The following is a 461,373-nucleotide window of genomic DNA, read 5'->3' on the forward strand; positions in this document are numbered from 1 at the left end:
TAATGAATAGGCTGCAGAGGCTGCATTGGAATAACTCATCGTAATTGTCTGCGTATCAGAGGAAAAGGCTGTGCTGTCCGGACTTACAGTAATTACAGGATTAGAAGAACCTGTGTTATACAGTACGGCGATGGTACCGCTCTTAATGGTACCGCTTAATTTACCGCTTTGGACGGTAAATGTTCCATTGATACCGGTTTTGTCCGTATAAGTGCCGTCTGCCAGACTTGTGGCCTGAGAAGTAAAGGTTGTATTTCCATCCAGGGAAAGTATGACAGAACCTTTTGTTCCTCTGTCGATTATCAGCACATTACTGTTGATTTGTCTTAAGGTTTCACTTTGTCCTGCCATGGCATTGTGGAATTTATTAAGGGCGACCACTTCATTGTCTTTCCATTCATTATCACCGGCTTTGCCTATGGTGCCGGATGCCCCCTTACCGTCTGTGGGGCGGTCAAAGAAGAGAGGAGTGCCTTTTGCACGTGCGCTGACAAGTGCCCAGCCCATTTCAATCTGCCAGTTACTCATGCTGCTGGAGTCACCGCCGGAATTTAAGTAGGTATCATGGGATTCTACCCAGGTTACGAGCTTACCCGGATCAACGCCCCTGCCGCCGTAATCTGTGGACAGGGCTTCCCCTACATTATGGTTCTTAACGGCATTGCGTATGCTGTAACCAAAGGAAGACGCAGTGAGATTTATGTATTTAGCATAGTCCTCGAAAGCATCGGTGTATTTGCCGTCATAGATATCCTTATCCCCGGATTGTAATACTTCCCCGTAAACATAACTGTTACTGTCGGTTGATTTTATTGCTGCCAGTACGTTAGGCCAGAAATAGTCAACAGGGCTGTCGTTGTCTTCCGGAAGGGCGATATGCTTTGCCGCATCAAATCGGAAACCGTCTGCTCCGTCGGATACCAGTTTCTTTAAGAAAGGAATAATGTAATTGTTCTGTAAATCTGTGTTTTCGGTAGCAAGATCCGGCAGGCCGATACAGCCATGGGTTACCTGCCATCTGTCGGAATAGTTGATACTTCCCTTGTAGGTATGCCAGAAGTTAGCATTGTTCTTAATTGCCGCGTTTACCCTGTCAGAGGGATACATCTCCTGACTGGAACCGTTATTTGCGGTGTGGTTGCATACAACATCTACAATAATCTTGATGCCGTATTTATCCGCTTCCTGGCAGAGGGACTGAAAATCTGCTTCCGTGCCAAGCTGATTGCCGACTGAAAAATCAATCGGCTGGTAGAGCATGTACCACATGCTTGCCGAATCTTCTTTGGAAGGCTGTACAACGGAAGTTTGAACCGTGTTGTAGCCTGCTTCTGCGATAGCCCCGAGATTGTTTTTGATTGTGTTAAAAGACCAGTCAAATGCATGAAGAATAACACCGTCTGCTGTAGTACCGGGCAAACCGTATTCGGAAGATACGGCTGCCGGGGAAGCAGCGGCGCCTGCAGCAATTATTGCCGTGTCAGCCGGTGCCAGGTTCAAAGGCGTAAAGCCCAGAAGCTGGGACAGAAGCGTCAGTAACAGCAGCATGCTGCAAAATAATTTTGACCTTTTTTTCATTTCGACCCCTTTCTTGGATATCAAATCCTTGATTTGATATTAGTTAATAAGTACCTTCTCCTTTTGGATTTAGTTGTTTACAGCCTTTCCCGGGAGAACCGCAAACTGAAAAATAATTTTCGAAAATTTTCGCAAATCCATTTTTAGAGTATCATGGCTGTTATAAGTTGTCAATTATATAAATTGGTATAAAATGTAACATTGTTTTTGGTACTATTGACTGATAAGAGGTTTTTTGACTATAAAAATAACACCGCTTGCATCAGGTCAAAGGGTGTTATTTTTATCCTATATTTAAGTTATGAGCAGGAAGCAATTAAATCTTAAAATTTCTGACACTCATTTGCAGCTCTTCTGCGAGCCTTGTAAGATCTTCCGCTGATATGGCAACCTGCTGAATAACGGAGGTCTGTTCTTCTGTGGAAGCAGATACTTCCTCCGTACTGGCAGCGGTCTGCTGGGCCACACTGGCTACGTTTTCGATTTCGGATTCAACTTCCGCGGCATTCTTGCTTAGAATATCAGCATTATAATATATCTGTTTAATAATATCGGCAATCTCTATTGTTGCTCCGGATATATCATTAAATACTTTTGCCGTGTCGCTCATTGCTTTGCTTTGTTTATCCATAAGAAGTTCTGTTTTATTTACTTCTGCCACTGTTGATTCGACACTTGTCTGTACTTCTTTAATAATAGTATCGATTCTTTTGACAGATGAACTTGACTGCTCGGCCAGTTTTCTGATTTCTTCTGATACTACTGCAAATCCCTTACCGTGTTCCCCTGCTCTTGCAGCCTCAATAGCGGCATTTAAAGCCAAAAGGTTTGTCTGTTCTGAAATGCCGCGGATAACATCAAGAATCTGACTTATTTCAGAGGAGTTTTCCGCTAATTCTTTGACCGCTTTTGAAATATTTAATACAGATTCTACATTTTCAGTTATTTTACTTTCCTGATATGCTACGGATTTTTCACCGTTGGCAACATCTTCTTTTGAAACCTGGGTTAATTTCTCGGATTTATGCAAATCACTAACAACAACTTTTAAATTATCAATAATCTGTTTTAGTTTTGTATTCCCTTTCTCTGTAGATACAGCCTGTTCACTTGCACCGATGGATAAATCGGTTACCGTTTGAGCTATTTGCTCCGATGCTTTACTGACTTCTTCGGTTGATGCAGATATTTCTTCGGCTGAAGAGACCATATTTAATGCGGCTTCGTTTACCTGACGTATTAAATTGCGCAGATTGCCGGCCATTCCGGCGAAGGAGCCTGCCAATTCCTCTATTTCATCCTTTATCTTTACTGTCGGTATTTGTACTGTTAAATCACCGTCTGCGATATCATTTGCGGCTTTTGTAAGTGCTTTAACAGGGCTTACAATTGTCAAGGTCAGGAAAAGAGCCACTGCTATACTTATTACGATTACAAGAATGATGATTATTATACTGCCGCTTAGAAGCTTGGCTTCGTGCTTCTCAACCGCTTTTAAATGGTCGTCATTGGTATTGTCTACCAATTTTATCCATTCCTCCGATATGGTTTTAAAGTTAGTAACAGGTGTAAGTGCGCTTTCTGCGGTTTTTAGTGCTTCCTCCTGACTTCCTGCCTTCTTATAGTTCATGGATGTCTGTGCAATATTAAAATAATCACTATGCAATTGTTTGAGTTTGTCCAGATATTCTTTTGATTCATTTGTCTGCAGTAATGGCTCGATGTTTTTGTAAATATCGTTAATTTTTGATTCCGCATCAAGAAACAAATCGGAATATTTTTCATCACTGTAAAGCAAATAACCACGTATATCTGCCGTTTGCTCCGACTGGGCGGCACTAAGTTCCCGGACATAAGTGGCAACCGGAGTGTTTTTGTTTATTACAGAATCAAATTCAGACTTAATGCTTTTGATTCCTGTAATTTCAAAATAGCTTAATAAAAGGATGAGTAGAATGATTACTGTAAATGAGCTGGCTAACCGGGTACTGATTTTTAAGCGCATATCATGTCTCCTTAGTATGTTTTAGATTGTTGCCAAGATTTGATTTTCTACTTTTTCAAATATGAAAAAATATGGAATACTTTATCATTGGCGTGATATACTCAAATATGAGATTGTCTAGAAATATTTGATGCTCTTATTTGAAATATCATATTATATCGTATTATGTATGATTATAACATATTCTGTTATACTAATACAAGAGCAACAACATATTTGAGTAGACTTGTTACCTCGATTTATACCTTAAGATATTTACGGAGGTGATAATAATGTCTATATATGAGGAATTTGTGCGTGAGAGAATTACACAGCTGCGGCTGCAAAAAGGAATATCAGAGTACCAGTTAAGCTACGACTTAGGTCACAGCCGGGGATATGTCTACAATATTACCAGCGGTAAATCCCTTCCACCTTTAACGGAGCTTTTTTCAATTTGTGAGTATTTTGGGATCACTCCGGTGGAATTTTTTGATGATAAGCTTGTCAATCCCGGACTGATAAATAAAGCGGTAGAAGGATTAAAAAACATGAATGACAGCGATGTGTTAATGATTTTGAATTTTATAAACCGGTTGCAGCAAGACTAGTCGTTATAACTTTTATTGTTGTGATATTACAGGCACAACAGCGTATATGCTTGGAATAGTCACCTTGTCTTATCATTTATGATATTTTAGGAGGTGATTACAATGTCGACACAAGAATATGAGAAATATGTGCGTGACCGCATTACGCAGTTGAGATCCAATAAAGGGATATCGGAATATAAGATGAGTTATGACCTGGGACACAGCCGAAGCTATATCAATAACATTTCAAGCGGAAAATCGCTTCCGCCGTTAACGGAACTTTTTGTAATCTGCAATTATTTTGATATCACTCCCGCAGAGTTCTTCGATGGCACTATTCCCAATCCAGGATTGATACAAAAAGCTGTAGAAGGGTTAAGAGAGCTGAATGACAAAGATTTACTATTAATATTAAGCTGTATCAACCGGCTGCAAAAGATATAAAAATTAATTCTATTGACAATAGTTTGATATCAAACTATAATAAAAATATGAATGCAAATGACATTATATCCTTAATTTCAAAGATAAGAGAAAAAGTAAATAAGCGGCTGATTACAGAGATGGAAAGGTACGGGATAGAAGGAATAGCAACTTCCCATGGGGACATTCTGCATGCCCTGAATCACAGGAGCAGGATGACCATGGCTGAGATAGCCTCTGTAATAGGGAAGGATAAGTCTACCGTCACTGCTCTTGTAGAGAAATTAGTGAGGCTTGAGTATGTGGCAAAGGAAAGAAACACAACAGATACCAGGATTATATATGTCACGTTAACTCCTAAGGGGGAAGAACTTAAGCCTGTATTTGATAAGATATCAAAAGAGATATTAGACGCTTTTTATGCCGGAATATCGGAGGAGGAAAAGAAAATCTTATTCCGGCTCTTAAATAAGATTTACAGCAACTTATAATTTCTATTTACCTATTTAGTTTGATATCAAACTAAAATAAAACATTTTATTGGAGGAGAAACAGAATGAAGGATTATACGAAGATATTACCGGAACATATTGAGAAATACATAGGCGAAAATGATTTATTCCTGGAAGTTTATAATGGCGCAGACGATATCCCAATTAGCGAAAAGAAACCTCCTCTGTTGTTCGTACACGGTGCTTACACAGGAAGCTGGATGTGGAGTAAGTATATTCCGCATTTTGCAGAAGAAGGCTGGAAGTGTTATGTTATGAACTTAAGAGGCCATTACAAAAGCAGGGCAATGGATTTAACAAGGGTTTCTTTTGAAGATTATCTTGAGGATATAAAGGAGATAATTGCCGAATGCGGTGAGCCGCCGGTTATGATTGGTTTTAGTATGGGAGGTATACTGTGCCAGAAGATTGCCGAAATGGAAGCGGCATCCGGTATGGTATCAATGGATTCCAGCATATGCAGGCAGGTATATGAAAAAGTTCCGTTTAAAAAGCCTGCCGGCAATATTCCTGAAAATATAGTGCCTGCTCCTGACCGTAACGAAAGCAGCAGTATAGATGAATCCGCCGGGGATATAGAATTTCAAAGAAAATATCTGGCTATGGAATCGGCAAAAGCCTTGAGTGCCTGCTCCATTTCTTTTGGGGGAACTGAGGGGATTTCCATAGACAATGGTGTTGTTACCTGTCCGTGTCTGGTTATCAGGACAAGTAATAACATGGAAGAGGAAAAGAGGGTAAGAGCAGAAGCGGAATATTTTCATGCAGAATATACGGGGATGAAAGAGGCAACGCATACCGGGCTGTTAATCGGACAAAGATATAAAGAAGGGGTAGATAGTATCCTTAAATGGCTTGAAAGATTCTAAGATTGTGAGTATAGATATATTTTATTTTGAAAAAATTGTCGTTTCCTTTCTTTTTATATTCCATAAATCCCTTTGATGTGATATAAATAGATGTGAAAAAGTTATTTCAGGAGACAAGTATGAAGAATTTAAAAAGATATACAATAGCCTTAAAGGTGTTAATCCTTCTTATGATTATCAATACTGTCATTGGAGGAAATTACGTATTTACGGTCTGTACTTATATATTTATTTGCTTATTAATGATTATGAGAACGCTGCTGGTGCCATCGGAGAGCAAGGTGAAAATATGCCTGATTCCGACATATATTGCAATTATGTCCTTGCAGATAATCTATATAACCCGGGTGGCTTTTCATCCCGGGCAAACGGAAATAAACAGGCTGATAGGCAGAATGTTCGGTGCTGCTGTTATTTGGTTTCCCTTTCTGGTGGAGCGGTTTGTAACTATCAATAAATATGCTGATTTTTATCTGCCGTCCGCCCAGGAGGTGGCAAGCATCAGCTTTTCGGATATCAAAGCCGGCAGGGATAAGATAATCGGTACGATGGAGACATTAAAAAAGGCAGGGAAAGCATTTTCTGTTGAGAATCTGATGACATTAAAGGACGATCTGTACCGTCACAATTCCTTTGAATATATCAATAAGGGCGTGCTGACGGAAGAATATTTTGAAGAAGCCGGGAAGTGGCTTGAGGACGGAAATATATACATCATCCTGTCCAATACCGGAAGCCCTGCCAGTGAAATTATCTCTACCTTTACCAGGAAGGAATACAATCATGCATCCTTGTCTTTTGACCCGGAACTAAAAACCATCATCAGCTATAACGGAGGAGAAAGGGTTTATCCGCCGGGGCTTAATTATGAGATGCTGGATTTTTTCAATAAGAAAGAGGATGCTTCTATTCTTGTGTACAAGCTTCCCTGTACCAGGAAGCAAAAGGAGATAATTCTTGAAAAGGTAAAAGAAATCAACCGGGACGGAAGTGCCTACAACCTTATGGGGCTTGTCTTAAAATATTCCAATAAGCCCAATATTATGTTCTGCTCCCAGTTTGTCCATAAGATGCTTACCATTGCCGGGATATCCTATTTTGATAAAAAAGACGGTGAGGTAAAACCTACGGACCTGATTGAGATGGATTATTACCGGAAGCTGCAATTTATGTATGAAATGAAACTTAACGAAGAATAGTAAATAAAGTTTGCAGATGCAAAAGGAGAAATTGCCCTATGCTGGAGGAAATACTTGAATTTAATAAAGAATTTGTGGAAAAGAAAGAATATGAAAAGTACTTAACAAGTAAATTTCCAAATAAGAAGATAGCAATTGTTTCCTGCATGGATACCAGATTGACAGAGCTTTTGCCTGCGGCGCTGGGGTTAAAAAATGGGGATGCCAAGATTATAAAAAATGCCGGCGGAATCATATCACATCCCTTTGGAAGTGCCATACGAAGTCTTCTGATCGGAATATATGAGCTGGAGATAGAAGAGATACTGGTAATCGGTCATACAGATTGCGGAGCCAGACATACCGACAGCAGCAAAATGATAGAAAAGATGAAGGAAAGAGGCATAACTTCAAAAAATATTGACATGTTAAAATATTGCGGAGTCGATTTTGATTCCTGGCTTGGAGGCTTTGCCAATCTGGAGGCTTCCGTCAGGAAATCTGTGGAGGTAATTAAAAAGCACCCTTTGATTCCGGAAAGTGTAAAGGTGTATGGTTTAATCATTGACTCGGTTACAGGGGAATTAAACAGAGTTGTTTAATCTCCCATTCAGGTATGGTTCTTATCTTGTATTATCCATCCATATAATTTATAATAAAAAGGCAGTAAGTATAAAAGCGGAATGAATGAATTGGAAACGAGTGGATTACAAGTGGTAGAATATATTAAAAAACAATTGATATTCCAGGGAGTTAATGAGGTATGGTCCGTATGCATAACCAACGGTATAATGGTCCTTCTCATTGCTTTAATAAGCCTGGCATTATATACGGCTGTCAAACGGATCGTCTTAAAAGTGATGGAAACCGTTGCGGCAAAAAGTAAAACAAAGTGGAGCGATATTCTCCTGGAGAACAGGGTGTTAGACCGGCTGATACGGATTGTGCCTGCACTGGTAGTGCATGCCTTTGCGCCTGCGTTTCCCGCTTACCGGATATGGATTCAGAGGATAGTCCTTTGTTATATTATTTTTGTTATCTTACTGGCACTTGATAAGCTTTTGGATACGGTAAATGATATTTACAGTAATTTTGAGGTATCAAAGGTCAGACCTATTAAGGGGTATCTGCAGGTAATAAAGATTATTGCATATATTATCGGCATTATTGCAATTATCGGGGTATTGTTAAACCGTTCACCCTGGATTCTTTTAGGGAGTATCGGCGCAGCTTCTGCCGTACTTTTGCTGGTCTTCCAGAACTCCATACTGGGCTTTGTGGCTGGCATCCAGCTGACCTCCAATAATATGGTGCAGCTGGGAGACTGGATTGAAATGCCAAAGTACAGTGCTGACGGTGAAGTAAAGGAGATTTCCCTCCATACGGTAAAGGTTCAGAATTGGGACAAAACCATAACAACCATACCTACCTATGCCTTAGTATCGGAATCCTTTAAGAACTGGAAGGGCATGGAGGAAGCAGGAGGAAGAAGAATTAAACGTTCCATCTGCATTGATATGACAAGTGTCAGATTCTGCACAGAAGAAATGCTTGAGAGATTTGGGCATATCCAATATATCAAAGAATATATAAAGGCGAAGGAAAATGAAGTCGAAAGCTATAACAAAGAGCATGGTATAGATTCCACGGACATGGTAAATGGCAGACACCTGACCAATATTGGTACTTTTCGGGCATATGTGCAGAGCTATCTAAAAAGTCACCCAAAGATACATCCGGGAATGACACAGATGGTAAGACAGTTAGAACCTACTGAAAAAGGTATTCCAATTGAAATATATGTATTTGTAAGCGGTACCGCATGGGCGAATTATGAGTCTGTGCAGGCTGATATATTTGATCATATTTTGGCGGTAATTCCGGAATTTGATCTTAGGATATTCCAGAATCCAACCGGCTATGATTTGAAAAATATAACTAACTGATATTCACGAAAGGCATGGCTATTAATATGAGTGACGATAAACCTGATTTATACGAACAATTTTCCCGTCTTGAATGGCTGGTAAGAAGATATCAGCTGCAAAGCTTAAGGGAATTCGGGCCGATGGCAAATCCGCATAAGGGACAGGGAAGAATTCTTGCGCTTTTAAAGATGAAGCCGGAAATCAGCCAGAAGGATTTATCTTCCATATTAGATATAAGATCCCAGTCCCTGGGAGAACTGCTGGCGAAATTGGAGCGAAGCGGTTTTATTACCCGTACTCCCTCACAGCAGGACCGCAGGGTCATGGATATAAGTTTGACGGAGGCCGGGAGAAAAGCGGCTAACCAAACCGGACAAGAGACAGAAGAGGATACTATTTTTGGCTGTCTGAAAGAGGATGAGCAAACCTTGTTGGGTAAGTTTTTTGAACGCATTATTGGAGATTTGGAAGAAAAATTCGGAGGTGAAGAATGGAATTTTCACCGAAGAGATTTTCATGGGGGATTTCCTTTTGACAGGAACGGTTTTGAACATCTTAGAAGAGGGCAATTTGGTCAGAGGGCTAATGATACCGGGGATAACAGATCGGGCTTTCATAACAGGCGCAGTAATACAGAACACCCGGAAAAAGAATAAGACTGTCAGATACGCTGGTTTGAAGAAAATTCGAAGCAGCGTAATTTTTTGAAAATTCCTATTGACAATATAGAAAGGTACCTTTATAATACAGAAATAAAGGTACCTTATTAAATCAAAAGCAGATAGGAGAATAGAGTATGGAATATAATAAAAAAAGCTTAAACGAATTAATATTTACAGTAGATATGATGCTTCACAGAGCTCAAGGCGGAAGGAATCACGGATCCTGCTTCATGGGAAATCAGATGGAACAGGTGTTGATCCTGCTTCAGGCAAAACAGAGTGCAACAAGCAAGGAACTTTTAGAAGAGCTTGAGCTTCATCCGAAGGACTTGAATAAGTGGCTGGAAAGGCTGGAGGACGGCGGATTGATCGAGTTAAACACAGCGGAGGAAGATAAGACTCTTCTGAAAGCAGAATTAACCCAGGCAGGAAAGAAAGCCGCAAGGAAAGCAGAACAAAGAAGGGCAGAAGCTGCGAAAGCTTTTGAGTGTCTTAGTGAGGAAGAAAAAGAAAACCTTCAAAAGATATTGCTTCATTTGGCAGAGGACCTGGAAATGAAACTAAAAGAGGAAGACGACCCGGACAGGGATGACTTTTGGGACAGATCCGATCTATGGGATAGAGAGGGACTTTGGAATAAAGCCGGTATTGGTAATGTGGGAGAATTTTGTAATAGAAACGGTCATTCACATAATGAGATGAGACACCGGTATTTTGGCGGGAGATAGATTGAAAAATGCGTTGCATTTTCAAATTTCTATTTGGGCGGTATCGCAAGTAAACTTGCGGTACTGCCTAGAGATTAGAAGAAAGTTCAATAAAGCGGATTTTTCCAACGTGAAGGTAGCGGCTTCTCCCAGACATTAGAAAAATCCATAGCAGTTTTAGAACTTTATGACCTTAGGCTCCTCGGTAAAAGAGCAGATTGTTGCAATGGCATCCTTTAAGTAAAGCACTTCCATGATACCGTCATCAGCAGAGTACATTCCGGTTAAGGAAGGGTTTTGGGCAAGCATTTCTTCACGGGCAGCCAGACGATTATCATGGACAGCTACGCCCTCTAAACGAATCCACTTGCCCTTATCCATACCGGATATTTCAAATTTGGGATTTGCTAATAACTGTTTAAACACGTTTTTTTTATTATTTGTTGTAATATAGAGCTTGCCTTTATATTCAGCTACGGCACCAAAGGGTCTGACGCGGGGCTGCCCTTCCTCACAGGTTGCAAGATAAAAGGTCTGACATTCTCTTAAAAATTCTAATATTTCCTTCATTAAAACAATTGCTCCTTTCGAAATGAGATGTTATAATTGGTTTACGGTTTAATTATATATACTGTAAATAAAAGTACAAGTACGATATTTTGTGATACCGGTATTATTTATGATACTGTACGAAAGAAGGAAAAGAATGAAGAAAGAGCTATTTGGTGTATGCCCATATGTAACTTCTCAAAAGATTTTAACAGGAAAGTGGTCCATGTACATCCTCTATCTGCTAAGTGAAGGGCCGGTAAGATTTAATGAACTGCAAAGAAGACTGCCGGAGGAGATGACACATGCGACACTATCCCGTCAGCTAAAGCAATTGGAGGAAGAAGGGCTGATTCTACGGCATGAATATGAGCAGATACCGCCAAAGGTAGAGTATTCTTTAAGTGAAATAGGTGAGAAGTTTAAGACTGTGCTTGAAGCTCTGGAAATCTGGGGAAATGAATATATTAAATGGATAACGGATAAAAATAGGAAAGGGACAGCCAAAAGCTAGCCCCTTTTGTCATTTAATAAAATTTAATGATAATGAGGCTGTGTGATGTAATCATCTGTGTGATGCAATCACAGATTAAAACCTGTGAATCGGTATAATTAGAATCCAATAACGGTTAAAGGTGATAATAATATAGGAGGTTATATGGTTGGAATCGTGTTGACAAGTCACATAAGCTTTGTTTTGGTTTTTCTGGAGGGATTACTATCCTTTTTCTCACCCTGCGTAATTCCTCTGCTTCCGGTTTATATGAGCTATCTGGCAGGAAGTGCAGGAACAAATAAGGAGGGTATTATCGTTTATGAGAGAAGGAAGGTATTCTTAAATACGGCCTTTTTTGTTTTAGGTATATCCTTTGCATTTCTTTTGCTTGGAACATCTTTTACCTTATTAGGAAAGCTCCTGGGAAGCTACCGCTTCATGCTTATAAGGATTAGCGGTGTTCTAATTATTCTTTTAGGACTGGTGCAGTTGGACTTTATCCAATTCTCCTTCCTGCAAAAAGAGAGAAAGATGCATTTTAATACGGCAGATAAAGAAGCGAATCCATTGGTCGCTTTTATTCTGGGCTTTACTTTCAGCTTTGCATGGACTCCCTGTATCGGCCCGGCCCTCTCTTCGGTTCTGATATTAGTATCAGGAGCTAAAAGTACGGTTATAGGTTATTTACTGATATTTGTTTATGCCGCAGGATTCCTGCTTCCTTTTTTGCTGCTTGGATTGTTCACCACCCAGGTACTAAATTTTTTAAGGGAGAAGAAAAAGCTGGTTAAGTATACCATTAAAGCCGGAGGAATACTCCTTATAGTAATGGGACTAATGACTTTTACCGGCTACATGAATGGAATATCCAGCTATCTTAACAGGGCACAGGCAGTTAAGGAGAATAATGTGGTAAAATCCGATCAAAGTGAAAGCGAAGAAGAGGATACGGAGACGGAAAATAAAACAGAAGAGAAAGCGGCAGCGAAAACCGATTCTAAGACAGACTTTACGCTGACGGACCAATACGGCGATACACATACACTTTCAGATTATAAGGGCAAGGTGGTATTTCTGAATTTCTATGCTACCTGGTGCCCGCCCTGCAAGAAAGAGCTTCCTGACATTGAGAAGCTCTATAAAGAATACGGTTCAAATGAGAAGGATGTGGTATTCTTAGGAGTAACGAATCCAAAAAGCAAGGATTATCCGAATAATTCAGATGAGGATAAGGACTACATAAAGTCCTTTTTGGAGGAAAAGGAATATACCTTCCCGACATTATTTGATGAAACGGGAGAAGTCTTGCAAAAGTATGGAATATCGGCTTTCCCGACTACCTTTGTATTTGACAGGGACGGTAACCTGTTGGGGTATGTTCCTGGAATGATGACAGAGGACATTATGCACAATGTCATCAACCAGGCACTGGAAGCGGGTAAATGAAGAAAGCCTGAAAGGACAGAAAGCAGCGCCTTATGCGGTGTTAAAGCAGTTCAAAATAGTTCTTGTGAAATGCTATGATGCCTTCCTCCCTTAGCCTGCTAAGCTCTGTGGACATGGCGCTGCGGTCAATGCACAGGTAATCAGCCAGTTCCTGACGGTTATAAGGTATGATAAAGGTGTTGCTCTTTGCCTTCATAGCCTGCAGGGACAGATAGGATAATAACTTATCCTTTGTGCTGCGGCAGGAGAGATGTTCAATCTTTTGCATGAGCATTACATTCTTATCGGCCAGTATACGCACCATATTGCTAATAAGGGCAGTATGAAAGCTGCAGGGAGAGGCAGAGGAATTTATAATATTCTTACAGTCGATAAAGAGGATTCGGGTATTTTCTGCCGCTACAACACTGACAGGAAGCTTGTGGGCAGCAGCAAAAGCAAAGGATTCCGCAAACATATCCGAAACAGTCATTTTGGAAATAATGGTGCGGTTTCCCCAGTAATCTTCTTTGATAATGATAACACTTCCGGACAGAACAACACCTATTTGGGGCATGGGATTTCCGGCCATATAAATATAGGCGTCTTTTTTATATTCCATTTCTTTTGCATCAAGGCAGGAGAGCATGGAATCAAATTCTTCATCTGCAATCCCGGAAAAAAGCGGGCATTTATTTAAAATTTCATTTCTTATTTTCATATGGCCTCTCCTTTCGTTGTAAAAACAACGGATATATTTTCTATATCATAGTATAATAATGGCTAAGAAGTCAATAAGAGTTATGGAAAAGGAGGAATTATTATGTCAGCACAATATTTAAAAAATATTAATTTTGAACAAACGCTGAAACTGATGGATTTGGTAGAGTATCAGCCGGGGCAGGTGGTTAGCCGTACTCTTGTTCAAAATGACCATGTTGGAATTACTTTATTCTCTTTTGATAAAGGAGAGCTAATCAGCACCCATGCTTCTACCGGAGATGCTCTGATTAATGTCTTAACGGGTAAAGCGCGTATCACCATCGGCGGGAAGGACTATACCCTTGCAGAAGGAGAGAGCATTGTTATGCCCAATAATGTTCCTCATGCCGTATATGCTGAGGAAAAATTCAAGATGCTGCTTACGGTTGTATTTCCCTACTAAGGCAGTGGGTAAAGGAAAAGTATAAAAAAGGCTGTTCTGGATGAAAACAGGACAGTCTTTTTCAGCGCAGTGTGCCGGCAAGGCTGGACCACGCAAACTTATTGCAGAATAGTACCAGGAATGTTAAAATAATAAACAAAAAGGATGAAGAGAATTTGAATGCCAGAATACCCTTGACTTATTAAAATGTAATGCTTTTGAGGTGGCAGGCTAAGTAACTTTACTATTCAGGAAAGGAATAACATGTTAAGTGAACAACAGAAGGAAAAATATAAAGAGTTAGAACAGGAACAACAAAAGATTTACGGGAAGATTTTAAAAAAGTCAAAGAGAATTACTATTATAAGCGGATTAATAGGCGGAGTAATGGGGGCCTTTTTAGGAAGCTGGCTGGTAAGATATGAAAGGCAGATAGAAAAAGAATTATGGGGAAGTTCTCTTAGTATTTTTTTATTGATCATAGTGGCGGCAATGATACTGTCATTTCTGCTTCACGTTATCTTACATGAAGGAGGGCATCTTGTATTTGGACTGCTTACAGGATATCAGTTTCTTTCCTTCCGTGTGGGCTCTTTGATTTGGTATAAGAAGGACGGGAAGTTGCATAAGGGCAGGTATTCTGTGAAAGGTACGCTGGGACAATGCCTTATGTACCCTCCCAAAAAGGAGGCTGACGGAGGTTTTCCTTTTATCCTTTATAATCTGGGAGGAGGTATCAGTAATCTGTTGTTTTCTTTGCTTGCCGTACTGCTATTAATGATACTGCATAACGGTTATTTGCAGGCGGCCCTTATGTCATTTAGTTTCATTGGCCTGATTACTGCTCTTAGTAATCTGATTCCTACAAGGAGGGTCATTCAAAATGACGGCATGAATGCAAAGAGTATGTTGAAAGATAAGTACAGCAGGGAGGCATTTTATCTTCAATTACAGCTCAATGCAGAAATGAGTGAAGGCAAAGGTTTCACCGAGTATTCAGAGGAAGTGTTTGAGATACCGGAGGGTGCGAAGGAAGACGATATGCTGGTGGCCGGTGTGCGTCTTTTATCCTATTACAGATATCTGGCACTTCATGATTTTAAGTCAGCAAAAGAAATTCTGGAGCGAATGGATGAGAAAAAAGAGAAATATTCACAGATGTTCCTTCATGCGATAGAGCAGGAAAAGTTCTTCCTTATGATTCTTGAGAAAAGGCCGACGGAGGAAATCGCAAGCCTTTATAAGTATTTAAGAAAAGTAATGCAGGCAAATAAGAACAACATAAGCACGAAGAGGATAATTTATGCTTATGAGGTTTTATTAGGCGATGAAGAAAAAAAGGATATTGACTCTTTAACCCTGAAAGAACCGGGGAAATGGGTTAAGAAGGATAAAGAAGAGCTGTACCGGGAATTTATAAAAGAGGCAGAAAAATATCCGGTAAAGGGAGAGGCAAAGTTTTATATTGATATGGTAGATTATATTAATGAGACGATGGCCTATGTGATATGAATACCTTGAAATGCAGGCGGCAGTATGTTGCAGGCTGAATTGAAATCTGCTATTATTGGTTTGAAAAAATAAGAGGAGCTTACGGAGCCATAGACCCCTATGAAATGTATCAGCCCTATATAGACGGATTGAAGGAAATAGCAGAGATAACCAGAGAATTCCAGGCTTCTTATTTAAGATAGCCTTAAGACCTCCGCTGATTTCTCAATACCAGAATAAAGGGATTGATTTTTTGTATCGGACTGTAGTAGTATAGTATGAAAAGTACATCGTACTTTTCATACCCTGATTCGAGGCAGTACTGCAAGCTGGCTTACGGTATGCATGGGAGCCTGTGTGAGGATAAAAATTGTCAGATAAAAAAGCCAGTTGGAGGAACGAATGAAAAACATAGTAGTTATCGGTGTTGCGGGAGGCTCTGCTTCCGGTAAGACAACCGTTGTTAACCGGTTGCAGAGTATCTGTGGTGACCGTGTAGTATTACTTAGCCATGATTATTATTATAAGCCATTTTCGGAGCTGTCACCGGAGGAGAGGACAAAAATCAATTATGACCACCCGGACGCCTTTGATACAGAACTTTTAATTGAGGATATCAAAAAGCTAAAACAGGGGATTGCTATTGACAGACCGGTATATTCCTACATTGAGAATACCCGTTTAGAAGAAACGGTCAGGGTTAATCCCTTCAAGGTTATCATTCTTGACGGGTTTATGATATTTGAAAATGAAAAGCTTAGGGATCTGATGGATATTAAAGTCTTTGTCGATACCGATGCAGATGAAAGGTTAATCAGAAGGATTAAAAGGGATGTAAATGAAAGAGGAAGAACTCTTGACTCTGTCATTGCCCAGTACACAGAGACCGTAAAGCCAATGCATGAGCTATTTGTCGAACCATATAAAAAGTACGCCGACATTATCATTCCAAGGGGCGGCCTTAACGATATTGCTATTGATATGCTGGTTCACAGGATTGAAGCAATAGCCAAAGAGGATATCTGAAGAATATAGGGAGGATGTATATGAAACTGATAATAATACGTCACGGAGACCCTGATTATTCCATCGATTCACTTACTGAAAAAGGCTGGAGGGAAGCAAAACTTCTTTCCGACCGGATAGCAGCTATGAATGTGAAGGCGTTTTATATTTCACCTTTAGGAAGGGCAAAAGATACGGCATCCGTCACTTTGAATAAAATGAGCCGTGAAGGAAGAGTGCTTCCCTGGCTTAGAGAATTTGACGCACCTATTACTGATGAGCAGACAGGGGAAGAACGTGTCCCCTGGGATTGGCTTCCTGCCGAGTGGACGAAGATCCGGGAATATTATGATAAGGACCTCTGGTATAAGACGCCGGTTATGCAGGAGGGACATGTATTTGAAGAAGCGAGGAAAGTCCATGAAGGACTGGATGATTTATTAAAGGAACATGGCTATGAGCGTGAGGGCAGATTATACCGCGCTGTCAGCCCGAATAATGATACGGTAGTTTTATTCTGCCATTTTGGAGTTGAATGTGTGATGTTAGAGCATCTGCTTGGTATTTCGCCTATGATCTTGTGGCATGGCTTCTGTGCGGCCCCTACCTCTGTGACAACCCTTATTACTGAGGAGCGGAGAAAAGGAGTTGCTTATTTTCGAATGAGTTCCTTTGGAGATATTTCGCATCTGTATGCAGCAGGAGAGGAGCCAGCCTTTATGGCGAGGTTCTGTGAAACCTACGATAATATGAATGAGCGTCACGATTAAAATAAATACAGCTTCGGGTTAATCTGACCCGAAGCTGTATTTGGTTAAAAGGGTTTTATTCCAAATCAGGGGGAGTGAAAGTTAATCTTTCATTCTTACATCCTCCAAGCCATATTTCTTTTGGTATTTTTTAAGATTTTCATCCCTTAATGAGAGCAGATCAACGTAATTATCATAATGTGCTAATATCTCTTTGGCAAGTCCCGGTATTTTCTTACCGGATAAAGGCATGACGCAGTAAGCTTTGACAGAGGAATTAAAGTAACTGCCGTCTGTTGCCTGTTCATACTTTTCCAAGACATAACTGCCGTCTTCTTTTTTCTGAAAGGTCATGGCGGATGGTACTACTCCGCCTCCCAAGTCTACCAGCGTTTCATCATACAGCTTGTAATAGTTATAGAGGGTGGTGGCAAATATCTTTAAGGAGTCTCCTTCTTCATAATATCCGAACAGATGAGGAGAGACGATAGTGAATCCGAAATCCTTATTATGGTGCATTTTGGTTTCTGTTTCATAGACAAGCTTTAATATCTTATCATCTCCCTGGTAGGAAAAATCAGGGAGCACAGTCTCGGGCCTGATATACAGATTGCGGTACCATTCTGTCGGAGGCGTATTATCGCTCGCTTTATCAGAGCGGTTTCCCAAAATATCTTCACACAAATACATCATTAGATATCCCTTTAAGGTATCTCCTTCTCCTTTATAAAGACAGGAAAGCATATAATAAAGAGCTTTGTCTCCCTGTTTCTTTATATTTTCACATTCCTTGGTATGGTCTTTCAGGTAATCAGATGGATTGCTGCTTGCAAGAGGAGAGCTCATTATTGTTTTTAAATTTTCTTCTACGGCAGTCATTGCATCTGTATCCGGAGCTAACAGGCTAAATAAGGTGCCATAATCCTTTAAGGGAACGTTTATGCAGGAATTCCCCACGGCAGACTGGATATAAGGGATACCGTTCTTTTGGTACAGATAATATTCAGAAGGACCGCTATACTTGTCATAGACTATTTGCACCTCATAATATTCATCCAAAGTATTGATATCGGTGCCTGCCTGGAATGTAGAAGTCAAATTCTTACGTAAAACCATTTGGTCAATAAGTGTCATAAAGTCCTTGGAAGTGACAGTTATGGTAATATTTATGTTGTGTATAGGTCCTTTTATCGTATAAGACTCACCCATTGGTGACTGGCTGCCGGCGGTCCTGGCATAATCAGGGTCAGTTTGATACTGCCTTGTTTCAGCTTCTGTTGCTGTATTATTTTCTGCATTATTTTGTGCTGTGTCTGCCTGGCTTGGAGCAGCTTTACCGGCTTCATTCTGCGAGGTTTTATCTGACTTAGGATCGGTAAGTAAAGTTACGGCTGTAAGAAGAATAACCGTTAGCAGGAGTGAAGATAGCCAGACAACAGGCTTCTTATAAGTTAACACATTTTTTATACGGCTTTTTAATCCGGTTTCTCCAAAGGCTAATGGAGATATCTTCAGAAAAGATGCTTTTTCTCTCTTGAGGCTTAAATGAAGAAGAGAATAGGAGTAGTCGGCCTTAATGTTCTCACCAAGGATTTGAAGTACGGCTTCGTCGCAGCTCATTTCCATATCCTTTTCCATCAGACGGAAGGAGGTCCAGACAAATGGGTTAAACCAATGGAGGATAAGAGCAGCATGCCATAATAGTTTGAAAACATAATCGAACCTTTTTATGTGTGTTTTTTCGTGCAGGATAATATATTCTGTCTCTTTTTCTGTCAGGGTAACAGGAAGATATATTCTGGGAGATAACAGGCCGCATACGAAGGGGGAATGGATTTCATCCGACTGATAGACATTCTCCTTAACCAGCCAGGCGGTACGAAGACTTTTCTTTAACCGGAAATAGGAAAATAAAGTGCCGGCAAAAAGCAGTATGCTTACAGTTATCCATGCAAAGGAGGCAAGGAAAAGGATTCCCTGCATGGGATTGAGGCTTTGGTAAGGGGCAGCAGCAGGAAGCGACTGGTTCACAGAATCAGTTACAGGCGGGATATACAGATTGACTTCAGGAGCTGCCTGATAACCAATGTCATAAGGAACAGGTTCCATTACAGAAGTTCTGATATCTTCCTTTTCGAACAAACGGAATACGCTTAAGGTGCTTTCCAAGGTAACAGGACACAGGAGACGGAACAGTACGACAAACCAAAGCAGATAAGAATAAATCTTTGGGGCTTTTTTTAAGGGCAGACGCAGAAGCAGTACTGCCAATATGACCACGCAGGAGGTAAGGGACATATTTAAGATGACATGAAACAGGGATAATATCATATTTTCCATCAGCACCTCCTATCAGGTTAATTTTCTTTATAACGGTCGATGAGTTCTTTGATTTCCTCGGCGTCCTTTACAGAGAGACTGTTATTCCCGAGAAAAGCAGTGATAAATTGGGGAAGAGAGCCGCCAAAGTTTTTTTTCATAACCTCACGGCTTTCATATTGCTGTACTTCCCTTTGATTTACCAGGGAGGTGACAATGGAACTTTCATTCTGCAGAATTTTGCGGGTACATAGCTTCTTTAATACCGTATAGGTGGTGGTGCGCTTCCAGCCAAGAATTTGTTCGGTTATTTTGGCTAATTCTCCAGATTGTATAGGTTCATACTCCCAGACAATACAGGCGAAGCGGTATTCGGCATCATGGAGCTTTAAGTTCATTTCCATATGGTGTTAACCTCCTGTTGATCTGCATTTATGGTCTATGGAACATAGCTGTGTCGGTCTGTCTATTGCACTAGACTACAGCGGCTGATTAAAGTCTATCATGATAGACAGAAATAGTCAATAGTAACCCTGGCAGGTACAATCACACCAAACTCGCCTAATAGTTACAGATATGTAGAGCTGTGAGCTCAAACAATGGCATGATTGTACCTAGTTACAGTTTCTTCCATTTTAGTGTCATAAGGAAGCCTTCAATAGAAAACTCATAAATAGATGCAAAACTCATCTGTGTTCTTCCAATAAATTTCTTCAGGCGTTTGTCCCGGGATAGAGATGTTTAAATGGATAAAAATTTCGGGAAATGGAGTTTATTAATGATATCTATTATGGTATGATGGGATAAATTGGACATTATTAAGGAGCTATGGAAGCTGTTTCCCATTGTGCTAAAAAAATATTCAGAGAAATTGCCAAAGTGCAGTATGGCAGACAGTATATGCCGGAGATTTAGAACGGATTGGAGGATATCATGATACAATATAGAATGCTTAAAAAGGATGACATGCAAATAGAGGAATACCATAGAATGCGGCATACCCTATGGCCAAGGCATGAAGAAAGAGAATTATACGATGAAATGCTGAAAATATTAGAAAACATTCCTTTTTATAAAAATGAACTATCCTGGACGGTTTTTGCCGCTGTCAGAGAGGATGGAAGCCTTGGAGGGTTCATCGAAATAACGGTTTATCCCGAGTTGCATTTTTGCAGTACAAAACCGGTGGCATTTATCGAAGGCTGGTATGTGGATGAAGATTTAAGGAGAAGGGGAGTTGGAAAGGGTCTGGTAGAGACTGCAAAAAAGTGGGCATTGGAGAATAAGTGTACTGAAATAGCAAGTGATGTGGAACTGCATAATCAGGTAAGTCAGTTGGCCCATCAGGCATTAGGGTTTATAAAAAGCCATAAAGGTAGCACATGCATCTATTATAAGCGTGAGATATAATTTAATTCAATAGAATATAAAGGGGTGGGAGAACTCATGATTAAGGTATCGCTTGTGGTACCGCAAAAGGGTGAAGATATCAAGGAACTTGGCAGGTTCTTGCAGGAAAAAGCGGATATCTATGTCTTTCCGGAAGGATTTTTAGAGACTGAGCATTTACCGGAAGCACTTAAAGTAATAAAAGAAGCAGGCAAATATGTTATAGCAGGATTAAGAGATACCCGCATGGAAGAATCGTATCAAACTGCTTTAGTAATTGACAAAGGGGTTATAACCGGCGAGTATAAAAAGAATATACTGACAAAAAGTGAACGGGATAAAGGGCGGGTCTCCGGAGAGAGTATCTATTGTATTGAGACGAAATACGGCAAAATCGGGATACCCATCTGTTATGAGATACATTTCCCGGAGGTGGCGAGGATTATGGCTTTGGAATCTCCTTTTATGCTTATTAACTTAATCGGTACCGGGATGTATCATGAGCTGCAGTATGGCCAATGGACGACACTGGCAAAAGCAAGAGCCATTGAGAATGAAGTTTATGTGCTTGGATGCTCCCATTATGCCGGTGAAATTCCCTTAGCATTTGCCTTTTCGCCAAGAGGTGAAACGATTATACAGAAAAAGAATGAGTATGGCAGTGTAAGCCTTCATATTGATGTTGAGGAAAGTTACAAAAGGGAGCATTCGTATTTTTCAGACCGTCTGCCTGAGCGTTTTACAAAATTATGTGAATGAACCCGTTCCTATGTATTTGTTTATGGAACTGGAGAATAAATAAAGGGGTGTGCTGCAATTAAGTTTGCAGTACACCCCTTTTTCTTTTATAAAAAATAGTTAGCAGCGCCTGATTACATGTTTTCTTAATGTTCTTCCCAGTATTTTCTACAGCTGTTACTGTTCATAACAAAGGTCAGGAAGCGCAGGGCGGATTTTTTTAAATCTTCCAGAGTTACATGTCCTTCTTCATACCCCTTTAGAACCTGGTCAATGACCGGCGGTCCGCCAGGCATGATAACATCATTTCCGGCAGCAATGGCATCGGCGCCGTCTACTACGATATCCATGTCTCCCCAGTCCGTTACGACAATGCCTTTATAGTTCCATTCCTCTCTTAGGATGCCTTCGCAGAGGTCACGGTTGCCGGCAGCAAATATACCGTTGATTTTATTAAAGGAGGTCATAAGGGTAGAGACCTTGCTGTTTCTGATGACCATTTCAAAGGGCTTTAAGTAAAGCTCTCTGGCGGCCCGTTCCTCTACAATGGAGTCCAGGGCGTCAAAGGAATTCTTGGTACTTCCTCTGCGGTAAGTCTCCTGTTCATTAAGGGCAAAGTGCTTCGGACAGGTGGTGATGCCTGCTTCTTCGGCACCAAGGGCTATGGACAGGCCGAGGAAACCGGTATGTCTTGGGTCTTCGGAATAATATTCAAAATTTCGGCCTCCGATAGGATTTCTCTGGAGGTTGATTCCAGGTGCCAGCCAGCTGTCTACGTTTAGACTGGCGGCTTCTGTGGCGCAGGCAATGCCAAATTCTTTTAAGAGTTCCCTGTTAAAGGTGCAGGCCATGGAAATTCCCGTAGGCCAGGCAGTCATCTGCACACCAGCGGGGCCGTCCTTATAAAAGACGGAAGGGATGCCGTACTTTGTAAAAGCCGGTGATATATAACCCACAAAACCCGTAGGATGAGTGGAAACACCAATGTCCATACCGTCTTCATACTGGATGGTGGAAGGGTATTTCCCTTCCATACCGCCAAAGGGAAGTCCCGGACCGTAGCCGTTTAATAATACTGCCAGTTCTTTGACGGTTAATCTGTCAACCAGTTCTTCCAGAGTAAGAAGGCCATCTCTTACATCTTTTAACGTTACCGGCTGCATAGAATCTGACACGGAAGCTCTTTCCTTTGAAGGGGAGGGCATGCCTGTATCCGTATCTGTACTTGGTATATTAGTGGTATCAAAATCCTTTTGCAGCAGGGTTAAGAGGCTGGGAGCCTTTTGCTTTTCAGCTTCTTCTCCCGGATAGAAATAGGAAAGGGAATGCTTATTACTTAAGAATTCAAGCTTGCCCTTATTGGCAGGGGATAATGCCAGCCTGTTTTTTAATCGGTCTGTAACAATAGTTTCGGCAATTTGTATCTTACCGATAATCTGTGTATTTCTGGAAGAGTTGCCAAGACGGAGATAGTAGGAACCCTCTTCTATGATATAAGAAGCAGAGACTTCGTCATAGCTTGCCAGTTCCTTTAAGGGGAAGGTAAGAGTGAGTTCTTCGGTCTCCCCCGGAGCCAGTTCCCTGGTCTTTGAATAAGTAAGGAGTTCCTGATAGGGCTTTTCCAGGCGAAGAGAAGGTGCGCTGACATAGAGCTCTGTCACTTCCTTACCGGAATAAAGGCGGCTTTCATTGGTGACCTTTACAGTCAGCTGAAAGTTTGCACCTTCTCTTAAGGCATGGGTAAATTCTATGCGAAAATTGGCATAGGACAGGCCATAACCAAAAGGATACATAACAGGAATGTTAAAGGTATCAAAATAACGGTAACCTACATAGATTCCTTCTTTGTAGAAAGCAACGGGACTTTTTGCAAAGCCGGTGCTGCGGTTATCGGCAGAGGATAATCCGAAATCTTCATAAGTCAGAATGGTTTCCGGCCTATCCTTATCGGTAAAAAAGAGATCGGAAGAAGGGTACTCTTCATAGGAATAAGCCATGGTGGAGGAAAGCTTGCCGCTTGGAGTTGTTTTACCAATGACCATGTCCGCAAGTGCGGCAGCGGCCTGTTCTCCTGCGGTACCGAGAAACAGGATAGAATGGATGGAAGAGTAGGACTGTATAAGACTTAAATCAACAAAGCCATTGGTGTTTAACACTACTACAACCTGGTTGAAATGTAAGGCAATCTTGTGAAGCAGTTCCTTTTCTGATTCAGTCAGATAGTAGTCATCCTTTATGCGGCGGTCACATTCCTCTCCGCCGGAACCGCGTCCCAGAATAAAAAAGGCGGTATGGGAGGAGGGGATGGCGGTAATCAGTTCATCAGGAACTGAAAATTCCGCGGCAGGAGCTTTGTATTTTCCAAAGATTTCATAAATCAGACCGCTGTTAAGCAGCTCTGTAAATTTCGCACGTTCTTCCTCGGGGTCAGGAGCAGCCTGTCGTTCGGCATTCAGGGCATTCCGGTAAAAGGTTTCAAGCTTTTCATCGGGCAGAAGACCGGTTTTTAAAAGTTCATCCGTTATCAGAGTGGTTTCATCAGACGAGGTGGCACCGGAGCCGCTTCCGCCTATAAGAGTATCAAGCTGTGCCCGCCCGAAGACTGCAATGGGGGCACCGGGGGTTAAGGGGAGGAGGGAATTCTTGTTTTTAAGCAATACGATTCCTTCGGCAGCCAGCTTTTTTGCCAGAAGCAGTCTGTTTTCCCTTGATTCATAGGTATACATAGTAACTCCTTTCTTGAATATCAAATCCGGTAAGGAACTCCCCTTTAGGGGAGCCTTACAAAGATATCAATTTGGTTGGAAACATTCTTTAGAAGTTCTTTGTCTATTTTTAAGCCGCCTTCACGGTAAGGATTTAAAAGGCTCTCACCTGAAACAGGAGTACCGTCAATGTTTACGGCAATTCTGCCAGTATGACTTTCATGTCCTTCTTCGCTGTTCTTATTTAAATGATAGCAGAAGAGCAATTCTTTATCAAAGCAATGAAAGGTAAGCTTTAATCCGTCAAGGCTGTCGGAAAGTACAGGGTCAATTATCAGGGAATCCGGCAGGAAGCGGATTCCTAATATATTGGAAATCAACTGGTTCAAATAGATTCCCGGGCCGCTGGAATAAAGTCTCCAACCTGCTTTTACGGGGAGCTCTCCGCTTTTTAATTTATCAAAATTCTCTGCAAAATCATAGCGGTCCGTGAAACTTCCGTCAGAGCTGCTAAAATACATGTTGCTCTGCCTTAGGCAGGCAGTAGGGACGGAACGTTGGATTAAGATAGGGTTAATGGTAAATAAGCTGTCCCAGGCGGTATTACCGTCACCGATCTTTGCACATGCCTCCAGATAACGGATGTGGGCATGGATATATAAAAGGCTGATTTCTCTTCCTACATTGGCTGCCTGCTCGGCTCTCTTAAAGAGCTTACTCACTCCGCCGTTGTAGCGGGCAGGGCGATTCATGAGATGAACCCCATCGGGGAATTTCAAGTTGTCTTTAATCGTCTGCATGTTGCATTTTGCCTGCTCTGGGGAGACAAGCTCCGCTATAATACTGCGGGTCATGGGAAGGAGGCGGTACTGTATTCCGGTCTCGGTATCCACGGGATGAAGCATGTATTTTATCTCTTTGTTATCATAAAGTGCAAAACCCGGTATGATGCTGTCCTTTATTAACAGGGATTTAAAATCCTCTGCAATCTTTTCAGACCTTTCCGTAAGCTTTTCGGAAAATTCTTTATCCGTATCCTTTAGAGCCATTCCAAGGCGCCTTAATGTCTGATAGGCAAGGGCTACTGTCCAGGAGCTTACAAGGTGTTCACGCATCTTAGGGTCCACAGGCTGCAAGGTATCATCCCAGTCTCCGCCGGCATAGGTGATTAAACCGGTATCTCCGATAAATCGTTCCATTATTGCTTCAAAGGCCCTTTTGATATGAAGGAGCAAGGTGTCTTTGAGGTTCTTTTCATCGGTATAAGGAATTTCCTTCTTTAAGAGTCCATAATCTCCGGAGGCTTCCAGATAATCCCCAATACACTTAAGGGGCCAAAATACTACATCACCGTGACACTCACCGGCATCCATTGCATAGCGGTCGAACATAAACCACTGGGACCATTCGCCGGTGGAATGGTACTGGTGGGAGAAGATATTTAAGAGTACCTTGCCTGCCAGTTCATAATTCTGGGTCATAAGAAAGTATTCCATCGGTCCCTGGCATACATCCCTGGTTCCCCAGGCTGCTCCTCCGGGCTGTTCCAGTCCGTGGGGGGAGGCAAAATGAATCATGGCATTATGGGTATACCACCAGGCAGTCTGGTTTAATATGTCTATGCGGGTACTTTGCTCCTGGTTGTCCGTGTGAAGCTCGAAACCTTTATTTAACTGGCGGTAATATTTAAGCGCAGCAGCCTTTTCTTCCTCAAAATCAAAGATAAGGGAGTTTTTTGTTTCTTCACCGGTAAGAGAACCTGCGATAATACACTTGAAATCACCAGTTTCTTTTAGGGTAATGGTCAAGAAGCTGTTATCCCTTGAAAGCCCGTCTTCAAAGAATATCCTGTCATCACTTGCCTGCCAGTCAGCGTCGGTAAAGAGCATGTCATAGTAAAGGTCCGGGTATTCTTTTGAAATATGTGTAAAACGCAAACCGCCGGGAAGTTCTGTGTAAGTTATATCCTTTGTGTGTTCATTTTCTCCAAGTACCAGTTGGTTTGTCAGGATAAAGTCGTATTTCTTATCCTTAAGGCTGGTAACTTCCAAGATATTGAAAGGTTTATGGGCGGCGGTATAAGAACTAACCCTTAAGAGGTCATCTTCCAGAACGTAATACCATCTTGCATAGTTCATTCCCATTTCAAAGAGCGCGGGAAGTGTCAGCAGGCGATAAGAGTCTTTGAGCTTTACATACAAGTGCTGTCCGCAGTTCTTCTGAATGTTTAAGAGGCCTCTCGAGGTGGACAAAAGCTTGTGAAAAGATGTATTTCCAAGGACTGTCTGACCGTTGAATAAGCCGTACATGTAAGCGGTACTTGCAATAACACCCTGGGTATCCGTAAAGGTTCCGCTTGCGGTATCTTCCGTAAGGGCACCCGGGCAGCTGATAAAGATGGTGCCGTGGGGACGTTCTGTACGCAGTTCCTTTTCCTTGGTTACAATATGGCTGTGGTCCTTCGTAAAAAAGGAGAGCAGTGTATCATTATCGTATTCCTCCAGAATCCTCTCTGGAAACAGGGTAAAGATATCCTCTTTCCGGAGAGCAGGAGAGGAATAGGCAGTTCCGAAGTCTGCTTTCAGAATTACGGCAGGACAGGTGATATATTCTTCCTCTTTAAGAGCTTCATAGGCAATATTTATTTCATCTTCAAATTCCAGGAAGTTAATTGCCTTAGGATGATTGTCTCTTGCAAGACCATAAAAAGCAGTCCTTTTAACAGTATCCAGCCTGAATTTCTCTGTTTGAAGAGCGGTATAGGAGAATTCAAACTGATAGTTGATATCCGGCAAATTCTCTGTGAGAGCAGCGGGAGTATCCGTATCCTTGTAGGAGGTCTTAAAAAACTGCATGCCATCCGTAGAATAATGGATAACTTTAACGCCCAGGCTTCCCTGTCTAAGGTAAGGAAATACGCCGCCCTGGTCCTGGTTTTGTCTGGAGCATATGGTATAACCGTTTTCAGTTTCGAATACACTGTGTCCTAAATACTGGGCTGCATATAATTCATTGGTAAGTACGCCGCCACGGGAAGCTACGCCGATATCCTGACCGTAGAGCAAATCCACAGTCTCTCCCTTTCCGTTCAGGGTAATATCCCAGAACCATAATCCCTCTACGGCGTAAAAAACTATCTCATAGGAGACATCTCCGGCTTTACCGGTATAAAGAAGGGAATTGTTACCTTTTTTTAAAATGGAATGAGAACGGATTCCTAAAAGGGGATGTACAATGACGGAATTCTCTTTGTATATTCTAAGATATATGTTATTAGGAGAGCCATCCTTTGGATTTCCATGAAATCCGTTCAGCATGATACCGTTATGATTGAACTCAAAAATATCACCGGTGAGCAGGAAGCAATAGCTTGTTTTGCCCTGCTTTAATTCAATTAAGTTATCTGATAGGTTCATAGCACGAAGTCCTTTCTGTAAAATGGTAAGTGAATCAGTTGTGAAAATGGTTTGTATTACTACTGAAAACGATACCACTTTTTGAGATTATTGAGAACATTATATCCTCGCATATTGCAAATGTCAATGAAAAGTATCGTTTTTTACAAGTGATTTGTCTATTTTTTACGACATATTAAGGAAAGTATGCAACAAATGTCAAAAGATTAATCAAAAAAATATCTAAAAAAGATAAAAAATCATTTGACAAATCCGTCGGGGGATAATATAATCTACACATAAATCACAATTTGATTGAAAAATGGAAACGATTCCATGAAAGAAAATAACAAATGGTGATGGTTTTTCAATTGAAACATTGGATATAATAGTTAGTATATCTAAAAAATGAAGTGAAGGGTGGATTTTATATGGGAAAATTAACAATCCATTTTAAGAACTTTTTTCGCGAAGTAAAGCGTAAGCGTATTTTGTTCTTAATGATTATGCCAATTTTGGTTTACTTTTTTGTTTTTGCTTATATACCGATGCCGGGGGCGTATATCGCTTTTGTAGATTACAGCATTGGCAAGGGTATATTCGGAAGTCCTTTTGTAGGACTTAAAAATTTTGAATTCCTGGCAAAAACAGGTGACTTGTGGAGGATAACAAAGAATACGCTTCTTTACAACCTTGCCTTCCTGGTTTTATGTAACTTGTTTCAGGTGGCGTTTGCCATTATGCTTTCTGAATTGGGCAGTAAATGGTTTAAAAAGATATCTCAATCCGTTATTTTATTGCCGTATTTCATTTCAATGGTTATTGTAGGTTTTTTTGCATATAACATCTTTAATTATGACCATGGTTTTATTAATACATTATTCACCACTTTGGGGTTTCCCAAACATGATTTTTATTCCGACCAGGGAATTTGGAAATACATTATTGTATTTTTCAAGATTTGGAACCAGACAGGTTACGGTATGATAGTCTATCTTGCAACGATAACCGGAATTGACGCGGAAATTTATGAAGCGGCGGCCCTTGACGGAGCTTCTCCCATGCAAAAGATAAAATATCTGACTATGCCTTTGTTAAAGAGTACCATCATATTGCTTTTCCTTTTTGGACTCGGCGGTATATTAAAAGGTTCCTTTGATCTGTTTTTTAACCTGATAGGCAGCAATTCTATTCTCTATCCTCAGACAGATATTATTGACACGTTTGTATTCCGGAGCCTTGTCAGTCAGTTTAACTTTTCACAGGGTGCGGCAGTTGGCTTCTACCAGTCGATATTTGGGTTGATTCTTGTTCTGACGGTGAATGCAATTGTAAAGAAGATAGAGCCCGAGAGCGCATTATTTTAGGAGAAAAGGGGTTAATTTATTATGAAAGAAGACAATATAAAAGGCAGGAAAGTAATGGGCAGGGATGAAAAAATCATGAAGAGTGTTTTTTATACCCTGGTTACCATATTTACGTTAATATGCTTATTTCCCTTCCTGCTCCTGGTATCTTCCTCGTTTATGAGTGAGAAGGAAATATTGCAGGAGGGTTATAAGCTGATACCGAAGCATATCAGTTTCAGCGCATACGAATTCCTTGGCAGTCATATAACCAATCTTTTGAATGCCTATAAAATAACCATAACCCTTGCGGTAGCAGGGACCCTTCTTGGACTGCTGCTCATGTCAATGGGCGGTTATGTGCTTTGCAGAAAGGATTTTAAATACAGAAACCAGATTTCCTTTTTCATCTATTTTACAACCCTGTTCAGCGGGGGCTTGATTCCGACCTATATTCTGATGGTTAATGGCCTGGGGTTAAAGGATAATATCTGGGCCTTGATATTTCCGGGACTAATGAGTCCCTGGTCCATCTTTCTGATGAGGAACTTTATGAAATCCATACCGGATTCCCTATATGAATCCGCAGCTATTGACGGTGCCGGTGATTTCAAAATTTACTGGAAAATATATATGCCTTTATCAAAACCTTCTCTGGCAACCATTGGTTTGTTCCTGACTCTTGGCTACTGGAATGAATGGTATAATGCCATGCTATATATCCAGTCCCAGAATAAGATTCCGTTGCAGTATTTTCTGCAAAAAATCGTGAGTCAGGCAAATATATCCTTGTTAATCCAGCAGGGACTTACTATTAACACAGGGGACTTACCCAGTGAATCGATTAAAATGGCGACTGCAGTGGTAGCAATCGGGCCGATTATATTAGTATATCCTTTTGTGCAAAAGTATTTTGTCAGTGGTATGACTATAGGCGCAGTAAAGGGCTGATAAGCAATTATTAACGGTAATACGCTGTATAACAGCTTATTATAAAATTTTTATAATTTAAGGAGGAATAACATGAAGAGAGTTATTGCATTGTTATTAGTGGTAATTTTGTCAGTCGGAATGCTTGCCGGATGCAGCAAGAACAGTAACAATTCCGGCACAAAGGATGATGGGGCAGGAACGGCAACAAATGGTGGGACAGATAATTCCAAGGAAGTAAATTTGGTTCTTTACTTATACGGCAGCGAAGGAGTTGCCAATAAGGATATACTTGCCAAGCTCAATGAAAAGTTAAAGGCAAGCATTAATACTACCATCGAAGTAAAATATATTGACTGGGGTGATATTGCAACAAAATATCCTCTGATGTGGTCATCGGGCGAAAAGTTTGATATGGCATATATAGCAGCCACTGCAAATGTTCCCTATGCTACCTTAGTAAAACAGGGCGCTTTGGCTGATATCACAGATTTACTTGATAAAAATGCACCCACACTTAAGACAGCATTAGCCAATCAGTGGGACAGTGTGAAGGTAGACGGAAAAATCTATGGAGTGCCTACCGACTATTCCGAGTATACTTCCTATGGCTTTGTATCCCGTAAGGATTTGATGGATAAATATGGAGTGTCAAGTATAAGTTCCATCGCAGATATGGAAAAATACATGGACGCAGCAGTTGCTGACGGACAGGTACCCTTAAACGGCAAATCCAATTTATCAAATGACCTTTACAGAACATTTATTGGAACAACAGGAGGGTGGATTAATGCACCCGGAATTTCTGAAAGTGAATTATATCTGGCGGCTGATAAAGACGATATCAGTAAGATTTTTGCACCAGCTTTTACAGATGAGTTCGAAGCATTTGCAGTGAAGATGCATGAATGGGAGGAAAAGGGTTACTGGTCAACGGATATCCTTTCCTCATCACAGGATGACAAGGATAACTTCTACAATGGCTTATCTGCAGGTTACATTTCCCACCAGCCGGACTGGACAGGAAGCTTTGGTACTCAGGAGCAGAAATTGCCCGGAGTAGAATCTGAATTCTACTGCTTCCCTGAAGCAAACGGCAAGATTGTAAGAGCCAGCGGAGTTAACAATGCTACCGGTATCAGCGCAAATTCCAAATATCCGGACAGATGCCTGCAGGTAATTGAGAAGCTTATGACAGACAAAGAGTGTTATGATTTATTCCAGTATGGTATTGAAGGCAGACAATATGAACTGAAGGATGGCAAGGTTACCAGGCCGGCTACCTATGATGAGAAGAAAGATGCCGGCGGATTTGCATCATGGGCATTCCGTACCGATGCTCTGAATATTCCGCAGCTTACAGAGGATCCCCGTCGTTATACTTTGAATGATGCATGGTCCAAGGTTGCTATTGATAATCCTTTTGTAGGTTTCAGCTTTGACAGCAGCAAAGTAAATACGGAGCTTTCCGCTATTTCCAATGTAAATTCACAGCTTGGTATCCAGATCCTTTTAGGCAAGACCACACAGGATCCGAAGGCAGCAGTAGCAGAATACAGGAAACAGTTAAAGACTGCCGGAATTGACAATGTTGTAAAGGAAGTTAATGACCAATGGACAGCATTTAACGCTTCCAAATAATAACAAAATATAAATAATGGAAAATGGCAGGGAGGCTTAGCCTTATCAGCAGAAGTTGTGATAAGGAAATAATTCCTGCCAATTTCCTGTTATTATATAATAGGAATGGATTTTGCCTGTTTTGTTAATGCAAAGATAGAAATGTTGTAGTATAATTAGTAATTATGTATAAAGCAGGGGAATCTATATCAAGTTTAAGACAAATAATGAGTATAGGATGAGGCATATGGAAGTAACGATTAAAGAGATTGCAAAGCTTTCAGGAGTTGGCATAACAACAGTATCCAGGGTTATAAATAATTCAGGACCGGTAAGCCCCAAAACAAGAGAAAAGGTCATGTCTGTGGTGAGGGAATATAACTATGTTCCCAATAACAGTGCCAGAAATTTAAAATCCAGCCAATCCAAAAGTGTGGCACTGCTGGTAAAATCAATAACTAACCCCTTCTTTCAGAAAATGATAAAGGTAATAGAGCAAAAGGTTGCTTTAAGAGGGTATCAGCTGATTATACAAAATGTCACGAATCTTCAGAATGAATTAGATATTGCGATTTCGGAGGCAAAGGACAGGAACCTTCAGGGAGTTATCATTATGGGAGGGTCCTATAACTATACTGCCTCAAAGTTTAGCTGCTTAAAGATTCCCTGTGTATTTCTTACCATATCAGCAGGAGAGGAAGTATCATCAGAAAGCTACTCCAGTGTCCGTATCAATGATGAACTTGAAGCATTTAAGGCAGTGGAATACTTGATTTCTCTGGGACACAGGCGGATTGGCTTCATCATGAATGCACCGATAGACGAAATGACTCCGAACTCTTTAAGATATAAAGGATATCTAAGGGCATTAGAGCAATATAGTATTCCCTTTGATTCCGCCCTGGTAGCATCAGAATTCTCCTCCTTATCCGGATATGATTTCGGCTTTAAAATGATGAAGCAGCTTTTAGCACAGAATAAGGATATGACAGCAGTCTTTGCCTTTGCGGATATCGTTGCTATCGGAGCTGCCAAAGCAATTCTTACCAGCGGACTTAAGATTCCGGAGAATATATCCCTTATAGGCTTTGACGGCATTGAAGAAGCTGAATTCTATCACCCTTCCATTGATACAATCTCCCAGCCTGCAGAGCAAATGGCATTATCCAGTGTAGAACTGCTCTTTGATATGCTTCAGGGCGGAGAAACCAGGCACATGGTATTTGAATCTTCTTTATTAAAAAGAGGCTCATGCACAGCGGTTCATAAATAAGTGCCTGCTGCTTACTGTATTGGCTTGTCTATTGGGAAGAAAGGGTTTAAAATATAGCGTGTGGCGAATAGCAGAACTGGTATTATATGCAAAAAATATTCGCAGAAATGGAGACAGAGAAAGATGCAAATAGTAACCTTTAATATTCGATGTGATTACGGGCAGGATGGTGCCAATAATTTTAAATTCAGAAAAGATCTGATATTAAAGAAAATCAATTCAGAGCAGCCGGATATTTTATGCTTTCAAGAGGTTTTGCCCCATGTTGCCCTGTGGTTAAAGGGAAATTTAACGGATTATTATCTTGTCGGCTGCGGCAGGGAGAGCAATCTTGAAGGCGAAGAGACAAGTGTTGCCTACCGTAAGGACAAATATAATATAGTAAAAATGGAAGTCTTCTGGCTGTCTGACACACCGGAGATACCGGGAAGCCGGTACACAAACCAAAGTGAGTGTCCGAGAACCTGCACTTGTATTTATTTTCAGGAGTTAGAGACCGGCAAGGTATTCCGTGTTTATAATACTCATCTGGACCATATCGGAAGTGATGCCAGAAAGCAAGGCTTATCATTAATACTTAAGAAAATATCACAGGCAGACTTTTTAGGAAAGATACCTGTTATTATAACCGGGGATTTCAATGCTTTTCCGGAATCAGAAGAGCTTGCTGTTTTGGAGGATTATCAGGAGCTGTATGACTGTACAAAGGAACTTGACGGAACATTTCACGACTTTGGAACATTAAAAGAATTTGAAAAGATTGATTATATTATAGCGGATAAGAATTTTTCCTGCAAAAAAGTGAGTAAATGGACTGATTGTGAAGACAATATCTATTTGTCAGACCATTATCCTGTAAGCGCCGTCTTAGAGTTTTAAAGATAGTATAAAGGGATAACAGGAGGCTTAAATGAAAAAGCGGGGGCAGATGTCAGAATCTATCATTGTAATAGGACTTTTATGCGTATCAGGAGGTTTTCAGGATGCTTACACCTATATTTGCAGAAACGGTGTTTTTGCAAATGCCCAGACCGGTAACATTGTACTGATGGGACAGCATTTTGCAGAAGGCAATTTAAAGCTTGGGCTTCGGTACTTGTTCCCGGTATTTTCTTTTCTGCTTGGTATAATCCTTGCCGAAGTCATAAAGAAATGTTATAAAGAATTTGATAAAATACACTGGCGGCAGATTATTTTGGCAATAGAGATACTGATATTATTTTTCGTGGGCTGGATGCCGGAAAAGATGAGTATGGTTTCTAATATGCTGGTGTCCCTGGTATGTGCCATGCAGGTGCAAAGCTTCCGCAAATTAAACGGGAATGCGTATGCTACGACTATGTGCATTGGCAACCTAAGAACTGCCACAGAGCTATGGTTTTCATACCATACTACAGGAAATACAGAATTAAGGAAGAAATCCCTGCTTTACTTTGGATTTATTGGAATCTTTGCAGTAGGAGCGGCTGTGGGCAGTATTATGGCGGGACTTCTTTATGAAAAGGCAATCTGGTTTAGCTGCCTGGTGCTGATTGTTGCCTTTTGCCTGATGTTTATAAAGGAAAATCAGGAGAATATAGATAAATACGGAGGAAATAAAGGATGAACCAGAAAAAGATAGGAATTCCTTTAGAAGGATTTGCAGAATTCAGCAGAAGAGCGGCAGCAGAAGGGGCCGTGCTGTTGAAGAACGACGATATGGTGCTTCCCATAAAATCCGGTGAAAATGTGTCCTTATTCGGAAGGATACAAAAGAATTATTATAGGAGCGGAACCGGTTCAGGCGGTTGTGTGAATGTTTCCTATACCACAAATCTTTTAGATGGTTTAAGAAGTAAAAAAGACATTCATGTAAACGAAGAGCTGGCAGCAGTTTACGAAAACTGGCTTCAGGATAATCCCTTTGATGACGGAGGCGGAGTATGGGCAGGAGAACCCTGGAACCAGAAGGAGATGCCTTTAAGTACAGAGCTTGTAAAGAGTGCCAGAGAGCAGTCTGAAAAGGCTATCGTTGTAATTGGCCGTACTGCCGGAGAGGATAAGGATAATGCGGATGCTCCCGGAAGCTATCGCCTGACAAAAGAGGAAGAAGAGATGTTAAAAGCAGTTACCGGTTATTTTGAACAGGTAGCTGTTGTGTTAAATGTATCCAATATTATCGACATGAGCTGGATGGATTCCGCTGGTTTTAAATATCCCGTCAAATGTGTAATCTATGCATGGCAGGGAGGAATGGAAGGCGGTAATGCCATTGCAGATGTTCTGGCCGGCGAAGTTACCCCAAGCGGAAAGCTTACGGATACGATTGCATATTCCATAGAGGACTATCCCTCTACGAAGAACTATGGGGGAGAAATAAAGAATATCTATCAGGAGGATATCTACGTAGGATACCGCTATTTTGAGACCTTCTGCCCGGAAAAGGTGCATTTTGAATTTGGCTGCGGTTTATCCTATACCGACTTTTCTGTCACAACCCTTAAGGCTGAAAAGGTCAGGGAGAATAATAAAGATTGCATTGTTCTGCAGGTCAAAGTAAGGAACGAAGGAGAAATTTATTCCGGAAAAGAGGTTGTGGAGGTTTATTACGAAGCACCTCAGGGCAGGCTTGGAAGACCGGTAAGAGCTCTTGGTGCTTTTGGAAAGACAGGATTGTTAAAGCCGAAGGAAGAAGAAATCCTCACTATAAAGATGCCGGCAGCTGTTATGGCAGCCTATGATGACGGCGGTGTTACCGGTAATCCCTTCTGCTATGTACTGGAAGCAGGAGAATACCGCATCTATGCCGGCAACAGCTTAAGAAATGCTGCTTTGGTTCAGATAGACGGTAAAGATGGTTATGTATTAGAAAAGCTTGCAGTAACGGAAAGGTTAAAGCAGGCATCAGCGCCTGTTGAGGACTTTACCCGAATGAAACCGGGAAAGAAAAAAGAAGACGGTTCCTATGAAATAGCCTATGAAAAAGTGCCAAAGCTTACTATTTCTATGGAAGAGAGAATAAAAAGCAACCTTCCAAAAGAAATTAAATATGCCGGAGATAAGGGATACCATCTAAAAGATGTAGCAGAGAATAAGGTAACTATGGAAGAGTTCCTTTCCCAGTTATCCAACGAAGATCTTGCCGCCCTGGTAAGGGGAGAAGGCATGTGCCATCCTTTAGTAACACCGGGAACGGCTTCTGCCTTTGGCGGAGTTACGGACAGGCTTTTACACTTTGGAATACCTCTTGCCTGCACCTCTGACGGACCTTCCGGTATCCGTATGGACGGCGGATATAAAGCAACCCAGGTTCCAATCGGAACACTTCTTGCTGCCACCTGGAATACGAAGCTGGTAGAAGAGTTATATGTGATGGAGGGAAGAGAGCTCCTTAGTAATTCCATAGATATGCTTTTAGGACCTGGACTTAATATCAGGAGAAGTCCTTTAAACGGACGTAATTTTGAATATTTCTCCGAAGACCCGCTTATTACCGGTAAATTCGCCGGTGCCGTTGTGAGAGGCATTATGAAGGGCGGCTCCAATGCCACCTTAAAGCATTTTGCCTGCAATAACCAGGAGAAATTCCGCTCCAAGGTAGATGCAGTCGTTTCAGAACGTGCCCTTAGGGAAATCTATCTGAAAGGCTTTGAAATTGCCGTTAAAGAAGGCGGTGCCAATGGTATCATGACTTCCTATAATCCAATAAACGGCCACTGGTCAGCCTCCAATTATGACTTAAACACCACTATCCTAAGAGAAGAATGGGGCTTTCAGGGTATTGTTATGACGGACTGGTGGGCTATTATGAATGATGTGGTTTCCGGTAGTGCGTCCGGCAAACCGGCGGACAGAAAGAATACCCACTTCATGGTAAAAGCGCAGAATGACCTTTATATGGTGGTATCAAACTTTGGTGCAGAGGTAAATGCTTATAGGGATTTGACAGAAGAAGCACTTAAGGAAGGAATTCTAACCAGAGGGGAATTACAGCGCTGTGCCGGAAATATCTGTGAATTTATTATAAAAGCGCCGGTATTTAAAAGAGAAGAGAGTTTTACGGAAGAAGCAGTGTTTGTTGCTGCCACTTCCTTTGATAAAGATGCTGATAATATCATAAATAGTGATGATACTTTCGTATCCGTACAGGAAAGCACACAGAGCCTGGTAAAGGTAAAGGAAGCAGGAATTTACCGGCTGATGGTAAATGTCAGGTCCTTTGGCAGCGATTTGGCACAGACTTCCTGTAGCCTTTTATTAAATGACACGCAAATTGCCACGATTCAAACCGGTGGAACAGATGGACAGTGGGTAAGACAAAAGCTTGTAAAGGCAGAGCTTAAGCAAGGCTTTTACTGTCTGGAGCTTAAAGGTTTGAAGCAGGGAATGGAAATTGAGTGGGTGGAATTTAAGAGGATTTCATAATACACGGTAAGATTATCAATAAAAACAAAGCAGTCTGGCTTTCACAGAGCCGGACTGCTTTTTCTTTATCTGTCATATTGTGTTCTTAGTTAGTACTATGATTTATAATCCACTTCATGATATAGGATGAGTCATACCTACCGTCAGCCACTCCCAAACCAAGATTAATAATATCCCCATCCTCACAATTAATTGAAATTTGATTGATATCTAAAAATACCAGCATGACTAAAATACCTATTCTTTTATTACCGTCAATAAACGGATGATTGCTAATTAAGCCATATCAAGCAAGCCTTCATCACGGACGCCATCTATTCCACCAGACTGCTTTATCATCATAGAGTGCAATGTTATGACTTGTTCTTTGTTTAGTTTTTTCATTTAGCCAGTTCCTCAAAAGCTTTTGCATACTTTGTAAGGTACTTTGTTGCAGCTTCTTCAACCGTAAGATTATCAGCAATTGTCTCCTCCTGCAGTCTGGTATAATCTATTATTACATATCTTGGTGCATTATTTTTCAATATAACGGCTGCTCCGTTTTCGTCCACCATTCGGGCTACCTTTGAAAAGTTTTGGTTTGCTTCTGTAATTGATATAAGATTATTGAGATCTACTTTCATAATAACTCCTTTCGTGAATATCAAATCTTTGATTTGATATTCCTGAACAAGTAGTTGAAAAATTTATTTTCAACTTTACGTTTTTCTTTCCACAATAATATTATACACTATTTATAGGATATATTCAACCTATTTGGTTTGGTTATGAATATTGGACTGCTTTGTTTTTATTTTTTACATATTGACGTTGACCTTAGGTAAAGATGTATAATGACTGTGATGAATTCATCCGGCAATATTGCTTTTACAAACAACACATATGCGAAAGTTTCAGCAAACTTAATGCACAGAGAATATAAGGGAAAGGAAAATACCATGGAAGAGTTGACAGGTATTTCAAAGGTGTGCAAAAAATTTCATATAACTTCCAGAACCCTGCGGTTTTATGAGAAAGAGGGATTAATAAAGAGCTATCGTGAGAAAGAGACTCTTCCACGCAGCTACGCACCGGAAGAATTGGAGAAGCTTAGAAAAATTCTGGTTCTGCGCTCCTTGAATCTTTCTATCAAGGACATTAAAGAACTTTTTAACAGCGGGCAGGATATATCGGTAGCCATTCGTTCCAAAATGGTTAAATTAATCACGGAATTGCATGAAAGGGAAAAACAGTTAAGGAACCTGGGACGTGCCGTTACACTTCTGACTGAGAATAAAGACATCTTTGCAGAAGAGGAAGAAGAAGCAGTAAGAACGAGACAAACGGAGATTGCCTACAATGCCACCGATAAGCTTTTGCAGGAAGATTTTACGGGTTTTATGGAATACTTTTCCAAGGATGCAAGGAGATATTTGACCAGCGGATTTATTCAGGCTTTTACCGAAGACATAAAAAGACTTGACGGAAGGCTGTATCAGATTACAGAGTGTCTGCCGGTAGGAGAGGAAATCTATGTCTATCTGTCCGGTGCAGAGCGTACCCTTTTGGTTAAATACCTGTTCCATGATGAGTTTATTGTAGCTTTTACTTTTGATACTTTGTTTTTTGACAGTCTAAGATAGCATTTTGTGTTGCAGATAGGATAATAATTCAAAGAATAAATAAAAGAAAGGATTATCCGGCAGCAAATGGATGATTATAAAAATAATGAATATATATAAGAAGCAGTTTTATGTGAAAAATAAGCTGAATTTTTGCTTTACTATTATCAGCTGTGTTTTGATGACGGCCATCAATGTGGCGTCGGCGTTTATTTTAAAGCTTATAATGGATGTTGCAACCTCTGGTTCCCTGAAGGATATGAAAAGATTGTTTTTGTACAGTATGGTCTACCTCATAGTATTGATTGCAGTGATGTTTATTAAGCGTAGGTATTACAACAATTTTATTAAAAAAGCAATGGTGCAGTTTAAAGAATTTGCTTTTTCAAAGCTGTTGGATAAAAGCATTAACTCTTTTGATAAAGAGGTAACCGGCAGATACATATCCATCTTTACCAATGATATGGCTTCCATTGAAACCGGTTATGTAGAAGCCAATCTAAAGATTACTGTGCAGATTATGAGCTTCCTTTGCGGACTTGCAGCCATGGCTTACTTCAATTTGATTCTGACTCTTGCGGTTCTTGCAGCCAGCTTTCTTCCAATTCTGGTTTCCGTCATATTTGGAAAATCCCTGGAAGAAAAGGTACGTCTGGTTTCCGCCAAAAATGAGGGTTTTGTTTCTATGGTTAAGGATTTACTGACCGGCTTTTCAGTTGTGAAAAGCTTTCGGGCAGAGAAGGAGATATTTAATCTGTACCAAAAAGAAAACGCTCAGATTGAGAATGCCAAGAACGGCAAACGGAAGACAGGGGACTTTATCACACTTCTTTCAGCTTCTTCCTCTTTTTTGGTAGAACTTACAACTTTTTTATTAGGAGCATACCTTGCAATTCAGAATATCATAACGGCAGGAACAGTGATTGCTTTTATTCAACTGCTGAATCTTGTACTGGGACCGGTGGAAGCCTTAGGTCCGATGCTTACGGAGAGAAAGGCCGCTGTTTCCTTAATTAACAAGATTGAGACGGCAACCACGGCAGCGGAGAAGAAAGAGGTGTCGGAAGAAAAAACAGATTTCAGCCACGCAATAACCCTTCATGACGTATCCTTTGGCTATGAAAAAGAGCAAAGCATACTAAAGTCTGTCAACCTGACCTTTGAAAAGGGAAAGAGCTATGTCATTGTTGGTGCCAGCGGCAGTGGAAAATCCACTCTTGTTAACCTGCTGTTAGGGTATCATAACAATTTTGACGGAGAAATTAAAATCGACGGTATTGATTTAATGACATTACCCACCAGCTCTTTGTATAATATGTTTTCTGTAATCCAGCAGAATGTTTTTCTCTTTGACAGTACCATTCAGGACAATATCACTATGTTTAAGACCTTTGAGAAAGCTGACGTCACCCAGGCCATGGAAAAGTCCGGTCTGACCAAACTGGCAGCAGAGAAAGGTGTGAATTATAAATGCGGAGAAAACGGCAGTTTTCTGTCAGGAGGAGAAAAACAGAGGATATCCATTGCCAGAAGCCTTCTTCGTAAGACTCCGGTACTTATTATGGATGAAGCAACCTCTGCCCTTGATTTAAAAACTGCCAGGCTGGTTGAGGAGGAAATCAATAAATTAAAAGACATCACCCGCATTGTAATCTCCCACAGAATGGACGAAGGAAATTTACGCCTTTATGACCGTATTATCGTATTAAATAACGGTATCGTTGCCGAAGAAGGCGAGTTTGACAGGCTGATAGAGAATAAAGGGTACTTTTATTCACTGTTCCAGGTAACAAAATCAGCTTAAATAATTATTCTTGATAATGGTAAAGGAGAGAGGGACTATGCAGATTTTTACACAGGAAAGCCTGGATTTTCTAAAGGAAGTAAGAGAGCAGAACAGCAAACTCTGGTAACTGCATTAAGGGATACGATGTATGGAATAGATTCGGAATTTGAGCTTCTTCCCATGGTAGATAAGGCAATATCCCGCATCTATAGGGATACCAGATTTTCAAAGGATAAGAGTCTCTATAAAGACAGAATGTGGATCACCTTTAAAAAGTCCGGTAAAGATAAATGTGATTATCCGGCTTATTTTCTTGAAATAACGCCTTATGTTTATCGGTATGGCATGGTTTTTTTCAGTGCAACACCAAAATCCATGGATGCGGTCAGAGAAAGAATGGACAAAAAAAGCAAAGAGGTAACAGGCATTATTGAAGAAATGGAGAAAAAGGGGATATTCCATCTGGAATAAGGGTTCGTGAACGAGAAGATAAATAAATAGATGCGAAAATCAGCGTGCATTTCCAAAAACATCCTTCATGGGTTTGTCCTGGGCAATAGCCAATGGGCCTTGTATACTTTCTCCTTTTGGTATATTATGCTACATAGGAAAGTATTATAAAAAATGCGAGGATAGTCATGGGAGAAACAGTATTAATTGTAGATGATGAAAAGGAAATTGCTGACTTACTGGAATTATATCTTAAAAATGAGGGCTTTACAGTATATAAATATTACACCGGAAAAGAGGCACTTGCGTGTATCAATTCCAACAAATTAAGCCTGGCGGTGCTGGATGTGATGCTTCCGGATATTGACGGCTTTCGTATCTGCCAAAAGATTCGGGAAAAGTATTTCTTCCCGGTTATTATGCTGACGGCAAAGGTTGAGGATATGGACAAGATTATGGGGCTTACCCTTGGGGCGGATGATTATATTACCAAACCCTTCAACCCCTTAGAGGTGGTAGCCAGGGTAAAGACCCAGCTTCGCCGTTACATGCGCTATAATACGGCAGAAGAGGCAGAAGCTTTTGAATATGATATCAGAGGGCTTACCATTAATAAGGAGACCCACCAGTGCCTGCTTTATGAAAAGGAATTGTCCTTAACTCCCATTGAATTCTCTATTCTTTGGTATCTGTGCGACCACAGGGGAAAGGTAGTGTCCTCGGAGGAGCTTTTTGAAGCAGTGTGGCAGGAAAAGTTTCTGGATAATAACAATACCGTGATGGCACACATCGGAAGACTTAGAGAAAAGATGCAGGATAATTCCAAGAATCCGAAATTTGTCAAAACGGTTTGGGGAGTGGGGTATAAAATTGAGTAAAAAAACAAGTATCAAGAGAAGGCTTACCGGATATATCTTTACCCGGTTCCTTTTATGGGGAGTTATCTATACGGCGCTTTTGCTTGGTTCCTTTCTTTTTGCCAGGGCATTTTTAGGAAGCTTTATCTGGTATTCCGATAATAGTCTTTACCATCTGTTCAGGCTGATTAACGACTATAATGTGTTTTTTCTTGGAGGCTTATGGCTAATGGGGGTAGGTATAATCTTTCTGCATTACTGGTTCAAGACCCTGGGCTATCTGGAACAGGTGGTGAAAGCAGCGGGAGAAATTTATAACCCTACCGAAGAGCTTATCACCCTGCCGGCAGAACTAAATGAGGTGGAAAACCAGATGAACCAGACCAAGCTGCAGGTAACGCGTAATGAGAGAGCTGCCAGGGAGGCCGAACAGCGTAAGAATGATCTGGTGGTATATCTTGCCCACGATTTAAAAACACCCCTGACTTCCGTTATCGGCTATCTGACGCTGCTTCGTGATGAAAGAGAGATATCCAAAGAGCTTCAGGAGAAATATCTTTCAATTTCTTTAAATAAAGCAGAGCGTTTGGAAGAGTTAATCAATGAATTCTTTGATATTACCAGATTCAACCTTACGAATCTGACCCTTGAACTAAGCCGTGTCAACATCACCAGAATGCTGGAACAGATAATATTTGAGGCCGGTCCTTCCTTTAAGGAGAAAGAACTGTCCTGTGAACTAAAGGCAGAGGGGGATATCTATATCCGGTGTGATGCAGGAAAGATGCAGCGGGTTTTTGATAATCTCTTGCGAAATGCGATTAATTACAGCTTTGAGGGGGATACCATAGTGGCAGCCATAAAGCCGGAGGGTGATAATATCCACTTTATATTTATCAATCACGGAAATACTATACAGGAGGAGAAGCTAAGCCGGATATTCGAGCAGTTTTACCGCCTGGATACGGCAAGGCAGTCAAGGACGGGAGGCGCAGGACTGGGTCTTGCCATAGCAAAGGAAATCGTAGAACTTCATAACGGAAAGATAACCGCGGCCAGTAAGGATGAGATTATAACCTTTGAGATTGTTATGCCGGCGGGTTTATAAGAAAGTATATATCCCTTATACGGTCTAATATCAGAAAATCTTAAGAAATTCCGTATAAAAAACAAGGAATTTCATAATGGAAAACGAAAAAAGGCTGTCTGTTGTTTTGATATGATGATATCAAAGCAGCGGGCAGCCTTTTTGCTTTACAAAATTTTAACCGGACAGGTTCTGATAGGTCCCCTAAGGCTGTCCTTCAAATAGAAACCACAGGAGGAATGAAAATGAGTAAGAAAAATATCGCAGTAATATTCGGAGGATGCTCTACAGAATATGAGGTATCCCTGCAATCGGCTTTTTCAATTTTAAAGGTTTTAGAAGGAATGGAGAATTACAACATTATCTGTCTTGGTATTACCAGGGAAGGAGCCTGGTACCGGTATTTGGGTCCTTTGTCGGAGATTGAAAAGGGTACCTGGCAGGAAAATAAGGAATTACTGCATCCTGCTCTTATTTCGCCGGACAGAAGTCTTAGGGGAATGATTGAGTTCACAAAGAAAGGCATGAAAACCATACGCCTTCATGGAGCTTTCCCCGTACTTCACGGTAAAAATGGGGAGGATGGCACGGTGCAGGGACTTATTGAGCTGGCAGGTATTCCATTGATTGGCTGTGACACGGAAAGCTCGGCCCTTTGCATGGATAAGGACAGGGCTCACAGGCTGGTAAAGGAAGCCGGAATTAAAGTGCCAAAAGCAGTTCTATTCACCAGAAGGGAAGAAGACGAGGCTGTACTTAAAAAGGTAAGCGGTTTGTCCTTTCCCCTGTTTGTAAAACCGGTAAAAGCAGGCTCCTCCTTTGGTATTACAAAGGTATATCAAGAGGAAGAACTGCTTCCTGCCATTGAAGAAGCCTTCCGGCATGACGGTGAGGTACTGGTTGAAGAGAATATTACAGGTTTTGAGGTAGGCTGTGCTGTAATGGGCAGGGACAACCTGATTATTGGTGAAGTGGATGAAATTGAGCTGACAGAAGGATTCTTTGATTATACAGAAAAATACACCTTAAAAAGTGCGGTTATCCATATGCCTGCCAGAATCGATCATGAAACGGGAAAAAGAATCAAGGCAAGTGCAGCGCTTATCTATAAAACCCTTGGCTGCAAGGGCTTTGCAAGGGTGGACATGTTCTTGACGGAAAAGAAAGAGATTGTATTTAATGAGGTGAATACCATTCCGGGTTTTACTTCTCACAGCAGATATCCCGGTATGATGAAGGGTATCGGTCTTTCCTATGCAGATATCATAAGCAGGCTTATTGCAGAGGAGGTAGGGTGATGGAGAAGGTAATGGAGAAGGTATTGGTGAACAGTGCGGATGTTTATAAAGGATATTTGATATTGGTCAACAAAGATTATCCTCTGAAGAAAGAAAGTGTAAGCAGGGAGAGGCTTTCGGGAATAGGTGAAGGTATCTGTCTGGAGAACCGGACAGCTTCCATGCTGATGCAGCTTCTTAACGAACTTAAGGCAAAGAAAAAAATCACTGCTGTAAGCGGGTACCGCAGTTTTAAAGAGCAGGAAAAGATTTATACCAATTCCCTGGATGAAAATGGCAGGGAGTTTACAGAGAAGTATGTAGCCCTGCCCGGTGCAAGCGAGCATCAGACCGGCTTGGCCATTGACCTTGGAGAGACAAAAAAGGAAATTAATTTTTTGTGTCCGGAATTTCCTTATAAGGGAATTTGTCAGGAGTTCAGAGAAAAAGCAGCCTCCTATGGATTTATACAAAGATACGAAAAGGAAAAAGAAGGTATAACCGGGATAGGACATGAGCCCTGGCACTTCCGTTATGTGGGATATCCCCATTCCAAAATAATGAGAGAAGGTAATCTGACGCTGGAAGAATATACAGAAGAAATAGAGAACCATCCATACGGAGAAAATCCTCTGGTATTTGGCGAAGGAAAGCAAAAGGTTGAAATCAGTTATCTTGAGATGGGGGAAGGGGAAGAGAGGGCATTAAGCTTTTTGGCAGACGCCATTTATCAGGTATCGGGAAATAACAAAAAGGGTGTCATTATAACGAAATGGCAGGGACGGTAAAAAGTTGAAAGAAAATACAAATATGAAAGAGACAAATAAATATCCTGACATTGATATCTTTAGACTTCTGGCGGCGTTTTTGGTGATTGCCATACATACTTCACCCCTGGCCTCCTATAGCCTTTACGGGGATTTTTTACTGACAAGGATAGCAGGAAGGATTGCGGTGCCGTTTTTCTTTATGGTTTCAGGCTTCTTCCTATATAGCGGACAGGAAAAAAATCCGGATAGACTTATCTCCTTTGTGAAAAAAACGGCTGTTTTATATGGAATCTCAATTCTTTTGTATCTTCCGGTTAACTGGTATACGGGATACTTTACGGATAAGCATCTTATCTTTAAGGTACTGAAAGATATTTTCATTGACGGCACCATGTATCATTTGTGGTATCTGCCGGCGGCAATCACCGGAAGCATCATAAGCTTTGCATGCCTTAAATTCTTTGGTATGAGAAAGGCCTTTATACTAACATCATTACTTTACCTGATCGGATTGATGGGAGACAGCTATTATGGCATAATATCAGGCTTGCCTGTTATAGGCAGCTTTTATAAAGGGCTATTTCAGATAATGGATTATACAAGAAACGGATTTTTCTTTGCCCCGTTATTCTTCCTCCTTGGCACGGCTTTTAAGAAGTATAAGAACTTGGCAGTTAAGGGTGGTAAATGGATGTTCCTGGGTTCCCTTTTGATGATGGCCGTGGAGGGAACTTTGCTTAGAAGGGCTGGCGTTATGCGTCATGACAGTATGTATCTAATCCTGCCGGCAGTCATGTTTTTCTTGTTTTTGGCACTGCTTAAAAGAAGGGGAAAGGAATACAGGAGCTTTCGGGAAATTTCCATGGCAGTTTATATCATTCATCCCTTGGTGATTATCGGGATCAGAGGTGTTTCTAAAGTTCTTGGAATACAGAAATTCACTGTAAATAACAGCATTATTCATTTTCTATTGGTAGCGGCAGGTTCCTTTTTGTTTGGAGGAATCTATTATCTTAGTGTGAAATATAAGACATTTCACACCCTGATTTGAAGCAGTAAATCATCTGTAAGCAGACGATTTATGCCATGGGAGCTATTGTCAATAAATATAAGAAGGAAAGGAAGCAGGCATATGTTGCAGGCGATTGAAAAAGAAAAAGTATTAGAAAAAGAAACCATTGAAAATAAAAATTTCATTAAAAATAAAAGCAGGGCATGGATAAGCATTAACAAAGATAACCTGCTTCATAACGTGGAAGAGATTCATACTATTATGCCGGATACCTGTAAGCTGATGGCGGTTGTCAAGGCAAATGCCTATGGACATGGCAGTATTATGATAGCTTCGTTGTTAAACAAGACAGGCATCAGGAATTTTGCAGTAGCAACGATGCAGGAAGGAATTGAATTACGCCTGAATGGTATCAAGGGAGATATTCTGGTATTAGGTTACACAGAGCCTTCTCTTGCAGAGGAGCTTTCACAGTACGGGCTTACCCAGACAATAGTTGATTATCATTATGGCAGGGAGCTTAACAGTAAGGGGATTCCTTTAAAAGTCCAGATAAAGATTGATACCGGAATGCACAGGCTGGGCTTTCTGGCAGAGGAAACAGAGGAAATTATAAGCATATTTAAAGCTAAGAATCTAAAGGTAACAGGGATATTTACGCACTTAAGCACAGCAGACAGCTTAAGGGAAGCAGATATTACATTCACAAAAGGACAGATTGACAGATTTTACACCCTGTTAGCGCAGCTTAAGTTAAGGAAAATACAGGTGCCGGTTCATATTCAAAGCACCTATGGGCTTCTTAATTATAACGGACTAAATTGTGATTATGCAAGAATAGGCATTGGTATGTATGGTTCCTTAAGCTCCGCACAGGATAAAACCATTATACAGCCGGATATAAGACCGGTGCTGTCCCTGCATTCCCGCGTAGCCCTTATAAGGAATATAACGGACGGAGAAAGCGTAGGTTATGGAAGAGCTTATTGTTGTGATGGAAATAGAACCATAGCAGTTATTGCAATTGGATATGGGGACGGATATCCAAGGAGCCTGTCGGACGGAAAGGCTGAGGTTATTATAAAAGGGGTGAAAGTACCGATTGTCGGACGTATCTGCATGGATCAGCTTATCGTTGACATCACAGGAGCAGAAGGCATTCACAGCGGAGACATTGCAACGCTTATCGGAAAAGAAGAGAAGGAATCAATTACTGCAGGGGAGGTGTCAGATAAAGCCGGAACCATAGCCAATGAACTTCTTTGCAGGCTTGGGAACCGGCTTCCAAGAATTTATGTGTAGTGCTTACTTTGTTTCCTCCGCAGTGCTTGTTTCCTTTTCGGAGAAAATATAATATCTTGCAAGGAGCGTATAGGCAAAGGCCAGGGCAATTGTCTGTATAATATCCTGGGGCTTTCTCCTGGTAGGCTGCTCCTTTTCATCAAAAGCCATGGCCAGTGCAGCTTCCAGTTCATCGCAGAATAAATCGTAGGATTCCTCATTGGTCTGGTTATTCTGCATGAAGGATATGCCGTTGCCGATATCCGTAAGGCTTAGCACCGGTTTTAATAAAAATAGGACATAAAGATAGGCAAGATGTTCTCTATGGTATTTTTTATTCTTTGAGGGTACTATGATTTTTTGTTTCACATAATTATTAATCATAGTAGAGGTTACAGACTTTGCAGGCAGGTCTTCATAAAACAGGGAAACACTTTCCTCTATGAGGCTGATAACCTGGTCCATATATAGCTCAATACCCGGCCATTCCTTCCATCTTGGACAATGGTAGTTTCTTATATCTTCCCGTGTAAACATAATTTGCGCTCCTATATATTGTAAAAGAATAAACAATGTAGTAATATATGAGATATTATATAGTATTAAAAACTATAAGTCAATGCAAAGGATTGACTTGCAGCTTTAAAAGGTTATAATTTATCTTACATATGGTAATAGTGGTGATAGATAAGGAGGGCATGATGGAAGAAATGAAAGCACTGTTAAAAGCCCAGAGATATTTTTATGAAAAGGGCAAAACGAGGGATATAGATTTTCGTATAAGGCAATTATTACGCCTTAAGAGCAGTATTATAAAAAATGAAGAAGAGATTCTTAAGGCGTTAAAGAAGGATTTGAATAAGGCGCCCTTTGAATCCTATGCGACTGAAATCGGTATGGTTGCGGAAGAAATAAGGTATCTGATAAAGAATGTCGAAAGATTGGCACAGCCTGAAAAGGTTAAAATGCCAATTACTCAATTCCCTGCTTCCGGCAGTATTTATAAAGAGCCTTATGGGATTGTGCTGGTAATGGCCCCCTGGAATTATCCGGTCCAGCTTTCACTTGCACCCCTTGCCGGAGCCGTAGCTGCCGGTAATTGTGTCATTCTAAAGCCTTCAGAGTATGCCCCGAACTCCTCGGCCGTTATGAGAAAGATAATAAAGGAAACTTTTCCTGAAAAATATATTGCTGTAGTGGAAGGCGGAATGGAAGTGAATAAAGAGCTGCTTCAAAATAAATTCGACTACATTTTCTTTACGGGAAGTGTTTCCGTGGGGAAGATAATTATGGAAGAAGCCGCGAAGCATCTGACACCGGTAACCCTGGAGTTAGGAGGAAAAAGTCCCTGCATAGTGGATGAAACAGCAGATATTTCTCTGTCTGCCAAAAGGATTGCCTGGGGAAAGTACCTGAATGCCGGACAGACTTGTGTGGCTCCTGACTATGTTCTGGTGCAAAAGGATGTGAAGGAAGCTTTCATAAAGGAATTAAGCAGATATGTCAGAAAGTTCTACGGAAAAGACCCGCTTAATAATGAAGAATATCCCAGAATCGTTAACGAAAGACATTTTGACCGCTTGCTGTCCCTTATGAAGGAAGAAAATATAAGCTTAGGCGGAAAGTACAGCAGGCAGCTGCTAAAAATTGAACCTACTGTTCTTGAGCTTAACAGTTCGGATACCCCGGTTATGAAAGAGGAAATCTTTGGCCCCCTTCTTCCGGTTCTTACCTATGAGAACTTAGAGGAGGCGGCCAGGTTTATTAATAACAGGCCTAAACCTCTTGCCCTTTATCTCTTTACCACCTCGAAAGATAATGAAGGCTTTATTATGAAGAATATCTCTTTTGGCGGGGGCTGTGTGAATGATACCATTGTGCATCTGGCAACGACCTCCATGGGATTTGGAGGTGTTGGTGAGAGCGGCATGGGAAGTTATCACGGAAAGGAAAGCTTTACAACCTTCAGCCATAGTAAAAGTGTTTTAAGGAAGAGCAATTTATTGGATATTCCTTTAAGATATCCGCCTTATAAAAAGAAAATAAACCTGTTAAGAAAGATTTTATAAAGTCAAGTGATTAAAAAAGTTGTAAAATGGCTTGCCAGATGATAAAATAAAAAAATGAAAACAAAAGCAAAAATAAAAAACTGGTGGTAAAAGAAATGGTGACTGACCCTTATAAAGCACTTGGAGTGTCTCCCAGTGCATCTAATGATGAAATAAAAAGAGCATACCGTGAACTTAGCAGAAAATATCATCCGGACTCCAATGTGGATAATCCATTGGCTGACCTTGCTGCCGAGAAGTTCAAGGAAGTGCAGGAAGCCTATGATCAGATTATGAAGGAAAGAGAAGGCGGCTATTCAGGCGGTGGTAATGCTTCTTACGGAAAACCTGATAGTGCTTATGGTGATTCCCCGCAGTTAAATAAGGTATACGATTACCTGACAGCAGGACGTTACAGGGAAGCTTTAAATGAGCTGGACAGAATTTATCCAAGAACAGCCGGATGGTTTTATTACAGTGCTGTTGCAAACAACAGGACAGGGAATAACTATGTAGCCTTAAATCATGCAAGAGAAGCTGTTAATATGGAACCCAATAATGTAGAATACAGGAATCTGCTAAACCAGATGGAGTGGCAGGGAAGGCGCTATAATACTACCAGAAATCAGACCTATGGCGGTTACGGAGGCGGCTGCGGAAGCGGTAACTTCTGCTGTGATTTATGTGTGGCTGATAGCCTGTGCGAATGTATGGGAGGAGATTTGTGTCAATGCTTCTAGGAACGAGAAAGCTGGCATTTTTAAGTCTGTTGATGGCTTTAGCGGTAGTGCTTATTATATTAAGCGGTGTACTTGAATTTAATACACTGTTTTTACTGGCACTTGCCTCCTTCGGTGTTGGAATTGCTTACCGGGAGGGCGGTTTTGCCATAGGATTCGGATTTTTTGCAGGAAGCATCATTCTTTCGGTATTGCTTGCACCAAATAAGCTTTATTGTATTACCTACGGGGCTATGGCTTTTTATCTTCTGGTCTCGGAGCTGATATATGATAAGCTTTTTCAGATGAAGAGTATGGCTGTTAAAAGTAAACTTCTTTGGATTCTTAAATATATAGCTTTCAATCTGATATATGTACCGCTGCTTATTTTTGCCCCAAAGCTTATCTATGCGGGAAAGCTGGATACGAGACTGTTCCTGGTGATGCTTGCCGCAGGGCAGGTTATATTGTTTCTCTATGACAAAGGGTACCGGTACTTCCAGGGAAATATGTGGGAGAAGGTACGGAGAAAGCTAAAACTGAATGAATAAATATAAGATGTTGCATGATTAACAGAGATAGAAAGCAGGTCATGCAGCATCTTTTTGTTTTTTTGGATTAGAAAGTTCTTGACAGAGGTGCCGGGAATGATTAATATAAATAAATAGAAAGGTACCTTGTTATATTTGGTAATTAATCATAAAACGGGCAGCTTATAAGAAAGCCTGAAAAAGACAATAATAGAGAATAAGAAAGGATGATTATATGGCTCTATTTTACGGTGTTTTGCTGATGTTAGGAGCAATACTGCTATCGAATCTTATTAACCGCTTTGTTCCTTCCTTTTCTATTCCGATTATTCAGATTTTATTGGGAATAGTTCTATCACTTTTGCCTTCTATGTATCATTTTAAGTTTGACACAGAGTTGTTTTTGATACTTTTTCTTGCCCCTCTGCTGTTCCATGACGGAATGCAGGCAGATAAGAAGTCGCTCTGGGATTTAAAAAAGCCCATTATTATGCTGGCCTTGGGACTTGTATTTTTTACGGTAGCCGTTGTGGGTATCATAATACATAATATGATTCCATCCATTCCTCTGGCGGCAGCCTTTGCATTAGCAGCAGCACTGGCCCCCACGGATGCGGTAGCTGTCAGTTCTTTGGGAAAGCGAATCAAAATACCGGAAGGAATTAAGAATCTGCTGGAAGGGGAAGCTTTAATCAATGATGCTTCCGGTATCGTAAGCTTCCAATTTGCCGTTGCAGCTATGGTTACCGGCACTTTTTCTCTGTTACATGCAGGAATCCAGTTTCTTTATGTTGCTTTAGGCGGAGTAATTATCGGAGTTCTTATGACGGGACTTAAGTACCTCCTTGTAAAGTGGGTCCGGTCACTTGGTATGGAAAATATTACTTTTCATTTATTAATAGGTCTCCTTACACCCTTTCTGATATATATGGCAGCAGAGGAGTGCAGAGTCAGCGGAATATTAGCCGTTGTAATATCCGGTGTTATCCATTCCTTTGAGGGGAGAAAAATAAACCCTGAAACAGCCACCCTTAATATTGCCTCAAAAAGTGTATGGTCCACGCTGGCTTTTGCTCTAAACGGACTGGTTTTCCTGATTCTTGGCATGCAGCTGCCGCAGATTATAAGTGTAATTTGGAGTGATGTAAGCATCAGCAATCTGGAGACTATTGGGTTCATTTTAGCAATTACTGCAGCAATGATGTTAATCCGCTTTCTTTGGTCCTTCTTTACCATAGGAGATATTACGGAAAATAATTTGGTAGAAAAGGGATTTGGGAGAAATAGTAAGAAGAATAGATTGCAGGAAAAAAACTCATCTGCAATTGAAATAACAGAAAGAGGGAAGTTAAGTAGAATCAGGACAAATCTGGTTATAAGTATGTCAGGAGTCAGAGGAAGTGTTACCTTAGCCTCAATTCTGTCATTGCCTTTTATACTAAGTAACGGAAAAGCATTCCCCGAAAGAGACCTTATCATATTTATTGCTGCCGGTGTGATTTTATGCTCGCTGCTTATCGCGAATTTCCTCCTGCCCCTTTTATTAAAGAAGGATGGCATAGAAGAAGCAAGTATGGAGGAAAGAGAGGCCTGCCTTGAAATTATTGAAAATGTAATCAGGCAGATGAGTGAATTGATAACGGATGAAAACAAATTCCAGATAGGAAAGGTCATAAGGAATCTGATGTTAAGATCAGAGGAACTTCGGGACAAGAATTATAAGAAATCCAGCCAGAAAGAAGAGAGAAACTTAAGAAATGAAGTTCTGGCCTGGGAAGAGGATTATACCAATTTGCTGTTGAAAAATAATGAAATCGAAGAAGCTGCTGCTCGCCATTATCTGGATTTTCTTAGTAAAGTCATCAGAAAAAATGACAGGAAGGAATATTACTCCTATTCCCATATAGGTAGAGTAATAAGAAATATGAAACATATAAAAAAGCGCGGGTTTATACCAGGTAATCCTGCCGTCCACAGAGTACAGATGGAAACACTAAAACACTTAAATAATGAATATGTATTAAAGCGGCTGCAGGAACGAAAGAACAGTGAGGATACTTTGGCTGTTAACAAGCTGATATCAGAATATGAACGGCTGGAAGCTTTATTAACAAGCAGGACATATCTTGCCGGTAACAGACAAGGGCAGGGAAATCAGGGTATTCCCCCCGCGGAGAGAATAGATGACAAGGAGGACTTAGTGTCTTTAAGCTTTCAGATGGAGAGAGATGGAATACAGGCCATGTATGAGCAAGGCAGAATATCCTGGGAAACTGCCCGGAAAATGCGCAGTGACATAGCCTTAATGGAACTGCAGTTACGGCAGACCAGTGTTTCATAAAGTAGAAGGTTCAATTCTAAGGATTGACAAAGGGAAAGGACAGGGATTAAAGTATATCTGGGAGGTAAAGGCATGAAATTTAAAAATGTATTAAATACCAAGGGGCATCATCCGTCTTTTGGATTAAGGGAAATGTTAGGGTATATCGGTCCGGGGCTTTTGGTTACCGTAGGCTTTATTGATCCCGGTAATTGGGCGTCCAATATCGCAGCAGGATCTGAATACGGATATAAACTGCTCTGGATGGTTACTCTTTCTACCATAATGCTGATTCTGCTCCAGCATAATGTTGCGCATCTTGGGATTGTAACTGGAGATTGCCTTTCAGAAGCAGCTAACAAACACTTAAAACCCTGGCTGTCAAAGACTGTTCTTTCCACCGGGCTGGTAGCTGCTGTCTCTACTGCAATGGCAGAGATATTAGGAGGAGCTATTGCACTCAATCTGCTCTTTAAGATGCCGATAAAAGCAGGCTCCGTTATAATATTTGCGGTTATTGTCTTTTTGCTGTTTACGAATACCTATAAGAGGCTGGAAAAAGTAATCATAGGGTTCGTTTCCATCATTGGCATATCCTTTCTTTATGAGCTTAGCGTAGTACATATCAGCTGGCACGAGGCTGTAAGAGGCTGGACCACTGTTCAATTTCCGGCCGGGTCCCTGCCGATTGTCATGGCAGTTTTGGGAGCTGTTGTTATGCCGCATAACTTATTCCTTCATTCAGAAGTTATACAGAGCAGGCAATGGAATCTGGAGGACGATTCTGTTATTAAAAAACAATTGAAATATGAGTTTTTAGATACCCTGCTTTCTATGATTATAGGCTGGGCTATTAATAGTGCAATGATTATACTTGCCGCAACCACATTTTTTACTCAGCATATTAAGGTAGTAGAATTAGGGCAGGCACAGCAAATGCTTGTTCCGATAGTAGGCAGTCTTGCGGCGGTTATCTTTGGAATTGCATTACTGTTTTCCGGTATTTCTTCTACTATGACAGCAGGAATGGCGGCAGGAACAATCTTTGCGGGAATGTTTGGAGAGCCTTATGATATCAAGGACAGGCATACGAAGGTTGGAGTTGTCGGAATCCTTACGATAGCTACCCTGATAATATTCTTCATACAGGATCCTTTTCAGGGATTGGTCTACAGTCAGATGCTGCTTAGTATTCAGCTTCCCATAACGGTATTCTTACAGATTTACCTGACATCCTCTAAAAAGGTCATGGGGAAATATAAGAACAGCTTATTTCATAACATCATCCTGTGGGCTATTGCAATAATACTGACGGTATTAAACCTGATGCTTTTTACAAGTTATCTTATCTAAGAAAGCATGTATTGTGCGGAGACTAAAAAGAACAGCTCCATGTCTTACAATTACCAAAGGACATGGGGCTGTTTTTAGGTTTACGATTGCTGTTCAGAGGATAATTTTATGCCGTTTTTGGATAATTCTCTGATCTTTTCTGATAATTTTTGAATCAATCCAATCAGTTCGGAAGAAAGGTTCTGTGCATCCCTTAAGATATGTAAAGCCTTATCCCTGTCCTTCTTTTTGATAGCTTCTATCATCTGGTCACCCTTTAAATGGAATTCCTTATGCAGCTTACCAATCGTTTCCCAGTCATTAATAACGGAAGAATGATTAAGGCTTAAGGTATTATAATAATGTCCGAAGGTACATTTACCGGGATTGGTCTGAATCGGCAGCAAGGTCATGGTATCTACCATTGACTGAAGCTTAATCGTCCAGTCCTTATGGGCTGTTATTGCCTTTTCCAGGATGGTACATATGTCGTCGTTTGTTATGGAATGGCTTGTGCCCTTTAACCCTTTGTATAAATTGCCGGCAAGGCCAGACAGTTTATCATCGATGGCTGAAATACTCTTAGCGTAACTAACGCTTTCAGCAGCATCTTTTTGGATGCTTAGAGTCATGGAATTCAGTTTTTGTGCATCTTCACTGGAGGCTTCCATGGCACGGTTTATTTCAACAGCGGCAACTTTAACTCCCTGCATGGAACCATTGATGGATTCTACCGTATTTATAACACCTTCCAGCATATTGATATTTTCACCCATTGTATCTGATACCAGATCAATTTTTTCACTCATTTGTCCGGTAGAGGTTAAAGCACGGTTAAGGCTGCCCTTACTTTCATTGGCAGCGGATTGGATGTTTTCTACAAATACTCTCATGTCATCAAGATTGTGCTTGGTGTCATCCGCCAATTTCCTTACTTCTTCGGCCACTACGGAAAATCCTTTACCATGTTCACCTGCTCTGGCTGCTTCGATAGCTGCATTTAAAGCAAGTAAATTTGTCTGATTTGCTATTGTCTGGACACTATCCACGATTTTCCCGACTTCACTTGCAAGCTGCAGCAACTGGTCGATTTTTCCGGCCATATTCTGCGTATCGGTTACAACATTTTCTTTTAAACCGCTTACCTGAACAAGCAGATCCTTGCTTTCTTTGTTGCGGGAAGCCAATGACTTGGAATCTTCTGATAATTGCTGTAGGGTATCAGCTGTATTATCAATGGTTTCGGAAACGGAATTCATAGTTGCTGTGGTTTCTTCTACAATTGCAAGATTTGATTCGCTTAAACTTGCCAGTTCTAAGGAAAATTCGCTTAATTGATTGGATATGTAGGTCATGCCGACATCAAAAGTACTTATAGAAGAAGCCAGATCCATTATATCCTTTACTGCGTCTGACATTTTATGTTCATTGTCAAATAGCTTATTAAAATGATTGAGAGCTTTCTGGTGAATTGGATGGTTACTTTGAGGGGATTCAAGGTTTGCACCGGACATCATACTTTCTACATAATGAAGAATGTCCCCCATCTCTGAACAGGATTTTTTTAGCGTTGGCATAGTATCTTTCCTTTCTTTTTGTATGGAGCTTAAGATTATTATAGTCTGCTGGATTGACTTGTGCAACGGATATTTTAGTACAAGCCGGTTATTGAAATAATACATTGTAATAGACTTTCAAAAGGATATAATAGAAGTATATACACTTTAAGAGAAGAGAGGACAATAGGCATGCTGAATAATCCGGAAACTTCAAACATCAAAAAAGCAATCCGTACTGCCATTGAAAAGAATGAAATTCCAGGTGCTAATCTGCTGATTTTTAAGAATGGAAAGGAAGTATTCTATCATGAGGATGGGTTGGCTTCCAGAGAGGAACAGCTCCCGATTAGGAGGGATACTATTTTTAGACTGTTTTCCATGACGAAACCAATCACGGCAGCTGCTGCAATGATTTTAACGGAGAGAGGGAAAATAGATCTGTACGAGCCGGTAGGAAGATACCTGGAGGGATTTCGGAACCAGCTGGTAGAGGAGAATGGAACCCTTGTTCCGGCAAACAGGGAAATGCGTATAAAGGACTTATTAAATATGACTTCCGGACTTCTTTACGGCGGAGAGGGTAAAGCAGGTAAGGCAGCGGAAGCAGTATATCGTGAGATAGATGAAAAACTGTTAACAGAAAATGCACTAAATACCATTGAAATCGCAAACAGGCTTGGAAAGTGTCCGCTGGCTTTCCATCCGGGAGATTTTTGGGCCTATGGCACCAGTGCGGATGTACTTGCGGCGGTGATTGAAGCGGTAAGCGGGATGAAGTACGGTGAATTCCTGAAAAAAGAAATCTTTGAACCTTTGGGAATGAAAGATACCGGCTTTTACGTACCGGCAGAAAAGAAAGGGCGCCTGGCAAATACTTATGGGGCAGACGATGAGAAGGGATTAACCTTGTATACAGGCAATAACCTTGGAGTTATTCAAAACATGGACAGGGAGCCTGCTTATGAGGCCGGAGGTGCAGGACTGGTATCCACTATTGATGATTATGCCAGATTTTCCTTAATGCTTATGAATGGCGGGAGTTTAGAGGGAGTTTCCATATTGCACCCAAGAACAGTTGCCTATATGACATCGAAGTCGTTAACTGCAGAGCAGTACAAAGGAATGGAGCCCTGGCTTGAATTGGAAGGCCACAGCTATGGCAGTCTGATGCGGGTTATGACAGACACCACAAAAGCCGGAACGATAGGAAGTCCTTTGGAATATGGCTGGGATGGCTGGCTTGGCTGTTACTTTGCTAATTGCCCCGTGGATAATCTGAATTTCCTCTTTATGACCCAGAAGACAGATGCCGGAACCATGGAAATTACCAGGAAGTTACGGAATATTATTATCAGCAGTTGCAGTGAATAACGGAATGAGGTATTCTGAATACAGAGATTAGAAAAAGGAGTTATACATGAAATCATTAGTAATTGCAGAAAAACCCTCTGTGGGTAGAGATATAGCAAGAGTGTTAAGATGTTCGAGGAATTTAAACGGTGCCTTGGAGGGAGATAATTATGTTGTTACCTGGGGTTTGGGACATTTGGTAACCCTGGCTGATCCGGAGGAGTACGACGCCAAATACAAAGAATGGAAAATGGAGCATCTGCCCATGCTGCCCCAGAAATTTGAACTGGTGGTTATTAAGCAGACCGGCAAGCAATATCAAGTGGTGAAGACACAGCTGCACCGTGGGGATGTGTCGGAAGTTATTATTGCTACGGATGCCGGCAGGGAAGGGGAGCTGGTGGCAAGATGGATCCTTGAGAAGGCAGGCAATAAAAAGCCGGTTAAGAGATTATGGATATCCTCTGTGACAGATAAAGCAATCAGGGAAGGCTTTACCCATCTAAAAGCCGGAAAAGAATATGAAAACCTCTATCAGGCAGCTGCCACCAGAGCGGAATCAGACTGGATCGTAGGCATGAATGCCACCAGAGCCCTGACCTGTAAATATAATGCAAGCCTTTCCTGCGGGCGTGTTCAGACGCCTACTTTGGCAATGATAGCAAAAAGAGAAGAGGATATTAAAAAATTCATCCCGGTTCCCTATTATGGATTAATCGGTAAAGTAAATGGCATGACCCTTACCTGGCGGGATGCTAAAACCCAGAGCAGCACCTCCTATGATAAGAACCGGACAGAAGAATTGCTGAAGAAGCTCCAGGGGAAGGAAGGGGTAGTAAAAGAGGTAGGTACCGTTTTGAAAAAATCCTACTCGCCGGGGTTATATGATTTAACAGAGCTCCAAAGAGAAGCTAACACCCGTTATGATTTTTCTGCAAAAGAAACCTTAAATATCATGCAGCGTTTATATGAAAATCACAAGGTATTAACCTATCCCCGTACAGATTCCAGATATCTTACGACGGATATTGTGGGGACTATAAAGGAACGGCTGGAAGCAATCAGTACCGGACCTTATAAGAAGCTTGCTGCCATGTTAACGAGAAAACCCATTGTAACAAACTCTTCCTTTATAGATAACCAGAAAGTCAGCGATCATCATGCCATTATACCCACAGAGCAATATGTCAACCTGGAGAATATGAGCTCCGATGAGAGAAAGATTTATGATATGGTAGTCAGGCGTTTTCTGGCAGTTTTGTACCCTCCCTATGAATATGAGGAAGCCACTGTGAAAGTACTGGTGGAAGGCGAAGAATTTACGGCAAAGGGAAAGATTACGAAAGTTCTTGGGTATAAAGAGGTTTATGAAAATTCTTCGGAAGAGAATGAAAGCCTGCCAAAGCTTTCTAAAAACGAAATTTTAAAGCCGGTCATATTTGAAAAAACAGAGGGAAAAACAAAGCCCCCGGCTCCCTTTACCGAAGCTACACTCCTTTCGGCCATGGAAAATCCCGTTAACTTTCTGGAGCAGAAGGACAAAGAGTTTATTAAGACATTGGGTGAAACCGGGGGACTTGGGACGGTTGCAACCCGTGCTGATATTATAGAGAAACTGTTTAATTCTTTTCTTATGGAGAAAAGGGGAAAAGATATCTTTATCACTTCCAAAGGAAAACAGCTTCTTAAGTTAGTGCCGGAAGATTTGAAGAAACCGGAACTTACAGCTTCTTTGGAAATGAAGCTTGCGAGAGTAGCCAAGGGAAGTCTAAAGAAACAGGAACTGATGAATGAAATGACCGCCTATACCAGAGAGATAGTAGAAGAGATAAAGAAAAATGAAGGCAATTTCAAGCATGATAACCTGACGAATAAGAAATGCCCGGTCTGCGGTAAGAATATGCTTTCAGTTAACGGTAAGAACAGTAAAATGCTGGTATGCCAGGACCGTGAATGCGGACACCGGGAAACCATAGCCAGAACCAGCAATGCCCGATGCCCGGTCTGCCATAAGAAAATGGAACTGGCAGGGCAGGGAGAAAACCAGACATTTACCTGTTCCTGCGGCCACAAAGAAAAACTGGCGGCTTTTCAGGAAAGGCGCAAAAAAGAAGGAGCAGGCGTCAGCAAAAAGGATGTAGCAAAATACATGAACCAGATAGAGAAAGAAGAACAGGCACCTCTCAATACAGCATTTGCAGACGCTTTTGCTAAAATCAAGTTGGATAAGTAAAAGTTTCGGACTGATGTAACGGGAGCAGATGCTGTTATAAATTTTTTATTTTAGTTGACATTTGTATTCAAATATTGTATTTTATAATGGTAAATAAAGTTAAGGAGGCTGAAATATGCGCAAGCTTAATAGTACAGAGAACAGAATAGTGAAGATGCAATCAGCCGACCTTGGCATTCCTGTATAATCTATTATTTTTATCCTAAGGATGAATCAATAGATCTATAATAGTAAACTATGACCACAGTCGATGACTGTGGTTTTTTGCGTACAAATTTAAACAGGATTCCCCACGTCAGGCGACCCGCCCGTTCTCATAAGGGAAGCTGCTGATTACCTAAATCAATGATAGGAAAGAATAGGTGATCATAATGAAAAAATTAAATATTGGTATAATGGCACATGTGGATGCAGGTAAGACAACTGTAACGGAAGGATTTCTCTATCATAGTGGAATCAAAAATTCCATGGGAAATGTAGATAACGGAACTACTACAACGGATTCCATGGAGTTGGAGAGGCAACGGGGAATGACAATCCGTTCGGCAACGGTATCCTTTTTGATCGGGGAAAATAAAATTAACCTGATTGATACGCCGGGGCATATGGACTTTATTGCAGAAGTGGAGAGATCTTTGTCAGTGCTTGACGGAGTGATTCTGGTGATATCTGCAAAGGAAGGCGTTCAACCGCAGACACGTGCTATCTTTCATAAAATACAGCAAATGAAAATTCCAACTATTTTATTTATTAATAAAATAGACCGCATGGGGGTAAATCTGGCAGAAGTATATGAGCAGATACACCAGCAGCTGACTGACAGCTATCTGTTGATGCAAAAGGTAGCATACCAATACAGCTTAGTAGGGCAGACTTATGAAATTTCAAAAAGAAGCTTTAATGAGACAGACTTTTCGGAACAGATTGTCGTGCAATCAGAGAAGCTTCTTGAAAAGTATATGAATGAGGAAACGATTACCATAGAAGATTATGAGAATGTCATCCGCTCCCGTAACAGGTACGGAAAGCTTTACCCTGTATATCATGGGGCAGCCCTTCAAAATGTGGGCATTAAAGAACTTATGGAAGCTGTCGGTAAGTGGTTTATGCCAAGGGCAGATAAAAGCAGTCAGTTATCTGCTTATGTTTATAAGATATTGTTTGACGAGCATCATCATAAACTGTGTTTTACCCGTGTCTTTTCGGGAGAGATGGTTTTGAGGAACCATATTTCTATCGAAAGGGAGGGCCAGGAGATGGTGATACGCAATCTGTTCGGCCTGGAAAAGGGTGGTCTGGTACCGAAAGCAGCAGTGGAAGCAGGGGATGTGGCTGTGCTTCTGGATGTAAAGGAGCTGGTATGCGGAGACTGGATGGGTGAGAGAACCAAACTTCCAACGATTTCCCAGACAGAGCCTTTATTAAAGGTTGGTGTCAGACCCATACCGGCTGCCAACAGAAGAGAACTGCTGGAAGCCCTGCAGATATTGGCTATGGAGGATCCTTATCTGGATTTGAATATTGATGAAGAGACGGAAGAAATCAAACTGAAACTCTTTGGAAATCTGCAAAGAGAGATATTACAGTCTCTGCTGAAGGAACGGTTTCATCTGGAAGCGGAATTTGACAGTGTTTCTACTGTTAAGAAGGATAAACCCATGGATCAGGTAACCTGCATTGTTCCCATGAACAGCCCGGGCAATTTATTACGGGCGGGTGTGGGATTAATACTGGAACCTCTTGAGGAGGGCAGTGGTTTTCAATATGAGACAAAAGTATCTTTTGGGGATCTCACCAAGTCCTTTCAAAACGGTGTGAAAGAAGGAGTGGAGAAAGGAATTCGCAAAGGAGTGTTTGGAGAAGTGGTAGATACCAGGGTTACTTTTATGTATTTTGACTATGACAGTGTTACCAGTACTCCGGCGGATTTTCGAAGGCTGGCGGAAAGGGTTGTTTATGAAGCATTAAAAAGCATCGGCACCAGAACAATGGAGCCTGTAATGAGCTATACTCTTACTGCGCCGCAGGGGTATGAGAAGAAAATAATAACTGAGCTGGTTCGGATGAATGCTGTTATGGAAGAAACAAAGTATACCCAGACGGAAATGATAATGAAAGGTAAAGTAACGTTAGAAGCCTGCAAAGATTTTTCCGTGATATTATTTACTTTAACAGAAGGCAGAGGAATTTTTGAAACGGTCTTTTGGCAGTACAGGGAGCAGTAGCAGATACTTCAAGAAGGTCGAATTAACTGCTCGTATATTCTTGGAACCTCGTACATATCTTTTATACATAAGGTAATCGTACAGAGGGCAGCAGGATGAATATTATCTCCATGCTTTTGGCTATTTTAGCAGGAGTATTAACAACTATTGAAGCAACTATAAATTCCCAGCTTGGAAAATACCTGACACCAAGTATAGCGACACTTCACAGCTTAATGACAGGGCTGTCATTTATATTGCTGATAAATCTTGTTCTGGGTAATTTACCAAGGTATTCAAAGATTACTACCGTTCGTCCCATCTGGCTGATAGGAGGATTTTTTGGAGCATCGATTATCTATCTGTCTGCAAGGTCAATTCCATCCCTTGGAATATCCAATGCTTTAATCCTGATTCTGGCAGGTCAGCTTACCAGCAGCCTTGTAATGGATGTATTTCTTAATGATGCACAGATAAGCCTGAAAAAGATGGGCGGAATGATCCTATTTCTCGTTGGTACCATCATGTTTCTGAAAGATTAGGTAAGGAATGTCTAAATTAAGCAAAATATGAAAAGTAAAAGCAAATGTGTACTTGCAATTCTTTTCATTCTATGTATAATTACATTAAAAGATTAGTAAAGGGTGATTCCTTTGGGATATTTTAAATACAAACTTCATGTTGAACATTTTACAAAAGACGGGCTTTGCAGCCCGTCTTTCTTTTTGGCTTTAACTTGGTGAAGTGCAAGGGTTCATTTTCAACTACTAATTAAAGGAGTATCAAATCAAAGATTTGATATCCAGGAAAGAGGGTGTGTTGAAAAGGAATTTTCAACTACTAATTGAAGGAGTATCAAATCAAAGATTTGATATCCAGAAAAGAGGATGCTATGAGGATTGCGGTCTACGAATTAAGACAGGATGAGAAAAAGAAGTTAGAGGAATTAAAGGAAAAGCACGGAATTGAACTGGTGACTACGGGAAAGACGCTGAATAAGCAGACCTTAAAGCTTTGCGCTGGCTGTGAAGGAGTTAGTATTCTGGGAAGAAGCAGCCTTGATGAGGAGCTTCTGGCAGGACTTAAAAAGCAGGGTACCGGTTATATCTCAACAAGGACCATAGGATATAACCATATAGACGCAAGATTTGCAAAAGAAATCGGATTAAAGATATGTAATGCAGGCTATCCGCCAAAAGGAGTTGCGGAATTTGCAGTTATGCTGATGCTGCTTACCCTGCGCCACTACAAACCTGCCATGTGGCGGCAGAATGTCAACGACTATTCTCTTTTTGGACTGACCGGTCAGGAATTGGGCAATCAGACCGTAGGAGTTATCGGAACAGGGAACATTGGCATGGAAGTGCTAAAGATACTTTCAGGTTTTGGATGTAAGCTGGTCGCCTCTGACAAGTGGGAGAAGGAGGAAGGAAAAAAGTACGCACAGTATGTATCCCTGGATGAATTATATCGTGTCTCTGATATCATAACCCTTCATGTGCCGTTGCTGGAAGAAAACAGGCATTTCATAAACAAGGAAGCCATTGATAAGATGAAAACAGGGGTAATACTCATCAATACCGCCAGAGGGGAATTAATGGACATAGAAGCATTAACTGAAGGGATTGAGTCGCAAAAAATAGGGGCCTTGGGACTGGATGTATTTGAAAAGGAAGAAGGAATATATCATGCAGACAGGAAAACAGATATTCTAAAGAACAGGGATATGGTTTATTTAAGGCAGTTTCCCAATGTTGTTATGACCCAGCATATGGCGTTTTACACAAAGGCTAATATAGACAGTATGGTTACATGGGGCATTGAGGGGATTTTGGATATGTATGGCGGCAGAGTATGCAGACAGGAAATTTAAGTCGTAAGAAAAAACTGGTTGTTATTGACAATCAGTTTTTTTTATACTATACTAACTGTATTAATAGTAATAGTACACTTCATATACAGGTGTGGATTACACAGAGAAAGGAGTGCCTTATGATAATCATTGACTATAAAGACCGCAGACCAATCTATGAACAGGTGGAGGAACGGTTTGAAGAGTTAATTCTAAAGGGTGGATTATTGCCGAAAGAGCAGCTTCCTTCCGTGCGTAATCTGGCTATGGAATTGTCAATAAATCCGAATACCATTCAAAGAGCTTACATGGAATTGGAACGAAAGGGTTTTATTTATACCGTTAAGGGCAGAGGAAGCTTTATTGCTGATACGGAACATCTGGTAGATATCAGGAAGAATGATTTGCTGTGTTCGGTTGCCGAGATTTTGAGAGAAGCGAAAGAAATTGGCATAGAGAAAGACCAGGTTATAAAGAAAGTCGAAGAAGTGTATGAAAAGTAAGTTTAAATTGGAGACTGGTATTTAGGAATATCAAATCAAAGATTGGATATTTAGAAAAGAGGTTAATATGATAGAAGCGCAATGCCTGACGAAGCGGTTTGATTCCATTAAGGCTGTGGATAATATTAATGCTGTCATCAAAGAGGGAGAGGTCTTTGGGCTTGTTGGAACCAACGGGGCTGGTAAAAGTACTTTTTTACGGATGGTGGCAGGGGTTCTAAGGCCCGATGAAGGGACCATCAAAGTGGATGGCTATCCGGCATATGAAAATATGGATGCCAAGAAGCTGTTATTTTATATTTCGGATGATAGTTATTTTTTCAGTAACAGTACGCCGGGAGATTTGAAAAATTATTATAAAGTTATTTACACTGGTTTTGATGAGCAGCGTTTTGAAGAGCTGATGAAGAAGTTTGGATTGGATAGCAGGCGCAAAATAAATACTTTTTCAAAGGGTATGAAAAAACAGCTTACTGTACTTTTGGGAATTTGCGCCAACACCAAATATCTTCTTTGTGATGAAACCTTTGACGGACTTGATCCGGTTATGCGCCAGGCTGTAAAGAGCCTGTTTGCAAAGGAGATTGCAGAAAGAGGCTTAACTCCTGTAATCGCTTCCCATAATTTAAGGGAGCTTGAGGATATCTGCGATCATGTGGGATTATTGCATAGAGGCGGAATTTTATTGTCAAAGGATCTTTTTGACATGAAGCTTAGTATTCATAAGATACAGTGTGTATTTAAAGAAGAAGTAGAGTTAAAAGAGCTTTTTGGTGATACGGATATCCTTAAAACAGAAAGAAGAGGCTCTCTTTATACTATAACGGCAAGAGGCAGCAGAGAAGAGATTATTGCTAAAATAGAAAAGCACAATCCCGTATTTTCAGAAGTTCTTCCTCTTTCTTTGGAGGAGATTTTTATCAGCGAAACGGAGGTGGCAGGTTATGACATCAAGAAACTTATTTTTTAAACTTCAAAAAGAAGACATAAAGAGAAGAATGTGGGTTGCTGCCTTGTCAATGCTGGTATTTTTCCTGTTTGGCCCCATATGGCTGGCACTGACTATGGAAAGCATGACAGATATTATGGGAGTTAAATATTTGGTAAAAGAAATGTCGGCGGTCATAGGCCCTGGATTTATCCTCCAGTATCTGATTGCAATTGCAGGGGCTCTCATATGTGCCTGCAGTGGATATTTCTACCTGCATTCTAAAAAGAAAGTAGATTTTTTTCACAGTGTGCCGGTTAAAAGAGAAACTCTGTTTTTGGTAAACTTTTTCGACGGCATACTGCTATATTTCCTGCCTTATTTTATAAGTATGATATTGAACTTTGTGGTACTCTTTACCGGAGGATATCTGCGTTCCGGTATCGTAATTGCAGGTTTCCAGGCTCTTTTAGTGAACCTGTTGTATTTTCTTTTACTTTATACTTTAACTGTTCTGGCAATAATGCTTACCGGAAACGGAATTGTAAGCCTTCTTGGCATTGGAGTATTTTTTGCTTACGGACCCTTTATTATGGCGATAAAGGATATGTATTGCCATGAATTCTTTAAGACCTATTTGTTAAACAGCAATGAAAGCAGGATATTTGAATTCCTGTCTCCCATAGGAAAATATATTTACAAATCACAGCAGATTAAAAACGGTAATTATGACGGAATTGCTCTAAGTATCCTTATGACAGCGGCAGTTATTCTTTTGCTGCTTGTGTTCTCTCTCATACTTTATAAAAAGCGCCCTTCGGAAGCGGCAGGTAAGGCAATGGCCTTTGGGATAGCTAAACCGATTATCAAATTCTTGCTTATCATACCAATAACCCTTGGAGGCGGCATGATATTCAGAAACGCCGCCAATGTCCATTCGGACGGATGGATGATATTTGGTCTATTGCTGATCTTTTTAATATTTGGAGCAATCATTGAAATTATCTATCAGTTTGATTTAAAGAAAGCTTTCACTCACAGAAAAGGGTTGGCGGTATATGCATTTGCAACTGCTGTAATTGTATGCATTTTCCGCTTTGACCTCATCTCTTATGATACCTACCTGCCGGATAAGGATAGGGTGGCTTCTATGAGCATAGGTATGCCTGATATTGATAGCGGCAGAAACTTTCTGGAAATAAACCAGACAGGTACAGGATATACGTATAATTCTGCCTTTCAATACGAAATAAAATATATGAGGCTGAAGGATTTTGATGCTGCTTATGAAATAGCAAAGCTTGGCATGAAGGAGAGCAAAAAGACGGAGGAGGGTTCAGATAAGAGCTATAGTGCTATGGTAGCTTTCCATCTTAAAAATGGAAGGACTGTAATACGCAACTACGCCGCGGTTTACGACAAGGATTTGTCTTTAGTAAAGCAGGTTTATGAAAACAGTGACTTTAAGGAGGGACATTATCCGATTTATCGTTGGAAGAATGAATATATTACTTCCGTTTCTGCTTATAATTCTATAGAAGAGAAATATTTTACCCTTACGGAAGCGGAAACGGCGGAATTACTTGCTATATACAAAGAAGAACTAAAAACACTTACAATTGATGAAATTATTAAAGGCAAGCCGCTGGCAACTCTTCGGTTTACATTAATTGATGGATACTCTTTTGAATATCACATATTCCCTGAATTTACAAAAACGAAAGAATTTTTGTCGGCTCATGGCTTTCAAAATTATAATCAGACAAATGCAAAAGATATTAAAAAGATAATTGTAATGAAGCAGACCGAAAATCAGGATACGATTTACTTGGGGGACAAAAATATAAATGATAAGGGAACAGAGATTCAACAAGCTGACTATACTGGAAAAGACCAGATAGGAGAAATTTTTCAGGCGGCTATACCGGCAGCTTATTGTGACGAATTCCGCGGAGTACTGTCTCCGGATTATGATTTTACGGTCAAGATAATATTTAATACGGATAGTTATGGCAATGAAACAGTAGAATTGTATTATTTTTCAAAGAATAATATACCGGACTTTGTATTAAAGGACTTGCATTAATATTCTTTTGAGTATTTTTCCTGATTGTGTTTAAAAATAAAGAATATGGTATAATATTAGAGTGGGGGACATTATACCCCGCTCTATTATTATAAAGAAAAATAAAATTTATTTTTCAACTACAAATTAACGAATAGTAAATCAAAGGTTGGATATTCAGGAAAGAGGTTAGTGTGAATTATTGAAAAGCATGATTCACACGCAAATTTGTGTCTGCGGCCCAAAGCTTGCAGGGACAGGAAAGGCATAAATATTAATATGAAAAAGATTATGATAGTCGCTCTGTTGCTCTTTCAGATGGCAATTCTGATGTCATGCAGGGAGAAGGCAGAGGAGAAGGATAATACCCTGCCGCAGGATAATATATCGGAAACACCTGCAGTTACAACGGACAAGATAGTAGATACCTCTGACAGTCAGGAAGAGGAGGGAAATAAGGCAAATGTTCTGGATTATTTTCCGTACAGGGAAAATAAACAGTATTTTTATGAGGGAGAAGGAAATGAATATGCGTCCTTCTGGAGTTATACAGATTATCAGGATAAGGACAGCGGCAGGATACAGCTTCGTACAGACAATGGGGGGACAGAAACGGTTCAGGTAATAGAAGGGAACAGTTCAAGTATTGCCATTATCGTAAGCAAGGAAGAAAATTATTACCGGGACAATCTTTTGAAAATCAACAGCGTGGAAGAACCGGAAGTGCTATTAATGGGCCCCCTGGAGAAAGGCACAGAATGGACTCTGGCGGATGGAAGAAAGCGCTATATATCTGATATGGAGAAAGAAATCAGTGTTCCTCTTGGAAAGTTTACGGCAATAGAGGTGACAACAGAGGAAAATGGCGGTGAGATGAAGGAGTATTATGCCAAGGATATAGGACTGATCAAAAGGGAATATAATTCGGACGGTCTGGCAGTCACTTCTTCCTTAAAGGAAATAAAAGAAACTCCCTTAGAGCAAAACCTTACAGTCTACTATCCTAATGGAGATGAGAAGGTGCAAAAAGAAGAGAAAACACTGAAATTCTATACCAATGACATAACCCGTCTTAAGATGCAGGAGCTGCTAAGGGAAAAGCATGAAGCAAGTCAGGGTTTAATCAGCTTAAAAACAAATCTAAATTCCTTATATAAAGGCAGCGATGATATCGTGTATGCCGATTTCTCCAAGGAACTTATAACCGACATGAATGCGGGAGCAGGCTTTGAGCAGCTTATTTTGCAGGCGATTGCCGATACCCTTGGAGGCTATTATGATGCAAAGGAAATATGCCTTACTGTGGAGCAAAAGCCCTATGAGTCAGGGCACATTCTTTTGAAAAAGGGAGAGACCTTAAAGGTCAGCCAATAGAGGATTAAATAACAATAGAAAGAAAGGGATGGGCATATGAGAAAAACAGCATTGATAACAGGCGCATCAAAGGGAATTGGCCGGGAACTGGCTATTTTATTTGCGAAACAAGGATATGATCTCGTATTGATAGCAAGAAGCAAAGAATTATTGGTTGGTCTTTCTAAAAAACTGGATAAGCAGTATGGGGTTGCTGTTACAGTTATAGAGAAAGACTTAACCAATTTAGAGGCACCGGAAGAAATATGGGAAGAACTAAAGGGCAGAGAAGTTGATGTACTTGTCAATAATGCCGGTTTTGGTGATTATAAGGAATTTGCCCATTCGGAATGGGAGAAGCAGTATTTTATGATACAGCTTAATATAACGGCTCTAATGCATATGACGAGGCTTTTTTTACCGGCTATGGTAGAAAGAGGAGAGGGAAAGATATTAAATCTTGCTTCAACAGCTGCTTTTCTGCCAGGACCTAATATGTCTGTATATTATGCTACGAAAGCGGCAGTTCTGTCCTTTTCACAGGCAGTATCAAGGGAAGTCAGAAAAAGTAATGTTACAGTAACAGCCCTTTGTCCGGGACCCACCAGTACGAATTTTGAAAATGCAGCAGGGCTTGTTAACTCTAAGCTGTTTCATTCCCTTAAGGTGACAAGTGCCAGGAAAGTTGCGGTATATGGCTATAAGGCACTTATGAGAGGAAAAACAGTTGCGGTAGAGGGACTGTCAAATAAACTTTTGGTACTTGGAGCAAAATTAGCTCCCAGGGGATTGGTACTTACTATGATCGACCAGATTCAATCCAAGCTAAGAGAAGGAAAGCCTGCGGATAAATAAAGAAAAGAAATATTGTATAAATTGTTTAATATGACTGTTTTTGCCGAGGATATAATAGCGTATTAAATAATTGAAAAAGAAAATAAAAAACCATTGACATAATTAACCACAAATGATAGCATGTAGTTGAACGTTAAATCTATACGATATGTACAATGGAATGCGGATAGGTGTAAGATTAATAGGTTTAACGTAAAACCAATTATATTAGTGTGAAAAAAGTAAATTAGTATAAATAATAAATTTTTCACACGCAAATTTGTGCCTGTGGTCCAAAATTTGCAGGTACAGGAAAGGGCATGGGTATTTTTATGAAAAAGTTATTAAGAAAAGGGACGGCAGCTATGCTTGTAGCTATGGGGTTATTTATGGCAATGTCATTTAAGGTATCTGCCGCAACAACTGAACTTATGAAGGATGGTGAATTTCCTACAGGCGGATTTATCAATGCAGGAGAGGCTGTTGATGGAACAGTGCAGGGACCTGGTAACTGGACACAGTTAAATATGGGTGATGCTGAAGTAAGTGCACCTTATCTTCATGTTGTTGTGAAAGCTACAGGTGACACAGCAAAGGCTCAGATAGCAGTTTCCGATACATATACCTTTAATCTTGCTGATTTAGGCGTAACGCTGACAGAAGACTACCAGGATGTAGTTTTACCCGTGAAAGATCAGGGTATCACAACTATTGGCTGGGTGAATTTAACGGGACTTGACGGCGGTTCCAGCGTATATACGGTAAAAGAAATATTCTTATCCGATGATGCTGCTTCTACCCTTGGTGGTGCGGCTGTTACAGAGGATGCAAAGGCAGCTGATACAACTGCGGCAACGGATACAGCTGTGGCAGCAGAGACACCTAAGACCGGTGAATCTGCAACATTGATTTATATTTGCATGGCAGCACTTGTTGGTTGCACAGGCATTTTTGCAGCAACAAAGAAAGTTGCAAAAGCAAAATAAACTTTAAAAGCAAATTTATGATAATACTATATGAGGTATCCAAAGAATGTGAAGCGCTTTGGATACCTCATTTTTATAAATCAGGACATTTGCCATTGACATTTCAATAAAATTGCATACAATTAAATATAAAGTAATTGTTATGGATATTTGCAGAATGAAAATGTAATCACAAGACACAGTTTTAAAATTCAAAATATGTTTCAAACCCTGATTTGAGGCAGTAAATCATCTGCGTGCAGATAGTTTATGCCATGGGAGCTATGTTAACTATATTTAGTAAGATAAAAACCCCAGAGAGGAGGAGAAAATGAAAAGTGAGAATTTTATGAAGACCATAAAGGGATTTCAGGCAGACGAATTGCTGGAGTACTATGTTTATGTAAAAATTGCCAGGTTTGTAAAAGATAAGAATGACAGGGACACATTACTTAAAATCGCCGGTGAAGAACAAAAGCATTATGAAATATGGAAACAATATACCAAGTGTGATGTGAAGCCCAATATGTTTATTGTCTACTGGTATGTTATTCTTGCCAGAATATTAGGCTACACCTTTATTATAAAGAAAATGGAAAATTCCCTGACGGAATTTAAGGGAATGTTTGGTGAAAAGCTGGAAAGAGAGCTGGCTGTGCAGATTCCGGACATAAAAATCCTTTTGCAGGATGAAATGGAGCATGAGAGTGAGCTTATAGACATGATTGATGAGGAAAAGCTAAAGTATGCCGGTTCCATGGTATTGGGGTTAAATGACGCTCTGGTGGAATTCACGGGAAGCCTGGCCGGCTGGACCTTTGCTATGCAGAGCAACCGCCTGATATCCCTTGCGGGATTGATAACCGGAATTGCAGCTACCTTGTCTATGGCTTCTTCAGAATATCTTTCGGTGAAGCATGAAGAAGGGAAAAACCCCATAAAATCTTCTTTATATACAGGGGCTGCTTATTTATTAACAGTTGTTATCCTTATACTTCCTTACTTACTTTTGCCTGATAACAGATTTGTTACAGCACTTTTAATCATGCTGGCAGCAGTCATTATTATAATTGCCGCATTTAATTACTATATCTCTGTTGCAAAGTCCATTTCCTTTAAAAAGAAATTCCTTGAGATGAGTTTAATCAGCCTGTCTGTGGCAGCGGCCTCTTTTGTAATCGGCCTTCTGGTTAAAAAATTTCTGGGCATAGAGGTTTAGTGTGAAAAATAAAAAGACATTTTTCACTTTTAATTTAGGCAGTTTCGCAAGTAAACTTGCGAAATGCATGGGTGTTAGTGTGAAAAATAAAAGACATTTTTCACTTTCTATTTAAGCAGTATCGCAAGCAAGCCTGCGATATGCATGGGGTTTAGTTTTAACAATGAAATTTTATCTGAAATAATACGCCATTAAGAAAAAATAGCCAATAAATGGCCTATAATGGGTTATTTATTGGCTATTTTTATAGTCTGGACAATAAAAAACAAATATTCACACACTTGGCAATACCTATCGGAAGCTTAATGGAATATAATGATAAGTAATGAAATCAGGAGGTGTAACTACATATGAGGTATGGCTATTTCGATAATGCAAATAAGGAATATGTAATAGAAAGACTGGATCTGCCGACATCATGGACAAATTATTTAGGAGTAAAGGATTTATGTGCTGTAGTAAATCATACAGCCGGCGGATATATGTTTTATAAGACTCCGGAATACCACAGGATAACACGTTTTCGTGCTAACAGTATTCCTATGGACAGACCGGGACATTATGTTTATTTAAGAGATGACAAAACCGGTGATTATTTCAGTATTTCATGGCAGCCCGTTGGCAAACCGCTTACAGAGGCTTCCTATACTTGCCGTCATGGTTTATCCTATACGAAATATCAGTGTGAGTATCAGGGAATCAAGGCAGAACAAAAACTGTTTATTCCTCTGGAAGACAGCGTAGAGATATGGGATGTTACAGTTGAGAATACCAGCAATGAAGTGAAAGACTTAAGTGTATTTTCTTACCTTGAGTTCTCTTATCATCATATTGATATGGATAACCGTAATTTCCAGATGAGTAATTATGCGGCAGGTTCTTCTTATGAAGACGGCATTATTGAACATGATTTATTCTATGAGGAGTTTGGATATCAGTACTTTACTTCTAACTTTGCCCCGGATGGCTTTGACTGTTTAAGAGATAAGTTCATTGGTTTATACCGTACAGAGACCAATCCTGTGGCAGTGGAAAGAGGATATTGTGAAGGAAGCTTTGAGAAGGGCAGCAATCATTGCGGAACTCTTCATAAGAAGTTGAAATTAATGCCCGGTGAAAAGACAAGGCTTATTTTCCTGTTGGGAGAAGGGGACAGAGAAGCCGGACGTGTTATGCGGACGAAATATTCCGATACGAATACCGTTGATAAAGCTTTTGGAGATTTGGCTAAGTATTGGGAAGCAAAAACAGAGAAGCTTCAGATTAAGACTCCCAATGAAGGCATGAATACACTTATTAATATCTGGACACTATACCAGGCAGAAATTAATGTTATGTTCTCACGTTTCGCTTCTTTCATTGAGGTGGGCGGAAGAACAGGCCTTGGCTACCGCGATACCGCACAGGATGCCATGACAGTACCTCATTCCAATCCGGCAAAATGCCGTCAAAGACTGGTAGAGCTGTTAAGAGGTTTGGTTTCCAAGGGCTATGGCTTGCACTTATTCCAGCCGGAGTGGTTTGATCCGGATAATTCTGCGAAGCCTTTTAAATCACCGACAGTTGTTCCTGCACCGAATAAGAATGATATGATTCACGGTTTAGATGATGCCTGCTCCGATGACGCTCTGTGGCTTGTTAGTTCCATCGTTGAGTTTGTAAAGGAAACCGGAGAGTTTGATTTCTTAAATGAAGTAATTACCTATGCAGACGGCGGCAGTGGAAGTGTTTATGAGCATATGAAGAAGATACTTGACTTTTCCCATGAGCAGATTGGAGCTTCCGGTATCTGCAAGGGACTTAGAGCTGACTGGAATGACTGCTTGAACTTAGGCGGCGGCGAGAGTGCCATGGTATCTTTCCTGCACTACTGGGCACTGGGCAATTTCTTAGAGGCAGCGGCTTACCTTGGAAATGCAGAAGATATCAAAAAATATACTGATATGAAAGAACAGGTTAAGAAAGCCTGTGACGAAGTTCTTTGGGATGAAGAATGGTATATCAGAGGTATTACAAAGAATGGCAAGAAGATTGGTACCATGGAAGATAAGGAAGGAAAAATCCATCTGGAATCCAATACATGGGCAGTACTTTCCGGTGCGGCTGATGAGGAAAAGGGTAAGAAGGCAATGGATTCCATTGATAAGTACCTTTATACACCTTATGGCATTATGCTTAACGGTCCTTCCTATACGGTTCCCGATGAGGATATCGGCTTTGTAACAAGAGTATATCCGGGACTGAAAGAAAACGGTGCAATCTTTAGCCATCCCAATCCCTGGGCATGGGCTGCCGAGTGTAAGCTTGGACGCGGAGACAGAGCAATGAAGTTCTATGATGCACTTTCTCCTTATAATCAGAACGATATCATAGAAACCAGAGAAGCAGAGCCTTACTCTTACTGCCAGTTTATCGTGGGCAGGGACCATACCGCTTTTGGAAGGGCAAGACATCCTTTCATGACAGGAACCGGCGGCTGGGCATATTTCTCTGCTACCAGATATATGTTAGGAATCAGACCGGATTTTGACTCCTTGACAGTTGATCCTTGTATTCCGGCAGATTGGAAGGGATTCGAGGTTCAAAGAGAGTGGAGAGGAGCAGTTTATCATATAGCAGTTAAGAATCCTGACGGTGTAATGAAGGGCGTTAAGGAAATCTTACTAAATGGTGAGAAGGTAGATAAAATACCGGCACAGGAAAGAGGAAGTGAAACTCATGTTACTGTAATTATGGGTTAAGCTTACAGGGAGGAGAAAATTATGATAAAGTTTGGTACAGGTGGATGGAGAGCCATAATAGGAGAAGAGTTCACTAAAGCAAACATACAGGTACTGGCGAAAGCAATGGCGGACAAGATGAAAGCAGAGGGCGTATGCGACGATGGCATCGTTTTCGGCTATGACAGAAGATTTCTTTCCAAGGAAGCCATGAGATGGGCGGCGGAAGTTTTTGCAAAGGAAGGAATCAAAGCCTCTCTTATTAACAGATCCTCACCTACTCCTTTGATTATGTATTACTGTATGGTTCACGGTTTCCATTATGGTATGATGATTACGGCAAGCCATAATCCGGCCATTTACAACGGTATTAAAGTATTCACTTACGGCGGCAGGGATGCTGATGAATTACAGACCGCCGATATTGAGAAGTATATTGAAAAAGTAAACGCAGATGAAATATGCCCTATGGAATATGATGCGGCTCTTGCGGCTGGACTTATTGAGGAAATTAATCCTTTAAATGAATATCTGGATAATATCATCAATACAGTAGATATGCAGGCAATACGCAACAGAGGCTTAAGGGTGGTACTGGACCCTATGTATGGTGTTAGTGAGACTTCCTTAAAGACGATTCTCCTAACGGCCAGATGTGATGTAAGTACAATACATGAAAGACACGATACCCTCTTTGGAGGAAAGCTTCCTTCACCTTCTGCCCAGACCTTAAGAAGCCTTCAAAACAGTGTATTAGACAAAAAAGCTGACATCGGAATTGCAACAGACGGAGATGCAGACCGTATCGGTATTATTGATGATACCGGAAAATTCCTGCACCCCAATGATATTTTGGTATTGCTCTATTATTACCTGTTAAAGTATAAATGCTGGAAAGGTCCTGCTGTAAGAAATCTTGCCACTACCCATATGCTTGACCGTGTAGCTGAAAGCTTCGGTGAGACTTGCTATGAGGTACCTGTTGGATTTAAACATATTTCTGCTAAAATGAACGAAAAGGATGCAATAATTGGAGGAGAATCCTCCGGAGGTCTTACCGTTAAGGGACATATTAACGGTAAAGACGGCATTTATGCAGCAGCCCTGCTGGTAGAGATGATTTGCGTAACAGGTAAGAAATTATCAGAAATTGCCAAGGAAATAGAGGACGAATACGGAACTATTTATCTGGAAGAGAAGGATTATAAATTCAGCCAGGAAAGAAAAGAAGACATTTACCATACTCTTATGATAGAACGTCAATTACCGCATCTTCCTTTTGATGTTGAAAAAGTATCTTATCTTGACGGTTGTAAAGTGTATTTTGAAAATGGCGGTTGGATTATTATTCGTTTTTCCGGTACAGAACCTTTGCTTAGAATATTCTGTGAGATGCCAAAGGCCGGACAGGCAAGATTGGTATGTGAAGTAGTGGAAGATTTTCTTCAGCTGCAATAAGTAAATATAGGTGGAATAGCATAAAGCCATGCTGCAGGAGTGCCTGCTGCATGGCTTTTTGTGAATTATTTCAAACATTATAACAAATCTGTACAAATAATGTCAAAAAAGTAGGATGTTTTAACAAAAATATACCATTATAATGTAAATGTGACAAATAATCGAGGATTTTTCTAATGAAAGCTGGTAAAATTTATGCAAATTGCTGTCCGCCAAAGAGAAGTTGAAAGGAAGAAAATAATTAAGAAGGAAAAATCAATTAAAAAGAAAAATGCCAAAAGAATCAGAGGAAAACTAATTGGAGCATTTGCAGTACCGGTTATTCTCATAGTTCTTTTTGGAATCGCAGCCTATCAAAAGGTTTTGAATGAAAGCAGAGACAACTATGAAATGGTTGCGGGGAATACGATTAGGTCAACGGGCAATTATTTCGATTTGATGCTTACATCCGCAGAGGCCTCTATCGGACAATTGGCTGCAAGTGATAAACTGGCGGATAAATCAGAATATGGGAGTAATAAAGGGGTACATAAGGCAATTATAACAATGCTGACCGCTGATGAATTTATAAATCAGGTCCATATTTTTTCTGCACATGGGGTAGGGATAACTACGAAGGCAGGAACAGTAAGGCAGGGTCTGTTTACACAATTTGCAGAATCCAAGGAGGGAAAAACTCTAATAGAAAGCGGTAAAGATACCGAATGGGCAGGCACCCATGAGTTTATAGATGGCGAGCTGCGGACAAAGGATACCGAATATGGTATATCCTTCATTAAGCAGGTAAAGAGTCAGGAAAGTAAAGTAATAGCTTATATTGTTGCCGATATTGGATTGAGTAAAATGCAGAAAGTACTAAAGGGGATTGACTTAGGAGAAGACAGCATAAGTGCGTTTATCACCTCGGATGGGAGAGAAATATCCGGGCAGAAAGCGGATGAGACAGTATTTTTAAAGGAAAAATTTTATAAAAAGGCTTTGACCGGAACAGACACCAGCGGAAGCAGCTATGTAACCTACAAAGGAACAGAATATCTGTTCGTTTATGCAAAGGTAGAAGAATCCGGTTCAATGGTATGCGGACTTGTACCTGAAACGCTTATATTAAAGCAGGCAAATGATATTAAGAGAACTGCTGCAGCTTTTGTACTGGCAGCCTGCATTATTGCTGTATTCATTGGAAATGGTATGGCAAAAGGAATCGGAAAAACAATTCGGTTTATGGCAGGAGAGTTTAAGAAAGCTTCGGCAGGAGACTTAACCGGAAATATAGTAATAAAGAGAAAGGATGAATTTTCTCTGTTGGCAGATGCCTCAAACCAAATGTTAGAGAGCATGAGAATGCTGATTAGGAAGGCAGAGGCGACCAGCACGACTGCCGCAAATTCGGCAATAGAGATGACCTTGATGTTTGAGAAATTTTATGGCTCAACAAAGGATATTACAAAAGCAATCGGAGGTATTGAAAGAGGTGCAATACAGCAGGCCCGTGATACGGCAGGATGCCTGAATCAGATGTCTGTTTTGTCAGATAAGGTGGGGAGAGTTTATGAGAACACAGGGGAGATTGAGCGGGACGTTCAGGGGACAATCGCAATAACAGAGAATGGTTTGCGTATTGTGGATGATTTGGGATCAAGTGCCAGGGCAACCACTGATATAACAGGCAAGGTTATTTCCAACATCGAAGAATTAAGTAAAAAATCAGGGGACATTGAAAATATTGTTTCTGTTATTAATTCCATTGCAGGACAGACTACGCTTCTTTCACTGAATGCTTCCATCGAAGCATCAAGGGCAGGTTTCTATGGAAAAGGATTTGGTGTAGTTGCGGAAGAAATCAGGGAGCTGGCAGAGAGATCCTTAGCAGCTTCCAAAAGTATTACAGAGATTATCAAGGATATTCAGTCAAGGACAGTAGAAACTGCCCATACGGCAAAAGAGGCACAGAATACGGTAAAAGGGCAGACAGAGGCAATACACCGCACGATTGGTTCCTTCCATGATATCAGCAGCCATGTAGAGCATTTGAATCAATCTCTGTTAGAGCTGACGGCAGGAATTCAGGAAATCGAAGAAGCCAAGAAAGAAACATATACTGTCCTTGAGAATATATCCACCGTAGTGGGAGAGACAGCCACTGTAGCAGAACAGATATACAGTTCTGCAGGCGGTCAGTTAAGGTCAGCGAAAGAGCTAAGTAATGCTGCAAACAAATTAAAGGAAGACATAGCAGGCCTTGACGAATCCATAAACAGCTTTATTTTGTAGCTTTCTTATCCAGCAGAAGATTGTAAGTAAAACCGGCAACCACAAAGAGGCTTCCGATAAGCTTATAAAGGGAAAAGTCCTTTGAAATGAGCCAGTCTATCAGGATGCCGACAGCCAGCTGGCCTAAGAAAACCAAAAGTGTAAGATAAAAGGCAGGAACACGGGGCGTTGTATAATTGGAAATCATTATAATGGCAACGCCCAGAATACCTCCTAAATAAGCCCATAAGGGAATAGAGGACTGGGAAGAGGTAAAATGAAGACCTCTGTTCAGGATTAATAAAAAGATGGCTGAGAAAAAAATCCCAACTACATAATTGATTACAGTGGCCTGGATGGTTCCGATTTTTTCCGCAAGTTTGGCATTTAAGATTCTGCCAAGTACTACGGTAACACCTGCCAAGATGGATAGAATGATATAAATTACCAGCATAAAATGCTCCTTTCAATATTATTGGAATGACATAATAAAGATACCGATACCAATAATCCCAAGACCGATAAGCTTCTTGGGATTGATTTTTACCATTTTCATACCAAAGAGGCCAAAATGGTCCGTAAGCAGTGAAAATACTGTCTGCCCAAGAAGTCCAAGTGCCAGGGGTAAGGATACTCCCAGCTTAAGGTAGCTTAAATTTGTCAGCATAACAGTTCCAATTCCTACAAAGCCGGCACTGTAGAGGTAAAGAGGAAGGCCCTTTGGCAGTTTCATTTTTGAACGTGTTATTAACAGGGTTAACAGGATGGCAATTAATCCCACCAGATGAATGAGCACGGTAGATGTAAGGTTTCCATAGCCATCCGACAGGCTGCCGTTAAAGAATATCATGATAGAAGTCAATGCTCCTACTATCAATGAAATAATATAATTCATATATCCTCCTTATAAAACTTTTATAACTTCTTTCTTAATGTAACACAAAAAGATTGCGAAGGATTATGACATATGTCATAATGGGAAAAATGAATTATTAAAAACGAGGAGAATTTTTGGATATGCTTAGAGTGAAGGACCCTGAAAAGCTGATGGAATACGTCAGGCGGTATAAGATGAATAATATATTTACAGAAGATATGAGCCCTTATCTGGAACTCCTTTTTTACAGGAAGAATGAATTCATGGTAAAGGAAGGCGAGGAGATATCCTATCTGCTATTTTTGGTAGATGGAAAAGCCAAGGTATTTACCTCCTTAAGCAATGGGAAATCCCTTCTTTTGTGCTTTTATCAGGGGTTTAAGGTGTTGGGGGATCTGGAGGCCGTGGACCGTGTCAAGGCAGTGACAAATGTACAGGCGATAGCGGATACTTACTGTGTCGGTATATCCTACCGTAATGTCAGGCAGTTTCTGTTGGAAGATGCCAAGTTTCTTCGTTATGTATGCACTTCCTTAGGCGGAAAGCTAAGCCGCTGTTCCAAAAACAGCTCCATAAATCTTTTATATCCCCTGGAAAATCGTCTGGCCAGCTATATCTATACTACGGGAGAGAGGGTTACCAGACTTAATAAAACGGCCATCTGCTTTGATGAGAATCTGACAGAAATTGCAGAGCTGCTTGGAACAAGTTACAGGCATTTATTAAGAACCCTCTCTGATTTCTGTGATAGAAAGATATTGAAAAAAGAAGGCAGCTCCTATCTTGTCATAGAGGACGAGACATTAATGGAGCTGTCTGCAGATTTATATAAGTGATTCCATAACTTCACCAAGAGAGCCGGTTATGAGAAGATCCGCGTTGGAATCCATAGGAGTTGCGGATTTATTAATCAGCACCAGTTTGCTGCCGGAATAATAATGAATAAAACCGGCGGCAGGGTATACGCTTAAGGAGGTACCTCCGATTATCAGCATATCAGCCGAGGAAATTGCTGTAATTGCCTTGCTGATAATATCTTCGTTTAAAGCTTCTTCATAAAGTACCACATCAGGCTTTATGATTCCGCCACAGGAGCAGAGAGGAATAGGAGCCTTATCAATTACCTCCTGCAGACTATAGAAATGACCGCATTTTGTGCAGTAATTGCGGTGGACACTGCCGTGAAGCTCAATAACATTTTTGCTGCCTGCCATTTGGTGCAGACCGTCAATATTCTGGGTTATGACTGCGTTTAATCTGCCGGACTCTTCCAGCATGGCTAATTTCTTGTGGGTGATGTTTGGCAGAGCTTTTGGATAGAGCATTTTGTCATAATAGAATTGGAAAAAGGCCTCCGTGTTTCTTAAGAAGAAACTATGGCTTAATATTTGTTCCGGCGGATAGGCATATTTAAGATGGTAAAGCCCATCCACACTGCGAAAATCGGGAATACCGCTCTCCGTGGATACCCCTGCGCCGCCAAAGAAAACAATATGGCTGCATTCTTCTACGAATTCCTTTAGCTGATTTATTTCCTTCATTTTCTCATCTCCTTGTTGCTATTTGACCTTTTTATTTAATATAAGCAGAATACCGCCAAGGACAGTAAGCGGCATTGTGTAATAAAAGGCGGCATGATAATTAAACTGCTGTACCACAAAGCCAAAGAGAACCGGACCCAGGGTAAAGCCAAGGTTTTGGCCGGTTGTAAGTATTCCTAAGGCAGTGCCGGACTGGGAGGGATTTTTGATGATTTCACCATAAGCCGCATAGGCACAGACCGGCAGAATAGGAGGAATCATTCCCAGTATTACGATAAATACCGGATAAGCTCCCAGAGGCAATATTGTTATGATATAAAAAAGGGCCGCGGAAACAATCAGGGCCAGACCACCAAACAGCCTTCTGGAATTTAGCTTGTCTGATATTATACCGGCAAGCAGAGAGGAAACAGTACCGGCAAGACAGCAGATGCTGACCAGACTGGAGGCACTTGACAGCTCCATGCCGCGGATTTCATTCAGGTATGTAGGAAGAAACATCTGGATAACCGCATAGGTAATTGTGTACAGGAACAGAGAAGCCGTTAATAGCCAAAGGCTTTTGCTGCGTACATTCTCTAAGAGCTCCTTCATCATAAACTTCTCTTTGGAAACTGCTGGATTTACTGAATGAAAGGTTCTCATTCTGGTCATTAGTAGAATCCAAAGAACAGCAACAAACAGGATATATCCTATACAAGCCCACCAGACATTTTTCCAGCCGCTTATTTTCGCAATAAGAGGAGCAAGGTTGTAAGTGAGTACCTGCCCTATACCTACATAAGAAGAAAATATTCCCATAAAGAGGCCTTTTTTCATATTGGGTGCTATCTGATTGACAATGGCAGGTCCGGCTACGGCAATCAGGGCCAATCCGGTACCTTCCAGAATGCGGCTTATTAACAGCCATAGGAAAGAAGGGGCAAAGATACCAAGAAGGGAGCCCAAAAGGAGAGCAAAGAGTGCCGCTAAAATACAAAGGTATGGTCCAAAGCGTTGTATTAAAAGGCCGCTTGGCAGGGCAAGAAAAATACCGGTTATGGAGAAAACGGAAATCAGCAGTCCAAGCTTGGCAGCTCCAAGCTGGAAGCTGTCCATAAGATAAGGGGCAATGGGTGACACCTTATTAAGGCATAATGGGGCGGAGACTGCTGCAAATACAAGGATGAACAGGACTAAAGCAGCTCCCGGTGCGGTTTTTTTATTATCTGTATGAGTCATATCATTATTCCCTTGAGCGATTATAGTTATTATCTGTTGAAACAATATATGTTATGTATTCCTTATCTAAATGATAGCCCAGCTTTTCCGCCAGTGAAACAGACCGTAAATCAATGGCATCCCAGCTCGGATAGAGGTTTCTATCCAGGCATTCCAGTATAAGCTTTGCACCGCAGGCAAGGGCTAAGCCCTTTCTTCTAAAATCCGTCCGGGTATCAATTTCGATTTCAATTCCCTGGTCATATACGGTATAGGAGGAAGCACCTGATACGGGTAATCCGTTGAATAAGGCCATGACACCTATCCCATGAGCCTGATAATCCTTATAAGATGGAAACTGTGAACATAAATCACAGGACCAGTCTTCCGATTTTGCCAGCTCATATAAGGCTTCATCCATCATTTTTAAGGTATATTCAGAGGATAATCCCTGTATATAGGAATGCAGCTTTTCACGGTCAAAAGCGTCTGTTTCTTTTTTTATTGCATAGCGGAGGGTTTTCTTGCTGTTAAAAGGATATATTTCTTCAATCATCCTGGACCAGCCATCCGATTCCGGTATCATCAGGATAGAATCAGAAAGATGATCACAGGGGATATTTGCTGTCAATTCTGTATTTGGTACTCCTGCGAAAAAGCAGAAATCACCTATAATAATTTGTGCAGATACTGGATTTTCTGAATTGTCTGCATAAGCATGACCCATATAGCCTTGAAGGCAGGACCATATGAGAGTTTCGCTCCATCCATCAAAAAGATGTTCAATTTGGGGCATATCTTTTCTTTTAATTTGTTCTATAATGTAAATCACTCCTTTGATAGAATTACTGTCAGATTCATTATAGCATGTGGGCAGGAATCCTTCCAGCAAATACTCTTAAAAGTTATGGGCATGCAGCAATTAGATAAGGGAGATTGTGACAAATGTAACTTGTTTTATATTTTGTATTCAAGTAAGATTATGGAATAAGAGAAAATTATTCAGTAAAAGGAATAGGAGGAGCGTATTCATATGGAGATTGTATTAAAGACGGTTCAGGTAGAAAAAGTCTACGGCAAAGGTGAGCTTGAGACGCAAGCTTTAAAGCCCACGGACCTGGAGATAGAAAAAGGAGTATTTCATGCGATTATTGGTAAGAGCGGATCAGGAAAATCAACTCTTTTACATATTCTTGGCGGCCTTGACAAGCCTTCCGGCGGAAAGGTCTATCTGGAAGGAGAGAGCATGTTTGACTTAAAGGAGAAAGAGCTGGCACTTCTTCGCCGAAGAAGAATCGGCTTTGTATTCCAGTCATTTAATCTGTTATCAGAACACACAGTGTTTGAAAATATTCTGATGCCGGTACATCTGGATAAGAAGAAGGAGGATAGAGCATATCTGGAGAAAGTACTTAGAACTCTTGATATTACGAATAAGCTTCCCTATTATCCCGATGAACTCTCCGGCGGAGAGCGCCAAAGAGTAGCAATTGCCAGAGCATTGGCTGCAAAGCCGGCTATTCTTTTAGCGGATGAACCCACCGGAAATCTGGACGAGAATACAGGGAAAGAGGTTATCAGGCTATTAAAACAGTCAGCAAAAGAATTCGGACAGACGGTAGTGTTGGTGACCCACGATATGGAGATTGCAGGCAATGCGGAACGGGTAATTACAATAATCAATGGAGGAGTTTTGTGAAAAGGCTTGCAGTATGCATGGAGGGATTATGATGAATTTAAGAGAAATTGCAAGAAATGGAATGAAAGGGAGAAAAAAGGATTCCTTTCTGTTAAAGCTGGTGGTGTCCTTATCCTTTGCGTTTATAACAGCAGCCTTAATCTTTCAGGCAAGTATGGAGAAAACCAAAACGGCACAGAGGGAAGAGCTTTATGGCAGCTGGCAAGGGGCTTATCTGGGGGGAAATGAAGATACTTATAAAAAGCTTTTGAAAGAGAAAGAAATAAAGACTGTTACCAGTACCACCAATATAGGAAGTTCTGATAATCTTGGAATAATAGGAACACTGCCGAAGGATTTGCAAAAGATGGGGAATTTTACATTGTATAAGGGCAGGTTTCCCCAGGAAGATGATGAAATATTGGTGGAATTAAACCAGTTAAGTAATGCGGGTATGGACCTTTCCGTTGGACAGAAGGTAAACCTTTCGATAGTAATGGTAACTGAGGATAATAGTGTAAATCAGGAAGTTGATATTAGGATGAATGAAGCTTACAGCAAGGGAGAGAATCTTGTAAAGTATGGCTTTCATGAAAATCCCAGTACGGACATCAAAGATATTCATGTGGTGGTCTCCACGGATTATGTCTATTTGTTTAAGTCAGGAGAACCGTCGGATACGGAAACAATAAAGGAAAAAGGGTTTCTAAGCCATCAGGAGGTAATGCTGCAGAAGGAATTTACCATCTGCGGAATTTTAAATACCTATTCGGATAAGTGGGATTTAGGAGGACACACTGTACCAAATGCTTTTGTCACAGAAGAGGCGGGAAGTGCGCTGACGGATGCTTTCTATCACAATGGTTATACGGATGTAAAGGATTATAAGATGCCAATGGATATATTCTTTCGCCTTCGCTCGCTGGATAGTAATATCTTTAAAAGACTGGCAGCAAAATATCCTGATACGGCAGCAAAATCAGAAGACTTGTATGATTTTTATTCGAGGATATGGGTAAATATTAACAAGAATATTTCCCCGGCAGAAAGAGAAAAAATATCAAAGTATTATAATACTGGCGTATCGGAAGAACCCTCCGGTGAAGATACCGGAATGATGAAGGGCAGTGTTACGCAAGGCGGTGATTCCACCTCCAATTTTCGAAGGAATAGCTTTTCCTACCCTGATACGGATAATTCTGTGGAACATATGATAACTGCATCCATTCTTGGGATTATCTTTATCACTACGGTCTGTGCAGTATTTCAGATATTTTTGACACAGATTAAAAGAAGGGGCAGAAAGCTTGTGCTGTTAAAGTCCATCGGTGCCACAAAGGGTCAGTTGGCGGGGATTCTTTTCTGGGAAGCCGTTTATTTTTGGAGGACCGGATTGGTATTTGGTGCACTGGGAGGAAGTGGTGTATCAGTTCTTATACTATACCTTATGAAGTTTATGGGTAAGGAAGAATTAGTAATTGCAATTCCCTTAAAGCTTTTACTGGTTGGGATACTAATTGGAAGCATATCACTTTTTGCGGGGGTACTCCTGCCGGCGGTAAGTGCAGTTAATGTCCCCTTAACAGGTACGATGGAAAAGAAGCAAAAGCATAAAAAAGGTACTGCTTTGAAAAAGGAAAAGAACAGGTATGTAAAGCAGGACTTCTTTCATATCACACTGCGCTATCTAAAAATAAGCAGGGGAAAGAGCCTGTTATCCTTTGCTATTTCCCTGTTCATTATCAGTATTTTATCCGCGTCCCTTTACCTTTCCTACCATGCTTTCCAGAGATATCAGGATTCGGTTTTGGATACCGGAAGGCCGGATTATACATTAAAGGCGGTATATGGAGAGAATCAGAATAAGTTGCCGGAGATAGAAGCAGAGTTAAAGAAAATCAAAGGTGTAGAAAATATAACAAGCTATAAATATGGGAAGAATCTGCTGTTCTGGTATGACGGAATGGATAAGGATACTCTTATAAATACCTTTGAATCATTGCTGCCGGATAAGTTAAAGAGCGAGCATTTTGCAAAATATGTACCGGATACAAAGGATCAGCCGGAATACATAACGAATGCTTATTACTCCTATTATTACGGAATCGCTCCGGATGCAGAAGCTTCAAAAGCCATATTGTCGGCAGTCACAGAAGGCAGTGTGGACCTGGAAAGGTTTAAGAAGGGGGAAGAAGTTATCCTTTTGGTTCCTCTGTATAAGACGGAAAATACAGAAGATACCGCTAAGAACACTGCGAAAGAAGAAGGTAAGGGCAGTAAAAAAGCAGGCTACGAGAAGGTAAAAGCAGCAGTAGGTTTGGATAAGCGTTTTCATTGGCTGCTTGAGGAAGATGATGCTTATTATACATCCCTGGACGGCAGGTATAAAAATCTTTATGACAGCTATCCTACTATTAAACCGGGAGATACGCTTTATTTGTCGGCAGACAAAGAAAAACTTACGGAGGGCGGAAAAATCCCCGGGTTCAATACAGCACAGGTCAGGGTAGGAGGTATTATCCGGTACTTTCCGAAGGATGGTGTATGGCCTTTTTCCAATTTGGTGCCTGCCTATGCTGTAATTGGTTCAATGGATGGAATGGAGGCACTTTATCCAAATTCAAAGATGGGCCTGTTTCGTGTAAACATTGATCAGATGACAGAAATGGTAAAGGTTCTTTATCCGTCCAGTTATGGCAGGACTCTGTGGAATATTACGGCTAAGGACAAAGAAAATCCGGAGGTATTGGATGCAGCGCTGTTGTCTTTTGCCAATAAATATGGCTTTACCCTCTACAATTACAAGGAAAGCAGTGAGAGGGTATTGGGGGAGGCATTGAATAACATCTTGATTATTGGGTTATTGGGACTAATATCCTCTGTGATTGCTCTGGTAGCCTTCTATAATACCGCTGTCTCACGGATGGAGCAGGAAAGAAACCGTATCGGAATTCTTCAGTCCATGGGAGTAACGAAAGGACAATTTACCTGCCAATACCTGCTGCAGGGAGTAATACAGGGAACATTTGCGGTTATTCTGACAAATGCAGCGCTCTTTATTTTACTTCTGGCGGTAGCAGCAGTGACATCGGATATCCAAATTGGAAGCTTTGGCACACTGGTAAATGTAACGGTGGCAGAGCTGCTGTGGAAGTATCCATGGCCGGTTCACATATTGATAAGCATTATATTTATTGGGGTTATTACTATTTTACAGATAGTACCGGCTGTACGGATTGCAAGACAATATCCGGTGGAGAATATCAGAAGCCTTGGAAGATAAGACTTTGACAAGGGGAATTTAAAGTCTAAAAGAGCTTGATGGCAAAGAAAGATGGAGGAGACAACAGTGACACAGGCAATTATCCATATAGCTTTGGTCGTAGAAGATTATGATGAGGCCATAGAATTTTATACCAAAAAGCTTAATTTTACCTTAATTGAAGATACCTATCAGCCGGAGCAGAATAAGCGTTGGGTGGTAGTATCACCGCCTGGCTCAACCGGATGTACGCTGTTGCTTGCAAAGGCATCAAAACCGGAGCAAGTGTCTTTTATCGGAAATCAGGCAGGGGGGAGAATCTACTTATTTCTTGGTACGGATGATTTCTGGAGGGATTATCAGGAGATGATTTCAAAGGGAATTGAGTTTGTGAGAGAGCCGAAAGAACAGCCTTACGGAATAGTGGCAGTCTTTAAGGATTTGTACGGAAATCTGTGGGATTTGGTTCAATTTAAGGAAGGGCATCCAATGGAGAAAAGAGTAAAATAGTTTGTTTGATAAAGAGAATCTAATTATCATATTCTATTCAAAGTCAGGTAATACTAAAGGGAAAATAGTATCTCATGACAAGGAGTATCGGAATGGAAAATGCAATGTTTTGTTATCAATGTGAACAGACCTTCGGAGGAAAAGGATGTACCAAGAGCGGTGTTTGCGGGAAAACACCGGAAATAGCAAATCTTCAGGATTTATTAATCTATCAGTTAAAAGGTATTTCCTGCTATGCCAGGCCTTTAATCGAACAGGGAAAGAAGATTGATAAGGATGTTGTAAAATTTGTAGAAAACGGTCTGTTTACTACACTAACCAATGTAAACTTTGATGCAGAGGTTCATGTCAGGTTATTAAAGGAAGCGCAGCAGATAAAGGAAGCCATAAGAGAACAGGCACCGGAAGGGGAATATCCGGAGGCAGCTACTTATACTTTAAGTGAAACCAAGGAAGATATGCTAAAGGATTCTGTTAAGGCTGGAATTATGCATAATCAAGACTTGGATGAGGACATACGTTCCCTGCGTTCTACCGTTCTTTATGGACTAAAGGGAATCAGTGCTTACGGGCATCAGGCAAGATTTATTGGCTTTCAGGATGATCAGGTGGATCATATGTATTTCCTGGGGTTAGAAGCCACGACAAATGATAAACTAACACTGGAAGATATGATACGCATGACGATGAGGGTAGGAGAGGCGAGCGTACAGGTAATGAAGCTTTTGGATGAGGCGAATACAACAAGATTCCAGAATCCTACTGTCAATAAGGTTAATGTAAATATTAAAAAAGGCCCTTTTATCATTGTATCAGGTCATGATCTGCATGATCTGGAAATGCTGTTGGAACAGACAAAAGGAAAAGGCATCAATATCTATACCCATGGAGAGATGCTGCCCTCCCACGGTTATCCGGAACTAAAGAAACACAAGCATCTTGTCGGCAATTTTGGCTCTGCCTGGCAGAATCAGCAAAAAGAATTTGATGAAGTGCCCGGCTGTATCCTAATGACCACCAACTGCCTCATGAAGCCAAGGGATTCCTATAAAGACAGGATATTTACCACCAGTGTGGTAGGCTGGGACGGCGTAAAGTACATTGATGTAAAAGAGGATGGGAGCAAGGATTTTACAGAAATCATTGAAAAAGCGTTAGAGCTTGGAGGTTTCAGAGAAGATTTTGGGAAGAAGGAAATCTTAGTAGGCTTTGGACATCATGAGACACTGTCTCATGCAGAGGAGATTGTAAAAGCAGTAAAAGGGGGTGTTATCAGACATTTTTTCCTGATCGGAGGCTGCGATGGAGCCAGACCCGGAAGAAGCTATTACACAGACTTGGCTCAAATGGTACCAAAGGATTGTGTCATTCTTACTCTGGCCTGCGGCAAATACCGCTTTAACAAGCTGGATTTTGGAACGGTTGCAGGTTTGCCAAGACTTTTGGATGTGGGACAATGTAATGATGCCTATTCAGCCATCCGTATAGCCACGGCTTTGGCAGATGCTTTTGACACAGATGTGAATTCTCTGCCCCTTACCATCATATTGTCCTGGTATGAGCAAAAGGCAGTAGCAGATTTGCTGGCACTTTTATCACTTGGAATTAAAGGGATGTATCTGGGACCGAGCCTGCCGGCTTTTCTGTCACCAAATGTTTTTCAATATCTGGTGGATACCTTTAACATTAATCCCATCAGCACACCGGAGGATGATTTAAAGGCAGCATTAAAACAGGCAGCGCTTTAAATAAAAGACAGATAAAATAAGAGCGGGTAGTTTCTTAACATTTGAGTTAAGGAACTATCCGTTTTTTTATAAGTCTGCACTTGGCCGAATAAGTAGTAGTGTTTCATAGACGGATACTGTATAATAATACCAGGAAAGGAATAGCTATTAAAATGAAAAAATTGGGATTAGAAGCTTTCTGTGAAATAAAGAATTGGATGTATAGAAATGCCAGACCGGTTGACTTGGCACTATGGAAGTACTATTTTGAGAATGGAAATAAAGAAGCAGTGCTGTCATCATTAGCTTATTACCAAAATGAAGACGGAGGATTTGGACATGCACTGGAAGCCGACAGTTGGAATCCGAATTCATCACCGTATACGACCCTTTATGCAATCAATATATTACAAGCCATGGATTTTAAGGATATAAGTCATCCTATTATGCAAGGCATATTCAGATTCTTAAGCAGTGGTAAGCATTTTTCTAAAACGGGATGGCTGTTTAGTATACCGACAAATAACGAATATGCCCATGCACCGTGGTGGACATATAACAGTGATGCAAATGAATTAGAGAGCATCGGTGTTACTGCGGAATTATCCGGTTTTGTATTAAAGTATTTTGATAAAGATACCGATTTATATAAAAGAGTTATTCTAATTATGAATGATATTATTGCAAAATTAGAAATACAGGATAGTTATGGCGATATGGGCATTGGAGGCTATTGTGTTCTTCTGGATACGATTAAGCAGGCTGGTATAGAAAAACAATTCAATTATACAAAGCTGCGGGATGTTGTAAAGGGATTGGTATATAATTCCATTGAAAGGGACACCTCAAAATGGAGTTCTTACGGAGTGCGGCCTTCTAACTATATTACTACCCCAGACAGTATATATTATAAAGACAATGAAGATATCGTTCAAAAGGAGCTTGACTATCTGATTGAAACAAGAGAAAAGTGCAATGTTTGGAATATAACCTGGAGCTGGTTTGAGAATAATGAAAAATATCCAAAAGAATTTGCCATCAGTGAAAATTGGTGGAAGGCAGGTAAAGCAATCGAAAAGCTGGTCCTATTAAGGAATTTTGAGAGGATTGATTGTAATGGAGAATATATATTTTAAACAAATAGGCTGGTTGTCAGACAGTGGTCATTAGGATACGTTAGAATTACTTGACAAAGAAGACAGAAGAACAGATAATGTACACATACCCCTTATGGTATATAGGGGTGTAATGTGAAAAAAGTATTTTTCACGCGCAAATTTGTGCCTGCGGTCTAAAGTTTGCAGGTATAGGAAAGGGCATGGTTATTTATATGAAACAGTGTATGGATTCTGATAATTTACATCGCCGTCTGAAAAAGATTATAGGACAGGTACAGGCAATTGATCGTATGGTGGATGAAGATGTCCCTTGTGAAGATGTTCTTTCCCAAATCAATGCAGCGAAATCGGCACTTCATAAAGTAGGTCAGGTAGTATTGGAAGGGCATATTAACCATTGTGTTAAGGATGGTATAGAGCATGGGGATGCAGACAAAACGATCGAAAGCTTTACAAAGGCAGTAGAGCGTTTTTCAAATATGGTATGAATGGTAAAACCAGCCGGATTGTTTGGCTGGTTTTATTTATGCCTTCTTGACAACCTATACCCCTATAGGTATAATATACCTATAGGGGTATAGGCTATAACTATAGAGCGGTTTATATCCACTGGGTATAAAGGAGGTAGTGTGAAAAATAAATTTTTCACACGCAAATTTGTGCCTGCGGTCCAAAGTTTGCATGTACAGGAAAGGATATGAGTATTTTTATGAAGAAATTAGAGAAAATATTAGAATGGGGAGGCACAAAGAGGGATATCACATTTTTGGCTGCTTCAGCGATTGCTTTAGTAATAAGTATTTTTGATATTCTGCCGCTTCCCTTTGATGCAGCATGGGTTGCCATTATATTGTGCGGCATTCCTATTATTTTAGAAGCAATGGCAGGGTTGGTTACTTCTTTTGATATTAAAGCGGATGTGCTGGTTTCTATAGCGCTGATAGCATCAATTATTATAGGCGAGAATTTTGCTGCCGGTGAAGTTGCATTTATAATGCAGTTAGGAGCCTTGCTGGAAGATTTGACTGTGTCAAAAGCAAGGGAGGGGATTGAAAAGCTTGTTCACCTTACGCCACGTACTGCACGTAAGATTTTAGGAACAGAGGTTCAGACAGTGCCTGCCGAGCAGGTAAAAGTTGGAGACTTGCTTCGGGTACTTCCGGGAGAGATAATACCTGTGGACGGTATCATAAAAGAAGGTCAGACATCCATTAATCAAGCGGTAATGACAGGAGAATCAATGCCTGTTGATAAGGCGGCAGGTGATGAGGTATCAAGCGGTACAGTTAATCAGTTTGGCTCTTTTGATATGGAAGCGGTCAAAGTCGGAGAGGATAGTTCGATTCAGCGCATGATTCGGCTTGTGCAGTCTGCGGATGCAGGAAAGGCTAAAATAGTGGGTATTGCTGACAGATGGGCAACCTGGATTGTTATAATTGCCTTAAGTGCTGCCGCACTTACCTGGCTGATTAGCGGAGAGATTATCCGTGCTGTTACGATTTTGGTGGTATTTTGCCCGTGTGCGCTGGTACTGGCAACACCTACTGCCATTATGGCGGCAATTGGAAATGCTACGAAACATGGTTTTCTGGTCCGGGAAGGTGATGCGCTAGAACGCTTGGCTGCAGTGAAGATAATCACTTTTGATAAAACGGGAACCATTACATATGGTACACCCCAGGTAGTTGCTGTTCACAGCTTTCTTCCGGATATTTCACAAGAAGAAATATATAACTATGCCGCCTGTGCGGAAGCCCGTTCGGAACATCCCCTGGGAAAAGCAGTAGTTCGGTGTTATCGCAGTTCTTATAAGAAAGATTTTTATCCGGCAGAACAATTTCAGATGTTACCGGGGCGTGGGGTAAAGGCTGTTATTTTGGGAAAAGAAATCGTGGCAGGAAATTTGGACTTGCTTTCTGAATGCAACATATCTTTGGGGAAAGAAGAAATATCTATTGCAGATAAGTATTTGGAAGAGGGCTGTACAGTTATTTACTTGGCTATTAATCAGCAGTTTGCAGGAATTCTTGCTTTAGCCGATACCTTAAGGCAGGAAGCAGCGGCAGTGATTGAAATGGTAAAGGAAGCCGGGCTTACTCCTGTTCTTTTAACCGGGGATCATAAAAGTGCGGCATGGCATATTGCAGGACAGCTTCACATAAAGGAGGTACGTGCAAACTGTCTGCCGGAGGACAAATTGAAATTAATTGATATATACCAGCAGGAAGAAAGAGCAGTTTGTATGATTGGTGATGGAATTAACGACGCACCTGCTTTGAAAAAGGCATTTGTGGGAATAGCAATGGGCGGAATCGGAAGCGATGTTGCAGTGGATGCTGCAGACATTGTATTGGTAAATGATGACATTAAGGAAATCCCATATTTGCTCTGTCTTGCAAAGAAAATGATGGTAACTATAAAATGTAATCTGGCTTTTTCAATGACACTGAATTTTGTTGCAATCCTGCTTGCAATGACAGGAATTTTGAATCCTGTCATAGGAGCATTGGTGCACAATGCAGGCTCTGTTGTTGTAATTATAAACTCTGCCTTGCTGCTGAAATGGAGGAAAAAGAGGGTATTGTAAGCCATACGGTTGTACCTTTGTTTACTTTGCTTTCATATCTTAATCCGTACTCTGCTCCATAGTAGAGCTGTATACGCTGATGGACATTGTATGCACCATAGCCGTTCGTTTCAGAGGTCAGCAGACGGGAGAGTGTCTCTTCCTTCATGCCGCAGCCATTGTCGGATACGGTAAAGGTTAAGAGGGAATCGGTTCTTTTACAGGAGAGAATAAGCATTCCCCTTCCGGGAGTTTCTTTGTGGTCGATACCGTGGACAATTGCGTTTTCCGTCAGAGGCTGCAATAAAAGGTTTATCATAACCAGAGAAAGGGCAGCTTCGTCGATATCGTACACAACATCAAAGGAATTGGAATGCATCATGTTCTGGATGCTGATATAGGACTTGGTATTTTCCAGTTCATCATGTACCGATATCAGGTTTTTGCCTTTGTTTAAGGTGGTGCGGTAAAAGGTGGAGAGAAGCTGTGCCATACGGCTGATATCCTCCTGTTCTGCCATAATAGCCTTGCCGTTTATCAGGGAAAGGCTGTTATAGAGAAAATGAGGATTGATTTGTGCCTGTAAGGCTTTCATTTCATACTCCTGCTGGGTGATTTTACTTTTATAGACCTCATCGATGAGGTACTGGATACGGGATACCATGTGGCGGAAGCTTTTGACGAGATGTCCAAGCTCGTCGGAGGAATCATATACAACGTGCACAGACATTTCACCATCCTCCAGTGTATCCATGTCTCTGGATAATTCCTCCAGAGGACGGACCAGATTTTTGGATAACAGGGAACTTAAGGCAAAAAGCAGCAATAGGCACAGAAAGATTATTAGTATTACGATAACAGTAATCTGATTGGCTGCCTGTGATACGGTACGGACCGGGCGGTACACATATATTTTCCAGCCGAAGTTCTTTAGGGCGGCGGATTGCGTTACATAGGCGGCATTCAGTTCTCCGTCTTTTAAGGAAGAAAGGGGTGCCTCCTTTTCTTTAAAGTTATGACTGGAATAAAGAACCTCTCCCTGTCCATTTTCAAGGATTACACCGTAAGACTTGTTAAATAGGGTGGATAGGGTGCCAAAGGTTTTATCATAACTGATGTTCATATATAAAATACTTTTATAATTACTGCCAGACAGGTATAACTGGCATACTAAAAACAGGGATTTCTTATCTTTTGAGGCTACAAAAAAGGGAGTGGTCTTTGACAGAGCTTCCCGGTACCAGGGCATACGGTCGATATCGGTCAAAGGTCTTAGAGTGCTGCCATGGGGATAGATGGGATTATCTGTGTATATGGTTAAGGTTTTTATTTCTCCGTGAAGAGTCCGGACAGTAGTAAATAAAGGATCAAGCTCGTACATATAGGTCTTATACATATCAAAGTTATCGGTAAAGGTATGGGTAAGGCTGCTTCGGACATCCTCGTCCCAGAGTATGAGATTTATGGCATTGAGATAGGAGTCTATTTTATAGTTCAGGTTATATACCTCCTGCTTTAGGGATTCCTTTAATGCCGTTTTTTCTCTGTCAATCAAAAGCTTTCGAACCTGTCCGTAAGAGAAGCTGCCAAGAACGATAACAGGAATTAAACCTACAAAAAGGCAGATGATAGTAACTTTCTTGCGAAAGCTTAAATTCTTAAAGTTCTTAAGTATGCGTCTCATATATCTCTCCATTCCTGTCCCGTTTGATATAGAAAGTTTGGACCTGTATTTGTGCAGTAAACAGGTGGTTCTTATCGGTGACTTTGCCTGAATTTATCCGGTGTGGTGCCAAAGTCCTCCTGAAAGCTCTTGCAAAAATAAGAAACATTGGAATAGCCGACCTCCTGGCAGATGTCACTTATTTTCATATTAGTTTTAACAAGCAGTTCTTTTGCTTTCTCCATCCGGATATTTTTGATGTATTTATTAATACCAAAGCCTGTTTCCTGGATAAACAGACTGCTAAGATATCTGGGAGTCAAATAGACCTTATCTGCCAGAATATTTAAGCTAAGCTCTTCGCCGTAATGCCCCCTGATATACTTATCTACCAGATTGATAGCATGCCTTGGAGACTGTTGTTCCTGTTCTATCCGGGCTGCTACCTTATCCAGGGTTTCCATAATTAATAAGCGTATATCCGAAAAGTATCTGAAATGATAGATTTGCTCGGAAATCTGCCAGAAGGAAGCTTCTTCATAATGGGGGAGGTTTTGTAACAGTGTCTGCAGCAGGCTGGTAAAGAGATAGCGGACATATATATGGGAAAAGGTAGCCTGGTTTTCGTATTTTTGTATAAGCAGAGAGATATTTTGCTTTAAGCTATAGATATCTTTAAGCTGGATATCCTTTTCAATACTCTTTAATATGATATCATCTTCTGCCGGATCAACATTGCTGTAAGAATCCGAAATCTGTGTATATAGATATTTTCCGGGGAAGAAAAAGCGCTGTTCCAGATAGTTTTCCGTTTCCCGGAATACTTCTGCCATGTCAGCCGGTGAGGAAAAGGACTTGCTGACGGCAAGATAGCATAGCTGTTTGTATTGGTCCATAAGATATTTATGCAGTCTCTCTAAGGCATTCTTTATTTCTGTTTCTTTTAAGGCCTCTGTAAACAGTAGAAGGCTTTGCGAAGGATTCAGATTGATATAGCCTGCGGCCTGTGCAAGAACAGAGCGGATATTGATGGAAAAATCTTCTGGTGCATCTTCTGTCAGCCTTCCGCCAAAGAAATCTGCTTCATATTGTATCAGAAGCATCTGCCGGTAGGAGAAAAGGAATGAAAGGTCGATACTGGGGTAAGACTTTTTGATACTTTCCAGGGAAGTATTGTTAATGAGCTGGTACAGAATATGATTCCTCATAAAGTTCAGGCTGGCTTTTTGCATGAGCGTTTCCTGTTTTTTCTGCATGATAGACTCTACAACTGCAAGGATGGTCTTCTGAAATTCCTCCGGATTAACCGGCTTTAGAATATAATTTACTGCCCGAAGGGACAGGGCTTCCTTTACGTATTCAAAATCATCATAGCCGCTAAAGAATACTATCTGTATATCTGGATACAGTTCCCTTGCCTTACCTGCAAGCTCAATACCGCTTAGAAAGGGCATTTTTATATCAGTAAACAGGATGTCTGCTTCCTGTTTATTCAGGTGTTCCAGGGCTTCTTTTCCGTTGACTGCCAGGGTTACTGTAAGGGGAAAACGGTATTTTTGAAGCAGAAAGCATATGGCATCTCTTTCATCTTTCTCATCATCCGCAATTAAGATACGATACATGGCAACCTCCTGTTTATCTTTGTTCTGAAAAGATTATATCATTCAACTATAAGTTGTTCAACGGATGAAAGTCTCATTCACTAAGGTTCAGGAAAAAGTGTTGTAAAACATGAAAATCTTTCGTTTACCCTTAAAGCCTCTGCGGTTATACTTAAAGTAAGCTAATCAACGGCCGTTGAGGTGTGCTTTAAGTAAGATTATGGGGATATCCAGGAAAGAGAGCAGGGTAAAAAATGAGAAAAGATTATTTGTTTAAGCGAATTGCCATAACTTTATCAGCTGTTATGATACTGTCGCTGGCAGGTTGCTCGGGAAACAATGCAAAAAGTAATGCGGACAGCAGCACTGCAAAGAATGATGGTAAGACTGCCGGAGTAACACAGGAGGCGCAGACAGCGGACGGCCCTTTTGGTGCCTACCCGGAAGAAATCACATATACGCTGGGGCGTCAGACAATACAAAATCCAAAGCTTCCTGATGGGGATACTTATGAAAACAATGCTTATACCCGCTATGTAAAGGATAGGCTTAATGCAGTTGCAGTAGATGCTTTTGAAGCAAACGGGGAGGACTATGACAGACAGGTATCTCTGGCAATAGCCTCTGAGGACTTACCGGACATTATGAAGATTGGCAGTAAAGATATTCTGGATGAGCTGGTAGAAAATGATATGGTAGAAGACTTAACAGATGTTTATAATACCTATGCCAGTGATTATTTAAAGGAAATCTATGATTCCTATGACGGAAGAAGCTTATCAACAGCTACCTATGACGAAAAGATAATGGCTCTTCCCGGAACCAATGTAGACAGTGCACCCAATGAAGTATGGGTAAGGCAGGATTGGCTGGATAAGCTGGGGTTAAAGGTAGATGAAGACGGCAATGGCATGATTACCGTTGATGAATTAAAGAACATTGCAGAGACCTTTATGGAAAAGGACCCCGGCAGCAGTAAAAATCCTGTGGGCATTTCCTTAGCATATTGGTTAAGCTCCAATGATTACGGCGGTTCCACTTACTGTGCTACCGGTATTGCTAATGCGCTTGGTGCCTACCCGAAATTATGGCTTAAGAATACGGACGGAAGCGTATATTACGGTTCCAATACAGAGGAGAACAAGAAGACTCTTGGAGTATTGGCTGACTGGTTTAAGGAAGGAATCTTAGACCCTCAGTTTGGTACCAGAACCTGGGATGACATCACAGCACTTTTGACTAATGGGCAGACAGGTATTACTTTTGGCGTATGGCATATTCCTGACTGGCTGTTAAACAATGTAAGAGCGATGGATAAGAACGCAACCTTCTCTACCTATGTAATTGAAGGAGAAAACGGAAAAGCGAATGTATTCCATAACAATGCCTCAAGCGGCTATATTGTGGTTCGCAAGGGCTATAAGCATCCGGAACTTGCAGTTAAGATCTCCAATCTTTTCTATGATGAGTTAGCCAATACAAAGACTCTTGAGAAGGATTATCCGGAAGTAGCCAAGTACCAGGCTGATGGCGTGGACGGTTCCACAAGGCCATTTAATGTTGAAATCAATAAATATACATCCCTTTTAGATGATTACTCCGATATTAAGAAGGGGGTAGACGGTGAAATCGCGATAGAAGATGCACGTACCTTAGAATCCAGGAATGTGATACAAAATGTTAAGAGGTATCTGGAGAATACTGCAACTGACGATGTTACGGATTGGTCCAAGTACCATTCCAGAATGAAGGGTATTGAGCTGATTGACAAATTAACCAGGGAAAACAGCTTCAACTGGGTTGAACCGGTATTCTGGGGGACAACAGAGACCATGAAGAGTAACTGGGCTAACTTGCAAAAGCTTGAAGAAGAAACCTTTATAAAGATTGTTACCGGTTCCGTTCCGTTAAATGATTTTGATAAGTATGTGAAAGATTGGAATGACCAGGGCGGATCCCAGATTATTTCAGAAATTGAAGCAACCATAAAATAATATACAACCGGTTTGAGGGTGTCCCGAAAGTCAGTTTAGCTAATCGTAAGATTGGGAGGCTTTTGAGGCACCCTCTTATCAAAGGAGAGTATTTCATGAATAAAAGAAATCACACCCCACGCAGGAAATTCCGCTCCAAGTTAACCTATCATATAATGATGATGCCCGGAATGGTATTTCTTTTGATTTTTAGTTATATACCAATGGCAGGAATTATCATGGCTTTTCAAAACTACATTCCCGCTAAGGGCCTCTTACATTCGAAGTTTGTAGGTTTAAAGCATTTTAAATATATGCTCACGCTGCCGGACATTACCCAGGTGGTGGTAAATACGGTAACCATAGCGCTTGGAAAGATACTTCTTGGTACCATTATGGCTATCGCATTTGCCATTCTGTTAAATGAAATCAGGATAAAAGTACTAAAAAAATGGATTCAGACAATTGTTTACCTGCCTCATTTCCTATCCTGGGTAGTGCTTGCGGCGGTAATTGTAAATATGTTCAATTTAGACGGCAGTGTCAATCTGATAATTACAAGTTTAGGACTGGAAAAAATCAATTTTCTGGGCAGCAATAAATGGTTTCAGCCGTTGTTAGTTACAACGGATGTATGGAAGGAATTCGGCTACAATTCCATTGTGTACCTGGCTGCCATCACTTCCATTGATCCCGGGCTTCATGAAGCAGCCGCCATTGACGGAGCCGCCTGGCGCAAAAGAATATGGCACATAACCTTACCCGGTATGCTGCCGATTATATTGTTAATGGCAGCTATGAGCCTTACCAGTATCTTAAGTGCAGGCTTTGACCAGATATATAACTTGTATACTCCGATGGTATATCAGTCCGGGGATGTACTGGATACCTATGTATACCGTATCGGTCTGATTGGAAGACAGTACAGCTTTGCAACAGCAGTCGGATTGCTAAAGTCCTTTATCGGTATGGTGCTGATGCTAAGTGCCAATGGATTTTCCAAAAAGTTTACTGACAGAAAGATATTTTAGGAGGCAGGATCATGATAGAAAATAAATCTTTGGACTCAAGACTTCGAAATGTTATAATATATACCATAGTTATCCTGCTAGCTCTTATCTGTCTGCTTCCTCTTTGGAATATTGTTGCCATTTCTTTTAGCAGCAGTGCGGCAGTAACAGCGCAGCGGGTAGGACTGTTTCCGGTTCAGTTTACACTGGCAGCTTATGAAAAAATCATGGGAGACGCCCAGTTCCGGCGTTCCTTTGGTATTTCCGTTACGAGAGTGGTGCTGGCACTTGTCATCAATATTATACTGATTGTACTGATGGCTTATCCTCTGGCAAAATCAAGCAGGGAATTTAAGGGTAGGAATATCTATATGAATCTGCTGGTATTTGCCATGCTTTTTAACGGCGGGATGATACCAACCTACCTGGTAGTAAAGCAGTTAAACCTGTTAAATTCCATATGGTCTTTGATACTGCCGGGAGCAGTTCCGATATTCAGCGTAATTCTGGTTATGAATTTTTTTGTCGGAGTTCCAAAATCATTAGAAGAAGCGGCTATGATTGACGGTGCCACACCTTTTCAGATACTGTTTCGCGTATATGTACCGGTATCCAAGCCCTCTCTGGCAACGGTAGCACTGTTTAGTATTGTAGGAAGCTGGAATGACTTTTATAGCGGATTAATTTACATTACCAAAATCAAGAACTACCCGGTAATGACCTACATACAGTCTTTAAGTGTAAATATTGAGGAGCTTTTAAAGGCAGGCATGAATTCCAGTTCCCTTGAAAGTGTAACCGAGGTTTCTAACCAGAATCTGAATGCGGCTAAAATTGTAGTAGTTGTTATTCCTTTACTGTTAATTTATCCTTTATTGCAAAGATATCTCATTACCGGTATTGTAATGGGGTCTGTGAAGGAATAATAATGATATATGGATTGAATGAAAATAAGAAAGGAATAAAAAGCATGAAGGAAAGTAAATGGTGGAAAAATGCGGTGGTTTATCAGATTTATCCGAGAAGTTTTAAGGACAGCAATCACGACGGAATCGGAGATTTACAGGGAATTATAGAAAAGTTGGATTATCTGGAGGAACTGGGGATCAATGCGATATGGCTTTCGCCGGTATGCAAATCTCCCCAGGATGATAACGGCTATGATATTTCGGATTACAGGGATATTGACCCTATGTTTGGAACCCTAAAGGATATGGAAGGACTGATTAAGGAGGCCGGTGACAGAAATATCCGCATTATCATGGACTTGGTATTGAATCATTCCTCTGATGAGCATCCATGGTTTTTGGAAGCAAAAAAGGGTAAGGACAATCCTTATCATGACTATTATGTGTGGAGGGACGGAGCTAAAGATCTGCCGCCCAATGATATGAGGGCATGCTTTGGCGGTTCTGCCTGGGAGTGGGTACCAGAACTTTCGCAGTACTATTTTCATCAGTTTTCCGTAAAACAGCCGGATTTGAATTGGGAAAATCCAAAATTAAGACGGGAAATTTACGATATGATTCTTTGGTGGATGGAGAAAGGGGTTGGAGGCTTCCGCCTGGATGTTATTGACCAGATTGCCAAGGAGCCGGATTTAAAGATAACTAACAACGGACCAAGGCTTCATGAATATATCAGGGAACTTAGTAAAGAAACTTTTCAAAAGGGTGACTTGATTACCGTAGGGGAGGCCTGGGGTGCTAACACTGAGCTTGCCAAGCTCTACAGTAACCCCGATGGCAGTGAATTCTCTATGGTATTCCAGTTTGAGCATATTAATCTGGACCAGCAGCCCGGCAAAGAAAAATGGGATCTGGCACCGTTAGATTTTCTGAAACTAAAGCAGGTATTTGCAAAATGGCAGAAGGAATTATATCAGACAGGCTGGAACAGCCTTTTCTGGAACAATCATGACCTTCCCCGCATTGTATCCAGATGGGGAAATGATAAAGAGTACAGGGCAGAGTCCGCCAAAATGCTTGCAACCCTTCTGCACGGCCTGCAGGGTACACCCTATGTTTATCAGGGGGAAGAGCTTGGCATGACGAATGTGGAATATGACATAGAAGACTACAGGGATATTGAGACCCTTAATGTGTACCGTGAACGGCTGGAAAAAGGGTATGGGAAAGAAGAAATTATGACTTCCATTCATGCTAAGGGCAGGGACAATGCCAGAACTCCGATGCAATGGGAGAATGCTCCGAATGCAGGATTCTCTGATGCTACTCCCTGGATAAGGGCCAACGGCAATTACAAAGAAATCAATGCCGTAAGGGAACTTAAGGAGGAAGACTCGGTATTTTGCTACTATAAAAAGCTGATTCAGCTTCGAAAGGACTATGAGATATTTGCGGAAGGAAGCTTTGAGCTCTTACTGAAAGAGGATAAGGATATCTTTGCCTATACCAGGACATTAGGGGAAGAAAAGCTTTTCATAGTATGTAACTTCCATGAAAAAGAAGTATTTTTTACGATGCCAAAAGGATGGACGGGAGAGGAAGAAGTCCTGATAGCGAACTATGGAAAAGTATTAGAAAGTGAGAAGCTTAGACCTTACGAAGCCAGAATCTATAGAAAGAAATAGAGTGATGGAATTAACAGATATATCGTGAAGAGTCTAAGAAATAACAGGTGAAAATTCGGAGGAATAAGGTGACTGACAGGTATAAGCGTTATATTGCCATTGTGTCAATAGTTTTTGTCCTCCTTTTATCAGGTACGGTAATTTTCTTCTATGTATCAGGAGAAAGGAAGGCAGCAAAGGCTATGGAAATAGAGAATATCACCACGGACAAATCCAGGTATTATCCGGGCGATAAGGTAAAAATTACAGTTTATATTAAAAATACCAATAAAAGTGCTGTTAACAATACGGCAGTAAAGTTAAAGGCATTTCACTTAGGAGAAGAGACGGGAGAGGAGAAAAAGTTATCCATTTCCTCCCTTCCTTCGGGAGAGAAAACAATTGATCTTGTATGGCAGGCGCCTGAAAAGGACTATACCGGGTATCTTCTGGAGCTTTCTCTTTCAGGAAAATGGGGCGGTGCTGTAAGCTATGGCACGGTTGGGGTGGATGTATCCTCTACTGTTCTCAAGTTCCCAAGGTATGGATACCTCTCTGATTTCAGTCAGGGGGCAGATACAAAATCCATGATTCAGGCTATGACAGAGTATCATATTAATACCATTGAATATTATGATTGGCAGTACTTACACCACCAGCCTCTGGCAGACGGGATAACCGCTGAAAATCCCGGTGTATGGAAGGATTGGTCCGGAAGAGAAATCTACGGAACTGCTATAGCAGACTATATTAAATATGCACACGAAGCCAATATGATTAATATGGCTTACAATATGATTTATGCCGGAACAGATACTTTCTTTTGGGATAAAGAAGGGAAGCCCACAATAGCAGAACAGTGGAAGTTGTATTTTGCACCTGACAGTGACAGAGGAGAGGGAGAATTCAAGTTCCATATGGGAACCTCTCCTTCCGGTAACGGCAATCTGTACTTCTTAAATCCACTGAATCCCTCCTGGCAGAAATACATATTTGCACAGGAAAATAAGATATTTAAGGCCTTTGCCTTTGACGGCTGGCACGGTGACACGGTGGGAGACTGGGGGAAAATGGTTACCTATGACGGAAAACCGCTTGGGGTTAACGAAGCAGGAGAACCAATTTATCTTGTAAAGGATACCTATACCCGGTTCTTAAATGCTGCCAAGGAAGCCCTGGGAAATAAATATCTTTCATTTAATCCGGTGGGAGCACAGGGAATTGAAAATGCAAATAAAAGCAAGACCGATATCTTATATGCGGAATTCTGGCCATGGGATAAGGACAGAGAGGGGAATACATATGACACTTATTATTCTCTGGCAAAAGAGGTAGAACGCTCCTTTACTGACAGCAAACCAGAGTCCTTTGACGGTAAGGGTAAATCCCTCGTGGTAAAGGCATATATCAACTATGATAAAACCGTGGGAAATATGAATGACCCGGGTGTTATCCTGGCAGCAGCTTCCGTCTATGCAGCGGGCGGCTCCAGACTGGAGATTGGGAATGGAGACCATATGCTTCATAAGGAATATTATCCTGATGATAATATCCCAATGAGCGGGGCGTTAAAAAAGTATATGAAAGGACTTTTTGACTTCACCGTAGCTTATGAGAATATTTTAAGAGACGGACAGATGCCGGTCGAAAATGATGTGACTGTTGAAGGCTACAACACTAGCAGGGACGGGAAATCCGATACCCTATGGACCTATACCAAAACGGACGGAACTTATGATGTCCTGCATTTAATCAATCTGTTGGGAACGGATAATAAATGGAGGGATGAACGAGGCAAAAAAAGTGCGCCAAAGGAAATCAGTGATATCAAGGTAAGATATTATACTGAAAAAGAAGTATCTGATGCCTGCCTGGCATCACCGGACAGGGATGGGGGCAGGAGCAGTAAACTTAGGCTGACAAAGGGCAAGGATGACAAGGGAAGTTTTGTGGAATTTAATGTGCCGGAATTAACCTATTGGGATATGATATATATGAAGTAGTATAATAGCCGGAATATGATAAATTCCCGTGGATATTTAAGCTAATGAAAGACAGGCTGCAATATCCGCGGGAATTTTTTTAATACTTATTCACTTACCAGCATATAAGGTGTTATTTTTCGTATCCGCATGGAGATGAGAAGGGATATCAGGTAAGAAAAAACGATTATTCCGATAGCGAGTATAATAGTAAAGGCATAGGAAGCAGGTAAGGAAGCGGTCATGATGCCCATGCTTTGAACCAATGCGACAAACAAAGGGTTAAAACAGTAAATGCCTAAGATACATCCTGCTGTTACACCTGTTATAATGGCAGGAGAGAAGCTAAGTGCTATCTGGTTCATTAATTGAAAGGAAGTAAAGCCCACTGCTTTTTGGATTCCCAGCTCGCGTCTGCGGCGCAGGATGGAGGTCTTTAATACCAGGTACAGCACCAGAATTACAACAAAGAAGGTAATTAGAGTAATGGCGGTAGTAATAATAGCAAAAACAGAACCATAGACACCGAGTTGGACATCGATTAGTTTATTCATGTTTAAGGTATTGGAAAAGAGACTGCCGCTTTTAAGCTTTATCGTATCTATAAATTCCTCGGTATCATTTACATCTTTCATGTAAACGTAGATCTGTTCCGATACAAAATCCGGGTATAGCCGCTTCATGCCCTTTGTAGTGAGAGTCAATCCATTCCCATTGTCATTCATAGTTTGAATCAGCCCTGTAATCAGATATTCTTCGTTTTTACCATTGTAATTAACAGAAACGGTATCACCTATTGTCTTGGCAGCCTGTTTTGCAGTAACTCCGCTAAGGGCAATTTCGTTGTCATGCTTTGGATAACGTCCTTTATAAAGCATCTTTCCGCGTATTAATGAAAAATCATCCGTGACATAGCCCTGTGCTTCGGTGCCGTTGACCAGGACAGAACGGAAAGTGTAATAGATAGCTTTATCTACCTTTTCGGACTGTCTGATTTCTGCCATGACTCCCGCTGCGTCCACTGGATTTTTCAGTATGAATACAGAATCCGGTACTTCTCCTGCAACAAGTCCTGCAAAGGTATCGGGATGGAGTCCGACATTATAGTAGATGGACAGGACGGAAGCAGAGGCAAAGGTTATAGTGGTAATAACTGCAAAAATCATCAGTGTCTGTTTCCTATTTTGGTATATGTTTTTCATAGCAAGAAGAACTGTAAGACCTCCGTGGGAACTATCCAGTGCAAAGGAATTGCGGCGGAAATTATGAGTTGTGATTCCGCCCCTTAAAGCTGTAAGAGGATGCATCTTCCGGATGCGCAGGGAGGTAAGTACCGTATCTAACAGGATAACGGACAAAATTGCAAGGAGTGTAATACCACTGATTACAGGATCAAATCCCTGGTGCCAGATAAGCGCAGTCTGGCTTTCTAAGAGGGAGGATATCAGGGGCAGGACGACATAGGAGAGTACGGTTCCAAGCAATATTCCGGCAGCAGCTATCCCGGTAAACTGTATTACTAAGGAGGCTATTATCTGGCGGCTTAAGTATCCCATAGCTTTTAGTACCCCGATACCCACCATGCTCTCTTCCAGTGTGTTGTGAATCCGAAAGCGGATGACAACAAGGCTTACCAGCAGGATAACCGCAGCCAGTGCCACAAATATCATAGAGGTTATTCCGGAAAGAAAGGTATGGCTGGTTTTTACGTTGGAATAGACAGAATCATGATAGATGGATGTATTTTTCGCTGTTGTGCCATAATAAAATTCACCTGCAAAATCCTTGACTAAACGGTCACTTAATTCCGGCCTTTCCATGCGTACAGTCTGCAGAACACAGACAGAGGCGGGAAGGCTTTCTTTCAGTTTGTCATATTCCTTATCGGAGAGGTAAAAACGGTACCATTGTATGGTGTTGGAGCCAAAATAGACCTCTTCGGTAAAGCCGGCAATGGTGTAATGGTATTCTTTCCCCTGTACACTGACATAGAAATCATCACCCAGCTTTAATTTACCCCCGGTCTTCATTATATAGGGAAGGTAAATAGAATTATCCGAGAGGGGATTGGAAGGGCCGATCAGCTTTAAGGGGTTCATAGCCTGTTTTCTGCTTGCCTTTACCATCATGAATAAACCGGGCATTTTATCACCGTTGTACTGAATATCGGCATTGTCTGCCAGAACTTCCTGCTGTTCTAACTCTGTCACACCGGGATAGTATTTTAAGTAGTCATTTTGGGCATTGCCTGCAGAGGTCTGCGCCATCAGAAAAGCAGCGTGGGGAGAATTTGTTTTCCGGCACAGCTCATCATAAAACTTTCCGAAATTAAAGAAGAGCAGCAATCCAAGATTTAGAAGGAACCCGGCAATGAAAACGACTAAAAGAAGATTGACCATCTGGCCCTTATTCTTTCTTATATTAGAAAAGGAGAGGAGAAGAATTTTCTTCATGTTTACCACCCCATTTCACTTAAGAAGGAGTGGAGGACTTCATTTCTTTTTACATCCTCTTCTTTATAGCTGCCAAGGTTACACTCACCGCAGACGGTTCCGTCCTTTAAATATATAATACGGTTGCCTCTAAGGGCAGATTTGATATCATGGGTAACCATAATGATACTTTGCCCATTTTTATTTACTTCCGTCATTACATTAAGGACAGCTGCCCCGGAAGCAGAGTTTAGTGCCCCGGTAGGTTCATCGGCAAAAAGAATCCGCGGGTTGTTGATAAGAGCCCTGACAATTCCTGCACGTTGGGCCTCTCCGCCGGATAGCTGGGAAGGAAATTTGCGCCATATGGTTTCTGTCAGGCCGACTGCTGTAAACAGTTCTTTTGCCCTTGCAGCTATTTCTTTTTTGCTTTTAGAGATTAAAAGCCCGCTGGCAATTACATTGTCTAAAAGGCTCATAGTATCCAACAGGTAAATCTGCTGGAAGACAAAACCGCAGTTTTTACGGCGGAAAACGGCAAGCTTATCATTGCTTAATTTAGAGATTTCCTGTGCTTCAAAATGAATTTCCCCAAGGGTCGGCTTATCCATACCGGATAGTGCATAAAGAAGGGTGGATTTACCGGCACCGGAAGAACCCATAATTACGGTAAAGTCCCCTTCGTATATCTGTAAATCCAGGTTCTTTAACACATGCTGCTGCAGGCCTCCGTTGGAAAAGGTTTTACTTAGCTTACTGGTTGTTAAGACGGCTTTTTGCATAACATCCTCTTTTCTGTACATCAAATCTTTGATTTGAACGGTGTATCAGGTTACAGTCTTATGATAGCACATGTATTTTTAACCAGTCTTTATCCGATTCTTAACCAATCCTTAAATATCAGGCAAGAGGCAATGTAAGCTGTACCATAAAGCCGCTGTCCGTATTCTGGCACTGTAAGGAGCCTTGCATCTTTTCCATAAAATACTGTGAGATATAAAGCCCAATACCGGAGCCTTGCTGGTTTACGGCATTCTTTCCGCGGTAATATTTCTGCTTAAGCAGGGGCAGTTCCTCTGGGAGAACGCCCGGTCCGTAGTCGGCTATGCGAATGATAAAGCAGTCTGTAAGAGAAAAGCTGATATGTATTCTGGTATCGGCATATTTATAGGAATTGCTGATCAGATTGTCAAATACCTGTGCCAGGCGCAGAGAATCTGCGATAATGAGGCAATCAGGTATTGTACCGGTTTCTGTCAGGTGCCGGTAATCGGCGCTTTGTATCATCTCAATAATTGCATGGCTAAAAAGCTCTGCGGGAGTTACCTTTAATTCCTTAAGCTCCTCCAAAGTGGCATGAAACATATTGGTAATCAGCAGGTTAATCTGATCGGCTTTGGCATTAATCGTATCCAACTGTATTTTGGCCTTACTGTCAGAAGCATTCAGATACATCAGTTCAGAAATTGCTTTAATGGAGGCCACGGGAGTCTTAATATCATGGCTTAGGGAAGCAACCAGTTCCTTCTTACTGATATTTGCCTTTCTTTCATTTTCCTGTGCCGTGGCAAGCTGGGTTCTCATTAAATCAAAGCTTTCAGAAAAGGCTCCGAAGACATTATCCTTATCCATAGGGAGGGGAATGTCCAATTTGCCGCCGGCAACATCCCGGGCAAAATTCTTAAGAGTCTGAAAGGGCTTTAAAATCTTTCTATGCAGTAAAAAGAGCATAATAGATGAGGTGATGATTACCAGCATACTCATAAGCAGGAAAGTAGTTAAAAGACTGCATCTGAACTTTTCCCAATGCTTATTACTATTGTTGTAAAAGAGGACTTTACCAAGGATAGTCCCGTCTGTATCCATGAGGGTTATTATGGTATCCCGGTGCCTTATGGCAGAATTTTCATCTTCGGACAGACCCCGTTTGGTGGCAGCAAGAAGGGTACCTTTCCGGTCAAGAACGGCGTAATCGATTCCATAGGTCAGACCCGGCAGAGGATAGTCGGAGTTTCCTATTAACTTCCAGTCAGACTTGATATCCGAAACGATATCATTTACAGTTACGGTATCAAGTTCATTGTCCACAGGGATGGACGATATGTAAAAGGTACTGATAATTCCAAAGAGGAATATCAGCAGCAGAGTTATAATATATGCTTTAAGCTTCATAGGAAACTCCTCATCTGTTAATCTTCAAATACATATCCGGTTCCCCAGATTGTACGTATATAGCGCGGGTTGTTGGGGTCATCCTCAATCTTTTCACGGATCCGCCGTATATGTACATTTAATGTGCCGTCTCCCGTGATGGAATCACCCCATACCTTGTCAAACAATTCTTCCTTTGAAATGATTCTTCCCTTGTTTTTTACCAGATAGGAGAGAAGCTTATATTCCATTGTCTTTAATCCCAAATCCCTGCCGTCACAAAATACACGTTCCAGATGAAGGTTGACGGTAAAATTTCCGAAGGTCAGCTCATGGCCGGTTTTATTTTGATAGCGTTTTAAAATGGCCTTTACCTTTGCCAGCAGAATATTCAAAGAATAAGGCTTACTGATATAATCGTCACCGCCGATGCCAAGAGCAAGAAGGACATCATCATCGCTGGTCCTTGCACTGATAAAGAGGATGGGGACGCTTGTAATCTGGCGAAGCTTCTTACATAAGGCAAAGCCGGAATCATTGCCAAGATTGATATCAAGCAGAACTAAGTCCGTTTGATTATCTGTAAAAAAATCCAGGCAGGAGGCAGCATCTGCAGCCCAGGTGGTTTTCACATCAAACATATTAAAGTACTCACAGGTGCTTTGGGATAAGGGGATTTCATCGTCAACTATAAGGCAGTCGTATTTCATAGGACACCTCCGGAGAATTTATAGGGAAATATAATTGTAATCATTTTACCATGAAGGAATTAATCAATAAAGGGGGCATTTTTAGGCATAGTTTTAAAAGCTTTTTTAAAGGCTCTGGAAAAAGTAGAATAATTCTTAAAGCCGCTCTGGTAGCAGGCCTGTGTGGAGGTATAGCCTGCCTGTACATAATGCCTTGCTAAGAGAAGTCTTTTATCCGTGATATAATTTCCCACGGTATACCCGGTGTGCTCTTTGAAAAAGTGCATAAGATAATAACGGTTTAAGTAGAAAGTATTTGCCAGAGTATCAATGGTAATATCCTCTGTCAGGTGGGCATTGATATAATCTATGATAGCAAGAAGCTTGTCATTTGCCATGTCGCTGTTTAAGTAATTGATATGGTTTGCGATAACCGTGCGGTTTAATTGAATCATAAATTCTAGGAATAATATCTTCTGGTACAGTTCCCTGGCAAAATCATTGTCTTTAAAGGAAAGCTCCAGCTCACGGCACACATGATAGAGCTTGGATTTGTCCAAGGAAGGGATGCGAAGAACGTTGGAGTGCTCTTCTCCCACCTTTTCAAAACAGTAGTTAAGGTCATAATCTTCACCTTTGTAGGAGGCTAAGAAATCCGTAGACACATATACGATAATTCTCTCATAGGCAGAATTATCAAGGCATACGGGGCGGTGAACTTCTCCTGCGTTAACTAAGAGGATATCGTAAGGCTTTAGCCGGTAATTTCTGCCTTCAACGGAATAGTTTAAGTTTCCGGATAAGAATATCATAATCTTATTAAAATCGTGATAGTGGAAATTAAATTCTTTTTTTTCATTATCGACAAGGTGAAATATCCGAAAGTCATCGTTTAAGTAGCCAAGCTTTTCAAAGTTCCCCATCCTTTATCTCCTTTTATTTCATAACATAATAGTAGTATACAGCACTATATGCAATATTGGAAGCATTATAGTAATATTTTTGCGAAATAATGTTTTGTATAATAGAGAAAAAGGTGAAGATGAAAGGAACATATCCTTTCATTTGCGATAGAATAATAATGACAAGAAATTCGAATTCAGGAGGTAATATTATGTCACTTAACGGTGTATGGCTGCCTATCATTACGCCCTTTAAAGAAGGGAAGATTGATTATAAATCCTATGAAAAGCTGATAAATCATTATACAGGGACGGGAATATCAGGACTTATCCCCTTTGGAACAACCGGAGAGATTCCGACCTTAAGCGAATACGAGTTTGAGGAGATGATGGATAAGACCATAGAATATAATAAGGGCCGTCTGCCGATTTACGCAGGAGTAGGTGGAAACTGTACAGCAAATGTAGTTAAGAGGGCAAAAATGGCTGAAAAATATAAGATTGAAGGTATTCTTTCAGTCTGTCCTTATTATAATAAGCCGAATCAGAACGGTATTTACAGCCATTTTAAGAATCTGGCAGAGGAAACGTCCCTTAATATTATTATTTATAATATTCCCTACCGTACCGGTGTAAATGTCACCAATGACACTATACACAAGCTGGCAGAATTTAAAAACATTGTGGGGCTTAAGGATTCCTGCGGAGATATTAAGCAGACCATGAACCTGCTTCTTAATACTCCGGAGAACTTTTCCGTTCTTACTGGAGAAGACCTGTTATTCTACCTTACCCTTACCCTTGGAGGATCAGGCGGAATTATGGCTTCGGCTCATATTAATACAGAGAAGTTTGTTAAGATATATAAGGATATTAAGGAGAACAATGCAGAAGAAGCCCTTGCAACCTGGAAGGAGCTATATCCTTTGATACCGCTTTTATTCGAAGAACCGAATCCGGCACCGATAAAATACTGTTTAAACAGCCTGGGACTTGTTGACTCACCGGAGCTTAGGCTTCCCTTAACAGAAATTTCAGAAGAATTAAAGGTTAAAATTGATAAGGTGCTAACGGTCAGAGAATCAGTCAAAATAGCAGGATAATGTTATTGAATTAAATGTAAATATAACTGCCGCAGATAGCTTTGAAGTGAACCCCTTTTGTTAGACAAAATCTAACGAAAGGGGTTCACTTCAAAGCTATCTGCGGCGGTTTTTTATCTTATAGGAACTTATGTCCTATAAGAAAAAAATTTACAGTAAATTCCTTAAATGTAAGAAATAGTGTATAATAAGAGATGAAATGAAGGTCTGCTTTCGGCTAAGCAGGGAGTTTATGCTAGAACAATATTACAAATAAATACAAAAGACAAGTAAAAGCAATTAATTTTTCTGATAAAAAGCAATATATTAATATGAGAAAATCTTGTAGAATTATAACAGTCTATATCCTGTACAACTTCGTTTGGAGAAGTTTGAGGGTACATGGTTTCAATAGGCTGTTTGATTATTGCAGGAAGAATTTGGTTTAAGACATATGCTGATAAGCAAGAGGAACATTGCATGTGTCGTGAATATAAGGAAGAAAATAGGAAAAAGAATAGATATATAAGTTATGAATGCTGAAGAATGTATGTTTTTTTACGGGGGTGAGTCTTTGAGCGAATTACTGTTAGTAAAAGAGAAAGAAGAAAAACGAGAAGTTCTAATTCAAAATGTTAAAGTAAAAAATGGGAATTTTGTCTTATTTGCTGGTCCGTGTGCTGTAGAAAGCAAAGATCAGGTTGAAGAGATAGCACTTCGATTAAAAGAGTGTGGAGTGGACGTTTTAAGAGGCGGAACTTTTAAGCCAAGAACAAGTCCCTATTCCTTTCAGGGATTGGAAGTAGACGGAATGAAATATTTGCATGATGCGGGGAAAAAGGCTGGTATACCTGTAATTACTGAAGTCGTGGATGAATATTCACTCAATTGTGCATTGGATTATGTGGATGCGGTACAGATAGGTGCCAGAAATATGCAAAATTTTAGTTTGCTGAAGAAAGTAGGAAAATTAAAAATACCTGTTGTATTAAAACGGGGTTTTTATTGTACAATTAATGAGTGGCTTAATGCAGCAGAGTATATTTTATCAGAAGGAAATCAGAACTTGATTTTATGTGAAAGGGGAATACGTACTATTTCTGAAGAAACGAGAAATACAATGGATATTAGTGCTATTCCTGTTATAAAGAAAATAAGCTCATTACCGATTATTGTAGACCCAAGCCATGCATGTGGGATTCGGGAGTATGTATTGCCTTTGTCCTTGGCAGCGGTTGCAGTAGGTGCAGATGGTCTTATGATAGAAGTACAAATTAATCCCGAAAAGGCTATTTCTGATGCAAGACAAACAATCGATATTGACGAATTAGAAAGAATAGTTGATAAAACCGGTAAAATACGAAGTATACTTTGATTGAGCTGAAGCACAGAAGAATATGGAAGAGATTTGGCTGAAAAGTATGTATGGCTGATAGGCTCGTTGGAAAGGATAAGTTAAGATAGATTACTATAATACTGTTAATATTTAGAAAGGAAAAAGACAATTATCTTGAGAAAAGACAATTGCTGAAAATAAGAAATTATGACTGAAAGACCATTATTAACCAAGGAGTTAAACGCAAAGACATTTCGTGAGTACTATTATCTGAAAGAAGAACTAATTGAGTTTTGCCGCCAGGAGTATTTACAGACAACAGGCGGAAAGATTGAACTTACAGATCGGATAGCACATTATCTGGATACCGGAGAAAGACTTTATGTAAAAAAAGAATCCACAAGAAGCTATGATGTGGGGTTTTTAACGCTGGATACTTATATTGAACCGAACTTTGTATGTACGCAAACACACAGAGAGTTCTTTAAGTGTGTGATAGGAAACAAATTTTCATTTAATGTACTTTTCCAGAATTGGTTAAAAGAAAATTCCGGGAAGACGTATCGAGAGGCAGTAGCCGCTTATCATCGGATTCAGGAAGATAAAAAGTATAACCGGACTGAGATTAGTAAGCAATTCGAATATAACACTTATATCAGGGATTTTTTTGATGATAATCCGGGAAAATCATTAAGACATGCAATTGCCTGCTGGCAATATAAGAGGAATATACCAGGGCATAACAGATATGAAAGATCAGATTTAGATGCAATCAATAATTAGGGGAGATAACAATCAGTAGGAAGATACAATGGGGGGAAAATATATGAGAACATTTCTATTTCCCGGGCAAGGCGCTCAATTTGCGGGTATGGGAGTAGACCTATTTGAGGAGTATGCCGCATTTGTCAAAGAGGCAGATAAGATTTTAGGATATTCGTTAAAAGATTTATGTTTAAATGATAATAATAGTATCCTTAGCAATACAAAGTATACACAACCGGCGTTATATATGGTAAATGCGTTATCCTATCAGAAGGAAATGAGTAAGGGGCAACAGATTCCGGATTTTCTTATCGGAAATAGTATTGGTGAATATAATGCATTATTGGCGGCAGGGGTATTTTCTTTAGAAGATGGTCTCCTATTGGTCAAAAAAAGAAGCGAACTCATGAGTAGGGCGAACGGCGGAGGGATGGCTGCTGTAATTGGACTGAATGAGAAAGAAATAGTTACCGTCATTGAACAGGAACAATTGAATGATTTGGTTGAAATTTCCAATTATAACACCTCATTACAGGTGGTAATATCGGGAGATTCGGCTGCAATTGCAACAATTAAGCCAAGACTGGAAGAAGCCGGAGCGAGAAAAGTTGTAATATTGGATGTCAGCGGCGCATTTCATTCCGGATATATGAAAGAAGCTGCTTTAGAGTTTGAACAATACTTAAATGAGTTCGAATTTCATACCCCTCAACTAACGGTAATTTCAAATCGTTATGCCAGGCCCTATGATTTCAATAATATAAAGCAATTGTTAGTAGAGCAAATTTATCATCCGGTTCGTCTTTATGACTCGATTATGTATGTCCTTGGTCAGGGGAGCAATGAGTTTGTTGAAATTGGTCCCGGAAAGACCATGACTAGGATGGCAACAGAGATTAAGAAAGAGTATGAAAGTATTAAAGCAAGGCCCGAGAAAATAGTTAATTGTTTGGGAAGCGAAGAATTCAAGAAAGATTATGATGTGGATTTTGCATATGCTGTAGGTGGAATGTGTAAAGGAATTTCATCAGCAGCTATGATAAAGAAACTGGCAGATTCGAGAATTCTTGGCTTTTTGGGAACCTATAAATTACAACTGCATGAAGCAGAAGAACTGATCGATCAAGCATTGGCTTCTATGGAGCATCATCGCGTAGGAGTGAATGTAACTTATGATGCACTAAATTCAAAAGATCACATTGGGATTATGGAGTATATCATCAAGAGGGATATCAGAAATATTGAGGTGTCTGACTATAGGATGATTGACTTATCAATTGTGAAGTATAGATTAAAGGCTATCTATACAGACAAGGATTCGACGTTGGTGATTCCGCATAAAATCCTAGCCAAGGTATCAAGTAGAGAAATGGCAGAGAAGTTTTGTTCTCCTGCACCGGAAGAAATGGTTCAAATTCTATATCAAAATAATGAAATCACAGAATTCGAAGCCAAGTATGCAAAATATATACCAATGTGTGATGACCTTTGCATCGAATATCATATGCAGGGGCAATCTGCGCTTGGTTATATACAAACAATAAAAGAAATGAGCCGATTGCTCTATGAAAAATATGATTTGTATCAGTGTCCGCGTGTTGGATTTGCCGGCGGCATTGGTAATCCTCAGATGATAGCTGTTTCTTTCTTAATGGGTGCCGACTTTGTTGTTACCGGATCAATTAATCAATGCAGTGTTGAGGCGGCTACCAGTAACATTGTAAAGGATAACTTACAGAGTTTGGATGAGACGGATTTTACCTATGCTGCAGTCAGTGACTTATTTGAGTTTGGGGAAAAGAAAAGTATCGTAAAAAAAGGTAGTTTGTATCACATACGGGCGAACAGGCTATATGAAGTTTATAACAGATATAACAGCGTTGAGGAAATACCGGCGGATATAAAGAATCTAATTGAGGAAAAGTATTTTCAAAAAAGCTTTGAGACAATCTACTCTGATATCTATGAAAATCTGACAAAGGATAATAAGAAACTGTCAAAAGAGCAGCCTAAGTATAAAATGGCATTGATCATTCGATGTTTTCTTGATAAATGTTTCCAAGATGCATTGGATGGAAGAATGGAAGGTAAGATCAATTATCAGATCATATCAAGCAATGCCATCGTACAGTTCAATCATTGGGTAAAAGATACAGAACTAAGTGATTGGAAGAGGCGGTATGTTGATGTCATAGCGAAGAGGATTATGACGGAGGGTGAGCAGCATTTAAGCACTATCTGTAAAAAATATAAATTTGAGGCATAACAATTTAGAACAAGTTAATGTAATAATGAAACCATAGAAGCAAAGAAGGGGTACATAGTGAAGAAAAGATCTTTGAATTTAACGGATGAGCTTTACCAGTATATGCTGGATGTTTCGGTGAGAGAGCCTGAATTAGCACTGGAATTAAGAACGGAAACGGCTAAAATGCTGGCAGCAGCGTTACAAAGCCCTCCGGAGGAAAGCCAATTCATTGTCTTGATACTAAAATTAATGAATGCCAAAAGAATTATTGAGATTGGTACCTTTACAGGGTATACCACACTGCTGATGGCTATGAACATGCCCTCGGACGGTAAGATCATCGCTTGTGATGTAGATGATAAGTGGACAAATTTGGGGAGAAAGTATTGGAAGAGAGCAGAGGTAGAAGATCGAATTGATTTACGGATTGCGCCTGCAGAGGAGACACTGCGAGAACTTATTCAAACAGGGCACAATAATATGTTTGACTTTATTTTTATTGATGCGGATAAAGAAAGCTATGTGAAATATTATGAATTGGCGACGAAATTAATTCGCATTGGCGGGATTATCGCAGTTGATAACGTGTTTTGGAATGGCAGTGTAATTAATGAATTAAATCATGGGTCGGATGTGGAAGCTATTAGGGAAGTGAATGAAATGATTTACCGGGACCAGCGTTATTCCATTAGTATGGTTCCTATTGGGGATGGATTGACATTAGCATATAGAAACAAATAATAATCAAAAGAAAAGGGGTTAATATGAAGATTAATGATTATATTTATACCAATGAGGAAGCACCGTTGTCGGGTGTTCTTTTACATAATGATATCCCATGTATTACAAGATATTTTGAAGCTAGTTTTCCTGTATATACAGCTATTCACAAAGTGAGTAAAGCAGATCATCCAGAGACCTATACGCAGATGCATTCCCATGAAGAGGAGGAGATTAATATCCTTATTAGTGAGGATAAGGATTTTCAGTATGAAGTCCGTATTGAAGATGAAACGTTCATTGTATCAGCGAATTCTTCTATCTTTATACCTTCCAATGCTTTGCATTCAACAAATGTGATTAACGGAAGCGGATATTATATTGCAATCCGTCTTAACAAGGAGGGTAAATAATCTAATTCCGCACAACGGATACAATTTTATCAGGTTTCGTAATTTACTAATATATGATTAGTAAGGGAGAAGGTTGAAAGAAATATATTCTTTCAACCGGAGATTTGTGCTACGCACAAAGTCTCCAGACTTTGAAAGGAGCATGGTTATAAAAATGAATGTCGAGAATACCATGTATCGGGTAAATGGGGTAAATTTTTTTATTGAGGGAGATAAAAAAGGCCAAAGGACCTATACGAATGCCGATTTGGACTTTATTTTGGAGGATGCACTCCTTACGAAGATAAATGAGTTTATGGATAGAAGTCATTGTTCTTCAGATGAAATGTTTTTCAATTTATTCCTTGTAATGCTAACGAGATTTAATAAAAACAGCTATTTACAAGTAGCTCGTTCTGAACAAATGAATGGGGAGGCCATTCAGAGACAATTGTTTGATCTTACTTTTGATCAATTGGAGAACATAACATATCAAGGGTTTCTTGAATTTGTCCAAAGTGAGATGGAGAAGCCGCAGAAAGAAGAAGCAGGAAAGCAGCCGGGAAATTCTAAGGCGCTGAAAATCGGTTTTACCAGTCGGAAAATAAATTTACAGGAGAATAGCGGCTTTGATTTATTAATGATAAGGGATTCAGTTAATAGATTGAGGTTCTGTTTTCATGAGCAAATAATTGACGTGGATTATATTAATGCAATCAAGGAAGGTATGCTTCATATGATATCCGATTGCTGTGAGGATATGCAAAAGAGGATATTGGACACGGCATTAATGACGAAGGAATCAGTAAGTGATTTATATTCCAAAGTGAATAGAAAAGAAGCGTTTGACTTTACAAAATCTTTATATGAAATGTTTGAACAACAAGTAAAGCAAACGCCAGAGAAGATTGCCTGCATCTATCTGGATGAAGATAGGAAGGAACAGAGAATAACCTATCAACAATTGGATGCTAAATCAAGTTATTTAGCAAATAAACTTCAGGAATTGGGTGTAAAGAAGGAAGTAGCAGTCGGTGTCTATACAAAACGTTCTATTCAAACTTTTATATCAATCTTAGGAATTCTAAAAGCCGGAGGAATCTATCTTCCTTTGGATCTAAGTTATCCCAATAATTATATTAATAATATTCTCGACGAGATAAATCCCAAAGTTATTATTGCTAATCATGAATTAGCGAAAAACTTTGAGACGGATATTACGATATTTGATATTGATTGTCTTAGCGTCATATCAGATGAGGTAATCACGGAGTTTCATCGGGAGAATACACTGAATAGTACGGCAATTATTATGTATACATCCGGGTCAACCGGACGGCCAAAGGGAGTTAAGCATAAGCAGTTACAGGTGATTAACCGGATCAACTTCTTGTGGAGTAATTATCCGTTTCAGGAAGAGGATGTAATTGCACAGCGCACCACGATAAATTACATGCCATCGATGTGGGAATTGTTTGGTGGTCTTTTGAAAGGAATTACAACTGTAATTATATCGGATATCTTAACAAAAGACCCTAATATATTTTTAAGGATATTACAGGATTATCATATTACTTATCTGACAATCGTGCCTTCGCTATTTCGAATGATGAGCAGTTCAAAAGAAGTATTCGAAGAATTTGCAAAAAATGTCCGTGTTTGGATATGCTGCGGGGAACCGTTAACCATTGAAATATTTAATACATTCCAACAGGTACTGCCAAATTCTGTTCTTATTAATGACTATGGAGCAACTGAGGTGAATGGGTTTCTCTACTTTGACTCTGAAAGTGATAGAGTAGGAGAGAATATGCTGCCTCGTTTTCGGCCGGTATCGAATGTGAATTTTTATATATTAGATGAAGCATTAAGACCGACACCGATTGGTATACCGGGGTGTATCTATATCGGAGGTCCCGTAGTATCAACAGGGTATGTGAATAACGAAGAATTAAATAACGAGAAATTTATTGATAACCCGCTAAAATGTACGGAAGATCGTATTCTTTTTAAACTGGGGGATAGGGCATTATTCCATAAAGACGGCAGTGTTGAAGCTTTGGGAAGAAATGATAATCAGGTCAAAGTGCGGGGAATAAGAGTGGATATTGAAGGAATAGAACATATCCTGCAACAAAGCGATATGATATCCAATGCCGTAATAGCAGTAAAAGAGCAAAAAAGCGGTAATAAATATTTGGAGGCCTATATCGTATGTAATAGAGAGAATGTCACGGAAGAGCTGATCAGGAAGTATCTGGAGGAAAACATTCCGGCATATATGATTCCTGCGAGATTTTGTTTTGTCAACCGTTTACCGTTATTGCCAAACGGAAAGGTGGATAGAAAGGGAGTATTAAAGATGGGGGAATTAAATCAATTAACAGCCCAACAAATTGAGACAGTCTTAATGAAGGATTCCGCTGAAATATTGGGAATTAGTGAAAAGAGCATTAATTCTGCAAAGAAATTCTATGAAGTCGGATTTGATTCAGTGAGTATCGTAAGTTTACTGGCTAAAGTCAATGAAAAATTTAATAAGAAGATTACAATCTCAGATATGTATGACAATTCTACCATCAGTAGCTTAGCAAAGCATTTGGAAGGTGTTACGGAATTAAATCCTGATTATGGGACTGAGGATGATTCACTGTCAAATGTTTCGGAACAAATAATAACATTTATCAGTGATATTATAGATATTGACAGGCAGTATATTGACAGGCAGTGTAATTTTCAGGAGATGGGGTTAAAAACGCAGGAGCGAAATAAATTACTTGATAAATTAAAGGATTTCTTCGGACTGGAACTTTCATTGCTGGAAATCAACCTCGCAGACAATATAGAAGCATTAGCGAAAATGATACAAAATCATCCCGGTTATCACAAAGATTTTTTCGCTGCCAAGAGAGAAGCAGAGTATCAGGAGAAAGAAAAGCCAATAGAGAAAGAAGAGCCAATAGAAAGAGGAGAGTCAGAAGAAAGAAAAAATGAGGTTTGTTTTGAAGATCAAAGTGGGACTTCCATGGGTTCACAGGAAAAAGAAAATGGGTCTCATAAAGAATTTGAGAATAAAATTGCAGTTATTGGTATGTCATGCGTTCTTCCAGGTGCCCCGGATAAAGAGACCTTGTGGGAAAATCTGGCTGCCGGAATTAGCTCAATAACTGAAATACCTAAGGAACGATTTGATGTTACCGGATATTACAGCGAGAATGGAAATGAGAATACTACCAATTCCAAATGGGGAGGATTTATCAAAGAAATTGACCTGTTTGATGCCGGTTATTTTGGTATCTCAGAATATGAAGCTACATTAATGGATCCACAGCAAAAAGTTTGTCTTGAGGAAACTTGTAAGGCGTTAGAGGATTCGGGATATTCCCTAAAAAATGTAAATGGTAAGAGAATCGGTGTATTTATTGGAGCAAGGCAGGGGGATTATAAGGACATTATCAGAGAACAGGGAATAGAGGCAAGCGGATACTCCTTTATGGGAGCAGATTCAGCAATTATCTCTGCGAGAATATCCTATTTATTGGATTTAAAAGGTCCATGCCTTACGATTGATACGGCTTGTTCCTCCTCATTAACAGCAATTCATGAGGCATCCAACAGTATTAAGTTAGAGGAGTGTGATATGGCAATTGCCGGCGGAGTTTTTGTTATGAATACGCCATATCTCTATATTAATTCTGCACAGATGGGGATGCTGTCCAGGGACGGCAGATGCAAAACCTTTGATAATGAGGCTAATGGTTTTGTTCCCGGAGAAGGAGCAGGAATTGTTATATTAAAAAGCCTTAAGAAAGCAGTGGAAGATAATGACCGCATCTATGGTGTGATTGAGGGTTCTTTGATCAATCAGGATGGTAAAACCAATGGGATTACAGCCCCCAGCGCAGATGCACAACGTCAATTAGAAGAAGAAGTATACAAAAAGGGAAAAATTGATCCGAGTACGATTTCCTATGTAGAAGCACACGGAACCGGAACAAAACTCGGTGATCCCATTGAAATAAAGGCATTAACGGATGCATTCAGAAAGTGGACACAAAGAAAGAATTACTGTGCAATCGGCTCCATAAAAACGAATATCGGACATACGGTTGCTACAGCAGGAGTCGCAGGACTTATAAAGATTTTATTATGTATTCAGAAAAAGGAGCTGCCTGCATCATTAAACTATAGGGAATGCAATTCATTCATTAATTTTGAAGATAGTCCGTTTTATGTGAATCAATCACTGATTAAGTGGGAACCTCAAAATGAAGTGAGAAGAGCTGCTTTAAGTTCTTATGGTTTTGGAGGAAGCAATTGTCATATGGTCATAGGGGAGTATAGTGCAGAGCCCATGTTAAAGAAGCAGTTACCTTACGTTTTCATACCGGTTTCAGCGAAAACAGAGAATGCATTTGTAGGTAAATGCAATGATTTAGTTCACTTTTTGGAACAATCCTCTGTTCAGATTGGAGATTTGGCTCGTTCTCTTTGCGCAAGGGAGGAGTATGAGTACCGGGAAGCTTTTATTGTTTCTGACAAAGAAGATTTACTAAGACAATTAAGTCATTATATAAAACAGGGACACAGAGGCAGATATGTGCAGCTGGACTACAAAGTGCCATATGATTGTTTCGGGCAATTAGTACATGGGGGAAGGTTATCGTCGGAAGAATATAAGGAGATGCTTGTTGAAATCAGGACAAAGTATATTTATGGCTTAGAGCTGGATTTGAGCAAGTATTATCAATATAACGGATATGGGATTATATCACTGCCTGCTTATCCATATCAAAAAAGAAAATTATATCTTCAGGGAGGGAATGCCGGAAAGTCAAATGCAGTAAGGCAGGCAGATACAATATTAAGTACTTCAAAAGAACTTGATTGCGTACATAATAGGATAAGTGTAAAACAAATTTGCAGGGAGTATTACTATGAAGATCATATCTTAAATGGAACGAGGATATTTCCGGGTGCGGCATACATTGATTTTCTATATCAAAGCTATAGAGAGAAATATAAAAGAAACGGCAAATGTATCAAAAATCTCTGCTTTTTAAAGTCCATTAACAGTACACAGCAGGATGGTTATTTGGATTTGGTATTCAAAGAGGAAGATAACTATACCACAGTGCAGGTAGTAACGTTAACGAATGGGGAAAAAACGATTCACGCTATGGGTGAATTAAGCGAAGAGAAAGCAACAGGACATTCCCGGTTTTCTATCCCAGACCTAAAGAATAAATTGGGGAATTACATGTCAGGCAGTAAGTGCTATGAGACATTTTTGAGAATGGGATTGGAATATAAAGAAACCTATCACCTGATTGAGGAAATTTATTTTAATCAGTCGGAAGCAATATCAAAATTGCTTATTCCAAGTAAGTGCAGGAAAGAGTATGCGATAAATCCCCACATCCTGGATGCCGCATTCCAAACAGTGATGCCTTTACTTCATATGGAGGAGGAGACAAAGAATACATATATACCATTTTCCATCAAAGAAATGGAATTATCAGGTAATCTTGATAATGCGGAATATATCTATGCATTTGTAGCAGACCGGCAGGAAAATTATGACTTGCAAAAGTATCATATTGAAATTCTTGATAAGGAAGGCAATGTACTTGCCTCGATTAAAGAATTTACAAGAAAGCGTATTCATACCCAGGAAAATGAGATGCACTACTATCAGCCGGTTATGGTCCGCAGTGAACAGGAGGAGAGATGCGAGGTATTGCCAAAGGATACCTATCTTCTTGTATTTGATACGGATAATGACTTATCAAATCAGGCATTCATCCGAAGAATGTATGATAATAGAGTACTCTATGTATCTCATGGACGGAGCTTTTTAGAGCAAATCGGGGGCAATCAATATACGATAAATCAGATGGATGCCAATGACTACAAAACTTTATTTCTAAGACTTAAGGAGAAGAATATAATAATTGACAGGATACTCTATTTTGCCGCTTATTATCCCGGCAGTGAATGGTCCGTCGATATCGAGTCTGAATTGGAAAAAAGCATATATTCCGTTACTTACCTGGTACAAGGCTACCTTCATGCTAAACCGGAGGGAAGCGCTGTCTTATATGCCTTTTATGACAGTCTGAAAAGCAACGGTGATTTTTACCGTGCACTCAATGGGTTTGCAAAATGCTTACCATTGGAACAGTATGCCTTAATAATGAAAAATGTTGATTTACCGGAATGTATAAAAGGCAGTGCTGATTTTTATTCCTGTATTGAGAAGGAATTGCTATTGCAAAATGATGACACGGATATTTGTTATAAGAAAAGAATACGGTATGCAGCACAATATCAGCAAATGATGATACAACCTGCAAAAGGCATACCTATGTTGAAAACAGGCGGAGTATACTTAATCACCGGAGCTTTGGGGGGAATCGGCCGGAAACTTACGAAATATTTGGCGGATAGATATGACATAAAGCTTATTTTACTTGGTAAAAGAGAGATCACGAAGGAGCAGTTGATTCAAATATTTCAGGATACAAAGAATCTTAAGTATTATAGTGTTGATTTGGCTGACCGATATGAACTTGGCAGAATACTGGAACTGGTTCGCAGTCAGTACGGGAATTTACAGGGAATATTCCATTGTGCAGGAAGGACCGGAGATTCCTTCCTGGTGAATAAGACCAAGGAGGCAATGTCACAGGTATTTGCACCAAAAGTGCAGGGCCTTTATTACTTAGGGGAATTAACAAGAAGTGATAATTTAGAGTTTTTGGTATGCTTTTCTTCTATTGCGGCAGTCACCGGTAATCAAGGGCAAAGTGATTATGCTTATGCCAATGCATTTATGGATTCTTATGCGTTTCGTAATGGTAACGGCAGGATTATTTCGATTGACTGGTCCCTATGGATGGATGGCGGTATGGGTAGTAATCCTGATGTAAGGGAGTCAATCGAAGAAAACTTTGGTATTGTTCTGTTTTCAGAGGAAGAGGGAATTCAGGCATTGGCGAATGCCATGGAAGAAAGGATTCCCAATCTTGTTGTCGTAAAAGGGGACAGGGATAAAATACGTAATGTGATGCAAAAGGGAACTACTGCAAGGGAAAAGGCAGCGAATAAGGACCGGGACAGGAAAAGTATTGCGGGAAGGAAGGAAGAACATAACAAGGCAGATCAATCGTATGAATTGTTAAAAGAAATTATAGTATCGGAATTACTTGAATTGTCAAAGAAAGTATTTTCTGTGGACAAGCTTGATTGCGATGCTTCCTTTGATGACCAGAAAATAGATTCTGTCAGTTTGATGGAGTTTGCAAAATTAATTTATAAGAAGCTGGGTATTAAGATATCACCGGCAGCTTTATTTGAATATAATACCATCCATTTGCTCGCTGATAATCTAATTCAAAAATATGAAGAGGAGCTTAGAATATTATTCTCTGTTGGAAAAGAGGAAGAACAGCACATAGAGGATATGAAGGAACAAATGGAAGAATCCATACAAAAAATAGAGCAAGAATTTACGCAAGAAACAGAGCATATCAGGGCAGAAAGAGGAAAAGAAAGGAGTACGCCTTGTGTATCCTCCGATATTGCCATCATCGGAATGAGCCTTCGTATGCCGAAGGCAAATGACATAAATGAATTTTGGGATAACATTGCAGGCGGCAAAGAATGCATCAGTGAAACTCCGAAGAATCGTTGGGATTATGAAGCCTATGATGATAAACTGAAGGATTACCTGCGGTTTGGAGGATATCTTGAAGATATAGATACCTTTGATTCCTTATTCTTTCATATATCACCGGAAGAAGCGAAACTTATGGATCCTCAGCAAAGAATTTTGATGGAGGAAACCTATCGATGTATTGAAAATGCAGGGATCAGAACAACAGATTTGGATGGCAGAAAGATTGGTGTGTTTATTGGAGCATTTTCTAATGATTATCAACAATTACTAAGCGAAACAGAGTATGCGCAGGACGTGAATGTGATTGCAGGAAATGATCATGCAATGCTTGCGAATCGGATTTCATACCATTTCAATCTGCATGGAGCAAGCGAAGTAATTGATACGGCTTGTTCAAGCTCATTGGTTGCCGTTTATCGTGCAATGAATGCAATCAAAAGCGGCGAGATAGAAGCTGCAATTGTCGGTGGAGTCAATATCGTCTTAAATCCTGCCGGAACGATTAAGTTAGGTAAGCTTGGTTTTTTAAATAGTAGCGGTATCATCAAATCATTTGATGAAAATGCGGATGGTTACGTGAGAGGGGAAGGCGTTGGTGTTCTATTCCTGAAATCCTTGCCTCATGCAGTGGAACATGGTGATCGGATTCATGCTGTAATAAAAGGCGGTGCAATAAACCATGGAGGAAGAGGGCATTATATCATGGAACCGAATGCTTTAGCAGAAGCACAGGTTATAAAAGAAGCATATGCGAATGCTAAGATAGAGTTTGGTACGGTTAATTACATAGAAGCACATGGAACCGGAACTAAAGTAGGAGATATGAACGAAATCTATGCCTTTCAGAAAGCATTTCGTGAAATGAGCAGTCAATGCACTCATCAGCTTTCAGAGAAGTTTTGCGGAATCGGGACTGTTAAGCCCAATATCGGACATCTGGAGGCGGCATCTGGAATGGCATCCGTGATTAAGCTGATTCTTGCTCTTAAGAAGAAACAGATACCGGCGTCATTACATTATCAAACTGAGGATAAGGCATATGAGCTTGAGCATAGCTTCTTCTATATGAATGATCAGCTCACTTCCTGGAATCAGTTGGTTGATCAAGACGGAAGACTTATGAAAAGAAGGGGAGAAGTCCATGCGTACGGGTATGGCGGAACGAACGCCCATCTTATCCTGGAGGAATACGAAGAGGAGGCTAACACTCCCATCATGCCTTATCGGGAGCTGTTATTTATCTTCTCTGCAAATACCAAACAATCATTGGATGAATATTTAATTTGTTTTGTCGGATTTTTAGAAAATGTTGAGGAAGAACAATTAGGAAATGTGGCTTATACGCTTATGATGGGAAGAAATGAACTGAAAGAGCGTATCTCGTTTATTGCCAGGGACAAGTCATCCTTAACGATGCTGATCAATAATTATTTAGAGGGGATAGAAGCAGAGAATGTCATAACCCAGGGAACTGATGAGGATGCAGCGGGGCTTCAAAGTCTATTTGCAGGAAGAGAATCAGAAGAGATACTTATGCTCTTAATCAGAAGTGATAACTTAAGAGCAATTGCCAATCTGTATGTTCATCAGATTAAAGTTGACTGGAAGCAGCTATATCCTAATGGAGAAAGGAAACAAATCGAATTACCAACCTATCGGTTTGAAAAGATTCATCACTTTGTAAACCTTAGAAATAAAGATTATCCGATAGCTTTTGAGAAACTGCAGGAAGAAGAAACAACGATAGTACAAAGGGAACGAATGGATACCTTGGATGAATCATTGTCTCAATTGATTGGAGATTGCTTAGGTCTTAGTAATGATGTAATACGACAGTGCAAAAACTTAAACACAATCGGCTTGAACTCTATTATGCTTGCGAAAATCAAGTTTGAAATGGAAAAGAAATATCAGATTAAGATGATTTCGCATGAATTGGCAGATAAAAACAGCTTTCTGCAATTAAAAGAATATGTAAAAAGCAGGATGGATAAACCGGATGATCTTAAGGAAATGTCAGAGGAAGAATTGGATATGTTATTTGATTCTATGAAAGGATGATAACGATGAGGAAAAAAGATTTTTCGGCTTTGAGTCGAAATGAAAAAATTGCATATCTTCAAAATCTATTAGAGGAACGTAAATCTGAAAGTGAAAGTATGTATCCGCAAATAACATATAATAAAAAAGAGCGTTATTCCTATTTTCCACTATCAGAGACGCAGGAATCATTTTTCGTCGGTAAATTGATGGAAAGTGAGGAGAAGAAAGTCGGTTGTCATATTTATTGTGAAATAGAAGAAAGAAATCTCGATGTGGATAGATTGAATATGGCCTGGAATAAGCTGGTGTTACATCACGATATGCTCCGAGACAGAATTACGGAGAAAGGGCTGCAAAGAATTGAGCAGGGAGGTATCGATTATAAGTTTGAAGTTTATGACAAGAGTGAGGCGGCAGAAGAGAAACTGGCAGAGCATATAGAAATGCTTCGGGGAAGACTATCCCATAAAGTGTATCGGGCGATGGATTATCCTCTTTATGAAATTTGTGTCACGAGAAAAAAAGAGGAGGTATTCATTATTCATTTTAGTATTGATGAATGGATTGTGGATGCATCCAGTGTGGCTATATTATTGGAACAATGGTATGGATTGTATCATAGTAAAGAGTATAAGCTGGAACCATTATCTTTTACCTTCCGGGATTTTGTATTGGCGCAAAAGAAGTTTGAAGAGAGTAAAAAATATCAGGAGGATTTGAAATACTGGAAGAATAAGTTGTCCAATATCAATGGAGAAGAAATGGACATTGTAAAACCAGTCAAATCCGATACAGGGAAGATAAGAAAGCGTTATGAGTACGTGTTAAATCACAGGAGATGGAGCGGACTAAAAAAATATGCCGAGCAGTTTAACATTTCACCTACGGCGATACTGCTTACACTCTTTTTGAAGGTTTGCAGTGAGTATAATGCGGGAAAAAGTTATCCTTTGGTATTGACTCACTTTAACCGGCTTCCGATTGCAAAAGATATTGATAAGGCGGTTGGCCCGTTTATAACAACCATGATATATCAGGAGGATGCCCAAGCAGAGAAATATGGATTTGATAGAGAGAATCAATCGGAGGAATTTGTACGAAAAGCAAGGCAGGTACAAAAACAATTGTGGGATGATAATGACCATAATAGTATCAGTGGAATCCGTATCCTAAGAGAGCTTAAGAAGGAAAAAAGGGTTGTTAAGGGCTATGTAATTCCTATCGTATTTACCAGTATGATCAACAACGTGCGAAAAAGTCATGATGAGAATATCGGAACATGGTTTGATCAGATTACCTACAATATCACACAAACACCGCAGGTATATTTGGATCATCAGATAATGGAAGCAGACGGTACTCTTATTTTTAATTGGGATGTCCTTTCGGGATATTTTAAAGATGGTGTCATTGAAAAAATGTTTTCGAGATATTGTGATCTGCTTGAAAGTAACTGCGACGGAGCAGTTGCTTTGGTTCAAATTGAGAAGAACACCGAGGAAGAAAGAAAACAGGAATTTGATTTAACTGATTTACAAGCCTCCTACTTGTATAGTCATATGGTGAATGAAGCCTCGGATAAAGAAAGACTTCTTTATCAGGAGTTTTTGGTGGAAGAAGACAGTATTGAGAGAATAAAAGAGAAGTGGCAGCAGCTTGTTGATGAAATTGACATGCTACGGGTGGTGTTTACAAAAGATGGAAAGCAAAAGGTACTGGAAGATGTTCCCGTAAAAGAAATACCGGTGATTGACTTAAGCGGTGAGGAGGAAAGTCTTCAAGAGGCGAAGTTAGACAGGATTAGAGAGAAAATCATCAACCAGGGGTTTTCTATGTATCAATGGCCTATGTTCGATGTAAGAATTATCAGGCTGGGAGAAAGAAAGCTTAGGGTAAATATAGCATTTGATACGGCAATCATGGATGGACAAAGCTTGGAAATCCTATATAAAAGATTGTTTGATAAAGAGGATAAGGGCTTGAAAGAGCAGGTTACCTTTCATGAGTACATCAAGGCAAAGAAAAGTTATGAAGTAAGCCAGGAATGTGAAGAGAAGCGTATTTATTGGGATACTAAGTTCAGACAGAACCTGAATGCTCCTTTTGCAGAATATTTTCATGAAACCGGTCACGGGAGCAATACCAGACGGATCAGCGGTAAGATAGCAGATTATCACAAGCTTTCTGACCTGGCTAAAGAGCATCATGTCTGCGTAGAAAGTATCTTGATGACAGTATATCTGGAAGTAATCGCAACAAAATGTAAAGAGAAAGAATTTAGTGTAGTTCGTGTGGGCTGGGAGAGGATACTGACGCAGCCATCCATTCAAAATACGATAGGTGAATTCACTGCATTAGGATGGGTAACAAGAAGAAATGAGCAGAAAACATTTTGGGAAAGGGTACTTGATATTGAAAAGCAGATCAAAAAAGATTTGGCAAATAAGGAAGTCAGCGGGCTGTCAGGGTTAAGAAAAGCAAAATATTCAAAGAGTTTTCCTGTAGTATTTACCGGCTTGGCAGCGGGAGAGAGTTTCATACTGCCGGAGAACGTAACACGGAGTAATGGATTATCGAAGACACCGCAAGTGTATCTGGATAATATCAGTTTTGTTGAGAAGAATCATTTATTGGTAAATTGGGATTATTTGAAAGACATTTTTCCGACGGAATTGATTAATGAAATGTTTGAAGAGTATGTAAAAGAACTCAATTCATTATGCCGGGATAATAAAGAATTGGAACAAAGGAAAGTAAGTAGAAATTGCATCCATGAATTTGTAGAGGAGCAAGCAAAAGAATATCCTAAAAATATAGCATTAAGATACATGGATGAGAGTCTTACTTATGAAGAACTGGACAGAAAAGCAAATCAACTGGCAAATTACTTAAGAAAGCAGGGAGTCGGAAGGGATGAGCTCGTTGCGATTTGTTTAGAGAAGTCAATTGATATGATAGTGGCAATTCTGGCAATATTAAAGGCAGGCGGAGCCTATGTGCCAATTGATCCAAGTTACCCGGGAGACCGAATAAATTATATCCTGAAAGATTCGCAAACGAGAATCGTGATAACAAAAGAAGAGTCAGCCCATAAGATAGAGTCAACGGCTCTAAACAAGCTATATTTGGATACATTACATCCTATGTTAGAATCCTGCAGTACAGCCAAACCATCAGAAGAGGCGACCAAAGATTCCCTTGCTTATATTATTTATACCTCCGGTTCCACAGGAAAACCGAAAGGGGTATTGATTACGCATCATAATGTTGTTCGTTTGTTTGAGCAGACGCAGCATTGGTTTGGATTTCATAAAAACGATGTATTTACCATGTATCACTCCTATGCATTTGACTTTTCGGTATGGGAAATCTGGGGGGCCTTATTATATGGCGGGACATTGGTGGTTGTTCCCTATGAGGTCAGCAGGTCGTTTTCTAAAGTATATGAACTGTTAGAGAAAGAAAAAGTTACGGTTTTTAGCCAGACACCCACTGCTTTCAAGCAATTAATGAAGGTTGAAGAGGAAGAAGGGGTAAGAAACCTCAGTCTTAGATACATTATATTCGGTGGAGAAGCTTTGAATTTACAGAGCTTGAGTGGATGGTTTCAGCGACATGGTGATAGTAAACCACAGCTGATTAATATGTATGGGATTACTGAAACCACGGTGCATGTCACTTATCGTCCGATTAAAGAAACTGACATTCATAGTAGTGCCAGTCTGATTGGCATACCAATTCCTGACCTAAGTTTATATATTCTGGACGAAAATCTGAATAAGGTTGCGGCGGGAGAAACAGGAGAAATCTGCGTCGGGGGGCCGGGGGTAGCAAAAGGGGATTTAAACCGACCGGATATCACGAAAGAAAAGTTTATCGACAATCCGTTTTATCCGGGGGAAAGACTGTATCTAAGCGGAGATTTGGGAAGATATCAATCGGATTATGACATTGAGTATATGGGAAGAAAAGACAATCAAGTCAAAGTAAGAGGTTTTCGCATTGAGCTCGGGGAGATTGAAAATGTACTATTAAGCCACCCTCAGATTAAGGAAGCAGCAGTTGTTATAGAAAAAGGAGAAGAGGACAATAAAATTCGCGCTTTTTTAGTTATAGAGGGGCAGGAATTATCAGGAAAGGATATCAGACATTATGTGAGGAGCAAGCTTCCGGATTATATGGTGCCAAATATCATCGACCGGATTGATCATATTCCCATAACCATCAATGGTAAGTTGGATTATCAAAAACTCATGAATAACGATAGGGAATTAGTTATAGAAAGCCACCCGGCTAATAAAGAATTCACAAGGGAAGAACGGCTAAGTAGTCTATACCGTATTTTACAGGATGAGCTGAAAGAAACCATATTAAATGAAACAGATGATATTTTTGATCTCGGAGCAACCTCATTAACGATTGTAAACATTGCAAAACGTGTTCAGGAAGAATGTGATATTCAGATTCCCATTGATGTGTTTTTGGATAAACCTGCAATTAGTGAAATCGGTGACTTTGTGATTGGGTTATTGGAAGAGAAGGAGTATGAAAATATTGCAGCAGCAATGCCTGTGAGCAAAGTATTAATTACGGGAGAGGAACTGATTGCTATCTTTAAGGAGGAACTTGGGGAGCAGCAGATAACACCGGAAGAAGATATATTTGATCTTGGGGCGACTTCATTAACCATTGTTAATGTAGTAAAGAAAATCAAAGAAAAAAAGGGAATAGAGGTTTCTATTGATATATTCCTTGACCATCCTACGATTAATGAAATCGTTTCTTGTATTACAAATGAGATACCGCCGGAGGAAATGGAAGAAAAGCATACGGATGATATGGCGGCAGGTATTGAGTTGTCGGATGTATATTTAAAAAAAGAGGATTACAAAAAGCAGGAAGAAAAGTATCACTTTGAAAGCAAAGAAATTGCCGTCAAGGATTTTTCGGGTCTGTTAAGCTTGCTAAAAAACGAAATGGTAGGAATTAAGAATCGCTATTTATATGCGAGCGCGGGCGGAAAAAATGCAGTACAAACCTATCTTTATATTAAGGACAAGGCAGTTGAGGGTATACCGGCAGGGATTTATTATTATCATCCCGAGGAACATCAGCTTTATTTCCTGACACATGGAAACAGGATTATCAGGGATGTCTATTCCTCCTACTATAGAGAGGCATTTGACCAGTCAGCATTTGCTATTTTCTTTATCGCGCAATTAAAAGCCATCGAACCTGTATATCTGGATTTTAGTAAAGGTCTGGTTACGATTGACACAGGATATATGCAGGAATTACTGTTAAGCAATCAAGAGACTTACCGGGTAGGTTTATGCAGTGTTGAAGAGATTGATTTTTCACAGATCAGAGATGACTTTTTATTAGAAGAAGGCCATATTTTTGTTAATGGTATGTTATGCGGATATCGGACAGATAGCAGTGAAGACAAAGTGAGCTTGCAAAAATATCTTAGTGAACGTAATGAGAGTCTGACAAGTCATTGCAAATCCGTTGAACACATTATTGATGAAAGCAGTATGAGGCAGATTAACCGCCAGATGAAATATAATCAGTTATCCAAAAGAGAAGTTTTAGATCTGGCAAAGCAAAAATTACATTTAAGAAAATTTGATGATGAAAACATTAGAATCGCACTTATGGAAGTCAGCTTTGATAAGAACAGGTATCTGATGAGATCCTCTAAAAGAGAATATAAGAAAGAGGAGATTGCACTTACGAAATTCAGCACGTTCTTATCGGTGCTGCGAGGTAAGGAAATCATGGGTACAGTGAAATATTTGTATCCGTCCCTGCTAGATGCGTATCTGCTCAAGGTTTATGTATATGTCAAAGAGAATGCAGTGGAACAATTAGACGAAGGGCTTTATCGATACGATCCCTTAACACATAGATTGTTACTTATCAATAAAGGGTTAGAGACTATAATTGGGCATTGCCATACACCATTTAACCGGCCTCATTATAAAGCCTCTGGTTTTAGTATATTTCTGCTTGCGGATATTGTTGAAGCAAGAAGGATATATGGAGATGGGGCTCTTAAGTATATCATGACGGAATCAGGATATATGGGACAGCTCCTAATGGAGCATCAGGCCAAGAATAATATCGGTATCGTTCCGATCGGTGGAATGAACTTTGATAAGATCAGGGAAAGCTTTCATTTAGAAAACAAAGATATGCTTATACATAGTTTTATGGGAGGCTTATATGACTATAGCGCAATGAAAGTGCAGGAGGCAGCAGCACCCCAAATGCTAAAAGCAGCAAAGAATGATATTGCGATTATAGGATTAAGCGGAAGATTTCCGGATGCGGCTGATTTATCGGAGTACTGGGATAACTTAAAAAATCAAAAAAGAAGCATCACCAAACTACCGTTAAGAAGAAAAGAACTTTGGAATGGAGCCGACTTGCGGGAAGAGGAATACTATGGCGGCTATATCGAAGATATTGAATTATTTGATTACGAATTATTTCATATGTCTTTGTTAGAAGCGAAGAATTTGGACCCACAGGAAAGAATTATGCTCCAAATGGTATATGAATGCATCGAAGGTGCCGGATATACGATAGAAGCATTACACAAAAAGGCGAACAAAGTAGGCGTATTTATCGGAAGTATGTGGAATGATTATGAGCACTATGGTGTGGAGAAATACAGGAATACGAAGGTGGCGGACATTGCTTCCCTGCATTCTTCCATAGCCAATCGTATCTCATATTACTTTAATTTTTGCGGACCAAGTCTGGCAATCCAAACAGCCTGCTCCTCATCGATGACAGCACTTCATATTGCGTGTGAAAGTATCAAAAGCGGGGAATGTGATATGGCAGTGGTGGGCGGAATTAATTTGATAAGCCATCCATACCATTTGGAAGCATTAAAGTCGCAAAATATCATTGCTATGAACGGAGAAGTGAAACTATTCAGTGATTATTCTACCGGTTTGGTGTGTGGGGAAGGTGCAGGTGCCGTATTACTAACGAGGCTGACAAAGGCGATTGAAGAAGAAGATCTGATTTGGGCAACGATCAAAAATACCGCAATTGCCAACTATGGAAAGACAACAAGGTATGGAATGGTAAGCTTAGCCAAGCAGAAAGAACTGATTGCTGAATTGTTGAAAAGGGCAGATATTAACCCGGACTCAATTCAATATGTCGAGGCTTCCGCAGCCGGGTTAGCCATCGCTGATGTGACAGAAGTACAGGCATTATCTGAACTATTTGCAGAAAATGGACTTTCCGGGAAGAACTGTTTGATAGGATCGGTAAAAGCTAATATCGGACATCTTGAATCGGCTTCTTTCCTGTCACAGTTATGTAAAGTGATTCTGCAAATGCAGCAGGAGGAAATTGTACCTACGATTTTGGATACCGCCGTCAATCCGCTGATACATTTAGATAAAATACCGTTTCAATTTGCCGGTCAACTGCAAAAATGGCCTGTGATACAGAAAGATAGCGCAAGTTTGTACAGAGCTTTAATTAATTCCTTTGGAGCATCCGGATCGATCGGCAGTGCAATCGTGGAACAATTTAAACCTGTTGAATGTGAACGGGCAGAGAATAAAAGTGAGACAGCAATACTGCTTTCAGCTGCTTGTGAAGAGCAACTAAATGAATATATCAAAAGAATAGCCAATTATATTAAAAAATATCCGCACCTTGACATTAGAGATGTTGCCTATACCTTGAGTCAACGAACTCATGCTGACTTAGTCAGAGTAGTATTTTTATGTCGTGATACTAAGGATTTGACTCAATTAGCTGCGAACTACTTACAGGGAGAAACTTCTGACCGCAGAATGATACGAAAGGATACATGGATTTCACGGGCGGAGGAAAGAGATTTAACTAATCTGCAAAAAGATGCTTTCCACTGGACAAATCAGTCAGAAGAAGCGGGAATTTTTGTATCGGTAATAAAAGCAAACAAAATATACTTACCGGTGCGGCCATTTAACAAAATGGTTTGCTGGAACTCAAAAATTGCGGAATTTACTAATGAGAAGGCAGATGATTCAAGCAGCAGTGAACCGGTAGGAGTTACCGATAAGGCTGAGAGTGAAGCGGATGAATTGGTGGAATATCTGGTTAATGTTTATGCAATGATATCAGAAATTCCCGTAAGTAAAATTGACTGCAGAATGCCTTTGGAGAACTATGGACTTTCCTCCATTATCATAAGCAGATTCAATAAGGTCCTGGAGCAGGAGTTGTCAATCAAATCAAGTACGCTGCTTTTTGAAGTGCAGACACTCCTGGAATTATCAGAACTGCTTCTTGCGGATTATCGCGGGAATATTATGAATTCAAAAATGAGTGAACTTGTAAAGAAAGATTCTGTTAAGGCACCCATGACAGAGAATATTACCGGAACAAAATCTGCAACTGAAGAGCAAAGGGCAGAAGAACAAAAAACAGAAGAAGGATATTTCCGTGAGGACATCGCTATCATAGGACTAGGCGGAATTTATCCGGATGCTGATAACTTGGAGGAATTATGGAGCAACCTGGAAGAAGGCAGGGATTCCATTATTGAAATCCCACTGGAGCGATGGGATCATAAAGCATACTTTGAGAATGACCATAAGGGAAATGTATATGCGAATTGGGGAGGATTTCTTCATAATATGGAAGGATTTGACCCGCTATTCTTTCAGATATCACCTAAGGAAGCAATGCTTATGGACCCGCAGGAAAGAAAATTTTTAGAGGTGGTATATCATACATTGGAAGATGCAGGATATACGAAAAAATCCATTCATGAGAAATATCAGGGCAATGTTGGAGTATATGTCGGAGCAATGTTTCAGGATTATCAGATGCTTAGCGGAAAATCAGCAGAAGAAGAAAGCTATATTGCCACAGGAGCGGTTGGGGCATCTATCAGTAACCGCATATCCTATATTCTTGATCTGCATGGTCCCAGCATGACTGTGAATACGATGTGCTCTTCTGTACTTACCTGCCTGAACTTGGCGGTACAAAGCATTCATAGCGGTGAATGCAGAGCGGCAATCGTTGGCGGTGTTAATTTAATCGTACATCCCAATAAATATGTGCTGCATTGCCAAAACAGGATGCTGTCTACGGATGGAAAATGCAGGGCATTTGGGAAAGACGGTGACGGTTTTGTACCTTCAGAAGGGGTAGGTGCAATCTTAATTAAGCCGCTATCGGAAGCAATCAATGACAAAGATCATATTTATGGGACCATTAAGGGAATCAAGATCAATCATGATGGCAAGAAGAATGGATATATGGTTCCCAGTCCGGTACAACAAGGAAATTTAATTAAGTCGGTTTTAGAGGAAAACCACATTCCGCCGGAGACAATTACCTATGCGGAGGCACACGGGACCGGAACAAAACTAGGTGATCCAATTGAAATTGCCGGATTATCATATGCATATAAAGATATGACGGATAAAAAGAATTTTTGTTCCATCGGATCAATTAAGTCTAATATCGGTCATTGTGAGTCGGCTGCCGGAATTGCATCCATTACGAAAGTGCTTTTACAGATGAAACATAAAATGTTAGTTCCAACCATCCATTGTGATGAGCTAAATCCAAATATTGATTTTGATAATTCACCCTTTTATGTTCAAAAGAAATTAGCCCCATGGAAAGTGAGTCAGGACCAATCACTAAGAAGAGCATCGGTTAGTTCTTTTGGTGCAGGGGGTGTAAACGGATACCTGATATTAGAAGAATATAGGAGCTGTGCTCAGTCTTCTTTAGATGACAATAGCAAAAAGTTATTGGTAATGTCGGCCCATAATGCAAATGAATTAAAAGAATATGTTGATAGAACGCTTTATTACCTTACACAGATTTATAAAAATAAAAACACGGATATGACAGCAGTTAAAAAAATCATATCAGAGGTACTTCATATTGATAGCTGTAGCATTGATATTACAGAAAAATTAATGGATTTAGGTTTAAGTAAGGATCAATTAGACTTAATTATTGCACAGATTGAAAGTACTTATCAGATAAAAATGGAAAATGAAATCATTGTGCAAAATGAGACAATTGAAACATTGATTGAAAATATCAAAGTAAAGACAAAATCTTTGCATACGGCATCGATGAATGAATACGGTGAATATACCTTACGAAACATTGCACATACACTGTTGCATGGACGTGAGCATATGGAGGAGAGAATCGCAGTTATCGCTGCAACACTGGAAGAGCTGGTGGAAATTCTTAAAGATTATTCGGCAAATCCTGCAACAAATAAAGTTCTGACAGGCAATACGGAAAATGAATGTAATGTGAGTGAAGAGTATGAGGCTTTCTTTGGACAGGAAGCAAATCAAAAAATAACAGAGGATACGATTAAAGAGTATGCAAGGTTTTATGTCAATGGAGCTAAGATTGATTGGGAAAGTGTAACAGATGACAATGGTGCATATAAGGTATCATTACCGGCATATCCCTTTGCAAAGAAAAAATACTGGGTGCCTGTTAAAATTGAATATTCGGAAAGTGCTATGAATACAGACCCGAAAGCTACAGGATCAGTAGATAAGAAAACATTGGCGGAATCGGCTGCCGAAAAAGAAGGATTACAGGCGGATAAGGAGTATGTGCAAACAAAAATCGCGATAAACGATGGAGCACTTGAAAAATCTATATCTGCAATGATTAAAAAGATTTTAGGACAAATTTTAAGACTGGAAGAACAGGATATCAATCTTAATTATGAACTGCAAAAATATGGAGTGGATTCTATTATGCTTTCTGACCTGGCGGAACACATCAACAAAGCGTATGATATTCACACTACAGCCGCTATGCTGCTTAGCTTTCATACAATTAAAGATTTGGTAAAGGGATTACAGAAGAAATATAGCCCGGAAATAACACTCTATGAAATGAAAAGCAGGAAAACAACAGATATCATTGGGGAAGAAGTAAATGAAACAGTAAAGGAAACAGCAAATCAAGTAATAAAAGAAAAAGAAATTACAGAAAGAACTGCGGAACTGATTGCAGTGATCGGCATAGCAGGAATGGCACCGGGGGCAGAAAATGTAATTCATTATTGGGAAAAACTGCTTGCTAATCAATGCTCTATTACAGCATGTAAAGAAGATAGAAGAGAACTTCGCGAATACTTGCGGATGAATAGTGACCATGAAGATATCATGCACGGTGGTTACCTCAATGATATTGATAAATGGGAACCCCTGTTTTTCGGGATTTCTCCTAATGAAGCAAAACGAATGGATCCGCAGCAAAGACTGTTTTTGGAAGTATCCCAAAGGGCACTTGAGGATGCAGGATATCCCAAGAAGCGGATCTCTGGTACGAAGACAGGCGTTTTTGTTGGTTCGAGTAATGATGATTATTCTAAAATAGCAGCCGGTCACAGTGTCATGGACGCTCACTCTGCGATTGGAACAGCCCGTTCGTTAATTGCGAACAGAGTATCTTATTATTTTAACATAAATGGGCCGAGTGAAGTAATTGATACCGCATGTTCAAGTTCGGGGGTTGCAATCAATAGAGCAATAAAAGCCCTTCGCTATAAGGAATGTGATATGTCAATTGTAGGTGGTGTGAACCTGATTCTTACACCGGAGCAGTTTATCAGCTATGATAATGCAGGCATGCTTGCGAAGAATAGAAAAGTAAGTGTTTTTTCTAATTCTTCCGATGGCTATCTTCGTGGGGAAGGTGTGGGGTGTGTTATTCTAAAGCCGCTAAGTAAAGCAGTTAAAGATAATGACCGGATACATGCCGTTCTATTAGGAAGTGCGGTTAATCACGGCGGAAAAGCAATGAGCATTACGACACCAAATTATGAGGCTCAGATGGCGGTTGTGAAAGAGGCATGCAGAGACAGTAATGTCTCGGAGAAAACCATTACCTATATTGAAGCGCAAGGTTCGGGCAATAAAATCGGAGATACGATTGAATGGCAGGCCTTAGAAGAAGCATACGGAGAGACTTTGGACGGCCGGAAACGCGGTGTTGGTACAATAAAGGCCAATATCGGACATCTTGAATCAGCTTCCGGAATCTTTGCATTGATTAAAATCATCTTTGCAATGAAACATAAGATAATTCCTGCCATGATTCACTGTGACCAGATCAGTGATGATATTCATTGCAATCACAATACTTTGGTGAGAAAAAATATGGAATGGGATGCGCTGATGGATATGGATGGCAATTTGCTGCCAAGGAGAGCTGGAATTAATGCTTATGGAATCGGAGGCGTGAATGCACATTTTATTGTAGAAGAATATGTTAATGAAGATACAGAGATGTCCGGTGAGAAAGAAGAATCGTTATTTGCATTATCTGCCAATAGCAAGGAAGCATTAAAAGAATATATAAAAAGAGTAAAGGAATTTGCGTGTCAGCAAAAGGATACAAATTTAATGAGCTTTGCTTACACCTTACAGATTGGAAGGGAAGAAATGCCATACCGTACTGCATTTGTTGCCGGTAACTGGGAAACTGTTGTACAAAAATGTAATCATGCCTTAGAAGAGGATAAGGATATTCATAATTGTAGTATGGATATTACACATAGCATATTGGAACAGGTTCTGGAACAGTCAGGTATCGATATGATAGTAAAAGAATCAATAAAGGTAAAAAAACTATGGAAAATAGGTCTCATGTGGAGCAGCGGGGTAGAAATCAACTGGCAGTTACTCTATGAAGGGAAAAAACTGCAGATAACAGATACACCGGAATATCCCTTTGAAAAAGAAAGTTTCTGGATCAGTGATTTATCTGTTAAGAAGAATATGGATGTGGAGACAGCGGAAGAAAAGGATCAGATCATTGATATACTGGTAAAGAAAATTGCAGAAATTTCAGGAGCTGATTCTCTTAAAATTGCGGAGGATGTGCCACTCATCCAATATGGTTTTGATTCTATCATGTTTACGAAACTAAAATATTATATCGAAACACAGTTTATGATTAATGCAGGCAGTAATGAAATATATTATCGGGATACGGTAGGAAAGATTGCCGCCATGATTAGAAAAAAGATGGCTGGAGTAATCGAGGATACAACAAAACTCGAACATATTCATGGAGATGACTTAAATGATCTCTTTGAAAAATTAACAAGTTAGTCAGAAGCAGCATACCATTGTTAATTGCCTTATCTGGAGGATTCGTTATGAATAAAGCAGATTTTCTAAAGTTGTCAGACAGTGAAAAAAGAAGGTATTTGTCTGAATTAGTAAAAAATAAAGAAAATGATACATATCAGCAATTCGTTCATAAACATAAGTACCCTGAAATTTCAGAGGAGGGGAAAGACCGTTTTTCGCTCTTTCCCCTAACAGAGACGCAGGAATCATTTTTTGTTGGGAAAATGATAGGAAAAGGTGATAACAAAGTTGGATGCCATATCTATTTTGAGATAGAAGAAAAGTATCTTGACACAGATCGATTAGAAGATGCTTGGAATCTATTAATACACCATCATGAGATGCTTAGGGATCAGATGATGGAAAAAGGAAAGCAAAGAATACTGGAACATGTTAATAAGTATCAGATAAAAAGATATAATCTGGAAGACGGTAATGAAGCGACGATGAAGGAACACATCGAAACACTTCGTAACAGGATGTCACATAAGGTATATGGCACTGCGGATTATCCGTTATATGAAATATGTGTAACCTTAATGAAAGAGGACAGGGCAATCATTCATTTTAGTATTGATGAATGGATTGTAGATGCGACCAGTGTATCCATACTGTTTGAACAGTGGTATCAGTTGTATCATAACAAGGATTATGAATTATGTCCGTTGACTTTGACATTTCGTGACTTTGTCATGGCTCAAAAGAAGTTTGAGTATAGTACGAAATTCAAGGAGGATTTAGAGTATTGGAAGAATAAGTTGTTTCATTTGCAAAATTATGAAATCAGTTTTGCAAAGAAAACTGACAGAGAGAATGTGACGGATTCAGGAACCGGGTTAACACAGGAAAGAAAACGTCATGAATATATTCTTAACAAACAAAAATGGTCAAAATTAAAGCAAATGGCTCTACAGGCAGAGGTTTCACCAACAGCAGTATTATTACATTTATTTTCAGCAGTAATTAAGGAATTTAATGAGAATAAGGATTTGCCTGTTATTCTTACCTATTTTAACCGGCTGCCATTTCATAAGGATATTGATAAAGTTGTCGGACCTTTCGTTACGACGATGATTTATAACAATCTGGAGAAGACGGAAACTACTGGTTTTGAAGAGAGTCTTCAAGGTGTGCAGCGACAGCTTTGGGAGGACAATGATCATAACAGTGTTAGTGGTGTTCGAATACTTCGGGAATTAAAAAAGGACAAGCGAATCGATGCAAATTACACTATTCCGATTGTCTTTACCAGCATGATCAATAGCATCCAAAGTAGTGAAGGTGAGAAATCAGAAACTTGGTTTAATCAGGTAACTTATAGTATAACGCAAACTCCGCAAGTATTTTTAGATCATCAGATTATGGAGATAAATGGGGAACTAAGGTTTCATTGGGATGTGCAACCGGATTATTTTAAAGACACAATAATAGATAGGATGTTTGAGCAATATTGCACAAAGCTGGAGGAACTCGGTAAGGATTCCATTGCTCTGTACATCAATCAGGAAACAGATGAGAGAGAGTCATTGTCTTGTGATTTGACGGATTTACAGCGTTCTCATGTTTATAATCAATTAATGGATTCAAATTCAGATTTTGATAGAATGCTGTATCAGGAATTTATCGTTACGGGAGATTCCATTGAACGTATTCAGAAACGATGGAATCAATTAGTGAATGAAATGGATGCGTTTAACACTGTTTTTACAAAGCAGGGGAAGCAAAAAATAATCTGGCAGGCAGAACATGAAATCATTCCGGTGGTTGATCTGAGTTTGGAAATTGAGGAGCGAAAAGAGAGGACGATTGAGCAGATTAGAACGGAAATGACACAAAAGGTCTTCTCTCTCTATCAGCTGCCTCGCTATGATCTTAGGATAATCAAACTGGGAGAAGACTGTTTTCGATTAAATATGTCGTTTGATTCTTCCATAGTGGATGGAAGAAGTCTTGCAATATTGTATCAGAAATTGTTTGAGAAGAAGGAAGATAGTCTTTTGGAGAAGGTATCCTTCAGAGCATATATGAACGCGAAAGCAGAGTATCAAAAAAGTTCTGATGCAGAAAATAATTATCGGTATTGGGAGAAAAGGTTTGATGAGTTGTCTGGCGGACCGTTGATCGAATATAGGAAATCCGATAAATCAGACGCTGAAACGTTGCGAATTAGTGCGGTTGTTAAGCAGTATAAGAAGCTTAAGGATTTGACTTTGCAGCGCGGAGTTGAAATAGAAAGTATTCTGATTACTGTATATATGGATGTGTTGAGAAAGTATAGTAACCGGGAAAATTTCACAGTTGTGTGCGTTAATTGGGACAGACCTGATACGAAGCCATCTATTGCCAATACAGTCGGAGAATTGTCCGGTTTAAGCTGGCTGGAGAACTTAGACAGTGAACGGCCTTTTGCGGAACGGGTAATTGAAAATGATCGATTAAGGAAAATGGATATCGCCCATCAGTTAGTTAGTGGAATCACTAGTCTTAGAAAGGCAAAAGAAGCTCTTATGTTTCCGGTGGTATTCACTAGTCTTGTAAAAGATGAGATGTTAGAACTCCCGGATAATATAGAGTTCGGAGCCGGACTTTCCAAGACACCGCAGGTGTATTTAGATAATGTGAGCTTTATTCATAAAGGCAGACTTTTAGTAAACTGGGATTATAAAGACATATTCCCTAAAGAAATGGTGGAGAAAATGTTCAAGGATTATGTTGATCAGATAGAACAATTATGTGTTAACGGATTCTCTGAACGAATCAGCGGTGAGGATGATGTGAGTTTGCAAGGTAAATGCCGGTGTATCCATGAATTTGTAGAATTGCAGGCGGGGAGATATCCAAAGAACATAGCATTAAAATGCAAAGAAGATTCTGTCACCTATGAAGAACTTAACAGGAGAGCCAATCAATTGGCACATTACTTAAGAAAAGCGGGGGTAGCTAGGGATGTGTTAGTCGGTCTTTGTTTGGAAAAATCAAATGAAATGATAATTGCAATACTGGCAATTTTAAAGGCCGGCGGAGCTTATGTACCGATTGACCCTAATTATCCTTTGGATCGTATTGCATTTATCCTGGAGGATTGCAAGACGGATATTGTAATAACCAAAGAAAATGCCAGGGAGAAAATAATAAATGAAAATATAAATAGAATCTGTATTGATAGATTGGAGAGTGATATTGAGAAAGAAAGTCCGGAAAATGTTGGGGAAAAGGGAAGCAGTGCTCAGTTGGCTTATGTTATTTATACCTCCGGTTCTACAGGAAAGCCGAAAGGAGTATTAATCACACATCATAATGTGGTAAGACTCTTTGAGCAAACAAAAGAATGGTATGGATTTAATGAAAGAGACATCTGGACAATGTACCATTCCTATGCATTTGACTTCTCTGTATGGGAAATATGGGGAGCTTTAATCTATGGCGGAACATTGATTGTGGTACCTTATGAATTAAGCCGTTCATTTGCCAAAATGTATGAGCTGTTGGAAAAGGAGAAAGTTACGGTACTAAATCAGACACCTACTGCCTTTAAACAATTAATGAAAGTGGAAGAGGAAGAAGGGCAAAGAAATCTCAGTCTGCGATATATCATATTCGGAGGAGAAGCATTAAATCTAAAAAGCTTAAAAGGATGGTTTGACCGTCACGGAGATAGAAAGCCACAATTAGTGAATATGTATGGAATTACTGAGACCACAGTTCATGTTACCTATCGGCCGTTGCAAAGTGCGGATGTAGAAGCAGACGCAAGTTTAATCGGAGAAGCTATCCCTGACCTCAATTTCTATATTTTAGATGAGGATTTAAGGGAAGTTAAGATTGGCGAGATTGGTGAAATATGTGTGGGAGGTCCTGGATTGGCAAAGGGATACTTAAACCGTCCTGAGATTACAAAGGAAAAATTTATTGAGCATCCTTATAAGCCGGGAGAAAGACTGTACTTAAGCGGTGATCTTGGAAGATATACTAAAAATTTTGCAGACATCGAATATATGGGAAGAAAGGACAGTCAAGTAAAAATAAGAGGATTTCGGATCGAGCTTGGAGAGATAGAAACAGTATTAACGAGTCATCCAAACATTAAGGAAGCTGCTGTAACGGTTGAAGAAGGCGGGCAGGAGAGTAAAATTCTGGCCTTCGTTGTCGGAAGCGGAGCAGCTCTTGATACAACACAGATCAGAAAATATGTAAGAAGCAAACTGCCGGATTATATGGTTCCGAATATTATTAAACAGATTGAGAGTATTCCTATGACGATTAACGGAAAGTTGGATTACAGACAACTTATGAAAAATCAAACGGTAGAAGAACCCAATGTAGATGGGTCAGAGAATAGAAGAAATAAAGATTTCATTCTAAGCAGACTTCATGACATTTTCAAGGAAGAACTGGAAGAAGATCATGTCGAGGATACAGAAGACATCTTTAATTTGGGAGCCACCTCACTAACCATAGTAAATATCGCAAAACGCATCCAGGAAGAAATGGATGTGGATATTCCGATTGATATATTCTTAGATACTCCACGAATTGGAGAAATCGGTAATTATGTCATCGATCATTATGTATCGTTAACGGAAGTATCCGATGAGAAGGAGCAAAAGGCTGAAAGCGTTAAGCAAACAGCAAATCAGGATAAACAATTGGATGCTGGCCTCACAGAGGATGAATTGAGGGAAATCTTCGCATCCGAATTAGAAGAAGATGACATTGATGTCGAGGAAGATATTTTTAATTTGGGGGCCACCTCATTAACCATTGTCAATGTTGTAAAACAGATCAGGGAGAAAAAAGGAATAGAGGTAGAAATGGATGTATTCCTGGAGCATCCGACGGTTAGGGATATTATCAAATACATCAAAACCAATGCAGTAAGTACAGAGCCGGAAGAGAAGGCGCAAATAAATAATCTTAATAGTTTGCAATTGTACGATACCGGATTTAATAATTCTGTTTACAAAAGATATAAGGAAAGATGTATGTCACATAACAGACCAATCACAAAGACGGAGATTTCAAGACTGCTTGGTCTGTTAAAGAAAGAAACGATTGGTTTGAAAAGCCACTACTTATATGCATCAGCCGGTGGAAAGAATTCGGTACAGACCTATGTTTATCTGAAGAAAAATGCAGTCGAGCATATAGCGGAAGGCATCTATTATTATCATCCGGAGGAACATCAACTGTATTACATTAGCCAGGGAAATAAAGTAGTAAGTGAGATTTTCCCGGAGCATTATCAAAAGGAATATGAGCAGGCCGGATTTGTTATTTTCTTTATCGCACAGTTAAAAGCAATCGAGCCGGTTTATCTTGATTTTAGCACAGGTCTGGTAACCATAGATACAGGTTATATGCAGGAGCTGCTTTTAAATAATCAGGAAGCATGTAATATTGGGCTATGCTATGTGGAAGGAATTGATTTTGACCGTGTAAAGGAAGACTTTCATTTGGATGAAGGGCATATATTCATTAATGGCATGTTGGGGTGTTCCTTATGCCAGGATGATGAATCATATCAGCCAAAGTTATCCGGTGGTAATGAGCTGATTAAGCATTTTAAGACAAAGCCAACGTACATTACGAAGGAAGAACAAGAAGAAAAATTCAAAAATATGAAATATAACCAATTGTCCAAAAGAGAAGTACTGGAATTGGCAAAGAAAAAATTACATCTTAGAACATTTGAAAATAACAATTCAGGGATTGCATTATCACAGGTAAATTACGATCCTGTCAGATATTTAAAGCGGACTTCGAAAAGAGAATATAAGCAAGAGAAGGTCTCCCTGCAGCAATTGAGTGAGTTCTTATCCGTACTCCGTGGTGTTCAATTACATCAGGAAACGCAATATTTATATCCATCCGTATGTAATGCACATCTTGTCAGTGTATTTCTCTATGTCAAGGATAATGCGATTGAAAACCTGGAGGAAGGTATATATGAATATCATCAAAGAACACATAAGCTAAATCTGATTAATCCATATAAAAAATCGGAAATAGAATACTGTCATACACCTTTTAACCGCCCGCATTATAAAGCATCCGGATTTAGTATATACCTGGTAGCAAATTTGCAGGAAGCGAAAAAGATTTATGGGGAAGGGTATTTAAAATACGTTATGACAGAGGCCGGATTTATGGGACAGCTTCTTATGGATTGCCAGGCAGCATGTGAAATCGGACTTGTTCCAATCGGTGGGATGAATTTTGAACGGGTTCGTCAGGAATTTAGATTGGGTAATGAATGTATGCTGCTTCATAGCTTTATGGGTGGAAAGTATGATTATTCCAAAATTAACAATGCAAAAAATGATGATAAAAAGGAAGATAAACCAACAGAAGACGCCATTGCCATTGTCGGCATGAGCGGCAGATATCCGAAAGCAAATTCAATAATGGAGTTTTGGGAGAATATTAAAAATGCAAGAAACTGTATCAGCAATATTGAAGATAATACATATCGTTTAATCCGGGATGAAAATTGCTATGGTGGATTTATCGATGACATTGAGAAGTTCGACGCATCATTCTTCCGCTTATCAAGAGGAGAAGCAGAACTTCTGGACCCTCAGGTAAGATTGTTTTTGGAAGCTGCTTACCAGTCCATGGATGATGCCGGCTATCAGATAGGGGAAAGACAAGATGTGGGAGTATTTGTCGGCTCCATGTACCAACACTATCATCTGCTTAATCCTGATAGCGAAGATGCTGATCTTATGGCAATTCAATCCTATTCTTCCATAGCCAACAGGGTCTCTTATTGCTTTAATTTTACCGGACCCAGTGTTGCAGTCGATACTGCCTGTTCTTCATCAATCGTTGCATTGCAGATGGCAGTGGACAGCTTAAGAAAGGATGAATGCAGTTCTGCAATTGTCGGAGGGGTGAACTTATCACTGCATGACAGTAAATACAGCGCACTTAAGAAGATGGGATTAGTCAGCAGCCAAGACAGGACAAGCTGCTTTGGCAACGGTGACGGATTCATTCCGGGAGAAGGAATTGGGGCATTTGTCATAAAGAAGTTAAGTCAGGCGAAGAAAGACAAAAATCATATCTACGGAATTATTAAGGCAATTGGTATTAATCATACCGGCCGGACCAATGCATATTCCATGCCTAGTGCAGCGATGGAAGAAGATTTGATCCGTAAAACCATTCGCCGGGCGGGAATTCAAATCGGCGATATCAGCTATATAGAAAGTGCGGCAAATGGGACTACACTTGGTGATGCTACAGAATTCAGTGCGCTGAATAAGGTGTTTAGAGATACAAAATCCATCCCAATCGGCAGTGTAAAATCAAATGTCGGTCATTTGGAAGCCGCATCCGGAATGGTGCAGATTGCCAAGGTGCTATTGCAGTTTCAATTTAATCAGCTGGTTCCGACCATAAATGTTGATGAGATAAACCCGTTGATTGATATCAAAAGAAGTAATCTGGTGATTCAAAAGACACTGGAGCAATGGAATCGGATAAAGGCCTGGAGAGATAATACCGAACAGGAACTTCCGCGGATAGCACTCATTAATTCCTTTGCTGCCGGAGGCACCAATGCATGTACCATCATAGAGGAATATATCGGTAATTATCAAGAGGAAGCAGAGGATAAGAATCAGCAGGATTTTGTATTCTTATTTTCAGCGGACAATAAGGACAGCTTATTTATATACCTTGATTCGATGAAAGAATTTCTTATACATCAACAGGATATAACCATGCAAGATTTATCTTTCAGCCTTGCAAATAAAGTCTTTCTAAAAAATAAACTGGTTATTCTGGCGAAATATAGAGAGGAGCTCATAACGAAATTGAATCAAGTAATCGAAAAGACCGGGAATATACCGGGCGTATATAGGAACAGTGAAAGTAACGGAAGCGGTCTTTATCGAATTTTTAGAGAGAACAGGGAGCTAAAAGCATTAATTCAACAATGGACGAAGGAAAATTGTTTCAATGAGTTGGCAGAGATTTGGGTAAACGATATTCCTGTAGAGTGGAAGAAGGTGACAATGCTTCAAAAAGGCAGGAAAATAATGCTGCCGGTCTATACTTTCCATAGAGAAACACTCTGGATAACCAAATCATCTTCAAATGGAGAAGTTTTGAAAAAAGCGCAGACCAGCAATTTGGCGGTTCCGGAGAGCGCCTCAACAACAGAAACGGGCATGATAGAAGAAACAGAATCGAAAGAGCATATAATAACCGACTTACTATGTGAAATTATGAAGATACAGAAAAATGAGCTTAGTCCGGGGCAATCTGTCAGAGATATTGGATTTAATTCATTGTATGCGATACGACTGATTAATTCCATTAAGGATAAATATAAGTCAGAGATATCAATAAGACAGGTAATGAGCTGCCGTACGATAGAAGAACTGGAGAGTGAAATTGAAAAATGCATGATGCTTCAATAAAAGGAATGGGATGGTAAGGCAGAGCAGCATAATGCATTTGGAGGAAGAACAGTAGAAGAGGAAGGTGTTGATATTATTGAATTATAATGCATCGGAAATAGGAAAGAGATTTGAGCTTTCGCAGGGGCAGAAAGACTTATGGAATTATTCTAAATTAAATGCAGACAGTACCGCCTATAACGTTCCTATGTCTTATTATGTACAAGGTAACATAGAGCCGCTATTATTAAAAGAAGCCATTGAAGAAGTAGTTTCACGGCATGCTGTTTTTACTACCAGATTTATTGAAGATGAGAATGGACATGCTATGCAGGAATATCATAATGATTCTGTGATAGAAGTTGAGCTCTTAGAACGTGAGTTGAATAAAGAACAGATTATCGAAAATGAAATTAAAAAAGAAGCAAAAATAAAATTCATTTTAGAAGAGGGAAATCTGGCGAGATTTAAACTTTATCGGGCAAAAGACAATACGCTCATATTAATGATTAACATCCATCATATCATTTTTGACGGTTTGTCGATTAATATCCTGTTAAAAGACATCAAAGACACGTATACCAACCTTTATAACGGGAACGAAAAAAGAAATAATGTATCCTCCGATCACTATCCGTTTTTTGTTCAATGGCAGGAAGAAATGATAAAAAATGATATAAAAGGATATGAGTATTGGGCGGGGGAATTGAAACATGATATACCCAGTCTTCCTTTACCCAGAAAGAAGAAAGCTGGTACGAAATTATATCAAGGCGGATTGGTTCGTAAAGAAATAAATATAGGTATAAAGGAAAAGGCGGAGGTATTATGCAAAGAGTTAGGAATCAGCTCCTATGCATTTATCTTAAGTATCTATCACATTGCGTTAAAGAAATATAAAGAAGAGTTTGAAGCGGCAATCCTTTCGCCGTTTGTAAATCGTCTTCATAAAGAATATGAAAATGATATTGGTTTCTTTGTTAATATGATCATGATTACGAAAGAAGTTATGCCAAAAGATACATTTGCCTCTATTGCATCCGCATATCAGGATAAGATTTTTGAGTGCCTGCAATATGGTTATTACCCGCTTCAAAGCGTCAGGAAAAAGACCGGTGCAGACAAGATCGGGAATGCTGTTTTGTATTATCAAAATTGGGTAGATCAACTTTCCACAGAGAATGAGGAAGGGGAACTGATAAAACTAATCCATATCCCAACGATTTATCAGGAGGGAGAGTTCGAGGCGGTTTTTGAAATATTGGAATTATCGGATCGATTTATCATTAATTGTAGATATGATCAAAATGCATATACACAGGAAACGATGAATGAATTATGTAACCAATTTACCTATATCATGGAGCAGGTAACGCAAAATCCTAAAATTACTTATGAAAATATTAAAAACACAGATGATTTTGGTAAGAACTCACTCATCGATAAATGGAATGACACATTTGTTCCATTTGATAAAAACAGCAGAATTTACGACTTAATTGATGCAAATTCTTTGAAGTATCCGAATGATATTGCAATAACCTGCGGGCAGGACAAGATAAGTTATCAGGAATTGATGCAAAGAAGTGACAGGTTTTGCGCATATCTGAAAGGATGTAAGGTCAATTCGAAGGATGTGATTGGAATTTGTATGTCCCGTTCCATTAATATCATAATTGCTATGCTTGGTATTATGAAAGCGGACGCAATCTATTTGCCCGTTGATATGCTGTATCCGGAAGAACGGATTAGGTATATGCTTACGGATTCACAAGCAAAATTTGTGATAACGGATTGCAGTACACAAGAACAGATTGGCAAACTTTTGCCGGAAGACAGGATTATTGACCTGGGGCAGGCCGACAAGGCTGCTTTAGACCCGGTACAACAAATGATACCCAGAGTAAATGATGTGGTATATGTCCTTTATACCTCAGGATCGACGGGAAAACCTAAGGGAGTGCAGGTCTTACACCAGGGACTTTATAATTCATTGGTATCTTTTGCAAAGAAACCCGGATTTACAAAGGATGATTCTCTATTGGCAATTACAACGGTATGTTTTGATATTGCACAGCTTGAGATATTCTTGCCTTTAATTATGGGCGGAAGACTGGAATTTACAGAACAGCATGTCCTGGATGATATGGAACAGCTGATGGATAAGCTTCAGAATTCCGATACCAATGTATTTCAATCTACCCCGGCTACCTTAAAAGCACTTCTTTCTAACGGATGGCGAAACGAGAAAAAGCTTAAAGTACTGTGCGGCGGGGAAGAACTTAGCAGAACCCTGGCCAGAGAACTGCTTTTGAACAAAGTAGAGCTTTGGAATATGTACGGGCCGACAGAAACCACAATCTGGTCAACCATATCAAAAGTAGAAGACGCAGACAATATCACCATAGGAAGACCGATTGATAATACTCAGATTTATATTCTGGATGAAAATAAGAATATGCTTCCGATAGGAGAGGAAGGAGAACTCTATATATCCGGCAGTAGTGTGGCCAAAGGATATCTTGGAAAAGAAGAACTGACCAATGAGCGGTTTGTAGAAAATCCATTTCATCATTACGGTAATAAAATGTATCGGACAGGTGACTTAGCAAAATATCTTGATAATGGGGAAATCAAATACTGTGGCAGAATGGATGCCCAGGTAAAAATACGGGGATATCGCATTGAGCTGCAGGAAATTGAATTCCGTTTAAAAGAAATTAAAGGGGTTAATGATGCAGTTGCGGTGGTACGGGAGGATATACCGGGAAAGAAGATGATAGTAGCATTTATGATTTATCATGCTGCTAAGATAAAAGAGCCGGTATTAAGTAATGAGCTCTTAAAATGGCTCCCAAGATATATGATTCCAGTTAAGTACATTGCCCTAAATCATTATCCGACTACATTAAATGCTAAGATTGATCGTAAGAGCCTGTCGGAAAGAAACATACAGGAGTTACTTAAGCTATATGGAAGTGCTAAGATAGCCGAGAAAACGGTAAATTATTCAAAGGAAGAAGAAATCATAGATAAGCTAAAGGAAGAAATAGCAGCTTGTATGCAGGATATGAGTGATACTGTGCTTGAACTTAATGAAAAGGCTAACGTCGGTGAGTATGGCTTTGATTCGATTACCTTTCATGAATTGAGTAAAAGAATGAATGGGAAATTTGGTACGGATATAAATCCTACGATTTTTTATTCCTATGGTTCGATTGAGGAGATTGCACAATACTTGCATAACGAATATAGGGAAGAGATGATGAGGCATTACCATAGTAATGATACTGTAAGGAGTATAAAAGATCAGTTGCCGAAAGGGGATAAGGTTAATAAAGTTTCAGGGGGGGAGGAAAAAGCAGAGATTGCGATTGTCGGTATGTCAGGCCGTTTCCCGGATTCTGATAATCTGGATGAATTTTGGGATAATCTGATTAACAATAGAAATATGGTACAGGAAGTACCACTCGAACGCTGGGATTGGAGAGAATGCTATGGTGATTCCTCTACTGAAGAGAATAAAACCAACTCAAAATGGGGGGGATTTATTCATGATGTAGATAAGTTTGACAATACATTCTTCGGAATATCACCAAGAGAAGCAGAATTAATGGACCCTCAGCAAAGAATCATTCTCGAATGTGTCTGGAAAACTCTTGAAGATGCAGGACATAAAGCAAACGATTTACGCGGTTGTGATATGGGCGTATTCATTGGAAGTACCGGTTCTGATTATATGGGTATGATGAATAAAATTGACGGTTATACATTAACAGGAGTAGCAAAAAGTGTAATAGCAAACCGTGTATCCTACCTCTATGATTGGCATGGACCAAGTGAACCTGTGGATACCGCATGTTCAAGTTCCTTAGTAGCAGTTCATAGAGCTGTCATGGCAATCTCAAATGGGGAATGTACACAGGCGATTGCCGGTGGAGTGAACATTATGCTCAACCCATTTGCCTATATTGCTTCCAGTAAAGTGGGGATGTTGAGTGAAACTGGTGCGTGTAAAACCTTTGATAAAGACGCTGACGGTTATGTCAGGGGAGAGGGAGTCGGGACTATTTATCTAAAACGCCTGGATAAAGCCATAGAAGATCATGATCAAATCTATGCAGTGGTAAAGGCTACTGTAGAAAATCATGGTGGAAAGGCAAATTCGCTGACGGCACCGAATCCCAATGCGCAAGCCGGTTTGTTGGCAGCAGCTTATAAAAAAGCGCATGTGGATCCAAGACTGGTAAGTTATATTGAAACTCATGGGACGGGGACGTCACTTGGAGATCCCATTGAAGTCAATGGATTAAAGAGTGGATTTCAGACCTTGTATGAAAAGAATGGACTTGTTGTTTCGAAAGATTTTACCTGTGGACTGGGTTCCGTGAAAGTGAATATCGGACATCTTGAAGCAGCAGCGGGAATTGCATCATTAATTAAGGTTTTGTTGTCACTAAAATATAAATATATTCCTTCAAATATCCATCTGAAAGAACAAAATCCATATATTAATCTGGCAGACAGCCCATTTTATCTAATTAGGGAAGGGAAAGAGTGGGAGCCGGTCATTATCGATGGGAAAGCACTTCCCAGACTTGCGGGTATCAGTTCATTTGGGTTTGGCGGAGTCAATGCACATGTTATCTTGGAGGAATATGCAGGTCAAAGAAGCAGCAGAGGAGAGGAACAGGAAAGCTATATTATTCCACTGTCTGCAAAGAATAAGAATAGTTTATTGGAGACGGCAGAAAAGCTTCTTGAATTTTTAAGAAATGACAACCATGGCAGTCTGAAAGACATAGCGTTTACATTACAGGATGGCCGGGAAGAGATGAAGTATAGAGCTGTTTTTGTAGTTCATACAACCGGAGAATTAATGGACGGGCTAAAGGCGTATATACAAAATGAAAATTATGCGGAGAATGAAATAGAGCATCGGCTTCAAGGCCTGCCATTAGAAGAAAATCTGGAAGAAAAATTAAGGACCGCCAAGAAATGGTTAAGCGGAGAAACTATTCCTTGGAATCAATATTATGATATGGAACAAAATCCGCCCTGGAGAATTTCGCTGCCGGCATATTCCTTTTGCAAAGAAAGATTTTGGTTTGAGGATGTGAATCAGCAGCAAAGTACGGAAGGATTAAATGAGGAGCCAATTAAACCGTATATGCCTGGGAATGCAACATATACGGAAAGTCTAGATCCGGGTTATAGTTATCTAAGTCATCATAGGGTAGGAGAAGAAATTATCGTTCCTGGTGCGTTTCAAATAGAAACGGCAAGGAAGTATGGTGCACTATCAGGTAAAAGGAAAGTCAGTGCTATTACAGAGATAATGTTTTATCAACGGCTTCCTATTTTGGAAAGAAAAGAAATTAAAATTGATATTGTTAGTGAGCAGGATAAAGCGACATATTCCATTCAGGATAAAGAAAGCGGGGAAATCTATTCCCAGGGCAGGTACTTATTTGACGAAAAGAGTAATGAGGCGAAAATATTCAATATAAACGATATTATGAATGATTTGGATGTGCAAAAAGCAAAAGACGAGTGCTATTTGCTATTTGACAGCTATCAATTTCATTATGGCCCTGTTTACCAGGTAATTGAAACGATTTCCTATAATGAGAATAGTGCATTGTCTAAGTTATCAATCCCGATGCAGGGGAGGAATGATCTTGACGGGTTTACCCTTCATCCTTCTATTATGGATGGAGCTTTGCAAACAGTATTGGTACTCTTAGGCGCTGACAAATCAAATGGGACAGAGAAGGAGATATATTTCCCGTTCTCAATAGAGCGAATAGACATTTTATCGAAACCAATGAAAGAATGCCTGGTATATGCAAGAGAAATATTGCAGAATAATAAAAATATAAGAAAATTTGACCTTTATATCATGAATTCTGATGGGGAAGTATTGGTTGCGATTAAAAATTACTTGATTAAGAAGGTAGCTTTCAAACCGAAGAATGTCCCCGAAGTTCATCAGAAAGTATATCTCAAAGAAGCAGAAAGGGAGGATGATGTTATCTTTAATCATGATATCGAAGTATCAAATACAGTGATTATTCATAATGATGTCGATTTTCATGAAAAAGCGGTAAAAGATCAAAATCTGAAAAGTGTATTTCCGATGCATTCTGTGGGGGAGGAAGACTTTGCATTAATATTCAAAGAAGTATTGACTGAAAATAGTTTCATTCAAAATATTGTAGTAATACAGAATAATCCTATTTGGAGCGATGACGGGAACATAGAACGAAGGAGGATGGATGAGGCATGGTTACAAAATTTGTATCGGCCGATCCTTCGGGTGTTACGGGCATTGTTAAGAAATAAGCTGATACGTCCAATTAATTTTATAGTAATCCACCAGGCTGAGGATAATAGGGCAGTCACAGCATTTAGTGATGCAATTGGCGGAATGTTAAAATCAGTCAGCTTGGAAAATCCCCTGGTAAAGACAGCGCTCATTAAGTATGTAGGAATTAAGCAACCAACAAAAGAATTATTAAAAATTGCCATGACAGAGGCTTCCTATGGTATCCCGCATCAGGATGTGATTTATCGGAATGAAGTCAGAAGCCATAAGGTATTTGAGCAAATAGGAATGATACAAAAAGAGGATCAAACAATCAATATCGGAAAGGATGACATAGTTATCATTACCGGTGGAGCGGGGAAACTTGGTTTACTCTTTGGCAGCTACCTGACAAATACATGGGATGCAAAAGTGATTCTTTGCGGCAGAAGAAAAGAAGAAGAACTTTCCAGGGAAGAACAAGATTGTTTGAACCGTATGCAAAGTAAGGTTACATATATTTCCGCGGATGTCACAAAGTATGAGGAAGCAGAGAATTTAGTTACATGCGTAAAGGAAAGATATGGTAAGATTACCGGTATCATTCACGCGGCAGGTTTAATCAGGGATTCCTATCTGATGAAAAAAGGGGAAGAAGACTTCTTTCATGTGTTATCACCGAAAATATTGGGAGTGGTCAACCTTGATCTGGCCAGTAAAGATGAGTCTTTGAAATATTTTATTATGTTCTCTTCCGTGTCTGCATTGGCCGGTAATGCCGGGCAAAGTGACTATGCAATGGGCAATTGTTTTTTGGATCACTTTATCAAGCATAGAAATGAATTAGTATCCCAGGATAAGCGGTGTGGTAAGTCCAGTACAATCAACTGGACATTATGGAAAAACGGTGGCATGCAGGTTGTATCTTTTGTAAAGGATTCGATATTTAACCAATGGGGTATTCATGAACTGGATAATGAAAACGGATTGGAAATGTTCCATAAGATAATAGCATCAGGTGAGACTCAAGTTTTACCTTTGTTGGGAGATAGTGATAAGATTAATCATGTCTTCCTGGAGAAGAAGAGTCCTAAAATACGAAGCAGAAAAGGAGGGCGAAAAGTGGTAAAGAATGAAAATCTTAAGTATTCTCTGGAAGATTATCTAAAACATATCATTGCAGGTGCGACGAAGCTCTCTCTTAATAAATTATCGAGTCAGGGAGCGTTTGATGAGTATGGAATTGATTCGGTAATCATTATGGATTTGAATAAGGAGCTAAGTCAAATATTCGGGGAACTTCCTAAGACATTGTTTTTTGAATATAACAACATTGAGGATTTGGCCGAGTACTTAATGAAAAGTAATGAAGAAACAGTAATAAAGCAATTTGGTAAAAAAGAATCAGACAGTGAAATAGAAATGATAGAAAGTTCGGATGAATATGACTTTTCGGTTACAGGCAGAGAAGAAAACTCCGATACCGAGAAACAAACTGATGATTGGAAAGTGACCGAAAACGAGAATAGGTTACAGACGGATATTGCTGTAATTGGACTTAGCGGTATATTTCCGATGGCAGATAATATGGATGATTTTTGGAACAATCTTATGGAAGGCAGGGATTGCATTACGGAGGTTCCGAAAGAACGTTGGGACTATAAAAAGTATTATGATAAGGAAAAAGGTGTTCGGGGAAAATCCTATACCAAATGGGGAAGCTTTTTGGATGATATTGATAAATTTGACCCGTTATTTTTCGGGATATCTCCGATGGAAGCAGAAATGCTTGATCCCCAGGAAAGACTTTTTATGGAGACAGTATATCATGCTATGGAGGATTCGGGTTATACGAAAGATAGTCTAAAAGACAGCAATGTAGGTGTGTATGTAGGTGTTATGTGGGGGCAGTATCAGCTTTACGGAGCAAATCCGCTCAGTGACGGGACAGTTATTGTTCCGGCTTCTTCCTATGCTTCTATTGCAAACCGAATCTCATATTTCTTTAATTTCAGAGGACCGAGTATCGCTCTTGATACCATGTGTTCCTCCTCGCTTACTGCGATTCATCTTGCCTGTAACAGTATTATAAGCGGAGAGCTGGATTTGGCGGTTGCGGGCGGTGTGAATTTAACTGTACACCCCAACAAACATGTATTCCTAAGCCAGACGAAGTTTGCTTCCTCCGACGGCAGGTGCCGTAGCTTTGGAGAAGGCGGGGATGGCTATGTCCCCGGGGAAGCGATAGGAGCAATTATCCTTAAACCACTTGGTAAGGCAATCAAAGATGGGGATAACATTTATGGAGTAATCAAGGGGACAAGCATCAATCATGGCGGACGGTCGAATGGATATACTGTGCCTAATGTAAAACAACAGGCAAGTGTGATAAAGGAAGTTTATGAGAAATATAATATCAATCCCAGAACGGTCAATTATATAGAAGCACACGGAACCGGTACTGCACTTGGTGATCCCATTGAACTATCAAGTATGACGAATGCATTTCGCCAATATACAAAAGACCGGCACTTTTGCTCCATTGGTTCAGTGAAATCCAATATAGGTCATTGTGAATCGGCTGCAGGAATCGTTGGTATAATTAAAATCTTACTACAGATGAAATATAAGAAGCTGGTACCGTCGATTCATTCAAAAAAATTGAATAAGAATACAAATTTTGATGAGACTCCGTTCCATGTCCAGCAAATAGTAGAGGATTGGAAGCAAGTTGTTCTTAATGAAAACGGTGAAATGAAACAATATCCGAGAAGAGCTGCCATTAACTCCTTTGGTGCCGGCGGAGCAAATTCTCATATCTTATTAGAAGAGTATACGAAAAACGAGGTTCCCTCAACAGAGGAAGAAAATTTATTTGTTTTTTCTGCTAAGGATAAAAACAGACTATTAGAAAATGTAAAGGTAATGCTTGCATTTTTAGATAATCCGGATGACGGCAACAGGCAAACATTGATACTTCATAAAGTGCTTGAGATACTTTCGAAGCAGATTGATATTGACATGGAAAGCATCGATAAAAATGCATTAATCAGTGAATATTTGATAACACCGAACGAGCTCATGAAAATGATTGACTCAGTCAACACCGAATTTTCTCAGATGAGTGCCTTTGATATTAACACACTTATTGACCATCCTTCGATTACGGAAGTGGCTTTAGAAATTGAACAGAGATTGACAAGGGAAGGTAAAGTAGGATGGAATACATCCTCCGGAGATATTGGAAGCACTAATAAAGTAATGCCTGTCAGAGCAGAAGTTTCTATGAAAGATGTGGCCTACACTCTTCAAATCGGAAGAGAAGCGATGAATGAAAGACTCGCCGTATTAGCCGGTTCCATATCCGAATTAAGAATGAAATTGCAGGAATATGCCGCGGGGAATACTATTTCTGAAGGTATCTATGCAGGAAACACAAAAGATACCAATCATTTGGTGGATGAGATGATTTCTGATGAAGAAGGACAGGCGTTTCTTAGAAACATTATGAGAAATCGAAGATTTGGTAAATTAGCTGTATTATGGACTTCCGGAGTTGATATTGAATGGGAGGAATTATACCGGAGCAGGAAGTGCAAGAAGGTATCGCTGCCGGGATATGCGTTTAGAAAAGATGTATGCTGGCTGCCCGAAGAGTTATTGGAACCAAGAGTGATTGCATCCGGTAACGCAGGGATTGCAATGGAAACAGCAGAAGCAAAACGAAGCTATCCGGATACGTCAGGTATGATTTATCGCCCTCGTTATAAAAAAGCAGATACCAAGCCGGTTGAGGTTAAGACAGAGGATAAAAATATACTGGTGGTATACGAAGATAGTGATTTGTCAAGAACGATGGTAAGAGAACTTAGACACCGGGTGAATGATTCCTGTGTTTGGTCAATTGAACTTGGTAAATCAAATCAGGTTCGACAGGATAATCAATGGAGCATAGATGTCAATGATAGGAATGGCTTTTCATTGGCAGCCGATCATCTGACACAGATAGATGAGATTTATTTTCTTGCCCTGCATAAATTTGATTTTGACTCGATTGACCTATATCAAAGCTTTCATGAATTTGAATCAGTAACGATAGTAGCACTGCATAGATTAGTAAAAATGTTAGAAGAAAGAGACCTGCTGACAAAAGAACTTGAATTTATATTAATTACTAATAATTCCTGCATGGTAGGCTATGAGAGCTCCTATAATGCGTTTGGTGCGGCTTTACTTGGTTTTATGAAAGTATTTGCAAAAGAATATAATAAAGTACGTACGCTATTTATTGATTTGGAACAGGAAGAGGTTTCGGATAAGGCAACAAGGGATTTGTTCTTCTCATTAAGCGGTACCAGAGGAAGTCTGCAAAGTTATGCTCTTAGAATGAATGAGGTATATCAATTCGTGCTGGAAGAAGTTGAAATGCCCAATATTACCAGGAGCAGACTGGTGGAACATGGGGTATATGTTGTCCTCGGCGGAAGCGGAAATGTCGGTGAAAAGCTTTGCAGCTATTTAAGCGAAGAAGTAAAAGCAAACATTGTAGTTGTAGGGCGCAGCGAATACAGTGAAAAGATCAAACGGATTGAAGAGGCGGTTCATACCGGTGGAGGCGAATTCGTATACCTTAAGGGAGATATTGCTAAGTATGAGGACATGAAGGAAGTATTTGCAGCGGTTATGGAGCGGTTCGGTACGATTAATGGGGTTTTTGACCTGGCGATGCTTCTTAATTACAGTCCAATTAATACCCTTACGGAAGAAAATCTGTTAAGCGAACTTTCAACAAAGGTGAAAGGAAGCGTTGTTCTGGGGAAAGTAATCGAAGAATACTGTAAGTATTGCATTGATTTTGTTACATTCTTCTCCTCCGGGGAAGCCTTTACCGGAAATCCGGGGTGGAGTACCTATGCGCAGGGATGCTGTTTTGAAGACTTATACGCAAGATATCTTAGAGATATCAAGGATATTCCTGCAATAGTTATTAACTGGGGATTTTGGGACAAGGAAGGTGACCCGTACATTGAAAAGTATAAGGATAGAGGCATTCGGCCATTAACGAAAGAAATCGGGATGAACTTATTGGAACAGGTGTTATCTTGCGATATCGCTCAGGTTATGGCTTTGGATGTAGAACCAAAGATTCGCAGTTTGATGGGTGTGGATGAGAGTAAAAAGGTTGAGATTTATACAAAACTTTCTGCTCATAGATCAAAATTGGAGCAGGTAATGTTAAAATTGATGAATGAAGCCAACAGCTGGGAAGAACTATTGGGCCATGCGGGACAGCTTGCCGGCCAATTGCATTGCAAAATTGCATTTCTTAGCGATAGGAAGCAAAATTCCCCTTATCTTGAGGATAGTGCCGTTGATGTAATCAAAGAAGATGAACTTAATAGGATTGAGGAGCAATATTATGATATGATACTTGCTGATTTGGATAACATTACAATAGATTTCAGCGATATCAATCTTATAAAAATGCATTTGAAGCAAAATGGTATATTATTGATTGGAAGCACTGCAGACTATAACAAGACAGAAATTTGCTTAAAATACCTAAGGGTCAATGGATTTGGTCCGGTGATATGTCATAGTGACAGGCAAAAATACGGAATCATAATCAGTGACGGAAAGGCAGTCAATGATAAGAAACCAAAAGCGGAGAAGGGGAATGACTTACCAGGCAAGAGATCAGAGGAAAGGGAAAAAGTACCACAGGATGTCATAACTGAGGTAACTATGGATAGTATCAAGACGTATATCAAGCAAGTTTTTTCCAGAATATTAAAACTGGATGAGGATAGATTTGATGATCATACGGATTTTACTGAGTTCGGTGTGGATTCATTAATTATAACAGATATTCATAAAGAATTCGAAAAGGACTTAGGTAAACTGGTGGTAACATTACTTGCCGAGAACAATACCATTGAAAAATTAGCAAACTATTTTATGAAGAATTCCTTTGCCACAATAAAGGAAACGCTTAATCCGGGTATGCATAAGATTGAGGAGAAGGATATATCTGAAATAGAGATACCCGCATTCAAAATTATTAATTCGCTGGAAGAAAGCGATATCCCTGAGTATCTTAAGAACTATGGTAATTTGTATCGCAGCGGGGAACTTCGCACCATGGCTAAGCAAAGGGAGGCGCAAGCTGCGGTCAATACAGAGTCTGACAAAATGGTGCATATGCTTGTCATGACAAAATATCACGCGGAACTTGAGGTGTTTATAATCGGGAGAGGGATTCCCTTACTGTTCATTCCAGCCATTGGTCTGACCGCCCCGACTTGGATTAATCAGATAGAAAAGTTCAAGGACAAATATCAATTAATTATTATTCATCATCCGGGATACGGGTTAAGCGGTATTCAGGATGATATTGGCGGAGAAACTGTGGTCTTAGCATTTGCGGATGTTCTTGATCAGTTAGGAATTAATAAAGTCCATTTGGTTGCATCCTGCTTTGGCGGGATTGCCGGGCAGCAATTTGCATTCCGATACCCGGAAAGAACAGCTTCTGTTATTTTGTGCGGTGCATTCTATAAAAACTTTGGATTGCCGAATATTTCAATTGAGGATATCCCGATTGATAAAATGAGTGAAGCTACTCAGATGGTTGCCGGAGGTATAGTGAATGATTTTGATAAGATTATCAGCAAGAATCCTGCGATGGAACAAGTATTTAACGAGGCAAGGGAACTGCTCCTGAACAGCCAGTGCGTCAATGCTTTGGTTGTTATGAGATATATCGGACAAATATTGACCGTTAATACAAATAAACTGTTAATCAGTATCAAGGCCCCTACTTTGTGTGTGGCAGGCTCGGAAGATACCATAGTTGATATCAATGATTCCAAATACATAAGTCAGAGTGTGGTAAACGGAAGCTATCAGGAAATTGAAGGAGCAGGTCATTATCCTTACTTAACACACCAAGAGGAGTTCAATGAGATTATGCAGGAGTTCCTTACTATGCACACAAGGGAAGAGACTTAAAAATAATACGGATAGGATTATGGAGAAATTAGATGAAGGTTGCGGTTTTTGAAAGCAGTGAATATAAGAAAACATTTTCTGTCTGCATTGAAAGGATGAGCTCAATCATTCAAGACCATTCTCTCAATTATTATTTAAGCAATAAGGAAAAGGCAGAATTAGAAAGCATTGCCTTTGAAAAACGAAGAAAAGAGTTTGTATTAGGTAAACAGGTAAGCAAAAAAGCAATATCTATGCTGTCCGTTCAGAATGAATTTGCGGATATATCAATTGAACATGGAATTTTTCATCAGCCGATTGTAAAGTTAGGTACCAATGAAAATATTCAGATCAGCCTATCACATTGTAATAAATATATTGTTGCAATCGCATTCAATGAAAGTTTCCCATGTGCAATTGATATAGAAGCGGTCGTGCCTAAGAATGGAGAAATCATTCATAGCCAGTTAACTGAGGATGAAAAGAATTTTTTAGTGAAGTTTGAAAATGAGAAAGCCATGATGTACACTGTATTGTGGACGGCGAAGGAAGCAATCTCCAAAATACTGAAAACAGGTCTTACCTCAGAACTAAATCTATATGAAATTAATGAAATACAAAAAGAAGGTAAAATCTTTCGGGGTACCTTTAAGAACTTTTATCAATATGAATTCATTGCAAGAAGGTATGGTGATTGTATTTGTACCATTGCCTTGCCCAAAAATGCAGGCATCTTACGTAAAGATAAATTGATTCAACTTAATACATGGAAAGATCCATTAAAATTCCAGGAAAGGTGTCACATGGAAAAAAACCAGGATATTGAAGTTGTTGTATTGCGGATGCAAAGAAGAGAAATGATAAACTATACTTACATTTTGATGGATTCCTATCAAAGAGAAGCGATTATCATTGATCCTGCATGGGAAATGGATAAAATCATAAATACGGTTTCCACCTATGGTGTAAGGGTATCTTCCATTTTGCTGACGCATTATCATTACGATCATACAAATCTTGTGGAAGATCTGCTTGATTTATACAATTGCGAGGTATATATTGGCCTGGATGAAATTAATTATTATAATTTTAAATGTAGAAATCTACAACCGCTTTTTGACGGTGGATCAATACCCTTGGGAAATGATAATATCATAAGTATAGAAACACCAGGACATTCAAGAGGCAGTATGTGTTTTCTGATAAATAATAAATTATTTACGGGAGATACATTATTTATGGAGGGCTGCGGTGTATGTGATATGAAGGGCGGTAACGCTGCGGATATGTATGCCAGCATCCAAAAAATCAAGAGATATGTAGACAGCAATACCTTAGTTTATCCGGGGCACTGCTTTCTCTTACCGGTTGGTCAAAAGTATGATAAGGTGTTAGAAAATAACATCTATCTGCAATTAAATGATAAAGAACGGTTTGTAGAATTTAGGATGCGTAAAAATCAAACACAGATCCGGTTTAAATAAAGATGCTGTAATCAAATAAACTAACGTGAAATAAGGAGTGAGAATTAATTTACTATGACAAATAGAAAAATACTGCATATTGATATGGATGCTTTTTTCGCTTCTATTGAACAACGGGAAAGACCGGAACTAGTGGGAACTCCGGTTATCATAGCCGGGGATCCCAATAAAAGGGGAGTGGTATCTACCTGCTCCTATGAAGCAAGAACATATGGAATTTATTCCTCCATGCCTTCTAAAACGGCACATGTCCTATGTCCGAATGCAACCTTTATTAAACCGAGAATTGATTTTTATAAAACGATATCTAATACCATATTCGATATCTATAAAGAATATACAGAGTTAGTGGAACCTTTATCCTTAGATGAGGCATTTATTGATGTTACTTATAATAAATACGATATCAAATCAGCAGTGGAGATTGCCAAAGAAATCAAAAGGAAAATTAGAGAGAAGACGAATCTAACAGCATCTGCCGGTGTTTCTTTCAATAAATGTCTTGCGAAGATAGCCTCTGATTATAGAAAGCCCGATGGACTTACAGAAATTACAACAGAGAACTACCAACAGATGATTGACGTATTACCAATCGAAAAATTCTTTGGCATCGGTAAGGTTTCGCTAAACCAATTTCATCAACGGGGAATATTTACCGGGAAGGATTTACGGGAACTATCCGAAGCAAATTTAGTTGAGATCATGCATAAAAGAGGGTCAATCATATATCAAAATATAAGAGGAATTGATGACCGGGAAGTTGATCCGGACAGGCAGAGGAAGACTCTTGGGAAAGAAATAACCTTTGCAATGGATATTACTACAGGAGCTGATATACGCAGTCACTTTGAAGAAGTGGCAGTACGTTTGGAAAAAGAATTAATCAATAGAAAGATTAAAATAAAGACCGTAATCATAAAAATAAAGTATTTCGATTTTTCAATCATTACCAAAAGATATACCTGTGATAATTATATACAAAGCAAAAATGAGATTATGTATTGCATCGATATATTGCTGAAAAAATGTAAATTAGAAAAAGACATACGGCTGATTGGAATATATACATCCAATCTTTTGGAAGGAGAGGAAGAGAATAAGCAGCTATCTTTATGGGATTTATAATCCATAAATTTTTACTAAGTTTAACTCCCCTGATCCCTCATTCATGAGGGGTCAGGGGAGTTAAGAGTTTCGAAAGGATTTTCCTCTTTTACAGCTCTCCATTTACAATTTTGCTGCTCAGAGTTTGTATGTTGATACGAATTGCCTCAATTACTTTTAAGAATTCATCATCGGGTTTTCCTGTCGGATCATCCAGCCCCCAGTCTTCACGATGCTTACATGGCAGAAATGGGCATTGCACATTGCAGCCCATTGTTATTACGATATCCACAGGCGGTATATCATCCAACAATTTAGAGTATTGCGTCTGCTCCATATCAATGCCATAGAGCTGCTTCATAATGCGCACGGCATCTTGATTTATTTGAGGTTTGGTTTCCGTTCCGGCAGAGTAACTTTCAAAAACATCTGCCGCGAAGTGTTTGCCCAATGCCTCGGCAATTTGACTGCGGCAGGAATTGTGGACGCAGATAAATGCGGTTTTCGGTTTAGCGTTCATTTTGTACCCCTTTCTTTCGTGGTACGCCGTATTCGTCGAAGTACTTTCCTTTGAGATACAGAGACAGGCGGACCAGCAGGATCATTACCGGTACCTCAATAAGAGGCCCAATGACAGCAGCAAACGCCTGACCGGAGCCAATTCCAAAAACAGCGACGGATACTGCGATGGCAAGCTCGAAATTGTTACTGGCTGCGGTAAAGGATAATGTTGCGGCCTGATCATAGTGGAATCCACTTTTATAGGAAATAAAAAAGCTGATCGTAAACATCAATACAAAGTAAATCAGCAGAGGAACCGCAATCCGTATAACATCCAATGGCAATTGCACAATAAGATGTCCTTTGAGTATGAACATGATGATAATCGTGTAGAGTAGTGCAATCAGTGCAAGGGGCGAGATTTTCGGAAGAAAGGATTGGTTAAGCCATTCCTTGCCTTTGATGCGGATGATAGAAAAGCGTGTGACGATTCCGGCAGCAAAAGGAATTCCTAAATAGGTCAGAACACTTTTCGCTACCTCCCAAATAGAGACATGGACTGATTTTCCGCCCCAGGACAGGTGCAAAGTGTTGGGGATTATCGTAAGGAACAACCAGATGTAAATCGAGTAAAGTAAAATCTGAAAGAATGCATTCAGTGCGACCAATGCAGCACAATACTCATTGTCTCCCTTGGCAAGCGTGTTCCAGATAATCACCATAGCTATACAACGGGCAAGTCCGATGACGATAATGCCGGCGGCATATTCCGGTTTGTCCGGTAAAAAAATGACAGCAAGCAAAAACATCAAGACCGGTCCAATAATCCAGTTCTGCAAGAGTGAAAAACTAAAAACCCGTTTATTGTTGGTCACCTTGCCAATTTCCTCATATTTTACTTTGATGAGCGGCGGGTACATCATCAGAATTAATCCTACCGCAATGGGCCATGAGATGGTACCTGTACTAAGACTATTTATTGTGTTCGCTGCCGATGGAAAAAAGTTGCCCGCTGCAATGCCGACCGCCATAGCAAGAAAAATCCATAACGTAAGAAAACGGTCTAAAAAAGATAGTTTGCCATCTGCTTTTTCCAATTGTTTGCCCTCCTTTTATTAAAATCAATCTTTTGAACTGGAATTGCAATTGTTGACTTGGACTTTACCAAATAATTTCTCATATCGAAAAAAGTTGATATGTTGTGCCAAAGAAAAGCCATCGTAGGGATGACTTTCTTAATTACAGCATTGGTCAGGCTGTTGCTCTGCATAAGGCGTGGTAATTTTCACTAAAAGTTCTTTTGTGTAGTTACTTCCGGATTCGCTTAAACGGTAATGCGTCCATTTACCTTCCTGCCTGCTTTCTACAATACCGGATTCGCATAAAATTCTCATATGATAAGACAAAGAAGATTGGCCTATATCCATCTCATCTATTAAGATACAGGCACACTTTTCGCCGCTGCGCAAAAGCTCCAGGATTGCAAGGCGCTTTTCATCACAAAACGCTTTAAATACCCTGGCGTTTTTTTCGTATTCGTTTTCTATTTCTTTCACCTCACATCAAATATTTTTGATATGAACATTATATGTGTCAAATCAAATTTTGTCAATCTGAAAGAAGAAAAACAATTTGGTTTCTCTTTCTTATTTTTAAACGCAATCTTTAGAAATTCTTTCATTTTATATGATGCTGTCTTTTATTTTTATCCGTTACAATTATAAAAAACAAAAAAGATGTTTTTTAACTACGTATTTACGAAAGGGGTTAAAATGGAACATATCAATGTACATGTAAGATGCTATAAAAAGTCGATTTTAAAAAGAAATTCATCTACCGGTAATCTTGCCTTAAAGGCTTTCCCTTCTTTCTTAAAATGTTGTATAATAAGCCTGATTAAGAAAAAGAAAATGTCTGGGAGGAACTATGGAGGCTTATCGTATATTAGTGGTGGAAGATGACAGAGAAATCTTGGAGGGAATAGGGATATACCTTAAGAATCTTGGGTATGTGGTCTTTAAAGCGGAAAACGGAAGAGAAGGGCTTTCCATAGTGGAAAAGGAGACTATCCATCTTGCCATTGTAGATATTATGATGCCGGGAATGGATGGCATTACCATGACCATGAAAATCAGGGAAAAGTATGACTTTCCTATTATCATGCTGACAGCCAAATCCGAAGAGATTGATAAACTGACTGGCTTTCAATGCGGTGCAGATGACTATGTAACAAAACCTTTTGCTCCCCTGGAGCTTTTGGCCAGGGTGAATTCCCATCTGCGCAGATATAGAAAGTATCTGGATGTCTTAAGTGATAAAGAGAAGACAGAGGAGAATGTATATATGGTGGGAGGGCTGGAGCTGAATGAGAATACCGTTACGTTAAGTGTGGACGGCAACCTGGTAAAGGTTACACCTCTGGAATTTAAGATACTTGCCCTTTTGATGAAGAATCCTGGAAGAGTATTCTCAGCTGAGGAGATTTATGAAAAGGTCTGGAATGAGCGTGCGATAAATACGGATACCATTATGGTACATATCCGTAATCTTCGGGAGAAAATCGAATATAACCCGAAGGACCCAAAATATTTAAAGGTGGTGTGGGGTGTTGGATACAAAATTGAAAAACAACAGCGGTAGAAGAGGAGCCGGACTATTTATAAGTATAGTGATTCTCTCTCTTCTTGCATCAGCAGTCCTATTATTTTATAAACCGATTGTTGAGAATGCAAAAGGATTTATTGAGACTTCAAAATCGACCAGGGAAAAGGATTTGGAAAACTTAAAGGAATCCGAAGAGGATACTTTTCTGGAGAACTTATTTAAAAGCAATTACGTATTAAAATGGGAACTGGAACGTCAGATAGATAATAAAAAGTATAGTGCAAGTGATATTTTTTCAAATAATACCGGAGTTTTTGATATTACTGAAAATACGGAAAATGCCGATCCAAATGACAGCTACGAAGCATTTAAAGATGATTTTAATGAGATGATGGACAGCTGGAATTATGAGTTTTTTTACACTACGCTGCCTAGTTACCAGCTTGAATATTATGTAGTGGACAATAAAACTGGAAATTATCTGACTAATACCGGAGCGAAGTTTTCAGCCTTGCTTAATGATAAAGAGGACGCCAAAAATATAAAAGACGGATATTATTTTTGTACTATGATGCAGTTTGATAAGGATGGGAATCTTAGTATACCTTATTTTCAAGGATTATCAAATGAAAAGAAGAATGCCTACCTAAGCTTTAACCTGACACAGCAAATGGTCGACAGGAACTGGAATAATGCAGCCTGGTATGCCAGCAGAGTAAAGAGACTGGCAGGTATGACAGTTGTGTATGGTGTTAAATCGGCATCCCTTCTTCAAAGTGATTATTTAAGCCAGGAAGACTATATGAGCTACTGGGTAATAAATGAAGCTTACAATAGGGGGGGCGCTGTTTACCTCTATGCAGGCAGTTTCCTATTGGTTATGTTACTTGGATTTCTTCTTCCTGCCATTAAACCCTTAGGAATTGGAAAGGGAATAGAGGCTAAGGTTCCGGTAGAAATATGGGGTCTTGGAATGGCGTTTACCTTTGCAATATATGAAGAAGGAATTCTGACTCTTATAAAGGAAACCGTAACAGGTGATGTATTTTTATTGAGTGGAAACCATATTTTTAACGAAGGAATTGCAAGCGCGGTAGTGAATGTCTTTAATATCCTGGTTTGGCTGTTTATATTCTTTGTCTGGTTTGCGGCAGCTCTTTCTATCCGGGAACTATTTATTAAAAAGCCGGTAAGATACTTAAAGGAAAATACGCTGACCTTTCGTTTCTTAGGTTGGGTTGGAAGAGTGACTAAAAGGGGATACCATTATGTGACCTCCTTTGATATGAGTAAGAAGGATAACAAAAAGCTTATTCTTCTCCTTGGCGGCAATCTCTTTCTCATGATACTGTTTTGCTCCATGTGGGGAGTGGGTATATTCGGGGCGATTATCTATACGGGAGTACTTTTCTATTTTATTAACAAGTACAAGAAGAAGGTAACCGCTGATTATAAAGCCATAACGGAGGCAGCAGTCAGGATATCCGAGGGTAACTTAGAGGGGACAATAGATGAGGATTTAGGGATATTTAATCCTTTAAAAGAACAGCTCATGAAAGTACAGCAGGGATTTCGTAAGGCAGTGTTAGAGGAGACCAAGAGCCAGAAGATGAAAACAGAGCTGATTACCAATGTATCCCATGATTTAAAGACTCCTCTGACGGCCATTATAACCTACGTGGATTTGTTAAAGGATAAGAATCTGACCGAGGAGCAGATTGATTCCTATATTGAGACTTTAGACAGAAAGGCTCTCCGGCTTAAAATCCTTATTGAGGATCTGTTTGAAATGAGTAAGGCTGCCAGTAATACCATTGCCATGAACCCGGTAGAGGTGGATCTGACGGCATTGATAAAACAGCTCCATTTTGAGTTAAGTGACAGGATAGAAAAGGCGGATATTGACTTTAGGGCCCGAATTCCGGAAGAGAAGGTCGTTGCATGGCTTGACAGCGATAAGACTTACCGGATATTTGAAAATCTCCTTATAAATATGTGTAAATATACACTTCCAAATTCCAGAGCTTATCTGGATATGGAGCTAAAGGAAAAAGAGGTGTTTGTCACTGTACGTAATATATCCCAGGCAGAACTGGATTTCTCAGGAGAGGAAATTGTGGAGCGTTTTGTAAGAGGAGATAAGGCGAGAAACTCGGAAGGATCCGGCCTCGGCCTTGCCATTGCCAAGAGCTTTACAGAACTTCAGGGAGGAACATTTCAGGTAATAACGGATGGGGACTTATTCAAGGTAGTAGTTGGATTTAAGATACTCTAAGAGCGGCAGGTTTCAATTAATTTGATTTTATATGTGCCTTAAAGGCTTTTTAAGCTTTTAAGGCACATTTTTTACCCATTCAACAATAAATATTCTATCAAAATAGTCATTTAAAGAAAAAATAGTAAATAATTAAAGCATATAGCGAATGATATCAGAATTTACATGAAATTGTGTTGACAAATAAAAAAGCGATAGTTAAAATGAGATAAAATAAAAAAGGGTGAAAGGAGTTATTATGAGGAAGACAAAGATATCCAAAAGAAAAATGGGAATAAAAGGGAAACTGATAACGATCCTTATTCCGGTGGTTGCCCTGTCAATTACAGGCCTTTTGACTATTACTTTTATGACAGCCAGAAATATTATTCTCAATTACGGGAGCAATATAGTACGGTATCAGGCAGAGGCCAATGGAAGAGAGGTGGAAATCTGGTCAAGTAGTATTATAAGCAGTCTGGCAGAAATTAAAAATACATTGGAGTTCATGAATTTGGATGATGCGGAAACTATTCATTATTTGGCAACTACAATGGACAGGAATCCCAGCTTGCCTTTAGGGGTATACATAGGAACAGACAGTGGACAATTGCTGGATCCATCAGGATTTGTTCCCGGATCGGATTATGTTGTGACAGAAAGAGACTGGTACAAGGAGGGGCTGCAAAAAGACAATTTTGCTTTCGGAGTTCCTTACGCAGATGCCGACACTGGTGAATACTGCATAACTGCTTCCGCCAGGCTTCATATAGCAGGTGGGGCAACCAGAATAGCAGCTGCGGATGTTTATTTAAGTGAAGTAACCCGGAAAGTGGCAGAGATGCAAGTTCTTAAAACAGGAGCTTCTATGCTGATAGATAAGACGGATGGAGTAATAATGGGATATAAGGATAAGAACCTCATATCCAAGCAATTGGATGAGAAATCGGACAATGGCTTGATTGCAGCTATAGCCAGAGAGGTAAAGAAAGGAAACGGAAAAGTATTCACTTTAAAGGATAAAGGCGTTTCCTATCTTGGATATTTACAGAGCATAGAAGGTACTGAATGGGTACTGGCGTCTTATGTTTCTGAAAGAGAAGTGCTCTCCTCCATAAACAGTTTGATTGTAATGGTTATTTTTGGAAGCCTTGCTGCCATTGTATTGCTTGGAATTATTATTGAAAGAGTACTTCACTTTGCAGTTATCCCTATAAAAAGAGTAACAGGCAGCATCGAAGAGATTACACAGGGAAATTTTAATATAGAGGTTGAAGTTAAGGGAACCAGCGAAGTGACCGTTATGGCGGAAAGTCTTCAGAAATACATTAATATTATGAGGGGAATTATTCAGGAATTCCATAAACTTACACATAACCTTACTCTGCAGGCAGGAAGCAGTGATAAAGCAGCGGGAACTTTGATGGATTCGGCAAAGTTACAGGCTTCTTCCATGCAAGAATTGAATATTACGGTAGATGAATTGTCTAAAACAATAAGTGAAGTGGCAGAAAGTGCTTCTTCTCTTGCACAGGTAGTGTCGTCAGCAGATTCCATCAGCAGGGAGACAGGTGCTAAAATGAAGAGGACAGTTACACTTTCAGAAGAAGGAAGGCAAAGAATAGATAAAGTCAATCTCGTTATAAAAGATGTGGAAAAAGATATTTATGGCTTGGAAGAAGCGGTAGAAAATGTAGGAAATTCCAGCAGAGAGATAAATAAAATTGTTTCACTGATTGGTGAAATAGCGGATCAGACAAATCTACTTTCCTTAAATGCTGCAATAGAGGCCTCACGTGCCGGAGATGCGGGAAAAGGATTTGCAGTCGTAGCAGAAGAAATAAGGAAATTGGCGGAAACAAGTTCGGGAGCCGTCGGTAAAATAGCGGAAAATATAAAGCAAATCAATATATTGGCAGAGAATACTGCTGTTAAAACAAGGGCAAGCGTGGAAAGTATTGAACTTAGTTCAGCACTTATACAGGAGACCAGCGTTGCATTTGAAGATATTTATAATGCAGTAAATGAAGCGGATGTTCTTGTAAACGCCTTAAGTGACAGAGTAAGGGAAGTGGATCAGGTAGCCGTATCGGTTGCTGCTATTACCGAGGAACAGTCTGCAGGAACCGAGCAGATCCTCGCTACATCTGCCGAATTGCTGTCAGCAGCCAATGAAGTAACGAGGATCAGTGAATTAATGAAAGCAGATGCATCAAATCTGACGATAACCTCTGACAATTTAGATGATAAATTGAAATTCTTTCAATTATCAGAGCAGAACGGATACGGCTTTGAAAAACAATTTTAGTTCGAAAAACCGATATTGTCCAGCTTAATATTTCCGGTATCCAGTTTGTCGAAATAAAAGCTGATTTCCTTTATAGAAGAAGTGTCAAGCTTTTTATTATTCGCTAGAAAAGCTTCTACCGGAATACGGACAGTCTGGAAATAATGCTTATAAATTGGGGTATCTGTTAAAAACTGAAGCTTGGTAGTCATTACCGGAAGGGAAGGATAGACCTTGGCATAATCTGATAGCAGAGCATATGCTTTTTCTCCTTTGGTGTCCATTATCTTTACGGTTAAATCAAGAGGGGATATTTCCTTTTCTCCTTTGGGATATTCCCTGTCATCCATGATATCAAACTGAAAGAAATCCCTTACATTTTGGTAAGGCTCGGAAAACTGCATTTCATAATAAGAGTTTAGGGAGTCCTTCCAGGCATAGGAAAGAGCATAGTCATCCCTGTCCGGACCGTTTAATTCGTAAAAGAGCTTGGTCTCATACCAGTAAGAAGCTCCAAGGGAATAGAGTTTGATCTTATCCATGGTGGCGGTTGTAAGGTCCGTATCCTCTTCATAGGTGCAGATATTTTGTATGCTGCTGTCTTCATAGCCATTAAGATAGAGGTTTTCCGGCAGTTCCCGGCGCATTGCATTATAATCAGTGAAGAATTTTCTTGCCTCACTGTCTTTCTTAACAGTGGCATCCAGAAAATTTTTCAGCGTTATTTTTAAGGTGTTCTGCTGTACTTTTTCCGGGATGAGATTTTTGGTATTAAGCATCAGGTTATAAGGAGTACTAAGGTCAAATCTTCCCCACTTAGAGTTAAATTGGCCGTGGTTGGCATCTGCAATGTAAAGGAAAGCCTCAAAGTTATCGTCCTTCCCGGTAAAGGTAATGTTGTGATACTGTTTTTCCCCCATCATATAGGAAACATCCTGGTCATTGGAGCCATGAACCAGCAGATAGTTAATGTCCTTTAGTTCTACATCCCTGCCAGAGGGACGGTATTGGTCAGCACATGGTGCAATCGCTACTAAAGATTTGATATTGAATTTATAATTAAGGTGAATATTACCGTTTTCCGGGAGAACGCTTAAGGTATTATAAAGTGCAGCAATGGCAATAGCCTCCCCGCCTCTGGAATGACCTGCCAGGGTCAGATTATTAAAGTCCATCTTTTCATATAGAGGATTTCCCTTTAGCATATTGTCTTTTTCCATCTCCCGCATATTTTCCAGAAGAAGAATTGCTCTTGCGTCATTTTCACCGGAAAGTCCGTTATTAATGTAGCCGTTAAGGAAGCTTTCATCTACGGATACTACGATATAACCAAAACTTGCAAGATATTCGCCGAGATAAGAGTAACCCAGGTAAGAGTCGGTAGTCATAGAATGGTTTCCATGGACGATAAACATAACCGGATAGTTCTTTCCTTTTGCGGGGTACCATACCTTTCCCTTTATGGGGACTTTATCAATACTGTGCCCCCAGTAGAAATCTCTTAGTTTCTTGGTAAGTCCTTCATAAGTAACATAGCTGGAAAGATTGGCGGTTCTGGAGGTCAATGCCTCCTCTTTCGTACCATATTCGATAGAGGTTGTTTTTAGCGGACCAAAAGCAAGGTCCGTATTAATTACTGATGCCTGCCTTTCTTTTTGTATTGAAAGATATGCCTTTACATAAGGATAGGAGAATCCGTCACCTACTAAAAATAAGGTTCCTGCTCCGGTAATAAAAAGAGAAAGGATAAGCAGGATCAGGAGGGAGGGAGTTTTTCTATGTAAACGGAATATGGCATAAAAGCTTCGTATAAAAAGGAGAAGGGCTAATACAAGGATAATCGCTAAAAGCTGTGAAGGCGTGTAGGTGGAATTGCCGCCGCTGCTTAAGGAAATCTCCCATAGGTAGGTAAGCACCCAAAAAAGTTCTACGGTAAGATAGATGCTTCTCGGAGAAAGTTTCCATGCAAGCTTGGCTATCGGCAGCAAAATAATCCGCAGAAGGTTCAGTAAGAGGAACAGGATCCCAAAGGCAAGTAAAAAGCCAAGAAGCTTTGGCAGACCGGAATTCAGCAGCATAAGTGCTAAAAGTATACCTGTAATGATATCGGTAAAAAGGGCAAGCGGTTTTCCGGTTCCTTTATAATTTCGGTTTCCCCAGACTTTTATTTTCTCTATGATTTTTAAGAATGAATTCTTAACAGTTTGATTTATAAACTTTATAACAGACTTTATCTTAAAATTATGTGACATATGATAAATCCTTTCCAATAATTACTTCTTTCTAATTATAAAGCATCTTATCAAAAAGTACCATAGAAAATAAAAATTATTGACAAACGATAATTTTTAGGTATATAATTACTGTAAAACAATAATTATGGAAGAATAAGGGGGCAATAATGAATTCTATTCGTAAAGGTTTGGTTTTGGCAGCTATTCTCTCTTTTGTACTGGCATGTGTGATGCATTATGGATTTTCTGTTGAAAATGGAGCGTATCTGCTGGCTCTTCCTTTTGACTTAACTGGAAAGGGGCTTATTCTTTTGTCCTTGCATTCGGCCTTAGGAAATGTGGTTGCTTTTATCCTGTATTTTGGCATATCGCTGATCCCGATGGTTTTCCTTATCGTTAGAAGAAGGAAGGGAAAGAAAAATAAGGCAGATATCATATTATTTTTGATAACAGCCTATAATTTCTTTTTGTTTTACTTTTTTATTAATCCTGTAACAATGACGGATAAGTTTTTTTCGTATCAGGCAGGCTTAGAGATGATTCCCACACTGAAAGCAATACTTGTCGTATTCTATATCAGCCTATGGCTTGGTTATCTCTTTATCTGCATCACAGAGAGGATAATGTCACCCTCCTCCTACCACAGTAGTCTATATATGAATAAACTGCTGAAAGCCTTCTTACTGGCTGGAGCCGTATTTTATACAGTGCTGTTTTTTTATTATTATACCATAGAAATGTTCATAGCAATTGATAAGGCAGCAATAGAGAAGTTTTCCGAAACTGCCCGGATTTATCCCATTTTAGACTATATATTAGCCGGTATCCCGGTGGTGTTTACAGTGCTGATTTTTCTAGAGGGAGCAAACCTCTTGGATGCCATGAAGAAGGAGCACTTACAGGAAGAAGAGAACAAAGCTGCCATTAACCTGGGTGAAGCAGGCAAAAGATGTATCTATGCCACGGTTAGCTGCAATATCCTCTCCAATGTCATACAGCTTCTTTTGGCAAAGCAGCTGAACAATATTAATTTCTCTGCCAATATTTCGTTCTTTCCATTGGTCACAGCGCTTCTTTCTATGATTTTAGCTGCTTATTTTAAAGAAGCGTGGGAATTAAAGGAAAATGATGAATTATTTATATAAAGATCAGGAAGCAGGAAAAGAATAGTATGGCTATAAAAGTCCATTTAGAAGAAATATTAAGAGAGCGCCGTATGACATCCAAAGAATTATCCGGTCATATAGGGATAACAGAAGCCAATCTATCTGTACTACGAAGCGGAAAAGCCAAGGGTGTCCGGTTTGAGACCTTAAATAAAATATGCCATTATCTACAGTGCAATGTTGGTGATATTCTGGATTGTGACGGAGAGCTTGAGGAGGAAGATAATGAAGAGGAGATATAAATTTTACCGTTATATAATTTGTATCATGATTTTAGTACTATTGTCAGGGCTGGCCGGCTGCCGGCTTGCCATAGACAGGGATAACAAAAAAGTAAATGCAGGTGATGTACTTTGCGGAGCGTTTCTGACTTTTGAAAGAGGAGAGGACATGAGAAAAAACGCCATAACGGACACGGATTCTCCTGGCTTTGGAGGTGGTGTTATGCTAAGAAGTAAAGATTTATTTGAGGGGAGAAGTATAGTAAAAGGCGTGCGAAAAGAAAATACCGTTAAATTCGAGGATATCAATGGTTACTTTATAGGCTTTGTACCGGAAGTGAAAGGAAATGCCAGTAATATTGTAACAATGGCAGATAACGGTTTTATTGATTTAAGTCAGAATATCAATGTAAATGATTATAATGAAGAGATGGTTTCAAAAGCGACCTTCCTTGTCCCGACCGACAGCCTGAATTGCTTTTATATATATCCTGTTTATAAAAAGCAGGATGAAACCTTTTATACTGTTTTAGAGAAAGTACAGGGAGTGTCTTTCACTGGGGATATAGTGAATTCTTCCTACAGCAGCAAAATAGAAGATTCTGTAAAAGACAGCCTGAATGGAAATATAACAAAAAGTACAAAGAATTCCATTGAGATTACAGTGAAAACAGTCGATCCGGTAAAAAAAATTGTTCTAAAGGAAATGAACAGCAGGGATGAAGTCATTACGACTGCCGATATCAAAAATGACGGCAGCAGTAAGATTGACTATAAGGTAACCCCTGCAACGGATTACGTAATAGTAGAGGAGACGCTGCACAATAATAAAACCGGGGATTATGTAAAAAGAAGCATATACAGCTTTGGCAAGGAGAAAGAGTTTTACCACCAATGTAATTTTCCCTCCGGTAAGGACTATGTTGGTGCCATCCAGTTGGATATTTCAAAATAAATTTCTAAGTGTAAAGAAATTGGTATATACCTGTGACACAACTGTAACAATAGGCTCCGATTAATAGGGTGTAATAAACATTACTGAAAGGAGCAAAGCTATGATTGGGTCAATCAGTTCCAATTCAAACTATTGGTACCAGAAAACAGAGAACCTTGCAAAATTACAAAAGAGCAGTGAGAGTACAATAACTGCTGATACCCTTATTACAGGAGAAGAGAAGGCTGCAAGAAACAAAAATCTTTCCCTTATGGATATCATGGGCTTAATGCAGAACAGCAAGGCTGCCAAACAAGAGGAGATTACGGAAGATTCAGAAGAAAGCTTTTCCTCTGCCACCGATACGGATGGTGATGGAGTAATCTCTGCAGAGGAGTATGAGGCATTTGTTACAAACAACAATATTACAGATGCTTTGAGCGCTGATGATTTCTTTAACCTTTATGATGCCGATAAGGACGGAAAAATCAGTACGGACGAAGTAAAGCAAGGGGCAGCCAATGCCGGGATAGAGGATAAACCGAAAGCAGCACCGCCGAAGGAAGAAGGACTTCCTTCCGGTATTGATATCGATGGAGACGGCAGCCTTTCAAAGGATGAATATGAAAACCTTGTATCAAGTCTCGGACTTACAGATGCACCGGATACAGACGAATTCTTTTCCAAGTATGATACCAATGGTGACGGAGAAATCAGTGCGGACGAGGCAAATGCAGTGCTGTCAGAAGCAGCGGGTGCAAGATTTCAGGCAGTGAATGCTTATGAAAGCAATTACCGCTATCTGGAAGATGAAGACAGCAGTGAATGGAGTAGCATAGTTTGAAAAATGCATTGCATTTTTCAAACCCTGATCTGAGGCAGTAAATCATCTGCAAGCAGACGATTTATGCATGGGAGCTAGTGTGAAAATAAAAAGGGATGCTGTACTGGCAAAAGGGATAAAAGTACAGCATCCTTTTCATAATTTATCCACACATTCCTGTTATACTGCAATTGAAAATATAAGAACAGGTTACAGACAAATGGAAAAGGCGGTACAGGTATGCTACAGGATAAAACCATATTGCTTGTGGATGATGAGCCTAAAATCAGAATTCTTCTTCGGGATTTCCTTGAGAAAGAAGGTTTTCAGATTATGGAAGCAAGTGACGGCAGGCAGGCCCTTGAACTCTTTCACAGTAGAATGAAAGAGATTGATTTGCTTCTATTAGATGTAATGATACCGGAATACGACGGCTGGACAGTCTGCCGTGAAATTCGTAAAATATCCCAGGTGCCGGTTATAATGCTTACCGCAAGGGCAGAAGACTTTGATGAGGTGCACGGTTTCGAAATCGGAGCGGATGATTATATCAAAAAGCCTGTAAAGCCCACGGTATTGGTTGCAAGGCTGAAAGCCTTTTTCCGCAGACAGGATAATGGAAGTTTAAAAGAGAAGCCTTTGGAATTCGGAGAATTAGTAATTGATACAGGCTGCCATCAGGTAAAGGTAGGAAAAGAAGAGGTAAGCCTAAGTCCTACAGAATACAGTATTTTAATAACATTGGTGCAAAACAGCAGGCAGATCGTATCCAGAGAACAGCTGATTAGACAGGTATGGGGCTATGATTATTATGGAGGTTTAAGAACGGTGGATACCCATATTAACAGACTGCGGATAAAGCTAAAATCCAGGGGAGATGCCATAGCAACCATTCGTGGCTTTGGCTATAAATTCGAAGGATGAGTAAAATTAAAAACAGTATCGCAAGCAAGCGGGGATTAATATGCGAAGATCAATACGTTTTAAGCTGTTTACTTATATGCTTTCTACCATTCTTATTTTTGCAGCTCTTTTATTTGTATTCAACACCTTTTTTGCAGAAAAGTATTATATCCATCATAAGAAAAACACTTTAATTGCAATCAGTAAAGAGCTGGAGGCTTACATAGAAGAATATCGGCAGAAATCCGGAAAAGAAGCAGATAAAGAATTCTTTAAAGAGGATACACTGGTCAATAAAATAAATTCCCTGGAAAAGAAACTGGGAGGAACCATAGTGATCGGCAATGATAAAGGAGAGGTGTACTATCCGGCAGAGAATATCCATGGCGGCATGACCTCTGGTCCAGTCCATTATGACATGAGAATTCCACCCACTGGAAAGTTTGAAGAATGGAAGCGGCAGGATAAAGATTCCTTCTTTATGATAACAAAGGACCCGGGGTATGATATCAATACCCTTCGCTACCAGATTCAAAGGGAGGGAGGGCTGATATTACTGATTTGGGTTCCTATGGCAGAGATATCGGAAAATGCCTCCCTGTCGAACCGCTTTACCTTTCTTATCGGCTTATTCACAGTACTTCTTACCGCTTTGCTTACTCTTCTCATTTCAGGTAAATTCACAAAGCCCATAAAAGAAATGAATGATATTACAGGAAGAATGTCAAAGCTTGATTTTTCAAAGACTTTGCAGATTCATAGGAAGGATGAACTGGGAGAACTTTCACAAAGCATCAATGAGCTGTCTTCTGCTTTAGGAGAAGCTATTGGAAAGCTTAGCCAGGATATTGACAGGGAAAGGGATATGGAAAGGCTTCGAAGGGAGTTCGTTGCAAATGTCTCCCATGAACTAAAGACGCCGGTGTTTTTGATTCAGGGTTATGCAGAAGGGCTTAAAGCCAATATTGCAGACAGCGCAGAACGCAGAGACTTTTACTGTGATGTAATTATGGATGAAACAGAGAAAATGGATGCTTTGATAAAGGAACTCCTGGATCTGTCAAGGTTGGAACAGGGAAGCTTTACCATAGAAAAAGAGCAGTTTGATTTAGCCAGGGAGCTAAAAGAACAGCTTGACAAATACAAAAAGATATTGGATGAAAAGTGTCTTTGTCTGGAGACTGATATTGAAGATAATGCAGTTGTCTATGCCGACAGGCAAAGAAGCGGGCAGGTATTGACTAATTTTATCATGAATGCAATTAATTATACCGATGAGAAGAAGCGGATTAAGGTATCACTGAAAATAAATGCTGCCAGGGACAAGGCAGTGTTTTCTGTCTATAACAGCAGTTCTCCTATAGCGGAGGAGGAATTTCCAAAGCTATGGCAGAGCTTTTACAAGCTGAACCAGGCCAGGACAAGAGAAGCCACAGGCACTGGGCTTGGATTATCCATCATCCGGGCTATACAGGAAGCCCAGGGATTCTCCTATGGTGCCTATAACGTAGAAGAAGGTGTGGTATTTTGGTGCGATTTTCATATTGATATATAAAAAGAGATGTTGTGAGAATATTCCGGCAGCCTCTTTTTTTTATGCAATAGGAAATTGCATCCAAAAAATGCCCCTTAAAATCCAAAGGGATACCCCTGTTTTTGGATATGTGGAAATGATATACTCTCCTTAGTAACAAGAAAGAAAAGTTTGCAGGAAAGACAGGGGTCAGGTTAGTTTGAAAAATGCGATGCATTTTTCAATTTCTATTTAAGCAGTATCGCAGGAGGACCTGCGATATGCATGGAGGTTAGGGTGAAAAGTGAACAAAGATTTGATATTCACGAAAGGGGTTAAAATGCAGGAAAAACTGGTGGAAATACGAAATATAAATAAAAGTTTTCCAGGAGTTAAGGCTCTTGTTGATGTATCACTGGATCTGTACAAGGGTGAAGTACTGGCGTTGCTTGGTGAAAACGGAGCCGGTAAGTCTACTCTGATGAAAATACTAAGCGGTGTATATCAAAAAGATAGCGGAAGTATAAAGGTCTATGGCAAAGAAGTAGAAGAGATGACAGCCAAACGGGCCAGAGAGCTTGGAATAGCCATTATTCATCAGGAATTAAATATGTGCAGCCATCTTTCGGTGGCAGAGAATATATTCCTTGGGAGAGAAAAGCTAAAATCAGGACTCCTTTCCGATAACGAAATGAAGAGGGAAACGGAAAAGATATTAAAGCGGTTTCAAATGGATATCGACCCGGATACCATTGTGGGAGATTTGTCTGTTTCCAAACAGCAGATGGTAGAAATCGCAAAAGCTCTTTCAACCCAGGCAAAGATTCTGATTATGGATGAGCCGACTTCGGCACTTACCTCCAAGGAAATCAATGAATTATTTAGTGTCATAAAGCAGCTTAAAGCGGAGGGATGCGGAATTGTTTATATATCCCACCGTCTGGAGGAGCTTAGCCATATCGTTGACAGAGTAACTATATTGCGCGATGGTCAGTATATCAAAAGTATGGACTTTGCAAGTACCACACTGCCGGAGATTATCACTTACATGGTGGGAAGAGAGCTAAAGGAAAAGTTTCCGAGAGTTGAAAGTAAACGGGGTAAAACCATTCTTGAGGTGAATCATCTGAATGCAGGGAAGATGGTGAAGGATGTAAGCTTTCAGCTGCGGGAAGGTGAAATTGTCGGTGTTGCCGGTCTTATGGGAGCCGGAAGAACAGAAATGACAAGAGCTGTTTTCGGAGTTGATTCAAAAGACTCCGGAGAGATTATACTGGACGGAGAGCAGGTCTTAATACATAAGCCAAAAGATGCTATAAAGGCAGGAATCGTTCTGGCACCGGAAGACAGAAAAAGGGATGGGTTGTGCACCAAACTAAGTGTCAAAGAGAATATCTCCTTACCGAATCTGGACTTACTCTGTAACTTGCTTGGAGTAGTCAGCAGGTCAAGAGAGAATGGAATGGTAAGCAAAACAATTAAGAGCTTGAAGATAAAGCTTCCTGAGGATACGGTAAAGGCAGAAAGCCTTTCAGGAGGCAACCAGCAAAAGGTCGTAGTAGGTAAGTGGCTTGCCAGAAATTCAAGGGTAGTCATCTTTGATGAGCCTACCAGGGGAATTGACGTAGCTGCCAAGGTTGAGATATATAATATCATGAATGAGTTAAAGCAGCAGGGGGTTGGTGTTTTATTCATATCGTCTGAAATGCCGGAAGTTATGGGGATCAGTGACCGGATACTGGTAATGTGTGACGGCAGGATTACCGGAGAGCTTGATACAAAGGATGCAACTGGCGATATCATCCTCTCCTATGCGACGAAGTTTGATAAAAAACTGGAGGACGGTAATAGAGAGAGTCAGGAATGGAGGCAGGTATGAACTTAGCAAAAAAAATGAAAGCATCCCGCGGCATGGGGCAGGTAATAACGGTAACAATAGGTCTTATCATACTTTGTATTGTATTCGGCATATTAAATCCAAACTTCTTTTCAGGGAGAAATGCCGGAAATCTGTTCCGGCAGATAGCTCCCATACTGTTAATCGGAGTAGGTCAGTCCTACGTACTGATAACCGGAAACATTGACTTGTCCATAGGCTCTCTCGTGGGCATGAGCTGTATGGTATCGGCAACCCTTATGACAAAGGGAATGAATCCATGGATGGCGGTGCTGTTAACCCTTTTCTCCTGCTTATTGGTCGGTCTTGCGAATGGCCTTTTAGTAGCCAAGTTAAAACTTCCACCCTTTATTGCAACCCTTGGTACCATGACTATTGCCAGAGGTATCGCACAGATAGTAAATAATAATTACAATACGGATTCTATTGGTGAGAAAGCGGAAGGTTTCCGGAATTTCTTTTACTATGGGAAGTCCTTTGGGCTTTACAACACCATATGGATTGCACTTGTTCTATGGGTAATATTTAACTTCATCCTAAGCAAGACCCGGACCGGAAGGCATATATACGCCATAGGCAGCAATCTGGAGGCGGCAAAGCTGTCAGGCGTGGATATTGTAGGAACAACAGTTAAAGCCTTTCTTGTCAGCAGCATCTGTGCCTGTACGGTGGGATTAATTATCTGTGCCACCAGCGGAATGGGTACAATGGATGCCGGAAACGGTTATGAGCTTTATGCGGTAGCAGCGTCCGTAATCGGCGGGGTATCCACCTTGGGAGGACAGGGAAATATCTTGGGCACCATTATCGGAGCGGCCATTTGGGGAGTGCTGCAGAATGGTCTGCAATTTGTCGGGGCTCCGGTAGCAATCAGAAATATCGTAATTGGTATTATTGTAATTGTTTCCGTTCTTTTGGATGTAATCGTCAGAAGCGGAAAGTTCCATAATAAAGCAATTAAGGTATAAGGCAGTGGTTTTTCCTGCTTATATTATAAAAAAACGGGAGGTTTACTATGAAAAGGAAGGTATTAAGTATTTTATTATGTACAGCATTGGTTGTGGCAATGTTTACGGGGTGCAGTTCCAAGGATAAGGGATCTGTCACAACGGACAGCGGTTCCAAGGGAGAAAGTTATAAGGTATATCTGATAACAATGGATCAGATGGACCAGTACTGGGCTAACATTGATAAGGGCTGTAAGAAAGCCGTAGATGAACTGAAAGAGAGTGGAATAACGGTAGATTATAAATGGTCCGCACCGGATAAGAAGGATGATGCCCAGCAGATTGAGAAGATCAACAATGCGGTAGCAGACGGAGCAAAGGCAATTCTTTTGGCAGCCAATGGTCCTACTGCCGTAAATGCATCCTTAAAAGAAGCAGAGGCCGCTGGTGTAAAGATTGTATACGTTGACTCACCGGCAGATTACCCCGCAGTCAGAACCTTAACCACAGATAACGAAGCAGCAGGAAAAACAGCCGGAGAAAAGCTTATAGAAGCATTAAAAGCAAAAAATATTACCTCCGGGGATATCGGAATTATCAGTGTAAATACATCAACAGATTCTACTATGAAGAGAGAAAACGGTTTCCGCAGTGCTTTTGAGGGTACACAGTTTAAGATTCTCGAAACACAGTATTGTGAAGGCGAAGCTGCCCAGTCCCAGAATGCCGCATCCAATTTCTTAGCACAGGGTTGTGTAGGATTATATGGCTGTAATGAAGGCTCAACCGTTGGCGTTGGAAATGCAATTAAGGAAGCCGGAGGAAGTGTGGTAGGTATAGGATTTGACACCTCCGATGCTATTCTGGAATTAATTGAACAGGGATATCTCTTAGGAGCTATGGCGCAGAATCCTTCTACAATGGGATATGAGGGCATCAAAACAGCTGTAAAGGCAATCAAAGGTGAAGAGGCAGGTGAAAATCTGGATACCGGTGTTACGGCTGTAACAAAAGATAATGTAGCTGACTTTAAAAAATAGGCAGCATCGTAAAATAATGTTAAAATACAGAGATAGCGTATTATAATACCTTTTAAAACGGGCGTATTATGATACGCTAACTCTTTTCTTTCGAAAGACTGAATTAACAGGAGACTGTATCAACAGGGTGAATACTTGCCTTTGATGTAAAAATATAGTATGATTACTGTAAAATATTTATAAAATATACACAGAAAACCTTATAAATATTATACAAAATAACATAAATTTTATGTCTGTAAAGGAATATAAAAATTAAGTAGCTGGAGAGGTATAGGAATGTTTCGGGTAATCATAGCAGACGATGAGAAAAAAGTATGTCAATTAATTCGTATGTTAGTTGATTGGGATAAATTCGGCATGGAAGTAGTTGCTACAGCAGGAGATGGGATGGAGGTCCTTGAAAAGGTAAAGGAGTATAAGCCTCATTTAATTATATCAGATATCCGCATGCCGGGGCTTAATGGACTTGAAATGATAGAAAAAGCCAGAGAACTGGATAAAGAACTGGAATTTATCATAATCAGCGGGCATAAGAACTTCGACTATGCACAGACGGCAATTAAATTTGGGGTGAATGATTATATTTTAAAACCTGTTAATAAAGAAGAACTGCAGGTAACCCTGCTTCGAATGAGGGATAAACTAAAGACGCGGGAAGAAGCACAGATTAGTAACAGGCAGATTGCAACAGATCTTGCAGTTAATAAAGGAAGGCTTCGGAACAGTTTTTCCAGTATGCTTTTTATGAATCTTATCGACAGGCAAAAGCTGCGGATAGAACTTGTGAATGCAGAGTTTAATTACAACTTTAAGGAAGGCATCTTTCAGGTTATATGCTTAAAATTTGACCATGTAAAGTCTGCGGAAGGAGCAGTCTATACAGCCTTGGAAGAAAAGGGAAGGGAATGGTTTTACCGCCTCTTTCATGAGTTTACATATGATTATGCCTGCTGTTTTCAGAATAATATCCTGTATTGCCTTATAAACTACGCAAAAGAAAGCCGGCTGACGGTAAAAAGAAATATCAAAGCCTTTGTAAATGATGTGATCTTGCAGGATGTGATTTTAAATCTGGTTGAAATTACCGTAGGGTTAGGCCATGGTGTGGACAATATGGAACAGATAGAGGAATCGTATAAAAAAGCCAGTTATGCCATCCAGCAAAGGATTGTCCCCGGAAGCCTGAAGGTAATAGAATATGAGCAAAAAGAAGGAACGCCTTTTACGGAATCCAAAGAGTTTGGTGAGTTCAATAAAAGAATAGCAAGCTGTATGGAGAAGTTTGACTTAGATCAGACGCTAAAGGAAATAGACGGATTAAGAAGAATACTTCTTGAATACCCGGGAATTACAGGACATGAAATCCTGCAGATGACAAAGGAGGTACTGAATGTCTATCTGCTTACACTAAAAGAAAATAACATTCAAATTTCCGGAGGAGAAAAATTACTGCCGGAATTCAATGAAAATGCAGACGACTGCTGTCGTATACAGGAGTTGTTCGGGCTTCTTAAGAATACCCTGGAGATCTCAATGAAACAGGTGTTAGAGGATAAGAAACAAGCCAGTATCCGGCCCATCCGTATTGCAAAACAGTATATTGAAACAAATTTCAAAAGCTCGGTCACATTAGAAGAGGTCAGTTCCCGGGCAGGATTTAACATCAGTTATTTCAGTACCATCTTTAAAAAAGAAACGGGATTTACTTTTTTAGAATATGTGACAATGCTGCGGATGAATGAAGGCAAGCGGTTATTAAGAGAGACTGATAAAACGATCGGGGTTATTTGTGAAGAAGTCGGCTACAGTGACATGAAACACTTTACCAAATGCTTTAAAAAATATACAGGGCTAAAGCCTAATGAATTCCGGAAGCTATATTCCTAACGAAGCTATTTTAGGCACCAGCATGCATTTAAACCACAGGCTGAATATTGTGCCTGCCAAAAATATGATTACTAACATTGGGAGCCATGGAGATTAGGTTGGAAAATAAATTTTTCAACTACCAATTAACGAATATCCAATCAAAGATTGAATATTTAAGAAAGAGGTTATCATGAAAAGGGAAGACAGAAAATATCTTATATACCGTCAGGCCACTTTATCTGTAATATTAGCAGTCTTTGCTTTAGGCCTGTTAATAGGTCTGCCGGCAGCCTCAAAGCTTACTATGTTCCCTACAATACTTCTGTTTCTGTTTATAGTCTATTTCATGATTTTGTACGGATATTACCGGCTGGTGTTAAGGCCTTACCGGGAAACGAAGAAGATGATGGATTTATTTTCAAAGGGTTATATTTTGCAGGGGATATTTGAGCTACGCTATCCCCTGTGCCCTGCAACAGAAAGAATGAACAGTAAATTTAAAGAAATGTTAAATACAAAGGAGCTTATCAGTGCATCAAAAAAGCAGGCAGAATACCTGGCTTTGCAGAATCAGATAAACCCGCACTTTTTATACAATACACTGGAAGGAATACGGAGCGAAGCACTGTACGCAGGGATAACTGAGGTAGCACTTATGACAGAGGCGCTTTCTTCCTTTTTCCGCTATACCATATCAAATGTGGAGCATATGGTTACTCTTGAAGAGGAGTTAAATAACGTAAAGAATTATTTTATTATACAGCAGTTCCGCTTTGAAGACAGATTGAGCATATCCATTGATACCGGCATCGAAAAAGAAGAACTTTTATCCGCCAAGATTCCAAAGCTGACTCTTCAGCCGGTGGTGGAGAATGCGATTTACCACGGTCTTGAAGAAAAGATAGGAAAAGGAATCGTGCGTATCAAAATAGAAAGTACAGGAAAACGGTTGATTATAACGATATCGGATAACGGTCTTGGCATGACCGAGGAAAAGGTGATTGCACTTAATAAGAAATTTCGTGCAATATCCCTTGACGGGATGAAGCAGGAGGACACCACAAAGAGCGGTATAGCACTTATGAATGTCAACAGCAGAATTAAGCTCTTGTTTGGGGATGAATATGGACTATACATATACAGCACGCAGAACGAAGGAACTGACGTGGAGATTACGATACCCTTTCATAAGGAATAGCAGCCAGGAGCAGGAAAGCAATGAGAGAAGAGATACTTAGAATCGAAAATGTGACCCGGAAAAAAGATGGCGTGGTTTGCCTTGATAATATCAACCTTCACATATTTAAAGGTGAGATTATGGGCATGATTTTTTTGACTTCCCATGGAAAGGACGAGCTGATCGAGCTTTTATGCAAGAATCTTCCCATTGAATACGGCAGGATTTATTACAAAGAGGAACTGGTTAATTATTATGAATACAGCAGCATGTCCATGAATCAGATATATGTCATAAGCCATAATGATGGGTTGATTGGAAATCTGTCCGTTGCAGAGAATATCTTTGTAATGCGTAAGGGGTTAAAAAAGCATCTTATAAATCAAAGTAAGCTCAATAAACAGTTCCACCGTTTGTTTCCGGAGGGGCTCTCAGGTATAAGCCCGGAAAAGCCCGCCTATGAGCTGACCCATTACGAAAGATGTCTGGTAGAATTATACCGTGCGGTAGTTGCCGACTGCAAACTCATTGTTTTGAGAGACTTAGCCAGTTTTTTAAGCCGGGTAGAGCTTACAAAATATTATGAATATATTCGCGAATACAGCAGACTTGGAGTTGCTTTTTTGTATATCGGAAATCATCATGAAGAGGTATTCTTAATCAGCGACAGAGTTGCCTTAATGAAGGAAGCAAGAATTATCAAGGTTTTATCGAAAGAAGAGATGACGGATGAACACATTACACCTTATACGATTTCCTTTGAGGTCGGAGAACCGATACCGGGTGAAACAGCCGGAATGCTGACCTTTAAGCAGGTGTATTCTAAGAACATGAAAGGGGTGTCCTTTTCCGTACAAAAAGGGGAGTGTGTGGTTCTATTGGATAAAAGCAGTGATATACATGAGGATTTTCTGGACTTGATATATGGAAGGAGTAAGGTATTAAGCGGAAGCATTATCTATAAAGGAAAACCATATACAAGAAAGGAAGCCAGGAAAGCTATATTGCAGGGAATCCTGACTATTAATAAAAATCCCATTAAGTCAATGCTGTTTTGGGATATGAATTACATGGAAAATCTAATCTTTCTTTCCGACAGGAAGCTCGGGTGCTCTGTTATGAAAACCAGAATACTGGAGAGTATCATAGAGGAGTACCAAAGCTATGTCGGAAAGGATATCTATACAGGAAATTTAAAGGAGCTGGAACCGGCGTCCCTTTATAATCTGATATATTACAGAGTGCACTTATACAACCCGGACCTGTTGATATGCATTCGTCCCTTTGCAGATGCAGACATGTATCTAAGACGGCATATCGTAGAACTGCTTTATCAATTAAAGGAAAAGGGTATCACTATTATTATTTTGTCTTTGAACGTTGCAGACAGCTTATCCATCGCCGACAGGATGATGCTGATGGAAGACGGCCGTGTCATTAAGAATTATGAGAAAAAAGACTTTGATGTATTTTTCTGAAAGCAGTAATAGCCAAAGGATACCGCTGCACCTATAAGGGATGTTAAAGCCAATATGGTATAGGCGGTAAGATGGGAATATCCTGCTATCAGATTTCCGGTAAACATAGGAAACAGGGTAATTCCAAGAGCATACACGGCCTGATAAAACCCCATGGCGGTGGATTTCATCTTTGCCGGTATCCCTTTCATAGCCTCTGAAGTCAGATTTGAAAATAATATACCCGTTGCCATGCCGGGAAGAAACTGCAGGGCAAGGAGGACAGGGATAAAAGGAGTGAGGGGTACCAGGATACAGTATATTCCAAGTGTAAGAAATACAAATGGTATTAAAACCTTCGGACCGGTCTTAACGGCCCTTTGAGAGGAGGAAAAACCGGAGGTCAGTACGGCAGAGGCCATATAGATGATAGAGGAAAGGCCTATTATGAATGCGGAAGCTCCTCTTTCCTTTAGGATCTGCGTGGTAAAAGACATGGCAGTTGACATCTGTACACCCTGCTGGATTAGTGCAAGAAGGCTAAACAGGATAAGCTTTTTATTTAAGCAGACTTTTAAGGAACGAAGAGAAGCGTAGGAAAATGTACCTTTTCCTTTCTCTTCCTTAAGAAAAAAGGCCAGAAGAGTACCCAGGGCCCCTGCCATCATACTTAATATGCATAACAGGTCCATTCCAAAATATTTATAGAGAAGAGAACTGAACAGAAATCCCAATAAGATACCAAGATTGCAGCTTAATATGATTCTGCCGGTTGCTTTCTGCTGTTCTTCTTCGGGGAAAAAACCGGTATACATAACCATAAAGGATATCCACATAGAAGAAGCCATCCCGGATAAAAGGTTAGCTATAAGGAACTCATATCCGTTTGGAAACAGGAGGCGGATAAGGGAAGCTATACCGGCAGCCAAGGTGCCGTACAGGATAAAGCCTTTATGCCTGCCGACAGAATCTGCCATTACACCTATGGGAAGGCGCAGCAGCAGCTGTGTGATGCCATAGGCTCCAAGGATACTTCCAATAAAAGTTTCTGAAACCTGTAACGACAACAGATAGGGTGTTTGATAGGGAATATAGACATATTGGGCAAACCAGAATAAGATTACAACAACAGGCAGCAATGCCTGTTTCTTTTGTGTATGAACAGTCATAAATTTTCAATCCTTTTTTGAGTTTTGAGGCAATTATATTCCTTTTCAATTTTAAATACAAGAACTATAATAGACAGCGGTTTAATGTATGCCAAAATGGAAAATATTAAAGGTAGAAATATTTGAAATGGCAGTCAGAAAAAAGTGAAAAAAAGAGATAAACCTTATGCAAGGTTGTGATTGTGTTTTTAAAAAAGAAGACATATAATGTAGCTGTCAGTACCAAAGGACTGTCAAAATGTAACTATTAGTGAAAAGAGGTATTTTTACATTGAGTGAAACAGTAAACTCACAGGAAAGTAAGCCGGACATATCAAAGCTGCAGGCAGAAGAAGTATATAAGCGTCTTGGCTCATCAGCATCCGGACTTACAAGTGAACAGGCGGTAGAGTATCAGAAAAAGCAAGGCAAGAATTTAATTGAAGAAAAGCGGAAGAAATCCGTTATTCTGATATTTCTTGGTAACTTTACCCATTTGATGGCCATATTGTTGTGGATAGGCGGTGCTGTAGCTTTTTTTGCAGGCATGCCCCAGTTAGCAATAGCAATCTGGCTTGTTAATGTTATTAATGGTGTTTTCAGTTTTATGCAGGAACATCGTGCGGGAAAGGCAACAGAAGCCCTAAAGAATATGCTGCCTTCTTATGCCAGAGTAATAAGAAATGGCGAAGAGCAGAAGATTTTTGCAGAGGATCTGGTTATCGGAGATATCATCCTTTTGGAAGAAGGAGATAAAATATCCGCGGATGCAAGGCTTCTCGTATGCAGTGATTTGCAGGTTAACCAGTCTACCTTAACAGGAGAATCAAATCCCGTTAGAAAAGTAAATGAAGCCATCTTTCGTGACGATCTGACAAAAGCAGAAACGCCAAACCTGATCTTTGCAGGAACAAACGTATCAGAAGGAAACGGTAAGGCAATCGTTACAGAGATTGGAATGAAGACAGAATTTGGTAAGATAGCCAACCTGACACAGAGTATGGAAGCAGACGAGAGTCCTCTCCAGAAAGAACTTGACAGGCTGACAAAGCAAATATCGGTTATTGCTATCAGCTTTGGTATATTTTTCTTTGTTGCCGCAATATTTTTTGTAAAGGAAAAAGTTGCCGCATCCTTTATTTTTGCACTTGGTATGATTGTAGCATTTATTCCGGAGGGACTTCTTCCTACGGTAACACTTGCTCTTGCCATGGCAGTACAGCGCATGTCGAAACGAAATGCCCTGGTTAAGAAGCTTTCTTCTGTTGAAACCTTAGGAAGTACTTCTGTAATATGTACGGATAAAACCGGTACACTGACACAGAATGAGATGACGGTGAGCCATTTATGGCTGGCAGAGAAAGAATACCAGGTTACAGGAGTAGGATATGAACCTAAGGGTGAGGTACTGGAAGATAAAAAGAAGATAACAGCAGATAAGAATGAGGATATTAAGCTTCTCCTTTCAGCAGCGGCTCTTTGCAGTAATGCAAGACTGCTTCCTCCGGGCGAAGAAAATCCCCGTTATACAGTACTTGGAGACCCCACAGAGGCCTGCCTTGGAGTGGTTGCCAAAAAAGCCGGTCTTGATGCTGCAAAGTTAAGCACACAGATGCCAAGACTAAGAGAGCTTCCATTTGAATCCAGACGTAAGAGAATGACCACCATTCATCAGTTGGAAAAACCTCTGGAGGGAACTGCACGAATTGCCTATACCAAGGGTGCGCCAAAAGAAGTTATGAAATTAAGCCAGTGGATACGCATAAACGGAGAAGCAAAACCCATGACCGAAGAAATGCGCAGCCGTATTATGGAGGCAAATGACAGATATGCAAGAGAAGGATTAAGAGTTCTTGCAGTTGCTTACAGGCTTCTTCGTAAGGAAGACAACCTGCCCAAGGCTATGAGTGCCTATACACCGGATATTATTGAGCAGAATTTGGTATTTATCGGGCTTATTGTTATGGCAGATCCCCCAAGACCGGAAGTTGCCGCTGCAGTGGAAGAATGCAGAAGAGCCGGAATCCGTATTATTATGATAACAGGAGACTATGGATTAACGGCCGAAAGTATTGCAAAACGTATTGGCATTGTAAATGGACCCAACCCCAAAGTAATATCGGGCCTTGAATTGGAACAGCTTTCGGATGAGACCTTAAAGGAATACTTAAAGGAAGAAATAATCTTTGCAAGAGTTGCGCCGGAACAGAAGTTAAGAGTAGTAACCAATCTTCAGGAAATGGGTGAAATAGTAGCAGTAACCGGAGATGGTGTGAACGACTCGCCTGCTCTTAAGAAAGCAGATATCGGTGTAGCCATGGGTATTGCAGGAACGGATGTAGCAAAAGAAGCAGCGGATATGATATTAACCGATGATAATTTCGCTTCCATAGTTCATGCAATCGAAGAAGGAAGGGCAGTATACAGTAATATCAGAAAATTCCTTTTATACATCTTAAACTCCAATATGCCTGAGGCAGTACCGTCAGCACTGTTTTTATTCTCCAGAGGTGCTATACCGCTTCCTTTAACGGTAATGCAGATACTTACCATTGACCTTGGAACAGATATGCTTCCCGCTCTGGGACTTGGAACAGAAGAACCGGAACCAGGAATTATGGATAAACCACCAAGGAATTTAAAAGAACCCTTATTAAACAGAAAGCTTATAACAAAAGCTTTTCTCTGGTATGGTTTATTAGGATCTCTTGCTTCTATAATATCCTATCTGTTTGTAAATATTCAGAATGGGTGGCCTAATGTTCCCTTGGCGGGAGGAAATGATCCTATCTATATCAAAGCAACAACTATGACCCTTGCAGCAATCGTATTCTGCCAGATAGGTGCCGTATTTAACTGCAGGACAGAAAAACAATCAGTGCTTAAAAGAGGTCTTTTTTCCAATAAACGTGTTAACCTGGGTATTGTAGTAGAAGTTATTTTAATTGCTTTACTGGTATACATGCCTCCTTTACAAAAGGTATTCCATACGGCTGCGTTAAATATTTCTGATTGGCTGTTTTTGTGTATATGGCCGCCGGTTATTCTGCTGATAGAGGAGATAAGGAAATCTTTTCTTCGTAAAAAGTCATAATAGAGGCAAGGTTTGGGGCGTTTAGCAAACGCCTGATAATTATAAATTGAGAGGTGAAGGACATGAAAGTTATTGTAGTGGGACTTGGACGAATGGGTACGGGACTGACCTTGAACCTGGTGAAGAAAGGCCATACAGTTACCGTGATTGATTCGAATCCGGAAGCTTTTGAAGGCTTGGGAAAGAATTTTAATGGAACGAAGGTTGTGGGTATTGGGTTTGATAAGGATGTTCTAAGCAAAGCCAAAATCGACAAGGTAGATGCCGTGGTGTCCTGTACTGCCAGTGATGAAGCCAATGCGGTAATAGCCAGGATAGCCAGGAACATTTATCATGTTCCCAGAGTTGTAGCAAGACTTTATGATGCAAGAAAAGCGGAAATTTATCACAGAATCGGAATACAGACCATATCTACCACTACCTGGGGAATTGAACGGGCTACGGAGTTTATTGTCCATAATCATCTGGACAGTGTGTATGAGATGGGAAACGGCAGTGTAAATATGGTCCGTATTGAAGTACCTACCCTTTTAGTTGGGCATCAGGTGAAGGAAATAAGTGCAATCGGTGAGATTCAGGTAGTTTCCATAAGCCGCGGCAGTAAGACCTTTATGCCAACTCTTGGAACCGTACTGGAAGCGGAGGATGTTCTTTATCTTTCAGTGATGGGTAATGCAACTGGTAAACTCAAATCAATGCTCGGTCTGGGCTGATGGGAGTTAGATTGAAAAATGCATTGCATTTTTTAAAATTCTTATTTGGGCAGTATCGTGTAGATTGCAAGCAATCTACCGGCAAACTTGCGATATGCATGGAGGTTAGGTTGAAAAATAAATTTTTCAACTACCAATTAACGAATATCCAATCAAAGAGTGGATACTCAGGAAAGAGGTTAGTATGAAAATTGTAGTGATAGGCGGAGGGCAGGTAGGTTCTTATCTTGCCAATCTATTAATATCCAATGGTCATGAGGTAAAGATAATAGAGCATAGAGAACGTGTATTTGCAAAGCTGGAAAGAGAACTTCCAAGTGAGGTATTGGTATTTGGAAACGGTTCGGATCCTGTGGTTTTAGAAAAGGCCGGAATAGAAGATGCACAGGTTGTAGCAGCAGTCACAGGAGCTGATGAGGTTAACCTGGTGGTTTCTACTCTTGCAAAGATGGAATTTGGAGTAGCCCGCGTAGTAGCCCGTGTTAATAATCCTAAGAATGCATGGCTCTTTAACGGCAGTATGGGTGTGGATGTAGGGGTGAACCAGGCAGACCTGATGGGACACTTTGTAGTAGAAGAAATGGACTTAAAAAGCATGTTTACCCTCTTTAAATTAAATAGGGGCGATTATTCCATTGTTCAGATAAAGGTTTCCAGTAACGCAAAAGCGGTGAATAAGCTGATAAAAGATTTACCGATTCCAAAGAAGGCGGTTCTGATTGCTGTTAACAGGGAAGAAAAGACCATTATACCAAAAGGTGATACGGTAATCCAGGCAGAGGATGAGATACTCTTTTTGACGGATGAAACCAGCCGTAAAATTCTAAATGAAATATTTGATTAATTTTTAACATTGAAACGGCACAGTAGCTGAAAAGAATGCTGTGCCGTTTTACTATTTACATTGACAAAACCTTTTTATGGTAGTAAAATCAAGTACAGTTTAATTTATAGTAAACATATAGGAATTAGCGAATACAATAATCTATACTATTCAGGAGGATAACTTATGAAAAGAAGATTGATCCAAAGAGCAACGGCATTATTATTAGGTTTTGTACTTTTGATTACGCTGACTGCCTGCGGCAGTAACGGGAATAGCAGTAAAAGTGAAGAAGCAGATGGGAATAAGCAATCGGCGGGAAAAGAAAAGATTGTAAATATCGGTATGACAGATACTTTAACCAGTGTAAATCCTCTTCTTATGGATGCCACGGAAATCCTGAAATATTCTCTGGCCTTTGAATTCCTGCCACTGGTGGAACTTAACAGTAAGCTTGAATTTCAGAGCATGTTAGCATCTTCTATCACGACGAAGGATAACAGAAATTTCATTGTAAATATTGATAAGGATGCGGTATGGTCCGATGGAACCCCGGTTACAGCCGAAGATGTGGTGTTTACGGTATTAAGGCTTGCAAGTCCCAAGCTTGCCAATGCCAGCATGGCTCTCTATGCTTTTGAAGGTGTAGGGGATGATGGTTTTGTAGAAGAAGGCGCAACTGAAATCAAAGGCGTAAAAGCAGTTGATAATAAAACGGTTCAGTTTACCACCAAGTATGACATGGCACTTACAACCTTTGAAAATACCTATGGAAGATATATTCTTACCATTCCGAAGCATATTTTAAAGGATGTACCGGAAGATCAGCTGGCTTCCTACAGCTGGTTTAATGCACCTACGGTTGTAAGCGGTCCTTATAAAATCACAAGCGTAGATTTACAGCATTATGTATCCTATGAAGCAAATGACAAATATTTTAAAGGAGCTCCTAAGATTAATAAGCTGAATATTAAAATAGTAACTGCAGCACAGCTTTTAACAGGACTTCAGTCCGGAGAGATTGATTTTGTACAGCAGACAACAGGAGGAATTCTGCAGGAGGATTATAAGAGTGTAGAAGGTCTATCCAATGTAACAGTAAATTACGGTGCCCCGGTAACAAACCAGTCGATTTTCTTTAATACAACTTCTGTAACAGATGTACGTATCCGTCAGGCTATCCTGTACGGAATTGAACGCAAGAAACTCGTAAGCGGTTTTATGAACGATAAAGGTGAAGTGGTTGATGGCTTCCTTTCCAGCGCCAGTCCTTTTTACGATTCCTCTCTGGTGCCAACCGCCTATGATCCGGATAAAGCAAAGGAACTTGTAAAAGAAGCGGCAGCTGATGGCTGGGATTCCTCTAAGGTATTGCAGTTCTATGTAAACAGCGGCGATACTACCTTTACCCAGGCAGCGGATTATATTACAGCAAGCCTTGCAGATCTTGGTATTAAGCTTCAGGTAAATACGGTGGATTTGGCAACATTGATGTCAAAGGCGGGAAGCAAGGATTTTGACCTTATGGCAGTGCAGTATACCTATGCGCCGGTGGACCCTTATCCCGATGTTAACTGGCTGCTTTCAGCAGACGGCTGGACCGGCTATGCTAACAATACGATAACGGATGCTTTGGCAGCTACCCAAAAGACCAGTGATGTGAATGAGATTAAAAAGCAGTATCTGACCATAGACAGTACCATGCAGCAGGATGTCCCAATGATTTCAGCCTATGTAATCAGTGCCATGGGTGCTGTAAATAAGAGATTGGCAAATGCAACGCCCGATGTATACGGCTCCTTTATTAATGTTAATGAATGGGATGTGACAGAATGACATCTTTATTGGAGGTAAAAAATCTGGAGGTAAGCTTTCGGAATGGAAAGGACGTTTTTACTGGTGTTTCGGATGTTACCTTTCATGTAAATAAAGGAGAAATTCTTTGTATCGTTGGTGAATCCGGCTCCGGTAAGAGCATAACAACTCTTTCCGTTATGGGACTGCTCGGCAAAAACGGAGCCGTTGAAAACGGAAGTATCCTGTTTGATGGGGTGGAGCTCTTCGGTAAGTCAGAGAAAGAGCTCGATAATATCAGGGGCAGCAAAATTGCCATGATATTTCAGGATGCCCTTACCAGTCTGAATCCGGTCTTTACGATAGGAAACCAGATGTTAGAAGCAATACTTAGCCATTCAAAGCTGTCTAAAAAAGAAGCGGAGGAAAAAGCGAAATATCTCCTTGGGAAGGTTGGGTTATCGGATACAGAGGCACTGCTTAAAAAGTATCCCCACACCTTATCAGGCGGAATGAGGCAAAGGGTCATGATAGCTATGGCCCTTGCCGGTGAACCAAAGCTTTTGATAGCGGATGAACCAACCACTGCTCTGGATGTAACCATACAGGCACAGATAATGGAATTGCTAAAGGATCTGAATAAGGAGCTTGACATGTCTGTGATTCTGATAACCCATGATATGGGAGTGGTTGCGGAAATGGCAGACAGGGTCCTTGTAATGTATGCCGGTGAAGTGGTGGAGGAAGCACCTGTTAATGTGCTGTTTCACAGTCCCGGTCATCCCTATACCAAGGCACTGCTTCGCTCCATTCCGGGTGCCGGAAAAGAGGAAGAGATAAAGCTGGTTCCCATTGAGGGAACAGTTCCGGAGGATTATGACCGTATTGAGGGCTGTCGCTTTTTAAACCGTTGTACGTTTGCGGAAAAAGATTGTGCTCTTTTTCAGGATTTCAGGCAGAACGGGGAGGAAGAGCAGTTCATCCGGTGCTGGAAATATGATAAATTATAATTTTTAACTGGATTTTTTGAAAAACATGGATTATCTTATTATTAAACGTAAGTTTATAATAAGGTTTATTTGGTTTGTCAGGCAGACAGGAGGAACATACGAATGGGATCACAGGAACAACCCCTCATAAAGGTTACTGGCTTAAAGAAACACTACCCTGTCAGAGGAGGAATCATTCCGCATACAATAGGGGTAGTGAAAGCTGTGGATGGGGTTGACTTTTCAATATATGAGGGTGAGACTCTCGGATTGGTGGGAGAATCCGGCTGCGGAAAATCCACGGTAGGAAAGCAGCTGGCTGCGCTGGAGAAACCCACGGAAGGTGAAATCTACTATAAAGAAATAAATATCAGTCAGAAAAGATCTGCCTTGACCGGGAATCTTCGCAGAGAAATTCAAATGGTCTTTCAGGACCCCTATTCTTCATTAAATCCGAGAAAAAGCGTAAGAGATATCCTCGCGGCCCCCATGCTGTATCATGGGCTGATATCGAAAGCAGAGCTGGACGGTAAATTGCATAAGCTTTTAGACATGGTTGGGCTGTCAGCTAATGCCCTGTATAAATATCCTTTGGAATTTTCGGGGGGACAAAGGCAGAGGATTGGAATTGCAAGAGCGTTGTCCCTTAATCCAAGTCTTATTCTATGCGATGAACCGGTGAGTGCCCTGGATGTATCCATACAGGCACAGGTATTAAACCTGTTAAAAGAGCTGCAGCAGGAGCTTAAGCTTACCTATCTTTTTATCGGTCACGGTCTGGATGCGGTAAAGTATGTAAGCAACCGTATTGCCGTCATGTATCTTGGAAAGATTGTGGAGATAGCGGAGGCAAAGGAGCTTTTTCATAATCCTGTGCACCCTTATACGAAGGCGTTAGTAAGCGCAGCACCGGTACCGGACCCGGAAGCAAGGAACAGGGAAAGGCTTGTATTAAAAGGTGAAATCCCATCCTTAAACAATATTCCTTCCGGCTGCCGCTTCCATCCAAGGTGCCCTTTTGCCAAAGAGGAGTGCAGTAATATAGAGCCAAAACTTCTTGCCCTGAATGGGAATAGCAGCCACCTTGCAGCCTGTCCTGTTTTAATGGAGAGTGCGAAAGGAGAGGAGGCCAAGGATGTTTAAGTATATTATAAAGCGGATTCTTATTGCAATCCCCGTGTTACTTGGGATTACTGTAATTGATTTTTTCTTAATGAGCCTTGCGGGAAATCCCCTGCAGATGCTTCAGGGAGCCAGAATATCACAGGAAGCGGTGGAAGTTAAGCGGATTGCCCTAGGGCTTGACCAACCAGTCTATATCCAATATTTTATGTGGTTAAAGCAATTGATCCATGGAAATCTGGGAGTTTCCATGAAGAACTATCAGCCGGTGGCGGCTATGATAAAGACTTATATCGGCCCCACTCTTTTATTGATGGGAACCTCTTTGATTGTAAGCATGATTATTGCCATACCTGCCGGCATTTATAGTGCGGTGAAGCAGTATTCCCCGGGAGACTATACGGTAGTGACCCTTTCCTTTTTGGGTACCAGTGTACCGGGCTTCTTTCTGGCACTGATACTGATTTATCTCTTTACCATTAAGCTTGGAATACTGCCTTCCAGCGGTATGACCACTCTGGGAAGCAAAAGCGGTGTATGGGATGTGATAAAGCATATGATTATGCCGGTTATTGTTCTGGCGTCTTCTATGGCGGGGAATAATATCCGTTATATCCGAAGTTCCATGCTCGAGATTCTGGATAAAGAATATCTAAGGACAGCAAAGGCTAAGGGAATCGGAAGCTTTAAAGTAATTAATAAGCATGGGCTGCGCAATGCATTGCTGCCGGTGATCACCGTCTTTGGCATGGAAATTCCTATGCTTTTTGGAGGAGCGATTATTATTGAACAGGTTTTTAGCTGGCCTGGGCTTGGGCTTATGACCATGAGTGCAATTATAAACAGGGATTACCCGGTTATAATGGGAGTGTGCCTTATATCGGCCCTTGTGGTTCTGGCAGCTAATCTCCTTACGGATATTCTCTATGCGGTTGCAGATCCGACAATCCAGTATAAGTAGTGTGAAAAATAAAAAGCATTTTTCACTTTCTATATAAGCAGTTCCGTGTAGATTGCAAGCAATCTACTGGTAAACTTGCAAAATGCATGGGTGTTAGAAAATAAACTCTGTATGAAAGAGGAACAGGATGAAGAATAAAAAGACAGAAATCAGTGGCAAAAAGGCGGTTCGCGGAAGAGTTCTAAAACGGTTTTTCAGGCACAGACTTGCGGCAGTGGGATTGGTATTTATTACAATCGCTGTCTTTTGTGCTGTCTTTGCACCGCTTTTTGCCCCTTTTGATCCGAATAAGGTCGTGGGAGATTTCGGTGCGCCCCCGACAAAGTCTTTTCTTCTTGGAACGGACCAGGTGGGGAGAGATGTCCTTAGCAGGCTGTTATACGGTATGCGGATATCACTCTTTGTGGGAGTGGCGGCAACGGCTGTATCAACGGTAATAGGAGTAATACTTGGACTTTTATCCGGATATTTTGGCGGATTTCTGGATATGATTATTATGCGCTTTACCGATATGGTAATGTCCTTTCCCTACATATTGCTGGTGCTTGTGGCGGCTGCCATTTTTAAACCGGGCCTTAATACGATTATATTGATCCTTGGCTTTGTAGACTGGCCGGGAGTAGCAAGGCTAGTACGGGGAAATGTTCTCTCCATCCGGGAAAAACCCTATATCCAGGCAGATATAGTAGCAGGAATGCCAAAAAGGTATATACTGTTTTCAGAAATACTTCCCAACACCATAGCACCTATATTGGTGTATGCAACTTCTGTAATAGCTATCTCCATGTTGGATGAGGCTGCCCTAAGCTTTTTAGGAATGGGTATCCAGCCGCCGAGGGCAAGTCTTGGCAATATGCTAAACGGTGCCCAGTCCCTGTCAATTCTGACATCCAAACCATGGCTGTGGCTGCCCCCGGGTATTGTAATAATACTTTTGGTTATCAGCATTAACTTTGTGGGAGATGCGCTAAGAGATGCATTTGACCCGTCCGGTAAATAACGGTATGCAGGAAAGGAGATAACATGAAAAATATATTGAGTTATCAGACATCGGAGTATGACTGCGGGCCGACTACCCTTTTAAATGCCATGAGGTATCTTTTTGAAAGGGAAGAGATTGTGCCTGACATCTTAAAAGCAGTCTCCTTATACACTCTGGATGAATACAACAGCGAAGGGGAATCCGGAAAGAGCGGTACCTCCCGAATGGCAATGATGTATCTGTCCAAGTGGTTTAATCAATTTGGTGAAACGAAGCATTTTCCCCTCTATACGGAAATGCTTTTGGATGAACAGGTATGGATAAAGCAAAACAGCAGGATTATAGGCTGCCTTCAGCAGGAAGGAGCCGTAATTGTAAGATGCTGGCTGGAAGGTTACCAGCATTATGTCCTGTTAACCGGCATAGAAGAAGAATATGTCTGCCTTTTTGATCCTTATGATTACGAGAAAACGGTGGATGGCGTAAATATCATAAAGATTGATAATCAGCCGAAGAAGATGAACCGTAAGGTTAAGAAAGATATTTTTAATGAGAAGAGTACAAGGACCTATGCCTTTGGCAGTGTAAAAAACAGGGAAGCAATGCTGTTATTTAACAGCAAATCCAGAATGACACCGGAGAAATCAATCGAATACTTCATATAAATTTAAGTATAATAAGCAAATTCTGCCTACTTGAAAATACAGACTCTATTTACTATAATAGTTGTAGACTAAGACTATAGTGTGAATTATTGGAAGACATAATTCACACCCTGATTTGAGGCAGTAAATCATCTGCGGGCAGATGATTTATGCCATGGGAGCTAGGAGAAGAATATGGGGAAGATAAAGATAAGTTTGGCAGCCTTCTTGTGTTTGGTTTTTATTTGCCTGTTGGCAGGCTGTGACAGCGGGCAGTATAAGGAAACGAAAAAACCGGAAGCAAATTCTATTACGGAAATAGGGCCTCCGGCAACAAGTTCAACAGCAGAACCAACAGCGGTGAATTCTATTGATAAGGGTTATTTAGACACTGCGAAATCCGTAGAAGAGAGAGCCGAAATATTACTGAACCAGATGACATTGGAGGAAAAGGCAGGCCAGATGCTTCAGGCCGAAAGAAACACCGTAAAGGAAAGTGAAGTAACCAGGCTTGCCCTTGGTTCGGTTCTTAGCGGCGGAGGGTCCTATCCCGGGAAAAATACACTGTCTGACTGGAACAGCATGATACATAATCTACAGGAAGCAGCCATGAAGACAAGACTTGAAATACCGCTTTTATACGGCATAGATGCAGTACACGGGCAAAACCTCTTAAAGGGTGCGGTAGTGTATCCTCATAATATCGGGCTGGGTGCTGCGAATGATAAAGAGCTGATGTATAAGATGGGAGCCGCTGTTGCAGAAGAAATGAAGCTTACAGGGACTCTCTGGAATTTTGCACCCTGTGTGGCTGTCAGCCAGGATCCAAGATGGGGAAGAACCTATGAAAGCTTTTCTTCTGATCCAAAGCTTGTATCAACTCTGTCCTCTGCTTATCTTAGAGGCTTACAGGAGCATGGTGTGGTCGGAACAGCAAAGCATTATGTAGCTGATGGAGGTACCGCCTATGGAAGCGGAATTATAGGCGGCATCTTAGACCGGGGCGATACGGATATTTCAGAAAAAGCACTTCGGAAGACGCATCTGGCTCCCTATAAGGAATTAGTTAAAAGCGGAGTAAAAGTTGTTATGGCTTCCTTTAGCTCCTATAAGGGAACAAGAATGCATGAAAATAAATATCTGCTTACGGATGTTTTAAAGGGGGAACTGGGCTTTAAAGGCTTTGTTGTATCCGACTGGGAAGCAGTAAAGGATTTAGAGGGGGATTCCTTTGAGGCAAATGTAGCTTTTGCAATCAATGCAGGAGTGGATATGCTCATGGAGCCTTTTAATTATGAAAAAGCTGTTGATGACATTATAGCGAATGTGAATAAGGGAACTATATCAATAGCAAGAATTGATGATGCGGTTAAAAGAATATTAGAGGTCAAGATGGAAATGGGATTGTTTGAAGACCCTTATATGGAAAAGCTGAATCATGAAGTAACAGATCTTGGAAGCGATGAATACAGAGGCCTGGCAAAGCAATTGGTCGAGAAATCCCTTGTCCTTTTAAAGAATGATAATAATACACTTCCTCTGAAAAAGGGCTCTACAATTCTCGTTACAGGCCCGGCAGCAGATGATATGGGAGTACAGTGCGGCGGCTGGATGACCACCTGGCAGGGCTTTTCTGATAAAGACGGAAAACGGGCAGCAGAAGGAACCACAATATTAGAGGGATTAGAAGAATATGCCGGACAATATGGTCTAAATATTATTACGGATAAGAATAAGGCAAGCGAAGCAGATGCTGTAATTCTTGCAGTTGGAGAGATGCCCTATGCAGAATATGAAGGAGATACAAGGGATTTATCCATTACCGGAGAAAAGGGACTGGCAGAAAACAAAGAAGCGATAGAATTTGCTAAGAGCCTTCAAAAGCCTACGGTAGCACTTGTTGTTGCCGGAAGGAATGTACTGATATCTGACTATATGAAAGACTGGGACAGTATTGTTATGTGTTATCTTCCGGGAACAGAAGGAGATGGAATAGCTTCCGTTTTAACAGGGGAAACACCCTTTACCGGAAAGCTGCCGATGCCTTATTATAAGAGCACAAAAGGCATTAAAACTAAGAAGGCTGATTATCTTTATCCTTTAGGCTATGGATTAACTTATTAGAATCTTTCTGCTAACTTAAAAAACACTTGATATTTACAAAAATGTATGTTACTATTACGTTAGTAAATTAATCATCCCCAGAGCCGATTCTTAAACCTATGTGTTTAGGGTTAATCGGCTCTTTTTGTGTTGTTCGATTAAGCTGGAGTGGTAAATATAGCAGTGTGCATATGAAAAAGGATACTCGCAATCCGCTTCGCTGCTATTTCAGTGGAAAAAAACTCCCGCTGAAATAAGGAAGACTTCCCCCGCTTCGCTTAAAGACGGGGGGGAAGTCTTCCTTGGGAGGTTAAACTATAAAGTGGCTGATTTCTTCCTTAAGAGATAAACAGCTTGTATCTGCGGTAGATATCAGATTCACAACATCATTTGATTTCACATTTACATCGCTTACTTTTACGGCAATATCGCTGGTTCCGGAAGCACCTTCGGAGGCAGCTAAAGAGACCTGGTTTACAGCTAATAATACACTCTGGATAGAAGCTAAAAGTTCTTCGGAGGTAGCGCTGAAATCAGTTATCAGGTTGTCTACATAAACGGAATCCTGATTATAATCCTGGGCAATCAATAAAAAGCTGTCCATACTGCCGTTTATGTCATTGGTTACGAAATCTAAGAGATTGTTTGCACTGGAAGCCAGATCATTAACAGCTTCGGTTACTTTAGAAGTCACACCCTGTATTTGCTCAACCATTGATTTGGACTGCTCTGCCAGATTTCTGATTTCATCGGCTACAACGGAAAAGCCTTTTCCGGCTTCACCTGCTCTTGCGGCTTCTATGGCAGCATTTAATGCCAGCAGATTGGTCTGGGAGGTTATGTTCATTATGGAATGAGATAATACATCAATCTGCTCCACGATTTTGGCCTGTTCAACAGCAGTTTTTAAATGTGTGCTGATTTCATTTGAAATCTGCTGGATCCTTAACTGAGAGGACTGGGCAGTTTCTTTTGTTCCGGCGGCCCGTTTGCTGATTTCAATTACTTTCAGACTGCCGTCCTGTGATTTTTCTGCGATACTTCTGACAGCAGTTTCGATTTCCAGAGCAGTTGAATTAAGCTCTTCGGAAGATGCGGCAGTTTCTTCCATACCTGCTGCTAATTCCTCTGTTGTGGCAGAAACCTCAAGTAAGTTATTGTTTAATGCCTTCATATTCTCATTGGCTACCGCTACGGCAGAAATTATGGAGTCAGCTTCTGCTTTTGTATTACCTATAAGAGCTCCTACAGAATTTTTCATAAATTCCATATCTGCTGCCAGTAGTCCGAAGTCATCTTTGCTGTCACGTAACCTTTCAGGCAGAGAAATGCTAAAATCACCTTTGGAAAGCTGCCCCAGGTAATTGCTGACGGATTTAAAGCTTCGGTTAATTCGTTCGATAATGTATATACAACAAAGAACAGAGAAAAGAACTGTTATAATAATAATGATGCCATCATGGAACATTGTTGAAATTACCTTTTTTTCCTGTTCTGTGGAAGTGGTCTTAATTATTTCATCGATATAATCGGTGTAATTACCACTTCCGATTACCCAGGAAAAGGGTTCGAAGGCCTGACTGTAGCTGCGTTTTGGTTTTGCCTCGGTCTCACCGGCCTTAGGGAACCAATAGTCGGCATATCCTCCGCCTTTTTTGCCGGCTTCAATAATCGCTTTCATATATGCGAAGCCGTTTACATCCACCTTATCAATACGGTTGGTTCCTTCTGTTTCATTTCCAAGGAGAACAATATTAGTGCCGTCATAGGTATCAGCCCAGAAATAACCGTTATCCCCATAGGACATACTCCTTAATGTATCAGCACCTATTTTTTTAGCTTCATCCAAGGTATAATCACCGCTCTGGTATTTGGCATATACTCCATTTAACATGGAAATTGCGGTCTGTACCTGCTCTTTTATATTAGTATCATAATCAGAACGGATACTGGTCTCCAGAGCTTTAAGGTTAGTATTTAGAATGGAGTACTGGTTATTAAGTGATATAACCCCTAATAAAATTATGGCTGCAACCAAAATAGCAGAAAATAAAGTGATTTGTGTACGTACCTTTAGATTTTTGAACTTCATATATAACCCTCCCAATTAGTAAATTATAGAAAATCCTATAAAGATATTCTACATTATTTTTCATAATATTACAATATAGTAAAAAATATGACAAATGGATGTTTGGTCTGGACCTGTTAAAAAAATGAAAACTGGAGGTTGATTGCATGCCAGATATGATTTAAGATAATCATAATAAAAATTAATATGACGGAGGCAAATAAGAATGCAGAAAAGAGTTGCAGCAATACATGATATATCCTGTTTCGGAAGGTGTTCCCTTACCGTTGCACTTCCAATTCTTTCAGCGGCAGGAATTGAAACCAGCATTATTCCGACAGCTGTGTTATCCACTCATACCGGTGGATTTACAGGGTATACCTTCAGGGATTTAACAGAAGATATTCTGCCGATTGCGAAGCATTGGAATTCCCTTGGGTTAACATTTGAAGCACTTTATACCGGATATCTGGGGTCCTATTCCCAGCTTGACATGGTTTCACAGATATTTGATATGTTTAAAGAAAAGGACACTATTATTCTGGTCGATCCGGTGATGGGGGACAATGGAAGGCTTTATTCAGCTTTTGATGAGAATTTTCCCAAAGGTATGATTAAGCTTTGTGAAAAAGCAGATGTTATTGTGCCTAATATTACGGAAGCAACTCTCTTGCTGGGAGAAGATTATAAGGAAGGACCTTATACAACAGAATATATTGAAGGGCTTTTTGGCAGGCTGTCCGGCTGCGGTGCTAAAAAGATAGTTCTTACCGGAGTGTATTTGCAGGAAGGGCAGATGGGGGCAGCGGCATATGACTGTGGCAGGAAAGAAGTAAACTATTACTTTACTGAGAAGATTCCGGGAATGTATCATGGTACCGGCGATGTATTTTCCAGTGTGCTGCTTTCAGGGCTGCTAAATGACCAATCCATGGAGGAAGCCCTAAAGCTGGCTGCCGATTTTACCACAGAAGCCATTAGAAGAACTTATAATGACAAAACAGATAACAGATACGGTGTAAACTTTGAACAGGGACTTATTGAACTTGCACAACTTGGTTCCATTCATAAGAATTCCTGAAAATACGTATGGATGACTGCTTCCGTACATAAATTATAGAGATAGAACATAGGTAATAGGCGTGTATGAAGCAGGAAGGATATATTATTCTTATTAATGAAACAGATTACGACTGGATAATGGCCAATAGTTGCAGACTTCGGATGAAACAGTTCTGTTTCCCGGAATGCATAAGGACGCAGTCCGAAGCTGTTGCTTATATGGAATGGGAGGATACGGGGGATTCCTGTAAAGAAGGTCTTGCGGCAGCCATTTGTTACGAGCTGTCAGGGACAGAGAGTTCCTTTATGCTTCTGGCGTATGAGGAAGGTGATAAGAAGGATTTAAGGGTCTATTTTGAAAATATGTCTGCAAGGGGATTAAAGGATAAAGAGGCCGCTTCCCTTGGATGGATGAACGGAGGGACACTCCGGCTTATTCTTTCCAGACCGGAAGAAGGGGAGCTGCACAGGCTGGAAATATATCCGGACTATTTGGGAAATGTAAGTAGTGCAGCTAAGAAGGAAGGCTCTGAAAATATCAAAAGAAACTCTGTGTCCTGGTTTGGAACCATTGCGGGAACCGAAAGTATTGATAACCTGTATCTTACAAATGACTGTTATTGGGAGGATTGTGAGATAACCCTGAAAGGATATCCCGGAGAATTTATCAAGTGTACCCTTACTCTGATTATTGGAGGAGAACTGACAGAAGAAAGCTTTATAAAAGATATTTACCTAAATGAAGCAGAAGAGAAGCAGATAACAGTACATATAGGACAGCAGACAACCTTGGTTCTGGCAGGAACAGCAGCAAATTTAAAAGGAATGGAAGCTAAGTTAGATATTACACTGACGGGAATATGCAAAGAAGACGACCAGGCAAAAGGGTAGGAAGGGGTCATTATGCAGGAGAGCAGGAAAGCAATGGCTATGTTGGCCGCCTCCATGCTGGCATACCGCATTAAGGATGGGAAACTTCCAATCAGCTGCCGCTTTCGAATTGATGAGTGGATAGGAGGAGTACCGTACAACTGGTATCATACAGCAGGCTTTACGGAAGAAGTCTATACCTTTACTGCCGGTATTGATAACATACATGCAGGCTTAATAGGGATTTCAGAGGATAAACTTATTATTGCTTTTCGGGGAACAGATGGCGATGACACCCTGGAAGGAAGTATCCTGGACTGGATAAATAATTTCCTTGCCATACAGGTTCCTTTTCCTTATGGACCGGGAAATGTACATGAGGGATTTTTAAGTGCGGCAGACAGTCTTAAGGAAGATATGCTAAGAAAGACAGAAGAGCTATACGGCAAATTAGCAGGCAAATATGAAACGGCAGAGATTATAGTTACAGGGCACAGCAAAGGCGGAGCAGTTGCCAATATAATGGCAGCCATATTATCGGAAATCCATAACGGGAAATATAGGGATAAGATTGCAGTTTATACCTTTGGGGCACCCAGAACAGGAGATGAGTTATTTGCAGATAAATACGGCAGTCTTAATTATTTCCGTTATGAAGCTTTTTTAGATATCGTGTGCCACCTGCCCTTTACTTTGCAGGAAACAAAGCTATTAAAGCGTTTGGGTCCAATACAGGAATTATTTGCAGAATGCCTGAAACTAAAGCCATATAAGGCGGTGGGAAGGGAAATCTGTATCTATAACAGCAGAGATAACTTTGGAAAATATCCGCCTGATACCGGTAATTCTTCCGGTGAGACCTTAAATTCCTTTTGTGCCGTTGAGCAGGTTGTGAGGTATGGAGGCTTTCAGGTTTTTATGGGATGCCATGAAAAGGATTACTATCTGCTTGACAAATCCATTCAATTCCATTAAAGTATTCCTTATGAAAATGCAAATACAGAATTTTATCTTTCGGTGTATAGAATGCAGTCTGGCGGTAATATGCCAAGAGGCAGAGGATACATCGAAATTTTTATCGAGAAGTTTTTTAACTGTACAGAGGACACTTTGATTATAAAAACTTGGAAGAGAGGATTTACTGAAAATGAAGATTTCTACTGTGAAAGGGACCAATGATTATTTACCGAAGGAAGCAGCCTTAAGAGATTATCTGATGGATGAAATACTTAAGACTTACCAATCCTGCGGATTTCAAAGAATTATGACTCCGGTTATCGAAGATATTGAGAATCTGGATAAAAGTGAGGGCGGAGAGAATTTAAACCTGATATTTAAAGTATTAAAAAGGGGAGATAAGTTGGAAAAGGCCCTGGAAGCAAAGAATGAGAAAGAGCTTTGCGATATGGGACTTCGCTATGACTTAACACTTCCCCTTAGCAGATATTATGCTAATAACAGGGACAAGCTGTTATCGCCCTTTAAGTGCATACAGATTGACAGGGTTTACCGAGCAGAGCGTCCGCAGAAGGGGCGTTTAAGGGAATTCTACCAGTGTGATATTGATATTATCGGAACCTACTCCCTGACAGCGGAAGTGGAACTGATAGCAACCACAGCACAGGCTCTTAAGAATATCGGTATCGGTGATTTCAGGGTTAAGATAAATAACAGAAAGCTCTTAAAGGCTATTCTTTTAAAGGCTGGCTTTCAGGCGGAAGAGCTGGACAGTGTCTGCATATCCATTGACAAATTAGACAAGGTCGGCCTGGATGGTGTGAAGGAAGAACTAAACGCCAAGGGATTTGAAGCAGAAAGTATCAATAAGCTGTCAGAAGTGTTATCAACAAAGCCTTTTACGTTAGAGGAAGCAGAAAGGCTTTGCCCGGAGGAAGAGAGTGTAAAAGAGATACGCTTTATCCTGGATTCTGTAAAGGCTTTCAATGGCGAGTTTGATGTAGTGTATGATATTACCCTTATCAGAGGACAGGGTTACTACACCGGTACGGTATTTGAGGTTGAGAGCACAAAGTTCAGGGGAGCTATTGCCGGAGGCGGAAGATATGATAACCTGATTGGCAAATTCTTAAATGAAACTGTTCCGGCAGTGGGCTTTTCCATTGGTTTTGAGCGGATTTTCGGCATTCTTACCGATGTGGGCTTTCAGATACCGGACAGAAAGAAGCAGATTGCAGTGCTTTATGAGGAAAAGGATTTTATTCCTGCCATGGAATATGCAAGAGGACTTCGTGAGAATCATAATGTTGCCATGTATGTGAAGCCGAAAAAGACCGGTAAGTTTATTGATAAATTACAGGAACAGGGCTGTGACGGATTCTATATCTACGGACAGTCAGGGGAAATTCAATTTTTATAAGGAACATGAACTTTAAATATAGAAGTTTAAAGAGCTTGGTTTAAATCATAGATTTAAGCCAAACTCTTTTTCTTTTGCGGCATCAGGCCATTCAGCCGGATGGGACTGGCGCTCATCTTATTTTAAGCAGCTGTATGTACGTATTCCAGCTTATTGCAAGGTGTCCGATGGAAAAAAGTATCGCAGGTGCTATAAAAAGAGGAGATCTAACCCATATGCCAAGCAATATGAGGTACATTAACGGGAATATAGCCATAGGAATTGGTATAAAGCCCATAGGCTTAAATAAATCGAAATATTCCCTTCCACTGGTAAAATACAAAATCCAGCAGGTATAATAGACCAATAAACAGAGAGCCATCAGTATGACCAGGTACGAGCCTTTTTGTTCTGCAATTTTCTTTCCGAATACAACTGGCACAACCAGGCAAAGAATTCGCCCTGCCTGTTCCATTATTGTAAAAACAACAGGCACGGAACTTAAGTTTTTGGGAATATTTTGCGGAGGAAAAAAATAAAAGAATATATTCGGCAGTAAGAATGATAAAACTACTAATATGCCTTTAAAGTGTATTCCCATACTTAATCAGCCCCCTTGTCAGAATTCTCTGGATTTGCCGAAATATCTTCAAGAGATTTTATAGTTTCTTTGCACCAACTTGCATAAGACTCCCATACCTTTTGTCCAAAGGCCAAAACCATTAACACTTGTCTGTGATTGCCGTGTACATCAATGTCCTGTTTGAGCTGTTCTTCAAACTTTTCAAATAATTTTCTCTGTTTATTGTGATTCAGCTCAAATTCTTTAATATGCTCCAGCATGATGTCTGATGAAGCTGCATTGGAAAAATAGAGTTTTAATAAAACCTCATACCGTATGATTTCTTTTTCCACCGGGATCATAAGCCATTGCTGCAACTCTTCTTTGCCCTGATCAGTAATCGTATATTTTTTACTTGCTTTACTATTACTGTCTGGCTGATGGAAAGCCGCAATAAGTCCTTCGGTTTCCAATTCTTTTAATTGGGGGTAGATTTGACCGAAGCTTTCACTCCAAAAGAAAGATAATCTGGTATCTATGATTCGCTTTATCTCATAACCCGACAGATGTTCCTCATTTAAAAGCCCAAGTATAACATACCTGGTTTTATTTTTTTTGATTGGCATTTTTCACCTCATATTTATTAGTTATATCTAAAAGATATATGATGACAAAGGAAATGTCAACTATTTTATTAATATTTAATCATAAAACTTTAATATTTATTTAGAGTAATTTTTTTGACTTAAGAGAACCCCTTATGTATAATGACATGAATACAGCAGGATACTTTATACATAAGGAGGAGAAAAATTTGCTGGAATTAATAGATATAAAGAGAAGTTATAATGTCGGAGGGATTGAAACAAAAGCCCTTGACGGAATAAGTGTTGCCTTCAGGCAGAAGGAATTTGTAGCAATCCTTGGCTCCAGCGGTTCGGGAAAGACCACTTGCCTTAATATTGTAGGAGGCCTTGACCGTTATGATTCAGGAGAGCTGGTCATTAAGGGGAAAAAGACTGCGGATTTTACGGACAGGGACTGGGATGCCTATAGGAATAATTCAATTGGATTTGTATTTCAGAGCTATAACCTGATCATGCATCTTAGTATTGTTGCAAATGTGGAGCTTGGTATGACCTTAAGCGGTGTATCCGCAGAAGAAAAGCATAAAAAGGCACTGGAAGTATTAGAAAAGGTGGGACTTAAGGAACATCTTCACAAGAAACCAAATCAATTATCCGGCGGACAGATGCAGCGGGTTGCCATAGCCAGAGCCCTGGCAAATGACCCGGAGATTCTTTTGTGCGATGAGCCGACAGGAGCCCTGGACAGCAATACCAGTATTCAGATTATGGAACTGATTAAAGTGGTTGCCAAAGAACGTCTGGTTATTATGGTAACTCATAATCCAGAGATTGCCGAAAATTATGCAGACAGGATTATCCGTTTCCAGGACGGTAAAATTATATCTGACAGTCATCCTCATGTGGAAAGGCCCAAGGGGGATGAATTCAAGCTTAAGAAGACAAGTATGAGCTTTTTGACAGCTCTTCGTCTTTCCTTTAACAACATACGCACCAAGAAGGGAAGAACTATTCTAACAGCCTTTGCTTCCAGTATTGGAATCATCGGAATTGCAGTAATTTTAAGCTTATCATCCGGATTCCAGACACAGATTGATAATTTTCAAAAGGATGCCATGGCAGAATTTCCAATTATTATTTCCCAGTCCGCTACAAGCGTAGATGCCGAAAGCATGGAGCAAATGAGAAAGGAAATGAAGAACCAGAATGACAAAGCCTATATACCTGCGGATACAGTAACGCTGTATGATCCCTCTGATACGCAGATAACCCATAAGAATATTTTTACCAAAGATTATCTTGATTACCTGAATAAGATAGACCCTGAAATCTGCAGCAGTATCGGATACACCAGACTGGTATCCATGAATATGGTACGTAAAGTAGAAGATAAGGTAATTCCTGTGAGCCTAAGCAGTCAGAACAGCTCTTCAGGAGGCAGCCAGACGCAAAGCACCGGTCTGTCAGGCTCTATGGGCTTATCCTCTTATCCCAAACAGCTAAAAACAGAGGAAGAGTCCTACCTGACAAAGAATTATGACATCATGGCTGGAGAATATCCTGCTAAGGCAACTGATCTGGTACTTGTTATCGATGCCAGAAACAGGCTGGATTATAATATTCTTAATAATTTGGGATTTGATACAAAAGGGAAAGAAAGCCTCGATTTTAAAGATATTATCGGTACGGAATTTAAAATAATACCCAATGATGTTTACTATATGCCCACTCAGGCAGGAACATATCTGCCCGGCAATGATTACCTGGCAATGTATGATTCAAAGGAGGCCATTACGATAAAGATTACAGGAGTTGTACGTCAGAAAGAAGATGTAGCAATGGCACTCCTTCTTCCCGGTATTGCCTACAGTGACGAATTGTCAGAAATGGTAATTGATAATGCCAAGGACTCTGCTATTGTAAAGGCACAGGAAAAAAGTGATAAGAATATTATTACCAATGAAGAATTAACAGAGGATGCAAAGGATACTTTCCTGGCTTACCTCGGCGGAAATGCAACTCCATATGTTATCATGGTTTATCCGTACAATTTTGATGATAAGGATGCAGTGACAGACTATCTGGATCAGTATAATGCAGGAAAAGATTCGAAAGACCAGGTGGTGTATACAGATCTTGCCGCCACTATGTCAAGCCTGACCAGTGGTATTATGGACGGCATTACCATTGTTTTAATTGCTTTTGCCGGTATTTCTCTGGTAGTAAGCCTTATTATGATTTCTATTATAACTTATACTTCTGTTTTGGAGAGAACAAAGGAAATCGGTATTTTAAAGGCATTAGGCGCCAGAAAGAAGGATATTACCCGTGTATTTGACGCAGAAACCACCATACTTGGTGTGTTTTCAGGAATACTTGGTGTTGTTCTGGCATGGCTGCTTACTTTCCCCGTTAATTCCATACTCTATAAAATGACGGAGCTTACGGGTGTGGCACATCTTCAAATTGAACATGCGGTGTTTTTGGTGGTTATCAGCACACTGTTAACAGTGTTAGGAGGTCATATTCCGGCTAAAATGGCTTCCAGAAAGAATGCAATAGAAGCACTTAGAGCGGAATAAAACCCCCTATATTATTAATTCTGCCAGATGCTGTTATCAATCTTATTGTCAAAGAGTTTACTTCCGCTGCTATTGCTATCCAGATAGATAGAATACTTCATAGCATTTGTGATGGTATTGGTCTCTAAGAGGCTGTTGTTTGCATCTATATAGATTCCATAGCGGCGGGTTGAGCTAATGTAATTATCCTTAAGAGAGAAAGCATTGTCGAGGTCTGTTACACCCTGTATATGAATACCATCCTTGACATTACTGCCGGTATTGCCGTAAATTTTATTCTGACTGATATCGGCAGAATTGGTATCGTATGCATAAATACCGTTCACGGAATAGCCAGAGATGAAATTACTGTAAATAGTGGTATTGTCACTCTTATCGTAGGTGGCAATGGCATTCCCACCACTGGAGTAAATCATATTGCCTGTAATATTACAGGTATTACTTTGTTTGGAAAGGTATATACCATTCTTTGCCGGGGAAGTTATCGTATTGTCCGTTATCAGGGAGTTACTTGTACTGTACAATCCAATCCCGCCGGCATTTCCGCCGGTGTTCCCCAGTTTCTCAAGGGTATTATTCTTAATTGTTGAATTATCACATTCTCTAAACAGATAAATTCCACTGTCAGCTGTATTGGAAATTGTATTATCCGATATGATACTGCCTGGGGTTTTCTCCAAGAATATCCCATAACGTTTGGTGGCTTCAATTGTATTATTTGCTATAGTAACGCCATTGAGCGGACGGGTATAGGTACCTATGGTTCTAATTCCGTCTCCCCAGCTGGTAATAGCAGAGGATGTTGATTTATTGATATCCCGGATGGTGTTATTTGTTATTTTGATGTTATAATCATCCGGCAGAGGTTCGGGTACCGTGGTACTTAAAGCATTCAGATAATGATTTGATTCATTGCTGATATAAGTGTAAGCCAGGATGCCGACACCTACATTGTATATATAATTAGAGCTGATTTCCAGGTTCTCATAATTATATGCCTTAATACCGGCTTCCGTTAAGTCATGGAGAGTATTCTTGGTGATGGTTATATTCTTGTGGAAGACTCCTTTTATAGAGGTATGGGAACCCATTGCCCTGGGATAGTCATAAATTTCATTCCCGCGTATCAGAATCCCGTCGCAGGGAAGGTCATCGTATTTAATATCCTTTGATTGGTTGGAAGGCACAACAACATTGTCGTGGACAATGTCCAACTGAATGGCTTCCTTTGGGCTTTCACCATCATAACCATGGAGCTTGCAGTTTTCAATTAATCCGTTTTTAATACCTGCAAAGGTAATCAAATGGCTGTTTACCGGCACATTGGATATTTCAGCATCTTTAACGGTAATATTTGTAGCATGAATGAAGCGAAAACTTTCTGTACCTTTATTTTTGTCTGCAATAGGAGAGGAATCCCAGACACCGCCAATGATAGTTATATTCTCTGATGTGGTATAGCCGCCCCGATCCTGGCTCATATCGTTGGAAAGAATTGGGCCTTTTTGATGAGTTTTATATAATTTTGCATCCGTATCGGCTGATATGGTTGTATTGCTGTATATCCTTAATTCCTTAATAAGGGTATAGCTGCCGGCGGGAATATGTACGGTAAGCTTGTATTTTCCGTCTTTGTTGTAATCCAGAAGACTTTGAAGCTCCGTTGAGGTAGAACCGGGACTGGCAGTAACCTCTTTGGTTTCAAGTGTGTCAGAAGTATCACCTAAAGTAGAACTATACTCGGCAGCATTTGTATATGCCACGCCATGGAGTACAGAGGATGGAACAAATGTTAATAGTGCAATAGAGGATAAACCTAAAATCATTTTCTTTTTCATATCGCAAAACCCTTTCATTATGACTGTTCATTTTAGTGTCTCTTGTCTGCCGTAACAGCCACTTTTACTTTGTATACCAGATATTCTATAAGTGTATCCTATTATATATGTATTGTAAACAATACGCAGTGAAATTTAAAGAAAATGTAATCTTTTTAACAAATAAGAAAGCAGTAATAGTACAAAAGTACTATTACTGCTTTCTGTTATCGGGAACTTATAAAAAATAGAATTTTAATTTTATTATCTGCTTCCGGCCTTTTTTAATTTACGATTCTGCCACATAACCCAAAGAGGACCTGCAATACAGATGGTTGAATAGCATCCGCTTATTGAACCGATTGCCATAGGAAGTGCAAAGCTTTGAATAGAATCAAGACTGTTTAATGTTGCCATGATGTATACAAGGCTTACGCTTAAAAATACGGCAAAATTGGTATTTAAAGATCTTGTAATTGATTGTGAGATGGACAAATCAGTAAGGGTCTCATAATCTAACTTAGGATGAAGGTCGTGGTTCTCACGTATACGGTCATAAATAACGATGGTATCGTTTACGGAATAACCGATGATACTTAGTGCAACAGCTACAAAGGAGTCTCCAATGGGTATTCTGAATACAACGCAGGTAAAGAATACCACCAAAACATCGTGAATCAAGGCTACGATGGCCATAACTCCGGCTGAAAGGCCACCAATTTTCTTAAAACGGAACCATACATAAGCCATTACCAGGACGAAAGAAAGTACAATAGCAATAATACCGTTGGTCAGGAATTTATGACCGAAAAAGGGTTCAACCATGGAGGATTCAGCCAGGGTTAAATTGTTGTCCGTAAATTTTGCTTTTAATGAGTCATCGAACTTTACCTGTTCTTTTGCATCTACGCCGTAATTACCGGCAATATTAAGAACCAGTCGTTGTTCACCTGTTTTCATATCCTTGGTAATCTGTGTGGTTACCGGCCGTCCAAGCAAATCTGAAGCAATATCAGCTGCATTCTCCGCATTTACATCACCGGTAAATGAATATTTCAGCATAGCCCCGCCCTTGAACTGGATATCCAGCTGTACGCCAAATAACTTCAGGTTAATGAGGCCAACCAGCATAATTGTCAGTGAAATTGCAAAAAAGATATAGCGCTTATTAAAAAAGTGCATACTTTTACTGCTGGTGGGAGTAACGGATAAGGTGGTGTTCATATTATTTTCGTTAATCATAGTGTTCTCCTCCTTGAAAAGCAAGTATAAAGGGAAGGCTTGCGCAATGCATTGTATTCACTTAAGGAGCGTATCATTAGCCTTGATGCAGTAACACCTGCTACGAAGTTAAAGAAGATACCGGTAAGCAGGGTATAAGCAAAGGAAAGTAATGCACCGGAGCCAAATTTCAGAAGGATTATACCAACTATCAGCACGGTTATGTTACCATCAAAAACAGAAGAGAAGGCACCTTTAAAACCGGAAGCGATAGCTGAGCGAACCGTTTTACCGGATCGAATTTCTTCGTTGATACGTTCAGATACAATAACGTTTGCATCTACACCCATACCAATGGAAAGGATAACACCGGCGATACCGGGAAGTGTGAGTGTCATCTGCGGAATGGAAAGAGCAAGTATCTGGCCTGAGGTCTGGATTAACAGGGAAATACATGCCACACATCCGGGTACTCTGTAATATATCATAAGGAGTGCGCAGATAATGGCAAAGGCAATAATACCTGCATCAAGCATGACATTCAGGGAACCGGAACCAAGAGTAGGGCTTATGGTATTATGGTTCTTGGTAATCAAGGAGAAAGGCAGAGCACCGGAATTGATCTTATCGGAAAGTGCTTTTGCGGAATCATACGTAAAATTACCGGAAATTTCTGCTTTACCGCTTGGAATCGCTTCATTGACAACTGCTGTCTGAATGAGGGTTTTATCCATATAAATACTTATGTTTTTACCGACAAGCTTCTGGGTGGCATTTGCAAACAGCTGTGTACCCTTTTCATCGAAAGAAAGACTTACTACATACTTATTCGTCTGTTTGTTCAGTTCGGGAGAGCTGTTGCTGACATGGGAGCCTTCCACTAATACGTTGCCGTCATCATCACGGAAGGTCAAAAGAGCGGTTTCTCCTAATTCAGCAATTGCATTGTCGGGATCGAAGTTCTTTTCATCGGATTTCCAGGGAAAACGTACGATAATGTATCCGTTATCCTTGTCAATTGTTACATCACGGTCGAGAATGTTCTTGTTATCAAGTCTTGTTTCGATAACAGAACGGGCAGCCTCTAATTCTTTTCCTGTAGGTTTACGGTCCAGATTAGCCGCCTGGAAAGCTGCTTCCACACCGCCGCGGATATCAATACCGAAACGGATATCGGGAGCGCCTTTAATTTTAAAAGAGCCTATCTGTACACCAAAGATTGCAGTGTAAGTCATAATTAAGGCTACTAATAAAACAATAAAAAATACGGGTTTCTTGTTTTTCATTTCTGAATCCTTTCTTTCTGCATATTTTTCATTATTACTGAGCATTTTGCACAGAGTGAATGGCCTGAAGGTTCCCGGCTCCAGACAGTAGAATGGAAGATTTGCAGAATCTTCATTCTTTATTCACATTTTTATGATAGACTGAATATAAGTCTTTCTTTAGGTGGCCCGTGCCCCCTAAGGGGTAAGAGAGAATACAGTCTGGGCTTGTCCCCTGCAGAATGCTTCAAAAAGAGTACGGCCATAATAACCAATATGGAAAAGTTATTGGACAAAAGTACATGAAGCATACCGGTTGTGGTACCCGGACGGTATGTAATGAGGCGGTAGGGAACCTTTAGCAGCAAACTTGCATAGGTTTCTTCTAAAGGCATTGAGGGAAGATGATAATAAAAAACATAAGGGCTGTTGCTTGGTAACCCTTGCGTATTAATAAGCATGTCATCGTGGTGAGAGGAAGAAGTACCGGTATAAAAACAATCGGAAAAGGAAGAATAGGTTATTATGAGAATAATAATTAGTACAGCTTGACGAAAGCTTTTCTTTTTACTTTTCACAGACAGCTATCTCCTTTACCAGAATTTAACGCCTTGTTTGCCACAAGACGCCACTATTATAAAATACCACAAATCGGTGCATTTGTATATTGGTTTTTGTAGTATTTTATAAAAATGATATCCAAATGAGAGCATTTTTAACCGTAGGAGATAGTTTGAAAAATGCAATGCATTTTTCAATTTTTATTCAGGCAGTATCGCAGGTAATCCTGCGATATGCATGAGGGTTTAGTTTGAAAAATGCAATGCATTTTTCAATTTTTATTCAGGCAGTATCGTGTAGATTGCAAGCAATCTACTGGCAAGCCTGCGATATGCATAAGGGTTTAGTTTGAAAAATAAATTAAAGGATGTATTCAGGAAAGAGGGTAATAAAGAGGTTGCTATGGAAGAATGGACTTGGGATATAGAGGATTTGCTCCTCCATAAAATCTTGTGGCTTATACGTATAGGAGATTATAAAAAATTAGATGATTACATTCAGCATAATAAAACCAGCTGTTTCTGGCACAGCATAGCAGTTGCCTATTATAGTATGCGGATAGCCAGGTTGCTGCGGCTTAAATGTGATTATGAATGCCTGGCAGTTGGTGCATTGCTTCATGATTATGTATTTTATGATTGGCATGTAAAGGATAAGAGTCACAGACTGCATGGGTTAAAGCATCCAAAAGCCGCATGGCATAATGCGTTAAAGATTAAAAATCTTGACAAGGTAGAGGATGATATAATACGAAAGCATATGTTTCCGCTGACACCCTGTCCGCCCATTTATAGGGAGAGTATTATAGTGTGTCTGGTTGATAAGGTATGTTCTTTGTATGAAATAGCAAACAGTAATGCCTATCGAAGACTGGCGGGAAAATATGCCGATTACTTAAAAGTTGCATAAATGGCCAGGAGTCTTTTATAGATGGGTCAATCAGGTCATGGCATAAAATTGAATAACAGCAAAATAGGAAAGTCTCCGGAAGTTCATCTGAAATGAAAGGTTCCGGAGGCTTTATTTTTGCGTTTTCATTTTCTGAAACAGATTGAAAGGTAAGACGATTTTTCTGAATTAAAAGAAGGATTGGATTATACCACAGCCAGGCTTATAGCAAAGAATAAGGGAGCCATGCTGTATGGTAAAATTGATGTTTGCGCAAACTTCCGAAGGGCACAGGAGAAATTGACATTATGGAGCATGTAGGGTATAATCAGGATACAATTTACGCATCTATACATACACAGTCTTATAATCATGTTGCGGATACACAAAAGACAGCTGCGAAGCAGTTAAAAGGTGTCAGTGAGGGCTTTCATATTTGGCTCCCATCTGCGTGCTATAGCACGCATACAAAATCAGGGGGAGTGGAAGTTTATTTTTCACTCTTATTCCCTTATATGGCTTCCGGATAAGATAGAGATTCTTATGGATGGTGAAGCTTATTTCACTTTCAAACCCACTGATTATAAACAAAATCCTTCTTATAAAGAATGGCCATTTGATAGGAAAATGCATCTGCTCTTAAATATAGAGGCAGGTGGCAATTGGGGCGGAGTGAAGGGTGCTGACCCTTCCGTTTTCCTGCAGAGGATGGAAGTAGACTATGTAAGAGTTTATTAAAGTGATGAAATTAATAACTTTATTATCAAGTAAATTAGAAGAAGGAACATTGCAGAGAATAAAAATGGAAAGGTGAATGGAGAAACCATAATGGTAACAATAAAGGATGTGGCCAAGGAAGCAGGAGTAGCAATATCTACCGTTTCCAATGTACTCAACAATGTGGATGTGGTAAGCGAAGAAACCCGCCAAAGGGTATTGGATGCGGCTGAAAAGCTTCATTATGTTCCGAATATGAATGCAAAGTTTTTAAAATCCAATAAAAAGAATACAATAGGTTTGTTTTTAACCAGTATCCAGGGTGATTTTTATAAAGACCTGATACAGGCTGTACATTTGCAGTGTAAGTTAAAAGGATATCAGCTGAATATTTACATCAGCAATGAAAATACCAGCGAAGAAATCTATAGTATGATAATTTCTTCAGGTGTAGAGGGAGTAATTGTATTTAACGAACATTTATCCCAGGAGTATATTAACAGACTTGCCATGGCACATGTGCCCATTGTATTTCTTGACAGAGAATACTGTACGGAGCAGATGTCCAGTGTTATCATAGACAGTATGGAAGGTGCAACCTGTGCCATGGAATACTTGATAAAGCAGGGACATAGAAGAATCGGATATTTTCATGGTGTCTCTAACTTTGATGATGAAAGCCGCTATAAAGCTTATGAAAATGTGTTAAAAAAATATAATCTTCCTATTGAAGAGTCAATTATCCTAAGAGGCTATTTTGAAGAAGCACTGGCTTATAGTGAGATGAGAGTGTTCTTGTTAAAAGGGATCAAGCTTCCGGAGGCATTCTTTTGCAGTAATGATGAAATGGCATGGGGATGCGTCAGAGCTCTTGCGGAAGCAGGCATCAAAGTACCGGATGATATCAGTATCGTTGGTTTTGATGATAGTACGGTTGCCAAATATAATACCCCCGCCATCACTACCGTACACAGTCCGGTTGCAGAACTGGGATCTTACGCAACAACAGAAATAATAAGGTTAATACAAAGTGAAGAGAGCGTTCAGGGCGGAGTATTCAGGCTGTCACCTGCTTTGGTAATCAGAGATTCCTGTAAGCTGCGTATAGGATAGTATCATTAAAAAGAATGATATTTATAAAAAGTAACCGGAAACATAAACTTTGCTTTTCGGTTACTTTTATTCGTTAGTAATTTGTAAAAGATGAAAGCTATGGTAAAATATGAGAGCTGAATTTTCACTCGGGAGGTAATTATGGAAAGAAACAATATTAGAAAAAATACATATGGAATAAGACTTCTGGTTATTATTATGCTTTTGTCTCTGGCAAATAAAAGCTTTGTATTGGCAAAAGCCGAAGAGTATAGTAATGTGGTCTCTTCCAAGAAAATAAATAGTATTCAAATAAAATATAATGATTCCCAATACACAATTTATAACAGCCTCAAAAAATCAGTAATTGATGAAAAAGTGATCTATATATCAATAAATGGAAAATATATAATATATGCAAAAGACAATTATGCGGCCTATTTATTAGATTCACAAACATGCAAAAGTGTTAAAATGAGCAATGACTTTTGCGGATTTTATGGAGAAAGCAGTAAAAAACTTTATTTTTCAAGGTATTATAATGATAGTAAGAACTTATGCTATTATGATATAACGACTAAAAAAACCAAGAATATAGCAGAGGATGTTGATAGGGTATATATGACGGCTGATTATATTGCCTATGACAAGTATATTGGCAATAAAAGCAGTTATGATTTGTATTTGATAAAATTATCAAATAATACGACAGAGAAATTAACTTTACCTGCGTTTGGAAGCCTGAAAGGATTGAAAAATGAGTATATTTATTACTGTTCTCCTGACGGAGGCGCTAGAAGTGATTTTTATTCGTACAATTTAAAAGCAAAAACGGGAAAGTATATGATGTCGGGAGAAAGCAGTCTTGATGAGGTTATAATTGATTCTAACAAAGTTTTCATTAAAGAATATTTGAGTTCTTTAATGGATTCCAGTATATATATGTTTAACTTAGACGGAAGTAAAAAAGTGTCTGTCGGAGAAGCTTACAAAGTTATGCTGAAAGGGAAGCATATTTATTACTTAAACCGGCAATATGCGGGTGAAGGTGAATTCAGTGGTGAGCGTATAGGGAGATGTAATCTGGATGGTTCCGGCAGAGTCTACTTAACGAAATTTAAGGATATGAAAGAAAAATATGCAGATTATTCTCCTTCATGGACAGTAGTATATAAAAAGTATATAAAATGATTAGAAATCTAAAATTTAAACCAGCCTAAAGCTCTGTTGGGGATAGGCTGGTTTAATGCTTGTAAATAGAAAAGTTTACACTTTCTTATGCGTTGTTTTGAACGAAATTCTCTAATTCCAGCTTTGCCTGCTGCAGAGAGGTTTCTGTGACACTCTTTAGTTGCTTTAGTTTAGATAATACGCTGTCAACTTTGGAATGAAGCTCTGCGACAGAAGAGATGGATGAATTGATTTTTGACTGCACCATCCAATCGGCCAGTAATCCGTCAAAGAAATAATCTGCAAACTTTGTAAAGCCGTCAATCTGGATATTGATATTCTCATCCATTTTTATGTCCGAAAGTTCGGAATGAAATTGATGTAAAAGAGATTGGACTTCACTTATGTAACACCCTGCATCATCCAAATGGGAATATTTCATCATATCACTTATGAGCCCCCCGCCCAGCAAATCAAAGGTTCCCCAGCCGTGAGCATCATCAAGGCTTTCTTCCGTATCCTTTATTTTGTTAAGGACTAAATTACCGGCTTTTACAGCCTCATCAATTTCAGTAAGGTTTTGCGAAAGAGAATGAATCTGTTCTTCAGCAGTTTTTATCTTTTCAGAGTTTATGGGGACATTTTCTGCCATAAGCTTGTATTTCTGTTCATAAAGCTTTCTATATGTATTTTCGCAGCCTGCAAAGGATACCCGCTCTTCCTCCAGATTGCGTATGGCAAGAAGGATATTTGCAATCTGTTTTTCAGCCTCTTCAAGTTTCAGCTTAACGGCTACGGCCTCCTGATATTCTTTTGCTTCCTTTTTTTCTTTCTTATTTAGCAGCTCCAGAAGCAGATTATTTAAACTTTTTTTAGACAAGTTGTTATAGTCATTTTCCTCTTTTTCAAACTGCTGCTTTAATTCGGTCCTTTTAGTTTCTAAACCGTCCAGCTGCTTGCGGTAATCGTTAAGCTTATTGCCAAGCCGTTGATATTTGCCTATTCCAAGGCGGTTTTCTTCCAGCTTTTTATTTAGTTCTTCAAACATTTAATAAGTTCCTTTCTGCCATAATGTAATTTTTATATGTTTACATAATGTTCAAAACATGTATCCATTATAGCATAAAAAGATTAAAAAAACATTAGTTATTTCTAATATTTTCCTTAAACTGGAATAGAGAGAGTAAAATTAATCCTGACAAAAGAAGCCCATAGTTTTCTGCTGCGCACCGGAAGGGGAACATATTACCATAGGGCTTCTTCTGTCATTCACAACATTTTAGTGGAAATGATTCGGCTTTGAGATATCTCTAAGGGTATCCTCGGCTCTGTCAGAAAGAGAAGGTTCCAGGGAGATATCACTTAAAGCTACAATACCTACAAGAGAATTGTTCTCTACAATGGGAAGCCTTCTGATTTGCTCTCTGCTCATAATTTCAGCAGCATCTTTTACATTCATATCAGGGCTTCCGAAAGAAGGATTCTTTGTCATGACATCTGATACTTTTTGGTCTTTCCAATTCTGCCCTTCTGCAATGCTGCGTAAAGTTAAATCACGGTCAGTAACGATTCCGACAACCTTATCGTTATCACACACAGGAATGGAACCAACATCATGCTGTTTCATCAGCTGGGCACATTTTTCTACACTATCTTCACAGCAAACACTTGCTATATCGGTTGACATAATATCTTTTACTTTCATTTTTACACCCATTGCATACCACAGGCATGCCTGCGGTACTGCCGCAAATAAGAAGGTTGAAAGAATCGTATTGCGGCATCCTTTCTGTAATTTATATTTTCTTTCAACCTTACATCCTTTCTATCGCTAAATTCTCTTTTGACTTTATTACTTACATTCTTAGAATACCCATGCAAAGGCTGTTTTATTATTGGATAATGAAGCTAAGTTATGCTATAATTGCACCTATAGAAAATGAATAAAGCAGTTCAGGATAGAAAGGAGGCGGAAAATACTGCTAAAAGAGGTAATGTTTACTATTGAAAAAGAAGAATTTACGGTTCAGGTTATCTATTCCAAGCGAAAAAGCGCAGTCCTTGAGTTAAAAGCAGAGGGAAAAATAATAGCCCGTGTACCGTCTTTTTTACCGGATTTAGAAGTAAGAAGACTTATTGAAGATAATAAATTCAAATTATATAAAAAATACAAAGAATTTTGCCCGGTGGAGAAAAGACCGGAAAGTTACTATAACGGCGCAGTTCTTCCCTTTGTATTAGGGGATATAAAGCTGGTTATAAAGAAGCAGGGAAGCAGAGAAACGGCAGGGGTTTACTATAGAAAAAGCCCGGATGGAAGCCGTACCCTTACCATAGAAACTATGTCGGAAGACACAGAGTTTTTAAGAGAATGTATTACCGGCTGGTACCGCAAATATGCGAAGGAAACCTTACAAAGAAAGGCATCTTATTATAGCGTTAAGATGCAGACGGATTATAAAAGGATCACGGTAAGAGAACAAAGAACAAGATGGGGCAGCTGCAGCAGCAAAGGAAATCTGAATTTTAACTGGAAGCTTATTATGATGCCGGAAATGGTAATTGATTATGTAGTGGTCCATGAGCTGGCACATAGAAAGTATATGAATCATTCACCTTCCTTTTGGAAGGAGGTAGAGAAAGTTCTGCCGGATTATAAGGAAAGAAGAAGCTGGCTTAAGAAAAACGGAGGGTATTTTTCTTTCTATTAGCATCTGATAAAAATATAAGTAAAGAGAGGAATGTTTATGGTATTATTATGGTATCCCAAATGTACAACGTGCCAAAGGGCTAAAAAATGGCTGGATGATAATCATGTTAAGTATGAATTAAGAGATATTAAGACCGATAATCCAACCCATGAGGAAATCAGGGAGTGGCATAAAAAAAGCGGACTGCCTTTGAAACGCTTCTTTAATACCAGCGGCCTGGTATACAAGGAGTTGGGACTAAAAGACAGGCTGCCGGAGATGACAGAAGAGGAACAGTATAACATTCTTGGGACCGATGGAATGCTCGTAAAGCGGCCTTTGATTGTTGATGATGATAAGATACTTGTAGGCTTTAAGGAAGAAGAATGGGGAGGAGCCTATAACAAACAGAAGTAATAGCCAAAAGTACCATATCTTTTTTGCACAGCAGCTTAAAAGATATAGTACTTTTTGTTTTTAAAGTTATTATTTTCTATCAGGTGCCGGAACCGCTGTCCGTATTATTTGAAGTGCCTCCATCCGTACCGGAATCGCTGCCGTTTGGCATATCAGGAGGAGTATTTCCTCCAAACTTTCCATTTGGACTGCCGTTGCTGCCCTGACCGCGTCCGCCGCCATTGCCGCCTCCAAAGCCGCCGGGACCACCGGTAGTCTGAAGGGTTGTGTTGGCATTCACGGTATCAGAAATAGTGAAGGTGTATACTAAGCTGCCATTGGAGGATAGAGTGTATTTCTTGTTCTTCTCTAAAAGAGGAGAGGATATAAGGACATATTGATAATTCTTTTCAGGGGTATAAGATATCATTTCCTTTCCGTCTGTATCCGCTAAGCTTATCTTGGTACCTCCTGTTTGTGCACTGTCAAAGACATAAGCCACAGAAGGCTGTTTGGAACCATCTGAAGGAGCCTGTGCCATACCGGAGCTTCCGGCTGCTATCAGAGTTCCTCCATTCATTGTAAAGGCAGTGTCATAATCCAAAGGGCCGTTTCCATTATTGGTGGGACCGGACAGGTAGATGGTTCCGTCATTCATTGTTATGGAACCGTTGGCATCTAAGCCATCTCCATCCGCATTCATTGTAATAGTACCGCCATTAATGGTAAGTACTGCATTTCCGTTTGATTCAAAACCGCCCCTGTCATTACTGGCTGCAGAAGAGCTTTCGCTGCCGCCTGATGCATTGATGCCGTCATCACTGGATGTTAGGGTAATATCACCGGAGTTTATGGTTATGTTTGCACTTTCAATACCCTCATAGCTTTTTTTGATATCTAATTTATCGACGGAAAGAGTAAGTTCAGAGTCTGCATGCATCGCATCATCACCGGAGGAAATGGTAAAGGTACCGTCTGTAACGGTAAGGGTTCCGTTACTGTGGAAGCTGTCATCGGAGCTGTCAACAGTAAAGGTGCCGCCGTTAATGGTTAAAACAGAAGCTGATTTAAAGGCCTTAGCGCTGGAGCTTTCTTCCTCTGTGGAGGTAGCGGAAGAGTCAGTAGCAGCAGAGTCAGAGGAGTTTTGATCTGGTTTTTTGCCGAAACCGTCTCCAAAATCATCCTGGGCCTTGGGTGCAGCATTTGCACTGCCGCCGTTGGTAGTGACATTAAAACTGCCGTCATTTACAATAAGGCTCGTTTCTGCCTGAAAACCGTCAGTACCGCTGGTAATATTATAGGTACCGCCGTCAATGATAATAAAACCTTTGGAAGTATCCTCAGTATTTGTGGATTTGATAGCATCACCGGTAGAATTTACCGTGATAGTACCGCCTTTTATGGAGATGGAATCCTTTCCGATGATACCGTCATCAACAGAGGTTACAGTAAGAGTTCCGTTTATAATTTTTAAGTCATCCTTACTCTGAATGGCATTGTTGTAGTTTCCATTTACATTTAAGGCGCCGCTTCCGTTAATAGTAAGATCAGTTTTTGAGAAAATGGCAGCACTGGGTTCATCCGTTGTATCATCGGCATACACATATTTTGAAGCATCCGTAATGGTATTTACACTGGATTCTGCCAAGGTCAGGTAAACATTTTTGGCATTTTTGATGTAGAGGGGAGCGGTAGTACTGCTTGTCATATCTGTATTGTTCAGCACAAGTTTAACATTGTCATCATCACCGGCATCAACTATAACGCTGCCGTCTGTTAAAGTTCCGCTTAATACATAAGTGCCTGCTTTTTTGATAGCAGCAGTATTATCCTTAATTGTAACGCTGCCATCACTGCTGGTTATGTTTTGTTTATCAAAGGTCATTTTTATTGCAGAAGCTTCATCCCAGGAAGCATCCAAATCGTTGTCACTGTATTCACCGGTGGTTTGTTTAACAGTGCTTACCGTTGCTGTTTTTGTATTTGTGCTTGTGTCTGCGGTGGTTTTATCCTGTGTACCGGCAGCACTTTCACTTGAAGAATTGTCTTTCTTGTCGGTACAGCCGGTAAATAAAAACAAGCTTAGTATTAAGAAGAGGCATAAGCCTTTTTTTAGTTTGGGGCGTATTCCCATGTGTTTTACCTTTCCTTTCCGTAGGGGTTATAATTCCATGTTGACAGGCTGCTGTATTCTGCCGCAAACAATCGTAAGATTGCCGTTTCTGCAGCGGATATCATCAATCATTTCTTTTTCTTTTGCATTTTCCTGCAGTTCGATTTCATAGAATAAGTCATACATACTTCCAAGGTTTGTTGTTTTTACCCTTGTAAGAGTGGAAGATTTGGTATATTTCTTAAAAATATCATCAAATATGTCTGTATAATCCAGGTTCTCCGGTATTGTAACACGGAGTTCTTTTATGTTACCTTTCTTTTCGCCGAAACTAAAGCGGGATAAAAGGAAGAGTACGAGACCAATCACTACCGTTATGAGAGCAGCATAGGTCACATATCCCATACCGGCAGCAAGCCCGACTACCATAGCAAAGAAGATACTGCTTATTTCCTTTGAGCTTCCGGGAATGGAACGAAAACGTACAAGGCTGAAAGCACCCATGACCGCAACGCCGGCACCCAGGTTACCGTTTACTACCATAATCACAGCCTGTACCAAAGCAGGCAGAAGAATAAGAGTAATAATAAAGCTCTTGGTATAGGAACCCTGGACCATATAGATCAGTGCGATAATACCTCCTAACACCAGTGATGCGACGGTACATATTAATGCTGACTCTATTGTGAGGCTTCCGGTTACGGAATCTATAATGCTTGTAAACATAAGCTTTCATTCCTTTCTTCTAATAAGTTCTCTTTGTAGACATTTCCGTACTTGGAAAAAGATGCGGGATAAATCCTTAAATCTGATAAAATGTTTGCAAGCCATAAAGGATAAGCCGCAGGGACCTTTATTTCCATTAATACATTGCTCTGGTCAAGAAGGTATTTTCCATAATCTCCTTTAGAAAGGTCAAGGTCTGTTAAACGGCTTCTAATGTTCTGATCGAAGGTAATCCGGATATCAGGATCTGTAATGCCATAAAGTGCAATCCGGTCATATGCCAGGTAAACTTTTGGGATAGGCTTATAAAAATGAATAAAATAATCAATTTCTCTTAAAATTTGATTGTCTATGGCTGGTTTGATTCCATGTCCAAGATATCTGACGGCTTCCTCTAAAGTAATAGAAACTCTTCTTTTGTATACGATTCCTTTATATTTTTTTTTGATTTCTAAAAAGACTTTGGAATTGCCTGTGGGTACTCCATAGCTTCGAAGGCGAAGCTTCTCTTTGTAAACCGGTTTTTCAATGGAATTGCGTACCAGTTCATAATTTTCCGTATCAAAATAAATATTGCAGATAGTATGGAGACCGTATTGATCCATTTTCATATAAGGCAGAAGCCTGTTCTTTAGTAAATCATAATCTTTACTGGAAAGCAGGTATTTCTTTTCTATACGTTCAAAGGTATTGTTGGATTTTATTTCGTTCATAAGCATTGCTCCTTCCTTAAGAATAGGATAAGTTAAATATTTGTTTCGTCTGTGTAAAATATATGTAAATTCTATGAACTCAAAGAAGAACAGAAAAGAAGCCCTATGGCTTTCCTTTGCAAAAGTATACATTGCAGGAAAGCCATAGGGATTCTTATCTGTCTGTATTAAGCTTATAATGTTTCGTTCATGCTGCCGGTCCGGTAACCCTTTAAATCCAAGGCGGTATAGGGAAATCCCAAAGTTTTAAAGTATCCGCCAACCTCTTTCATAAGTTCAAGATTTAAAAACTTCTCCATTTCTGCCTGGCTGATTTCAATTCGTGCAATATCTCCATGATGTCTTACACGGACCTGGCGAAAGCCATGATCTAATAAGAACTGTTCTGCCTTATCAACCATCTCCAGCTTTTCTTTGGTTATCTTCTGACCATAAGGAAATCTTGAAGAGAGACAGGCAAAGGCAGGTTTATTCCAGGTAGGAAGGTCTAATTCCTTTGACAATGAACGAATCTCTTCTTTTGTCAGCTGGGCTTCTCTTAGAGGACTTAAGACCTTATGTTCAGATACTGCCGTCAGACCGGGGCGGTAATCACCTAAGTCGTCTATGTTAGAACCTTCTGCAATATAGGCGATACCTTTTTCTTTTGCAATTTTATCTATCTTTTCAAATAATTCATTTTTACACAGATAGCAGCGGTTGGCCGGGTTATCGGAAAAGCCTTCAACATCAAGCTCTTCGGATAGAATAACTTCATGTAAAATCCCATGTTTTTTTGTGAATTCTACCGCCTCCTTAAATTCTCTCTCCGGGTAGGAGAAAGAACGGGCAGTCACAGCAAGCACTTTATCTCCTAATACATCGTGAGCTGCTTTTAATAAAAAAGTAGAATCAACACCACCGGAAAAAGCAATACACAGGCTGTCAAGAGCAGAAAGATTCTTCTTTAATAATTCAAACTTTTCATGTAAATCCATATAATCTCCTTTCGTGCATAAACATAACTATTCATCTATGAATTGTCAGTAAACTAATAGTATATCACCAAAGGGGAACTTGTCAACACAGAGAAAAAAGAGTACAGGATATGACATGAAGATTATTTTATCGGAAAATTATCCTGCTGGTATTTGCATATTTTTTCAGGACCTCTTACAATTGTCCTTACAATATTAAGAGCCCCGGCTTCATCGGCTTTTATCCTCCATTCAACCATGCTGATGGTATCGTCAATAATCTCTATGCCGGTAAGCCCTTTGGAATGGATACAACAGCCGGTATTATAATAGGGAAGCTCTTTTGCCTTTGGAAAATGCGGTCTGTGGGTATGGCCGCAGATTAGCATCCGTTTATTTTCCTTTATCCATACTTTATAATTTTTCTCAATTTTATGACGCTTATAAAGATTCTTGGCGGGGCTGGCGGGATTGTGAAGTCCCACAACATGCAGAAAACGCCAGATATAGCGCAGCATAACCATTGAAATAAACCAAAGCTGGTCATTCATCAAGTCTCCCTGGTGACCATGGACAACAAGGATTTCCTGGCCGGTTTCCCTATGCTTTAGGACAATTCCTTCATAAGGAGTAATATTGGTAAATAACCTCTTTCTTTTTTGATTATATTCATCATAAAAGCTGTAATAATTTTTCCTTACGTATCTGCTCCTTTTCAGATATATATTATGGTTACCGAAGAGGAAGATAAGCCTGTTCTCATTTGCGAATTTTTTCATACCCAGGAATACATCACTATGGGCTAAGCGGATATGGTTAAAGTCGGTATATTCCCATAACTCATCTCCATCCCCTACTTCTATATAGGTGTATCCGTTGCTGTAATAGTGATCGAGGGCATGAAGAAAGACATGTTGGTTCTTGGCAAATTCGTCAGAGGCGCTGTCATCCCCTCTGTGGCAGTCACTAAAAAATATATATTTGGAGTTCTTATCAAAATATTCTCTTTTTGCTGCTTTATAAACCTGTGTAAGGCGTTGTTGTGTAAACATATATAGCCTCCTGGAAATAATATGGTGTTAAGGATAAGGCAATTTATCGAAATTAATTGTAAAATCTAAGGGAATCTGATACTCTTAATTCTGTGCAATCTTATAGGGTTTATTCTGGAAGCTGGCATGAAAGTTAAAAAGAAAGGATACCATTTCATTTATCCATGAAAAAGTTCAAGAAAATATATATAGAAATAACAAACATCTGCAATCTGGCCTGTGCTTTTTGTCCGTCCGCTACAAGGGAAAAAGCCTATATGTCAGAAGAGGATTTTACTGATATTATAAGAGAGATTAAGCCATTTACCGATTATGTATACTTTCATGTGAAAGGAGAACCGTTATTGCATCCAAAGCTTGGGGTTTTTCTTGATATCTGCCACAGTTACGGTATGAAAGTTAATATCACTACCAATGGTACTTTAATTTCCAGGGCCTTAAAAGAACTTGAGGGAAAAGAAGCCTTGCGGCAGGTTAACTTTTCACTTCACAGCTTCGGAGGGGAAAAAGAGGATAAGATTAAATATCTAAAAGACATTCTCATGGCTTCTAAAAAGCTTCGGATGACAACGGCGGCCAATATATCATACCGGTTCTGGAATATGCAGCCGGAGGATGAGCAGGGAACCATGACGGAAAGAAGAGAGATAAATCCGGATGTTATAAACGATACGGAAAAGTATCTGCGAATCCTGGAAAGGGAATATGGGGTAGAAGGTTCCCTGAAAGATATGGTGCCTGCCGGCAGAGGAATTAAGCTGGCAGAAAGGGTATATATCAGCAGAGACTACGAATTCACCTGGCCATCGCTGGCGGAAGAGGAGGATGAGGGAGATGGATTCTGCTATGGCTTAAGAACCCATGCCGGAATATTATCAGACGGGACGGTAATTCCCTGCTGCCTTGACGGGGAGGGAGTGATTAGTCTTGGTAATATAAAGGAAGGCAGTTTTGGGGATATCATAAACAGCCCCCGTGCCGAAGCAATCTATGAGGGCTTTTCAAATAGAAGGGCTGTGGAAGAACTGTGCAGAAAATGCGGTTACCGTAAGAAGTTCGGGCCTTCGTAAACCACAAAGCTGAACTGCTCCCTGTCTATCTGACAGAGAGCAGTTCAAGCGTTCTTGATTATTTTCCAATTGTGATATCGTAGCTGTTGGCGCTTATAACCTGATCTTTTTGAGTTACCTGGAATACCAGACGGTAAGCTCCTGGTTTATATACATTTACATGTTTGAAGTTAAATGGTTGAAGATTATATAGCATATCGGGTCCAATGCTAAAATGCTGTTTGTTTAAGAAAGCTTTCATGCTGCCGTTTTCAGCTTCTAGTGATGCTGCGAATTCACAGTCATTTATTTCTTTATGGAGATCGTTAATAACCCAGGGTGATATTGTAATCTCCGGATCGCCTCCGCCTTTCTGGAGCTTGTAAAACCAGCAATCTCTGCCAAGGTCAGTTCCGACCAGAACGGGTTGATTTACCTGCTGCAAAGTATAGTACCCCTTTTTTGGAATACGTTTATAACTTACAACAGACCATGTTATGGCAGGCCAACAGTCCATAAACATGAACTGAAAATAAGCTCCGAGCTTTTCAAAGCGTGAATGGCGGAAGGATTCAATCGCTAATTTTAGCAGCTTAGCCTGATAATGCTGAGAATTATTTACAAAGGTATTCCAATTATCTCCTGCATCAATTTTAGCTGAATAAAAAGTCTGGTCATATTGAAAATCGTGATAACCAAGTTTATCCCAATCCGGCGGCCACTTTGAGCCGTCGTTCATTTCAATGGTTTCCTCCACCGACGGAAGCGCCTGCGCTCCGAATTCGGTTATCATTTTGCTGCCTTGAAATGATCTGAATGCCTCCATGTGACCGCCATACCAGCCGGGGTAAGGGTGTTCATTGAAATGACTGACCGGATGGACATACCGGCTGTTATCTTCCTCTTTTACAGCGCGAACCAGCTGGGGACCAACCACTTCGTTATTAAAGAAAAGAGATTCATTCTGACAGCACCATACACTGATGGAAGTATATTTCTTCAACTGGCGGACCATATCTTTAATCTGTCGGCAGGCTGATTCCACAATGCTGTTTTCATTAGTGTATCCCCACTGAAGCAGAAAATCCTGCCATATTAAAATCCCTGCCTTATCACAAGCCGCATAAAATTCAGGCTTTGTGACATGCACACAAACACGTACGGCATTAATATAAGCGCCCTTTAGTAAATCAATATCTTTTTCCAGCATATCATCGGTATAATGGGCCAGCCAAAGGGAAGGAATAACATTTGTACCTCGGATAAAAAGCCTTTTACCGTTAACTTTCCAAGTGCCTGTTAAAGGGTCGACCTCTATTTCACGCAGCCCGGTATAATATTGATGGCGGTCCGTTATTTCATCTTCCAGTAATAATTCGGTACAAACCAAATACATATGCTGTTCACCTAAATCCCATGTCCACCATAATTTTGGTTCGGGAAGCACAAAAAGGATATCTGTTTGTGATGAGTGTATCGGAACATCTTTTTGAAATACCTGTCCTTCTTCGTCGGTCAGAGTAATTCTAATTTCCGCCCTTTTTCCAGTAGGAAACGGCCCATTGGTTTTAACATTAATCCAGATGTAAGCTTTTAGCGAATCATCTATATCTTCGCGTTTTTCCCAGGAACTTAAGCTGACGTTGTCTTTACTTGTTTTAGGAAGCAGCTGTGTATGAAGAGACACGCAGTCAATATGAACCGGATTTCTATATTCCAAGTATACATTACCCCATATGCCTCCCGTATTGCCATCCTGACCGGTTTCATTATCCCAGCTTCCCTGCTTGGCATCCCAATGGCTTAATATACCCTTAATCAATCTTTTCTTGTGGGGCCATACGCTTACAGGCTCTTCATTGGGAGACTCTACGGTTACCTCAAGCACATGGGAGGATGAATCCTTAAGGTATGGAGTCACTTCGAATTCAAAGGCTTGAAAGCATCCTTCATGCCTGCCTACATAGCGCCCGTTAAGCCAAATTTCACAAGCGTAATCTACACCTGTAAAACATAGATAAGCAGATTTCTGGCTATCCGGAACCATATTGAATTGACGTGTAAAACGAACCTTGCCAAAAAAGTCAGGTAATCCTGAATAATGCCAGTTTGCCGGTATCTGCATCTTTCCTTTAGCGGGAATTGCTTTATCTACTATTTTTTCCGAACCATCACTTTGCAGCATAATCCATTCCAATGGTTCATATTCCCATAAACCGTCCAAATCATATCTTGTTCTCATCATAATAACCATACCCCCAATTACAAATTATAAAAAGATATTGCTTATAAAATAAGCATGTGCTACAATATGTTCAAACATATTAACATACTACTGGACAAACTATGAAAAGTCAAGTGATTTTTCTAGCAGATAGTATTGCCAAAGAATGATATTTGTTGCAGCTAATTACGCAAATGCTTATAAATTTAACTTAAGGAGGAAAAATCTTTATGTTTCATAATATAGATACCAATATTGATATTCAGACAGGAAAATTATCAGGAAATATTATTGAAAGTGAAAAGCATATAAGCGGACTTAAGAATGTTTTTAAGGATGAAACAGCAAGATCGCAGATGATTCAGGATACTCTGGTTTATAGAGTTCAAATGCACAAGGCCGAAAAAGAAGGGAAAGAAGGAGGCTTATTTTTCGGTACCAGTTTTGTATATCCCGGACTTGTTGGAAATGAGTACTTTATGACCAGAGGGCATTTCCATTCAAAAATTGATACGGCAGAGTATTACTGGTGTATTGAAGGAGAAGGGGTATTACTGCTTATGAATGAAGAAAGAGAATGCTATGTAGAGAAAATGAGTCCTGGAAGCCTTCACTATATTAAGGGCAGAATTGCGCACCGCATAGTAAATACCGGAAATAAGGTTCTGGCTGTCGGGGCTTGCTGGCCATCCGATGCGGGCCATGATTATAATTCTATTGAAAAAGACGGGTTTCCAGTAAGGTTGGTTTGTATCAATGGGGAACCGGCACTAATGAAAGAAGAATCGCAGGAAGGAAAGAAAGAAAATGAAGAACAAAATAGATCATAATTCTCCAATCCCTATTCATATTCAGGTGGAAAGCTATTTGAGGGAGCTCATTGAACAAGACGAATACCAGGAAGGTAAATTCTTGCCAAATGAGGTGGAATTATCAAAAAAAATGGGTATTAGCCGTAATACTTTCCGGGCAGCAATGGACAGACTCGTACTTGAGGGTTTGATAATCAGAAAAAAAGGTGTTGGTTCCAAAGTAAATAAAACAAAAATTAAAACAACTTTAACGGAGTGGGATAGCTTTTCAAGAGAAATGACCACAAAAGGTAAGCTGTTAAAAACCATCTCAAAGGAAGTACAATGGGTGGAAGCTGACGAAGAGATTGCTGCCGCTTTGGATGTTAAACCTGGGACCGCCATATGCAGGCTTGAGAGGATAAGAGGTGTGGATGAAGACCCGGTCGTTATTTTTATAAGCTATTTTCATCCAAGAGTTGGAGTTAAGAGCGACGAGAAGTTTGATGGAAGACTGTATGAGATATTACAGGATAAATATTACTGTATTCCGGAGATATCAGATGAAGAAATAGGAGCACTTCCCTGCAGCGGCTATTTCAGTAAAAAGCTGAATATTTCCGCTGATATTCCTGTTCTTTTCAGAAAGCGTAAAGTATTGAATGCAGCCGATAAGATACTGGAATTATGTTATGCTTATTACAGATCCGACAAGTTTCTTTATACCATTCGGATTAAGAGGGAGGATATGCAATGACTTCCATAACAGTGGATCTTGGGGGAACGCGGATAAAACTTGCATTAATAAATAATGGAGAAATCTTAGAAAGCCATATACTGCCTGCGCAAGCGGAGGTAGGTATACAAAATCGGATACAGGATATTGAAAAAATTATTAGGCGGTGGCTGCGCTCATCAAGTGAAATTGTTGAAGGTATCGGTATTGCATTTCCGGGTATTGTTAATCCTATTGAAAAACGTGTTATTTCAATCAGCGGAAAATATTATGACGCGGTTGATTTCGATTTTACTAATTGGTGCAATAAAAATTTTAACCTTCCCCTGGTGCTTGAAAATGATGCCAATGCGGCTCTTTTAGGCGAAGTTTATTATGGCTGTGCGAAGGGCTATAAAGACGCGGTTATCATGATCCTTGGAACAGGGGTAGGAACTGCCGCGATGATGGAAGGTAAGGTACTGCATGGAAAGCATTTTCAGGCAGGTTGTCTTGGCGGACATTTTGCGGTTTCCTTAAGTGACAGACCATGTTCCTGCGGAGGAAAAGGCTGCCTTGAAGCAAATGCCAGCACATGGGCACTGCCTCTTATTGCACAGGAACAGCCGGATTTTGATCAAAGCGGACTTTCTACGGAAGAAAAAATTGATTTTGTTGCATTGAAAAAATGGGTTTTACGTGGTGATGAGACAGCCATACGTTTGCTTGCCCAATTCAATCATTACTGGAGCTTAGGGATTAAGAATCTTATTCATGCTTATGATCCGGAAGTGGTTATTTTAAGCGGCGGTGTAATAAAATGCGGGGATATTATCTTGAAGCCTCTGACCGAAAAAGTCAGTAAAAATGCATGGACACCCTGGGGTGAAGTAACAATTAAGGCTGCAAAAAATCCGGAACATTCTGTTTCATTGGGACTGCACCATTTAATTACAGCGGAAAGGAAAGATTATAATGAAGTATAGGGATATATGTAATTACAATAAGTATCCGTTTATTGAAATCAAGGACACCGGCTGCTGTGCGTGGCAAGGGTATGATGATATTATCAGCGAAGTTAAAGACAATATGATAAAAAAAGCACTAAGAAAAACGATCATTGTGGTGGACTGTTATCCGGGTGTATATGATGATGAAATTCTGCCTGTTTTTGTGAAGGGGTTAATGCCTGTTCTGATAATTGAAGCAAAGGAAGCCTTATTATCCCAAAATCATATTGATAAAATGCTGGAGAGAAATATCACGGATGATAGGGTATTTGGAGTTCTATCCTGTCATAAAATTCAGGAATTTTTTGATGATAGTAAAATAATTGCATTAAAAGAAAAAATTGATACCATATCTGAGGGCCCCATCCTTATTTATGGAACCGGAGCATGCCTTATTGGAGAACCTGACATATTGGTATATGCAGATCTTGCGCGCTGGGAAATTCAGCAGCGCTACAGAAATAACAAAATAGCAAATTGGTGCAGTGATAATTATGACGAAGATATTTTAAAAAAATACAAACGTGGTTTTTTTGTAGACTGGCGCGTAAACGACAGGCATAAAAAGGACCTGTTTGACAGGATGGATTACGTTCTGGATACCAATAAGAAGGAAAATCCTAAAATGGTAACAGGCAAAGCCATGCTTACCGGTCTTCAAACAGCGGTAGAGCAGCCTTTTAGAGTAGTACCTTTTTTTGATCCGGGTGTTTGGGGCGGTCAATGGATGAAGGATGTATGCGGACTTGACCGGGAAGTCAAGAATTTTGCATGGTGTTTTGACTGTGTGCCCGAAGAAAACAGTCTTTTACTTAAGGCAAATGATATTATTATCGAGATTCCTTCTATTAATTTAGTTTTTTATAAACCGAAAGAATTATTGGGTGATAAGGTTCATGCTAGGTTTGGAACAGAGTTTCCCATCCGTTTTGATTTTCTGGATACCATGGAAGGACAGAATTTGAGCTTGCAGGTCCACCCGTTAACCGAGTATATTCAGGAGAACTTTGGGATGCATTATACTCAGGATGAAAGTTATTATATACTTGATGCAATAGATGAAAAAAATCCCGTTGTCTATCTTGGAGTGAAAGAAAATGTCAATCCGGAAGAGATGATAAATGACTTGGAAAAAGCGCAGACTACAGGTGTTTTTGATGCTCTTAAATATGTCAATGAGATACCTGCAAAGAAGCATGATCACTTTTTGGTTCCGGCGGGAACCATACACTGTTCGGGAGCTAATACCATGGTGCTTGAGATCAGTGCCACGCCATTCATATTTACTTTCAAGCTTTGGGACTGGGACCGCCTGGGCCTTGACGGAAAACCCCGGCCCGTACATGTCAGTCACGGTAAGAAGAACATACAGTTTGACAGGGATACTTCCTGGATATATAAAAATTGTGTGAACCATATTGAACTGATTGAAAGCGGTGACGGTTTTACGGAAGAACGTACCGGCTTACACCAGCGGGAATTCATTGAGACAAGAAGGCATTGGTTTACCAAAAAGGTATATCATAATACCCATGGCGGTGTTAATGTATTGAATTTGATAGAAGGTGAAGAAGCTCTGGTAGAGAGTCCTAAGGGTAGATTTGAGCCTTTTGAAATTCATTATGCCGAAACTTTTATTATCCCTGCCAATGTGGGGGAATACACGATAAGACCCCATGGCAGGAGCGAAGGCAAAAAAATAGCAACCATTAAGGCATATGTTCGAACTTGAAAATTTGTATTTGTTTAAATTTATAATGGTACAAGGAGGTAAAAGTATGTTTAATCCAGGGATTGAAATCACACCGACAGTAAATCATTTAGGATTTGTATATGGTGGTGGCTGCTTTGGACCTGAAGTAGAGATCAGGACCCTTGACAGTATACGTAAAAGTCTGCGTGACCCTGATTGTGAAGGACCCCGGGAGGTTTATGCCATAGCAATGGATGTTGGAAAAGAGGAACACAAAGAGTTATTAAAAGACAGAATGCTGTTATTTGGGATTGTTACTTATGCAGATGGAAAACTGGGTGATGAACCTATAAGAAGTCAGGGGCATATTCACAAGGTGTCGGCTCACTGTGGATGGTCAACGCCTGAGGTCTATGAAATATGGAGAGGAGAAGCCATAATCTATATGCAGGAAACTGCACGGGATAATCCGGGAAGATGTTATGCAGTCAAAGCCAAAGCAGGAGATGTTGTAATTGTACCGCCGTATTGGGCACATTCCACCATCAGCGCCAGCATAAAAGAGCCATTAACCTTTGGTGCATGGTGCGACCGGGATTACGGTTTTGAATATGATGATGTGAGAGCTCATGGAGGACTGGCTTTCTTTCCGGTTTATGATGAAAACATGAAAATACAGTGGCAGAAGAATCAAAATTATCACGGTTGTGATTTGATTGAAAAAGCACCCAGTGATTATTCCTACCTGGGATTAAATAAAAATAAGCCCATTTATTCACAGTTTGAAGAAAATCACGATTTGTTTTTGTTCGTGTCAAATCCACAGCTAAAAGAGAACAAATGGATAAATTTCATACCATAAGCGGAAACGGTCAGGTTATCCCAAACTGCGTCAATAACATCCGGCATTTGTTCTGTCATAACAAATGCCGGATAAGGAACAGAGTTTGTAAGCCACCATTCCAAAGAACTGACAACAACTGTATTTCATGCGATTCTCTAACTGCCATTTATGGTATTCTCTTAGTATTCTAATGTGTCTCTATTGGCATGCTGCGGTCTTAGGACCGCTTAAATACCACTTCTTATCCTGATGTTTTACTAACCTCCTGTTAATGTTTATAGTGCCCTTATTGAGATCCTGTTCCATGTGATTCCGGTTCATTCAGCTATTCTGATTCCAGTATAATAACAGATTGTAAGCAGAATATAATATGGGGAGCCGATGGGGAAACGACTGATTATATTGTTGAATTCATGTATACTAATAATGTTATTGTATAATAGATTTACTATATAAAAAATAAATGTCTGGCAAAATGTTGAAAAGTATGGTATAATTTGAAAATGCATGGTTTTGTATCACAAAAAAGAAGGAAGTGGTAAAATGTTATTGGACATACAAGACATATTTATAAATTATCTGACAAATATGTCGGTGGGATTTAGAGTCTCACTGATAATAGCCGCATTGAGTTGTATGCTTGCGTTTATTTATTATCGATTTATTCATTTTAGGAAGAGAGTAAATTTACCGGTTAATCTCATAAGCATCAACGATATTCTTGGACAGAAAGAGCAAGAACAGCAGATGGTTGACATGGCTAAAAATCATAAGCAGATCAAGTTAATGAGATATAATTTTGTCTTAGGCGATTACAATAAAATTGCTTACAAAAAACTAAACCGAATTCGAAACAGTGTATCTGAAATACCGGCAGATATTATAACTTTGATACCTGCTGCACGTTGGTTGTTTGACAACTTCCAAATGATGTATCGGGAGATTAAGAAAGTTAAGATTTCGGGAACCAGTTATGAGATGCTGCCAATACTCCGGAAAAAAGAGTATCGAGGATATCCCAGGATTTATATGGTCACAAAGAAGATGGTAGCTCTTTCCGGAGGACATTTGGACGAGAAGAATATTTCCATCATGATTAATGCCTATCAAAAGGAGATTCCATTAACAGACAAAGAACTGTGGGTTCTTCCTGAAATGATAGGTTTTTGTCTGTTAGAGAGTATTATTGAAGTAGCAGAAGATATCGTCCGTATTATAAAGATTAAATCTAAGGCGGATAAGTTTGTAAAGGAAAAGCTGGCAGCACAACAGGGTATACTGGATATTACAGCGCTGCTTAGCGAAATAGATTCAGAATGTAAATATAATTACTCTTTCCATGCCCATGTCATATACCTTTTGAAAAGCATGTCTTTTGAGGATGAATCCATACAAAGATATCTAACATATCATTATAAATTAAAAGGTAAGCACATAATTCCATCAAAGGTGTTTTTAGAGGAAGGAAAGCTTGAGTCATATCTTGAGTCAAACATTCATGCCCTTATTGTCAGCCTAAGAGAAATTAATGAAGCAGATGAAGAAAAGTCTTTTGAGGAATTTTCTGCCATTGAACGTATCTTGTCAAAAGATCCGGATGGAGTTTATACGAAAATGGATTCCGAGAGTAGAGGAATATATAGAGGAGAAATAGTAAAACTTTCACTTAAATATAAAATTAATGAAAGTAAGATAGCAGAGGACTGCCTGGAACTTGCTATGGAGGGAAGAGAGGATTTCAATTGTTCCCATCATGTGGGAGCCTACCTTTTAGAAAAGGGACACAATAGACTGAAAGCAAAAATATTAAATAAACCGATATCTAAAAAAGTGGGGAAAAAGCAGAATATTAGAGGATTATTATATTTCCTGTGTATATTTTTAATGCTTTTTAGCATTTGTTTTTTTGTAATCCATATGATGAGAGGTGCGGGGGGAATTGATAATCTTTTTACATATATAATTATATTGATGGTTGCGCTTCCTCTATTGTTTGCCATTGCCTTGGAGATAACCAATCATATATTCACAAGACGATTACCTGTTAAAAAGATTCCTTCTTTAGATTATTTAAAGGAGATTCCCGATTGTGCAAGAACATTTGTGGTAATGCCTGTACTTGTTAATTCAGAGGAGCAATGCATCCAATATCTTGCCAGATTAGAAAAGCATTATTTAGCCAACAGACAATCCAATCTTTACTTTGCCATTCTGGCGGATTTTGAGGATTCGACCGATTTATGCATGCCAAAGGACGAAGTTCTAAAGAATGTTCTTATTAATCGTATTCATGAACTTAATAAACTTTATCCATTCAGCCATCAAAGGTTTTCTCTGTTTATCAGGAGCCGTAAGTGGAATGAGTCGGAAGAGTGCTATATGGGCTGGGAACGAAAAAGAGGGAAACTGGAGGAGTTTAACAATTTGCTCCATGGAACCAGGAAAGAAGATACGGGTTTTTCTACACTATTATACGATGAACAATTACTGGGTTCTTTTAAATACGTCATTACCTTGGACGCTGATTCAAATCTCATTCGTGACAATGCGGCTAAATTTGTAGGACTAATCGATCATCCGCTTAACCAGCCGGTGATTGATCCTGTAAGTAAAAAGGTAGTGGAAGGTTATGGTATCATTCAACCTACGATCAGAAACCATATTGTTGATAAGAAAAGCAGTCGATTCCCTGGAATTTTTGGAGGAGAATCAGGATTAACCCATTACTCGGCAGTGATATCCGATATCTATCAAGATATATTTAAAGAGGGGGTATATACCGGTAAAGGAATATACCACATCGAAGCCTTCTATCTTATCCTGAATAATACAATACATGAGAATAGCGTATTAAGTCATGACCTTTTGGAGAGCTGCTATGTCAGAACTGCTTTTTCGAGTTCTGTAAAAATAATGGATACCTTTCCCAGCAGCGTTCTTTCTTTTGTGAATAGAGAACATAGATGGATAAGAGGAGATTGGCAGCTGTTACCATGGCTGTTTAAGAAAAAAGCCTTAAATGCAATATCTAAATGGAAGATATTTGATAATTTAAGACGCAGCCTTGTACCCATAAGTAAGACACTCTTAATTGTTTTAAACTTAGCAATTATGCCAAATATTTATTATCTATGGCTGCCTCTGGTATTTTTCTCTGACATACTGAATTTGGTCATTTTATTAATCGGAACATTTACGCAGAAGATAAAAAGACCAATGCTTACCATTGTATATAAGGGGTTATTTAGAGAGAGCGGAGTAATGGTTGAAAGAGCTTTTATGGAACTTGTTCTTACTCCTTATAGGGCATATACTGCAATCGATGCAATTATCAGAACACTTTTTCGAGTACTCGTAAGTGAAAAAAAACTGCTAAGGTGGAATGCTTCAGAAACAGTGGATGCCTCTATTATAAACTCTAAAAAAGGTTACTTCCTTAATATGTGGAGCTCCCTTATTCCGGCTGCTGCTATTTTAGCATTACTGATTGGCAAGGAGATTCCCCTGCTGGGAATCGTTCTATATGGAGCTGTAATGTTTATATGGAGTATATCCTGTTTCATAGCTTATTACATAAGCCAGCCAAGGATACAAAAGCTCCAAAGGACGCAGACAGAGGATAAAGAATTGCTTTTAGAGACAGCGCGCAGGACCTGGCGCTTTTTTAAGGATCACTCAACGAAGGAAAACAACTGGTTATGTCCGGATAATTACCAGATAGCTTATATTGAAAAAATCAGCGATAAGACATCGCCTACGAATATTGGGCTTCAGCTGCTGGCAATCCTTTCAGCAAGGGATTTTGGGTATGAGACCTTAGGTGCAACGATTGGGCTGGCAGAAAACTTATTGGGCACCGTGGTTGAACTTCCTAAATGGAAAGGACATCTTTACAATTGGTATAATATCAACACTCTTACAGTGCTAAATCCTGAATATATTTCAACCGTAGACAGCGGAAACTTCCTGGGACACCTGATAGTTTTTAAAAACGGGCTTTTAGAACAAATCGAAACGCCTATATTCCCGGAGAGTCTAATTGCTGAGATAAGGTATTCCATAAAACTTTGTGACAGTGGTATGGCTTTAAAGGATGACTATACAACCATAGGAGAATTTGCAGAGGATCTTGCGAATATAAGAGAGCACTTAATTAACAGAGAACTTCTGCCAAGTGAAAATTCAGCCGGGGTCAGGGAGCTGTTAAGGAATATGGAATTAATGATAAACGAGGCAGAGAGTTTAGAGTTGAAAGAAATTCGTTTTTCCGCCAACCCCTCTTTAAAGCTGCTGGCGTTAAACGGTAATAATGGTGCCAAGGCTATGATAGAGAGAATAGAAAGGATTAGCAGTACAGCAAATAATATTCTTGAAAATGTAGATTTCAGATTTTTATATAATGAAAAAAGGATGCTTTTCCACATTGGTTATCATGTGTCGACTGGGACGATAGATAAGGGGTGTTATGATTTAATGGCATCAGAATCATCACTTACAAGTTTTGTGGCGATAGCCAGAGGTGACGTTCCCTTGAAACATTGGTACAAGCTGGGAAGACCTCTTACCATGGTAAAGGGAATACCATGCTTTGTTTCCTGGAGCGGGACAATGTTTGAATATCTCATGCCAAATCTGGTTATGAAAGAGTATGAAGGATCGGCATTTGCTGAGACCTCCAAGGCGGCTGTGTTACAGCAGATAAAGTATGCGAAGCATATGGGAATACCCTGGGGAATCTCGGAGTCCCAGTATTATCGTTTTGATCTGGATTCGAATTACCAGTACAGAGCTTTTGGTGTTCCAAAACTTCGATTACAGCCGGCACGTAAAAATTCCTTAGTGGTGGCTCCATATGCCACCATTCTGGCCCTGGAATATGCTGCGAAGGACTGCTTCTCAAATCTTAAAAAGATGACTTTACAAGGTGCATTTGGTAATTATGGATATTATGAAGCTATTGATTTTAATGGTCCCGATTCATTGACTATGGAGCCCTACTGCATTGTAAAGTCCTATATGGCACATCATCAGGGTATGAATCTTGTAGCTATTAATAATTTTCTAAACGATGGTATCATGAGAAGAAGGTTCCATGCAGAGGCAATTATAAAGGCTACAGAGGTATTGCTTGAGGAGAAACGCGAATCCCATTTCATATCCATTGCCAGAAAAGGATATACCATTAAGATGGGAAATATACACTTCAAGGAAGAGGTATTAAGCAACAGATATGTTAACAGTGTAGCCCCTGTAATACCGGTGGCAGGCTATTTATCCAACAATAAATATGCCCTTATGATCACTTCAGATGGAGACGGATTTAGCAATTACAATGACATGATGCTTTATCGGTGGAGAGCGGACCTCTATGCCAACACTGGCAATTATATTTATATTAAGGACATCAATGAGGGTAAGTTTTGGAGTGCAACCTATAATCCTACAAAAACAGAACCGGAAGAGTATCAAGCCGTATTTTTTCCCCATCAGGCTGAGTTTAGGAGAACAGATGGTGATATATCTTCTCATACAGTGGTCAGCCTTTCTCCAAATCACAACATAGAGATTCGTAAATTAACACTTACAAATAACGGAAATGCAGTAAAACAAATTGAAATTACCAGTTATATGGAGGTGGTGGGGGACAGCTATCGCGCTGAATTAAGCCATCCTGCATTTAATAAGCTTTTCATTGAAAGTGAGTTCTTAGAAGAACAATCCGTATTCTTATCTAAGAGGCGGGGTAACAAAGACGGTGGAAACCCTTATATTATGCATATGGTTAAACCTGGAGTAAAGCTGACAAAGAGCGTGGAGTATGGGAATGACAGGCTTAAATTCATAGGCAGGAACAACACGCTTCAAAATCCGAATGCAGTAGTAAACAGTATATCACTTTCCAATAACACAGGATTTTGCAATGATCCGATTATGAGCCTGAGAGTTAATATTTCCTTGGGAATAAACGAAACTGCTTCTATATCCTTTATAACCGGTGTGTGCAATAGCAAAGAGGAAGCGGTGAAAATAAGTGAAGAGCTAAGCGTTGCTTACCGAATTGATGATATATTTGAAAAGTTTAGACTGCAAAGCGAAATTGAGCTCAAATACCTTGATATTTCCAGACCTTTGCTAAATGCGTTCCAGGACTTAATCAGTCCCATATTTTATCCATCAAGTTATTACAGAGGTCCTGCCGAGAATATAAGGAGGAACTGGAAGAACCAAAGTTTCTTATGGAAGTTTGGTGTATCAGGAGATAATCCTGTCATGCTTCTAAGGGTAAAATCGATAGAAGATGCAGGAATTATAAAGAATGTGCTAAAGGCATATGAATATCTTAGAATTAACCGCGTCAAGGTTGATCTCATTATATTAAGTGAGGCAAAGCAGGGTTATTTGCAAGAACTTACCGATTTGCTGGATGATATGACAAGTTCCCTTAGGATATACGATGCCAGTAGAGAGAGACCAAGTCTTTTCATACTTCACTCTTATCAGATGATACCTGCAGAACTGGATTTGCTTTTTACAGTTGCAAGGGTAGTTTTCTCTGAAAAGACGGGTGTATTTTTTGGAAATATCAAAGAAAATTTGAAAGAAATAAAAGCTGAAAGTTATTAGTAAAGGAGGGGAATCATTTGAATTCTGTAAATATACCCAAAATGGATAACAAAGCTGCAAGCACTCATTCTCAGAACCCGGAGGCAAATTATGAATTTTTCAATGGCTTTGGCGGTTTTGTAGAAGAGGGAAGAGAATATGAAATCTTTCTTGAGGGAAACAATAAGCCACCGGCGCCTTGGATTAATGTAATAGCGAATGAGAAATTCGGATTCTTCGTATCTGAGTCAGGAGCCGGGTTTACATGGGCAGGTAATAGCAGGGAAAATAAGATAACTCCATGGTCAAATGATCCTGTTAGTGATAGAGCTTCAGAGGCAATATACATTAAAGATGAAATGACGGGGAAGGTAATGACACCCGTATCTCTTGGAAGATCGGACAGGGGAAATTACCGGGTAAAACATGGCTTCGGGTACTCGGTATTTCACCATGAAGAGGAAAATATTACACAAGAACTTACTGTATTCACGCCATTAGATGAGCCGGTAAAGCTTTGGGAGCTTAAACTAACGAACACTTCTGACAGAGAAAAGTATTTGAGCCTTACCTATTATGTGGAGTGGGTTCTTGGTACAGAAAGGGATCAGACGAATCCTTATATCTTATCTGATTATAACAATGAACACGAATACTTAAGTGCAAAAAGCATCTATAACTATAATTTTCACAAACACAGTGCTTTTATATTCTCCAGTGAGATGATAACCGGATATACAGGTGACAGACAAGAATTCTTTGGGTTAAAGGGCGGGATTTTAAATCCAGAAGGCCTGGATATCAAATTATCGAATAATACGGGAGTGTGTTACGATGCATGCGGCACCATACAGGTATCGGTAGCAATTAAGCCGAATGAATGCAAAACAGTAATATTTGGGCTGGGGCAGAGTGTCGATCTTGAAGAGATAAGCATACTTCGCCATAAGTATAATCAGATTTCAAAGGTTAGGGCAGAGTTGGAAAGAGTAAAGAATTATTGGGCCAAGACATTGGGAACGATCAAAGTCAAGACGAGCGACAGAGCGATAGACATTATGGTAAATGGCTGGCTTTTGTACCAGACAATATCTTGCAGGATCAATGCGAGAGCTGCCTTTTATCAATGCGGCGGAGCCTATGGATTCAGAGATCAGCTTCAAGATGCACTTTCACTTCTATATGCAGATCCAGGTGCTTTAAAAAAACAAATTCTCATCGCTTCCGGCAGGCAATTTGAGGAGGGCGACGTGCAACACTGGTGGCATCCTCCTATGGGAATAGGAGTTCGCACGAGAATATCAGACGATCTGCTATGGCTGCCATATGCCACGGCTGCCTATGCCCGCGGTACTGGAGACTATTCTATATTAAAAGAGAAAGTTGCTTACCTCAAAGGTCCTTTGCTTGAAGAAAATCAACAGGATGCAATGTTTACTCCTGAACAGTCTGATATGGTGGAGAGTGTATATGAGCATTGCAAGAAAACAATTCTTTATACACGGACCGGGGAACATGGACTTCCTCTCATGGGAGGCGGTGATTGGAATGATGGCATGAATGAAGTGGGAATAAAAGGAACAGGAGAGAGTGTATGGTTAGGGTGGTTTCTTTATGCTTTACTGGGAGACTTTATACCACTTTGCTATCAGGAAGACGACTTGGAATTCGCAAAAGAATTAGAACAAAGAAAAGAAACCCTTAGAAGCAATATTGAGGAAAATACCTGGGATGGTGAATGGTATTTGAGAGCTTTTTATGACGATTCGACGAAATTGGGTTCAAAAGAAAACGATGAGTGCAGAATTGATTCAATCAGTCAGTCTTGGAGTGTAATATCGAAAGGTGCCAGAAAGGATAGAGCCTTAGCAGCTATGCACTCTGCTAAGCGCTATTTGGTCAAAGAAGAGGAAGGAATTTCATTACTCCTTGCTCCTCCCTTTGATAAGACGAACAAAAATCCAGGTTATATTAAAAATTATTATCCAGGCATCAGGGAAAATGGTGGTCAATATACTCATGCAGCAGTATGGCTCGCTATAGCCAATGCAATGATTGGGGATTGTAGTATGGCTCATACTCTTTTTACCATGCTAAATCCGATTCACATCACTTCACATAGGAAAGATGCCCTTAAGTATGAAAAAGAACCTTATGTTATGATAGCAGACATATCACTGAGTGCCCCATATACAGGCAGGGGCGGGTGGAGCTGGTATACAGGCTCAGCTGGGTGGATGTATCAAGGGTTGGTAAACTGGTTTTTGGGTATAAGGAAAGAAGGGGATTATCTGATCATTGATCCTGCAACACCAGCCAGCTTTGGTAATTTTTCTGTTCAGTATAAGCACGGGACTGCTATTTATGAAATAGAAGTAGAGGGCAGAAGCAGAGGAATTTTAACTGCAGAGGAATTAATACTTGACGGAGAAAAGATGGAAGGCAATAGGATAAAACTATTAGATGACGGTAAAACCCATTTGATTGTCGTTTAGAGAGGATATCTTAAGTGAGGTTCAATGTTATGAAGATATTTGAACCGAAAATCTTCATCATTCAATTTAATAATTGATAAGTCAAAAGCGAACAGAGTCACGCAACGAAGGGTGTTCGCTAATAAGACTGCTTATTTTCTAATGTTCCCGAAGCATTGCTATTATGAAAATGAGCGGTCTTTTTGTGTTTGCAGAAATGGAAATAACCAATGTAAATGCCAATTAAAAATATTAAAATACAAAAATAATTGTTAAAAAATTAACTAAACAATTGACAAATGACCGGCGGTCACCTATAATTTTTATATGACCTTTAGGTCGAAAAAAAGGAGAAAAAGGAAAATCATGCCAACAGTATTGAGCGAAGAAGAAAAGCAAAAAAAAGAACAGATAATTCTTGAAAATGCAAAGGAAATGTTTGATACATCCGATTTTTCTACGATAACAATGAATGCGTTAGCAAAGAGATGCAATATGGCAAAAGGAACACTGTTTAATTATTTTCCAACGAAAGAAACACTATTTGCAATCATTTTATATAAGGAATATTCGGAGTGGAGAATTCGTGAATTGGAAGAGATTGAAAAGCATGATTCATTTACAAAAGAAAATTATAAGGAATTTGTCCTGGATCAGACAAAATATCTTTTGAAGTATCAAAAGAGACTGATTCGGTTGGCTTCTATGAAACGTGCCATTATTAATAAAAATATTGCGCCGGAGGTTTTGGCAGAACAAATTGAGGGACTGGATAAAACAATTCACCAATTATCGTTAATCACAGAACAAAAAATAGATTTTTTAAAAGAAGAAGAAATATATAATTTATACATGGCAAGACATGTAATTATGACAGGGGCATATAACTTGGCGACAAGTCCCCACAATATAGAAAATTTAGCAGAAATCAATAAAAATGATCTGGCTGTTATTGAAACAGATGCGACGGTGCTTAAGATGACGGGAGAGTATTTGAATTTCTATTGCTGCCAAACAGCAGAAAATGCGATGGGTTAAAACTTGGCTAAGATACTGCCGGGGTAATTATAAAACCATATAAAGACAGGAGGAAATCATGAGGGAAAAGATCACCAGGTTAGCACAACACCTTATGAAAAATAACAAGGTGTACACAGAAAAAGATCCGGAATATTATGTATTTGCGGATATTTTGACGGATGATCAGGCGGATGTATTGCTTGTGATGGAGCGGCGCAGGGAAGAAAAAGTAGAGGATATCGCATCCCGTATAGGAAAAAGCTATGCAGAAACGTTTGAAATGTTAATGCAGCTAACAGATATCGGTGTTATCGAACTGAAACCGCAGGGTGATGGTACAGATCGTTTTGAATTACTGATTTATCTGCCGGGTATTTTTGAATTAATGATGCTGAACAGAGAACAGGCAAAAGCACATCCTGAAATTGCACGCGCATTTGAAGAATACTCCAGAGTATCGGTAGAACCTGTTACACAGCTGATGCCTATGGGAAACGGTGCATTACGTGTTATTCCGGTAGAATCGGCAATTAAATCTGAAACACGTAAGGCATCCTATGAAGAAATTTCCCATTGGTTGACAAAATACCAGAACCATATCGCACTTGCACCATGTCAGTGCAGACTGGTCCGTCAGCAGATGGGCGAAGGTACAGGAAATATGCCGGAGGAATTGTGTATCATATTAGGAGCAACTGCTGAATCCTGCATCCGCACCGGCAAAGCAAGAAGGATTACAAAAGAAGAGGCCGAAGAAGTTGTTAAGAAAGCTGAAAGGCGGGGTTACATGCATCAGGTAACCAATATGGACGGAACAGATAAAATCTGGGCATTGTGTAACTGTGAAAGGAATATATGCTTTGCGCTTCGTACTTCACAGTATTTTGGAACACCAAATATGTCACGTTCTAATTATATAGCAGAAGTCGATCCTAAAAAATGTGCTGCCTGTGGACAGTGTGTTGAAACTTGTCCGGCGAATGCAGTAAAATTAGGTCAGAATCTTTGCACCAAAGAAGCTGTAACATATTTGCCAAAGGTATTGCCGGATGATCATAATTGGGGACCTGACCGCTATAATCCGGATTTTAGAACAAACTATGAAAATACATATGCATCAGGTTCAGCACCTTGTAAATCAGCCTGTCCGGCACATGTCTCCGTACAGGGATATATCAAACTTGCTTCACAGGGAAAGTACCTGGATGCATTGGAACTAATTAAAAAAGAAAATCCGTTTCCGGCTGTATGCGGCCGCATCTGCCCTCATAATTGTGAGAATGAATGTACGCGCGGCAGCTTAGATGAACCTGTTGCAATTGATGAAATTAAAAAATTTATTGCAGAGCAGGAACTAAAAGAAGAAACACGTTTTGTACCTGAAAAGCTATTTGATTACAGTGATAAGAAAATAGCCGTCATCGGAGCAGGCCCTGCAGGTCTTTCATGCGCATTTTACCTTGCACAGAAGGGATATACGATAACTGTTTTCGAAAAACAGGAAAAACTGGGTGGCATGTTAACATTGGGTATTCCCTCTTATCGTCTGGAAAAAGATGTTTTGGAAGCTGAAATTGAGGTATTAAGAAAATTAGGAGTTACATTTAAAACCGGTGTTGAAGTCGGAAAAGATATCACAATCGATGAATTACGAAAAGAAGGCTATCATGGATTTTATCTTGCAATCGGAGCACAGGGCGGAAGAAAATTAAACATCGAAGGTGACGATAATGAAAATGTTATAGCCGGTGTAGATTTCCTGCGTGATGTAAATCTTGGAAAAGCAGTTAAGACGGAAGGAAATGTAGTGGTTATCGGTGGCGGTAATGTTGCAGTCGATGTCGCAAGAACTGCTGTAAGAACAGGTGCATCCTCTGTTAGCATGTTCTGTCTGGAAGGTGAAAAGGAAATGCCTGCACAGGCTGAAGAAGTTGCAGAAGCAAAAGAAGAAAAAGTAGCTGTCAATAATGGCTGGGGACCAAAACGTATCATCATTGAAAATGGTAAAGTGACAGGTGTTGAATTCAAACGTTGCTTAAGCGTATTTAATGAAGAAAAAAGATTTGCACCTTTGTTTGATGAGAAGGACACTAAAATTGTTCCGGCAGATAAGGTACTGTTATCTATCGGCCAGTCAATTGAATGGGGAGATTTGCTAAAGGGCAGTAAAGTAGAAGTGAATCTTAATGGAACCGTAGTTGCAGATTCCTTTACCTATCAGACCGGTGAAGAAGATATTTTTGCCGGCGGAGATGTATTTACAGGTCCTAAATTTGCAATTGATGCAATTGCAGCTGGAAAAGAAGGAGCAGATTCTCTTCATAGAGGAGTACAGGAAGGGCAGACATTACACCTTGGCCGTAACCGTAGAATTTTTGATGTGTTGGATAAATATAATGTTGAATTTAGTGGTTATGATAAGGCCAAGAGAGCTTCTTTTTCAAAAGACAGTAAGAAAAAAAATACATTTTCAGATCCAAGAATCACATTAACAGAAGAACAGATAAAAACAGAAACAGGACGTTGCCTGGAATGTGGTATTGCTCATGTAGATATAAATCAGTGCCTTGGCTGTGGTGAATGTACGGTTCGCTGTAAGTTTGATGCAATTACATTGAAAAGGGAATATGATGCGTATAGTTTCGGATATGAAAATATCAAGAAGAATGCAATAAAAGTCGTAATTAAACGCAAAATTAAGATTGCCATGAATCCTAATCGGGACAGCAAAGAACGATAGAAGGCGGATTAAGGATATTCACAAAAGGAGTTAAAATGCATGAAATAACGATTTTAGTGCAATTAGTAAATATGGTAGAAAAAGAAGCCAAAGCCAATCATATCGCAGAAAAGATTGATACTATTGTGGTGCAGCTGGGACAGCTGACATCTATTGTTCCGAAGTATCTGACAGAATACTATCCCAATGTAACGGAAGGTACAAAGCTAAGCGGCAGTAAACTGGAGATAGAGAGGATACCAGGTAACGGATTATGCCATCACTGCAACAAGGTATTGCGTATTGTTGAACACAAAGGAAAATGCCCGATTTGTGGAGCGGATGATTGGGAAATGCTTAGTGGACAGGAATTTATATTAAAAGAAATTCGGGTACGGGAGGCAGTAGTGTGAAAGGTAAATGACATTTTTCAAACTGTAAGATTGGAGACATGTATGAGTGAATTTAAAATCATAGAAATTAAAAAAAATATTTTTGATAATAACAATAAAGAAGCGGATTTATTACGGGAAGAATTAAGAGTGTCAAAAACGTTCCTGCTGAATTTAATGTCTTCCCCGGGATCAGGAAAGACAACAACGTTAATGAGAACAATTGCAGCATTACAGGAGATGAAAATAGGCGTTATGGAAGCGGATATTGACTCTGCCGTGGATGCAGATACGATTGCTAAAACCAGCGCAAAGGTAATACAGATCCATACGGGCGGAATGTGCCATCTGGATGCAGATATGACCCGTCAGGGCATACAGGCATTAGGTATAGAGGATGTAGAGCTGGCAATTCTTGAAAATGTTGGGAATCTGGTCTGCCCGGCTGAATTTGACACAGGCTCCGTGAAAAATGCTATGATTTTAAGTGTGCCGGAGGGACATGATAAACCGCTTAAATATCCATTAATGTTTACTATATGTGATGTACTGCTGATTAACAAAATGGATGTATTACCATATTTTGATTTTGACATTAATGCATGTAAAGAGTATGTGAAAAAATTGAACCCTGATATAAAGATTATTCCAATAACCGCCAGGACAGGAGAGGGGATGAATGAATGGTATGATTGGCTTCGTGATGAAGTAAAGAAATGGAATGAATAAAAATAAAAGAACTGTTTAAGGCAGCTAGAATGGAGGATAATATGGGCATTTTGTATAATGTACCGGATTTAAAAACATGGGCAATTATGGGGTTTGTGCTATTGGCACTTATGGCATTTAATGAATTGGGAAGAGCAACCAAATGGGGAGGAATCATTTTATTTATAGTGGTTCCAATTGCATTAACAATCGGTGTATGGCCAACAACGGCTGCTCCGGGAAATGAGTATGGAACAGGTACATGGTTTAACTGGGTAAAAACCTACTCAGCATTAGCAGGATGTGTAGGATTTATGGCAATCCGCTATATTCCGGCATTGGCAAAGAAAAAATGGGTGTTATGTTTCCCGGCGTTTATTCTGGCACTAAATATTTTGGAAGCTGCAATTCGTGATTTCCAGTGCTTTTCTTATGGAGCCACAGAAGGTGCATATATTGATAATCTATGGGTAATGTCAGGACCATGGAATATCATGAATGGAATTGCAGGTATTCTAAATATTATTCTGATTTGCGGATGGACGGGAATTTTTGTTTCGAAAGACAAGACAAAAGATATGATCTGGCCGGATATGATCTGGATTTATGTACTGGCCTATGATTTGTGGAATTTTGCTTATACATATAACTGTATTTCTGATCATTCCGTCTATTGTGGTATGCTGTTATTACTGTCCTGCACAATCCCGACCTTCTTTATTAAGAAAGGGGCATGGTTACAGCACAGAGCACAAACACTGGCATTGTGGATTATGTTTGTTATGACAGTTCCGTCATTTGCAGATAGACTTGCGCCAGTACCGACTACACACAACAAAACTGCATTTTTTATAGTAAGTTTATTGTCACTGTTGGTTAATTTGATTGCAGTAATTTATCAGTTTAGTATTGTAAGAAGAAAGAAACTGAATGTGCTAAAAGATGAGATTTATGTAGATACAAATGCTTATCAGCTGGTAATCAAAGAAAATAAATAATATAAACCAGAACTTGGGAAAATCTTGACAAAGGGAGCAGTTTCGACTGCTCTTTTTGTTTGCCTGTATACAGAGTTAATTACCAGAACATTTTCCGAATATTGCTTGCTTGTAAATAAAATGCTTATGGAGTATAATCATACAAACTTATTTTGTTCGTAAAAGGAGGGAAAGAATGATAGAAAAATTAGCTTGCAAGCTTGAAAGGAACGATGAAATCCCTAATATAGAATTAGCAGAATTGCTCTGTGAGAACAATGATACTTTTGGTATTTCCGAGATCGCTGAAGGTATAAGAAGTAAAGAACAGGCCATTTCTAATGATTGTATAAAAGTTCTATATGAGATTGGCGCCAGAAAACCTGAACTGATTGCCGGTTATGCTTTGAATTTCGTTGACATGTTGCTGAGCAAAAATAATCGTATGGTATGGGGAAGTATGACGGCGCTTGCGGAGATTGCTGACATTTGTGCCGATGATATTATGAAACGGATTGAGACTGTATATCAGGCTTATTCTGTTGGCAGTGTTATTACAATAGATAACAGCATGACAGTGTTCGCAAAATTATGCCTTGCTGATTATAGGAATCAAACGAAGATTTTTCCGATTTTGATTACACACTTTCAGAAATGCCGGGTAAAAGAGGTACCGCAGCATTTTGAAAGGATCTCAATTTGTTTGAATGCTCATAACTCGGAAGAAATAATTGATGTGATTAAAAGCAGGACCAACGAATTAAGCGAGGCTCAGCTCAAACGTGTGAATAAAACAATTAGGCTGATCAGGTACCTATAAGGATGATGTAAAAAAGCGAATAGCAGAATTGGCAAAGGAATTATAATAATCATTGGCATAATTTTTATAAAAAATATCATGATGGATAGTAAAGCCCGAATAAAAATGATATAATATAAAGAAAATTCTGGGAAATAGCGAGGATTAAAACTTAGCTGATTTTAACCACGCGGATAAAAGGAGGAGGGTGTATGAAACCAAGAAATGAGTTGGTCGAATTTATAGTCGGGCTTGCTATGTTAGTAGTAGGATTGTACCTGTTTACACAGCGTGTTAGTGTTTCCAGTAACTTTTTCAGCAGTGGGGTCTATTATGGAAGCGTCAGCATTCCTACAGGTGCTGTTTTTATTCCGTTCATCGTTGGCATTATCATGGTTTTTGCCAAACCGGAATCATTTGTTTCTAAGTTAGTTGCCGGGCTTGGTGTATTAATCATACTGGTATCCATTATAATGTCTGTTCATATGCGCCTTGAAACTATTTCGTTATATGAGTGGATTCTTTATCTCGTTAGTATATTTGGCGGACTTGGCCTTTTGGGCAGAGTATTATTTGCTAAACCGAAGACAGAAGAAAAGAAATAAAAGTGTCAAAATCCTGGAAGAAAAAAACAATAGAAATACGGTAAAATTGAGGACATGAGAGTGAAAACTTTCATGTCCTTTGTTAAGTTAAAGTTTTACAATAAAACGTCTTAAATATATCAAATGTAAAACATCCTATTTTCCTTTAAAGTGGAATTATATGGAATATGTTTGATGGTATGCCAATGATTGCACTGCAATATTAAGTGCATTGGATAGACTTATGATGAACACCCGGTTTATTAGCTTGAATTGATTGAACCTAAAATTTAAAGGAGGGATGCTTATTGGGGTAATGTAAATGCAAGTTTTTTAGCAAACTATATAATGAAGGAGGGTGAATTATGTTACATAAGGTTATTTCAAGAGGAAATAAGGGGTTATCAATTGCACTGGTCTTTACTATGCTATTCAGCACTATCTTTTCAGTACCGGTGACATCCCATGCAGCTGATTTTGTATCAACTGATTTCCTGAAAACGAGCGGAACAGTAATAAAAAATAACAATGGAACAGGAGAGATAGTTGATCTTCATGGGACAAACCTTGGAGGATGGTTAATGCAGGAAGATTGGCTTTCCCCCTTGGGAGGAGGTGTCTTAAGCCAAAGCGGATGGACTGCGACAGCATCGGTTGGTGGTTCTCCGGGAAATGCCATCGATGGCAATCCAGGTACATCATGGACGACTGGTGTGCCCCAGGAAGATGGGCAGTGGTTTAAGGTGGATATGGGTTCCGTGCAATACTTTGACAGGATTACCTTTGATGCAGGTTCAAATATGGGGAATTATCCGGCCGGAAGTCTGGTTCAGATATCTTCCGATGGAATCAGCTGGTCCAATATGCCGGCCGGAACCTTAGAAGATCAGCGCGTTACAGTAATCTGTGGTGCACAGGCAGCACGCTACATCCTTATTTTCCAAAGCGGAAGCAAAAGCAATCCATGGTCTATCGCTGAACTCAACATATATATGGGCGATGACTACAATATGCGCAAAGCATTATATGACCGTTTCGGACAGGCACAGGGAGATGAATTGATTCTTGGATATCAGAATGCCTGGCTTAAGGTAAGTGACCTTGATAATATCAAGGATATGGGAATGAACTATGTGCGGGTCCCCATTAGCTGGCTTGAACTGATGGATATGAACGGCAATTGGAAAACATCTGCATGGACTCAGTTGGATTGGTTGGTGAATAATTGTAAACAAAGAGGCATTTATGTGGTGTTAGACCTCCATGCTTCTCCCGGCGGTGCCAGTCCCTGGGCAAGCAGCGGACAAGCCGGGCCGAATCCCAACCGGTTATGGACCAATCCGTGGAATCAGGACACTACCGTTGCAATATGGCAGGGCATTGCAGAGCATTATAAAGGCAATGCAACAATAGCGGGTTATGAGCTTGTGAATGAGCCGGTATTAGGATTCCCGGAGACAGAGGATCAGCAGGATCAAAAAAATGCATTTTTAAACAGGCTTTATACGGCTGTTCGGGCGATAGACCCTGATCATATCATATTTTTCGGAGCACTTGGCAGTTTTGATGCAATAACTCCGCCATCTACCTATGGATGGACCAATGTTGCATATACGGCACATCCTTATGCCATGGAGCAGCCCACAAACTGGGATGTCCAGAATGATCTGATTGATACAAAGATTGATGAAGCAGTCCAAATCCAAAACAGTTGGAATGTTCCTGTAAATTTCGGAGAATACAATTTTTACTTCTTTCATGACCTTTGGGAAAAGTGGATGTCTAAAATGAACGAAAATCACATTTCCTGGGCTAACTGGACCTATAAGGTAAGAGGAGGAATGAATGAAAGCGGCGGCGGTAATTTTGGCTTTTATAACACAGATTTGAATCCGGTTCCGGACGTCAACCGGGATGATGCCAATACCATTGCAGCTAAATGGAGTAAATTCAGCACAGATTATTTCGCGCCGAATACGGACTTTATAAATGTAGTAAGTAAATATACGGGCGGCAGTATTGCCCCAGCCAGAGGCATGTATGATAAAACCGGCTGGACGGCTTCTGCATCGGTAACAGAAGCAGGTCAGGTACCGGGCAATGCTTTGGACAATAACAATAGTACATGGTGGAGTACGGGTGTAAGTCAAGCTAATGGACAATGGTTCCAGGTAGATATGGGTGAGAGCAAAACCTTTGACCAGATTTCCTTTGAAACCACCTCTGCTTATTCCGGCGACTATCCTATAAGTTATGTGCTTCAGGTATCAGGCGACGGAAACAGCTGGGCAACATTAAAAAGCGGTACAGGATTTGGAAACAAAATGGTACTTCAGTTTCCGCAGCAGTCCGCCCGCTATATTAAAATTCTGCAAACCGGATCCAGCACAGAAAAGTGGTGGAGAATCGGAGAATTCAATGTATATAGCCAGAACATAGCATTAAATAAGAGCGCATCAGCATCTTCTGGCACAACAGGAAATTCAGAAGCTTATGCATTTGACGGCAACAGTACTACACGCTGGGAATCCGCGGCCAGTGATCCACAGTGGATAACGGTAGATTTATCTTCCGTCTATAAAGTAAAAGGTGTTCAACTAAATTGGGCCTTAGGAAGTGCAAAGGACTACAAAATCCAAGTATCTGCTGATAATGTGAACTGGACGGATGCCTATACAAAAACAGGGGGTACAGGAGGTATTGAAAACATCACCTTTAATACGCCCGTAACAGGACAATATGTGAGGATGCAGGGAACTGCAAGAACTTCGGCCGCCGGCTATTCGCTGCGGGAATTTGAGGTTTACGGTTTGGCGGTAGGAGCAACGCAAAAAGCCAAAACACCGGTTATCACGCCGGTATCAGGGACTTATGCCACGAAACAGACAGTAAGAATAACTAGTGAGACTCCTAATGCAACAATCCGCTACACCCTGGATGGTTCTGCACCAACTGCTACAGCCGGAAATATATACACGGGAGCTTTTACAGTATCGGATACAACTACGGTAAAGGCAATTGCTTATAAAGCCGGAATGATAATATCCGATACTGCAACCTCTGAAATAACCATTGCAATTCCTACAAAAGTTTCAACACCTGTGATAAGTCCTCCCCCAGGCGTTCACGCTGATGTTCAGACGGTAAGTATCAAGGTTGATACTCCATGTGATACGATAATGTATACAATAGACGGCTCTACGCCCACAGCAGCACATGGGATAATGTATGACGGCATATTTACAGTGTCTTCTACCGCCACTGTGAAAGCGATGGCTATAAGAACAGGATTGACGGATTCTGACGTAGCAACCTCAGTCATTACCATTCAGCCTGTAAGTATAAATCCGCCTTCCGGTCTTAGTGTAAATTCCGCGGCTGCAACTTCCGTCAGCCTGAAATGGGCATCGGTATCCGGTGCAGCAGGCTATAATTTATATAGATCCTTTACCGAAACGGGAATATATACAAAGGTTAACGATTCGCTGATAACCTCAACCGGTTATACAGATACCGGTTTGGACAGTGCCGCCTATTACTATAAGACAGCTTCAGTGAAGGAAAGCGGAGAATCGTTATTATCTGCGGCAGTATCCGCAGTAACAACACTGGACTTCGGAGACAATGTCAAGATATTTGATCCGTCAATGTCGAGCTCAGCCATTCAAACAATATGTGATACTATATTTAATCAAATGCAATACAATGAATTTGGCTATGAACGGTATGCACTTTTGTTCAAGCCCGGTTCATACAATGCAAACATCAATGTAGGTTTTTATACGCAGGTAGCCGGCTTGGGACAAAGACCGGATGATGTGACCATAACGGGATCGGTACGCAGTGAAGCGGACTGGAATGGAGGAAATGCGACCATGAACTTTTGGAGAACGGTTGAAAATTTTGCCGATATTCCAACCTATTCCGCAAATCCGTTAGCCCCCGCAGGGACTGAAACATGGGCTGTATCACAAGCGGCGCCTATGAGAAGGGTTCATGTAAAGGGTGATTTGATGCTATGGGATCCAAATCCTAACAACTATGACGGCAGTTGGTCCAGCGGAGGCTACATAGCTGATTCTATCGTAGATGGTACGATTTATTCCGGATCACAGCAGCAATTTTTTACGAGAAACAGTCAGATGAAATCCTGGAACGATTCCAACTGGAACATGATGTTTGTAGGGGATACCGGTACGCCGGCTGAAAACTATGAAACAAAAGGATTTACAGTAATCAATCAGACACCTGTAATCAGTGAGAAGCCTTTTCTTTACTTTGACGGCAATAACTATCGTGTATTTGTTCCTGGTTTAAGAAATAATGTACAGGGAGTTACCTGGCAAAATGATATGGGACCGGGAACGTCTCTATCCCTTGACCGGTTTGTAGTGGCACATCCTGACACATCAACAGCAGCAAGCTTAAATCAGGCATTGAAAAACGGAAAGAATATTCTCTTTACACCGGGTATCTATCATCTTAGTGAACCGCTTAGAGTGACGCAGGCTGGTACTGTTTTACTTGGTCTTGGACTGGCAACGCTGACTCCGGATAATGGAACTGCTGCTATGACAGTAGCGGATGTTGATGGGGTAAAAATAGCCGGTATCTTATTCGAAGCCGGTTTAAATAATTCGAAGGTACTACTTCAGGTGGGCCCTGCCGCAAGCACAGCAAACCATTCAGCAAATCCTTCGGTACTTAGCGACTTGTTCTTTCGAGTTGGAGGGACCGATGCAGGAAAGACAGATCTTTGCGTTGCAATAAACAGCAGTAACGTAATAGGGGATCATTTCTGGGTATGGCGCGCAGACCACGGAGCAGGAGTAGGCTGGACAGAGAATGCTGCAAAGAACGGCCTTATCGTAAATGGTGATAATGTAACCATATATGGCCTGTTCTGTGAACATTTTAATCAGCACTGCACAATATGGAACGGCAATGGAGGGCGTGTATATTTTTATCAGAGCGAAATTGCATACGATGTTCCTGATCAGGCAAGTTTTATGGATGGAACGGATAACGGATATGCATCCTATAAGGTTGCTGATACGGTAACCTCTCATGAAGCGTGGGGTATGGGAGTATATTCTTATTTCAAAGATGCAGTTATAAAGCTTAACAGTGCAATCAAATGCCCGGATAATGCGGGTATAAAAATTCATAATGCAACAAGCGTTTTTCTCAATGGGAATGGAGAGATAACGCACATTGTCAACAATACAGGCGATACTGCGAAAGCCGGTAATATGAGGACACTCATTACGGACTACTCAGACAACGTAGAGCAACCGGATATAACACCGATAACAGGCATGTATGCTTCTGCTCAAACGGTAACCATATCGGATGTAACCCCGGGAACTGCAATCAGGTATACGGTGGATGGGTCGAATCCAACAGCATCGGCAGGAACAATCTATACGGAACCATTCGAGGTATCAGCTGATACAACAGTAAAAGCAATCGCATATAAAGCAGGTATGAAGGATTCTTATGTGGCAGCGTCAACAATCAAAATTGACACTTCTCTGGAGAATAATATCGCATTAAATAAGTCGGGAATAGCTTCTACCGGATCAGGATGCCTTGCATTTGACGGCTATATGGATACACGATGGGCATCGGATTGGACAGATCCGCAATGGATAACCGTTGACCTGGGTTCAAGCTACAGTGTCACAGGAGTGAAGCTTTCCTGGGAGACAGCAGCGGGAAAAGATTACAAAATCCAGGTATCGGGAGATAATGTGCATTGGACGGATGCTTATAAAAAAACCGGAGGAACCGGCGGAACAGAGAGTATCATCTTTGAACAGCCTGTAATGGGACAATATGTACGAATGTTAGGAACTGCCAGGGCAACAGGCTTTGGTTATTCGTTGTGGGAATTTGAGGTAAACGGTACACCGGTTGAAAAGGTAGCAAGCCCGGTAATTACGTCGGCAACAGGAACCTATGGGACAGCCCAGACCGTAACAATCACAGATGCAACAGAAGGAGCAGCCATACGGTATACAATGGACGGAACAGCTCCGTCAGAGAAAAACGGGACAGTGTATACGGAACCCTTTACGGTGTCAGCTACGACAACAGTAAAAGCGGCAGCTTACAAGTCGGGAATGGCAGTTTCCGATACAGCAACATCTGTAATCACCATATCAGCAGTACCAGTGTCACTTAAAATCGAAGCGGAAAACTATATTAATATGAGCGGTGTGGCAGCGGAACCCTGCAATGATATTGGCGGCGGTCAGAATGTAGGATACATTGATATGGGTGATTGGATGGATTATACTGTCACGGTTGCCACGGCAGGAACCTACACAGTAGATTACAGAGTAAACGGATGGGATGCAGGAGCACAGATTCAATTAATGAAGGACAGTAATGTTCTGGCAACTACCGGTACCAATACCGGTAATGCATGGGCAACCGTAACTTCTGAACCCTTTCCTTTAACGGCAGGAACCTATACGGTCAGAGTTAATATCAGCGGCGGCGGCTTCAATCTCAACTGGATGGAATTCAAACCGTTGGCACAGGCTGAAAAAGCAGCCACTCCGGTAATTACCCCCGCATCGGGAACCTATGGGACGGCACAGGAGGTAACAATCACAGATGCAACGGGCGGAGCGGCAATACGGTATACAACGGATGGAACAACACCGTCAGAGACAAACGGAACCGTATATACGGGAACCTTCACAGTATCAGCTACGACAACAGTAAAAGCGGTAGCTTATAAGTCAGGTATGACAGTTTCTGATATAGCAGCTTCTGTAATTACCATATCGTCAGTGCCTGTGTCACTTAAAATCGAAGCAGAAAACTATATTAATATGAGTGGTGTGGCAGCGGAACCCTGCAATGATATTGGCGGCGGTCAGAACGTAGGGTACATTGATACGGGTGATTGGATGGATTATACTGTCACAGTTGCCACGACAGGAACCTACACAGTAGATTACAGAGTGAACGGATGGAATGCAGGAGCACAGATTCAATTAATGAAAGACAGTAATGTTCTGGCAACTACCGGTACCAATACCGGTAATGCATGGGCAACCGTAACTTCTGAACCCTTTCCTTTAACGGCAGGAACCTATACGGTCAGAGTTAATATCAGCGGCGGCGGCTTCAATCTCAACTGGATGGAATTCAAACCGTTGGCACAGGCTGGAAAAGCAGCCACTCCGGTAATTACCCCCGCATCGGGAACCTATGGGACGGCACAGGAGATAACAATCACAGATGCAACAGAAGGAACAGCAATACGGTATACAACGGATGGAACAGCACCGTCAGAGACAAACGGAACCGTATATACGGGAACCTTCACAGTATCAGCTACGACAACAGTAAAAGCGGTAGCGTATAAGTCAGGTATGACAGTTTCTGATACAGCAGCTTCTGTAATTACCATATCGTCAGTGCCTGTGTCACTTAAAATCGAAGCAGAAAACTATACTAATATGAGCGGTGTGGCAGCGGAACCCTGCAATGATACCAGCGGAGGAGAGAATGTAGGATACATCGACACCGGTGATTGGATGGACTATACTGTCACGGTTGCCACCACAGGAACCTACACTGTAGATTACCGAGTGAACGGATGGGATGCAGGAGCCCAGATTCAGTTAATGAAGGACGGTAATGTTCTGGCAGCTACCGGTACCAATACAGGAAACATATGGGCAACCGTGACCTCCGGGACCTTTCATTTAACAGCGGGCACTTATACGATAAGACTGAATATCAGTGGCGGAAAGTTTAATTTGAACTGGATGAATTTTAACTTACAATAAAGAGGCTTAAAATACCGGACAAAAAGGAGTGGGAAAAGGACTCACTCCTTTTCGAATGAAGTTAAGCTTATAGGATGAGGAGGTTAAAGGTATGAATAAAATGGTTCGTATTTTAAAGAAAAGATTGAACAGGTATATAGCTTTTTTCATAACATTCAGTATGATTTTTGAAATGGCCTGGATACAGGAAGCCAAAGCGGATTCAGGGTCTTATCTTTTATCATTGGACAGGCCGGCATATGCTTCAACCGCAAATGGCGGAGATGTGGCCACAAGAGCAACGGATGAAGATATCAATACAGCATGGGGGGCAGCATGGAATATAGACAATCAATGGATTGATGTAGATTTGGGTGCAGCGGCAAATATTGACCGTGTGGTATTATCATGGCAAAGCCCTAATACCTATGCAACCCGGTATAAAATACAGGTATCAAATGATGAAGTGAATTGGCAGACAATACATACACAGGATAATGGCACCGGGGGTGTCAGAGTGCCGGATGTGAATGGAAATGATTATTGTGTAGAGGATTTGACTGTCAGCGGTACCGGACGCTATGTGCGTATGTATGCGCCAAAATGTGTTACCGGGTACGGCGTTGCCCTTCGCGATTTCAAGATTTACGGTACAGGAGGCATTGCTCTTCCTCCAAAGGATACTGTCAATCTTGCACTGAACCGGACGGTAACGGTTTCCTCATTCCTGCAGCCCTGGTGGTCAAAGGATGCCAATGGCAATGTTACGGTTCCGTTAACAGGTGCACAGGCAGTTGATGGAAAACAGTCGACGTATTGGCTGTCGGATACAACGGGAGATCCCAATACCCAGTGGATGTATGTGGACCTTGGGCAGACCTGTACAATTGGGGAAGCGGATATTACCTGGGATGCCGAGTTTGGAAGAGTTTATGATATACAGGTATCAAATGACGCACAAAACTGGACCACCATTTACCGGCAAATGCATGGAACCGGTGAACCGGAATATATTCCGCTCTATGCCACGGCACGGTATGTGAAAATGCAGGGAATTGCAATGGGGAGAGGTTCGGGCTACTCTATCCATGAATTTAAGGTTTTGCAGTATGTATCCGGAGATCCCAAACCTGCCTATACAATTGAACCATTACCTGCCCCGCAGACAGTAGCCGATGGACAGGGCAGCTATTTAACGGATGATACCACTTTGGCACAACCAAGGGACCCCAAATATGTTACAAGTAATATTAATGGTCCCATTCCATCCAATGACTGGTGGACCTCCGTTATCTATAAACGTCTTAGCGATGGAATGGCAGCCTTGCCTTTAATGTATCAGTATTATGATACAGGTCTTGGGTTCTATTATGCAAGTAAGCTCTTTACAGCTCCCAATGACGGAGGAATGGATACAAAATGTAATAATATGGATTTGTATATTGGTACAAGCAGTATTGTAAATGCGCCTGCAGCAAAGCTTGACGGCTATGGAGATTACTCTGCGACTATTGTATTTAGTGATAATGATACACCGAAGATGAAGACAACTTTAATCAAAGGATCACCCTATATATACAATACTTTCACGGAGCCTGGTTCGGTAGAAGTATCAGGTACTGCAATAGTAGGCTTATTTGATGATAATAATAAGCCTGTTCTTACAAAAGACGGTGACTCTATAACAGGGGACCATATCGGTATTGAAGTAACCAATACCGATACAGCGCCTGTAACGGATGTATTAACGCATGATTATGGTATTTTTGCACCGGAAGGCACCGTATTTACAAGGGTAGGAAGCAAGATAAAGATAAGTCTTGGAAGCGGCGGGAACTATATGGTTGTCGGAGTTCTTCCGGAAAGAGCAGATTTGAATTATGTTTATCAGCATGCCTATGCCGTTGTTACAAATACGTCGGTTTCCTACCGTTATGACGAAACCTCGGCAAATGTTATTACAACCTATACAAATACAGTGGATTTAAAACGTGCGGGCTTTTCATCAAGCTCATTGATGGCGCTTTTTCCTACCCAATGGAAATACACCAATGCAGGACTGACAAACAAAAGCTATACATCGGCACGGGGTACTATGAAAGTTCTTGAGGGAAATTCATTTACTGCAACAAATAAATTCTATGGTATTACACCGTCCTTTGGTGAACCTACGGAATCGGGTTCCTACAGCCGTGAGCAGATGATGAATTACCTGAACACCTTCAAAGCAAGTGTTACCAAGGATTACTGGGTAGCAGACCCTTACTGGGAAGGTAAAAAAATGCATCCGCTGTCAATGGCTATCCTTATTTCCCAACAGCTTGGTGAATACGAAATGAGGGATGAGTTTATCAGTATCTTAAGAAAAATTTTGGTAAACTGGCTAACCTATGACGGATCCGATGATTATCCTTACTATATGTACTATTCGTCCGATTGGGGAACCTTGATAGGACAGGGCGGAGATCACGGAATGGGCATCAATCTTTCCGACCATCATTTTCTGTGGGGATATTTTACTTTTGCAGCAGGCGTGGTTGCTTCTTATGATAAAGACTTTGTCAGGAATTATGGGGGCATGGTAGAACAGCTGCTAAGGGATGCGCAAAACCCGTATAGAAATGACCCGATGTATCCCTGGATGAGAAACTTTGACCCCTATGAAGGACATTCCTGGGCAGGCGGATATGGAGATAACCAAAGCAGCAACAACCAGGAATCCTCCTCAGAAGCAACCTTTGCCTGGGCAGGGGAATATTTATGGGGGCTGGCTACCGGAAATAATACTTACAGGGATGCGGGAATCTGGGGTTTCACATTAGAAGTGAATGCGATAGAACAATATTGGTTTGATTATGACCAGGATAATTGGGCCAGTGACTATGATCCGGGCGTTACAGGAATGGTATGGGGAAATGCATATACATACGGAACATATTTCTCGGGGAATCCAAGCTGTATTTATGGAATCCACTGGCTGCCGGTTTCTCCGGTGTTAACTTATTTAGGATATGATCCTGTGGTCGCTTCCAGGATTTACAGTGACTATAGGAGAGATGAAGATTCCTATCAGGCAAAACTTGCCGCACAGGGAACGCCGGATGCTGATCCGGAAGGGTGGTTCCATATTATATGGCCTTTTGAAGCACTGTCCGATCCACAGGCAGTTATCAATAAATGGAATGACAGCAAGCTGCCGGACGATGAAAGATTTAATTCCTACTGGTTTGTTCAGAATATGGCTGCAAAGGGAAACCGTACAACCGATGTCTGGTCAAGCAACTGGACCAGCTATCAGGTATTTAAGAAAGGGACAGGGTACAGTGCGGTTATCTGGAATCCTACAGATTCTACCAAATTTGTGCAGTTCTGTAATAGCAATGGCAATATAGGATCAGCGTACGTACCTGCCAAAGCTACGCTGACGGTAAATCCTTTCATAAATAATGGAGTACCGGCAGTAACGGTACCGGAAGCGGCACCTGATCCGGCACCATTGGTTGTTCCGGGATTGATAGAGGCCGAAGATTATTTCACAAACTTTAGCTGTATGACAGAAAGCTGCTCCGAAGGAGGAATGAGCCTTGCCTATATTGATTCGGGAGATTCAGCACTTTATGATGTAAATGTGCAGGCAGAAGGTGATTATACCGTTTCCTTCAGAGTCAATAATATTGGCAGTGCGCCAGGGCAAATACAATTAAAATCCAGTCTTACCGGGAGTAAGGTCCTTTCCGCTGTAAATATTCCTGTTACGGGTAATTGGTCGACAATTACCGGGACAGTTCATTTGAAAGCCGGCATCCAAAGACTAAAGGTCTATTTTAGTGCAGGCGGTTTTAATTTTAACTGGTTTTCTATTAATACAGTGAATGGGGAAAAGGTCCAAACTCCTGAAATTACACCAAAGACAGGAATCTATGCGGCAGCACAAAATGTAACAATTACAGATGCAACGGGTGGAGCAAGCATACGGTATACAACGGATGGAACAGCTCCGTCGGAGACAAACGGGACAATATATACAGAGACTTTTACAGTATCTGCTACCACAACAGTAAAGGCAATTGCCTACAAGCCGGGAATGGTGGAATCCGATACGGCAACATCTGTAATCACCATATCATCAGTACCGCAGTCACTTAAAATTGAAGCAGAAAACTATACCGGTATGAGTGGTGTAGCAACGGAACCCTGCGGTGATGCCGGCGGCGGAGAAAATGTAGGATATATAGACACAGGCGATTGGATGGATTACATTGTCAATATACCAAGTGCAGGTACCTATACGGTTGACTATAGGGTGAAGGGCTGGGATACCGGAGCACAGATACAGTTAAAACAAGGCGATACTATTTTGACTGCTACCGGAGTAAATACGGACAATGTATGGAATACAATAACTTCGGCTTCCTTTACGCTGTCAGCAGGACCACAGGTAGTGAGGGTGTATGCAGGCGGCGGAGGGTTTAATCTCAACTGGATGGAATTCAAACCGTTGACACAGACTGAGCCCAAGTCACTTAAAATCGAAGCAGAAAACTATATCAGTATGAGCGGTGTGGCAACAGAACCCTGCAGTGATACCAGCGGCGGAGAAAATGTAGGATACATCGATACAGATGATTGGATGGATTATACCATCACGGTTGCCACGGCAGGGACCTACACAGTAGATTACAGAGTGAACGGATGGGATGCGGGAGCGCAGATTCAGTTAATGAAGGATGGTAATATTCTGGCGGCTACCGGTACCAATACGGGAAATGTTTGGGCAACCGTAACTTCCGAACCCTTTCATCTAACAGCAGGCACCTATACGATAAGATTGAATATCAGCGGCGGCAAGTTTAATTTGAACTGGATGAATTTTAATTTACAATAAAAAATTTCTATTGCACAAGAGACTAATCTTTAGGCAGAGTTAATTGGAGGGAAGCAAGCTTGAAAAATCAACAATAAGCGAAGCTTCCCTCCTTGCAATGGTAAAGCCATAAACGGACTAAATTGGCCAAGTTGTTAAAATTATGTATTTAAACTACTTGACACGGGGAAAAGCATCCTTTATACTAAGAATAGTTCTTGTTATTAATTTGAAAAACTTTATTTATTGCACGAAAAGGGAAAGCAACGGATTTAACGGTTGTTGAGGAGGTATTACTATGGGATTCGAAGGATTGGTAATTGGGATTGCAGCTTTTATAATTATTGGAATGTTTCATCCCATAGTCATAAAATGCCAATATTACTTTACAGACAGGATTTGGCCGGTATTTTTAATTGCCGGAATTATAACGGTGGCATTGTCCTGTATTATTCAGCCTGTCATTGTTTCGGCAGTGCTTGCGATTTTGGGATGTACCTGTTTTTGGTCTATTCTTGAACTAAAGGAACAAACAAGGCGGGTAAAAAAGGGATGGTTCCCCCAAAATCCCAAACGTACTGTTCGCGGGCAAAATACGGTAAAGGAAGAGGAAACTTAAAAATTTTGATGCATTGGAGTTTTGTATATGACGAAAGTACAAAAAGCAATACTTGATATTTTGAGAAATTCCCGGCAACATCTTTCTGCCAGTGAGGTTTATTGGAGAGTAAAACAGCAGGTACCAACAGTTGCTCTTGGCACTGTGTACCGAAATTTAAACCAGTTTGCGGACTCCGGACAGATACGGCGAGTAGGGCGTGCAGATGCAGCGGATTTCTTTGAAGGAAATACATCACCCCATGACCATGCCGTTTGTATTCACTGTGGGCAAATGACAGATATTGTAATCCCTGGGTTAAGGGGATTTCTAAAGGAGCAAATTAAGGGTCAAATTATTTCCGTTAATCTGACCCTTAACTATATCTGCCCTCAGTGCGCAGAGAAAAGCAAAGAATAAATACAGAAGAGGAGGGAATATGATAGATGCAAATATAAGGCGAAAACCAATGGTATTGGTTGAAACAATGTTTGATATTGTTTATCTGGTAACGGTGTTACTATCTGGTATGCTGCTTTGTATAAGAGCAGAGGCAGGACATGAGCAGTGGCTGTTTGGAATTATGGCATTAATTTTAGGTGCCGGCGATTCCTTTCACCTTATTCCAAGAATTTATGCATTGTGGGGCGGTGGAACAGAGAAGCATATACCAATTCTGGGTATTGGGAAGCTCATTGCGTCCATAACAATGACAATATTTTATGTTATCCTATGGCATATTGGGCTGATTCATTATCCGGAAATTTTCAGCAGCCATATGACGGGCATTATCTATGCACTTGCTGTGCTGCGTATTGTATTATGCGTATTTCCACAGAATCATTGGACATCTGCGAACCCTCCGTTAAAATGGTCGATTTGGCGTAATATTCCTTTCCTTGCGATGGGAATGTTCGTTATGGTATTTTTTGCAAAAGGTTCGTTTGCATTTGACAGCGGGCTCTCTTATCTTTGGGTTGCTGTTTTCGTAAGCTTTGTCTGCTATCTTCCGGTAGTGTTGTTTTCCGGGCGGAGCCGTAAGGTAGGTATGCTCATGCTTCCAAAAAGCTGTGCCTATGCGGCAATTGTACTGATGGGCTTTACTCTTGGAGGACTGTAAATAAACGGGTTTTACTCCCGCTTTTATAGGCGCGGGTTTTATTTTTATATTAGCTTTCAGTTTCAAAGATGGCACCTGTATAAGAAAGATTATTAGAAGGAGGTTTTAGCATGGATGAAAAGAGGAAACTAACAAATGAAGTTGGAGCTCCCATTCCAGACAACGAAAATTCAATCACGGCAGGTCCCAGAGGTCCGGTTGTGATGCAGGATGTATGGCTGCAGGAAAAAATGGCGCATTTTAACCGTGAGGTTATTCCTGAACGGCGTATGCATGCCAAAGGCTGGGGCGCTTATGGCAACTTTACGGTTACCGGAGATATTTCCAGGTACACAAAAGCGAAGGTTCTTCAACCGGGGAAAAAGACTGATTTGTTTGTCCGTTTTTCCACCGTAGCGGGAGAGCGCGGAGCAGCGGATGCCGAACGCGATATTCGAGGAGTGGCCTGTAAGTTCTACACGGAGGAAGGAAATTGGGATCTTGTCGGCAACAATACGCCAACGTTCTTTATCCGGGATGTACATAATTTTTCAGACCTGAACCGTGCGGTAAAACGTGATCCGAGGACAGGTATGCGTTCAGCCCAGAACAACTGGGATTTTTGGACGATGCTTCCGGAAACCTTTCATCAGACCACCATTGTCATGTCAGACAGAGGCATACCTGCGTCCTTCCGCCATATGCACTTTTTCGGGGAGCATACCTTCTCGTTTTATAATGAGAAAAATGAGCGTGTATGGTGTAAATTTCATTTCCATACCCAGCAGGGTATCAAAAATCTGACGGATGAAGAAGCAGAAATCCTGTGTGGGCAAGACCGTGAAAGCCATGGCAGGGATTTATTTGAATCGATTGAGCGCGGTGATTATCCCAAATGGACAATGTATGTTCAAATAATGACGGAAGAACAGGCAAAAAATCACTATGAGAACCCATTTGACATTACGAAGATCTGGCGGCACAAGGAATTTCCGCTGATTGAGGTTGGGGTTCTTGAACTGAACCGTAATCCTGAAAACTATTTTGCAGAGGTTGAACAGTCCGCTTTTACACCGGCCCATGTTGTTCCGGGAATCGGTTTTTCACCCGATAAATTTTTACAGGGAAGACTGTTTGCTTATGGTGATGCACAAAGGTACAGACTGGGCGTTAACTATAATCAAATACCGGTTAACAGTGCCAAGTGTGAAGTGAACGATTACCACCGTGACGGTGCTATGCGTGTTGACGGGAATTATGGTGCAACGCCGGCATATACACCAAATAGCGCAGATGTCTGGTCACCGCAGCCTGACGTGGCAGAACCGCCTCTTGACCTTGAAGGTGCAATGTATCGTTTTGATCCCAAAGATGATCCTACCGATGATAATTTCCGGGCAGGCGGTGAGCTGTACCGCTTGATGACAGAAGATAAACGCAGGCTGCTTATTGAAAATACCGCACGTAATATTGCTCCGGTGACCGATAATATAAAGTACCGCCATGCGGTTCATTGTTTCCTGGCGGATATAGAATATGGAGAGCGTATGACGCAGGCAATAGGGTTGGATTTGGAAAAAGTCAAAGAACTGGCAACGCTTAACAATGCCGGTCTCATTGAGGCGACGAGAAATCCATGATAACTAAAAGCCGGTTGCTTCTTGTATTAGGGTTTATTCTGCTGGGTTTGGGTACAATCGGCATATTTCTGCCGATTCTGCCTACGACACCTTTTGTTCTGGCGGCAGCCGGCTGCTTTTCGGGAAACAAAAGGATGTCAGCATGGCTGCATAAAAGCAGGTTTTTCAGTGATTATATAACTAGCTATAAGAAGCATAAGGGTTTACAAAAAAGTACGGTAATCAAAAGTCTGGTGTTTCTCTGGACAATGATGGGTATCTCGGTAATATGTATGAAGACCCTTTGGGCCAGCATCTGTCTGCCGGTAATCGGGATAGCTGTAACCGTGCATATTTTGTATATGGCAAGGCCTAAAAATGCTTCTCACAGGTCAGAGGATAGGTGTTTGGATGATAATAGTCCGGGCGAGATAAAATAGGAAATTGAGATGGCAGACAATATAGATATTGTCAAAGCAGACCGCAGAGAGAGGCATTCTCCCTGCGGTTCTCTTAGTTTGCCCGCTCAAAGATATTACTCTATAGAGATCAGATTACTGGTGTATTTTATCTTTCCGGCTAAAACATCATCATAGAAGTCTTGTTTGTAATCGATAAAAACAATACTTTCTTCAATACTTTCAATTTCCTTTAAAAGGTTCTCTTTTTTTACTGCCAGAATCGTTTTTCTTATTTTAATAGACGAAGGTCCTTCTAGACATAAATTTAAATATTCCTTTATTTCTTTGATACTTAGACCGCATTTTCTCAAACATTGTAAGCTGCCCAGCCAATTTAGATCCCTATCATCAAAGATGCGGTAGTTATTATGGTCTCTTTTTACATTTGGTACTAAGCCTTCATTGCAATAGTACCGTAGAGTTTCATAAGGAATATGAAGCTTATCACAGACGTTTTTCATTGTATACATAAATTCTTCTCCATTTTCATAAATGATATTGACCTGTAGCCACTACAGGGTGTTACAATACAATTGTAATCACGTATACCGGATAATACAAGGAGGAAAATAGAATGAAAGTATTATTAATTAATGGCAGTCCAAATGCGAAAGGATGCACCTATACGGCATTAACAGAAGTAGAAAAGACTTTAAATGAAGCAGGCGTTGATACAGAAATCATTCATGTTGGAAATAAAGATCTTCGTGGGTGTATTGGATGCCGTCAATGTAAAAAGAATGGTAAATGTGTATTCAATGATATGGTAAATGAAGTCGCTCCAAAATTTGAAGCCTGTGAGGGCATTGTTATTGGGACACCAGTATATTTTGCTTCCGCGAATGGAACCCTTGTGTCATTTATTGACCGGCTATTTTATAGCGTTCCATGCGATAAAACAATGAAGGTTGGTGCAGCGGTTGTTTCAGCAAGAAGAGGAGGAGGTTCCGCGACATTTGATGAAATCAATAAATATTTTACGATATCAAGTATGCCAGTAGCATCCAGTCAATATTGGAATAGTGTTCATGGTTATACACCGGAAGATGTATATGCTGATGAAGAAGGATGTCAAACAATGCGTACACTGGGCAGAAATATGGCTTTTCTTATTAAAAGTATCCAATTGGGAAAAGAAAAATTTGGTTTGCCGGAAAAAGAAGAAAGAAAAGCTACAAATTTTATCCGTTAAATAAAAGATTGGCGATAATCTTCCTGGTGCAAGGCATTAACGCATTAATAAGCAAAATAATCTTGCTTCCCAACCTATAATTTGTTATAATATAATAGTGTTTTAACAGCATTCCTGGAAGTCGGGAATGCTTTTCTTATATTTTGCAAAGGAAATTATTGTTAACAATAAAAGGAACAACCCCATGGAATGGATGAAAGAAGGATTAAAGCTTTTAATAAGCCGCTCCGACAAAGAACAAAAAGAATTTGAGAAGTATAACAGTTTGCTCGTTTTAAGCAGAATTCGGCTTATTTCCCTGGCTGCTATTTTTCTGTCAATTTTTTGGGCCTATATGGATTGGACAATTATCAAAAATGGTGCCGATGGGATTTATAGTGTGACTCTTGTCGTAATGCACATAATAAGTGTAGCCGCTTCGGCTGCATTCTTGATTTTCTACAGGCGGATAACCGGCAAGAGAAAGAATAAGAATTACCGCATCATATATAATACTTTAAAGATATATGTGTTTTTGTATATTCTTTTTGGAGCAATTTCTTCTATTAACAGTCAAAGATATACCGGTAATATTTATTCCTATATTATACTATCACTGATTGCGGCGATTGCCTTTACCCTAAAACCGTCTTATATGCTTTTTGCATTCGGAGTAAATCATATGATTTTCCTTACGGGTATCGGTATTCTTTGTAGGGAGGCGGATTTATTTCTCGCAAAAATGATAAATGCCACAGTCCTTGCAGGTGCCGCTTTTTTACTCGGATTTATTTTTTACCGCCAAAGGATGAAGGAGTTTTTTTATCGAAAGAAATTAGTGGAAAACGAAGAGAATTTTAAAAAGCTTTTTTATGTAAATCCTTATCCTGTATTTATTACAAGATTGGACGATGGAAAGATTATCGAAGCAAATAGAAGGGCATGCAGTTTGTTAGAGATCAATGCAGAGGTATTGGATAGTTTGGATGGAATTGACTGTTATATCAAGAATGACAGCAGGCTGGCCCTGCAGGAAGAATTAAAGGAACATAACAGTACCTTCGACCGGATTGTAGAGTATGAGTTTAAAGGCAAGCAGATGTGGGTTACGGCAAACTATGAGTTAATTGATTATCACGGCGAGAAATGTATTTTAACAGGCATTATGGATATAACGGAAATTAGAAGAGCAGAGGAAGAACTGTCCCATTATGCTTCTTTCGATTCCTTGACCGGAATTTTGAACAGAAGAATGGGATTAAAAAAAATGGAAGAGTTGTTAGAAGAAGCCCAAGAAGATTTTATGGAATTTGTGCTTTGCTTTCTGGATATTAATAATTTAAAGGATGTAAATGATACTTATGGTCACGGCGAAGGAGACCGTTATATTCTAACCTTCTGTAATATGATCAAAAATAAACTGAACGAGGAAGATATATTTTTCCGCATGGGCGGCGATGAATTTATAATTGTATTCAGGAATAAGAACAAATCACAGGCAGAAAACATCTGGGACGAGTTTGTGAAACAGTTTGATGAAAGAAATGTACAGGGAGAGTTTCCCTATAACATTACGGCAAGCCATGGGTTATTTTACTATTGTACCGGCATGGATATAGATTTAGAGCAGATGATTGAAAAAGCAGATAAACAGATGTATAAAGAAAAACAAAGTTTTAAGAGAGAATATCAAACCAAAGATGGGATGGATTAAAGAACCCATCAGCAATCACATTCTGGTTTTGAATTATCCTGATACATACCAGCTGAATATAGAATCCCTTCAGTAAATATAGCAGACCTTGAAAAGGCACGCTGAGAAAAGAAACTAAAACAGGTGCCTTTTTTAGTTATGTTTATTCCCCTGTGAGCGTGATATTCAACACTTTAATCTTCTCGTTGTCAAGGGTAAAGTGGAAATCCAGAGGAAGCGGACTTCCCTCGAACTCACCAGTCAGTGTTGCGGTGACAATGGCTTCGTTGTCTCTCTCCGAACAGTTTGTAATATCCATAGTCACCTTTGCATCTCTGTTCGCCTTCAAAATATGCTCGCTTATCACCTCAGGTTCGCGAAATTCCATTCCTTCGTCTTGCAGGACAGCGTCTTCTGAAAAGCAGCCTGCGAGCAGTGTACCATCGTAAACATCGGAAGCATGGTAAAAAGCAGCAACGGATGAGGGCAATGGCACAGCTCTGCTGTTGGAAGAAAGAACAATTCTTAGGAGTTTCACTTTATCATTTTCCACGACAAAGTGAAAGTCAAGATAGAGCGGGTCCGGCACACCGGTTTTATCATAATCTCCATCTGCAATGGCCGTAATGACAAATTCCACAGCGTCCTGTATGACATTTGTGATCTCCAGCTGCAGATGATCTCCGAAATAGGTCTTCTCACTCCATATTTTTATTGCAGTTTTTCCGCGATACTCTTTTCCGGCATCGATTACAACGGCATCCTCATGAAATGCTGAAAGAAACGCAATAGGATCACCTGTATTTGCTGCGCGAAAATGTGTCTCTACGGCTTCCGGTAACTGGTAATTCTTATTTGTCTTTTTCATATATTTATTCTCCTGTTTTGTGTGTTATAGTGATTTTTACATTTTAATTATAACAGGCATAACCTGACGACATTATGTCAAGTTAAATATAAAACTTAAGAAACATGTCTCTTGGATATAGTTTGAAATGTTTTGCGGCAGAAGAATAATTTTTATAGTTAAATATGACAGAATGCCTTACAGTTTGGCTTGGTATAATAACAAAGTATGATTCCAAAAACCGATAAACAGGAATATCAGGAAAAGGAGAGGAAGATATGAACTTTAGTGAGGTAGTTGAACGTTCTGTTCAAATCAGAAAACTTTATCATCAGCTCGAAAGACAAAATCATGGAACAGAATGGACAGTAGAAGAGGATGCGCTGGCTTTCTTAACTGATGCCGGTTTGGTGGGCCGTTTGACGATGTCCCAGCAAGAGCGTTGGCCTAAAGGCGGTAATACAGTATTGGAATTGGAGCATAAGCTTGGCGAGTGCATATGGTGGCTGATTGTTTTGGCGGAGCGTATGAATATTGATATCAATAAATCATTGGATGAATTTTTATCAAATCTTGAAGAACAATTATAGAGTTAATCAAGAGGAGCTTATTAAACAGTGTAATTTATATGCGAAATGAACAGTTGCATTTTCAAAGGTTCGTAATTATATTTATAGAAATGAATCATATATTTTAATAAAGCAATAAATTGAGGAAATTATGATTATACATGTTGTGCAGCCTGGTGAAACGATTTATACGATAGCAGCAGATTACAATGTAGAGGTAACGAGATTAGTAGAGGAAAATGGGTTGATAAATCCCGAACAACTGGTTGTTGGGCAGACCATTGTAATCGCATATCCTGCGCAGGTTTATATAACACAGGAAGGAGATACTTTGGATAGCATAGCCGGGGAATTTGGGGTTACAAGAATGCAGTTACTTAGGAATAATACGTTCCTTTCAAACAGAGAAGTTATCTATCAGGGAGAAACAATTATCATTCGTTACGAAACGCAGGGCAGCGTCTCCATAAATGCGTATGCTTATCCATTCATAGATAAAGATATACTTAGAAAAACATTGCCTTTTTTAACCTATTTAACGATATTTAATTACCAGACAATTGAGAATGGTGAAATTGTAGGAAGTGATGAAACAGAGATTATCATGATTGCAAAAGAATATGGTGTCGCTCCCCTTATGTCTTTATCTACATTAACATATCAGGGAACAAGCAATATTGAAGCTGCCTATAGTGTTCTGTATAATGAAGAAAATTTAGAGCGGCATATTGATGCTATTTTAAGTATCTTAAGGGAAAGAGGTTATTATGGATTAAATATATCATTAGCAAATTTAAATCAGCAGAACACTCCGGCCTATGAAAATTTCATGACCAGGCTATCCTCGCGTTTAAGAGCAGAAGGATACGTGTTATTCATTACCATTATACCAAGAATCATTGTAAGCTCAAGCGAAATATCTTTTGAACAAGTAGATTATACGACTTTTGGAAGGGTGGCAGATTACATACAAATTTTAACCTACGGATGGGGTTCTTTTGCAGGCCCTCCTTCTGCAACATCACCTGCCTTTTTAACAAGGCTGGTGCTTCAAAATGCCATTACTATGATACCTTCTGAAAAAATATATACAGGAATCTCTGTTATCGGATATGACTGGCAAAGTCCCTACATAATAGGAATTTCCAGGGCTAATTCCTTAACGACGGATGCTGCGATTGAATTGGCCCTGCAAACAGGATCAACGATAATGTTTGAAGAAAATTCCCAGGCTCCCTATTTTGAGTATTTTGTACTAATTGCAGGGATACAAGTCAGGCATGTTGTTTGGTTCACTGATGCAAGAAGTATTGATGCCTTGGTAAGGTTTGTACCGGAACTTAGAATTCAGGGTGTAGGAATATGGAATATTATGAATTACTTTGCCCAAATGTGGCTGGTAATAAATTCACAATATGATATAAATAAAATCCTGCCTGAAGCTTAGCCATCTCTTATTTATTATAAAATAGCTCATTTGCTCTTATTTCAGGATGGTGGCAGCGCTCTATGCCTATGGTGCCCTTTTTGCATTGAATGGCTGCTTTGGGGCACTATTGCAAACAGGCAAAGCGTGACTGGAAATTTTTACCAAAAAGTTGTTGTTCAAATGGACTAATTGTTGTTAAATAGTTTTAATAAATACTTTATATTTTTATGGCATGAAGTTTTCTGCTATGGATTTACGAATAATTCTAGAGAGGAATTCAATTGCTATTAAAACAGCCATTGTCCAAGGAGTTGAAAATGGATGTTCTGTAGTCCGTCAGGCCAATATGGGGCATACTTCGGAAAGAAAAACTATGGTTTCTGAAATTCCAACTAAGGGAAGGTTTACAATATACCCCTATATCGGAAATGTTTTGCCGTGGTATTGTGCTGCTTATATTGTATTGTTTCTGTTAAATAATATTAGAAGGTACAGAAAATCCGGCACTTCTATCAAAGGGCCATTTTTTCATTAAAAAGATTGGCCCTTGCAGTCACCGATTATTATACAAAACGAAAGAATCCGGCGTTTCAGAGATAAATGCACCAGGCTGTAAAAATCCTTAGTTGCCTTGCCTTAAAAATAAGCAATAAGAATAAAAAATTTTGAAGCTATGTTTAAAATCTTTTATTTGATAGATACTATAAAGAATGGCAGCATAAAACAAATCGGTCAGTTTATTTTAATATGAGAGGAAAAAGAGAATATGTTAAAAATTGGTCAAACAAAAAAGAAAGGTTTCTTCAGACGTTCTGCTATTTATGTATTGATGGGTACCATGATGGTATTTTTATTAGCCGGATGCAAGAAATCCGATTCAACAGACAATTCATCAAAGAATGATGACCCTGATGCTACATCTTCCGCATCAATTGTTGATAGCGCAAGTGCATTTGAAAAGTCTATTGGTGCAGATGGTAACTGGATTATATGCCTGACAAAAGATCTTAAGGCTGATAAGGACCTTGTTGTTGACGGTGAGTTTACCAACGGTAAGAAAGATGAAAGCAGCGGTAAAGATATTGTACAGCGTAAAATAGCCTTATATGCACAGGATGAACAAAGAAATATTACCGCCAGATATACCCTGACTGTACCTAAACTTACAATTAAGAGTCCTAATGCAAGTCTGCAGCACGGGAAATTTGTCGGTGATGTAATAGTAGATGCACCTAATTTCCAGCTTGTAGACAATGCAGTTGAAGGTAATATTTACTTTACCAGCCAGGAAGTAAAGGATAGTTTTACTATGGATGAGACAAGCTCCGTATCCGGTGTACAGGAAGTTCAGTAATTATTCTTTATGTTAACAAACACACTTTGCTAAACCTATAAATAATCCTTAAAAAAGGAACCGACAGTGATGCCGGTTCCTTTTCCTATATAGGTTGTAGAATTTGTTTTCATCCATTTATGGCTGCCAACAGTTTTCCAGATGTTAATAAATCTGCCAATATTTTTAATTTAGTAGTTGACTTTTTTATATGGCTGTGCTAGGATACCTATAAATCATATAATACATATATAAATAGTATGAAATGTCCTTAAATACTTCAATTATCATCTTCTGTCGAATAAATTAAATATATTTAGTCGGCTTCGCTACAAAATTCGAGGACATTAGTAAAAAGGGAGGAAAATTATGAAATCAATAATGAAAAAAGCTACTGCCGGTATAATTGCATTAGCTTGTGCTTTTACTCTGCTGTTTAATACGGCGGCGGCTGCAAAATCATCGACTCCGCAGCAATATCCGTGGAGTGTGGTTACAGGAGGAACAACGGGAGACTATATTGCCGACTCATATGATGGCATACCTTCAGGCCATGTTTTTGAGTCAGTAACACAAGAACGTTTGCTTGATATCTTAAGCAGCAAAGGAAATTATTATATTGTTTTTGGCAGTCCTAAACTTGCTACCAGCCAAACGGTATTAGCTGCGATTAATGCACAGGCGAAAAAAGACGGAATAACTAAAATCTATCATTTCAATCCTTTTATCGACGGTTATCAGATTGATATTACCAAGAGTGATACTGTTTTTAAAACGGCTAATGGAACCTCGGTAAATGAGTTGTGGACCAGAATAACTGATTTGCTGCCATTAGACGAACCGATAACCGGTTATACTTCAAGCGACACATTGCTGTTTTCCTATAATAGCGAGAGCACTCCCAAAATAAAAGCATATTACAGTCTTAAGAATATAGAAGGATTTAAGGCGGAATCAGCTGCTGCCGATATAGCCAAGGTTTTTAGAGGAGGCGAAAGTACAGGTTCTGTGGTGCCTTCCACCATAAGGACAGACTTTGAATTCTTTAAAAGGGTATATAATGCTTCTGCAACCTATTTTAATTACAATAAGGGCGTTCCGGATCCTCTGGGAAACAGAACAGGTGCTGAAACCACAGAAATATTTACTGATGCCGACAAAGATGGATTTGCCTTACATCAAGTGAATTTTACTGAACTGATTAACCTGTTAAATTCACCGGGCGATCACATCATATTCTTTGGTGCGTCCTGGTGCCATAATACACAGGCAATTATCGGAAGTGTTGCCAAAAAAGCAAAGCAATACGGTTATCAGAAAATTTACGTATATGATACGACCCTGGGTAATCAGTTAACCTTTGGCACCGGTGCTGATATAAATAAAGTAACAGCATCATCAAGTGCTTTCAATTCCCGAAACAATGTTGATACCAGCAACGGAAATGGAAATATAAGTTATCTTTATGGAGAACTTGCGAAATATTTAGGAAACTTTATCACGGAAAATAACTCTAAGCAGAACAACAGCATATCTTATTATCCAAATGGAAACCTGACTGGTACAGCTACATCAACAGCTCCCTGGTTGTCCGGAGAAGGTGTAAATGCAATTCGTCTGCAGCTGCCTTTCTTAATCAGCTATAACAAGGATAAAGCAGAACCTGTAACAAAGCAATGGCTCCATAAAAATGCAGCTAACGATGGAACATATACGGAGTATATGCTTGAGCTTGCATGGGTTTTAAAAACGCCTAATGCAGTGGTGGCAGAAGGCAGTGTTGATGGCCTTAGTAAGATTGACTTTGCCAGCGAAGCAGTGGCATCTCTTGATAATGTATTGAAACCTGATAAATATGAAATATCACTATCCAAAACCGGTAAATACACTTTTCCGGCTGCGGCTGCCCACTACCCGGATCAAAAGGCTTATAGCGTAAAAGTAAAAAACATAGGCGGACCTACAGGAAAACTTACTATAGCATTGTCCGGATCCGGAAGTAAATATTTCAAGCTTTCAAAAACATCAATTGGCAGTTTGACTCTAAATGGCAGTGATTCTTTTACCGTTAAGCCTAAAGCAGGACTTAAGGCAGGAACTTATAAGGCTATTGTTACTGTCACCGGCAACAATAAAATTAAGGCATCTTTTACTGTGAACTTTACTGTAAAGAAGTAACAAAAGAGGCAAAACCGGTCGAAAAAACATGAGGATTAACAAGAAATATCAGGAAATGCATCCTAGCATATCCTGATATTTCCTTGATATTAAACATGTAATTAGAATTTTTGGCGCAGACAGGGAAAGGAATACAGAATAATGAATATAGACTGGTTATCGGCAGCAGCGTTAGCGGTTGTACTTGTATTTTTTATTATTATTTTTATTTTACAAAAGAAGAAAGTGAATTTTACTGCAATTATTTTAGGTTCTTTAGTAGTTGGTGTAATAGTTGGAATTATCTTTTCGGGACACACATCCTGGGTTATGCCTATCGGCAAAATCTATGTCAGTACGCTTAATGCTATTGTCAGCCCGCTGATTGTTGTATCAATCCTTAGCAGTATAACATCTTTGGGTTCTACAGCACAGTTAAAAGGCATAGGGGTACGCTCGATTTTCTGGCTGCTAATGACCACTTTACTTGCCATACTTCTGGCACTTGGACTGGGATTGACCTTTGGCATTGGAAGGAATTCTTACCTTTCCCTGGATGGAATTGATGCACAGACTTTTAAAAGTAAGGTGGTTCCGTTTACACAAGTACTCGTTGGATTTTTCCCGCGTAATGTTATCAGCGATATAGCCGAAGAAAATACTATTCCAATGATTCTATTTGCTGTTCTGATTGCAGTTTCCTATGTATTAGTTGCAAATGAAAATCGTGAAAAAGTAATAATATTTAAGAAATTTATCGAGGCAGTAAAAGAGATTATTTTCAAAGCCGTAGATTTTATCATCAGCCTTACGCCATATGCAGTATTGGCGCTGATTGCAACGGCAACCGGAAATGGCATCAGCCGCTCAGGCATTATATGGTCATTATTGGCTCTGCTCATTGTCTCATTCATAGCCTTTGCTTTAGACACCTGGGTTATTAACGCCGTATTGATAAAGTCATTTGCAAAGCTTAGTCCTGTAAAGTTTTTCCGCAAGATTTTACCGGCTCAGGTGGTTGGGTTTTCGACACAATCCAGTGCAGGAACATTACCCATTTCAACCGGAATACTTTTGGGTAAAATCGGAGTGGACCCTAAGGTTGCAAATTTTACGGCCCCGCTGGGAACCACAATAGGGATGCCGGGATGCGCCGGGATATGGCCTGTTCTAATCGCCATTTATGGTATTAACGGACTGGGGATTAATTATGGGATAAGGGACTATATTTTATTAGCAGTGATCAGCTTATTTGTTTCACTTGGAACAGCGGGGGTACCTGGAACAGCAACGATTACCACAGCAAGTGTTCTGACTGCTATGGGGCTGCCTTTAGAGCTCATTGTTCTTAGTATCCCTATTTCTGCAATTGCTGATACGGGCCGGACCGCGACGAATATCACCGGTGCATTAGTGGCCTCTGCGATTGTGGGACGCCAGGAAGGCAGCCTTAATGACAACATATTCAATGATATTGAGGCCTATGAAGCAGAGATTGACGAGGGTAACGGACAAAGCGGGGAGATGAATGATACAGAACCTGATAATAGCGTACCGGTCGGAGCAGGATGCCGGTTATGATTCCCGGAACCATGAAAGGAGAATGAGATCATATGAAAACTAAAATGATTTTTTCATTTGTGTTGATTTTTGTATTGGTACTCACAGTACCTGGCAGATATCACAATGTTTACGCAGCTCCGCTGGAAGACTGTGATTTGGATGGATATGATGATGCAACCGGAGTGCCCGTTCCATGGCCTGGTTATGATGAAACAAAGGGAGATACACCGGATGGGCCCGGCGGAAGTAAAACGCCTGCCACAGCACCAGGCAGTACGGACAGTACGGCAGCCGGTAACTCTAGCAGTGAGACACCTGGCAAAGCAAGCAGTGAAGATACTGATAAAGCGGATAGCGGGAAATCACGAAACACAAACGATGCAAATTCCGGAAAAACAGATAGCACAAAGTCAGCAAAAACAAACAAAGAAAATTCCGGCAAAGCGAACAAGGCAGATTCTGAAAAAGCGAACAGTACGGTGCAAGATAAAACAGGTAAAGCGGAATCCGGCAAAACAGGCAGCACGACATCCGGCAAGACGAACAGTACAGCGGCAGACAACACGGGCAAAGTAGAATCCGATAAAACGAGCGATGCAGATTCTGTAAAGACGAATAGTACGGCGCAAGAGAACACGGAAAAAGCGGAGGACAGACAAACAAGCACGACATCAATCGAAACGGACAATACGGGAAGCACAGTATCCGGTGAAGGAAGCAATCAGGATGGGGCCTCTCAAAGCGAAAATAAACAGGCTGAGGTGAATTCAGATAATGATGACACAGTGAATACCGACACACCGGCAGATGAGATTGAAACAGTCATAAATGCGAAAGGTTCGCTGGAAATTACAGAAGCAGCGGGTAGTATTATACATGCAGGAAGTTCGGTAATAGTTTTAGGTTCCGGATTTGCCGGAGATATCGATAATCTGGAAATTGAAATTCAATCGGAACCCAGACAATTAGGAATTGTTGAGTCTTCTAAGAATGGGTCATTTGAGGCAAAGCTCAATATCCCGGAGGATCTGAAAGCAGGGATACACCATATTGTTGTTCTCTATCAGGGAAAAGAGATTACACGCCAGCAGATTGAGGTTGGACCCAAAGCGGCAGATAGTTTTTTACAAGCACTTTCCGTAGGATTTACAAAGGATAACAAAGGGCTGATTCCAGGTCTTTTGATTCTGTTAGTACTTTTCGTATCCGGAACAGGTGTTTTAGGGGTCAATGTACTTTTTCATTCCCGACAACTTAAGTAAAAAATAAAGGCTATGTTTTTCTGAAAACGAAAAGCAATAGCCTTTTTTTATTAAAATGGATTTTGAAAAGATTTTACTTCTGCCTGGAGGCGTAAATGGCGGTAAGATAGTATTCGCAGGAACGCCACTTGAAATGTTAAAGAACGGAGAAACAAGTACGGCAGATTTTTTAAGAAAATCATCTGCACATTAGCAGTACCACATTAATAGCAGCCGTAAACCTGATAGTAACCTTGCGGATATCCGCAAATCGGGCATATTGCGGGAGCACATATTCCACTTAATATATTACCGCATCCCAAACAGATCCATAAGTTTTCCCTGGGTTTGCAGAATAGCTGATTGCTTTCCATATCGTCTGCAAAGGTTTGTAAAGTACTGTAATGATTCAGCTTAATATTTGCAATACCATTAAATAAAGAGGCTAAGTCATTATAACCTTCTTCTGTTGCGACACGGGAAAATTCATTATATATATCGTTTGCGACAAAGGCTTCCTGATTAGCTGCATCTACTAAATTTTGAAAGGTACTTGTATCTCCATCGTTAAGTATCCGGCGTAGTCTTTCACCTATAAACTGAGCATTTCTGGAGATTGTTTCAAAAACACCGCTGATTTCCAAAAGGATCTCTTGATCTGACCGTTTCTTAAAGAGACCATATAATGCATTAGTTCTTAATTCATTTTCTAATGCAGTTTGCAGGTTAAGATAAGTTTTACTGTCTTGAAATTCCAAGTTATCTCCTTGCAATACTTCTAGATTATTTTGATATATAGTATGTGTTTCAGATGATTATTGTGCTGCAACTCGCTGTTTTATAAGTTGCAATTTCTTATTTAGTACCATGAAGGGATTTCCAGAAATCGCCCTCTTTGTTGATGATGTTACTTATGCTGTTAAATGAAATCTTAAATTCCGGGAATCCGGCAGCATAAGGAGCAATATCATAGGGTGAGAAATAAATATATAGGTTATCGGCATCTAAATGAAAATACTGGTCCGGTTGGATGGAGGTGAAGGCATCCTGAAAATAAATGGACTGCCCTTTTTTGGATTCCTCTTTGATTTTAGCAGCAATTATTTTACTTAGTATTTCGACATAGTTGCTGTTTTCAAGGAATAAATCCTGGAGCTTGTAAGTCTCCCCGGTTTTAAGGTCAATAGGATAGTAATCATCAATTGGCATTCCATGGGCTGCCCCAAAGGAATAATCATAACCCAGCCTGTTTACCAACAGAATGTTATTTATTACCTTCCCGTCAAAGGAGTCCTCTACAGACAGATTATCCTCCTTTTTTAAATCCTTACGTTTGTCTATAAAGATTTTGTACAGATTTTCATTAATCGCTTTTGCCGTACTGCTGTCAGAAAGACCTGAAAGTACAGGATAATAAATGACTGCATATTTATTCGGTTTGAATTTTTCTGCTTTTAAAGTAAGGGAATCAGTTAACTTCACATCATTGGTAGTTTGATAGATAACCTTGCCATCAGTTGTTTCATAGGTGAGGATTCCATCGATTTCTGCCTTGATGATATCACCTGTAAGGGTGAGAGTTCCTCTTCCGTCGAATTTGGGAAGTGTATCGGAAACCTTGCCTAATGTATTGATAAAGAAAGTAGTAGTATCATCTGTTGCTGAAGCAAAACCATCACTGAATTTACTTAAATCGTAGAAAATATAATCCGTAAGCTGTGTACCGTCTGCCTTAAAAAGAGCATAGGGAGTAGTAAAGGTAGAGGAATAGTCCTCGGTTTCACTTTTTTGCATTACTGCAAATATATCATTGCCTAAATACATCAGATTACCATATCCGGTATAGTCAGAGGATACATTATTGGGAAGAGGAAGCTTCTTACCCTTGTAATCCATCGCTTCCATAACACTGTTTCCCACACTGTTGTAAACAATGTAACCATCATAAAAATCGGTTATATAGATATCATTTACGTTGATGTCATGGCTGCTAAGTATCTTGCCGGTCTTATCTATCTGCTGAATCTGGTTGTCTGCATATACATATGCATTCCCTCCCTCAAAAACAGATGCTTTATCATAAATAGCAGGCAAAACAACACTACCGGTCGTGTCAATATATCCTTCTATGGTCTTACCATCCTTGTAATCATCAAAAACAGCCATGCCTTCATGAAAGTCTCCTATACTGTAAGAGCTTTTATAGATGCTTTTGCCGGTCTCATCAATGACATTGTATTCGTTATCTTCCGAACTGTAAACAACAGCATAACCCTCGCTGAAATCAGATGCCTGATCGTAAATGGGACTGATTACAAAAGCGCCGGTTTGATCTATAAATCCGTATTTTTTTTCATCCTGGTCATTGATATAGGCTAAAAGCAGGCGGGAGCTGTCTTTAGCCTTTGTACTTTCTGATTTATCATCTTGTGTATCTGCAGTTATAACATCGGTCCGACTTGCTGTATTATCAACATTTTTTATCACCTGTTCATTTTTATTCTGTCTGCTGCAGCCGCTTGCCGCCAGAACAGTAAGCAGCAGTATTAAGAGTTTTAATTTTTTCATACAGCTTCTCCTTGTAGTCTTTTTCATATTGGATAATTTTATATATTTTCAGATAAATTTTTGCCAAATTCCTTCCAGAAACATGATCTTTGGAAGAAATGCTTCAAAATAAGGTACTATAACATATAGTTTATATACATTATACCAATGATGCGGGTAAGTTTCAAATTAAGTTTGTGTGACAAAACCATTACAGAGTTTCAGCGCATTCAAACTTCACGGAATTCTCCAGGGGTACAGCCAAAAGCCCTGTAAAAAGCCCTGTAAAAGGTCCTGGTACTGTCAAAGCCGCAGGAAAGGGCAATATCGGTAACCGTATTATCGGTTTCCTGTAATAATTTTAAAGCGTGCCTGCTTCTTAGACCGTTAATATAATCGATGAGAGAGCAGTCAAAATAGCCGTTAAAAATATGTGAAAATCTGCTCTTGCTGTATCCGAAATGTGCTGCAATTTCCTCCAGGTTAATGGGTTTAAGATAATTATCCTGTAAGAAAAGAAGTATTTCCTGTGCAAGGGAAATCGTTTTATTATTTTCTGTTTCAATAAGTCCGCTCTCTTTGATCAAAAGACCCAAAAGAGCATAGGAATAGCCTTTTCGGATACCGGAAAATACCGGTTCCTTGTTATCCGAATTGTAAGAGCATAATTTTTTAAACAGATGGAGAAGCTCTTCGGCATTGGGAGAATTCTCTATCAAAGGCTTTACAAAAGTCTTTCTTGAAAGAAGTGTTTTGTAGGTAGGAATGGAGTCTAAGGGGATTATTGCAATGTAAGCCTTTGAATAATCCTCGGTATCATAGCTGTGGATATCATAGCTTGGCATTATAAAAATCTGGTCCTTATTAAGATAGTACAGCTGACTGTTTAAGGTAACCTTTAGCTCCCCCTCCGTAACATATATCAGTTCGATGCTGCTGTGGAAATGGGGCCAGAATTTGTTATTAACCACTTCCCAGCAATTAAAAGTCTGCCGGCTGTCACGCATATATTCGTAGGAGGTATCACCGCGGTAACGGTTGGTTTCATTCTTATGTTTTGTACCCATAGAAACACTCCTTTGCAGCATTTTTTGTCATAAGGATACCATCATGTGACATGACAATTTCTCTATATGCTATTATACTGTAAAAGTAAACAAAATACAAATAGCAAAATGCAGATAGAAATACACAGCAATAACTGACATATTTAAACTGTTAAGTAATCCATACAAAAATAAAGGAGGAAGTATTGAATGAAAAAAGGGTTGCAGCTATACACCATACGTGATACCTATAAAAATGGTGAGGAATTTAAACAGGTTATTAAGAAGGTAAAAGAACTGGGATACGAGGAAGTAGAATTTGCAGGTTTTTCTGACCTGAAAGCGGAGGAATTAAGAGATTATCTGGAAGAATTGGGGTTGACGCCTATTTCCAGCCACCAAAGTCTTGAGAATCTGAAATCGCATCTGGAGGAGACCATAAGTTATCATAAGACTCTTGGAGTACCCTATATCGCCTGCGCTTATGCACCTACCTCTACGGCAGAGGAAGTAGAAAATCTCTTAAGTATCCTTACAAAGGCAAGAGAGGCTATAAAAGAAAACGGAATGGAATTATTATACCATAACCATTCCAATGAATTTGTAAAACTGCCGGACGGAAGACTTCCTATAGAGCTTATCAGGGAAACAGTTAGACTTGAGCTGGATACCTTCTGGGTGTTTCATGCAGGAGTAGAGCCTTGTGCTTATATAAAAGAGCATCAGAAGGATATTGCCCTTCTTCATTTAAAGGACGGAGATTTTGAAGGACATCCTCTTGCTGTGGGAGAAGGCTTCAACAATGTAAAAGGAATTGTTGCGATGGCGGGAAATATCGGCTTAAAGCAAATAATTGTTGAAAATGATCATCCGGTTCCGGATGGAATCAGTGATGTCGGAAGAAGCATTGAATATCTGAAAAAATTACTATAATAATATAAAGCTCCATAGTTTTCCTTCACACACCGGACCAGGGACACATTACCAATTCGGACAGTGTATTACAGGATAGCTATGGAGCTTCTTTGATAAACAGGTAATTGAGAAAGAAAAGCCCTAATGACAGAAAAATCCGTTTAATATAGGAATAAAATTAAAAAATGTGTATCGAAAGATAAATATTTTGACGAAATGGATAGTTTGAGATATAATTATAGAAAATAACAGGACAGAGGAAATAATTGACAATAACTGTAAAATGAAATACAATGAGAACAGACTATCTTTTAAAGACATCATTGAAAGCTGCTAAGATATGTAGTTGGGAGGTGAGACAGATGGGAGATAAAAATCCAAAAAAAGCGCCTAAGAAAAAACAGGGCTCAGAGAAGTCAGCTCCTCAGGCTTCTTCATCAGCATCTGCATCCAAAAAGGCAAAATAAAGAAATAGAAAGCAGACATAAAAAATTCCCAATTAAGGGAATTTTTTATGTTATGCGGCTATAGAAGGCAGGAGCTTATGAGAAAAAGAATCCGTATTACGGCAGGTTTGATGGCGGGGGTTTTAATCCTTTTAATGCTGTTTAAGATACAGACCTTTGGTGAGAACTCAAAAGTGAAGGAAACAGAGGATAAAGTATTAAAGATAAGCGAGGAGGAAAAGGAGAACCTTGAAATCCTATTTACCATAAATCAGAAGTGGGAAGAATTACAAAAACAGGCGGACGGAACTACCGAAAAAATAAAACAGCTTACTATAGAGAAAGAGAAATTGGAAAGTGAGATCGATAGCATAAATAATTCCTACAATAAACAGAGGGATACACTGGGGAAAATACTGGTGGCGTATGAAAGAAAAGGTACAGCCTCCTATCTGGATGCACTGCTTAGTGCAGGAGATTTAAAAACCTTTATCCGGTCTGTGAACATATTAAGGGATTTAACAGGCGGTGTTAATAAGCTGCTTATGGATTTAAAGGAAAATGAAGAGAAACTTTCAGAGGACAAAAAGAAATTGTCCGATAAAATAACAGAACTAAAGGAGGAAGAGAAAGAACTTACTCTTCAGATAGAACAGCAGGCGAAATTAAAAGCAGAGCAGGAGGCATTCCTTTGGTCCCTTAAAGAAGAAAAAGGCCATTATGAAGATCAGCTGGAGCTCTTAAAAGCGACCTGGGAGGGAGCAAAGGAATATTTTAAAGGAGACTTTGCAAAGGAATTTGAAGAGAAAATTCAGAGTGGAGCCATTACCACAGAGGATTTGAAGTTACATATTGATTTTCTAAAGATAAGCGGAGAACTAAAGGAGGAGAAGCTAAATGAAGCTCTCTTACCGATTGCTTTTCACTTTGAAGAAGGCAAGGCACAGCTGGTAGTACCAGATAGGGCCTTGACACTAACGGGAACCTTTGAGATAAAGGATTCTGCCTCCCTGATTTTTCAGGTTACGGAAGGGACTTTTTATGGCCTGCCGCTTGAGGAAAACTCTATATCAGAATTATTCCCGGAAGGATTTCCGGTAATTGACCTTGCAGCACTTATGCAAAATATGCAGTTTAATATAAAGCTTAATCAGGTTAAGCTGAAAAAAGGAGTATTGGAATTTACCTTAAAGCCGGTTTTTTAAAAGGCAGTATAGAAGAAAGGACATACCATGATATCAGCAAAAGATGTTTCACTTGTCTATCAGGATGGAACACTTGCCCTTGATAAGGTAAGTGTAACCTTAAAGGAGGGGGAGCTTGTATTTCTTACCGGACCCAGCGGTTCGGGAAAGACCAGCTTCTTAAAACTTCTGATGGGAATGGAGCTTCCTACGGCAGGAAATCTTACGATAGGCGAATCGGCTATAACAGATATGGGAAGAAAAGAACTAAGAAGGTACAGACAGTCAATCGGACCTGTATTTCAGGAGTTCAGGCTGATTGAGAAGAGGACAGCCCTTGAAAATGTCATGCTGGGATTAAGATTTTTAGAAGACTACGAGGGTAGAATAAAGGATATGGCACTGGAGGCCCTTAATAAGGTCGGGCTTTTACATAAGGCATATGGCTGTGTGGAGCAGCTTTCCTTTGGAGAGGCACAAAGGGTTGCTATTGCAAGGGCTGTGGTGAGAAAGCCTGATTTAATATTAGCAGATGAGCCTACGGGAAACCTGGACCAGGAAAATGCCGTGAAGATTTTAACCCTGCTCGCTTCCTTTCAAAAAGAGAATACTACGGTCATTATTACAACCCATGCTGCCCATTTGCTTCCGGAGGACAGGGAATTTGTACATCTTAGGATGGAAAGCGGAAAAATGAGTGCAGAAAGAAGTGGAGATTCAGGAGAGAAGCTACTATGAAAAAGTATCTCAAAAACACAGGATATTTCCTTAAGGAAACTCTTTTGCTGTTTAAAGGACAGCTGGCAGGGAATCTGGTATCCTTAATCGGAACAGCGCTCTTATTGATGCTCCTTGGCCTTATGCTGACTGGCTCCGGTGCGGCAAAAGAATTAACGGAGGGGCTGAAAGAAGAGGCAGAAATTAATGTTTATCCTTCTGATGGGGCTTTTAAGGATATGGATTTTATATTAAAGAGCATACAGCATACGCAAGGTGTCAGAAAAGCAACATTAATTGATAAGGAAGAAGCTTATAAGAGAATGGGAGCCCTGTTAAAGGAGGATGCTGCCATACTGGATGTATTCGAAAAAAATCCTCTGGAACCATTTATTGAAGTAAACGTTTCTTTAAAGGATTCTAAGGGTGTAGTGGAACATATAAAAGCAATTCCGGGCGTGGACTATGTAAGGGATAACGAAGAAATATTAATGCGTATAAAAGGAATATCGGATTTTACCGGAAAAATCAGCCTTTTTGTTCTGATGGCTGTCAGTATTACAACCTTTATTATCCTGTCCCATATGATAAGGCAGGGTATCTATAAAAACAGGGAGCAGATTAAGACATTAAGACTTTTAGGAGCATCAGAGGTCTTTATCGGCATCCCGTATGTGCTTTATGGCGTGCTGTTTAATCTGGCAGGAGGAATACTTGCTTCCCTGGTTCTAAAAGAGGTTATAAGCTCAATATATGCCAGCATGAATCTGGATATCCCCTTTCTTCCTCTGCCGGATAAGGAAATGCTGATACCCTATATCAGAACAGTACTTTTAGGCTACAGCGCTGTGCTGGGACTGATAGTAAGCCTGACTGGCGTCCCGTCAGTAGCTGACAAAAGGAGAGGAAGAAGGAAAAAAGGAAGGTAAATAATTTATAACAAAAGCCAAATCAATGTAAAGGAAATCAATACCTGGACAATGGCAAATTTAAACACCACCTGGGTGTTGGACCAGCCAAGCCTCTTTCTCACGTGGTCATGGATGGGAGTAATGGTATTTTTTAAGATATGGAGCTTTAAAAAACGGATTAAGGATAACTTTATAAGCCCAAGACCGCCGTCTAAGATAAGCATAAAGGCTGCGGGGATATAAAGCAAAGGGCTGCCCGTCTTTAATATGGCTATTGCAATAAAGAAGCCCAAAGCCCTGGAACCGGCATCACCCATCATCATAAGGCTTGGAGTAGCATTAAACCACAGATAGCTCATAATACAGGAAACCATAATTAGGAGCATATAGGTATCATTGGGGTCCATTCCTTTAATTTTTCCTATTCCAAAGACGGTTAACAACGTAATCACGGAAAGAGTACCGGAAAGGCCGTCAACACCGTCCGAGCAGTTGGTTACATTGATAGATACCCAGATTAATACCGTAGCCAGGATGACAAACAAGACAGGAGGAAGGGTAACAGGGTTGCTGATAAAGGGCACCTCAAAGGTAGAAGAATTAAAATTTACATAGGTAATGGCAGTCATAAGGGCAATGGCAAAGTCCAGAAGCCCTTTCTTTAATTCTCCCCAGGGATTTTTAGAGCAGTCGTCCAAAAATCCTGTCAGCATGGCAGCTAAGAGCATAATAATATAGATCAGTTCCTCTGTAGTAATCGGAAGGAACAGCAGGGTGGAAATAGAAAAGGTAAGTATAAATAAGAAGCCTGCACCTCTTGGCTTTCCCTGTGAGAGCTTGCCGTCATGGGCAAATGCGCGTCCGCCGTCTCTTGGCAGTATACCTGTACCGAATTTTAACAGCAAAAAGGTGACGGCATAGGTAAACAGAATGCCGATTAATGCGGTTGTTCTATAATCTAAGTGTGTATTTAACAGAGTTATCATGATTTTCTCCTATCATTTATTTTTTGCAGGCGGTGGAGCTGAGGCTTTAAAGTGATTTCCGAAACTACCAGTCCTTCCCTGCTTGTTATCATCATTTGGACAGCCTTTGCTACCTCTTCCGGCAGCAGATAAGTGTCAGATGTTTCGCCTTCCCTAAAGTCTGCATTCCGGTAAAAGCTGCTTCTTGTCATGTCCGGATGTATGGTGCATACCTTAACGCCGCACTTTCTTACTTCATCAAACAGGCTGGCAGAAAAGCTTGATAAAGCAGCCTTTGTAGCACCGTAGGCACAGCCATGGGTATTGCTCTTTAACGCAGTAACTGAGGATATGTTAATAATAATGCCTTTATGTTTTTTTAAGTCCCTAAGCAGAAGCTGGCTTAGCAATAAGGGCACTTCTACATTTACAGAGACCATTTCATGTATTTTTGCCTGATTCAATTCTTCATGGGGACCAAAATACCCAACACCTGCATTGTTTACCAGAAGATGTATTTCTTCTTTCTTTTGTATCTCCTTTATATGATTTGTTAATTGGGCGGTATTGGTGATATCACAGGTAATAGGGTGAAAATTACTGCCGTCTATAACATCCGGTAAAAAATTTCTGCCAAAGCCATAAACACAGTAGTTAAGTCCAAGCAGCATTTTGGTAACTTCCAAACCGATACCAGAAGAGGCACCGGTTACAATTGCAGTTTTCATGTTAACCTCATTCCTTCCAGAGATAAATATTATCCCCCTTTATCCATTTCGTCAACTCTAAAGTACAAAAATCAAGTATTTCTTCTGCCAATGCCTTCTCATAACTTAGGACACCTAAGGAAGAGGAGTAGGGATATTGCAGTATATAAGAATCCTTTCGCTGCTTTCTCATGATTTTCATGAAGTCCTTTGGGATGCGAAAGCAGCCAAGGCTGGCATCCTGTATCTTATCAGGAGGAATTCTTTTAAATACCTCGCAAAAGAGAGCACTGTATTTCTCCTTCCAGTCCTTAACAGCCAGAAGCGGGTCAAAGCACAGACGAACCGGAAAGCCAAGGGAAAGAGCATTATCGATTGCATTAAGTCTTTGGGAAAGGGAAGGCGTGTGGTGCTCTAAGGTTTCCTGCAAGGAAGGAGGGGATAAGGTCCAGGCAAAAATAAAATTCTTTAACGGAGCAAGCTCTTTCAGGGAAGCGGCAGCAGCACTTTTTGTGCGGCATTCAATGGTAAGTCCCTTATGGGAGGCAGCAAAAGCATGAAAGGCTTTTACATATCCTAACAGGGGTTCTATGGCCAGCAAATCCGTATCATAAGAGATGCAAAGGTAAATATCTCCTTGTGCCAGCAGCCGTTCAAGCTCATGAAAGGTATCCTCAAGGTTTACAAATACAACGAGGTTTGCGCTTGGAAACATTCCTTGCAGGTAGCAGTATTCGCAGTCATAGATACAGTTCATTACACAGGAGGTATAGTAAAAGCGGTTGTTTCCAAAATTCTGGCAGGTGGGTGCACCTTCATAGATTAAGGAGGAATGGCTTTTTGCAAGGATTAAAGAAGGGCTCTTTTTCTGCTCTGTGTAATTCTGTCCGCTTCGGTTGAAGACATCCTTATAGTGACCGATGGGAATAAGTTCAGCCTTGGGATAATGCTTTATAATCTGCTGTGTGACCGGATAACTGTAAGCTTCCTTTTCTATATATATGTGAGAAAAAAACGAATTATAAAAGGTTTTTCTTAAAGTAGTCAAGGTATTTCTTTCCTTCCGTTTTACTCTTGACCGGCAGGGGCAATTCTTCTGCCAGGTGCATGGCAAAGGGAAAAAAATCTCCGTTTACCAGCTTGTAATAGCGCAGGTACTGTCTTAGCTCATGTTCCATGGTTACCGATAATTTTAAATTCCTGGACAACTCTTCGATGTATTCGGCTTCTTCCCTAGTAAAATCATTGGTTTTATGTGGAATTTTATTCATGAGTTCGGTTATCCATCCGGCAATTATTCTGACATTACTGCTAACCAGCCCAGAGACATCAATAGCTTTATCACCAGTTTCGGTAGCTGGCATAAGGTAATCGGATATTATCTTTATGAACAGCATCTGATGGGGCTGGAAAAAGTAAGAACCAGCCTGATAAATAGCCGCAGCTTCCATATCTGCAAAGGAAAGAGACGCTTCTTCAAAAAGAGAATTTTCTGCACTGCAAAAAGAAGTTATAATGCTGCCTTCTATAAAGGGATGGGTATAGAGAACATCGGGAAAGTAAGTATGCCCGGTTTCCTGTTCAATAAGCTTATTGCACAGGATAGGGGTTCCCATAGGGAGGTCCTTTCGCCTGCTTCCGCAGATTCCCACATTTAAAAGTAAGTCGCTGCCAGAGAGGGATTCCCGGGTCAAAAAGGAAGAGGTGACAATAGCCGCCTCCATAGGACCGGTACCTGTTATATATAAAACGGTATCTTCATTTCGAAAAACCTGAAAAGAAGAAAAGTATAAGTCTTTTTTTAGATTAAAAAATTCAATAAAGGGCTTTGCTTCACTATAAAGTGCGGCAGCAATAATTAACATAAGCGTAAAGGCAAAAAGTAAACAGCCTGCTCCTTCCAAAAAAACTTATCTTTAATTATGTGTAACTTTCTTGTACATGTCAATCTATTCGTTATAATTTATCGAAAAAATATTGATAGATAGAAAGGAAATAGATATAATAATGAAATAATAACGAAAAGGAATGAATAACATGAGTTTTTTAATGCCCGGAGAATGGAAAAAACATGAACGGACTTTCATAGAATGGCCGGTTAAGGCTTCCCTTGTACACCAGGAGAATTACGAAGAAGTACTTTATGGGTATAAAGAGGTAATAAAGGCAATCAGTGAGTTTGAACCGGTTACGGTTATAATAAATGAAGGAGAGGAGCATCCTTACCTTACAGAGATGAAAGAGTATGCGAATCTTCTCGAAATTCCGCATAATGATGCCTGGTGCAGGGACAACGGTCCAACCTTTGTCTATTCCGGGGAAGGAACGCTTACTGCGCTGAACTGGAAGTTCAATGCCTGGGGAGAAAAGTATAAGCCCTATGACCTGGATGATAAGGTGGCCGCAAGAATTGCAGAACATTACAAAGTACCGGTTGAGGATGTGGAACTGGTATTAGAAGGCGGTTCCATTCATTCTGACGGTGAGGGAACACTTCTTACCACGGAAGAATGTCTCTTGAATAAGAACAGGAATCCGCACCTTACCAGGGAAGAAATTGAAGAGATCATTAAACCCAGACTTGGGGTTAAGAAAATCATCTGGCTGAAAAAAGGGTTGTTTGGTGATGAAACAGACGGGCATGTGGACAATGCCGCTTGCTTTGCCATTCCAGGAAAGGTTATTATTCAGGTTTGCGAAGACAGAGAAGACCCAAACTATCTTATAAACCGCGAAAATCTTAAGATACTGAAAGAAGAAACGGACGCATTGGGAAGAAGTCCTGCCATTGTTAAGCTGCCTCAGCCGCAGGTGAGGTATTATAAGGGAGAGCGTTTAACTTTAAGCTATATTAATTTCTATTTTGTAAACGGCGGGATCATCCTGCCGGTATTTGGAGAAGATGCTGCTGACACCGACAAAGAGGCAGAAAGAATTCTAAAGGAAACCTTTCCGGACAGGAGGATACGGACGGTTGACGGGATGCCTTTAATAAAAGAAGGCGGAAATGTACATTGTATTACACAGCAGATGCCCTTAAAGTAGACCATCCGATGGGAAGTTATCTATAAAATGCTAGGAAGAATATTGCATACAGGAATGATTTATGCAGAAACGAGGTTGCCATGAGGAAAGTTACGGTTGCAGCTACTCAGATGAGCTGTTTTGACAACATAGAAAAGAACATAGAAAAGGCTGACAAGCTGGTACGGGAAGCGGCAGCAAAGGGTGCTGATATCATATTGCTTCAGGAGCTTTTTGAAACACCTTACTTTTGTCAGAAGGAAAAACCGGAATACTATGAATATGCCGCAGAGATTGCCGATAATAAGGCAGTTGCACATTTTAGCAAACTGGCGGCAGAATTAAACGTAGTACTCCCAATAAGCTTTTATGAAAAATGCAATTATGCCAGATACAATTCGCTGGCCATGATAGATGCGGACGGAAAGGTTCTGGGAGTGTACCGAAAGAGCCATATACCGGACGGACCAGGATATGAGGAAAAGTATTACTTTAATCCCGGAGATACAGGTTTTCAGGTATTCAAAACAAAGTTCGGTAAGATTGGAGCCGGAATCTGCTGGGATCAATGGTTTCCGGAAGCTGCCAGATGTATGGTATTAAAAGGAGCAGAAATTTTATTTTATCCCACTGCCATCGGTTCAGAGCCGGAGAGTGGGGACGTTGATTCAAAAGGCCACTGGCAGAGATGCATGATTGGACATTCTGCCTGCAACCTGGTTCCGGTAGTTGCTTCCAACCGTATTGGAACAGAAAAAGACAGCGATTCAGAAATTACTTTCTATGGCTCTTCTTTTATCACCAACGGTACCGGAGAGGTCGTTGCAGAGGCTGACAGAAAGAGTGAAGGGATTCTGACAGCGGAATTTGATTTAGAAGAGTTGGAAAGAGCGCGTATTGAATGGGGGATATTCAGGGACAGAAGACCTGACCTGTACGGCACTATCTTAACTTATGACGGGATAAGCCGTTGACACTTGCAAAGGAGGAATGCTTATGTTTGTTTCGGTAAAAAATCCGGAATTGCTTACTATTACAAGCAAGATTGAGAATACCGCCTATTTTGGCGGGAACCAGGAATGGTATGAAAAGAACTGGAATAAGCAAGCCGGCTGCGGAGCCACCTGTGCTTCGAATATATCCGCTTATCTGGCTGCCTCAGGCAAAGATTTAAAGAATCTGTATCCCTATGCCGCCATGGAAAAAGCAGATTTTACAAAGCAAATGGAAGATATGATATTGTATGTTACACCGGGGGCTATGGGAGTGAACCATGTAAAAAAGTTTACAGACGGATTTGACAGGTTTTTAAAGGAACGGAATGCTTCATTAACGGCTAAGGTTTTAGTAACAGATAAGGTACCAAAACCGGAAAGAAAGTTATCAGAGCTTATGGACTTTGTAAGAGAAGGACTTTTATCGGATTGTCCTCTTGCTTTTTTAAATCTTTCTAAGGGAGAAGAAAAGAGAATCCAGGGCTGGCATTGGATAACCATCACAGAAGCCGAAATAACAGATGATAGGGTAAAGGCTGTAGCCTCCGATGAGGGGAAGAAGATAGAATTTGATTTGGGACTTTGGTTTCTTACAACAAGGAAGCACGGAGGGCTGATTTATTACAGCTAAGTGTGAAGAGATTGAAAGAATTATATTCTTTCAATCGGAGATTTATGCTGTACACAAAGTCTCCAGACTTTGAAAGAAGCATGGTTATAAATATGAGGAAAGTTATAAAAGACTCTTTGCACTTTTACATAAGTGAATAAGAGTCTTTTTATTTTGTAAAACTGTTGACAAATAGATGGAAAAAGCGTATATAATATATTGAATACAATTTAATTATATAAAATAAAAACAAGAAAAGGATAAGGAGAGTTATTATGGGATTTTATAATTATTCAGCAGTCAAAATGGATGGCAAGGAACATTCTATGGAAGAATACAAAGGAAAGGTAGTAATCGTTGTGAATACTGCCAGTAAGTGCGGTTTTACACCGCAGTTTAAGGATTTGGAAGAGTTATATGAAACGTATAAGGAAGAAGGGTTAGAGATAGTAGGATTTCCCTGTAACCAGTTTGCCTCACAGGATCCTGGAAGCAACGATGAGATTCATTCCTTCTGCCAGTTAAATTACGGTGTTACTTTTGATATGTATGGAAAGATAGATGTTAACGGAAGCAACACTCATCCGCTGTATAAATATCTGAAAAACGAAGCAAAGGGTACCCTTGGAAGTAATATAAAGTGGAACTTTACGAAATTTTTGATCGACAGGGAAGGAAATGTGGCAGAAAGGTATGCGCCTACTGTAAATCCTGCTAAGATGGAAGAAAAAATTAAAGAGCTTCTTGGCAGAAAGTGATAGAAAAAGAGGCAGAAATAAAAAAGTACCATAAACCTGTGAAACTATTTCAAAGGTTTATGGTATTTTTTTAGCATCCAACCGCTTTGGCTGTAAGAGCGCGGCAATCTTTGGTATTTAAGTGGATTTACGCACAGATTCTGTCTATATCATCGCCGTTTAAAGACTCTTTCTCGAGAAGTTCTTTCGTTATTCTTTCAAGAAGGCTAAGATTATTCCTTAGCAGTATTTTGGTTTCTTCATAGAGCTGTTTCATCTGCTGACGGCATTTTATAAGAAGTTCCTTGTCCGTTGTATCTTCCAGTGCCGCCTGGCTGAACATACCCATGTCCTCATCCATACCGTACCGGTTCATATAATTATAAAGAAGAGTGGAAGCTTTCTCAATGTCGTTGCTTGCTCCGGTAGTGATATCATCTTTCCCGAATATCAGTTCTTCGGAAGCTCTTCCTCCCAGTAATACCATGATTTCAGAGAGAATTCCCTGTTTTGTCTTAAACATGGTATCCTTTGGAATGGAGAGATTAAAGCCCCCGGCTCCTCTTACGCTTGGAATGATAGTTACTTTCGAAATATACTGGTCAGGTGTCAAAAGTTTGGTGACCAGGGCATGTCCGGCTTCGTGGTAGGCAGTTATCTTTTTATCCCTTTCGGAAATATAGCTGCGGTCCATTACAGGAGCACCCGCAATTACAGTGTAAAATGCCTTATCCACGTGTTCCATGTCGATAACGGATTTCTTTTCGTTGGCTGCATTAATAGCAGCTTCATTCAGGAGGTTTTCAAGCATGGCACCACTGAAATAAACCGTAGATTTTGCCAGGTTATCCAGGTCCACATCATCAGAAAGAGGTTTCTTTTTTGCATACAGGCCCAGAATCTTTTTTCTGGCATTTACATCAGGAAGACCGATTTCAATCTGTCTGTCAAAACGTCCCGGTCTTAAGAGGGCATCGTCCAGGGTATCTAACCGGTTGGTTGCTCCGATTACTATAATACCATTATTATCATTAAAGCCCGACATTTCCGTAAGCAGCGCATTAAGGGTCTGATCGCGTTCATCATTGCTGGCATTGGCACTTCTGGCACGTTTCTTGCCGATAGCATCAATTTCATCAATAAAGATGACTGCACGCTCACTTTTCTTTGCTTTATTAAAAAGGGAACGGACGCGGCTCGCACCTACACCTACATACATCTGTACGAAATCAGAGCCGCTCATGGCATAGAAAGGTACTCCGGCTTCTCCTGCGATGGCCTTTGCCATCAAAGTTTTTCCGGTTCCGGGAGGCCCGTACAACAAAACACCCTTAGGCATCCTTGCACCGACACTGATATATTTTTCAGGGTCTTTGATAAAAGAAATGATATCCTCCACCATCAGCTTTGCTTCTGTATTACCCGCTATTTGGCTAAAGGTCACTTGGGGCGCGGAAGGTGTTTTCTTTGAGGCGTCCGATATAAGCGGCTTATTGTCATTGCCGTTTTTTCTGATAAAGAAGAAAATAGCACTTCCTGCTGCTACAAGGAAGAGAATCTGGAGTATTCTAATAAAAATGCTGTTTTCAGTATAATTGATTTTTATGTTATGGAGCAGAAGATATTCCGTAAAGTCTTCTGTTTTGGGGTTAGGCACAATATATTTCTTTACTCCGTCTTCCTTAATTAAAGCATGAAAGGTTGAACCATTCGGAGTAATTGTTACAGAATTTACCTGACCCTTTTCTGCTGCCTGAAGGAAGGAGGGGTAGGTCATGTCCGTACTGCGGTAGCTTAAATTTTCAACTCCCAGAGCACCCAGACAAAATATGATAAGTGCACCAAGGATGAGCCAATATATTTTCTTCATGAAATATCCTCCCGGTCATAAATGTGGTTTACATAATCCAATAGGACTATTATATAGCGATATATACCATAAATCTACAAAATATTACTGGAAATTATGAGCGATTATGGCAGTATAACTGGAAGAATAATTTGTTTATGTATATTCTAAGGAACAAGGGGAGTAGGGTTGCCGTTTGAATCTATCAGGTTTACTTCAACAAGCATCATTTTATTGACCCAGTCATCAAATCTTATATGCTGTCCGGTCAGAAGATTGTATGCGGTTTCAGCTCCTAATGCCCCCATTTCATGAGGATGTTGGGCAATAGTGCCTTGCATAAGGCCGCTTTTTATAGCATCTATTGCAGCAGGATCACCGTCAAAGCCAATAAGCATAATTTTTCCGGTTTTGTCAGCTTCATTTAAAGCTTTTGCTGCGCCCAATGCCATACGGTCATTTTCGGAAAAGACCACAGCCAAATCGTCCCCATAGGATGAGAGAATATCCTTCATTGCCTGATATCCCAAATCTTCTCTGGAATCAGCGGTTATTTCAGAAACTATATTATAACCCCTGTCATTCATAACTCTTTTAAATGCATCACCCCGTCTGCGGGCATAAACGGAGGTTTCTTCCACTTTAATAATAGCGGCATTTTTGCTGGTTATATTGTTGTCCTCCAGTAATTTCAAAGCATATTCCGCAGCAAGAACACCGCCTCCGAAGTTATCAGAGATAATAAAGGCATCATATAAGGAATCACCTGTTCCGACATCAACGATTACAAGAGGAATACCGGCGTTCTGGGTCATGGAGGATACAATGGGCATAACTTCAGGATTAAAGGGTGATATGACAAGGGCATCGATGCCTTGAGCAATCAGATCCGATACACCGGCGATTATTTCGGGGGTACTGCTTTTCTGATTGTGTGTAATGACCCTCATCCCAAGCTCATTCGCCCTGTCAAGTACGCCCTCTTGCATGGCGTAGAAAAATTCAAAATCACTGTTATATACAGACCAGCCGATCGTATAAGGTGATTCGTTTAGATTTCTGCCAGCCGTGGGAGAGGTAATCTGTTTATCATGAGAAAAATTCTCATATAGTATAAGAAAGAGGAGAGTAGCTGTAATTAAGATAAGACCACGCAATATTTTCTTTATAGGTTTCATTAAATCAGGGCCTTCTGTTTGTATATAAACTAATATATGCTTAGGAATCGGTCAACATACGATAACAAAACCTCTTTTTCCAGAGTATGGGAAAGTTTGCTCTGGTAAGGGATATTTTATGTGTTTTTCTTGGGAAAACGACTTTGTAGGATTGACAAGCTAAGACTTGTGATGTAAGATTAAGAACATAATTTGAATATAACCTCACTATGGCAGTGAGGTAGAGGAGCGGTATTTAACAGTCTTAATCCGAGCAGAGGAGCTATGAGGATTAGGAGAAGGAAATATCGCCGAAGTGGTTATGTATCCTCAATACATACTGCTGGGTCTGTAGTTAACAGCTGCAGGACTGTCTTATCAGACCACCCAGTCTGGTAAGTTGCGCTATCTCATTCGGGATTGTGAGGGCTTATCTTTGGAAAGTCCTTTTAGTTAATTAGAAGGTCTTTTTTTTATTGTACATTACCCTTTTTAAGGGACGAATTAAAGGAGAGGAAAATATGAAAAAGAAATGGATTGCTATACTTGCTATGACCTTATCCGTTGCCACGCTGCTTACGGCATGCGGCACTAAGAATACGGAAAGTACCGGCGATGCGGGAAACCAGAGCACAGCCGATGGCAGCGGTGAATTCCGCGTAGGGATGGAATGTGGGTATGCACCTTTTAACTGGACACAGTTAGGTGATTCCAACGGAGCAGTGGCTATTGATGGAGCTTCCGAATATGCAGGAGGCTATGATGTTGAGATAGCAAAAAAGATTGCGGACGGTCTTGGAAAGAAGTTAGTAGTAGTTAAAACAGAATGGGACGGGCTTTTACCTGCTTTGACCTCCGGAAAGATTGATGCTGTCATTGCCGGTATGTCACCTACAGAAAAAAGAAAAGAGACAATAGATTTTACAGACAATTATTATAGATCCGACTTGGTTATGGTGGTTAAGAAAGGCGGACCTTATGAGAACGCTGCTTCCATTCAGGATTTCAAAGGAGCAAAGATAACCGCCCAGTTAAATACATTCCATTACTCAGTAATTGAACAGATTGAGGGTGTTAAAAAGGAAGCGGCTATGGACAACTTCCCCTCTATGCGGGTTGCTTTAGAGTCCGGTATTATTGACGGATATGTATCCGAACGTCCGGAAGGAGTAAGTGCTTCTGCTGCCAATGATAAATTTGCAATGGTGGAGTTTAAAGATGGTTTTAAGACATCGGATGATGATACCGCAATTGCAGTCGGCCTGAAAAAGGGCAGTGATTTCACCGCTAAAATAAATGAAATTCTTGCGGGAATTTCGGAAGAAGAACGTACTAACATTATGGATACCGCTATAAAGGATCAGCCGGCAGCAAAATAATTTTTGCCGGAGAGTATATTTATCAGAGGAAAAACCGGGTGTGATGTCTGCAGCCGGTTTTTCTTAAGAGTCGGAGGAAAAAGATGAGTTTTACACGAATAGCGCAAACATTTGCTGACTACTGGCCCATGTTCTTAAGGGGTTCCTGGTCAACACTATATATATCAATAATCGGTACAATTATGGGCTCGATCATAGGCCTTTTAATTGGAGTTATCCGTACTATTCCGGTACCGGAAAGAGGGATAAAAAAGATAATAGTAATAATTGTAAATGCAATTCTTTCCGCCTATATTGCATTATTTCGCGGTACGCCTATGATCGTACAGGCTATGATTATATTCTATGGCTCTGCCGAGGCCCTGCACATAGATATGAACAGAACCTTTGCAGCTGTCTTTATTGTATCAATTAATACCGGCGCCTACATGTCTGAAATTGTAAGAGGTGGTATTATATCCGTTGATAAGGGGCAGTTTGAAGCAGCACAGGCAATTGGTATGAACCACATTAAGACTATGAGGTACATCGTTATGCCGCAGGTAATCCGGAATATCTTACCAGCCACAGGCAATGAGTTTGTTATTAATATCAAGGATACCTCTGTATTAAGTGTAATATCCGTATCGGAGCTGTTCTACCAGTCAAAATCAATAGTAGGAAACACTTACCATTATTATGATACCTTCTTTATTACCTGTATTATTTACTTTATTATGACCTTCACTGTTACCAAGGTTCTAAGATATGCCGAGAAGAAGCTGGACGGACCGGATAATTATATACTGCTTGGCAACCAGATGCAGGTTGAGAAGCCGGAAGATCATGTGAAAAAGGCAAAAGCAGCGAGATAAGCATAGAAAGGAAAGTAAAATAATCATGGATAGTTTAATTGAGGTTAAGCACCTAAGCAAGTCCTTTGGTGAGCACACCGTATTAAAAGATATCGATTTTAGTGTGAATAAAGGTGAAGTAATCTGCATCATAGGGTCCTCCGGCTCCGGTAAATCAACGCTTCTTCGTTGCGTCAATCTGTTAGAGAAGCCTTCCGGCGGAGAGATATTTTATAATGGAGAGAATATTCTGGATGACAGGCATGATATCTATAAATACCGCACAAAGTTAGGCATGGTTTTTCAGCAGTTCAATCTTTTTAATAATTATAATGTTTTGGATAACTGTGTGATAGGACAGCTAAAAGTGTTAAAAAGAACGAAGGAAGAAGCAAAGGAAGTTGCCCTGAAATACTTAAAGACCGTAGGAATGGATCAGTATATCAATGCCAAACCCAGACAGCTTTCCGGCGGACAGAAGCAAAGAGTGGCTATTGCCAGAGCCTTGTCCATGGAGCCGGATGTTATGCTCTTTGACGAACCTACTTCTGCCCTTGATCCGGAGATGGTAGGAGAAGTATTAAAGGTTATGAAAGATCTTGCAGGTATGGGGCTTACCATGTTAATCGTAACCCATGAGATGGGGTTTGCAAAAGATGTAGCTGACAGAGTTGTGTTTATGGATCAGGGAGTCATTGCAGAGGAAGGAAAGCCGGAAGATATCTTTAATAATCCGGCCCAGGAGAGAACCAGAGAATTCTTAAGCAGGGTTTTAGAAGAATAATAGAATATTATTATTTGCCCGGGAAGGCGCTGCTATTGCATTTAAGCCGCTTGCCCGGGCTGTTTGCTGTAAAAGGACTAAAGAACTTTAGAAACATCAAACAGGCTGTTTACTACAAGCCACATTCCCGGGAAGTAATTCATAATCTGCCATATACCGGCACCGCTTAAATTAAACTCCGGTATCAGCCTGTATTTTGCATTCATGCTTCTGGCATCGTCAAACCATACGACGTGCTCAACACCGTCCGAATTTGTATAATAATAGAAAGGTGCCTGGGATGCTTCATCAAACTGAATGGTAACACCATACTGTACCCCTCTGTTAATGGCTTCCACATTACTGATAGTCTCAGCCCTGGTTTCTCCTCTGACATAGGGGAGAGGCCAGTCATAAGCGTAGTTTGGCATGCCCATAAGGATCTTATCGGGGTCAATAACAGAGGAGCCATAGGCAAGAACCCTCCTTACGCTGTTTAAGGGGGCGGTGGCCATCGGGGAGCTGAAGGTGTAACCCCATTCGTACGTCATTAAAAGAACCTTATCTGCTATAGCCCCGATGCGCGGGTAGTCATGGGCTTGATAGAGAAGGCCGGGCTGGTCACCGGAGGTTTTGGGTGCCAAAGCAACAGTTATGATATACCCAAAGGGTTCAAGTCTGTTTTTCAGTGCGGTAATAAAGCTAATAAATCCTTCCTTGTCTTCGGGAAGAACAAATTCAAAATCAATATCAACACCGCTGTAATTTTTATTCTGGACATTAGAAAGAATATTATCTATAAGACGGCTTTGCCCTTCAGGATTTGTAAACATCTGATGGGCAATTTCATTGCTGAAAGCCCCGTTGTCATCCATTGGAGCAAGAACCATGAGCGGAGCAACATTATAATCTCTGGCTAACTGGATCAATTCCGTATCATCAATTGGAATTAGGTCACCCTGTGGGGTAAAGCCATAGGTAAATAAGGAGAGATAGGTTAGAAACGGAAGAGTTTTCCTTAAGACAGTCCGGTCGATGTAAGGATAAGCATAGGCATTTATAACAATGTTACCAAAGTTTTCATCACGGCGGAAGCTTATGATAACTATAGTTCCGGGAATCAGAGATTCCGTATCTGCTATCCAGGGATTATTTTGAAGAAGTCTTGTAGGGGTGGTGTCATATGTTTGTGCAATACCATATAAGGTGTCACCCTCCACTACAGTATGAGATATTTCAGGAAATTGTATTACAAGACTTTGGCCTACCAAAAGGTTATTGGCATTTGTTAATTCATTGTCTACAATGATTCGGTTGGTAGTAATACCATATTGATTTGCAATAGAAGTAATGGTATCACCCGGTTGGACAACATATATGGTCATAAATATCGGGAGCTCCTGGTATCGGACTTTATAATCAGTGTATGCAAAGACAGCCGGGGTGTGATAACTTTCGGCTATTCTTCTTTTGTAAGAAGCTCCATAATAGAATGAAGGTTTCCAATGGTCCCGGCAATAGTTTCCTTATCAAAACGGACAGAGCATACCAGGTCCTTTGGAACATTGATTGCCTGTGATTTTAATTCACGGCCTTTTTCCGTTAAGGTTATAACGACATTACGCTCATCGTTGGAGCTTCTGACCCTGTTAATAAAGTTCTGGGATTCAAGTTTTTTTAAAAGGGGCGTCAGAGTTCCGGAATCCAGATAAAGCTTATTACCCAGATCCTTTACGGTAAGGTTATCTTCTTCCCATAGGGCAAGCATAGTGATATAGCCGGTATAAGTAAGACCAAGCGGCTCCAGAATCGGCTTGTATTTTTTTATTATTTCCTTTGAACAGACATATAGCGCAAAGCAAAGCTGATTATCAAGTTTCAGGATTTCGTCACCGGATATGGTTTCATTTATTTTATTTTTCATGGTTACCTCTCATTCCGCCGCCTATGGCGGCAAAAGTAAATTTTCAAATTAATTTTATGCAATTTAATGGTAATAAAAAACAGGTAAAATGTCAATAGTAAGTATTGACAAAATAAATAATATTTTGTACAATCTAATTAAGGAAAATAAAATATTAAAATAGTTAATTTTGCATAGGAGGATTGCCATGACAGTATATGATTTTACAGTAAACAATATAAAAGAAGAAGAAATATCATTGGAGAATTATCGTGGAAAGGTGCTTTTAATCATTAACACAGCTACTAAATGCGGTTTTACACCCCAGTATGATGAGTTACAGGATCTATATGAGAAATATAGAGAGGAAGGTTTTGTGATTCTTGATTTTCCCTGCAATCAGTTCGGGGCCCAGGCACCGGGAAGCAATGAAGAAATCCACAGCTTCTGTGATGCTAAATTCGGAATCACCTTTCCCATGTTCTCCAAAATAGAAGTAAACGGAGAGAATGCGCATCCTTTGTTTAAGTTTCTTGTCAGCCAGAAAGGCTTTCAGGGCTTTGACGAAGCACATGAATTAACTCCGATTCTAAACCAGATGTTAAGTAAAGCAGATCCTGACTTTGATAAAAAGCCCAGTATTAAGTGGAACTTCACGAAATTTTTAATAGACAGGGAAGGAAAGGTAGCAGCCAGGTTTGAGCCTACCGATGATCTGGGTGTGGCAGAAGATAAAATACGTGAATTAATCTGATTATGTGCTGCCAGTACCTGAAACTTAATTTCCTATATAAATAAAGAGGGCAGAGAAGCTGATAAAAGCTCTCTGCCCTAAAACTCGTAAACATGAAACTGTCCAACCGAAATTTGTATTTACTGGAAGTCTTTCATATAATCGCCGTGTGCTGTGATTAACTCATCGCACATATTCCGGATATCTTCCATATTCAGTTCAGCGGCGGTATGGGGATCTAACATGGCAGCCTGGTAAATGTAGCTGCGGTCCCTGGTAACAGCAGCTTCAATGGTTAAGAGCTGTGTGTTTATGTTCGTCATATTCATGGCAGCGCACTGAATGGGAAGCTGTCCCACATGGCAGGGATTAATTCCCCGGTTGTCAATAAGACAGGGAACTTCCACGCAGGCTTCCCTGGGAAGATTATCTATGAGGCCTGTATTTAATACATTGCCTCCGATTTTATAAGGATTACCCGTAACTACCGCTTCCATGATATAGGAGGCGTATTCGTGAGAACGTTCATGGGTAATATTACCGTTATCCAATATCCTTGATTTCTCACTTTCCCAGTTGGCAATCTGGTTTATGCATCTTCTGGGATACTCGTCCAGAGGGATATTGTATTTCTCTATCATTTCGGGATAGCGGGCTTTGATAAAGAGAGGATTATATTCTGCATTGTGCTCGCTGGATTCGGTGCAATAATATCCGAAGTTTCTTATGTATTCAAAACGTACCATGTCATCATGTTTTTCATTTGCATTTTTCTCGGCAGCTCTCTTTCGGATTTCAGGATACAGGTCATTGCCGTTTTTATCCCTTAACTCCAAAAGCCATCCCATATGATTGATGCCCGCTATTAATTCCTTTCTTCCCTCAAGCTTATCCTCCATGCCAAGCTTTTTAAGAAGTCCCTCGGAGCATACCTGGACACTGTGGCATAGACCAACGGTCTGAATCTTGCTATAGCGCTGCATATAGCCTGTAAGCATTGCCATGGGATTGGTGTAATTTAGAAAGAGGGTATCCGGGCATACTTCTTCCATATCTCTTGCAAAATCAGCCATAACGGGGATTGTTCTTAAGGCTCTCATGATGCCTCCGATGCCCATGGTATCTGCAATGGTCTGCCTCAAGCCATATTTTTTCGGGATTTCAAAGTCTGTTATGGTACAAGGGTCATAGCCGCCGACCTGGATGGCATTGACCACGAAATCAGCGTTTCTTAGAGCTTCCTTCCGGTTATCTACACCAAGATATGTTTTGACGGTGGCACGCCCTTTATTTACATTTTTGTTGATAGCCTCCAAGATTATCTGTGATTCCTTAAGTCTTGTGGGATCGATATCATAGAGCGCAATCTCACTTTCGCAAAGCACGGGGGTACACATGCAGTCCCCAATGACATTTCTCACAAATACAGTACTTCCGGCTCCTAAAAAAGCAATTTTAATCATTTTTTCTTTCCTCCTGACTAAGTGATGATTATAAGTATATTCTATGGCCCAAAGGCAAAGTTGTCTTTTGCTTTTGTTTCTAATAGTTTGTCATTATGTTGCATTATATTAATTTTAGTGCTAGTCTAAAAGATGATATGAAAGAACGGAGAAACGAATAATGATAAAATGAGGAGGAAGGTGAAAGATATATGAACAGTAAGTCTGATATCAATATTTATTATTGCGGTGAAGAAGCCTGCGATCCGGGGCATTTTTTCGGTCCGGCCATACGTCCTCATTATCTGATGCATTTTATCCTGAATGGGAAAGGCTATTATGAGACCGGAGGAAAAAGATATGAGGTAAAGAAAGGAGAAGCTTTTCTTATACGGCCTCAGGAGATTACATATTATGAGGCGGATAAGGAGGAACCCTGGGAATATTCCTGGGTTGCCTTTGACGGTGAAAAGACTGAAGAAATGCTTAAAAAGGCGGGATTTGTTATCGATAATCCCATATGTAATATCCTTAAATTAGAGGACTGCAAGAAATATCTTCAACAGCTTATATCCATATTTGATAAGGCAGACAGCAATGAGTATGAATTAACAGGACTGTTTTATCTGATTTTTTCTACTGCCGAAAGAGTATATCAAAAGGAAGAAGAGGCAGCGGAGCAGGGATATTATGTGAAGGCTCTTACATTTATCAGGCATAATTACGGCTATGACATCAAGGTATCGGATATTGCAAGATACGTTGGAATAGACAGAACCTATCTTTTTAAGATATTTAAGCATTTCCTTGGTAAGTCCGTGAAGGAATATCTGACGGAATACCGACTTCTGACTGCAAAATATATGCTGCAGCGTACCTCCTATAACATGACGGAGGTAGCTTTATCATGCGGTTTTTATGACCTTTCTTCTTTTTCCAGGAATTTCAAGAAAGAGGAAGGAGTTACTCCCATGCAGTACAGGAGTATGATTCTAAAAGAAATGGACAGATAAATCATAGAATGAAAAGCATAATTCATATAATCTAAGGATTGTATTCTTAGACTAACCCTATTATAATAGTTCAGTCGGGTTTTATTTGGGCGGGAATTTACTGAAAAATAAAGTCCGTGCACGGGAGATAAGGGAAAAGAAAGAGGGCACTTGGAATATGACTTTGGATCAGTTAAGGATTGGCAAAAAAGCCCATATTGTTTCAGTAAACGGAAAAGGAGCCTTAAGAGACCGCTTGCTGGATATGGGATTGACACCGGGAACGGAAGTTATGGTAAGAAGAACGGCACCCTTTGGTGACCCTATAGAAATCCTGCTGCGGGGATACGAATTGACACTGCGCTTGGAGGATGCAAAAAGTATCGAGGTAGAAAGGGCGAAATTATGATTACATTTGCATTGGTCGGTAATCAAAATTGCGGTAAGACCACTCTTTTTAACCAATTGACGGGCTCTAACCAGCATGTGGGAAATTTCCCCGGAGTGACAGTTGAGAGAAAAGAAGGGATTGTACGCAAACAGAAGGACGTTACAGTAGTTGACCTGCCAGGTATCTACTCCTTATCACCTTATACAAAAGAAGAGATAGTTACAAGGGATTTTATTGCCAAGGGACATCCCAATGGCATTATAAATATAGTTGATGCTACCAATATTGAGAGAAATTTATACTTAAGCCTGCAATTAATTCAATTCGGTATACCCATGGTGATTGCGCTTAATATGATGGATGAGATAGAGGCAAACGGCGGAGTTATTCAGATAAAGGAACTGCAGGAAAGACTGGGGGTTCCTGTGGTTTTTATCTCTGCGGTTAAAAATATTGGGGTTGAGAAGCTGATAAAAACAGCCGTTGATACCGCAACCAAAAACCGTATACCAAAGAAACAGGATTTCTATAGCGGGTTATGTGCAGGGGCTTTGACAGATATTACAAACCTGCTTATGAAGTCTGCAGGTAAACACCATATCCCTGCGGTTTTTGCCGCAACAAAGCTGCTGGAGAATGACAGTAAGATTGAAGAAGACTTGCAATTATCAGAAGCGGAAGAGAAAACAATTGAAAGAAGAATACGCAAGATGGAAAATGAGCTGCTTACGGACAGAAAAGCAGCCGTTGCAGATATGCGGTACCGCTTTATTGATGATTTGTGCGCAAAAACGGTAATAAAGCCCAAAGAAAGCAAGCAGCATTTAAGAAGTATCCGCGTTGATAATGTTCTTGCCAACAGGTATTTTGCAATTCCTATTTTTCTTGGTATTATGTTTGTTATTTTCTGGCTGACCTTTGGTGTAATCGGGAGTTTCTTAAGCGACTTACTTGGAAATGCAATCCAGGCATTTTCCGATTATATGAGAAATGTGTTAATTGGAGCAGGAGCAAGCTCTGTTATGGTTTCCCTGGTGTCAGACGGTGTACTTGCCGGTGTCGGCAGTGTGTTATCCTTTGTACCTACTATTGTAGTATTGTTTTTATTTCTAGCCTTATTAGAAGACAGCGGCTACATGGCAAGGGTTGCCTTTATCATGGATAAGCTGCTTCGAAAGATCGGACTTTCCGGCCGCAGTTTTGTACCTATGATTATCGGTTTTGGCTGCAGTGTTCCGGCTGTTATGGCAACAAGGACACTTCCCAGTGAAAGGGACAGGAAGATGACGATTTTCTTTATTCCCTTCATGAGCTGCAGTGCCAAGCTTCCCATATATGGAATGTTCACAATGGCATTTTTTCCAAGATACCGTGCGGTTGTTATGATTTCTCTGTACATATTCGGAATGGTTATGGGAATTATCAGCACCTTATTCTTAAAAAAGTATGTTTATAAAGGCGAGCCGGACAGGTTCGTTATGGAATTGCCTAATTACCGCCTGCCGGGGACCAAAAGCGTATTGCTGCTATTGTGGGATAAGACCAAGGATTTCTTAACACGCGCTTTTACAGTTATCTTTTTGGCTACCATCGTAATATGGTTCCTGCAGAAATTTAACTGGCAGTTAAAACCGGTAGAGGATAGTTCAGCCAGCATCCTTGCCGGCATAGGACATGTAATTGCTCCTGTATTTACTCCTCTTGGTTTTGATGACTGGAGAGTCTCCACCGCTTTAATAACAGGATTTATAGCAAAGGAAGCGGTAGTCAGTACCTTTGGTGTGCTGACTGGCGCAGGTTCGGCAAAGCTTCCCCTGGCCTTAGGGCAGATAATGACGCCAATGGCTGCTTATTCCTTCTTAATCTTTACTTTGATATATTCTCCCTGTGTAGCGGCAATCAGTGTTGTCAAGAGAGAGTTAAATACCCGTACAGCTCTTAGCGTAGCTGCTTACCAGACGATTGTGGCATGGGGGTGTGCCATGGTAGTCTATCAGGTGGGAAGATTATTATTTTAGAATAGCATAGTGGTAAAAATATGTGAGTCTGTCAGGTAGGAATCTGACAGGCTTATTTTTTTGTGAGGTATCACCCTTGTAAGCAGAGGCAAATGGACCTGTGCCAATATAACAATAATTACCTGATTACAAACGGAACAAAAGAGAATAGATTCTCGTCTAATGGTTACAAAGAAAACTTTATAGAAAATAAAAAAGAAAGGTCCGGTAAGTATCTATATGAGAAAATATAATCCAATGTTACTTGTTATGATTGGCATAAGCCTGGCACTGTTATTAACTGCTGCCGCCATGATTATTTCTTACAATACTACAGCCAACTCTTTTTCGGGAAAACAGTCTGCATATTCGGCAATGGATAGGAAGACAGAATCTGTCATGCCTGCAAATGAAGATATTAATACCGAGGCAGGGCGCTCCCCTGTTGTGATTCTATCGGTTATTACAATTATACTAATCTTAAGCGGTACCCTGTATGTTGAACAAAAAGGGCAGGAGAGTAAATAAAAGAGAGAGGATGGGGCATTCTGATTCGCCCGGATGGTACAAAATTCGACAAAATTAATATACTAATATAGGTGATAGAAAATTAGTGAGGTTGTGCGGATAAAACCCTTACATTTTCTGTCACCGGGCCTTCTTGTGCGCGAAAACCGGGAAGAGCAAAAATAGAAAGGAAAATGCGTTTTGAAATTTATCAGTAAATTTCATACGGATTGGAAGAAAAAAAGGGTCGGATTAATACCATTTGAAGTACAGAAGGTTCATGAGAGTGCCAGCGAAATACCCCAGGGAATACAGATGATTAATGCACCGTATCTTTGGGAAGAAGCAAAGAAAGGAGAGGGTGTGGTAGTTGCTATTATTGATACGGGCTGCCAGACTGGCCACCCTGACCTTGCCGGAAGAATTGTCGGCGGAAGGAACTTTACCAGCGATTACAGCAAGGATCCCAATAAATATGAAGATAACAACGGGCATGGAACCCACGTAGCCGGAACCATCGCTGCAATTGAAAATAATGCCGGTGTAGTAGGGGCAGCTCCCCTTGTTAAACTTTTGATTGTTAAGGTACTGGATAAGAACGGAAGCGGCAGCTATCAGAATATTATTGACGGTATCAATTATGCCACAGCCTGGAGAGGAAGCAAGGGCGAGAAGGTAAGAGTAATATCCATGTCCCTTGGCGGGCCAAGTGATGTAGCAAAGCTTCATGACGCAGTAAAAAATGCAGTTGCTAATAATATTATGGTTGTCTGCGCTGCCGGAAATGAAGGAGATAATAACAGCAGGACCAATGAATACAGCTATCCGGCTGCTTATAATGAAGCAATTGCTGTTGGAGCGGTAGACTTTAATAAAAAGATGGCAAGTTTTAGTAACAGCAATGACAATGTGGATCTGGTAGCTCCCGGTGTCGGAATACTGTCCACTTATATCGGAGGAAAATACGCTACTTTAAGTGGTACCTCCATGGCAACTCCTCATGTTTCAGGAGCAGCCGCACTTATTATTAATGCAAGTGAAAGCAATTTCCAAAGGACACTTACCGAAGCAGAGCTATATGCCCAGCTTATAAAGAAAACAGTAAATTTGGGATTTGATAAGAAGAGTCAGGGAAATGGTTTATTAGACCTATCTAAAGAATAATAAACAGTATGACAAAATACGAGGCAGGAAATATGATTTCCTGCCTCGTATCACGTTGTCTCTTTCCAATATTCAGTTGTAATTGAAAAATACCCTTTTAAAGCGAATTTAATCGAACAGTATTCATTTTCATGACATTAGCCAGTCCAACTTAACCATCTCCTGAATTTGCTGTTATGGGGTTACACTGCAGTCCGAGACATACTGCAGGTTTTATCTCTTCGTCAATGGAATACAGGCGGCATCTGATAGAAAAAGCAATTTGCTTTATTTCTCATTTGCTTTTGTATCCATCCCTTATTATGTACCGGATGGATTTTCTTATTCAATGAATTCAATGAAAATAATGGGAAACGGGATAAGAATACAAAAGGAGCCTTCCGTAACGAGATTTCGTTAGAAGGCCCTTCTGTTAGTATCCCATTTTTAGTTTGTATACAGAAAGGGATGAAACTGTATTTTCAATTTTATATTGAAGGACAACTGCACAAATGCCTTTTGGTTCCCTTCAAGACATTACTCGTTAACAAAATATACTTGCATCAGGTTCATGTTCTTAAAAGGAAGGTATTTGATTTGCTATCCACTCTCTATTATGTATTATTTAAAAGATTATATACTTAAAACTTAATTTTTTTGAACATTGTAAATGAAGGTTGTAATCTAAGAGGCAATACAATATAATAAATTAATGTACAACTTGAATAGATTGGAAATTGGAGATACGTTATATGACAAATTGGATTATTAACTTTATGGATCAATTCGGATATCTGGGAATTACATTTTTAATTGCTCTTGAAAATGTCTTTCCGCCAATACCTTCTGAAGTCATATTGACCTTTGGAGGCTTTATGACTACTCGTACCACTTTGACAGTGCCGGGAGTTGTATTCTTTGCCACTATTGGGTCATTACTGGGAGCCGCCATTCTATATGGTGCCGGAAATATCTTATCTATGGAAAGAATGGAAAAGATTCTGGACGGCAAGATAGGAAAGGTACTGCACCTTAAGAAAGAGGATATCGGTAAGGCATACGATTGGTTTAATACCAAAGGAAAGGTAACAGTGTTAATATGCCGCTGTATCCCCATTGTCCGCAGCCTTATATCCATACCGGCAGGTATGTCGGGCATGAATTTTGGAATATTCTTTTTGTTTACAATTATAGGTTCATTGGTTTGGAATACGGTTTTGGTATTGTTAGGAAAGGCAGCAAGCGATTCATGGGAGAAGATAGTTGAAAAGACGGATACCTTTACTCATATCACAATTATAGTACTTGGAGTGTTGTTTGTTGCATTTGTATTCTGGTTTTATAAAAAGAAGAAAAAAGAAAAAGACAGCAATAAAAACTAATAAATAAAAACAGGAATGGAGTTGTATCCATTCCTGTTTTTATTTTAGTAAGTTTTGTTTTCTTTTACTTTAAAGGATTCACAATCCGTATCTTCAGATTGGGAAGTGTAGGACTCATTTTTACCGACCATAATCTTATCCAGTGTACAATGCTGTGACTTGCCGGCATGATATTGACATTCTGTTACACTGCAACCGATGCTTGAATTAACATCCATCTTTAAATCTCCTTTCAAATGGGCACAATGATTTTTGGCGAAAGATTTTAAAAATTCTTTGCAGTAGTTAGAATGTACTTTTTACCTTTTTTTATTCAGTTATATATTGTTAATGAGATACAAGTAATTTTCCGCCGGAATATACTTTTTCGATATTGTAATTTTTATCCATAATGATAAAATCAGCACGTTTTCCTACAGCAATGGAGCCAATTTCGTTCTCTGCATGAATTGCTCTTGCAGGATAGAGGGTAGCACTAAGAACAACATCTTCAACCGGAATACCAATCTCAATACATTTTTTGAAAGCTTTATATATGGTTGTAGTGGAGCCTGCTATAGTACCGTCATCCAAAGTCGCTTTTCCGTCTTTTACCGTTACTTTCTGACCGCCCAGTTCGTAAGGTCCGTCGGCTAATCCGGCAGCACTCATAGAATCGGAGATGAGAAGCAATTTTTCAGGGAAAGCTTTAAATACCAGGCGCATTACGGAAGGATGGATATGGATACCGTCACAGATGATTTCTGCATTTACAGGGTAATCCGATACGGCACCAACAATTCCGGGAGCTCTGTGATGAAGTCCGTTCATGGCATTAAACAGGTGGGTAACATGGGTAGCACCTGCCTCAATGGCTGTAACGGCAGTTTCGTAAGTACAGGAGGTATGAGCCAGTGAAATCACTTTCTTTTTGCTGTACTTTTCTATAAATGGAATAGCACCGGGCAAATCGGGATCAAGGTCGATAATACGTACTCTGTCTCCGGATAACTCGTTCAGCTCTTCATATTTCTGCTCATTTATGGAAAGGAGATATCTGGTATCATGAGCACCTTTTTTAGAGGCACCAAGGAAAGGACCTTCCATATTAATACCGATAATTCTGCTGCCCTTTGTATGGTTCTCACAAGCCTCTTTGATGTTTTGCATGGCCTTCTTATATGTATCATATCCGATGGTCATAGTGGTAGCAAGAATCGAGGTGATTCCGTTTTCACTGTAGAATTCGCACATCTTTTCAATCTCGTCGGGAGCAGAAGTAGTGAAGTCATAACCAACGCAGCCGTGGGAGTGAAGCTCAATAAAACCCGGAATAATAATCTTATCACTTAAATCATAGGAATCTGCTTCTTCTTGTTTCTCTAAGCCTGTAGTTCCTTCTTCTTTTGTTTGGATGTTTTGAAAAACACCATCGGAAACTGTGACATCAGAAGGAATGAATTTTCCGTCAACGAATACGGATGCATTTCTTAATATCATATGGAACCTCCTATTCAAATGAATAGACCACTGTTAAATCAGGATGGAACTGCAAAATAGAAGCAGGGATTTCCGGAGTTACCGGACCAAAGAGTGCTTTTTGTATGATATCCTGTTTATCAGGGCCGTTGGCAATTAAAAGAATCTTTTTGGATTGCATAATGGACTTGATACCCATAGTTACAGCCCTTTTAGGCACTTCATCAAGGGTTTCAAAGAAGCGGGCATTTGCTTTTCTGGTCGTTTCATTTAATTCAACTACATGGGTAGTTTTCTCAAAAGAACTGTCCGGTTCGTTAAAACCGATATGTCCGTTGTGACCGATTCCTAATAATTGCAGGTCTATACCGCCAAGATCGGCAATCAGCTGTTCGTATCTGACACATTCTGCTTCCATGTCATCAGCCAGTCCGTTGGGAACATTGGTATTTTCATATTTGATATTGACATGGTTAAAGAAATGCTGGTTCATAAAATAACGGTAGCTCTGCGGATTATCAGGGGAAATACCGCAGTATTCATCTAAATTGACAGATGTCACTTTGGAAAAATCAATATCGCCTTTTTGATACCATTCAATAAGTTGCTCATAAGTTCCTACCGGAGTGGAGCCTGTCGCAAGACCAAGAATACTGGTAGGTTTTATGATAACCTGTGCAGAAATTACATTTGCTGCTTTTCTGCTTAAATCCTTATAGCCGTTGGCTTTTATCAAGTTCATTATCGTGTACCTCACATAGTAAAATTAGAGTAAATAAAAGTTATAAGTTGTATTTCTGATATAATAGTAGCTTAAGTAATGGAAAAAATCAAGGCAAATAAAAATAATTTTCAAAAATTTATAGAAATAATTTTCATAAATTTTATGCCATTCATTTAGTTCGGATACAGCTCCTTATTGACATGGAGGAAAGGGAAAGATAAAATTAATATAGTTTATTATCTGAATTAGAACATATAATCAGCTTTGCAGCTTGTATTAAGCTTCCTGAGTCATTGTCGCTGCGATAACAAGGCCACAGGAAATCACAAAGAAACTTACGGAAATCATCAGCAGTTGTTGAGAGAGGCTGACTGCTTCAGGGAGGAATGAGTTGAAATGAGTGGGATACTCGATAGAATTGAAAAGAATTATTCGAAATTTACAAAATCAGAAAAAAAGGTAGCAGATTATATTTTTGCAAACCCCAGGAAGGTACTGTATACTTCTATAACGGATTTAGCGGTAAACTGCAACGTCGGAGATACTACAGTTTTTCGCTTCTGTAAAGAATTAAAGCTTAATGGATATCAGGAATTTAAAATGCTTCTTGCGCAGGATATCACAAAAAATGAGGGTGAAAAGGAAAGCATAGCAGGAATTATTGAAGGCGGTGATGACACAAGGACAATCTGTGAAAAAACACTGTCCGCCCATATAGAAGGGCTGAAAGAAACCTTTCAGATGCTGGATTTTAATCATGTAGGAAGGACAGTCGATTTAATGTCTGCTGCCAGGAGGATTTATTTTTTTGGTGTGGGTTCTTCCGGTGCTATCGCTCTGGAAGCAAAACAGAAATTCATGAGAATTATTCCGAATGTAGAATTTGTGGGAGATACCCATATGCAGCATATGGCTGCTTCTCTCATGGATTCCAGGGATTTAGCCGTCATTTTTTCCTATTCGGGTTCTACAAAGGATATGATAGAGATTCACAAGCTGGTAAAGCAGAACAGATGCCCTTCCGTTATTATAACCCATTTTGCCAAAACGGCCCTCACGGCGGGAGCGGATGCAGTCCTTTTGTGCGGTTCCAATGAAGGACCTTTGGATGGAGGAGCTTCCACCACTTCGGTCGTTCAGTTATATATTCTGGAGGTTTTGTACCTGCAGTATTTTATAAAGCATTTTAACCAATGCGTGGAGAATAAAGCAAGGACGACAGAAGCGATAGCCACCAAGCTGCTGTAGATAAAATTCTGGTCAGCAAAAAACTGCTGCAAAGTAATTTAAATAACGGAAGAAGCCCTCTGGCTGTAATAAAAACCAGAGGACTTCTTTTTTGATTTTTCTGCCGTTATCAGGCAGAAGTACTAATATATAGTTTAATCTTATCAATTCTTTTTTGTTTTACAGAGAGTATCTTAAACACCAGATTGTCAATCTCTATGGTACGGTCTTCGTCATCACTGGGAATTGCCCCCATGGTATCAATAAGAAAACCGGAAATGGTTTCGTAATTATCCGAAGATATGTCTAAATCCAGTTCTTCGTTAAGCTCGTCTATAGTAAGAAGTCCGTCCAGCAGATAGGTGGAGTTGTCCAGCTTTTTAATCTTTGGAATGTAGGTGTCGTATTCGTCTTCGATATCACCCATAACCTCCTCAACCAAATCCTCCATGGTGACGATACCTGAGAAGCCGCCATACTCATCAATTAGAACAGCGATATGGTTTTTGGAGACCTGAAGCTCTTTAAATAGCTCATATATATTCTTGCTGTCAGGAACCAGATAAGGTTTTGTCAAAATAGAACGGATATCCACTTTGTCACAACCTACCTTAATAGCTTCCTTCATATAATCCTTAAAATATAAAATACCGATTACATTGTCTATATCGTCCTCATATACCGGAATACGGGAGTATTTGGTATCGAGCAGCTTGTCGAGATAATTTTCGGCAGGATCCAGAATATTAATGGCAAAGATATTAACCTTTGGAGTCATAATTTCCTTCGCCAGCTTATCATCGAATTCGATAATAGAATTAATCATTTCCCTTTCATTTTCATTCAGAACACCGTGTACCTGTCCTTCATCAATCATTGATTTGATTTCTTCCCTGGATAAAACATCTTCCTGAATAACATCCTTTGATCCGAATACTCTCATAACAAGATTGGTTGAAAATGTAAGAAAACGGATGAATGGAGAGGTTATCTTAGACATCGTGTTAACAGGTTTTACGACGAACATGCTGATTTCTTCCGTTTTTGTAAGTGCAATCCTTTTTGGTACCAATTCACCAAATACCAGGTTAAAATAAGAAAGAATCAGTGTTACTGCAAAAAATGATAATTCATCACCGTGGGGGATATGAAGCTTTAAAAACCATTGTCCCAGAGGTCCGGATAAACCGGTAGCTGCAGATGCACTGGAGAAGAAACCTGCTAAGGTAATTGCAATCTGTATGGTTGAGAGGAACTTGGTGGGCTCCTCCATGATTTTCTGAACCAGACCAGCTCTTTTGTTGCCATTATCAGCCAGCCGCTTAATTTTGTTTTTGTTTGATGATACCATAGCCATTTCGGCACAGGAAAAAAATGCATTGATAATTGTAATAATAATTAGTATTAGTATCTGAATTAAGATACTATCCCCGTCAGGGTCAGGATCCATTATAACTATTCCTCCTAAAAAAATTTTGTACCCATTATAGCACAAAAACAGGAAAAGGTAAATAGCCAGTTGTACCATTATTGTTTTCGTATTACAATATATCCAAAAGTACGAAAGCGGGGATATCGTAAATGGATACTTTTATGTATATTGCGGTTTGTGATGATGTTAAGGCAGAATTAGAACTGCTTTCAGAGTACATAACCAGTTGGAGTAAAGATACGGGGACAACCTGCATTCTTAAAAAATATAACAGTGCGGAAGCTTTTTTATTTGATTATGAAGCGGACCAGAAGACAGATATTCTGATTCTGGATATACAGATGAAAGAAATGAATGGAATGGAGCTGGCGAAAAAGCTATACAGGGAAGGCAGTAAGATACAGTATATCTTTGTAACCGGAATGAAACAGTATGTATTTGAAGGATATTCGGTAGAAGCGGTGTCCTACCTGCTAAAACCGGTAAAAGAGGAGGAACTCTTTCGATGCCTTACTCTTGCTCTTGAAAGACTTCGTAAAAATCATTGCATTATTCTGGAGGATGGAAATACCCTTCAAAAAGTTTCACTATATGATATATCCTACATAGAAAGTGCAGGACATTATACTTACTTTTATGGAGACAAACGGGAATACCGGAGCAATAAGGGAATAAGCATTTATGAGGAAGAGTTAAAAGAGGTTGGTTTTTTCAGGCTTCACAGGTCTTATATCATAAATCTTGCAAAGGTAGAGTGTATCACGAAGAAAGAGGTTACAGTAGAGGGCATACAGATACCCATTGCCAGGGGACAGTGGGAAAGCTTAAACAGAGCTTATTTAGCCTACCACAGAAGCAGATGCCTGGAAAGGGATTACCTATGAGCGTATTACTTGAAATTATCTGGCTGCTTCTTTACATCTATTATCTCTATCAGAGCGGGAATGTTAAAAAGGGCAGAGCAAGGGCAGTGGTATTATTTCTTACCTGCACTTCTTTCTTAATGCTTTTTTCTCTGACCAGTCTTAAAGGTGTGTGGGCTGTCATAACGCTGGTTTTGATAATATATGATTATTGCTATGATGAAGAGCCTTTCTCTCTTAATTGGCATTACCTTATAGCCCCCGGTGCTTTTATGACAGCAGGATGTTTTTTTGCAGGCAAAGCAGAATTCTTTACAGAGGAGGTAATGACAATTATTCTTCTGTGGCTCTGCCTTTTCCTTTTGACGGTTAAACGAAGTAACAAGGCAAAGGGATACCTTATCATAACGGCCCTTGTATTTGGCGGAATAGCGGCTGTGCTTGGAAATATGGGAGTTATTACCGGAAGGGAATCCACAGAGGGAATAAGAGCTGGCAGCCTGTCTTTTTTGTATGAGGCAGTGACAGTTCTTGCTGTTCTGATTTTTATATTGCTTGAGAATTCCTTTACCGGATTTCAGAAAGGCTTTGAAAAAGACAGTAAAAAGTTCAGAGAAGAAGTGTTAAAGCATCAATATGAAGAAATTAAGAATATTTATCTGAATATGAGAGGGTGGCGCCATGATTACCATAATCACTTGCAGGTAATGAAGGCCTACCTTACATTTGATCAGAAAAAAGAGTTAGAGCAATACCTGAGTGAATTGGAGCAGGAACTTAACAGAGTGGATGCCTATGTAAAATCAGGAAACCTGATGTTAGATGCCATTTTAAACAGTAAGCTGTCCCTGATGGAGAAAAGCGGAATCTCTATTACCTGTAAGACAGAGCTGACCGGTGACATTCCTTTGCAGGAGGTGGATTTATGTGTAATCCTTGGCAACCTGTTGGACAATGCTATGGAAGCCTGCGGGCAGATACAGCAAAATGAACGTTTTGTAAGGGTTTATATTTCGGTTATAAAGAAGCAGTTTTATATATCCGTCCAGAATTCGGCAAAAGAAGAACCGGATTTTAATGAAAGAAATTATATATCAAATAAAAGGGGTAACCATGGATTTGGCATTAAGAGGGTGAAAGCACTAACAGATAAATACGAGGGTTTTTTAAACCTTCAGAATGAGCCGGGAATTTTTGCGGCAGAGGTTACGCTTCCCATAAAGGACTTGGTAAATCAGGGAGAGGCAGACTTTTAATTTGCATTTCGTGCAGTATAGAAGCATTTCGTGCAGATGGACATGCCGGTCACATGAATTATGCTATAGTTGTCTTAAACAACCGGTTATGAAACCACAAGGGAAAGGACTGCCAGGACTACATATGAATAAAAAGTATACTATCTTACAAAATATCTTGTATCTGCTGCGAAAATTAATATTTTATGAAGGGAAACGCTATTTACCACTGGCATTATTGCGTATTGCGGTATCAGTCTTTCTGCCATTGCTAACGGTTGCTCTTCCGGGGCTTGCGGTCAGGCTGTATCTATCTGACAGAGATATCAGGCAGTCGGTATTCCTTATGGCAGGTTTTACTCTTGCGGTGTTTCTGCTTAAGACCCTGCTGGCCTTTCTAAATGCAAAGATATATGGGATTACTTTTCTATTTCGTATTGATATGGGTGATGAGCTGTTGGAAGATATTCTGGAAATGGAGTATGCCGATTTTGAAAATCCTAAAAGAAGGGACAGGCTGCAGAAAGCAGAAAGAGCCTTTTATGAGGGGAATAACGTCGGAGCAGAAGCAGTACTAAACCAAAATATGATTCTTCTTACCAATCTATTGGGGTTTACGGTGTATTCTGTTATATCTGCCAGTTTAAACCCTTGGATTCTGGCACTGCTTATTATAATGGCAGTTCTAAACGGAATCATGAACCAGCGTAACCGTAAATGGCTGGACAACCATAAGGATGACTGGACGCCTGTGGATAAGAAAATCCGATATATGAACGAACAGATTATTGATATCGGAAACAGCAAGGACATACGGATTTATGGCATGGGGGAGTGGTTTAGGAAAGCTTACGGTGAATTAAAGGCAGAACGGCTTGGATGGTTTAAGAAGGAGTACATTAGATATTATATGCAGAACGTACTGGAGCGGCTGACTTATTTTATCAGAGAAGGTGCTTTATATCTGTATTTGATTTACCGGATGACAAAGGGAATGCCTCTGGATGCGTTTCTTTTATATCTGGGAGTCGCAGCGGGTTTCAGCACCTGGATAAGGGAGATATTTAGCAGTATACATGAACTCGGGATTAACAGTGACATAGTGAATGATTATCGTGCTTTTCATGAAGGTGTTAAGGGAGATGAAAGCAGTGTTCATATGCCTCTTTTAAAGAAGCATACCATTGAACTTAAGGATGTAAGCTTTTATTATCCGGAGAGTGATAAACCCGCCCTTAAGGACATAAGCCTGGTATTAAAACCCGGTGAGAAGACTGCTTTAGTTGGAATGAACGGAGCAGGCAAATCCACACTGGTCAAGCTTCTTTGCGGACTTTACGCTCCCACAAAAGGAGTAATTTACATGGATGGTGTGGACATAAGTACTATACCGAAGAAGGTTTATTTCAAAGAATTTGCAGTTATATTCCAGGAGGTTTTCAGTTTTGCCTTCTCCATACAGGATAATGTAACCTGCCAGACGGAGGAGGAAGTCAATGAAGAACGGTTTATCGACAGTCTTAAGGGGGCGGACCTTTTACAACGGATAGAGCGTCTGCCCGGGAAGTTTGAAACCTCTATGGGAAAAGAGCTGGATACGGAAGGCATCTTATTCTCCGGCGGAGAAATGCAAAAACTGATGTTAGCCAGGGCATTATATAAGGATGCACCGGTAGTTATCCTGGATGAGCCGACAGCAGCTCTTGATCCTCTTGCAGAAAGCAGTATGTATGAAAAATACAATAGCTTTGTAGAGGGAAAGACCAGTGTATTCATATCCCACCGGTTAAGCTCGACCAGATTCTGTGACCGGATCCTCCTTATAAAAGACGGTGAAATTATAGAAGAAGGAAGCCATGAAGAATTAATGGGGAAACAGGGTGAATATTGCACGATGTTTAAGGTGCAGGCCCACTATTACATGGATCAGGAAGACAGAAAGGAGGAGAAGATATGGGCAGTGGAGTAAAGAATAAACACAGCCATCACAAAACGGGTTTTCGGCTCATGAAGCTTTTACATCAAACAGATCCTGATATTATACCTCTTTCCATGCTGCTTTCCCTTCTACAGACTGCTATCCCTTATTCTGGATTTTTTCTTTTTGCATGGATAATAGACTGCCTTACACAGAGTAAATACAAAGAAGCTCTGCATACTGCCATTCTTTTGATAGGAATAAATCTTTTACTTGGACTGTTAGCGGATTTATTGAGTCAGACACTTGACTATAAGGGAAAGGCCTCTGCCGTTAGCATAAGATACCTGATAAGAGAAAAGGCTTTGGCACTTGATCTTGAAACCATGGAAAATGCAGGTGTGCAGGAAAAAATTAATACTACAGAATTTGCCATGAAGCTTTATGGCGGGATTGAGCAAGTCATGAAATGCTACCAGAATATTTTTACAGCCCTGCTATCGGTAATATTATCCATTGCTATGATATTTATCCTTTGTTTCCGAAAGCCTGAAAGCAGAGGATTACTGGGAGCGGCCGTATCACCCGGTATGTCCGTACTTTTCTTTGCCGGTGCGCTTGGTGTGGTTATTCTATGGCAAAGAGGGATAAGTAAGGGGCTTGCAAAAAAACAGGAGGCTAACAGAAACAGCCATGTAAAAGCCGAACACCAGCTTGGCTATATGCTAAGCCAGGTGTTTATGGATTATACCAAGGGCAAGGTTATCCGTATCTCTGACATGAAGGGAATGATTATGAAAAGATACGGTGTCTGGCGAAAGATTACCCGTAAGGTCTATGAAGAAATGGTTACTATGTACAAAAAATCCGATACCTTAAGTAATTGCGCCAGCGGCATCTTTACGGCATTTTCTTACCTTTTAGTGTTCCTTAAGGTTCTGACAGGAGCAGTAAGCATCGGTTCCTTTGCTAAATATGTGGGGGCAATGACACAATTTAATACGGCTTTATCAGATATTGCAGGAAACAATCAAGATATTGAAGAGATATGCGGTTACATGTCCAGCTTTCTTGAATTTTTAGAGCTTGAGAATAAAAGGGAAACCGGCAGCATACCCATTGAAAAGCGCCTGGACAATGTATATGAAATTGAATTTCGAGGGGTGAGCTTTGCCTATCCGGGCAGCCGGGAGAAGATTCTGAATAATATCTCCTGTAAAATCCGCCTGAAAGATAAAATGGCTCTGGTAGGGGAAAACGGAGCAGGAAAAAGCACCTTTATTAAGCTTTTATGCCGCCTTTATGATCCTACGGAAGGTTATATTACGTTAAATGGCGTGGATATCAGAAAATATGACTACCGGGAATATTTAAGCCTTTTTGGTATTGTTTTTCAGGACTTTAAGCTCTTTGCATTTCCTATAGGGGATAATATAGCAGCAAGTAAGGAATGGGACGAGGAGAAGCTTTTTAAGTGCCTTAAACAGGCGGGAATGAAGGAGTGGGTACAAAAGAAAAAGGCAGGATTAAATACAAACCTTTATACGATTCAAAACGGGGGTGAAGATATAAGCGGAGGAGAGGCACAGAAGCTTGCTCTGGCCAGAGCGCTTTATAAGGATGCACCCTTTGTTATACTGGATGAACCGACGGCGGCCCTGGATCCGTTAAGTGAGTATGAAATCTATACCCGGTTTGACGAACTTGTACAGGATAAGACAAGTATCTATATATCACACCGTATGAGCAGCTGCCGTTTCTGTGATGATATCATGGTTTTAAGAAAAGGGGAAATAGCAGAAAGAGGAAGTCACGATAAGCTTCTTAAGCAGGATGGAATCTATACAAATCTTTGGAAAGCTCAGGCAAAGTATTATGCATGAGTATTAATATGCAATATATATTATAAAAATACATGTATTTATAATAGATAAAAATAGAAAATGAATCCATTTTAGCGTTTCTGATTTCTTGATAAATACTCTAATAAATTAAAATTGTTTTATTGTATACAATTGTGCCAAGCGCTGAAATGCCTGGGTTTTCCGGCTTTTTATGCGATTGGCACTGCTTTTTGTCCGAAAAAGTCAGGTTGACAGTAAAGGAAAAATGGGGTATAATCACCAAGAAAGTAGGCATTTTTGGGAATATGGATTTTGTTTGTAAAATGCATACTTTTATGGAATGAAAACTGGTGAAAATGACGGCAGGCAGAGCAGACAGCAAAGGGCAGCTTTTAATGAAGAAAGGTTGTTGGTGAACCGATGTCCTTAACGAATGAAGGGTATCGGTTTTTGTCAGTATTAGTCACAACACATAGTCAGGCATGGCACATAGTTAGAAAGGATGATTAGGTGAACGAATTGTTACAAAAATTTAATTTTTCAGACGATGTAAAAGCAATCCTAAATAGTTGCAAGAGCGTAATAGTTCCTGCCACAAAAGAGGAATTGCTGGCGCTTTCCTTTGGCCCCGAAGGAGTAAATGAATATGAAGTCAGATATGATGTAGAAGGCAAAGGTCCCGTTTTGGAGGCTACTGTAACAAGATGCCGTAACGGTGTAATTGCTAACTACCCAGAGGATTATATGAGAAGAAGAGATCCTGACTGCCTTATCGTATCGGATGACAAAGGGACGGATAAGCCAAGGTACCAGGAGCTTTACCACAGAGACTTCAAGGAATTAAGAGATGCAACCCTGAATTGGCTTAAAGACCAGGAGTTACTTATTGTTCCTTTTATGTCAGGCGGTAAGGAATATGGTTATCCTTCTATTTTACTTGCACCTGTTAATGCGGCGTTTTTCGGCGCAGCTATGGCAGATTTGCAGGAGTTTGTGAGCGTAAATGATATGGAAGACGGTTTCACTCCCAGAGCTGTCGTTTATCTGGCACCCCCTTTCCGTCACACATATTTTGACGGCAAACAGGTAGTTGTTCACAACAGGCTTGATGATGTCCACGAGGTATTTTCCTATAATCTCTATCCGGGTCCCAGTGCAAAAAAGGGTATCTATGGAGTATTGTTAAATATAGGTGAAAATGAAGGATGGACAACATGCCATGCTTCCACAGTAAAGGTAATCACTCCTTATGACAACGAAATAGTCATAATGCACGAAGGTGCTTCCGGGGGCGGTAAGAGTGAAATGACTGAAAATATTCACAGGGAATTAGATGGTAAGGTTGTTCTTGGTGTGAACACGATTACCAATGAAAAGACATATATTGAATTGGTCGATGCCTGTGAGCTTCGTCCGGTTACCGATGATATGGCATTGTGCCATACCGACATGCAGAATGAAAGCCATAAGTTAGTTGTAAAGGATGCAGAAGACGGCTGGTTTTTACGTCTGGATAATATAAAGAAATATGGGGATTCTCCTCAGCTGGAAAGTACTTTGATTCAGCCGCCGAGACCTTTAGTATATATCAACATGCAGGCTATTGAAGGCGCAACCTGCCTTCCCTGGGAGCATATCATTGATTCCGACGGTAAACCTTGCCCGAATCCAAGAGTAATTCTTCCGAGGGAATTTGTACAAAATGTGGTGAGTGACCTTGTAGAGGTGGATATCCGAAGCTTTGGCGTAAGAACACCGCCTTGTACCAAGGAAAAGCCAAGCTATGGAGTTATTGGTCTGTTCCATATACTTCCTCCGGCTCTTGCATGGCTTTGGAGGCTTGTAGCACCCAGAGGCTATAATAATCCAAGCATTAATTCTACTAATAAGATGACAAGCGAAGGAGTAGGTTCTTATTGGCCCTTTGCAACCGGCAAGATGGTAACACAGGCTAACCTCCTTTTAAATCAGATAAAGAATTCGCCCCATACCAGATATGTACTGATACCAAATCAGCATATCGGTGTCTATGAGGTAGGCTTTATGCCTCAATGGGTTGCAAGAGAATATATTGCAAGGCGCGGCGGTGCGAAATTTAAACCGGAGCATTTATCAGAAGCCCGCTGCAATATTCTTGGATATTGCCAGGAATCCATCCGTATTGACGGACGCTATATCAGAAAAGATTTTCTTCGCCCTGAACTTCAGGCAGAGGTTGGTATTGAAGGATATGATAAGGGGGCAGGGATGTTGATTGATTTCTTCAAAGCTGAGCTCGAAAAATTCAATACGCCGGAGCTTGATCCGTTAGGAAAGAAGATTATTGAGTGCTTCTATAACAATGGTTCTCTGGATGATTACTGCGATATTCTTCCTATGAGATATTAATAGAGAAAATGAAAGGTCCCTGATATCAGGGACCTTATTTTATCTTATAGGAAATTACGCCCTATAAGATAAAAAGCCCTACGGGCAGGATGCACATGATGCGCCAAGGAAGTTGTCACTGTGTGACGGCGCATCAGCGCCAGAATCTGGCAAGCCAGACTCTTTCTTATAGAAAAATTCTAAAGTCTGGAATTTTTTAAGAAGTGTATTGACATTATGTATTGCTTTAAGATATGTTAATGAAGGCAGGTATAAAGTTATCACAGCAGTTTACCTGAATCATGTTTTATGAACAGGCAAATTACGGACTGAACTTCAACAAATGTATAGATATAGTTCAATACCATTTTTCAAACTTTCTATTTGAGCATTATCGCAAGCCTGCTTGCGATATGCATGGGGAGTATTTACACAATAATAAATTGGATTAAATTTATTAATGAGTTAAAGGGTATCCATGAAAGTATCATAAAAAGGAGGAAGAATTATGTCAGTAAAATCTAATGTAGTTGACTGGAAAACAATCACAAGCTTTGTAACAGAGGCATTCATGGGGTATGGTGTCCCGGAAGAGGATGCAAAGATCTGCGCTGATGTATTGCTGGAATCAGATAAACGGGGAATAGAATCACATGGTGTAAACCGCTTTAAACCAATCTATCTGGATCGTATCAAAGCAGGCATTCAAAACCCGGTTACAAACTTTGAGGTCATAAAGGAAACGCCGACAACAGCGGTTGTAGATGGGCATGACGGTATGGGGCAGGTTATCGGTGTAAAATCTATGAATATGGCAATTGAAAAAGCAAAAAAATATGGAATGGGTATGGTTACCGTACGTAATTCGACGCATTATGGCATTGCAGGCTATTATGCAACCATGGCAACCAAAGCCGGATGCCTTGGAATTACCGGGACAAACGCAAGACCTTCCATTGCACCGACCTTTGGAGTGGAGAATATGCTTGGCACCAACCCTCTTACTTTCGGTATGCCGACTGATGAAGAATTTCCCTTTGTGCTTGATTGTGCAACTTCAATAACTCAGCGGGGGCGTATTGAATATTATTCACGCATTGGTAAGCCGACACCTGCCGGCATGGTAATTGGGCGGGATGGTAAACCAAAAACCGATTCGGATCAGATACTATCTGATTTAAATACCGGACATGCGGCACTTGCTCCATTGGGAGGCATAGGAGAGGAGCTTGCCGGTTATAAGGGCTATGGGTATGCTACGGTGGTGGAGATTCTTTCGGCAGCTTTGCAGCAGGGCAATTTTCTTCTGGGGTTAACAGGTATCGATGAAAATGGTAAAAAAGGACCTTATCATCTGGGACATTTCTTTATTGCAATAGATACGGAAGCATTTTCAGGATTGGAAGCATTTAAAAAGACTTGCGGGGATATTCTGCGTGAACTCCGAGGTTCTGCCAAAGCGCCGGGATGCGAACGTATTTATACGGCAGGCGAAAAAGAGTATCTTATATGGCAGGAACGTAAGGAGAGCGGTGTTCCGATTAATGAAGCGGTACAGCGGGAAATAATTAAAATACGTGATGAACTTGGGCTGGTACAATATAAATTCCCATTTGAATAAGTTTGAAAAAGAAGAAATCCCTTAAACCGCAAAGATAATTAAAAAATAAGATAAATGAAAGATTGAATAACCTTAACCTCGGGGAAGCATACTTATCTTGCAGAACCAATAGAGAAGGAGGAAATTATGCCAAAAGACAGTCAGCCGGATAATAAAAAAGCCCGAATGGAAAAGGCAAATAATCAAACGCCAATAACCAGAGAAAATCAGAACCAGACAAGAAACGCAAAGAAGCAATCAGCAAAACACAATGATGTTTAATGACAGGAATGAGGTAACTATGGCAAAAGCAGGAATGAGGCGCCCGGATGAGGATGAACCCCACGGAACGATGGAGCATATAGGAATCCAGCGGAAAAAGAACGAAGAAAAACCGGTTCCGGAGATTCAGGGGAAGGCAAAAAGCGGGCACGAAAAAGCAAATCCAATTAAATATGACGGTAAATGGTAAAAAGAAGCCCTATGACTTTCAGATAGTACAATCAGGAAAGTCATGGGGCTTCTTCTGACATTTGGTATAGTTTTGAGACAATTTTCTTTCTATAATAGGAATATATACTGAAATTGGTAATAGAAGTATTTTAGGGCTTGCAATGGTTAATCCCGAGTATTATAATAGGGATTAAATTAGTAGGTATTAAAACAGTGGGAATTAATAGAAGAAAGGCAAAGGTGAATAATATGTCAGAACAATTACTTAAAATTAAGGGACTTAAGGTTAGTGCCGACGGAAAGAATATTTTGAATGGACTGGATTTGAATATAAATAACGGTGAAGTTCATGTGATTATGGGGCCCAACGGAGCAGGTAAATCAACTCTGGGATATTCTATTATGGGGCATCCAAAATATGTGATTGAGGAAGGAAGCATCAGCTTTGAAGGTGAGGATATTACATACGAAAAGCCGGATGTGAGAGCTAAAAAGGGTATTTTCCTGTCTTTCCAGAATCCGGAAGAGTTAGCAGGAGTAAATCTGGAAAGCTTTATCAGAACCTCAAAAGCAGCAATTGAGGGAAAGCCCTTAAGGATACTTGCTTATAGAAAGGAATTGGGCAAGACTATGGAAAACCTGGGTATGGACAGAGAATATGCGGACAGATATCTGAATGTAGGTTTTTCAGGAGGAGAAAAGAAAAAATCAGAAATTCTTCAGATGCTTATGTTAAATCCCAAGCTTGCTATATTAGACGAAACGGATTCAGGACTTGATGTAGATGCCGTTAAAATAGTATCCCAAGGAGTAAAAGCATTTAAAAATAAAAATAATTCACTGTTAATTATCACCCACAATACTAAAATACTGGAATATCTGGAGGTTGATTACGTCCACATTCTCGTAGAGGGAAAGCTGGTTAAGACAGGTAATGCCTCCCTTGTTGATGAGGTGAATAAAAACGGTTTTAAGGAATTAGCTCTAAGCTAAAGAAAGGAGGACATCATGGAAGCAGTAAAGAATAAGACCTATGTAGAGGATGTCAACCGTAGCATCTATGATATTAAGGATAAGGTAAATGCCTCTTATAAGGCTTCCAGAGGATTGACTTCAGGGATTGTGAATTCCATATCCTTAGAAAAGAATGATCCGGCCTGGATGCGTGAATTTAGGCAGCAATCTTTAAAAATATATAAGGAGCTTGAAGTTCCTGTATGGGGACCAAGTCTTGAAGGACTTAACATGGAGGATATTGTTACCTATGTAAGACCTAATACAAAAATGCAGCTGAAATGGGAGGAAGTACCGGAAGATATCAAGAATACCTTTGAACGGCTTGGAATCCCGCAGGCAGAAAGAACTTCTCTGGCAGGAGTGGGAGCCCAGTATGATTCAGAAGTTGTGTACCACAATGTAAGAGAAGAAGTAAAAAGTCTGGGTGTAATCTATACGGACATGGAAAGTGCGGTAAGGGAATACGAGGACATGGTAAAGGAACATTTTATGAAGCTGGTAACACCCAGAGACCATAAGTTCGCTGCATTGCATGGTGCTGTTTGGAGCGGAGGCTCCTTTGTATACGTTCCCCCGGGTGTTTCGGTGGAGATTCCGCTGCAATCCTATTTCCGTTTAAATGCACCGGGAGCAGGGCAATTTGAGCATACCCTGATAATTGTAGATAAGGGAGCAAGTCTTCATTTCATAGAGGGATGTTCTGCACCAAAGTACAATGTAGCCAATCTTCATGCCGGCTGTGTAGAGTTATTTGTACGGGAAGGAGCAAGACTTCGTTATTCCACCATAGAAAACTGGTCAAAGAATATGTTCAATCTGAATACCAAGCGCGCTTCAGTTGAGAAGAATGGGACAATGGAATGGGTGTCCGGCTCTTTTGGTTCCAGAGTATCTTACCTGTATCCGATGAGTATCTTAAAGGGAGAAAATGCTAAAATGGAATATACGGGAATTACCTTTGCCGGTAACGGGCAAACCCTGGATACCGGAGTAAAAGTTGTTCACGCTGCTAAGAATACTTCTTCCCATATGAGTTCCAAATCCATCTCCAAGGACGGCGGATGTTCAACCTTTCGAAGTGCCGTAGTCATGGGAACGGAAGCAGATGGTGCCAAATGTGCGGTATCCTGTGAATCCCTGATGTTAGATTCCGAGTCCCGTTCCGATACTATTCCGGTTATGGATATCCGCAATGATAATGTAGATATCGGTCATGAGGCAAAAATCGGGCGGATCAGTGACGATACGATATTCTACCTGATGAGCAGGGGATTAAGCGAGGCAGATGCAAGAGCGATGATAGTAAGCGGCTTTGCAGAACCTATTGCAAAGGAGCTGCCGTTGGAATATGCCCTTGAGATGAACCAGTTAATACGTCTTGAGATGGAAGGCAGCATAGGCTAGAATGCCGCCATAGGCGGCGGAATAAGAGGTGAATATGATACTTGAATTGAAAGAAGCAAACAAACTGCCCATGAAAACTTTCCGTTGGCTGGGCGTAAACGAATTAAAGGTCTTAAGGGAGATACCGGATATCAAACCCTTTGAAAAAATAGAAGCAGAAGGAATAGGAGTAAAAGAATTAGTTGTAACCAGAAACAATACCTTCCCTTATGAAAAAATGCCTCTTACCGGAATGGGAGAGGAAGCAGCAGAATTCATACACCAAAATAAGAATCAGGAAATGACGATTACAGTTCCAAAGGGCAGGAAGGTAAAGGAACCGGTGTTTATCCGGTACAGCCTGACAAAAGAAAACCCTGCCCTTGCAGAAGAAGTCTGTATTTTTGCAGAAGAGGACAGTGAAATAACCCTGGTGGTTATCTATGAAGGAGAAGAAGAGGCAAACGCTTTCCACGGAGGATTGTTTTATTTGAAAGCTGCAAAGGCTTCTGTGATAAATCTGGTTCAGGTACAGCTTCTTCCTGACACCGGCTTTCATTTTGGAAATATCGGAGCAGAGGCAGAGGAAAATGGATGTATTCGGATTACCCAGTGTGAATTGGGAGGCGGTTATGCGATAAGCGGAATCTGCGGAGAATTAAAGGGTGATGGCAGTGAGCTTAATGTAGACACCATTTATTTTGGTGACAGGGAAAGAATCCTTGATTTTAATTATGTGGCTAACCACTATGGCAAGAATTCCAAAAGCGATATGAGGGTAAACGGAGCCCTTTCCGGCACCAGTAAGAAGATATTCAGAGGAACCATTGATTTTAAAAGGGGCGCCTCCGGTTCAGAAGGTGCAGAAGGGGAGTATACACTGCTCTTTGATAAAAACATCAAGAATGTATCCGTACCGCTTATCCTTTGCGGGGAAGAGAACGTATCCGGAAAGCATGCCGCAAACAGCGGAAGGCTGGAAGAGGAGAAACTCTTTTACATGATGTCCAGGGGGCTTAGTGAAGAAGAAGCAAAGAAAATGATGTTGGAAGCATGGTTTCATCCTGCCGTACAAAACATACCTTCTGAAGAAATAAGAGAAAAAGTATCGGAATACGTGAATAGGAGGTTAAGCCATGTCAAATCCTTATAGAAAAGATTTCCCCCTGCTAAATCAGAAGGAGAGGAGCAAGCCCCTTATCTATCTTGATAATGCGGCCACTACCCAGAAGCCGGATGCGGTTTTAAATGCTATGGAGGAATATTACAAAGAATATAACGCCAATCCCTATAGAGGGCTTTATGATATCAGTGAAAAGGCTACAGAAAAATATGAAGAGGCAAGAAGGATTACAGCTGAATTTATTCATGCCAAAGACTCTGCTGAAATTATTTTTACCAGAAATGCTACGGAAAGCCTGAATCTGATTGCCTATAGTTTCGGCAGGAGCTTTTTAAAGGAAGGGGAAGAGATACTGATTCCCATATCGGAGCATCACAGCAATCTCCTTCCCTGGCAGCAGCTTGCAAGAGAGAAAAAGGCAGTACTTAACTATCTCTACCTTGATGAAAGCGGCAATTTAAGCGAAGAGGAGCTTGAAGCCAAGATAACAGAGAAAACCCGTATAGTAGCTTTTGCCTATGTATCCAATGTTCTGGGTACCATCTATCCGGTAAAGGAAATCGTAGAAAAAGCACATAGTGTGGGGGCCGTTACTGTGGTGGACTGTGCCCAGAGTATTCCTCATTATCCTCTTGATGTAGAAGCGTTGGGAGTGGATTTTGCAGTCTTTTCAGGGCATAAAATGCTAGGTCCCATGGGAATTGGAGTGCTGTACGGCAAAAAGGCTTTACTGGAGAGTATGCCGCCTTTCTTAACCGGCGGAGAGATGATTGATTTTGTTTCCGAACAGGAAGCTACCTTTGCTCCCCTTCCCCAGAAATTTGAAGCAGGTACTCCTAATGTGGGAGGAGCCATCGGACTTATGGAGGCAATCGCCTATATAAAGGATACAGGATATGATAAAATAAAGGCAGCAGAGGAAGAACTTACCGCTTATGCACTTGACAGATTGAGAGAATTATCCTATGTTACTATATATGGGGAAAAATATTTGAAAGAAAACAGAAGCGGCGTAATATCCTTTAATGTGGAAGGGGTACATCCCCATGATGTGTCTTCGCTCTTAGATGCAGACGGCGTCTGTATCCGTGCCGGACATCACTGTGCACAGCCGCTTATGCACTATATGGGTGTGGCTGCGACATGCCGTGCTTCCTTCTATTTTTACAATACAAAGGAGGATATCGACAGTTTTATAGAAAGTCTTAAAAAGGTAAGGAGATGGCTGGGAATTGGGAATTGAAAATATTTATTCGGACATTTTAAGGGAACATGCAAATTCCAACCATAATAAGCATCATCTTGGGCATCCTACACAGACCCAGAGGGGAATCAATCCCAGCTGCGGTGATGAAATCGAATTGGAATTAGAGTTAGAGGACGGAATTATCAAAGATGCTTCCTTTGTTGGCAGCGGATGCGCCATATCCCAGGCTTCTGCTTCGATTATGGTCGACTTAATCAAAGGAAAAAGCATAGAAGAGGCAAAAGAGCTGGCAAAAACCTTTACCGGTATGATTAAGAATGAAATGAAAGAAGAGGACCTTGAAGTTCTGGAAGATGCCATAGCCTTAAAGGACATCTCCCACATGCCTGCCAGAGTGAAATGTGCAGTGCTTGGCTGGCATACGTTAGAAGAAAGCATAAAAGAAAATCAGGAATAATGGGTTATAATAAATGCCATATAAAAGTGCATACAGCAGCTTTTTTATGGCATTTTGACTTATTTGCAGTAGCTTGGATAAAATAATAGGAAAGAAAAGAGAGGTGCCTATGACAAGATTTGATGAACTTTACCGTAGACTGACAAAGGACTATGTGGAAAACAAAGAAGGAGAAAACGATTACAATGGATATGATCCACATCATCTTGACTGTCTGCTGAACCCGGAAAAATATCCTCCGATCCTCCAAATAGGAGAATGTCAATGTCCTCCTGATGGGCCGGCGGCCTGTATAGACAGCTGTATTTTTGAAGCAATCAAAAAGGATGAAAATGGAAAGCTGATCATAGATAAGGAATTATGTGCGGGATGCTGTGCCTGTGTGGATGCCTGTAAGGCGGACAAACTTACGGCAAGCAAGGACGTACTGCCGGCACTGTCTGCCCTGCATCAGGCAAAAGGTCCTGTATATGCACTGATTGCACCGGCCTTTTTGGGGCAGTTTAATGAAGACGTAACACCGGGAAAGCTTCGGAATGCCTTCAAGTACCTGGGATTTGAGGGGATGATAGAAGTTGCACTGTTTGCGGATATCCTGACCTTAAAAGAAGCTTTGGAATTCGACAGGAATATTGTAACAGAAAGGGATTATCAGCTTACAAGCTGCTGCTGTCCTATGTGGATTGGTATGATTCGCAGGGTATACCGTGATTTGATGCCCCATGTGCCGGGAGCGGTATCCCCAATGGTTGCCTGCGGACGTACTATAAAAGTGCTTCATCCCAATGCTGTTACCGTTTTTATCGGTCCCTGCGTGGCTAAAAAAGCCGAAGCAAGAGAGGCAGATATTAAGGATGCCGTTGATTATGTGCTTACCTTTCAAGAAGTGCAGGATATTTTTGAATTTGCCGGAATAGACCCGGCCAAAATGGAAGAAAGCGAAAAAGATCACTCCTCCAGAGCCGGCCGTATCTATGCCAGAACAGGCGGAGTAAGCGAAGCAGTTAAAGATACGGTGGAGAGGCTAAACCCTGACAGAAGGATTCATGTCCGGACAAGGCAGGCGGACGGAGTTCCTGCCTGTAAGCAGATGATAAATGAATTAATTGACGGAAAAACAGATGCCAACTTCTTTGAAGGTATGGGCTGTGTTGGAGGCTGTGTCGGCGGCCCTAAGGTAATGATTGATAAAGAAGAAGGGAAAAGACATGTAAATGATTACGGTGAAAAAGCTGCTTATCCCACGCCTATTGATAATCCTTATGTGATTGAGCTTCTTCACCGGTTAGGATTTGATACGGTTGAAAGCCTTTTGGAACACAGCGATATCTTTACAAGAGATTTTTAGTAATATATCAAGAAATGGTTAAAATATTAACAATCTGCTTTGCAAAACAGGTATAAAAATCTGTATAAGATGCCACAAAAAGGTAAAAATTAAGCTAATTCTTTGTAAAGTTCTTGTATGGACAAAGGTAAATATGTAAAGTACCCTATAAATTAAAGCAATATAAAAATTTGCTGTAGATTTATTGTCGAAAATGGTGTATGATTAATCCCGTGGTTTTAAACCGGAGTGATCATATTAAGTATGAATTTTCCGGCTAAGTTTAGGGTGATTAGGTTTAGGATTAGAGTATTTTCGGAAGGCAAATTTAAATGATTTTGCGGAAATAGAAATCTGTATCCAAGGTGATTTGAAATAATCAAAAATTTCACAAGGAGGATTAGCACATGAGAAAGACCAAAATAATCTGTACATTGGGTCCGTCAACGGACAAGGATGATGTAATGAAACAATTGGCTTTGGCAGGAATGGACTGTGCAAGGTTCAATTTTTCCCATGCGGACCATGAGGAACATTACGGCCGTTTAGTTCGTTTAAGACAAATCAGGGAGGAACTTGATATCCCTATAGCAGCCCTGCTGGATACGAAGGGACCAGAGATTCGTATTGGGAAATTCGCAGATAAAAAGGTTGAATTGGTCAAGGGACAGACATTTACCCTGACCACCAGACATATTGAAGGAACACAGGAGTGTGTATATATAAATTATGAGCATCTGGTAAAGGATGTAAGTGTTGGTTCTACCATACTGATAGATGACGGCTTAGTTGAGCTTACCGTTGATAAGCTTACGGATACGGATATTATCTGTACAGTAAAAAACGACGGAGATATATCCGATAACAAGGGAGTAAATGTTCCGGGAACGAAGCTTACTATGCCCTTTATCAGTCCGAAAGACAGAGACGATATTATCTTTGCTATAGAAAACGGTTATGATTTTATTGCGGCTTCCTTTACAAGAAATGCAGCAGATATTATGGAAATCCGTAAGATTATGCAGGATTATAACTGTACAACCACCAATATCATTGCCAAGATTGAGAATATGGAAGGCGTTGAGAATATCGACGAGATAATTGAGGCTGCCGACGGTATTATGATTGCCAGAGGTGATATGGGTGTTGAGATACCTTTAGAAGATGTACCGGTTATTCAGAAAATGATTATCAAAAAGGTATACAATGCCGGAAAACAGGTTATTACGGCTACGCAGATGCTGGATTCCATGATGAAAAACCCAAGACCTACAAGAGCGGAAGCAACAGACGTTGCCAATGCTATTTATGACGGAACCAGTGCCATTATGTTATCAGGGGAAACGGCTGCAGGCCTTTATCCGGTAGATTCCTTAAAGACAATGGTTCGTATCGCTATCCGTACAGAACAGGATATTGATTACAAGAAACGCTTTAAATTATTGGAGACAGAAAAGAATCCCAGCATAACCGACGCTATCTCCCATGCAACCTGTACTACAGCACATGATTTGAATGCAGCTGTTATCATTACGGTAACCAAATCCGGACAGACAGCAAGAATGATATCCAAATACCGCCCGTCCTGCCCGATTATCGGATGCACAACAGAGAAGCATGTATGCAGACAGCTTAACTTATCCTGGGGTGTTAAGCCTATTTTGATCAGAGAAGAACAGGACACCTTTGTATTATTTGACCATGCTATTGAAGTGGTTGAGAAACAAGGATATCTGCATGATGGAGAGCTTACGGTTATCACAGCAGGAGTACCTCTTAGAACATCAGGAACTACCAATATGCTGAAGGTTCATATTGCAGGAAGTCAATATTAATATTAAGAAAAGCGGGGAGTTTATGGGAGTTCTCATTTTTCATACTTTAAATGAAAAGCAAAAAGAAGATATCCTTAAACTGATAGCTGCCTGCAATGAATATGACGGACTAAAACGGCAACCCGGTCTATCGGAAGAAGATAATTGTGAAAAAGAGCTTAAGAGCTATTTTTGCTATTATGAAGATAACAGCTTGTTAAGTACTCTGATTATCTATCAGCCTTTTCCCGGGGAAGCCCAGATTACAGCTTATACCCTGCCTTCTTATCGAAGACAGGGTTATTTTAAGGCTCTTTTTTCGAAAGCTAAAAAGGAGCTTAAAAAGTTCGGTATTTATCATGCGGCATTTGTAGCGGAATATCAAAGTACTGATGGCAGATACGCGGCCTTAAGCCTTGGGGCTGAATTGGAAAGGTCGGACTATCTTATGGCCTATCATTATGGGCAGGAGAAGGGGACGGAATTTAAAGCACCGGATGGATTTCTTGTTACAGATTTAACGAATGAGAAACTAAAAGATGGGATATATGTTTTCCAAAAAGTATTTGGCTGGGAAGAAGAACAGATAGAAGAATTGATGATAGAAACCTTAGATTCTTCCTGCTGCCGGACATATCTGGGCTATATAAAGGGTAAAATTGCCGGAACCTTAAGTGTTCAATATGATAATAACACGGCATCCATCTTTGGGTTCGGCATCCTTAAGAAATATAGAGGAAAAGGATATGGGAAGTATTTTCTTTCCTTTGTTCTGGCGGCACTGAAGGAGAAAGGTATAACAAAGGTTCTCCTGCAGGTGGAGAGTGAAAGCAGAGAAGCTTTTGAATTATATAAAAAGGCTGGCTTTGACATTCTGGAGGAATACGATTATTATTGTAAAAATATATAAAGATGCGGTTGGTAACAAGCGCGGGATTTTGGCATATGATAGTTTAAAAGAATAAACGAGGCTTATATGGCTTATACAATCATTCTGGATCCCGGACATGGAGGTTATGACAACGGTGCGGTATATTTCGGAAGAATGGAAAAGTACGATAACCTTGACCTTGCTCTTGCTGTAGGCGAAATTTTGGACAGTAACGGGATCAAGGTGTTATTTACGAGGACAGAGGATATCTATGTATCTCCTTTGGAAAGAGCATATATGGCAAACACAGTGCCGGCAGATTATCTTGTATCACTGCATAGAAATTCAAGTCCTACACCCAATACCTATAGTGGAGTTCAGACCTTAGTTTATAGTATGGATGACCCTTCCGCTGTACTGGCAGAAAACATTGACAGAGAACTGGCAGAAGTGGGATTTACAAATTTAGGAACAGAAGTGCGGACGGATTTGGCAATTCTTCGAAGAACCGATATGCCTGCGGTACTGGCAGAGGTGGGATTTATCAATACGGAGGGGGACAATACTCTGTTTGATGAAAGGTTTGATGATGTTGCTTATGCAATAGCCACAGCAATAATGGATACTCTTGGAGCTCCGGAGACAAACGATGGAGAGGAGACCAATACCGGTACCTATACACATGAAAGCTCGGAAATTGATACAGAATATCAGGAAAATGAAAATAACAGTGAACAGCCGGTTTATCATATACAGTTGGGATTGTTCAGAGACAGGAACAATGCCATGAGTTTAATGAATAATCTAAATCAGGCAGGCTATAATGTTGATGTCATGCGCCAGGGTGATCTGTATGCTGTTATTACCGGTGACTTTTACAGTCTGGATGAGGCTACGGAAGCAGAAAATATGCTAAGGCAGCAAGGCTATAGTACGCTTATCATAAGAAGTGGAAACAGATAAGAAGGAAATGAGGATTGATGCAAGTCTTTTATACAGCGCTGCATCAGTCCTTTTTGGTGTTGCAAATATTAACAGGAAATATAAGAATCAGGGGAACATATCAATAACTTTTTTCATAGACTAATAAAAGAATAGAGCAGGGCATATCAAAACATCGGGGAGATAGCTTGAAAAATGCATTGCATTTTTCAAAGTTCTTATTTAGGCAGTATCGCAAGTAAACTTACGATACGCATGGGGTTAGTGTGCTAAGGGAGCCGATAGATTATGGATGATAGGGAGAGGCATACAATAATAAATGAGGAATATGCAGATTTTGTGGTTGAATACAATAATAATCTAAACTTTTTTGAGCGGTATCCGAATAGTACGTATAACTTAATCAATGAGAAGTATGCAGTACTTCACGTACCAGTTCAATACTTTGGTGATAATGCAATTCAGGAATTCGGATACTTTATACTGCCAAAATGCTTTGGTCTGACGGCTTTTGTAACCAATGATATGGAAGGAATTAAGGCTCGCAGTGTTCATGCCGGTGAAAACACCGGGATGGGAATTCTTATCGGAATAATTGATTCCGGTATTGATTACAGAAGTACTTATTTTATAAAGGAAGACAATACAACTAAGATAGAATTGTTGTGGGACCAGTCAATAGACAGCAATAAATATCCCGATGGTTTTTATTATGGAACAGAATACACGGCGAGTGACATCAACAGAGCCTTGAGTACAGATAACCCTATGGAGGTTGTACCTTCTATGGATATAATTGGTGAGGGAACTGCCATGGCAGGCGTTGCAGTAGGGATGTCCAGTGATACATTAGAAGAGATTGGTTTGGTTCCCGGGGCCAGTCTTGCGGTGGTAAAATTAAAAACGGCCAAAAAGTATCTTATGGAATTCTATGGGATACCAGAGACCGCCGTGTGTTATCAGCAAAATGATATTATGATGGGAATTGAGTACCTGATGAGAAGTGCTAAAAGGCTGGGCAAGCCTATTGCGATTTGTTTGGGACTAAGCTCTTCTCAAGGCTCCCATAAGGGAGAGGATATCATGAGTAATTATCTGAATGAGAATGCGAACCAGCCTGGAATATGTATGGTTATAGGTTCAGGAAATGAAGGAGACCAGAATCATCATTATTATAATAAGCTGACGCCTCCTAATACGACGGATACGGTATTTCTTAATGTGGGAAAGACGGATAAGAATTTTACGGCTGAGGTGTGGGGATCTCTTCCGAGCTTATTGGAGGTCTTAATCATTTCTCCGGATGGGGAAAAGGTCTATAGAGTGCAGGCGGATTTTTCTTCCCAGCGTAATGTACATGTATCTTACCAGGAAACGGTTATATTTATAGATAGTTATAATAGTGAAGCATATTCGGAACAGCAGCTTATTATGTTCCGCTTTCGGAATATGACTGAAGGAATATGGCGGCTGGTTGTATCCGGCACTGAAAGCCTGGAATCAGAATTTCATATTTGGCTGCCTATCCGAAACTTTATTTCGGAAGATACCTATTTATTTAATGCCACTCCTTTCACGACGATATCATCACCTGGGAACGCAGACTTTGTCATAACAATTAATACCTATGAACCCGTTAGTATAACTTTGGCTCCTTTTACCGGCAGGGGCTTTACTTCTGTCAATTTTCCAAAACCTACGGTAACGGCTCCTGGTGTTAATCTTATTGCCCCTACGCTTTTTGGGGCTCTTATACCGATATCGGGAAGCAGTCTGTCAACAGCCTATGCGGCCGGTATCTGTGCAGGATTCTTGTCAGATAGTATTCAAAAAGAGGAGAAAAATAATCTTAATACGGCGTTTGTTAAAAATATGCTGATGCTTAAGGCTGTAAGACGGAAAAATGCTATATACCCAAATCCTGACTGGGGTTATGGTTATATTCAATAAAACATAGAATAAATTACAAATTTTTTTGGATATTTTTCTTGACTAATGGCCCGGAGAATATTACTATATGATTAGTTTTAAGTAAATAAATCGGTTGATAGAATTGGGAGAGACTGTATGTGGTATACGGCGCCGAAGGGGATTCGCAATAACTCTCAGGCAAAAGGACCAATTCCGGACGATACTCTGGAGAGCGTAAGCACCGACGAAGCAACCCTTATCATTTTAAGGGGAATCTTTCAGGTAAAAAAACAGAGGCGTGCTAAGTTTATTTGGTACGCCTTTTTTTCGTGTGTAAAACACTCAAAAGAGAATAGCAGGTTGAAAAATGAAATCAAAGTTTGATATTCACGAAAGGAGTTAAAAGATGGATAAGAAAACCCCTCTTTATGAAAGCCACTTAAGGCTTGGCGGTAAAATGGTACCCTTTGCAGGGTATCTGTTACCGGTGCAATATGAAACCGGTGTTATTACAGAACATATGGCAGTAAGAAATGCGGCCGGTCTTTTTGATGTTTCCCATATGGGAGAAATTCTTCTAAAGGGTAAGGATACCCTTTTAAATATCCAAAAGCTTGTTACCAATGACTGTGCCAATATGTACATAGGTCAGGTGAAGTACAGCCCCATGTGTTATGAAGACGGCGGAGTGGTAGATGATCTTCTTGTTTACAAAAGAGAAGAGGAATCCTATCTTCTTGTTGTAAATGCCTCTAACCGGGAAAAGGATGCAAGGTTCATAAAGGAGCATCTCTTCGGGGAGGTAACGATGGAGGATGTGTCCGATTCTATTGCACAGATTGCCCTGCAGGGTCCGGCAGCAGAAAAGATACTCCCAAAGCTGTGTAATATAGCAGATATCCCCGTAAAATACTATACCTTTAAGGAAAATGTCAAGGTAGGAGATATGAATGCTATCATTTCAAGGACAGGGTATACCGGTGAGATGGGATATGAGTTGTATGTAAAGAATGAAGACGGAGAAAAGCTGTGGGAGCTGTTATTGGAAAAGGGAAAAGCAGAAGGGCTGATACCCTGCGGTCTTGGGGCAAGGGACACTTTAAGGCTGGAAGCAGCCATGCCGCTGTATGGTCACGAAATGGATGAAACCATAACACCCCTTGAAACCGGCTTAACCTTTGCAGTAAAGTTCCATAAGGAGGATTTTATCGGTAAGGATGGACTGCTTAGCAGAGGAGAGCCTAAGAGAAAGCGCATTGGGCTTCGTATCACAGGAAGAGGAATTGCAAGAGAGAACTGTCCTGTTTATGCAGGAGATACCCTGATTGGATATACTACCTCCGGCACGCATCTTCCCTATCTTGGATTTCCGGGGGCTATGGCTGTTGTAACTAAGGATTATGATACGAAAAACAGGCTTTCGGTAGAAATCCGCGGGAAAAAGGTGGAGGCAGAAGAGACAGGGCTGCCTTTTTATAAGAATACGGGAAAGTAATATATTATAATAAAATTATAACAAAACGGAGGAAGCTTATGAGCAATTTATTATTTACGAAGACACATGAATGGGTGGAATTTTTAGACGAAACAACTGCAAAGATAGGTCTTACCGATTATGCACAGAAGGAACTGGGAGATCTGGTATTTGTTAATCTTCCCGAAGCAGGGGATGAGATTGGTGCAGGGGAGAGCATTGGTGATGTGGAATCTGTAAAAGCAGTCTCCGAGGTTTACAGTCCGGTAACAGGAACGGTAAGCAAAGTAAATGAAGAACTTCTTGATCACCCGGATCTGATTAATTCCGAACCTTACGAATCATGGTTTGTAATCTTTGAGGATATTACGGACAAAGAGGAACTGTTAGAAAAAGCGGAGTATGAACGCTTTCTAAAAGGGGAGGAATAAGGAACTAATATGGGAACCTATGTGCCTAATACAGAAAAAGAGCAAAAGGAGATGCTCGAACTTTTAGGGGTTACCGGTATGGAAGAGCTCTTTGGGGCAATACCCGGGGAGGTGCTGCTAGACAGACCCTTAAAGCTTAAGGACGGCATCAGTGAAATGCAGGTTAAGAATATGATGGCAGGGATGGCAGGGAAGAATAAGGTGTTTTCCTCCCTGTTCAGAGGATGCGGGGCATACAGGCATTATATCCCGGCCATTGTAAAGCAGGTAACTGCGAAGGAAGAATTTATGACTGCTTATACGCCTTATCAGGCTGAAATCAGCCAGGGTACTCTGCAAGCTATCTTCGAATTCCAGACAATGATTAGTGAGCTTACAGGCTTACGTGCAGCAAATGCTTCTGTTTACGATGGATGTACTGCTGCTGCGGAAGCAGTGATCATGTGCCGTGAGAAGAAAAGGAATAAGATGCTTCTAAGCGGAGCCATGAATCCGCAGATAATCGAAACTGTGAAAACCTATATGGCAGGCACCGGAACGGAAATTAGGGTAGTGCCCGTTGCGGATGGTGTTACAGATAAGACAGAGCTTAAGCGGCTCCTAGATGAAAAAACAGCCTGCTTTCTGGTACAGCAGCCGAATTACTATGGCCTGCTGGAGGATTATGAAGACCTTGGCAAACTTACGAAGGAAGCAGGGGCTAAGTATGTTATGAGCTGTAACCCTGTACTTCTGGGTATCTTAAAAACGCCCGGTGAGTATGGAGCGGATATTGCAGTAGGAGAAGGACAGCCGTTAGGTTTACCCTTAGCTTACGGCGGACCGTATCTTGGCTTTATGACAGCGGATGCTTCGTTAATGAGAAAACTGCCGGGAAGGATCGTAGGAGAGACTCTTGACGGGAGAGGTGAGAAAGCTTATGTCTTAACTCTTCAGGCAAGGGAGCAGCATATCAGAAGAGAAAAGGCTTCCAGCAGTATTTGCTCCAACGAGGCACTCTGTGCATTGACAGCCAGCGTATATTTAAGTGCCATGGGAAAAGAAGGACTTAGGCAGGCAGCCACCCTTAGTATGTCAAAGGCTCATTATCTGGCGGAAAGGCTTTGCGGCATAGAAGGCTTTTCTATGGCCTATGAGGGGGATTATGTCAACGAATTTACAGTTGTTTATAACGGAAATTCAGGAAAACTGATGCAGGGACTGGAAAGCTATGGCATACTGGGAGGTCTTCCTCTTAAAGGGAAAGATTACGGTAAGATTATATGGTGTGCTACCGAAATGAATTCCAGGGAAGAGATAGATGAACTGATTGACAGGATTAAGGAGGTGTTAAGCCGTGAAGTTGATATTTGAAAAGAGTAAGGACGGAAGAGGAAGTGTTCTTCTGCCGCCTTGTGATGTACCGGAGACAGAGCTGAAATCCTGCTATAAAAGAGAAAAAGAACTTCGCCTTGAAGCCTTGCCGGAAACGGATATCAGCAGGCATTATACAGAGCTTGCAGACCGGGTCTACGGAGTTAACAATGGCTTTTATCCTCTGGGTTCCTGTACTATGAAATACAACCCCAAAATAAATGATGAGATAGCGGGACTTCCGGGATTTGCGGATATCCATCCCCTTCAGCCGGATCAAACCGTCCAGGGAGCTTTGGAAGGTTTATATAAGGCAGAGGAATATCTTGATGAAATCACCGGTATGGACCATTTTACCTTTCAGCCGGCGGCAGGTGCCCATGGCGAGTTTACCGGGCTTAAGCTGATAAAAGCGTACCATGAAAAAAGGGGGGACAGTAAAAGAAATAAGATTATTGTGCCGGATTCCGCTCATGGAACCAATCCAGCCAGTGCAGCTATGGCAGGCTTTGAGGTTATTAATATACCTTCTGCTGAAAAAGGCCTGGTGGATATCGAAGCTCTTAAAGGTGCCGTGGGAGAAGATACGGCAGGCTTTATGCTGACAAATCCCAATACACTGGGGTTGTTTGATGAGAATATTTTAGCGATTACAAAAATCGTACATGAAGCGGGCGGCTTAAACTATTATGACGGAGCCAACCTGAATGCCATTATGGGAATAGCAAGACCCGGAGATATGGGGTTTGATGTGATGCATCTTAACCTTCATAAGACCTTCTCAACTCCTCACGGGGGAGGCGGTCCCGGAAGCGGACCTGTAGGCTGCAAGGAAGTCCTGGCGCCTTTTCTTCCGATTCCAAGAGTGGTAAAGGAAGGAAATTGCTACGCCCTTTTGGAAGAAGGGGCAGATTCCATAGGAAGGGTAAGGGGCTTTTACGGTAACTTCCTTGTGATTGTCAGAGCCTTAACCTATATTCTGACACTGGGCGGTGACGGGCTAAAGAGTACATCCGAAAATGCAGTACTAAATGCAAATTATCTGATGGAGGGGTTAAAAGATACCTATACGGTCCCCTTTGCCGGACACTGTATGCATGAATTTGTAATCAGTCTGGAGGAACTAAAGAAAGAAACGGGAGTATCTGCTCTGGATATGGCAAAGGCTCTTTTAGATTACGGTGTACATCCACCTACCATGTATTTCCCGTTGATTGTACATGAGGCATTTATGCTGGAACCTACGGAAACAGAAAGCAGAGAAAATCTTGACAGGGTAATTGCTATTTATAAAGAACTTTATGAAGCGGCAAAAAATAATCCCGAAGAGGTTAAGAATAGTCCGAAAAAAACTGTAATCGGACGCCCGGATGAAGTAATGGCGGCAAGAAATCCCGTTATCCGCTATGAATTTCCTGTCTAATGGCATAGAAGTAATTGGTACATGTGTTTGCCGGACACCTCGTCCGGTATTAGGATATCAGGCAGGAGGAAGTCAAGTGATAAGAAAACTTAGCTACTGTATCGCAAAAGGTACGAACGCTTATGAAAATCTGGCATTGGAGGAATATCTTTTAGAGCATGTAAATCCGGGAGAATGTCTTTTGTATCTCTGGCAGAATGAAAAAACGGTCGTTATCGGCAAGAATCAGAACCCCTGGAAGGAATGCCGCAATGAAGAATTACATGCTGACGGCGGAAGATTGGTAAGGAGGCTTTCCGGCGGCGGTGCGGTTTTTCATGATCTTGGCAATCTTAACTTTACCTTTCTTATACGCAAAGAGGATTATGATGTTAAGAAGCAGATGACGGTAATTGTAGAAGCAGTTCAGGCACTGGGGATACCGGCAGAGATAAACGGGAGAAATGACATAACAGCAGATGGGAAGAAATTCTCCGGCAACGCCTATTACACGGATGGAATCCATTCTTATCATCACGGAACCATTTTGATAAATGTAGATAAGGAAAAGCTTTCCAGGTATCTGAACGTATCCAGGGAGAAGCTTGTTTCAAAAGGCGTGGACTCTGTAAAAGCAAGAGTGGTAAACCTTAAGGAATTCAGAGAGGACCTTACTGTTTCCATGGTAAGGGAAGAGCTGGTAAAAGCCTTTTCCAAGATTTATGGACTGTCCTGTGAGAGCTTTGACATGGGTAATTTGGAAGAAGAAGTACTGGAAGAACTTACAGCGAAATTCTCCTCCTGGGAATGGAATCTGGGAGGAAAGCTTTCCTTTGATTACCGGATGGAAAGGCGCTTTGAATGGGGCAGTGCAGAATTGGAGTTACAAGTTGAAAAAGGAACAATATCTGATTTGAGGGTTTATTCCGATGCCATGGAAGTTGTTGTTTTTAATCAGATAAGGGACGCTTTGATGGGCTGCCGCTTTAGCAGTAAAGCCATGACAGAGCAGTTGTTTGGATTAAAGCAGAAGGAACCGGATATGGCGTATATCCTTTGTGACATGACAGCTATGATAGCAGATGAAAAAATATAGGGTTAAAAAGGAGAAACCGATGGATGTAAAATACCAGCTCATTGTAATAGGTGCCGGACCGGGAGGCTATGAGGCTGCAATACGGGCAGCACAGCTAGGGCTTAAAACTGCCATAGTAGAAGAGGGGGAGCTTGGCGGAACCTGCTTAAACAAAGGCTGTATTCCAACAAAGACGCTGCTTCACAGCTCCAATCTGTACTATGAAACGAAGAATTTTGAAGAATTAGGGCTGACAATACCCGAAGTATCCTATGACCTTGGTAAAATCTATGAGAGAAAAGACCGGATAGTAGAAAAAATACGCAGTGGAATCGGCAGTCTCTTAGAGGCAAATAAAATTGATGTTTTTCATGCCAGAGCTGTTGTGGAAGGCGCAGGACAGGTAAAGCTCTATTTTAAAGAAAACGGCGAAGAAAGATATCTGGGAGGGGAAAACCTGCTCCTTGCCACAGGCTCAAAGCCTTTCCTGCCGCAGGTGCAAGGAATAGAACTGCCCGGGGTTATGACAAGTGATGAAATCCTGGAAGGAAAATGTGAATTTAATAAGCTTGTGATTGTAGGCGGAGGTGTTATTGGCTGTGAGTTTGCCACAATCTTTGGCCAGTTCGGAACCAGCGTGGAAATTGTGGAAGCAGCGGATAGAATACTACCCTCCCTTGAGAAGGAACTTTCCAGGAGTGCTTCCATGAACCTTAAGAAAAAAGGAGTTATCATCCATACAAAGACAAGGCTTGAAAAGATTGAAGAAAGTGTCAGTGACGGTAAGAGAGAATTAAAGATAAGTGCTTCTGCCGGCGGAGACATAAAGGAACTTATGGCAGAGGCAGTCCTTGTATGTATTGGAAGGAAGTCAAATACAGACCATTTATTTGCAGAAGGTGTACGGCTTGAACTGGACAGAGGAAGGATAAAAACCAATGAGAGGTTTATGACGGAAGTCCCCGGCATTTATGCTATCGGAGATGTGACGGGAGGTATTTTACTGGCTCACAATGCATCTGCGCAGGGAATTGCCGCAGCAGAGTATATTGGGCAGGGAAGGAGTGTGGTGAACTTAGATACCATACCTTCCTGTGTTTATATGAATCCGGAGATAGCTTCTGTAGGACTGTCCGAAGAGGAAGCCAGGGAAAAGGGCTATGAAGTGGTTGCCGGTAAATATCCAATGGCCGGTAACTGCAAGACCGTTCTTTCCATGGATGAAAGAAGCTATATAAAGGTTGTAGCAGAGAAAGAAACCGGCAAGCTGCTTGGCGCCCAGATGATTTGTGCCAGAGCAACTGATATGATTGGGGAATTTTCTCTGGCTATAGCAAACGGTCTCACGGTAGAAGAGATGCACTGTGCTGTAAGGCCCCATCCAACCTATGAAGAGGGAATTACGGAGGCTTTGGCAGATATACTTACCGGAGCGATACATTTGATGCCTAAGAAGTAAAGGCAGGGAGTAAGCAAGAAAATTTACTTAATATTTATAACCCCATAGGGGCAGGAGCAAAATATCTTATAAAGAAAATTGTGAGCTAAATGTTTTATTAAAAACAATAAAGCCGGTTTTATTTTATCTGTTATTTTGTTACTGCCCTATCTTTTATTGGGTTTATGGATTATCAGGTTTTATCGGCGGTATAGAAAATAATTTGTCGAAATGTTGAATGGTAAGTAAAAGTCCTTTTCTTTTACCCGGATATATGGTATGATGTATATAACAGAAAAGAAAGAATATATCAGAAAATCTGATATAAAAGGAGAGAAACTTTGGATAAATCCATCAGTCTGGATTTGGATGATAAAAAAAGAATGGCTCAGGTAGCAAAAGCCTTGTCAGCCGAGATACGGATTGAAATATTAAGGCTTTTGTGTGGGAATAGCTATAACATTAATGAGATTGCAGAGCAATTAAAGCTGCCCCAGTCCTCTGCCGCAACTCATGTTAAGCTTCTGGAAGAAGCGGGATTAATAGAAACAGAGCTTATGCCTGCCATCAGAGGCTCTATGAAAATATGCAAAAGGGCAATTACCTCTGTTGAGTTTCTGGTAAAGACGGATTTGGAAGAAGATGCAAAATTCATCCATATGCCCATCGGAAATTTCGTGGATTACTATGTAGAACCCACCTGTGGAATTGTAAGCGAAAGAGGGTACATTGATGAAGAAGATGAGCCGCGCTGCTTCTACAATCCTGCCCGTACACAAGCGAAACTGTTATGGTTTGGCAAAGGCTATGTGGAGTACCGTTTTTCTAATCATTTGCTGACAAACAGGCAGTTAAAGAGCATGGAAATATCCATGGAGCTTTGTTCAGAGGATCATGAATATAACATGGATTATCCGTCGGATATTACTCTGTGGATTAATGGCATAGAAGCAGGGACCTGGACCTGCCCCGGCGACTTTGGGGGAAGAAGAGGGAAGCTAAATCCTTCCTGGTGGCCGGATAAGAATACACAATATGGTATCCTAAAGACCTGGAAGCTCACAAGGGAAGAAACCTTTATTGACGAACTGCCCGTAAGTCCTCTTACCCTTGAGGCATACCACCTGGAGGCCAATGCATTTATATCAGTTAAGCTTGGAATAAAAGAGGATGCAAAGCATGCGGGAGGAGTCAACCTGTTTGGGAGCGGCTTTGGTGATTACCAGCAGGATATCCGAATGAAGTTCGTGTTTTAACGGAAGGACAAAAGGCAATCAAGAATACAGTGAATAGAAGAAATAAGGAGGAAGGCTATGAGACAGGAATTATTGAAAAGTTTCAAGGAGATATTTGGTGAGAGAGAACCGGAACTTTTCTTTGCGCCGGGAAGAGTAAATCTGATTGGTGAGCATACGGATTATAACGGAGGACATGTATTTCCCTGTGCTCTGACTATCGGTACCTATGGTGCTGCAAGAAAAAACGGAGAGAAGGTATTACGTTTTTATTCCCTTAACTTTAAAGAACTGGGAGTGATTGAGGTAGCTCTGGAAAATCTCATATATGACAGTAAGGATGACTGGGCAAATTATCCAAAAGGTGTTATAAAAACAATAAAAGAGAAAGGATATGCTATTGAAGAAGGCTTGGATATGTTATATTATGGTAATATTCCCAATGCTTCCGGCTTATCCTCCTCCGCATCCGTGGAAGTGCTGACAGGCTTTATCCTAAAGGAGTTATTTGACTTTGATATCAGCCTTATTGATATTGCACTGATAAGCCAGTACGCAGAGAATCATTTTATTGGGGTGAATTGCGGCATTATGGATCAGTTCTCCATTGCTATGGGTAAAAAAGACCATGCCATATTCCTGGATACCAGTGATTTATCCTATGAATATGCGCCTATTAAGCTGAAAGATTCTAAGATTGTTATTGCTTGCAGCAACAAAAAGAGAGGTCTTGGAGATTCAAAATATAATGAAAGAAGGCAGGAATGTGAGGATGCCCTTGCAGCTCTGCAAAAACAGGTAAATATTAAGGCTCTTGGAGAACTAAAGGAAGATGAGTTTGAAAAGTTCAAGGATGCCATTGGAGACCCCATCCGTACGAAACGTGCAAGGCATGCGGTATATGAAAACCAAAGAACCATAAAGGCGGTGGAAGCTCTGAAAGCAGGAAATATTGCTTTGTTTGGAGAATTGATGAATGCATCCCATGTATCCCTCCGGGATGATTATGAGGTTACAGGAATTGAACTTGATACTCTGGTAGAAGCTGCCTGGAAACAGGAAGGTGTTATTGGTTCCCGTATGACAGGAGCAGGCTTTGGAGGCTGTACGGTAAGTATTGTAAGGGATGACTGTGTGGATTCCTTTATCCGGGAGGTTGGAAAAATTTATGAAGATAAAATAGGGTATAAGGCTGATTTTTATGTAGTAGAGGTTGGCGGCGGCCCTGTAAGATTATAGTCTTTGAAACCTTATGAGGATTGAATAAGCAAAAAGAAAGGAAGGAAAAAAGTATGGCAATATTAGTATTAGGCGGAGCAGGATATATCGGTTCCCATACCGTTTATGAATTGATTGATAAAGGCGAGGATGTGGTCATTGCAGATAATCTGGAAACCGGATATAGGGAAGCCGTTCATCCCAGGGCCAGATTTTATCAGGGAGATATCCGTAACAGGGAATTTGTTGACAGTGTATTTGACAAGGAGAAAATCGATGCGGTAATTCACTTTGCTGCCAACTCACTGGTTGGGGAAAGTATGACTAACCCTTTAAAATATTATGATAACAACCTTTGCGGAACAAAGGTCCTCTTAGAATCCATGATTGCCCATGATGTGAAGAAGATTGTCTTCTCTTCTACGGCAGCTACCTATGGCGAGCCGGAAAAGGTACCCATCATAGAGACCGATAAGACGGAACCTACCAATTGCTACGGTGAAACCAAGCTTTCTATGGAGAAGATGTTTAAGTGGACGGACAGAGCCCACGGCCTTAAATATGTTTCCCTGCGTTATTTTAACGCCTGCGGAGCTCATAAGAGCGGACAGATCGGAGAGGCACACAACCCTGAAACCCATCTGATACCCTTAGTGCTTCAGGTTCCTAATAAGAAAAGGGAAGCCATCAATATTTATGGAGATGATTATGATACCAAGGACGGTACCTGTGTAAGAGATTATATCCATGTCACAGATCTGGCACAGGCACACATTCTTGCCGTAGAATACCTGATGAAGGGTAACGAAAGTGATATCTTCAATCTGGGTAACGGGGTAGGATTTACAGTAAAGGAAATAATCGAAGCATCCAAAGAAGTTACCGGTATGGATATCCCTGCTGTTATTTCACCAAGAAGAGCCGGAGATCCTGCGAAGCTGATTGCCTCCAGTGAGAAGGCTAAAAGAATTCTTGGCTGGAAGCCGGAATTTGTAGATGTAAAAGAAATTATAGCAACGGCCTGGAAATGGCACCAGACACATCCGGACGGCTATAAAACCAAATAAGAAGTGAAAATTAAAAGAGAATTTTCATATCCTATTTAAGCAGTCTGGCCAGACTGCGATATGCACGGAGGATTATCATGATTTATTCATACATCAGGGCATTGGCGGAATATGCGCTAAATGCCGGGCTAATACAAAAAGAAGACAGATGTTATACTATTAACAGGCTTTTGGAAGCACTTAACTTAGAGGAGTATGAAGAACCCCAGGGTGCGGCAGAAGCGCCTGCTGTACCAGGAAACCTGGAAGACATACTAAGGGGACTACTGGACTATGCAGCGGACAAAGGCATTCTTAAAAGTAACAGTATTGTTTACAGAGATTTATTTGACACGAAGCTTATGGGACTTTTGCTTCCCACTCCTTCCGAAGTAATACATAAGTTTTATGCGCTGTATGAAGAGAGCCCCAGGAAGGCAACGGATTATTATTATAAATTAAGCCAGGATTCTGACTACATCCGCAGGTACCGTATTGTGAAGGATAGAAAATGGGTTACAAAGACGGAATATGGCAATATTGATATCACCATAAACCTTTCGAAACCGGAAAAGGACCCCAAAGCCATTGCAGAAGCCAAATTAAAAAAGCAAAGCGGCTATCCCAAATGTCTTTTATGTGTGGAAAATGAGGGCTATGCCGGCAGAGTGGACCATCCTGCCAGACAAAACCATAGAATTATACCTGTTATAATAAATAATCAGGAATTTGGGTTTCAGTATTCCCCCTATGTTTATTACAATGAACATTGTATTGTACTAAACAGGGAACATACACCGATGAAAGTGGACAAAGAGGCCTTTCGTAAGCTCTTTGACTTTGTAAAGCTCTTTCCCCATTATTTTGTCGGTTCCAATGCAGACCTTCCGATTGTAGGCGGTTCCATCCTGACCCATGACCATTTTCAGGGAGGAAATTATGCCTTTGCCATGGCAAAGGCACCGGTTGAAAAAGAATTTAAGATAAAAGGCTATGAGAAAGTACAGGCAGGTATTGTAAAATGGCCAATGTCTGTAATTCGTCTTAAAAGCAGAGAAGCAGAGGAACTGATTGAACTGGGGGATTATATCTTAAAGTCCTGGCGGAATTATACCGATGAAGAGGCCTTTATCTATGCCTATTCCGATTCTCCTGGTAAGATTCTTAGCAACCGGGAAGTGAAAGAAAGAATGCAGTCAGGGAAGGGAGACTTAGAACCTCATAATACCATAACCCCTATTGCCAGAAGAAAAGACGGGATATATGAATTCGATCTTGTACTTCGAAATAATGTAACAACAAAAGAGCATCCCCTTGGCGTTTACCATCCTCATAGTGAGCTTCACCATATTAAGAAGGAAAATATCGGGCTTATCGAGGTAATGGGGCTTGCAGTACTGCCTGCCCGCTTAAAGGAAGAGATGGAAGAGCTTCAAGGTGCCATTCTTTCGGGAAGAGAGATAGGAAAAGAAGAGGAAATCTATAAGCATAAGGAATGGATGGAAGACTTCTTACCTAAGTATCAGGAAATCAATGCAGAAAATATTAATGATATCCTGCAGGAAGAGATAGGACTGGTATTTTTAAAGGTGCTGGAGCATGCCGGTGTCTATAAGAGAGATGCAGCCGGACAAAAAGGCTTTGAAAGATTTATAGCACAATTAAACAATAGATAAAATATGGATTAATGAATCGCCCTTCTATGATAGCATACAAACATAGGAGGGTTATTTTTATTACGAAAAATAATAGAAATGAATATGTTACATTATTGATTTTAGCACGGAATTAATGTTAAAGTTGGAATGTGTACATTCCGTAGATAAATAATAGAATTAAATTCTTGAAAGGTTTCGTTTTGGTCATATACAGTCCATAATATTGTATTATGATCTTATAATCAATCAAAAGGTTAAAAGAATCTTAAAAGGCAGGAAATCAGTAGAATGAAACAAGAATTTGACTTAGAAAGATACATGACAAATGGGGTGGAGAATATCGTAAAAGGGGCATTAAAGGCTTCCCTTTTTAATCCAAAAGAGAGCATCTTCATGGCGAAGTATGCACTCTCCAGCAAGAAATCTGCTGCTATAAGAAGAAGGGCAGAAGAGGCAGGAGAGCACATCCCGGCATTCTTAATTGCCAGTATTACAAGCAAATGCAATTTGCACTGTGCAGGCTGCTATGCAAGAGCCAACCATGCATGTCATGATGAGGAAGAAAAGAAGCAATTGACGGACAAGGAATGGATAGCTGTTTTTGAAGAGGCAAAGGAAATCGGCGTTGGTTTTATTTTACTTGCCGGAGGAGAACCCTTAATCAGAAAAGATGTTATAGAAGCCGCCGCAAATATCCCTGATATCTTATTTCCGGTTTTTACAAATGGAACTCTCATTGGAGAACAATACATAAAACTTTTTGATAAACATAGAAACCTGGTCCCCATATTAAGCATTGAAGGCAGGGAAGAAGTGACGGATACAAGGCGCGGAACAGGGGTATATAAGAAACTCTTCCAATCTATGAAATTATTGCACCAGGAAGGGATTTTATTTGGTGCCTCAGTAACGGTTACAACAGAGAATATAAAAGAAGTTACTTCCCCGGAATTTTTAAACCAACTTTATCAAAAAGGCTGTAAGGTGGTTATATATGTTGAATTCGTACCGGTGAGTGAAGAAGCGCAGGAACTTGCGCCGGGAGAATATGAGAGGGAATACTTAAACACAGCATTAACGGATATCAGAGAACACTATGAGGATATGGTATGTATATCATTTCCGGGAGATGAAAAAACTTCCGGAGGCTGTCTTGCGGCAGGACGAGGATTCTTTCATATCAATTCCCAGGGAGGTGCGGAACCCTGTCCCTTTTCTCCTTATTCCGATATCAATGTACGGGATTCCTCATTAAAAAAAGCCCTGCAATCGAAGCTGTTCGTAAGGCTTAGGGAGGGGAATGTTCTTATGGAAGAGCATGCAGGCGGCTGCGTTCTTTTTGAGAAAAGAGAGCTGGTGGAGGAACTTTTGAATAGTAAAGTCAGAGAGTAAAAAGAGTTTACCTCCAAAACAGTTTATTCTATGTTAAAATGGTACCATAAACGCACATTACATTCAGGAAAGAGGTTAACATGAGATTAGGGATTGCAGGCACCGGTATGATTGTTAAGGAATTCCTTACGATAATACCATTATTAAAAAATATTGAAGTCGCTGCTATCTGCGGCAGGAAGTCAAGTGAAACAAAATTGCAGGAACTGTCGGAGAATTATAGCATTAAAGATGTATTCACCGACTATGATGAATTTTTAAGCAGTTCTATTGATACGGTATATGTTGCGGTGCCCAATAGCCTGCACTTTGAGTACGCAAAAAGAGCACTTGAGGCAAGCAAGAATGTTATTCTGGAAAAGCCTTTTACCTCTACCTATACGGAAGCACTGGAATTGTGCAGGCAGGCAAAAGAAAAGCAGCTTTTTCTCTTTGAGGCAATCACAACACTTTATTTACCCAATTATCAAAAAATCCGTGAGCTGATACCGGTACTTGGAAACATTAAAATTATACAGTGCAACTATTCCCAATATTCCAAAAGGTATGACAGCTTTAAAGAGGGAGTCATCCTTCCGGCTTTTGATGCAGAGCTTTCAGGCGGTGCGTTGATGGACTTAAATATTTATAACATCCATTATATTACAGGACTTTTCGGCAGGCCAAAGAACGTCGAATATTACCCCAATATAGAAAAAGGGATAGACACTTCCGGCATTTTAATATTGGAGTATGATACCTTTCAATGTACCTGCATTGGTGCAAAAGACTGCAAGGCTCCTATTGCCAATAATATTCAGGGGGACAAAGGCTGCATCTGTCAGAATACCCCGGCTAATGTCTGTGAGGGCTTTGAGGTTATCTTAAATAACGGAGAAGTTCAGGCTGTGAATGAAAATTGCTATCCGCACCGCATGGTAAATGAATTTATTGAATTTGAAGCTATGATAACCAAAAAGGATTTTAAGAAATGTTTCCAATTGCTTGAACACAGCCTCACAGTATGCGAAATACAGGCTATCGCCAGAAAAAAGGCTGGAATTATATTTCCGGCTGATTCAATTGTCATATCTTCTGTATTTTAAGATAAGAATTTCTATGGTATAATTAGCCATAATAAAGCATAGGGCACATTTGTGACAGCAGATAGAGACTATGACAAGCATAAGGAAAATAAAGGATAAGCATATGTATAATATTCTGATTGTAGAGGACGATATTACCATAGCCTCCCTCTTAAGGGAAAATCTTATGAAATGGGGATTTGGGGCAGAGGGCGTGAAGGATTTTAACAGGGTGGCAGAGGAGGTTACTGAAATAAAGCCCCATCTGGTGCTTTTGGATATTTCCCTGCCCTATTACAATGGTTTTTACTGGTGCAGTGAGATTCGAAAGAAATCAAAAGTACCAATTATCTTTTTAACTTCCCATACGGAAAATCTGGATTTGGTCATGGCTATGAATATGGGCGGAGATGATTATATTACCAAGCCTTTTTCCATGGATGTACTGATTGTTAAGATACAGGCACTTTTAAGAAGAACTTATGATTATTATGTAGAGAGCAAGACTCTTGAGGTGAGAGGAGTATCTTTGGACCTTTCGGATACCAATCTTAAGTCAGAGGGAAAAGAAGCCGAGCTTACAAAAAATGAATTTAAAATAATGAAGATTTTAATGGAAAATAAAAACAGGGTTGTATTAAGGGAAGAGATCATGGAAGCTTTATGGGACAGTGAATATTTTGTGGACGATAATACCTTAACGGTAAATGTCAACCGTCTTCGCAAGAAGTTAGAGGATATGGGATTAAAGGAGTTCATTCAGACGAAGAAAGGCATGGGGTACCTGATTCATGATTAAAGAATACATTGGCTACCGGCGATTGGCAATTTTTGTACTGCTGATGGTATGGGCCTTTTTTCCATTAACACATTACCTGTATGGACAGCCAATGGCCTCCATTTTTTATTCCTGCATGATACTGACCTTTTTGTGTATAATCTATTTTGCATTTGATTATATGGCATTTTCGAGAAAGAAAAAAAAGATGGAATTCATACTTACGGAGCTCTCCATCGAGCCCAGGGAACTTCCTCTTGCGGACAATTCACTGGAAAGGGATTATCAGGAAATGATTTTGAGCCTTTACCGGGAGATGAAGAAGAATCTTGCTGTTATGGAGACGGAGCACCAGGAGCAGATGGAGTATTATACTATGTGGGTGCATCAGATTAAGACACCCATATCCGCCATGGAACTTTCCCTTAAGAATATAAAAACACCAGAAAGCCGCGTAATTGAAGGAGAACTGTTTAAGATAGAGCAGTATGTGGAAATGGCTCTTCATTATGTGAAGATGAAAAACCTTTCTTCGGATCTTGTAATCAGAGAATATGAGGTATCCGGTATTGTAAAGGCAAGCGTGAAAAAGTATGCCTCTTTGTTTATCAATAAGAAGCTCTCAGTTTCCATTGACCCTGTAACGATGTATGTCAGAACGGACAGCAAGTGGCTTTCCTTCTTGATTGAACAGCTCTTATCCAATGCCATAAAGTACACAAATGAAGGCGGAATTTACGTTCGTTTTGCGAAAAATACACTTATTATCGAGGACACGGGAATCGGCATCCGCGAAGAGGATAAAGAGAGGATATTTGAAAAAGGATATACGGGCTATAATGGAAGAATTGACAAGAAGGCAAGCGGAATCGGCCTTTACCTTGTTAAAAAGGTCTCGGAAAGCCTTGCAATTAAAATACGTATAGAGTCAAAGCTGGGGAAAGGCACAAAGGTTATCTTAAGTTTTCCGGACAGTGAGAAGCTTGATTTTGAATGAATTTCCTAATGTGACAGAATTGTAAGAAAAGAGGTCCCATTTGTAATGTAAATCAATGGCATGGATAGTTTCCCTGATTTATAATTTCTACAGGCTCAAGATAAGCAAATACAGAAATTATAAAAATATTAAATGGAAGTTTGATATTCATGAAAGGGGATAACATGGAATTACTACAGGTACAGAATTTAAAAAAGGTATATAACACCAGACTGGGCGGACAGCAGGTACAGGCCCTTCACAATGTTTCTTTTGACATAGGAAAGGGAGAATTCGTTGCAATCATGGGGGCTTCCGGTTCCGGAAAGACCACACTTTTAAACATCATTGCTTCTTTGGATAAAGCAACCTCAGGAGAAATATTCCTTGAGGGAAAGGGGCTTTCTGTAATAAAGGACAGAGAGCTGTCCGCATTTCGAAGAACGAATTTAGGCTTCGTATTCCAGGATTTTAATCTTCTTGACAATTTCTCGGTAAAGGATAATATCCTTCTTCCGCTGGTACTCTCAGGAGAAGCTATAAAGGTCATGGAAGAAAAGCTTATGCCCCTTGTCAAACGCCTTGGAATTGAAAAGCTGTTAGAGAAGTATCCTTACGAGATATCCGGCGGGGAAAAGCAAAGAACTGCTATGGCAAGAGCGTTTATTACGGGACCGAAGCTGATATTGGCGGATGAGCCTACCGGCGCGCTGGATTCCAAATCTTCTTCTCTGGTGCTTTCCCTGTTTGAAGAATTGAATAAAAATGGGCAGACCATTCTTATGGTAACCCATAGTGCTATGGCTGCCAGTTATGCAAAGAGAGTGCTTTTTATAAAGGATGGGGATTTGTTCAGCCAGGTATATAAGGGAGAGGATTCCAAGAAGGAATTTTTTGATAAGATAGTTTCCACACTTTCCGTATTATCCGAGGGAGGTGCTGACATTGGCTAAGAGCTTTTACTTGCGGATGGCAGCAAACAATTTAAAAAGGGATAAACGGATGTATGTGCCGTTTGCCATTTCTTATATCATCTTTGCGGCTATTTATTTTATGGTAATAACCCTGATGACCACGGACGGGTTAAAAAATGTTCCGGCCGGAGAAAGCCTTCAGTCATTGTTTGCTTTTGGTATGGTTATTATGAGCCTTATGGCAGTCATTTTTTTGGTGTATATCAACAGCTTCCTGATAAAAAGAAGAAAAAAGGAATTCGGACTTTATGGAATTCTAGGGTTGGAAAAACGCCACGTGGGCAGGATAATCTTTGAGGAAAACCTTATCTTAAGTACTCTGTCTCTCATCCTTGGCATTGTATCGGGCTGTGTGTTTGGCAATCTGATATTTCTTTTATTGCTTCATACCCTAAGGGTATCACCGGACAGCCGCTTTTCCCTGCCTTGGCAGGCATTTGCCTATACCGCTGTGCTTTTCTTAGTTGTATTTGTTATCAATACCGCCTTTAATTTTATTCAGGTAAGGCTTGCCAATCCCATAGACCTTCTTAAGGGCGGGAATATCGGGGAGAAGAAAGTGCGTTTTATCTTTCTAAAGTCAATTGCGGGTTTCGTAATGCTTGTGATTGCTTATTATATGGCTAATACCGTAACAAGCGGGGTTGCGGCAATTTCCAAATTCTTTCTGGCAGTACTGCTGGTAATAGCAGGTACTTATTTGCTGTTTCAGGCTGGAAGCCAGTTTGTTTTAAAAATCCTGAAAGGGAGAAAGAATTTTTATTACAAGGCAAAGAACTTTATAGCAGTCTCCGGCATGTTCCAGCGTATGAAACAAAATGCGGCAGGATTAGCAACTATCTGCATCCTTTCTACCATGGTGCTGGTTACAATATCCACCTGCGGCGCGCTTTATATTGGCCAGGAGGATATCCTTCATGAGATAAATCCAAATGATATTACTATTACGGTATGGAGGCCGGTAGATGACGGTCAGATTGAAAGGATTACCGAGACAATAAAGAAGGAAGCCGATAAGAATTCTGTAACAGTTGAAGATATGTACAGGTACCGTTCCTATTCTTCCATGTTATTTTTAATAGACGGAAAGTTATATCCCTATGGAAGCAAGGAAATAGGTAATGGCAATGGTATGTCTAATATGGATTTATTCGGCTATGCAAAAGACATTCAGATTATTCCCTTATCCGATTATCTGTCCGTTACCGGTGATAAGAAGTCCTTGTCAGAAAAAGAAGTTCTTTTTTTGACAGATGAGAAGACGGCTGAAAAGATAAACGTTGATAAGCTTGCCGACAGTTTCACTATCAAAGATACTATAACAAGTTCAAAATTCCTGGAGGGAAAGAACGGAAAAGTTGGTGATATATTCATAGTAACGGCAGACGAAAAGAGCGGAGAGGCACTTATCCGCCAATGGCTTGCAGAATCCACGGAAAATGCTTTTACAAACAAGTTTATCATTAATCTAAAAGGAGATGAAGCTAAACTTTTAGATTTCTCCAGAAATATAGAAAGTCCGGTGACCCTCATTGCAGCAGAAAATGCACAGGGAGAAGCAGGTACAACCAGAGTGGAGGCTATCTATTCACAACGTGTGGAGGGATACAGCGTATATGGCGGATTGCTGTTTTTAGGCATATTTTTTACTGTCATGTTCCTGTCCGCCACGGTACTTATTATCTATTTCAAACAGGTATCGGAGGGCTACGATGACAGAGACAGGTATGTAATACTTCAAAAAGTCGGAATGGATGATATTGAAGTGAAGAGGACGATTAACAGGCAGATTTTGATGGTATTTTTCCTTCCTCTTTTAGCGGCAATGTTCCACGTAGCTGCAGCAAGGCATATGATAATAAAGATGTTAGAGGCATTTTCTTTAACCAATGTCACACTTACAACCTGGTGCATTATAATTTGCAGCATAGTATTTACTCTTATCTATGTCATTGTCTATAAGCTTACTGCAAAAGTATATTATAAAATCATAAAATTTTGACAGATATATTCCTATAATAAAGCAAATTATGTAATAAAATAAATCGGGCCCTGAATACTTAAAATCATAAGAATTCAGGGCTTGTTTCCATGCGTGTATTATTTTTTGGTATTTTGTGTTATAATCTATGCTGTAATATATATTATTACACAACGATTACGAAAAAGGAAAATTGGGTTAAGGAAAGAGGTTATTGTGTACTCATCAAAGGAAATTAGTGTTTTTGATATTATAGGGCCTAATATGATAGGGCCATCCAGTTCCCATACGGCAGGAGCTCTGCGTATTGCAAGGCTGGCTGCCAATATGGTAAAGAAGCCGATAAAGCATGTGACTTTTATTCTGTACGGGTCATTTGCCATGACTTACAAAGGGCATGGTACGGACAGGGCATTGGTTGCGGGAATCTTAGGATATGATACAGAGGATAAGAGAATCAAGGAATCTTTCCGCTATGCAAAAGAAGCAGGTCTTTCTTACGAGTTTCAGACTGACAGAGAGAAAAAAGATGTCCATCCTAATACCGTAGACATATTTATTACGGATGAGGCGAACGAAGAAACAGCAGTCACCGGGATATCGGTAGGCGGCGGAAGAGCGGAAATTAAGAAAATTGATGGTGTGGAGATAGATTTATCGGGAGATTACCATACCGTCGTAATAAAACACAGGGATTTAACCGGTGTGGTAGCTTCTATCACCCATATATTAAGCGAATTTTCTATCAATATCGCTTTTATGAAGCTGTACCGTGAAAATAAAGGAGCCGTTGCCTATTCCATCATTGAAGCAGATGATGCCATAGAAAGCTCGGTGGTTGAGAAAATAGAAGAGCTTCCCAGTGTGTACCAGGCTTTTCTGATCGAGAAGCTGTAAATAAAAGGGAAGGACAAACATAATACAGGAGTTTAAAAGATGGAATTTAAAACAGGCAAAACACTGCTTCAATTATGCAGAGAAAAGAATCTTCCCATATCAGAAATCATGCTGCTTCGGGAAACAGAGATAAGCCAGATGGGCCGTGAAGAAATATATCATAGGATGAGCCATTCCTGGGATATTATGAAGGATGCTGCAAAAGGTGCTTTAAAGGGAGACTTAAAATCCATGGGTGGTTTAATTGGCGGGGAGTCCTTAAAGCTGACTAGCAGGCGGGTATCAGGAGAACCTACTGCCTGCGGGCAATTAGTATCAAAGGCAGTTTCCTATGCCATGGGAGTTCTCGAAGTTAACAGCTCCATGGGATTAATTGTGGCAGCTCCGACAGCAGGTTCCTCGGGAGTGATCCCCGGCACCTTTTTGGCTATTCAGGAGGAATATGGATTTACAGATAAACAGATGGTAATGGCATTATTTACGGCAGGAGCAATTGGTTACCTGATAACATACAATGCCACGATAGCAGGGGCAGAAGGGGGCTGTCAGGCAGAGGTAGGGAGCGCCTCCGCTATGGCAGCAGCGGCGGTAACCGAGCTGTTGGGAGGAAGCGCAGAAGCCTGCTTTCATGCAGCAACCAGTGCCATTTCCAATCTCTTGGGGCTGGTGTGTGACCCGATAGGAGGGCTGGTGGAAGCACCCTGCCAGCAGCGGAATGCCATTGGAGTATCCAATGCAATGATTTGTGCAGAGATAGCCCTAAGTGGCATAAGGAATCTCGTACCCTTTGATGAAGCAGTTGATGTCATGTACCGTGTCGGCAAAGGGCTGCCGGGAGAGCTTAGGGAAACCGCTCTCGGCGGAATGGCTGCCGCCCCCAGCGCCTGTGCATTATGCGGCTTGTGCAATTAAAAAATATCGAGCAATAGCTACAGGAATATAAGAAAGCCTTCTGGCAGAAAAGCAATTCTGCCAGAAGGCTTTCTTATATTTTTTCGTCTTTTTGTATCCGGATGATATTATTCTGAATAATAAGAAATGGATTAAAATGAGATTAAGATTACAAATATATCTTGACATCTAAATAGAAAATGATTATATTTTATTTATCAAATAATATTATACGTCATATAATATTGTAAAATAAAAAAACAGTTCGTTTTATGCTATTAACTGTCCAGGAAGTTTTGGAGGTAAGAATATAAATAATACATTAAAATATAGCAAAGAAGGGGTAATCATCAGTTGTAAAATGAAGAAAGCAGAAAGGGAGAAGTTATCATGGTATTTAATACAGGAGCTGCACTGTTAGATGCAATTGTGCTTGGTATTGTATCCAAGGATAGGGAAGGTACTTATGGTTACAAGATAACCCAGGATATCCGCCAGGTTATTGATATATCGGAATCGACCCTGTATCCGGTGTTAAGGCGTCTCCAGAAGGAGGATTGCCTGGAAGTCTATGATCTCGCCTTTGACGGCAGGAACAGAAGATATTATAAGATTACGGATAAAGGAAAAGCACAGCTAAGGCTTTATATAAAAGAGTGGAAGAATTATTCGGAAAAAATCAACAACATTTTTGTGGGGGTGGAATTCTTATGACTAGAACGGAATTTATGCAGGAGCTAAAGCGGCTGCTGTCCGACATACCGGAAGAAGAGAAAAGAGAAGCAATTGAATTCTATGACAATTATTTTGAAGAAGCAGGAAAAGACGAAGAAGAAAATGTCATCAAAGAATTAGGCTCACCGGCAGAAATTGCCGAAAGCATTAAGAAATCCCTGGAATACGGCAGCAAGGATACCGGATATTTTGCAGAGGATGGATATCACGAAGGCTATAAAGAAAAGGCAAACCTCCCCTCCTTTGAAAGACGTTTTACAGAAGACAGGAACAGGGAAAATAGCAGCAACGAAACATTTAGAGAAAACAGGTTTCCAAAAGAGGAAAAAAAGCAAAAGAAAGGTCCTGCTAATATACTGCTTGTAATCATCCTGGTTTTATTTGCCCTTCCTGTAGGACTTCCCATAGTAATTACGCTAGTCAGCCTGCTTGCTGCTGCCGTTGTTACCGTGGCAGCTATTTGGATTGCTTTTGTGGCAGTATCGGTTTCGCTGCTGATTGTAGGTGTTGTGATCGCAATTGTAGGAGTATTAAATCTTTCAGTGACACCTGCCGTTGGTCTAAGTCTTGCAGGCGGTGGGTTGATTGTTCTTGGAGTTGGTATTCTCTTTACAATTGCTACTGTTTGGATAGCAGGTAAAGCTTTGCCGGCAGTTATTGGCTGGGTAAAGCAAATCTTTGGAAGAATTTTTCGAAGAAGGAGGGCGTACGCATGAGGGTGTTTTTAAAAAATCTGTTCCGTATAGCGGGCGGTACTATTGCAGTCGGAATTGTATTAGTTATCGTCGCACTGGGCATGGATAACAGAGTGTATACAAAATGGCAGAACGTAGACATAAGTTACGGAGATGGCTGGGGCATATGGAATGGAGGCAGCAATTACGGAGAAGAAGTTTCGGCAGAGGATACGGAGGTAAAGGATACGGGCACCGACAATACTTATCCGGTGACCTATCAGAAAGTTAAGAGTCTGGATTTTCACATATTTGCCGGAAAGCTTTATATAAAAGAGGGAGATAAGTTCACTCTTGAGGTCAGGAATGAAGGAAAGAATAGAATAAGCAGTGAAGTTAAGAACGGAATATGGACATTGGAAGAAATAAACACAAAGCAGAAAGCTTCCGGCAAAGAAAACAAGATATCTGTATTTGGAATAGATATCGACCTTGATAATACAGTAAGTAGAAAGGATTTAACGGAAGTGTATGTAACCCTTCCAAAAGGTTTTACTGCGGATAAGATATCATTGTCTGTAGGAGCCGGAACAATTACCGCGGACAGCTTATCTGCTGATACCGGCAGTATTAAAGTAGGAGCCGGAACCTGCAGTATTGATAATCTTACTGTCAAAGACAGCTCCACTTATCAGGTAGATGCCGGGATGTTAGAAATTGAAAAAGGTATTATTAACGAAGGAACACTTACCTGTAATGCCGGAAAAATCGGAGTAGAAGATGGAACAATTCATAACAGTACAATCAGCTGCATGGCAGGTACGATTACTATAGGCGGCAGCATTACAGGGGACAGCAGCATAAGCACCTCTGTCGGAACTATTAATTTAGACCTTAAAGGAAAAGAGGAAGACTATAATTATACCATTGATTGTAATCTCGGCGCTCTGACACTTAATGGTACAAAGTATAACGGTATTAATAAGCATATTACGCAGAAAAATTCTGCCAAAAATAATATGACTCTAAGTTGTGATGTCGGTACAATATCAGTGAATATTGATTGAAAGGTTAAGGCAAGATAACCTTATTAAAGGAAAAAGCTTTTAAAATAAAAATAAAAAATAAAGAGTTGCTGCCGGAACTGACAGAACATGCAGGCAGCAGGAAAGGTGTGGAATATGGAAAATAAAAAATTATACCGTTCAAAAAGAAACAGAATGATAGCAGGTGTTTGCGGAGGACTGGGAGAATATCTAAATGTTGATCCTACTCTTGTAAGACTTATCATGGTACTTTTGGCTTTCTTAGGTGCAACAGCAGGAATCTGGATATATCTGATTGCAGCAATCGTTGTACCCAACGAGGACTGTGAATAAGCGTATTCACGAATAATCATTTTACTTTTGCTGTTTACAGAAGGGGTTAATTATGTTAAAGTATTTTAAAAACCGAATATATGGAATGCTTTAACGGAGGACAAAAAATGCAAAAAATAATTGATATCCTTGGGACGGAAGTAAGGGAGGCTTTTACGGCAAGTGGCTATGAGGAGAAATATGGCTTTGTCACGCTTTCCAACCGGCCTGATTTATGTCAATATCAATGTAATGGTGCCCTGGCGGCTGCGAAGGCTTATAAAAAAGCTCCCCTTGCTATTGCAGGAGAAGTTGTTGCAATATTAAATAACAGTAAAAGCTTTGAGAAGATTGAGGCAGTTGCCCCGGGATTTATTAATATCACATTAAAGAGTGAATTTATAACGGACTATGTAAAACAACTTTCTGCAGACAATCAATTTGGCTGTGAAAAAACGAAAGCACCGAAAACAATTGTAATAGATTACGGCGGAGCCAATGTGGCAAAGCCTCTTCATGTAGGACACTTAAGACCCGCTATTATCGGCGAGAGTATTAAAAGGATTGACCGTTTCCTTGGGCATAATGTTATCGGTGATGTCCATCTTGGCGACTGGGGATTGCAGATTGGCTTGATTATGATGAAAATTAAGATGGATCAGCCTGACCTTGTATACTTTAAAGCGGATTATGAAGGGGAATATCCGTCAGAAGCTCCTTTTACAATAAGTGAGTTAGAGCAGATATATCCGGCTGCCAGTGCTTATTCCAAGGAAAATGAAGAATTCAGGGAAGCAGCAAAAGCAGCGACCGTGGAGCTTCAGAACGGAAATCCAGGATACCGGGCTTTATGGCAGCATATATTGAATGTTTCCATCGAAGACTTAAAAAAGAACTATGATAACCTGTTAGTGGATTTTGACCTTTGGAAAAAGGAAAGTGATGCACAGGGGTATATACCCGGAATGGTGGACTACTTAAAGGAACATAACTTTGCAAGAATCAGTGAAGGTGCTCTCGTTGTGGATGTAAAGGAAGAGACCGATACAAAAGAAATGCCCCCCTGTATGATTCTAAAATCTGACGGCGGCACTCTTTACAATACGACAGACCTTGCTACAATGGTAGAAAGAATGGAATTGTTTAACCCTGATGAGATTCTGTACGTAGTAGATAAGAGGCAGGAACTTTATTTTGAGACAGTATTCCGTTGTGCCAAGAAGACCCTGTTAGTTCCGGAAGAGACGAAACTTACCTTCCTTGGTTTTGGTACCATGAACGGAAAAGACGGCAAGCCCTTTAAGACGAGGGATGGCGGAGTAATGCGCCTTGAAAATCTCATTGAGAATATCAGCAGTGCAGTTCTGGATAAAATGCTTGAGAACCGTGAAATGGACAGGAAAGAAGCAGAGGAAATATCTAAGAAGGTAGGACTTGCCGCATTAAAATACGGAGATTTATCAAACCAGGCTTCCAAGGATTATATCTTTGATTTGGAACGCTTTATCTCCTTTGAGGGAAATACCGGTCCTTATCTGCTTTATACCATAGTACGAATCAAATCCATTATACAAAAGTACGGTAAGGAAATCGCAGCCTTAGAGGCTCTGCTGCCCGGAAATACACAGTCAGAGATAGATTTGATGTTAGAGGCGGCGAAATTTAACGAAGTAGTAGAGGCGGCAGGAAATGAATATGCTCCTCATAAGATTTGCCAGTATCTTTATGGTTTAGCAAATGCATTTAACAGCTTTTACCATGAAAATAAAATATTGGCTGAAGAAAATAAAGAAAAACAAAAGTCTTGGATGGCATTGATTACATTAGTGAAAGGGATTCTTGAAACCGGAATATCCCTGCTTGGATTTGAAGCACCGGAGAGAATGTAAGCAAACCAATGGTATCAGAAGCAGTCTGTGCTAAGACTATGAATAAAATAGCGGATGGGGTTGTTGCATGGTAATTGCAGCAGCCCCAATTTGACAATTATTATCAGAGATTCGTACCACAAGGAGGAAAAGAGAATGTATCAATATGTATCAAAGCTTGTTATTTACCGAAATGCAAAGGAAAGCGGCATCCTGCATGCCTTGTCTGCTATTATAAAAGAGCTGGAGGAAGAACCTGCAGGAGTACTGAAAGAGGAATTAAGGGATAAATACATTACGAAAATCTATGAGCAGATAAATAAGCTTCTGGTACTGGCAACAGAATATGGTTTTGATAAGAATCTTTGGCAGAATTATCTGGCTTTCCTTCTTGCGGCAAGTGAGAATCCCTTTAGCATAAGCTGTGAGAAAAAAGGCATGTTAAACGGAAGCGTAAATACCTTTGCAAAATCTGACCTGAAATTATTTAAGGAATTATTTGATTATGATTTTGGTAAGATAGAAGAAAGATTAGGAATTGAGTGTTTTTCAACAATAACTAACTACAATGCTGTTGAGAAGAGCGAGAAACGCTATAATAAGAGCGTAAGTGACAAGATAAGGCTTTTATCAGAGCAGCTTTCTTTCGCTTTAACAGAAGAGGAACTGCTTTTAGTGGTAACAGACTTTTACCGTGATTATGGTGTAGGTAAATTTGGATTAAATAAAGCCTTTCGCTTGCAGGAAGAGAATGGAAGAATAGAAATCGTGCCGATTCTAAATACCGAAGAAATTCTGCTTTCCGATTTGATCGGATATGAGCTGCAAAAGAAAAAACTGATTGAAAATACCGAGGCTTTTGTAAAGGGTAAAAAGGCGAACAACTGTCTCCTCTACGGTGACAGCGGAACCGGAAAGTCCTCCAGCGTTAAGGCAATACTCAACGAATATTACCAGTCAGGTCTTCGCATTATTGAGATTTATAAGCATCAGTTTCAATATTTATCAGGAATCATTGCAGAAGTCAAAAACAGAAATTATAAGTTTATTATATACATGGATGATTTGTCCTTTGAAGAGTTTGAGATTGAATACAAGTATCTGAAAGCCGTTATTGAGGGGGGATTGGAAACAAGACCTGATAATGTGCTTATTTATGCTACCTCTAACAGAAGGCATCTTATCAGGGAAACCTGGAGTGACCGCTCCGATATGTCCAAGGATGAACTTCATAGAAGTGATACGATGCAGGAGAAATTGTCTTTGGTTGCACGCTTTGGCATCACCATTAATTACTCTGCACCTGCCCAAAAGGAATTTTTTGAGATTGTAAAAGGCCTTGCTTACAAGCAAAAGGGGATTGATTTGACAGAAGAGGAGCTCTTAAAGAAGGCAAATATATGGGAAATGAGCCATGGAGGCCGATCTGGAAGAACTGCCCAGCAATTTATTAATTATCTGCTTGGAATAAAGGAGTAAGTATCCATATATCTTTAGAATGATATTTATTTTCAATTAAGTCCAATAAATGATTGACAAGCAAATGCAAGGAGCATATAATAATATACAAATGATAATGGTTCCCATAATAAAAAAGGAGTGTTGAATATGTCACTAGCATTTGCCGGAATTGGTGAAACAAGAGTAATAATAGATTTTGTAGGCAAGGATGATGTGAAGCGTCATTTACAGGATTTAGGTTTTGTAAAAGGCGAAAGCGTCAAATTAATATCAGAGAATGACAGCGGTTTTATTATTATGGCTAAAGGTGTCAGAGTCGCTATAAATAGGAACCTGGCGACTAAAATTATGGTAGCTTAGGAGGAATATAGAATGACTTTGAGAGATTTAAAGCCAGGCCAGGCCGGTACGGTAATCAGTATTGGAGAGAAAGGGCCTTTAAAGCGCAGAATTATGGATATGGGTATAACGCGCGGTATTGATGTTAAGGTGGTAAAAGTTGCACCTTTGGGGGATCCGATAGAAGTTAACATAAGAGGATATGAATTAAGCATTAGAAAAGACGAGGCGGCACAAATAGAAATCAGTGTCGGCTAAATGCTTTATAACGGGAGGATATTGAGAATGAAAGTTAAAATCGCACTAGCGGGCAATCCGAACAGCGGCAAAACCACTATGTTCAATGACTTGACTGGCAGCTCGCAGTATGTTGGTAACTGGCCGGGTGTTACGGTAGAGAAGAAGGAAGGTGCCCTTAGGGGACAAAAGGACGTTATTATTCAGGATTTACCTGGTATCTATTCGCTCTCACCTTATACACTGGAAGAAGTGGTTGCCAGAAACTATTTGATAACTGAAAAGCCGGATGCCATTATTAATATTGTAGATGCGTCCAATATTGAAAGAAATCTATATCTAAGCACGCAGCTTATGGAACTTGGAATTCCTGTAATAATGGCACTTAATATGATTGATGTTGTTCGTAAGAACGGTGATACCATAGATATTCCAAAGCTAAAAGAGCAGTTAGGATGTGAAATTGTTGAGGCTTCCGCTTTAAAAGGAATCGGTACAAAGGAAGTGGCACAAAAAGCTGTTGAACTGGCAAAGTCAAAAGTGTCGGCTGTTCCAAAACATACTTTTTCTACGGAAGTAGAAGATGCTTTGGCGAAGATAGAAGGTTTGGTGAAAGGTAAGACTGACAGCATCAATGAACGCTGGCTTGCTATAAAGCTTTTGGAACAGGATGAAAAGGTTATGGAAGGCCTTCCGTTGGATGGCGAAACGCTAAAGGCAGTAAAAGACATTGTTCAGGAATGTGAAAGCAAGTTAAAGGATGACGGAGAAAGTATCATAACCAATGAGCGTTACAGCTACATAAGCAAGGTAATGAAGCAAGCAGTGCATAAAAAGAGTGGAACGAAAAGAAGTGCAACGGATAAAATTGATGCCATTGTTACTAACAGATGGCTTGCGCTTCCGATTTTTGCTGTTGTTATGTTCCTTGTTTATTATATATCTATCTCTACTGTCGGAAGTATGGCAACCGACTGGGTCAATGACGTATTATTTGGAGATATTATACCTCCGGCTGTAGGTAATTTCCTTGACTATATTGGAACTGCCGCCTGGCTTAATTCTCTTATTTTAGACGGTATTATTGCCGGTGTTGGTGCTGTTCTTGGCTTCCTGCCGCAGATGATGGTACTTTTCCTCTGTCTGGCATTTCTGGAAGACTGCGGTTATATGGCACGTATTGCTTTTATTATGGACCGTATCTTCCGTAAGTTCGGTTTATCCGGCAAATCCTTCATTCCCATCCTTATTGGAACAGGATGCGGTGTTCCCGGAATCATGGCAACCCGTACTATTGAGAATGAGCACGACCGCAGGATGACAATTATTACGACCACCTTTATTCCCTGCAGTGCAAAACTTCCTATTATTGCACTTATAGCAGGAGCCTTGTTCCCGGGATCTTCCCTTGTTGCTCCTTCCGCTTACTTTGTGGGTATGGCGGCAATCATTGTATCCGGTATTTTATTGAAGAAAACGAAGATGTTTTCAGGCGATCCTTCACCTTTTATTATGGAGCTGCCTTCCTATCATCTTCCGGGCATCAAGAGTATATTAATACATGTATGGGACCGTTCCAAGGCTTTTATCAAAAAGGCTTCCACGATTATCCTTCTTGCAACAGTACTGGTATGGTTTTTAAGTTCCTTTAACTGGAAATTACAGATGGTAGATACAGAGTATTCCATTCTTGCAGCAATTGGAAAGGTGATAGCACCTATCTTCATTCCGTTGGGCTGGGGCAACTGGAAAGCTGCCGTTGCAACGGTAACAGGATTAATTGCAAAGGAAAATGTAGTAGGAACCTTTGGTATTCTCTATGGCTTTGCAGATGTTGCAGAAGATGGCGGCGAGTTCTGGAAGAACCTTCAGGGTGAATTTACGCAGCTTTCTGCTTACAGCTTCCTGATTTTTAATCTCCTTTGTGCTCCCTGCTTTGCTGCTATGGGTGCTGTACGCAGTGAAATGTCATCCGGAAAATGGACGGCTTTCTCCATCGGTTATCAGACGGTATTTGCCTATATTGTTGCAACAATTGTATTCCAGATGGGAAGTTTTATTTCCGGCAACGGTTTTCATGTCGGAACAGCAGTTGGCTTACTTTTGATTATATTACTGGTTTATCTCCTGGTACGTAAACCAAGTGAAGTAAAAGAGAAAAAGGCAAAGGCAGCAGTGTAAATACAGAGAGGACTGTATATAGTTATGTAACTCATTGTTGTTTTGGAATATCAAATCTTTAATTTGATATTCACGAAAGGAGTTAATATGTTAGCAAATATAATAGTTGGAGCCATTGTATTCGGCGGTATCATTTTTGCTGCTTATAAAACTTTTAAGGCTAAGAAAGACGGAGCCAGCTGCGGATGCGGCTGTTCCGGCTGCGGCAAATCAGCTGATTCCTGCAAAAAATAAATGGTAGATGCAGCAAGGGTATGCGCAGGAATGGAGGAGCAATTATGAATGTGATAACTGAGAAAGATACAATCTTAGCTAAATTTCATAAAAGAGAACTCATTATAAACCAGCTTAGAAAGAAAAAGTTCCGTATTACTGAGCAAAGGCGTTTATTAATTGATGTTATTCTGGAAGATGAGTGTTCCAGCTGCAAAGAAATATATTATAAAGCAGTAAAAAAGGATTCTACCGTGGGAATTGCTACAGTTTACCGAATGGTTAAGACCTTGGAAGATTTGGGAGTTATTAATAGAAAGAATCTTTATCAGATAGATTATAAAAATCTAAACCTGAAAGAAGAGCAAGTACTTTTCGTCGATGGGGAGACAGACAAAACTGTCAGAATAAAAAAAGGCTTGTGGTTTACGGAGTTACAGAAAACTTTGGCAGAACAGGGGATTGAGGATATCCAAAATATCACTGTATTAATCAAGAACCAGAGAAATGACGACGATTGTTGTGAGGAAGACTTGTATAATGCCTGCGGCTGTCAGAATACAGCCTGCAAGTATCATTGTAAAAAACGCGACAAATTAGCCTGATTTGTAATAATTGCTGTTGAAAGAGCTTTATTAAGCATAATAAAACATTATGCAAAAGCTGTTTTCAACAGCTTTTTTATGCAATAGGAAATTGCGTCCCATTGCATAAAAAGCCTTCCAGGCAGGAGTGCACTCAAGAGTTCACTGTGGCGGTATGGAAATTTGTTGCTGCGCAACACGCCTTAGGCGGAGAATCCCCCAAGTGGGATTCTTTGTTTTTTTAAATTTATTATTGACATATCTATAAATCTAGTGTACTATGTATATAGTTCACTAGTGACATGAGAAATTGGTTTATTAATTCGCTATTCTTTGTGAGCACAGATTAATGTATAAAGCATGGTGAATAGAAAAGTGAGGTGTATATGGAATTTGATAATAATATCCCAATCTATATACAGGTTATCCACGATATTAAACAGGATATTGTAACAGGGGTACTAGGTTTGGGAGATAAGATGTCCTCTGGCAGGGATTTAGCATTAAAATATAAAATTAATCCCAATACAGCCAACCGTATATACCGTGAGCTGGAAGCACAGGAGATATGTTACACGAAAAGAGGGCTTGGAACCTTTGTTACTGAAGATGGGGAAAGGGTGAGTCAGATAAGAAAAGATATGGCAAATGAGCTGTTAGAACAGTTTATTTCAGGAATGTCAAAGTTAGGGTTGCCAAAGAACGAAATATTTTTGCTTCTTGAAGAGAAGTTTGAAAAATATGATGGAACAGATATTGCACAATAATAGGAGGGACAAATATGTTATTGGAATGTAACGGACTTGTAAAAACGTATATGTCAAAGAGAGCAGTTGATAATCTGTCTTTGAATATCGAAAGAGGGAGAATATATGCTCTCTTAGGACCAAATGGAAGCGGTAAAACAACTTTTATGAAAATAGCAGCGGGGCTGGTAAAGCCAACCAGCGGAAGCATAGCTTTTTGCGGAAATAACATAGGAGTAGAGTCTAAGAAAAAGGTTGCCTATATGTCAACGGAACCCTTTTTCTACAATTATATGACCGTTGAAGATGTAGGTAAATATTATCAGGATTTCTTTGAAGATTTTGACATGAAAAGGTATGATGATCTCCTTGAGAAGATGGAATTGAGTAAAAAAGATCATGTGAAAACTTTATCCTCCGGTCTTGCCGCAAAGTTAAAATTAGCTGCCACACTGGCACGTAAATCAGAGCTTTATATGTTAGATGAACCCTTAAACGGAATAGATATTATCGCAAGGGACAGAGTAATGACAGCAATACTGGAGACAATCGGAAATGAAAATAGCATTATTATCTCCAGCCATCTGGTTGATGAACTTGAAAAAGTAGTAGATAACGCGATATTCATTAAAAATGGAGGCGTTTATTTAGCAGGCGGGGCGGAAGAGTTAAGGGCAACCCATAAGAAGTCTTTAGTTGAATTATATAAAGAGATATATGCATAGGGAGGGTAGTATATGTTGAAATTAATGAAGTATGAATTAAGGAAACAGGCTTTTTCGAAATTGATTATAATTATTATTGCAGCTCTTGGTGAAGCGGTATTTTTCTCCGGGCTGTTACTTGATAAGCATGATACCATGGGCCTTGCAATTGGGCTGCTGACAATATTTACGATGGGAGCAATGTTTTTTATTGCTTTTGAATCCATCATCACCTATTATAATGATTTGAAGCAAAAGCAAAGTTATATGCTTTTTCTGACTCCCCATACACCCTATACCATTGTAGGAGCAAAGGTATTAAGCTCCGGTATCCAGATAATCTTATCAGGTCTGGTATTTGGCTTAATCTTTGCGGTTGACGGAGCAGCTTTGCTGGCAAAATATTCTTCTATTAACGAAATAAAGGATTTTTTACATGAACTTTTAAGTGTACAATTTCATATTGATGTTGATGGCAAATTATTGGTTCTGGCTGTTCTGGCTCTGTTAATTTCCTGGATTAGTACAATTACACTTGCCTATCTTTCCATTACCCTTAGTACAACATTTCTGGCAAATAAGAGGGGAAAAGCATTGATAAGCTTTATAATCTTTTTAATACTAGAGTATATATTCAGTAAAATATCAGACATAGTAACCAGTATGCCAGCTATACCCCAGGGCCCGGATTTTACCATAATAATAAGTATTGTACTGTATACGGTATTGACTGCTATCACTTATCTTGCTACGGCATGGATGTTAGACAAAAAAGTTAGTGTATAAAAAGTATAAAAAAAAATTCCCTGTACGGGGAATTTTTTTATGCTATAAAATAACTACATCTCCAAAAGCCAGCTTGCCAATTTCTTCTTCAATAATCTTTAATATTGCTTCTGCATAATCCTTTACTTCCAATTGTTTTCTCTTTATGTCAAAGTATATAATCTCAAATGGAATACTGCCAACTGTTTCACCTTTTGATAGAAGAATAACTTCTCTGTTTTGATAGTCTAAGGTTATTGGTTTTGTGCTGGAAGTGAAGGGAATCTCGCCGATGCATAATTGAAAGATGACCTCTTTAATCAGATCAACCTCATCCTTAAAACTATCGGATTCGCCATGATTATTTGTGAAATTCATATAAATCACCCTTTCTCCTTTTTTCTTCATAATATACTATGCTTTTGAAGATAATGCAATAGGTTAATGAATTTTCTGTAAATTTTGATGACTTTAGGGAGTATTTTAAGTATCAATTGATGATTATGTCATGCAAAGTCGAGAAAACTCTCTTCCTTTTCAAAAATAATCTTCACAGGTTTACCATGTAATTTCCGGGCAATGGGATTGACAAAAGCGGCCGGTATCAGTATGATAAATTTCGGACGTTGTATAAAAAGACATACGAGGCCTAATGGCTGATGATACAGAAGCAAATAGAGAAAGAGGCATATTTATTATGATATATTTAGATTATGCAGCACATACACCGGTATGTGATGAGGTTTTAAAGTCATTTGAAGAAGCAGCCAGAGATTTTACCGGCAATCCGAATTCGCCCCATACACCCGGTGTTATGGCAAAGAAAAGGCTGGAGGAGGCAACGGAGAACATTGCGAAAATACTTTCTGCTAAAAAAGAGGAAATTATATATACTTCCGGTGCCAGTGAATCCAATAATTTAGCGATAAAGGGCATAGCGAAAAGCTATCAAAGGTATGGAAAGCATATAATTACTTCATTTTTGGAGCATGCCTCCGTCACAGGACCGGTGGCTGCACTTAAGAATGAAGGCTATGAGGTGGATTTTGTAAATATCAACAAGGACGGAAGCGTCGATCTGGAGCATTTAAAGGAGCTGTTAAGAGATGATACTATACTGGTATCAATTGCCTGTGTAGACAGTGAAATCGGAGCAATACAGCCAATTGATAAGATATATGAACTGGTAAAGACAAAGCCTCATTGCTTTTTTCATGTGGATGCAACTCAGGCAGTAGGCAAGATACCTGTTTCCTTTCAGAATATGGATCTGATGACCTTATCCGGACATAAAATATACGGAATAACCGGAATCGGTGTACTGTTAAAAAAAGAACAGATTATGTTAGAGCCACTGATACATGGAGGCTTGAGCACCACCAGCTTTCGAAGCGGTACCCCAGCCCTTGCTCTTTGTGTTTCCTTGGAAAGTGCCTTGGCATATACGACAGGGCATTTGGAAGAATTCTATGATAAGGTGAGAGAAAAGAACCTGCTGCTTCGAAGAGCATTGGAAAAGAATAAAAATATAGTTATCAATACACCCGAGGATGGTTCACCCTTCATTCTTAATCTAAGCCTAAAGGGTGTCAACACCAATGCTTTGCAGGCAGCTCTTGATGAAAAAGGTATCTGTGTTGCAACAAAGTCCGCCTGCTGTGCGGTAAATACAGTCTCAAAACCGGTTTATGCCATGACAAAGGATAAAAAGCTATCACTGGCTACTTTACGTATCAGCTTAAGCCACATGACAACAGCAGAAGAAATAGAACGCTTTCTGGATGTTTTTCTGGAAGCTATAAAGGGATAGGAAGAGGTATTCATGGAAAAGTATACAGAGGTTGAAAGAAGTATAATAAAGAGATTCCGCAAGGAAATATGGCGCAAATTCATTACTGCGGTCAATGACTATCAGCTTATTAAAGAGGGGGATAAAATTGCCGTATGTATTTCCGGCGGCAAGGACTCCATGTTGCTGGCAAAATGTATGCAGGAGCTGAAAAAGCACGGAAAGTTCCATTTCGATCTGGTATTTATGGTGATGGACCCGGGTTATAATCCCTACAACAAGCAGATTATATTAGATAATGCAGAGTATCTTAATATACCCATTGAGGTATTTAACAGCAACATATTTGAGGTAGTGGCTTCTGTGCCGGATTCACCCTGCTATCTGTGTGCCAAGATGAGAAGAGGTTATCTGTATAAACATGCCCAGGAATTGGGCTGCAATAAAATAGCTCTTGGACATCATTTTGATGATGTTATTGAAACAGTGCTTATGAGTATGCTCTACAGCGGGCAGATGAAGGGAATGATGCCTAAGCTTCATAGTACCAATTATGAAGGGATGGAGCTTATACGTCCTCTGTACATGGTAAAAGAAGCCGATATCCTGGCATGGAAGAAATACAATAACCTGACCTTTATCCAGTGTGCCTGCAGGCTGACAGAAAACTGTATGTTAGGAGATAACGGCATAGGTTCCAAGCGTCAGGAGATGAAGGAGCTGGTTAAGAAGTTTAGGCAGACAAGCAGTGTAATTGATATGAATATCTTTCGAAGTATTCATAATGTGAATCTTGACACAATGATCGGATACCAGAAACATCAGGTTTCTCATAGCTTTTTGGATGAGTATGACAGCAAACTTACAGCAGAGAACATGACGCAAGAGGAATAAGTGATTGGAGGAAACAATTGAAAACACAGGATTTTAACTATGATTTACCGGAAGAATTAATTGCGCAGGACCCCTTAGAAGACCGCTCCAGCTCCAGGCTGATGGTACTTGATAAGAAAACCGGTGCCGTTTCACATAAAGTATTTAAACAGATAACCGAGTACTTAAGACCGGGAGACTGCCTGGTTATTAATAATACAAAGGTGATACCGGCAAGGCTTCTTGGTGAGAAAATCCATGAAAAGGAGCCCCAGGCAGGAGAAAGAGAAGTCCATGGAGCCAGGATAGAGCTTCTCTTATTAAAACGCAGAGAAAATGATATTTGGGAGACCCTTGTAAAGCCGGGAAAAAAGGCAAGAACCGGAACAAAGATAAGCTTTGGGAACGGATTACTGACTGGCGAAATTATAGACCAGTTAGAGGATGGCAACCGTCTGGTGCAGTTTTCTTACAAAGGGATATTTGAAGAAATATTGGACCAGCTTGGTGAAATGCCGCTGCCTCCTTATATTACCCATGAGCTTGCTGATAAGAACAGGTATCAGACCGTATATGCCAAGGAAGAAGGCTCTGCGGCAGCACCGACAGCAGGGCTTCACTTTACAAAGGAGCTGTTAGCGCAGATAGAAGCAATGGGAGTTCCTATTGTGAATGTAACCCTGCATGTGGGACTTGGTACCTTCCGTCCGGTAAAGGTGGAGAATGTACTGGAGCATCATATGCATACGGAATTCTATCAGGTTTCCGCCGAAGCAGCGGCTGTTATTAATGATACCAGGAAAAAGGGCGGAAGAGTTGTCTGTGTCGGAACTACAAGCTGCAGAACAGTAGAATCCGCTGCGGATGAGAATGGGGTGGTACATCCGGGAAGCGGTGACACTTCCATCTTTATCTATCCCGGTTATCGGTTTAAGGTACTGGATGCCCTTATAACCAACTTCCATCTGCCGGAATCCACCCTTATGATGCTGGTTTCTGCTTTGGCAGGAAGGGACAATATCATGGCAGCCTATGAAGAAGCTGTGAAGGAGCGTTACCGCTTCTTTAGCTTTGGAGATGCCATGTTTATAGTTTGACACGGATTTATTTCCCAAAAAATAATAAGCCACCGAAACTATACTAAAACAATGGTTTCGGTGGCTTATCTTCATGCTTTTCTTCTCAAGCGTTTGAACTCATCTTTCATATACTGTGTAATTATGTTTTCTTAGCAGTAACGCTGCCGCCTCACAGGAATTCTGATTATAAAATTCTATGCGCAGTACCCCTTCTTCGAATTCTCTGTTATGAATAATGCCTATATTTTTAATACTGATTAGATTGGTGGCAAGTAAAGTGGCAACAGTAGCAATGGCACCGGTCTCGTCATTAATATCCAAATACAGCTCATATACTTTATTTAGCAGGCCTGTCGAAGTATTTGGGATGGAGTCCCTGTATTCACCTGCACTTTGAAAGAAATCAAAGATGGCCTCTTCTTTATTTGCCGACAGGGAATCCTTCACCTCATTAAGGGAATCAATATAATTGTCCAGAAAATGCAGGATACTGTCTGTATTGGTTAAACAGATATTCTGCCACATAACGGGAGAAGAGGAGGCAATTCTTGTGATATCCTTAAAACCCCCTGCCGCCAGTGTTTTCATCTTATCCTCATTATCAGCTTTTTTTACCATATTGACAAGGCATGCCGCAATAATGTGAGGGACATGGCTGATAGCTGCCGTTATATCATCATGTTCGGAAGGACTTAAAATGACCGGGATAGAACCAAGGCTTTTAATCAGAGAGTAGAGAATCTCTGTTATACCTTCCTTTGTCTCTTTTGTCGGAGTAAGTATGTAATAAGCATTCTCTAAAAGCCTGCTGCTTGAGTTGGTATAACCGGTTTTTTCAGAGCCTGCCATAGGGTGTCCCCCCACGAACTGGCTGCCCAGACCAAGTGCTACAGCTTCTTTGCAAATATTCCCTTTTACACTTCCGACATCTGTTATAATACAGGTTGTTTTTACGATATTCTTTAGTTTGGAAAGATACGATATATTGGACAGGACAGGCGCACAAAGAAACAATAAGTCACATTCCCGAAGGCATTCCAGATCAAAAACAATATCGTCTAAAACACCATCCTGTACGGCCTTTGTTAATCCTGAATTCACCTTATTCTTATTATAGTAATAGGCGATTAATCTATGCTTTGGATTCTGCTCCCGCAAGGCATGCGCGAGAGAACCGCCTATTAATCCAAAGCCGATAAAGCCAACAACCAAGTCGTTCATAGGCATCTCCGTATTTAGAATTTTTTACCCATTAAAGCTGCCAGAGGACGCAGTTCGTCACAAAGCTCCTCGAACTGTGGGAATGTAAGGGATTGGGGACCATCTGATAAGGCAATAGCGGGGTTTGGATGTGTTTCTATCATAAGGCCATCAGCACCGACAGCAATAGCACTCCTGGAAAGGGGTTTTACATAGCCTCTGACACCGCTGGCATGGCTGGGGTCTACAATAATAGGAAGATGGCTCTTTGACTTGATTACAGGTACAGCACTGATATCAAGCGTATTGCGTGTGGCTGTTTCAAAGGTTCTGATACCTCTTTCACATAATACCACATTGGGATTTCCTTCTGCAATGATATATTCTGCCGCATTGAGCCATTCGTCTATGGTGGCGGACAGGCCTCGCTTTAAAAGAACGGGAAGGCCTGTCTTTCCTGCTTCCTTAAGAAGGTAGAAGTTTTGCATATTTCTTGCACCTATTTGAAGCATATCCACGTACTTTACAGCGGCCTCAATTGCAGCCAGACTGGTTACTTCACATACGACAGCCAGGCCGGTTTCTTCTCTGGCTTCCTTCATGAATTTAAGTCCTTCCTCCTCCAATCCCTGGAAAGCATAGGGAGAAGTACGGGGTTTATAAGCACCTCCGCGAAGAATCTGTGCTCCTGCTTTTTTTATGGCATGAGCAGTCTCAAAAAGCTGTTCCCTGCTTTCTACCGCACAGGGACCGGACATTATCACCAAGTCCTTTCCTCCGATGAGAGCGTTGCCTACCTTTACAATTGTAGGTTCAGGGTGGAACTTTTTGTTGGCAAGCTTATAGCTCTCTGTTACCGCAACAATTTTATCTACATCTTCTGCGATTTCTAAGTTCTGGTCCTGGAGCTTTGTTTTATCACCTACTACACCTATAATTGTGACTTCTTTGCCAGCTGACAGGTGGGGTGTAAGTCCTTTTTCCTCAATAATCCGGATAATCTTGTCGATGGACTCTTTTTTTGCATTTGGTTTCATTACGATAATCATACTAATATCCATGCCTTTCCTGTTTTTCTGTATAGCAAACTTTGATTTCATTGACTTCATACATTGTACTCCTCCTTTTACCTCATGTCAATACTGCAAAACATTAAAGTGTAACACTTTAAAGCGCAACGCTTTAAAGACAGACAGAAATAATTTCGAACTATTTGTAGAACCATTGAGAAAATAGCAGTAAAAGCAAGATTCCATGTATAAAGTGCTGATAAAAAAATATAATGGACAAATTAATGTGTCAAATACACATAAAGTAGTTGTAAATTCAGACTAGTTTTAGTAAAATATAGCTATAATTACAGTTACAAAAAATATAGCAATGGAGGAAAAAAGGATGAATGTTTACACTTCGGAAAAAATTCGTAACGTTGTTTTGTTAGGCCATGGTGGCTGCGGGAAAACTACTCTTGCAGAAGCTATGGCATTTTCGGCAGGAATTACAAAGCGTCAGGGAAAAGTAGAAGAAGGTAATACCATTAGTGACTATGATAAGGAAGAAGCAAAAAGGCTTTTCTCTATTAACACTTCTCTTATCCCCATTGTCTATGAGGATACCAAGATTAATATTCTTGATACCCCAGGATATTTTGATTTTATGGGAGAAGTTGAGGAAGGACTTGCGGCTGCAGATGCAGCAGTAATTGTAATTGCTGCAAAGTCCGGTATTGAAGTAGGAACCATGAAAGCCTGGGATTATTGCGAGAAATATAACCTTCCGAGAATGTTTTTTGTAACAGATATGGACGATGACAATGCCAGTTACAGGCAGGTAGTAGAAGATTTAACGGGACATTATGGAAAAAAAATAGCACCTTTTCATATTCCAATCAGAGAGAATGAGAAATTCGTAGGTTTTGTAAATGTTGTTAAGATGGCAGGAAGAAGATTCACCTCCATGGGTAAATATGAGGAATGTGAGATACCCGATTATTCTATGGAGAATTTAAATAAATTCAGAGAGACGTTGCTTGATTCCGTTGCAGAGACCAGTGAAGAATTAATGGAAAAGTACTTTGCCGGGGAAGAATTTACCCAGGATGAGATATCAATTGCATTAAGGGAAAATGTAATCGGCGGAAATGTTGTTCCTGTCTTAATGGGTTCAGGATTATATGCACAAGGTCCTGCTATGTTGCTGCAGGCAATCGAGAAGTATTTTCCTGCACCGGCAAAGCGTGAGTGCAAAGGAAAAGCTCTCAAAAGCGGAGAAATCTTTCAGGCAGATTACAAAGAAGAGCTGCCCATGTCAGCAAAGGTCTTCAAGACCATCGCCGATCCTTTCATTGGAAAATTCTCATTGGTTAAAGTATGCTCTGGTATATTAAAGTCCGATTCGACTATTTATAATGCTGAAAGGGATACGGAAGAAAAAATATCCCGCCTTTATGTCTTAAGAGGGAAAGAGCAGATTGAAGTAAATGAGCTTCATGCCGGAGACGTTGGTGCTATCGGTAAGCTAAGTAATACCCTTACCGGTGATACGCTTTCTACAAAAGCATTTCCTGTAGTCTATGACAGGCCCGTTATGCCGGTACCTTACACCTACCAGAGATTTAAGACAAAAAATAAAGGAGATGACGATAAGGTATCCCAGGCCTTGGCTAAATTAATGGATGAAGATCTTACCTTAAAGGTGGTAAATGATAAAGAGAATAGACAGACGCTTCTTTATGGAATCGGAGACCAGCAGCTTGAAATCGTTGTAACAAAATTATTCAATAAATATAAGGTTGAAATAGAAATGATGAAACCCAGGGTTCCTTACAGGGAAACCTTAAGGAAGAAGATAAGAATACAGGGCAAGTATAAGAAACAGTCAGGAGGACATGGTCAATACGGGGATGTTCATATTGAATTCGAACCCTCCGGCAATATGGAAGAAGCTTATGTATTTGAGGAAAAAGTATTTGGCGGTGCAGTTCCTAGAAACTATTTCCCGGCAGTGGAAAAAGGAATTGCGGAATGTGTCCTAAAAGGACCTTTGGCAGGCTATCCTGTTGTTGGCTTAAAGGCGACTTTGGTAGATGGGTCCTACCATCCGGTGGATTCCTCTGAAATGGCATTTAAGATGGCAACCATTCAGGCATTTAAGCAGGGCTTTATAGCTGCTTCTCCGATATTATTAGAGCCGATTGCAACCCTTAAAGTATTAGTACCGGATAGATATACCGGCGATATTATGGGGGATCTGAATAAGAGAAGAGGCAGAGTTCTTGGTATGAATCCGGTAACGGGAGGAAAGCAGGAAATCATAGCAGATATCCCTGTATCAGAGCTTTATGGTTATTCGACGGATCTTCGTTCCATGACAGGCGGAGCGGGAGATTTCTCCTATGAATTTAACCGTTATGAGCAGGCACCGGGAGATGTTCAGCAAAAAGTTATCGATGAGAATGAGAAAGAACTGATGGCAGCCGGAGAGTAACGTCAATTATCAGAGGCTGGAATAAAATAACAACTACGGGAAAAGCTCTATGGCATCTCTGCTATGGAGCTTTTCATTTTACATACAATATAGATTATTTATCGTACAGCTCGTATAATTGAATAAATTATATAAATTAACTATTAACTTTCATATTTAGGGTTGTGTTTTTTGCATTTTCCTGTATAATGGAAATATGAAAACATTACGAACATTAAAAGAGGTCTTTTTATCATCACTTCCCTTGGCAATTATAATAATAGTTATCTGCGTATTTGTGGCGCCGTTAGAGAACCCGCATGACTATATTAAATTAACTGTGGGTTATGCGAGTGTTGTATTTGGGCAAGCCTTTTTTCTGATTGGATTGGATTCAAGCATCCTGCCGGTCGGGAAACTTGTGGGAAGTTCATTAGCAAAATTTAATAAGGGCATATTCGTCATACTGTTTGGTGTCTTGTTCGGAATTCTTGCAACGGTCGCAGAGCCTGCATTAGTAGTACTTGCACGGCAGACCCACATGATTATGAACGGGGTGAATGAAACTGTTTTTGTATGGATTTTAAGTACGGGAGTTGGCATATTCGTCGGACTCGCTTTGTACCGTGTTGTCAAGGATATGAATATCAAGGTTGTTTTTGTGATACTATATATCCTGATATTTTTAACGGTAATTTTTGTTCCTGAGGAATTTGTGGCGCTGGCTTTTGATGGCAGTGGAGCTACGACCGGTGATATTTCCGTCCCGTTTATTCTCGCACTGGGTATGGGAATTTCGGCAACAATGTCAAAACGCAAAACCAATGACGATATATTTGGAATCATCGGAATTGCTTCGGTAGGTCCTATACTGGCAGTGTTTATTTACGGAATAGTAATGAAAATTATGTATGGCGGGGAGATTCCGGCAGCGGGAGTATATGATCCTGGTGCCTCAGAAAGTTTTGTATCGATAATTCTTTCTAATATTTCCGGTGTGGCTCTTGCTTTAATACCTATTGTAGCTGTTTTTCTGCCTTTTCAGCTTTTTGTCATTAAGCTGCCTAAAAAGCAATTTAAAAGAATACTTCTTGGTATTGCCCCGGTATACATAGGCTTGCTCATTTTCTTATCAGGAATTGATTATGGGTTTGCGTTTGCAGCCAAGTATATAGGAGAAATATTCTTGAATGGAGCTCGCCCGGAATGGTTTAAATGGCTTCTCCTGCCTCTTGGATTTGTTTTGGGAGTTGCTATAACCTTGTCGGAACCCGCTGTTACGGTCTTGGGAGAACAACTCGAGGAAATTACCAATGGTCATATTAAAAAGCTGACGATCCGGATTACCCTTGCCATTGGAATTGGATTTGCCTCATTGCTTTCCATGGCTAAAATCCTGACTCAGGTCAATATTCTTTGGTTCCTGATTCCTCTTTATGCCTTGGCTCTGATTATGATGCTGTTTACTTCTTCTTTATTCGTAGGGCTTGCCTTTGATTCAGGCGGAGTGACAGGAGGAGCGTTAACATCGGCATTTTTGACCCCCCTTACCTTGGGGACCGCCCAGGCTGTTGCATCGACAGCAGGTGCCAAAGCACAGTCTGTGCTGACAAACGGATTTGGAATCATTGCTTTTATATCAGTAACGCCCTTGATTGCAGTGCAGGCATTGGGAATTATATACGATAGAAAAGTTAAACAGGCACTGAAGATTAATGCAGAATATGAAAATGCGGAGTATGAAGAATTATTTTCTTATGCGGCACAAATGGATATGGAAGAAGAAGCCGATATGAAAACTCAAAATGATATGGAAAATGAAACCGATTATGTGGGAGACGCGTTTAGTGCCGAAGGATGTGACTTAGAACAAAACTCCGACTTAAAGGAGGTCAAGTATGAATAATCACTTAATTGATAATGTTGAATATTTAATTTTAATCGCCGGCAGAAAACAAAAAGATGCACTATTGAGCAAAATATGTGACATCGATTGCCGGATTGTCAACACCATATATGGAAAGGGAACTGTTAAGTGCAGCTATTTGATGGATATGCTGGGGTTTGTTCCTGAAGAAAACAAGGTAATTATTACTTGCATCTTGCCAAAAGATAAAACGGATGCTATATTTAAGATATTATTGAATGAATTTGATTTTGGCCGTCCTAATACAGGGATAGCCTTTACATTGCCCATATTGGGTATGGCGTTTTAACATTTACTAGGAGGAAGCAATTCAAATGGAAAGTTCCGATAAAATCAAAGCCCTTTTTATTGTAGTGAATGCCGGATATACAGATACAATCATGGATATCATTCGGGCGGAAGGGGCAGGTGGCGCTACAGTCATAAATGCACGAGGTGAGGGTTCTCATCATGAAATGTTCATGGGAATAACCGTTGATTATGAAAAGGAAATCATTCTGACAATTGTTGACGAAGCCACTGCAAAGCGAATTATGATGGCAATCAAGGAAAATGCAGGCTGGAAGTCCCCGTTGCATGGAATCTGTTTTCTTATGCCGATAAATGATATTATTGGGATAAGAGCCGGAACCAATGAGTTTGGCGAATAAAAATGACGTGTAAGCAAATTGGGTGGATTTTGTAAGGAACTGATTTGAAAACGTGATTTCAAATATGATGTATATACTTGTCAGGAGCCTGTCTGCGTGCATTAATCGTAAACAGGCTCTTTCTTCTATTGATGAAACAGTTGGAATTGGTGCTGACATTTCAGGATTTTGCGGGTAACTTCTGAAAAAGTGTCGACGAACGCTTCAAAGTAGGGTATACTTAGTAAGCATCATATAAATGTCATTAAATGATAAATTGATTAACCCGAAATAAGCGAGGAATAGATGATAAAAGATTTTTTACCGATTAGCAAAGAAGATATGGATAAAAGAGGCTGGGAGCAGTGTGATTTCGTATTCGTCATAGGAGATGCCTATGTAGATCACCATTCTTTTGGTCCGGCAATTATCAGCAGAGTACTGGAAAGTCACGGATATAAGGTGGGAATTATATCCCAGCCTGACTGGAAGGATGTAAACAGCATACAGATTCTTGGAACGCCAAGGCTTGGCTTTTTAGTCAACGGCGGCAATATGGATACAATGGTAAACCACTATACCGTTGCCAAGAAGAGAAGAAGTATGGATTATTATTCCCCCGGCGGGGTCATGGGCAAGCGGCCGGACAGGGCAACCATTTGTTATTGCAACCTGATACGTAAAGCCTATAAGCATGCGCCTGTTATAATCGGCGGGATTGAAGCCAGCCTTAGAAGACTGGCTCATTACGATTATTGGAATGATACTGTTAAGCGTTCCATACTCCTTGACTCCCAGGCAGATATTCTGTCTTACGGAATGGGGGAACACTCCATTGTTGAAATAGCAGATGCCCTGGACAGCGGCATTCATATTTCCGATATCACCTTTATTGATGGAACCGCCTATAAGACCAAAAGCCTGGAATCTGTTTATGATGCGGTTACGCTGCCTTCATTTGAGGAAATTGTAAAAAGTAAAGTAGAATTTGCAAAAAGCTTTAATATCCAATATAACAACACAGACCCTTATTCCGGAAAAAGGCTGGTGGAAAAGTACAAGGAGAACGAGTATGTTGTCCAGAACCCGCCGGCAAAGCCTCTCACACAGGCAGAAATGGACAGGATATATTCTCTGCCCTATATGAGAGAGTATCATCCTTCCTATATTCCTTTGGGCGGAATACCGGCTATCGAAGAGCTAAAATTCAGCCTCGTCAGTAACAGAGGATGTTTTGGAGGCTGCAGCTTCTGCGCCTTAACCTTCCATCAGGGGAGAATTGTGCAGACCAGAAGCCATGAATCTATTCTGGCTGAAGCAAATCATCTGATATGGGACAAGGATTTTAAAGGATATATTAATGATGTGGGAGGGCCTACAGCGAACTTTAGGCATATGGCCTGCGAGAAGCAAAAGACAAAGGGAGCCTGTGTCAATAAACAGTGCCTCTTTCCGACTCCCTGCAAGAATTTAAAGGTAGATCACAAGGATTATCTAAATCTTCTTCGTAAGCTTAGAAGTCTTCCTGGAGTGAAAAAGGTATTCGTTCGTTCGGGTATCCGCTTTGATTATCTGGTGCAGGATAAGGATTCTGACTTTATGCAGGAGCTTTGTGAACATCATGTCAGCGGACAGTTAAAGGTGGCTCCGGAACATATCAGTGACAGTGTATTGGAATTAATGGGTAAGCCTAAGAATGCTGTTTATGAAGATTTTATTCGAAAATATAAAAAGACCAATGAGGAATTGGGGAAGAAGCAGTTCGTAGTGCCATATCTAATGTCCTCCCATCCAGGCTCTACTTTAAAGGAGGCTATTGCATTAGCGGAATACTTAAGGGACCTGGGTTACATGCCGGAGCAGGTGCAGGATTTCTATCCTACTCCTTCCACCATATCCACCTGTATGTATTATACAGGGCTGGATCCAAGAACCCTAAAGCCGGTCTATGTTCCCAAAACTCCCCATGAAAAGGCAATGCAGAGGGCACTGATTCAATACCGGAATCCCAAGAATTACGATTTGGTAGTGGAGGCTCTTACACAGGCAGGACGAAGGGACTTAATCGGATTCGATAAGAAATGCCTGATAAGGCCGCGGGGCAGAAACCAGGCGTCCGGTGAGAAAGAGACAGCCAAGACTTTCTCAAGGTCTGACCATAAGGGCTCTAATGGACAGGCGGGAGGTAAAAAGACAGACAGACGGGCCGTAACTTCAAAAAAAGAATATACGGACAAAAAAAGGGCTGTTTCTGGCAGCAAAGACCATAAAACAAGCCAATCCTTCGATAAGGGTAAATCCCAATACACAAGCTCTGCAGTAAGAAGCAGCAATACAAAACAGGCATCAAAGGATAAGAGTAAGAAAGGAATAAAGAGATAAGAAGTGCCATCTCTGATATTATAAAAATAAAGGGTGTCCCGGAAAGTATATTATGACCGGGACACCCTTTAGCTATCGGATTGTATCATGTTTTTATTTGGATATCAGCATGCTTTTATAAAAGCGTCAAATAGTTTTTTTGCTCCTTCATTTACACGGAAAAGATGCTCCGGGTGCCATTGGACTGCAAGAAAAAAAGGATGCTCTTTTAAATAGACCGCTTCAATTAATCCATCTTTTGACGTTGCTGCTGTTTTCAGCAATGGGGCAAGATCCTTAATTCCCTGGTGATGGAAGCTGTTAACCATCAGGGTATCCTTTTTAAGTATTTCATAGAGAAGACTATCCTTATCAACCTCCACACTGTGGGATAGGACAGTGCGGCCGGATTTTTGGGAATGGCAAAGGCTTAGACTGCCATGAAACTGGGCAGGAATATCCTGATACAAAGTTCCGCCAAGAAACACATTTAATACCTGAATGCCTCTGCAAATGCCAAGAACCGGTTTTTTCTCTGAAAGAGCCAGTTCAAACAGGATTTCCTCCATCTCATCCCGTTCGGGATTGACGACCTCACACTCGGGTATTGTTTCTTCACCAAAACGGAAGGGATCAATATCAGGACCGCCTGTAAAAAGAAAACCATCACAAACCTTAGCTGCCGCGGCAAGAGCTTCCTTTCCGGCTTTTAAGGGGAGTAAGAGGGGAACACCGCCTGCATCAAGAATTGCTTCCATGTACATGGAGGCAATGCATATTTTATTATTGTCTGTTTCAAAATGTGGAGTTACACCGATTACAGGTATTTTCATAGCAATCGAAAGACCTCTTTTCTGGGTTGGGAATAAATTATCCAATCGTTATAGTATATGACGTCTGAAAGATTTTGCCAGCCTCCAGTGTATTACCCCATTCTCTGTTCTCAAGAGTACCTGTAAAATCCTCGCTGTCGCATCTTCCGTACCAGGGTTCTACACAGATAAAGGGGGCATTCTTTTTAGCAGGAGACCAAAGGCCAAATAAAGGAGCGTCAAAGGCTACTGTTACATATGGCTTTTTATCAGGTGTCAGAAAAGAAACTGCATGGTATTGATTGTTTTCAATTACAAGTGCATCCTCATCAAAGAGATGAGGGGTAATAGGAAGCAAGCCGTCATCGGTAGGCAGTATTACAGGTGCATTCTTTAGTGCCAAGCCATTTTCACTGATTTTGGTGAGAGTAATAGGAGCTTTGGAATCAAAGGCAAAATAATAATCGCTTTGTTTGTCTTCTTTTGATAACGGGCATAAAAAGGCCGGGTGAGCACCGATAGAAAAATACATGGTATCTTTTCCTGTGTTTTTAACTTCCCAGGCCACGGTTATAGTTCTTGCATTTAATGTATAGTGTATAAGTAACTGAAAGAAAAAGGGATAAACTTTCAAAGTCTCTTCGGTAGCTTCCAGCAGGAAAGTTATGGAGTCTTCCTTTTTTTCGGTTACTTTAAATTCCATATCTCTGGCAAAACCATGCTGGGAAAGGGAATAGGTCTTATTATTATAGGTATAAGATTTATTCTTAAGGCTCCCTACAATGGGAAAAAGAATAGGAGAGGTACGGTTCCAATAGGCAGGATCTCCGCTCCAAAGATAATCTTTTCCAGATTTCGTATCAGTTATGGCTCTTAGCTCAGCACCGGCATCGGAGAAGCTAAGGGTTAATTCTTCATTTTTTAAAATATGGGATGACATATAGACCTCCTGTTAATATTATAGTATGTACTGGTATTTTTACATTTTATCACGGAAATCTTATAATTACCATACTTTGTATGGTAGACATTACGGCAAAGCCACGCTTGCCAATTACTATTCCAATCTGATATAATAAGGAGAAAAGCACGCAGGTAATATCTGGATGCTTTATCGGAAAGAGAGGACAACATGATTCATATTTTTTATCCGGATGAATCAGCAGATTCTGCATACTCGGTTAATTATAAGGCTCTTTATAATAGAGGTTACAGAGGAATTCTTTTTGATATTGATAATACCCTTGTTGAACATGGGAAGGATGCCGATGAGAGAGCAAAGAAGCTAATCAGGAACTTGAATGAATTAGGCTTTAAAATCTGTTTTATATCCAACAACAGCGAAGAACGGGTAAAAAGGTTTAATAAAGACCTGCATCAAAGCTATGTATATAAAGCAGGGAAGCCCTCAAAAGCCGGTTATATAAAGGGTATGAAGACGCTCGGGACTACTCCCCCAACGACTGTCTTTATTGGTGATCAGCTGTTTACCGATATTTACGGTGCAAGAAGGGCGGGGCTTAAGAGTATCTTTGTAAAACCCATAGGAAAGGATACGGAAATCCAAATAATCTTAAAACGTTATCTCGAGAAGATTGTATTGTTTTTCTATACGCATTTTAATACAAAGGGGAAAATCCGGAAATGAGCCGGTTAAAAAATGCGATGCACTTTTTAATTTCTATGTGAGCAGTATTGCAGATTGCTTGCAATCTGCTGGCAGGTTTGCGGTAGGTATGGGGATTGGTATGGACAATTTGATTTTAATTGGATTCATGGGCTGCGGAAAGACAACGGTAGGACAGCAGCTTGCAAAGAGGTTGAGTTATAGTTTTTTGGACACGGACAAGTATATTGAGCAGAAACTTGGACAAACGGTGGGCAGGATATTCGAAGAAGAAGGTGAAGAGTTTTTCAGAAGACTGGAAACAGAAACGATAAAGGAACTTACAGGAAAGCTTAATCATACAGTCATATCCGTAGGAGGGGGACTTCCTGTAAGGCCTGGTAATGCGGAAGCTTTAAAGAAGCTGGGAACAGTTATTTATCTGGAAGTGTCCAGGGAAGTTTTGGCAGCAAGGCTTAAAAATGATACCACAAGGCCTTTGCTTTCCGGAAAAGATGGCTCTTTAAAGATGGAACTTCTTTATGACAAAAGGCTTCCTTTTTATGAAGCGGCTGCCGATATTAAGATTGTAACGGGAAGTAAACATCCGCAGGATGTCGTAAACAATATTCTGGAGAAAATAAGTCAGTAAAGTTAGAATTCAGGTGGAGGAACAGATTATTATGAAACTGTTGGTTATTAACGGACCTAATCTAAACTTTTTGGGCATCCGTGAAAAATCCGTATACGGAGCAGAAGATTACGGATACTTAAAATCCCTTATTCAGGAAAAAGCAATGAAAGAAGATATAACCGTTGATATATTCCAGAGTAATTCCGAGGGAAATATCATAGACCGCATTCAGGAAGCATATTTTGACGGGACTCAGGGGATTATAATTAATCCTGGAGCCTTTACGCACTACAGCTATGCTATCCGGGATGCGCTGGCTTCATTGACCATACCTGTTATTGAGGTACATATATCCAATGTACATAAGCGGGAAGAATTCAGGCACACCTCGGTAACCGCGCCAGTATGTACCGGGCAGATTGTGGGGCTTGGCCTAAAGGGCTATCTGCTTGCTATGGATGCTTTATTATCCATGGTACAATAGACTTAGGAGAATCGTTCTAATTGTATGTTTTTTTACGCTTTCACAAAAAATAGTTGAAAAAATCTATCAGATAAGATAAACTATAGTGTAGTTAATTTAAGGAGGAAAATATTATTTATGGTATCAGCAGGCGATTTTAGAAATGGCTTAACAATTGAATTAGATAATAATGTTTACCAGGTAATTGAATTTCAGCATGTAAAGCCCGGAAAAGGTGCAGCTTTTGTTCGTACAAAGCTTAGAAATATTAAGAACGGTGGTGTAGTAGAAAGAACTTTCAGACCTACTGAAAAGTGTCCACAGGCTCACATCGAACGTGCAGACATGCAGTACTTATATAAAGACGGCGATCTTTTTAACTTCATGGATGTCAACACATACGATCAGTTCGCATTGAACGAAGATGCAGTAGGCGATTCCTTAAAGTTCGTGAAAGAAAACGATATGGTTAAAATGCTTTCCCATAATGGACAGGTATTTGCTATTGAACCCGCGTTATTTGTTGAACTTGTCATTACAAGTACAGAACCCGGCTTTAAGGGTGACACTGCACAGGGTGCTACTAAGCCTGCTGTAGTTGAAACCGGTGCAACTGTTTATGTTCCCTTATTTGTTGAGCAGGGTGACAAGATAAGTATTGATACAAGAACCGGAGAATATTTAAAGAGAGTATAATCGAGTATCAAGACATAGAATAGCGTAATCCATTAAAAACTAGGGTTTTTGATGGATTACGCTATTTTTATATTGCGTTATAAATAATTAGAGATAGCATTAAATAGCAAGAAATTGTATAATAAAATTAAACTTAAGATTAGGGGATGTTGTATTATGGATATAACAGTTGTAAAGGGGAGTATAAGTTATATAAATGAATGTGAGGTTGCATTAGTAAATTCAGAGCTGGGAAAAAGATATTTTTCAGAAAAGGGAAGTGTTCGAAAATCATTAGAAGAAGGATTTGGTAAAGGAGAAATATATATTGCAATAGACAAAGATAACAACTGTAAGGGATTTGTGTGGGTTATATTAAATGGGATTTTTCATGCATTTCCTTATATACATATTATTGCCGTGAAAAGCGAAGATCGTGGTCAGGGAATAGGAAAAATACTATTAAAGTTTATTGAGGATGTTTATTTTGAAAATTATTCGAAACTATTTTTAGTAGTAGCTGATTTTAATCCTGATGCTAAAAGATTGTATGAAAGAATAGGATATTCTGTGATAGGTGATATACCTGATTTATATAGAAAGGATATAACGGAATGTCTGATGATGAAATCAAGAGAGTAACATAAATATTGCTGTCTTTTTCAACTGTAAACAATAAAAGATAATATAGAGTAACGAAAGTAGCAGACAGGCAGCGAACCCAAAGCTAACACGCAGCGGTCTGTAAGTAAGAAAATATTGGTGAGAAAGTCAAGAGAGCTATTTTTAGGAGAGGCTGATATGCATAATAAAAGGTTTATAAAAATAATGTTTTTGATATTGCTTGTCTTTTGCTTTAATAGTAATGATGTATTAGCTGCAAATAATACAAACAAACCAGAAGATACTTTAATAAAATCTTCTGGAAAAAGTTTAAGTGATTTCATTCCAAAAGATTGGAAATTAATAAGCAAAGTACAAAGGGATTTAAATAAAGATAAATTAAAAGATATTGCAGCTGTAATAGAATATACAGGCGAGTACAATGCTAGTGATGAAGAAGAGATGTCAGGTCCACCAAGAATACTTTTTATTGTTTTTAAGAAAAAAGATGGTACATATAAATTATCAGTTCAGTCAGCATCGCTAATCATGAGAGCCGGAGAGGGAGGGGTTTTCGGAGATCCTTTTGCTGGAATGGAGTATAGTAGAGGTTCCATTGTTGTATCTTTATACGGGGGAAGTTCATGGAGATGGGGGTATACGCATAGATTTAGATTTCAGAATAAGGGATGGTATTTAATAGGTGAAACGGATGAAACATATAATATTAATACGGGTGAATCAGAAACGATTGATACAAATTGTTTAACTGGCAAACAAATAATTACTACTATTGATATAAATGGAAAGAAAAATGTGGTATCTCATAATGTTGGGATAAAGAAATTAAAAAGGCTAATAGACCTTTGAATGGTATAAAGTTTTTGTTTTCACGTCATCATTATTCTACCATTATGGTTACAAAAAGATATAATTAAACCTTTACCTGAAACAAACAATTAATATGTAATTGTTAGCTGCATTAATTACATTTGCCGGCAGTATTGAACTAATACAGGATGCTCATCGTCTAATATATAAATGCATATTTGGGGGTAAATAAATTATGAAAAAATTATTCTTAACTTTTTTTATTCTCCTGATTGCGAATTTATCAATTGGCTGTAACTCAAAAGAAAACCCGTTATCAAAAGGTGACGGTGCTACTTATGAAGTAACAGGACACATTCAATCAGAAGAAGAAACAGGTAAAAACAATTGCAATCCATACGAATATGTCACAGAATATATCCCGATGCAGATACCCAGGATTATAACGCAGGATGATACGGTTATTTTTGAACAGATATGTAATGTAGATGCAGACACAGATAAAATAGTAGACAATTTATATCAGGAATATTCATCTGATTTATCTTTGGGAATTAAAGATTGCTACCCTGAATTTGACAAGGATAAAGTAAGTTTTTCAAGGGTAGCTGAAGATGATTATGAGAGGTACCAGCTATATCTGAATTACATCGGAAATAATGGGATTGATTTACCCTTAAATTTAAATAATATGCCAGAAAATAGGTATACTTCCTTAGGATGTACTACTTTTCAAAAGGATTCTGATGTTGAGTTGGCGTTATTATCCGTAACTTTGTACAGTAATGTTGAAGTAAATGTACTCCTATCAAGGGATTTTTCTGGGATTCAATCAGTATATGAAAATAATACTTATCAGGAACTGGTCGACTTATTAAATTCAGAAAATGCGTCTGTAATGGGTGGTATCAACATGGCTAATGTTTATCATTATCAGCAAAGAATATTTCGAAAAGATACAGACAGTACCACAGAGGAACAAATTATATATTATACTTATTTAAAAAAAGGCGAATTGGAGTATATCATTCAATATAAATCAAATTATACTGTAATGGAAGGGCAAAAGGCCTATATGACAGCATCAGATTTGCATTCACAGGAAGAATGCAGGAACATACTCTTGTCTGTATTAAAAATAATTGTTAATTCATAACTTTTTATAACTGTGAATATAAAATGAGCGCAATGCATGAAAATTAAGTTTTTCTATGAGTTGCGCTATTTTTTGGGTTCTGCGGGAATAATTTAAGCTAATGAACTCTACGGAGCGTTTATTGCAAATTTTTATGTTATAAGTTATTATTTAATAGGAATATGGAGGAAAGAAAGTTGGATTATAACAAAGTTGGAACACTACTATGCCGTCTGAGAAAAGAAAAAGGAATGACTCAAAAACAGATTGCTGATAAGCTGAACATCAGCGACAAAGCAATTTCAAAATGGGAACGCGGACTAGGCTGCCCTGATGTTTCTTTACTTGGCGGACTTTCTAATATATTTGAAGTAAATATCGAAAAAATTTTGGCTGGTGATTTGAAACCTAATAATGTCCAGATGGGGAACTTAAAGCGAATAAAATTCTATGTTTGCCCAAACTGCGGAAATGTAATCAATAATACAGGGGATGCAGAGGTTTCCTGTTGTGGACGCAAGTTGTCGCCCCTCGCTGCTAAACCGGCCGACGAGATGCATACTGTGGCAGTAGAAGATACAGAAGGTGAGTATTATATCACGTTTAATCATGAAATGAGCAAAACACACTATATTTCTTTTGTGGCATACGTCACAAGTGACAGAATTTTGCTCGTAAAGCTCTATCCTGAGCAAACTGCATCGGTACGGTTGCCAAAAATAAGCGGAGCCAGCCTTCAACAAAAACACAGTTCAATTCTGTATTATTATTGCAACAGGCATGGACTATGGGTATATAGGTAGAAATTAGCTCTCATTAATATAAAGGAGAAATTTTATGGAGAACTTTTCAAAAAAAGAGATAAAAGAACAATATAAAAACCGGATAGTAATAGGTGGAGTTTATTGTATTAAATGTAATGGCAACGGTCGTACATGGATCAAATCAACAAAAGATATAACAGGGCAAATAAATAAATTGAATTTTTTTGTCTCGACAAATTCTTGCCCGGAACCAGGTATGTATTCAGAATGGAATCAGTATGGAGCAAATTCTTTTTCCTTTACTATTCTGGAGGAAATTAAAAAAGGAGAAACACAGACAGATAGAGAGTTTGCAGAAGATATCTGTGTTCTGTATGATATGTGGATGGAAAAGCAACAGCAGGAGAGCGTGGAAATATAGGAATTATTTGGTAGTTATTATGATGGAGGTGTTTTATGAAATGCATAAGATGGTTTATGCCTCTGGGAATGGCAAGTGCTGTTTTCTATTTTATCCATGTATTTTTGGGGCAAGTACTTTGGAAGGAGTATAATCCGATTACCACAGATATCAGCTCATTGACAGCAGATGGTGCTCCAAATGCCGGACTACTTAGGATATTTACTGCAATTTACGGAATTTGCTTTCTTCTATTTGCTTTGGGTATGGTTGTCAAAGCTTTTGCAGAATATCATGGAGTTACCAGAATTGGATATTCCATGTTCTTTATTATGGCATTGACAAGCGTTATAGGATATAGCCTTTTTCCTTTGACCGGGGATAAGACAGTGATGAATTTTCAGAACATGATGCATATTGTGGTAACTGTTATCGTGGTTTTTACAACGATTCTCTCTTTCTTCCTTATAGCAATCGGCTATCTGCATCAGGAGAAACTTAAGACCTTGGGAAGAATATGCCTTGTGATAGCTGTATTAATAATGGTTTTTGGAGCTACAAACCCCATTGGGATGGCCATGAAACTTAACATTCTTGGACTCTCTGAAAGGCTTGTTATTTTTACTTTGCAATTGTTTGTGTGTTTTTTATCCTTTATTTATACATACAATACAGAACTGGTTTTGAAAAAGAACAGTTAACATTCAATTAATAAAAAGACCGGTATCTTGATATTAAGACACCGGTCTTTACTGTGAAAAGAAAATCTTACGGATTATTATGATATAGATACCTTTGATTACTAATTATCCTTGATTTGCTCTATTCGGACGAGACATGTTGATATAGTTAACGATACCTGCAATAAAGAAAGTGACAGCAACTAAGAGTAATACAAAAAAGACTATCATATTGATATTACCATTAATTGTAATATCATTCCATGTACTAAAATCAAATTGAAATACAGATGTGCTGTTACCATCCTTTAAAATAAAATGCAGGAAATTTTGGATGGTATAATGAAAAGCAGCTGTAAGTGCAAAACAGCCTGCACATTTAAAGAATGCATTTATATGGGTGTAGCGGATTATTAACATAAAGCCCCATGGCAATAGCAAAGAAACCCCGGCTACTGGCAAAGCTATGTTAACAAACCAACTGCCATTTGTGTAGAGATTACACAAAAAAAGCAGAAGAATAAGTAATAAAGACTCAGCGGAAAAATATAGCAGGGCCTTCTTATCTAGGAGTATAGAAGGAAGATACACCATATATAAAACAAACGGCAAAAATACAAGTGACATTCCAAAGATAAAAGAAACAAAGGCTATTATAAACCAGTCACCACCGGTATAGAGATTACAAATAAGCAACAGCAGGCTAAGGGACAGAGTAAAGGAACCTAATGTTATCAAAGCTTTTTTGTCAGGAACGATTAAAGGAACTAACGTCAGGGAGACGGCAATCAGCTCTGATGCCAAAACAATAAAGAACCAGGACAGTTTGTGCTGAACTGCTATATTGCAGATAAAACATGTTAAAAGGGATATGCCGTAAAGGAAGATCAGAACATTTCTATAGGTATTAACCAGCCTTATATATTTTTTAGCCAGTTTTTCAGAATTTCTGCTCTGGGTATCATCACTGGCAGTCAGTAATTCATGCTCACTAATACCGAGGGCCTCGCAGATATCATGAATTAATGTGATATCCGGATAAGAGATTCCCCTTTCCCATTTTGATATAGCAGACTCCGTCACATATAATTTCTCTGCAAATTCCTTTTGAGTCAGGCCCATTTCTTTTCTTCTTTTAGAGACATATTCTCCAAATGTTTTTTTGTTTTCCATAACCAACCTCCAAGTTTTTGTTAGCATTAAGATAACCCATTACCCTGAAAAGGTCAATCGACTGTTAAGCCAGTCAGGAAAATAAGGGCTTTAAGAGGCATTACGCTGTTACTTTTTTCTAAGACGGAACTCCGTAATAATTATACCAATAGAGGTACTGACAAACAGCAAAGCAATATTTATATAGAAAGCCTGTTCAGATTGTATGATTTTTTGGGGAATCAGGAATTTGCGTTCAATTAGGAGGGCCGCTATTTCCAGAACCAATATTACAAGAGAGTAGCAGCCGAATGTTTTGTGAGCAATATTCCAATTTTCCGGGGACTGCATGGAACGCTTTGTCCGGTAACCTGCTCCGCTGTTACGGTTATCGCCTTTTGGATTAACTAAGGAAATGCAAACAACACCTATAAAAATTGGTATGAAAATAAACAGCCAAACGTTTATAATAATATTGTCCAACTTAAGTGGCCTCCTTTGACAACACAATATATATAACAGTTTAATTATATACCCAATATCAATTTATTGCCATAGAAGTGAAAAGAAAAATTGCAATATTTGTATACTGCTTATTATAGTATAATACTAACAAACAATCCGATTTTTTATAGCAGTTCTCAATCTGTTTTATATATCAAATGCTAAAATGGATATTATCTGTTTAACTTGTAAAACAATATGATGAATGGTAAAATAAAGGAAAATATTATTACTATTTTTACCACTTGAAAGGAGATAAATGTGAAAAAACCAAAGATTGTTTTATCTATAGGGATGATTATGGCTTCTTTCTTGCTGATAACATTCAGTGTTTATAATAGCAGTTTCACAGACAAGGGGAAGGTGACCAGAGAGAAAGAACAGGATTCACAGGTGGCAGGCGGAATAGAAACCATTCAAAAGGCTGGCTATACTATCCTGCTAAAAGGCAGTGCCAGACCGGAGAAGGACGAGATTGCTGTGGAAAATGCAGTTGAAATAGGATTAAAAGAATATGAGAAGACGCATCATCTTGATGCCAAAGAGTGTAAGATTGAGATGGTCTTTCTGGATGGAATAGTAAAGAAAGCCGGAACCTGGTCAGGGCATATCAAATTGAATGATACGGATACTTATGAATTTATAGTAGATGGTAAAACGGGAAATGTAGATTATACAAGCACAAGTAAGTGATTTTTAACCGGATTTTTATATTGCTATCCAACATGGTGAAGCCGTTTCCTCCCCATGTTGGAGTTATCGGCAGGAGAGCCTAAATATTGGGATTGCTTTTAGAATGAAGGAGAATACATTATGATATTGCAGGGAGAGCATATTTCACTGGTTCCCTATACCTTGGAAAAGTGCCATGAAATTTATAAACAATATGTTTCGGATCCAATGATGACAGAGCAGCCTTACGTTTACTCTAAAAATATAGTCGATTTATATTACCAGAATAAAGCAATGGATAGCACCAGAATATTTTTTGCAATATCCTATGAAGGCAATATTATTGGAGAGATACAATTAAAGCGTATTGATAAAATTAATAAATGCGGGACTTTAAGTATCATATTGACCAGTGACAGCGTAAAAAACAGAGGATTTGGCACAGAAGCTGAAAGACTTTTAATAGAATATGCTTTTAATCAGTTGGGACTGGAAACTATTTATGCAGATGCCGTCCACCGGAATGTAAGAAGCAGGCATGTGCTGGAGAAAATAGGATTTGAACACACATATGACGACGAAGTACTGGCCTACTATAAACTTGAAAAAAGCAGATACGAAAAAAACTTCTGTGAAATCATTGATATCTGTGGGAATTCCAGAGAAACTGTTGTGAACGCCATAAGTGAAAATTGGGGCAGCAATATTATTGTTACAAAAGGAAACATACACAAAGCAGAAGAGCTTCCGGGATTTTTGGCTATAAACAATGGTAATATTATTGGAATGATTACTTATCACATATCCGGAAGAGAATGTGAAATAGTATCCCTTGATAGTTTTACCGAAAATAAAGGGGTAGGAACCGCTTTAATAGAAACTGTGAAAAATATCGCAAAAGAGAAGGGCTGCAATAGATTGTTTCTTATTACAACCAATGACAATACAAAGGCGGTGCGGTTCTATCAAAAGAGAGGATTTGATCTGGCAGCCGTTTATAGAAATGCAGTCAATGAATCCAGAAGAATAAAACCTCAGATACCGTTAACCGGCTTTGACGGAATTCCCATTCTTCATGAATTGGAATTTGAAATGGCATTATAATTATTTTTGACAATGAGTGAAGGAGTAGTTTTGATGATATTGCCACAGGAAGACTCATACAAAGGAAGAAATGCTGGTACCATTTATTGTTGTCCGGTAAAGTCCAGCTGCTCTTTGTAAAACATAGAAGGATTTACATATCTGGTAAAAAGTACTTGTGAAATTATGTGCGATTGTATACAATAGATGCTAAGAAGGGAGAGAATAAAATGTGGGTATTATATGCACTTTTATCAGCCTTTTTTGCTGCGCTGACATCAATATTGGCTAAAACCGGCATGAAGAATGTGAATTCCAATGTCGGCACGGCTGTAAGAACCGTTGTAGTCCTAATTATGGCATGGCTTATTGTGTTTTTAACAGGAAAGTACAAGGAACTCCCGGATATTACACAAAGAAGCTGGGTATTTCTTATTTTATCGGGAATAGCAACCGGGCTGTCCTGGTTATGCTATTTTAAGGCACTTCAAATAGGAGAAGCTTCAAAGGTAGTGCCGGTGGATAAATTCAGTGTAGTAATTACTATGGTACTGGCATTTCTATTCCTTGGAGAACCATTAAATATGAAAACAATTGCAGGCGGTGTACTTATAACAATCGGTATGCTGGTGCTGGTATTATAAGTGAGCTCTTCTGTCCATTCGGGTTATATAAAACGAAATAAATGAAATAATAACAATGCGGTTGAAAGATAAACTTTCACTCACACCGATTTTGTACGCGTGAATTAGCACACCTGAAGGGTGCTAATGAGCACGCAGATAGGAGCCAAGCATGAAAAACGTTACAGACAGATTTTTGGAATATGCGAAAGTAGACACCCAATCCCAGGATGATATGGAAAATGTACCAAGTACAGAAAAGCAAAGAAACCTGGCAGAAATACTTGTAAAGGAATTAACGGAAATGGGAGCTGAAAATGTAAGGTTTTCTGACCATTGCTATGTATATGCTACCATCCCTTCAAATTCAAAGAAAAAATTGCCCTCCGTTGGCTTTGTAGCTCATATGGATACTTCAAATGCCTTAAGTGGCAAGGATGTTAAGCCAAGGATTATAAAGAATTATGATGGCGGTGAAATTGTATTAAATAAAGAGCAAAACATCCGCATGGATGCTAATGCCTATCCGATTCTTAGTCTTTCCAAAGGCAAGGATTTAATTGTTACAGACGGTACAACCCTTCTTGGAGCAGATGACAAAGCAGGTGTTGCCGAAATCATGACGATGGCGGAAACATTGCTTACACATCCCGAAATAGAGCATGGTACTATCCAGATTGGCTTTACACCGGATGAAGAAGTCGGAAGAGGTGTTGATTTCTTTGATGTGGAAGGCTTTGGTGCTGATTTTGCCTATACCATTGACGGCGGAGAATTGGGAGAGATTGAATATGAGAACTTTAACGCAGCAGCGGGAAAGGTTCAGATACAGGGAGTTAGTATCCATCCGGGAAGTGCTAAGAATAAGATGGTAAACGCGCTTCTTCTTGCCATGGAATTTCAAAGTATGCTTCCGGTCAATGAAAATCCTATGTATACGGAGAATTATGAGGGCTTTTATATGTTAAATGCACTGGAAGGAACTGTGGATTCCGCCAGGGCAGTCTATATTATCCGTGACCATGATAAGGCACAGTTTGAAGCAAAGAAAGTAAGATTCTTAAAAATAGGAGATTACTTAAACGAAAAATACGGAGCAGGGACCTTTAAGGTTGAAGTAAAAGACTCTTATTATAATATGAAAGAAAAAGTCGAGCCTCACATGCACTTGATCGATAATGCAAAGCGTGCTATGGAGCAGGTAGGTGTAACGCCGGTTGTTGTTCCCATCCGCGGAGGTACGGACGGAGCGAGACTTTCCTATATGGGTCTTCCCTGCCCAAATCTTTGCGCAGGCGGCAATAATTTTCATGGAAGGTATGAGTATGTGCCGATACAGTCCATGGAGAAAATTGTTGAGATATTATTAAAAATTGTGGAAATATATGCAGAAGGAGACAATTCTAAATAAATTCAATTAACAAACGAAATAAGAAGTATTTTCCAAAGATGAACAGAGTAATTTTTGGCGAATACTTCTTTTTTTTTAATGTTCTGAAAGAGATAGGAAAGGAAGGGTATAATTATAAAGTTAACTTTTAGTATGGGAAAAGTTTTGATAACAAAGAATTTAATATTGATTTTTTATATAAATTAAGTTATTATATACGGAAACATCGTAATTTTATACATTCCAGCGTTAATAAGTCAAAATAAAGGTAAAGGTGGTATTGCTATGAAAAGTGATTCAGTGAAAACAGGAATTCAACAAGCTCCCCATAGATCCCTCTTTAATGCCCTTGGCATTACCAGGGAGGAACTGGACAGGCCGATTATTGGAATTGTCAGTTCCTATAATGAGATTGTACCAGGACATATGAACCTTGACAAGATTGTGGATGCCGTAAAGATGGGAGTTGCCATGGCAGGCGGTACACCGATTGTATTTCCTGCTATTGCTGTATGTGACGGAATTTCTATGGGACATACAGGGATGAAATACTCACTTGTTACCAGAGATTTGATCGCAGATTCCACGGAAGCTATGGCAATGGCACATGCCTTTGATGCACTGGTAATGGTGCCGAATTGTGATAAAAATGTTCCGGGTCTTTTGATGGCGGCAGCAAGAGTGAATGTGCCTGCCATTTTTGTAAGCGGAGGACCTATGCTTGCCGGAAGAGTGAAAGGTGAGAAAACAAGCCTTTCCAGTATGTTTGAGGCAGTAGGTGCTTATACTGCCGGAAATATGACGGAAGATGAAGTGGAAGAATATGCCTGTAAGGTATGTCCTACGGCAGGCTCCTGCTCCGGTATGTATACGGCAAACAGTATGAATTGTCTTACAGAAGTACTTGGAATGGGGTTAAAAGGGAACGGAACTATCCCTGCTGTTTATTCAGAGAGAATACGTCTGGCAAAGCATGCCGGCATGAAAATCATGGAACTTCTGGAAAGAAATATAAGGCCCAGAGATATCATGGTAAAAGAAGCTTTTATGAACGCTCTGACAGTGGATATGGCTCTTGGCTGTTCCACTAACAGTATGCTCCACCTGCCTGCGATTGCCCACGAGGCCGGAGTGGATTTAAATCTTGAAATTGCCAATAAAATCAGTGCAAGGACTCCGAACCTATGTCATCTGGCACCGGCAGGGCATGCATATATGGAAGATTTGAATGAAGCCGGCGGTGTATATGCAGTAATGAATGAACTGAATAAAAAAGGACTTATCCATACCGAATTGATTACAGTTACCGGCAAGACAGTCGGTGAAAACATAGAAGGCTGCAAAAATTTGGACACCAATATCATAAGAAGCATAGAGGATCCATATAGTCAAACAGGCGGAATTGCAATCTTAAAGGGAAATCTTGCTACGGATTCCGCAGTGGTAAAAAGGTCTGCGGTGGCGCCAGAGATGTTAAAGCATGAAGGACCGGCAAGAGTATTTGACTGTGAGGATGATGCGATAGATGCCATAAAGAGAGGAAAAATCAATCCCGGAGATGTAGTGGTTATCCGTTATGAAGGACCGAAGGGCGGACCGGGTATGAGAGAGATGCTCAATCCAACCTCAGCTATTATGGGAATGGGACTTGGTTCCAGCGTAGCATTGATAACAGACGGAAGATTTTCGGGAGCTTCCAGAGGAGCCTGTATTGGGCATGTCTGCCCGGAAGCTGCTGTAGGAGGAAATATTGCCCTATTAGAAGAGGGAGATATCATACAGATTGATATTACAAAGAATTTGTTAAATGTTGCCCTTTCAGAAGAAGAGCTTAATGAGCGCAGGGAGAAATGGCAGCCCAAACAGCCTAAAATCACAACAGGATATCTGGCAAGGTATTCTGCTTTAGTAACATCAGCCAGTAAGGGTGCCATATTGGAGGTGCCGGATAAATTCTAAAATTATACAAAAAGCTTAAAGAGAGGTGCAAAGATGCAGTTAACAGGATCACAGATTTTAGTAGAATGTTTAAAGGAGCAGGGAGTGGATACTATTTTCGGATATCCGGGCGGTGCTGTTCTAAACATCTACGATGAATTATACAGACATCAGGATGAGATACGGCATATATTAACCTCCCATGAACAGGGAGCCTCCCATGCAGCGGACGGCTATGCCAGATCCACCGGAAAAGTAGGCGTATGCTTGGCAACCAGCGGACCAGGTGCTACAAATCTTGTAACAGGTATTGCAACAGCTTATATGGATTCCGTACCAATGGTAGCAATCACAGGGAATGTGGCTGTTAACCTCTTAGGAAAGGACAGCTTTCAGGAGGTTGATATAGCAGGTATTACAATGCCCGTTACCAAACATAATTTCATTGTAAAAGACGTAGCCCAATTGGCAGATACCATAAGAAGGGCTTTTCTCATTGCACAAACCGGAAGACCGGGACCGGTTCTTGTAGATATTGCAAAGGATGTTACTGGCAATAAAACGGAATATACAAAGGTAATCCCTCCGATGATTGAGCGTGTTAAGGATACCTTTAGCAGCGAGGATCTTGCAACCGGGATCCAGATGATAGAAGAAGCCAAAAAACCGGTTATCTTTATCGGAGGCGGAGCAGTTATATCCGACGCCTGGGAAGAGGTACGGGAGTTTGTAAAAAGAGTAGATGCTCCGGTAACGGATACCCTGATGGGAAAGGGAGCATTCAGCGGGGATGATCCATATTATACCGGTATGCTTGGGATGCATGGCACGAAGACGGCAAATTTCAGCGTTACAGAATGTGATCTCTTAATAACGGTTGGCTCACGGTTCAGCGACAGGGTAACCGGGAACACGGCACGCTTTGCTAAAAATGCCAGGATACTTCAGATTGATATTGATGCGGCGGAAATCAACAAAAATATTCTGGTCAATCATGCCGTTATCGGAGATATCAAAGAAGTCCTTAAGGCTTTTAATGATAAACTGGAAGAACAAAAGCATGGAGATTGGATTGCCCATGTGATGGATATGAAGGAAAAATATCCGTTAAAATATCATGAAAGAGGACTTACGGGGCCTTTTATCTTAAGAAAGCTTTATGAGCTTACAGGCGGAGATGCAATTATAACAACGGAGGTTGGCCAGCATCAGATGTGGTCAGCCCAGTATTTTAATTATAAAAAACCAAGAACCTTTATCACTTCCGGAGGACTTGGCACAATGGGCTACGGTCTTGGTGCCTGTATCGGTGCGAAGGTAGCAAACCCCGACAAAACAGTTATAAATATTGCAGGGGACGGGTGCTTTCGTATGAATATGAACGAAATTGCAACCGCCACCAGATATAACATACCAATTATACAGATTATCTTTAATAATCATGTTCTTGGAATGGTAAGGCAGTGGCAGTCATTATTCTACGGGGAACGATATTCCTATACAACCTTAAATGACTGCGTGGATTTTGTAAAGGTAGCTGAGGCTATGGGAGCAAAGGCATACCGGATTACGAAAGTGGAAGAAGCAGAAGAAGTATTAAAAGAAGCCCTCCGTATCAATATACCCGTTGTAATCGACTGCATTCTGGAAAGTGATGATAAAGTATGGCCTATGGTGGCTCCGGGAGCAGCGATTGAAGAGGTATTTACGGAAGAAGACTTTAAAGCAAAATAAAAATATTGACTAAATTTTAACTAAGTTTTATAATGTAATGGATTAAAGTGGTCAAGCGTAAAAAACAGCAGGGCAACGGAGCCTGGACTTCTGTGCTCTGACTGAAAATATAAGGAGGATATATAAGTGGCAAGAATTTATAACTTTTCAGCAGGCCCGGCCGTATTGCCGGAGGAAGTACTAAAAGAAGCAGCAGAGGAGATGTTGGATTACAAAGGCAGCGGAATGTCTGTAATGGAGATGAGTCATAGATCCAAGGTTTATGAAAACATCTTAAATGAAGCTGAAGCTGATTTAAGAGAGTTGATGAACATTCCGGATAACTATAAGGTACTCTTTTTACAGGGTGGTGCATCCTCACAGTTTGCGATGATTCCAATGAACCTGATGAAAAACAGGGTGGCAGATTTTATTGTTACAGGACAGTGGGCAAAAAAAGCATATCAGGAAGCAAAAATATATGGAACTGCTAATAAGATAGCGTCTTCCGAAGATAAAACCTTCTCTTACATACCTGATTGCTCCGACCTTCCTATCAGTGAAAATGCCGACTATGTTTACATTTGTGAAAATAATACTATATATGGAACAAAATTCAAAACACTTCCCAATACCAAGGGAAAAACTTTGGTAGCTGACATATCCTCCTGTTTTCTGTCAGAGCCGGTGGATGTGACGAAATATGGATTATTATACGGTGGAGTACAAAAGAATGTGGGACCTGCCGGTGTTGCAATTGTTATTATCAGAGAAGACCTGATTACAGAGGATACCTTACCGGGAACTCCTACCATGTTCAAATATAAGATTCATGCTGACAACGGTTCTCTTTACAACACACCTCCTGCTTATGGTATTTATATCTGCGGAAAGGTATTTAAGTGGCTGAAGAAGCTTGGCGGACTGGAAGCTATGAAAGAAATCAATGAGAAGAAGGCAGCTGTACTTTATAATTATTTGGATGAAAGCAAGCTGTTTAAGGGCACTGTTGTGAAAGAAGACCGTTCTCTTATGAATGTTCCTTTTGTTACGGGAGATGAAGAACTGGATGCCAAATTCGTAAAAGAAGCGAAAGCAGCAGGCTTTGAGAACCTAAAAGGCCACAGAACCGTGGGCGGTATGCGCGCAAGCATTTACAACGCAATGCCCATTGCAGGTGTTGAGAAGCTGGTTGAATTTATGAAGGAATTTGAAGCTAAAAATTTAAAATAGTTATAAAGGAGCGCTTATGTCAAAGTATAAATATAGTTGTCTGAATCCGATTGCCCAGGTGGGGCTTGGCCTTTTTTCTGAAGAATATACAAAAACAGATGATATAAAAGAAGCAGATGCGGTATTGGTAAGAAGTGCTTCTATGCTGGAAATGGAATTGCCTGAAAACATCAGCGCTATTGCAAGAGCTGGAGCCGGTGTCAATAATATTCCCCTGGATAAGTGTGCTTCTGACGGAATCGTAGTATTTAATACCCCCGGAGCCAATGCCAACGGTGTAAAGGAGCTTGTTATAGCTGGATTAATGCTTGCTTCCAGAAATATCGTAGGCGGCATTAATTGGGTGCAAACTATAAAAGAAGAGAAAGACGTAGCAAAGCTGGTGGAGAAAGGGAAATCTAAATTCGCCGGCAAAGAAATACAGGGAAAGAAACTTGGCGTAATCGGTCTCGGAGCTATTGGTGTATTGGCAGCCAATGCAGCAAACCGTCTGGGTATGGAAGTATACGGCTGTGACCCTTACATTTCTGTTGAACATGCCTGGAATTTATCCCGTGATATTATATCGGTAAAATCCAAAGAAGATATCTACAAAGAATGCGATTATATCAGTCTTCATGTGCCTTTGCTGGAGGATACCAAGAAGATGATCAATAAAGAAACTCTTTCAAAATGTAAGGACGGCGTGGTAATCCTTAATTTTGCAAGAGACCTTCTGGTAAATGATGAGGATATGGAAGAAGCCTTAAAGTCCGGAAAGGTTGCAGCTTATGTGACGGATTTCCCCAATGAGAAAACCGCAGGTATGAAAGGTGTTATTGCAATTCCCCATCTTGGTGCTTCTACGGAAGAATCCGAAGATAACTGTGCAGTGATGGCAGTAAAGCAGATAAAAGATTATATAGAGCACGGAATTATTAAAAATTCCGTAAATTATCCTGACTGTGATGCCGGTACTTTTACAGGGGGAACCAGAGTAACAATTAATCATAAGAATATCCCCAATATGCTGACACAGTTTACCGGAGTATTCTCCGCAGAAAATATCAACATCGCAAACCTTCTCAATAAGAGTAAAGGAGATTATGCTTATACCGTTATTGATATAGAAGGCGGTGTTAGTAACGGTATTGCGGATAAATTAAAAGCAATAAACGGCGTATTAAAAGTTAGAACCTTATCTTAATATAAATATCAATTTATAAAAGACGGGACTGTTGCATAATTATAGTGAACGGAGGACAAAGTTCATTCTAAGTGCAACAGCCCCTTTTTCATCAGACTTATGCGCTCTAGGCGAAAGGAGAAGAAAATATGGCAAAGATTAAGCCCTTTTGTGCAGTAAGACCGGCTGCAGAATTGGCAGAAAGAATTGCAGCACTGCCTTATGATGTTTACAATAGAGAAGAAGCAAAAGAGGAGGTTAGGAGGGAACCTTTGTCTTTTTTGCAGATTGACAGAGCAGAAACAAAGCTTTCAGATAATATATCTGCCTATGATAGTGCAGTATATGAAAAAGCAAAAGAATTGCTGGAGGATATGATATCAAAAGGGCAGTTTATGAAAGAAGAAAAGGAGTGCTTCTATATTTATGAATTAATTATGGAGGGGAGAAGCCAGACCGGGCTTGTGGCCTGTGCCTCTCTTGACGACTATAACAACGGTATCATTAAACGCCATGAAAATACCAGAACGGATAAAGAACTGGACAGAATCAACCACATTGATATCTGCAATGCCCAGACAGGACCAATATTTCTTACCTACCGTGATTCTGTGAACATAACGGATATTATAAAAAGCTATAAAGAAACAAGGAAGCTTTATGGTTTCACATCACCGGATGGCATTGTCCATAATGTCTGGAAGATAGCGGAGGAAGAAACAATCACAAAAATAAAGGAAGAATTTGAAAAGGTTCCTTCCATATATATAGCTGACGGACATCACAGGGCAGCTTCGGCTGTAAAGGTGGGGTTAAAGCGCAGAGAGGAGCATCCTGATTATACCGGCAGGGAAGAATTCAACTTCTTTCTGTCCGTATTTTTTCCTTGTGAAGAACTTTTGATTCTGCCTTACAACCGGGTTGTGGAAGATTTAAAAGGATATACACAGGAAGAATTTTTAGAAAAGGTCAAAGAGTGCTTTGATGTTACCTTCCTTGGAGAGAGTGCTTATCAGCCGGAGAAAAAAGGTGCATATGGAATGTATCTGCAAACAGGATGGTATAAGCTTATAATAAAGGAAGAGTATAAAAAAGAAGATCCGGTAGCAGGTCTTGATGTATCCTTGCTGCAGGACAATCTTCTGGAGCCGGTGCTTGGAATCAAAGACCCTAGAAGCGATAAAAAAATTGATTTCGTGGGAGGTATCAGAGGACTTGGTGAACTGGAACGCAGGGTGAAGGAGGATATGGCAGTTGCTTTTTCCATGTATCCTACCAGTATCAATGAGCTGATGGCCGTATCGGACCAGGGAAAATTAATGCCGCCGAAATCCACCTGGTTTGAGCCAAAGTTAAGGAGCGGGCTGTTTATTCACCGCATATAAAAAAAGTTTAAAAATCATGGAACCATTCCATAATTTGCATCGTCTAATGGTTGAATAAGGAAATAGTTTAAAAATACAGTAAAGGAGGAATTTTATGATAACAAAGAAAATCGGGGCCGTAGTCTTAAGCGGTGCCCTTGTAGTTAGTGCTTTGCCCTCACCCTTTTTACTAAAGGCAGATGCAGATTCTTATTTGGCAAAAAATTCAGTTCAGACAATAGCAGCAAAGGAGCAGGCAAGTTCTTCTGCATCGTCCGAAGATCTGGAAAATATGATTAATACTGTGAAAGGTAAAATAACCATCCCTTCAGAGTTGTCCGAATTTTCTTATAATTATTACTCTGGCAACCCGTATTCGGATAATACCTGGAACTTTACATGGTCCAGTAAAGACGGAAGCAAGAATATCTATGTTAACTCTGATTCCAAGGGGCATATATCCAGTTATAATTATTATACGAACCAAAATTATAAGCCTGTATACCTTCAGGGAGAATTAAAAGATAAGGCAGATGCTTTTATTAAGGGTATTGCACCGGATATTTCCGGTAAGCTTCAATATCTTGAAACCTCTTCCGCCTCTCCTTATAGCGGTACTTATACGTACCAATACCAGAGAGTTGAAAACGGGATTCCTATGCCTGATAATTCTGTCAGCGTCAGCGTAAATTATCAAACCGGCGATGTGACCTCGTATAATGCCAACTGGCTTTATGATGTTACAATCCCTTCTTCCACAGTTAAAATATCCAAGGAAGATGCGGCTGCCACGATTGGAAAGAATATTAAGATGACCCTTTCTTATCAAAGCGCTTATGCTATTTATAACAGCGATAACGGCAATAAAAATAATACCAAAGCATTTCTTGTATACAGCCCTGACAAATCTTATCTGGCTGTTGATGCCATAACAGGTAAGCTGTATGACACCCAAAGTATTTGGTATAATTTAAATGGAGCCGCAGAAACTGCCAAGGATTCCGGGGCCAAGAGCATGGCGCTTAAAGCCAGCGGGCTTACTCCCCAGGAGTCCGCAGAAGTTGATAATATAAAGGGCCTTATTACAAAGAATGATGCCATCCAGGCAGTTAAAAGCAATACCAAACTGCTCTTTGATAAGAATATGACCTCTGTCTCCGCCAATCTTTATAAGAACAACTATGCAGACGGCAATTCCGGTTATATATGGAATATTAATTTTTCAGACCCCAGAGAAATAAAGGATAGCACAAAGGATAGTTACCGTGCCTATGCCAGTGCGACAGTTGATGCTAAAACCGGTAAAATTATTGGCTATTACTCCTCTACAAACAACTACTATAACTCCAAAACAGGAAATTGGGAAACCCCTAAGGTTAAATATACCTCCAAGCAGGGAAAGGGTATTCTGGAAAGCTTCTTAAAAGAGCAGATACCGGAATATTTTAAGAGTTCAACCTATACCGGTACTTCCGATGATTATGTTATCGCATACAAAGACAGCAAGCCGGTATACGGCGGTTATTCTTATAATTATCAAAGAGTTAACGAAGGTATTTCTTATGCTGCAAATAATATCAGCGGTGCTGTAGACGGTGTAACCGGTAAGATTTATTCCTTTGGTTACAGCTGGGATTCAAAGGTGACTTTTGAGGCTCCTACCAATGTTATTTCAGCAGATAAGGCCTTTGGATATTATATAGCAAACGAAGGTTACCGTTTGGTATATGAAATTTATTATAAGAACAGCGTTTCTGATACAAAGACAGACGCTTCCTATACACAGACTCCTTTGGTACGCCTTGTATACCGTACCGATATTTCACCGGATTTTATTTCTCCATTTACCGGAAAACAGCTTGATTATGATGGCAAAGAATATGTAAAACAAACAACTCTTTACAGTTATACGGATATTGAAGGCAATTCTTCTGCCAGAAATATAAAGCTTCTTGCCAATATGGGTATTGGCTTTGAAGGAGGACTTTTTAAGCCTGCACAGGCAGTTACGTCAGATGAACTGAAAGACTTTATCCAAAAAGCAGGATTTTATGCTGATTCTTCCAAATACAAATTAACTGGCAATACTGTTAGCCGTATAGACGCTGCAAAATATGCTATTCAGGTATTAGGGCTTGAAAAAGCAGCTAAAATAACCGGCATTTATTCTATGAACGTTACTGACCAGTCTTCTATCAGCCAGTCTGATTTAGGATATGCCGCAATTGCTTATGGACTGAAGCTGTTATTGCCTAATAACAACAGCCAGTTACATTCGGGAGACAATCTTACCCGCCAGGATACGGCAGATTTGATTGCTGCGATGTTAAACACACAGGAATAAGACAAAACCAGTCTTTATCAGCAGAGCCTTAGGAGGATTTTTTCTCTTAAGGCTCTTTTATGTTACTTTAGATAATTTTCACTTTTTTAAGCAGGCTATTTGTGGTAATATAAATATAGGCTTATACATTTAATTAGGAGGCAGCTATGCAAGATATATTATTTTTAGAACCTGTTTTTAAAGAGATGATATGGGGAGGCGACCGGCTAAGGACAGACTTCGGTTATGAGATTCCCAGTGACAGTACGGGAGAATGCTGGGCTGTCAGTGCCCATACAAATGGAGATTGCAGGATAAAATCAGGGGAATACCAGGGAGAGACATTAAGCAGCCTGTGGGCCAATCACAGAGAGCTTTTCGGTAACGTGGAGGGCGAAGTATTTCCGCTTTTAATAAAGATTATAGATGCCAAGCAGGATTTGAGCATACAGGTTCATCCGGACGATGTTTATGCAAGAGAACACGAAAACGGTTCCCTGGGAAAGACCGAATGTTGGTATATCCTTAACTGCGAAGAGGATGGAAAAATCGTTATTGGGCATAATGCAAACAGCAAGGAAGAGTTAGCTTCTATGATCCATAACAATAAGTGGGACGACTTGATCCGCGTACTTCCTATAAAAAAAGGTGATTTTTTTCAGATCGTACCGGGAACAGTCCATGCCATTAAGGCGGGAACTGTAATATTGGAAACCCAGCAAAACAGTGACATCACTTACAGGCTTTATGATTATGGAAGACTGCAAAACGGTAAACCCAGAGAACTTCACATTGATAAGAGTATTGATGTAATCACCTGCCCGCAGAAACTTGCAGAACCCTTAAGAAAAAAAAGGGACATTAAGGCAGGAGAGATAGAGACACTGGTAAGCTGTGAATTCTATACAGTAGAAAAGATAAAGGTAAATGGCAGTACGGAGCTGGAACAGACGGAACCGTTTACTATTCTAAGTGTAATAGCAGGAGAAGGCTGTCTGGATGGGGTGAAAATAAAAAAAGGCGATCACCTGATCGTTCCTTCCGGTTTTGGCAGCTATATTTTAGAGGGAAATATTGAATGTATTTCATCCCATATATAATGATTATTATATTTTTTACATGTAAGGAGAGAACTAATGAGTAGTATTTTTAACCTGGATAATCCGTTTTTTACCGGATTGAATAAGATTGTAGATGCCTTCTTTTTAAGTATTATATTTCTCATAACCTGTATCCCTATCGTTACCATAGGGCCCGCATTAACAGCCTTGTATTATGCAACAGCCAAGTCCCTGCGCAGGGACCGCGGATATGTTTCCAAAGAATATTTCAAGGCATTTAAAATGAATTTCAAACAAGGACTTGTAACCGGTCTTATTGTTATGCTGATGACAGTCATTCTTATTGTGGACTGGAATTATGCAAAAAGGCTTCATGGCAACCTGGGCGTAGTATTGTTTACGATATTTACAGCCTTAATGGTATTATTGCTGTTTGTAAGTATCTATATCTTTCCTATTTTATCAAGATTTAAAACAAAACTTGGGCAATTATTCAAGACAGCGTTCTTTATGTCTATAAGGCATCTGCCAAGTACCATATTAATGGTTATTATCATTGCTTTTTTTGCTTTGCTTGTTTATCTGATCTGGATTCCCATATTGTTTACACCGGCACTTTGTGCCTTGCTGATATCTTTTCTTATGGAACGCATATTGAAGAAATACATGCCGCCAAAGGCTGACGAAGAAGAAAAAGGCGGCGTTGATGAGTGGTATTTAGAATAAGAATATAATTGGGAGCGGAGGAGGCAATATGGAAGATATTCTATATGGATTAATGGACTGGGCAGGAATTGAGGCTATCGTTTACTCGGAAGAGGACCATCCACATAATATTTTGGGACCTCATCTGGTAGAGGAAGGACTGCTGATACAAACCTATATACCTACTGCAAGAGAAATAAAGGTCAAATTATACAAACAAGAGAAAGAGTATTTCATGACGAAGGAAGAGGAAGATTTCTTCGCTGTGCTGATACCGAAGCTTAAACGGATATCGGACTACACATTGGTTGTTACCTATGATAATGGAATAACCCGGGAAATAAAGGATCCATACTCCTATAATCAGATATTGACTGATAAGGATTTAAGTAAATTCTCAGATGGTATACATTATAACATATATGATAAACTTGGTGCCCATCCTATGGAAATAAACGGAGTAAAGGGCGTACATTTTGCCGTATGGGCTCCTAATGCCGTAAGAGTAAGCGTAGTCGGAGATTTCAATCTCTGGGATGGCAGAAGACATCCTATGAACAGGCTGAAAGACTCCGGTGTTTTTGAACTATTTATTCCGGAGCTTACGGAAGGTGATATTTATAAATATGAAATAAAGGTAAAGGGCGGGATGGTTGTATTAAAGGCAGATCCTTATGCAAACCGTTCTGAACTGCGCCCCAATAATGCTTCTGTTGTCTGTGACTTAAGCCACTATCAATGGGAAGATAACGACTGGCTGAATACCAGAAAGTCAAAGGACTATAAAAAAGAACCTGTAAATATCTATGAACTGCACCTTGGCTCCTTTAAAAAGCCTGGCACAGAAGAAAGAGAATTCTATAATTACAGGGAGCTTGCTCCCATGATCAGTGATTATGTAATGGAAATGGGTTATACCCATGTAGAGCTGATGCCGGTTATGGAGCATCCCTATGACGGCTCATGGGGGTATCAGGTGACGGGATATTATTCGCCGACTGCCAGGTATGGAGCACCGGAAGATTTTATGTATTTTGTGGATTTTCTGCATCAGAAGGGTATTGGAGTTATTTTAGACTGGGTGCCTGCCCATTTTCCTAAAGATAGTTTTGGACTTGCTTCTTTTGATGGCACCTGTCTGTATGAGCATTTGGACCCAAGGCAGGGTTCCCATCCTCACTGGGGGACATTAATATATAATTATGGCAGACCCCAGGTTTCATTATTTCTGATTGCTAATGCACTGTTTTGGATAGATAAATATCATATTGACGGAATGCGTATGGATGCGGTTGCTTCTATGCTTTACCTGGATTACGGCAAAAACGCCGGTGAATGGGTTGCCAATAAGTATGGCGGAAGAGAGAATTTGGAAGCAATGGACATGTTAAAGCATTTGAACTCCATTGCAAAGAAGCGAAAAGACGGAGTCATGCTGATTGCCGAAGAATCAACGTCCTGGCCGAAAGTTACCGGTTCCCTGGAAGAGGGAGGCATGGGATTTGACCTTAAATGGAATATGGGCTGGATGAATGATTTTACTAATTACATGAAGGTTGATCCGCTCTTTCGAAAGGGACGCCACGGGGAATTGACCTTTAGCATGGTATATGCCTACAGCGAGAAATTCATTCTTGTACTTTCCCATGATGAAGTAGTGCATGGGAAGGGTTCCATGATACAAAAGATGCCGGGAAATCTGGAGGATAAATTTTCAAATCTAAGAATCGCCTATGGTTTTATGATGTGCCACCCCGGTAAAAAGCTGTTATTTATGGGACAGGATTTTGCACAGTACAGTGAATGGGATGAAAAGAAGGAAATTGACTGGAATCTGTTAAAGGAGGAGCGGAATGCTTCCCTGAATTTATATGTAAAAGAGCTTAATAATTTCTATCAAAAAAATCCTGCCCTTTATACTTTGGATTTTGAAGAAAAAGGCTTCGAATGGATAAGCTGTCTGGATGCCGACCATAGTATTGTGGTATTTATAAGAAAAACGGAAAATGTAAGGGACACACTTCTCGTTGTATGTAACTTTACACCGGTTGTTTATGAGAACTTTTTGATAGGAGTACCTTTTCCCGGAAAATATAAAGAAATATTTAACAGTGATTATGAACGCTTTGGCGGAAAAGGATACTGCAATAAAAGGATAAAGACTTCCAAGCAGACAGGCGCAGACGGCAGAGAAGATTCCCTGGCAATTACCGTACCGCCTTTAGGAATCACTATCTTTTCCTGTACACCGGTCAATACGGTAACAGAAAAGAAAACTGCTAAGAAAGCCGCAAAAGAAGTTACCAATGAAACTAAAAAGGAAACTGTGAAAGAAATCACAACAAAAGAAACTCCAAAAGGAGCTTCGAAAGAAGCACCAAGGGGAAAAGGGAGGAAACATAACTAATGGAGCATATCCTTGAATCAGCAAAAGAGATTATCCTGCACTCTTTAAGTGATATAGGAAAGAGTGTTATTGACAATGGCTTTACACTGATTATTAAAATCCTGATAACTCTTCTTGTTTACTTTATCGGGAAAAAGGTTATAAAGATGCTTCTTGATATGGTTGAGCGTGCCTTTAACAGAGGAAAGATGGAAGCCGGCGCGAAAGGTTTTCTGCTGGCTTTCATGCGTGCAATCTTTTATATAATACTTATCTGGATTATATTGGTTCAAATATTCAGTGTAAAAGATGCAAGCCTTGTTGCAGTATTGGGATCAGCCGGCTTAAGTATCGGTTTGGCATTGCAGGGAGGACTCTCTAACTTGGCCGGCGGAATAATTATCCTTTTGCTGCGCCCTTTTAAGGTGGGAGACTGCATTATCTACACCACTAACGAGGGAACGGTAATTTCCATTGATATTTTTTACACGAAGATGCTTACAGCAGATAACCGTTTGGTCGTTATGCCAAATGGAGCGTTATCAAATTCCAGTATTATAAATATATCCAATGAAAAAGAAAGAAGACTTGATATTACCATAGCGGTTTCTTCTTCTGAAAATATTGACAGGGTAAAAAATATTTTAGATGGAATTATTAAGCAAAATGATAATATAATAAAAGAGACAGCAAATTCTATCTTTGTAAGCAGTTTCGATGCAGGAACTGTCAGCTTAAGTGTGAGGGTATGGGTCAAAACAGAAGATTATACGGCAGCAAAATCCAAGCTGCTGGAAAGCGTAAAAAAAGAATTTGAAGAAAATCAGATTAAAATGTAGGCATTTTAGAGGGAAAGTTAATAAAGTAAAGTAAAATAAGCCATTTGATTAATAAAATAAGGTATGAAAAAGATTTTTAAAAAATGCTTTTCTTTTTTATAAAAAAGTGGTATTTTATCTGTAGGCAAAATTTAAGCCGGAGCAAAGACGTTCCCATGTTTTTTTTGGGGACGCTTTTTTTATACAGGTATGAAATCTATTTACTTGTATCCGAAATAAATTCATCAAAATAAAATATAAATGTGTGGAAGGAGTTTTTTTATGGCAGAGAAATTGACTGAAATCTTTGGCGCTGATGTTTTTAACGAAGCCACTATGACAGAACGTTTACCCAAAAAAGTTTTTGCCGCTTTAAAGAAGACAATTAAAAACGGAGAAGAATTAGATCCTGAGATAGCTGATATAGTTGCAAATGCTATGAAGGACTGGGCAATCGAAAGAGGAGCAACTCACTATACCCATTGGTTTCAACCGATGACAGGTATTACTGCTGAAAAACATGATTCCTTTATCAATCCTACCTCCGACGGTAAAATAATCCTTGAATTTTCCGGCAAAGAATTAATAAAAGGTGAACCGGATGCTTCTTCATTTCCTTCCGGCGGTTTAAGAGCAACTTTTGAAGCAAGAGGCTATACAGCATGGGATTGTACTTCACCTGCATTTTTAAGAGAAGATGCCGCCGGTGTTACCCTTTGCATCCCTACTGCTTTTTGTTCCTACACAGGAGAAGCTCTTGATAAGAAAACACCTCTTCTTCGTTCTATGGAAGCAATCAGTGACCAGGCTGTTCGTATTCTTAAATTATTCGGACATGATGAAGTAAAATCTGTATCCTGTTCTGTTGGTCCGGAACAGGAATATTTCATTATAGACAAAGCAAAGTACTTAAAGAGAGAAGACTTGATCTTTACCGGACGTACCTTATTTGGTGCGCAGCCTCCTAAGGGTCAGGAAATGGAAGATCACTATTTCGGAAGCTTAAAGGAAAGAATTGCATCTTTCATGAAGGAAGTAAATGAAGAGTGCTGGAAGCTTGGTATCTTAGCTAAGACACAGCACAATGAAGTTGCTCCTGCACAGCATGAATTAGCTCCTATTTATTCTACGGCAAATATTGCAACTGACCACAATCAGTTAGTAATGGAAATCATGAAGAAGGTTGCTAACCGTCATGGTCTTGTTTGCCTGCTTCATGAGAAGCCTTTCGCAGGCGTTAACGGTTCCGGTAAGCATGACAACTGGTCTATCGTAACAGATACCGGAAAGAACCTGTTAGACCCCGGTAAAACACCTCATGAGAACATTCAGTTCCTTTTAGTCCTTACTGCTGTTATTAAGGCTGTGGATGAGAATGCTGATCTTCTTCGTCTTTCCGCTTCCAATGCAGGAAATGATCACAGATTAGGTGCAAACGAAGCTCCCCCGGCCATTATCTCTATCTTCCTTGGAGAGCAGTTAGAGGATGTTGTGAAGCAGCTTGTTGAAACAGGCGATGCTAAGAGCAGCAAGCAGGGCGGTAAGTTAAATATCGGTGTTCACACACTTCCCGAATTAAAGAAGGATGCAACAGATAGAAACCGTACATCACCCTTTGCTTTTACAGGAAACAAATTCGAATTCAGAATGGTTGGATCTTCTATGTCTATTGCAGGTCCTAACACTACCTTAAATACAATCGTTGCTGATGCATTATGCGAATTTGCAGATGAATTGGAAGGTGCAGAAGATTTTGATATAGCTGTACATGATTTAATCAAGAAGACTTTAACTGAACATCAGAGAATTATTTTCAATGGAAACGGATATTCAGATGAATGGGTTGAGGAAGCAGAAAGAAGAGGACTGCCGAATTTAAGATCTCTTGTAGAAGCTATTCCTGCTATGACCTCTGAAAGAGCGATCAAGATATTCAGCAAATTCAATGTTCTGTCAGAAGTGGAACTTCATTCCCGTGCAGAAATTGAATTTGAAGCTTATTCAAAGACCATAAACATTGAAGCTAAGACAATGATTGAGATGGCAAACAAGCTCTTCATTCCTGCGGCTATTAAGTATGCTTCAGGTCTTGCCGGCTCTATCAATACCATTAAAGCCGCTGTTCCCAGTGTAGACGTTTCTGTACAGGAAGGCCTGTTAAAAGAAACTTCCTCTTTACTTGCAACAGCAAAAGCATCCCTTGATAAGCTTCAGGCAGCTGTTGCAGAAGCAGCTGAAAAAGAAGGTCAGGAACAGGCTGTATTCTTTAAAAAGTCTGTATTCCCGATAATGGACGAATTGAGAAAGCCCATTGATGCGCTGGAATTAATTGTAGACAAGGAAATTTGGCCGGTACCTACTTATGGAGATTTATTATTTGAGGTATAATTTTAAGCTTATTTCAGAACATAAGATGAGTTAATGGAGTAATTCCGATATAAAAGAAAGACTGCTGTATCTGCATAGATTGGCAGTCTTTTTTGAATATATTAATTTTGCTATTTACATTTCTATTTTATTATATAATAATGGAATAGCGAATGGGGCGTTTAATGCTTAAGTATACTTCCCATATATCGCAAAAGAAAGTTAAGAAAGGGATTGTACAATAGATGAGAAACATTAAACTGGTACTGGAATATGATGGTTCCCGGTACGACGGATGGCAAAAGCAGCCAGGAAGTAATAAGAGTATCACTATTCAGGATAAAGTAGAAGCTGTCTTAAATAAGATGGAAGAGGAAGTGGTTGAGCTTACTGGTGCTGCCAGAACAGAAGCAGGCGTTCATGCATATGGACAAATTGCCAATTTTAAAACAAATACCGATTTGAAGACTTATGAAATTAAACATTATCTTAACCGTTATCTTCCCAGAGATATTGCAGTGATGGAAGCTCTTGAGGTACCGGAGCGCTTTCACAGCAGTTTTAATGCAAAGGGTTTTCAATATGTCTATAAGATAACCACAGGAGAAGTACCTTCGGTTTTTGAGAGAAAATATAATTACTATTGCTTCCATAAGCTGGATGTATCTCTTATGAAAAAAGCAGCACAAAGTCTAATTGGCGAGCATGATTTCAAAGCATTTTCTGATAATAAAAGAATGAAAAAATCGACTGTTCGGAGAATGAAAAATATTGAAATCAAGACAGGGATTAATTCAATTGATATTATATTGGAAGCAGATGATTTCTGGCCAAATATGGTGAGGATTATCGCAGGCACCCTGATAGAAATAGGCGAAGGAAACATGGCACCTGAATATATGGAAGAGATACTGGCAAGCGGTGACAGAAGTAAGGCAGGGGAAACGGCAGAGGCAAAAGGACTTTTTCTGATGGATGTGAAGTATGAATGATTTCCATTTTGGTCATAGATAGTGAATGAAGATAATACAGACAGGGGCAGAAGCCATAAAAACAGGCTCTGCCCCTTAATTTAATATTTTTTATACCTTATGAATTATTCTACGGTAACAGATTTAGCAAGATTTCTTGGCTGGTCTACATTAAGCCCCCTGTGAAGGGAGGTGTAATAGGCCAAAAGCTGTAATATGACAGCAGCCAGGAAAGGCGCATACTCATCCTTAATTTCCGGCAGAACAATATGATAATCATAAATGGAAGGTTCTGCTTTTTGACCGCTTATAGTAATTAGTATCACGAAAGCATCTCTTGCTTTGACTTCGCGGATATTGGAAATCATCTTGGCATATACCTTTTGCTGGGTAGCCAGTGCTACCACAGGGACACCTTCTGTTACAAGGGAGAGGGTACCGTGTTTTAATTCACCGGCAGCATAGGCCTCCGAATGAATGTAGCTGATTTCCTTTAATTTAATAGATCCTTCGCAGGAGAGGGCATAGTCAAGACCTCTGCCGATAAAGAAGAGGTCCTCTTTTTCTTTCAGCTGTCTGCTGATTTCTTCTATTATCTTATCCTGTGAGAGAGTTTCTTCCAAGGCTGGGATAACATTTAAAAGCTGCTGCATTTCTTCCATGCAGGCTTCTTTTTCCAACTTGCCTGTAGCATAGGCAAACCGGAAGGCAAGAAGATACAGGCAGGCTAATTGTGCCGTATATGCTTTTGTGCTGGCAACGGCAATTTCCGGGCCAGCATGGGTATAGAGCACATAATCACTTTCTCTGGCAATGGAAGAGCCTTTTACATTGACGATAGAAAGAGTGGAAGCCCCCCGTTCCCTGGAAAGCTTAAGAGCAGCCAGAGTATCTGCCGTTTCACCGGATTGTGATATGGTAATAACGAGAGTATTTTTATCTATAATAGGGTCCTGGTAACGGAATTCAGAAGCAACCTCAACAGTAACAGGCAGACGAAGAAGCTTCTCTAGCATAACCCTTCCGATAAGGCCGGCATGCATGGCTGTTCCGCAGGCGGTAATAACAATTCTTGTAATACCGTCAAAAAGAGAATCGGGAATAGCATCCGCCGTAAAATCCGGAAGCTTATTCTGAATTCTTGGCAGGATAGTATTGCGCAGAGAATCAGGCTGTTCATGGATTTCCTTTAACATAAAGTGAGGATATCCGCCCTTCTTGGCAGCCGTCATATCCCAATTAACATGAAGTATCCTCGGGCAGACAAGATTACCGTCAAGGTCTGTAAGAATAATCTTATCCTTTTTTAAGATTACTACATGCATCTCTGGTACAACAAAATAATCCTTGGAATAATCGATCAGAGCAACCATATCGGATGCAATGATGGAACCTTCTTTTGCATGGCAGGCAACGAGAGGACTGCTGTTTCTAAGGCTGTAGATTACTTCCGGCTGATCGGCAAAAAGTATACAAAAAGCGTATGCACCTTCTATCAATTCAACGGCCTGTTTGATGGCTTTTAAAGCATCGCCTTCATAGAGGCTGTCAAGCAGAAGCGCAGCAATTTCAGTATCTGTCTGAGAGATGGGAATCCTTCCTTCTTCTTTCAGACGGATTTCCAATTCTCTATAATTTTCAATAATCCCATTATGGATTAGAGTAACTTTTCCGGCAGTATGAGGATGGGCATTGGTATCTGTAACGCCTCCGTGGGTTGCCCATCGGGTATGCCCGATACCGCAAGTACTCCCAGTATCCTCTGCAGATGTGTTTAGAGCAGCTATCTTATCAGTGAGAGCAGCTACCTTTCCGGTGGTCTTAATGGTATTGATGCTTCCACCTTCATAAAATGCAATACCTGCGCTGTCATAGCCTCTGTATTCCAGGGCGGTAAGACCGTCAATCAGAACCTTTTTTGCCTCCGTGTAACCTGTAAAGCCAATAATTCCACACATAATAATTCTCCTTTATTCTGTTTTCAATGTTCTAATTATGAATTCGCAGAAACACAGAAACTAAACTGAAACAAACGGGCATAAATATAGCCTGATGGTTAGAACAGTTTGCAGGTCTCTTAATTCAATTATCTTGGTATTGCCGCTGTTGTGTTCCGGTTACCCGGAGGTTTTTCAGCAATTCACACATCCAAGCCTATGAGAGAGCATCCGCCGAATATTTCGCTGACTCCCTACCTCGTTAACCTCTATATATTGCCCAAAGAGGTACATGGCGCTAATTTAAACATTTCTGTTGGGCGGACCCTGGGCCGGTCCGGTCTATGGTTACGGTATAGTTTAATATATGCTCTTTGCTCCCTTCTGTGCACAAAGCACTATAGTCAGGTTTTCTGAAAGTTACCAATATATATTATCATCTTAAAGAATACAAGTCAACTTATAAGCGCAATAAATAAGAAGGCAAATAGAAATACAGAGTATCTTTTTATAAGAATAATTGGAATAATATTCCGGGTACATGAATATAATATTAAGATTTATTACACTCATAAAATGAAGTGTTTTATTGTATTTCAGATTAAAAAGGAGAGAGAACGATGAACCCATGGCTTACTATTGACTTACCGGATTATGAAAATCATATGTGTCATGCATCCGTCTGCGGGTTACAGGCATTAAATGAGATGATGGACAGCCAGATTAATAAATATGATGTGAAAACGGCAATGATTTTGGGAATTGCCGAAGTAAATGGTTTAAATCACATTAACCCCGACAAGTTTGAAAAAGTCTATGGGGTGGATATCAACAGCAATTATCTTGCCTTATGCCTGGAAAGATATAAGAATCTATCCGGAATTTTTGAACCCCTTCATATTGATCTTACTCAAAATGTAAGTGAACTGCCAGAGGCCCGCTTGCTGGTAGCTGATTTGCTTTTAGAATACATCGGGCTTAATTGTTTTTTGAAAGTAGTGGAGCAGGTCAAGCCGGAATATATATCCTGTATCCTGCAAATTAATACGGATGAAAGCTTTGTATTTGACGGGTCAGAGGATGTATCTCATCCCATTACTCTTTACGAATTAACAAAAGCTATGTTTCAGATTCACTATGAATTAAACATTGCAGATGAAAGAGAACTGCCAGATTGTAAAAAACTTTTACAGCTGGATTATATAAAAGCATAAGAAATAGTCGAGGGTAAACAATCCGTACGTTGCCAATTCCTTTGGTATCTGCTATAATATTTTCTATGCTTGTAGTAAAGGAGTGACTATTATGGCTGGAATCATATTCGAAGGCGGAACCTTCCGTCCGATTTTCAGTGCGGGTGTTATGGATGCACTGTTGGAAAAAGAAATTATGTTTCCCTATTGCATTGGTGTGTCTGCCGGTATTAGTTTTGGGGTTTCTTACATATCAAAGCAAAAAGGAAGAAATCTTGAGGTGCTTTTAAATTGCAGAAAAGACAAGCGTTATATCAGCACCAGGAATTTAATAAAATGCCGAAGCCTTTTTGGACTGGATTTTGTATATGATGAAGTGCCCAATAAACTTTTCCCCTTTGATTGGGATACGTTTTTTAAATATGAGGGCAAGGCATTAGTAGGTGTAACTAATGCAGAAACCGGTAAAGCAGAATATCTTAATGCTATGGATACCGACAAAAGATGTACGATACTTCAGGCAACCTGTGCCATGCCGTTATTTTTTCCTGCAATTAATTGGAAAGGCGGTATGTACTATGACGGAGGACTGGCAGATTCCATTCCTATACGGAAAGCCATAGAAGATGGCAATGAAAAGAATCTGATTGTACTGACCCGTCCGAAGGGATACCGTAGAACCCTTGGAAGAGACAGTAAGTTAGCCATGCGTTTGCTTCGCAATAAGTATCCTGCGATGGTTGAAGTAATAAGGAACAGACCTGATATGTATAATGAAACCGTAGCATTTTGCGAGGAACTTGAAAGAGAAGGAAAGGCAGTAATCCTAAGGCCGGAATATACGGTTGAAAGTATGGAGAAAGATTTGGCGGCTCTTGAAAGAAATTATAAACATGGCTATGATATGGCTATGAATCACATAGATGAGATTAAGAAACTCCTTGTTTAAAATCCTGGCACACCTGGAATAATGCCGGTAATGCAGAGATTTATCTTTGCGGACATTCTACAAATACATAGGGTATGTCAAAAGACTTTCTAGGAAAGAGTCTTCCGACATACCCTTTTAAATAATTCATATAAAGGTTAACTAAACGATTATGCTCCCTTTGAAATCTCTCCCAGTCTGTCGATAATAGGAAGATGCTGTGTACAAAGCTTTTCACATTTTCCGCACTTAATACATTCAGCCGCCATTTCAGAAGGGATTCCCCAATGGTATTTCAGCCTGTCAAACATGTTATTGCCAAGAAGCTTTTCATTATAAGCATCCATGTATTTCGGGATATCGATATTTTTTGGACAGTGCTTACAGTAAGCGCAGCCTGTGCACAGGTTATTTAAAGCAACACCCTTATTTTCGTATTCTTCAAATATTTCCCTTGCAGGTCTTTCCTTCAGATGTTCTACTGCCTTACAGGCATCGTCCACATGTTCCTTTGTTGTACATCCGGCTAAGGTTATGGTAATTTCCTTGTGGGAGGCCACGAAGTTAAGAGCCGCCTGGGCAACCGTAAGGTCAGTTCCTTCTGCCAGGTACTCAAAGGTCTTAGGATTATTCGGTATCAGTCCGCCGCCTAAGGGGTTCATAACTACAACACCCATGCCTTTTTCATAAGCTGCGGTTATACCGGTCTGGCGGAAACGGTAATTTAAGGCATTATAGCCGATAAGCATACCTTTAAAACGGTCGGCAGCAACGGCATCTTCTAATTCATTTCCCTGCATATGAGAGGAAAATACGATATTTCTTATCAGACCTTCGCTTTTTGCTTCCTCGAAGAAACCATAAAGAGATTCACACTGGCTTTCAAAAGAATCCAGATTTAATACGCACCATAAATGGTAAAAATCCAGATAATCCACTTTCAGTCTGCTTAAAGTTGTTTCCAGCCTGCTGCGGAAGGCATCTCTTGTGCTTTTCCCGCCAATAGTGCCAAGATTTGTCTTTGAAGATATGTAGTAACTGTCCCTTGGCAATTGGGAAAGCGCCATACCTGTTATAATCTCGCTCTTATCATTACAATAAAAAGGAGCGGTATCAAAATAGTTGATTCCCTTTTCATGAGCGTATAGCACAATCTCTGAACATTCTTCGAATCTTTCTGCTTTTACATCTTCGTCATCGTAACGCATACATCCCATACCGATGGCGGACACTTTCATGTCAGTATTACCATACTGTTTATAATACATTGTTTTACCTCCGTTTACGAATTCTAACAGACAGAAAAAACTTGCAGGAAATGTCCGTTAGATAATTTTGGCCTGGTTTGACCTGTCTTGTTTAGTATAGCATAGAGGTACTTGATAACTCAACTGATATTTTATGCTTGACGTTTTGACAATAGTCTGGGACTTTTCCTTTTGAAATAAAAGTAGTATAATGAGCCATAAGTACAAATTTTGAACGTTTTACTTTACACGTTACTTTGTGCCTGCGGCCCAAAGTTTGCAGGGACAGGAAAGGCATGGATATTAGGTTAATATGAAAAATGATAATATGCAAAAAAAGAAGTTGAGCAGCAAAAAGGATCCGGAGAAGAATATAAAACCGGCTGTTTCCGATTGGATTTTTATGTCTATTGATGAAATTACAACAAGTGATTTATATATCTTTCTTAAACCCTTAAAGCTTGGAGAGCTTGATTTTTGGGAGGAGATGAACATCCTTTCCCTCGAGATGCCGGATAGGACATGCATTGATATGGAAGGACTAAAGGAAGGCTTTTCTGATGGGAAGGACAGGCAGTTTATGATAGAAAACGGATATAAGACTGTATTCTTTGTGTCTTTAAGCTGCTACAATGACAGTGCAAAAGCAGTATTTGAAAAAATACTGGAACATTTTCCGGGAGGTTTTTTTGCAGACACAGAAGATTTTAAGCCAAACCTTATAAGCAAAAAGTAAAGGCGGTATTATAAGTGAAGATGTTGCGTGGAATATTCGGAATGTTGCTTGGAATGCTTTTGATTCTGGCAGTAATGTTTGGAAATCTGTTTTTGCAGGAGAACAGAAAAACAGAAACAATAAGCAAGGTGCAGGAAGCAAAATACCATTTGCAGATACTGGTTCAGAATACTGATGAATATTTCTGGACGTATTTTAAGGATGGTGCAAGGGATGCTGCCGTGGAAATGAACGCGTATGCAGAATTTGTTCCAATTGCCCAAAAGAGTGGGGAAGCAATAAAGGATGCTGTGGAAAAAGGCATCTATAGCGGAGTGGACGGTATTGCCTTAAAACCGGCGGATGCTCTCGGAACCAAGGAGATTGCCAAAGAAGCCAAAGCCAAAAAGATACCCCTTTTAACATATGAAAATGACAGCTTTAATATTGCAGATGTACCAAGCGTCGGCTCCAACAGCTATACCATTGGCAGCATGGCCGGAAAGATGGGAGCGGATGCTATTGGGAGCGGCAAAAAGGCAGTAATCATCATGAACGAAGCGGGAGAAGAAGGAGATATTTCTTACCGTAATCTTAGCATGCAGGGTATTGCGGAAGCCTTTTCCTCAAAGGGAAACATAGAAATAGAAGAGGTGTATACCTTAAAACAGAATATGTTTGAGGCAGAAAAGGTCACTTATTCTATTATTGCCCAGCATAAAGATATAAATTTGATTATTTGCCTTGATGAAAAGAGTACACCGGGTGTTGCACAGGTGCTGGTTGATAATAACCTGGTAGGGGATATTAAGCTGGTAGGCTATGGCAGTATGCCTTTGACCCTCGATTATGTGGAACGTGGGGTAATATACGGAACAGTATGTCCAAATGCTTATGAAATAGGCTATTATACCGTCAAGCAATTAGCCCAGGCACTTAATGGTGTCCAGATAAGTGATTATAAGAGCACCCAGTTATATACCATTGACGCATCCAATGTGGCAGAATACGATGACAGAATGCCGAAAAAGGAAGGTGGAGAATGAAGAAGAAAAAAAGACGGGATCTATCCTACCGCACAAAGCTTACAAGCTTCTTTCTTCTTGCTACGGCAATTACCATACTGGTTGGTTTCTATAACTATATATCCTCCCGGATGTTAATGGAGGATATGACGGATCTGCTAAATAAAAGCCAGGAATTAACTTCCTTGTATAAAGAGGTGGATGAAATTCAAAACGATCTGGAGGTATACTTATCCACCAGAAGCTCAGACAGCCTCCAATCCTTTTATAACCACAGCAATTCCATCAGCTCCGATAATAATATCTTAAAACAGGATGCAGAATATACGGACAGAGGAGTTCGGATTAAAAATCTGACCGGGATGATAGATCATTATCTTAAGATTCTGGATGAAACCATCGTGGATAAAAGAAACCGAAAAATCAGTGATTACTCCAAGGGATACCAGCAATCCGTAAAAGAGTATAATTATATCGGAAGCTACATCAAGGAAATTATGAGTACGGATTTAAGCGACAGTGCCCAGCGGTATCTGGAAATCCAAAAGAAAGCATATAACAGTACTGTACTAAGCTATACTATGTTTGGAATAAGCTTTGCCTTGATACTTGTCATTATTGTGCTTTTTAGTTATCAGATTACAAGACCGATTACAAAGCTGTCCTCCTATGCAAAGGAAGTATCCGAAGGTAATTTTGAGGTAGATATTGCAGAAGAAGGTACCAGCAGTGAAATCAGAGTTCTCTACCGGGCTTTTAGCAAGATGACCAAAAGCATCAGAGAGTATATTGATGAGTTAAAGGAAAAGGAAAGACTGGAGCGTGTCCTGATTCAGGAGAAATACGATAATCTGAAGATGAAAAATGCTCTGCATGAAGCAGAACTTCTTGCCCTGCAATCCCAGGTAAATCCGCATTTTATCTTTAATTCCATCAATATCGGTGCCAAGGTTGCCATGCTCCAGGGAGACAGTGTAACCTGCGAATATTTGGAGAACTTTGCGGACATCTTCCGGTATAATTTAAAGGGTCTTGATTACAATGCAAGTCTTTCAGAGGAAGTAAACAATGTTTCTTCTTATATGAGCCTTTTGACAACCAGATTTGGCGATTTTGTAACCTTTCATATGGATATACCGGAGGACCCGGAAATCTTGGAATTTAAAATGCCCAGAATGACTCTGCAGCCTCTCACGGAAAACGCTTACATCCATGGTATCAGCAAGTTAGAAGAAGGCGGTGCCATTGAACTCAAGGCTACAAAAGAAGAAGACAGAATTAAAATTATAATATCCAATACGGGAGACCATTTTCCGCAGGAAGCAATCGACAGGATTCTTAACAAGAAATCAAAGACGGTAAAGAATCAGGCCCAGAAAGGCCATACTACGGGAATTGGAATGGACAATGTATTAAAGCGGCTGCGCTTGTTTTATGATGAAAAAGATGTTATGAACATCGTCAGTAAGGATGGAATAACTAAGGTCATCCTGTTACTGCCGCTTCACAATAAGAGGGAAATGGAAATTAAAGAATATGAGAATGAAGTATAAAGTACTGGTAGTAGATGATGAGCCCATTGCTGTTGAATCCATCATATATATGCTGACAAAGAATTTTGAAGAAATAGAAATTTGCGGCAGTGCCCGTTCCGGGAAAGATGCTATTGAAAAGGCATATAATCTGCATCCGGATATCATTATTATGGATATTAATATGCCGGGAATCAATGGTCTGGAGGCTATGAAACAAATTAAAACGGTAAATCCGAATATAGTTTTTATTATCTTATCTGCATTTGATTATTTTGATTATGCAGTGGAGGCATTAAATCTGGGGGTTGTGGAATACCTTCTAAAGCCGGTAAAGGAATTAACCTTAAATGAGACCATGGTTAAGGCTTTGGAGAAGATAAGAATACGGGAAGCCAATATACAGAAAAATTTAGAGCAGCAGGAACGCATGGAAATGATAATACCGGTACTCGAAACCGGTTTTATGAATTCCCTCTGTCTTTATAGCGGAAGCACGAAGGAGCTTAAAGACTATTGTCAGCTATTTGGATATAAAGAAGGCGGCGGTTATGTTATGGCGCTGGAATTCGGGCAGAAAAAAAGCCATAAGATAGAGAATAAAATAGGTGCCGGTGTCTATGGAGAGAAGATGTATGGTGAGTATAAGAAGATTATACAATCCCGGTTAAAGGCTATCGTAGGGCCCATTATGCTTAACCGCATTATTGTATATGTCTTTGAAGAAAACAGGGAGCAGGATTACGAACAAAAAAGTCATTCAGTGGAAGAAACCGGGAGAATTTTGGACAGAGCCGTAAGGATATATCCGGATATTTTTATTGGTATCGGCAGGTATTACGACAGCGTCGAAGAAGCCAAGAAATCCTATCAGGAAGCTCTGTTTGCCCTGGGTGTCCTGACCGGTGATAAAGAAAGTGAAGAATCACAGATATTGCATGTGGATGATATATTAGAAAGAATTGAATATCCTCAGAGTAATTATGAAGAGCAATTAGAGGAAATCTACCTGCATGCTGCTGAACAGGGAGAAAATGAGGTGGCTTCTGTATTTCATGATGTCTTTGGCCGCATGACAAGAGATAACACTTTGTCCTTTGAAGAAATTAAGAATAGTATGATAGGACTGGTAACCGGCTTTTCCGCAAGATGGAAAAGCGCTGCGGGAAATTATTATGATGTACTGAAAGAAATCATTGGGACCGAAGAGAAGGACGGGCTGTATTCTGTTGTTAAGAATTTCCTTGAAAGGACGGTAGGAAGAATCCAGGAGGGCAGAAAGATAAAGGTAAATACCATTATCGAAAAAGCCAATAAATATATGGAGCAATATTATTCCAGAGAAATTTCCCTGGAGGAGGTGGCAAAGGAGGTCAACTTAAGCCCCTATTATTTCAGCCGTTTCTACAAAGAGGAAACCGGTGTTAACTTTAGCGACCGCTTGACGGAAATCCGTATGGAAAAAGCAAAGGAGCTTTTAAAGAAAGACGAATATACAATAAAAGACGTTTGTTATATGACGGGGTATATGGAACCGAATTACTTTTCCAAGATATTTAAGAAGGTTACCGGAGTTACTCCAACAGAGTATAAAAGGATGTTTGGCAGTTAAGGAGGAGGTAAAAGTATGCGAAGGAGCTTACTTAGAAGGACTGTAGCATTGGGACTAACAGTACTTCTGCTTATTTTTGCAGTGGGGTGCGAAAAAAGAGTAGAGAGACAGGAAAAGCCAAAGGAAGACGATAAAATGGTGGTTGGGTTTTCCCTTGGTACCTTGATGGAAGACCGCTGGATAAGGGACAGGGATATCTTTATATCTAAGGCAGAAGAGGAGAACATTGAAGTAATTGTAAATAATGCCAATAAGGATTCCGACCTTCAGTACAAGCAGGTAAAAACCATGCTAAACCAGGGAATTGATGTTCTCGTTATTGCGCCCAATGACAGCAATACGGAGGCCAGATGCGTTAAGGCGGCTAAGGACAAAAAGATTCCGGTTATATCTTATGACAGACTGGTATCCAACGCCAATGTAGATGTGTATATCTCCTTTGATAATTACCAGGTGGGAAAGATTATGGCAGAATACCTGACAGAGAATGTACCAAAGGGAGGATATATTATAATAGGCGGCTCGGAAAATGACAGTAACAGTAAGATGCTCTATGATGGGGCAATGAAGGTGTTGGAACCCTTTATTGAAAAAGGAGATATCAAGATTCTGGCAAAGACCTGGATTGACGGATGGATCAGGGAGAGTGCCTATGATTTTATGCGGGAAGAGCTAAAAAGCCATAAGAATGATGTAAAAGCGGTTATCTGCGGCAATGATTCCCTTGCCTGGGGTGCCATTGATGCACTTTCGGAAGCGCAGATAGCAGAGAAAGTACAGGTGACAGGACAGGATGCAGACCTTGTAGCCTGCCAGAGAATTGTAACGGGAAAACAAGCTCTGACGGTATATAAGCCTATCAAGGATCTGGTGAAAAAAACAGTAGAAGTATGCATGCAGTTGCATAAGGGAGAAAAAATCAAGACAGATAAGGTAATTGATGACGGAACTTATGAAGTACCTTATATTTTTATTGGAGTACAGGCAGTAACAAAGGATAATATTAATGATACAGTCATAAAGGATGGTTTTCATCTTTATGAGGATGTATACCAGACAGAATAGTGTTTATAAAAGAAAAGGCTGAATACACAGCCTTTTTTCTTTTTGGTGTGCCATGTATGGCAAATAGCTATACTATATTGCGGTGTCGATTTTTGAGCGCAATATTTTACCTTTTACAAAATGTGGCTAAAAAATAGCGCAATAAAGTAATATTACACAACAATCCAGTTCATTGTCTATTTATTTTGTATATTGTAACATATAGGTGTAACCAATACAGCAGGCTTACCGCTAATATGAAGGTATGACGGTATAGCATATGCAAAAACTATTAAAAAAAGAAGGGCGGAATGTATTTATGAAAAAAATGTTAGCAGTGCTTTTGTGCCTCATGATGGTAGTATCACTGGCAGGGTGCAGCAACGGGGGAAGCTCAAGTGGCAGCAAAAAAGGAAAGGTTGATGTAGGTATCGTACTTCCTACAAAAGATGAACCAAGATGGCTACAGGACAAGGCAAAATTCGAGTCCGTTATTAAAGATTCCAAGTATTCCGTAGAAGTTTTATTCAGCCAGGGTTCTTCAGCCAATGAAAAGACAAACGTTGAAACCTTAATCAATAAAGGAATCAAAGTATTAATCATCTGTGCTCAGGATGCCTCAGCTGCTGCAGCCAGTGTTGAAGAAGCAAAAGCAGCCGGCGTTAAGGTTATCGCTTATGACAGATTAATTACCGGAACTGATGCAGTTGATTATTATGTAACCTTCGACAGCGTAGCTGTTGGTGAAGCAATGGGACAATACCTTGCTGACAATGCATCCGGTCAGGGAAATCCTCTGTATCTGTATGCAGGAGCTGCAACAGATAACAATGCTTTCCTTTTCTTCCAGGGCGCATGGAATATTTTACAGCCTAAGATTGAAGACGGAACTTTTGTAATCAAGAACTCTTCTGAAGCTGCTGGTTTACAGGCATCAAAAGAATTGACACATGAACAGCTGGCATCCATTATTGGACAGATAACTACCAACTGGGATTTCAATGAAGCTAAATCCAAAGCAGAAGCTCACTTAACAGCAGTAGGTGCTGCAGATAAGGGTAAATGCTATGTTTTAGCTCCCAATGATGGTACATCTCGTTCTATCGCTGATGTATTTGCATCAGATGCAGACGTTACAGAGTACTTCATTACCGGTCAGGATTGTGAAAAAGCTTCCGTTCAGTACGTAATCGACGGAAAACAGTCTATGACAGTATTTAAGGATACACGTACACTTGCAACAGATGCTATGAATATGGCCATTTCCGTAATTGACGGAAAAGAGGCTGGTACTGACACAACCTATGACAATGGTAAAAAAGAGGTTGCTGCTAAACAGACACCTATCGTTGTTGTAACAAAGGATAATGTAAAACAGGCATTAATCGATTCCGGATACTACAAAGCATCTGATTTCACTGGATTAAACTAATTATTATATTATAAGACCGGCTAAAAGGGCACTGCTTAGAGGGAATGACTGAATGAGTGACTTGCCCTTTTACCGGTTCATTTCATGAAAATGGAACATAAGGTGAAATAATTGAAAATAGAGAAGAAAGATGGGTGAAATAATGAGTGACTATATTTTAGAAATGCGGAATATTGTCAAAGAGTTTCCCGGTGTGAAGGCTTTGAGCAATGTTAATTTCAAAGTAAAACGCGGAGAGATTCATTGCCTTGTCGGGGAAAACGGAGCCGGCAAGTCCACCCTCATGAAGGTATTATCAGGGGTATACCCTTACGGCACCTATGGCGGTGATATCGTTTATAACGGAAATGTTGTACAGTTTAAATCCATATCAGACAGTGAAAATGCTGGAATTGCTATTATCTATCAGGAACTTGCGTTGATTCCTGAACTTAGTGTGTATGAAAATATTTACTTTGGACATGAAATCATGGAAGGGAAAGTAATTAACTGGAACCAAACGATTGTAGAAGCAAGTAAGGTGCTGAAAAAGGTAAGGTTAAATATTAATCCTTCTACTAAAATAAAGGATTTAGGTGTTGGAAACAGGCAGCTTGTAGAAATTGCAAAGGCTTTAAGCAAAAATGTAAAGCTATTAATTCTGGACGAACCGACGGCTGCATTAAATGAGGATGACAGTGAAAATCTTCTTGACCTGTTAAGAGAGTTAAAGGAACAGGGTGTTACCAGTATTATGATATCCCATAAGTTAAAAGAAATTGTTTCCATAGCGGATACCGTTACAGTTTTAAGGGATGGTTCCACGATTTGCTCCATGGATGCCGCAGAGCAAAAGATTACGGAACAGGATATTATCAAATACATGGTAGGAAGAGAAATTGAAAATATTTATCCGAAAAGAGAGAAGCACCACGACGGAGATGTCTGCCTGGATGTTAAGAACTGGAACGTATTTGACCAGGAAGCAGGCAGGGAAATTCTCCATGATGTTAATATAAAGGTCCGTAAAGGTGAAATTGTAGGAATAGCAGGTCTTATGGGGGCAGGAAGAACAGAATTCGCCTTAAGTATATTTGGAAATACCCCCGGCTACAAGATAACAAGCGGTCAGATATTTGTAGAAGGAAAAGAAAAGCAGCTAAAGCACCCCAGAGCAGCTATGGATGCAGGTATTGCCTATGTAACGGAGGACAGAAAAGGAAACGGCCTTGTCCTTATCCAGGACATCAAATATAATACCACCATTGCAAACCTTGATAAGCTGACAGAGGGTATTGTTATTAATGAAAATGAAGAAATCAATGTGGCAAATGATTTAAAGAAGTCTATTGGTATCAAAGCACCTTCTATCAAACAGTTTGTTGGAAACTTAAGCGGGGGTAACCAACAGAAGGTATCTCTTGCAAAATGGCTTTTTGTAGGTCCCAAGGTATTAATCCTTGACGAACCGACCAGAGGTATTGATGTCGGAGCTAAATTTGAAATCTACTCATTGATGAACCGTTTAGTAGAAGAAGGCATGAGTATTATTATGATTTCCTCCGAGCTTCTTGAGGTACTTGGTATGAGCGACAGAATCTATGTTATGTCAGCAGGCACCATAACCGGTGAGGTATTGGCAGAGGAAGCAACGGAACAAAAGATCATGGCAATGGCCACAAGAGTATAGCGGGGGTATAGTGAAAATTAAAAAGCAATTTTCACTTTCTATTTAGGCAGTAACCGCAAGCTCTGCTTGCGATATGCACGGGTTTAAAGGAGGATTTGTATGAACGAAAACAGCAAGGCTAAGATGTCCATTGGCACAGAAATTGCAACTATGCTAAAAAGCAATGTCAGGGACTATGCCATGTACATTGCTTTGGTAGTAATCTTTATTTTCTTTGGAATCAGAACAGGCGGATTATTCTTATCATCCAGAAATTTATCCGACTTAATTAATCAGACAGGTTATGTAGCGGTGCTTGCCATCGGTATGACCATAATACTTATAATCAAGCACATCGACTTATCCGTTGGATATGTAGCAGGTTTCCTGGGTGCTGTTTCAGCCATTCTTTTAAAAGCCGGATTGAATGTATGGGTGGTAATTCCTATTATACTCTGTCTTGGTATTGCAGTTGGTATCTATCAGGGATTTTTGGTAGCAAAAGTAGGAGTTCCTGCCTTTGTAACCACGCTGGCCGGTATGTTTATCTTTCGAGGACTTCTTTCTTTAGTAACACAGGGAACAGGAACCATTATTGTGTCTGACCCTACCTTTAAAGCCCTTTCCAACGGCTTTATCCCGGATATCTCCTCTGGCGGAAGTATCCATATATTAACCATTATTATCGGAGTTGTTGCAGTTATTCTTATGACTTACAGCCAGATAAAGTCCAGAAAGAATATGCAAAAATATAACTTCCAGGTTAGCTCAGCACCGATTTTCGTCTCTAAGATTGCATTTATCACCATAATTATTATTGCTATCTTTTCCATGCTGGCAAACTATAAGGGTATTCCCTGGACAGCTATTGTTGTAGGAACCGTATTATTTATCTATAATTTCATGCTGAATAAAACAAAGCTTGGCAGATATATTTACGGTATCGGCGGAAATGCAGAAGCTGCAGAGCTGTCCGGTGTTAATGTAAGAAAAATAACCTTCTTCGCATTTGCTTCTATGAGTATGTTAGCAGCTTTGGCAGGTATTTTGTATACTTCCAGACTTTCCTCCGCAACTCCTCAGGCTGGACTTGGCTTCGAGCTGGATGCTATCGCTTCCTCCTACATCGGCGGTGTATCCGTTAACGGCGGTATCGGTAAAGTTACCAATACAATCATCGGTGCTCTGGTAATTATGTCACTTACCAATGGTATGAACCTGATGGGCGTTGATATTTCCTTCCAGTACATTGTAAAGGGTGCTATCTTCATTTTAGCTGTTGCCTTTGACGTAAGAACAAGAGGCGGAAGAAAATAATTAGAAATTGATATGAAAATAGTTGTATGAAATAAAAGATGTCTGTAAGGTAGTAATTTACCAATCTTGCAGCCATCTTTTTAATTTTGTTATCTATTTAATTTCTTCTAAAATATGGTATAATAAATGCAGATATTTTTTTAATAAAAGGAAGGGGTATCTATGCTGATAGCAATCGTTTGCTGGTTAGCAGCAATATTATTTATTATAATGGGATTTTTGGCTTCCCGCAGCAAGAAACCGGCTGGTATCTATTCCAATATCAAAGCACCAAATAAGGACAAGATTACGGATATACGGGCTTATAATAAAGCAGTGGGATGGTTGTTGACGGGATATGGATTATTACAGGCTGCTGCAGGTGTGTTACTGCTGATTTTTCAAGTAAGTGACAAAAAAGCAGGAAATCTCCTGGTGTTTCCCTTTTTCTTCGGGGCTATATTTATGATGATAATATATGAAGCAGTAATAGCAGAAAAATATATCAAAAAAACAGGAGAAACCCATGAGAAGCAGAGAAGAAGTAATTAACTACTGTATGACCTTTGAAGATGTATATGAAGATTATCCTTTTCATGATGATAACTGGACTATTATGCGCTGTAAGGAAAATAAGAAAATTTTTGCCTGTATCTATAAGCGTGAAGAGAATATCTGGGTAAACGTTAAGAGCCCTGCAGAATGGATTGATTTTTGGAGAAGTGCATGGCCCTCTGTCATTCCGGCTTACCATATGAATAAGAATCATTGGAATTCCCTTATTTTAAATGGTGACATACCAGAAGAGGATATTAAGAGAATGATTGCAGAAAGCTATGATCTGGTAAAGCCCCAAAATAAACGAAAGAAAAAGTCTTAAAATTTTACTTGACAATTAAATACAGATTGCATATACTTAAGAAAATTAAACGAATAAACCGATGAACAAGAGAAGTAAGTAATGAAATGCCTTACAGAGAGCCGCTTACTGGTGGAAGAGCGGCAGTGCTACGATTACTGAATGGACTTGTGAGGGTGGCTCGAAAGCAGTAAATATTGCAAGTAGACGTCAACGGGAACCTCAACCGTTATCAACGAGGTGTATATGATAGTATACAAACAGAGCGGATGCAATAGCATCAATATGGGTGGTACCGCAGAGAGTAGTCTTTGTCCCTTAAGAATTTAGGGATAGAGGCTTTTTTTATTGCTTATTTTTAGCAAAAACCAGCCGCGCTTGGTTAAAACCCCTCATCCAGACCCAGATTATCATTAGGCTTATGAAAGGGAGGAACTTATGGTTACAAATTATGAAGACGTTTCAAAATACGAAGCGGATTGCAGTTTTATTCCCGTATGCAGGGAAATCCCGTCGGATATGTTGACCCCCATTCTTCTTTTAAGAAGATTTGCAAATGCAGGGAACAACTATTTTCTTCTGGAAAGCGTGGAAGGGGGAGAACACTTTGGCAGATACTCCTTTTTAGGACTGAATCCTTCCTTGCGTCTGTACTGTAAGAAAAATAAAGCCGTAAGAAAAACAGCGGCAGGAGAGGAAGAACTTGAGTGTACGCCAATGGAAGCCTTAAGAGATCTGTTAAAGGACTACAAAGCTCCGAAAATACCGGGAATGCCTGTCTTTACCGGAGGGCTTGTAGGGTATTTCTCCTACGAGATGATTGGCTATGCAGAGCCAAAGCTAAGGCTGAAAGAAAGTCAATTTCATGATTATGACCTTTCTCTTTTTGATAAGCTTATTGTATTTGACCACTTAAAGCAAAAACTACTGGTCATAGCCGGTTATAAGGCAACAGAAAAGAAAAGAGGTTATGAAAAGGCATTAAAAGACATTGAGGATATGACTGCCCTGATATTTGATAACTCACTGCTGCCGGATTTGACACCGGAAAAAATTGGTGAATTCACCTGCAATACCTCAAAGGATGAGTACTGCGAGATGGTGGAAAGGACCAGAAGATATATCCGGGAAGGAGATATTTTTCAAGGAGTTATTTCCAGAAGATTTGAAGCGGAATACAGAGGAAACCTCTTAAATGCCTACCGTATTCTTCGTACTACAAATCCTTCTCCCTATATGTATTTTATCCAGTGTGAGGATTTACAGATTGCCGGAGTATCACCGGAGACTATGATTAAGCTGGAAAATAAGAAGCTTACTACCTTCCCGGTTGCCGGTACCAGACCGAGAGGAAAGACAAAGGAAGAGGACATAAGGCTGGAAGAAGAGCTTTTAAAGGATGAGAAGGAATTATCCGAGCACAATATGCTCGTGGATCTTGCCAGAAATGACGTGGGACGAATAGCTGAATATGGCAGTGTGGCAGTGGAAGAATATATGAAGATACACCGTTTTTCCAAGGTAATGCATATTGCTTCCGTGGTAACGGGAACCTTAAGAAAAGATAAGGATAGCTGCGATACCGTCAGTGCCCTGCTTCCTGCCGGTACCCTATCAGGAGCACCGAAATTCAGAGCCTGTGAGATAATAGATGAATTAGAGAGTGAAGCAAGAGGTGTCTACGGCGGAGCCATCGGCTACCTTGATTTCTCCGGTAATCTGGATGTCTGCATTGCCATCCGGACAGCAGTGAAAAGGGCTGATACCGTATATGTACAGGCCGGTGCGGGGATTGTAGCAGACAGCGTACCACAAGCGGAATATGAAGAATGTGCCAACAAAGCCGGTGCTGTCATCGAAGCCATAAAAAGAGCCGGGGAGGTAAAAGACCTATGATATTACTCATTGATAATTATGACAGCTTTTCCTATAATCTGGTGCAGTTAATCGGAAGTATCTTAAAGGATAAAGAAGAAATTAAGGTTATCCGCAATGATGAGATGACGGTAGAGGATATAAAAAAGCTTAATCCCTCCCATATTATTCTTTCTCCCGGACCTGGAAGGCCGATAGATGCAGGAATCTGTGAAGAAACGGTAAAGGAATTAAAGGGAAGGTTCCCTATTCTTGGGGTATGTTTAGGACATCAGGGTATTTGTGAAGCTTTTGGCGGGGTAATTACCTATGCAAATAATTTAATGCATGGGAAGCAAAGTCTTGTTAGGGTTGACACCTCAAGTCCTCTTTTTAAAGGTCTGGAGGCAGAGGTACTGGTGGGAAGATATCATTCTCTGGCAGCAGAACAGAATTCTCTTCCATCAGAACTTACCATTATTGCCAAGGCATCGGATGGTGATATTATGGCCGTAAAGCATAAGGATTATGAAATATATGGTGTGCAGTTTCATCCGGAATCGGTGCTTACACCAAAGGGAAGGATTATGATGGAGAATTTTTTAGATATCTAAGGAATAAATGAACATGCTTATATTTTATTAAGAATTATAAAAGGAGGATAAGGATGATAAAGGAAGCTATCTACAAGCTAACGAATAAGGAAAATCTGTCTTATGAAATGGCAGAAAGTGTTATGGATGAAATTATGAGCGGTGAAGCCTCTGATATTCATATAGGTGCATATCTTACCGCATTGCGTATGAAGGGAGAAACTATTGAGGAGATTACCGCCAGTGCAGCAGGTATGAGAAAGCATTGTGTCAGGCTCCTTCACAACATGGATGTGCTGGAGATAGTAGGTACAGGAGGGGATGAAGCCTATACCTTCAATATATCAACTACTTCCGCCCTTGTAGTGTCCGCTGCCGGTATTCCCGTGGCAAAGCACGGTAACCGCAGTGTTTCCAGCAAATGCGGTGCAGCCGATGTGCTGGAAGCCCTGGGCGTAAATATTATGATAAGTCCTGCCAAGAGTGCAGAAATTCTTTCTGAAATAGGCATCTGCTTTATGTTTGCCCAGACCTACCATACGGCTATGAAATATGTCGCACCGGTTAGAAGAGAGCTTGGAATCCGTACTATCTTTAACATTCTTGGACCTCTTTCCAATCCAGCCGGTGCAAACATGCAGCTTTTAGGAGTATTTGATGAAAGCCTTGTAGAGCCTCTTGCACAGGTACTTAATAAGCTTGGCGTAAAGCGGGCAATGGTGGTACATGGAAGGGATGGAATCGATGAGATTTCTCTAAGTGCAGATACCTATTGCTGTGAGATAAGGGATGGAGAACTGAACACTTATGTAATTGAACCGGAGCAGTTCGGACTTATAAAATGTAAAAAAGAAGACCTGGTAGGCGGGGGCCCTGCTGAAAATGCTGAAATCACTAAGGCAATCCTAAGAGGAGACAAAGGACCCAAAAGGGATGCGGTTTTACTCAATGCTGCAGCCTGCATTTACCTCGTAAAGGATAATGTAACGTTTAAAGAAGCTGTTAAGATGGCAGAAGAGACCATCGACAGCGGGAAGGCCTTAAAACAGCTGGAAGCTTTCGTAAAGCTTTCCAATGAATAAAAGCAGAAAGGGAATAACCATGATTCTTGATCTCATAGTAGAAGCCACAAGAGAGCGGATTGAAAATAATAAACAGGATATCAGTGCACAACGCATGAAAGAAATAGCACTTCAGATGCCGGTAACAGAGAGCCTGTTCTTTGAAGAAGCATTAAGGAAAGAGGGAATCCATTTTATCTGTGAAGTTAAGAAGGCTTCCCCTTCTAAGGGAATTATTGCAGAGGATTTCCCTTATGTAGCTATTGCGAAGGAATACGAAGAAGCCGGAGCAAGCTGTATCTCAGTATTGACAGAGCCGGAATTCTTTTTAGGAAGGAATTCTTATCTGTCTGAAATCAAAAGGGAGGTTTCTATCCCTATTCTTCGTAAGGATTTTATCATAGAGCCCTATCAGATATATCAGGCCAGGATTTTAGGGGCAGATGCTATCCTGCTAATCTGTTCTATTCTGGAAGATAAGGAGCTGAAAGAATATCTTGAACTTAGCAGAGAACTGGGATTATCCGTTTTGGTGGAAGCTCATGATGAAATTGAGGTGGAACGGGCTGTAAAGGCAGGGGCAAGTATCATCGGAGTGAATAACCGGAATTTAAAAACTTTTGAAGTAGATATCAGAACAAGCGGACGTTTGAGAAAGCTGGTTCCGGAAAATATCCTTTTCGTTGCAGAAAGCGGCGTAAAAACAGCGGAGGATATCCGTATATTAAGAGATGATAAGGTAAACGGCGTGCTAATCGGTGAAACTTTAATGAAGAGCCCGGATAAGAAAAAAATGCTTGCAGAGTTAAGGGGTGATGGCATAGGTGACAAAGGTTAAAATCTGCGGTCTTAGAAGAGAAGAAGATATCTTAATGGTAAACCGTTACCATACGGATTATATCGGATTTGTATTTGCAAAAAGCAAAAGAAAGATAACAAAAGAAGAGGCTGGCAGGCTTAAAAAGATGCTGGACAAAAATATCAAAGTTGCCGGGGTATTTGTCAATGCATCGTCAGAGGATATTTTGGAATTATGCAGGGAAAATATTATCGACATAATACAGCTTCATGGTGAAGAGGATGAGGATTATATCAGGAAGTTAAAGAAAAGGCTTTCCAATCCAATTATAAAGGCTATCAGGCCAAGGACAGAGGAAGATATAAAAAAGGGGCTTGCCTTACCCTCTGATTACCTGCTTCTTGATACTTATTCCAGCGGACAATATGGAGGTACCGGAAAGCCTTTTGACTGGAGCATCGTACCGAAAGAGGCAGAAAGAATATTTCTGGCAGGAGGATTAAGTGCTGATAATGTAGGGAAAGCCATTCTAACCTGTCATCCCTTTTGTGTGGATGTAAGCAGCGGCGTTGAAACAGATGGTTTTAAGGACGAAGCCAAGGTGAAGGCATTTCTTGAAGCAGTAAAAGCAAAATATTAACTTCCCATACTTGCAATATGCATGGGAGCCGGTGTAAGGATTAAGTCTATATGAAATAAAAAGAAAGGATGCCTAATGGGCAGTACCGCAAAAGCTGCGGTACAAGATGGTTTTAATTATGAAAAAAGGCAGATTTTTAGATTATGGGGGCCAATATGTGCCGGAAACCCTGATGAATGCGGTAAATGAATTGGAAGAGGCTTATGACCACTATAAAAATAATCCTGAATTTGTAGCAGAGCTTGATGATTTGTATAAGAATTATGCGGGAAGACCTTCGCTTTTATATTATGCAGAGAAAATGACAAAGGATTTGGGCGGAGCCAAGATTTACTTAAAAAGAGAAGATCTAAACCATACCGGTTCCCATAAGATTAACAATGTTTTAGGCCAGGTGCTTTTAGCAAAGAAGATGGGAAAGAAAAGGGTAATTGCAGAAACCGGAGCCGGACAGCATGGAGTAGCTACTGCAACAGCAGCCGCACTTATGGGGCTGGAATGTGAAATCTTTATGGGAAAGGAAGATACCGACAGACAGGTATTAAATGTATACCGGATGGAACTCTTAGGGGCCAAGGTCCATCCGGTAACAAGCGGTACCCAGACCTTAAAGGATGCTGTAAATGAGACCATGAGAGAGTGGACGAAGAGAGTGGAGGATACCCACTATGTTCTTGGCTCCGTTATGGGACCCCATCCCTTTCCTACCATTGTAAGGGATTTTCAGAAGATTATCGGAAAAGAGATAAAAGACCAGTTAAATGAAAAGGAAGGAAGGCTTCCTGACGCAGTAATAGCCTGTGTAGGCGGCGGCAGCAATGCCATGGGAGCCTTTTATGAGTTTATAGAGGACCGGACGGTACAGCTTATCGGCTGTGAGGCAGCCGGGCTTGGAGTAGATAACCCGAAAAATGCAGCTACCATAGCAAATGGTACGGAAGGAATCTTTCACGGCATGAAGTCTTTGTTCTGCCAGGATGAATACGGTCAGATTGCACCGGTTTATTCCATATCCGCAGGACTTGATTATCCGGGAATCGGGCCTGAGCATGCTATGCTTTATAAGACAGGAAGAGCTTCCTATGTTCCGGTTACAGATGAAGAAGCTGTCAGGGCTTTTGAATACCTTTCCAGAACAGAGGGCATTATTCCTGCCATTGAAAGTGCCCATGCGGTAGCTTATGCAAGAAAGCTGGCTCCGGAAATGGATAGGGATAAGATTATCGTAATTAACGTATCCGGCCGTGGCGACAAAGATGTAGCTGCAATTGCAAGATATAGGGGGATTAAAATTTATGAGTAGAATAAAGAACGCATTTTTAAACGGGAAAGCTTTTATAAGCTTTGTAACCGGGGGGTATCCGGATTTGGAGACTACGAAGGAGCTTATTGTGGCAATGGAGGAAGCCGGGGCTGATTTGATTGAAATTGGCATCCCCTTTTCTGACCCGATTGCAGAAGGAGCCGTAATTCAGGAAGCAAATGAAAGGGCTTTATCTTCCGGCTGCACCACCGATAAATTATTTGATGCCATAAAAGAAGTGAGAGAAAAGGTAACCGTTCCTTTGGTATTTCTTACTTATATTAACCCAATCTATACGTACGGAAAAGAGAGGTTTTTTAAAAGATGTGTAGAATGCGGTATTGATGGCATTATTGTACCGGATCTGCCTTTTGAAGAGAGGGATGAACTGAAAGAAGAGTGTAAACAGTATCAGGTGGAGTCGATATCCTTAATAGCTCCGACCTCAAAAGAAAGAATACGTACGATTGCCAGCCAGGCAGAAGGGTTTATCTACTGCGTTTCTTCCCTCGGGGTAACAGGAGTACGGACAGAGATTAAGACAGACATTTCCTCTATGATATCCATGGTACGTGAAGTCACTGACACACCCTGCGCAGTAGGATTTGGTATCTCAACACCGGAACAGGCAAAGGATTTTGCCGCACTGGCTGACGGGGCAATTGTTGGCAGCGCTATTGTAAAGATAGTCACACAATATGGAAAAGAAAGCATTAAACCGGTGAAAGCATATGTAAAAGAAATGAAGACTGCCGTGGGAGAAGCATAACATAGGATAACGGAATAACAAGAATCTGACATATAAAATATATACTAACAGAGAACAAGCAGAAGAGGGCTTAATGCCCTCTGTGCTTGTTCTTTCTTTTTTGTTGATGCAACAGGAACTGACGGTTTTCTTCCTCTTCCTTTTGCATTTTGGAATGGCTTTTCCGTACAGTTTTGTTTTCTTCTTGCTGAAGTTTTAAAGCCTGCTTTGCTTTTGATGAAAATCCGCACTCGTTAAGCTGCTTGTTAATAATCCGCTTCAGGCGTTTGGGATTCACAGGTTTTGCTGCCGGCTTTTCTGCTTCCATGGAAGGGCTAAACCGAAACCCGCTGTGATTTTTAAGAAGAAAGGCATATACCTCGTAATCCTTTGGCTCCGCGCCAAAGATAATCCGGCTGACCTCATATTTACCGCAGGCTTCCCGCTCATAAATACCAAGCCAGAAAGGGTCCTCAAAAAGGACAGTGAGCTTTGATACGACCGTATCCATAATAAATTCCTCCTTTTGTCTGTCTCGCAAAGAACGGACAACCAAGGAGGCAGGTTACTGACAGCTTGCGCTGCGCCCGGACTACCGACCGGGACTGTGTTTTTATCTCTGCATAGAACATTATACTATAGGATGGCCGCAAAGACCATAGCTGGATACAGGTTGTTAATGTGGCAGGAGGCGTGTGTTCCTATGCAGGCACAAAGAGAAGATAAGTATGAAAGGGGCTTAAATCAGCCCCTTTCATGGTCAGGATCCAGATAAACCGGATTGTTTTTGTTAAAGGCAAGAAAATTTGCCGCAAGCATGCCGCTGTATAATGCTCCCTGCATCCATCCATGCTTTGGAGAAGTATGTTCACCTGCAAAAAATATATGGTCATTGTATTCCGGCAGAAGAATTTCATATCCGAAATTAAGAAGCTGCCCTGGGAGATCTGAGGTAAAAGCTCCTTTTGCATAGGGTTCTTCGTTCCAGTTTATCGTTTTATGTTCTGAAATTAATTTATTCAGGTATCCTTCGGGAAGTCCATGAACTTCTTCCACATTTCTTTTAATATACGCAAATCGCTGTTTATCATTAAATGCACCAACTCTTACTGCATCCAGACCAATATTGTAGGCAGCTGTAAGTACTCCCGGCTCATTCGGAGAACAGTCTATTTCATCTGTACAGTACAGATGGTCTGTCGGATAGAAAATAGAACGTATAGGCAGGTCAGTGGTTGAAAATCCCCCGTTAATCCTGCCATAATCGGCATTCTCCTCCCAAAATCTTTGCTTGCATAGGAATGCTGATTTTACGGCATTGTAGTAATTCAATTCTCTGATTGCCTGCATTTTCTGATTGCAAAAGAAAGGTCTGATATCTACAGTACGCAACATGGAAAAAGGAATGGAACATACAACATAATCGAATTCCTCCGTTTCCTCCTTTGATGCTTTAGTATCATAACGAAGTACAATGGAGTTACTGTCTTTTTGATAAATACCCGTTACATAATGCCCGAATTTTATCTTGCAGCTTCCAAGAGTATCAGGACTTTGGCTGTATTCTTTCGGAAGGGGATTTGTAAGAGAATCATAAAATGCATAGGGGAGGTATTCCATCCCTCCGGAAATCCGGTAGATATTCATGTAATCCAGGGAATATTCTTCATTCAAATTTTCAAAATAGTGGCTTGCCAGAGAGTCCCCTGTCAGGGAATCGACGCTGGCAAGGAGAGTAATAGCTGCCTGGCTTAGTCCAAGCCCCTCCAATATCTGACGTATACTGCGGTTAATATAGGGATGAAGCTGTGGCGAATAGTCCGGTAATATTTGAAGAAGCTCTCTTCGGACATCAGGCGAAAGTTCTTTTAATATATAGGAGAAGGCATAGTCATTCAGATCATTCCAGGGAGTGTTTCTTTCGGCCTCCGTCAGATTATACAGAGGATAAAGATATTCCTTTATATTTGCTCCGTCGGCATCTTTTCGTATTCTGGTGCTGTGGGAATAGATAAAATTATTGGGATTGCGCACAGAAGAAGGCATGGTTATCAAATGAAACAGATTGATATAGTGCCAGGTAGTTCCATGTGACACCGGTATTCTCATAGGACCAAATTCTCCATAATATTTTCTGGACTTGTCAAAATAATGAGTATAAACCCTTCCTCCGATGCGGTGCTCATTTGCCTCAAGGATTGTAATGTCAGCCCCTGTTTTACGCAGCTCAAAGGCCGCTGCCATACCGGCAAGACCGGCACCAATAATACCTATTTTTAAATCTTTAAAATCGCCGGGAGAAACATAGGAAGTTACATCCGGCGGCGGATTCAGCAATTCTATAATATTTTCAAGATCCTCTGACCTGCCTGCATTGCTTAAAGCAGTTGCTAACATCTGATATCTTTGGGTATCTGTCGGATTTATGACAGGACCTGTCTGCGTATTTGCCATAGAGTGAAACCCGTTTTTTTTCTTACTGTAATGTATTAAAAAATAATAGAAAATATTCTTAATATACTCTGCCTAATCCCTATTTCCTTTTGTTCATTAGGGTGTCTTATATTATTCATTGGTAAAATTTACATAAAATTTGCGAAAGTATCATGCTTAGTAAAACAACTAAGTATATATTGTTATTTTGATACGCAATGGATTTAATGCATTAGTTGAATAATCGCACAAAAATATTTATAAAAAGAAAAGAAATATAACAAAAGCGACAAATGTCCTTTTCGATGTATCGTAGATTTGTTACAATGAATCCATTATGTGGTAATTTTATTGTACATACTATACAAATATGATATTTTTCGAATTTATAGTGAGATGGGATAATAAAGGTGATAGATGAGAAATTCATTTACCAATATTTATTATATAATTTTTTTAAGGAGGATTTTATGCTAAAAAAGAAAGTGTCACTATTCACAGTATTTGTTCTTTTATTTGTCACGATTTTTACACCGCTTCAGCCGATGTATACAAAAGCAGAAGAACAAACAAGCATCCAGACACTGGCAGGAGTTCAGGACCCTATTCCGCCGGAAGCTATTACTGGCGGAGCCATATCAGTAGGAGATGCCTATACGGTTACGGGAAGCAGCATTACCGTAACAGGGCAAGTTACTGCCTGTTATGGCAATAAAGGCTCTGCACTGAATAATTTAATAATTCAGGATGTTATTAATGGGGAAATTGTAGGCCTTCAGGTATTTGATAAAAACAGTGCCATTTCCTATAACCCGGGAGATATTATTTCAGTAACAGGTACTTTGAAAGATTATTCCGGTGTTCGTCAATTACAGGATATAACTGCTTCTAACGTTCTTTCAACTAGCACACCTTTAGCGCCGCAGGAGCTTACAATAAGCCAGTTAAAAGCAGGCGGTGACAACTATCTGTCAGAATATGTACTGATTAAGAATGTAACACTCGGGGATGTAACAACCACTAGCGGAAATACTAATACTGCCATTTCAGATGCTACCGGGACCACCGTATTGTATAACGCTGCTCCCTACCCGGCTGGCATTCAGAAAGGAAGTACCGTTGACCTTTATGTTGTATGGTCAAAATTTAATACTACCTATCAATTACGCAATGCAACCTCTTCGGATTATGTTATAGCCTCCACTGATTCAGGAGTAGATACATCTGTTGTACTGCCCATGGCTTCGTGGTCCGGCAGTGGTCCGATAACAACAGCGACTGTCTATGCAGATAAAGCTGCTGCAAACGACCAGTTGAATACAAATGCAGTCTTAACTTATAAAGACGGTAAAATACCACAACTATCTGCTGCTAACACAAAGCTTGGTAAGACAGGCGCTGTGGCAGGAGACTATTATCAGATTCAATTAAGTTCTAAACTGTATGGTAATATTCAGTTTAACTGTAATTTAAGGAGTTCCGGCACCGGGCCAAAGAATTTTAAAGTATATTACAGTACGGACGGTTCTGCTTATAAGGAAGGCTCTTCTTCCTTATTTTCCATAACAAAAGATGGAACTGTACAAGGCTTTTCATTAACTCTTCCGGCAGATGCCAATAATGCAGATAATTTATACATAAGATTACAGGTGGCTGATACCACTTCTGCCAATGGCGGTACTATCGGAGGCAGCGGAACCAATTACTTAAGTGATATTAAAATTACCGGCAGTCCTGTGATTTCCAGTACCATTGCCGCTTGTCCTACAATTCTGCCGGCAGAAGAAAAGGGTTCCTTGGGACAGGAGATAACGATAACTTCAAAAACAGCAGGAGCACAGATTTATTATTCCTTTGATGACGGCAGCGTTAACCTTTATGACAGCAGCAACAAGCCTGTATTTACAAAGTTTCCGGTAAAGGTTACTGCTTATGCAGCAAAAGCCGGACTAACGGACAGTCTTGTTATCAGTAAGAATTACAGCCAGCTTCAGGTGGCTACTGTTACAGCAAGTCCCAATGGCGGTGCAAAGGCTATCGGGACAAAGGTAAGCTTAAAATGTGATACCGATGGTGCAAAAATTCTTTATTCCACCGACGGAACCAACTGGAAAGTCTATAATGATACAGACAATATTACTCTTACAAGTTTCCCGGTTAGCATTTACGCTAAAGCACAAAAGAATGGTTGTTTAGACAGTGAAACCAGTGAATTCAAATATACACAGAGGTTAAACGAAGAATATAATGTATATTTTGGACAGCTTCATTCCCATACCGATTACTCCGACGGAGCAGGCAGCTGTGACCAGGCTTTTGACTATGCTAAAAACACAGCCAAGCAGATTGACTTTTTAGCTGTTACCGACCACTCCAATTCCTTTGACAATGCTGATAAAGCAAGTATCGCGGACGGCAGCGTAAGCAGTGAATGGGTTGAAGGGCACACATTAGCCGACAAATATACTGACAGTACCTTTGTTGGTATCTATGGTTTTGAAATGACCTGGTCAAATGGCCTTGGACATATTAATACCTTTGATACGAATGGCTTCCAAAGCCGTACACAGACTGCTTACACCACCTATTCTACTGCTTTAAGCAATTACTATACAACCTTAAAGACACAACCGCAGTCCATCAGCCAGTTCAATCACCCTGGTACAACTTTTGGTGATTTCAGTGATTTTGACCACTATGACGTGGAGACAGATAATCTGATTAACATGGTTGAAGTTGGAAACGGAGAGGGCGCCATAGGAAGTGCCGGATATTTTCCATCCTATGAGTATTATACCAGAGCCCTGGATAAAGGCTGGCATGTTGCACCTACAAATAATCAGGATAACCATAAAGGCTACTGGGGAGATGCCAATACGGCGAGAACCTGTATATTAGCAGACAGCCTGACCAGAGATAACATCTATGATGCACTTAGAAATCTAAGAATTTACGCAACAGAGGACAATGATCTTTCGATTCAGTATACCTTAAATGACGAAGTCATGGGTACCATACTGGATGAAAAACCGAAAGAAGCAAACATCAGCGTTAAATTAAAGGATCCTACAGATGCTGCTATCGGAAAGGTAGAAGTTATTGTAAACGGCGGATTGAGTGTTGCACAGCAGAATGTAACTACTAATGAAGCAACCGTGAAATTCTCCTTGCCGGCAGATTATTCCTATTACTATATCCGTGTAACAGAACCGGATAAGAATATTGCTGTTACTGCACCGGTCTGGGTAGGAAAGGTAGAGGCAGCAGGTATTTCAAATATCTCTACTACAGCAACACTTCCTACCAAGGATGAAGCTCTGGATATTAGTACGGAACTTTATAATAATGAGAGTAAGGACTTAGAAATTGAGTCAATGGAGTACTCCATTGACAATAATGTAATCCATACCGTTGATTTAAAGACCGCGGGTATAAGTAAGGTAAGCCCTTATACCAAAGCCGCCTATCAGTTTAGTTACACGAATCCGACAGCAGGAACTGTTAACATTCGTGTCACAGTAAAAGCAAAACTAGACGGAGTAGAAAAAATTTACCAAAATGTACTTAGTCTTAAGTATGTGGATAAATCCATGATAACCAATGTTGTTATTGATGGTACCCATTCCAACGATTATGTTACAGGGTATTACGCTGACAATATGGGCAACTTTTCTAAAATAGCTGCAGATGATAATGTCAAGGTAACTGTGGTAAAAGACAAGATGACTGCTGAAATACTGGAGAATTGCAATTTGCTGATTATTTCAGCACCAGCCAAAAAGGCCGATAAAAATTATAAGGTATCACATTTTGAGGATGAGTTCATTAACCTGGTAAAGAGCTATACCCAACAAGGCAAACCACTTATCCTATGCGGTATAGCTGACTATCAGGATACAGCAGACGGACAAAGTTCAACAGAAATAAACAAGCTGCTGGCAGCAATCGGCGCAACAACCAAAATAAACAGTGATGAAGCTATGGATGACAATGATAATGGCGGACAAAATTACCGTTTATATCTAAGTGATTTTAACAGTAGCGCACCTGAAAATAATGGTATAGTAGAAGGGCAGAAATACAGTGCCTACAGCGGATGCACTGTACTTTTAAATGCGGATTCTGTTAAGGCAGGCAAGGCAGATTACCTGGTAAAGGGACATCCGACAACCTATTCTACTGATAGTAAAAAATTTGACAGTGAATATACGCCAATTGAAAAAGGAAATGCTATTATTTTGGCCAAAGAGACTCTTGACAGCGGAAGTAAGGTTTATGTATCAAGCACTGTCTTTATGTCTGATTTTGAAGTAAAAGCAGTTGTTGACAACAACTGGGATTTACCCTATGCCAACAAAAATATTATTACTAATATCATGGATTCTGTAAAGAAGCAGCTCCCGGTTTCTACTGTATCAGATATCAGAAAAGGGAAAATGGGAGATATCTATACAGCAGAGGGTATTGTAACTGCTGGTACGGTAACTGGAAACGCATTCTTTGATACTATTTACATTCAGGATGCTACCGGTGGTATTAACATCTTCCCTATTAATGAAGGATTAATCGAAGTAGGGCAGAAGGTTAAGGTAACCGGATATCTGGACCAGTACCTGGGCGATAAGGAATTAAGAGTTATTGCTGCAAGTGTTACAGACACTGCAAAGAAACCCTTAGAACCAACCGTTATGACAGCAAAAGACGCCATGGATTATGAAACAAACGGCGGAAAGCTTGTAAAAGTAACCGGAACGATAACGGATGTCACCTTAAAGAATGGTGTTGTTGAAACCATTAAGGTAAAGGATAGCAGCGAAAAAGAAGCCCGAATATTTGTGGACGGTTATATTACTTATTCCAACACCTCATCAGAATCTCTTGAAAAGCTTGCTGTTGTCGGTAATAAAATCAGTGCCGTCGGACTTGTTTCTTATGATACAGAGGGAGAGCGTTTAAGAGTAAGAGACCGCTCGGAAATCCAGTCTGTAAAAGATCAGACAACTGGAGGCACAAATACCGGCACCGGACAGAATTCTAACAACAATACAGAAATCGATAAAGATAAAAATGCCAAAGTTGTAACGAATGTTACTAAAACAACAGACAGCAACGGAAACACCGTAACAAGCACAGTAAAGACCAGCTACAGCCTGACCACCGGCGAAGTTATGGGTTCAGAAAAAGAAATCGTAACAGGTGACAGCGCTACAGGTAATAAAGTAACGGCTAAATTAACTTATGATAAGAACGGTAAGTTAAGCCAGGCAAATACAGTTGTAGAGATATCAAATTATAAGGTAAGCAATACTTCAGGTACAGCTACCGTTAAAGGCAGCATTTCCTGGGATGCTTTATCCGCAGTTGTTACAGAAGCTACTTCTGGCGGAAATAGTATGTTACTTACTGTTAATACATTTTCCGACACTATATTAAAGCAGGTAAATGATGCTTCCGTAAAAGAAGTTAAATTACAGCTTGATATTCCTGAAAATGTACTTACCGCACAGCCGGTTCAACTGGATAAGATAGGCGTATCTGCTGATATCTTTGAGGCAGCAAGAAAAGCAGGAAAATCGGTTTCCTTTGAAATCGGTTCAGGCAAGAACGGCTACAGCTGGGAATTTGCAGGAAGTGACCTTTCCTCCTCTAAGGAAAAATCAACCGATGTTAACTTAAGCCTACAGGTAAAGAAGATTAAAGAAGACAAAGAATTGATGACTAATCTTGCACCTTACGTAAATGGAAGTAACAATGAAGGTGCAGTCTTTGAATTCCATCATAGCGGAATTTTACCGAGTACAGCACAGGTAACAGCTTATGTAGGGGATGTGGAAGGCCTTAAACCTAACAAAACAGTTTATATTTATTACATGAAAGAAAACACCCAGGCAGGAAGCAAAATAAGCTTGGAATCTCTTGTTCAAACGAAAGTAGATGAAAATGGTTACCTCAAGATGCCTATTAGTCATTGCTCAAGTTATTTGGTATTAACACAAAAGCCGAATATGACCAATGCTGATGCCACAGGGCAGATTACCGTAGCAAAAACAAAAGTATTATACCTTGGCAATACTGCGTATATATCACCTAAAGTATCCACAGGTGCAAAGGCAGTATACAAATATACTTCTAAGAACAAAAACATCGCTACTGTTTCAGCAAAGGGCAAGCTGACCCCTAAAAAAGCCGGAACAGCTGTAATAACCACCTCTGTAACAATAGGCGGAAAGACAAAGACCTTTACAACAAAGGTAACAGTCAAAAAACCTTACATCCAGCTTACGGCTAAAAAGGATGAACTTCTTGTTGGTGAAAGCTTTACTTTTAAGGCAAAGACTTACGGAATAAAGGGAAAGATAACCTGGTCCAGCAATAAAAAGGATGTTGCAGAGATTACAAAAGATGGTATAATCAAAGCTAAGAAAGCGGGAACAGTTACCATAACCGCAAAAATCAAGGACATTACAAACAAGATTAAGGTAAAGATTGTGAAGTAATCCTGATATGCTATCATTGATGCACTAAATTTATACAGACCGGAAAGAAACATTTTTCTTGCTTCTTTCCGGTCTGTCAAATGTTTGCCTGCATAGGGAAAGGAACAATAATAATAACAGAATGGAAAAAGTAAAAAAAACAAACCAAGCAGATAAAACAAAAAGAGAGAATCACAATAATTTTATAAAGTTAAGCAGAGTTATTGCATTAGTGGTTGCAGCAGGCATTTTATTAGCAGCCTCTTTTCTGATACCCTCCAAAAAACTTCAAAACGGAGAGCAGAATATAAAATACTATCCTGCAAAAGTTGTAGAAGTATTACAGGATAATACACAAAAGGATACTACAACAGAAGGCGTTAGAAGGGGAAGCCAGGTTATAACAATTGAAATAACAAAAGGGCCTTACAAGGATCAGACCCAGACAATAGAAAATTATTTAAGTACACTTTTTAATGTTTATGTAAAAGAAGGCAGTAAAATCATTGTAAGGGCAACTGTGTATGAAGACGGAACTAATTTCTCGGTGTACAATTATGATAGAAGCTATTTCATTTACGGATTTGTAGGACTTTTTGCCCTGTCCCTGTGCCTGATAGGAGGAAGAAAGGGATTGATGTCTTTTATAAGCCTGGGGCTTACCCTGATTATGGTTATAAAGATACTCCTGCCATTGTTGCTGTTAGGATATCCGGCTGTGACAGTAACCATAGGACTGATTATATTTGCAACAATCATAGGCTTTATATTGCTGGACGGAGTTAATGTAAAAACAATATCGGCTACTATCGGGACAATTACGGGAGTCGGTCTTGCTGGCTTATTGACACTTTTTGCAGGGATAGTCGGTCATATAACCGGTTTTCAGATGGAAGAAGCAGAAAACCTGGTTCTGATTGCTTCCCAGGAGGGATTAAAGGTAAAAAACCTTTTAATCTGCGGCATATTAATCGCTTCACTTGGAGCAGTAATGGATATTGCCATGAGTATTGCTTCCTCTATTCATGAATTGAAGGAGGCCAATCCCAGGCAGTCTACCAAAGAATTATTCCGTTCCGGTATGAATATCGGAAAAGATGCCATGGGAACCATGACCAATACGCTGATCCTTGCTTTTACCGGTTCTTCCCTCAATCTGCTATTGATGATGTATTCCTATGGGATTCCCTATTCGCAGCTTATCAATACAGATATTATTGCAATAGAAATTATAAGAGGAATAGCCGGCAGCATCGGAATCATTCTTACGGTACCCATTGTGGCCTGGTTAAGCTCAGTATTGGAAAATAAAAAGGCATTTTAAATTTTTGAAAAGGAATTGTAATCACAAACTTTCTATTGTATAATCAATGTAAACGTTTCGAAATAATTATACATAAAGAAAGGCTGCAATAAGATGAAACTGCTACAGGACAGAATTAGAAGAGACGGTGTTATAAAAAGTGGGAATGTGCTAAAAGTGGATAGCTTTCTAAACCACCAGATGGATATAGAACTGTTAAACGAAGTCGGAAAAGAATTCAAAAGGATTTTTGAAGGATATCCCATCAATAAAATACTTACCATTGAGGCTTCCGGTATCGGTATTGCCTGTATTACAGCTCAATATTTCAAAGTTCCTGTTGTATTCGCAAAAAAGGCGCAGAGTATCAATATCGACGGCGCCGTATATTCTGCTAAAATCGAATCCTTTACCCATAAAAAAACTTATGATGTCATTGTTTCCAAAAAATTTATAAGCCCTGAAGACAGAATCCTTATAATTGATGATTTTCTAGCAAATGGCTGTGCCCTGGCCGGATTAATCGATATCGTGCGCAGTGCCGGTGCAGCTGTTGAAGGCATCGGCATTGTAATTGAAAAAGGATTCCAAAGCGGTGGAGAATTAATTCGCAATATGGGAGTCAGGCTTGAATCCCTGGCTATTGTCGAAAGCATGAACGCTGAAAACGGTACCATTGAATTTCGTGAATAGAGTTGTTAGGAGACAAGAAAATCCGCTTCGATAAAAAGAGCGGATTTTTTATGCTTGCTTTTTTGCTGCTGTAAAACAAACCGTAGATTGAATCAATGTGGGTGTCTCAAAAGTCTTCCAATCTCATGACTGGCTAAGCTGACTTTTAAGACACCCTGGGAAAAGAGGGCACTATGAAACATATATTTACCTACATAAAACCATATGGACTTCGTATGCTGTTGGGCTTTTTGATAAAAGTTATGGGAACTTTTATGGACTTGGGGCTTCCATGGGTACTGGCATATATTATCGATGAGGTAATACCCTTAAAGGAAATCAAATACATTCTTTTATGGGGAGTATTAATGCTTTTCCTGTCGATAGGAGCCAGAGAATTTAATATTACTGCCAACCGGATGGCTTCCAGAGTAGCAGGAGATACCGTAAAAAGGCTCCGCCATGACTTGTTTCAGAAGATAGAGCAGCTTTCAGGCGCACAGGTAGATTACTTCTCCATCCCTTCTTTAATTTCCCGAATGACTTCCGATACCTACAATATCCATCAAATGGTCAGTATGATGCAGAGACTTGGCGTGAGGGCACCGATAATCCTGGTTGGCGGTACAATACTAACCTTTACCTTAGAGCCAGTGCTTACTCTGGTATTGGTAGGGATTCTTCCTCTGCTTGGTATAACTGTGTACATAGTTTCCAAAAAAGGTATTCCTTTGTATTCCAAGAGTCAGGCATCTGCTGATAAAATGATTCGTATTGTAAGGGAAAATGTAAATGGCATACGGGTTATCAAAGCATTATCCAAATCAGAGCATGAAAAGCAGCGTTTTAAAAGTTCAAATGAAGAAGTGGCAGGCAATGAATTAAAAGCCGGGGCAACCATGGCTGCAATCAATCCGGTTATGAATCTCTTGCTTAATGGAGGACTTACGCTGGTAGTTATAATAGGTGCATACCGTGTTAACAGCGGTGCTTCCGAAGTCGGTAAAATTGTTGCGTTTCTTTCCTACTTTACAATGATTCTGAATGCGATGCTTATGATAACCAGAATCTTTGTGTCCATATCAAAAGCAAATGCTTCTGCAAACCGAATATTTGCTGTCTTGAATATGGAAGAGGATTTAAAGGTGTGTGAAGAGCTGGAAGAAGAAAAGGAATCGGATTCCCATATCTCTTTTCATGATGTTACCTTTTCCTATCCGCAGGAGCAGGAAGAAAAGGACGAAAAAGATGAGTCTACAAATGTAGAAAGTATAAGTTTTCAGATAAAAAAAGGAGAATCTTTAGGTATTATAGGAGCCACGGGTTCCGGGAAGACCACTTTATTAAACCTTCTTTTGCGGTTTTATGACATAGAGAAGGGTGCCATCTATATAAACGGAAAAAATGTTAAGAGCTTTTCCCTTAAGAACTTAAGGAAAAAGTTCGGTATAGTGTTCCAGAATGATGTGATATTTGCCGATACCATAGCCGGTAATATTGATTTTAACCGTAATATTACAAGGGATAGAATAGTAGAAGCGGCCAAAGATGCGCAAGCGGCAGACTTCATTGATCAACTGAAAACAAAAGAAAAAGACGGTTATGAATATGCTGTTGCCATTAAGGGAGCTAATTTAAGCGGCGGGCAAAAGCAACGGCTGTTAATTGCCAGAGCCCTGGCTGCAAAACCTGAAATACTGGTACTGGATGACTCCTCCAGTGCCTTAGATTATAAGACGGATGCTAACTTACGTATAGCACTGCGAAAACATTATCAGAATACGACTACCATTATGATAGCACAAAGGATAAGTTCAATAATGAGTATGGATCATATTCTGGTTATGGAAGACGGAAAAATGATTGGGTATGGAAAGCATGAAGAATTATTAAACGGCTGTCCTGTTTACAGTGAGATATACCAGTCACAAATGGGAGAATAGCCCAATAAAAGGATAGAAGAGGCGGTGAATAATAAATTGAGTAATTCTTTTATAAAAAAACCAAAGCTGAATAAACAGGAAAAGGTGCAAAAAGAAAAACCGAAAGATGCAAAGGCTGTGATAAAACGGCTTAGCCGGTATCTTATGGAGGAAAAGTGGAAGATAATACTTGCGATACTGCTTACGGTTATAGGGAATATACTTGCGCTCATTGGCCCCATGCTTTCAGGGTATGCCATTGATGCAATTGAGCCCGGCAAAGGAAAAGTAATCTTTGAAAAGGTTTTCTACTATGGTAGTCTTATGATAATACTATACGTTTTTTCTGCTCTCTTTTCCTATCTGCTAAGTATTGTGATGCTGCATATCAGCCAGAAGGTTACAAGAAGGATGAGGGACGATGTATTTACAAGGCTTACAGAACTGCCGGTTAACTTCTATGATACAAGGCAGGCAGGAGATATTATAAGCCGTATATCCTATGACATTGATGTTATCAGCACCTCGCTGTCTACAGATGTAGTTCAGATAATGGCCAGCGTCATAACCGTTATCGGTTCTCTTATAATGATGATAATGATATCGCCAGTTATGGTTTTTGTAATGCTTGTAACTATTCCGCTCTCTATTCTTTATACCCGTTATATGTCGGGAAGGGTAAGACCCCTGTTTTCGATTAGGTCTGAGAAACTCGGAAATCTAAACGGCTTTGTAGAAGAGATGGTATCAGGTCAAAAGACTATCAGAGCATATGCAAGAGAAGAAGTAATTCAGGATAAATTTGATACGATTAATAATGAAGCTATTGAGGCATATTATAACGCGGACTACTATAGTAGTATTGTGGGTCCGACTGTTAATTTTATTAATAACCTTTCTTTATCTTTAGTAACAGTATTTGGAGCTGTACTGTTCTTGTTAGGAGACCTAAGTCTGGGAAGTATTTCTTCCTTTATTCTTTATTCCAGAAAGTTCTCCGGGCCTATAAATGAAGCAGCAAATATTGTCAGTGAGCTTCAGTCGGCTGCGGCGGCTGCAGAGCGGGTATTTAAGATACTGGATGAAGAACCTGAGAAAACAGATGCAGCGGAGGCAAAAGACTTAGAGGTAGAAAAGGGGAAGGTAATTCTTAAGGACGTAACCTTTGGTTACTTAAAAGACAAAACCATAGTAAAGAATTTTAATATGGAGGCAAAGGAGGGAAATCTGATTGCAATCGTTGGTCCCACAGGAGCGGGAAAAACAACGATAATCAATCTCTTGATGCGTTTTTACGATATTAACAGCGGCAATATCACCATAGACGGTCAAAACATAGGAGAAGTCACAAGAAAAAGCCTAAGAAGAGCTTATTCGATGGTATTACAGGATACATGGGTATTCCATGGAACAATTTTTGAAAATATTGCCTATGGAAAAGAAAATGCTACCATGGAGGAGGTTGTGGAAGCTGCCAAGGCTGCCAAAATCCATTCCTACATTAAAAAACTGCCCAATGGTTATAACACAATCCTGGATGAAGACGGTATCAATATGTCAAAGGGGCAAAAGCAGCTCTTAACCATAGCAAGGGCAATGCTAATGGATTCAAAGATTCTGATACTGGATGAAGCCACTTCAAATGTAGATACCCGGACAGAGATCCAGATACAGGCTGCCATGCGCAAACTTATGGAGGATAAGACCTGTTTTGTCATCGCCCACAGGCTGTCAACCATTAGAAATGCAGATCTTATTCTGGTGGTGAACGACGGAAATGTAGTGGAACAGGGAAGGCATGCAGAGCTTATGGATAAGAAGGGATTCTATTATCAGATGTATTCTTCACAATTTGTATAGAAAAGAAAGGACCATATCCAATTATATTAAAATTAGGACTTGCCAATAACGGTATTTCTTAGTAAAATATATTAGGTTGCCACAAATTAAACGGATGGAAAATGTGTAAAAGCACAGAGCTGTGAGGTCTGATTTGAAAAATGCGGTGCATTTTTCAATTTCTATTTGGGCAGTATCGCAGGCAAGCCTGCGATATGCATAGGGATTAATATGAAAAATATCAAAGAACATATCAGGCTTGGACAATTTAAACCGGTATATCTCTTATACGGTACAGAGGGCTATTTGAAAAGGCTGTATAAGGACAAATTAAGAACTGCTATTCTTGCAGATAGCAATGAGATGAACTATTCCTACTTTGAAGGAAAAGGAATAGACACCTTAAAGGTGAGAGCGGCAGCAGAAACCCTTCCCTTTTTCAGTGACAGGCGTCTTATTGTAATAGAAAACAGCGGATTGTTTAAGAGCCAAAGTGACTTAGCGGATTATATCAAAGAAATACCGGAGACTACCCATATTATTTTTGTGGAAGCAGAAGTAGATAAAAGGAACCGTCTTTACAAGGCAGTAAAGGATTGCGGCACCATATCGGAAATGAGCAGCATGGATGAGGCTAATCTCAAGCTTTGGATTGCCACTCTTTTAAAGCAGGAACAAAAGAAGATTACGGAAGAAAGCATTCTCTATCTTCTTGGCAAGACCGGAACAGATATGGATAATATCAGCAATGAGGTGGAGAAGCTGATATGTTACACCGGTGACAGAGACATTGTAACCAGCCAGGATATTGAGGAGGTATGTACCTCACAGATATCCGGTAAGATATTTCTTATGGTAGAAGCGATCGGAAACAGGAGACAGAAGCAGGCTTTGGATTTGTATTATGATTTGTTGGCATTGAAAGAAAAACCAATGTCTATCATGTTTCTGGTATCCAGACAGTTTAATATACTTCTTCAGGTAAAGAATTTGCTTTCATTAGGCTTTCATAACAATTCTATCAGCGAGAAGACGGGTTTAATGCCATTTACTATCGGAAAGTATGTAACCCAATGCAAGAACTTTACAGAAAAGACCCTGAAAGAAGCACTTACCTGCTGTATCGATCTGGAAGAACAGGTAAAAACAGGAAAAATGCAGGATAGCATCGCAGTAGAATTAATAATTGTCAAGTTTAGCGCTGCTTAGCAGAGAAATTTTTAATTTATTTTGAGAGATCAATTCTTCTTTAACTAATACATCGTATCGGTGAAGAATGATTTATATATTTGGAGATGTATCGAAGAGGCCGTAACGAGCTTGACTCGAAAGCTAATAGTTTTCGTGGAACTTTGGTAACTCCAACACCGCATGAATACTGGATTTTTGGATTTTGACTGAAACATTTTCTTTCGTGTTTCTTTCCAGTTTTCTTTCCTACTTCTTGGACTTAGATGGAATGTGGTACCATCGTCTAAATGAGTCCGGATTAAAAAATTAAAATGGAGAGTTGTCCGAGTGGTCGAAGGAGCTGGTCTCGAAAACCAGTGTACCAGTGGTACCTAGGGTTCGAACCCCTAACTCTCCGCCAAACATCCCAATGGGTGTGCTTTGAGAGGTAGCCCATTGTTACGGAGGGAGTTGTCAGTTAACACTGATAACTCCTTTTTAAATTTTACCATTGTTGACCCTCCGGGTATCATATTCCTTCTGGGAAGCGATTACAAATCCCTCCATTCTACTTAACTATATTGCGACTAAGCGCAACGGGGTTACTATCTCTTTCGTATCTTCATCCTTTTTCCCAGCACTTTGATTAGGCTTACCTGGATCGGGTGTCGGTCCGGGTAATGCCCCGAACAGACCGGTGCTCAATCGCTCTGCGGATACCAGCATAGATTCCTCCATATCCAGATGTGCATAAAGGTTCGCAGTGGTTCCATAGTCGCTATGTCCCAACCAGGCTTGGATTTCCTTCATAGAGACTCCGTTTCGCAGTAACAGGCTCGCACAACTGTGCCGGGTATCATGGAACCGGATATGCCGTAAACCGTTCTTTTCCAGGAACTTTTTGAAGGTTGATGAGATATAGTCCGGCTTGATGAGTTCTCCGATTTCATTGACATAAATATACCCTAGATATTTACGGTTGTAGGAATTGCCAAACAGCCGGCGGTGTTCTTTTTGCTGTTCCTTCATGGCCAATAGCTTATCGCGGAATAAGGGGATAAGCGGAAGCGTTCTCATGCTGGATTTATTTTTTGCCTTGTCTTTTGCATAGCATACTCTTTTTTGACCTTTGCGCTGGAATGTCGTGACGGTGTGGGCAATCGTAAACAGGTTTCGGTCAAAGTCAAAGTTCTGCCACTTCAGTCCAACGATTTCACTTCTGCGAAGCCCATAGAACAGACCGAACAGAACCGCGAGTTCCAGCCAGGTACCTCCTGCCAGTCGTATACACTCCATTGCCTCTTCTGGAAGATAAAAGCTGCCAACGAATTTATCCGTCTTGGGGCGCTGCTTGTGGGCGGCGTTCTTTCCTACTAATCCGTCTCCCATAGCCACTTCCAGTGCATTATGAATATTGCTATGGTAGTGTACGACAGTAGTTCCTTTTTTACTGCCTTTCCCATGTTCAGGGTCTCCGATACGTTCAAACCTATAGTATTCACGGAGATGTTTGGGCTCTAACTGTGACAATGTCAGGCCGAGTTCTTTAAAATACGGGTAGATATGATTTTCAACCGACTCACAATATCCCGCAAAGGTTACCGGATCAACCTCTGTTTCCTTGTAGGAGAGCCAGTACAGCATATAATCCGCAAACAGCATATCACCGGTGTGAGATACAACAGTACAGCTTTGCTCCAGAATCGACGGAGAGACTATTTCCTCAATCTCTGAAATCAGTTCTCCATATTCATTGTAAAGGACTCGAAATTCATCTAGTTTTTTCTCGGCTGGTCGTTTGTTTCCTTTCTTTACTGGTAAATCGGTTGGAACCCATTTTGGAAAGCGTTTACCGTCATGGTGTTTGCAATTCAAAACGGCATAATATTTTCCGCCTTTTTCTTGTAGATGTCCCGCTAACATAATCAATCATTACTCCTTTCAGCGGTTATTCCACCTACCATTGACATATTATATTATACTACTTTTCGATAGCAAACTACAACAACTCATGCCAGATTCGTGCCAGATTCGTGCCATGAGATGGGCGTTGCTATTTTTTGTTTTCAATGCCAAGGTAGGCAACAATGTAACTTTTAGGGATACGAAAAAGGCGCCCGACGTTTTGCTTTTTCAGGTCGCCTTTTTTAATCATCTTATAAACTGTTTTGGTACATACACCCAGAATTTCACTTGCTTCTTCCACGGTCAGAACATCAGGATATTCACTGAGCCTCTTTAAGGATTGCTTACTATATAAGGATTGTCTTTTCATTTTCTCCTCCATTCTACATTTTCAAAAAGCCGATATACTAAGCTTTCTGGACATACACCCACATCGGTCCATTTCCTGCGCTCATTTTGACCGCGTCTTTTCAGGATGCGCTATGCGCTGTTTCATCCGTGGGCGTGCTCTGCCGATTTAGCATCCTGGCACACTGTCCGCAAAACCTGTATAACTTCCGATGGGGTGCTATGAAATTGTCAAGGTACAAAAACAGGTGTAAGGTCAGCTTGGGGCTTGTCCTTACACCTGATAAACATAGCGTTATGTATGCAATTTCTGCAAAAGAGAAAAATTATTTTTATTTTTTCTGTGCCATTCAAAAATATCATTTGAAACTCTTGGTACAAATTTTTCTGGATAATCTTAATGGCAGTAAAATGGCGTGAAAAGAAATGAAAGTGGCAGAGCTTTGCGATTTACACGCAAATTCCCATATGCTATACTGAACATGCTCAAAGATTCACCCAAAACTGAATATGGGAATAAACCAGCACCTTTTGATTGAGGTGTTTTTTTATTGCCCAGCGGTATCTTTACCGCTATGAAAGCAGCACTTGGCAGAAATTTTGCAGGTGCTGCTTTTGTATTTTCGGACCAAAATCATGAAAAATCACAGGAGGTATGAAATCTTGAAAAAAACGATTTATTCCCCACAGTCTGCGCCAAAACGGACTATAAACTATGGCAGAATCCTTTATACGGTCTTTCTGACGCTGAGTATATCCGCTATGTTCTGTCAACCGGCTTTTGCTGCGACAGACGTATGGTCAAAAGCCAAAGAGATCATGAAGGATGTGTACGGCCAGATTGTTCTCATTTCCACTGTTGCGGCAATTGTTACCGCTTCTGTAGCGTTGCTATTAATGAATTTCTCAAAGAGTGGGAAAACGGTGGATGAAAGCCGGGCATGGCTCAAGCGAATTTGTATTACATGGGTTATTTTGAACGGGTTGGGCT

The 461,373-nt window shown here is 40.2% G+C and carries 349 protein-coding genes, 1 tRNA gene, 1 pseudogene, 3 riboswitches and 1 other annotated feature (2 of these 355 running past the window's edge); of the genes and pseudogenes, 276 read left to right on the forward strand and 75 right to left on the reverse strand.

The features are described 5' to 3' along the window. Together BUF11_RS02585 and BUF11_RS02590 are read right to left on the reverse strand one after the other, a co-directional pair. Window positions 1–1,578, reverse strand: the 5' portion of a protein-coding gene (locus BUF11_RS02585; RefSeq protein WP_073587228.1) for a carbohydrate-binding module family 20 domain-containing protein. It extends 735 nt beyond the left edge of the window; only the first 1,578 of its 2,313 coding nucleotides appear in the window; the start codon lies at window positions 1,576–1,578; the stop codon falls past the left edge of the window. Window positions 1,579–1,894: 316 nt separating this feature from the next. Continuing rightward, window positions 1,895–3,583 (reverse strand): methyl-accepting chemotaxis protein, encoded by a 1,689-nt coding sequence (locus tag BUF11_RS02590; RefSeq protein ID WP_073587229.1) that lies wholly within the window; start codon window positions 3,581–3,583, stop codon window positions 1,895–1,897. Window positions 3,584–3,855: 272 nt separating this feature from the next. Between BUF11_RS02590 and BUF11_RS02595 the strand changes: the two genes are divergently transcribed. The 9 genes from BUF11_RS02595 (at window position 3,856) to BUF11_RS02635 (ending at window position 10,455) form a co-directional block, all read left to right on the forward strand. Then, window positions 3,856–4,173 (forward strand): helix-turn-helix domain-containing protein, encoded by a 318-nt coding sequence (locus BUF11_RS02595; protein WP_330393837.1) that lies wholly within the window; start codon window positions 3,856–3,858, stop codon window positions 4,171–4,173. Window positions 4,174–4,275: 102 nt separating this feature from the next. Then, window positions 4,276–4,599, forward strand: a complete 324-nt coding sequence (locus BUF11_RS02600; protein WP_073587230.1) for a helix-turn-helix domain-containing protein — start codon at window positions 4,276–4,278, stop codon at window positions 4,597–4,599. Between the two features lie 47 nt (window positions 4,600–4,646). Further along, entirely contained in the window at window positions 4,647–5,069 is a 423-nt protein-coding gene (locus tag BUF11_RS02605) for a MarR family winged helix-turn-helix transcriptional regulator (protein ID WP_073587884.1), read from the forward strand. 65 nt (window positions 5,070–5,134) lie between these two features. Then, window positions 5,135–5,959 (forward strand): alpha/beta hydrolase family protein, encoded by an 825-nt coding sequence (locus BUF11_RS02610; RefSeq protein ID WP_073587231.1) that lies wholly within the window; start codon window positions 5,135–5,137, stop codon window positions 5,957–5,959. A gap of 119 nt (window positions 5,960–6,078) precedes the next feature. Further along, entirely contained in the window at window positions 6,079–7,158 is a 1,080-nt protein-coding gene (locus BUF11_RS02615) for a hypothetical protein (protein WP_073587232.1), read from the forward strand. A gap of 38 nt (window positions 7,159–7,196) precedes the next feature. After that, complete coding sequence (locus BUF11_RS02620) at window positions 7,197–7,739, forward strand: beta-class carbonic anhydrase (protein ID WP_073587233.1); 543 nt, start codon at window positions 7,197–7,199, stop codon at window positions 7,737–7,739. A gap of 111 nt (window positions 7,740–7,850) precedes the next feature. Then, window positions 7,851–9,083: a mechanosensitive ion channel family protein gene (locus BUF11_RS02625; protein ID WP_073587885.1), complete on the forward strand. Its 1,233-nt coding sequence runs from the start codon at window positions 7,851–7,853 to the stop codon at window positions 9,081–9,083. Window positions 9,084–9,109: 26 nt separating this feature from the next. After that, the gene (locus BUF11_RS02630; RefSeq protein ID WP_073587234.1) at window positions 9,110–9,721 is read left to right on the forward strand and encodes a MarR family winged helix-turn-helix transcriptional regulator; all 612 of its coding nucleotides are present in this window, start codon (window positions 9,110–9,112) and stop codon (window positions 9,719–9,721) included. 140 nt (window positions 9,722–9,861) lie between these two features. After that, window positions 9,862–10,455 carry a helix-turn-helix domain-containing protein gene (locus tag BUF11_RS02635; RefSeq protein ID WP_073587235.1) on the forward strand — a complete coding sequence of 198 codons (594 nt, stop codon included), beginning with the start codon at window positions 9,862–9,864 and terminating at the stop codon, window positions 10,453–10,455. A gap of 156 nt (window positions 10,456–10,611) precedes the next feature. Here the strand turns inward: BUF11_RS02635 and BUF11_RS02640 are convergent, their stop codons facing one another. Then, window positions 10,612–11,004, reverse strand: coding sequence for a pyridoxamine 5'-phosphate oxidase family protein (locus BUF11_RS02640; RefSeq protein ID WP_073587236.1), 393 nt, complete (start codon window positions 11,002–11,004; stop codon window positions 10,612–10,614). Window positions 11,005–11,140: 136 nt separating this feature from the next. On the opposite strand from BUF11_RS02640, the gene BUF11_RS02645 reads away from it, so the two are divergent. Together BUF11_RS02645 and BUF11_RS02650 are read left to right on the forward strand one after the other, a co-directional pair. Next, complete coding sequence (locus BUF11_RS02645) at window positions 11,141–11,497, forward strand: winged helix-turn-helix transcriptional regulator (RefSeq protein ID WP_073587237.1); 357 nt, start codon at window positions 11,141–11,143, stop codon at window positions 11,495–11,497. 144 nt (window positions 11,498–11,641) lie between these two features. After that, the gene (locus BUF11_RS02650) at window positions 11,642–12,925 is read left to right on the forward strand and encodes a redoxin domain-containing protein (protein ID WP_073587238.1); all 1,284 of its coding nucleotides are present in this window, start codon (window positions 11,642–11,644) and stop codon (window positions 12,923–12,925) included. Window positions 12,926–12,965: 40 nt separating this feature from the next. Here BUF11_RS02650 and BUF11_RS02655 read toward each other — a convergent pair whose 3' ends face one another. After that, window positions 12,966–13,625, reverse strand: a complete 660-nt coding sequence (locus tag BUF11_RS02655) for a Crp/Fnr family transcriptional regulator (protein ID WP_073587239.1) — start codon at window positions 13,623–13,625, stop codon at window positions 12,966–12,968. 102 nt (window positions 13,626–13,727) lie between these two features. Between BUF11_RS02655 and BUF11_RS02660 the strand changes: the two genes are divergently transcribed. From BUF11_RS02660 to BUF11_RS02675, 4 genes are all read left to right on the forward strand, one after another. Further along, window positions 13,728–14,069 (forward strand): cupin domain-containing protein, encoded by a 342-nt coding sequence (locus BUF11_RS02660; RefSeq protein ID WP_073587240.1) that lies wholly within the window; start codon window positions 13,728–13,730, stop codon window positions 14,067–14,069. A 243-nt stretch (window positions 14,070–14,312) separates the two neighbouring features. Further along, on the forward strand, window positions 14,313–15,560 hold the full coding sequence (locus BUF11_RS02665) for a zinc metalloprotease (RefSeq protein WP_073587241.1): 1,248 nt from the start codon (window positions 14,313–14,315) through the stop codon (window positions 15,558–15,560). Window positions 15,561–15,941: 381 nt separating this feature from the next. Then, complete coding sequence (gene udk, locus BUF11_RS02670; protein WP_073587242.1) at window positions 15,942–16,565, forward strand: uridine kinase; 624 nt, start codon at window positions 15,942–15,944, stop codon at window positions 16,563–16,565. Between the two features lie 20 nt (window positions 16,566–16,585). Next, on the forward strand, window positions 16,586–17,314 hold the full coding sequence (locus BUF11_RS02675; RefSeq protein ID WP_073587243.1) for a histidine phosphatase family protein: 729 nt from the start codon (window positions 16,586–16,588) through the stop codon (window positions 17,312–17,314). An 81-nt stretch (window positions 17,315–17,395) separates the two neighbouring features. On the opposite strand, the gene BUF11_RS02680 is transcribed toward BUF11_RS02675, so the two are convergent. Both BUF11_RS02680 and BUF11_RS02685 read right to left on the reverse strand, forming a co-directional pair. Then, on the reverse strand, window positions 17,396–19,633 hold the full coding sequence (locus BUF11_RS02680; protein WP_073587244.1) for a M56 family metallopeptidase: 2,238 nt from the start codon (window positions 19,631–19,633) through the stop codon (window positions 17,396–17,398). 17 nt (window positions 19,634–19,650) lie between these two features. Beyond that, window positions 19,651–20,016, reverse strand: a complete 366-nt coding sequence (locus BUF11_RS02685) for a BlaI/MecI/CopY family transcriptional regulator (RefSeq protein ID WP_073587245.1) — start codon at window positions 20,014–20,016, stop codon at window positions 19,651–19,653. Between the two features lie 529 nt (window positions 20,017–20,545). Between BUF11_RS02685 and BUF11_RS02690 the strand changes: the two genes are divergently transcribed. Together BUF11_RS02690 and BUF11_RS02695 are read left to right on the forward strand one after the other, a co-directional pair. Further along, window positions 20,546–21,022: a GNAT family N-acetyltransferase gene (locus tag BUF11_RS02690; protein WP_084558409.1), complete on the forward strand. Its 477-nt coding sequence runs from the start codon at window positions 20,546–20,548 to the stop codon at window positions 21,020–21,022. 36 nt (window positions 21,023–21,058) lie between these two features. After that, window positions 21,059–21,760 (forward strand): carbon-nitrogen hydrolase family protein, encoded by a 702-nt coding sequence (locus BUF11_RS02695; protein WP_073587246.1) that lies wholly within the window; start codon window positions 21,059–21,061, stop codon window positions 21,758–21,760. A 125-nt stretch (window positions 21,761–21,885) separates the two neighbouring features. Here the strand turns inward: BUF11_RS02695 and BUF11_RS02700 are convergent, their stop codons facing one another. After that, window positions 21,886–24,489 (reverse strand): glycoside hydrolase family 3 N-terminal domain-containing protein, encoded by a 2,604-nt coding sequence (locus BUF11_RS02700; protein WP_139243245.1) that lies wholly within the window; start codon window positions 24,487–24,489, stop codon window positions 21,886–21,888. Between the two features lie 20 nt (window positions 24,490–24,509). Further along, window positions 24,510–27,860 carry a GH36-type glycosyl hydrolase domain-containing protein gene (locus BUF11_RS02705; RefSeq protein ID WP_073587248.1) on the reverse strand — a complete coding sequence of 1,117 codons (3,351 nt, stop codon included), beginning with the start codon at window positions 27,858–27,860 and terminating at the stop codon, window positions 24,510–24,512. A 410-nt stretch (window positions 27,861–28,270) separates the two neighbouring features. Between BUF11_RS02705 and BUF11_RS02710 the strand changes: the two genes are divergently transcribed. The 7 genes from BUF11_RS02710 to BUF11_RS02740 all read left to right on the forward strand — a co-directional run bounded on the left by BUF11_RS02710 (window position 28,271) and on the right by BUF11_RS02740 (window position 37,412). Further along, window positions 28,271–29,206: an ABC transporter permease gene (locus tag BUF11_RS02710; RefSeq protein WP_073587249.1), complete on the forward strand. Its 936-nt coding sequence runs from the start codon at window positions 28,271–28,273 to the stop codon at window positions 29,204–29,206. Between the two features lie 21 nt (window positions 29,207–29,227). After that, window positions 29,228–30,136 carry a carbohydrate ABC transporter permease gene (locus BUF11_RS02715; protein ID WP_073587250.1) on the forward strand — a complete coding sequence of 303 codons (909 nt, stop codon included), beginning with the start codon at window positions 29,228–29,230 and terminating at the stop codon, window positions 30,134–30,136. Window positions 30,137–30,208: 72 nt separating this feature from the next. After that, window positions 30,209–31,756, forward strand: coding sequence for a DUF3502 domain-containing protein (locus BUF11_RS02720; protein WP_073587251.1), 1,548 nt, complete (start codon window positions 30,209–30,211; stop codon window positions 31,754–31,756). A gap of 226 nt (window positions 31,757–31,982) precedes the next feature. Next, a complete protein-coding gene (locus BUF11_RS02725) occupies window positions 31,983–33,008 on the forward strand; it encodes a LacI family DNA-binding transcriptional regulator (protein WP_073587252.1) in 1,026 nt (341 codons plus the stop codon). 123 nt (window positions 33,009–33,131) lie between these two features. Further along, window positions 33,132–33,887: an endonuclease/exonuclease/phosphatase family protein gene (locus BUF11_RS02730; protein WP_073587253.1), complete on the forward strand. Its 756-nt coding sequence runs from the start codon at window positions 33,132–33,134 to the stop codon at window positions 33,885–33,887. A gap of 31 nt (window positions 33,888–33,918) precedes the next feature. Then, window positions 33,919–34,614 (forward strand): YoaK family protein, encoded by a 696-nt coding sequence (locus BUF11_RS02735; RefSeq protein WP_073587254.1) that lies wholly within the window; start codon window positions 33,919–33,921, stop codon window positions 34,612–34,614. Further along, window positions 34,611–37,412 carry a glycoside hydrolase family 3 protein gene (locus BUF11_RS02740; RefSeq protein ID WP_073587255.1) on the forward strand — a complete coding sequence of 934 codons (2,802 nt, stop codon included), beginning with the start codon at window positions 34,611–34,613 and terminating at the stop codon, window positions 37,410–37,412. Before BUF11_RS02735 ends, BUF11_RS02740 begins: the two co-directional genes overlap by 4 nt. An 85-nt stretch (window positions 37,413–37,497) precedes the next feature. Here the strand turns inward: BUF11_RS02740 and BUF11_RS25120 are convergent, their stop codons facing one another. Genes BUF11_RS25120 through BUF11_RS02750 form a run of 3 tightly spaced genes read right to left on the reverse strand, consistent with a single transcriptional unit; the run spans window position 37,498 to window position 38,035 of the window. After that, complete coding sequence (locus tag BUF11_RS25120) at window positions 37,498–37,689, reverse strand: type II toxin-antitoxin system death-on-curing family toxin (RefSeq protein ID WP_408606866.1); 192 nt, start codon at window positions 37,687–37,689, stop codon at window positions 37,498–37,500. Continuing rightward, entirely contained in the window at window positions 37,689–37,796 is a 108-nt protein-coding gene (locus BUF11_RS25125; RefSeq protein ID WP_242952300.1) for a cell filamentation protein Fic, read from the reverse strand. Before BUF11_RS25125 ends, BUF11_RS25120 begins: the two co-directional genes overlap by 1 nt. Next, window positions 37,793–38,035, reverse strand: coding sequence for a type II toxin-antitoxin system Phd/YefM family antitoxin (locus tag BUF11_RS02750; protein ID WP_073587256.1), 243 nt, complete (start codon window positions 38,033–38,035; stop codon window positions 37,793–37,795). The genes BUF11_RS25125 and BUF11_RS02750 overlap by 4 nt, the downstream gene beginning before the upstream one ends. A gap of 210 nt (window positions 38,036–38,245) precedes the next feature. Here BUF11_RS02750 and BUF11_RS02755 point away from each other — a divergent pair, with 210 nt between their 5' ends. The 9 genes from BUF11_RS02755 to vanT all read left to right on the forward strand — a co-directional run bounded on the left by BUF11_RS02755 (window position 38,246) and on the right by vanT (window position 47,554). After that, complete coding sequence (locus BUF11_RS02755; protein ID WP_073587257.1) at window positions 38,246–39,034, forward strand: helix-turn-helix domain-containing protein; 789 nt, start codon at window positions 38,246–38,248, stop codon at window positions 39,032–39,034. 85 nt (window positions 39,035–39,119) lie between these two features. Beyond that, window positions 39,120–40,817, forward strand: a complete 1,698-nt coding sequence (locus BUF11_RS02760; RefSeq protein ID WP_073587887.1) for an ABC transporter ATP-binding protein — start codon at window positions 39,120–39,122, stop codon at window positions 40,815–40,817. Between the two features lie 6 nt (window positions 40,818–40,823). Continuing rightward, on the forward strand, window positions 40,824–41,270 hold the full coding sequence (locus BUF11_RS02765) for a DUF2461 family protein (protein WP_278277131.1): 447 nt from the start codon (window positions 40,824–40,826) through the stop codon (window positions 41,268–41,270). A gap of 167 nt (window positions 41,271–41,437) precedes the next feature. Continuing rightward, window positions 41,438–42,127 carry a VanR-ABDEGLN family response regulator transcription factor gene (vanR, locus tag BUF11_RS02770; RefSeq protein ID WP_073587259.1) on the forward strand — a complete coding sequence of 230 codons (690 nt, stop codon included), beginning with the start codon at window positions 41,438–41,440 and terminating at the stop codon, window positions 42,125–42,127. After that, the gene (locus BUF11_RS02775) at window positions 42,114–43,214 is read left to right on the forward strand and encodes a sensor histidine kinase (RefSeq protein WP_073587888.1); all 1,101 of its coding nucleotides are present in this window, start codon (window positions 42,114–42,116) and stop codon (window positions 43,212–43,214) included. Before vanR ends, BUF11_RS02775 begins: the two co-directional genes overlap by 14 nt. A 224-nt stretch (window positions 43,215–43,438) precedes the next feature. After that, window positions 43,439–44,491, forward strand: a complete 1,053-nt coding sequence (gene vanG / locus BUF11_RS02780; RefSeq protein WP_073587260.1) for a D-alanine--D-serine ligase VanG — start codon at window positions 43,439–43,441, stop codon at window positions 44,489–44,491. After that, entirely contained in the window at window positions 44,491–45,258 is a 768-nt protein-coding gene (locus BUF11_RS02785; RefSeq protein ID WP_084558411.1) for a M15 family metallopeptidase, read from the forward strand. The genes vanG and BUF11_RS02785 overlap by 1 nt, the downstream gene beginning before the upstream one ends. 22 nt (window positions 45,259–45,280) lie before the next feature. Continuing rightward, entirely contained in the window at window positions 45,281–46,291 is a 1,011-nt protein-coding gene (locus BUF11_RS02790; RefSeq protein ID WP_139243248.1) for an acyltransferase family protein, read from the forward strand. Window positions 46,292–46,372: 81 nt separating this feature from the next. Further along, a complete protein-coding gene (vanT, locus tag BUF11_RS02795) occupies window positions 46,373–47,554 on the forward strand; it encodes a serine racemase VanT catalytic subunit (RefSeq protein ID WP_084558492.1) in 1,182 nt (393 codons plus the stop codon). Window positions 47,555–47,557: 3 nt separating this feature from the next. Here the strand turns inward: vanT and BUF11_RS02800 are convergent, their stop codons facing one another. Next, complete coding sequence (locus BUF11_RS02800; protein WP_073587262.1) at window positions 47,558–48,070, reverse strand: DUF1836 domain-containing protein; 513 nt, start codon at window positions 48,068–48,070, stop codon at window positions 47,558–47,560. A 164-nt stretch (window positions 48,071–48,234) separates the two neighbouring features. Here BUF11_RS02800 and BUF11_RS02805 point away from each other — a divergent pair, with 164 nt between their 5' ends. The 5 genes from BUF11_RS02805 to BUF11_RS02825 all read left to right on the forward strand — a co-directional run bounded on the left by BUF11_RS02805 (window position 48,235) and on the right by BUF11_RS02825 (window position 54,503). After that, entirely contained in the window at window positions 48,235–49,602 is a 1,368-nt protein-coding gene (locus tag BUF11_RS02805; protein WP_073587263.1) for an aldehyde dehydrogenase, read from the forward strand. A 95-nt stretch (window positions 49,603–49,697) separates the two neighbouring features. Next, window positions 49,698–50,321, forward strand: coding sequence for a DnaJ domain-containing protein (locus tag BUF11_RS02810; protein WP_073587264.1), 624 nt, complete (start codon window positions 49,698–49,700; stop codon window positions 50,319–50,321). Beyond that, the gene (locus BUF11_RS02815; protein ID WP_139243249.1) at window positions 50,306–50,851 is read left to right on the forward strand and encodes a hypothetical protein; all 546 of its coding nucleotides are present in this window, start codon (window positions 50,306–50,308) and stop codon (window positions 50,849–50,851) included. The genes BUF11_RS02810 and BUF11_RS02815 overlap by 16 nt, the downstream gene beginning before the upstream one ends. A gap of 214 nt (window positions 50,852–51,065) precedes the next feature. Then, window positions 51,066–53,171, forward strand: coding sequence for a Na+/H+ antiporter (locus BUF11_RS02820; protein ID WP_073587266.1), 2,106 nt, complete (start codon window positions 51,066–51,068; stop codon window positions 53,169–53,171). Between the two features lie 72 nt (window positions 53,172–53,243). Beyond that, window positions 53,244–54,503: an Nramp family divalent metal transporter gene (locus BUF11_RS02825; protein WP_073587267.1), complete on the forward strand. Its 1,260-nt coding sequence runs from the start codon at window positions 53,244–53,246 to the stop codon at window positions 54,501–54,503. Window positions 54,504–54,583: 80 nt separating this feature from the next. On the opposite strand, the gene BUF11_RS02830 is transcribed toward BUF11_RS02825, so the two are convergent. Next, window positions 54,584–56,059 (reverse strand): methyl-accepting chemotaxis protein, encoded by a 1,476-nt coding sequence (locus tag BUF11_RS02830; RefSeq protein WP_073587268.1) that lies wholly within the window; start codon window positions 56,057–56,059, stop codon window positions 54,584–54,586. 171 nt (window positions 56,060–56,230) lie between these two features. On the opposite strand from BUF11_RS02830, the gene BUF11_RS02835 reads away from it, so the two are divergent. The 15 genes from BUF11_RS02835 (at window position 56,231) to BUF11_RS02905 (ending at window position 77,996) form a co-directional block, all read left to right on the forward strand. Beyond that, window positions 56,231–57,412: a serine hydrolase domain-containing protein gene (locus BUF11_RS02835; protein WP_073587269.1), complete on the forward strand. Its 1,182-nt coding sequence runs from the start codon at window positions 56,231–56,233 to the stop codon at window positions 57,410–57,412. A 46-nt stretch (window positions 57,413–57,458) separates the two neighbouring features. Continuing rightward, window positions 57,459–59,624 carry a DNA topoisomerase III gene (locus BUF11_RS02840; protein WP_073587270.1) on the forward strand — a complete coding sequence of 722 codons (2,166 nt, stop codon included), beginning with the start codon at window positions 57,459–57,461 and terminating at the stop codon, window positions 59,622–59,624. A 371-nt stretch (window positions 59,625–59,995) separates the two neighbouring features. After that, window positions 59,996–61,849 carry an elongation factor G gene (locus BUF11_RS02845; protein ID WP_073587271.1) on the forward strand — a complete coding sequence of 618 codons (1,854 nt, stop codon included), beginning with the start codon at window positions 59,996–59,998 and terminating at the stop codon, window positions 61,847–61,849. A 95-nt stretch (window positions 61,850–61,944) separates the two neighbouring features. After that, window positions 61,945–62,370: a DMT family transporter gene (locus BUF11_RS02850; protein WP_073587272.1), complete on the forward strand. Its 426-nt coding sequence runs from the start codon at window positions 61,945–61,947 to the stop codon at window positions 62,368–62,370. A 350-nt stretch (window positions 62,371–62,720) separates the two neighbouring features. After that, the gene (locus tag BUF11_RS02855) at window positions 62,721–63,701 is read left to right on the forward strand and encodes a D-isomer specific 2-hydroxyacid dehydrogenase family protein (RefSeq protein ID WP_073587891.1); all 981 of its coding nucleotides are present in this window, start codon (window positions 62,721–62,723) and stop codon (window positions 63,699–63,701) included. A gap of 119 nt (window positions 63,702–63,820) precedes the next feature. Further along, window positions 63,821–64,183 (forward strand): GntR family transcriptional regulator, encoded by a 363-nt coding sequence (locus BUF11_RS02860; protein ID WP_073587892.1) that lies wholly within the window; start codon window positions 63,821–63,823, stop codon window positions 64,181–64,183. Window positions 64,184–64,250: 67 nt separating this feature from the next. Further along, window positions 64,251–65,153: an ABC transporter ATP-binding protein gene (locus BUF11_RS02865; protein WP_073587273.1), complete on the forward strand. Its 903-nt coding sequence runs from the start codon at window positions 64,251–64,253 to the stop codon at window positions 65,151–65,153. Continuing rightward, entirely contained in the window at window positions 65,128–67,197 is a 2,070-nt protein-coding gene (locus BUF11_RS02870; RefSeq protein WP_073587274.1) for a DUF6449 domain-containing protein, read from the forward strand. Before BUF11_RS02865 ends, BUF11_RS02870 begins: the two co-directional genes overlap by 26 nt. Before the next feature lie 258 nt (window positions 67,198–67,455). Continuing rightward, the gene (locus tag BUF11_RS02875) at window positions 67,456–68,550 is read left to right on the forward strand and encodes a GerMN domain-containing protein (protein ID WP_073587275.1); all 1,095 of its coding nucleotides are present in this window, start codon (window positions 67,456–67,458) and stop codon (window positions 68,548–68,550) included. Between the two features lie 36 nt (window positions 68,551–68,586). Further along, window positions 68,587–69,384, forward strand: coding sequence for an SDR family NAD(P)-dependent oxidoreductase (locus BUF11_RS02880; protein ID WP_073587276.1), 798 nt, complete (start codon window positions 68,587–68,589; stop codon window positions 69,382–69,384). A gap of 311 nt (window positions 69,385–69,695) precedes the next feature. Beyond that, window positions 69,696–70,349 carry a hypothetical protein gene (locus tag BUF11_RS02885; protein WP_139243250.1) on the forward strand — a complete coding sequence of 218 codons (654 nt, stop codon included), beginning with the start codon at window positions 69,696–69,698 and terminating at the stop codon, window positions 70,347–70,349. Between the two features lie 310 nt (window positions 70,350–70,659). Beyond that, window positions 70,660–71,547: a VIT1/CCC1 transporter family protein gene (locus BUF11_RS02890; protein ID WP_073587278.1), complete on the forward strand. Its 888-nt coding sequence runs from the start codon at window positions 70,660–70,662 to the stop codon at window positions 71,545–71,547. A gap of 350 nt (window positions 71,548–71,897) precedes the next feature. Next, window positions 71,898–74,288 (forward strand): GH36-type glycosyl hydrolase domain-containing protein, encoded by a 2,391-nt coding sequence (locus BUF11_RS02895; RefSeq protein ID WP_073587279.1) that lies wholly within the window; start codon window positions 71,898–71,900, stop codon window positions 74,286–74,288. A 21-nt stretch (window positions 74,289–74,309) separates the two neighbouring features. Further along, window positions 74,310–75,725 carry a phosphoglucomutase/phosphomannomutase family protein gene (locus BUF11_RS02900; RefSeq protein ID WP_073587280.1) on the forward strand — a complete coding sequence of 472 codons (1,416 nt, stop codon included), beginning with the start codon at window positions 74,310–74,312 and terminating at the stop codon, window positions 75,723–75,725. A gap of 195 nt (window positions 75,726–75,920) precedes the next feature. After that, window positions 75,921–77,996, forward strand: coding sequence for a methyl-accepting chemotaxis protein (locus BUF11_RS02905; RefSeq protein WP_073587281.1), 2,076 nt, complete (start codon window positions 75,921–75,923; stop codon window positions 77,994–77,996). On the opposite strand, the gene BUF11_RS02910 is transcribed toward BUF11_RS02905, so the two are convergent. Further along, window positions 77,986–78,429: a DMT family transporter gene (locus BUF11_RS02910; RefSeq protein WP_073587282.1), complete on the reverse strand. Its 444-nt coding sequence runs from the start codon at window positions 78,427–78,429 to the stop codon at window positions 77,986–77,988. The genes BUF11_RS02905 and BUF11_RS02910 overlap by 11 nt on opposite strands. Window positions 78,430–78,447: 18 nt before the next feature. Next, a complete protein-coding gene (locus BUF11_RS02915; protein ID WP_073587283.1) occupies window positions 78,448–78,870 on the reverse strand; it encodes a DMT family transporter in 423 nt (140 codons plus the stop codon). A 122-nt stretch (window positions 78,871–78,992) separates the two neighbouring features. Here BUF11_RS02915 and BUF11_RS02920 point away from each other — a divergent pair, with 122 nt between their 5' ends. Then, window positions 78,993–79,688, forward strand: a complete 696-nt coding sequence (locus BUF11_RS02920) for a cyclic nucleotide-binding domain-containing protein (protein WP_073587284.1) — start codon at window positions 78,993–78,995, stop codon at window positions 79,686–79,688. On the opposite strand, the gene BUF11_RS02925 is transcribed toward BUF11_RS02920, so the two are convergent. From BUF11_RS02925 to BUF11_RS02935, 3 genes are read right to left on the reverse strand one after another with little or no spacing between them, the layout of a single operon-like run. Beyond that, window positions 79,677–80,393: an NAD-dependent protein deacylase gene (locus BUF11_RS02925; RefSeq protein WP_073587285.1), complete on the reverse strand. Its 717-nt coding sequence runs from the start codon at window positions 80,391–80,393 to the stop codon at window positions 79,677–79,679. The two genes, BUF11_RS02920 and BUF11_RS02925, sit on opposite strands and share 12 nt — an antisense overlap. An 18-nt stretch (window positions 80,394–80,411) precedes the next feature. Next, entirely contained in the window at window positions 80,412–81,614 is a 1,203-nt protein-coding gene (locus tag BUF11_RS02930; RefSeq protein ID WP_073587286.1) for an MFS transporter, read from the reverse strand. Window positions 81,615–81,618: 4 nt separating this feature from the next. Then, window positions 81,619–82,389 carry a GNAT family N-acetyltransferase gene (locus BUF11_RS02935; RefSeq protein WP_073587893.1) on the reverse strand — a complete coding sequence of 257 codons (771 nt, stop codon included), beginning with the start codon at window positions 82,387–82,389 and terminating at the stop codon, window positions 81,619–81,621. A gap of 237 nt (window positions 82,390–82,626) precedes the next feature. On the opposite strand from BUF11_RS02935, the gene BUF11_RS02940 reads away from it, so the two are divergent. From BUF11_RS02940 to BUF11_RS02970, 7 genes are all read left to right on the forward strand, one after another. Beyond that, complete coding sequence (locus BUF11_RS02940) at window positions 82,627–83,292, forward strand: ABC transporter ATP-binding protein (RefSeq protein ID WP_073587287.1); 666 nt, start codon at window positions 82,627–82,629, stop codon at window positions 83,290–83,292. Between the two features lie 28 nt (window positions 83,293–83,320). After that, window positions 83,321–86,554 (forward strand): ABC transporter permease, encoded by a 3,234-nt coding sequence (locus tag BUF11_RS02945; RefSeq protein WP_175561970.1) that lies wholly within the window; start codon window positions 83,321–83,323, stop codon window positions 86,552–86,554. Between the two features lie 66 nt (window positions 86,555–86,620). After that, window positions 86,621–87,043: a VOC family protein gene (locus BUF11_RS02950; RefSeq protein WP_073587289.1), complete on the forward strand. Its 423-nt coding sequence runs from the start codon at window positions 86,621–86,623 to the stop codon at window positions 87,041–87,043. Window positions 87,044–87,135: 92 nt separating this feature from the next. Further along, window positions 87,136–88,791, forward strand: coding sequence for a hydroxylamine reductase (gene hcp, locus BUF11_RS02955; protein WP_073587290.1), 1,656 nt, complete (start codon window positions 87,136–87,138; stop codon window positions 88,789–88,791). Between the two features lie 152 nt (window positions 88,792–88,943). After that, a complete protein-coding gene (locus BUF11_RS02960; RefSeq protein ID WP_073587291.1) occupies window positions 88,944–89,906 on the forward strand; it encodes a hypothetical protein in 963 nt (320 codons plus the stop codon). Between the two features lie 194 nt (window positions 89,907–90,100). Next, a complete protein-coding gene (locus BUF11_RS02965) occupies window positions 90,101–90,376 on the forward strand; it encodes a metal-sensing transcriptional repressor (RefSeq protein ID WP_073587894.1) in 276 nt (91 codons plus the stop codon). 209 nt (window positions 90,377–90,585) lie between these two features. Next, entirely contained in the window at window positions 90,586–92,475 is a 1,890-nt protein-coding gene (locus BUF11_RS02970) for a heavy metal translocating P-type ATPase (RefSeq protein ID WP_073587292.1), read from the forward strand. On the opposite strand, the gene BUF11_RS02975 is transcribed toward BUF11_RS02970, so the two are convergent. Together BUF11_RS02975 and BUF11_RS02980 are read right to left on the reverse strand one after the other, a co-directional pair. Further along, window positions 92,426–94,138, reverse strand: a complete 1,713-nt coding sequence (locus BUF11_RS02975) for a sensor histidine kinase (protein ID WP_073587293.1) — start codon at window positions 94,136–94,138, stop codon at window positions 92,426–92,428. The two genes, BUF11_RS02970 and BUF11_RS02975, sit on opposite strands and share 50 nt — an antisense overlap. A gap of 71 nt (window positions 94,139–94,209) precedes the next feature. After that, window positions 94,210–95,739: a response regulator gene (locus tag BUF11_RS02980; protein WP_073587294.1), complete on the reverse strand. Its 1,530-nt coding sequence runs from the start codon at window positions 95,737–95,739 to the stop codon at window positions 94,210–94,212. A gap of 233 nt (window positions 95,740–95,972) precedes the next feature. On the opposite strand from BUF11_RS02980, the gene BUF11_RS02985 reads away from it, so the two are divergent. From BUF11_RS02985 to BUF11_RS03005, 5 genes are all read left to right on the forward strand, one after another. Continuing rightward, a complete protein-coding gene (locus tag BUF11_RS02985) occupies window positions 95,973–97,712 on the forward strand; it encodes a type 2 periplasmic-binding domain-containing protein (protein WP_073587295.1) in 1,740 nt (579 codons plus the stop codon). A 95-nt stretch (window positions 97,713–97,807) separates the two neighbouring features. Then, on the forward strand, window positions 97,808–98,722 hold the full coding sequence (locus tag BUF11_RS02990) for an ABC transporter permease (RefSeq protein WP_073587296.1): 915 nt from the start codon (window positions 97,808–97,810) through the stop codon (window positions 98,720–98,722). An 11-nt stretch (window positions 98,723–98,733) separates the two neighbouring features. Then, the gene (locus BUF11_RS02995; protein WP_073587297.1) at window positions 98,734–99,627 is read left to right on the forward strand and encodes a carbohydrate ABC transporter permease; all 894 of its coding nucleotides are present in this window, start codon (window positions 98,734–98,736) and stop codon (window positions 99,625–99,627) included. A gap of 2 nt (window positions 99,628–99,629) precedes the next feature. Beyond that, window positions 99,630–101,294 carry a glycoside hydrolase family 13 protein gene (locus BUF11_RS03000; protein WP_278277095.1) on the forward strand — a complete coding sequence of 555 codons (1,665 nt, stop codon included), beginning with the start codon at window positions 99,630–99,632 and terminating at the stop codon, window positions 101,292–101,294. A gap of 68 nt (window positions 101,295–101,362) precedes the next feature. Next, on the forward strand, window positions 101,363–103,276 hold the full coding sequence (locus BUF11_RS03005; protein ID WP_242952301.1) for a glycoside hydrolase family 66 protein: 1,914 nt from the start codon (window positions 101,363–101,365) through the stop codon (window positions 103,274–103,276). Window positions 103,277–103,362: 86 nt separating this feature from the next. Here the strand turns inward: BUF11_RS03005 and BUF11_RS03010 are convergent, their stop codons facing one another. The 5 genes from BUF11_RS03010 to BUF11_RS03030 all read right to left on the reverse strand — a co-directional run bounded on the left by BUF11_RS03010 (window position 103,363) and on the right by BUF11_RS03030 (window position 109,450). Continuing rightward, window positions 103,363–105,708: an ABC transporter permease gene (locus BUF11_RS03010; RefSeq protein WP_073587298.1), complete on the reverse strand. Its 2,346-nt coding sequence runs from the start codon at window positions 105,706–105,708 to the stop codon at window positions 103,363–103,365. A gap of 2 nt (window positions 105,709–105,710) precedes the next feature. Next, window positions 105,711–106,469: an ABC transporter ATP-binding protein gene (locus BUF11_RS03015; protein WP_073587299.1), complete on the reverse strand. Its 759-nt coding sequence runs from the start codon at window positions 106,467–106,469 to the stop codon at window positions 105,711–105,713. A gap of 118 nt (window positions 106,470–106,587) precedes the next feature. After that, window positions 106,588–107,859 (reverse strand): sensor histidine kinase, encoded by a 1,272-nt coding sequence (locus BUF11_RS03020; protein ID WP_073587300.1) that lies wholly within the window; start codon window positions 107,857–107,859, stop codon window positions 106,588–106,590. A 17-nt stretch (window positions 107,860–107,876) separates the two neighbouring features. Beyond that, window positions 107,877–108,548 (reverse strand): response regulator transcription factor, encoded by a 672-nt coding sequence (locus tag BUF11_RS03025; protein WP_073587301.1) that lies wholly within the window; start codon window positions 108,546–108,548, stop codon window positions 107,877–107,879. A 59-nt stretch (window positions 108,549–108,607) separates the two neighbouring features. Then, complete coding sequence (locus BUF11_RS03030) at window positions 108,608–109,450, reverse strand: AraC family transcriptional regulator (protein ID WP_073587302.1); 843 nt, start codon at window positions 109,448–109,450, stop codon at window positions 108,608–108,610. Between the two features lie 191 nt (window positions 109,451–109,641). On the opposite strand from BUF11_RS03030, the gene dapA reads away from it, so the two are divergent. The 12 genes from dapA (at window position 109,642) to dinB (ending at window position 163,173) form a co-directional block, all read left to right on the forward strand. Further along, the gene (gene dapA, locus BUF11_RS03035; RefSeq protein ID WP_073587303.1) at window positions 109,642–110,532 is read left to right on the forward strand and encodes a 4-hydroxy-tetrahydrodipicolinate synthase; all 891 of its coding nucleotides are present in this window, start codon (window positions 109,642–109,644) and stop codon (window positions 110,530–110,532) included. A 553-nt stretch (window positions 110,533–111,085) separates the two neighbouring features. Next, a complete protein-coding gene (gene aroF / locus BUF11_RS03040; RefSeq protein ID WP_073587897.1) occupies window positions 111,086–111,886 on the forward strand; it encodes a 3-deoxy-7-phosphoheptulonate synthase in 801 nt (266 codons plus the stop codon). Between the two features lie 168 nt (window positions 111,887–112,054). Then, window positions 112,055–112,630, forward strand: coding sequence for a DUF6434 domain-containing protein (locus BUF11_RS03045; protein WP_073587304.1), 576 nt, complete (start codon window positions 112,055–112,057; stop codon window positions 112,628–112,630). A 43-nt stretch (window positions 112,631–112,673) separates the two neighbouring features. Next, complete coding sequence (gene fabD / locus BUF11_RS03050; protein ID WP_073587898.1) at window positions 112,674–114,878, forward strand: ACP S-malonyltransferase; 2,205 nt, start codon at window positions 112,674–112,676, stop codon at window positions 114,876–114,878. A 57-nt stretch (window positions 114,879–114,935) separates the two neighbouring features. Beyond that, on the forward strand, window positions 114,936–115,601 hold the full coding sequence (locus BUF11_RS03055; RefSeq protein ID WP_175561971.1) for a class I SAM-dependent methyltransferase: 666 nt from the start codon (window positions 114,936–114,938) through the stop codon (window positions 115,599–115,601). Between the two features lie 23 nt (window positions 115,602–115,624). Further along, complete coding sequence (locus BUF11_RS03060) at window positions 115,625–115,993, forward strand: cupin domain-containing protein (RefSeq protein ID WP_073587305.1); 369 nt, start codon at window positions 115,625–115,627, stop codon at window positions 115,991–115,993. 154 nt (window positions 115,994–116,147) lie between these two features. Continuing rightward, window positions 116,148–125,714: an amino acid adenylation domain-containing protein gene (locus BUF11_RS03065; RefSeq protein ID WP_073587306.1), complete on the forward strand. Its 9,567-nt coding sequence runs from the start codon at window positions 116,148–116,150 to the stop codon at window positions 125,712–125,714. A 5-nt stretch (window positions 125,715–125,719) separates the two neighbouring features. Beyond that, window positions 125,720–138,838: a non-ribosomal peptide synthetase gene (locus tag BUF11_RS03070; RefSeq protein ID WP_073587307.1), complete on the forward strand. Its 13,119-nt coding sequence runs from the start codon at window positions 125,720–125,722 to the stop codon at window positions 138,836–138,838. 47 nt (window positions 138,839–138,885) lie between these two features. Next, window positions 138,886–147,288: a non-ribosomal peptide synthetase gene (locus BUF11_RS03075; RefSeq protein ID WP_073587308.1), complete on the forward strand. Its 8,403-nt coding sequence runs from the start codon at window positions 138,886–138,888 to the stop codon at window positions 147,286–147,288. A gap of 67 nt (window positions 147,289–147,355) precedes the next feature. Further along, complete coding sequence (locus tag BUF11_RS03080) at window positions 147,356–160,585, forward strand: non-ribosomal peptide synthetase (RefSeq protein ID WP_073587309.1); 13,230 nt, start codon at window positions 147,356–147,358, stop codon at window positions 160,583–160,585. A gap of 32 nt (window positions 160,586–160,617) precedes the next feature. Further along, complete coding sequence (locus BUF11_RS23735) at window positions 160,618–162,048, forward strand: MBL fold metallo-hydrolase (RefSeq protein ID WP_084558418.1); 1,431 nt, start codon at window positions 160,618–160,620, stop codon at window positions 162,046–162,048. 54 nt (window positions 162,049–162,102) lie between these two features. After that, the gene (gene dinB / locus BUF11_RS03095) at window positions 162,103–163,173 is read left to right on the forward strand and encodes a DNA polymerase IV (protein WP_073587310.1); all 1,071 of its coding nucleotides are present in this window, start codon (window positions 162,103–162,105) and stop codon (window positions 163,171–163,173) included. An 88-nt stretch (window positions 163,174–163,261) separates the two neighbouring features. On the opposite strand, the gene BUF11_RS03100 is transcribed toward dinB, so the two are convergent. From BUF11_RS03100 to BUF11_RS03110, 3 genes are all read right to left on the reverse strand, one after another. Next, window positions 163,262–163,672 carry an arsenate reductase ArsC gene (locus tag BUF11_RS03100; protein ID WP_073587311.1) on the reverse strand — a complete coding sequence of 137 codons (411 nt, stop codon included), beginning with the start codon at window positions 163,670–163,672 and terminating at the stop codon, window positions 163,262–163,264. Then, on the reverse strand, window positions 163,662–164,750 hold the full coding sequence (gene arsB, locus BUF11_RS03105) for an ACR3 family arsenite efflux transporter (RefSeq protein WP_073587312.1): 1,089 nt from the start codon (window positions 164,748–164,750) through the stop codon (window positions 163,662–163,664). Before arsB ends, BUF11_RS03100 begins: the two co-directional genes overlap by 11 nt. A 138-nt stretch (window positions 164,751–164,888) precedes the next feature. Continuing rightward, window positions 164,889–165,200: an ArsR/SmtB family transcription factor gene (locus BUF11_RS03110; RefSeq protein ID WP_073587901.1), complete on the reverse strand. Its 312-nt coding sequence runs from the start codon at window positions 165,198–165,200 to the stop codon at window positions 164,889–164,891. A 379-nt stretch (window positions 165,201–165,579) separates the two neighbouring features. Between BUF11_RS03110 and BUF11_RS03115 the strand changes: the two genes are divergently transcribed. The 3 genes from BUF11_RS03115 to BUF11_RS03125 all read left to right on the forward strand — a co-directional run bounded on the left by BUF11_RS03115 (window position 165,580) and on the right by BUF11_RS03125 (window position 170,819). Beyond that, window positions 165,580–166,293 (forward strand): response regulator transcription factor, encoded by a 714-nt coding sequence (locus BUF11_RS03115; RefSeq protein WP_073587313.1) that lies wholly within the window; start codon window positions 165,580–165,582, stop codon window positions 166,291–166,293. Beyond that, window positions 166,262–168,532: a HAMP domain-containing sensor histidine kinase gene (locus BUF11_RS03120; protein WP_139243252.1), complete on the forward strand. Its 2,271-nt coding sequence runs from the start codon at window positions 166,262–166,264 to the stop codon at window positions 168,530–168,532. The genes BUF11_RS03115 and BUF11_RS03120 overlap by 32 nt, the downstream gene beginning before the upstream one ends. A 238-nt stretch (window positions 168,533–168,770) precedes the next feature. After that, window positions 168,771–170,819, forward strand: coding sequence for a methyl-accepting chemotaxis protein (locus BUF11_RS03125; protein WP_073587315.1), 2,049 nt, complete (start codon window positions 168,771–168,773; stop codon window positions 170,817–170,819). On the opposite strand, the gene BUF11_RS03130 is transcribed toward BUF11_RS03125, so the two are convergent. Then, entirely contained in the window at window positions 170,816–173,050 is a 2,235-nt protein-coding gene (locus BUF11_RS03130; RefSeq protein ID WP_139243253.1) for an alpha/beta hydrolase, read from the reverse strand. The two genes, BUF11_RS03125 and BUF11_RS03130, sit on opposite strands and share 4 nt — an antisense overlap. A gap of 149 nt (window positions 173,051–173,199) precedes the next feature. Here BUF11_RS03130 and BUF11_RS03135 point away from each other — a divergent pair, with 149 nt between their 5' ends. The 12 genes from BUF11_RS03135 to BUF11_RS03190 all read left to right on the forward strand — a co-directional run bounded on the left by BUF11_RS03135 (window position 173,200) and on the right by BUF11_RS03190 (window position 187,003). Further along, the gene (locus BUF11_RS03135; RefSeq protein WP_073587317.1) at window positions 173,200–174,177 is read left to right on the forward strand and encodes a hypothetical protein; all 978 of its coding nucleotides are present in this window, start codon (window positions 173,200–173,202) and stop codon (window positions 174,175–174,177) included. Window positions 174,178–174,203: 26 nt separating this feature from the next. Further along, window positions 174,204–174,440: a helix-turn-helix domain-containing protein gene (locus BUF11_RS03140; RefSeq protein WP_073587318.1), complete on the forward strand. Its 237-nt coding sequence runs from the start codon at window positions 174,204–174,206 to the stop codon at window positions 174,438–174,440. Beyond that, window positions 174,424–175,374: a hypothetical protein gene (locus BUF11_RS03145; RefSeq protein WP_073587319.1), complete on the forward strand. Its 951-nt coding sequence runs from the start codon at window positions 174,424–174,426 to the stop codon at window positions 175,372–175,374. The genes BUF11_RS03140 and BUF11_RS03145 overlap by 17 nt, the downstream gene beginning before the upstream one ends. 100 nt (window positions 175,375–175,474) lie before the next feature. Further along, entirely contained in the window at window positions 175,475–176,197 is a 723-nt protein-coding gene (locus BUF11_RS03150; RefSeq protein ID WP_073587320.1) for an EF-hand domain-containing protein, read from the forward strand. 219 nt (window positions 176,198–176,416) lie between these two features. After that, entirely contained in the window at window positions 176,417–177,100 is a 684-nt protein-coding gene (locus BUF11_RS03155) for a response regulator transcription factor (protein WP_073587321.1), read from the forward strand. A gap of 40 nt (window positions 177,101–177,140) precedes the next feature. Next, complete coding sequence (locus BUF11_RS03160) at window positions 177,141–178,634, forward strand: sensor histidine kinase (protein ID WP_073587322.1); 1,494 nt, start codon at window positions 177,141–177,143, stop codon at window positions 178,632–178,634. A gap of 298 nt (window positions 178,635–178,932) precedes the next feature. After that, window positions 178,933–180,471, forward strand: a complete 1,539-nt coding sequence (locus BUF11_RS03165; RefSeq protein ID WP_073587323.1) for a sugar ABC transporter ATP-binding protein — start codon at window positions 178,933–178,935, stop codon at window positions 180,469–180,471. After that, on the forward strand, window positions 180,468–181,457 hold the full coding sequence (locus BUF11_RS03170) for an ABC transporter permease (protein ID WP_073587324.1): 990 nt from the start codon (window positions 180,468–180,470) through the stop codon (window positions 181,455–181,457). The genes BUF11_RS03165 and BUF11_RS03170 overlap by 4 nt, the downstream gene beginning before the upstream one ends. Window positions 181,458–181,504: 47 nt before the next feature. After that, complete coding sequence (locus BUF11_RS03175) at window positions 181,505–182,476, forward strand: substrate-binding domain-containing protein (protein ID WP_073587325.1); 972 nt, start codon at window positions 181,505–181,507, stop codon at window positions 182,474–182,476. A 279-nt stretch (window positions 182,477–182,755) separates the two neighbouring features. Further along, window positions 182,756–184,366, forward strand: a complete 1,611-nt coding sequence (locus BUF11_RS03180) for a response regulator transcription factor (protein WP_073587326.1) — start codon at window positions 182,756–182,758, stop codon at window positions 184,364–184,366. A gap of 172 nt (window positions 184,367–184,538) precedes the next feature. Continuing rightward, window positions 184,539–185,546, forward strand: coding sequence for a sensor histidine kinase (locus BUF11_RS03185; protein ID WP_073587327.1), 1,008 nt, complete (start codon window positions 184,539–184,541; stop codon window positions 185,544–185,546). Between the two features lie 20 nt (window positions 185,547–185,566). Further along, the gene (locus BUF11_RS03190; protein WP_073587328.1) at window positions 185,567–187,003 is read left to right on the forward strand and encodes an ATP-binding cassette domain-containing protein; all 1,437 of its coding nucleotides are present in this window, start codon (window positions 185,567–185,569) and stop codon (window positions 187,001–187,003) included. On the opposite strand, the gene BUF11_RS03195 is transcribed toward BUF11_RS03190, so the two are convergent. Next, complete coding sequence (locus tag BUF11_RS03195) at window positions 186,970–188,151, reverse strand: MFS transporter (protein ID WP_073587329.1); 1,182 nt, start codon at window positions 188,149–188,151, stop codon at window positions 186,970–186,972. The genes BUF11_RS03190 and BUF11_RS03195 overlap by 34 nt on opposite strands. Before the next feature lie 271 nt (window positions 188,152–188,422). On the opposite strand from BUF11_RS03195, the gene BUF11_RS03200 reads away from it, so the two are divergent. The 10 genes from BUF11_RS03200 (at window position 188,423) to BUF11_RS03245 (ending at window position 201,376) form a co-directional block, all read left to right on the forward strand. Then, on the forward strand, window positions 188,423–191,224 hold the full coding sequence (locus tag BUF11_RS03200; RefSeq protein ID WP_073587330.1) for a cation-translocating P-type ATPase: 2,802 nt from the start codon (window positions 188,423–188,425) through the stop codon (window positions 191,222–191,224). Window positions 191,225–191,286: 62 nt separating this feature from the next. Next, on the forward strand, window positions 191,287–191,937 hold the full coding sequence (locus BUF11_RS03205; RefSeq protein ID WP_073587331.1) for a potassium channel family protein: 651 nt from the start codon (window positions 191,287–191,289) through the stop codon (window positions 191,935–191,937). Between the two features lie 184 nt (window positions 191,938–192,121). Beyond that, window positions 192,122–192,781, forward strand: coding sequence for a potassium channel family protein (locus BUF11_RS03210; protein WP_073587332.1), 660 nt, complete (start codon window positions 192,122–192,124; stop codon window positions 192,779–192,781). A gap of 165 nt (window positions 192,782–192,946) precedes the next feature. Continuing rightward, the gene (locus tag BUF11_RS03215; RefSeq protein ID WP_073587333.1) at window positions 192,947–194,596 is read left to right on the forward strand and encodes an ABC transporter substrate-binding protein; all 1,650 of its coding nucleotides are present in this window, start codon (window positions 192,947–192,949) and stop codon (window positions 194,594–194,596) included. Continuing rightward, window positions 194,593–195,564, forward strand: coding sequence for an ABC transporter ATP-binding protein (locus BUF11_RS03220; RefSeq protein WP_073587334.1), 972 nt, complete (start codon window positions 194,593–194,595; stop codon window positions 195,562–195,564). Before BUF11_RS03215 ends, BUF11_RS03220 begins: the two co-directional genes overlap by 4 nt. Window positions 195,565–195,666: 102 nt before the next feature. Further along, window positions 195,667–196,686 carry an ABC transporter ATP-binding protein gene (locus BUF11_RS03225; protein WP_073587335.1) on the forward strand — a complete coding sequence of 340 codons (1,020 nt, stop codon included), beginning with the start codon at window positions 195,667–195,669 and terminating at the stop codon, window positions 196,684–196,686. Next, window positions 196,679–197,626 carry an ABC transporter permease gene (locus BUF11_RS03230; protein ID WP_073587336.1) on the forward strand — a complete coding sequence of 316 codons (948 nt, stop codon included), beginning with the start codon at window positions 196,679–196,681 and terminating at the stop codon, window positions 197,624–197,626. The genes BUF11_RS03225 and BUF11_RS03230 overlap by 8 nt, the downstream gene beginning before the upstream one ends. Before the next feature lie 127 nt (window positions 197,627–197,753). Next, window positions 197,754–198,626 carry an ABC transporter permease gene (locus tag BUF11_RS03235; RefSeq protein ID WP_073587337.1) on the forward strand — a complete coding sequence of 291 codons (873 nt, stop codon included), beginning with the start codon at window positions 197,754–197,756 and terminating at the stop codon, window positions 198,624–198,626. A gap of 23 nt (window positions 198,627–198,649) precedes the next feature. Next, window positions 198,650–199,273 (forward strand): cysteine peptidase family C39 domain-containing protein, encoded by a 624-nt coding sequence (locus BUF11_RS03240; RefSeq protein ID WP_073587338.1) that lies wholly within the window; start codon window positions 198,650–198,652, stop codon window positions 199,271–199,273. A gap of 174 nt (window positions 199,274–199,447) precedes the next feature. Beyond that, window positions 199,448–201,376: a glycoside hydrolase family 3 protein gene (locus BUF11_RS03245; RefSeq protein ID WP_084558419.1), complete on the forward strand. Its 1,929-nt coding sequence runs from the start codon at window positions 199,448–199,450 to the stop codon at window positions 201,374–201,376. A 289-nt stretch (window positions 201,377–201,665) separates the two neighbouring features. Here the strand turns inward: BUF11_RS03245 and BUF11_RS03250 are convergent, their stop codons facing one another. Beyond that, window positions 201,666–203,447, reverse strand: coding sequence for a methyl-accepting chemotaxis protein (locus BUF11_RS03250; protein ID WP_073587339.1), 1,782 nt, complete (start codon window positions 203,445–203,447; stop codon window positions 201,666–201,668). 205 nt (window positions 203,448–203,652) lie between these two features. On the opposite strand from BUF11_RS03250, the gene BUF11_RS03255 reads away from it, so the two are divergent. The 5 genes from BUF11_RS03255 to BUF11_RS23925 all read left to right on the forward strand — a co-directional run bounded on the left by BUF11_RS03255 (window position 203,653) and on the right by BUF11_RS23925 (window position 208,073). Next, window positions 203,653–204,507: a pyridoxamine kinase gene (locus BUF11_RS03255; protein ID WP_073587340.1), complete on the forward strand. Its 855-nt coding sequence runs from the start codon at window positions 203,653–203,655 to the stop codon at window positions 204,505–204,507. A gap of 65 nt (window positions 204,508–204,572) precedes the next feature. Continuing rightward, on the forward strand, window positions 204,573–205,379 hold the full coding sequence (locus tag BUF11_RS03260; RefSeq protein ID WP_073587341.1) for a hypothetical protein: 807 nt from the start codon (window positions 204,573–204,575) through the stop codon (window positions 205,377–205,379). A gap of 12 nt (window positions 205,380–205,391) precedes the next feature. Next, window positions 205,392–206,333 (forward strand): lipase family protein, encoded by a 942-nt coding sequence (locus tag BUF11_RS03265; protein WP_073587342.1) that lies wholly within the window; start codon window positions 205,392–205,394, stop codon window positions 206,331–206,333. 172 nt (window positions 206,334–206,505) lie between these two features. After that, window positions 206,506–207,735 (forward strand): histidine--tRNA ligase, encoded by a 1,230-nt coding sequence (gene hisS / locus BUF11_RS03270; RefSeq protein WP_073587343.1) that lies wholly within the window; start codon window positions 206,506–206,508, stop codon window positions 207,733–207,735. Between the two features lie 167 nt (window positions 207,736–207,902). After that, window positions 207,903–208,073 carry a hypothetical protein gene (locus BUF11_RS23925; protein WP_175561972.1) on the forward strand — a complete coding sequence of 57 codons (171 nt, stop codon included), beginning with the start codon at window positions 207,903–207,905 and terminating at the stop codon, window positions 208,071–208,073. A 244-nt stretch (window positions 208,074–208,317) separates the two neighbouring features. Here the strand turns inward: BUF11_RS23925 and BUF11_RS03280 are convergent, their stop codons facing one another. Then, complete coding sequence (locus tag BUF11_RS03280) at window positions 208,318–208,902, reverse strand: PadR family transcriptional regulator (protein WP_073587345.1); 585 nt, start codon at window positions 208,900–208,902, stop codon at window positions 208,318–208,320. A 188-nt stretch (window positions 208,903–209,090) separates the two neighbouring features. Between BUF11_RS03280 and BUF11_RS25255 the strand changes: the two genes are divergently transcribed. Beyond that, window positions 209,091–211,445: an ABC transporter ATP-binding protein/permease gene (locus BUF11_RS25255; protein ID WP_073587903.1), complete on the forward strand. Its 2,355-nt coding sequence runs from the start codon at window positions 209,091–209,093 to the stop codon at window positions 211,443–211,445. A 14-nt stretch (window positions 211,446–211,459) separates the two neighbouring features. Here BUF11_RS25255 and BUF11_RS03290 read toward each other — a convergent pair whose 3' ends face one another. The 4 genes from BUF11_RS03290 to BUF11_RS03305 all read right to left on the reverse strand — a co-directional run bounded on the left by BUF11_RS03290 (window position 211,460) and on the right by BUF11_RS03305 (window position 216,326). Beyond that, a complete protein-coding gene (locus BUF11_RS03290) occupies window positions 211,460–213,283 on the reverse strand; it encodes a right-handed parallel beta-helix repeat-containing protein (RefSeq protein ID WP_073587346.1) in 1,824 nt (607 codons plus the stop codon). A gap of 243 nt (window positions 213,284–213,526) precedes the next feature. After that, on the reverse strand, window positions 213,527–214,504 hold the full coding sequence (gene secF, locus BUF11_RS24665; RefSeq protein ID WP_242952302.1) for a protein translocase subunit SecF: 978 nt from the start codon (window positions 214,502–214,504) through the stop codon (window positions 213,527–213,529). Then, window positions 214,501–215,769: a protein translocase subunit SecD gene (secD, locus tag BUF11_RS24670; protein ID WP_073587905.1), complete on the reverse strand. Its 1,269-nt coding sequence runs from the start codon at window positions 215,767–215,769 to the stop codon at window positions 214,501–214,503. The genes secF and secD overlap by 4 nt, the downstream gene beginning before the upstream one ends. A 131-nt stretch (window positions 215,770–215,900) precedes the next feature. Further along, entirely contained in the window at window positions 215,901–216,326 is a 426-nt protein-coding gene (locus BUF11_RS03305; protein WP_073587347.1) for a hypothetical protein, read from the reverse strand. A 331-nt stretch (window positions 216,327–216,657) separates the two neighbouring features. On the opposite strand from BUF11_RS03305, the gene BUF11_RS03310 reads away from it, so the two are divergent. From BUF11_RS03310 to BUF11_RS03325, 4 genes are all read left to right on the forward strand, one after another. Next, the gene (locus BUF11_RS03310) at window positions 216,658–217,218 is read left to right on the forward strand and encodes an HD domain-containing protein (RefSeq protein ID WP_242952303.1); all 561 of its coding nucleotides are present in this window, start codon (window positions 216,658–216,660) and stop codon (window positions 217,216–217,218) included. A gap of 399 nt (window positions 217,219–217,617) precedes the next feature. Then, window positions 217,618–217,935, forward strand: a complete 318-nt coding sequence (locus BUF11_RS03315; protein WP_073587348.1) for a glycoside hydrolase family 16 protein — start codon at window positions 217,618–217,620, stop codon at window positions 217,933–217,935. Window positions 217,936–218,025: 90 nt separating this feature from the next. Beyond that, window positions 218,026–219,027 carry a LacI family DNA-binding transcriptional regulator gene (locus BUF11_RS03320; protein WP_073587349.1) on the forward strand — a complete coding sequence of 334 codons (1,002 nt, stop codon included), beginning with the start codon at window positions 218,026–218,028 and terminating at the stop codon, window positions 219,025–219,027. A gap of 231 nt (window positions 219,028–219,258) precedes the next feature. Next, window positions 219,259–220,197, forward strand: coding sequence for a hypothetical protein (locus BUF11_RS03325; RefSeq protein ID WP_139243256.1), 939 nt, complete (start codon window positions 219,259–219,261; stop codon window positions 220,195–220,197). A gap of 85 nt (window positions 220,198–220,282) precedes the next feature. Here the strand turns inward: BUF11_RS03325 and BUF11_RS03330 are convergent, their stop codons facing one another. Both BUF11_RS03330 and BUF11_RS03335 read right to left on the reverse strand, forming a co-directional pair. After that, complete coding sequence (locus BUF11_RS03330) at window positions 220,283–221,224, reverse strand: AAA family ATPase (RefSeq protein WP_073587351.1); 942 nt, start codon at window positions 221,222–221,224, stop codon at window positions 220,283–220,285. A gap of 231 nt (window positions 221,225–221,455) precedes the next feature. Continuing rightward, the gene (locus BUF11_RS03335) at window positions 221,456–221,881 is read right to left on the reverse strand and encodes a CBS domain-containing protein (RefSeq protein WP_073587907.1); all 426 of its coding nucleotides are present in this window, start codon (window positions 221,879–221,881) and stop codon (window positions 221,456–221,458) included. Between the two features lie 289 nt (window positions 221,882–222,170). Here BUF11_RS03335 and BUF11_RS03340 point away from each other — a divergent pair, with 289 nt between their 5' ends. Together BUF11_RS03340 and BUF11_RS03345 are read left to right on the forward strand one after the other, a co-directional pair. Further along, window positions 222,171–222,887: a M48 family metallopeptidase gene (locus tag BUF11_RS03340; RefSeq protein WP_073587352.1), complete on the forward strand. Its 717-nt coding sequence runs from the start codon at window positions 222,171–222,173 to the stop codon at window positions 222,885–222,887. 36 nt (window positions 222,888–222,923) lie between these two features. After that, window positions 222,924–223,283, forward strand: a complete 360-nt coding sequence (locus BUF11_RS03345) for an arsenate reductase family protein (RefSeq protein WP_073587353.1) — start codon at window positions 222,924–222,926, stop codon at window positions 223,281–223,283. A 79-nt stretch (window positions 223,284–223,362) separates the two neighbouring features. Here BUF11_RS03345 and BUF11_RS24910 read toward each other — a convergent pair whose 3' ends face one another. The 5 genes from BUF11_RS24910 to BUF11_RS03370 all read right to left on the reverse strand — a co-directional run bounded on the left by BUF11_RS24910 (window position 223,363) and on the right by BUF11_RS03370 (window position 228,822). Beyond that, window positions 223,363–225,396 carry a carbohydrate-binding domain-containing protein gene (locus BUF11_RS24910; protein ID WP_073587354.1) on the reverse strand — a complete coding sequence of 678 codons (2,034 nt, stop codon included), beginning with the start codon at window positions 225,394–225,396 and terminating at the stop codon, window positions 223,363–223,365. A gap of 27 nt (window positions 225,397–225,423) precedes the next feature. After that, window positions 225,424–226,101, reverse strand: a complete 678-nt coding sequence (locus BUF11_RS03355) for a DUF4956 domain-containing protein (RefSeq protein ID WP_073587355.1) — start codon at window positions 226,099–226,101, stop codon at window positions 225,424–225,426. Next, complete coding sequence (locus BUF11_RS03360; protein ID WP_073587908.1) at window positions 226,083–226,814, reverse strand: polyphosphate polymerase domain-containing protein; 732 nt, start codon at window positions 226,812–226,814, stop codon at window positions 226,083–226,085. Before BUF11_RS03360 ends, BUF11_RS03355 begins: the two co-directional genes overlap by 19 nt. Before the next feature lie 173 nt (window positions 226,815–226,987). Next, entirely contained in the window at window positions 226,988–227,791 is an 804-nt protein-coding gene (larE, locus tag BUF11_RS03365; protein ID WP_073587356.1) for an ATP-dependent sacrificial sulfur transferase LarE, read from the reverse strand. Between the two features lie 122 nt (window positions 227,792–227,913). Beyond that, window positions 227,914–228,822 carry a metallophosphoesterase family protein gene (locus tag BUF11_RS03370; protein WP_073587357.1) on the reverse strand — a complete coding sequence of 303 codons (909 nt, stop codon included), beginning with the start codon at window positions 228,820–228,822 and terminating at the stop codon, window positions 227,914–227,916. A gap of 164 nt (window positions 228,823–228,986) precedes the next feature. Between BUF11_RS03370 and BUF11_RS03375 the strand changes: the two genes are divergently transcribed. Then, on the forward strand, window positions 228,987–229,892 hold the full coding sequence (locus BUF11_RS03375) for a radical SAM/SPASM domain-containing protein (protein ID WP_073587358.1): 906 nt from the start codon (window positions 228,987–228,989) through the stop codon (window positions 229,890–229,892). Window positions 229,893–229,950: 58 nt separating this feature from the next. On the opposite strand, the gene BUF11_RS03380 is transcribed toward BUF11_RS03375, so the two are convergent. Then, a complete protein-coding gene (locus tag BUF11_RS03380) occupies window positions 229,951–232,116 on the reverse strand; it encodes a glycoside hydrolase family 2 protein (RefSeq protein WP_175561973.1) in 2,166 nt (721 codons plus the stop codon). Between the two features lie 209 nt (window positions 232,117–232,325). Between BUF11_RS03380 and BUF11_RS03385 the strand changes: the two genes are divergently transcribed. The 21 genes from BUF11_RS03385 to BUF11_RS03485 all read left to right on the forward strand — a co-directional run bounded on the left by BUF11_RS03385 (window position 232,326) and on the right by BUF11_RS03485 (window position 269,834). After that, a complete protein-coding gene (locus BUF11_RS03385; protein WP_073587359.1) occupies window positions 232,326–232,925 on the forward strand; it encodes a glucose-6-phosphate isomerase family protein in 600 nt (199 codons plus the stop codon). Beyond that, window positions 232,903–233,643, forward strand: coding sequence for a GntR family transcriptional regulator (locus BUF11_RS03390; RefSeq protein ID WP_073587360.1), 741 nt, complete (start codon window positions 232,903–232,905; stop codon window positions 233,641–233,643). Before BUF11_RS03385 ends, BUF11_RS03390 begins: the two co-directional genes overlap by 23 nt. After that, window positions 233,640–234,587 (forward strand): ROK family protein, encoded by a 948-nt coding sequence (locus BUF11_RS03395; protein WP_073587361.1) that lies wholly within the window; start codon window positions 233,640–233,642, stop codon window positions 234,585–234,587. Before BUF11_RS03390 ends, BUF11_RS03395 begins: the two co-directional genes overlap by 4 nt. Further along, entirely contained in the window at window positions 234,577–236,343 is a 1,767-nt protein-coding gene (locus tag BUF11_RS03400; RefSeq protein WP_073587362.1) for a class I mannose-6-phosphate isomerase, read from the forward strand. Before BUF11_RS03395 ends, BUF11_RS03400 begins: the two co-directional genes overlap by 11 nt. A gap of 46 nt (window positions 236,344–236,389) precedes the next feature. After that, a complete protein-coding gene (locus BUF11_RS03405; RefSeq protein ID WP_073587363.1) occupies window positions 236,390–237,166 on the forward strand; it encodes a glucose-6-phosphate isomerase family protein in 777 nt (258 codons plus the stop codon). Window positions 237,167–237,691: 525 nt separating this feature from the next. Next, window positions 237,692–243,772 (forward strand): glucoamylase family protein, encoded by a 6,081-nt coding sequence (locus BUF11_RS03410; RefSeq protein ID WP_073587364.1) that lies wholly within the window; start codon window positions 237,692–237,694, stop codon window positions 243,770–243,772. Window positions 243,773–243,789: 17 nt separating this feature from the next. Beyond that, window positions 243,790–246,246, forward strand: a complete 2,457-nt coding sequence (locus BUF11_RS03415) for a GH36-type glycosyl hydrolase domain-containing protein (RefSeq protein WP_073587365.1) — start codon at window positions 243,790–243,792, stop codon at window positions 246,244–246,246. 345 nt (window positions 246,247–246,591) lie between these two features. Next, on the forward strand, window positions 246,592–247,263 hold the full coding sequence (locus BUF11_RS03420) for a TetR/AcrR family transcriptional regulator (RefSeq protein ID WP_073587366.1): 672 nt from the start codon (window positions 246,592–246,594) through the stop codon (window positions 247,261–247,263). Window positions 247,264–247,321: 58 nt separating this feature from the next. Continuing rightward, on the forward strand, window positions 247,322–249,985 hold the full coding sequence (locus tag BUF11_RS03425; protein ID WP_242952304.1) for an FAD-dependent oxidoreductase: 2,664 nt from the start codon (window positions 247,322–247,324) through the stop codon (window positions 249,983–249,985). Window positions 249,986–250,020: 35 nt separating this feature from the next. Then, complete coding sequence (locus BUF11_RS03430; RefSeq protein ID WP_073587368.1) at window positions 250,021–250,377, forward strand: hydrogenase maturation nickel metallochaperone HypA/HybF; 357 nt, start codon at window positions 250,021–250,023, stop codon at window positions 250,375–250,377. A 42-nt stretch (window positions 250,378–250,419) separates the two neighbouring features. Next, window positions 250,420–251,085, forward strand: a complete 666-nt coding sequence (hypB, locus tag BUF11_RS03435; RefSeq protein WP_073587369.1) for a hydrogenase nickel incorporation protein HypB — start codon at window positions 250,420–250,422, stop codon at window positions 251,083–251,085. 41 nt (window positions 251,086–251,126) lie between these two features. Further along, the gene (locus tag BUF11_RS03440; protein WP_073587370.1) at window positions 251,127–252,062 is read left to right on the forward strand and encodes a DUF5692 family protein; all 936 of its coding nucleotides are present in this window, start codon (window positions 251,127–251,129) and stop codon (window positions 252,060–252,062) included. Window positions 252,063–252,237: 175 nt separating this feature from the next. Next, window positions 252,238–252,861 (forward strand): hypothetical protein, encoded by a 624-nt coding sequence (locus BUF11_RS03445; RefSeq protein ID WP_073587371.1) that lies wholly within the window; start codon window positions 252,238–252,240, stop codon window positions 252,859–252,861. Window positions 252,862–253,052: 191 nt separating this feature from the next. Next, a complete protein-coding gene (locus BUF11_RS03450; protein WP_073587372.1) occupies window positions 253,053–253,445 on the forward strand; it encodes a hypothetical protein in 393 nt (130 codons plus the stop codon). 344 nt (window positions 253,446–253,789) lie between these two features. Beyond that, complete coding sequence (locus BUF11_RS24680; RefSeq protein WP_073587373.1) at window positions 253,790–261,235, forward strand: chitobiase/beta-hexosaminidase C-terminal domain-containing protein; 7,446 nt, start codon at window positions 253,790–253,792, stop codon at window positions 261,233–261,235. A gap of 91 nt (window positions 261,236–261,326) precedes the next feature. After that, window positions 261,327–266,099 (forward strand): carbohydrate-binding protein, encoded by a 4,773-nt coding sequence (locus tag BUF11_RS03460; protein ID WP_073587374.1) that lies wholly within the window; start codon window positions 261,327–261,329, stop codon window positions 266,097–266,099. 277 nt (window positions 266,100–266,376) lie between these two features. Next, window positions 266,377–266,697: a DUF4491 family protein gene (locus BUF11_RS03465; RefSeq protein WP_073587375.1), complete on the forward strand. Its 321-nt coding sequence runs from the start codon at window positions 266,377–266,379 to the stop codon at window positions 266,695–266,697. Window positions 266,698–266,724: 27 nt separating this feature from the next. Continuing rightward, window positions 266,725–267,096, forward strand: coding sequence for a Fur family transcriptional regulator (locus BUF11_RS03470; RefSeq protein WP_073587376.1), 372 nt, complete (start codon window positions 266,725–266,727; stop codon window positions 267,094–267,096). 19 nt (window positions 267,097–267,115) lie between these two features. Continuing rightward, window positions 267,116–267,796, forward strand: a complete 681-nt coding sequence (locus BUF11_RS03475; RefSeq protein ID WP_242952305.1) for a hypothetical protein — start codon at window positions 267,116–267,118, stop codon at window positions 267,794–267,796. A 110-nt stretch (window positions 267,797–267,906) separates the two neighbouring features. Beyond that, a complete protein-coding gene (locus BUF11_RS03480; protein WP_073587377.1) occupies window positions 267,907–269,415 on the forward strand; it encodes a catalase in 1,509 nt (502 codons plus the stop codon). After that, on the forward strand, window positions 269,412–269,834 hold the full coding sequence (locus BUF11_RS03485; protein WP_073587378.1) for a YbaN family protein: 423 nt from the start codon (window positions 269,412–269,414) through the stop codon (window positions 269,832–269,834). The genes BUF11_RS03480 and BUF11_RS03485 overlap by 4 nt, the downstream gene beginning before the upstream one ends. 95 nt (window positions 269,835–269,929) lie before the next feature. On the opposite strand, the gene BUF11_RS03490 is transcribed toward BUF11_RS03485, so the two are convergent. After that, the gene (locus BUF11_RS03490; protein ID WP_073587379.1) at window positions 269,930–270,325 is read right to left on the reverse strand and encodes a MerR family transcriptional regulator; all 396 of its coding nucleotides are present in this window, start codon (window positions 270,323–270,325) and stop codon (window positions 269,930–269,932) included. A 104-nt stretch (window positions 270,326–270,429) separates the two neighbouring features. On the opposite strand from BUF11_RS03490, the gene BUF11_RS03495 reads away from it, so the two are divergent. Both BUF11_RS03495 and BUF11_RS03500 read left to right on the forward strand, forming a co-directional pair. After that, complete coding sequence (locus tag BUF11_RS03495; protein ID WP_073587380.1) at window positions 270,430–271,047, forward strand: flavodoxin family protein; 618 nt, start codon at window positions 270,430–270,432, stop codon at window positions 271,045–271,047. A gap of 127 nt (window positions 271,048–271,174) precedes the next feature. Beyond that, window positions 271,175–272,740, forward strand: coding sequence for a sensor domain-containing diguanylate cyclase (locus tag BUF11_RS03500; RefSeq protein ID WP_073587381.1), 1,566 nt, complete (start codon window positions 271,175–271,177; stop codon window positions 272,738–272,740). Between the two features lie 142 nt (window positions 272,741–272,882). Here the strand turns inward: BUF11_RS03500 and BUF11_RS23970 are convergent, their stop codons facing one another. Then, complete coding sequence (locus tag BUF11_RS23970; protein WP_139243257.1) at window positions 272,883–273,587, reverse strand: nuclear transport factor 2 family protein; 705 nt, start codon at window positions 273,585–273,587, stop codon at window positions 272,883–272,885. A gap of 257 nt (window positions 273,588–273,844) precedes the next feature. Here BUF11_RS23970 and BUF11_RS03515 point away from each other — a divergent pair, with 257 nt between their 5' ends. From BUF11_RS03515 to BUF11_RS03545, 7 genes are all read left to right on the forward strand, one after another. Continuing rightward, a complete protein-coding gene (locus tag BUF11_RS03515; RefSeq protein WP_073587382.1) occupies window positions 273,845–274,156 on the forward strand; it encodes a MazG-like protein in 312 nt (103 codons plus the stop codon). Between the two features lie 130 nt (window positions 274,157–274,286). Beyond that, window positions 274,287–275,582 carry a LysM peptidoglycan-binding domain-containing protein gene (locus tag BUF11_RS03520; RefSeq protein ID WP_073587383.1) on the forward strand — a complete coding sequence of 432 codons (1,296 nt, stop codon included), beginning with the start codon at window positions 274,287–274,289 and terminating at the stop codon, window positions 275,580–275,582. Between the two features lie 229 nt (window positions 275,583–275,811). Beyond that, a complete protein-coding gene (locus BUF11_RS03525) occupies window positions 275,812–276,099 on the forward strand; it encodes a hypothetical protein (protein WP_073587384.1) in 288 nt (95 codons plus the stop codon). Window positions 276,100–276,330: 231 nt separating this feature from the next. Next, entirely contained in the window at window positions 276,331–276,918 is a 588-nt protein-coding gene (locus BUF11_RS03530; RefSeq protein WP_073587385.1) for a hypothetical protein, read from the forward strand. Between the two features lie 348 nt (window positions 276,919–277,266). Further along, complete coding sequence (locus BUF11_RS03535; protein WP_073587386.1) at window positions 277,267–279,075, forward strand: hypothetical protein; 1,809 nt, start codon at window positions 277,267–277,269, stop codon at window positions 279,073–279,075. A 141-nt stretch (window positions 279,076–279,216) separates the two neighbouring features. Next, complete coding sequence (locus BUF11_RS03540) at window positions 279,217–280,635, forward strand: dicarboxylate/amino acid:cation symporter (protein ID WP_073587387.1); 1,419 nt, start codon at window positions 279,217–279,219, stop codon at window positions 280,633–280,635. A 32-nt stretch (window positions 280,636–280,667) separates the two neighbouring features. Then, window positions 280,668–281,879 carry a hypothetical protein gene (locus BUF11_RS03545; protein ID WP_073587388.1) on the forward strand — a complete coding sequence of 404 codons (1,212 nt, stop codon included), beginning with the start codon at window positions 280,668–280,670 and terminating at the stop codon, window positions 281,877–281,879. Between the two features lie 203 nt (window positions 281,880–282,082). On the opposite strand, the gene BUF11_RS03550 is transcribed toward BUF11_RS03545, so the two are convergent. From BUF11_RS03550 to BUF11_RS03560, 3 genes are all read right to left on the reverse strand, one after another. Beyond that, window positions 282,083–282,616, reverse strand: a complete 534-nt coding sequence (locus BUF11_RS03550) for a rubrerythrin family protein (RefSeq protein WP_073587389.1) — start codon at window positions 282,614–282,616, stop codon at window positions 282,083–282,085. A 97-nt stretch (window positions 282,617–282,713) separates the two neighbouring features. Then, the gene (locus BUF11_RS03555; RefSeq protein WP_073587390.1) at window positions 282,714–284,426 is read right to left on the reverse strand and encodes a WG repeat-containing protein; all 1,713 of its coding nucleotides are present in this window, start codon (window positions 284,424–284,426) and stop codon (window positions 282,714–282,716) included. 209 nt (window positions 284,427–284,635) lie between these two features. Next, window positions 284,636–285,472, reverse strand: coding sequence for an AraC family transcriptional regulator (locus BUF11_RS03560; RefSeq protein ID WP_073587391.1), 837 nt, complete (start codon window positions 285,470–285,472; stop codon window positions 284,636–284,638). Between the two features lie 189 nt (window positions 285,473–285,661). Here BUF11_RS03560 and BUF11_RS03565 point away from each other — a divergent pair, with 189 nt between their 5' ends. From BUF11_RS03565 to BUF11_RS03580, 4 genes are all read left to right on the forward strand, one after another. Beyond that, window positions 285,662–286,384: a sugar phosphate isomerase/epimerase family protein gene (locus tag BUF11_RS03565; protein WP_073587392.1), complete on the forward strand. Its 723-nt coding sequence runs from the start codon at window positions 285,662–285,664 to the stop codon at window positions 286,382–286,384. Window positions 286,385–286,910: 526 nt separating this feature from the next. Then, entirely contained in the window at window positions 286,911–288,017 is a 1,107-nt protein-coding gene (locus BUF11_RS03570; protein WP_139243258.1) for a coiled-coil domain-containing protein, read from the forward strand. A gap of 27 nt (window positions 288,018–288,044) precedes the next feature. After that, complete coding sequence (locus BUF11_RS03575; protein ID WP_073587394.1) at window positions 288,045–288,734, forward strand: cell division ATP-binding protein FtsE; 690 nt, start codon at window positions 288,045–288,047, stop codon at window positions 288,732–288,734. After that, window positions 288,731–289,642, forward strand: a complete 912-nt coding sequence (locus BUF11_RS03580; RefSeq protein WP_073587395.1) for a cell division protein FtsX — start codon at window positions 288,731–288,733, stop codon at window positions 289,640–289,642. Before BUF11_RS03575 ends, BUF11_RS03580 begins: the two co-directional genes overlap by 4 nt. Before the next feature lie 5 nt (window positions 289,643–289,647). On the opposite strand, the gene BUF11_RS03585 is transcribed toward BUF11_RS03580, so the two are convergent. From BUF11_RS03585 to BUF11_RS03600, 4 genes are read right to left on the reverse strand one after another with little or no spacing between them, the layout of a single operon-like run. Further along, complete coding sequence (locus tag BUF11_RS03585; protein WP_073587396.1) at window positions 289,648–290,610, reverse strand: MraY family glycosyltransferase; 963 nt, start codon at window positions 290,608–290,610, stop codon at window positions 289,648–289,650. Further along, a complete protein-coding gene (locus tag BUF11_RS03590; protein ID WP_073587397.1) occupies window positions 290,607–291,317 on the reverse strand; it encodes an SDR family oxidoreductase in 711 nt (236 codons plus the stop codon). The genes BUF11_RS03585 and BUF11_RS03590 overlap by 4 nt, the downstream gene beginning before the upstream one ends. Window positions 291,318–291,324: 7 nt before the next feature. Then, a complete protein-coding gene (locus BUF11_RS03595; protein ID WP_073587398.1) occupies window positions 291,325–292,344 on the reverse strand; it encodes an SPL family radical SAM protein in 1,020 nt (339 codons plus the stop codon). Next, on the reverse strand, window positions 292,316–293,200 hold the full coding sequence (locus BUF11_RS03600) for a 5'-methylthioadenosine/S-adenosylhomocysteine nucleosidase family protein (protein ID WP_073587399.1): 885 nt from the start codon (window positions 293,198–293,200) through the stop codon (window positions 292,316–292,318). Before BUF11_RS03600 ends, BUF11_RS03595 begins: the two co-directional genes overlap by 29 nt. 133 nt (window positions 293,201–293,333) lie before the next feature. Here BUF11_RS03600 and BUF11_RS03605 point away from each other — a divergent pair, with 133 nt between their 5' ends. From BUF11_RS03605 to BUF11_RS03620, 4 genes are all read left to right on the forward strand, one after another. Next, window positions 293,334–294,341: an agmatine deiminase family protein gene (locus BUF11_RS03605; protein ID WP_330393842.1), complete on the forward strand. Its 1,008-nt coding sequence runs from the start codon at window positions 293,334–293,336 to the stop codon at window positions 294,339–294,341. An 80-nt stretch (window positions 294,342–294,421) separates the two neighbouring features. After that, a complete protein-coding gene (aguB, locus tag BUF11_RS03610) occupies window positions 294,422–295,294 on the forward strand; it encodes an N-carbamoylputrescine amidase (RefSeq protein ID WP_073587401.1) in 873 nt (290 codons plus the stop codon). A gap of 22 nt (window positions 295,295–295,316) precedes the next feature. Then, complete coding sequence (locus BUF11_RS03615; RefSeq protein WP_073587402.1) at window positions 295,317–295,946, forward strand: hypothetical protein; 630 nt, start codon at window positions 295,317–295,319, stop codon at window positions 295,944–295,946. 254 nt (window positions 295,947–296,200) lie between these two features. Next, window positions 296,201–296,683, forward strand: a complete 483-nt coding sequence (locus tag BUF11_RS03620) for a glutathione peroxidase (protein WP_073587403.1) — start codon at window positions 296,201–296,203, stop codon at window positions 296,681–296,683. Between the two features lie 127 nt (window positions 296,684–296,810). Here BUF11_RS03620 and BUF11_RS03625 read toward each other — a convergent pair whose 3' ends face one another. Continuing rightward, entirely contained in the window at window positions 296,811–298,532 is a 1,722-nt protein-coding gene (locus tag BUF11_RS03625) for an ATP-dependent metallopeptidase FtsH/Yme1/Tma family protein (RefSeq protein WP_073587404.1), read from the reverse strand. Between the two features lie 146 nt (window positions 298,533–298,678). Continuing rightward, complete coding sequence (locus tag BUF11_RS03630; protein WP_073587405.1) at window positions 298,679–299,689, reverse strand: substrate-binding domain-containing protein; 1,011 nt, start codon at window positions 299,687–299,689, stop codon at window positions 298,679–298,681. Window positions 299,690–299,902: 213 nt separating this feature from the next. Further along, window positions 299,903–300,084: riboswitch (Lysine riboswitch) on the forward strand. Between the two features lie 105 nt (window positions 300,085–300,189). On the opposite strand from BUF11_RS03630, the gene BUF11_RS03635 reads away from it, so the two are divergent. The 3 genes from BUF11_RS03635 to BUF11_RS03645 all read left to right on the forward strand — a co-directional run bounded on the left by BUF11_RS03635 (window position 300,190) and on the right by BUF11_RS03645 (window position 302,664). Further along, window positions 300,190–301,047, forward strand: coding sequence for a transporter substrate-binding domain-containing protein (locus tag BUF11_RS03635; protein ID WP_073587406.1), 858 nt, complete (start codon window positions 300,190–300,192; stop codon window positions 301,045–301,047). An 83-nt stretch (window positions 301,048–301,130) separates the two neighbouring features. Then, complete coding sequence (locus BUF11_RS03640; RefSeq protein ID WP_073587407.1) at window positions 301,131–301,901, forward strand: amino acid ABC transporter permease; 771 nt, start codon at window positions 301,131–301,133, stop codon at window positions 301,899–301,901. Window positions 301,902–301,926: 25 nt separating this feature from the next. Next, window positions 301,927–302,664 (forward strand): amino acid ABC transporter ATP-binding protein, encoded by a 738-nt coding sequence (locus tag BUF11_RS03645; RefSeq protein ID WP_073587408.1) that lies wholly within the window; start codon window positions 301,927–301,929, stop codon window positions 302,662–302,664. 77 nt (window positions 302,665–302,741) lie between these two features. Here the strand turns inward: BUF11_RS03645 and BUF11_RS03650 are convergent, their stop codons facing one another. After that, complete coding sequence (locus BUF11_RS03650) at window positions 302,742–304,028, reverse strand: glycosyl hydrolase family 18 protein (protein WP_073587409.1); 1,287 nt, start codon at window positions 304,026–304,028, stop codon at window positions 302,742–302,744. 74 nt (window positions 304,029–304,102) lie between these two features. Continuing rightward, window positions 304,103–304,567, reverse strand: a complete 465-nt coding sequence (locus tag BUF11_RS03655) for a MarR family winged helix-turn-helix transcriptional regulator (RefSeq protein WP_084558427.1) — start codon at window positions 304,565–304,567, stop codon at window positions 304,103–304,105. A 187-nt stretch (window positions 304,568–304,754) separates the two neighbouring features. On the opposite strand from BUF11_RS03655, the gene BUF11_RS03660 reads away from it, so the two are divergent. Next, the gene (locus BUF11_RS03660; protein WP_073587410.1) at window positions 304,755–305,300 is read left to right on the forward strand and encodes a glutathione peroxidase; all 546 of its coding nucleotides are present in this window, start codon (window positions 304,755–304,757) and stop codon (window positions 305,298–305,300) included. A gap of 119 nt (window positions 305,301–305,419) precedes the next feature. On the opposite strand, the gene melA is transcribed toward BUF11_RS03660, so the two are convergent. Continuing rightward, window positions 305,420–306,742: an alpha-glucosidase/alpha-galactosidase gene (gene melA / locus BUF11_RS03665; RefSeq protein ID WP_073587411.1), complete on the reverse strand. Its 1,323-nt coding sequence runs from the start codon at window positions 306,740–306,742 to the stop codon at window positions 305,420–305,422. A 191-nt stretch (window positions 306,743–306,933) separates the two neighbouring features. Between melA and BUF11_RS03670 the strand changes: the two genes are divergently transcribed. The 6 genes from BUF11_RS03670 (at window position 306,934) to BUF11_RS03695 (ending at window position 313,133) form a co-directional block, all read left to right on the forward strand. Further along, window positions 306,934–307,734, forward strand: a complete 801-nt coding sequence (locus tag BUF11_RS03670; RefSeq protein ID WP_073587412.1) for an AraC family transcriptional regulator — start codon at window positions 306,934–306,936, stop codon at window positions 307,732–307,734. Between the two features lie 157 nt (window positions 307,735–307,891). Continuing rightward, window positions 307,892–308,122: a FeoA family protein gene (locus BUF11_RS24250; RefSeq protein WP_073587413.1), complete on the forward strand. Its 231-nt coding sequence runs from the start codon at window positions 307,892–307,894 to the stop codon at window positions 308,120–308,122. Beyond that, a complete protein-coding gene (gene feoB, locus BUF11_RS03680; RefSeq protein ID WP_330393843.1) occupies window positions 308,119–310,122 on the forward strand; it encodes a ferrous iron transport protein B in 2,004 nt (667 codons plus the stop codon). Before BUF11_RS24250 ends, feoB (BUF11_RS03680) begins: the two co-directional genes overlap by 4 nt. A gap of 237 nt (window positions 310,123–310,359) precedes the next feature. Next, on the forward strand, window positions 310,360–310,629 hold the full coding sequence (locus BUF11_RS03685) for a hypothetical protein (protein WP_073587414.1): 270 nt from the start codon (window positions 310,360–310,362) through the stop codon (window positions 310,627–310,629). 180 nt (window positions 310,630–310,809) lie between these two features. Beyond that, a complete protein-coding gene (locus BUF11_RS03690; RefSeq protein WP_278277127.1) occupies window positions 310,810–311,772 on the forward strand; it encodes a S8 family peptidase in 963 nt (320 codons plus the stop codon). Between the two features lie 731 nt (window positions 311,773–312,503). Then, window positions 312,504–313,133 (forward strand): DedA family protein, encoded by a 630-nt coding sequence (locus BUF11_RS03695; protein WP_073587415.1) that lies wholly within the window; start codon window positions 312,504–312,506, stop codon window positions 313,131–313,133. Window positions 313,134–313,177: 44 nt separating this feature from the next. Here BUF11_RS03695 and BUF11_RS03700 read toward each other — a convergent pair whose 3' ends face one another. The 3 genes from BUF11_RS03700 to nagB all read right to left on the reverse strand — a co-directional run bounded on the left by BUF11_RS03700 (window position 313,178) and on the right by nagB (window position 315,333). Beyond that, window positions 313,178–313,351, reverse strand: coding sequence for a DUF1540 domain-containing protein (locus BUF11_RS03700; RefSeq protein WP_073587416.1), 174 nt, complete (start codon window positions 313,349–313,351; stop codon window positions 313,178–313,180). Between the two features lie 109 nt (window positions 313,352–313,460). Then, complete coding sequence (nagA, locus tag BUF11_RS03705) at window positions 313,461–314,612, reverse strand: N-acetylglucosamine-6-phosphate deacetylase (protein ID WP_073587417.1); 1,152 nt, start codon at window positions 314,610–314,612, stop codon at window positions 313,461–313,463. 10 nt (window positions 314,613–314,622) lie between these two features. After that, the gene (gene nagB / locus BUF11_RS03710; protein ID WP_073587418.1) at window positions 314,623–315,333 is read right to left on the reverse strand and encodes a glucosamine-6-phosphate deaminase; all 711 of its coding nucleotides are present in this window, start codon (window positions 315,331–315,333) and stop codon (window positions 314,623–314,625) included. Between the two features lie 378 nt (window positions 315,334–315,711). On the opposite strand from nagB, the gene BUF11_RS03715 reads away from it, so the two are divergent. Then, window positions 315,712–316,563: a MurR/RpiR family transcriptional regulator gene (locus BUF11_RS03715; protein ID WP_073587419.1), complete on the forward strand. Its 852-nt coding sequence runs from the start codon at window positions 315,712–315,714 to the stop codon at window positions 316,561–316,563. 109 nt (window positions 316,564–316,672) lie between these two features. On the opposite strand, the gene BUF11_RS03720 is transcribed toward BUF11_RS03715, so the two are convergent. Next, on the reverse strand, window positions 316,673–317,992 hold the full coding sequence (locus BUF11_RS03720) for a hemolysin family protein (RefSeq protein WP_073587420.1): 1,320 nt from the start codon (window positions 317,990–317,992) through the stop codon (window positions 316,673–316,675). Between the two features lie 131 nt (window positions 317,993–318,123). On the opposite strand from BUF11_RS03720, the gene BUF11_RS03725 reads away from it, so the two are divergent. The 50 genes and pseudogenes from BUF11_RS03725 to BUF11_RS03965 all read left to right on the forward strand — a co-directional run bounded on the left by BUF11_RS03725 (window position 318,124) and on the right by BUF11_RS03965 (window position 373,475). Next, entirely contained in the window at window positions 318,124–318,858 is a 735-nt protein-coding gene (locus tag BUF11_RS03725; RefSeq protein WP_084558428.1) for a LytR/AlgR family response regulator transcription factor, read from the forward strand. Then, window positions 318,855–320,093, forward strand: coding sequence for a sensor histidine kinase (locus BUF11_RS03730; RefSeq protein WP_242952306.1), 1,239 nt, complete (start codon window positions 318,855–318,857; stop codon window positions 320,091–320,093). Before BUF11_RS03725 ends, BUF11_RS03730 begins: the two co-directional genes overlap by 4 nt. Before the next feature lie 124 nt (window positions 320,094–320,217). Then, a complete protein-coding gene (locus BUF11_RS03735) occupies window positions 320,218–322,041 on the forward strand; it encodes an ABC transporter ATP-binding protein (RefSeq protein ID WP_073587421.1) in 1,824 nt (607 codons plus the stop codon). Further along, window positions 322,026–323,873 carry an ABC transporter ATP-binding protein gene (locus BUF11_RS03740; protein ID WP_073587422.1) on the forward strand — a complete coding sequence of 616 codons (1,848 nt, stop codon included), beginning with the start codon at window positions 322,026–322,028 and terminating at the stop codon, window positions 323,871–323,873. Before BUF11_RS03735 ends, BUF11_RS03740 begins: the two co-directional genes overlap by 16 nt. Before the next feature lie 471 nt (window positions 323,874–324,344). Continuing rightward, entirely contained in the window at window positions 324,345–326,222 is a 1,878-nt protein-coding gene (locus tag BUF11_RS03745) for a DUF4914 family protein (RefSeq protein WP_073587423.1), read from the forward strand. Between the two features lie 487 nt (window positions 326,223–326,709). After that, window positions 326,710–327,822 (forward strand): Ldh family oxidoreductase, encoded by a 1,113-nt coding sequence (locus BUF11_RS03750; RefSeq protein ID WP_073587424.1) that lies wholly within the window; start codon window positions 326,710–326,712, stop codon window positions 327,820–327,822. Between the two features lie 126 nt (window positions 327,823–327,948). Then, window positions 327,949–328,083, forward strand: a complete 135-nt coding sequence (locus tag BUF11_RS24915; protein WP_278277128.1) for a hypothetical protein — start codon at window positions 327,949–327,951, stop codon at window positions 328,081–328,083. Window positions 328,084–328,102: 19 nt separating this feature from the next. Beyond that, window positions 328,103–328,273, forward strand: a complete 171-nt coding sequence (locus BUF11_RS03755) for a hypothetical protein (protein WP_175561974.1) — start codon at window positions 328,103–328,105, stop codon at window positions 328,271–328,273. A 230-nt stretch (window positions 328,274–328,503) separates the two neighbouring features. Continuing rightward, window positions 328,504–329,247 carry a Fe-S cluster assembly ATPase SufC gene (sufC, locus tag BUF11_RS03760; protein ID WP_073587426.1) on the forward strand — a complete coding sequence of 248 codons (744 nt, stop codon included), beginning with the start codon at window positions 328,504–328,506 and terminating at the stop codon, window positions 329,245–329,247. Between the two features lie 15 nt (window positions 329,248–329,262). Then, a complete protein-coding gene (gene sufB, locus BUF11_RS03765; RefSeq protein ID WP_073587427.1) occupies window positions 329,263–330,675 on the forward strand; it encodes a Fe-S cluster assembly protein SufB in 1,413 nt (470 codons plus the stop codon). A 34-nt stretch (window positions 330,676–330,709) separates the two neighbouring features. Further along, complete coding sequence (locus tag BUF11_RS03770; protein ID WP_073587428.1) at window positions 330,710–331,807, forward strand: SufD family Fe-S cluster assembly protein; 1,098 nt, start codon at window positions 330,710–330,712, stop codon at window positions 331,805–331,807. Next, window positions 331,791–333,020, forward strand: a complete 1,230-nt coding sequence (locus tag BUF11_RS03775; protein WP_073587429.1) for a cysteine desulfurase — start codon at window positions 331,791–331,793, stop codon at window positions 333,018–333,020. Before BUF11_RS03770 ends, BUF11_RS03775 begins: the two co-directional genes overlap by 17 nt. Then, window positions 333,010–333,441: a Fe-S cluster assembly sulfur transfer protein SufU gene (sufU, locus tag BUF11_RS03780; RefSeq protein WP_073587430.1), complete on the forward strand. Its 432-nt coding sequence runs from the start codon at window positions 333,010–333,012 to the stop codon at window positions 333,439–333,441. The genes BUF11_RS03775 and sufU overlap by 11 nt, the downstream gene beginning before the upstream one ends. A gap of 109 nt (window positions 333,442–333,550) precedes the next feature. Beyond that, a complete protein-coding gene (locus tag BUF11_RS03785) occupies window positions 333,551–334,789 on the forward strand; it encodes a [Fe-Fe] hydrogenase large subunit C-terminal domain-containing protein (RefSeq protein WP_073587431.1) in 1,239 nt (412 codons plus the stop codon). Between the two features lie 386 nt (window positions 334,790–335,175). Further along, window positions 335,176–336,591 (forward strand): annotated as a pseudogene (gene pyk / locus BUF11_RS03790) (pyruvate kinase); the annotation flags it as partial. A gap of 34 nt (window positions 336,592–336,625) precedes the next feature. Continuing rightward, complete coding sequence (locus BUF11_RS03795) at window positions 336,626–337,492, forward strand: GNAT family N-acetyltransferase (protein ID WP_139243262.1); 867 nt, start codon at window positions 336,626–336,628, stop codon at window positions 337,490–337,492. 66 nt (window positions 337,493–337,558) lie between these two features. Then, entirely contained in the window at window positions 337,559–338,416 is an 858-nt protein-coding gene (locus BUF11_RS03800; protein WP_073587434.1) for an N-acetylmuramoyl-L-alanine amidase, read from the forward strand. Between the two features lie 267 nt (window positions 338,417–338,683). Next, window positions 338,684–340,345 carry a S8 family peptidase gene (locus BUF11_RS03805; protein WP_073587435.1) on the forward strand — a complete coding sequence of 554 codons (1,662 nt, stop codon included), beginning with the start codon at window positions 338,684–338,686 and terminating at the stop codon, window positions 340,343–340,345. A 94-nt stretch (window positions 340,346–340,439) separates the two neighbouring features. Next, window positions 340,440–340,526, forward strand: a riboswitch (glycine riboswitch). Between the two features lie 3 nt (window positions 340,527–340,529). After that, a riboswitch (glycine riboswitch) is annotated at window positions 340,530–340,602 on the forward strand. 110 nt (window positions 340,603–340,712) lie between these two features. Continuing rightward, window positions 340,713–341,801 (forward strand): glycine cleavage system aminomethyltransferase GcvT, encoded by a 1,089-nt coding sequence (gene gcvT / locus BUF11_RS03810; protein WP_073587436.1) that lies wholly within the window; start codon window positions 340,713–340,715, stop codon window positions 341,799–341,801. Between the two features lie 38 nt (window positions 341,802–341,839). Continuing rightward, window positions 341,840–342,211, forward strand: coding sequence for a glycine cleavage system protein GcvH (gene gcvH / locus BUF11_RS03815; protein ID WP_073587437.1), 372 nt, complete (start codon window positions 341,840–341,842; stop codon window positions 342,209–342,211). Between the two features lie 9 nt (window positions 342,212–342,220). Continuing rightward, window positions 342,221–343,564, forward strand: coding sequence for an aminomethyl-transferring glycine dehydrogenase subunit GcvPA (gcvPA, locus tag BUF11_RS03820; RefSeq protein WP_073587438.1), 1,344 nt, complete (start codon window positions 342,221–342,223; stop codon window positions 343,562–343,564). Beyond that, entirely contained in the window at window positions 343,548–344,987 is a 1,440-nt protein-coding gene (gene gcvPB / locus BUF11_RS03825) for an aminomethyl-transferring glycine dehydrogenase subunit GcvPB (protein WP_073587439.1), read from the forward strand. Before gcvPA ends, gcvPB begins: the two co-directional genes overlap by 17 nt. Window positions 344,988–345,063: 76 nt before the next feature. Further along, window positions 345,064–346,062: a lipoate--protein ligase gene (locus BUF11_RS03830; RefSeq protein WP_073587440.1), complete on the forward strand. Its 999-nt coding sequence runs from the start codon at window positions 345,064–345,066 to the stop codon at window positions 346,060–346,062. Between the two features lie 19 nt (window positions 346,063–346,081). Continuing rightward, window positions 346,082–347,500, forward strand: coding sequence for a dihydrolipoyl dehydrogenase (lpdA, locus tag BUF11_RS03835; RefSeq protein ID WP_073587441.1), 1,419 nt, complete (start codon window positions 346,082–346,084; stop codon window positions 347,498–347,500). Window positions 347,501–347,820: 320 nt separating this feature from the next. Next, complete coding sequence (locus BUF11_RS03840; RefSeq protein ID WP_073587442.1) at window positions 347,821–348,735, forward strand: ArsR/SmtB family transcription factor; 915 nt, start codon at window positions 347,821–347,823, stop codon at window positions 348,733–348,735. Window positions 348,736–348,792: 57 nt separating this feature from the next. Further along, the gene (locus tag BUF11_RS03845; RefSeq protein ID WP_073587443.1) at window positions 348,793–349,953 is read left to right on the forward strand and encodes a galactokinase; all 1,161 of its coding nucleotides are present in this window, start codon (window positions 348,793–348,795) and stop codon (window positions 349,951–349,953) included. 53 nt (window positions 349,954–350,006) lie between these two features. Continuing rightward, window positions 350,007–350,999, forward strand: coding sequence for a UDP-glucose 4-epimerase GalE (gene galE / locus BUF11_RS03850; protein ID WP_073587444.1), 993 nt, complete (start codon window positions 350,007–350,009; stop codon window positions 350,997–350,999). A gap of 77 nt (window positions 351,000–351,076) precedes the next feature. Continuing rightward, a complete protein-coding gene (locus tag BUF11_RS03855; protein ID WP_084558430.1) occupies window positions 351,077–352,654 on the forward strand; it encodes a UDP-glucose--hexose-1-phosphate uridylyltransferase in 1,578 nt (525 codons plus the stop codon). Window positions 352,655–352,924: 270 nt separating this feature from the next. Continuing rightward, a complete protein-coding gene (locus BUF11_RS03860; protein ID WP_073587446.1) occupies window positions 352,925–354,028 on the forward strand; it encodes a radical SAM protein in 1,104 nt (367 codons plus the stop codon). 80 nt (window positions 354,029–354,108) lie between these two features. Then, window positions 354,109–355,113, forward strand: coding sequence for a Gfo/Idh/MocA family protein (locus BUF11_RS03865; RefSeq protein WP_073587447.1), 1,005 nt, complete (start codon window positions 354,109–354,111; stop codon window positions 355,111–355,113). Window positions 355,114–355,216: 103 nt separating this feature from the next. Then, window positions 355,217–355,891 (forward strand): response regulator transcription factor, encoded by a 675-nt coding sequence (locus BUF11_RS03870; RefSeq protein WP_073587917.1) that lies wholly within the window; start codon window positions 355,217–355,219, stop codon window positions 355,889–355,891. After that, a complete protein-coding gene (locus BUF11_RS03875; protein ID WP_073587448.1) occupies window positions 355,884–356,867 on the forward strand; it encodes a sensor histidine kinase in 984 nt (327 codons plus the stop codon). Before BUF11_RS03870 ends, BUF11_RS03875 begins: the two co-directional genes overlap by 8 nt. A gap of 164 nt (window positions 356,868–357,031) precedes the next feature. Continuing rightward, window positions 357,032–357,799: an ABC transporter ATP-binding protein gene (locus tag BUF11_RS03880; RefSeq protein ID WP_073587449.1), complete on the forward strand. Its 768-nt coding sequence runs from the start codon at window positions 357,032–357,034 to the stop codon at window positions 357,797–357,799. Then, window positions 357,792–359,822, forward strand: coding sequence for an ABC transporter permease (locus BUF11_RS03885; RefSeq protein ID WP_073587450.1), 2,031 nt, complete (start codon window positions 357,792–357,794; stop codon window positions 359,820–359,822). The genes BUF11_RS03880 and BUF11_RS03885 overlap by 8 nt, the downstream gene beginning before the upstream one ends. A 195-nt stretch (window positions 359,823–360,017) precedes the next feature. Beyond that, entirely contained in the window at window positions 360,018–360,698 is a 681-nt protein-coding gene (sdaAB, locus tag BUF11_RS03890) for an L-serine ammonia-lyase, iron-sulfur-dependent subunit beta (RefSeq protein ID WP_278277129.1), read from the forward strand. Between the two features lie 39 nt (window positions 360,699–360,737). Beyond that, window positions 360,738–361,610 (forward strand): L-serine ammonia-lyase, iron-sulfur-dependent, subunit alpha, encoded by an 873-nt coding sequence (gene sdaAA, locus BUF11_RS03895; protein WP_073587451.1) that lies wholly within the window; start codon window positions 360,738–360,740, stop codon window positions 361,608–361,610. A gap of 369 nt (window positions 361,611–361,979) precedes the next feature. Beyond that, window positions 361,980–362,303 carry a PadR family transcriptional regulator gene (locus BUF11_RS03900; RefSeq protein ID WP_073587452.1) on the forward strand — a complete coding sequence of 108 codons (324 nt, stop codon included), beginning with the start codon at window positions 361,980–361,982 and terminating at the stop codon, window positions 362,301–362,303. Next, complete coding sequence (locus BUF11_RS03905) at window positions 362,300–363,040, forward strand: DUF1700 domain-containing protein (RefSeq protein WP_073587453.1); 741 nt, start codon at window positions 362,300–362,302, stop codon at window positions 363,038–363,040. Before BUF11_RS03900 ends, BUF11_RS03905 begins: the two co-directional genes overlap by 4 nt. Beyond that, window positions 363,037–364,065 carry a DUF4097 family beta strand repeat-containing protein gene (locus tag BUF11_RS03910; RefSeq protein WP_073587454.1) on the forward strand — a complete coding sequence of 343 codons (1,029 nt, stop codon included), beginning with the start codon at window positions 363,037–363,039 and terminating at the stop codon, window positions 364,063–364,065. Before BUF11_RS03905 ends, BUF11_RS03910 begins: the two co-directional genes overlap by 4 nt. Window positions 364,066–364,179: 114 nt before the next feature. After that, on the forward strand, window positions 364,180–364,377 hold the full coding sequence (locus BUF11_RS03915) for a PspC domain-containing protein (RefSeq protein WP_073587919.1): 198 nt from the start codon (window positions 364,180–364,182) through the stop codon (window positions 364,375–364,377). Window positions 364,378–364,484: 107 nt separating this feature from the next. After that, window positions 364,485–366,245, forward strand: coding sequence for an arginine--tRNA ligase (argS, locus tag BUF11_RS03920; RefSeq protein ID WP_073587455.1), 1,761 nt, complete (start codon window positions 364,485–364,487; stop codon window positions 366,243–366,245). A gap of 135 nt (window positions 366,246–366,380) precedes the next feature. Further along, complete coding sequence (locus tag BUF11_RS03925; RefSeq protein ID WP_073587456.1) at window positions 366,381–367,703, forward strand: ATP-binding protein; 1,323 nt, start codon at window positions 366,381–366,383, stop codon at window positions 367,701–367,703. A 129-nt stretch (window positions 367,704–367,832) separates the two neighbouring features. Next, window positions 367,833–368,045, forward strand: coding sequence for a FeoA family protein (locus tag BUF11_RS03930; RefSeq protein ID WP_073587457.1), 213 nt, complete (start codon window positions 367,833–367,835; stop codon window positions 368,043–368,045). Window positions 368,046–368,057: 12 nt separating this feature from the next. Then, window positions 368,058–368,282, forward strand: a complete 225-nt coding sequence (locus tag BUF11_RS03935) for a FeoA family protein (RefSeq protein ID WP_073587458.1) — start codon at window positions 368,058–368,060, stop codon at window positions 368,280–368,282. 27 nt (window positions 368,283–368,309) lie between these two features. Further along, window positions 368,310–370,442, forward strand: a complete 2,133-nt coding sequence (gene feoB / locus BUF11_RS03940; protein WP_073587459.1) for a ferrous iron transport protein B — start codon at window positions 368,310–368,312, stop codon at window positions 370,440–370,442. A gap of 87 nt (window positions 370,443–370,529) precedes the next feature. Further along, complete coding sequence (locus tag BUF11_RS03945) at window positions 370,530–370,676, forward strand: FeoB-associated Cys-rich membrane protein (protein WP_073587460.1); 147 nt, start codon at window positions 370,530–370,532, stop codon at window positions 370,674–370,676. A 44-nt stretch (window positions 370,677–370,720) separates the two neighbouring features. Next, entirely contained in the window at window positions 370,721–371,260 is a 540-nt protein-coding gene (locus tag BUF11_RS03950; RefSeq protein ID WP_073587461.1) for a transcriptional repressor, read from the forward strand. Window positions 371,261–371,625: 365 nt separating this feature from the next. Continuing rightward, window positions 371,626–372,006, forward strand: a complete 381-nt coding sequence (locus BUF11_RS03955) for a GntR family transcriptional regulator (RefSeq protein WP_073587462.1) — start codon at window positions 371,626–371,628, stop codon at window positions 372,004–372,006. A 14-nt stretch (window positions 372,007–372,020) separates the two neighbouring features. Further along, window positions 372,021–372,710: an ABC transporter ATP-binding protein gene (locus tag BUF11_RS03960; protein WP_073587463.1), complete on the forward strand. Its 690-nt coding sequence runs from the start codon at window positions 372,021–372,023 to the stop codon at window positions 372,708–372,710. Between the two features lie 12 nt (window positions 372,711–372,722). Next, window positions 372,723–373,475 carry a hypothetical protein gene (locus BUF11_RS03965; protein ID WP_073587464.1) on the forward strand — a complete coding sequence of 251 codons (753 nt, stop codon included), beginning with the start codon at window positions 372,723–372,725 and terminating at the stop codon, window positions 373,473–373,475. 42 nt (window positions 373,476–373,517) lie between these two features. Here the strand turns inward: BUF11_RS03965 and BUF11_RS03970 are convergent, their stop codons facing one another. After that, window positions 373,518–373,832 (reverse strand): hypothetical protein, encoded by a 315-nt coding sequence (locus BUF11_RS03970; RefSeq protein WP_139243264.1) that lies wholly within the window; start codon window positions 373,830–373,832, stop codon window positions 373,518–373,520. A gap of 319 nt (window positions 373,833–374,151) precedes the next feature. Here BUF11_RS03970 and BUF11_RS03975 point away from each other — a divergent pair, with 319 nt between their 5' ends. From BUF11_RS03975 to queA, 3 genes are read left to right on the forward strand one after another with little or no spacing between them, the layout of a single operon-like run. Further along, window positions 374,152–375,264 (forward strand): cysteine desulfurase family protein, encoded by a 1,113-nt coding sequence (locus BUF11_RS03975; protein ID WP_073587920.1) that lies wholly within the window; start codon window positions 374,152–374,154, stop codon window positions 375,262–375,264. 12 nt (window positions 375,265–375,276) lie between these two features. After that, window positions 375,277–376,137, forward strand: coding sequence for a tRNA 2-thiocytidine biosynthesis TtcA family protein (locus BUF11_RS03980; RefSeq protein ID WP_073587466.1), 861 nt, complete (start codon window positions 375,277–375,279; stop codon window positions 376,135–376,137). A 17-nt stretch (window positions 376,138–376,154) separates the two neighbouring features. After that, complete coding sequence (gene queA / locus BUF11_RS03985) at window positions 376,155–377,213, forward strand: tRNA preQ1(34) S-adenosylmethionine ribosyltransferase-isomerase QueA (protein ID WP_073587467.1); 1,059 nt, start codon at window positions 376,155–376,157, stop codon at window positions 377,211–377,213. Between the two features lie 99 nt (window positions 377,214–377,312). Here queA and BUF11_RS03990 read toward each other — a convergent pair whose 3' ends face one another. Then, entirely contained in the window at window positions 377,313–378,416 is a 1,104-nt protein-coding gene (locus tag BUF11_RS03990; RefSeq protein ID WP_073587468.1) for a prephenate dehydrogenase, read from the reverse strand. A gap of 14 nt (window positions 378,417–378,430) precedes the next feature. Beyond that, window positions 378,431–379,444 carry a 3-deoxy-7-phosphoheptulonate synthase gene (gene aroF / locus BUF11_RS03995; RefSeq protein WP_073587921.1) on the reverse strand — a complete coding sequence of 338 codons (1,014 nt, stop codon included), beginning with the start codon at window positions 379,442–379,444 and terminating at the stop codon, window positions 378,431–378,433. 346 nt (window positions 379,445–379,790) lie between these two features. On the opposite strand from aroF (BUF11_RS03995), the gene BUF11_RS04000 reads away from it, so the two are divergent. From BUF11_RS04000 to BUF11_RS04020, 5 genes are all read left to right on the forward strand, one after another. Next, window positions 379,791–381,881: an elongation factor G gene (locus tag BUF11_RS04000; RefSeq protein ID WP_073587469.1), complete on the forward strand. Its 2,091-nt coding sequence runs from the start codon at window positions 379,791–379,793 to the stop codon at window positions 381,879–381,881. 196 nt (window positions 381,882–382,077) lie between these two features. Next, on the forward strand, window positions 382,078–383,766 hold the full coding sequence (locus BUF11_RS04005; protein WP_084558431.1) for a DUF1538 domain-containing protein: 1,689 nt from the start codon (window positions 382,078–382,080) through the stop codon (window positions 383,764–383,766). Then, window positions 383,759–384,076 (forward strand): hypothetical protein, encoded by a 318-nt coding sequence (locus BUF11_RS04010; protein ID WP_073587470.1) that lies wholly within the window; start codon window positions 383,759–383,761, stop codon window positions 384,074–384,076. Before BUF11_RS04005 ends, BUF11_RS04010 begins: the two co-directional genes overlap by 8 nt. A gap of 25 nt (window positions 384,077–384,101) precedes the next feature. After that, the gene (locus BUF11_RS04015) at window positions 384,102–384,437 is read left to right on the forward strand and encodes a P-II family nitrogen regulator (RefSeq protein WP_073587471.1); all 336 of its coding nucleotides are present in this window, start codon (window positions 384,102–384,104) and stop codon (window positions 384,435–384,437) included. Between the two features lie 285 nt (window positions 384,438–384,722). After that, window positions 384,723–386,798 (forward strand): YgiQ family radical SAM protein, encoded by a 2,076-nt coding sequence (locus tag BUF11_RS04020; protein ID WP_084558432.1) that lies wholly within the window; start codon window positions 384,723–384,725, stop codon window positions 386,796–386,798. A 104-nt stretch (window positions 386,799–386,902) separates the two neighbouring features. Here BUF11_RS04020 and BUF11_RS04025 read toward each other — a convergent pair whose 3' ends face one another. Continuing rightward, the gene (locus BUF11_RS04025; protein WP_073587472.1) at window positions 386,903–387,610 is read right to left on the reverse strand and encodes a gamma-glutamyl-gamma-aminobutyrate hydrolase family protein; all 708 of its coding nucleotides are present in this window, start codon (window positions 387,608–387,610) and stop codon (window positions 386,903–386,905) included. A gap of 37 nt (window positions 387,611–387,647) precedes the next feature. Beyond that, window positions 387,648–388,529, reverse strand: a complete 882-nt coding sequence (locus BUF11_RS04030) for an aldose 1-epimerase family protein (RefSeq protein ID WP_073587473.1) — start codon at window positions 388,527–388,529, stop codon at window positions 387,648–387,650. 192 nt (window positions 388,530–388,721) lie between these two features. Between BUF11_RS04030 and BUF11_RS04035 the strand changes: the two genes are divergently transcribed. The 10 genes from BUF11_RS04035 to BUF11_RS04080 all read left to right on the forward strand — a co-directional run bounded on the left by BUF11_RS04035 (window position 388,722) and on the right by BUF11_RS04080 (window position 395,401). After that, on the forward strand, window positions 388,722–389,237 hold the full coding sequence (locus tag BUF11_RS04035) for a YqeG family HAD IIIA-type phosphatase (RefSeq protein ID WP_073587474.1): 516 nt from the start codon (window positions 388,722–388,724) through the stop codon (window positions 389,235–389,237). Between the two features lie 100 nt (window positions 389,238–389,337). After that, complete coding sequence (locus BUF11_RS04040; protein WP_073587922.1) at window positions 389,338–389,847, forward strand: shikimate kinase; 510 nt, start codon at window positions 389,338–389,340, stop codon at window positions 389,845–389,847. A gap of 31 nt (window positions 389,848–389,878) precedes the next feature. Then, window positions 389,879–390,313, forward strand: a complete 435-nt coding sequence (gene aroQ / locus BUF11_RS04045; RefSeq protein WP_073587475.1) for a type II 3-dehydroquinate dehydratase — start codon at window positions 389,879–389,881, stop codon at window positions 390,311–390,313. 117 nt (window positions 390,314–390,430) lie between these two features. Next, on the forward strand, window positions 390,431–390,988 hold the full coding sequence (gene efp / locus BUF11_RS04050) for an elongation factor P (RefSeq protein ID WP_073587476.1): 558 nt from the start codon (window positions 390,431–390,433) through the stop codon (window positions 390,986–390,988). A gap of 156 nt (window positions 390,989–391,144) precedes the next feature. Further along, on the forward strand, window positions 391,145–391,609 hold the full coding sequence (locus tag BUF11_RS04055) for a GNAT family N-acetyltransferase (protein WP_073587477.1): 465 nt from the start codon (window positions 391,145–391,147) through the stop codon (window positions 391,607–391,609). 159 nt (window positions 391,610–391,768) lie between these two features. Further along, on the forward strand, window positions 391,769–392,440 hold the full coding sequence (locus BUF11_RS04060; protein WP_073587478.1) for a hypothetical protein: 672 nt from the start codon (window positions 391,769–391,771) through the stop codon (window positions 392,438–392,440). Window positions 392,441–392,636: 196 nt separating this feature from the next. Beyond that, a complete protein-coding gene (locus BUF11_RS04065) occupies window positions 392,637–393,557 on the forward strand; it encodes a hypothetical protein (RefSeq protein ID WP_073587479.1) in 921 nt (306 codons plus the stop codon). A 176-nt stretch (window positions 393,558–393,733) separates the two neighbouring features. Then, window positions 393,734–394,339 carry a helix-turn-helix domain-containing protein gene (locus BUF11_RS04070; RefSeq protein ID WP_073587480.1) on the forward strand — a complete coding sequence of 202 codons (606 nt, stop codon included), beginning with the start codon at window positions 393,734–393,736 and terminating at the stop codon, window positions 394,337–394,339. A 34-nt stretch (window positions 394,340–394,373) separates the two neighbouring features. Further along, window positions 394,374–394,721, forward strand: coding sequence for a GIY-YIG nuclease family protein (locus tag BUF11_RS04075; protein WP_073587481.1), 348 nt, complete (start codon window positions 394,374–394,376; stop codon window positions 394,719–394,721). Between the two features lie 35 nt (window positions 394,722–394,756). Then, window positions 394,757–395,401 (forward strand): DUF998 domain-containing protein, encoded by a 645-nt coding sequence (locus BUF11_RS04080; RefSeq protein WP_084558433.1) that lies wholly within the window; start codon window positions 394,757–394,759, stop codon window positions 395,399–395,401. Between the two features lie 105 nt (window positions 395,402–395,506). Here BUF11_RS04080 and BUF11_RS04085 read toward each other — a convergent pair whose 3' ends face one another. Both BUF11_RS04085 and BUF11_RS04090 read right to left on the reverse strand, forming a co-directional pair. Next, on the reverse strand, window positions 395,507–396,553 hold the full coding sequence (locus BUF11_RS04085) for a helix-turn-helix domain-containing protein (RefSeq protein ID WP_073587482.1): 1,047 nt from the start codon (window positions 396,551–396,553) through the stop codon (window positions 395,507–395,509). A 108-nt stretch (window positions 396,554–396,661) separates the two neighbouring features. After that, complete coding sequence (locus BUF11_RS04090) at window positions 396,662–397,015, reverse strand: SdpI family protein (RefSeq protein ID WP_073587483.1); 354 nt, start codon at window positions 397,013–397,015, stop codon at window positions 396,662–396,664. Window positions 397,016–397,297: 282 nt separating this feature from the next. On the opposite strand from BUF11_RS04090, the gene BUF11_RS04095 reads away from it, so the two are divergent. The 16 genes from BUF11_RS04095 (at window position 397,298) to truA (ending at window position 418,869) form a co-directional block, all read left to right on the forward strand. Beyond that, complete coding sequence (locus BUF11_RS04095) at window positions 397,298–397,729, forward strand: hypothetical protein (protein WP_073587484.1); 432 nt, start codon at window positions 397,298–397,300, stop codon at window positions 397,727–397,729. A gap of 120 nt (window positions 397,730–397,849) precedes the next feature. After that, window positions 397,850–398,812, forward strand: coding sequence for a GNAT family N-acetyltransferase (locus BUF11_RS23745; RefSeq protein WP_084558435.1), 963 nt, complete (start codon window positions 397,850–397,852; stop codon window positions 398,810–398,812). Window positions 398,813–399,021: 209 nt separating this feature from the next. Further along, window positions 399,022–399,435, forward strand: coding sequence for an EamA family transporter (locus BUF11_RS04110; protein ID WP_073587485.1), 414 nt, complete (start codon window positions 399,022–399,024; stop codon window positions 399,433–399,435). Between the two features lie 151 nt (window positions 399,436–399,586). Next, entirely contained in the window at window positions 399,587–400,825 is a 1,239-nt protein-coding gene (gene pepT, locus BUF11_RS04115; RefSeq protein WP_073587486.1) for a peptidase T, read from the forward strand. A gap of 264 nt (window positions 400,826–401,089) precedes the next feature. Then, complete coding sequence (gene ilvD / locus BUF11_RS04120) at window positions 401,090–402,763, forward strand: dihydroxy-acid dehydratase (RefSeq protein WP_073587487.1); 1,674 nt, start codon at window positions 401,090–401,092, stop codon at window positions 402,761–402,763. 33 nt (window positions 402,764–402,796) lie between these two features. Beyond that, a complete protein-coding gene (gene ilvB / locus BUF11_RS04125; protein WP_073587488.1) occupies window positions 402,797–404,476 on the forward strand; it encodes a biosynthetic-type acetolactate synthase large subunit in 1,680 nt (559 codons plus the stop codon). A gap of 126 nt (window positions 404,477–404,602) precedes the next feature. Continuing rightward, entirely contained in the window at window positions 404,603–405,688 is a 1,086-nt protein-coding gene (gene serC / locus BUF11_RS04130; RefSeq protein ID WP_073587489.1) for a 3-phosphoserine/phosphohydroxythreonine transaminase, read from the forward strand. 16 nt (window positions 405,689–405,704) lie between these two features. Next, complete coding sequence (locus tag BUF11_RS04135) at window positions 405,705–406,874, forward strand: phosphoglycerate dehydrogenase (protein WP_073587490.1); 1,170 nt, start codon at window positions 405,705–405,707, stop codon at window positions 406,872–406,874. 128 nt (window positions 406,875–407,002) lie between these two features. Beyond that, window positions 407,003–408,238, forward strand: coding sequence for a DUF1015 domain-containing protein (locus tag BUF11_RS04140; RefSeq protein WP_073587491.1), 1,236 nt, complete (start codon window positions 407,003–407,005; stop codon window positions 408,236–408,238). A 94-nt stretch (window positions 408,239–408,332) separates the two neighbouring features. After that, window positions 408,333–410,561, forward strand: a complete 2,229-nt coding sequence (locus BUF11_RS04145; protein WP_073587492.1) for a YcdB/YcdC domain-containing protein — start codon at window positions 408,333–408,335, stop codon at window positions 410,559–410,561. A 146-nt stretch (window positions 410,562–410,707) separates the two neighbouring features. Next, the gene (manA, locus tag BUF11_RS04150) at window positions 410,708–411,640 is read left to right on the forward strand and encodes a mannose-6-phosphate isomerase, class I (RefSeq protein WP_073587493.1); all 933 of its coding nucleotides are present in this window, start codon (window positions 410,708–410,710) and stop codon (window positions 411,638–411,640) included. A gap of 36 nt (window positions 411,641–411,676) precedes the next feature. After that, complete coding sequence (locus tag BUF11_RS04155; RefSeq protein ID WP_073587494.1) at window positions 411,677–412,327, forward strand: YesL family protein; 651 nt, start codon at window positions 411,677–411,679, stop codon at window positions 412,325–412,327. Between the two features lie 28 nt (window positions 412,328–412,355). Continuing rightward, entirely contained in the window at window positions 412,356–414,713 is a 2,358-nt protein-coding gene (gene glgB, locus BUF11_RS04160) for a 1,4-alpha-glucan branching protein GlgB (RefSeq protein WP_073587495.1), read from the forward strand. Beyond that, a complete protein-coding gene (locus BUF11_RS04165; RefSeq protein WP_073587496.1) occupies window positions 414,713–415,531 on the forward strand; it encodes a mechanosensitive ion channel family protein in 819 nt (272 codons plus the stop codon). Before glgB ends, BUF11_RS04165 begins: the two co-directional genes overlap by 1 nt. A 261-nt stretch (window positions 415,532–415,792) precedes the next feature. Beyond that, on the forward strand, window positions 415,793–417,898 hold the full coding sequence (locus BUF11_RS04170) for a glutamine synthetase III family protein (protein ID WP_073587497.1): 2,106 nt from the start codon (window positions 415,793–415,795) through the stop codon (window positions 417,896–417,898). Window positions 417,899–418,122: 224 nt separating this feature from the next. Beyond that, window positions 418,123–418,869 (forward strand): tRNA pseudouridine(38-40) synthase TruA, encoded by a 747-nt coding sequence (gene truA, locus BUF11_RS04175; protein WP_073587498.1) that lies wholly within the window; start codon window positions 418,123–418,125, stop codon window positions 418,867–418,869. A gap of 104 nt (window positions 418,870–418,973) precedes the next feature. Here the strand turns inward: truA and glmS are convergent, their stop codons facing one another. Further along, the gene (gene glmS / locus BUF11_RS04180) at window positions 418,974–420,806 is read right to left on the reverse strand and encodes a glutamine--fructose-6-phosphate transaminase (isomerizing) (protein WP_073587499.1); all 1,833 of its coding nucleotides are present in this window, start codon (window positions 420,804–420,806) and stop codon (window positions 418,974–418,976) included. Between the two features lie 599 nt (window positions 420,807–421,405). Between glmS and BUF11_RS04185 the strand changes: the two genes are divergently transcribed. Then, complete coding sequence (locus BUF11_RS04185) at window positions 421,406–421,999, forward strand: hypothetical protein (RefSeq protein WP_073587500.1); 594 nt, start codon at window positions 421,406–421,408, stop codon at window positions 421,997–421,999. 91 nt (window positions 422,000–422,090) lie between these two features. Further along, complete coding sequence (locus BUF11_RS04190; protein ID WP_073587501.1) at window positions 422,091–422,927, forward strand: patatin-like phospholipase family protein; 837 nt, start codon at window positions 422,091–422,093, stop codon at window positions 422,925–422,927. A gap of 149 nt (window positions 422,928–423,076) precedes the next feature. Here the strand turns inward: BUF11_RS04190 and BUF11_RS04195 are convergent, their stop codons facing one another. Then, window positions 423,077–424,174 (reverse strand): aldo/keto reductase, encoded by a 1,098-nt coding sequence (locus tag BUF11_RS04195; RefSeq protein ID WP_073587502.1) that lies wholly within the window; start codon window positions 424,172–424,174, stop codon window positions 423,077–423,079. Between the two features lie 292 nt (window positions 424,175–424,466). Between BUF11_RS04195 and BUF11_RS04200 the strand changes: the two genes are divergently transcribed. The 17 genes from BUF11_RS04200 to trpA all read left to right on the forward strand — a co-directional run bounded on the left by BUF11_RS04200 (window position 424,467) and on the right by trpA (window position 442,335). Then, window positions 424,467–424,889: a hypothetical protein gene (locus BUF11_RS04200; protein ID WP_073587503.1), complete on the forward strand. Its 423-nt coding sequence runs from the start codon at window positions 424,467–424,469 to the stop codon at window positions 424,887–424,889. A 20-nt stretch (window positions 424,890–424,909) separates the two neighbouring features. Further along, complete coding sequence (locus BUF11_RS04205; RefSeq protein WP_139243266.1) at window positions 424,910–425,914, forward strand: sugar ABC transporter substrate-binding protein; 1,005 nt, start codon at window positions 424,910–424,912, stop codon at window positions 425,912–425,914. Further along, window positions 425,911–427,446, forward strand: coding sequence for a sensor histidine kinase (locus BUF11_RS04210; RefSeq protein ID WP_073587505.1), 1,536 nt, complete (start codon window positions 425,911–425,913; stop codon window positions 427,444–427,446). The genes BUF11_RS04205 and BUF11_RS04210 overlap by 4 nt, the downstream gene beginning before the upstream one ends. After that, the gene (locus BUF11_RS04215) at window positions 427,436–429,037 is read left to right on the forward strand and encodes a response regulator (RefSeq protein WP_073587506.1); all 1,602 of its coding nucleotides are present in this window, start codon (window positions 427,436–427,438) and stop codon (window positions 429,035–429,037) included. The genes BUF11_RS04210 and BUF11_RS04215 overlap by 11 nt, the downstream gene beginning before the upstream one ends. Window positions 429,038–429,052: 15 nt before the next feature. Next, a complete protein-coding gene (locus BUF11_RS04220) occupies window positions 429,053–430,102 on the forward strand; it encodes a sugar ABC transporter substrate-binding protein (RefSeq protein WP_073587507.1) in 1,050 nt (349 codons plus the stop codon). 298 nt (window positions 430,103–430,400) lie between these two features. Then, window positions 430,401–431,513: a sugar ABC transporter substrate-binding protein gene (locus BUF11_RS04225; RefSeq protein WP_073587508.1), complete on the forward strand. Its 1,113-nt coding sequence runs from the start codon at window positions 430,401–430,403 to the stop codon at window positions 431,511–431,513. A gap of 142 nt (window positions 431,514–431,655) precedes the next feature. Continuing rightward, window positions 431,656–433,182 (forward strand): ATP-binding cassette domain-containing protein, encoded by a 1,527-nt coding sequence (locus tag BUF11_RS04230; RefSeq protein WP_073587925.1) that lies wholly within the window; start codon window positions 431,656–431,658, stop codon window positions 433,180–433,182. A gap of 99 nt (window positions 433,183–433,281) precedes the next feature. Further along, window positions 433,282–434,478, forward strand: a complete 1,197-nt coding sequence (locus BUF11_RS04235; protein ID WP_242952307.1) for a sugar ABC transporter permease — start codon at window positions 433,282–433,284, stop codon at window positions 434,476–434,478. A 162-nt stretch (window positions 434,479–434,640) separates the two neighbouring features. Beyond that, window positions 434,641–435,009, forward strand: a complete 369-nt coding sequence (locus BUF11_RS04240; RefSeq protein ID WP_073587509.1) for a hypothetical protein — start codon at window positions 434,641–434,643, stop codon at window positions 435,007–435,009. Beyond that, window positions 434,984–435,337 (forward strand): MmcQ/YjbR family DNA-binding protein, encoded by a 354-nt coding sequence (locus BUF11_RS04245; protein WP_073587510.1) that lies wholly within the window; start codon window positions 434,984–434,986, stop codon window positions 435,335–435,337. The genes BUF11_RS04240 and BUF11_RS04245 overlap by 26 nt, the downstream gene beginning before the upstream one ends. Before the next feature lie 52 nt (window positions 435,338–435,389). After that, window positions 435,390–435,638 (forward strand) — a binding site (T-box leader). A 116-nt stretch (window positions 435,639–435,754) separates the two neighbouring features. Next, on the forward strand, window positions 435,755–437,212 hold the full coding sequence (gene trpE / locus BUF11_RS04250) for an anthranilate synthase component I (protein ID WP_073587511.1): 1,458 nt from the start codon (window positions 435,755–435,757) through the stop codon (window positions 437,210–437,212). Further along, window positions 437,209–437,784, forward strand: a complete 576-nt coding sequence (locus BUF11_RS04255; protein WP_073587512.1) for an anthranilate synthase component II — start codon at window positions 437,209–437,211, stop codon at window positions 437,782–437,784. Before trpE ends, BUF11_RS04255 begins: the two co-directional genes overlap by 4 nt. Before the next feature lie 53 nt (window positions 437,785–437,837). Continuing rightward, entirely contained in the window at window positions 437,838–438,845 is a 1,008-nt protein-coding gene (gene trpD / locus BUF11_RS04260) for an anthranilate phosphoribosyltransferase (protein WP_073587513.1), read from the forward strand. Continuing rightward, on the forward strand, window positions 438,838–439,662 hold the full coding sequence (gene trpC / locus BUF11_RS04265; protein ID WP_330393847.1) for an indole-3-glycerol phosphate synthase TrpC: 825 nt from the start codon (window positions 438,838–438,840) through the stop codon (window positions 439,660–439,662). Before trpD ends, trpC begins: the two co-directional genes overlap by 8 nt. Before the next feature lie 34 nt (window positions 439,663–439,696). Beyond that, on the forward strand, window positions 439,697–440,263 hold the full coding sequence (locus BUF11_RS04270) for a phosphoribosylanthranilate isomerase (protein ID WP_242952331.1): 567 nt from the start codon (window positions 439,697–439,699) through the stop codon (window positions 440,261–440,263). Window positions 440,264–440,381: 118 nt separating this feature from the next. Then, window positions 440,382–441,566 carry a tryptophan synthase subunit beta gene (gene trpB / locus BUF11_RS04275; RefSeq protein ID WP_073587515.1) on the forward strand — a complete coding sequence of 395 codons (1,185 nt, stop codon included), beginning with the start codon at window positions 440,382–440,384 and terminating at the stop codon, window positions 441,564–441,566. Then, window positions 441,559–442,335, forward strand: coding sequence for a tryptophan synthase subunit alpha (gene trpA / locus BUF11_RS04280; RefSeq protein ID WP_073587516.1), 777 nt, complete (start codon window positions 441,559–441,561; stop codon window positions 442,333–442,335). The genes trpB and trpA overlap by 8 nt, the downstream gene beginning before the upstream one ends. A gap of 70 nt (window positions 442,336–442,405) precedes the next feature. On the opposite strand, the gene BUF11_RS04285 is transcribed toward trpA, so the two are convergent. Both BUF11_RS04285 and BUF11_RS04290 read right to left on the reverse strand, forming a co-directional pair. Continuing rightward, window positions 442,406–442,825, reverse strand: a complete 420-nt coding sequence (locus BUF11_RS04285) for a YjdF family protein (protein ID WP_073587517.1) — start codon at window positions 442,823–442,825, stop codon at window positions 442,406–442,408. A gap of 233 nt (window positions 442,826–443,058) precedes the next feature. Next, entirely contained in the window at window positions 443,059–444,768 is a 1,710-nt protein-coding gene (locus tag BUF11_RS04290; RefSeq protein ID WP_073587518.1) for a flavin monoamine oxidase family protein, read from the reverse strand. Window positions 444,769–445,217: 449 nt separating this feature from the next. Between BUF11_RS04290 and BUF11_RS04295 the strand changes: the two genes are divergently transcribed. The 7 genes from BUF11_RS04295 to BUF11_RS04325 all read left to right on the forward strand — a co-directional run bounded on the left by BUF11_RS04295 (window position 445,218) and on the right by BUF11_RS04325 (window position 458,550). After that, the gene (locus tag BUF11_RS04295) at window positions 445,218–451,244 is read left to right on the forward strand and encodes a CehA/McbA family metallohydrolase (protein WP_073587519.1); all 6,027 of its coding nucleotides are present in this window, start codon (window positions 445,218–445,220) and stop codon (window positions 451,242–451,244) included. A gap of 121 nt (window positions 451,245–451,365) precedes the next feature. After that, window positions 451,366–452,547, forward strand: coding sequence for a YibE/F family protein (locus BUF11_RS04300; protein ID WP_073587928.1), 1,182 nt, complete (start codon window positions 451,366–451,368; stop codon window positions 452,545–452,547). A 93-nt stretch (window positions 452,548–452,640) separates the two neighbouring features. Further along, window positions 452,641–453,219 carry a xanthine phosphoribosyltransferase gene (locus BUF11_RS04305; RefSeq protein ID WP_073587520.1) on the forward strand — a complete coding sequence of 193 codons (579 nt, stop codon included), beginning with the start codon at window positions 452,641–452,643 and terminating at the stop codon, window positions 453,217–453,219. 173 nt (window positions 453,220–453,392) lie between these two features. Next, complete coding sequence (locus tag BUF11_RS04310) at window positions 453,393–455,141, forward strand: ABC transporter ATP-binding protein (protein ID WP_073587521.1); 1,749 nt, start codon at window positions 453,393–453,395, stop codon at window positions 455,139–455,141. 24 nt (window positions 455,142–455,165) lie between these two features. Further along, window positions 455,166–456,980, forward strand: a complete 1,815-nt coding sequence (locus BUF11_RS04315) for an ABC transporter ATP-binding protein (RefSeq protein WP_242952308.1) — start codon at window positions 455,166–455,168, stop codon at window positions 456,978–456,980. Between the two features lie 210 nt (window positions 456,981–457,190). Continuing rightward, window positions 457,191–458,168, forward strand: coding sequence for a DNA polymerase III subunit delta (gene holA / locus BUF11_RS04320; protein WP_073587522.1), 978 nt, complete (start codon window positions 457,191–457,193; stop codon window positions 458,166–458,168). A gap of 295 nt (window positions 458,169–458,463) precedes the next feature. After that, window positions 458,464–458,550, forward strand: a tRNA-Ser gene (locus BUF11_RS04325). Between the two features lie 155 nt (window positions 458,551–458,705). On the opposite strand, the gene BUF11_RS04330 is transcribed toward BUF11_RS04325, so the two are convergent. Continuing rightward, on the reverse strand, window positions 458,706–460,052 hold the full coding sequence (locus BUF11_RS04330; protein ID WP_073587523.1) for a tyrosine-type recombinase/integrase: 1,347 nt from the start codon (window positions 460,050–460,052) through the stop codon (window positions 458,706–458,708). Between the two features lie 130 nt (window positions 460,053–460,182). Next, a complete protein-coding gene (locus tag BUF11_RS04335; RefSeq protein WP_073587524.1) occupies window positions 460,183–460,404 on the reverse strand; it encodes a helix-turn-helix domain-containing protein in 222 nt (73 codons plus the stop codon). A 740-nt stretch (window positions 460,405–461,144) separates the two neighbouring features. Here BUF11_RS04335 and BUF11_RS04345 point away from each other — a divergent pair. Further along, window positions 461,145–461,373, forward strand: the 5' portion of a protein-coding gene (locus tag BUF11_RS04345) for a hypothetical protein (RefSeq protein ID WP_456297806.1). Its footprint extends 53 nt past the window's final position; only the first 229 of its 282 coding nucleotides appear in the window; the start codon lies at window positions 461,145–461,147; its stop codon lies beyond the right edge, outside the window.

The organism is Anaerocolumna xylanovorans DSM 12503 (assembly GCF_900143645.1).
Taxonomy (GTDB): Bacteria; Bacillota; Clostridia; order Lachnospirales; family Lachnospiraceae; genus Anaerocolumna; species Anaerocolumna xylanovorans.

What these genes read in the sequence shown, in the direction of transcription:
- BUF11_RS02590 (WP_073587229.1), bottom strand. Translation starts at nt 3,583, where the DNA reads ATGCGCTTAAAAATCAGTACCCGGTTAGCCAGCTCATTTACAGTAATC.
- BUF11_RS02595 (WP_330393837.1), top strand. Translation starts at nt 3,856, where the DNA reads ATGTCTATATATGAGGAATTTGTGCGTGAGAGAATTACACAGCTGCGG.
- BUF11_RS02600 (WP_073587230.1), top strand. Translation starts at nt 4,276, where the DNA reads ATGTCGACACAAGAATATGAGAAATATGTGCGTGACCGCATTACGCAG.
- BUF11_RS02605 (WP_073587884.1), top strand. Translation starts at nt 4,647, where the DNA reads ATGAATGCAAATGACATTATATCCTTAATTTCAAAGATAAGAGAAAAA.
- BUF11_RS02610 (WP_073587231.1), top strand. Translation starts at nt 5,135, where the DNA reads ATGAAGGATTATACGAAGATATTACCGGAACATATTGAGAAATACATA.
- BUF11_RS02615 (WP_073587232.1), top strand. Translation starts at nt 6,079, where the DNA reads ATGAAGAATTTAAAAAGATATACAATAGCCTTAAAGGTGTTAATCCTT.
- BUF11_RS02620 (WP_073587233.1), top strand. Translation starts at nt 7,197, where the DNA reads ATGCTGGAGGAAATACTTGAATTTAATAAAGAATTTGTGGAAAAGAAA.
- BUF11_RS02630 (WP_073587234.1), top strand. Translation starts at nt 9,110, where the DNA reads ATGAGTGACGATAAACCTGATTTATACGAACAATTTTCCCGTCTTGAA.
- BUF11_RS02635 (WP_073587235.1), top strand. Translation starts at nt 9,862, where the DNA reads ATGGAATATAATAAAAAAAGCTTAAACGAATTAATATTTACAGTAGAT.
- BUF11_RS02640 (WP_073587236.1), bottom strand. Translation starts at nt 11,004, where the DNA reads ATGAAGGAAATATTAGAATTTTTAAGAGAATGTCAGACCTTTTATCTT.
- BUF11_RS02645 (WP_073587237.1), top strand. Translation starts at nt 11,141, where the DNA reads ATGAAGAAAGAGCTATTTGGTGTATGCCCATATGTAACTTCTCAAAAG.
- BUF11_RS02650 (WP_073587238.1), top strand. Translation starts at nt 11,642, where the DNA reads ATGGTTGGAATCGTGTTGACAAGTCACATAAGCTTTGTTTTGGTTTTT.
- BUF11_RS02655 (WP_073587239.1), bottom strand. Translation starts at nt 13,625, where the DNA reads ATGAAAATAAGAAATGAAATTTTAAATAAATGCCCGCTTTTTTCCGGG.
- BUF11_RS02660 (WP_073587240.1), top strand. Translation starts at nt 13,728, where the DNA reads ATGTCAGCACAATATTTAAAAAATATTAATTTTGAACAAACGCTGAAA.
- BUF11_RS02665 (WP_073587241.1), top strand. Translation starts at nt 14,313, where the DNA reads ATGTTAAGTGAACAACAGAAGGAAAAATATAAAGAGTTAGAACAGGAA.
- udk (WP_073587242.1), top strand. Translation starts at nt 15,942, where the DNA reads ATGAAAAACATAGTAGTTATCGGTGTTGCGGGAGGCTCTGCTTCCGGT.
- BUF11_RS02675 (WP_073587243.1), top strand. Translation starts at nt 16,586, where the DNA reads ATGAAACTGATAATAATACGTCACGGAGACCCTGATTATTCCATCGAT.
- BUF11_RS02680 (WP_073587244.1), bottom strand. Translation starts at nt 19,633, where the DNA reads ATGGAAAATATGATATTATCCCTGTTTCATGTCATCTTAAATATGTCC.
- BUF11_RS02685 (WP_073587245.1), bottom strand. Translation starts at nt 20,016, where the DNA reads ATGGAAATGAACTTAAAGCTCCATGATGCCGAATACCGCTTCGCCTGT.
- BUF11_RS02690 (WP_084558409.1), top strand. Translation starts at nt 20,546, where the DNA reads ATGATACAATATAGAATGCTTAAAAAGGATGACATGCAAATAGAGGAA.
- BUF11_RS02695 (WP_073587246.1), top strand. Translation starts at nt 21,059, where the DNA reads ATGATTAAGGTATCGCTTGTGGTACCGCAAAAGGGTGAAGATATCAAG.
- BUF11_RS02705 (WP_073587248.1), bottom strand. Translation starts at nt 27,860, where the DNA reads ATGAACCTATCAGATAACTTAATTGAATTAAAGCAGGGCAAAACAAGC.
- BUF11_RS02710 (WP_073587249.1), top strand. Translation starts at nt 28,271, where the DNA reads ATGGGAAAATTAACAATCCATTTTAAGAACTTTTTTCGCGAAGTAAAG.
- BUF11_RS02715 (WP_073587250.1), top strand. Translation starts at nt 29,228, where the DNA reads ATGAAAGAAGACAATATAAAAGGCAGGAAAGTAATGGGCAGGGATGAA.
- BUF11_RS02720 (WP_073587251.1), top strand. Translation starts at nt 30,209, where the DNA reads ATGAAGAGAGTTATTGCATTGTTATTAGTGGTAATTTTGTCAGTCGGA.
- BUF11_RS02725 (WP_073587252.1), top strand. Translation starts at nt 31,983, where the DNA reads ATGGAAGTAACGATTAAAGAGATTGCAAAGCTTTCAGGAGTTGGCATA.
- BUF11_RS02730 (WP_073587253.1), top strand. Translation starts at nt 33,132, where the DNA reads ATGCAAATAGTAACCTTTAATATTCGATGTGATTACGGGCAGGATGGT.
- BUF11_RS02735 (WP_073587254.1), top strand. Translation starts at nt 33,919, where the DNA reads ATGAAAAAGCGGGGGCAGATGTCAGAATCTATCATTGTAATAGGACTT.
- BUF11_RS02740 (WP_073587255.1), top strand. Translation starts at nt 34,611, where the DNA reads ATGAACCAGAAAAAGATAGGAATTCCTTTAGAAGGATTTGCAGAATTC.
- BUF11_RS25125 (WP_242952300.1), bottom strand. Translation starts at nt 37,796, where the DNA reads ATGAAAAAACTAAACAAAGAACAAGTCATAACATTGCACTCTATGATG.
- BUF11_RS02750 (WP_073587256.1), bottom strand. Translation starts at nt 38,035, where the DNA reads ATGAAAGTAGATCTCAATAATCTTATATCAATTACAGAAGCAAACCAA.
- BUF11_RS02755 (WP_073587257.1), top strand. Translation starts at nt 38,246, where the DNA reads ATGACTGTGATGAATTCATCCGGCAATATTGCTTTTACAAACAACACA.
- BUF11_RS02760 (WP_073587887.1), top strand. Translation starts at nt 39,120, where the DNA reads ATGAATATATATAAGAAGCAGTTTTATGTGAAAAATAAGCTGAATTTT.
- vanR (WP_073587259.1), top strand. Translation starts at nt 41,438, where the DNA reads ATGGGAGAAACAGTATTAATTGTAGATGATGAAAAGGAAATTGCTGAC.
- vanG (WP_073587260.1), top strand. Translation starts at nt 43,439, where the DNA reads ATGAGTAAGAAAAATATCGCAGTAATATTCGGAGGATGCTCTACAGAA.
- BUF11_RS02785 (WP_084558411.1), top strand. Translation starts at nt 44,491, where the DNA reads ATGGAGAAGGTAATGGAGAAGGTATTGGTGAACAGTGCGGATGTTTAT.
- BUF11_RS02790 (WP_139243248.1), top strand. Translation starts at nt 45,281, where the DNA reads ATGAAAGAGACAAATAAATATCCTGACATTGATATCTTTAGACTTCTG.
- vanT (WP_084558492.1), top strand. Translation starts at nt 46,373, where the DNA reads ATGTTGCAGGCGATTGAAAAAGAAAAAGTATTAGAAAAAGAAACCATT.
- BUF11_RS02800 (WP_073587262.1), bottom strand. Translation starts at nt 48,070, where the DNA reads ATGTTTACACGGGAAGATATAAGAAACTACCATTGTCCAAGATGGAAG.
- BUF11_RS02805 (WP_073587263.1), top strand. Translation starts at nt 48,235, where the DNA reads ATGGAAGAAATGAAAGCACTGTTAAAAGCCCAGAGATATTTTTATGAA.
- BUF11_RS02810 (WP_073587264.1), top strand. Translation starts at nt 49,698, where the DNA reads ATGGTGACTGACCCTTATAAAGCACTTGGAGTGTCTCCCAGTGCATCT.
- BUF11_RS02820 (WP_073587266.1), top strand. Translation starts at nt 51,066, where the DNA reads ATGGCTCTATTTTACGGTGTTTTGCTGATGTTAGGAGCAATACTGCTA.
- BUF11_RS02825 (WP_073587267.1), top strand. Translation starts at nt 53,244, where the DNA reads ATGAAATTTAAAAATGTATTAAATACCAAGGGGCATCATCCGTCTTTT.
- BUF11_RS02830 (WP_073587268.1), bottom strand. Translation starts at nt 56,059, where the DNA reads ATGCCAACGCTAAAAAAATCCTGTTCAGAGATGGGGGACATTCTTCAT.
- BUF11_RS02835 (WP_073587269.1), top strand. Translation starts at nt 56,231, where the DNA reads ATGCTGAATAATCCGGAAACTTCAAACATCAAAAAAGCAATCCGTACT.
- BUF11_RS02840 (WP_073587270.1), top strand. Translation starts at nt 57,459, where the DNA reads ATGAAATCATTAGTAATTGCAGAAAAACCCTCTGTGGGTAGAGATATA.
- BUF11_RS02845 (WP_073587271.1), top strand. Translation starts at nt 59,996, where the DNA reads ATGAAAAAATTAAATATTGGTATAATGGCACATGTGGATGCAGGTAAG.
- BUF11_RS02850 (WP_073587272.1), top strand. Translation starts at nt 61,945, where the DNA reads ATGAATATTATCTCCATGCTTTTGGCTATTTTAGCAGGAGTATTAACA.
- BUF11_RS02855 (WP_073587891.1), top strand. Translation starts at nt 62,721, where the DNA reads ATGAGGATTGCGGTCTACGAATTAAGACAGGATGAGAAAAAGAAGTTA.
- BUF11_RS02860 (WP_073587892.1), top strand. Translation starts at nt 63,821, where the DNA reads ATGATAATCATTGACTATAAAGACCGCAGACCAATCTATGAACAGGTG.
- BUF11_RS02865 (WP_073587273.1), top strand. Translation starts at nt 64,251, where the DNA reads ATGATAGAAGCGCAATGCCTGACGAAGCGGTTTGATTCCATTAAGGCT.
- BUF11_RS02870 (WP_073587274.1), top strand. Translation starts at nt 65,128, where the DNA reads ATGACATCAAGAAACTTATTTTTTAAACTTCAAAAAGAAGACATAAAG.
- BUF11_RS02875 (WP_073587275.1), top strand. Translation starts at nt 67,456, where the DNA reads ATGAAAAAGATTATGATAGTCGCTCTGTTGCTCTTTCAGATGGCAATT.
- BUF11_RS02880 (WP_073587276.1), top strand. Translation starts at nt 68,587, where the DNA reads ATGAGAAAAACAGCATTGATAACAGGCGCATCAAAGGGAATTGGCCGG.
- BUF11_RS02885 (WP_139243250.1), top strand. Translation starts at nt 69,696, where the DNA reads ATGAAAAAGTTATTAAGAAAAGGGACGGCAGCTATGCTTGTAGCTATG.
- BUF11_RS02890 (WP_073587278.1), top strand. Translation starts at nt 70,660, where the DNA reads ATGAAAAGTGAGAATTTTATGAAGACCATAAAGGGATTTCAGGCAGAC.
- BUF11_RS02895 (WP_073587279.1), top strand. Translation starts at nt 71,898, where the DNA reads ATGAGGTATGGCTATTTCGATAATGCAAATAAGGAATATGTAATAGAA.
- BUF11_RS02900 (WP_073587280.1), top strand. Translation starts at nt 74,310, where the DNA reads ATGATAAAGTTTGGTACAGGTGGATGGAGAGCCATAATAGGAGAAGAG.
- BUF11_RS02905 (WP_073587281.1), top strand. Translation starts at nt 75,921, where the DNA reads ATGCAAATTGCTGTCCGCCAAAGAGAAGTTGAAAGGAAGAAAATAATT.
- BUF11_RS02910 (WP_073587282.1), bottom strand. Translation starts at nt 78,429, where the DNA reads ATGCTGGTAATTTATATCATTCTATCCATCTTGGCAGGTGTTACCGTA.
- BUF11_RS02915 (WP_073587283.1), bottom strand. Translation starts at nt 78,870, where the DNA reads ATGAATTATATTATTTCATTGATAGTAGGAGCATTGACTTCTATCATG.
- BUF11_RS02920 (WP_073587284.1), top strand. Translation starts at nt 78,993, where the DNA reads ATGCTTAGAGTGAAGGACCCTGAAAAGCTGATGGAATACGTCAGGCGG.
- BUF11_RS02925 (WP_073587285.1), bottom strand. Translation starts at nt 80,393, where the DNA reads ATGAAGGAAATAAATCAGCTAAAGGAATTCGTAGAAGAATGCAGCCAT.
- BUF11_RS02930 (WP_073587286.1), bottom strand. Translation starts at nt 81,614, where the DNA reads ATGACTCATACAGATAATAAAAAAACCGCACCGGGAGCTGCTTTAGTC.
- BUF11_RS02935 (WP_073587893.1), bottom strand. Translation starts at nt 82,389, where the DNA reads ATGCCCCAAATTGAACATCTTTTTGATGGATGGAGCGAAACTCTCATA.
- BUF11_RS02940 (WP_073587287.1), top strand. Translation starts at nt 82,627, where the DNA reads ATGGAGATTGTATTAAAGACGGTTCAGGTAGAAAAAGTCTACGGCAAA.
- BUF11_RS02945 (WP_175561970.1), top strand. Translation starts at nt 83,321, where the DNA reads ATGATGAATTTAAGAGAAATTGCAAGAAATGGAATGAAAGGGAGAAAA.
- hcp (WP_073587290.1), top strand. Translation starts at nt 87,136, where the DNA reads ATGGAAAATGCAATGTTTTGTTATCAATGTGAACAGACCTTCGGAGGA.
- BUF11_RS02960 (WP_073587291.1), top strand. Translation starts at nt 88,944, where the DNA reads ATGAAAAAATTGGGATTAGAAGCTTTCTGTGAAATAAAGAATTGGATG.
- BUF11_RS02965 (WP_073587894.1), top strand. Translation starts at nt 90,101, where the DNA reads ATGAAACAGTGTATGGATTCTGATAATTTACATCGCCGTCTGAAAAAG.
- BUF11_RS02970 (WP_073587292.1), top strand. Translation starts at nt 90,586, where the DNA reads ATGAGTATTTTTATGAAGAAATTAGAGAAAATATTAGAATGGGGAGGC.
- BUF11_RS02975 (WP_073587293.1), bottom strand. Translation starts at nt 94,138, where the DNA reads ATGAGACGCATACTTAAGAACTTTAAGAATTTAAGCTTTCGCAAGAAA.
- BUF11_RS02980 (WP_073587294.1), bottom strand. Translation starts at nt 95,739, where the DNA reads ATGTATCGTATCTTAATTGCGGATGATGAGAAAGATGAAAGAGATGCC.
- BUF11_RS02985 (WP_073587295.1), top strand. Translation starts at nt 95,973, where the DNA reads ATGAGAAAAGATTATTTGTTTAAGCGAATTGCCATAACTTTATCAGCT.
- BUF11_RS02990 (WP_073587296.1), top strand. Translation starts at nt 97,808, where the DNA reads ATGAATAAAAGAAATCACACCCCACGCAGGAAATTCCGCTCCAAGTTA.
- BUF11_RS02995 (WP_073587297.1), top strand. Translation starts at nt 98,734, where the DNA reads ATGATAGAAAATAAATCTTTGGACTCAAGACTTCGAAATGTTATAATA.
- BUF11_RS03000 (WP_278277095.1), top strand. Translation starts at nt 99,630, where the DNA reads ATGATATATGGATTGAATGAAAATAAGAAAGGAATAAAAAGCATGAAG.
- BUF11_RS03010 (WP_073587298.1), bottom strand. Translation starts at nt 105,708, where the DNA reads ATGAAGAAAATTCTTCTCCTCTCCTTTTCTAATATAAGAAAGAATAAG.
- BUF11_RS03015 (WP_073587299.1), bottom strand. Translation starts at nt 106,469, where the DNA reads ATGCAAAAAGCCGTCTTAACAACCAGTAAGCTAAGTAAAACCTTTTCC.
- BUF11_RS03020 (WP_073587300.1), bottom strand. Translation starts at nt 107,859, where the DNA reads ATGAAGCTTAAAGCATATATTATAACTCTGCTGCTGATATTCCTCTTT.
- BUF11_RS03025 (WP_073587301.1), bottom strand. Translation starts at nt 108,548, where the DNA reads ATGAAATACGACTGCCTTATAGTTGACGATGAAATCCCCTTATCCCAA.
- BUF11_RS03030 (WP_073587302.1), bottom strand. Translation starts at nt 109,450, where the DNA reads ATGGGGAACTTTGAAAAGCTTGGCTACTTAAACGATGACTTTCGGATA.
- dapA (WP_073587303.1), top strand. Translation starts at nt 109,642, where the DNA reads ATGTCACTTAACGGTGTATGGCTGCCTATCATTACGCCCTTTAAAGAA.
- BUF11_RS03045 (WP_073587304.1), top strand. Translation starts at nt 112,055, where the DNA reads ATGACTGAAAGACCATTATTAACCAAGGAGTTAAACGCAAAGACATTT.
- fabD (WP_073587898.1), top strand. Translation starts at nt 112,674, where the DNA reads ATGAGAACATTTCTATTTCCCGGGCAAGGCGCTCAATTTGCGGGTATG.
- BUF11_RS03060 (WP_073587305.1), top strand. Translation starts at nt 115,625, where the DNA reads ATGAAGATTAATGATTATATTTATACCAATGAGGAAGCACCGTTGTCG.
- BUF11_RS03065 (WP_073587306.1), top strand. Translation starts at nt 116,148, where the DNA reads ATGAATGTCGAGAATACCATGTATCGGGTAAATGGGGTAAATTTTTTT.
- BUF11_RS03070 (WP_073587307.1), top strand. Translation starts at nt 125,720, where the DNA reads ATGAGGAAAAAAGATTTTTCGGCTTTGAGTCGAAATGAAAAAATTGCA.
- BUF11_RS03075 (WP_073587308.1), top strand. Translation starts at nt 138,886, where the DNA reads ATGAATAAAGCAGATTTTCTAAAGTTGTCAGACAGTGAAAAAAGAAGG.
- BUF11_RS23735 (WP_084558418.1), top strand. Translation starts at nt 160,618, where the DNA reads ATGAAGGTTGCGGTTTTTGAAAGCAGTGAATATAAGAAAACATTTTCT.
- dinB (WP_073587310.1), top strand. Translation starts at nt 162,103, where the DNA reads ATGACAAATAGAAAAATACTGCATATTGATATGGATGCTTTTTTCGCT.
- BUF11_RS03100 (WP_073587311.1), bottom strand. Translation starts at nt 163,672, where the DNA reads ATGAACGCTAAACCGAAAACCGCATTTATCTGCGTCCACAATTCCTGC.
- BUF11_RS03115 (WP_073587313.1), top strand. Translation starts at nt 165,580, where the DNA reads ATGGAGGCTTATCGTATATTAGTGGTGGAAGATGACAGAGAAATCTTG.
- BUF11_RS03125 (WP_073587315.1), top strand. Translation starts at nt 168,771, where the DNA reads ATGAGGAAGACAAAGATATCCAAAAGAAAAATGGGAATAAAAGGGAAA.
- BUF11_RS03130 (WP_139243253.1), bottom strand. Translation starts at nt 173,050, where the DNA reads ATGTCACATAATTTTAAGATAAAGTCTGTTATAAAGTTTATAAATCAA.
- BUF11_RS03135 (WP_073587317.1), top strand. Translation starts at nt 173,200, where the DNA reads ATGAATTCTATTCGTAAAGGTTTGGTTTTGGCAGCTATTCTCTCTTTT.
- BUF11_RS03140 (WP_073587318.1), top strand. Translation starts at nt 174,204, where the DNA reads ATGGCTATAAAAGTCCATTTAGAAGAAATATTAAGAGAGCGCCGTATG.
- BUF11_RS03145 (WP_073587319.1), top strand. Translation starts at nt 174,424, where the DNA reads ATGAAGAGGAGATATAAATTTTACCGTTATATAATTTGTATCATGATT.
- BUF11_RS03150 (WP_073587320.1), top strand. Translation starts at nt 175,475, where the DNA reads ATGATTGGGTCAATCAGTTCCAATTCAAACTATTGGTACCAGAAAACA.
- BUF11_RS03155 (WP_073587321.1), top strand. Translation starts at nt 176,417, where the DNA reads ATGCTACAGGATAAAACCATATTGCTTGTGGATGATGAGCCTAAAATC.
- BUF11_RS03160 (WP_073587322.1), top strand. Translation starts at nt 177,141, where the DNA reads ATGCGAAGATCAATACGTTTTAAGCTGTTTACTTATATGCTTTCTACC.
- BUF11_RS03165 (WP_073587323.1), top strand. Translation starts at nt 178,933, where the DNA reads ATGCAGGAAAAACTGGTGGAAATACGAAATATAAATAAAAGTTTTCCA.
- BUF11_RS03170 (WP_073587324.1), top strand. Translation starts at nt 180,468, where the DNA reads ATGAACTTAGCAAAAAAAATGAAAGCATCCCGCGGCATGGGGCAGGTA.
- BUF11_RS03175 (WP_073587325.1), top strand. Translation starts at nt 181,505, where the DNA reads ATGAAAAGGAAGGTATTAAGTATTTTATTATGTACAGCATTGGTTGTG.
- BUF11_RS03180 (WP_073587326.1), top strand. Translation starts at nt 182,756, where the DNA reads ATGTTTCGGGTAATCATAGCAGACGATGAGAAAAAAGTATGTCAATTA.
- BUF11_RS03185 (WP_073587327.1), top strand. Translation starts at nt 184,539, where the DNA reads ATGAAAAGGGAAGACAGAAAATATCTTATATACCGTCAGGCCACTTTA.
- BUF11_RS03190 (WP_073587328.1), top strand. Translation starts at nt 185,567, where the DNA reads ATGAGAGAAGAGATACTTAGAATCGAAAATGTGACCCGGAAAAAAGAT.
- BUF11_RS03195 (WP_073587329.1), bottom strand. Translation starts at nt 188,151, where the DNA reads ATGACTGTTCATACACAAAAGAAACAGGCATTGCTGCCTGTTGTTGTA.
- BUF11_RS03205 (WP_073587331.1), top strand. Translation starts at nt 191,287, where the DNA reads ATGAAAGTTATTGTAGTGGGACTTGGACGAATGGGTACGGGACTGACC.
- BUF11_RS03210 (WP_073587332.1), top strand. Translation starts at nt 192,122, where the DNA reads ATGAAAATTGTAGTGATAGGCGGAGGGCAGGTAGGTTCTTATCTTGCC.
- BUF11_RS03215 (WP_073587333.1), top strand. Translation starts at nt 192,947, where the DNA reads ATGAAAAGAAGATTGATCCAAAGAGCAACGGCATTATTATTAGGTTTT.
- BUF11_RS03220 (WP_073587334.1), top strand. Translation starts at nt 194,593, where the DNA reads ATGACATCTTTATTGGAGGTAAAAAATCTGGAGGTAAGCTTTCGGAAT.
- BUF11_RS03225 (WP_073587335.1), top strand. Translation starts at nt 195,667, where the DNA reads ATGGGATCACAGGAACAACCCCTCATAAAGGTTACTGGCTTAAAGAAA.
- BUF11_RS03230 (WP_073587336.1), top strand. Translation starts at nt 196,679, where the DNA reads ATGTTTAAGTATATTATAAAGCGGATTCTTATTGCAATCCCCGTGTTA.
- BUF11_RS03235 (WP_073587337.1), top strand. Translation starts at nt 197,754, where the DNA reads ATGAAGAATAAAAAGACAGAAATCAGTGGCAAAAAGGCGGTTCGCGGA.
- BUF11_RS03240 (WP_073587338.1), top strand. Translation starts at nt 198,650, where the DNA reads ATGAAAAATATATTGAGTTATCAGACATCGGAGTATGACTGCGGGCCG.
- BUF11_RS03245 (WP_084558419.1), top strand. Translation starts at nt 199,448, where the DNA reads ATGGGGAAGATAAAGATAAGTTTGGCAGCCTTCTTGTGTTTGGTTTTT.
- BUF11_RS03250 (WP_073587339.1), bottom strand. Translation starts at nt 203,447, where the DNA reads ATGAAGTTCAAAAATCTAAAGGTACGTACACAAATCACTTTATTTTCT.
- BUF11_RS03255 (WP_073587340.1), top strand. Translation starts at nt 203,653, where the DNA reads ATGCAGAAAAGAGTTGCAGCAATACATGATATATCCTGTTTCGGAAGG.
- BUF11_RS03260 (WP_073587341.1), top strand. Translation starts at nt 204,573, where the DNA reads ATGAAGCAGGAAGGATATATTATTCTTATTAATGAAACAGATTACGAC.
- BUF11_RS03265 (WP_073587342.1), top strand. Translation starts at nt 205,392, where the DNA reads ATGCAGGAGAGCAGGAAAGCAATGGCTATGTTGGCCGCCTCCATGCTG.
- hisS (WP_073587343.1), top strand. Translation starts at nt 206,506, where the DNA reads ATGAAGATTTCTACTGTGAAAGGGACCAATGATTATTTACCGAAGGAA.
- BUF11_RS23925 (WP_175561972.1), top strand. Translation starts at nt 207,903, where the DNA reads ATGGAAAAAAGTATCGCAGGTGCTATAAAAAGAGGAGATCTAACCCAT.
- BUF11_RS03280 (WP_073587345.1), bottom strand. Translation starts at nt 208,902, where the DNA reads ATGCCAATCAAAAAAAATAAAACCAGGTATGTTATACTTGGGCTTTTA.
- BUF11_RS03290 (WP_073587346.1), bottom strand. Translation starts at nt 213,283, where the DNA reads ATGAAAAAGAAAATGATTTTAGGTTTATCCTCTATTGCACTATTAACA.
- secF (WP_242952302.1), bottom strand. Translation starts at nt 214,504, where the DNA reads ATGATTAACGAAAATAATATGAACACCACCTTATCCGTTACTCCCACC.
- secD (WP_073587905.1), bottom strand. Translation starts at nt 215,769, where the DNA reads ATGAAAAACAAGAAACCCGTATTTTTTATTGTTTTATTAGTAGCCTTA.
- BUF11_RS03320 (WP_073587349.1), top strand. Translation starts at nt 218,026, where the DNA reads ATGGTAACAATAAAGGATGTGGCCAAGGAAGCAGGAGTAGCAATATCT.
- BUF11_RS03330 (WP_073587351.1), bottom strand. Translation starts at nt 221,224, where the DNA reads ATGTTTGAAGAACTAAATAAAAAGCTGGAAGAAAACCGCCTTGGAATA.
- BUF11_RS03335 (WP_073587907.1), bottom strand. Translation starts at nt 221,881, where the DNA reads ATGAAAGTAAAAGATATTATGTCAACCGATATAGCAAGTGTTTGCTGT.
- BUF11_RS03340 (WP_073587352.1), top strand. Translation starts at nt 222,171, where the DNA reads ATGTTTACTATTGAAAAAGAAGAATTTACGGTTCAGGTTATCTATTCC.
- BUF11_RS03345 (WP_073587353.1), top strand. Translation starts at nt 222,924, where the DNA reads ATGGTATTATTATGGTATCCCAAATGTACAACGTGCCAAAGGGCTAAA.
- BUF11_RS24910 (WP_073587354.1), bottom strand. Translation starts at nt 225,396, where the DNA reads ATGGGAATACGCCCCAAACTAAAAAAAGGCTTATGCCTCTTCTTAATA.
- BUF11_RS03355 (WP_073587355.1), bottom strand. Translation starts at nt 226,101, where the DNA reads ATGTTTACAAGCATTATAGATTCCGTAACCGGAAGCCTCACAATAGAG.
- BUF11_RS03360 (WP_073587908.1), bottom strand. Translation starts at nt 226,814, where the DNA reads ATGAACGAAATAAAATCCAACAATACCTTTGAACGTATAGAAAAGAAA.
- larE (WP_073587356.1), bottom strand. Translation starts at nt 227,791, where the DNA reads ATGGATTTACATGAAAAGTTTGAATTATTAAAGAAGAATCTTTCTGCT.
- BUF11_RS03370 (WP_073587357.1), bottom strand. Translation starts at nt 228,822, where the DNA reads ATGTTTACACAACAACGCCTTACACAGGTTTATAAAGCAGCAAAAAGA.
- BUF11_RS03375 (WP_073587358.1), top strand. Translation starts at nt 228,987, where the DNA reads ATGAAAAAGTTCAAGAAAATATATATAGAAATAACAAACATCTGCAAT.
- BUF11_RS03380 (WP_175561973.1), bottom strand. Translation starts at nt 232,116, where the DNA reads ATGATGAGAACAAGATATGATTTGGACGGTTTATGGGAATATGAACCA.
- BUF11_RS03385 (WP_073587359.1), top strand. Translation starts at nt 232,326, where the DNA reads ATGTTTCATAATATAGATACCAATATTGATATTCAGACAGGAAAATTA.
- BUF11_RS03390 (WP_073587360.1), top strand. Translation starts at nt 232,903, where the DNA reads ATGAAGAACAAAATAGATCATAATTCTCCAATCCCTATTCATATTCAG.
- BUF11_RS03395 (WP_073587361.1), top strand. Translation starts at nt 233,640, where the DNA reads ATGACTTCCATAACAGTGGATCTTGGGGGAACGCGGATAAAACTTGCA.
- BUF11_RS03400 (WP_073587362.1), top strand. Translation starts at nt 234,577, where the DNA reads ATGAAGTATAGGGATATATGTAATTACAATAAGTATCCGTTTATTGAA.
- BUF11_RS03405 (WP_073587363.1), top strand. Translation starts at nt 236,390, where the DNA reads ATGTTTAATCCAGGGATTGAAATCACACCGACAGTAAATCATTTAGGA.
- BUF11_RS03410 (WP_073587364.1), top strand. Translation starts at nt 237,692, where the DNA reads ATGTTATTGGACATACAAGACATATTTATAAATTATCTGACAAATATG.
- BUF11_RS03420 (WP_073587366.1), top strand. Translation starts at nt 246,592, where the DNA reads ATGCCAACAGTATTGAGCGAAGAAGAAAAGCAAAAAAAAGAACAGATA.
- BUF11_RS03425 (WP_242952304.1), top strand. Translation starts at nt 247,322, where the DNA reads ATGAGGGAAAAGATCACCAGGTTAGCACAACACCTTATGAAAAATAAC.
- BUF11_RS03430 (WP_073587368.1), top strand. Translation starts at nt 250,021, where the DNA reads ATGCATGAAATAACGATTTTAGTGCAATTAGTAAATATGGTAGAAAAA.
- hypB (WP_073587369.1), top strand. Translation starts at nt 250,420, where the DNA reads ATGAGTGAATTTAAAATCATAGAAATTAAAAAAAATATTTTTGATAAT.
- BUF11_RS03440 (WP_073587370.1), top strand. Translation starts at nt 251,127, where the DNA reads ATGGGCATTTTGTATAATGTACCGGATTTAAAAACATGGGCAATTATG.
- BUF11_RS03445 (WP_073587371.1), top strand. Translation starts at nt 252,238, where the DNA reads ATGATAGAAAAATTAGCTTGCAAGCTTGAAAGGAACGATGAAATCCCT.
- BUF11_RS03450 (WP_073587372.1), top strand. Translation starts at nt 253,053, where the DNA reads ATGAAACCAAGAAATGAGTTGGTCGAATTTATAGTCGGGCTTGCTATG.
- BUF11_RS24680 (WP_073587373.1), top strand. Translation starts at nt 253,790, where the DNA reads ATGTTACATAAGGTTATTTCAAGAGGAAATAAGGGGTTATCAATTGCA.
- BUF11_RS03460 (WP_073587374.1), top strand. Translation starts at nt 261,327, where the DNA reads ATGAATAAAATGGTTCGTATTTTAAAGAAAAGATTGAACAGGTATATA.
- BUF11_RS03465 (WP_073587375.1), top strand. Translation starts at nt 266,377, where the DNA reads ATGGGATTCGAAGGATTGGTAATTGGGATTGCAGCTTTTATAATTATT.
- BUF11_RS03470 (WP_073587376.1), top strand. Translation starts at nt 266,725, where the DNA reads ATGACGAAAGTACAAAAAGCAATACTTGATATTTTGAGAAATTCCCGG.
- BUF11_RS03475 (WP_242952305.1), top strand. Translation starts at nt 267,116, where the DNA reads ATGATAGATGCAAATATAAGGCGAAAACCAATGGTATTGGTTGAAACA.
- BUF11_RS03480 (WP_073587377.1), top strand. Translation starts at nt 267,907, where the DNA reads ATGGATGAAAAGAGGAAACTAACAAATGAAGTTGGAGCTCCCATTCCA.
- BUF11_RS03485 (WP_073587378.1), top strand. Translation starts at nt 269,412, where the DNA reads ATGATAACTAAAAGCCGGTTGCTTCTTGTATTAGGGTTTATTCTGCTG.
- BUF11_RS03490 (WP_073587379.1), bottom strand. Translation starts at nt 270,325, where the DNA reads ATGTATACAATGAAAAACGTCTGTGATAAGCTTCATATTCCTTATGAA.
- BUF11_RS03495 (WP_073587380.1), top strand. Translation starts at nt 270,430, where the DNA reads ATGAAAGTATTATTAATTAATGGCAGTCCAAATGCGAAAGGATGCACC.
- BUF11_RS03500 (WP_073587381.1), top strand. Translation starts at nt 271,175, where the DNA reads ATGCTTTTCTTATATTTTGCAAAGGAAATTATTGTTAACAATAAAAGG.
- BUF11_RS23970 (WP_139243257.1), bottom strand. Translation starts at nt 273,587, where the DNA reads ATGAAAAAGACAAATAAGAATTACCAGTTACCGGAAGCCGTAGAGACA.
- BUF11_RS03515 (WP_073587382.1), top strand. Translation starts at nt 273,845, where the DNA reads ATGAACTTTAGTGAGGTAGTTGAACGTTCTGTTCAAATCAGAAAACTT.
- BUF11_RS03520 (WP_073587383.1), top strand. Translation starts at nt 274,287, where the DNA reads ATGATTATACATGTTGTGCAGCCTGGTGAAACGATTTATACGATAGCA.
- BUF11_RS03525 (WP_073587384.1), top strand. Translation starts at nt 275,812, where the DNA reads ATGGATTTACGAATAATTCTAGAGAGGAATTCAATTGCTATTAAAACA.
- BUF11_RS03530 (WP_073587385.1), top strand. Translation starts at nt 276,331, where the DNA reads ATGTTAAAAATTGGTCAAACAAAAAAGAAAGGTTTCTTCAGACGTTCT.
- BUF11_RS03535 (WP_073587386.1), top strand. Translation starts at nt 277,267, where the DNA reads ATGAAATCAATAATGAAAAAAGCTACTGCCGGTATAATTGCATTAGCT.
- BUF11_RS03540 (WP_073587387.1), top strand. Translation starts at nt 279,217, where the DNA reads ATGAATATAGACTGGTTATCGGCAGCAGCGTTAGCGGTTGTACTTGTA.
- BUF11_RS03545 (WP_073587388.1), top strand. Translation starts at nt 280,668, where the DNA reads ATGAAAACTAAAATGATTTTTTCATTTGTGTTGATTTTTGTATTGGTA.
- BUF11_RS03555 (WP_073587390.1), bottom strand. Translation starts at nt 284,426, where the DNA reads ATGAAAAAATTAAAACTCTTAATACTGCTGCTTACTGTTCTGGCGGCA.
- BUF11_RS03560 (WP_073587391.1), bottom strand. Translation starts at nt 285,472, where the DNA reads ATGGGTACAAAACATAAGAATGAAACCAACCGTTACCGCGGTGATACC.
- BUF11_RS03565 (WP_073587392.1), top strand. Translation starts at nt 285,662, where the DNA reads ATGAAAAAAGGGTTGCAGCTATACACCATACGTGATACCTATAAAAAT.
- BUF11_RS03570 (WP_139243258.1), top strand. Translation starts at nt 286,911, where the DNA reads ATGAGAAAAAGAATCCGTATTACGGCAGGTTTGATGGCGGGGGTTTTA.
- BUF11_RS03575 (WP_073587394.1), top strand. Translation starts at nt 288,045, where the DNA reads ATGATATCAGCAAAAGATGTTTCACTTGTCTATCAGGATGGAACACTT.
- BUF11_RS03580 (WP_073587395.1), top strand. Translation starts at nt 288,731, where the DNA reads ATGAAAAAGTATCTCAAAAACACAGGATATTTCCTTAAGGAAACTCTT.
- BUF11_RS03585 (WP_073587396.1), bottom strand. Translation starts at nt 290,610, where the DNA reads ATGATAACTCTGTTAAATACACACTTAGATTATAGAACAACCGCATTA.
- BUF11_RS03590 (WP_073587397.1), bottom strand. Translation starts at nt 291,317, where the DNA reads ATGAAAACTGCAATTGTAACCGGTGCCTCTTCTGGTATCGGTTTGGAA.
- BUF11_RS03605 (WP_330393842.1), top strand. Translation starts at nt 293,334, where the DNA reads ATGAGTTTTTTAATGCCCGGAGAATGGAAAAAACATGAACGGACTTTC.
- aguB (WP_073587401.1), top strand. Translation starts at nt 294,422, where the DNA reads ATGAGGAAAGTTACGGTTGCAGCTACTCAGATGAGCTGTTTTGACAAC.
- BUF11_RS03615 (WP_073587402.1), top strand. Translation starts at nt 295,317, where the DNA reads ATGTTTGTTTCGGTAAAAAATCCGGAATTGCTTACTATTACAAGCAAG.
- BUF11_RS03620 (WP_073587403.1), top strand. Translation starts at nt 296,201, where the DNA reads ATGGGATTTTATAATTATTCAGCAGTCAAAATGGATGGCAAGGAACAT.
- BUF11_RS03625 (WP_073587404.1), bottom strand. Translation starts at nt 298,532, where the DNA reads ATGAAGAAAATATATTGGCTCATCCTTGGTGCACTTATCATATTTTGT.
- BUF11_RS03630 (WP_073587405.1), bottom strand. Translation starts at nt 299,689, where the DNA reads ATGAAACCTATAAAGAAAATATTGCGTGGTCTTATCTTAATTACAGCT.
- BUF11_RS03635 (WP_073587406.1), top strand. Translation starts at nt 300,190, where the DNA reads ATGAAAAAGAAATGGATTGCTATACTTGCTATGACCTTATCCGTTGCC.
- BUF11_RS03640 (WP_073587407.1), top strand. Translation starts at nt 301,131, where the DNA reads ATGAGTTTTACACGAATAGCGCAAACATTTGCTGACTACTGGCCCATG.
- BUF11_RS03645 (WP_073587408.1), top strand. Translation starts at nt 301,927, where the DNA reads ATGGATAGTTTAATTGAGGTTAAGCACCTAAGCAAGTCCTTTGGTGAG.
- BUF11_RS03650 (WP_073587409.1), bottom strand. Translation starts at nt 304,028, where the DNA reads ATGACCATATATGTTGTCCAACCGGGTGATACCATTACTTCTATTGCA.
- BUF11_RS03655 (WP_084558427.1), bottom strand. Translation starts at nt 304,567, where the DNA reads ATGAAAAATAAAATAAATGAAACCATATCCGGTGACGAAATCCTGAAA.
- BUF11_RS03660 (WP_073587410.1), top strand. Translation starts at nt 304,755, where the DNA reads ATGACAGTATATGATTTTACAGTAAACAATATAAAAGAAGAAGAAATA.
- melA (WP_073587411.1), bottom strand. Translation starts at nt 306,742, where the DNA reads ATGATTAAAATTGCTTTTTTAGGAGCCGGAAGTACTGTATTTGTGAGA.
- BUF11_RS03670 (WP_073587412.1), top strand. Translation starts at nt 306,934, where the DNA reads ATGAACAGTAAGTCTGATATCAATATTTATTATTGCGGTGAAGAAGCC.
- BUF11_RS24250 (WP_073587413.1), top strand. Translation starts at nt 307,892, where the DNA reads ATGACTTTGGATCAGTTAAGGATTGGCAAAAAAGCCCATATTGTTTCA.
- feoB (WP_330393843.1), top strand. Translation starts at nt 308,119, where the DNA reads ATGATTACATTTGCATTGGTCGGTAATCAAAATTGCGGTAAGACCACT.
- BUF11_RS03685 (WP_073587414.1), top strand. Translation starts at nt 310,360, where the DNA reads ATGTTACTTGTTATGATTGGCATAAGCCTGGCACTGTTATTAACTGCT.
- BUF11_RS03695 (WP_073587415.1), top strand. Translation starts at nt 312,504, where the DNA reads ATGACAAATTGGATTATTAACTTTATGGATCAATTCGGATATCTGGGA.
- BUF11_RS03700 (WP_073587416.1), bottom strand. Translation starts at nt 313,351, where the DNA reads ATGGATGTTAATTCAAGCATCGGTTGCAGTGTAACAGAATGTCAATAT.
- nagA (WP_073587417.1), bottom strand. Translation starts at nt 314,612, where the DNA reads ATGATATTAAGAAATGCATCCGTATTCGTTGACGGAAAATTCATTCCT.
- nagB (WP_073587418.1), bottom strand. Translation starts at nt 315,333, where the DNA reads ATGAACTTGATAAAAGCCAACGGCTATAAGGATTTAAGCAGAAAAGCA.
- BUF11_RS03715 (WP_073587419.1), top strand. Translation starts at nt 315,712, where the DNA reads ATGAGTGGGATACTCGATAGAATTGAAAAGAATTATTCGAAATTTACA.
- BUF11_RS03720 (WP_073587420.1), bottom strand. Translation starts at nt 317,992, where the DNA reads ATGGATCCTGACCCTGACGGGGATAGTATCTTAATTCAGATACTAATA.
- BUF11_RS03725 (WP_084558428.1), top strand. Translation starts at nt 318,124, where the DNA reads ATGGATACTTTTATGTATATTGCGGTTTGTGATGATGTTAAGGCAGAA.
- BUF11_RS03730 (WP_242952306.1), top strand. Translation starts at nt 318,855, where the DNA reads ATGAGCGTATTACTTGAAATTATCTGGCTGCTTCTTTACATCTATTAT.
- BUF11_RS03735 (WP_073587421.1), top strand. Translation starts at nt 320,218, where the DNA reads ATGAATAAAAAGTATACTATCTTACAAAATATCTTGTATCTGCTGCGA.
- BUF11_RS03740 (WP_073587422.1), top strand. Translation starts at nt 322,026, where the DNA reads ATGGGCAGTGGAGTAAAGAATAAACACAGCCATCACAAAACGGGTTTT.
- BUF11_RS03750 (WP_073587424.1), top strand. Translation starts at nt 326,710, where the DNA reads ATGTCAGTAAAATCTAATGTAGTTGACTGGAAAACAATCACAAGCTTT.
- BUF11_RS24915 (WP_278277128.1), top strand. Translation starts at nt 327,949, where the DNA reads ATGCCAAAAGACAGTCAGCCGGATAATAAAAAAGCCCGAATGGAAAAG.
- BUF11_RS03755 (WP_175561974.1), top strand. Translation starts at nt 328,103, where the DNA reads ATGGCAAAAGCAGGAATGAGGCGCCCGGATGAGGATGAACCCCACGGA.
- sufC (WP_073587426.1), top strand. Translation starts at nt 328,504, where the DNA reads ATGTCAGAACAATTACTTAAAATTAAGGGACTTAAGGTTAGTGCCGAC.
- sufB (WP_073587427.1), top strand. Translation starts at nt 329,263, where the DNA reads ATGGAAGCAGTAAAGAATAAGACCTATGTAGAGGATGTCAACCGTAGC.
- BUF11_RS03770 (WP_073587428.1), top strand. Translation starts at nt 330,710, where the DNA reads ATGATACTTGAATTGAAAGAAGCAAACAAACTGCCCATGAAAACTTTC.
- BUF11_RS03775 (WP_073587429.1), top strand. Translation starts at nt 331,791, where the DNA reads ATGTCAAATCCTTATAGAAAAGATTTCCCCCTGCTAAATCAGAAGGAG.
- BUF11_RS03785 (WP_073587431.1), top strand. Translation starts at nt 333,551, where the DNA reads ATGACAAGATTTGATGAACTTTACCGTAGACTGACAAAGGACTATGTG.
- BUF11_RS03795 (WP_139243262.1), top strand. Translation starts at nt 336,626, where the DNA reads ATGGGAGTTCTCATTTTTCATACTTTAAATGAAAAGCAAAAAGAAGAT.
- BUF11_RS03800 (WP_073587434.1), top strand. Translation starts at nt 337,559, where the DNA reads ATGGCTTATACAATCATTCTGGATCCCGGACATGGAGGTTATGACAAC.
- BUF11_RS03805 (WP_073587435.1), top strand. Translation starts at nt 338,684, where the DNA reads ATGGATGATAGGGAGAGGCATACAATAATAAATGAGGAATATGCAGAT.
- gcvT (WP_073587436.1), top strand. Translation starts at nt 340,713, where the DNA reads ATGGATAAGAAAACCCCTCTTTATGAAAGCCACTTAAGGCTTGGCGGT.
- gcvH (WP_073587437.1), top strand. Translation starts at nt 341,840, where the DNA reads ATGAGCAATTTATTATTTACGAAGACACATGAATGGGTGGAATTTTTA.
- gcvPA (WP_073587438.1), top strand. Translation starts at nt 342,221, where the DNA reads ATGGGAACCTATGTGCCTAATACAGAAAAAGAGCAAAAGGAGATGCTC.
- lpdA (WP_073587441.1), top strand. Translation starts at nt 346,082, where the DNA reads ATGGATGTAAAATACCAGCTCATTGTAATAGGTGCCGGACCGGGAGGC.
- BUF11_RS03845 (WP_073587443.1), top strand. Translation starts at nt 348,793, where the DNA reads ATGAGACAGGAATTATTGAAAAGTTTCAAGGAGATATTTGGTGAGAGA.
- galE (WP_073587444.1), top strand. Translation starts at nt 350,007, where the DNA reads ATGGCAATATTAGTATTAGGCGGAGCAGGATATATCGGTTCCCATACC.
- BUF11_RS03855 (WP_084558430.1), top strand. Translation starts at nt 351,077, where the DNA reads ATGATTTATTCATACATCAGGGCATTGGCGGAATATGCGCTAAATGCC.
- BUF11_RS03860 (WP_073587446.1), top strand. Translation starts at nt 352,925, where the DNA reads ATGAAACAAGAATTTGACTTAGAAAGATACATGACAAATGGGGTGGAG.
- BUF11_RS03865 (WP_073587447.1), top strand. Translation starts at nt 354,109, where the DNA reads ATGAGATTAGGGATTGCAGGCACCGGTATGATTGTTAAGGAATTCCTT.
- BUF11_RS03870 (WP_073587917.1), top strand. Translation starts at nt 355,217, where the DNA reads ATGTATAATATTCTGATTGTAGAGGACGATATTACCATAGCCTCCCTC.
- BUF11_RS03875 (WP_073587448.1), top strand. Translation starts at nt 355,884, where the DNA reads ATGATTAAAGAATACATTGGCTACCGGCGATTGGCAATTTTTGTACTG.
- BUF11_RS03880 (WP_073587449.1), top strand. Translation starts at nt 357,032, where the DNA reads ATGGAATTACTACAGGTACAGAATTTAAAAAAGGTATATAACACCAGA.
- sdaAA (WP_073587451.1), top strand. Translation starts at nt 360,738, where the DNA reads ATGGAATTTAAAACAGGCAAAACACTGCTTCAATTATGCAGAGAAAAG.
- BUF11_RS03900 (WP_073587452.1), top strand. Translation starts at nt 361,980, where the DNA reads ATGGTATTTAATACAGGAGCTGCACTGTTAGATGCAATTGTGCTTGGT.
- BUF11_RS03905 (WP_073587453.1), top strand. Translation starts at nt 362,300, where the DNA reads ATGACTAGAACGGAATTTATGCAGGAGCTAAAGCGGCTGCTGTCCGAC.
- BUF11_RS03910 (WP_073587454.1), top strand. Translation starts at nt 363,037, where the DNA reads ATGAGGGTGTTTTTAAAAAATCTGTTCCGTATAGCGGGCGGTACTATT.
- BUF11_RS03915 (WP_073587919.1), top strand. Translation starts at nt 364,180, where the DNA reads ATGGAAAATAAAAAATTATACCGTTCAAAAAGAAACAGAATGATAGCA.
- argS (WP_073587455.1), top strand. Translation starts at nt 364,485, where the DNA reads ATGCAAAAAATAATTGATATCCTTGGGACGGAAGTAAGGGAGGCTTTT.
- BUF11_RS03925 (WP_073587456.1), top strand. Translation starts at nt 366,381, where the DNA reads ATGTATCAATATGTATCAAAGCTTGTTATTTACCGAAATGCAAAGGAA.
- BUF11_RS03930 (WP_073587457.1), top strand. Translation starts at nt 367,833, where the DNA reads ATGTCACTAGCATTTGCCGGAATTGGTGAAACAAGAGTAATAATAGAT.
- BUF11_RS03935 (WP_073587458.1), top strand. Translation starts at nt 368,058, where the DNA reads ATGACTTTGAGAGATTTAAAGCCAGGCCAGGCCGGTACGGTAATCAGT.
- feoB (WP_073587459.1), top strand. Translation starts at nt 368,310, where the DNA reads ATGAAAGTTAAAATCGCACTAGCGGGCAATCCGAACAGCGGCAAAACC.
- BUF11_RS03945 (WP_073587460.1), top strand. Translation starts at nt 370,530, where the DNA reads ATGTTAGCAAATATAATAGTTGGAGCCATTGTATTCGGCGGTATCATT.
- BUF11_RS03950 (WP_073587461.1), top strand. Translation starts at nt 370,721, where the DNA reads ATGAATGTGATAACTGAGAAAGATACAATCTTAGCTAAATTTCATAAA.
- BUF11_RS03955 (WP_073587462.1), top strand. Translation starts at nt 371,626, where the DNA reads ATGGAATTTGATAATAATATCCCAATCTATATACAGGTTATCCACGAT.
- BUF11_RS03960 (WP_073587463.1), top strand. Translation starts at nt 372,021, where the DNA reads ATGTTATTGGAATGTAACGGACTTGTAAAAACGTATATGTCAAAGAGA.
- BUF11_RS03965 (WP_073587464.1), top strand. Translation starts at nt 372,723, where the DNA reads ATGTTGAAATTAATGAAGTATGAATTAAGGAAACAGGCTTTTTCGAAA.
- BUF11_RS03970 (WP_139243264.1), bottom strand. Translation starts at nt 373,832, where the DNA reads ATGAATTTCACAAATAATCATGGCGAATCCGATAGTTTTAAGGATGAG.
- BUF11_RS03975 (WP_073587920.1), top strand. Translation starts at nt 374,152, where the DNA reads ATGATATATTTAGATTATGCAGCACATACACCGGTATGTGATGAGGTT.
- BUF11_RS03980 (WP_073587466.1), top strand. Translation starts at nt 375,277, where the DNA reads ATGGAAAAGTATACAGAGGTTGAAAGAAGTATAATAAAGAGATTCCGC.
- BUF11_RS03990 (WP_073587468.1), bottom strand. Translation starts at nt 378,416, where the DNA reads ATGAACGACTTGGTTGTTGGCTTTATCGGCTTTGGATTAATAGGCGGT.
- aroF (WP_073587921.1), bottom strand. Translation starts at nt 379,444, where the DNA reads ATGATTATCGTAATGAAACCAAATGCAAAAAAAGAGTCCATCGACAAG.
- BUF11_RS04000 (WP_073587469.1), top strand. Translation starts at nt 379,791, where the DNA reads ATGAATGTTTACACTTCGGAAAAAATTCGTAACGTTGTTTTGTTAGGC.
- BUF11_RS04005 (WP_084558431.1), top strand. Translation starts at nt 382,078, where the DNA reads ATGAAAACATTACGAACATTAAAAGAGGTCTTTTTATCATCACTTCCC.
- BUF11_RS04010 (WP_073587470.1), top strand. Translation starts at nt 383,759, where the DNA reads ATGAATAATCACTTAATTGATAATGTTGAATATTTAATTTTAATCGCC.
- BUF11_RS04015 (WP_073587471.1), top strand. Translation starts at nt 384,102, where the DNA reads ATGGAAAGTTCCGATAAAATCAAAGCCCTTTTTATTGTAGTGAATGCC.
- BUF11_RS04020 (WP_084558432.1), top strand. Translation starts at nt 384,723, where the DNA reads ATGATAAAAGATTTTTTACCGATTAGCAAAGAAGATATGGATAAAAGA.
- BUF11_RS04025 (WP_073587472.1), bottom strand. Translation starts at nt 387,610, where the DNA reads ATGAAAATACCTGTAATCGGTGTAACTCCACATTTTGAAACAGACAAT.
- BUF11_RS04030 (WP_073587473.1), bottom strand. Translation starts at nt 388,529, where the DNA reads ATGTCATCCCATATTTTAAAAAATGAAGAATTAACCCTTAGCTTCTCC.
- BUF11_RS04035 (WP_073587474.1), top strand. Translation starts at nt 388,722, where the DNA reads ATGATTCATATTTTTTATCCGGATGAATCAGCAGATTCTGCATACTCG.
- BUF11_RS04040 (WP_073587922.1), top strand. Translation starts at nt 389,338, where the DNA reads ATGGACAATTTGATTTTAATTGGATTCATGGGCTGCGGAAAGACAACG.
- aroQ (WP_073587475.1), top strand. Translation starts at nt 389,879, where the DNA reads ATGAAACTGTTGGTTATTAACGGACCTAATCTAAACTTTTTGGGCATC.
- efp (WP_073587476.1), top strand. Translation starts at nt 390,431, where the DNA reads ATGGTATCAGCAGGCGATTTTAGAAATGGCTTAACAATTGAATTAGAT.
- BUF11_RS04055 (WP_073587477.1), top strand. Translation starts at nt 391,145, where the DNA reads ATGGATATAACAGTTGTAAAGGGGAGTATAAGTTATATAAATGAATGT.
- BUF11_RS04060 (WP_073587478.1), top strand. Translation starts at nt 391,769, where the DNA reads ATGCATAATAAAAGGTTTATAAAAATAATGTTTTTGATATTGCTTGTC.
- BUF11_RS04065 (WP_073587479.1), top strand. Translation starts at nt 392,637, where the DNA reads ATGAAAAAATTATTCTTAACTTTTTTTATTCTCCTGATTGCGAATTTA.
- BUF11_RS04075 (WP_073587481.1), top strand. Translation starts at nt 394,374, where the DNA reads ATGGAGAACTTTTCAAAAAAAGAGATAAAAGAACAATATAAAAACCGG.
- BUF11_RS04080 (WP_084558433.1), top strand. Translation starts at nt 394,757, where the DNA reads ATGAAATGCATAAGATGGTTTATGCCTCTGGGAATGGCAAGTGCTGTT.
- BUF11_RS04085 (WP_073587482.1), bottom strand. Translation starts at nt 396,553, where the DNA reads ATGGAAAACAAAAAAACATTTGGAGAATATGTCTCTAAAAGAAGAAAA.
- BUF11_RS23745 (WP_084558435.1), top strand. Translation starts at nt 397,850, where the DNA reads ATGATATTGCAGGGAGAGCATATTTCACTGGTTCCCTATACCTTGGAA.
- BUF11_RS04110 (WP_073587485.1), top strand. Translation starts at nt 399,022, where the DNA reads ATGTGGGTATTATATGCACTTTTATCAGCCTTTTTTGCTGCGCTGACA.
- pepT (WP_073587486.1), top strand. Translation starts at nt 399,587, where the DNA reads ATGAAAAACGTTACAGACAGATTTTTGGAATATGCGAAAGTAGACACC.
- ilvD (WP_073587487.1), top strand. Translation starts at nt 401,090, where the DNA reads ATGAAAAGTGATTCAGTGAAAACAGGAATTCAACAAGCTCCCCATAGA.
- ilvB (WP_073587488.1), top strand. Translation starts at nt 402,797, where the DNA reads ATGCAGTTAACAGGATCACAGATTTTAGTAGAATGTTTAAAGGAGCAG.
- BUF11_RS04135 (WP_073587490.1), top strand. Translation starts at nt 405,705, where the DNA reads ATGTCAAAGTATAAATATAGTTGTCTGAATCCGATTGCCCAGGTGGGG.
- BUF11_RS04140 (WP_073587491.1), top strand. Translation starts at nt 407,003, where the DNA reads ATGGCAAAGATTAAGCCCTTTTGTGCAGTAAGACCGGCTGCAGAATTG.
- BUF11_RS04145 (WP_073587492.1), top strand. Translation starts at nt 408,333, where the DNA reads ATGATAACAAAGAAAATCGGGGCCGTAGTCTTAAGCGGTGCCCTTGTA.
- manA (WP_073587493.1), top strand. Translation starts at nt 410,708, where the DNA reads ATGCAAGATATATTATTTTTAGAACCTGTTTTTAAAGAGATGATATGG.
- BUF11_RS04155 (WP_073587494.1), top strand. Translation starts at nt 411,677, where the DNA reads ATGAGTAGTATTTTTAACCTGGATAATCCGTTTTTTACCGGATTGAAT.
- glgB (WP_073587495.1), top strand. Translation starts at nt 412,356, where the DNA reads ATGGAAGATATTCTATATGGATTAATGGACTGGGCAGGAATTGAGGCT.
- BUF11_RS04165 (WP_073587496.1), top strand. Translation starts at nt 414,713, where the DNA reads ATGGAGCATATCCTTGAATCAGCAAAAGAGATTATCCTGCACTCTTTA.
- BUF11_RS04170 (WP_073587497.1), top strand. Translation starts at nt 415,793, where the DNA reads ATGGCAGAGAAATTGACTGAAATCTTTGGCGCTGATGTTTTTAACGAA.
- truA (WP_073587498.1), top strand. Translation starts at nt 418,123, where the DNA reads ATGAGAAACATTAAACTGGTACTGGAATATGATGGTTCCCGGTACGAC.
- glmS (WP_073587499.1), bottom strand. Translation starts at nt 420,806, where the DNA reads ATGTGTGGAATTATTGGCTTTACAGGTTACACGGAGGCAAAAAAGGTT.
- BUF11_RS04185 (WP_073587500.1), top strand. Translation starts at nt 421,406, where the DNA reads ATGAACCCATGGCTTACTATTGACTTACCGGATTATGAAAATCATATG.
- BUF11_RS04190 (WP_073587501.1), top strand. Translation starts at nt 422,091, where the DNA reads ATGGCTGGAATCATATTCGAAGGCGGAACCTTCCGTCCGATTTTCAGT.
- BUF11_RS04195 (WP_073587502.1), bottom strand. Translation starts at nt 424,174, where the DNA reads ATGTATTATAAACAGTATGGTAATACTGACATGAAAGTGTCCGCCATC.
- BUF11_RS04200 (WP_073587503.1), top strand. Translation starts at nt 424,467, where the DNA reads ATGAAAAATGATAATATGCAAAAAAAGAAGTTGAGCAGCAAAAAGGAT.
- BUF11_RS04205 (WP_139243266.1), top strand. Translation starts at nt 424,910, where the DNA reads ATGTTGCGTGGAATATTCGGAATGTTGCTTGGAATGCTTTTGATTCTG.
- BUF11_RS04210 (WP_073587505.1), top strand. Translation starts at nt 425,911, where the DNA reads ATGAAGAAGAAAAAAAGACGGGATCTATCCTACCGCACAAAGCTTACA.
- BUF11_RS04215 (WP_073587506.1), top strand. Translation starts at nt 427,436, where the DNA reads ATGAAGTATAAAGTACTGGTAGTAGATGATGAGCCCATTGCTGTTGAA.
- BUF11_RS04220 (WP_073587507.1), top strand. Translation starts at nt 429,053, where the DNA reads ATGCGAAGGAGCTTACTTAGAAGGACTGTAGCATTGGGACTAACAGTA.
- BUF11_RS04225 (WP_073587508.1), top strand. Translation starts at nt 430,401, where the DNA reads ATGAAAAAAATGTTAGCAGTGCTTTTGTGCCTCATGATGGTAGTATCA.
- BUF11_RS04230 (WP_073587925.1), top strand. Translation starts at nt 431,656, where the DNA reads ATGAGTGACTATATTTTAGAAATGCGGAATATTGTCAAAGAGTTTCCC.
- BUF11_RS04235 (WP_242952307.1), top strand. Translation starts at nt 433,282, where the DNA reads ATGAACGAAAACAGCAAGGCTAAGATGTCCATTGGCACAGAAATTGCA.
- BUF11_RS04240 (WP_073587509.1), top strand. Translation starts at nt 434,641, where the DNA reads ATGCTGATAGCAATCGTTTGCTGGTTAGCAGCAATATTATTTATTATA.
- BUF11_RS04245 (WP_073587510.1), top strand. Translation starts at nt 434,984, where the DNA reads ATGAGAAGCAGAGAAGAAGTAATTAACTACTGTATGACCTTTGAAGAT.
- trpE (WP_073587511.1), top strand. Translation starts at nt 435,755, where the DNA reads ATGGTTACAAATTATGAAGACGTTTCAAAATACGAAGCGGATTGCAGT.
- BUF11_RS04255 (WP_073587512.1), top strand. Translation starts at nt 437,209, where the DNA reads ATGATATTACTCATTGATAATTATGACAGCTTTTCCTATAATCTGGTG.
- trpD (WP_073587513.1), top strand. Translation starts at nt 437,838, where the DNA reads ATGATAAAGGAAGCTATCTACAAGCTAACGAATAAGGAAAATCTGTCT.
- trpC (WP_330393847.1), top strand. Translation starts at nt 438,838, where the DNA reads ATGAATAAAAGCAGAAAGGGAATAACCATGATTCTTGATCTCATAGTA.
- BUF11_RS04270 (WP_242952331.1), top strand. Translation starts at nt 439,697, where the DNA reads ATGGTAAACCGTTACCATACGGATTATATCGGATTTGTATTTGCAAAA.
- trpB (WP_073587515.1), top strand. Translation starts at nt 440,382, where the DNA reads ATGAAAAAAGGCAGATTTTTAGATTATGGGGGCCAATATGTGCCGGAA.
- trpA (WP_073587516.1), top strand. Translation starts at nt 441,559, where the DNA reads ATGAGTAGAATAAAGAACGCATTTTTAAACGGGAAAGCTTTTATAAGC.
- BUF11_RS04285 (WP_073587517.1), bottom strand. Translation starts at nt 442,825, where the DNA reads ATGGATACGGTCGTATCAAAGCTCACTGTCCTTTTTGAGGACCCTTTC.
- BUF11_RS04290 (WP_073587518.1), bottom strand. Translation starts at nt 444,768, where the DNA reads ATGGCAAATACGCAGACAGGTCCTGTCATAAATCCGACAGATACCCAA.
- BUF11_RS04295 (WP_073587519.1), top strand. Translation starts at nt 445,218, where the DNA reads ATGCTAAAAAAGAAAGTGTCACTATTCACAGTATTTGTTCTTTTATTT.
- BUF11_RS04300 (WP_073587928.1), top strand. Translation starts at nt 451,366, where the DNA reads ATGGAAAAAGTAAAAAAAACAAACCAAGCAGATAAAACAAAAAGAGAG.
- BUF11_RS04305 (WP_073587520.1), top strand. Translation starts at nt 452,641, where the DNA reads ATGAAACTGCTACAGGACAGAATTAGAAGAGACGGTGTTATAAAAAGT.
- BUF11_RS04310 (WP_073587521.1), top strand. Translation starts at nt 453,393, where the DNA reads ATGAAACATATATTTACCTACATAAAACCATATGGACTTCGTATGCTG.
- holA (WP_073587522.1), top strand. Translation starts at nt 457,191, where the DNA reads ATGAAAAATATCAAAGAACATATCAGGCTTGGACAATTTAAACCGGTA.
- BUF11_RS04330 (WP_073587523.1), bottom strand. Translation starts at nt 460,052, where the DNA reads ATGTTAGCGGGACATCTACAAGAAAAAGGCGGAAAATATTATGCCGTT.
- BUF11_RS04335 (WP_073587524.1), bottom strand. Translation starts at nt 460,404, where the DNA reads ATGAAAAGACAATCCTTATATAGTAAGCAATCCTTAAAGAGGCTCAGT.